Source organism: Paenibacillus vulneris (assembly GCF_039543185.1).
GTDB classification, from domain to species: Bacteria; Bacillota; Bacilli; order Paenibacillales; family NBRC-103111; genus Paenibacillus_S; species Paenibacillus_S vulneris.
Map to the genome: position 1 here is coordinate 1 of NZ_BAABJG010000006.1, position 461,373 is coordinate 461,373.

The 461,373-nt window shown below is 50.5% G+C and carries 400 protein-coding genes, 2 tRNA genes, 5 pseudogenes and 3 riboswitches; of the genes and pseudogenes, 124 read left to right on the forward strand and 283 right to left on the reverse strand.

The genetic code is table 11. The features are described 5' to 3' along the window. Positions 1-287: 287 nt before the first annotated feature. A tRNA-Ala gene (locus ABEA66_RS05430) sits at positions 288-360 on the reverse strand. Positions 361-516: 156 nt separating this feature from the next. Beyond that, on the reverse strand, positions 517-993 hold the full coding sequence (gene nrdR, locus ABEA66_RS05435; RefSeq protein ID WP_079908454.1) for a transcriptional regulator NrdR: 477 nt from the start codon (positions 991-993) through the stop codon (positions 517-519). A 120-nt stretch (positions 994-1,113) separates the two neighbouring features. On the opposite strand from nrdR, the gene ABEA66_RS05440 reads away from it, so the two are divergent. After that, positions 1,114-1,338 carry an alpha/beta-type small acid-soluble spore protein gene (locus tag ABEA66_RS05440; RefSeq protein WP_079908453.1) on the forward strand — a complete coding sequence of 75 codons (225 nt, stop codon included), beginning with the start codon at positions 1,114-1,116 and terminating at the stop codon, positions 1,336-1,338. A 58-nt stretch (positions 1,339-1,396) separates the two neighbouring features. Here ABEA66_RS05440 and ABEA66_RS05445 read toward each other — a convergent pair whose 3' ends face one another. The 5 genes from ABEA66_RS05445 to polA form a co-directional block, all read right to left on the reverse strand. Beyond that, positions 1,397-1,981, reverse strand: coding sequence for a lytic transglycosylase domain-containing protein (locus tag ABEA66_RS05445; protein WP_144027753.1), 585 nt, complete (start codon positions 1,979-1,981; stop codon positions 1,397-1,399). 2 nt (positions 1,982-1,983) lie between these two features. Continuing rightward, positions 1,984-2,580 carry a dephospho-CoA kinase gene (gene coaE / locus ABEA66_RS05450; protein WP_345586775.1) on the reverse strand — a complete coding sequence of 199 codons (597 nt, stop codon included), beginning with the start codon at positions 2,578-2,580 and terminating at the stop codon, positions 1,984-1,986. Between the two features lie 54 nt (positions 2,581-2,634). Beyond that, on the reverse strand, positions 2,635-3,327 hold the full coding sequence (gene ytaF, locus ABEA66_RS05455) for a sporulation membrane protein YtaF (protein ID WP_079908450.1): 693 nt from the start codon (positions 3,325-3,327) through the stop codon (positions 2,635-2,637). 88 nt (positions 3,328-3,415) lie between these two features. Then, a complete protein-coding gene (mutM, locus tag ABEA66_RS05460) occupies positions 3,416-4,273 on the reverse strand; it encodes a DNA-formamidopyrimidine glycosylase (RefSeq protein WP_079908449.1) in 858 nt (285 codons plus the stop codon). 171 nt (positions 4,274-4,444) lie between these two features. Next, entirely contained in the window at positions 4,445-7,111 is a 2,667-nt protein-coding gene (polA, locus tag ABEA66_RS05465; RefSeq protein ID WP_345586779.1) for a DNA polymerase I, read from the reverse strand. A 165-nt stretch (positions 7,112-7,276) separates the two neighbouring features. Between polA and ABEA66_RS05470 the strand changes: the two genes are divergently transcribed. Continuing rightward, the gene (locus tag ABEA66_RS05470; protein WP_345586781.1) at positions 7,277-8,026 is read left to right on the forward strand and encodes an HAD family hydrolase; all 750 of its coding nucleotides are present in this window, start codon (positions 7,277-7,279) and stop codon (positions 8,024-8,026) included. Here the strand turns inward: ABEA66_RS05470 and ABEA66_RS05475 are convergent. From ABEA66_RS05475 to ABEA66_RS05500, 6 genes are all read right to left on the reverse strand, one after another. After that, positions 8,005-9,816, reverse strand: a complete 1,812-nt coding sequence (locus tag ABEA66_RS05475) for a bifunctional diguanylate cyclase/phosphodiesterase (protein ID WP_345586783.1) — start codon at positions 9,814-9,816, stop codon at positions 8,005-8,007. The genes ABEA66_RS05470 and ABEA66_RS05475 overlap by 22 nt on opposite strands. 620 nt (positions 9,817-10,436) lie before the next feature. Continuing rightward, a complete protein-coding gene (phoU, locus tag ABEA66_RS05480) occupies positions 10,437-11,096 on the reverse strand; it encodes a phosphate signaling complex protein PhoU (protein WP_079908444.1) in 660 nt (219 codons plus the stop codon). Between the two features lie 24 nt (positions 11,097-11,120). Then, positions 11,121-11,879 (reverse strand): phosphate ABC transporter ATP-binding protein PstB, encoded by a 759-nt coding sequence (gene pstB, locus ABEA66_RS05485; protein WP_079908952.1) that lies wholly within the window; start codon positions 11,877-11,879, stop codon positions 11,121-11,123. A 5-nt stretch (positions 11,880-11,884) separates the two neighbouring features. Further along, positions 11,885-12,742, reverse strand: a complete 858-nt coding sequence (gene pstA / locus ABEA66_RS05490) for a phosphate ABC transporter permease PstA (RefSeq protein ID WP_079908443.1) — start codon at positions 12,740-12,742, stop codon at positions 11,885-11,887. Further along, on the reverse strand, positions 12,739-13,668 hold the full coding sequence (pstC, locus tag ABEA66_RS05495; RefSeq protein WP_345586787.1) for a phosphate ABC transporter permease subunit PstC: 930 nt from the start codon (positions 13,666-13,668) through the stop codon (positions 12,739-12,741). Before pstC ends, pstA begins: the two co-directional genes overlap by 4 nt. A 230-nt stretch (positions 13,669-13,898) precedes the next feature. Next, positions 13,899-14,813 (reverse strand): phosphate ABC transporter substrate-binding protein, encoded by a 915-nt coding sequence (locus tag ABEA66_RS05500; protein WP_079908441.1) that lies wholly within the window; start codon positions 14,811-14,813, stop codon positions 13,899-13,901. Between the two features lie 245 nt (positions 14,814-15,058). Here ABEA66_RS05500 and ABEA66_RS05505 point away from each other — a divergent pair, with 245 nt between their 5' ends. Both ABEA66_RS05505 and ABEA66_RS05510 read left to right on the forward strand, forming a co-directional pair. Further along, entirely contained in the window at positions 15,059-16,999 is a 1,941-nt protein-coding gene (locus ABEA66_RS05505) for a methyl-accepting chemotaxis protein (protein WP_345586790.1), read from the forward strand. Positions 17,000-17,255: 256 nt separating this feature from the next. Next, positions 17,256-17,777 (forward strand): MerR family transcriptional regulator, encoded by a 522-nt coding sequence (locus ABEA66_RS05510; RefSeq protein WP_345586792.1) that lies wholly within the window; start codon positions 17,256-17,258, stop codon positions 17,775-17,777. A 97-nt stretch (positions 17,778-17,874) separates the two neighbouring features. Here the strand turns inward: ABEA66_RS05510 and ABEA66_RS05515 are convergent, their stop codons facing one another. Then, entirely contained in the window at positions 17,875-18,897 is a 1,023-nt protein-coding gene (locus ABEA66_RS05515; RefSeq protein ID WP_345586795.1) for a Gfo/Idh/MocA family protein, read from the reverse strand. Between the two features lie 215 nt (positions 18,898-19,112). On the opposite strand from ABEA66_RS05515, the gene ABEA66_RS05520 reads away from it, so the two are divergent. Continuing rightward, the gene (locus ABEA66_RS05520) at positions 19,113-19,913 is read left to right on the forward strand and encodes a polysaccharide deacetylase family protein (protein WP_256865190.1); all 801 of its coding nucleotides are present in this window, start codon (positions 19,113-19,115) and stop codon (positions 19,911-19,913) included. Positions 19,914-20,143: 230 nt separating this feature from the next. Further along, complete coding sequence (locus tag ABEA66_RS05525; RefSeq protein ID WP_345586799.1) at positions 20,144-22,252, forward strand: LTA synthase family protein; 2,109 nt, start codon at positions 20,144-20,146, stop codon at positions 22,250-22,252. 87 nt (positions 22,253-22,339) lie between these two features. Here ABEA66_RS05525 and ABEA66_RS05530 read toward each other — a convergent pair whose 3' ends face one another. The 4 genes from ABEA66_RS05530 to ABEA66_RS05545 all read right to left on the reverse strand — a co-directional run bounded on the left by ABEA66_RS05530 (position 22,340) and on the right by ABEA66_RS05545 (position 26,369). After that, positions 22,340-23,059, reverse strand: a complete 720-nt coding sequence (locus tag ABEA66_RS05530; protein WP_345586801.1) for a TerC family protein — start codon at positions 23,057-23,059, stop codon at positions 22,340-22,342. 186 nt (positions 23,060-23,245) lie between these two features. After that, positions 23,246-24,772 carry a tripartite tricarboxylate transporter permease gene (locus ABEA66_RS05535; protein WP_079908435.1) on the reverse strand — a complete coding sequence of 509 codons (1,527 nt, stop codon included), beginning with the start codon at positions 24,770-24,772 and terminating at the stop codon, positions 23,246-23,248. Between the two features lie 60 nt (positions 24,773-24,832). Next, positions 24,833-25,294 (reverse strand): tripartite tricarboxylate transporter TctB family protein, encoded by a 462-nt coding sequence (locus ABEA66_RS05540; protein ID WP_079908434.1) that lies wholly within the window; start codon positions 25,292-25,294, stop codon positions 24,833-24,835. A 13-nt stretch (positions 25,295-25,307) separates the two neighbouring features. After that, a complete protein-coding gene (locus ABEA66_RS05545) occupies positions 25,308-26,369 on the reverse strand; it encodes a Bug family tripartite tricarboxylate transporter substrate binding protein (RefSeq protein ID WP_345586806.1) in 1,062 nt (353 codons plus the stop codon). A gap of 320 nt (positions 26,370-26,689) precedes the next feature. Between ABEA66_RS05545 and ABEA66_RS05550 the strand changes: the two genes are divergently transcribed. Both ABEA66_RS05550 and ABEA66_RS05555 read left to right on the forward strand, forming a co-directional pair. Next, on the forward strand, positions 26,690-28,300 hold the full coding sequence (locus ABEA66_RS05550) for an ATP-binding protein (protein WP_345586808.1): 1,611 nt from the start codon (positions 26,690-26,692) through the stop codon (positions 28,298-28,300). Further along, positions 28,297-29,013 carry a response regulator gene (locus ABEA66_RS05555; RefSeq protein WP_345586810.1) on the forward strand — a complete coding sequence of 239 codons (717 nt, stop codon included), beginning with the start codon at positions 28,297-28,299 and terminating at the stop codon, positions 29,011-29,013. The genes ABEA66_RS05550 and ABEA66_RS05555 overlap by 4 nt, the downstream gene beginning before the upstream one ends. Before the next feature lie 47 nt (positions 29,014-29,060). Here the strand turns inward: ABEA66_RS05555 and ABEA66_RS05560 are convergent, their stop codons facing one another. The 9 genes from ABEA66_RS05560 to ABEA66_RS05600 form a co-directional block, all read right to left on the reverse strand. Next, the gene (locus tag ABEA66_RS05560) at positions 29,061-29,390 is read right to left on the reverse strand and encodes a hypothetical protein (protein ID WP_079908430.1); all 330 of its coding nucleotides are present in this window, start codon (positions 29,388-29,390) and stop codon (positions 29,061-29,063) included. A gap of 408 nt (positions 29,391-29,798) precedes the next feature. Further along, positions 29,799-30,779, reverse strand: a complete 981-nt coding sequence (locus ABEA66_RS05565) for a glycoside hydrolase family 43 protein (protein ID WP_345586812.1) — start codon at positions 30,777-30,779, stop codon at positions 29,799-29,801. Beyond that, positions 30,772-31,809 (reverse strand): endo-1,4-beta-xylanase, encoded by a 1,038-nt coding sequence (locus ABEA66_RS05570; RefSeq protein WP_345586814.1) that lies wholly within the window; start codon positions 31,807-31,809, stop codon positions 30,772-30,774. The genes ABEA66_RS05565 and ABEA66_RS05570 overlap by 8 nt, the downstream gene beginning before the upstream one ends. A 12-nt stretch (positions 31,810-31,821) precedes the next feature. Continuing rightward, the gene (locus tag ABEA66_RS05575; RefSeq protein WP_377739956.1) at positions 31,822-33,894 is read right to left on the reverse strand and encodes an alpha-glucuronidase family glycosyl hydrolase; all 2,073 of its coding nucleotides are present in this window, start codon (positions 33,892-33,894) and stop codon (positions 31,822-31,824) included. 96 nt (positions 33,895-33,990) lie between these two features. Then, positions 33,991-34,917 (reverse strand): carbohydrate ABC transporter permease, encoded by a 927-nt coding sequence (locus ABEA66_RS05580; protein ID WP_345586818.1) that lies wholly within the window; start codon positions 34,915-34,917, stop codon positions 33,991-33,993. A gap of 15 nt (positions 34,918-34,932) precedes the next feature. After that, complete coding sequence (locus ABEA66_RS05585; RefSeq protein WP_345587374.1) at positions 34,933-35,886, reverse strand: ABC transporter permease; 954 nt, start codon at positions 35,884-35,886, stop codon at positions 34,933-34,935. 114 nt (positions 35,887-36,000) lie between these two features. Further along, entirely contained in the window at positions 36,001-37,662 is a 1,662-nt protein-coding gene (locus tag ABEA66_RS05590; RefSeq protein WP_345586820.1) for an ABC transporter substrate-binding protein, read from the reverse strand. A 212-nt stretch (positions 37,663-37,874) separates the two neighbouring features. Continuing rightward, the gene (locus ABEA66_RS05595) at positions 37,875-39,617 is read right to left on the reverse strand and encodes a sensor histidine kinase (RefSeq protein WP_345586822.1); all 1,743 of its coding nucleotides are present in this window, start codon (positions 39,615-39,617) and stop codon (positions 37,875-37,877) included. 19 nt (positions 39,618-39,636) lie between these two features. After that, positions 39,637-41,208 (reverse strand): response regulator, encoded by a 1,572-nt coding sequence (locus tag ABEA66_RS05600; RefSeq protein WP_345586824.1) that lies wholly within the window; start codon positions 41,206-41,208, stop codon positions 39,637-39,639. A gap of 370 nt (positions 41,209-41,578) precedes the next feature. On the opposite strand from ABEA66_RS05600, the gene ABEA66_RS05605 reads away from it, so the two are divergent. Further along, a complete protein-coding gene (locus ABEA66_RS05605) occupies positions 41,579-42,934 on the forward strand; it encodes a cytochrome ubiquinol oxidase subunit I (protein WP_345586826.1) in 1,356 nt (451 codons plus the stop codon). Continuing rightward, positions 42,931-43,950, forward strand: coding sequence for a cytochrome d ubiquinol oxidase subunit II (locus ABEA66_RS05610; RefSeq protein ID WP_345586828.1), 1,020 nt, complete (start codon positions 42,931-42,933; stop codon positions 43,948-43,950). Before ABEA66_RS05605 ends, ABEA66_RS05610 begins: the two co-directional genes overlap by 4 nt. A 130-nt stretch (positions 43,951-44,080) precedes the next feature. On the opposite strand, the gene ABEA66_RS05615 is transcribed toward ABEA66_RS05610, so the two are convergent. The 5 genes from ABEA66_RS05615 to ABEA66_RS05635 all read right to left on the reverse strand — a co-directional run bounded on the left by ABEA66_RS05615 (position 44,081) and on the right by ABEA66_RS05635 (position 50,939). Next, the gene (locus tag ABEA66_RS05615) at positions 44,081-45,163 is read right to left on the reverse strand and encodes a Gfo/Idh/MocA family protein (protein ID WP_192701121.1); all 1,083 of its coding nucleotides are present in this window, start codon (positions 45,161-45,163) and stop codon (positions 44,081-44,083) included. Positions 45,164-45,520: 357 nt separating this feature from the next. Then, entirely contained in the window at positions 45,521-46,240 is a 720-nt protein-coding gene (locus tag ABEA66_RS05620; RefSeq protein ID WP_192701122.1) for a response regulator transcription factor, read from the reverse strand. Positions 46,241-46,495: 255 nt separating this feature from the next. Continuing rightward, positions 46,496-48,289, reverse strand: a complete 1,794-nt coding sequence (pnpS, locus tag ABEA66_RS05625) for a two-component system histidine kinase PnpS (protein ID WP_345586833.1) — start codon at positions 48,287-48,289, stop codon at positions 46,496-46,498. A gap of 120 nt (positions 48,290-48,409) precedes the next feature. Continuing rightward, positions 48,410-49,276 (reverse strand): bile acid:sodium symporter family protein, encoded by an 867-nt coding sequence (locus tag ABEA66_RS05630; protein ID WP_345586835.1) that lies wholly within the window; start codon positions 49,274-49,276, stop codon positions 48,410-48,412. A 130-nt stretch (positions 49,277-49,406) separates the two neighbouring features. After that, positions 49,407-50,939 carry a fumarate hydratase gene (locus tag ABEA66_RS05635; protein ID WP_345586837.1) on the reverse strand — a complete coding sequence of 511 codons (1,533 nt, stop codon included), beginning with the start codon at positions 50,937-50,939 and terminating at the stop codon, positions 49,407-49,409. Positions 50,940-51,200: 261 nt separating this feature from the next. On the opposite strand from ABEA66_RS05635, the gene ABEA66_RS05640 reads away from it, so the two are divergent. The 3 genes from ABEA66_RS05640 (at position 51,201) to ABEA66_RS05650 (ending at position 54,009) form a co-directional block, all read left to right on the forward strand. Next, positions 51,201-52,364, forward strand: a complete 1,164-nt coding sequence (locus ABEA66_RS05640; RefSeq protein ID WP_345586839.1) for a polysaccharide deacetylase family protein — start codon at positions 51,201-51,203, stop codon at positions 52,362-52,364. Positions 52,365-52,386: 22 nt separating this feature from the next. Next, complete coding sequence (gene yfbR, locus ABEA66_RS05645; RefSeq protein WP_079908414.1) at positions 52,387-52,980, forward strand: 5'-deoxynucleotidase; 594 nt, start codon at positions 52,387-52,389, stop codon at positions 52,978-52,980. Between the two features lie 183 nt (positions 52,981-53,163). Then, entirely contained in the window at positions 53,164-54,009 is an 846-nt protein-coding gene (locus ABEA66_RS05650; protein WP_345586841.1) for a MerR family transcriptional regulator, read from the forward strand. Between the two features lie 152 nt (positions 54,010-54,161). On the opposite strand, the gene ABEA66_RS05655 is transcribed toward ABEA66_RS05650, so the two are convergent. The 6 genes from ABEA66_RS05655 to citZ form a co-directional block, all read right to left on the reverse strand. Continuing rightward, a complete protein-coding gene (locus tag ABEA66_RS05655; RefSeq protein WP_345586843.1) occupies positions 54,162-54,587 on the reverse strand; it encodes a hypothetical protein in 426 nt (141 codons plus the stop codon). A gap of 98 nt (positions 54,588-54,685) precedes the next feature. Beyond that, entirely contained in the window at positions 54,686-57,775 is a 3,090-nt protein-coding gene (locus ABEA66_RS05660) for an efflux RND transporter permease subunit (RefSeq protein ID WP_345586844.1), read from the reverse strand. Then, positions 57,772-58,365, reverse strand: a complete 594-nt coding sequence (locus ABEA66_RS05665; RefSeq protein WP_345586846.1) for a TetR/AcrR family transcriptional regulator — start codon at positions 58,363-58,365, stop codon at positions 57,772-57,774. Before ABEA66_RS05665 ends, ABEA66_RS05660 begins: the two co-directional genes overlap by 4 nt. 184 nt (positions 58,366-58,549) lie before the next feature. Next, the gene (gene mdh / locus ABEA66_RS05670) at positions 58,550-59,491 is read right to left on the reverse strand and encodes a malate dehydrogenase (RefSeq protein WP_079908410.1); all 942 of its coding nucleotides are present in this window, start codon (positions 59,489-59,491) and stop codon (positions 58,550-58,552) included. Between the two features lie 994 nt (positions 59,492-60,485). Then, on the reverse strand, positions 60,486-61,784 hold the full coding sequence (gene icd, locus ABEA66_RS05675; protein WP_079908409.1) for an NADP-dependent isocitrate dehydrogenase: 1,299 nt from the start codon (positions 61,782-61,784) through the stop codon (positions 60,486-60,488). A 143-nt stretch (positions 61,785-61,927) separates the two neighbouring features. After that, the gene (citZ, locus tag ABEA66_RS05680; protein WP_345586849.1) at positions 61,928-63,043 is read right to left on the reverse strand and encodes a citrate synthase; all 1,116 of its coding nucleotides are present in this window, start codon (positions 63,041-63,043) and stop codon (positions 61,928-61,930) included. Positions 63,044-63,986: 943 nt separating this feature from the next. On the opposite strand from citZ, the gene ABEA66_RS05685 reads away from it, so the two are divergent. Beyond that, positions 63,987-64,538 carry a hypothetical protein gene (locus ABEA66_RS05685; protein WP_345586851.1) on the forward strand — a complete coding sequence of 184 codons (552 nt, stop codon included), beginning with the start codon at positions 63,987-63,989 and terminating at the stop codon, positions 64,536-64,538. A gap of 364 nt (positions 64,539-64,902) precedes the next feature. Beyond that, entirely contained in the window at positions 64,903-66,447 is a 1,545-nt protein-coding gene (locus ABEA66_RS05690) for a Ppx/GppA phosphatase family protein (protein WP_345586853.1), read from the forward strand. Here ABEA66_RS05690 and ABEA66_RS05695 read toward each other — a convergent pair. From ABEA66_RS05695 to ABEA66_RS05730, 8 genes and pseudogenes are all read right to left on the reverse strand, one after another. Continuing rightward, positions 66,407-68,506 (reverse strand): RNA degradosome polyphosphate kinase, encoded by a 2,100-nt coding sequence (locus ABEA66_RS05695; RefSeq protein WP_192701132.1) that lies wholly within the window; start codon positions 68,504-68,506, stop codon positions 66,407-66,409. The two genes, ABEA66_RS05690 and ABEA66_RS05695, sit on opposite strands and share 41 nt — an antisense overlap. Before the next feature lie 166 nt (positions 68,507-68,672). Further along, on the reverse strand, positions 68,673-69,089 hold the full coding sequence (locus tag ABEA66_RS05700) for an acyl-CoA thioesterase (RefSeq protein WP_345586855.1): 417 nt from the start codon (positions 69,087-69,089) through the stop codon (positions 68,673-68,675). 209 nt (positions 69,090-69,298) lie between these two features. Beyond that, positions 69,299-71,056, reverse strand: a complete 1,758-nt coding sequence (gene pyk, locus ABEA66_RS05705; RefSeq protein ID WP_345586857.1) for a pyruvate kinase — start codon at positions 71,054-71,056, stop codon at positions 69,299-69,301. Next, complete coding sequence (gene accA, locus ABEA66_RS05710) at positions 71,049-72,029, reverse strand: acetyl-CoA carboxylase carboxyl transferase subunit alpha (RefSeq protein ID WP_079908402.1); 981 nt, start codon at positions 72,027-72,029, stop codon at positions 71,049-71,051. The genes pyk and accA overlap by 8 nt, the downstream gene beginning before the upstream one ends. Further along, positions 72,019-72,942, reverse strand: a complete 924-nt coding sequence (gene accD / locus ABEA66_RS05715) for an acetyl-CoA carboxylase, carboxyltransferase subunit beta (protein ID WP_079908401.1) — start codon at positions 72,940-72,942, stop codon at positions 72,019-72,021. The genes accA and accD overlap by 11 nt, the downstream gene beginning before the upstream one ends. A 46-nt stretch (positions 72,943-72,988) precedes the next feature. Then, positions 72,989-73,180, reverse strand: a complete 192-nt coding sequence (locus ABEA66_RS05720) for a hypothetical protein (RefSeq protein ID WP_028548091.1) — start codon at positions 73,178-73,180, stop codon at positions 72,989-72,991. Between the two features lie 305 nt (positions 73,181-73,485). Next, positions 73,486-73,950 (reverse strand): annotated as a pseudogene (locus ABEA66_RS05725) (phosphatidylglycerophosphatase A family protein); the annotation flags it as partial. 218 nt (positions 73,951-74,168) lie between these two features. Continuing rightward, on the reverse strand, positions 74,169-77,828 hold the full coding sequence (locus ABEA66_RS05730) for a DNA polymerase III subunit alpha (RefSeq protein ID WP_345586863.1): 3,660 nt from the start codon (positions 77,826-77,828) through the stop codon (positions 74,169-74,171). A gap of 208 nt (positions 77,829-78,036) precedes the next feature. Between ABEA66_RS05730 and ABEA66_RS05735 the strand changes: the two genes are divergently transcribed. The 3 genes from ABEA66_RS05735 (at position 78,037) to ABEA66_RS05745 (ending at position 79,278) form a co-directional block, all read left to right on the forward strand. After that, entirely contained in the window at positions 78,037-78,369 is a 333-nt protein-coding gene (locus ABEA66_RS05735) for a YtrH family sporulation protein (protein ID WP_079908398.1), read from the forward strand. A 2-nt stretch (positions 78,370-78,371) separates the two neighbouring features. Further along, positions 78,372-78,866, forward strand: coding sequence for a sporulation membrane protein YtrI (locus ABEA66_RS05740; protein WP_465263662.1), 495 nt, complete (start codon positions 78,372-78,374; stop codon positions 78,864-78,866). A 121-nt stretch (positions 78,867-78,987) separates the two neighbouring features. Then, positions 78,988-79,278 carry a YtpI family protein gene (locus tag ABEA66_RS05745; RefSeq protein WP_079908396.1) on the forward strand — a complete coding sequence of 97 codons (291 nt, stop codon included), beginning with the start codon at positions 78,988-78,990 and terminating at the stop codon, positions 79,276-79,278. A gap of 23 nt (positions 79,279-79,301) precedes the next feature. On the opposite strand, the gene ABEA66_RS05750 is transcribed toward ABEA66_RS05745, so the two are convergent. Next, entirely contained in the window at positions 79,302-80,639 is a 1,338-nt protein-coding gene (locus ABEA66_RS05750; protein WP_079908395.1) for a DRTGG domain-containing protein, read from the reverse strand. 148 nt (positions 80,640-80,787) lie between these two features. Between ABEA66_RS05750 and ABEA66_RS05755 the strand changes: the two genes are divergently transcribed. Both ABEA66_RS05755 and ABEA66_RS05760 read left to right on the forward strand, forming a co-directional pair. Beyond that, positions 80,788-81,099 carry an acetyl-CoA acetyltransferase gene (locus ABEA66_RS05755; RefSeq protein WP_345586864.1) on the forward strand — a complete coding sequence of 104 codons (312 nt, stop codon included), beginning with the start codon at positions 80,788-80,790 and terminating at the stop codon, positions 81,097-81,099. A gap of 346 nt (positions 81,100-81,445) precedes the next feature. Beyond that, complete coding sequence (locus tag ABEA66_RS05760) at positions 81,446-82,195, forward strand: SDR family NAD(P)-dependent oxidoreductase (RefSeq protein ID WP_345586865.1); 750 nt, start codon at positions 81,446-81,448, stop codon at positions 82,193-82,195. Positions 82,196-82,253: 58 nt separating this feature from the next. Here the strand turns inward: ABEA66_RS05760 and ABEA66_RS05765 are convergent, their stop codons facing one another. Both ABEA66_RS05765 and ABEA66_RS05770 read right to left on the reverse strand, forming a co-directional pair. Further along, positions 82,254-82,532 carry a hypothetical protein gene (locus ABEA66_RS05765; RefSeq protein ID WP_225947886.1) on the reverse strand — a complete coding sequence of 93 codons (279 nt, stop codon included), beginning with the start codon at positions 82,530-82,532 and terminating at the stop codon, positions 82,254-82,256. A 148-nt stretch (positions 82,533-82,680) separates the two neighbouring features. After that, positions 82,681-83,775 carry an acyltransferase gene (locus ABEA66_RS05770; protein WP_225947887.1) on the reverse strand — a complete coding sequence of 365 codons (1,095 nt, stop codon included), beginning with the start codon at positions 83,773-83,775 and terminating at the stop codon, positions 82,681-82,683. Positions 83,776-84,003: 228 nt separating this feature from the next. Here ABEA66_RS05770 and ABEA66_RS05775 point away from each other — a divergent pair, with 228 nt between their 5' ends. The 5 genes from ABEA66_RS05775 to def all read left to right on the forward strand — a co-directional run bounded on the left by ABEA66_RS05775 (position 84,004) and on the right by def (position 87,948). Further along, on the forward strand, positions 84,004-84,786 hold the full coding sequence (locus tag ABEA66_RS05775) for a DeoR/GlpR family DNA-binding transcription regulator (RefSeq protein WP_079908391.1): 783 nt from the start codon (positions 84,004-84,006) through the stop codon (positions 84,784-84,786). Next, positions 84,779-85,597 carry an HAD family hydrolase gene (locus tag ABEA66_RS05780; protein ID WP_345586867.1) on the forward strand — a complete coding sequence of 273 codons (819 nt, stop codon included), beginning with the start codon at positions 84,779-84,781 and terminating at the stop codon, positions 85,595-85,597. The genes ABEA66_RS05775 and ABEA66_RS05780 overlap by 8 nt, the downstream gene beginning before the upstream one ends. Next, the gene (locus ABEA66_RS05785) at positions 85,594-86,796 is read left to right on the forward strand and encodes an MFS transporter (protein WP_345586868.1); all 1,203 of its coding nucleotides are present in this window, start codon (positions 85,594-85,596) and stop codon (positions 86,794-86,796) included. The genes ABEA66_RS05780 and ABEA66_RS05785 overlap by 4 nt, the downstream gene beginning before the upstream one ends. Positions 86,797-87,178: 382 nt before the next feature. After that, positions 87,179-87,427 (forward strand): helix-turn-helix domain-containing protein, encoded by a 249-nt coding sequence (locus ABEA66_RS05790; protein ID WP_192701144.1) that lies wholly within the window; start codon positions 87,179-87,181, stop codon positions 87,425-87,427. Between the two features lie 2 nt (positions 87,428-87,429). After that, on the forward strand, positions 87,430-87,948 hold the full coding sequence (gene def, locus ABEA66_RS05795; RefSeq protein ID WP_079908387.1) for a peptide deformylase: 519 nt from the start codon (positions 87,430-87,432) through the stop codon (positions 87,946-87,948). Positions 87,949-88,058: 110 nt separating this feature from the next. Here def and ABEA66_RS05800 read toward each other — a convergent pair whose 3' ends face one another. Next, complete coding sequence (locus ABEA66_RS05800; protein WP_345586869.1) at positions 88,059-89,348, reverse strand: WD40/YVTN/BNR-like repeat-containing protein; 1,290 nt, start codon at positions 89,346-89,348, stop codon at positions 88,059-88,061. Positions 89,349-89,818: 470 nt separating this feature from the next. On the opposite strand from ABEA66_RS05800, the gene ABEA66_RS05805 reads away from it, so the two are divergent. From ABEA66_RS05805 to ABEA66_RS05820, 4 genes are all read left to right on the forward strand, one after another. After that, complete coding sequence (locus ABEA66_RS05805; protein WP_345586870.1) at positions 89,819-91,189, forward strand: YheC/YheD family endospore coat-associated protein; 1,371 nt, start codon at positions 89,819-89,821, stop codon at positions 91,187-91,189. A 118-nt stretch (positions 91,190-91,307) separates the two neighbouring features. Next, entirely contained in the window at positions 91,308-92,474 is a 1,167-nt protein-coding gene (locus ABEA66_RS05810) for a YheC/YheD family endospore coat-associated protein (protein WP_345586871.1), read from the forward strand. Positions 92,475-92,681: 207 nt separating this feature from the next. Further along, complete coding sequence (locus ABEA66_RS05815; RefSeq protein WP_345586872.1) at positions 92,682-94,046, forward strand: YheC/YheD family endospore coat-associated protein; 1,365 nt, start codon at positions 92,682-92,684, stop codon at positions 94,044-94,046. Between the two features lie 6 nt (positions 94,047-94,052). Continuing rightward, complete coding sequence (locus ABEA66_RS05820; RefSeq protein WP_345587375.1) at positions 94,053-95,237, forward strand: YheC/YheD family endospore coat-associated protein; 1,185 nt, start codon at positions 94,053-94,055, stop codon at positions 95,235-95,237. A gap of 409 nt (positions 95,238-95,646) precedes the next feature. On the opposite strand, the gene ABEA66_RS05825 is transcribed toward ABEA66_RS05820, so the two are convergent. Next, a complete protein-coding gene (locus tag ABEA66_RS05825; protein WP_345586873.1) occupies positions 95,647-97,014 on the reverse strand; it encodes a YheC/YheD family endospore coat-associated protein in 1,368 nt (455 codons plus the stop codon). A gap of 511 nt (positions 97,015-97,525) precedes the next feature. Here ABEA66_RS05825 and ABEA66_RS05830 point away from each other — a divergent pair. Beyond that, positions 97,526-98,569: a C40 family peptidase gene (locus ABEA66_RS05830; protein WP_345586874.1), complete on the forward strand. Its 1,044-nt coding sequence runs from the start codon at positions 97,526-97,528 to the stop codon at positions 98,567-98,569. A gap of 84 nt (positions 98,570-98,653) precedes the next feature. On the opposite strand, the gene ABEA66_RS05835 is transcribed toward ABEA66_RS05830, so the two are convergent. Then, complete coding sequence (locus ABEA66_RS05835; protein WP_345586875.1) at positions 98,654-99,352, reverse strand: M14 family metallopeptidase; 699 nt, start codon at positions 99,350-99,352, stop codon at positions 98,654-98,656. A gap of 155 nt (positions 99,353-99,507) precedes the next feature. Beyond that, on the reverse strand, positions 99,508-100,293 hold the full coding sequence (locus ABEA66_RS05840; RefSeq protein WP_345586876.1) for a YheC/YheD family protein: 786 nt from the start codon (positions 100,291-100,293) through the stop codon (positions 99,508-99,510). Between the two features lie 253 nt (positions 100,294-100,546). On the opposite strand from ABEA66_RS05840, the gene ABEA66_RS05845 reads away from it, so the two are divergent. Next, positions 100,547-101,629: a CapA family protein gene (locus tag ABEA66_RS05845; RefSeq protein WP_345586877.1), complete on the forward strand. Its 1,083-nt coding sequence runs from the start codon at positions 100,547-100,549 to the stop codon at positions 101,627-101,629. Between the two features lie 175 nt (positions 101,630-101,804). On the opposite strand, the gene ABEA66_RS05850 is transcribed toward ABEA66_RS05845, so the two are convergent. Further along, positions 101,805-102,356 carry a C40 family peptidase gene (locus tag ABEA66_RS05850; protein WP_345586878.1) on the reverse strand — a complete coding sequence of 184 codons (552 nt, stop codon included), beginning with the start codon at positions 102,354-102,356 and terminating at the stop codon, positions 101,805-101,807. Positions 102,357-102,361: 5 nt separating this feature from the next. Continuing rightward, positions 102,362-102,492, reverse strand: a riboswitch (cyclic di-AMP (ydaO/yuaA leader). Positions 102,493-102,777: 285 nt separating this feature from the next. After that, complete coding sequence (locus ABEA66_RS05855) at positions 102,778-103,470, reverse strand: HAD family hydrolase (protein ID WP_079908376.1); 693 nt, start codon at positions 103,468-103,470, stop codon at positions 102,778-102,780. Positions 103,471-103,765: 295 nt separating this feature from the next. Here ABEA66_RS05855 and ABEA66_RS36310 point away from each other — a divergent pair, with 295 nt between their 5' ends. Further along, positions 103,766-103,966 carry a zinc-ribbon domain-containing protein gene (locus tag ABEA66_RS36310; protein ID WP_225947888.1) on the forward strand — a complete coding sequence of 67 codons (201 nt, stop codon included), beginning with the start codon at positions 103,766-103,768 and terminating at the stop codon, positions 103,964-103,966. A 130-nt stretch (positions 103,967-104,096) separates the two neighbouring features. Then, the gene (locus ABEA66_RS05860) at positions 104,097-104,459 is read left to right on the forward strand and encodes a hypothetical protein (protein ID WP_345586879.1); all 363 of its coding nucleotides are present in this window, start codon (positions 104,097-104,099) and stop codon (positions 104,457-104,459) included. A gap of 113 nt (positions 104,460-104,572) precedes the next feature. On the opposite strand, the gene ABEA66_RS05865 is transcribed toward ABEA66_RS05860, so the two are convergent. From ABEA66_RS05865 to ABEA66_RS05875, 3 genes are read right to left on the reverse strand one after another with little or no spacing between them, the layout of a single operon-like run. Beyond that, positions 104,573-105,142, reverse strand: coding sequence for a manganese catalase family protein (locus ABEA66_RS05865; protein ID WP_079908374.1), 570 nt, complete (start codon positions 105,140-105,142; stop codon positions 104,573-104,575). Positions 105,143-105,181: 39 nt separating this feature from the next. Further along, on the reverse strand, positions 105,182-105,448 hold the full coding sequence (locus ABEA66_RS05870) for a spore coat protein CotJB (RefSeq protein ID WP_345586880.1): 267 nt from the start codon (positions 105,446-105,448) through the stop codon (positions 105,182-105,184). 23 nt (positions 105,449-105,471) lie between these two features. Then, positions 105,472-105,681, reverse strand: a complete 210-nt coding sequence (locus tag ABEA66_RS05875) for a spore coat associated protein CotJA (RefSeq protein ID WP_345586881.1) — start codon at positions 105,679-105,681, stop codon at positions 105,472-105,474. Between the two features lie 131 nt (positions 105,682-105,812). Here ABEA66_RS05875 and ABEA66_RS05880 point away from each other — a divergent pair, with 131 nt between their 5' ends. Further along, positions 105,813-106,502: a C40 family peptidase gene (locus ABEA66_RS05880; RefSeq protein WP_345586882.1), complete on the forward strand. Its 690-nt coding sequence runs from the start codon at positions 105,813-105,815 to the stop codon at positions 106,500-106,502. A 279-nt stretch (positions 106,503-106,781) separates the two neighbouring features. On the opposite strand, the gene ytvI is transcribed toward ABEA66_RS05880, so the two are convergent. The 4 genes from ytvI to ABEA66_RS05900 form a co-directional block, all read right to left on the reverse strand. Next, positions 106,782-107,828 carry a sporulation integral membrane protein YtvI gene (gene ytvI / locus ABEA66_RS05885; protein ID WP_079908371.1) on the reverse strand — a complete coding sequence of 349 codons (1,047 nt, stop codon included), beginning with the start codon at positions 107,826-107,828 and terminating at the stop codon, positions 106,782-106,784. Positions 107,829-107,858: 30 nt separating this feature from the next. Continuing rightward, positions 107,859-109,196 (reverse strand): hemolysin family protein, encoded by a 1,338-nt coding sequence (locus tag ABEA66_RS05890; protein ID WP_345586883.1) that lies wholly within the window; start codon positions 109,194-109,196, stop codon positions 107,859-107,861. A gap of 74 nt (positions 109,197-109,270) precedes the next feature. Then, on the reverse strand, positions 109,271-110,398 hold the full coding sequence (yfkAB, locus tag ABEA66_RS05895) for a radical SAM/CxCxxxxC motif protein YfkAB (protein ID WP_345586884.1): 1,128 nt from the start codon (positions 110,396-110,398) through the stop codon (positions 109,271-109,273). A gap of 195 nt (positions 110,399-110,593) precedes the next feature. Then, entirely contained in the window at positions 110,594-111,688 is a 1,095-nt protein-coding gene (locus ABEA66_RS05900; RefSeq protein WP_345586885.1) for an HD-GYP domain-containing protein, read from the reverse strand. 243 nt (positions 111,689-111,931) lie between these two features. On the opposite strand from ABEA66_RS05900, the gene ABEA66_RS05905 reads away from it, so the two are divergent. After that, positions 111,932-112,747: an undecaprenyl-diphosphate phosphatase gene (locus ABEA66_RS05905; RefSeq protein ID WP_345586886.1), complete on the forward strand. Its 816-nt coding sequence runs from the start codon at positions 111,932-111,934 to the stop codon at positions 112,745-112,747. Positions 112,748-112,786: 39 nt separating this feature from the next. Here the strand turns inward: ABEA66_RS05905 and ABEA66_RS05910 are convergent, their stop codons facing one another. Both ABEA66_RS05910 and ABEA66_RS05915 read right to left on the reverse strand, forming a co-directional pair. Next, positions 112,787-114,247, reverse strand: a complete 1,461-nt coding sequence (locus ABEA66_RS05910; RefSeq protein ID WP_345586887.1) for a bifunctional metallophosphatase/5'-nucleotidase — start codon at positions 114,245-114,247, stop codon at positions 112,787-112,789. Between the two features lie 41 nt (positions 114,248-114,288). Beyond that, positions 114,289-114,741, reverse strand: a complete 453-nt coding sequence (locus tag ABEA66_RS05915; RefSeq protein ID WP_345586888.1) for a hypothetical protein — start codon at positions 114,739-114,741, stop codon at positions 114,289-114,291. 113 nt (positions 114,742-114,854) lie between these two features. Here ABEA66_RS05915 and ABEA66_RS05920 point away from each other — a divergent pair, with 113 nt between their 5' ends. The 5 genes from ABEA66_RS05920 (at position 114,855) to ABEA66_RS05940 (ending at position 119,106) form a co-directional block, all read left to right on the forward strand. Continuing rightward, entirely contained in the window at positions 114,855-115,544 is a 690-nt protein-coding gene (locus tag ABEA66_RS05920; RefSeq protein WP_345586889.1) for a molybdenum cofactor biosynthesis protein, read from the forward strand. A 14-nt stretch (positions 115,545-115,558) separates the two neighbouring features. Further along, on the forward strand, positions 115,559-116,629 hold the full coding sequence (locus tag ABEA66_RS05925; RefSeq protein ID WP_345586890.1) for a ThiF family adenylyltransferase: 1,071 nt from the start codon (positions 115,559-115,561) through the stop codon (positions 116,627-116,629). 134 nt (positions 116,630-116,763) lie between these two features. After that, entirely contained in the window at positions 116,764-117,822 is a 1,059-nt protein-coding gene (locus ABEA66_RS05930; RefSeq protein WP_345586891.1) for an HD-GYP domain-containing protein, read from the forward strand. Positions 117,823-118,205: 383 nt separating this feature from the next. Further along, positions 118,206-118,664, forward strand: a complete 459-nt coding sequence (locus ABEA66_RS05935) for an AraC family transcriptional regulator (protein WP_345586892.1) — start codon at positions 118,206-118,208, stop codon at positions 118,662-118,664. Positions 118,665-118,782: 118 nt separating this feature from the next. After that, positions 118,783-119,106 (forward strand): DUF2642 domain-containing protein, encoded by a 324-nt coding sequence (locus ABEA66_RS05940; RefSeq protein WP_079908360.1) that lies wholly within the window; start codon positions 118,783-118,785, stop codon positions 119,104-119,106. A gap of 152 nt (positions 119,107-119,258) precedes the next feature. Here ABEA66_RS05940 and sufB read toward each other — a convergent pair whose 3' ends face one another. From sufB to ABEA66_RS05970, 6 genes are all read right to left on the reverse strand, one after another. Continuing rightward, complete coding sequence (gene sufB, locus ABEA66_RS05945) at positions 119,259-120,656, reverse strand: Fe-S cluster assembly protein SufB (RefSeq protein WP_079908359.1); 1,398 nt, start codon at positions 120,654-120,656, stop codon at positions 119,259-119,261. A gap of 36 nt (positions 120,657-120,692) precedes the next feature. After that, the gene (gene sufU, locus ABEA66_RS05950) at positions 120,693-121,121 is read right to left on the reverse strand and encodes a Fe-S cluster assembly sulfur transfer protein SufU (RefSeq protein WP_079908358.1); all 429 of its coding nucleotides are present in this window, start codon (positions 121,119-121,121) and stop codon (positions 120,693-120,695) included. After that, positions 121,108-122,334, reverse strand: a complete 1,227-nt coding sequence (locus ABEA66_RS05955; protein WP_079908357.1) for a cysteine desulfurase — start codon at positions 122,332-122,334, stop codon at positions 121,108-121,110. Before ABEA66_RS05955 ends, sufU begins: the two co-directional genes overlap by 14 nt. After that, complete coding sequence (sufD, locus tag ABEA66_RS05960) at positions 122,331-123,635, reverse strand: Fe-S cluster assembly protein SufD (protein ID WP_192701166.1); 1,305 nt, start codon at positions 123,633-123,635, stop codon at positions 122,331-122,333. Before sufD ends, ABEA66_RS05955 begins: the two co-directional genes overlap by 4 nt. Before the next feature lie 28 nt (positions 123,636-123,663). Then, positions 123,664-124,494, reverse strand: a complete 831-nt coding sequence (gene sufC, locus ABEA66_RS05965) for a Fe-S cluster assembly ATPase SufC (RefSeq protein WP_079908355.1) — start codon at positions 124,492-124,494, stop codon at positions 123,664-123,666. A gap of 182 nt (positions 124,495-124,676) precedes the next feature. Continuing rightward, a complete protein-coding gene (locus ABEA66_RS05970) occupies positions 124,677-125,249 on the reverse strand; it encodes a DUF1802 family protein (protein ID WP_079908354.1) in 573 nt (190 codons plus the stop codon). A 194-nt stretch (positions 125,250-125,443) separates the two neighbouring features. Here ABEA66_RS05970 and ABEA66_RS05975 point away from each other — a divergent pair, with 194 nt between their 5' ends. Beyond that, entirely contained in the window at positions 125,444-125,614 is a 171-nt protein-coding gene (locus ABEA66_RS05975; protein ID WP_079908353.1) for an asparagine synthase, read from the forward strand. Between the two features lie 61 nt (positions 125,615-125,675). On the opposite strand, the gene ABEA66_RS05980 is transcribed toward ABEA66_RS05975, so the two are convergent. Beyond that, positions 125,676-127,349, reverse strand: a complete 1,674-nt coding sequence (locus ABEA66_RS05980) for an S-layer homology domain-containing protein (RefSeq protein ID WP_345586893.1) — start codon at positions 127,347-127,349, stop codon at positions 125,676-125,678. A 445-nt stretch (positions 127,350-127,794) separates the two neighbouring features. Beyond that, a complete protein-coding gene (locus ABEA66_RS05985; protein ID WP_179135834.1) occupies positions 127,795-127,968 on the reverse strand; it encodes a hypothetical protein in 174 nt (57 codons plus the stop codon). 357 nt (positions 127,969-128,325) lie between these two features. On the opposite strand from ABEA66_RS05985, the gene mtnK reads away from it, so the two are divergent. The 6 genes from mtnK to ABEA66_RS06015 all read left to right on the forward strand — a co-directional run bounded on the left by mtnK (position 128,326) and on the right by ABEA66_RS06015 (position 136,882). Further along, positions 128,326-129,531 (forward strand): S-methyl-5-thioribose kinase, encoded by a 1,206-nt coding sequence (gene mtnK, locus ABEA66_RS05990; RefSeq protein ID WP_192701168.1) that lies wholly within the window; start codon positions 128,326-128,328, stop codon positions 129,529-129,531. Between the two features lie 33 nt (positions 129,532-129,564). After that, entirely contained in the window at positions 129,565-130,641 is a 1,077-nt protein-coding gene (mtnA, locus tag ABEA66_RS05995; RefSeq protein ID WP_345586894.1) for an S-methyl-5-thioribose-1-phosphate isomerase, read from the forward strand. A 211-nt stretch (positions 130,642-130,852) separates the two neighbouring features. Next, positions 130,853-132,607: an efflux RND transporter periplasmic adaptor subunit gene (locus ABEA66_RS06000; RefSeq protein WP_345586895.1), complete on the forward strand. Its 1,755-nt coding sequence runs from the start codon at positions 130,853-130,855 to the stop codon at positions 132,605-132,607. A 28-nt stretch (positions 132,608-132,635) separates the two neighbouring features. Beyond that, positions 132,636-133,373, forward strand: a complete 738-nt coding sequence (locus ABEA66_RS06005; protein WP_345586896.1) for an ABC transporter ATP-binding protein — start codon at positions 132,636-132,638, stop codon at positions 133,371-133,373. Then, a complete protein-coding gene (locus ABEA66_RS06010; RefSeq protein ID WP_079908347.1) occupies positions 133,370-134,551 on the forward strand; it encodes an ABC transporter permease in 1,182 nt (393 codons plus the stop codon). The genes ABEA66_RS06005 and ABEA66_RS06010 overlap by 4 nt, the downstream gene beginning before the upstream one ends. 39 nt (positions 134,552-134,590) lie before the next feature. Then, positions 134,591-136,882: a hypothetical protein gene (locus ABEA66_RS06015; protein ID WP_079908346.1), complete on the forward strand. Its 2,292-nt coding sequence runs from the start codon at positions 134,591-134,593 to the stop codon at positions 136,880-136,882. Positions 136,883-137,020: 138 nt separating this feature from the next. Here the strand turns inward: ABEA66_RS06015 and ABEA66_RS06020 are convergent, their stop codons facing one another. Both ABEA66_RS06020 and ABEA66_RS06025 read right to left on the reverse strand, forming a co-directional pair. Beyond that, positions 137,021-140,182 carry an alpha-mannosidase gene (locus ABEA66_RS06020; protein ID WP_345586897.1) on the reverse strand — a complete coding sequence of 1,054 codons (3,162 nt, stop codon included), beginning with the start codon at positions 140,180-140,182 and terminating at the stop codon, positions 137,021-137,023. 57 nt (positions 140,183-140,239) lie between these two features. Further along, entirely contained in the window at positions 140,240-141,274 is a 1,035-nt protein-coding gene (locus tag ABEA66_RS06025; RefSeq protein ID WP_345586898.1) for a LacI family DNA-binding transcriptional regulator, read from the reverse strand. A 168-nt stretch (positions 141,275-141,442) separates the two neighbouring features. Between ABEA66_RS06025 and ABEA66_RS06030 the strand changes: the two genes are divergently transcribed. After that, positions 141,443-142,243, forward strand: coding sequence for a hypothetical protein (locus ABEA66_RS06030; protein WP_345586899.1), 801 nt, complete (start codon positions 141,443-141,445; stop codon positions 142,241-142,243). Between the two features lie 50 nt (positions 142,244-142,293). On the opposite strand, the gene ABEA66_RS06035 is transcribed toward ABEA66_RS06030, so the two are convergent. The 15 genes from ABEA66_RS06035 to ABEA66_RS06105 all read right to left on the reverse strand — a co-directional run bounded on the left by ABEA66_RS06035 (position 142,294) and on the right by ABEA66_RS06105 (position 158,041). Next, positions 142,294-142,887: a PilZ domain-containing protein gene (locus ABEA66_RS06035; protein ID WP_345586900.1), complete on the reverse strand. Its 594-nt coding sequence runs from the start codon at positions 142,885-142,887 to the stop codon at positions 142,294-142,296. A gap of 448 nt (positions 142,888-143,335) precedes the next feature. Beyond that, positions 143,336-144,130 (reverse strand): SDR family NAD(P)-dependent oxidoreductase, encoded by a 795-nt coding sequence (locus tag ABEA66_RS06040; protein ID WP_345586901.1) that lies wholly within the window; start codon positions 144,128-144,130, stop codon positions 143,336-143,338. Between the two features lie 36 nt (positions 144,131-144,166). Beyond that, on the reverse strand, positions 144,167-145,327 hold the full coding sequence (locus ABEA66_RS06045; protein WP_079908340.1) for a UxaA family hydrolase: 1,161 nt from the start codon (positions 145,325-145,327) through the stop codon (positions 144,167-144,169). Positions 145,328-145,552: 225 nt separating this feature from the next. Then, on the reverse strand, positions 145,553-145,873 hold the full coding sequence (locus tag ABEA66_RS06050; RefSeq protein WP_345586902.1) for a UxaA family hydrolase: 321 nt from the start codon (positions 145,871-145,873) through the stop codon (positions 145,553-145,555). A 202-nt stretch (positions 145,874-146,075) separates the two neighbouring features. Continuing rightward, the gene (locus ABEA66_RS06055; protein ID WP_345586903.1) at positions 146,076-146,996 is read right to left on the reverse strand and encodes a fumarylacetoacetate hydrolase family protein; all 921 of its coding nucleotides are present in this window, start codon (positions 146,994-146,996) and stop codon (positions 146,076-146,078) included. A gap of 60 nt (positions 146,997-147,056) precedes the next feature. Further along, entirely contained in the window at positions 147,057-147,830 is a 774-nt protein-coding gene (locus tag ABEA66_RS06060) for an SDR family NAD(P)-dependent oxidoreductase (protein WP_079908337.1), read from the reverse strand. 27 nt (positions 147,831-147,857) lie between these two features. Continuing rightward, positions 147,858-148,616: an IclR family transcriptional regulator gene (locus ABEA66_RS06065; RefSeq protein WP_079908336.1), complete on the reverse strand. Its 759-nt coding sequence runs from the start codon at positions 148,614-148,616 to the stop codon at positions 147,858-147,860. Positions 148,617-148,992: 376 nt separating this feature from the next. Next, positions 148,993-149,769, reverse strand: a complete 777-nt coding sequence (locus ABEA66_RS06070; RefSeq protein ID WP_079908335.1) for a LutC/YkgG family protein — start codon at positions 149,767-149,769, stop codon at positions 148,993-148,995. Further along, a complete protein-coding gene (locus ABEA66_RS06075; RefSeq protein ID WP_079908334.1) occupies positions 149,759-151,261 on the reverse strand; it encodes a LutB/LldF family L-lactate oxidation iron-sulfur protein in 1,503 nt (500 codons plus the stop codon). The genes ABEA66_RS06070 and ABEA66_RS06075 overlap by 11 nt, the downstream gene beginning before the upstream one ends. Continuing rightward, positions 151,245-151,988, reverse strand: coding sequence for a (Fe-S)-binding protein (locus tag ABEA66_RS06080; RefSeq protein ID WP_079908333.1), 744 nt, complete (start codon positions 151,986-151,988; stop codon positions 151,245-151,247). The genes ABEA66_RS06075 and ABEA66_RS06080 overlap by 17 nt, the downstream gene beginning before the upstream one ends. Before the next feature lie 383 nt (positions 151,989-152,371). Beyond that, complete coding sequence (locus ABEA66_RS06085; protein ID WP_345586904.1) at positions 152,372-153,553, reverse strand: Ger(x)C family spore germination protein; 1,182 nt, start codon at positions 153,551-153,553, stop codon at positions 152,372-152,374. Continuing rightward, positions 153,550-154,986 carry a spore germination protein gene (locus ABEA66_RS06090; RefSeq protein WP_179135832.1) on the reverse strand — a complete coding sequence of 479 codons (1,437 nt, stop codon included), beginning with the start codon at positions 154,984-154,986 and terminating at the stop codon, positions 153,550-153,552. Before ABEA66_RS06090 ends, ABEA66_RS06085 begins: the two co-directional genes overlap by 4 nt. Then, positions 154,983-156,083 (reverse strand): GerAB/ArcD/ProY family transporter, encoded by a 1,101-nt coding sequence (locus tag ABEA66_RS06095; RefSeq protein WP_179135831.1) that lies wholly within the window; start codon positions 156,081-156,083, stop codon positions 154,983-154,985. Before ABEA66_RS06095 ends, ABEA66_RS06090 begins: the two co-directional genes overlap by 4 nt. 174 nt (positions 156,084-156,257) lie before the next feature. Then, positions 156,258-156,971 (reverse strand): FadR/GntR family transcriptional regulator, encoded by a 714-nt coding sequence (locus ABEA66_RS06100; protein WP_079908329.1) that lies wholly within the window; start codon positions 156,969-156,971, stop codon positions 156,258-156,260. Between the two features lie 197 nt (positions 156,972-157,168). Further along, entirely contained in the window at positions 157,169-158,041 is an 873-nt protein-coding gene (locus ABEA66_RS06105; protein ID WP_345586905.1) for an AraC family transcriptional regulator, read from the reverse strand. A 219-nt stretch (positions 158,042-158,260) separates the two neighbouring features. Between ABEA66_RS06105 and ABEA66_RS06110 the strand changes: the two genes are divergently transcribed. After that, positions 158,261-160,231, forward strand: a complete 1,971-nt coding sequence (locus ABEA66_RS06110; RefSeq protein ID WP_345587376.1) for a beta-galactosidase trimerization domain-containing protein — start codon at positions 158,261-158,263, stop codon at positions 160,229-160,231. A 66-nt stretch (positions 160,232-160,297) separates the two neighbouring features. On the opposite strand, the gene ABEA66_RS06115 is transcribed toward ABEA66_RS06110, so the two are convergent. Together ABEA66_RS06115 and ABEA66_RS06120 are read right to left on the reverse strand one after the other, a co-directional pair. Beyond that, complete coding sequence (locus ABEA66_RS06115; RefSeq protein ID WP_345586906.1) at positions 160,298-161,836, reverse strand: FAD-dependent oxidoreductase; 1,539 nt, start codon at positions 161,834-161,836, stop codon at positions 160,298-160,300. A 75-nt stretch (positions 161,837-161,911) separates the two neighbouring features. Further along, positions 161,912-162,766: an AraC family transcriptional regulator gene (locus tag ABEA66_RS06120; RefSeq protein WP_192701186.1), complete on the reverse strand. Its 855-nt coding sequence runs from the start codon at positions 162,764-162,766 to the stop codon at positions 161,912-161,914. A gap of 144 nt (positions 162,767-162,910) precedes the next feature. On the opposite strand from ABEA66_RS06120, the gene ABEA66_RS06125 reads away from it, so the two are divergent. Next, on the forward strand, positions 162,911-164,215 hold the full coding sequence (locus tag ABEA66_RS06125; RefSeq protein ID WP_345586907.1) for an ABC transporter substrate-binding protein: 1,305 nt from the start codon (positions 162,911-162,913) through the stop codon (positions 164,213-164,215). Between the two features lie 56 nt (positions 164,216-164,271). On the opposite strand, the gene ABEA66_RS06130 is transcribed toward ABEA66_RS06125, so the two are convergent. Next, positions 164,272-166,041: a glycoside hydrolase family 36 protein gene (locus ABEA66_RS06130; protein ID WP_345586908.1), complete on the reverse strand. Its 1,770-nt coding sequence runs from the start codon at positions 166,039-166,041 to the stop codon at positions 164,272-164,274. Positions 166,042-166,165: 124 nt separating this feature from the next. Here ABEA66_RS06130 and ABEA66_RS06135 point away from each other — a divergent pair, with 124 nt between their 5' ends. Then, positions 166,166-166,648 (forward strand): dihydrofolate reductase, encoded by a 483-nt coding sequence (locus tag ABEA66_RS06135; RefSeq protein ID WP_345586909.1) that lies wholly within the window; start codon positions 166,166-166,168, stop codon positions 166,646-166,648. A 74-nt stretch (positions 166,649-166,722) separates the two neighbouring features. On the opposite strand, the gene ABEA66_RS06140 is transcribed toward ABEA66_RS06135, so the two are convergent. From ABEA66_RS06140 to ABEA66_RS06165, 6 genes are all read right to left on the reverse strand, one after another. Then, positions 166,723-166,926: a YbdD/YjiX family protein gene (locus tag ABEA66_RS06140; RefSeq protein WP_079908322.1), complete on the reverse strand. Its 204-nt coding sequence runs from the start codon at positions 166,924-166,926 to the stop codon at positions 166,723-166,725. Beyond that, entirely contained in the window at positions 166,919-169,006 is a 2,088-nt protein-coding gene (locus ABEA66_RS06145) for a carbon starvation CstA family protein (protein WP_345586910.1), read from the reverse strand. The genes ABEA66_RS06140 and ABEA66_RS06145 overlap by 8 nt, the downstream gene beginning before the upstream one ends. 132 nt (positions 169,007-169,138) lie before the next feature. Beyond that, positions 169,139-169,888, reverse strand: a complete 750-nt coding sequence (locus ABEA66_RS06150) for a LytR/AlgR family response regulator transcription factor (protein WP_345586911.1) — start codon at positions 169,886-169,888, stop codon at positions 169,139-169,141. Beyond that, on the reverse strand, positions 169,873-171,495 hold the full coding sequence (locus tag ABEA66_RS06155; protein ID WP_345586912.1) for a LytS/YhcK type 5TM receptor domain-containing protein: 1,623 nt from the start codon (positions 171,493-171,495) through the stop codon (positions 169,873-169,875). Before ABEA66_RS06155 ends, ABEA66_RS06150 begins: the two co-directional genes overlap by 16 nt. A 252-nt stretch (positions 171,496-171,747) precedes the next feature. Further along, the gene (locus tag ABEA66_RS06160) at positions 171,748-172,272 is read right to left on the reverse strand and encodes a hypothetical protein (protein ID WP_345586913.1); all 525 of its coding nucleotides are present in this window, start codon (positions 172,270-172,272) and stop codon (positions 171,748-171,750) included. A 167-nt stretch (positions 172,273-172,439) separates the two neighbouring features. Next, positions 172,440-172,742: a YunC family protein gene (locus ABEA66_RS06165; protein ID WP_079908317.1), complete on the reverse strand. Its 303-nt coding sequence runs from the start codon at positions 172,740-172,742 to the stop codon at positions 172,440-172,442. Between the two features lie 183 nt (positions 172,743-172,925). On the opposite strand from ABEA66_RS06165, the gene ABEA66_RS06170 reads away from it, so the two are divergent. Beyond that, positions 172,926-173,429, forward strand: coding sequence for a hypothetical protein (locus tag ABEA66_RS06170; RefSeq protein WP_345586914.1), 504 nt, complete (start codon positions 172,926-172,928; stop codon positions 173,427-173,429). A gap of 126 nt (positions 173,430-173,555) precedes the next feature. Here the strand turns inward: ABEA66_RS06170 and ABEA66_RS06175 are convergent, their stop codons facing one another. From ABEA66_RS06175 to ABEA66_RS06235, 13 genes are all read right to left on the reverse strand, one after another. After that, positions 173,556-175,487, reverse strand: coding sequence for an EAL domain-containing protein (locus ABEA66_RS06175; protein WP_345586915.1), 1,932 nt, complete (start codon positions 175,485-175,487; stop codon positions 173,556-173,558). 269 nt (positions 175,488-175,756) lie between these two features. Beyond that, a complete protein-coding gene (locus ABEA66_RS06180) occupies positions 175,757-176,137 on the reverse strand; it encodes a DUF423 domain-containing protein (RefSeq protein ID WP_079908314.1) in 381 nt (126 codons plus the stop codon). A gap of 116 nt (positions 176,138-176,253) precedes the next feature. Next, positions 176,254-176,556, reverse strand: a complete 303-nt coding sequence (locus ABEA66_RS06185; RefSeq protein WP_079908313.1) for a hypothetical protein — start codon at positions 176,554-176,556, stop codon at positions 176,254-176,256. Between the two features lie 164 nt (positions 176,557-176,720). Next, positions 176,721-179,036: a glycoside hydrolase family 95 protein gene (locus ABEA66_RS06190; RefSeq protein WP_345586916.1), complete on the reverse strand. Its 2,316-nt coding sequence runs from the start codon at positions 179,034-179,036 to the stop codon at positions 176,721-176,723. Between the two features lie 202 nt (positions 179,037-179,238). Then, entirely contained in the window at positions 179,239-179,532 is a 294-nt protein-coding gene (locus ABEA66_RS06195) for a DUF3817 domain-containing protein (protein WP_345586917.1), read from the reverse strand. Between the two features lie 176 nt (positions 179,533-179,708). Next, a complete protein-coding gene (locus ABEA66_RS06200) occupies positions 179,709-180,728 on the reverse strand; it encodes an NAD-dependent epimerase/dehydratase family protein (RefSeq protein WP_345586918.1) in 1,020 nt (339 codons plus the stop codon). A gap of 19 nt (positions 180,729-180,747) precedes the next feature. Continuing rightward, on the reverse strand, positions 180,748-182,346 hold the full coding sequence (locus ABEA66_RS06205) for a glycoside hydrolase family 28 protein (RefSeq protein WP_345586919.1): 1,599 nt from the start codon (positions 182,344-182,346) through the stop codon (positions 180,748-180,750). Between the two features lie 243 nt (positions 182,347-182,589). Further along, the gene (locus tag ABEA66_RS06210; protein ID WP_079908308.1) at positions 182,590-184,398 is read right to left on the reverse strand and encodes a cache domain-containing sensor histidine kinase; all 1,809 of its coding nucleotides are present in this window, start codon (positions 184,396-184,398) and stop codon (positions 182,590-182,592) included. Continuing rightward, the gene (locus ABEA66_RS06215; RefSeq protein WP_345586920.1) at positions 184,395-185,414 is read right to left on the reverse strand and encodes a response regulator transcription factor; all 1,020 of its coding nucleotides are present in this window, start codon (positions 185,412-185,414) and stop codon (positions 184,395-184,397) included. Before ABEA66_RS06215 ends, ABEA66_RS06210 begins: the two co-directional genes overlap by 4 nt. 69 nt (positions 185,415-185,483) lie before the next feature. Next, the gene (locus ABEA66_RS06220; RefSeq protein WP_345586921.1) at positions 185,484-187,043 is read right to left on the reverse strand and encodes an extracellular solute-binding protein; all 1,560 of its coding nucleotides are present in this window, start codon (positions 187,041-187,043) and stop codon (positions 185,484-185,486) included. A gap of 180 nt (positions 187,044-187,223) precedes the next feature. Next, a complete protein-coding gene (locus ABEA66_RS06225) occupies positions 187,224-188,183 on the reverse strand; it encodes a Gfo/Idh/MocA family protein (RefSeq protein WP_345586922.1) in 960 nt (319 codons plus the stop codon). Between the two features lie 42 nt (positions 188,184-188,225). After that, entirely contained in the window at positions 188,226-189,413 is a 1,188-nt protein-coding gene (locus ABEA66_RS06230) for a glucuronate isomerase (protein ID WP_345586923.1), read from the reverse strand. A 189-nt stretch (positions 189,414-189,602) separates the two neighbouring features. After that, positions 189,603-190,406, reverse strand: a complete 804-nt coding sequence (locus ABEA66_RS06235) for a heparin lyase I family protein (RefSeq protein WP_079908303.1) — start codon at positions 190,404-190,406, stop codon at positions 189,603-189,605. Positions 190,407-190,825: 419 nt separating this feature from the next. Here ABEA66_RS06235 and ABEA66_RS06240 point away from each other — a divergent pair, with 419 nt between their 5' ends. From ABEA66_RS06240 to ABEA66_RS06275, 8 genes are all read left to right on the forward strand, one after another. Continuing rightward, positions 190,826-191,101, forward strand: coding sequence for a hypothetical protein (locus tag ABEA66_RS06240; protein WP_079908302.1), 276 nt, complete (start codon positions 190,826-190,828; stop codon positions 191,099-191,101). 257 nt (positions 191,102-191,358) lie between these two features. Beyond that, on the forward strand, positions 191,359-192,321 hold the full coding sequence (gene cyoA / locus ABEA66_RS06245; RefSeq protein ID WP_192701204.1) for a ubiquinol oxidase subunit II: 963 nt from the start codon (positions 191,359-191,361) through the stop codon (positions 192,319-192,321). A gap of 23 nt (positions 192,322-192,344) precedes the next feature. After that, positions 192,345-194,318 carry a cbb3-type cytochrome c oxidase subunit I gene (locus ABEA66_RS06250; protein ID WP_079908300.1) on the forward strand — a complete coding sequence of 658 codons (1,974 nt, stop codon included), beginning with the start codon at positions 192,345-192,347 and terminating at the stop codon, positions 194,316-194,318. Further along, positions 194,318-194,932 (forward strand): cytochrome o ubiquinol oxidase subunit III, encoded by a 615-nt coding sequence (cyoC, locus tag ABEA66_RS06255; protein WP_079908299.1) that lies wholly within the window; start codon positions 194,318-194,320, stop codon positions 194,930-194,932. The genes ABEA66_RS06250 and cyoC overlap by 1 nt, the downstream gene beginning before the upstream one ends. 1 nt (position 194,933) lies before the next feature. Then, a complete protein-coding gene (cyoD, locus tag ABEA66_RS06260) occupies positions 194,934-195,260 on the forward strand; it encodes a cytochrome o ubiquinol oxidase subunit IV (RefSeq protein ID WP_079908298.1) in 327 nt (108 codons plus the stop codon). A 159-nt stretch (positions 195,261-195,419) separates the two neighbouring features. Further along, positions 195,420-196,460: a copper amine oxidase N-terminal domain-containing protein gene (locus tag ABEA66_RS06265; RefSeq protein WP_345586924.1), complete on the forward strand. Its 1,041-nt coding sequence runs from the start codon at positions 195,420-195,422 to the stop codon at positions 196,458-196,460. 286 nt (positions 196,461-196,746) lie between these two features. Then, entirely contained in the window at positions 196,747-197,904 is a 1,158-nt protein-coding gene (yhbH, locus tag ABEA66_RS06270; RefSeq protein WP_079908296.1) for a sporulation protein YhbH, read from the forward strand. After that, positions 197,901-199,325: a SpoVR family protein gene (locus ABEA66_RS06275; protein ID WP_345586925.1), complete on the forward strand. Its 1,425-nt coding sequence runs from the start codon at positions 197,901-197,903 to the stop codon at positions 199,323-199,325. Before yhbH ends, ABEA66_RS06275 begins: the two co-directional genes overlap by 4 nt. A 129-nt stretch (positions 199,326-199,454) precedes the next feature. Here the strand turns inward: ABEA66_RS06275 and ABEA66_RS06280 are convergent, their stop codons facing one another. The 4 genes from ABEA66_RS06280 to ABEA66_RS06295 all read right to left on the reverse strand — a co-directional run bounded on the left by ABEA66_RS06280 (position 199,455) and on the right by ABEA66_RS06295 (position 204,435). After that, the gene (locus ABEA66_RS06280) at positions 199,455-200,174 is read right to left on the reverse strand and encodes an NAD-dependent deacylase (protein ID WP_345586926.1); all 720 of its coding nucleotides are present in this window, start codon (positions 200,172-200,174) and stop codon (positions 199,455-199,457) included. 113 nt (positions 200,175-200,287) lie between these two features. Further along, on the reverse strand, positions 200,288-201,220 hold the full coding sequence (locus ABEA66_RS06285; RefSeq protein WP_345586927.1) for a manganese-dependent inorganic pyrophosphatase: 933 nt from the start codon (positions 201,218-201,220) through the stop codon (positions 200,288-200,290). A 228-nt stretch (positions 201,221-201,448) separates the two neighbouring features. Beyond that, on the reverse strand, positions 201,449-202,996 hold the full coding sequence (locus tag ABEA66_RS06290) for a pectinesterase family protein (RefSeq protein WP_345586928.1): 1,548 nt from the start codon (positions 202,994-202,996) through the stop codon (positions 201,449-201,451). 17 nt (positions 202,997-203,013) lie between these two features. Continuing rightward, the gene (locus ABEA66_RS06295; RefSeq protein WP_345586929.1) at positions 203,014-204,435 is read right to left on the reverse strand and encodes a pectate lyase family protein; all 1,422 of its coding nucleotides are present in this window, start codon (positions 204,433-204,435) and stop codon (positions 203,014-203,016) included. Positions 204,436-204,813: 378 nt separating this feature from the next. Here ABEA66_RS06295 and glsA point away from each other — a divergent pair, with 378 nt between their 5' ends. Beyond that, entirely contained in the window at positions 204,814-205,752 is a 939-nt protein-coding gene (gene glsA, locus ABEA66_RS06300) for a glutaminase A (RefSeq protein WP_345586930.1), read from the forward strand. A 175-nt stretch (positions 205,753-205,927) separates the two neighbouring features. Here the strand turns inward: glsA and ABEA66_RS06305 are convergent, their stop codons facing one another. From ABEA66_RS06305 to ABEA66_RS06375, 15 genes are all read right to left on the reverse strand, one after another. Beyond that, positions 205,928-206,506 carry an LOG family protein gene (locus ABEA66_RS06305; RefSeq protein WP_345587377.1) on the reverse strand — a complete coding sequence of 193 codons (579 nt, stop codon included), beginning with the start codon at positions 206,504-206,506 and terminating at the stop codon, positions 205,928-205,930. Positions 206,507-206,765: 259 nt separating this feature from the next. Beyond that, entirely contained in the window at positions 206,766-208,106 is a 1,341-nt protein-coding gene (locus ABEA66_RS06310; protein ID WP_345586931.1) for a jacalin-like lectin, read from the reverse strand. Between the two features lie 236 nt (positions 208,107-208,342). Next, positions 208,343-210,013: an extracellular solute-binding protein gene (locus tag ABEA66_RS06315; protein ID WP_079908228.1), complete on the reverse strand. Its 1,671-nt coding sequence runs from the start codon at positions 210,011-210,013 to the stop codon at positions 208,343-208,345. A gap of 82 nt (positions 210,014-210,095) precedes the next feature. After that, a complete protein-coding gene (locus ABEA66_RS06320; RefSeq protein ID WP_345586932.1) occupies positions 210,096-210,968 on the reverse strand; it encodes a carbohydrate ABC transporter permease in 873 nt (290 codons plus the stop codon). 21 nt (positions 210,969-210,989) lie between these two features. Continuing rightward, positions 210,990-211,955 carry an ABC transporter permease gene (locus ABEA66_RS06325; RefSeq protein WP_079908226.1) on the reverse strand — a complete coding sequence of 322 codons (966 nt, stop codon included), beginning with the start codon at positions 211,953-211,955 and terminating at the stop codon, positions 210,990-210,992. 307 nt (positions 211,956-212,262) lie between these two features. Beyond that, positions 212,263-214,017 carry a hypothetical protein gene (locus ABEA66_RS06330; protein WP_345586933.1) on the reverse strand — a complete coding sequence of 585 codons (1,755 nt, stop codon included), beginning with the start codon at positions 214,015-214,017 and terminating at the stop codon, positions 212,263-212,265. Positions 214,018-214,033: 16 nt separating this feature from the next. Further along, entirely contained in the window at positions 214,034-214,993 is a 960-nt protein-coding gene (locus ABEA66_RS06335) for a sugar phosphate isomerase/epimerase family protein (RefSeq protein ID WP_345586934.1), read from the reverse strand. Continuing rightward, a complete protein-coding gene (locus ABEA66_RS06340) occupies positions 214,983-216,029 on the reverse strand; it encodes a Gfo/Idh/MocA family protein (RefSeq protein ID WP_345586935.1) in 1,047 nt (348 codons plus the stop codon). Before ABEA66_RS06340 ends, ABEA66_RS06335 begins: the two co-directional genes overlap by 11 nt. Next, the gene (locus ABEA66_RS06345) at positions 216,026-217,126 is read right to left on the reverse strand and encodes a Gfo/Idh/MocA family protein (protein ID WP_345586936.1); all 1,101 of its coding nucleotides are present in this window, start codon (positions 217,124-217,126) and stop codon (positions 216,026-216,028) included. The genes ABEA66_RS06340 and ABEA66_RS06345 overlap by 4 nt, the downstream gene beginning before the upstream one ends. Positions 217,127-217,276: 150 nt before the next feature. After that, positions 217,277-218,827 carry a response regulator transcription factor gene (locus ABEA66_RS06350; protein WP_345586937.1) on the reverse strand — a complete coding sequence of 517 codons (1,551 nt, stop codon included), beginning with the start codon at positions 218,825-218,827 and terminating at the stop codon, positions 217,277-217,279. Continuing rightward, positions 218,814-220,619 (reverse strand): sensor histidine kinase, encoded by a 1,806-nt coding sequence (locus ABEA66_RS06355; protein WP_345586938.1) that lies wholly within the window; start codon positions 220,617-220,619, stop codon positions 218,814-218,816. The genes ABEA66_RS06350 and ABEA66_RS06355 overlap by 14 nt, the downstream gene beginning before the upstream one ends. Before the next feature lie 193 nt (positions 220,620-220,812). After that, complete coding sequence (locus ABEA66_RS06360) at positions 220,813-222,108, reverse strand: Gfo/Idh/MocA family oxidoreductase (RefSeq protein WP_345586939.1); 1,296 nt, start codon at positions 222,106-222,108, stop codon at positions 220,813-220,815. A 186-nt stretch (positions 222,109-222,294) separates the two neighbouring features. Next, positions 222,295-222,987 carry a response regulator transcription factor gene (locus ABEA66_RS06365; protein WP_306293505.1) on the reverse strand — a complete coding sequence of 231 codons (693 nt, stop codon included), beginning with the start codon at positions 222,985-222,987 and terminating at the stop codon, positions 222,295-222,297. 122 nt (positions 222,988-223,109) lie between these two features. Then, positions 223,110-225,047 carry a DUF2334 domain-containing protein gene (locus tag ABEA66_RS06370; RefSeq protein WP_345586940.1) on the reverse strand — a complete coding sequence of 646 codons (1,938 nt, stop codon included), beginning with the start codon at positions 225,045-225,047 and terminating at the stop codon, positions 223,110-223,112. Positions 225,048-225,286: 239 nt separating this feature from the next. Next, positions 225,287-226,054 carry a class I SAM-dependent methyltransferase gene (locus ABEA66_RS06375; RefSeq protein WP_345586941.1) on the reverse strand — a complete coding sequence of 256 codons (768 nt, stop codon included), beginning with the start codon at positions 226,052-226,054 and terminating at the stop codon, positions 225,287-225,289. Between the two features lie 202 nt (positions 226,055-226,256). On the opposite strand from ABEA66_RS06375, the gene ABEA66_RS06380 reads away from it, so the two are divergent. The 4 genes from ABEA66_RS06380 (at position 226,257) to ABEA66_RS06395 (ending at position 230,392) form a co-directional block, all read left to right on the forward strand. Beyond that, positions 226,257-227,018: a YwaF family protein gene (locus ABEA66_RS06380; RefSeq protein ID WP_345586942.1), complete on the forward strand. Its 762-nt coding sequence runs from the start codon at positions 226,257-226,259 to the stop codon at positions 227,016-227,018. Positions 227,019-227,063: 45 nt separating this feature from the next. Next, positions 227,064-227,234: a hypothetical protein gene (locus ABEA66_RS06385; RefSeq protein ID WP_345586943.1), complete on the forward strand. Its 171-nt coding sequence runs from the start codon at positions 227,064-227,066 to the stop codon at positions 227,232-227,234. A 264-nt stretch (positions 227,235-227,498) separates the two neighbouring features. After that, positions 227,499-228,791, forward strand: a complete 1,293-nt coding sequence (locus ABEA66_RS06390) for an arsenic transporter (RefSeq protein WP_306293504.1) — start codon at positions 227,499-227,501, stop codon at positions 228,789-228,791. Positions 228,792-228,847: 56 nt separating this feature from the next. After that, complete coding sequence (locus tag ABEA66_RS06395) at positions 228,848-230,392, forward strand: ATP-binding protein (protein WP_345586944.1); 1,545 nt, start codon at positions 228,848-228,850, stop codon at positions 230,390-230,392. A 178-nt stretch (positions 230,393-230,570) separates the two neighbouring features. On the opposite strand, the gene ABEA66_RS06400 is transcribed toward ABEA66_RS06395, so the two are convergent. From ABEA66_RS06400 to ABEA66_RS06410, 3 genes are all read right to left on the reverse strand, one after another. After that, positions 230,571-230,702, reverse strand: a complete 132-nt coding sequence (locus ABEA66_RS06400; protein WP_345586945.1) for a hypothetical protein — start codon at positions 230,700-230,702, stop codon at positions 230,571-230,573. Positions 230,703-231,025: 323 nt separating this feature from the next. Further along, entirely contained in the window at positions 231,026-232,921 is a 1,896-nt protein-coding gene (locus tag ABEA66_RS06405; protein ID WP_079908212.1) for a PrkA family serine protein kinase, read from the reverse strand. Positions 232,922-233,116: 195 nt separating this feature from the next. Further along, the gene (locus ABEA66_RS06410) at positions 233,117-234,445 is read right to left on the reverse strand and encodes a sn-glycerol-1-phosphate dehydrogenase (RefSeq protein ID WP_345586946.1); all 1,329 of its coding nucleotides are present in this window, start codon (positions 234,443-234,445) and stop codon (positions 233,117-233,119) included. 118 nt (positions 234,446-234,563) lie between these two features. Between ABEA66_RS06410 and ABEA66_RS06415 the strand changes: the two genes are divergently transcribed. Together ABEA66_RS06415 and ABEA66_RS06420 are read left to right on the forward strand one after the other, a co-directional pair. Next, positions 234,564-235,403, forward strand: coding sequence for a DUF2161 domain-containing phosphodiesterase (locus ABEA66_RS06415; protein WP_345586947.1), 840 nt, complete (start codon positions 234,564-234,566; stop codon positions 235,401-235,403). Between the two features lie 166 nt (positions 235,404-235,569). After that, positions 235,570-236,439 carry a polysaccharide deacetylase family protein gene (locus ABEA66_RS06420; protein ID WP_345586948.1) on the forward strand — a complete coding sequence of 290 codons (870 nt, stop codon included), beginning with the start codon at positions 235,570-235,572 and terminating at the stop codon, positions 236,437-236,439. On the opposite strand, the gene ABEA66_RS06425 is transcribed toward ABEA66_RS06420, so the two are convergent. After that, on the reverse strand, positions 236,436-237,383 hold the full coding sequence (locus ABEA66_RS06425) for an NAD(P)/FAD-dependent oxidoreductase (RefSeq protein ID WP_345586949.1): 948 nt from the start codon (positions 237,381-237,383) through the stop codon (positions 236,436-236,438). The genes ABEA66_RS06420 and ABEA66_RS06425 overlap by 4 nt on opposite strands. Before the next feature lie 165 nt (positions 237,384-237,548). Between ABEA66_RS06425 and ABEA66_RS06430 the strand changes: the two genes are divergently transcribed. After that, complete coding sequence (locus ABEA66_RS06430; protein WP_345586950.1) at positions 237,549-238,700, forward strand: hypothetical protein; 1,152 nt, start codon at positions 237,549-237,551, stop codon at positions 238,698-238,700. Positions 238,701-238,967: 267 nt separating this feature from the next. Here the strand turns inward: ABEA66_RS06430 and ABEA66_RS06435 are convergent, their stop codons facing one another. Beyond that, on the reverse strand, positions 238,968-240,254 hold the full coding sequence (locus ABEA66_RS06435) for an MFS transporter (RefSeq protein WP_345586951.1): 1,287 nt from the start codon (positions 240,252-240,254) through the stop codon (positions 238,968-238,970). A 447-nt stretch (positions 240,255-240,701) separates the two neighbouring features. On the opposite strand from ABEA66_RS06435, the gene ABEA66_RS06440 reads away from it, so the two are divergent. Further along, positions 240,702-241,076, forward strand: coding sequence for a nuclear transport factor 2 family protein (locus tag ABEA66_RS06440; RefSeq protein WP_345586952.1), 375 nt, complete (start codon positions 240,702-240,704; stop codon positions 241,074-241,076). Between the two features lie 90 nt (positions 241,077-241,166). Here ABEA66_RS06440 and ABEA66_RS06445 read toward each other — a convergent pair whose 3' ends face one another. The 3 genes from ABEA66_RS06445 to ABEA66_RS06455 all read right to left on the reverse strand — a co-directional run bounded on the left by ABEA66_RS06445 (position 241,167) and on the right by ABEA66_RS06455 (position 244,355). Further along, positions 241,167-242,468 carry an ABC transporter substrate-binding protein gene (locus tag ABEA66_RS06445; protein WP_079908205.1) on the reverse strand — a complete coding sequence of 434 codons (1,302 nt, stop codon included), beginning with the start codon at positions 242,466-242,468 and terminating at the stop codon, positions 241,167-241,169. Between the two features lie 166 nt (positions 242,469-242,634). Further along, complete coding sequence (locus tag ABEA66_RS06450) at positions 242,635-243,471, reverse strand: carbohydrate ABC transporter permease (protein WP_192701232.1); 837 nt, start codon at positions 243,469-243,471, stop codon at positions 242,635-242,637. Then, the gene (locus tag ABEA66_RS06455) at positions 243,471-244,355 is read right to left on the reverse strand and encodes a carbohydrate ABC transporter permease (RefSeq protein WP_345586953.1); all 885 of its coding nucleotides are present in this window, start codon (positions 244,353-244,355) and stop codon (positions 243,471-243,473) included. Before ABEA66_RS06455 ends, ABEA66_RS06450 begins: the two co-directional genes overlap by 1 nt. A gap of 151 nt (positions 244,356-244,506) precedes the next feature. On the opposite strand from ABEA66_RS06455, the gene ABEA66_RS06460 reads away from it, so the two are divergent. The 4 genes from ABEA66_RS06460 to ABEA66_RS06475 are packed head-to-tail and all read left to right on the forward strand — an operon-like array spanning position 244,507 to position 249,464. Then, the gene (locus tag ABEA66_RS06460) at positions 244,507-246,288 is read left to right on the forward strand and encodes a cache domain-containing sensor histidine kinase (RefSeq protein ID WP_345586954.1); all 1,782 of its coding nucleotides are present in this window, start codon (positions 244,507-244,509) and stop codon (positions 246,286-246,288) included. A 40-nt stretch (positions 246,289-246,328) separates the two neighbouring features. Then, a complete protein-coding gene (locus ABEA66_RS06465) occupies positions 246,329-247,945 on the forward strand; it encodes a response regulator (RefSeq protein WP_345586955.1) in 1,617 nt (538 codons plus the stop codon). Continuing rightward, on the forward strand, positions 247,942-248,373 hold the full coding sequence (locus ABEA66_RS06470; RefSeq protein WP_079908200.1) for a hypothetical protein: 432 nt from the start codon (positions 247,942-247,944) through the stop codon (positions 248,371-248,373). Before ABEA66_RS06465 ends, ABEA66_RS06470 begins: the two co-directional genes overlap by 4 nt. Positions 248,374-248,387: 14 nt before the next feature. Then, positions 248,388-249,464: a phosphodiester glycosidase family protein gene (locus ABEA66_RS06475; RefSeq protein ID WP_345586956.1), complete on the forward strand. Its 1,077-nt coding sequence runs from the start codon at positions 248,388-248,390 to the stop codon at positions 249,462-249,464. 299 nt (positions 249,465-249,763) lie between these two features. Here ABEA66_RS06475 and ABEA66_RS06480 read toward each other — a convergent pair whose 3' ends face one another. Then, entirely contained in the window at positions 249,764-250,009 is a 246-nt protein-coding gene (locus ABEA66_RS06480; protein ID WP_028551173.1) for an AbrB/MazE/SpoVT family DNA-binding domain-containing protein, read from the reverse strand. A 131-nt stretch (positions 250,010-250,140) separates the two neighbouring features. Beyond that, the gene (gene trmL / locus ABEA66_RS06485; RefSeq protein WP_079908198.1) at positions 250,141-250,605 is read right to left on the reverse strand and encodes a tRNA (uridine(34)/cytosine(34)/5-carboxymethylaminomethyluridine(34)-2'-O)-methyltransferase TrmL; all 465 of its coding nucleotides are present in this window, start codon (positions 250,603-250,605) and stop codon (positions 250,141-250,143) included. Between the two features lie 151 nt (positions 250,606-250,756). Between trmL and ABEA66_RS06490 the strand changes: the two genes are divergently transcribed. After that, positions 250,757-251,470: a response regulator transcription factor gene (locus ABEA66_RS06490; RefSeq protein WP_079908197.1), complete on the forward strand. Its 714-nt coding sequence runs from the start codon at positions 250,757-250,759 to the stop codon at positions 251,468-251,470. A gap of 129 nt (positions 251,471-251,599) precedes the next feature. On the opposite strand, the gene serC is transcribed toward ABEA66_RS06490, so the two are convergent. After that, positions 251,600-252,688 (reverse strand): 3-phosphoserine/phosphohydroxythreonine transaminase, encoded by a 1,089-nt coding sequence (gene serC, locus ABEA66_RS06495; protein WP_345586957.1) that lies wholly within the window; start codon positions 252,686-252,688, stop codon positions 251,600-251,602. Positions 252,689-252,865: 177 nt separating this feature from the next. On the opposite strand from serC, the gene thpR reads away from it, so the two are divergent. After that, positions 252,866-253,441 (forward strand): RNA 2',3'-cyclic phosphodiesterase, encoded by a 576-nt coding sequence (thpR, locus tag ABEA66_RS06500; RefSeq protein WP_079908195.1) that lies wholly within the window; start codon positions 252,866-252,868, stop codon positions 253,439-253,441. 68 nt (positions 253,442-253,509) lie between these two features. Here thpR and ABEA66_RS06505 read toward each other — a convergent pair whose 3' ends face one another. Together ABEA66_RS06505 and ABEA66_RS06510 are read right to left on the reverse strand one after the other, a co-directional pair. Further along, positions 253,510-254,751 (reverse strand): DUF1501 domain-containing protein, encoded by a 1,242-nt coding sequence (locus ABEA66_RS06505; RefSeq protein WP_345586958.1) that lies wholly within the window; start codon positions 254,749-254,751, stop codon positions 253,510-253,512. Between the two features lie 17 nt (positions 254,752-254,768). Further along, positions 254,769-256,085 (reverse strand): DUF1800 domain-containing protein, encoded by a 1,317-nt coding sequence (locus tag ABEA66_RS06510; RefSeq protein ID WP_345586959.1) that lies wholly within the window; start codon positions 256,083-256,085, stop codon positions 254,769-254,771. Positions 256,086-256,379: 294 nt separating this feature from the next. Between ABEA66_RS06510 and ABEA66_RS06515 the strand changes: the two genes are divergently transcribed. Further along, complete coding sequence (locus ABEA66_RS06515) at positions 256,380-256,865, forward strand: GNAT family N-acetyltransferase (RefSeq protein WP_345586960.1); 486 nt, start codon at positions 256,380-256,382, stop codon at positions 256,863-256,865. Between the two features lie 86 nt (positions 256,866-256,951). Here the strand turns inward: ABEA66_RS06515 and glnA are convergent, their stop codons facing one another. The 8 genes from glnA to ABEA66_RS06555 all read right to left on the reverse strand — a co-directional run bounded on the left by glnA (position 256,952) and on the right by ABEA66_RS06555 (position 266,279). Further along, positions 256,952-258,376: a type I glutamate--ammonia ligase gene (glnA, locus tag ABEA66_RS06520; RefSeq protein WP_079908191.1), complete on the reverse strand. Its 1,425-nt coding sequence runs from the start codon at positions 258,374-258,376 to the stop codon at positions 256,952-256,954. Positions 258,377-258,627: 251 nt separating this feature from the next. Next, on the reverse strand, positions 258,628-259,671 hold the full coding sequence (gene aroF / locus ABEA66_RS06525) for a 3-deoxy-7-phosphoheptulonate synthase (RefSeq protein ID WP_345586961.1): 1,044 nt from the start codon (positions 259,669-259,671) through the stop codon (positions 258,628-258,630). 156 nt (positions 259,672-259,827) lie between these two features. After that, a complete protein-coding gene (locus ABEA66_RS06530; protein WP_079908189.1) occupies positions 259,828-260,364 on the reverse strand; it encodes a DUF2062 domain-containing protein in 537 nt (178 codons plus the stop codon). Positions 260,365-260,386: 22 nt separating this feature from the next. Next, entirely contained in the window at positions 260,387-261,343 is a 957-nt protein-coding gene (locus ABEA66_RS06535) for a 4-hydroxy-3-methylbut-2-enyl diphosphate reductase (RefSeq protein ID WP_345587378.1), read from the reverse strand. Positions 261,344-261,367: 24 nt separating this feature from the next. Continuing rightward, a complete protein-coding gene (locus ABEA66_RS06540; protein WP_345586962.1) occupies positions 261,368-262,891 on the reverse strand; it encodes a sensor histidine kinase in 1,524 nt (507 codons plus the stop codon). A gap of 1 nt (position 262,892) precedes the next feature. Then, a complete protein-coding gene (locus ABEA66_RS06545) occupies positions 262,893-263,585 on the reverse strand; it encodes a response regulator transcription factor (RefSeq protein ID WP_079908186.1) in 693 nt (230 codons plus the stop codon). 121 nt (positions 263,586-263,706) lie between these two features. Then, on the reverse strand, positions 263,707-265,266 hold the full coding sequence (locus ABEA66_RS06550; protein ID WP_345586963.1) for a S1C family serine protease: 1,560 nt from the start codon (positions 265,264-265,266) through the stop codon (positions 263,707-263,709). Between the two features lie 584 nt (positions 265,267-265,850). Then, positions 265,851-266,279, reverse strand: coding sequence for a YugN-like family protein (locus ABEA66_RS06555; RefSeq protein WP_345586964.1), 429 nt, complete (start codon positions 266,277-266,279; stop codon positions 265,851-265,853). 190 nt (positions 266,280-266,469) lie between these two features. Here ABEA66_RS06555 and ABEA66_RS06560 point away from each other — a divergent pair, with 190 nt between their 5' ends. Further along, positions 266,470-267,762, forward strand: coding sequence for an ammonium transporter (locus tag ABEA66_RS06560; protein ID WP_079908183.1), 1,293 nt, complete (start codon positions 266,470-266,472; stop codon positions 267,760-267,762). Between the two features lie 95 nt (positions 267,763-267,857). Here the strand turns inward: ABEA66_RS06560 and ABEA66_RS06565 are convergent, their stop codons facing one another. From ABEA66_RS06565 to metA, 10 genes are all read right to left on the reverse strand, one after another. Continuing rightward, entirely contained in the window at positions 267,858-268,346 is a 489-nt protein-coding gene (locus tag ABEA66_RS06565; protein WP_079908182.1) for a hypothetical protein, read from the reverse strand. A 241-nt stretch (positions 268,347-268,587) separates the two neighbouring features. Continuing rightward, the gene (locus tag ABEA66_RS06570; protein WP_345586965.1) at positions 268,588-268,938 is read right to left on the reverse strand and encodes a hypothetical protein; all 351 of its coding nucleotides are present in this window, start codon (positions 268,936-268,938) and stop codon (positions 268,588-268,590) included. Positions 268,939-269,159: 221 nt separating this feature from the next. Then, positions 269,160-269,288, reverse strand: a complete 129-nt coding sequence (locus tag ABEA66_RS06575; RefSeq protein WP_256865182.1) for a hypothetical protein — start codon at positions 269,286-269,288, stop codon at positions 269,160-269,162. 65 nt (positions 269,289-269,353) lie between these two features. Then, positions 269,354-270,058 (reverse strand): 3D domain-containing protein, encoded by a 705-nt coding sequence (locus ABEA66_RS06580; protein WP_079908181.1) that lies wholly within the window; start codon positions 270,056-270,058, stop codon positions 269,354-269,356. 376 nt (positions 270,059-270,434) lie between these two features. Further along, the gene (gene thrS, locus ABEA66_RS06585; RefSeq protein ID WP_345586966.1) at positions 270,435-272,375 is read right to left on the reverse strand and encodes a threonine--tRNA ligase; all 1,941 of its coding nucleotides are present in this window, start codon (positions 272,373-272,375) and stop codon (positions 270,435-270,437) included. Between the two features lie 306 nt (positions 272,376-272,681). Next, positions 272,682-273,611, reverse strand: coding sequence for a putative sporulation protein YtxC (gene ytxC / locus ABEA66_RS06590; RefSeq protein ID WP_079908179.1), 930 nt, complete (start codon positions 273,609-273,611; stop codon positions 272,682-272,684). 224 nt (positions 273,612-273,835) lie between these two features. After that, positions 273,836-274,972, reverse strand: a complete 1,137-nt coding sequence (gene mqnC, locus ABEA66_RS06595; RefSeq protein ID WP_192701248.1) for a cyclic dehypoxanthinyl futalosine synthase — start codon at positions 274,970-274,972, stop codon at positions 273,836-273,838. A 160-nt stretch (positions 274,973-275,132) separates the two neighbouring features. Next, positions 275,133-276,506 carry an EAL domain-containing protein gene (locus tag ABEA66_RS06600; protein WP_345586967.1) on the reverse strand — a complete coding sequence of 458 codons (1,374 nt, stop codon included), beginning with the start codon at positions 276,504-276,506 and terminating at the stop codon, positions 275,133-275,135. Positions 276,507-276,739: 233 nt separating this feature from the next. Beyond that, entirely contained in the window at positions 276,740-277,921 is a 1,182-nt protein-coding gene (locus ABEA66_RS06605; RefSeq protein ID WP_345586968.1) for an aminotransferase class I/II-fold pyridoxal phosphate-dependent enzyme, read from the reverse strand. Then, on the reverse strand, positions 277,918-278,844 hold the full coding sequence (gene metA / locus ABEA66_RS06610) for a homoserine O-acetyltransferase MetA (RefSeq protein WP_079908175.1): 927 nt from the start codon (positions 278,842-278,844) through the stop codon (positions 277,918-277,920). The genes ABEA66_RS06605 and metA overlap by 4 nt, the downstream gene beginning before the upstream one ends. Positions 278,845-278,968: 124 nt before the next feature. Beyond that, positions 278,969-279,111: riboswitch (SAM riboswitch) on the reverse strand. A 545-nt stretch (positions 279,112-279,656) separates the two neighbouring features. On the opposite strand from metA, the gene corA reads away from it, so the two are divergent. Next, positions 279,657-280,592: a magnesium/cobalt transporter CorA gene (gene corA, locus ABEA66_RS06615; protein ID WP_079908936.1), complete on the forward strand. Its 936-nt coding sequence runs from the start codon at positions 279,657-279,659 to the stop codon at positions 280,590-280,592. A gap of 189 nt (positions 280,593-280,781) precedes the next feature. Further along, a complete protein-coding gene (locus ABEA66_RS06620; protein WP_345586969.1) occupies positions 280,782-281,213 on the forward strand; it encodes a universal stress protein in 432 nt (143 codons plus the stop codon). A gap of 150 nt (positions 281,214-281,363) precedes the next feature. Here the strand turns inward: ABEA66_RS06620 and ABEA66_RS06625 are convergent, their stop codons facing one another. Further along, positions 281,364-282,374, reverse strand: coding sequence for an HRDC domain-containing protein (locus tag ABEA66_RS06625; RefSeq protein WP_079908173.1), 1,011 nt, complete (start codon positions 282,372-282,374; stop codon positions 281,364-281,366). 201 nt (positions 282,375-282,575) lie between these two features. On the opposite strand from ABEA66_RS06625, the gene ABEA66_RS06630 reads away from it, so the two are divergent. Continuing rightward, positions 282,576-282,887: a hypothetical protein gene (locus ABEA66_RS06630; RefSeq protein WP_079908172.1), complete on the forward strand. Its 312-nt coding sequence runs from the start codon at positions 282,576-282,578 to the stop codon at positions 282,885-282,887. A gap of 153 nt (positions 282,888-283,040) precedes the next feature. Here the strand turns inward: ABEA66_RS06630 and ilvD are convergent, their stop codons facing one another. Further along, positions 283,041-284,726, reverse strand: a complete 1,686-nt coding sequence (gene ilvD / locus ABEA66_RS06635; RefSeq protein ID WP_079908171.1) for a dihydroxy-acid dehydratase — start codon at positions 284,724-284,726, stop codon at positions 283,041-283,043. A 206-nt stretch (positions 284,727-284,932) separates the two neighbouring features. On the opposite strand from ilvD, the gene ABEA66_RS06640 reads away from it, so the two are divergent. After that, the gene (locus ABEA66_RS06640) at positions 284,933-285,226 is read left to right on the forward strand and encodes a DUF3055 domain-containing protein (protein ID WP_079908170.1); all 294 of its coding nucleotides are present in this window, start codon (positions 284,933-284,935) and stop codon (positions 285,224-285,226) included. 90 nt (positions 285,227-285,316) lie between these two features. On the opposite strand, the gene ABEA66_RS06645 is transcribed toward ABEA66_RS06640, so the two are convergent. The 37 genes from ABEA66_RS06645 to ABEA66_RS06825 form a co-directional block, all read right to left on the reverse strand. Next, positions 285,317-285,634, reverse strand: a complete 318-nt coding sequence (locus tag ABEA66_RS06645) for a cupin domain-containing protein (protein WP_079908169.1) — start codon at positions 285,632-285,634, stop codon at positions 285,317-285,319. A gap of 97 nt (positions 285,635-285,731) precedes the next feature. After that, positions 285,732-286,493 (reverse strand): glycerophosphodiester phosphodiesterase family protein, encoded by a 762-nt coding sequence (locus ABEA66_RS06650; RefSeq protein ID WP_079908168.1) that lies wholly within the window; start codon positions 286,491-286,493, stop codon positions 285,732-285,734. Between the two features lie 33 nt (positions 286,494-286,526). After that, positions 286,527-287,819 (reverse strand): ABC transporter substrate-binding protein, encoded by a 1,293-nt coding sequence (locus tag ABEA66_RS06655; RefSeq protein ID WP_192701255.1) that lies wholly within the window; start codon positions 287,817-287,819, stop codon positions 286,527-286,529. 26 nt (positions 287,820-287,845) lie between these two features. Continuing rightward, positions 287,846-288,619 carry a carbohydrate ABC transporter permease gene (locus ABEA66_RS06660; RefSeq protein WP_345587379.1) on the reverse strand — a complete coding sequence of 258 codons (774 nt, stop codon included), beginning with the start codon at positions 288,617-288,619 and terminating at the stop codon, positions 287,846-287,848. A 151-nt stretch (positions 288,620-288,770) separates the two neighbouring features. Beyond that, positions 288,771-289,649, reverse strand: a complete 879-nt coding sequence (locus tag ABEA66_RS06665; protein WP_079908166.1) for a carbohydrate ABC transporter permease — start codon at positions 289,647-289,649, stop codon at positions 288,771-288,773. A gap of 209 nt (positions 289,650-289,858) precedes the next feature. After that, entirely contained in the window at positions 289,859-290,950 is a 1,092-nt protein-coding gene (locus ABEA66_RS06670; RefSeq protein WP_345586970.1) for an alcohol dehydrogenase catalytic domain-containing protein, read from the reverse strand. 83 nt (positions 290,951-291,033) lie between these two features. After that, positions 291,034-291,795, reverse strand: coding sequence for a DeoR/GlpR family DNA-binding transcription regulator (locus tag ABEA66_RS06675; RefSeq protein WP_192701257.1), 762 nt, complete (start codon positions 291,793-291,795; stop codon positions 291,034-291,036). Between the two features lie 742 nt (positions 291,796-292,537). Beyond that, positions 292,538-293,419, reverse strand: a complete 882-nt coding sequence (locus ABEA66_RS06680) for a 5'-3' exonuclease (protein WP_377739795.1) — start codon at positions 293,417-293,419, stop codon at positions 292,538-292,540. Positions 293,420-293,577: 158 nt separating this feature from the next. Then, positions 293,578-294,513 carry a helix-turn-helix domain-containing protein gene (locus ABEA66_RS06685; RefSeq protein WP_377739960.1) on the reverse strand — a complete coding sequence of 312 codons (936 nt, stop codon included), beginning with the start codon at positions 294,511-294,513 and terminating at the stop codon, positions 293,578-293,580. A 216-nt stretch (positions 294,514-294,729) separates the two neighbouring features. Then, positions 294,730-295,746, reverse strand: coding sequence for a Gfo/Idh/MocA family protein (locus ABEA66_RS06690; protein WP_345586972.1), 1,017 nt, complete (start codon positions 295,744-295,746; stop codon positions 294,730-294,732). A gap of 89 nt (positions 295,747-295,835) precedes the next feature. Next, entirely contained in the window at positions 295,836-296,918 is a 1,083-nt protein-coding gene (locus ABEA66_RS06695; RefSeq protein WP_345586973.1) for a Gfo/Idh/MocA family protein, read from the reverse strand. 184 nt (positions 296,919-297,102) lie between these two features. Beyond that, positions 297,103-298,476 carry a DUF4179 domain-containing protein gene (locus ABEA66_RS06700; protein WP_345586974.1) on the reverse strand — a complete coding sequence of 458 codons (1,374 nt, stop codon included), beginning with the start codon at positions 298,474-298,476 and terminating at the stop codon, positions 297,103-297,105. Further along, positions 298,473-299,006 carry an RNA polymerase sigma factor gene (locus tag ABEA66_RS06705; RefSeq protein ID WP_079908160.1) on the reverse strand — a complete coding sequence of 178 codons (534 nt, stop codon included), beginning with the start codon at positions 299,004-299,006 and terminating at the stop codon, positions 298,473-298,475. The genes ABEA66_RS06700 and ABEA66_RS06705 overlap by 4 nt, the downstream gene beginning before the upstream one ends. Positions 299,007-299,254: 248 nt before the next feature. After that, complete coding sequence (locus ABEA66_RS06710; RefSeq protein WP_079908159.1) at positions 299,255-300,445, reverse strand: aminotransferase class I/II-fold pyridoxal phosphate-dependent enzyme; 1,191 nt, start codon at positions 300,443-300,445, stop codon at positions 299,255-299,257. Positions 300,446-300,470: 25 nt separating this feature from the next. Beyond that, on the reverse strand, positions 300,471-301,565 hold the full coding sequence (locus tag ABEA66_RS06715) for a site-2 protease family protein (RefSeq protein WP_144027718.1): 1,095 nt from the start codon (positions 301,563-301,565) through the stop codon (positions 300,471-300,473). Between the two features lie 7 nt (positions 301,566-301,572). Beyond that, positions 301,573-301,938, reverse strand: a complete 366-nt coding sequence (locus tag ABEA66_RS06720; RefSeq protein ID WP_345586975.1) for an arsenate reductase family protein — start codon at positions 301,936-301,938, stop codon at positions 301,573-301,575. A 142-nt stretch (positions 301,939-302,080) separates the two neighbouring features. Continuing rightward, positions 302,081-303,034, reverse strand: a complete 954-nt coding sequence (locus ABEA66_RS06725) for an RluA family pseudouridine synthase (protein ID WP_345586976.1) — start codon at positions 303,032-303,034, stop codon at positions 302,081-302,083. Then, positions 303,031-303,597 carry a cob(I)yrinic acid a,c-diamide adenosyltransferase gene (locus ABEA66_RS06730; protein WP_345586977.1) on the reverse strand — a complete coding sequence of 189 codons (567 nt, stop codon included), beginning with the start codon at positions 303,595-303,597 and terminating at the stop codon, positions 303,031-303,033. Before ABEA66_RS06730 ends, ABEA66_RS06725 begins: the two co-directional genes overlap by 4 nt. Further along, positions 303,594-306,443 (reverse strand): cobyric acid synthase, encoded by a 2,850-nt coding sequence (locus ABEA66_RS06735; RefSeq protein ID WP_345586978.1) that lies wholly within the window; start codon positions 306,441-306,443, stop codon positions 303,594-303,596. The genes ABEA66_RS06730 and ABEA66_RS06735 overlap by 4 nt, the downstream gene beginning before the upstream one ends. A 56-nt stretch (positions 306,444-306,499) precedes the next feature. After that, entirely contained in the window at positions 306,500-307,324 is an 825-nt protein-coding gene (gene cobS, locus ABEA66_RS06740; RefSeq protein ID WP_345586979.1) for an adenosylcobinamide-GDP ribazoletransferase, read from the reverse strand. Continuing rightward, a complete protein-coding gene (gene cbiB / locus ABEA66_RS06745) occupies positions 307,297-308,280 on the reverse strand; it encodes an adenosylcobinamide-phosphate synthase CbiB (protein ID WP_345586980.1) in 984 nt (327 codons plus the stop codon). Before cbiB ends, cobS begins: the two co-directional genes overlap by 28 nt. A 142-nt stretch (positions 308,281-308,422) precedes the next feature. Next, on the reverse strand, positions 308,423-309,043 hold the full coding sequence (locus ABEA66_RS06750; RefSeq protein ID WP_345586981.1) for a bifunctional adenosylcobinamide kinase/adenosylcobinamide-phosphate guanylyltransferase: 621 nt from the start codon (positions 309,041-309,043) through the stop codon (positions 308,423-308,425). Between the two features lie 19 nt (positions 309,044-309,062). Then, positions 309,063-310,127, reverse strand: a complete 1,065-nt coding sequence (cobT, locus tag ABEA66_RS06755) for a nicotinate-nucleotide--dimethylbenzimidazole phosphoribosyltransferase (RefSeq protein WP_345586982.1) — start codon at positions 310,125-310,127, stop codon at positions 309,063-309,065. 44 nt (positions 310,128-310,171) lie between these two features. Then, positions 310,172-310,993, reverse strand: coding sequence for an ABC transporter ATP-binding protein (locus ABEA66_RS06760; RefSeq protein ID WP_345586983.1), 822 nt, complete (start codon positions 310,991-310,993; stop codon positions 310,172-310,174). Between the two features lie 41 nt (positions 310,994-311,034). After that, entirely contained in the window at positions 311,035-312,072 is a 1,038-nt protein-coding gene (locus tag ABEA66_RS06765) for a FecCD family ABC transporter permease (protein ID WP_079908149.1), read from the reverse strand. A 1-nt stretch (position 312,073) separates the two neighbouring features. Continuing rightward, positions 312,074-313,102 (reverse strand): ABC transporter substrate-binding protein, encoded by a 1,029-nt coding sequence (locus tag ABEA66_RS06770; RefSeq protein ID WP_345586984.1) that lies wholly within the window; start codon positions 313,100-313,102, stop codon positions 312,074-312,076. A 187-nt stretch (positions 313,103-313,289) separates the two neighbouring features. Then, a riboswitch (cobalamin riboswitch) is annotated at positions 313,290-313,488 on the reverse strand. 45 nt (positions 313,489-313,533) lie between these two features. Then, complete coding sequence (locus tag ABEA66_RS06775; RefSeq protein ID WP_079908147.1) at positions 313,534-314,076, reverse strand: hypothetical protein; 543 nt, start codon at positions 314,074-314,076, stop codon at positions 313,534-313,536. A gap of 131 nt (positions 314,077-314,207) precedes the next feature. After that, positions 314,208-314,474: an aspartyl-phosphate phosphatase Spo0E family protein gene (locus ABEA66_RS06780; RefSeq protein ID WP_079908146.1), complete on the reverse strand. Its 267-nt coding sequence runs from the start codon at positions 314,472-314,474 to the stop codon at positions 314,208-314,210. Between the two features lie 123 nt (positions 314,475-314,597). Then, the gene (locus ABEA66_RS06785) at positions 314,598-315,788 is read right to left on the reverse strand and encodes an aminotransferase class I/II-fold pyridoxal phosphate-dependent enzyme (protein ID WP_345586985.1); all 1,191 of its coding nucleotides are present in this window, start codon (positions 315,786-315,788) and stop codon (positions 314,598-314,600) included. A gap of 13 nt (positions 315,789-315,801) precedes the next feature. Next, entirely contained in the window at positions 315,802-316,293 is a 492-nt protein-coding gene (locus tag ABEA66_RS06790; RefSeq protein ID WP_079908144.1) for an Lrp/AsnC family transcriptional regulator, read from the reverse strand. A gap of 276 nt (positions 316,294-316,569) precedes the next feature. Continuing rightward, positions 316,570-316,848 (reverse strand): hypothetical protein, encoded by a 279-nt coding sequence (locus ABEA66_RS06795; RefSeq protein WP_079908143.1) that lies wholly within the window; start codon positions 316,846-316,848, stop codon positions 316,570-316,572. Between the two features lie 416 nt (positions 316,849-317,264). Then, entirely contained in the window at positions 317,265-318,194 is a 930-nt protein-coding gene (gene cysK / locus ABEA66_RS06800) for a cysteine synthase A (RefSeq protein WP_345586986.1), read from the reverse strand. A 124-nt stretch (positions 318,195-318,318) separates the two neighbouring features. Next, complete coding sequence (locus ABEA66_RS06805; protein WP_345586987.1) at positions 318,319-319,629, reverse strand: MFS transporter; 1,311 nt, start codon at positions 319,627-319,629, stop codon at positions 318,319-318,321. Between the two features lie 125 nt (positions 319,630-319,754). Further along, complete coding sequence (locus ABEA66_RS06810; RefSeq protein ID WP_345586988.1) at positions 319,755-320,270, reverse strand: hypothetical protein; 516 nt, start codon at positions 320,268-320,270, stop codon at positions 319,755-319,757. A 138-nt stretch (positions 320,271-320,408) separates the two neighbouring features. After that, complete coding sequence (locus tag ABEA66_RS06815) at positions 320,409-320,807, reverse strand: DUF350 domain-containing protein (protein ID WP_377739962.1); 399 nt, start codon at positions 320,805-320,807, stop codon at positions 320,409-320,411. 209 nt (positions 320,808-321,016) lie between these two features. Next, positions 321,017-321,694 (reverse strand): PspA/IM30 family protein, encoded by a 678-nt coding sequence (locus ABEA66_RS06820; protein ID WP_192701275.1) that lies wholly within the window; start codon positions 321,692-321,694, stop codon positions 321,017-321,019. A gap of 133 nt (positions 321,695-321,827) precedes the next feature. After that, positions 321,828-324,191: an endonuclease MutS2 gene (locus ABEA66_RS06825; protein ID WP_345586989.1), complete on the reverse strand. Its 2,364-nt coding sequence runs from the start codon at positions 324,189-324,191 to the stop codon at positions 321,828-321,830. A 230-nt stretch (positions 324,192-324,421) separates the two neighbouring features. Here ABEA66_RS06825 and ABEA66_RS06830 point away from each other — a divergent pair, with 230 nt between their 5' ends. Beyond that, positions 324,422-324,781, forward strand: coding sequence for a phage holin family protein (locus ABEA66_RS06830; protein ID WP_079908136.1), 360 nt, complete (start codon positions 324,422-324,424; stop codon positions 324,779-324,781). Positions 324,782-324,979: 198 nt separating this feature from the next. Beyond that, positions 324,980-325,378, forward strand: coding sequence for a cupredoxin domain-containing protein (locus ABEA66_RS06835; RefSeq protein ID WP_345586990.1), 399 nt, complete (start codon positions 324,980-324,982; stop codon positions 325,376-325,378). Between the two features lie 93 nt (positions 325,379-325,471). On the opposite strand, the gene ABEA66_RS06840 is transcribed toward ABEA66_RS06835, so the two are convergent. The 8 genes from ABEA66_RS06840 to pheS form a co-directional block, all read right to left on the reverse strand. Further along, the gene (locus tag ABEA66_RS06840; RefSeq protein ID WP_345586991.1) at positions 325,472-326,047 is read right to left on the reverse strand and encodes a uracil-DNA glycosylase; all 576 of its coding nucleotides are present in this window, start codon (positions 326,045-326,047) and stop codon (positions 325,472-325,474) included. A gap of 38 nt (positions 326,048-326,085) precedes the next feature. Then, complete coding sequence (locus tag ABEA66_RS06845) at positions 326,086-327,165, reverse strand: Ger(x)C family spore germination protein (protein ID WP_345586992.1); 1,080 nt, start codon at positions 327,163-327,165, stop codon at positions 326,086-326,088. 18 nt (positions 327,166-327,183) lie between these two features. Beyond that, entirely contained in the window at positions 327,184-328,272 is a 1,089-nt protein-coding gene (locus tag ABEA66_RS06850; RefSeq protein WP_345586993.1) for a hypothetical protein, read from the reverse strand. Between the two features lie 73 nt (positions 328,273-328,345). Further along, a complete protein-coding gene (locus ABEA66_RS06855) occupies positions 328,346-329,653 on the reverse strand; it encodes a spore germination protein (RefSeq protein WP_179135815.1) in 1,308 nt (435 codons plus the stop codon). Positions 329,654-329,890: 237 nt separating this feature from the next. Beyond that, on the reverse strand, positions 329,891-330,436 hold the full coding sequence (locus ABEA66_RS06860; protein WP_144027716.1) for a CvpA family protein: 546 nt from the start codon (positions 330,434-330,436) through the stop codon (positions 329,891-329,893). Positions 330,437-330,445: 9 nt separating this feature from the next. Further along, complete coding sequence (locus tag ABEA66_RS06865; RefSeq protein ID WP_345586994.1) at positions 330,446-334,855, reverse strand: hypothetical protein; 4,410 nt, start codon at positions 334,853-334,855, stop codon at positions 330,446-330,448. 732 nt (positions 334,856-335,587) lie between these two features. Next, a complete protein-coding gene (gene pheT / locus ABEA66_RS06870) occupies positions 335,588-338,035 on the reverse strand; it encodes a phenylalanine--tRNA ligase subunit beta (RefSeq protein ID WP_345586996.1) in 2,448 nt (815 codons plus the stop codon). A 22-nt stretch (positions 338,036-338,057) separates the two neighbouring features. Beyond that, complete coding sequence (pheS, locus tag ABEA66_RS06875) at positions 338,058-339,092, reverse strand: phenylalanine--tRNA ligase subunit alpha (protein WP_079914466.1); 1,035 nt, start codon at positions 339,090-339,092, stop codon at positions 338,058-338,060. A 630-nt stretch (positions 339,093-339,722) separates the two neighbouring features. Between pheS and ABEA66_RS06880 the strand changes: the two genes are divergently transcribed. Further along, entirely contained in the window at positions 339,723-340,421 is a 699-nt protein-coding gene (locus tag ABEA66_RS06880; protein WP_345586997.1) for a helix-turn-helix domain-containing protein, read from the forward strand. Between the two features lie 200 nt (positions 340,422-340,621). Here ABEA66_RS06880 and ABEA66_RS06885 read toward each other — a convergent pair whose 3' ends face one another. The 6 genes from ABEA66_RS06885 to ABEA66_RS06910 all read right to left on the reverse strand — a co-directional run bounded on the left by ABEA66_RS06885 (position 340,622) and on the right by ABEA66_RS06910 (position 343,598). Beyond that, positions 340,622-341,149, reverse strand: a complete 528-nt coding sequence (locus tag ABEA66_RS06885; RefSeq protein WP_345586998.1) for a hypothetical protein — start codon at positions 341,147-341,149, stop codon at positions 340,622-340,624. 36 nt (positions 341,150-341,185) lie between these two features. Beyond that, the gene (gene lspA, locus ABEA66_RS06890; protein ID WP_192701284.1) at positions 341,186-341,641 is read right to left on the reverse strand and encodes a signal peptidase II; all 456 of its coding nucleotides are present in this window, start codon (positions 341,639-341,641) and stop codon (positions 341,186-341,188) included. Between the two features lie 32 nt (positions 341,642-341,673). Continuing rightward, a complete protein-coding gene (locus tag ABEA66_RS06895; protein WP_192701285.1) occupies positions 341,674-341,874 on the reverse strand; it encodes a hypothetical protein in 201 nt (66 codons plus the stop codon). Positions 341,875-341,980: 106 nt separating this feature from the next. Next, positions 341,981-342,190, reverse strand: a complete 210-nt coding sequence (locus tag ABEA66_RS06900) for a hypothetical protein (protein ID WP_079914462.1) — start codon at positions 342,188-342,190, stop codon at positions 341,981-341,983. Positions 342,191-342,537: 347 nt separating this feature from the next. Then, positions 342,538-343,002: a hypothetical protein gene (locus ABEA66_RS06905; RefSeq protein WP_345586999.1), complete on the reverse strand. Its 465-nt coding sequence runs from the start codon at positions 343,000-343,002 to the stop codon at positions 342,538-342,540. Between the two features lie 89 nt (positions 343,003-343,091). Continuing rightward, complete coding sequence (locus ABEA66_RS06910; protein ID WP_345587000.1) at positions 343,092-343,598, reverse strand: hypothetical protein; 507 nt, start codon at positions 343,596-343,598, stop codon at positions 343,092-343,094. Positions 343,599-343,899: 301 nt separating this feature from the next. Here ABEA66_RS06910 and ABEA66_RS06915 point away from each other — a divergent pair, with 301 nt between their 5' ends. From ABEA66_RS06915 to ABEA66_RS06925, 3 genes are all read left to right on the forward strand, one after another. Further along, complete coding sequence (locus ABEA66_RS06915) at positions 343,900-344,514, forward strand: VC0807 family protein (protein WP_079914459.1); 615 nt, start codon at positions 343,900-343,902, stop codon at positions 344,512-344,514. Between the two features lie 110 nt (positions 344,515-344,624). Continuing rightward, the gene (locus tag ABEA66_RS06920; RefSeq protein WP_345587001.1) at positions 344,625-345,260 is read left to right on the forward strand and encodes a TetR/AcrR family transcriptional regulator; all 636 of its coding nucleotides are present in this window, start codon (positions 344,625-344,627) and stop codon (positions 345,258-345,260) included. Between the two features lie 316 nt (positions 345,261-345,576). Beyond that, the gene (locus tag ABEA66_RS06925; RefSeq protein ID WP_345587002.1) at positions 345,577-346,323 is read left to right on the forward strand and encodes a sulfite exporter TauE/SafE family protein; all 747 of its coding nucleotides are present in this window, start codon (positions 345,577-345,579) and stop codon (positions 346,321-346,323) included. 131 nt (positions 346,324-346,454) lie between these two features. Here the strand turns inward: ABEA66_RS06925 and ABEA66_RS06930 are convergent, their stop codons facing one another. From ABEA66_RS06930 to ABEA66_RS06965, 8 genes are all read right to left on the reverse strand, one after another. Beyond that, positions 346,455-348,557, reverse strand: a complete 2,103-nt coding sequence (locus tag ABEA66_RS06930) for a TerD family protein (RefSeq protein ID WP_345587003.1) — start codon at positions 348,555-348,557, stop codon at positions 346,455-346,457. A gap of 409 nt (positions 348,558-348,966) precedes the next feature. Continuing rightward, positions 348,967-350,304 carry a cohesin domain-containing protein gene (locus ABEA66_RS06935; protein ID WP_345587004.1) on the reverse strand — a complete coding sequence of 446 codons (1,338 nt, stop codon included), beginning with the start codon at positions 350,302-350,304 and terminating at the stop codon, positions 348,967-348,969. A gap of 241 nt (positions 350,305-350,545) precedes the next feature. Continuing rightward, positions 350,546-350,986 (reverse strand): AAA family ATPase, encoded by a 441-nt coding sequence (locus tag ABEA66_RS06940; RefSeq protein WP_345587005.1) that lies wholly within the window; start codon positions 350,984-350,986, stop codon positions 350,546-350,548. Positions 350,987-350,988: 2 nt separating this feature from the next. Further along, on the reverse strand, positions 350,989-351,726 hold the full coding sequence (locus ABEA66_RS06945) for a tRNA(His) guanylyltransferase Thg1 family protein (protein ID WP_345587006.1): 738 nt from the start codon (positions 351,724-351,726) through the stop codon (positions 350,989-350,991). A gap of 118 nt (positions 351,727-351,844) precedes the next feature. Continuing rightward, positions 351,845-352,441 (reverse strand): TetR/AcrR family transcriptional regulator, encoded by a 597-nt coding sequence (locus tag ABEA66_RS06950; protein WP_345587007.1) that lies wholly within the window; start codon positions 352,439-352,441, stop codon positions 351,845-351,847. 5 nt (positions 352,442-352,446) lie between these two features. Then, positions 352,447-353,196, reverse strand: a complete 750-nt coding sequence (locus tag ABEA66_RS06955; protein WP_345587008.1) for an alpha/beta fold hydrolase — start codon at positions 353,194-353,196, stop codon at positions 352,447-352,449. A 314-nt stretch (positions 353,197-353,510) separates the two neighbouring features. Further along, positions 353,511-357,488, reverse strand: coding sequence for an S-layer homology domain-containing protein (locus tag ABEA66_RS06960; protein WP_345587009.1), 3,978 nt, complete (start codon positions 357,486-357,488; stop codon positions 353,511-353,513). 312 nt (positions 357,489-357,800) lie between these two features. Further along, on the reverse strand, positions 357,801-361,652 hold the full coding sequence (locus ABEA66_RS06965) for a helix-turn-helix transcriptional regulator (protein ID WP_345587010.1): 3,852 nt from the start codon (positions 361,650-361,652) through the stop codon (positions 357,801-357,803). 543 nt (positions 361,653-362,195) lie between these two features. Here ABEA66_RS06965 and ABEA66_RS06970 point away from each other — a divergent pair. From ABEA66_RS06970 to ABEA66_RS06985, 4 genes and pseudogenes are all read left to right on the forward strand, one after another. Next, positions 362,196-362,444: pseudogene (locus ABEA66_RS06970) on the forward strand (transposase); the annotation flags it as partial. Between the two features lie 219 nt (positions 362,445-362,663). Beyond that, positions 362,664-363,197 (forward strand): DUF3221 domain-containing protein, encoded by a 534-nt coding sequence (locus ABEA66_RS06975; RefSeq protein WP_179136282.1) that lies wholly within the window; start codon positions 362,664-362,666, stop codon positions 363,195-363,197. 150 nt (positions 363,198-363,347) lie between these two features. Further along, positions 363,348-363,629, forward strand: coding sequence for a hypothetical protein (locus tag ABEA66_RS06980; protein ID WP_345587012.1), 282 nt, complete (start codon positions 363,348-363,350; stop codon positions 363,627-363,629). 131 nt (positions 363,630-363,760) lie between these two features. Then, positions 363,761-363,946: a hypothetical protein gene (locus ABEA66_RS06985; RefSeq protein WP_144028080.1), complete on the forward strand. Its 186-nt coding sequence runs from the start codon at positions 363,761-363,763 to the stop codon at positions 363,944-363,946. Positions 363,947-364,112: 166 nt separating this feature from the next. Here ABEA66_RS06985 and ABEA66_RS06990 read toward each other — a convergent pair whose 3' ends face one another. The 4 genes and pseudogenes from ABEA66_RS06990 to ABEA66_RS07005 all read right to left on the reverse strand — a co-directional run bounded on the left by ABEA66_RS06990 (position 364,113) and on the right by ABEA66_RS07005 (position 366,311). Then, a complete protein-coding gene (locus ABEA66_RS06990; RefSeq protein WP_079914447.1) occupies positions 364,113-364,331 on the reverse strand; it encodes a hypothetical protein in 219 nt (72 codons plus the stop codon). Positions 364,332-364,360: 29 nt separating this feature from the next. Further along, positions 364,361-365,043: pseudogene (locus tag ABEA66_RS06995) on the reverse strand (response regulator). Positions 365,044-365,101: 58 nt separating this feature from the next. After that, on the reverse strand, positions 365,102-365,671 hold the full coding sequence (locus tag ABEA66_RS07000; RefSeq protein ID WP_345587013.1) for a class I SAM-dependent methyltransferase: 570 nt from the start codon (positions 365,669-365,671) through the stop codon (positions 365,102-365,104). 28 nt (positions 365,672-365,699) lie between these two features. Beyond that, a complete protein-coding gene (locus tag ABEA66_RS07005; RefSeq protein ID WP_345587014.1) occupies positions 365,700-366,311 on the reverse strand; it encodes a DedA family protein in 612 nt (203 codons plus the stop codon). A 466-nt stretch (positions 366,312-366,777) separates the two neighbouring features. On the opposite strand from ABEA66_RS07005, the gene ABEA66_RS07010 reads away from it, so the two are divergent. Continuing rightward, complete coding sequence (locus ABEA66_RS07010; RefSeq protein WP_079914444.1) at positions 366,778-367,062, forward strand: DUF4183 domain-containing protein; 285 nt, start codon at positions 366,778-366,780, stop codon at positions 367,060-367,062. 297 nt (positions 367,063-367,359) lie between these two features. Here ABEA66_RS07010 and ABEA66_RS07015 read toward each other — a convergent pair whose 3' ends face one another. The 6 genes from ABEA66_RS07015 to ABEA66_RS07040 form a co-directional block, all read right to left on the reverse strand. Continuing rightward, the gene (locus ABEA66_RS07015) at positions 367,360-367,683 is read right to left on the reverse strand and encodes a hypothetical protein (protein ID WP_345587015.1); all 324 of its coding nucleotides are present in this window, start codon (positions 367,681-367,683) and stop codon (positions 367,360-367,362) included. A 310-nt stretch (positions 367,684-367,993) separates the two neighbouring features. Further along, positions 367,994-368,064: transfer RNA gene (locus tag ABEA66_RS07020), tRNA-Gly, on the reverse strand. Positions 368,065-368,207: 143 nt separating this feature from the next. Then, the gene (locus ABEA66_RS07025; protein ID WP_345587016.1) at positions 368,208-368,987 is read right to left on the reverse strand and encodes an HAD family hydrolase; all 780 of its coding nucleotides are present in this window, start codon (positions 368,985-368,987) and stop codon (positions 368,208-368,210) included. A gap of 17 nt (positions 368,988-369,004) precedes the next feature. Beyond that, the gene (locus tag ABEA66_RS07030; RefSeq protein ID WP_345587017.1) at positions 369,005-369,523 is read right to left on the reverse strand and encodes a DUF402 domain-containing protein; all 519 of its coding nucleotides are present in this window, start codon (positions 369,521-369,523) and stop codon (positions 369,005-369,007) included. Between the two features lie 136 nt (positions 369,524-369,659). After that, positions 369,660-370,187 (reverse strand): signal peptidase I, encoded by a 528-nt coding sequence (gene lepB / locus ABEA66_RS07035; RefSeq protein WP_079914441.1) that lies wholly within the window; start codon positions 370,185-370,187, stop codon positions 369,660-369,662. A gap of 86 nt (positions 370,188-370,273) precedes the next feature. Further along, positions 370,274-370,717, reverse strand: a complete 444-nt coding sequence (locus ABEA66_RS07040; RefSeq protein WP_192701308.1) for a hypothetical protein — start codon at positions 370,715-370,717, stop codon at positions 370,274-370,276. Positions 370,718-370,874: 157 nt separating this feature from the next. On the opposite strand from ABEA66_RS07040, the gene ABEA66_RS07045 reads away from it, so the two are divergent. Further along, complete coding sequence (locus ABEA66_RS07045) at positions 370,875-371,795, forward strand: aldo/keto reductase (RefSeq protein ID WP_345587018.1); 921 nt, start codon at positions 370,875-370,877, stop codon at positions 371,793-371,795. A 73-nt stretch (positions 371,796-371,868) separates the two neighbouring features. On the opposite strand, the gene ABEA66_RS07050 is transcribed toward ABEA66_RS07045, so the two are convergent. From ABEA66_RS07050 to ABEA66_RS07060, 3 genes are read right to left on the reverse strand one after another with little or no spacing between them, the layout of a single operon-like run. After that, complete coding sequence (locus ABEA66_RS07050) at positions 371,869-372,966, reverse strand: Ger(x)C family spore germination protein (RefSeq protein WP_345587019.1); 1,098 nt, start codon at positions 372,964-372,966, stop codon at positions 371,869-371,871. Then, positions 372,959-374,050, reverse strand: coding sequence for a GerAB/ArcD/ProY family transporter (locus ABEA66_RS07055; RefSeq protein WP_345587020.1), 1,092 nt, complete (start codon positions 374,048-374,050; stop codon positions 372,959-372,961). Before ABEA66_RS07055 ends, ABEA66_RS07050 begins: the two co-directional genes overlap by 8 nt. Positions 374,051-374,056: 6 nt before the next feature. Continuing rightward, entirely contained in the window at positions 374,057-375,562 is a 1,506-nt protein-coding gene (locus ABEA66_RS07060) for a spore germination protein (protein WP_345587021.1), read from the reverse strand. Between the two features lie 316 nt (positions 375,563-375,878). Here ABEA66_RS07060 and ABEA66_RS07065 point away from each other — a divergent pair, with 316 nt between their 5' ends. Next, a complete protein-coding gene (locus ABEA66_RS07065) occupies positions 375,879-376,754 on the forward strand; it encodes a DMT family transporter (protein WP_345587022.1) in 876 nt (291 codons plus the stop codon). A gap of 81 nt (positions 376,755-376,835) precedes the next feature. On the opposite strand, the gene ABEA66_RS07070 is transcribed toward ABEA66_RS07065, so the two are convergent. Next, complete coding sequence (locus ABEA66_RS07070) at positions 376,836-377,195, reverse strand: DoxX family protein (protein ID WP_345587023.1); 360 nt, start codon at positions 377,193-377,195, stop codon at positions 376,836-376,838. A 216-nt stretch (positions 377,196-377,411) separates the two neighbouring features. Here ABEA66_RS07070 and ABEA66_RS07075 point away from each other — a divergent pair, with 216 nt between their 5' ends. Next, positions 377,412-377,783, forward strand: coding sequence for a winged helix-turn-helix transcriptional regulator (locus ABEA66_RS07075; RefSeq protein WP_079914435.1), 372 nt, complete (start codon positions 377,412-377,414; stop codon positions 377,781-377,783). 60 nt (positions 377,784-377,843) lie between these two features. On the opposite strand, the gene ABEA66_RS07080 is transcribed toward ABEA66_RS07075, so the two are convergent. From ABEA66_RS07080 to nikR, 3 genes are all read right to left on the reverse strand, one after another. After that, positions 377,844-379,520, reverse strand: coding sequence for a copper resistance CopC/CopD family protein (locus ABEA66_RS07080; protein ID WP_345587024.1), 1,677 nt, complete (start codon positions 379,518-379,520; stop codon positions 377,844-377,846). 33 nt (positions 379,521-379,553) lie between these two features. Beyond that, complete coding sequence (locus tag ABEA66_RS07085) at positions 379,554-379,961, reverse strand: DUF2203 domain-containing protein (protein ID WP_079914433.1); 408 nt, start codon at positions 379,959-379,961, stop codon at positions 379,554-379,556. A gap of 68 nt (positions 379,962-380,029) precedes the next feature. Continuing rightward, on the reverse strand, positions 380,030-380,506 hold the full coding sequence (gene nikR, locus ABEA66_RS07090; protein WP_079914432.1) for a nickel-responsive transcriptional regulator NikR: 477 nt from the start codon (positions 380,504-380,506) through the stop codon (positions 380,030-380,032). Between the two features lie 224 nt (positions 380,507-380,730). Here nikR and ABEA66_RS07095 point away from each other — a divergent pair, with 224 nt between their 5' ends. Beyond that, entirely contained in the window at positions 380,731-382,443 is a 1,713-nt protein-coding gene (locus tag ABEA66_RS07095; protein ID WP_079914431.1) for an ABC transporter ATP-binding protein, read from the forward strand. Between the two features lie 273 nt (positions 382,444-382,716). On the opposite strand, the gene ABEA66_RS07100 is transcribed toward ABEA66_RS07095, so the two are convergent. Further along, the gene (locus tag ABEA66_RS07100; RefSeq protein ID WP_345587025.1) at positions 382,717-383,328 is read right to left on the reverse strand and encodes a class I SAM-dependent methyltransferase; all 612 of its coding nucleotides are present in this window, start codon (positions 383,326-383,328) and stop codon (positions 382,717-382,719) included. A 579-nt stretch (positions 383,329-383,907) separates the two neighbouring features. Here ABEA66_RS07100 and ABEA66_RS07105 point away from each other — a divergent pair. Both ABEA66_RS07105 and ABEA66_RS07110 read left to right on the forward strand, forming a co-directional pair. Then, positions 383,908-386,133, forward strand: a complete 2,226-nt coding sequence (locus tag ABEA66_RS07105; RefSeq protein WP_192701314.1) for a ribonucleoside-diphosphate reductase subunit alpha — start codon at positions 383,908-383,910, stop codon at positions 386,131-386,133. A 511-nt stretch (positions 386,134-386,644) separates the two neighbouring features. Beyond that, entirely contained in the window at positions 386,645-387,685 is a 1,041-nt protein-coding gene (locus ABEA66_RS07110) for a ribonucleotide-diphosphate reductase subunit beta (RefSeq protein WP_425571479.1), read from the forward strand. Positions 387,686-387,768: 83 nt separating this feature from the next. On the opposite strand, the gene ABEA66_RS07115 is transcribed toward ABEA66_RS07110, so the two are convergent. Both ABEA66_RS07115 and ABEA66_RS07120 read right to left on the reverse strand, forming a co-directional pair. Next, entirely contained in the window at positions 387,769-389,499 is a 1,731-nt protein-coding gene (locus ABEA66_RS07115) for a diguanylate cyclase (RefSeq protein ID WP_225947904.1), read from the reverse strand. 44 nt (positions 389,500-389,543) lie between these two features. Next, positions 389,544-389,924 (reverse strand): response regulator, encoded by a 381-nt coding sequence (locus ABEA66_RS07120; RefSeq protein WP_079914425.1) that lies wholly within the window; start codon positions 389,922-389,924, stop codon positions 389,544-389,546. 211 nt (positions 389,925-390,135) lie between these two features. On the opposite strand from ABEA66_RS07120, the gene ABEA66_RS07125 reads away from it, so the two are divergent. Continuing rightward, positions 390,136-390,525, forward strand: a complete 390-nt coding sequence (locus ABEA66_RS07125; RefSeq protein ID WP_079914424.1) for a hypothetical protein — start codon at positions 390,136-390,138, stop codon at positions 390,523-390,525. A 4-nt stretch (positions 390,526-390,529) separates the two neighbouring features. Here ABEA66_RS07125 and ABEA66_RS07130 read toward each other — a convergent pair whose 3' ends face one another. After that, entirely contained in the window at positions 390,530-390,904 is a 375-nt protein-coding gene (locus tag ABEA66_RS07130; protein WP_345587027.1) for a gamma-glutamylcyclotransferase family protein, read from the reverse strand. A gap of 154 nt (positions 390,905-391,058) precedes the next feature. Here ABEA66_RS07130 and ABEA66_RS07135 point away from each other — a divergent pair, with 154 nt between their 5' ends. Both ABEA66_RS07135 and ABEA66_RS07140 read left to right on the forward strand, forming a co-directional pair. Beyond that, positions 391,059-391,199, forward strand: coding sequence for an N-acetylmuramoyl-L-alanine amidase (locus ABEA66_RS07135; RefSeq protein WP_079914422.1), 141 nt, complete (start codon positions 391,059-391,061; stop codon positions 391,197-391,199). A gap of 212 nt (positions 391,200-391,411) precedes the next feature. Then, positions 391,412-392,173, forward strand: coding sequence for a sulfite exporter TauE/SafE family protein (locus ABEA66_RS07140; protein ID WP_079914421.1), 762 nt, complete (start codon positions 391,412-391,414; stop codon positions 392,171-392,173). On the opposite strand, the gene ABEA66_RS07145 is transcribed toward ABEA66_RS07140, so the two are convergent. The 8 genes from ABEA66_RS07145 to ABEA66_RS07180 all read right to left on the reverse strand — a co-directional run bounded on the left by ABEA66_RS07145 (position 392,151) and on the right by ABEA66_RS07180 (position 400,517). Beyond that, positions 392,151-392,936 carry a LamB/YcsF family protein gene (locus tag ABEA66_RS07145; RefSeq protein ID WP_345587028.1) on the reverse strand — a complete coding sequence of 262 codons (786 nt, stop codon included), beginning with the start codon at positions 392,934-392,936 and terminating at the stop codon, positions 392,151-392,153. The genes ABEA66_RS07140 and ABEA66_RS07145 overlap by 23 nt on opposite strands. Before the next feature lie 152 nt (positions 392,937-393,088). After that, positions 393,089-393,376, reverse strand: coding sequence for a CD3324 family protein (locus ABEA66_RS07150; RefSeq protein WP_079914419.1), 288 nt, complete (start codon positions 393,374-393,376; stop codon positions 393,089-393,091). A gap of 654 nt (positions 393,377-394,030) precedes the next feature. Beyond that, a complete protein-coding gene (locus ABEA66_RS07155) occupies positions 394,031-395,050 on the reverse strand; it encodes a 5-oxoprolinase subunit C family protein (protein WP_345587029.1) in 1,020 nt (339 codons plus the stop codon). Beyond that, positions 395,047-395,970 (reverse strand): 5-oxoprolinase subunit PxpB, encoded by a 924-nt coding sequence (pxpB, locus tag ABEA66_RS07160; RefSeq protein WP_345587030.1) that lies wholly within the window; start codon positions 395,968-395,970, stop codon positions 395,047-395,049. The genes ABEA66_RS07155 and pxpB overlap by 4 nt, the downstream gene beginning before the upstream one ends. Next, complete coding sequence (locus ABEA66_RS07165; RefSeq protein WP_079914416.1) at positions 395,971-396,759, reverse strand: alpha/beta hydrolase; 789 nt, start codon at positions 396,757-396,759, stop codon at positions 395,971-395,973. It lies immediately after the preceding gene. Positions 396,760-396,916: 157 nt separating this feature from the next. Further along, the gene (gene hisC / locus ABEA66_RS07170; protein ID WP_345587031.1) at positions 396,917-398,023 is read right to left on the reverse strand and encodes a histidinol-phosphate transaminase; all 1,107 of its coding nucleotides are present in this window, start codon (positions 398,021-398,023) and stop codon (positions 396,917-396,919) included. Between the two features lie 344 nt (positions 398,024-398,367). Beyond that, a complete protein-coding gene (locus ABEA66_RS07175) occupies positions 398,368-398,871 on the reverse strand; it encodes a GNAT family N-acetyltransferase (protein ID WP_345587032.1) in 504 nt (167 codons plus the stop codon). Between the two features lie 59 nt (positions 398,872-398,930). Further along, complete coding sequence (locus ABEA66_RS07180) at positions 398,931-400,517, reverse strand: bifunctional metallophosphatase/5'-nucleotidase (RefSeq protein WP_345587033.1); 1,587 nt, start codon at positions 400,515-400,517, stop codon at positions 398,931-398,933. A gap of 282 nt (positions 400,518-400,799) precedes the next feature. Here ABEA66_RS07180 and ABEA66_RS07185 point away from each other — a divergent pair, with 282 nt between their 5' ends. Beyond that, on the forward strand, positions 400,800-401,768 hold the full coding sequence (locus ABEA66_RS07185) for a phosphate/phosphite/phosphonate ABC transporter substrate-binding protein (RefSeq protein ID WP_079914412.1): 969 nt from the start codon (positions 400,800-400,802) through the stop codon (positions 401,766-401,768). A 75-nt stretch (positions 401,769-401,843) separates the two neighbouring features. Here ABEA66_RS07185 and phnE (ABEA66_RS07190) read toward each other — a convergent pair whose 3' ends face one another. The 15 genes from phnE (ABEA66_RS07190) to ABEA66_RS07260 all read right to left on the reverse strand — a co-directional run bounded on the left by phnE (ABEA66_RS07190) (position 401,844) and on the right by ABEA66_RS07260 (position 416,122). Next, positions 401,844-402,635 (reverse strand): phosphonate ABC transporter, permease protein PhnE, encoded by a 792-nt coding sequence (gene phnE / locus ABEA66_RS07190; protein WP_377739964.1) that lies wholly within the window; start codon positions 402,633-402,635, stop codon positions 401,844-401,846. After that, positions 402,635-403,429, reverse strand: a complete 795-nt coding sequence (gene phnE, locus ABEA66_RS07195; RefSeq protein WP_079914411.1) for a phosphonate ABC transporter, permease protein PhnE — start codon at positions 403,427-403,429, stop codon at positions 402,635-402,637. Before phnE (ABEA66_RS07195) ends, phnE (ABEA66_RS07190) begins: the two co-directional genes overlap by 1 nt. After that, positions 403,429-404,199, reverse strand: coding sequence for a phosphonate ABC transporter ATP-binding protein (phnC, locus tag ABEA66_RS07200; protein ID WP_192701326.1), 771 nt, complete (start codon positions 404,197-404,199; stop codon positions 403,429-403,431). The genes phnE (ABEA66_RS07195) and phnC overlap by 1 nt, the downstream gene beginning before the upstream one ends. Positions 404,200-404,391: 192 nt before the next feature. Continuing rightward, complete coding sequence (locus ABEA66_RS07205; RefSeq protein WP_179136281.1) at positions 404,392-405,195, reverse strand: lipid II flippase Amj family protein; 804 nt, start codon at positions 405,193-405,195, stop codon at positions 404,392-404,394. Between the two features lie 226 nt (positions 405,196-405,421). Then, entirely contained in the window at positions 405,422-407,050 is a 1,629-nt protein-coding gene (locus tag ABEA66_RS07210; protein WP_345587035.1) for a type 2 periplasmic-binding domain-containing protein, read from the reverse strand. Positions 407,051-407,131: 81 nt separating this feature from the next. Next, complete coding sequence (locus ABEA66_RS07215; protein ID WP_345587036.1) at positions 407,132-408,016, reverse strand: carbohydrate ABC transporter permease; 885 nt, start codon at positions 408,014-408,016, stop codon at positions 407,132-407,134. A 14-nt stretch (positions 408,017-408,030) separates the two neighbouring features. After that, entirely contained in the window at positions 408,031-408,966 is a 936-nt protein-coding gene (locus tag ABEA66_RS07220) for an ABC transporter permease (protein WP_345587380.1), read from the reverse strand. Positions 408,967-409,404: 438 nt separating this feature from the next. Beyond that, the gene (locus ABEA66_RS07225; protein ID WP_345587037.1) at positions 409,405-409,917 is read right to left on the reverse strand and encodes a GNAT family N-acetyltransferase; all 513 of its coding nucleotides are present in this window, start codon (positions 409,915-409,917) and stop codon (positions 409,405-409,407) included. Between the two features lie 59 nt (positions 409,918-409,976). Continuing rightward, on the reverse strand, positions 409,977-410,375 hold the full coding sequence (locus ABEA66_RS07230; protein ID WP_345587038.1) for a DUF6843 domain-containing protein: 399 nt from the start codon (positions 410,373-410,375) through the stop codon (positions 409,977-409,979). 551 nt (positions 410,376-410,926) lie between these two features. Beyond that, positions 410,927-411,697, reverse strand: a complete 771-nt coding sequence (locus ABEA66_RS07235; RefSeq protein WP_079914405.1) for an ABC transporter permease — start codon at positions 411,695-411,697, stop codon at positions 410,927-410,929. Then, positions 411,690-412,673 carry an ABC transporter ATP-binding protein gene (locus ABEA66_RS07240; protein WP_345587039.1) on the reverse strand — a complete coding sequence of 328 codons (984 nt, stop codon included), beginning with the start codon at positions 412,671-412,673 and terminating at the stop codon, positions 411,690-411,692. Before ABEA66_RS07240 ends, ABEA66_RS07235 begins: the two co-directional genes overlap by 8 nt. Positions 412,674-412,796: 123 nt before the next feature. After that, the gene (locus ABEA66_RS07245; protein ID WP_345587040.1) at positions 412,797-413,603 is read right to left on the reverse strand and encodes a uroporphyrinogen-III synthase; all 807 of its coding nucleotides are present in this window, start codon (positions 413,601-413,603) and stop codon (positions 412,797-412,799) included. A 271-nt stretch (positions 413,604-413,874) separates the two neighbouring features. After that, positions 413,875-414,957: a DctP family TRAP transporter solute-binding subunit gene (locus tag ABEA66_RS07250; RefSeq protein WP_345587041.1), complete on the reverse strand. Its 1,083-nt coding sequence runs from the start codon at positions 414,955-414,957 to the stop codon at positions 413,875-413,877. A 48-nt stretch (positions 414,958-415,005) separates the two neighbouring features. Next, on the reverse strand, positions 415,006-415,815 hold the full coding sequence (locus ABEA66_RS07255) for a YitT family protein (protein WP_377739822.1): 810 nt from the start codon (positions 415,813-415,815) through the stop codon (positions 415,006-415,008). Between the two features lie 13 nt (positions 415,816-415,828). Then, a complete protein-coding gene (locus ABEA66_RS07260; protein WP_144028076.1) occupies positions 415,829-416,122 on the reverse strand; it encodes a hypothetical protein in 294 nt (97 codons plus the stop codon). A 149-nt stretch (positions 416,123-416,271) separates the two neighbouring features. Between ABEA66_RS07260 and ABEA66_RS07265 the strand changes: the two genes are divergently transcribed. The 3 genes from ABEA66_RS07265 to ABEA66_RS07275 all read left to right on the forward strand — a co-directional run bounded on the left by ABEA66_RS07265 (position 416,272) and on the right by ABEA66_RS07275 (position 419,214). Then, a complete protein-coding gene (locus tag ABEA66_RS07265) occupies positions 416,272-416,685 on the forward strand; it encodes a hypothetical protein (RefSeq protein ID WP_345587043.1) in 414 nt (137 codons plus the stop codon). A 130-nt stretch (positions 416,686-416,815) separates the two neighbouring features. Then, positions 416,816-418,429 (forward strand): ATP-binding protein, encoded by a 1,614-nt coding sequence (locus ABEA66_RS07270; RefSeq protein WP_345587044.1) that lies wholly within the window; start codon positions 416,816-416,818, stop codon positions 418,427-418,429. Between the two features lie 50 nt (positions 418,430-418,479). Beyond that, positions 418,480-419,214, forward strand: coding sequence for a response regulator (locus ABEA66_RS07275; protein WP_345587381.1), 735 nt, complete (start codon positions 418,480-418,482; stop codon positions 419,212-419,214). 52 nt (positions 419,215-419,266) lie between these two features. On the opposite strand, the gene ABEA66_RS07280 is transcribed toward ABEA66_RS07275, so the two are convergent. Beyond that, on the reverse strand, positions 419,267-420,037 hold the full coding sequence (locus tag ABEA66_RS07280; protein WP_345587045.1) for a class I SAM-dependent methyltransferase: 771 nt from the start codon (positions 420,035-420,037) through the stop codon (positions 419,267-419,269). A 314-nt stretch (positions 420,038-420,351) separates the two neighbouring features. Next, positions 420,352-420,555: a copper ion binding protein gene (locus ABEA66_RS07285; protein ID WP_192701341.1), complete on the reverse strand. Its 204-nt coding sequence runs from the start codon at positions 420,553-420,555 to the stop codon at positions 420,352-420,354. Positions 420,556-420,832: 277 nt separating this feature from the next. On the opposite strand from ABEA66_RS07285, the gene ABEA66_RS07290 reads away from it, so the two are divergent. Further along, positions 420,833-422,140 carry a dicarboxylate/amino acid:cation symporter gene (locus ABEA66_RS07290; RefSeq protein WP_345587046.1) on the forward strand — a complete coding sequence of 436 codons (1,308 nt, stop codon included), beginning with the start codon at positions 420,833-420,835 and terminating at the stop codon, positions 422,138-422,140. Between the two features lie 212 nt (positions 422,141-422,352). On the opposite strand, the gene ABEA66_RS07295 is transcribed toward ABEA66_RS07290, so the two are convergent. Further along, a complete protein-coding gene (locus tag ABEA66_RS07295; protein ID WP_144028074.1) occupies positions 422,353-422,637 on the reverse strand; it encodes a hypothetical protein in 285 nt (94 codons plus the stop codon). Positions 422,638-422,786: 149 nt separating this feature from the next. On the opposite strand from ABEA66_RS07295, the gene ABEA66_RS07300 reads away from it, so the two are divergent. The 3 genes from ABEA66_RS07300 (at position 422,787) to ABEA66_RS07310 (ending at position 425,757) form a co-directional block, all read left to right on the forward strand. Then, on the forward strand, positions 422,787-423,533 hold the full coding sequence (locus ABEA66_RS07300; protein ID WP_079914394.1) for an ABC transporter ATP-binding protein: 747 nt from the start codon (positions 422,787-422,789) through the stop codon (positions 423,531-423,533). Further along, positions 423,533-424,714 carry an ABC transporter permease gene (locus tag ABEA66_RS07305; RefSeq protein WP_345587047.1) on the forward strand — a complete coding sequence of 394 codons (1,182 nt, stop codon included), beginning with the start codon at positions 423,533-423,535 and terminating at the stop codon, positions 424,712-424,714. Before ABEA66_RS07300 ends, ABEA66_RS07305 begins: the two co-directional genes overlap by 1 nt. Before the next feature lie 86 nt (positions 424,715-424,800). Next, complete coding sequence (locus tag ABEA66_RS07310) at positions 424,801-425,757, forward strand: alpha/beta hydrolase (protein ID WP_345587048.1); 957 nt, start codon at positions 424,801-424,803, stop codon at positions 425,755-425,757. An 87-nt stretch (positions 425,758-425,844) separates the two neighbouring features. Here the strand turns inward: ABEA66_RS07310 and ABEA66_RS07315 are convergent, their stop codons facing one another. The 5 genes from ABEA66_RS07315 to ABEA66_RS07335 form a co-directional block, all read right to left on the reverse strand. Next, positions 425,845-426,582, reverse strand: a complete 738-nt coding sequence (locus ABEA66_RS07315; protein ID WP_079914392.1) for a hypothetical protein — start codon at positions 426,580-426,582, stop codon at positions 425,845-425,847. Continuing rightward, on the reverse strand, positions 426,582-426,998 hold the full coding sequence (locus ABEA66_RS07320; protein ID WP_079914391.1) for an STAS domain-containing protein: 417 nt from the start codon (positions 426,996-426,998) through the stop codon (positions 426,582-426,584). The genes ABEA66_RS07315 and ABEA66_RS07320 overlap by 1 nt, the downstream gene beginning before the upstream one ends. After that, entirely contained in the window at positions 426,937-427,440 is a 504-nt protein-coding gene (locus ABEA66_RS07325; protein WP_345587050.1) for an ATP-binding protein, read from the reverse strand. Before ABEA66_RS07325 ends, ABEA66_RS07320 begins: the two co-directional genes overlap by 62 nt. A gap of 12 nt (positions 427,441-427,452) precedes the next feature. Further along, entirely contained in the window at positions 427,453-428,490 is a 1,038-nt protein-coding gene (locus ABEA66_RS07330; RefSeq protein ID WP_345587051.1) for a PP2C family protein-serine/threonine phosphatase, read from the reverse strand. A gap of 181 nt (positions 428,491-428,671) precedes the next feature. Next, positions 428,672-429,688, reverse strand: a complete 1,017-nt coding sequence (locus ABEA66_RS07335; protein WP_345587052.1) for a Gfo/Idh/MocA family protein — start codon at positions 429,686-429,688, stop codon at positions 428,672-428,674. 147 nt (positions 429,689-429,835) lie between these two features. On the opposite strand from ABEA66_RS07335, the gene ABEA66_RS07340 reads away from it, so the two are divergent. The 14 genes from ABEA66_RS07340 to ABEA66_RS07405 all read left to right on the forward strand — a co-directional run bounded on the left by ABEA66_RS07340 (position 429,836) and on the right by ABEA66_RS07405 (position 446,599). Further along, positions 429,836-430,666: a helix-turn-helix domain-containing protein gene (locus ABEA66_RS07340; RefSeq protein WP_192701351.1), complete on the forward strand. Its 831-nt coding sequence runs from the start codon at positions 429,836-429,838 to the stop codon at positions 430,664-430,666. A gap of 134 nt (positions 430,667-430,800) precedes the next feature. After that, positions 430,801-431,283 carry a hypothetical protein gene (locus ABEA66_RS07345; protein ID WP_345587053.1) on the forward strand — a complete coding sequence of 161 codons (483 nt, stop codon included), beginning with the start codon at positions 430,801-430,803 and terminating at the stop codon, positions 431,281-431,283. 151 nt (positions 431,284-431,434) lie between these two features. Then, on the forward strand, positions 431,435-433,030 hold the full coding sequence (locus ABEA66_RS07350) for a spore germination protein (protein ID WP_345587054.1): 1,596 nt from the start codon (positions 431,435-431,437) through the stop codon (positions 433,028-433,030). A 20-nt stretch (positions 433,031-433,050) separates the two neighbouring features. Continuing rightward, positions 433,051-434,160 carry a GerAB/ArcD/ProY family transporter gene (locus ABEA66_RS07355; protein WP_345587055.1) on the forward strand — a complete coding sequence of 370 codons (1,110 nt, stop codon included), beginning with the start codon at positions 433,051-433,053 and terminating at the stop codon, positions 434,158-434,160. Next, a complete protein-coding gene (locus ABEA66_RS07360) occupies positions 434,157-435,377 on the forward strand; it encodes a Ger(x)C family spore germination protein (protein ID WP_345587056.1) in 1,221 nt (406 codons plus the stop codon). Before ABEA66_RS07355 ends, ABEA66_RS07360 begins: the two co-directional genes overlap by 4 nt. A gap of 3 nt (positions 435,378-435,380) precedes the next feature. Then, the gene (locus ABEA66_RS07365) at positions 435,381-435,623 is read left to right on the forward strand and encodes a hypothetical protein (RefSeq protein ID WP_079914383.1); all 243 of its coding nucleotides are present in this window, start codon (positions 435,381-435,383) and stop codon (positions 435,621-435,623) included. After that, positions 435,623-436,729: a GerAB/ArcD/ProY family transporter gene (locus ABEA66_RS07370; RefSeq protein WP_345587057.1), complete on the forward strand. Its 1,107-nt coding sequence runs from the start codon at positions 435,623-435,625 to the stop codon at positions 436,727-436,729. Before ABEA66_RS07365 ends, ABEA66_RS07370 begins: the two co-directional genes overlap by 1 nt. A gap of 203 nt (positions 436,730-436,932) precedes the next feature. Further along, complete coding sequence (locus ABEA66_RS07375) at positions 436,933-437,859, forward strand: S66 peptidase family protein (protein WP_079914382.1); 927 nt, start codon at positions 436,933-436,935, stop codon at positions 437,857-437,859. Positions 437,860-438,167: 308 nt separating this feature from the next. Continuing rightward, a complete protein-coding gene (locus tag ABEA66_RS07380; protein ID WP_345587058.1) occupies positions 438,168-440,351 on the forward strand; it encodes an AMP-binding protein in 2,184 nt (727 codons plus the stop codon). Then, positions 440,296-441,525 (forward strand): lysophospholipid transporter LplT, encoded by a 1,230-nt coding sequence (lplT, locus tag ABEA66_RS07385; RefSeq protein ID WP_345587059.1) that lies wholly within the window; start codon positions 440,296-440,298, stop codon positions 441,523-441,525. The genes ABEA66_RS07380 and lplT overlap by 56 nt, the downstream gene beginning before the upstream one ends. Positions 441,526-441,845: 320 nt before the next feature. After that, entirely contained in the window at positions 441,846-442,046 is a 201-nt protein-coding gene (locus tag ABEA66_RS07390; RefSeq protein ID WP_345587060.1) for a cation transporter, read from the forward strand. Between the two features lie 89 nt (positions 442,047-442,135). Continuing rightward, positions 442,136-444,562, forward strand: coding sequence for a heavy metal translocating P-type ATPase (locus ABEA66_RS07395; protein ID WP_345587061.1), 2,427 nt, complete (start codon positions 442,136-442,138; stop codon positions 444,560-444,562). A 109-nt stretch (positions 444,563-444,671) separates the two neighbouring features. Continuing rightward, the gene (locus ABEA66_RS07400) at positions 444,672-445,286 is read left to right on the forward strand and encodes a nitrite reductase (protein ID WP_345587062.1); all 615 of its coding nucleotides are present in this window, start codon (positions 444,672-444,674) and stop codon (positions 445,284-445,286) included. A 470-nt stretch (positions 445,287-445,756) separates the two neighbouring features. Beyond that, positions 445,757-446,599, forward strand: coding sequence for a hypothetical protein (locus ABEA66_RS07405; protein ID WP_345587063.1), 843 nt, complete (start codon positions 445,757-445,759; stop codon positions 446,597-446,599). A 74-nt stretch (positions 446,600-446,673) separates the two neighbouring features. Here ABEA66_RS07405 and ABEA66_RS07410 read toward each other — a convergent pair whose 3' ends face one another. The 7 genes and pseudogenes from ABEA66_RS07410 to ABEA66_RS07440 all read right to left on the reverse strand — a co-directional run bounded on the left by ABEA66_RS07410 (position 446,674) and on the right by ABEA66_RS07440 (position 457,437). Next, entirely contained in the window at positions 446,674-448,809 is a 2,136-nt protein-coding gene (locus ABEA66_RS07410) for a pectate lyase family protein (RefSeq protein ID WP_377739830.1), read from the reverse strand. 80 nt (positions 448,810-448,889) lie between these two features. Further along, positions 448,890-449,309, reverse strand: a complete 420-nt coding sequence (locus tag ABEA66_RS07415) for a GtrA family protein (RefSeq protein WP_345587064.1) — start codon at positions 449,307-449,309, stop codon at positions 448,890-448,892. Continuing rightward, positions 449,293-450,288 (reverse strand): glycosyltransferase family 2 protein, encoded by a 996-nt coding sequence (locus tag ABEA66_RS07420; protein WP_345587065.1) that lies wholly within the window; start codon positions 450,286-450,288, stop codon positions 449,293-449,295. The genes ABEA66_RS07415 and ABEA66_RS07420 overlap by 17 nt, the downstream gene beginning before the upstream one ends. A 93-nt stretch (positions 450,289-450,381) precedes the next feature. Then, positions 450,382-453,564 carry a phospholipid carrier-dependent glycosyltransferase gene (locus tag ABEA66_RS07425; protein ID WP_345587066.1) on the reverse strand — a complete coding sequence of 1,061 codons (3,183 nt, stop codon included), beginning with the start codon at positions 453,562-453,564 and terminating at the stop codon, positions 450,382-450,384. Between the two features lie 139 nt (positions 453,565-453,703). Continuing rightward, a pseudogene (locus ABEA66_RS07430) lies at positions 453,704-454,876 on the reverse strand (right-handed parallel beta-helix repeat-containing protein); the annotation flags it as partial. 117 nt (positions 454,877-454,993) lie between these two features. Then, positions 454,994-455,671: pseudogene (locus ABEA66_RS07435) on the reverse strand (3-keto-alpha-glucoside-1,2-lyase-like domain-containing protein); the annotation flags it as partial. Positions 455,672-455,925: 254 nt separating this feature from the next. Further along, positions 455,926-457,437: an oligosaccharide flippase family protein gene (locus ABEA66_RS07440; protein ID WP_345587067.1), complete on the reverse strand. Its 1,512-nt coding sequence runs from the start codon at positions 457,435-457,437 to the stop codon at positions 455,926-455,928. A 510-nt stretch (positions 457,438-457,947) separates the two neighbouring features. Between ABEA66_RS07440 and ABEA66_RS07445 the strand changes: the two genes are divergently transcribed. Further along, positions 457,948-458,631, forward strand: coding sequence for a hypothetical protein (locus tag ABEA66_RS07445; RefSeq protein ID WP_079914371.1), 684 nt, complete (start codon positions 457,948-457,950; stop codon positions 458,629-458,631). 141 nt (positions 458,632-458,772) lie between these two features. On the opposite strand, the gene ABEA66_RS07450 is transcribed toward ABEA66_RS07445, so the two are convergent. Both ABEA66_RS07450 and ABEA66_RS07455 read right to left on the reverse strand, forming a co-directional pair. After that, the gene (locus ABEA66_RS07450; RefSeq protein ID WP_345587383.1) at positions 458,773-459,567 is read right to left on the reverse strand and encodes an alpha/beta fold hydrolase; all 795 of its coding nucleotides are present in this window, start codon (positions 459,565-459,567) and stop codon (positions 458,773-458,775) included. Between the two features lie 459 nt (positions 459,568-460,026). Beyond that, complete coding sequence (locus tag ABEA66_RS07455; protein WP_345587068.1) at positions 460,027-461,007, reverse strand: S-layer homology domain-containing protein; 981 nt, start codon at positions 461,005-461,007, stop codon at positions 460,027-460,029. Positions 461,008-461,373 lie beyond the last annotated feature (366 nt).

The following is a 461,373-nucleotide window of genomic DNA, read 5'->3' on the forward strand; positions in this document are numbered from 1 at the left end:
CTTTAGAGTACCGGCGTCAGCTTGTGGCATAGGGTTTTTTTCAATGTCTACAAAATGGGGTCTTGACCAATCCGTAGTGACGCTTTTTTTATGGAGCCTAGGGGGATGTTGAATTCCTCATTTTATTTGCTGACGGAGCCCCCCTCCGACGACAAACCTAGCGGTAGAATTCAACGCCGTGCTCGTCCGCTCCGCTCCCTGCGCGCGGACTGAACCCCTTTCAGGGGTTCGCCCCCCAATGAACATAAAAAAACGCCACTACGCTAACCGTAGTGACGCTTTTTTTATGGAGCCTAGGGGGATCGAACCCCTGACCTCATCGCTGCCAGCGATGCGCTCTCCCAGCTGAGCTAAGGCCCCGTATGATTTCGGTAAATTTTTCACCCGACAATTAGGTATTATACACGGTGCTCGGCCTATCGTCAAGCGATAATTCAATATTTTTTTCGCGGACCCATCAAGCAAATAAAACAGGTGCTCAAAGGATATCATCGATGGATTCCCCGCACCTGCTTATTACTTTTTATCTTCTCCTACTTGATGCTTGGACAAGATATCTGTCAGCTCCCGCATGAACATGTTGATGTCTTTGAATTGGCGATAGACGGATGCAAACCGGATATAAGCGACCTCGTCCACCGGGTACAGCTGTTCCATGACGATCTCCCCGATTTCGCGGCTGTCCACCTCAGCGCTTGCCGTATTGCGGATCTGCTTTTCGACTTCGGATACGATCATATCGAGCTGATCTACAGACACCGGACGCTTCTCACAGGCGCGAATCAAGCCCCGGAGCATTTTTTCCCGGCTGAATTCCTCACGGCTGCCATCCTTCTTAATAACAATAAGAGGCGTCTCCTCCACCATTTCGAAGGTGGTGAACCGCTTGGTACATTTCTCGCATTCTCTTCTTCGACGAATCGATTTGTTCTCATTGGCCGAGCGCGAATCCAACACCTTGGTTCCGTTATAGTCACAGTATGGGCATTTCATTTCTTTATCACTCCTCTTGGTTACGAAATCAGGCGTGCAGATATTGCCAGCGAATCCCTGTAATGATCTTCAGGGAAAAGCACATAATAGGTTTACCAACTTACAAGGAGGTGAACAGACATGGGTGCAGGACAATCTCGCAGCAGTAACGCTTTGGTGGTACCTCAAGCTAACGCAGCTTTGGATCAACTGAAATATGAAGTTGCTCAAGAGTTGGGTATCGCTATCCCTCAAGACGGTTACTACGGTAACATGGCTACTCGTGACACTGGTGCCATCGGGGGTCATATTACTCGTCGCCTGGTGCAAATCGCTGAGCAAACACTTGCTGGCGGCAACCGCTAAGTAGAAGTCGGGTAGAAGTATTGGACAGTTGCTCCTTAGGGGCCTGTCCAATGCTTCTTTATTTTTGAGGAGCGATTCCCCATTCCTTCGCATAAAGCTTATGATATTTATTATAATAATACAAAACGCGCTGAATGTAATGCCTCGTTTCACCATAAGGAATGGAATCCGAATTTTGTAAGGTGCCATCCCATTCTTTATTCTGAAGCCACCGGTTTACTTTCCCCTGACCGGCGTTATAACCGGCAATGGCAGCGATGGTGTTCCCATTAAACTCCTTATGTAGATACCCCAGGTACCATGTCCCCAGCTCAATGCTGACGGATGGGTTATCCAAATCATTCTTATAGGATGGGGAGAACCGTCCGGCGTCCACGATCCACTCTGAGGTGTCTGGCATAAGCTGCATTAAACCGTAGGCGCCTTTTTTGGATGAAATGTTCAACTTATAATTGGATTCAACTCGAATAATGGCTGCAACCAATAGCGGGTCCACCTCGTAGCTCGCGGCATGCTGCCGTATTTCCTCTTGATAGCGGATCGGATATAACCATTTACCCACAATATCACTGCTAAGGAACATGAGAACTACGAAGGTAATTAAAAGAAGAGCAAATACTCGCTTTTTCCGCCAAAAGCCGATGCTCATAGCAGCCTCCTTCCCCTTAAGAACGCCTCCACCTGTTTCTCCGTATCCGCAAGCGTCCCTTGATTATCTATGACAATGTCAGCCTTGGCTTTCTTCTGTTCAATATCCATTTGGGCTTTGAGGCGTGCTTCCGCTTGGTCTTCCGTGAGCTTGTCCCGGTCCATGAGACGCTGAAGCTGAAGACTGCGCGGTATGTACACTACCATGACGGCTTCGAACATCGACTGCAATCCCGATTCATATAACAAGGGAATATCGACGACCACCAGCTTGTCCGGATGCGATTGCTCATACTGCTGCATTCTTTCGCGAATTAGCGCACGGATCGAAGGATGCATGATATTTTCCAGGTCTTTTAATGCCTGCGGATTGCCAAAGACCAATGCTCCCAGCTTTTTACGAAACAACGTACCATCTGGATTCAAAACTTCCGATCCGAACCGTTCCACAATTTGCGTCAGAACGGGACTGCCAGGCTCTACTACCTCTCTGGCAATACGGTCGGCATCAACCAGCATCGCGCCGCGCTGCACCAGCATCTGGGATACGGTGCTTTTGCCGCAGGCGATGCCTCCGGTTAAACCGATATTCATAGGGAATTCTCCTTCGACGTTCTAGGTTAGTTATGCCCCGCTATAAATAGTACATTATATCAATTTCATAATACCCATAATAATCAATATGCATCCGGGAAAAACCGATAACCGGCGGAGCCAGGACATATCCGAATACTTATAACCTATTCGCAAGCCGGTCGCCAGGAAAGTCCCGCTGGCCAACGCGATTACGGCGGAGGTAAGAAGCGGTGCAAAGCCGATCAAAGCGGCCCCGATACCCGCTCCGAAGGCGTCCAGTGACAGCGCAATCCCGAGAAGCAAAGCTTCGTAAGGTGAAATATTACCCGAACGGTCCATGTCCGCAATGGATGGCGTACGCAAAATTTGAATAACCAGTCCAAAACGCTTCAACTCAATATTCAGCACTTCCCGTGTCGTCGGGACGCTGTTCCCTCCCGCAGTACGAACAGGCACTCCGGATGAATCGCGGGAATCCCCGTTGTCCGCATCCTTTTTCTCCATCATGACTTGATAGACCGCCCAGATGCCAATCCCGATCAGGATTACGCCCCCAATCGCCCTGGCAAACACCGGATCGACAAATTGGCTGATGAACACCCCGATTTGCATGGCAAGATAAATGATAAAACCCGAGCAGCAAGAAATGATAGCAACCGATAAGAGCGGCATACGTATTTTACGCAAGCCGTACATGACACCAACGCCAAATCCGTCCAGACTGACGGCTAAAGCCAATATCAACAAGGAGATAAAAGGCAGCATGGTAGTTCCCTCCCGACCTTTGTACTCCTTTACTATATGGCGGATATGGGCGGGGGGTGCATCATGCGAAACCCGTCAGAAGGCTTCTTTAAGCACCGGCTTTTCTAGCATTTTTTCGCTTCAAAGGCTGGCATTTCGGGCAAAAATGAGTTCCGCGGCCTGCGACAACGGTCTTTTCAATCTCATGTCCGCAATGCTGACAGGGCTCGCCTTTACGGCCATACATTTGCAGCTGATGCTGAAACATTCCGATTTCCCCCTGACCGTTCACGTAGGACTTGATAGAGGACCCTCCGGCCGCTACGGCATCGTTCAATGTTTGGATGATGGCTTCATACAAGGCAGCCAATTCCTTGCGCGAGAGCGATCCCGCTTCCCGTTCAGGATGAATTCCTGCAGCAAACAAGGACTCATCCACATAAATATTCCCTATCCCGACGATATATTCCTGATTCAAGAGCAAGGGCTTGATTTTGGTAGTCCGTCCTTCCAGCTTTCTTATGAAGGCATCCAATGTAAACGTCTCGTCCAGCGGCTCAAGTCCGAGCTTTTTGAGCGGCTGCTCGTTAAGCTCCGTTCCTTTGGGGAACAAATGCATCGTGCCGAACTGGCGTACGTCCTTATATCTCAATTCGCTTCCATCGGTAAAATGAAACACCACATGCGTATGAAGCTCCATGGGATCGTTCTTGTCGTAGACGCCGTAACGGCCTTCCATCCGCAGATGGGAGACAAGTGTAAAATCATCCGTACGAAGAAGGAGGAACTTTCCTCTGCGGTCCACTCCATGAAACGTCTGTCCCTGAAGCAGCAGGGCAAATTCGTCAGGCTCCTCCGGGCGCTGAATAATGCGGCGCAAACGGACGTCAACCTGCTCTATGGTTTTACCGACGATCAGCTGATTTAATGTTCGTTTAACCGTTTCTACCTCCGGCAATTCCGGCATGCTGTTCACCTCGAAGCTGTATATTTATTTCAACGTCTACCGACAAGCTATAGTAAATCTGAATGTCCCAATCGGCTAAAAAAGGGATGAGGAACGTGCATCGGCCTCTATCACAGCTCGTCCTTCACACATTCCCCGGATGCTTGGATCTCGGAAAGAACCTATATTATATTACTTAGCTTCATACCAGTTCAAGCCTGTGTCGACTTCCACTTTTAGAGGAACGACGAGCTTCAGCGCATTCTCCATCACTTCGGCTACGGTTGTTTTCATCGTCTCGATTTCATCCTCCGGCACTTCGAACACCAGTTCGTCATGCACCTGAAGAAGCATCTGGCTTTGGAGCCCGTCCCGCTTCAAGCGTTCATCCATTTGAACCATAGCCAGTTTAATGATATCTGCGGCGGTACCCTGAATCGGCGTATTCATCGCCGTCCGTTCCGCGAAGGAACGGAGGTTGAAGTTAGACGCCGTAATCTCCGGCAAGTAGCGGCGGCGATTCAGCAGCGTCGTCACGTAGCCGTCCTGGCGGGCTTTCTTCACGATGTCGTCCATATATTGGCGAACGCCCTGGAAGACGGTGAAATACTGCTCAATAAACTGCGAAGCGTCTTTTCGGGTAATGTTCAGGTTCTGTGACAAGCCGTAATCGCTGATGCCGTACACAATGCCGAAATTGACGGCTTTCGCCTGACGGCGCATGTTGGAATCCACCGCATCCTCAGACACTCCGAATACGTCCATCGCCGTCTTCGTATGAATGTCCATGTCCTTGATAAAAGCTTCAATCAGCTTCTCATCCTGCGAAATATGGGCCAGCACCCGCAGCTCAATCTGCGAATAATCCGCCGTCAGGATGGACCATCCCGGCTTGGAAGGGACGAAGACCTTGCGGATTTTGCGTCCTTCCTCCAGCCGGATCGGGATGTTCTGAAGATTCGGATACTGGCTGCTCAGGCGGCCGGTTGCCGCAATGGTCTGCCGGTAGTAGGTATGCACCTTCCCCGTATCTGGACGAACCTCTTTGAGCAGCCCTTCCACATAGGTGGACTGGAGCTTGGCCAAGGTCCGGTAGTGAAGAATATGACCGATCGCAGGATGATACGGCTCGAGCTTCTCGAGCACCTCGGCGTCGGTCGAATAGCCGGTTTTCGTCTTTTTGATCGTAGGCAGCTGCAGCTTTTCGAATAAAATCTCACCAAGCTGCTTCGGCGAGTTGATGTTGAACTCCGTTCCGGCCGCGTCATAGATCGATCTCATAATAGCTTCCAGCTGTGTCCCAAGCTCCTGGCCATACTGCTTCAAAGCCTCGATATCGACCTTGATGCCCTTTTCCTCCATGTCAGCAAGGACGCTGGCCAACGGCTGCTCCAGCTCATAGAACAGCTCGTTCATTTCGCTTTGCTCCAAATCGCGCTTCATCGGCTCTACCAAGCTATGAATCGTCATCGCCTTGCGGGACAAATGATCGCTCAGCAGCTCCAGCTCCGGAATATGGAACTTGGCGCCTTTGCCGAATACCTCTTCATCCGATTTCAATATAGGCAAGCCGTATTTGACCGACAGCCCGTTCAAGGTCAGCGCCGATTCCGTCGGGTCCAGCAAATAAGCGGCCAGAAGGATGTCGAAGGAAGTACCGCGCAAATGAATGCCGCGCCATGCCAAAACTAGAGCCGCCCGATGCTGATCATAGATGGCTATCGATTTCTCCGGAGACTCGAGCCAGGCTTTGAACGATAGCGCTTCCTCATCCTTCCATTCAAGCAGCTCGGCTGGCACATAGTAGCATTTGTGCTCCGTGTACAGGGCAATGCCTATCATCTCCGCGATATGCGGATTATCCCCGGCAGCCTCGACGTGCAGACAGGTAACCTGGGGGAGCGCCTCCACCAAGGCCGCCAAGCCTTGCCGATCCTGGACAGCAACCACATCAATGTCGACCTGGGAAGCTTGGGTTCCGTTATCGGAATCCGCGGTCGAGAAGTCCATTTTCTCGAGAAGCGACTTAAATTCCAATTTACGGAACATGTCGCCAAGAGCTTGTCCGTCGTAACCTGTAAAGGCAAGCTCCTCCCATTTGGTCGTGAGCGGCACCTCGCGGAAGATCGTCGCCAGCTCCTTGCTCATTCGGGCATCGTCCGCATGCTGCTCGACCTTTTCCTTCATCTTGCCTTTCAATTGATCCGTATGGGCCAGAACGCCCTCCACCGTCTCATATTCGTGAAGCAGCTTGAGCGCAGTCTTCTCCCCTACGCCTGGAATTCCCGGGATATTATCGGAGGCATCCCCCATCAAGCCCTTCAAATCTATAATTTGCTTCGGCGTTAAGCCGTATTTTTCTTTAATCTCGCTTGTATCGTACAGCTCAACCTCACTGATGCCCTTTCGCGTCAAAGCGATGGTAACCCGGTCTGAGGCCAGCTGCAGCATATCCTTGTCCCCTGTCACGACCAGAACTTCGATATCACCCTTCTCGTCGGCTATCCGGGTGAGCGTGCCGATAATATCGTCCGCTTCATAGCCCTCCAGCTCGAATTGGGCCATGCCGAAGGCGCGAATCAAATCGCGAAGCAGCGGAAACTGCTCAGACAGCTCAGGAGGCGTCTTGGCTCTTCCGCCTTTATAGTCAGCGTAATCCTTATGTCGAAACGTGACCTTCCCCGCATCAAAGGCAACGAGAAAGTGAGTCGGTTTTTGCTCCTCCAGCAGCTTCAACAGCATCGTCGTGAATCCGAATACGGCATTCGTATGCAGACCGCTCGAATTGCTGAGTAAAGGTAATGCATAAAATGCGCGATTAGCAATACTGTTGCCGTCAATCAAAATTAATTTCGACATCGTTACACCCCATTTTCCTTAACATCACTACTCCATGATAGCATAGGACAACAAGAGAAAAAAAGCTTAGGCGCACATTCCCTTTCTTAGGGGTGACGGCGGCCGCATGAGCATAAACATAGAATATAAGGCGATGCTTTTCGCGCAAAACGGAGGTAGAATGTTATGAGCACCTCAACCCGGCCCCAGGGCAAGAAAGCCATCTGTTTTGACGTCAATCAAACCTTGATCCATCAGGGGATTCACTTCGAGCAGGCTTTCCGCTCCGTTTGGAACGACTATTACTCCCGTTCGGTCCAAAGCGATGTTCCACAAGCAGAGGAGCTGTGGAGCAAGTATCAGAACTACTGGCAGCAGCACAAAAAAAACCGTACCGCGCGGCTGCAGCTGGACGATTTGCAGCAGCAGTGCCTGCAAAGCGCGCTCAGAGAGCTTCGTGTCCCGGTCCATCAGCAGTTTACCAACGATTTTTTCCAGCTGGTGCGCAAATCCCGGCTCGCCGCCAAATCATTAGCCCCCAAGGTAGAGGAGACTCTGCAAGCGCTGGCACCGCGCTTCAAATTGGCCATCATCAGCAATAGTCCGAGAAGCGAAGTAACCCACTTGCTCCAACGGTTCAAGCTGAACGGGTATTTTCCGGAAGAACGGATATTTACAGCCAGGAGCTCTGCAGACAAAAAGCCCAACATTCCTTTATTTAAAACGGCCATCCGTACGATGGAGTTATCTCCGAGGCAGCTGGTCATGGTAGGAAACTCATGGAAGCATGATGTTTGCGGGGCGACTAAAGCGGGGCTGGATGCCGTCTGGGTTCAATCCCACAGCACCGCAGCCAGGAAGATCTCCCAACAGAAGCTGGGAAAGCGCAATGTGTACTGCATCCAGCAAATGGATCAGCTGCTGGAGCTATTCTGATCTCGAGGCTGCTCAAGTCCAAGACATTCGCAGTGAACGATGCTGCCGGGATAACCTTTGGACAGCTTCTTCAATCTTGCCGAGGCCTTAGATATTTGCTCCAAGGTAACTGCCTCTGCCAGCTCGCATACGATCAGCGATAAAGAAATGGTTACCCCGTTCGCCTCGATCCGATTGCCGCCGCGGTCCTCCACATAGCACCAATCATCTCCTTCATAGAAGAGCCTTACGCCCTGATCGAACCGGCGAATAATCTCCCTGCACAGCTTCTCCGAGTCCACGGACGAGGTGATGGCGATAAAGTCGTCACCTCCGATATGGCCGACAAAATCGAACGGCTTCCCGCATACCACGATCGACTGCTGAATCACATCGGCCGTATATTGGATAAGCTGATCCCCTTTTTGAAATCCGTACCGGTCATTGAACCATTTAAAATAATCCAAATCCGCATAAATAACCGAAAATCGCTTCTTCTCCATCAGCCATTTATTGAGCTCCCGATGAATTTGAATGTTCCCGGGCAACCCGGTCAAAGGACTGGCTACCTTCGCACTCTCCATCCTGGCGTTGGTGATGCATTCCAATATGGCGCGAATGGAAGCGGCTCCCGCCATCTTCCCCTCGTTCGTAATGATAACCAGGTCGTACAAGTTGTTGATATCTCTCGAGGTTGCCAGCTGAGATACTGTCTCCACCGGCATATGCTGATCCACGATCAACGGCTCCGCATCCATCACCTGATCGATCGTCCGGTTCCAGAACAGAGAAAACCCGTATTGGCCGGCCAGCTGCTGAAATAACCTCTCCCGCATCATCAGACCGACGGGCACATCCTTGCAAACAATGACGACGCCAGGCGCGTTCACATTCGATTTAAAATAGTTCGCTACCTCCGATATCAGCGCCTTGTTGTCAAAGGTACGGATAGGCGCAATCAAATCGCCGATAGCCCATGTGCTGCCCGCCGAATCGTGGATTTTGCGCTGTTGGACGATGCGTTCGACCAGCTCCGGAGCCAGCGCCGCTTTCTCCAAGGAAGGTCTCCCCAACAAGTAGCCTTGTCCGTAATGAATGCCCATTCGGGTCAAATGATGCAGCTCGTCCGGATGCTCGATGCCTTCCGCAATGATCTCTATATTCAGCTTTTGGGCAAAAGAAACGAAGGTTTCCAGTATCGCTTCCTTCGTTTTATGCGATTCTACGCCCTGCACCAGGGAACGGTCCATCTTTATAAAATCGGGATGCAGCTCGGCAATCGCCTGCAAGGACGAATATCCCGCACCGGCGTCATCGATGGCAATGCGATAGCCTTGATTGCGGTAATGCATCAGCAACTTCTTCGCCATGGAAAAGTCTTCGATGGAGCTTCTCTCCGTTATTTCGAATACGATTCGATCCGGACTCATTCCTTGTGCCTGCAGCAGCTCCAGCGTCCTTCCCGGCTCGAACTGGGGGTCGTAAAGAATCGCTGCGGATATATTGATAAACAAGAGCTCTGGCCCGGAGGCGAAGAAGGCTCCTTGAATCGCTTTCTCCCTTGCCAGCCTGTCCAGCGGGTACAGCTGTCCTGTTTCGTCGGCATAAGTAAATAACGGCAGCGGCGAATGGAACGGATGATTATGAGGTCCCCTCGTCAACGCTTCATAGCCTAAAATACTGCCGTCCTTTAAGGATACGATAGGCTGATAAACGGAATGGAGCATTTTATGCCGCAATATCATTTGAATTTCGTTCTGTACATAAGTCTTATCCGCGTGGAAGACCGAATTCTTGTGGACAGCGGTCATACGTCTCATCCCCTCTGTGGGCTAATGGATATATATCCCACTCTAGCATAGGATGTTTAACCCAGTGTAAAAGTCCCGAATCAGTTTTGTAAATCTAATGTAAATCCTCATAAGATAAGAATAAAGACCCTTGCACTGTCTGAATTGTGGGCTATGCCTTGCCATATTAGAAGCTTTCACAAACCGATCGCCGGTTGACATCAGGGTAACACGAAAGCTGTTTTCATGATTGAGGATAAAGGCGTTGCCTCGGCGGTGCTCAAGAGAAGCCAGTTTACCATCGGGGTCATTATCGATCCCGAAAGCAACCGCATTGAAATCAAGGCCGCCGTTTAACCGGCGGCCTATCTTCACTTCTACTCCCCCCAATCGCTTTGGCGGTCTGGGGGGATTGTTGAGCTGCCAGTATCTCGAGAAATGCTGCTAAGTACGGAGGTGGGGTATGCCTCGGAGGAGTTTACGTCCGCCTTTGAAATCCGTGAAAATACCACTAATTCTAATCAGATTCACGGGTTTCAACAGCGGCCGGAGGGGCAGACCCCACCGAAGTATGAGCAGCATTTCGAGCCTGCCTCGTCCGCCCCTCAACAAACAAAAAGACCGCCAAAGCGGTCCTCCCATCATATGTTCAAATCCTTGCGCTTCCCCGTCACAATATAAATGACGCCTTCGCCGATATTCGTGCAATGGTCGGCAACCCGCTCCAAATAGTGAGCTACGAACATCAGATGCGACAGCTGACGGTTGCGGGCAAACTCGCTGTTCATCATCCCGATAATTTCATTCATCAGGCTGCTGTACAGCTTATCAACCTCGTCATCCTTTTCGGCCAGCGCAGCCGCGCGGTGAATATTGCGCTCGGTGTAGGACAGCAGGCTTTCGTGCAGCATTTCCCGCACGAGCACCGCCATATGCGGGATATCCTCCAGCGGCTTGATAAGCTCTTCGCCGGATAAGCGGATCGCGATCTTGGCGATATCGACAGCGTGATCGCTGATCCGCTCCAGATCCGTTGCGATCTTCAACGCGGTGCCGATGATGCGCAGATCTCCTGCCATCGGCTGCTGGAGCGCGATTAGGCGTAAGCAGCGCTCCTCGATCTCCAGCATCATGCCGTCGATGATATCATCTTCGACCACGATCTTCTTCGCCAGCTTGTCATCCAGCTTGGCTAAGGCGTCAACCGCGTTCGAGATGGATTCCTCGACCAGATTGCCCATCTTCAGAAGCGATTGCTGCAGCTCATCGACATTTTGGTGAAAACTTGTTCTAGTATCCATAATAGCCCCCTCGCATCGTTTGCATTATCCGAAACGCCCGGTGATGTAATCTTCCGTTCTTTGATCCGTTGGTGCGGTGAAAATTTTATCCGTTTGATCGGATTCAATTAACTCGCCGTTCAAGAAGAAAGAAGTGAAGTCGGAAATACGTGCGGCCTGCTGCATGTTGTGCGTCACGATAATAATCGTATATTTTTCCTTCAAGGTTTGCGTCAGCTCCTCCACCTTCAAGGTAGAGATCGGGTCCAGCGCGGATGTAGGCTCATCCATCAACAGAACGTCTGGCTCTACCGCCAGCAGCCGGGCGATGCAAAGACGCTGCTGCTGACCGCCGGATAAGCCGAGAGCGGATTTATGCAGGCGATCCTTTACCTCATCCCACAAAGCGGCTTGCACCAAGCTTTTTTCCACAATTTCATCCAAGACAGCTTTCTTCTTCGTGCCATGTATTCTAGGCCCATAGGCAATGTTATCGTAAATGCTCATTGGAAAAGGATTCGGGCGCTGGAATACCATGCCGACCTTTTTGCGCAAGGACACGACGTCCATCTCTTGGCCATAAATGTTTTGTCCATCCACATAAATGCTGCCTGTAATTCTAACGCTGTCGATAAGGTCGTTCATCCGGTTCAATGTGCGGAGAAAGGTCGATTTACCACAGCCGGAAGGACCGATCAGGGCCACAATGGAGTTGTTTTTGATTTCTAATCCAATGCTGTGCAGCGCCTGATTTTCTCCATAAAACAGGTTGAGCTTTTCTACTTTGATTTTGTTTTTCTCCATCATGCTTATTTCCCCCCGGAAAGTCTTTTTTGTAATAAGCGGCTAGGAATTCCGATCAGCAGGTTGAATACCAGCACGACGATCAGCAGCAGCGCTGCGCTTCCTTTGGCAATTTGCTTGGCGTCAGGAACGATAGCCTCCGACTGGACGTACCATAGATGCGTGGCCAGCGTCTCTCCCATCGCGAGCGGATTCCAATCCGGGAAGAAACGGGATACCGACAGACCGGCGGTATAGATCAGGATGGCCGACTCCCCCAGGGCCCGTCCGGCCACAAGGGTAATCCCGGTAATCAAGCTCGGCATAGCGGCAGGCAAGAGCACTTTACGAATCGCTTGCCAACGGGTCGATCCGAGTGCAAGAGATGCTTCCCAGTATGATTCCGGAACCGAACGAAGCGATTCCTCGGTTACGCGGACCAAGACCGGCAGATTCAACAGGGATAACGTAGCCGCGCCGCCGATAATGGAAAATTTCAATCCAAACAAGTTCACAAACAGCAGGAAGCCAAACAATCCGAAAACGATGGATGGTACGGAAGACAATGCTTCCACGGAAACTCTTATGAAATCCGTAAATTTATTTTGCTTGGCATAGATCGATAAGTACACTCCCGCTCCGATCCCGATAGGAAGGGAGAACAACAGGGACAAGAACAAGATATAGAAGGAGTTGAACAGCATCGGCCCTACGCCGCCGCCAGCCATAATCTCCTGAGGCTTGCCGGTAATGAATTTCCAGGATAGCTGCGGCAATCCGTCACCCAAGATTCGAATCAGGAACCACGCCAGCAGCAGCATGATCATGATGCCGGTAATCCAGAAGAATGCCGTAGCGATACGATCCGTTGTTTTACTTGTCATTTCAATTCACTCCTCTTGGCAACCAACCGGATGATAACGATCATGGACAAGGAGATCAGGAGCAGCACCAGCGCCATCAAATAAAGCGCGTTATTCCAGGTCGTACCGTAATTCGTGTTCCCCATATCTTTAACGATCGCGGTTGTTAGTACGGTAGTCGATTCCAGCAGCGATCCCGGCATTTGCGGTGAGTTCCCGATAACCATAAACACGGCCATGGTCTCGCCGATCGCTCTGCCCATTCCAAGAATAATCCCTGTAATGATACCTGGACGAGCAGCCGGAATCAGCACTCTCCAGATCGTTTGCCAGCGGGTAGCGCCCAGTGCCAGCGATGCTTCTTCCAATCTGCTGGGCAAAGCACGGATCGCGTCTTCAGAAATAGACAGGATCGTCGGCAGGATCATAATCGCCAGAATAATCGCTGCAGGCAAAATTCCGTACCCGATCGTTCCCGTCATTTTGGCGAGCATCGGAACAACGACGGTTAATCCTATCAAGCCGTATACTACGGATGGAATCCCTACGAAAAGGTCCGTCGCCGGACGCATGATCTCACGCACCCAATTTGGCGCAATTTTTGCCATGAACACTGCACCGGATAAAGCCAGCGGTACGGAAAATACTACAGATAACAGCGTCAGCAGCAGCGTGCTGTACAAGAAGGAAAATATCCCGAATTTATTCTGGCTCGGCGTCCAATCCGTTGAGAAAAAGAACTCCCAAGGGGATACGCCGGAGAATGTCTTGACTCCTTGGATTCCTACGAATGCAATAATGGAGAATATAATGGCTGATACCAGGATGGCGCTGCCGACAAAGATCCATTTCATTACTTGATCCGTGCGGTTTTGTTGCTTGGTCCAGCGGCTAACTTTCTTTTCTACTGTTGCTCTCTCATTCAGCTTGTCAACGAAAGAATTCACGACCTTTTGCCCCCTACTTCTTTATTAAATGAACGACCACGGCTTGCTGCACCGTCATCCAACGTCCGTGCGCCTTGTATGGTTCTTTTTTATCATAGAGGACATTTGTTAAAGCCATGCCGTTGAATTGTTAAGACAATGTAAAAAATGATTGAAACGCGTTGAAAAAATCATCTTTTATGTCAAAAAAGAACCCGGCTCTATAGAACCGGATCTCTCATGAAGCATTGTTATTTTTTCAGCAGATCAGCAGGCAGGAACTTCAGCTCTTCCACTTTCTTACCCTGGAACTCTGGGCTAGAGATATAGTCGATGAATGCTTTCACAGCGCCTTTAGCTTCGCCTTTAGTGTACATATGCTCGATACCGTACAAAGGATATTTGCCTTCTTTGATCGTTTCTTTGGAGAAAGCTACGCCTTCGAATTTCAAAGCTTTGATAGTGTCGTTCAAGTAAGGAGTATCAACATAACCGATAGAGCCTGGAGTAGAGCCTACTGTTGTTGCAACCGCACCGCTGGACTCTTGAGTTACGCCGTCTTTGGTAAATTCTTGTTTATCCAAAACGATTTGTTTCACAAGAGCACGGGAACCGGAGCTGTCCGGACGATGAACCACTACGATTTTAGCGTCTTTACCGCCAACTTCTTTCCAGTTCGTGATTTTGCCCATGAAAATATCGGCAGCTTGAGCTTTCGTCAAGTTATCTACGTTCACATCTTTATTAACGATCAGTGCGAATGGAGCAATAGCCACTACGTGGTCAACCAAGCCTTTATCTTTGTACTCGTCACCGGCAGCGATGTCGGAGTTACCGATATCGGAAGTACCGTCAGCGACGTTTTTCAGACCTGTACCGGAACCGCCGGCCGTTACGTTAACCGTAACCTTCGGATTTTTTTCCATGAATTCAGTGGAAGCTTGTTTGACCAAAGGAAGCAATGCGCTGGATCCGGATGCCGTTACAGTTCCTGTCAATTCCGTGGCCGGTTCTGGTTTCTTGTCCGTGTTAGCAGGAGCCGCGCCGTTCGTTTGTGCTTTTGAATCAGGAGCCGGTGTTTTCGTACCGCAGGCTGCGAGAACCCCCATAAGAAGAATGGTGATCAATGCGAAGGTGAAACCTTTTTTCGAGAAATGTTTAAACATCTCTTCATGTCCTCCCTTTATTTTGGCTCGTATTTTGTTTACTTGGACATCTTAACAAGCCAATGTAAAGTTTAAACCCTCAAAACGTAAACGGAATGTAAAAGTTATTTTTGTCGAATTTCATTACTTTTTACATATATTTGGCACTGTGTTAATAAACCCTTTCTATACTATAGGAAAAAGGATCTAGGACTTCGATCGAATGTCCCGGTTCTATCAATGAAGGAAAAGTGGAGGGGTTATTCATGAGCGCAAAGACAAAGAAGCTGCCGACTCTATCAAATTGGACTTTAAAAATGAAGCTGATGATCGGCATGACCGCGATGCTTGTCTTGTTTCTGATCGCAGCCTTGTACAATCTTCGTCAGATGGATCAAATGAAGGTGCATCTAAGCCAGCAGAACGATAAGGTGGAATTAAAGCTGATGGCCCTGGAATTAAAGGAAATGGTGCAGGAGCTGAATATCATTGCATCGGGTCTTGAAATTTCCAAGAAAGCCGAGTACATCCCTAAATATAATGAGAAAAGACAAGTTTTCGATGGAATGATTAAAAGAATAGGCGATACGGCCACCACAGCGGAACAAGCCAAATGGCGCAGCAAGCTGATTTCGTTAACGGTTGAATATACGAATACGTTCGACGTTGCGGCCAAGCTGGTACAGGAGAACAAGCTTCCTGCGGCGGACCTCGATAAAAATATGGAGTACTTATATAATGAATCGCAAAGATTGATGGCGGACATATTCGTCAATGTGGACCAATTCTATGTCGCCTACTCGCAGGACGCGGCGCAAGCGATAGCGGAAACCCAGACGCTGCTGAACCGTACGGTCATCGCCATGTGGGTAGCCTCCGTCCTTGTCGTCGTATCGGGTGTCGCCATCGCCGCTCTGCTGATCGGTTCGTTCGTCAAGCCCATCCGCAAGCTGCAGCAGGCGGTACAAGCCATGGCCAGAGGCGACTTAAGAGCCAAAATCAACAGCAGCTCCAAGGACGAGCTCGGTGAGCTGAGCCGCAGCTTTGACCACATGGTCGATCAAATTCGCGACATGCTCTCGCATATGCAATCCATTGCCTTGTCGCTGTCCGAGCACTCCAGCTCCTTCCACGGCTTCTCCAGCTCTACGGCGGCCGCCAACGCGGATATTATCCGTGCCATACAGGAAATATCTACGGGCGCTGATCAGCAGGCCGGACAAACGGAGCACAGTACGAATCTGATTGCCGAGGTGGAGCACGAGATAGAGAAAATAGCGGAGAATTCCAGAACGATTCAGCAAAAAAGCCGGGAGGCCGCATTTAACACCCATCTGGGCTCCACCTCCATGGAAACATTAAGAGCAGCTACCCAATCCTCCGAAGAGGTGCTGAACAAAGTGTACGCCGCCATGGAGAGCTTATCCGGCAGCACGGTGCAAATTCATCAAATCATCAATACCATTACCGATATCTCGCATCAGACCAATGTATTGGCTTTGAACGCCGCTATCGAGGCGGCACGTGCGGGCGCACAAGGACGCGGCTTCTCCGTTATCGCCGAAGAGGTCCGGCAGCTGTCTCAGCAGACGAATGAATCGTCCAAATCCATCGCGGTCATTATCCGTGCGCTGCTTGAGCAGACCAAGGAGCTTGAAGCGAACCTGAATGTCGCCAGACAATCGTTCGATCAGCAGAACAACAAAATGACTGAGAGCATCGACGCGTTCCAACAGATCCGCACGTCGATGGACATTTTGTCCGAGCATATCGACCATATGCAGGAGCAAATCGGCACCGCGAAGGAAATGAACGGCAAGCTGGTGGAGTCGGTTCAGTTCGTCGCAGCTATCGCTCAGGAAACGGCGGCAGGTGTGGAGGAGGTCAGTTCCACCTCGGTGCAGCAGGACACCGCTATCCAGCTTATTGCTTCCCAAGCCGACGATATTCTGGAGCTGTCGAGCAAGCTGTTCCATGAAATTCATCAATTCCAGATTGATGACCATGCGGATCAGGAGACCGGTCTTCCCCCGTCTTCCGCCGGTTCGATGAAAGAGGAATCACGCACAGAAGCGGACTCCGAAACGGATGGGAATGCAGCCCGCGGCCAGGTAGAAGAACCTGCTGTTGAGCAGGGAGCCGGGACAGACCCGGAAGCAGGTCCCCGCAAGCAAGAGGGGGAGAAAAAGCTCGTTAGTGTAGGATAAAAAGGATAGACTCCAGGAGAAGGGCGAAGCTTGTCGCCCTTCTCTTTTTCAATTTGACCTTTTTCCCGAATTCCCCGCCTTATTGACACGCCGCCGGGAAAGATTGTCGCATCCATGACGATTGCATAGAAAAACTACTTTCTTTAGCGAATGAGCACTACCTTTGTCACCCTTGCAGGGACTCGGGGAAATGAGGCGAATAGCTAGTATCAGGAAGCAATAATTCATTTCAAGAAACAGATCGGAGGATGTGAAGATGGAATTTGTATCTACCAAAGAAGCCGCTCAGATGCTTGGGGTAAGCTCCACTACGGTGAAGCGTTGGGTTGCCTTTTTTCAAGGATGGTTTCAAAAGGATGCGCTCGGTCATTACATTTATTCTCCCGAAGACATAGAACGTCTGAGATCTATTCATGAGCAGCTTCAGCAAGGCAAGACGATGCAGGCTATCTTGAACGAGGACTCTCCTACTGTGAAGACGTCCCCGTCATACGTGCCCTCACAGCCATCTCCTGTTACGGAGGAGCTTCTTCAGCGCATCAATCAGCTGGAGCTTCAGTTGGCGAAAAAAGCGGACGATATCGTTTCCATGCAAATTTTGCAGCATCGGACCGAGCTTGAGGAAATACGCAAAACCGTTCAGGCGTTGGCGGCGGATGTTGAGAGCATTCAGCGCTCCATGTCCCGCTATTCTGAACGTACCCTCGCCTCCCTCCGCGAAACGCCGAAAGCCGCCAAGAAAAAAAGCTTCATGAGCGCGTTATTCAGCTTATTCTAATGTCCCTTATACACTGTCATGAGTACAGGAAAATGCCCTGCGCTCCACCGATCGGGGATGCAGGGCACTTCCATCATTTTCACAAGCTTCTGTCGGCTTATTCTATGTGAGCAACTTCCACTCGCTGTCCCGTACGGATGGAGTCCATAACAGCCTGGGTGAACGCCATATAACGGACTCCGTCGGTGAAAGACGGACTGCCTTTGGTGCCGCTGCGCACCGCTTGAATGAAATCGCGCTCTACGGTCCACTCCTTGCGCTGCGCTTCCGGCACCTCCAACTTCCTTTCCTCGCCTCCGGCATGTAAAACCAGCTGAGTCCGTTCAGGATAACAGGTCAGCGTCCCTTTGCTTCCATAAATGGTCAGCTGGGATTGTCCACCCTGCACCGCTCCTGTGAACAAGGCCGTCAGCAGCGGCCCCCGGGCAAACTGCCCCAGTACCGTAACCGAATCGGGCAGTTCCACCCTGCTCCTGCCATCCCCGTCTTGAGGCCGTTCTTCCACCCAGATGCGCCCGTCTGCACATAAAGATTGCAAAGGACCGAACCATTTATTCAGCACTTCGCCCATAATCCCGACATCCAGCACATTGATGCCCTGCAAATCCGCTCTCTGTCTCCAATACAGCGGCTTGGATGCATCCGCATATTGCGATGAAGGGTGTGTCAAATGAACATGACGAACCTCGCCAAGCTCCCCGTCCTTCAGCAACTGCATGACGAACGGCTCTACCTTCATATAATTCGGCGGAGGGCACAGCATCGTCGTCAGGCTCGTCGATTGGTCCAGCTTGTACATCTGCAAAGCATCCTCCAGATTCATAGCCATACGGGCTTGCGAGAATACATGCTTCCCTCTGGCGATGCAGTATTCCGATATTTCCCGGTGCAGAATCGGCGGCGTGCAGATAAATACGGTATCTACCTCGGAATCATCCGCAACCTCCTGCCACGTCTTATATACCTTGCGGAAGCCGAACTGCTCGGCCGCCTTCTGTGCGTTCTCGTATCTCCGATTGGCAACAGCCGCCAGCTCAACGCCTTCTATTTCCTTCAAATTGGGCAGATGACGCGATTTGGCGATCCCTCCGGCTCCGATCATCCCAATGCGAATATTCATAAGCAGATCATCCTCTTTTCTTCGATAATGGCTGCGTTCACACTTTCATATATCCTTTTTCTCAACCTCTTTCATCATAATCAAATCCGTACCGCATGAAAAGACAAAAAGCTCCAAATATTTCTTTATAATAGGTCGACAATTCACGACAAATTCCCTCGCTTGGTCTATAATAGATTCATAGATTGATAGACATAATAAGGTGAGTGGAATGGATGAGCAAGTACGCGGCAATTGTAGTTATTTTGATGATCATTTTCTTAGCGGGATGCGGACAAAAACCGGTAAAACAGGAAGCCGTCGAACCGTCTCCGGCACCTGAACCGGCATTAAGCTCCACCCCCATCAGCCAGACCTCCATAACTAAGGAACCGGTTCATCACAGCAGCACCGTTGTGAACCAGGTAAAAATGGCTGAAAAACGCGTCGCATTAACATTTGATGATGGCCCCGACACCAAGTATACGCCGCGGATACTGGATATTTTGAAAAAGCACGAGATCCACGCCACCTTCTTCCTGATCGGGGACAACGCGCGCAAGCACCCTCAGATGGTCAATCGGATTCTGGAGGAGGGCCATGTGCTCGGCAATCATTCTTGGGATCATCAGCTGCTGACCAAGCAGGATGCCGAACAGGTCCAAAGCGAAATCAACAAGACCGATGACCTGCTGAAGAGCATTACCGGACAAGCTCCAGCACTCTTTCGCGCTCCTTATGGGGCGGTATCTGCCGATGTCTTGGATGCTGCTGGAGCCGCAGGGCATCAGATTATCGGCTGGTCCGTCGATACGCTGGACTGGAAGGGCAAATCCGCCGCAGAAATCATGAGCGCCGTCAAAAAAGAATTGCGTCCGGGAGCTATTATTTTGCAGCATTCCGCAGGCGGCAAAGGCGGAAATCTGAACAATACGATTGAGGCGCTACCGTTGATTATCTCCTACCTGAAGGAGAACGGTTATACCATTGTTACGGTACCCGAGCTGCTATCTGATGATCGCGTAGCCATCAAATAGAGAGGTGTCTTCACCGGCAGAAGAAGGCCGCATGACCTTGTGAAGGGTTGCGCGGTCTTTTCCTTTTGCAGGCCGCATTTCAAAGCTTCCTCCGGCTGAAAGAACGGTATGATAAAAGCGTTTCCAAACGGCGGTGCAGCCCCGAATTTTCCCTTATGTTCATGGCCCCCATGTATGCTATACTAGGATGGTGTTTACAATATTTTAATATAGATAATGTGGTGATATACATGGGGGAACTGCAGCTCGCAGTTCGCAATCAGGGGATCAAGGTCGCACGGCGGCTGCCCATGGTTGTCTGGTCTATATGGATTGTTTTTTTAGTGGAGCTCATGAGCAGAGGCGGCTGGGGAGATACCTTCAGCTGGACGTTCCATGCCCTGCCCGAGCTGTTTCTTAACACGCTGGTTGTATTGGCAGTTCTCTTTCTTTTTATCGCTATTACAGGCAGAGTTCAGCTGTCCTTCTGGCTCGTTGCGACGCTTTGTCTTATCATGGGGTTAATCAGCGGAGTCAAGCTGAGCATTCTTGGCGTTCCCTTTCTTCCGTGGGATTTGCTGCTAACGAGCGAAACGAAGGATATGGTGCAATACCTCAGCGGACTTCTTAACTTTACGGTCATTTCCGGTATTATTGCGTTTATAGCGATCAGTCTGCTGCTGCTTTACAAGCTTCCGCGGTTTCCTTTCTTCTTCCGCTGGAAGCACCGTTTAGTTCTGGGCATTGCATCCGTTCTTCTATTGGGCTCGATCTACACCGACGGCTCTCTATCCTTGAAAACCTGGACCAAGGTTCAGAATTTGGCCTGGGACCCGTCGGAGAACGTGCGTACGAACGGATTTCTGCTCTCTACGATGATGAATATGAAATTCCTCTTTATGAGCCAGCCGGAAGGGTATGACGCCGACAGTATACGAAACGTCGTTTCATCCGTAACCCCCGCCGTCAGTTATCCGGGGGACGTTAAGCCTAACATCATCGTCGTACTGAGCGAATCGTTCTGGGATGCGACGCAGATCAAGAATATCAAGTTCAGCCGCGACCCGCTTCCGTTCTATCATGAACTGGTTTCGAAGTACACCAGCGGCACCATGCTGTCCCCGCAATACGGCGGCGGAACGGCGAATGTGGAGTTTGAGGTGCTCACAGGCAATTCGATGCGTTTCCTGCCACAAGGCTCGGTAGCTTACAATCAATACATTAACAAGGATATCGATTCGCTGGCCGGAATCTTATCGCGGCAGGGCTACAAGACGACAGCCATTAACCCGTTTCACAGCTGGTTCTATAACAGCAAGAAGGTTTATGAGAAATTCGGGTTTTCCAAATTCATTTCACAGGAATTTATGAAGCAGGATTATGAGGGGCCTTATCTTGCGGATCGCGAGGTGGCAAGGCAAATATTCGAAGCAAGCGCCCGGACGGAGGGACCTGACTTTATTTTTGCCAACACGATGGAAAACCACTTCCATTACTATCCGGGTAAGTTTAAGGAAAATACGATTGAGGTGACCGGTGTCACAGGGGAATCCAAAGGCTTGCTCGAAACGTATGCCCAAGGACTGCTTGGCGCTGACGACATGCTGAAGCGCATGGTGACCCATTACGAGAGCATCGACGAACCAACGATCATCGTGTTCTTCGGGGATCATTTGCCTAGCTTGGGCGATGACTATAAAGCGTATAGAGATACAGGCTACCTGAAAGAAAACGATCCTGATTTTCTCGATAAAATGTACCGGGTTCCCGTGCTGGTGTGGAACAACTACCTTCATGTGCCGAAGGAGCATTTGGATATGAGCCCTTCGTTCCTAGGACCTTACACCTTGAAGCTGGCGCAAAGACCAGGCAGCTATTACACGGATTACTTGTACCAGCTGTACCAGCGAATTCCGGTCATCCCGCCGGAGAACCGGTATGCGGATATGAAAATAAGCAAGGAAAGCTTAAAAACGTACGAAAGATTACAGTATGACATTATATTTGGTCAACAATTTGGCTACGATGGGCTGAAGAATAAGATCCATGACGAACATTACACGCTCGGTACGGGATCCATGGTCATCAACAGCGTTCAAGCCGAGTCTTCACAGGATGGGGATGTGTTGAAAATCTCGGGAGCGAATCTTCCGTTCAACAGCATTCTAAGCATTAACGGTGAGCAGGTTCCGACCCAATGGACCAGCGACAAGGAGCTGAAGGCCTCCATGCTTCTGGATAAGGCCAAACCAGGCTCATCCCCGCTAAAGCTTGAAATTATTGTGAAGGATTCGAAAAATGCCATCATAGCTAAATCCAACGAATACGATTATTCAAGAACCGCCGTTGGGGTCAAATAGCCTTTCTCCAAACAACAAGCTCGGCCGGATCTCTGCTTCCATGCAGACGCATCCTGCCGAGCTTTTATCATCTTAAGCTCTGACTTTTTATACGTGACTTTGAACCTCTTGTTCTTGAGCCGCCGGAATCTGCTGCTCCTTCTCCTTATGCTGCCGCTTCTCGAGCAGTTTGCCTATAGCGACGACGAGAACGCCGAGCGCAACCGGAATCAGCGTATGAAGCGCAGGACTGAGCGACTCTACCGCATGACCCACCATCTTGTCGTTAAGCATCATTTCTCCCGATGTATAGCCGAGCAAGGCGACCCCGAGCAGCACAATAACCGGGTAGCGCTTCATCAAGCTCATCAGCAGTTTGCTTCCCCATATAATCAATGGGATGCTGAAGGCAAGTCCACATCCGATTAACAGGTAATTCCCTGCGGCGGCTCCGGCAACAGCAAGCACATTATCCAGACTCATCACCAGATCGGCGACAATAATCGTTTTGATGGCGGCTCCGAGCCGATGACTGGATGCGAGCTTCTCCTCGTGATCCTCCTGCTTCATTAATTTCAGCGCGATCCATAATAACAGCACGCCGCCCGCCAGCTGAACATAAGGAATTTGCAGCAACCATACAGCGGCAAAGGTCAGCACCACCCTGAGTACAATAGCTCCCAGGCTCCCCAGAAAGATCGCCTTCTTTTGCTGCTCCTGCGGCAAGCTGCGGCATGCAAGAGCGATAACGACCGCGTTGTCACCGCTTAAGACGATATTAATAAACATAATCTGCACAAGTCCTAACAGCAACCATTGAACATCCATAGCGGTTTGTTTCCTTTCTTAATGAGTTCTGCCAATAGGGTTCCCGATTCCAATGCAAGGAATAGTACGGGCATGGAGGACCAAATACTATATTCATATGGGATTTCCCTGCAAAAAAGAATACCTTGATAACGGATAAGCAGCAGTACCGGCTTTTTTAGCGCCGGCACTGCCGCTCCGTCCTCTTTATCCTTCTTCGTTAACCAGTACGTTCTTCCCTCTCATCTTGAGGAAGAGCGGAATTGTGATCCACAATAATCCAATGATCAGAAAGACTAATGATACCGGCTTTTGCAGAAAAATCATGAAATCGCCATTGGATATCGTCAGCGCTCTGCGCATGTTATTCTCCATCATCGGGCCCAGAATAAGTCCCAGCACGAGAGGCGCCAGCGGGTAATCATTTTTCGCCAGAAAATATCCGACAAGGCCGCAGCCCATAATGAGCAGCAGGTCGAAGGTCGAGTATTGCACGGCATACACGCCGAACACCGAGAACACAATGATCAAAGGAATTAAATATTTGGTCGGCGTCTCGATGACCTTGGCGAACACTTTCACGAGAGGCATGTTCAAAACGAGCAGCATCAAGTTGCCGACAAACATACTGGCAATAACACCCCATGCGAGCTGTGGGTGGTCCTGGAACAAGAGCGGACCCGGCTGCACGTTATACATGATAAAGGCGCCCATCAGAATCGCCGTCGTCCCTGAGGACGGGATTCCCAAGCTGAGCAGAGGGATCATGGCTCCGCCGGATGCGGCATTGTTCGCCGATTCAGGGGAGGCAACCCCCTCGATAGCCCCTTTGCCGAATTTATCCGGGTTTTTGCTGAGCTTCTTCTCAACGATGTAGGCGAAGAACGAAGCCAGAATAGCGCCTGCTCCCGGCAGCAGGCCGATGAAGAAGCCAAGTACGGAGCCCCGTGCGATCGGGGCCGCGCTATCCTTCAAATCCTGCTTCGTCGGCAAAATGCGGTTGATCTTCGCAAGCTCGCCGTCGTTGCCTTCCCGCTCCAGGATCGTCTTGAACACTTCGCCTACGGCGAATGTACCTACGGCAACCGTCAGAAATTCAAGCCCCTGGTATAGCTCCGGAATGTTGAAGGTAAACCGTTCGACTCCGGACACGCTGTCAATACCGATCGTCGCGAGCAGCAAACCGAACGCGGTCATCATAAGTGCTTTGACCATCGATTTGCCGGCGAGCCCGCTTATCGCCAGAAGGCCCAGCACCATCAGCGAGAAATATTCCGCAGGACCGAATTTGATCGCCACCGCGGATAGCGGACGTGCCAGAAAAATCAAGCCGATCAGCGAAATGATGCCTGCCGCGAAGGAGCCGATGGCTGAGATTGCGAGAGCCGCCCCAGCCCTGCCCTGTTTGGCCATCTGGTAGCCGTCAAGCGTCGTGACGACAGAGGAGGACTCTCCTGGAGTATTCAGCAGAATCGAGGTCGTCGACCCGCCGTACATAGCGCCGTAGTAGACCCCTGCAAGCAATATGATGGAGCTGGTAGCGGCTTCTTCAGGCCCCAGCCCGCTTGTCATCGTCGCCGTGATCGGGATCAAGAGCGCAACGCCGCTCATGGGGCCGATGCCTGGAAGCACACCGACGACCGTGCCGATTAACACTCCCAGGAAGACGAATACGAGGTTATGCCATTGCATCGCTGTTCCTAGTCCATGAAGCAAATAATCTATCGTGCTCAATTTCATTACCTCCTGCAAGCTTATGCATGGAACCTATGCTTCTTCCTTAAGCTCGTAAAATTATGATAAGCCTAGCCAAGTTGGGAATCCGGGAAGAGAACCGTCCAGCACGTTAACATACAGAAAATACACACCGTACGAAAAAAATGCGGAAATGAGCAGCGAGATCCAGATTCTTCCCCTTTGCATCGTCTGAAAGCCTATGAACAGGAATAAAAACGTCGAGATGACGAACCCGATATCCTCCAGAAAATATGCGTACAGGACAGCTGCCGCAAAAATAATACCAAATCTTTTATAGTCCAGGTTCTGCTTCTGTTTCTCTGCCTGCTGCCTGCGAAACGTCTCGTAGATAAGTCGAAGGCTCAAAAGAGCGAGAAAAGCGCCTAGCACCATAGGAAAAATGTTCGCCCCGACATTGCTGCCGTACGCGCTTGTCGATATGCTGCGGCTCCCGATGGCGAAGGCTGCGCCTATCGCCAGAAAAACAATTCCGGCGTAACGGTCAAACGTTTTATTCATAGCCATCCTCTCCCTACTTCTGCATGCCCAATGCGGTCAAAACATCTTTGACTTGCGTCTCCTGTGCGGTTAAATAAGCTTTGAAATCATCCGCTTTTTTATAATCCGTTTCCCAGTTATTCGCCTGCATTTCTTTTTTCCATTGCTCGGACTCTACCATCTTCTTCAGCGTATCGTCCCAGAATTTCTTGGCGTCCGCGTTCATCTCTTTCGGACCGAAAATGCCTCTCCAAATGAGGAACTCCGCGTCAATTCCCTGCTCCTTCACCGTAGGAACATCCTTCATGCTGCCGCCGAGCCGTTGAGGGGCCAATACAGCAAGCACCTTGATTTTGCCTGCCTTCAGATATTGATCCAGCGAAGAAGCATCGGTGCCGAGCACGTCCGCGTTGCCGCCGAGCAGCGCCGTTAAGGCTTCGCCGCCTCCGTCATAGGAAACGTATTTGATCTTCTTCGGATCGATTCCATATTTAAACGCCGGCAAAATTGAGACAAGGTGATCCATCGAGCCTGGCGCAGAGCCGCCGGCTACGGTCAATTTGCTCGGATCGGCCTTCATGTCGTTCAACAGCGATTTCAAATCGTTATACTTGGAGTTTGCGGCTACCGCGATCGCTCCGTAATCCTTGGTCAATTGAGCAAGCGGCGTCGTATCCTTATAGCCGAACGGCGTGTTGCCTTCTTTTTTCAAATTGTTGATCAAAATCGGCGGCGAGCTCACGAACAGCTTGTAATTGTCCTTCACATCCTTGGTCGCGTATTCCGCCATGAAGACGGTGCCGCCCCCGCCCGGCTTGTTCTCAACGGTAATCGGCTTATCCAGCGACTTGGTCTCCGAAAGCACCTTGGCTATTGTTCGGGCCGTCATATCCCAGCCGCCCCCCGCGCCGGATGGAGCAATCAAGCTGATCGCCTTTTCCGGGTATTTCGATGAGGATGGTTGAGCAGCGTCCTTGCCTTTCTCTCCTCCTGCTGCCGCAGGCTTCGATCCCGCATTACCGCAGGCTGCCAAGCTGATAGCCAAGAGACCGATGGCTGTTATTTTTAAAGACGACGTCCAAACAGGTTTTAACATGTTAACCCCTCCGTTATTTATCCACCGTATTGTATACGCTTTCTTTGAAGCGTTTTCAGAATACCATCACGAACGGAATTATAAAAGTTTAACGAAATTAATTTACATTAACTCCTTTGTGGGCATTTTGTTCATATTGTTCACGGCGTAAGCCGGCAAATTCCAGCACAAGCCAATTGCTCAAACGGCGGCTACCGTTTATGATTATCTGAGGAATATTCATTCCGAGTTCAAACGTGCAGTAGGATATGATAAATGAGCCGTATAACCTGTCGCCGACTTAGTCTCAATCATTCATCCAAAAACGGGGGTTTCTTACCATGCGGCTGCAAACCAAGCTTATTCTCATTATTTGCTCGCTTCTCTCTTTAGTTATTGTCAGCCTCGGATGTATTTTTTACTATATAACGACGTCGGTGTTTGAAGATCAGATCGGCAACCGTGCGCTAAAAGTGGCCGAAACCATCGCCCTAATGCCCGAAATCCGGCATGCCTTCTATGAGCCTAATCCGTCGGAAACCATCCAGCCCATTGTGGAGACGATCCGTGAAAAAATCGATGCCGAATATATCGTGGTAGGCAATCGGGAAGGCATCCGCTATTCCCATCCCGTCACGGACCGAATCGGTAAAGAAATGGTCGGCGGTGATAACGGACCCGTGCTGGAAGGTAAATCGATCATTTCCAAAGCTACCGGCTCTCTCGGTCCTTCTCTTCGGGGAAAAGCTCCCGTCTTTGATGAAAACGGTTACGTAATTGGTATCGTATCGGTCGGCTTCCTTACCGAGGCTATCGATCACATCGATGACATCTATCAGCTTAGAGTAGAATGGGTTACTTTGATCGTTCTTGCCGTTGGTATAGTCGGGTCCATCCTAATTGCAAGAAGCGTTCGGCGCTCCATCCATGGCCTGGAACCGGAGGAAATCGGCGCCCTCTATACCGAGAAGCAGGCGATTCTCGAATCAATTCACGAGGGGATCATTGCCGTGAACCGCAAGGGAATCGTTACGCTTGCCAACCGTTATGCCCTGAAGCTCCTTCAGCTGCCTGAGAATGAGAGCATCGCAGGAAAGCATATCGAAGAAGTGATTCCCAATACGCGCCTTCACGAGGTCGTTCGAACTGGAAACGCGGAGGTTGACCGTGAAATGATGATTGGCGACCTTGAAGTTGTCGTCAATCGGGTACCCATCCTGGATATGAACTCCCAGGTTACCGGGGCGGTTTCGAGCTTTCGAAGCAAATCCGAATTGTACCGGCTCGCCGAGGAGCTGTCTCAGGTTCGGCGCTTCGCCGATGCGCTTCGGGCGCAAACCCATGAATTTTCGAATAAGCTGTACGTCATTTCCGGCTTAATCCAGCTAGAATCATATCAGGAAGCCGTTGATCTCATTACAAGGGAAACGAACGTTCATCAAAATTTCGTGCAATTCATCATGCGGGAAATTCCCGATCCTATGATCGGCGGGCTCCTGATCGGTAAATATAATCATGCTCAGGAGCTGAAGCTGACCTTTGAGATTGATCACGAAAGCTCCTTCCGCGATATTCCGGAGCAGATCGACCGCAATTTACTTGTCACTATCATTGGTAATTTGATCGACAATGCCATGGAGGCGGTGCTCGCGTGCGAAGACAGACCCGAGAAGCGAGTCCAATTGTTTATGACCGATTTGGGGGAAGATCTTATTATTGAATGCGAGGATACCGGGGTAGGTATTTCAGAAGAAATGGCTCACGCTGTATATGAAAAAGGCTTTTCGACCAAGGAAGGAGACCATCGGGGAATCGGACTTGCCCTGGTGCAGCATGCAGTTGGCAAGCTGAACGGCTATATTACCTTTCACAAGAACCCTGCCGGAGGCACCATCTTTACGGTAGCCCTACCCAAAGCAGGTCAAACTCGGGAAAAGGAGGAACTGAAATGACTGTTCAAAGCCAACTTCCCACGGTTGAAGTGCTGATCGTAGAGGATGATCTAAGAATTGCCGAAATTCATCGTCGTTTTATCGAGAAGGTAGAAGGCTTCACCGTCGTCGGCATTGCGACAGACGAATCCCAGGCCAAGGAGCAATTGGATATTTTGCGGCCCCATCTCGCGCTTCTCGACATCTATTTGCCGGGATCGAGCGGCCTGGACATCTTGCAATATATCCGGCAGCATTACCGGGATACAGATGCCGTGATGATTACGGCAGCCAAGGAAGCCGAGGCGATCCGGGAGGCCGTGCGCAGCGGCGCCTTCGATTATATTATGAAGCCGCTGATCTTTGACCGGCTGCAGGAGACGCTGCTTCGTTATCTCGATTTTCACCGCGAGCTGAACCGGTTGAATGAGAACCGAAGCATCAGCCAAAGCGATGTGGACCGTTTGCTTGCTGGATCCGCGAAGAAGGAAAGCGGCCCTGAGGTCTCCTTCCCGCCCAAAGGGATCGACAAGCTGACCCTGGTCAAAGTGACCCAGACCATCTCCCAAGCCCCGGACGGCATGACGGCCGAGCAAATTGCCAAACTCATCGGTGTCAGCCGATCCACCAGCCGGCGTTATCTGGAGCATCTGGTTAGTCTCGGCACCGTGTACGCCGATCTATCCTATGGTGTTGTCGGCCGGCCCGAAAGGGTATACCGCCAAAAGAAATGAGAACCATAATCAGACTCGAGAGAACCAGGTTCCCGAGTCTGTTCCTGTTATTTGCTATTCCAGTGCCCCATATTGTCCAGGTCCATAGCCGCGATATGGTCGCCGGTTTGTTTGGAGCCATGATCGGCGATAAACCGGTATATTTGCTTTAAAGTATAATCGCAGGCATCATTGTAGCTATCGTGATGATAAGGCAGTGCCGGCACATGAGCACGGAAGAACGTTCCTTGCTCATATTCATCCAGCTCTTCAAACCATTCATACAGCTGATCGATCTCCTCTTCCGTTGCCATGATTTCAAACTCATAAGGGGCATCGCCCTGGTTGAGCATAATGGTTTTGGCTTGGACGGAAATATAATAAGGACGTTTATCCATAGTTACCCTCCGTAATATATAAATAACAAAGCAAGTATGACAACAGCGACCGGAAACAAAATATAGGCAATTAATGCCGGGTTGGCTACAATATTATGTTTCCTGCTTACGCTATTCATTCCTTTGTCATATTCATGTTGATTCTGCTTTCGGATAGCCATAACGGAGAAAAATAAACCTGCAACGCATATGATGGCCGCTGCGATCAAAAGATTGTACAGCAAAGCTTCACCTTCTTTACCTTTGCAAATTTACTATTACTATCCCTTCCGCGCTTTCCCTTCATACATGGATGCCTATCGGTAAAATTAGCCTGGGTATATTGATAACAGCTACAAATTAAAAAAGGACGCCATGTATTCCATGACATCCTTCTTCCTAGAGTTATGCCAAAAGCATTTTATCACCTTATTTATAAGGGTCAATCATTCGGATCGTTCCGTCTTCATTATAGGTAAGCTCTGTATACTTCACGCAGCGCTTGTGATCCACTCCGCCGGATAAGGAGCAGTCATGATAAAATAAATACCATTTCCCCTGAAATTCGACAATGGAATGATGAGTAGTCCATCCGATGACAGGAGGCAGAATCTTGCCCTTAAACACAAAGGGGCCTTTTGGATTGTTGCTCATGGCATAGACAAGGCAATGAGTATTCCCCGTGGAATACGATAGATAATAATACCCGTTATATTTATGAACCCACGGACCTTCAAAAAATCTTCTTTCTTCATCCCCGGCCAGGAGCGGATTACCGTTCTCATCGATAATGGATATCTCTTGAGGCTGCTCAGCAAATGAAAGCATATCCTCACTTAACACCGCCACCCTTGGGCCCAAAGCCGGTGCGGTTGCAGCAGGTCCGTCAGCTTCAGGGTCAAATATTCCCCGCTGCCATTTTTCCAGCTGCCCTCCCCATAGACCGCCGAAATACATATAAGCCTTGGTATCTTCGTCTACAAATACGGCCGGATCAATGCTGAAGCTGCCTGGAATATAATTCGGTTCTGGCTTAAACTGCCCCGAAGGAGAATCGCTTGTAGCTGCGCCAATACGGAAAACATCCTCTTTGTCCCTTGCCGGGAAAAACAGATAATACGTGTTGTTTTTAAACGCGGCATCGGGAGCCCAAAGCTGCTGCTTGGCCCATGGAATATCTTTAAGATGCAGCGCCTCCCCATGATCTATGCAAGGAGAAGACAGGTCGTCCATGGATAGAACATGGTAATCCTCCATAGCATATTGATCGCCGTTATCGTTGGTAAGTCCATCATGATCAATATCGTGGGAAGGATAGATGTAAAGCTTGCCTTCAAATACATGAGCGGAAGGATCCGCGGTATAAATATGAGTAACTAACGGCTCATTTGGCTTTGCCATTTTATTCATGATTATTTTCCCCTTTACCCATGCTTGTTCCTTTAACGATCTTCCAGAAGGAAGCCCTTGGCTGATGATTTTCATCGAACAGGAGCGGCCAATTTTTCCTGCTGCGGACAGGGAAATCGTGAAGCCAGGTATAATCGTCCGCTGCGCCCCAGAAGGTGACGGAGGTAATCACGTCCTTGTACTCGCGGAACAGGCGGAATACCTTCTCATAAAGCTCTGCCTGGCGTTCCAGCATCTCTTCGGTCGGCTCCAGCAAATCTGTACGCCCGTCGTTAAACTCGAACATCGATACATCCAGCTCGGTAATATGGAGCTTTAGTCCAAGCTCGGCATATTTCTCCAGCGCTTCGCGAATGGTCTCGAGGGAAGGATCGTACAGATTCCAGTGCCCTTGAAGACCAATACCATGGATCGGCACGTCCTGCTCCTTCAGTGAACGGATCAAACGAAGGATTTTATCCCTTTTATCAGGATGGCATTCATTATAGTCGTTATAGAACAGCAGTGCGTTCGGGTCGGCCTCGTGAGCGAATTGGAACGCCTTGGCAATGAAATCGTCCCCAATCTGCTGAAGCCACCTGGAATCTCTTAGCCATACCCCGCTTTTGTCCTCGATAGCTTCATTCACGACATCCCAGCAGTACACCCTTCCCTTATATCTTCCGACTACCGTATCGATATGGGACTTCATGCGTGAGAGCAGCAGCTCACGATCGGCAGGCGATCCGTCCTTTCCTGTGAACACCCAATCGGAGGTTTGGTTATGCCATACCAGAGTATGACCACGCAGCTTCATGCCATGTTGACCGGCAAAATCAGCGATCCGGTCGGCGGCGTCGAATGTATAGACTTCCTCCTCCGGATGGACACGCTCGAACTTCATATCATTCTCAGCTGTGATGCTGTTATATTGGGCGGCGATCAGCTCCTTAGCCGATACAATAGTTTTCAGGTTGACCGCTGCGCCTATATCAAAGTCATCCCGATAGATGGAATGCAAGGCGGGCACGTGCAGCATTGACGACGACATAGCTCAATCCTCCTAGTAGATCTTCCGGTGCAGCTCGTCCGGAATACCCGATTTTCGGTAAAAATACGTATTTATCACATCGCGCCATTGCCTCGCGCTCTCGAGCTGCGTCTCGATTCGCCGGCGGATATGGTCAAAGCGGCTTTCATCGATTTTGCCCTCCAGCTTCAGCCACTCGGCCTTCCATCGTTCGACCTGCTCTACGCCTTCAAAGTGCGTGTCATAAATATGCTGAATGACCGTTTTACCTGAATGAAGCTTATAGGTATACGGCACATGATGGAAAAACAGCAGCAGTTCATCCGGACAAGTATCCAAGCGGTCGTAAAGTTCCTCATTGGGTTTGGCATACTGCTTCGTGTAACCTGTACCCGTTGCCTGTGTACGGTCTACGCCGATGCCGTCGCGGTCGGCAAAGTGGTATGTTCCCCACTTGGAATATTCGTACCCGTCCACATCCGGTCCGTAATGATAGTGAGGTGTAACCATCCAGCCTACGCCGAGGGGCGACGTGTAGCTCTCATAGATTGGCCAAGAGGCCATCAAGAAGCCGACAACCGTCTTTAACACCTCAGGATCCTGGCCGAAGGTGAGCTTCGTCCATTCTTCAGCTATGGCTTGGGCGGATAAGTCCGGGTTCCATGCCAGACGCCCGAAGCCGTACAGGTTAGCCTGCGCGAGATGATGTCCGGTCCAATTCTCATCGTCTCCGATATTCGCTACCGCCGTGATGCCGGAATAGCGGTATGGATGCACGCAGCCTGCAGCGATCGCTTTAACGGACGACCCCTCCCCTTGGATGCAGGTATCAAAATCCAGTATCTCTTTCCACTGCGGAATCAAATAGCATACATGCTTCTGCTGCCCTGTATACTCCTGGGTAATCTGGAACTCCATCAGTTGATTCGTTTGCTCCATCGCCCCGAACAGCGGCGAAACGGGCTCCCGCACCTGGAAGTCCATCGGTCCATTCTTGATCTGGAGAATGACATTGTCTGCGAACCGCCCGTCCAGCGGTTTGAAATGATCGTACGCCGCACGCGCCCGATCCGTGGAACGGTCTCTCCAGTCCTGATGGCAGTTATAGACGAAGCATCTCCATAGCACAAGACCTCCATAAGGCCTTAGAGCTTCCCCAAGCATATTGGCGCCATCCGCGTGATCGCGACCATAAGTGAACGGACCCGGACGGTTCTCCGAATCCGCCTTGACCAGAAAACCGCCGAAGTCGGGAATATGGCGATATACATCCTTGGCCTTGGCTTTCCACCAGTCGGCAACGACAGGATCGATCGGGTCCGCCGTATCCAGCTCTCCAAGCTCCATCGGCCCGGCGTAATTTACGCTTAGGTACAGCTTGATGCCGTACCTGCGAAATACCTCAGCCACTCGGGCTACATCAGGCAAATAGGTCTCCGTGATGAGGAAGGTTTCCTGACGGTGTACATTGACGTTATTGATAGCAACGGCGTTGATGCCGACCGAGGCGGCCAATCTCGCATAATCCCGAATGCGCCCGGAGTCCGACAGCACTGCATCATTATTGAAAAAAATAGATCTCCCTGAATAGCCGCGTTCGATACTGCCGTCGATGTTATCCCAGTGATTGAGCATCCGAAGCCGGTTCACCGGCGCCTCTCGTATATCCAAAGCGTCGAAGCGCTCGCCTGTCTGAAGCAGCCGTATGAAATGGAAGGCGGCATACAAAGCGCCCTTCTCCGATAGACCTGCAAGCACCACATATTCGTATGAAGCGTCGGCAGATCGGACCGTCCGAATCCAATAGCACTCATCCGATACGTTCTCCGTTTCATCTTGGGAGACAGCTGCATTAACCAAAGCGGAGCCGCCGTATACGCCGATAGCCAGAAAACGTCCGGAGCCGGGTATGCGCTCCGTTACTTGCAGGGCTTCACCGGAAATGCTCCCGATGGCCTCGGCAAGCTCCTGTACGGCTGCCTGCAGCGGGCCTTCTCCCGCCTCGGCAGGGATAATCAGCTGCTTCAACCACTGAAGGTCCGTCTTCCGTATCTCCTTATTTGTTATCTCTTCATATCGAAGCCAGGCCGAATAGCCGTTATCTATCACTTTGATGTCCTCCTAGGTTAGGATGCATGACAGCATGCCATTCTACCTCCATGGGCGGGCAGAACGGCAATTCATCCGATTGCGATTGATGTATCAGCCTTTCACTCCGCCTACGGTCAAGCCCTTGACAAAATATTTTTGCAAGAACGGATACACGATAATGATCGGCAAGCTGGCGATAATCGTCATGGTTGCACGAATGGATGTCGGTGTTACAGCCGTAACACCACTTTGAGCGGAAGCGAATGCGTCGGCGGCAGTAGCGCCGGAATTCGCGGATGTGTTCGACGTTTGCAATATTTTCATCAGCTCGTACTGAAGGGTACTGAGATTCGTATTCGAGGAATTGTACAGGAACACGTCGAACCAGGAATTCCATTGTCCAACCGCCACGAACAGCGAAACCGTCGCGAGAGCCGGAACCGTTAGCGGGAGCACAATCTGCATGAAGGTCGTAAATTCGCCTGCACCGTCAATTCGCGCCGATTCCAGCAAGCCGTCCGGCAAGCCCTCGATGAACGAGCGAATGACGATCATGTTGAATACGCCGATAATACCGGGAATGATATAGACCCAGAAGGAGTTCGTCAGACCCAGTTCACGAATCAGCAGGTATCCCGGAATGAGGCCCCCGCTGAAGTACATGGTGAAGACGAAAGCCAGCGTGACAAATTTGCGCAGCACAAACTCCCGGCGGGTGACCGTATAGGCCAGCATGGCGGTGCAGAACACGGATACGACCGTACCGAGGACCGTTCGCAGCGCGGATATTAAGGTTGCGTGATAAATGCTTGCTTCATTAAAAATGTATTCGTAGTTTTTCCAAGTAAACATTCGAGGCCATAGGTAAATGCCTCCGCGAATCGAATCGTTCGCATCATTGAGCGATACGGCTGCCATGTTGACAAACGGATACAGCGTGACAACCATGAGACAGCACATCGCTATCACGTTGCCTATGTCGAATAAGGTGTCCGGCAGATTGGAATATCTCCGTGACGAGGGGGTAATGTCGCTCATTCTTGCTCTGCCTCCTTAGAAAAGTCTGCTTTCGCCCAGCTTCTTCGCGATCGAATTGGCAGCGAACAGGAATATAAAGCTGACTACCGTCTTGAACATGCCTGCCGCCGTCGCAAGGGAATAGTTGTTCATGTTCAATCCGTATTTCAGCACGAATATATCAAGATTGTCAGAGAAGTCCACGGTCATCCCGTTCCCGAGCAAGTATTGCGGCTCGAAACCTGACTCCAGAATATGCCCAAGATTCATAATCAATAAAATGACAATAACCGGCTTCAACCCGGGAAGTGTAATGTACGCAATGCGCTGCAGCCGGTTGGCTCCGTCGATTTCAGCCGCTTCATACTGTGAAGGGTCGATCGTCGTGATCGCAGCCAAATAAACAATCGTATTCCAGCCTACATCTTTCCAAACCTCGGACATTCCGAGGATACCCCAGAAATATTCGCCCTTGCCAAGCCATAGCACAGGGCCCTCAATCAATCCCAGCTTCAACAAGATTATATTCACGATGCCTTCCGGCGATAACACCGTCGAAATGATGCTGGCCGCAACGACCCAAGAAATAAAATGCGGTAAGTAGCTGACGGTCTGAACTACCCGCTTGAACACCAAATGGCGCAGCTCGTTAAGCAGAATCGCCAGGGCAATCGCCGTAACGAAGCCAAGCACAAGCTTGATAGAGCTCATTACAAGCGTATTGCGCAGCACCCTGTAAAACGCATCGTCATTAAACAGAAACCGAAAGTTTGCCAAGCCTACCCATTCCTGATCAGCGAAGCTTCTCGCAGGCCGGTATTTTTGGAAGGCGATGGTCCACCCCCACAATGGAACATATTTGAACACAAACACCCATATCAAGAACGGTACCGACATCAAAACCAGCGTTTTTTGCTGCATCAGCTTTTTAAAGAAAAGCGATAGCCGGGACGCTTGCAGCTTTGAGACGTTTGCTCCTGCCTGCAGGATGGCCGTATCTGTATGCTTTCTCACCTGTTGTTGCTCCTTTCCGAGCTTTTTCTATAAAGAGAAGGCCGGAGTTCATGCAAGCCGGCCTTCCAAAAACCTTTCATCGCCTATTGCTTACCACTTGCCTGCCGCACGGTCCTTAACCACCTTGGTTATGGTCGCCTCGTATTGTTTTTTATCCAATTTGTTCATTTCACCTACATACTCGTTCCATATCGCATCGAATTGCTCCGGCTTTGCCATGATCAGCTTCGGCAAATATTTCTTCTGCAGGTCGCCCGATTTTTGACCGAAAAGCTGCTCCGGCGTCCCTTGACCCAGGTTAATGCTCCATGCCGGGAACCAAGGACGGTTATCGGGCTTGGCGAACAAGTCGGTAAATACTTTAGCGCCATAAGCCTCCAGAATCTTCTTATCCCCTTCGGTGTAGCTCATTGAAGCTACTTCCGGCTGATTTCCTACGGCGAACGAGTTGCCGTCCTTCAGCACGGAATTGTTGCCGTAACGAGGCCAGCTGTATTCAAAATATTGGAAGCCATAAGAGCGCTTAAATTCCGGGTCGTTACGCTTGGCGATCTGATCTGCGTTCATAACGAAGCGTCCCTTGTCGTTCACCGAGTAAGTCTCGTCTTTAATTCCCCATTGTGTGAGGATTTGGTTCTCTTCCTTAAGCAAATTGTCGAAATATTTGATAATGCGGACCGGGTCCTTCGCCTTTACGGAGATTCCGATCCCGCGATTGTTCACGAAGGAAGGCGGATCGATGTATTGATCCTTTATATCCTTATCGAATACGATCGGCAGGGGAGCATACCGTTTCTCATCAATCCCTGCTTTCTTCAGGTTGTTCGTAGCATCGCCTACTTGCCAGCCGTAATTGAAGTAACCAAGAACGCGGCCGGAGGTCAGCTTCGCCAAATATTGGTCTTTGTTCACGACGAACGATTCAGGATCGAACAAGCCCTCTGCGTTAATCTCGTTCAGCTTCTTTGCCCAGCGCTTCTCCAAGTCCGTAGCTGCAAAAATTTTGGCTTCCTGCGTCTTCATATCGACAATGACGCCGCCATCGTTTGGATATCCGGCAAGGTGCATCGGAGGATTCGTCAGCGTAAAGAAGTTGTCCGCTACGCCTGCAAAGGAAACGAAGCCGATAGTATCCTTACCATCCACTTGCGGATGCTTCTCCTTGTACTTCTTAATGAGATCGAAGTATTCGTCAAGCGTCTTGATCTTCGGATAATTAAACTCCTTCAACACGGAGCGCTGAATCCAGAAGGCACCCTGACTTATGTTCGGGTCCATGATATATCCTTGGTTCGCGGAGAACGGAAGGTGATAAATTTTGCCGTCCTTCTGGCGGAATTTATCCATGTACGGGCCGTATACCCGTTTAATATTCGGGCCATACTTCTCGATCAGATCATCAAGTGCAATGAATGCGCCTGCATCCATCAGCTTATCGATTTCGCCTTCGGGTACTATGACGTCGGGATAGTCACCGGAGGCGATCATGACGCCGGACTTCGTTTTTTGGTCGCCCACTATAAATTCCATCTTCCAGTTGACACCTGTCTGCTTCTCCAGCTCTTTACCTATCACGGTCTGGTTAGCCATGATATCCTTTCCGCTCGAAAAGCTGTAATACGAGAAGGTAACCGGTGTCGTATCGTCGGATGCCGCCGGTTGTTTATCTGCCGCAGGCTGTTTGCTGCAGGCAACCGTCGCAGCTAGGAGGGACACGGCTAAGCCGGCCAGTGCTATTTTCCGTTTGACCATTTCTATATTTGTTCCCCTTTCACCAATTAGTTTCCTTGTAAGCATTTTCAGTATAGCTCGTAATCGTTTTCTTGTTCACCCGGCAAACTTTAGATTATACTTTGAAAAATGCATGAAAATATAATAACCCCACTATGTGGGGCATGCTTATTCACACATTTACAAGGGTGGCCGATACGGAAAGCTTTTCAGCCGCACCCTTGTCCTTCCCATCACGTACCCGGATCGCCTGACGGAAGCCGGATTTCGACGATCGTTCCGAAGTTTTCCTCGCTCTGTAACCGAAAATCAAATGAATCGCCATAACACATTTGCAACCGCGTGTATACATTCTTGATTCCAACATGCTCGCCGAACGAGTCCTTCTCGTGAAGATATTCCATCAATTCCGCGTACTTTTCCTTCGGAATGCCCATCCCGTTATCGCTTAATCGGAATACGAGAACTTCTTCTTCCAGGTATAGATCAATACAGATGAGTCCGCTCTCCGGGGATTTCTCTACGCCATGAATACTGGCATTCTCTATAAAGGGGAGAAAAGACATCTTGGGAATCAAGCTGCCGTACGCCTCCTCCTGCACATTCAAACGGTATTCCAATCTATCACCGAAGCGGTACTTCTGAATCTCCAGAAAGCATAAGGCAAGCTCCATTTCCTCTCGTACCGTAACCCAGTCACGTCCCCAGGCTATAGACCTCCGGAGCATTTTAGCCATATTCTGAATAATTCGGGCCGTTTCCTTCTCGGACTTCATCAAGCTCCGCATGCGGATCGTCTCCAGCGCATTAAATAAAAAATGCGGATTAATCTGGCTGTGAAGCGCATGCAGCTGAGCCTGCCTCTGTTTAAGCTCTGAATTTTTCTTTTGAATATCGGCTATGTAGACATCCTCGATCAAGCTCTGGATTTGCAGGGTCATTCTGTTAAATTCGCCGATCAGCTGGCCGATCTCGTCTCTGGATTCCTCGTCGGGAATCGTTTCGAAGTTTTGATTCTTCACCTTTTTCATATGCTTCAAAATACGAATCAGCCGCACATGCAAGGAACGGGCGATAAACACAAGGATGATCGATGGCACCAGGAAATTTAGACAGGCCAGAATAATGACGAAGGAACCGGATTTACGCACCTCCTCCAGCATGCTGACCTCATTCATAACCCCGCGCAGACTCCAGCCGTTTAAATAATTGATATTTTGATAATCTGACCGGAAGGTTAGAACACGCTGATCAGGAAAGCTGAGCGAAGCCATGGAAATATTGCTGTTCGCCCAATCAACGGAACCATCGTTAGAGTACGCGATCCGCCCTTGCGGGTCCACAAGGTAGAGCTTACCCTCAAAGGCGGAATGCTGAAGGAGCTCCTGCATCGTCTGCATATTCAGCTCCACCTTTAAAAGCTTGAGATAATTGGAATAATAAGCATAATTGTCGAGACGCTGGAGCAGGCTTAACGTATTGCCGGATTTGTAAACTAGCGGATAAGGCACCTTGGTCTGAAACAATGTAATGTACCAATCTGTTTTTTGAAGCTCTTGCGAAATATGATCGATATTGCTTGAGGTCAAAATCGTCGGATTATCGACAAACAGCTGCACTTCCTTAACGGACTTATTCGCTTGCCATACCCGGTAAAAGGACGGTCGAATATAGGACTGATAAGCCTCGATATATTCGCTGTTACTGGAATAATCCTCATCCAGCATCTGATTAAACACAGTATCCGTATAAAACAGGTAGGTGATTCCTACCGCCTCGTCGATGAAATTCCGAATCTCGCTCTTCGTTTGCTCCATAGCCGTCACGGCGTCCCGGGTCTTCTGATTTTTAACGTTATTCGTGGTCACGTAGTAAAAAATAACGTTGGTTAATACAATCGGAATAAACACAGAGAAGAAGTACATCAAAAGCAGCTTATTCCGAAGCTTGACATTATTCAAAAATAATCTTAGCATGATTGCCGCCGCCTTGGTTTTAGTGTCCGATGATTTTATTCCGGTATTCAGTAGGCGTTACACTTTCGCGCTTCTCGAATTGGGTCACAAAATAGTCTGCATTCTGAAAGCCGACTGTCTGGGCGATTTCATAAATGCGCAAATCGGTTTGGCGCAAAAGCTTCTTGGCTTCCTCAATCCGAAGCTGCAGTAAAAAATCGTTGAAATAGACGCCGTAGGTTTTACGGAACAGCTGACCGAGGTAAGCCGGATTCATATAGAAGGCTGCCGCAATGCTCTTGAGGCTGACGTTCTCGGCATAATGGGTTTCAATATATTTTTTCACCTTATGGATGCTTCCCTTGGACTGCTCCTTACGAAGCTGATCAAGATATTCCGATGCCTGGACCAAAAATCGGACAAGCAGCTCCTTCAGCTCCTTGAGCGTTATATTCATCTGCTGCCACTGCATAATCTCCGGCAATGTCGTGAGGGGCTTCTCATCGCCTTCAAGCTCCTTGACCAGCTGAATTACGCTGATAACGCAGCGGGCGATAGTATTCCCGATGGCACGGGGCGCAAAGCGCTTATATTGAAACTGGTGGAACATATGATCCACCGTGCGCAGCAAGGCTTCCTGATCCTGCTCCTCCAGCTGGTCCATCAGCTGCTTATACAGCTCCGCATCGATATCGAGCGTATACAGCGGAATCCCCTGTACCTGCTCATACATGATTACCGTCTCGCCGTCCATGGCAAATTGATACTGTGCGGCCTCACCAGCGGTGACAAAGGACTCCCTCACCTCCGTCAGCCTGCTCACCGGTTTTCCGGCGAAGATGGTTACCGTCCCATGGGCCAGCTTCGTTAAGCTTCCCTGCAAGGCTCGAAGGCTGATCTCCAGTCTCTGGTCAAAGCTCTCCAGCCACGCGTAGTGGATGAGGAGGCTGTATTTACCGTCAGCATGCTGTATCAGAGGAATTCGGTCAACGGACATACCGGGCACGTTGAACACTTGAAGAATGCAATCTATAACGTGCTCCTGTCGGGGCGCCGGTAATGTATCCCCTTTCAAGCGCAGCTCAATGAGAGCGCAGCAGAATCGGGCAGCATCCTCCATACGCAGAGCCGACAGCAGCTCCGGTTCGTCCTCCTGCTTTACTTGTCCCTGGATAAGCAGCTCCAGCACAGACCCTCCGACACGCCTGCCCTTGCTTATCCGGGTCAGTCTCCTCATGTTGATCGTATCGCATAGCTTAAGCAGAGTGCCCTGGAGCTCCTCTTCGTCAATCGGCTTCAATATGTAATCGACAACGCCGTAGCGAAGCGCTTGCTGCGCATACTTGAAATCGTGGTAACCGCTTATAATAATGAAGCTGGGCTGACTCCCCTCCTGCTCCGCCACAGTCCCTATCACGTCCAAACCGTCAAGGACCGGCATACGGATATCTATGATGACCAGGTCCGGCTCCAGCTCCTTTATAAGCTTAAGAGCCTCTTGGCCATTCTCCGCCTCCCCGGCGATAACATAGCCCAGCTGCTCCCAATCGATTAAGCTCATCAAGCCCTTCCTTACATACATTTCGTCATCTACCAACAGCACTTTATACACAATCGCTTCTCCTTACTCATGACATAATGAATAATCGATGAACATCGACCGTTCCCCTCCAGGGGATGAATCCGGTTTCAAATGATGTATGACTATCTTCAGCAATCATAGCCATGCTTGAAGTCATAGAGAGCCAAAAGACGGACCTGCTCATGTACCCGCTCCCATCTTTTGAGCATTACAAGCCTCGCTTACCAAGCTCCCTGCCGCCCTGCTTTTCGTTCAACATATCAGCGTTCACGTCGTCTGTCAACGTCAGTACCATTCCCTCAAGACATGTGAATTAAATCACATTCACATTCTTATACTAACATTGAAGGAAAAGGATAACAATAATCCATATCCTGCCTAATGACATAAGGAGCTGATTATGATGTCCTACGATCCTGCGGTGTACAGCCGCATATTGACAGGGCTTACCTTGGGCTTTCACATCCTGTTCGCCACGATCGGGGTGGGCGTTCCCGTGATGATTGCCATTGCGGAGTTTCTTGGAATCAAGCTGAAGGACCCACACTACCAATTGTTGGCCCGCCGCTGGGCACGCGGCTTCGTCATCTCCGTCGCCGTAGGGGTAGTCACCGGAACTTGCATAGGGATGCAGCTGAATTTGCTGTGGCCGAGCTTCATGCAGATTGCCGGTCAAGCTATCGCCCTGCCGCTGTTCATGGAGACCTTCGCCTTTTTCTTTGAAGCTATTTTTCTGGGCATTTATTTATATACTTGGGATCGTTTCCGCAATCCGTGGACCCATTTCTCCATCGTCATCCCGGTCATTATCGGATCCTCGTTATCCGCTTTTTTTATTACTGTGGTGAACGCCTTTATGAATACGCCTCAAGGCTTCAAGCTGGAGGGGCGAACCATCATCGATATCGACCCGCTGGTCGCTATGTTTAACCCGGCAACGCCTAGCAAGACCGCTCACGTACTGTCTTCCGCCTATATGACCAGCGCGTTTTTGCTGGCGGCCATCGCCGCTGTGTCGCTGCTTGCAGGGAAAAGACATGCTTATTACACCAAAGCATTGAAGCTGACGATGCTCGCCGGACTAGTGTTCTCCGTGCTGACGGCCGTCATCGGGGATATGTCCGGCAAGTTCCTTGCCGAATATCAGCCGGAGAAGCTTGCCGCCGCGGAATGGCACTTCGAGACAACTGCTCGGGCTCCGCTGGTCCTCGGCGGAATTCTCGATGAAAACCATGAAGTCCGTTATGGGCTTAAGCTTCCATTCGCCTTGAGTATTCTTGCCTTCGGCAAGCCGAATGCCGTTGTAACCGGATTGAACGACATTCCTCCGGATGAGCGGCCTCCGCTCTATATTCATTACTTGTTTGATATGATGGTGGCCATCGGCAGCCTCCTGATCGTGCTGTGCCTGGCGTACATTCTGTTCGCCCGAAGAGCCCGCCGTACCGTGGGGGGCGAGCTGCCCCGCTGGCTGCTGCGCTGTATTGTGGCTTCCGGACCTCTGGCTATGCTTGCAATCGAATGCGGCTGGATATTGGCCGAGGTCGGACGGCAGCCCTGGATTCTCCGCGGTTATATGAAAACCGTGCACGGAGCCACCACATCCGCGAATGTGGATTGGATGCTGCTGCTGTTCGCCCTATTGTACCTGGTATTGGGAGTTACGGTATGGGCTGTGCTTCGCAAAATGTTCAGGAGCAACTCGGCAGAGAAGGAATTGGCCGGACGAGGCCTGGAGGGGGGCGAAATGAGATGAATATCGAAATTATCGGCATCACGGTACTCTGGATCTTCCTTTATGGATATTTGATCGTCGCCTCGATTGACTTCGGCGCCGGATTTTTCAGTTATTACAGTATGATAACGGGAAGAAAGCATCTCGTGCATGGCATCATCGAGAGGTATTTGTCCCCCGTGTGGGAGGTTACGAACGTATTCCTCATCTTCTTCATGGTCGGAATCGTCGGCTTTTTCCCTGATACGGCCTACTACCTGGGTACCGCCCTGCTGCTGCCCGGCAGCATTGCGATCATCCTGCTTGCCATTCGCGGCTCCTATTACGCGTTCAGCACTTATGGAGCCAAGGACAACAGCATCTATTTGCTGCTGTATGGCGCTAGCGGCCTGTTCATTCCGGCGGCATTGTCCATCGTGCTGACCCTCTCGGAAGGGGGATTTATCCAGGAGCAGGACGGACAGGTTAATCTTCTGTACGGCAAGCTGTTCACCAGTCCCTACGCCTGGTCCGTCGTGGTGCTGTCGCTGGTCAGTATTCTGTTTATTTCTGCGGCGTTCCTGACCTACTACGCCAATAAAGCCAAGGACACCCAGGCAATGGAAGTGCTGCGCGGCTTCGCTATCGGCTGGAGCGCCCCAACGATTCTGGCAAGCCTGCTCGTCTTCTTTGCCATATACCGCCATAATCCGTGGCACTTTGACAATATGCTTCATTATGCATGGATGTTCGTGCTCTCGCTCGTCTGTTTCTTAATCGCAACCTATTTGATTTGGAAGCGGCAAAGACTGGGCTTATCCTTTATTCTGGTCATGCTGCAATTCTTCTTTGCCTTCTTTGGCTATGGAGCTGCGCATTTGCCGTACATCTTGTATCCAATCGTATCGATCCATGAGAGCGTCACAAGCCCGGAAATGGGCATTGCGCTGATCATCGCCTTTATTGCAGGCCTGCTGCTGCTCATCCCTTCGCTGTATTTGCTTATGAGGCTGTTTCTGTTTAATGCCTCGTACGTCCAGGGCAAGGCAGGCAAGTAGCCGGGTACCATCAAACCTTCCCTTCATTACATGGAAAAAATTCGGCACCGCTGTAAAAAAGTAAAAAAAGCCCGAGCGCCTTCTATTTTGGAAGGAACCCGGGCTTGCGCTCGTTATGCTGTAACAGGTCTCAGTCGAAATAAACGGCCTTCCCTGTTTTCGACGATTCATAGATCGCCTCTAATATTTCCGAAACGACGCAGGCCTGCTCCGGCGTAACAACCGGCTCCTTATCCTGCTCGACAGCTTCAAGCCACAAGCGCATTTCCAGATCGGCCGGGCTTTCCTTTTTCCCGTCGTAGAAGTCTACGCCTTTGGCGTCCAGCTGAATTTGATTCATGAACAGGCGGCTGTGCTTTTCACCGTTAATGCGCAAACCGTCCTGCATATCGGCCCCGCCCTCCGTGCCGCAAAGGGTGGTTTTGGCTTCTCCCGTTTGCAGCATGTTGATGGCCCAGCTGGATTCCAGCATGATCGTCGCACCGTTCTGCATGGTGATCATTCCGAACGCCGAATCTTCCACCGTAAATTTCTCCGGGTCCCACGAGCCCCAGGCATTAGCTGCATCATGCTTTTGGGACAGCTTATGGAAGGCCGTGCCCAGTACTGCTTTTGGCTTATAATTGTCCATCATCCAAAGGGTCAGATCCAGCGCATGCGTCCCGATATCGATCAACGGGCCTCCGCCTTGCTTCTCCTCATCCAGGAACACGCCCCAGGTCGGTACGGCACGGCGGCGAATGGCATGTGCTTTTGCAAAATAGATCTCGCCCAGCTCGCCGTCGGAGCATATTCTCTTCAGGTATTGGCTGTCGGAACGGAAGCGGTTCTGATACCCTATTGTCAGCTTCTTGCCGGTGCGCTTGGCAGCTTCGACCATCCTGCGCGCGTCAGCGGCTGTCTTGGCCATAGGCTTCTCACACATGACATGCTTGTCCGCTTCAAGCGAAGCGATCGAGATTTCGGCATGGGAATCGTTCGGTGTGCATACATGCACAATATCGATAGAGCTATCCTTCAGAAGCTCTCTATAATCCTCATATACTTTGGCATCCGGAGTTCCGAATTTGGCTGCCGCCTCCTGAGCTCTCTCCAGCTCAATATCGCAAAACGCGACCATTTCAACGTTAGCCTGATTTTTCAATGCCGGCATATGCTTCCCATTGGCAATGCCGCCACAGCCGATAATCCCTATTCTAAATTTAGCAGACATTCTGTTCGTCCTCCTTGGGTACGGTCTCTCACATGAACTTGTTCCTTACTTAGCCATAGTATAGTGAAGAATGTCCCGAAAAGATATTTCTAATCTGGCTGATATTATATCCGATTTTGTCATGAAATAATGATTCGCTTCCAAATCATCCTGCCGCATCCAGTCGTCAGCAATCGACAGAAATTTCCCGGGAAATGGCAGAAGCATCGGCATTCGAAACCAGGGCTCCTCAACAGCTTCAACTTTAATGCGGGCCATGGCATCGAGTCTGATTCGGGTACTTTTCGGTGAACCCAACTAAAGTAAGTCAAAAAAAAGAAGCGCCACCTTAGCAGGCTCGCTTCTATTTTGCAGCATCTATGCTTTTTTCACCACGGAGGTGACGAGCTTATAGCCGACTCCCCGAATCGATTCAATCTGTACGCTCTGCTGATTCATCTCCAGCTTCTTGCGCAAAGAGCTGACATGCACATCCACCGTCCGCTGTCCGCCGATATAGTCGAAGCCCCAGACGATATTCATCAGATCATCCCGTGTCACGACGACTCCAGGCCGTTGAACCAAATAGAGAAGAACCTCAAACTCCTTCGGTCGAAGCGGTATGGATTCCCCGTTCAGCATAACCTCATACTTTTCCGGATAAATATACAAATCGCCGGCGGTAATGACCTTTTCCCCGGTCGTATTTCTATCCTGCAGCTGCTCCTCGGACATCGTCCTGCGCAGCACCGCCGAGACGCGCGCCAGCAGCTCGGCTACTCCGAAGGGCTTCGTAATATAGTCATCCGCGCCGTATTTCAGACCTTGTACGACTTCTTCCTCCGCATTCCGTGCCGTCAAAATGATGACCGGCGTTTTATTGCCCTTCTGACGAAGCTTGGACAAGATTTCAAACCCGTTCAACCCCGGAAGCATAATATCTAGAATGATCAAATCAAAAGCATGCTGAAGTGCGGTCTGCAGCCCTTCACTGCCGTGATCAACCACTTTCGTTTCATACCCGTCCTGAGAAAGATTATAAGAGAGCAGTCTTGCTAATGTAGGCTCGTCTTCAATAACTAAAATTTTTTGCGTCATGGGAATCCCCCGTTTTAGTTTCTAATAAGACAAGCTTATCATAGCCTAGTTTTGTTGGCAAAATGTAAAGTGTTAATTTCATGTAAAAATTTTGCCCCCTGGCATCAAATATTGGGTAAGTTTGCTGAGAAACCTATAGAGCTAGAACTATTGCCAATATACTCCGGTGGGATGCCCCTCCAGCTACCGTTTCAAGCACTAATGCTAAGAAAGCCTTATGGAATCTTGAAAAATCCATAAGGCCTCTATATACAATTAATGAATCACAGGCAGCTCAATGATGAATCGGGTCCCCATCCCCACTTCGCTTTCCACACGAATGGTTCCCTTATGCAGCTCTACCAGATGCTTTACGATGGATAGACCCAGACCGGTTCCGCCGGAGCTGCGGGATCTGGCTTTATCCACGCGATAGAACCGTTCGAAGATACGGGGCAGATCTTTTTTGGGAATGCCTATCCCGGTGTCGGAGATCGTCATAAGAATTCGCTCGTAATCATCTCCGATAGGATCGATAGGCTCTACCTTCACCTTCACCTTACCGCCCTCAGGAGTATAATTGATCCCGTTGGATAAAAGGTTGATCAAAATTTGCCGCAGCCTGTCCTCATCCGCCTCGATGTACATGTCCTCATCCACCTGCATATCGAGGGAGATCGATTTCTTCATCGCTTCCGTATTCATGACATGGAGGCAGTTGCCGACAAACGTATGCATATGCACCGGAGAGAACTGCAGCGGGATCCGCTTGGACTCGATCTTCGATAGCTCGAGGATGTCACCGATCAGCCGGTTCAGCCGCTCACTCTCGTCAAAAATAATCTGCAGGAACGACCTTGCCGTCTCCTTATCGTTCAATGCTCCGGCAAGCAGCGTCTCCGCAAAGCCTTTGACCGCAGCAATCGGCGTTTTGAGCTCATGGGATACGTTGGCGACGAACTCGCTGCGCATCCGTTCCAGACGCCGGACGGCCGTAATATCATGGAGCACGATCAGCACGCCCGCCCACTCCTCTTCGTTCAAGGAGATAGGGATAAGGTTGATCTCTAATATGCGCTCCGACGGGTAATAAAATATCATTTCATCCCGGATCAGCTCCCGGGAGTCGATGCATTCCTGAATCAATTGCGTGAACTCGTACTGCTGCTTCGCTTCATCGAATTTTTTGCCCAGCAGCTCCTGCGCGGAGAAGCCGAGGATATCTTCCGCCGATGGGTTCAGCAGCACAATTTTCCCGTCGCGGTCGATCATAACGACACCGCTGATCATATTCTCAAGGACGCTTTTCAACCGGCTCTCGTCTTCGAGAATCCGGTTCATCTGCAGCTGCAGACTGTCCGCCATCTGGTTAATCGCCTGCCCCAGCTGACCTACCTCGTCCTTTTTCCGAAGGTGTACTCTGGCTTTGTAGTTCATGTTCGTGATCTGATTAGCGACTCTTGTAATCATCTCAATGGGGCGGGTCAGGCCGTACGCAACCCTGTAGCTGATTAAAGCAGCAATAACGAATACGGTCAGCAAACCTATCAGGATGCCATACCAAACCTTGCGGATCGATGCGTCTACATCCTCCAGACTCATGGCCAGCCGGGCATAGCCTTTGATGGTCGAGCCGTCCTTGACCGGAACGACAACATAGAGCATATTGCGCTGAATCGTTGTGCTGTACCGCATGTCGGAGCCGAACTCCCCGTTTTGGGCCGCCTCGGCTACCTCTTTTCGCGACAAGTGATTTTCCATCTCCTGCGGATTCGAATCCGAATCCCCCAGGACCTTGCCATCGGCTCGTATATACGTCACGCGGGCGTCGGCAGATTGCTTCAGCTGCTTCGCCAGATCGGTGAAGTATCGCATCTGCTCGCTCTCCGTACCCTCCTGCTTCCAATCCAGGGTAAACAAGATCACCTTAAGCTCTCTATCCATATTCGTCTTCAGGGCCTCAATATGAGACTCCTTCAGCATCCGTGACATGAACAGTCCGGCTGCCAGCATTGAGGCTCCGATCAGCACAATAAATAGCAAGGTGAGACGAACTCGAAATTTTTGCATAATTCCCTCCGTTTGAGGCTGCTTATCGACTTGCAGGGCCGTTCTATGTGCAGGAGCCGCATGGTCTTACTGCCACGCTGTCCTACCCGCTATCACTCATTCATTTAATAGACAGTATAGTCAATAGCGTAGCTGTTCAGCAGGAGGAATGCCAGTTAATTTTTTGTAAATGCGGGACTTCTCGTATTTTTTCAGGCACCAGAAGTTTAGGGTTGCAAAAGGCTGCTGGATAAGAATCGACAGTACGACCGGCACCGCCGTTAACGGCTCGAAATAAGCGAGCGCCAGCACCAGGCCTAGCGAAATATTGCGCATTCCGGAGGAATAGGCGACGGTGACGACGATATCATGCCGCTTCATCACGAACATGGACGCAAAGCCGATCAAATAGCAAAAGATAACCATCAGCACAACCAACGGGATGACAACGACCATGTCATGCTTCATTTGGATGACGTAGGGCTGGATAGCCGCCGCGTTGATCGCTACGACCGTCACCATGGCCACTTTGGAGCTGGGAGCACAGAACGGCGCCGACCATTCCTTGAATCTTTGCCGCGACAGCTCGTTCACGATAACCCCCAGAACCGTCGGGACAACGATAATTTTGATCAAATCCATCATGACCTTGAGATGATCGAAATCCACTTCCGCTCCGAAAAACACGGACACCTCGAACGGAATGACGAACGGGCTTAAAGCCGAATCGATCACGATCATGGATAACGCTAACGGAACGCTGCCTTTCGAGAGCCCGATCCAGATCACAGACGATACTCCAAGAGGAATAACCGTGAATAGTACGAATCCCACCACATAAGGCGATTGGGCGCCAAAAAAGGCGCTGCCCAGCGCATAAGACACGATAGGCGCGATAATATGCGCAGCCGTAAAAATAAGCAGCATCGGGATGGGCATGCGGAAGGCCTGCTTGATTTGGCTCCAGCTGCAGCCGGTAGCCATTACGAAGGTCAAGTAGGCGAACAAATAAGGCGCCCATCCTGTGAGTCCGTTCAGATGCGCAGAAAAAAGAAACCCAAGTATCAAGGATACTGGGACAATTAGAGATAAATATTTTTCTATGATGGCATTAAGCCTTAATCCGAATGCTCTCATCTTAGGCGAAAACCGTCTCTTTGAGCAGGGAAAGCTTCTCCAGGGAATTTTTGTCTACTTCAGCATGCAGACTGTTGCCATGGGAGTCCATCGTTACGATAGCGGCGAAGCCTTCGGTTTGAAGATGCCACATTGCCTCCGGAGTACCGAATTCCAGGAAATCGACCCCGTTAACCTTCTTGAAGCATTGAGCGTAATATTGAGCGGCACCGCCGATAGCGTTCAAATAAACTGCGCCATGCTCCTGCAGAGCGGCCAGCGTTTTGGCGCCCATTCCGCCTTTGCCGATAACCATGCGGATGCCGAACTTTTTAATGATCGTACCTTGATAAGGCTCTTCCCGGCTGCTTGTCGTAGGACCTGCCGCTTTCACGTGCCATTCGCCGGCTTCGTCCTTCGCCATGACCGGACCGCAGTGGTAAATCGCAGCGCCGTTCAAGTCGATTGGAGCATCGTGATCCATCAAATATTTGTGCAGAGCATCGCGGCCAGTGTACATTGGTCCGTTAATGATAACAACGTCACCTACACGCAGCTGACGGATTTGCTCCTCCGTTACTGGAGTTTGCAGGACAACTTCACGGCGTTCGGACGCTTCTGCGCTCGCTGCCGCTTCCTTCTTCATCGAGACGGTCTCGCCCTTCTCGTATACCCATTCCTTGATATCGCCGCTGTTCGCATCGAGCAGAACGCCTTGTCTGCGGAAAGCCCAGCAATTGTAAGCAACGGAGACGAAGAAGCTTGCAGGCAAACGGTTCATCACGCCCACTTTACAGCCGAGCAAGGATACTTGGCCGCCGAAGCCCATGGTACCGATTCCCAATGTATTTGCTTTTTCCATAATGTAATCTTCCAGCTTCTGGAGATCTTCGATAGGATTCACATCATCCACGCGACGGAACAGCTGCTGCTTGGCCAGCTCATAACCGCTTGTCCGGTCGCCGCCGATGCCCACGCCAATAAAGCCCGCGCTGCAGCCTTGACCTTGTGCTTGATATACCGCATGCAGGATACATTTGCGGATACCGTCCAGATCGCGGCCTGCCTTGCCGAGCCCGTCCAGTTCAGTCGGAAGACTGTATTGAATGTTTTTGTTCTCACAGCCGCCGCCTTTGAGAATCAGCTTGACTTCAATCTCGTCGCGTTCCCATTGCTCGAAATGAACGACTGGAGTTCCTGGTCCAAGATTGTCGCCTGTGTTGGAACCGGTCAACGAATCAACGGAGTTCGAACGCAGCTTGCTATCTTTAGTCGCTTGAGCGACAGCTTCTAGAATTTGCTTTTTCATGACAATCTGATTCGCGCCTACAGGGCAATGAATGATGAACGTCGGCATCCCCGTGTCCTGACAGATAGGAGATACGTTGCATTCCGCCATATCGATGTTGTTCCCGATGGTAGATAAGGAAATGGCCGAACGCGTTCCCGCATCCTCGCGCTCCTGAGCCGATTGAATCGCCAATCGGACGTCCGCCGGAAGATTGGTCGATGTCTCGACAATCAGTTTATAGACGCTGTCTTGAAAATGCTGCATGATATAATCCCCTTTCCAAATTAGGCCCTGCTCAATATATACAATGATGCATAAGTATATAATAGCACATTCCGCCAGCTTCAAAAACCGTGAAATGCAGTGCCTGTAAGGCTTCACGTCCCTTTATCCTCCGGAAAGTCGCCTCCCTTAAAGTTTTATTTAGATTTCTAACCTTACAGCAGGAATTTACTAGTGATCATAGAATACTTAACTACACGTAATTAGGAACTTTTGACTATACGTATAAGGAGTCTCACAGCTATGAGAAAACTCGTCATCAGGGCCGTTATCTTAAGCTTTCTCGGGCTTTGCCTTGTTCTTCCCTCCCTGCAAGCGGCCAAGACTAATGTCCTATATAAGGACCAGGTTGCAGTCATTATGTATCATCATGTGGATGACGACGCCAAAAGCTTCGGCACTATCACCACCAAGCTGTTTCAGGATCAGCTGACCTTTTTGAAAAGCAAAGGCTACCAATTCATTACGCTGAGCCAGTTCAAGGAGTTCATGAACGGAGCCTCCGTGCCGAATAACGCAGTATTGGTCACTTTCGACGATGGCTATGAGAGCTTCTATGTGAACGCTTACCCTATTTTGAAAAGCATGCGGATCCCTGCCGTTAATTTCGTCATAACGAAGGATTTGGAGAATCCGTTAGCCAGCTACATCCCTTCATTATCCCAGGACGAGATTACCGAGATGACGAGCGATACGAATTTCATTGACGCCCAATGTCATACGGATGATTTTCACCATAAGCTGCCCGACGGTTCCGCCGCACTAATCGGCAGGCTGGTCACCAACGGCAAGAAGGAGACGGAAGAAGAATACAAGCAGCGTGTCATTAAGGATACCCAGACCTGCATAACCAAATTAAGCGCGGTGGACCCCGAGCCGCCCGATACTTTAGCTTATCCTTACGGCTTCTATGATGATAAAGCCATTGAATATATCCGCCAAGGCGGAATTAAATACGCATTCACGATCATACCGGAAATGGCGACAAGAGATGTCGATGCGATGAAAATCCCGCGAATCAATGCCGGGAACAGTCTGATTACACCCGAGGGTCTTCATAATTCCATTGTTCGCAGCATTGTAGCCCTCACACCGCCAACCAGTGAGCTGCCTCTTGTGGAAACGATGGCGCAGCTGGGAGGCAAAGCGACTATAAACGGGAATACGGTGACCATTCAGTATAAAACCGGCCAGTGGACCGGAACCGTCAACAGCCAGAAGATCGCCGCTGCCGGCAATAATCCGGGCAATACCGCCAAGCCGGTGACGCTGCAGAAGGCGTTATGGATGAAGAATCATCAACTATTTATCACGCTAAAAGATTTGGAAACTGTCATCGGAGCGCAAATCGTGTATAATCCTACTGTACAAAGCTTTTCCGCTCGGCAGACGCCGGTGATAAAGTAGTAAACAGGATAGGATGAGTTGGATGGACAGTCATTTTTTCGCTTATATGTACCGATTGCGTTATATTGAACGCTGGAGCCTCATGCGCAACATCGTTAAGGAGAACGTGGCGGAGCATTCGTTTCACGTCGCTTTGCTGACTCATGTGCTCTGCACCATTGCTAATGAGGAATTCAACCGCAACGTTCCGACCGACCGCATTGTCAGCATGGCCTTGTTCCATGACGCAACGGAAGTGTTCACGGGGGATATCCCGACGCCGGTCAAGCATCATAATCCCAAAATATTATCCAATTTCCGCGACATCGAACAGATGGCGGCAGAGCGCCTGCTGGACATGATACCTCCAAAGCTGAAGCCCGTGTACGAGCCTCTGATCGACGCCAAATCCGCCGGATTGGATCCGGAGCTGAAGCGTTATGTCAAGGCGGCCGATCTGTTAGACGCTTATTTGAAATGCGTGACCGAGCTATCGGCGGGCAACAAGGAATTCGGCAGCGCCAAGAAGCAAATCGAGCACTCCATTCAGGAGATGAACATGCCGGAAATGGAATATTTCCTGAAGCATATGGCACCAAGTCTGGAAAAGACGCTGGACGAATTGTCCGAGGAATAATACGCGAAAGCTTGGGGATACCTATCCCTGAGCTTTTTTGACAGTATTGCATTTATAAATTTCGGGGCTCCCCGCAAAGTACCTGAATAAGCTTCGAAGCCAATTCCCCACTTTGTGGGGTTATTTTGCTTGCGTGTGACGCTGCGTCACCTTATATACTGCTTGTAGAAAGGAGGGACAGGCTTGGATTCCACTTTGTATTCGATAAGCCAGTTTGCGCAAAAAGCCGGCGTATCCATAAGAACGCTTCGTTATTATGACAAGAAGGGGCTGTTGACGCCAACGCATTGGAACCGTTCAGGCTTCCGTCAATATTCGGATTCCGATCTCAGCCGTTTGCAGTATATCATCGGACTGAAATTCCTGGGCTTCTCGTTGAACGAAATTCATCTTTTACTAAAAACCGGACCTAGACAGCTTCCTGAGATGCTTGCCCAGCAAAAGGCGATGATGATAACCAAAAGAAATCAGCTGGATGCGATTATCCAAGCAATGGAGGCAACGCAAGCATTCCTGCAAGCACATCCCGATGATCTGCAGGCCGTTACGCAGGTAATCCAAGCCATTCCAATGGAACCGATAAAAGAATCGATGAAACAGCATCTGACCGTCGAACAGACTGCCGGCATGAAAGAACTCGTCAAGAACGCCTATTCCGAGGAAGCCTTAACGAAGGTTATGGAACGGAAATGGAGTGATGAGGAACTGCAGAGAAGACAGCAGGATTACGCCCTGTTCCGAAATGAGCTGCATCGATTGGCCGCAGCGTCAGCCGATCCAGCCAGCGAGGATGCGCAGCAAATGGCGGCATTACTCGACTTCATCAACGAACGGTTTTCCGGCGGGAATGCTTCCATCAAGGAAGGAATGAGGAGGACTTGGGCCGAATTCCAGTCGCTGCCCGATGAGCGGAAAGCGCAAGCCTATCATATTCCGGAAGAAGAGGCTGCCTTTTTGAAGCAGGCTATGACCGTATATTATAAGAACAAGCTTCGCAACTCTAATTCAGAACGACTTGAACATGAATGAATAGGCCCGCAGGTAAAATCATCTCACAAAGTGTGGCCCAGGCTTCGAAGCTGAGTCTGGTACTTTGGGGAAGCACCTGAATTGATAAGTTCTATAATGTAAAAAAAGCTCGAAGGCCTTACTTGACCTTCGAGCTTTTTGCCTATCTGCCATTAGCTGGCGTAGAACGGGAATTTCATCAAGGTGACGAGGACAAAGAAAACAATCCCTGTGATCACGCTAACCGATTTGATTTTACCGATATGGTCCTTGATTTTGCTGCCGGATGGATCAGCCAAAGCTTTGCGCATAGCGCTGCCCAGCACTCCGGTTAATGCTCCCAAGGCCAGGAACAATACGACCGCCAGAACCATCCACAGAACGCTGTAAGGCTGCTTGCTGACCAAATATCCGCCTGACAGCAGTCCGATAACCAATGCCAGCTGGCCGGCCCGATTCGCTGCGAACAGCACGCTTAAAAAGCCGAACTGCGCCGAACCGGACAAGGCTTGAACCCGCATGGACAGGAACGGAAACATGAGATAAATCCCCATAAGAATAGCGGACAGCACGTGTAAATATACGAACACTTGTATCATTCGGATGCCCCCATCTGCTTAGTTTAATCCTTTTAATTATACCTGAATTGTCCAATCCTAAGCAAATGTTGGCAGCTGTTTTGGCACATATTTCATCCCTAATTGTGAACGGCAACGCCTTTTTTGGCAGCTCGTTTATCACGCCATTTGGCCAGAATGACGAACAGGGACGGCACCACAATCAAGGTTAGCAGGGTCGAGTAAATCAAGCCCGAAATGATGGTTATCCCCATCGGCCTCCACAAGTTGCCGCCCATGATGGTCATGGGAAGTAAACCGCCGATAGCTGTTGCCATGGTTAGCAGTATCGGTCTTAGTCTTGCCTTGCCCGCTTCCGCCACCGCTTCATACAGCGGTAAGCCATGCTCCCTGGCCTGCTCGATAAATTCGATGAGTATAATACCGTTTCGCACCACAATGCCAGCCAAGCTGACCAGCCCCATCAGGGCCATGAAGCCGATCGGCGAGTTCGAAAGAAATAATCCGATAACGGCGCCCCCGGCGGCCAAATACACCGTTGACAGAATGAGAATCGGGATCGATAAGGAGGAGAACTGCATGACCATAATAATGTAAATGAGCAAAACGACGACTATAGACAGCTTGCCTATCGAAGCGAAGGCGTCGTTCCTCTCCTCGTTCTCGCCTCCGAATTCTACGGTGTACCCCGCCGGAAGCTTATATTGGTTCATCTCGGCCTTCAAATCCTTAACGATTTCGTCAGGTAGCCGGTCCTGTGCATAGCTGCGGACAATGATCGTTCGTGTCTGGTTGCGGTGATGTATCTGCTTCATCATTTTGCTGCTCTGAATATCGCCCAGCTCGCGCACCGTCACGGTTCCGCCGTTTTGCGCAGGAACATACATTTTACCCATCGTGTCTACAGGATTGGCATTCCTTTCCTTGGCGTAAAGGGATACGTCCAACAGCTCCTTGCCCTGCTGCAGCGTCGTAATTTTCAGACCCTCTGTTGCTATTCTCAGCGTCTGGGACAGATCTTTGTCGCTTACCCCGAACAATCTCAGCTTGTCAGGATCCGCCTTGATCTCAATCGTGTTCATATCGACGCCTACATCATCCGAAATGCTCACCGTACCCGGAATACGGGCCAGCATCCCCTTCACCTCTTCCGACAGCTGGCGCAGCTGGTCGAGATCATCGCCGCTGATTCTTACCGCAATAGGGGCTCCTACCGGAGGTCCCTGCTCCAGCTCACGAGGCGTAATTTCCACATCCTCCGGAAACATCGCTTTCAGCTGCTGTCTCCATTCGGTAATTACTTCCTTCGTGCGAATGACCTTCGGATCGATTTTGACGAATAGCTGCCCTAGCTCGATTCCAGACATGTCGGATTCCGAATAATAGAACCGCGGGGTCGAGCTGCCCGAGTATGCCGATACAAATACGACGCCTTTCTGCTTCTGCATCCAATCGGCCGCTTTACTTAGCGTATATTCCGTCTCCGCGAATACTCTGCCGGTCGGCAGCTTGAAATCGATTAGCATTTCATCCTTTTCCGCCGGAGGAAAATACTGTACCCCCAGCAGCGGCAGCAATCCGAAGCTGCTTGTTCCGATTAACAGCGCTACAAGCCCTGTTAGTAAAGGCCTTTTTAAAAACTTATAAATCTGCTTGCCATACAGCGCGCTGAGCTTCTGAATCGGTTTGCCTAACAAGCCCGGCGCCGTATTTCCTATATGTAATGCCTTGCCCCTCTTCAGTACTCGTTCCCCGACCCACTGACGAAAAATCGGAATGATGGTCAGCGACATCGCCATAGAAGCTGCAAGGGTCAACGTAATAACGACGGGCAGAGGACGAATGAAGCTTCCGATATTGCCTTTCAGGAAAAACAGCGGCATGAATGCAGCGGCAGTGGCAATCGTAGCGGTGAGAATCGAAATGGCTACGTCCCGGCTGCCCTCTAAAGACGCTTTGGCCGGATCGTCGCCCAGCTGAAGACGCCGCTGGATATTATCATTGACTACGATAGCATCATCGACCAGAATCCCAAGAACAATGACAATAGCTACAATTGTGATCTGGTTCAGGTCAATCCCCAGCGCCTCTACGGGAATAAAGCCAACCGTAATCGATATGGGGATCGCAAGCGCTACGATCAGCGAGGTTCCGAAGGTCAAGCCCAATGAACAGACTACAATAACTACGGCAATCCCTATGAGCAGCTCTCGGCCCAATTCCTTGAATAAATGATCGAGGCTCTCTTTTTGCGAAAACAGCGAGCTTAAGGTCACATGCTCGGGGAGCTGCGTCTTAAGCTCCGCCACTTTGCTGTCGATTCTCTTTTGCAGAGCCGGAATATCAGCCCCTTTCTCCGCATTAATGACAATATCCAGAGTAGGTTTGCCGTTATGGAGCACACTGACTTCCGTTTTCTTAGGGCGCTGCTTGACATCCGCTACATCCTTTATTTTCAGGGACTTGCCGTTAGGGAGTCCGAGTAATTCCGTATTGGCGATATCCTCGGCAGACTTCCATTCCCCGCTCAAGTTGACATAGTAGGATTTGCTGTCTTTATTTACCGTCCCCAAGGGAACTCGGTCATGGCCGTTCAGGAGCGCCTGTGCGACAATGCTCCAAGGCAGACGAAACGTATCAAGCTTCTCGGTGTCCAGAACGACCGCCACTTCCTGATCGGGTAGGCCCACAATGTCCACGTTGCTTACTCCGCTAATCGTAGCCAGCTGCTTCTTCCAGTTTTCCATCGTCGGTCTGAGCGGCTCCAGCTGATCCGGAGTTTCTACAGTAAAATGCAGGATTTGTTCCGCAATTTTGCTTAAATCATCATTCACTTCCGGCTTATGCGCTTCGGACGGCAGCTCGCTCTCGGCGGACTGTACCTTCTGCTTCAAGGTATCCCAGGCACGTTTAATATCCGTGTCAGCTTTCACCTCTACGTTAATAATGGACACGTTAGCCATAGAAGTGGAGCTGAGAACCGAAATATCGCTCATTTCTTTGATCTTTTCTTCCAGCGGGCGCGTTACGAACTGCTCGACTTTCTCCGGTGACGCTCCTGGATACACAGTCTTCACCAAAGCCACCGTCAGGTCAACCTCCGGATTCTCCCGCTGCTTCAAAGTAAATATATTCACAATGCCAATAAGAACAGCCATGATAAAAAACAGCAGCGTCACCTTGCGGTATCGTATCAGCTTGTCGATCATTCCGCGCTCACTTCCGTTTTCATGCCTGGCGGACAATCCGATCTCACGATAGCTTCCGTTATGGCATCGATATATTCCGGACCGCATTGCTTAACGACGAACCATTGATAGGCGACCATCTCGACCATCCCGATTTTGGAAAAGGCGGCTATCTCCAGCTGCTCCTCCGTAAATTGCGGTGCTTCTCCTGCTTCCATCATATGCCCTTTAATAATCAGCATCATTTCATAATAAAAGGAGTCCGATATATCTTTAATCTCCTGGGAAGCTACTCCATTACGGTACAAGATCTGTAGAATCGTCCGATTCTGATAATAGACCGTTAATGCCCGGTGAATCATCCAATAAAACACTCCGTCATCCTCGCAGGATTGGTCCGGGCCGAGCTTAAGCGCCGCTGAAATCTCCTCCAGGCACGATGCGGCGATCTCTCTGAACAAATCCTCCTTGCTTTGAAAATACAAATAAAACGTTCCTTGAGCGACGCCTGCCTCCCGAACAATATCCGAAACCTTCGTCTGATGATAGCCCTGCTCTTCAAAAAGCTTCAGTGCGGCTTCAATCATATTGGATTTCTTGTCCTCTCCCACACTCCATCCCCCTCTTACAAATCAAGCTCTCCATTTATGACTGATGAGTCAGTCATATGTATAATAGCACCATTTTCCAACCTATGCAATGGTGTCCATTTATCGAGTGTCGGTAAAAAAATAACCAGCCAGGGACAAGTCCCCGACTGGTTATTGGATGGATGATAGGCTCTATTCGAGTCCGTTAGCCCGTAACGATTTTGATGACGTTGCGTACGGACTCGGCGGATTTGTCCAGAGCTGCTTTCTCTTCCGGAAGCAGTTCCAGCTCAAATATTTTCTCGATGCCGTCGCCGCCGAGCAAAGTAGGTACGCCCATAAACAGGTTTTCGTAGCCATACTCGCCTTCTAGCAGTGCGATGGAAGGAAGGATGCGTTTCTTGTCTTTCACGATGGCTTCCGTCATTTGAACCAAGGAAGCTGCAGGCGCATAGTATGCACTGCCGTTGCCCAACAGGTTGACGATCTCTCCGCCGCCTGTACGGGTACGTTGCACAATAGCTTCAATGCGGTCAGCTGGAATCAGCTTCTCGATAGGAATGCCTCCAACGTTGGAGTAACGAACCAATGGAACCATGTCGTCGCCATGGCCGCCTAATACGAAGCCGCGTACGTCCTCAACGGATACATTCAGCTCTTGAGCGATAAATGTGCAGTAGCGAGCCGTATCCAAGACACCGGATTGACCGATGACACGGTTCTTAGGGAAGCCCAACGTTTGGTAGGCTACGTAAGTCATGGCATCCACAGGGTTACTCAGGATGATCACGATGGAATCCGGGCAGGATTGCTTAACGTTCTCGCAAACGGATCTTACGATACCTGCGTTCGTGTTCACGAGGTCATCGCGGCTCATGCCAGGCTTGCGGGCGATCCCTGCCGTGATGATCACGATATCGGATCCGGCTGCGTCCTCGTAGCTGGCTGTGCCTACGATGTTGCTGTCAAACCCTTGGACCGGGGAAGCTTCCATCATGTCCAATGCTTTCCCTTTTGTAGGGTTTTCCAAAGGTGCGATGTCCAGCAATACTACGTCACCAAGTTCTTTTTGAGCCAGCATCAACGCCGTAGTCGCACCAGTGAAACCAGCGCCGACAACCGTAATTTTTTTACGCTTGATTCCCATGAGTATAGCCTCCTGAAAGTTTATTTGGTGTTTGTGTATGTAACCGTGTGTTATTCGGATTTGGGATGTGCCTCCGGCCGCTGTTGAAAGTGTGTTCTTTGATTAGACCAATAAGGTGGGAACACACTTTCAAAGGCGGCACGTAAACTCTCCGGCACATTCCCAAAGTCCTTAGTTCACGTTTAAATACACAAATCAAGATTAACCTTTCCCTCGTCCAGAGTAGAAAGAATGTGCCTCAAAGAATCTGAGGCACACACAAATTTTTTATCTACCTGGTAGCGTGTCGCGGGATGCTTGGCGTCAGCTCAAGCTTCCGGGACAAACGCGGTCCATACACTTGCCATGCTTCCATCCGCTTCCGCCTCTCGTTAGACAACCTTACGTCGTCCAGGGGGCGTAACCCTTGGGGTCCCCCTTGCGAAGGGGGATTTAGGGGGTTGGTCAGGCTCTACCTGGTAGCGTGTCGCGGGATGCTTGGCGTCAGCTCAAGCTTCCGCGACAGACGCGGTCCACACACTCGCCATGCTTCCATCCACTTCTGCCTCTCCTTAGACAACCTTTACGTCGTCCAGGGGGCGTAACCCTTGGGGTCCCCCTTACAAAGGGGGATTTAGGGGGTTGGTTCAGGCTCTACCTGGTAGCGTGTCGCGGGATGCTTGGCGTTAGCTCAAGCTTCCGGGACAAACGCGGTCCATACACTCGCCATGCTTCCATCCGCTTCCGCCTCTCCTTAGACAACCTTTACGTCGTCCAGGGGGCGTAACCCTTGGGGTCCCCCTTACAAAGGGGGATTTAGGGGGTTGGTTCAGGCTCTACCTGGTAGCGTGTCGCGGGATGCTTGACGTCAGCTCAAGCTTCCGGGACAAACGCGGTCCATACACTTGCCATGCTTCCATCCGCTTCTGCCTCTCCTTAGACAACTTTACGTCGTCCAGGGGGCGTAACCCTTGGGGTCCCCCTTACAAAGGGGGATTTAGGGGGTTGGTCCCTCTTACTCCATATGAGCGATAACTTGGTTAGCGAACTCGGAGCATTTAACTTCAGTTGCGCCTTCCATCAAACGAGCGAAGTCGTAAGTAACGGTTTTGTTGTTGATAGCTGTTTCCATACCTTTGTAGATCAGGTCAGCAGCTTCTTGCCAGCCCAGGTGCTCAAGCATCATAACGCCGGACAAGATAACGGAACCTGGGTTTACTACGTCCAGACCAGCATACTTCGGAGCCGTACCATGAGTAGCTTCGAAGATAGCGTGTCCTGTTACATAGTTAATGTTAGCTCCTGGGGCGATACCGATACCGCCAACTTGCGCTGCCAAAGCATCGGACAAGTAGTCACCGTTCAGGTTCAATGTAGCGATAACGTCGAAGTCAGTAGGACGAGTCAATACTTGCTGCAAAGCGATGTCGGCGATAGCATCTTTTACGATGATTTTACCTGCAGCTTCAGCGTCTTTTTGCGCTTTGTTAGCAGCGTCAGTGCCTTGCTCTGCTTTGATTTTGTCGTATTGAGCCCAAGTGAAGGTTTTGTCGCCGAACTCTTGCTCAGCCAGCTCATAGCCCCAGTTTTTGAAGGCACCTTCAGTAAATTTCATGATGTTACCTTTATGTACCAAGGTAACCGATTTACGGTTGTGTTGAATAGCGTATTCGATAGCGGCACGGATCAAACGCTTGGAACCTTCGGACGATACAGGTTTTACGCCGATACCGGAAGTTTCTGGGAAGCGGATTTTCTTAACGCCCATTTCTTTTTGCAGGAACTCGATCACTTTTTTCACTTCAGCGGAACCGGATTCCCATTCGATACCTGCATAGATATCTTCTGTATTTTCACGGAAAATAACCATGTCAACCAATTCAGGACGTTTTACCGGGGACGGAACGCCGTTGAAGTAACGAACCGGACGGGAGCAGACGTACAGGTCAAGCTCTTGGCGAAGAGCAACGTTCAGGGAGCGGATACCGCCGCCAACTGGCGTTGTCAAAGGTCCTTTAATAGCTACGATATATTCGCGGATTGCTGTCAACGTATCAGCTGGCAGCCAGTTGTTGAATTTATTGAATGCTTTTTCGCCGGCAAATACTTCGTACCAAGCGATTTTCTTTTCGCCTTTGTATGCTTTTTCTACTGCTGCGTCAAGAACGCGTTTGGAAGCCGCCCAAATGTCCGGGCCTGTTCCGTCACCTTCGATGAAAGGAATAATAGGGTTGTTTGGAACGTTCAGCTTACCGTTAACAATAGTAATTTTTTCGCCTTCTGTCGGCTGTGTGTAGTTTTCGAATTGAGCCATGTTCTTTGTTTGCCTCCTTAAAATGGTGGTAAATAAATACAAAATTGAACGGGAGCCGCAGCGCTTGTCCCCGCTCCTTAGAGGAGGAGGAACCCTCTCGCTGCAGCAACCCGCTGCTTGCTTAGCTCTTTATTGATAATCGATTAACGATTTTCAATCGGAATGTATTTTTGGTTGGAAAGACCGGTATATTCTGCGCGAGGACGAATCAAGCGATTGTTCTCATATTGCTCCAGAATGTGAGCTGTCCATCCGGATGTACGGCTGATTGCGAAGATCGGCGTAAACAAATCACGCGGAATTTCCAAGGATGTGTATACAGACGCGGAGTAGAAGTCTACGTTTGGCTTCAGGCCTTTTTGTCCGGTTACCATCTCTTCGATTTTGATGGACATGTTGTACCAGTTCATGTTGCCGGTGATTTTACCGAGCTCCTGTGACATTTTTTGCAAGTGCTTCGCACGAGGATCGCCGTTTTTGTATACGCGGTGACCAAAGCCCATGATTTTTTCTTTGTTTTCGAGCTTGTTGTTGATGTAGCTTTCTACATTCTCGAAGGAACCGACTTCTTCCAGCATAGCCATAACCGCTTCGTTCGCACCGCCGTGAAGAGGTCCTTTCAAAGCGCCGATAGCCGATGTTACACCGGAATAAATATCGGACAAGGTAGCAACCGTAACGCGAGCAGCAAAAGTGGAAGCATTCAGCTCATGGTCAGCGTGAAGAACCAGCGCTTTATCCAACGCTTCAACGGCCACTTTATCCGGCTCTTTGCCGATCAGCATGTACAGGAAGTTTTGTGCTACGGAAGTAGCGTCGCTCTTAGGAGCGATAGGCTCCTTGCCTTCACGAATGCGGGCGAATGCTGCAATGATCGTAGGGATCTGTGCTTGCAGTTTAATCGCTTTGCGAAGGTTAGCCTCCGGCGACATATCATTGGCTTCATTATCATAAAGGGCCAAAGAAGATACTGCCGAACGAAGAGCTGCCATAGAGTTCGTATCCTTTGGATACAATTTGATTTGCTCGATCACTTGGCTTGGAACCGGAGCGTAAGTGTTCAGGTCTTTCACCAGTTGAGCCAATTCGGAGCGGTTCGGCAGTTTGCCGTACCACAGCAAATAAGCAACCTCTTCAAAGCTTGCGTTTTCAGCCAAATCATCAATGTCAATCCCACGATAGGTGAGAACACCGTCAATAATGGAGCTGATGGAGGACGTAGTAGCAACAATTCCTTCTAATCCTTTAGTAGCAGTCAAAGCAATCTCTCCTTTGCGATCAAGTTCATATAGTTACTATACCATAGATCATGGTTCTGAAAAAAACGTATCGAAGCATCCCCGACCAAGGGTCTGTACTTGCTTTTATGCGTGCAAGCAAATAACTTATACATGGAAAAGACGTCCATGCATATAAGTGAAGTTGTTCACTTATAGAGAACTTCTATAGTTCTACTATAAATGATTTAACGAACAAAGGAAACAAATTTGGACATAAAAGTTCATTATCAGCACAATAAACATATGCTATCTCTGTATTCACAGGGAATTTCCCATGAGTCAAGAAGTTTCAAAAACCGATACGGCACTGGATTTTAGTCTTTCCAATAATAGCATAATGATTCCTGAAACAACACCTTGTCCAATTGCGGGAGATAAGAGCACTACAGAAGCATCCCTCCCCTTTGTCGCCTTTATCATAAAAAAGCTTGCCCGGTGCATGAGCTTCGCGCATACATTACAAAATCGTCACTGCATGGTATACAGACTCGTTTTTAGTCACCATAGCGAAGTTGTCAGCGTATTAATAAAACGAATGTAAATTCTTAAAAAAGGATAAAACCAATGAAAAATAAGAAACAAAGAAACGGTAAAAGGTCGATTAAGAAGGATAAATTGGGTGCTTCCAGTCACGTAAATAACAAGACAATCCGGAATCAAATAAACTTTGGTAAACGACTTAACTATTCCATTAACGAGTTGGCCTTCCTATCAGACACTTCATCGAATAAATTGCCCCAATCTAAAGAAGATGACTAAACTTATAGCGGCGGGTTATTGCTTTTAGCAAAGCATAACCTGCTCTTTTTATGTCAGTTGTTCCGTTTTAGCAAAAATAGGTACATGCTGTAATGCAGACACCCTATCAATTAGAATCTCTTAGCATATCATGCTGTATAAACAATGAAAGGAGATGAGAAAATTGGGTGAAACAGGTCTCACCGGATTAACCGGTCTTACTGGACTAACTGGACTTACAGGGCCAACCGGACCCACAGGACCTACAGGGCTTACTGGTGCCACTGGACCTGCCGGGCCAGGTTCTGCAGCAACAGGCGCTCAAGGTACAGTACCTACCGCAATTACTGCTGCGGGTACTCCAGTCACTGCTGTTACGATTGCTGTCCCTGTCTCAGCCGCTGCTAACCAAGTCATTGTTGACGGTATGGTAACCGTAAACCTTAGCTTTACAGCTGTACTCGCTGCTGCATTAAACCCTACATTCACTGTAACCTTACTTCAAGATAGTGTTGCTGTTGCAACAGCAGCTAGTTCTGAGCTTCTTGCCATTACTCTTCTTGGAGCTCTAACTATCAGTCGCTCTATTCCGATTACGTATTTCGCTGCATCCTTAGCACCTGGAACGCATACCTATGCCATAGAGGTGACTGTGAGCGGGGTTGTCCTTGCAGTTGGAACCACAGCAAGTATCACCTATTCGTCTCTGACTGCATCTACTCATACAGCTCCTTAATATCTGAAAAGTATCCCTAAAATATGGAGCCTTTTACTTCGAAAATTGCCGCATCCGATAACCTCGGAATCTTATCCATTCGATTATGGCAGAGTAAACCCTCATTCCCAAAGGAGTGAGGGTTTATTTTTTATAAAAAAGAAAGCAGCCAAAAAAGCCTCCGCTTGGCAGAGGAAAAAGATTGAACATTATGGGTTGCTGCTATTTTATGTTTATTTGCGAAAAAAGTGCAAAACTCCTATCACTTCCAATGAAGAAGTGCTCTCGTTCAAGCGAGAAGTCCGTTTTCAGAAACATTTTGCTCCGGAGACAAACGATGGTAAAATAATGTTATTTGAAACTATGAAGCCTACGGAGGAATCCTATGCCTGCTACCCGCAGAATCGGCATCATCGATATCGGTTCCAATTCCATTCGACTTGTCGTATATGAAATCAACGCTTCTCATGCTTATAGAGTAATTGGAGAGTTCAAGCAATCGGCCCGACTGAGCCAACGGATTGACGCCGATAATACACTTTCTCAAGATAACATACAATTTATTGTTCGGATTTTGCTTCATTTTCAAACGATTTGCCGCTCCTATCATGTTACAGAAGTACGGGCGGCAGCAACGGCGGCCATTCGGAATGCCGCGAATTCCAGGCAAATTATCGATATGATACAGGAACGAAGCGGAATGACCGTCGAGCTGCTGTCCGGAGAGGATGAAGCGCGAATCGGCTTTTTGGGCATGATCCATGCGTTGAACGTAGAGCATGGTCTCCTGGTGGACATCGGCGGTGGCAGTACAGAGGTCTCTTTGTTCCGTAACCGCAAGCTCGAACGAAGCGTATCCTTTCCTTTTGGCGCGGTGAATACTACGGCCCGTTTCGCTTCAGGAAGCCTGTTCACCCAAGAGCAAGTTAACGGCATCCGTCATATGGTCCAGCAAGCTGTCGCAAGCGAGCCCTGGATCATGGAGCATCCGGGGCTTCCAATGATAGGCTTGGGAGGCACGATACGAAGCTTGTGCAAAATCAATCAAAAGAAGCGGAAATACCCGCTTCCCCTTACGCATAACTACGCCATGTCGGCGGAGGATATGAACGAACTCATGCAATGGCTGCCCTCGCTCCCTGCAGATAAAAGAAAAAAGGTAGACGGACTTTCCAAGGACCGGTACGACATTATTGTGCCGGGGCTGATGATCCTGCATACTCTGTATGAAGCCTGCGGAGCAAGCCATTATATCATCAGCGGCGCGGGGCTTAGAGACGGATTATTTTACGAATCATACCTGTCCGGTCAGCATTCGCCGTGCAGCTTGGCCGAACGAAGCGCCCGCAATCTGCTAGGGCTTCATTCCTGCGTTCCTCCGGAGCATCTGGAGCAGGTAGCTGACTTCGCCACGGAGCTGTTCGACGCCCTTCAAGGCTTGCATGGGCTGGACGATAGCAGCCGAACCTGCCTTCGTATCGCTGCGCTGCTTTATCGGATCGGTGTATCGTTCCAGTATTACCAGTTCTCCAAGCACTCCTTTTATATGATCGCCAATTCGAGGCTGGATGGGCTGAGTCATCGGGAAACCTTGCTCTGCGCGGCCATTGCGGCATTCAAAACGAAAGGCAGAACCCAGCAAATCTGCCTTCAATACAAGGAAGTTTTGCAGGAATCCGACTGTGACCTCATCATCAAGCTCGGCACGCTGCTGCAGCTGGCCATTGCGCTGGACTGCTCGGAAACTCAAGTCTTCACTTCCTTGGAGGCGGCCGTTACACCGGATAACAAGCTGCAGCTTCAAGTGAAACAAAAACACGACCCCTCCGTGGAATACGGTGAGGTCGCGGCTTTGCAAAAAGACTTTAAAAAAATATGGGGCCTGAAGCTTACGTTAGATGGAAGTGATGCTTTTTCTTCCATGAGCTGATTTTCATGGCCTCAAATTGGCTTCTCAGCGGTTTTTCCTCATTGACTACCCGTTCATACATTCCATTGGACTGCAGCTGCCTGGCCTTGACGTTATCGTTGAGGCTCAGCTCCAGAATACGTATGAGGGACTCCTGTATATCCTTATCAAATACCGGGCACATCAGCTCAATGCGGCGGGTCAAATTTCTCGTCATCCAGTCCGCGCTGGAGATATAAACCTCCCGGTCTCCGTCGTTCTCAAAATAGATAATGCGCGAATGCTCCAAGAATCGATCCACGATGCTTAAGATGCGAATGTTCTCGCTGAGCCCCGGCACACCGGGACGCAGGCAGCAAACCCCGCGTACGATCAAATCGATCTTAACCCCCGCTTTGGAAGCCTCATACAGCTCATCGACCATCTGTTGATTGGACAAGGAGTTGAATTTGGCGATGATTCGAGCCGGTTTGCCCATCGAGGCATGAGCCGCTTCTCGGCGTATCTTCTCAAACAGCTTATCCTTTAAATCAGTAGGAGCGACGCCGAACGCTTTCCAGTTATGCGGCGCCGAATAGCCTGTCACTTCGTTAAACAGAGCAGAGGCGTCTTCGCCGATGATCGGATGGGAAGTAAACAGGCCGACATCCGTATACAGCTTTGCCGTGTTATCGTTGTAATTGCCTGTGCCGACGTGCACATACCGGCGTAACCCCTCCTGCTCCTGGCGAACGACCAAGGTGATCTTGGCATGGGTCTTCAAGCCGACCAGCCCGTAGACGACATGGCAGCCCGCCTGTTCAAGCATGCGTGCCCAAGCAATATTGCGCTCCTCGTCGAATCTGGCCTTCAGCTCAACGACAACCGTCACCTGCTTACCCGATTCCGCTGCGCTCGCCAACGCCTGGATTAACGGCGAGTTGCCGCTGACCCGGTAGAGCGTCATTTTGATCGCCAGCACTTGGGGATCATAAGCCGCTTGGCAAATAAAGTCCGTCATGGCATCGAACGATTCGTATGGATGGTAGACGAGCACATCCTGCTGTCTTAACGTTTCGAATACGTCATCCGTATCCATCAGCTCCGCTGGATAGACAGGCTCTACCGGCTTGAAGCGAAGATGATCGTAGCCCTTCAAGGAGCCGGACAGCTTCATAAAGTAGGTCAGATCCAAAGGCCCGTCAATTTCAAAGATGTTGTCCGAAATTTCGAACTCCTCCTGCAGCTGATCCAGGGCATAGGGATGAATGCCCTTCTGGACCTCCAAACGGACAGGAGAGCCCCATCTGCGCCGTCTCAGCTCCTTCTCGATCTCTTCGAGCAAATCCTCCGCGCCTTCTTCGTTCAGCGTCAGATCGGCGTTCCGTGTCAGCCTGAAGCCGTTCACGGCAATAGGGATATAGCCGGAGAACAGCGTCTGAATATGCTGCTCGATCAGCTCCTCCAGCAGGACGAACTCATGCTTCTTGCTGTTGGTACGAACCGGAACCTCTATGCAGCGTGATAAATTGGATGGCACTTGAACAATGGCAAAATAAGGCTCGCTGTCCGGATCCTCTCCCTCTTTCATAAGGACGACCGCCAGATAAAGCGCCTGGGTATGAACAAGCGGAAAAGGCCGGCTCTGGTCAACCGCCATAGGAGTCAGCACAGGAAAAATAATCTCATGGAAATATTCATCCATCGCTTTGCGCTGCGTCAAATTCAGGTCCTCGTACTCCGTAAACATGATGCCTTCCTTGGCCAGCTGCCGCGAAATATCACGATACGTTTTGTACTGCTCCGCTACCATTTTGGCAGACCGTTTCATGACGCGCTTGAACAAGCCTGCCGGGGTGTAGCCTGTGAAATCCTTTTTTACGTAGCCTGCCTTAATCTGGTCCTTGATTCCTGCGACCCGGACACTCATAAACTCATCTAAATTAGACGATACGATCGATAAAAATTTGATTCGTTCCAGGAGCGGCGTCTCCGCATCCTGTGCTTCTTCCAAGACCCGCCAGTTAAATTCAAGCCAGCTTAAATCTCTATTCAAATAATTCGATGATGCTTCTCTTTCTCTTTGCGTCATCTCTTTCATAGGATCACGTAACCTCCATCAGATTCGCCCGTTTTCGAAAATGAAACTATCCGTCTCTAGCAACGGCTTACCGTTTTCATTCTACTTTCTTCATGGTAGTTCGACATTGTCATCGGAGATTAGGTTGTTTGTAAATTTTATGTAAAGACGCGCTATGTATTCCGATTCAGCCTTGTTTTTGAAGCAGCTCATACAGCTCCGGCGCAGCCTTATCGATTCTGGTAGGCTTCCAGGCTTTATTCACCCATACGTGCCGTGTTCCGCCGCTGACCAGCAGCTCTTCGCCCCGGCGTATTTCGGAGGCAAACTGCAGCCGCAAATGAGTGAAATCCTCTATTCGGGTACGAATCGTGATCAGATCGTCATACTTCGCGGGCAATCGGAATTTCAGCTCGGCCTCAATAACAGGCAGCAGCAGCCCCAGCTCTTCAATTCTTTGATAAGGCATGCCTAGTGCCCGAATCAGCTCGGTCCTTCCGATTTCAAACCAATTCAAATAATTGGCATGATAGACGACACCCATCTGGTCCGTTTCCTGGTACCGAACTCTAATCGTATGTTCAAACCATGCGGATGGAGTCATGCTTTCCCTCCCACTATGCTATTATGGCCTTTTTTTTAAAATTTGGCTTGGTCGCGGACTATTCCTTGTTCACCAGCGTGTAACGGATATAACCTGCTTTGCTGATAAAAAAAGAGTGAAACCGATTATGACGTCGACTTCACTCCGGGGTTGAGGCTTGTTGGGAGCAGGCATGTCCCCTCCTGCTGCCTAACAAACCTCTTTTCTTTTTACAATACGCGGGCACGGCCGGAATAAATGACACCGACCTCAGGATAAATGGATACCTCTGTGCCGTCACTGATTAATCCCAAAGCGCCCTCAACGCCGACGATAACCGGCTTGCTCAAGCTGATACCGACCACTGCCGCATGAGAGGTAATACCGCCGGTTTCCGTGATGATCGCAGCAGCCTTCTCAATAGCCGGCATATATTCTTTATCCGTTGTAAGGGTCACAAGAATACAGCCTTCTACAGCCTTGGCGTTCGCTTCTTCCGGAGTACGGGCCGTAATAACCTTGCCTGTTGCGATTTGCGTTCCGATGCCTTGACCTTTGGCAATCATTTCGCCAATTTGATGTACCTTGATCAGGTTCGTTGTTCCGGAGCGGCCTACGGGAACGCCAGCCGTGATAACAACCGTATCGCCCAAGCTGACCAAGCCCGCTTTGACACTGCTGTCTACGGCAAGCTCGAACAGCTCGTCCGTCGTTTCACATTTCTCACCCTTAACCGGAACGACACCCCATACGAGCGACAAGCGGCGAAGCACCTGCTCATTAGGAGTTACGGCGATAATAGGCGCTTTAGGGCGGTATTTGGACACCATCCGTGCCGTATAGCCGCTCTCCGTTGCCGTCAAGATCGCACGGGCATCAAGATCCATAGCGGAGTTAGCCACAGCCTGGCTGATCGACTCCGTAACCGTTCTTTGTTGAGCATTGCTTTGACGGATAAAGATTTCACGGTGCTCCAAGGCCGTCTCTGCACGCTCGGCAATTTTGGCCATCGTCATAACGGATTCGATCGGATATTTCCCTGCAGCCGTTTCACCGGACAGCATCACTGCATCGGTACCGTCGAAGATCGCATTGGCCACGTCACTTGCTTCCGCACGAGTCGGACGCGGATTGCGCTGCATGGAATCCAGCATCATCGTTGCGGTAATAACCGGCTTACCGGCTTGGTTACATTTTTTGATCATCGCTTTTTGCACGATCGGCACATCTTCGGCAGGAATCTCAACGCCGAGATCACCACGCGCAACCATCAGGCCGTCGGACACCTCGAGAATCTCATCCAGGTTCTCAACGCCTTCTTGATTCTCGATTTTGGAAATGATCTGGATGTGCGTCGCATTATGACGCTCCAAAATTTCGCGGATTTCGATGACGTCGCTCGCTTTGCGCACGAACGAAGCAGCGATGAAGTCAACTCCCTGCTCGATACCGAAAATAATATCGTTGGCGTCCTTCTCCGTAATCCCCGGCAGATTGATTTTAACGCCTGGGACGTTAACGCCCTTCTTGCCGCCTAACAAGCCGCCGTTCACGATACGGCATTTGATTTCCTTGCTCGTCAAGTCTACAACTTCCAAACCGATAAGACCGTCATCGATCAAAATCGTGGAACCGACCTTCACGTCTTTCGGCAAATCTTTATAAGTGACAGAGATACGATCGGCATCGCCCAGCACGTCTTCCGTCGTCAATGTAATGAAGTTATCCTGAATCAATTCGACCTTTTGGTCATCCTTTAATTTGCCTGTACGGATTTCCGGGCCTTTCGTGTCAAGCAGAATCGCTACATTCTTTCCAAGCTCCTGACAAGCCTGGCGCACGTTGCGGATCCGGTTGCCGTGCTCTTCGAAATCGCCGTGTGAGAAGTTCAGTCTGCAGACGTTCATTCCGGCATTGATGAGATTCTTGAACATGTCAAGCGATTCGCTCACCGGACCGATCGTACATACAATTTTGGTTTTACGCATGATTGTGATTACCCTCCTGAATGTAAGTAAACCTACCGATTTTTCTAAATTTCTGATAGCGATCTTCGATCAATTCTTTCTCTGAGAGCTGCATTAACTCCTTCAAATGCTTTGTTAAGGTTTCTTTAATGAGCTCAGACTGGCGGGCTACATCGCGATGCGCGCCGCCGCGCGGTTCCGGAATGACACCGTCTACGACGCCGAGAGCATGAATATGGTTCGCGGTGATTTTCATCGCCGCCGCTGTTTCCCCTGCTTTGGACGCGTCCTTGTACAGAATCGACGAGGCCGCTTCCGGCGTACTCACCGAATAGATCGCATTTTCCAGCATAAATACGCGGTTCCCTACTCCTAACGCAAGCGCACCGCCGCTGCCGCCTTCGCCGACAACGACACAGAGAATCGGCACACCGAAGGAAGCCATCTCCATCAAGTTTCTGGCGATCGCTTCACTCTGTCCCCGCTCTTCCGCAGCGCCTCCAGGATAAGCCCCCGGAGTGTCGATGAACGTAATGATAGGGCGTTTGAATTTGTTAGCCTGCTGCATCAAACGCAAGCCTTTACGGAAGCCTTCCGGATGCGGCATCCCGAAATGGCGGGCAATGTTATCCTTCGTATCCTTGCCCTTCTGGTGACCGACTACGGTAACGGGAATTCCGTCCAGGCGGGCCAGTCCACCTACAATGGCCAGATCGTCACCGTAATGACGATCACCGTGCAGCTCCATAAAGTCCGTGAAAATATGCTGGATATAATCAAGCGTCGTCGGCCTTTGCGCATGACGGGCAAGCTGCATCTTCTCCGCCGTCGTCAAATTGCTGTAGACCTTCTCGGCTTCCTGCTCGTAGCGCTGCTCCAAACGGGCGATTTCGTCCGAGAAATCGATTTGCTTCTCGGCGCCGAACTTGCGCAGCTCTTCAATCTTGGCTTTCAGCTCCAATAGCGGCTGCTCAAAGGGCAATTCACCGGCCATTTGCCAAATCCCCCTTCACAACATGCAGATCCAGTATCCGGGTCAGCGTGTTTTTCATTTCTTTGCGTACAACTACCATGTCTACCTGCCCATGACTTAAGTTGAACTCCGCCGTCTGGAAATTGTCGGGGAGCTTCTGGCGAATCGTCTGCTCGATGACGCGTTTGCCTGTAAACCCGAATGCTGCCCCGGGCTCGGCAATAATAAAGTCGCCAAGCATCGCAAAGCTGGCCGAAACCCCGCCGAACGTAGGGTCAGTAATGACTGAGATATAAAGGCCGCCCTGCTCATTGAATTGAGCCAAAGCCGCACTTGTCTTGGCCATCTGCATCAGACTGAGAATGCTCTCCTGCATGCGGGCGCCGCCTGATGTAGAGAAAATAATTAACGGATATTGCTTTTGCATTGCATGCTCAATAGCGCTCGTAATTTTCTCACCGACGACCGAGCCAAGCGAGCCTCCCATGAAGTCAAAGCTCATGACAGCTACAACGACAGGAAAACCGCCAATCGTTCCTTCGCCTGTGATCACCGCATCGTTCATGCCAGTCGCATCGACGGCTTTACGATACTTGCCGACATAATCCGGAAATTCAAGCGGATCCTCCGAGCTCATCTCGGCGTCATATTCAAAAAAGCGGCCTTCATCCATAATCATCTGAATGCGTTCGACCGCGCTGAGTTTGAAGTGATACCCGCATGTGGTACATACCTTCAAGTTTTTGTCCAATTCTTTAGTAAATTGAATCGCAGCGCATTTCGGACATTTGTTCATCAAGCCCTCAGGAATTTCCCGTTTCGGCTTATCCTCCGGCAATAAGTCACCGCCGTCACCTGCTCGTGTGACAGACCTGTCCGCGCTTGGAATGGTAGCATACTTTCTTTTCTTCTGAAACAAATCTATAAATGACACGATTACACCTCGCTTGCGTAGAGTTCAAATGTGATCCATTCGGTTCTTAAGACCTATGCAATATGGAATTCAGCACATCTTGAACTTCTTCAAGTTCACCTTCCGGGACTAAAATTTCAAACTGATTTTTCGTCATGTTTATGGCCCGTACTTGAACCAGAAAGCCCTCTTCCGTCAATTTCTGCTTGATTCTGTCTGCAATTTTTGCTGTAGGAGCTATATAAATAACGGTCCACATGAAAAAAGACCTCCCGAACATAATGCACTAATGATATCATATCTTCTCTTTTCCCCGCAAGAAAGGTTCAAGGCGTCCGCACACGTTTTTATCCTGTGGTGAAAAAAAGAAGAGAAGCCGGGCATCCCCCGCTTCTGCATATAGTTCAGAAACCCCTGTTCGATCCAGGAACTGTTCGAAGTTTATGGTTCGGAGGTTGCGTCGTCGTCAGCACGGGAGGTGCCGGCTGAAGGGACGTCAGACCCGTCCTGTACCGTATTCGACGCAGAAGGAGAGGCTGGAGAAACCGTCGAATGGTCCAGCTCGTCCTGGTGCCGGTGGGCGATACGGGCAGAAGCCGCTGCAGCTAGTCCCGCCACAAGATCGTCCAGGAATACATGAATGCCTGTCGAGTGATCGTTCAGCTCGCGAATAATGCCCAGCTTCTCTTTGTCCAGATAGCCGAAGCTCGTCAAGCCGATCATGCCGTAGACATGAACGATGCCGAGCGCAAGCGTCTCGTCAACGCCATAAAGAGACTCATCCCGCTCCATGATAGACTGAAGCGGCTCCGGAAGGAGCTTTTTCTCCGCTAGTTCATCAAGCGCAATACCGGTAAACAGCGTATATTGAACCTCGCGTTTTTTCAGAATCGCCAAAACGCTTTCGATGCAATCTTCTTTTTTCAGTTGAGCGTTGTAAGGCAGCTGCAGCTTCAAAACGATATCGGCGATCCTCTCGATCGTAACGCCCCGATTTTCCAACCATTCCACAATGTGCTGATGTGACATGAAACAACGCCTCCTCCATAGCCAGCTAATAACCAAGGGGAATCCGTTCCGCTGTCCAGTACGCTGGCATAGGGACAAGCTATAAGGATAGCGAACGTATTCCTTACCGTGATTCCGGCGGACCGATTGACGATGCGGCCGGTTCACGCTTAACGTGTCTTATTCGGTCAAGCCGTAAGACAGCCCGGGTTACTAAATGTATGCGGAGGAAGCGCCGATTATTTCACTTTTACCGTATCTTTACCAAGCAGCTCCTCCATCGCTTGAAACAGCTTGGGAGAAGGCTTGACCTTAAATTGATCGCTTAAGCTGATCGTTTTTTGACTCTTCTCGTAATACAAAATGACGGACAGCGGCCCTTCATGCTGCAGCAGCAGCTCCTTGAGACGGGTAAGCACCTGCGGTTGCTCGTGGTCCGCAGAAATTTTGACATACACGCGCTGCGTCCGGACCGGACGGCTGCTCTCACGCTGCTGCGGCCCAGCGGATCCTTGGCTCACTGGCCTGTCGGTTGCAGCAGGAGCCGGGGCAGGCGCGGGGCGGCTCTTGGCCGAGGACGGAACCTGCTGCTGCACATTTCTTGCGGCCGGCTGTTGAGCGGGCCTGCGCACCGCCTTGAACCGGAGGTCCGGGTCGTTCAGCGCAAACAGTTGGTCCGCGAGCAGCTTGACATCCTCATCCCCCTGCTGCAGCTTGGCCCGGACCAGCACCGGCTTGCCCTTCTGCACCAATGGGGCATACTGCTTCCACGCTTCAGGGAACAGAACTACCTCCACCTTGGCTACACGGTCTTCCAGCTCCATGAACGCCATAGGCTGTCCCTTCTTGGTCACTATCGTCTTGCTGGATAGCACCATGCCGGCCACTATGACTTCGCTATGGTCGGGCATTTCCTGGAGGAAATGGAGCGGATCGTGCTCCAGCTGGCGCAGCAGCTCTTCATAATCATCGAGAGGACTGCCGGATATGTACAGGCCGAGCAAATCCTTCTCCATTTCCAGTTGCTGGGTCATTGTGAAGGGGCGAATCTCCGGATATTCGACTTCCCAGTTCACCTCTTCGACAAATCCGAACAGGTGCAGCTGCAGATCGTCACGTTCCTTGCGCCATTTGGCCGCAGCCTCGATCGCTTCCTCCAGCATCGCCAGCTGCTGCGCGCGATGCCCCGGAAGCGAATCCGTCGCTCCGCTCTGGATAAGCGACTCCAGCACCCTTTTGTTGCAGACGCGAAGATCTACCCGGCGGCACAGGTCGACCAGGCTCTCGTAAGCGCCGCCGTCCTTGCTCCGCTCCTTCATGATCGAATCGATCGCCTGCGTGCCGACGTTCTTGACAGCGGCCAGTCCGAAGCGTATGGCCGGTACGGGCTCCCCGGCGTCGTCTGCCGCCTGGGCATCTCCAGGCTGCCTTGCTGCCGGTGTCATGACGGGCGTAAACGCGATGCTGCTCTCGTTCACGTCCGGGGGCAGTACAGGAATGCCCATGCGGCGGCATTCGTCGACATATTCGGCCACCTTGTTGTGGCTGCCCATCACGGCAGTCAGCATGGACGCCATGAAATGGACGGGATAGTGGGCCTTCAAATACGCCGTCTGGAACGCCAGCACGCCGTAAGCCGTAGCATGAGCCCGGGGGAAGCCGTAGTCGGCGAACCGTACGATCATGTCGTACACCTTGTTCGCCTCCGCTTCGGTGAACCCTTGTGCTACGCTGCCTTTGACGAAGTGGGTGCGCTCCTCATCAAGCACCTCCCGCTTCTTCTTGCTGACCGCCCTTCGCAGCAAATCCGCTTCGCCAAGACTGAAGCCCGCCATCTTCGAAGCGATCTGCATAATCTGCTCCTGATATACGATAATGCCGTACGTATCTCCCAGAATGGGCTCCAGCGTAGGATGAGGATACTCCACCTCCTGCAGCCCGTGCTTGCACTGAATATACTGAGGGATAAATTCCATCGGACCCGGCCTGTACAGCGCCACCACCGAGATGATGTCCTCGAATTGGCTGGGCCGCATGTCCTTCAGCACTCTCCGTATGCCGGGAGACTCCAGCTGGAATACCCCCGTCGTATCGCCGCGGCTCAGCAGCTCATAGGTTGCCGGATCATCCATCGGCACCTTGTGAAAATCGATTTCTATCCCCTTCTGCTCCTTCACCCATTGCAGAGTTCGCTCTATAATCGATAGCGTTCTTAGGCCGAGAAAATCCATCTTGAGCAGGCCGATGGATTCCAGATGCTCCATCGAATATTGGGTCAGCGCCGTCTGCTCGTTGCCTTCCTGCAGCGGCACATACTGCGTCAGCGGCTCCCGCGAGATAACCACGCCCGCCGCGTGCGTCGAGGCGTGACGGGGCATGCCCTCGACCCGCATGGCCAGCTGGAGCAGCTCCGCTGTCTTCGGCTGCTTGGCGGCAAGCGCCTTCAGCTCCGGATTGGCCTCAATGGCTTCTGCCAAGGTTACGCCGAGCTGGTGCGGAATCATTTTGGCCGCCCAGTCCACCTCGTTGTAGGGCAGATTCAGTACACGGCCCACATCGCGCACCGCCGCCTTGGCCGCCATCGTTCCGAACGTAATGATTTGCGCCACACGGTCAGTACCATACTTGCCTACCACATAATCGATAACCTCGTCGCGGCGGATGTCGTTGAAGTCGATATCAATATCGGGCATCGTAATCCGCTCAGGATTGAGAAACCGCTCGAAGAGAAGATGGTATCTTATCGGGTCGACATCCGTTATCTTCAGCACATAGGCAACCAGGCTTCCGGCCGAGGAGCCCCGGCCCGGCCCCGTCACGATGCCATGCTCATGTGCGAACCGGATGAAATCCCATACGATCAGGAAATAATCGGAGAAGCCCATCCGGTCGATGATGGACAGCTCATAAGCGAGCCGCTCCTCCACGTCCTTACGGTAGGTGCCGTCATTCCATTCCGGCAGATGCGCATAACGTGCTTCAAGCCCCTTGCGGCATAATTCAGCAAGATAACTCCCTGCCGTCGCATGCTCGGGAAGCGGCTCGAAACGCGGCAGGATCGAACGGCCGAATTCGAGCTCCAGATTGCACCGGTCCGCCACAATCCGAGTATTTTCGATCGCTTGCGGCACGTGGGCGAACATCCGCTTCATCTCTTCATCGCTTTTCAAATAGAGCTGCGTGGACGGAAATTTCAGCCGTTCCGGATCGTCTACCGTCTTGCCCGTTCCGATGCACAGCAAAATATCCTGAACCTTCGCATCCTCTTCCCGCACGTAATGAACATCATTGGTCACAATGAGGGGAATGCCGGTGTCCTTGCTTAATTTCAGCATGCTTTGCATCACTTTCTTTTGCTCCAGCAGCCCGTGATCCTGAAGCTCCAGGAAGAAGTCGTCGCCGAAGATGGCACGGTACCGGTTGGCCGCCTGCATCGCATCCTCGTACCGCTCATGGAGCAAATGCTGTGAAACCTCGCTGCCAAGGCACGAGCTGGTACAAATAAGCCCTTCCGAATATTGAGCCAGATGCTTGGCGTCGATTCTCGGCTTGTAATGATAGCCCTCCAGATGCCCGATGGAGCAGAGCTTCATCAAATTCCGGTAACCCGTTTCGTTCTTCGCCAGCAAAATCAAATGATAGATCGGCTGCTCCTGCCTGCTTCCCTTTTCCTTAATGGAGCCTGCCGTATAGTACACCTCACAGCCAATAATCGGCTTGATCCCGTGCTGCTTGCACGCTTTATAAAATGGTATGGCGCCGTACATCACACCGTGATCGGTTAACGCCAACGCTTTCATCCCGAGCCGGGCTGCCTGGCCTACCAGATCGTCGATACGCGCCGCGCCGTCCAACAGGCTGTATTCGCTGTGTACATGCAGATGGACAAAATCACTCACCTGCGCCGCCTCCCTTGATTCTCTGTAAGTCAGCCCTCAAAATCCCCGTCATACGCTTGACATGCCTGCTTATTTGCGGGACCGTTGCTGCTTTTTAGATTGCTTAGTAAAATTTCTCTTTATTTTATCATAATGCGAACACTTGTACCATACATTAGACAAGTAAGGCTTATTCGCTCGCTTGAAACAGGATGAGGAGGAGAACGGAGTGGTTAACTTTTTGACGAAATGCGTGCTGGATTTCTTTATTGCCTTCGGAGTTGTACTGGGCGGTTCCATGCTGGGAGGCATTGCCGCCGTGCTCATGATGGAGCCCCCTACACTAAAAATGCTGCACATTTCCGAGCAAATCAAAATCTGGGCGCTCGTTGCCGCCGTAGGGGGCACGATCGATCCGATCCGCTTCATCGAAAGCAACCTGGCAGAGGGCTACATCTCACCGGCGATCAAACAAATTCTGCTGATTGTATTCGCTTTTATCGGGGCTCAGTCGGGTACCTCTCTCATCTACTGGATATGCAAAGGAGGCGACTCCAATTGAGAGTGCCTCCGTTTGAAAGCTATAAGGGGCTGCTGCAATCGACCGGACTTCTCATCGCGGGCATCATTATTGGCAGCGCCCTGTTTCTGAGCATTTATCATCAACAGCTCAATACAATTCTGATTGAAAATCGCGAGCTTATCGCCGAAAACGAAAAGCTGATGCTCGACAACAACACATACAAAAAAACAAGAAATCAGCAAAGTGTGGTTAATCAAATCGACGTCGTCGTGGAGTCGAGTCCCCTAAATCCGTTGGACAAGGTGACGGAGCAGGAGATCGAAAAGCGCGTACGGAATGACCTGGCAGTGATCAAGGGGCAAAAAATTTCCGTTATCGCGGAATCTCCCCATATCTATCAAAGCCTTCTCTCCAAAAAAACGTACCGCGGCATTCTCGACAAAGATTATATGGTGAATATGAAAACGATGCTCCTGATTCAGACGGAGCTGAAGGTATGGGTCTTTGCTGAAGAATTCAAACGGACAACCATGTAGCCTCTTCTTAATGAAGCGGACAAGAATGAAAGACAACCCGCCGGTTCATTGATTTTCAGCCGAAAAATGGGTAAAGTTAGAACAGGCTTGAATGATACGAATATAAGGATGTGCCTTTGCAATGGAACTGACCCAGATCATTTTACCCGCGCTAATCGTCATTACCCTGGCCTTCTCGGTATTTTACAGCTTCCGGTCCAGAAGAAGCCAGGAGCCCAAGCTTCGCGGCATCTACGCTTCCCGAATGAACATCGCCATGGGCCTGATGCTTATCGTCATTGCGATTTCGCAGCTGTTCTTCTTTACGGATTCGAATACCCGCCGCGTATTCGGCATCGTCTGCTTCCTGCTCGGCATGTTCAATCTGTTCGCGGGACTGCGCAATCACAGCCATTTCAGCCGGCAGCAGTAAGCCCATGCTTCCGGTAAATCCGGCTACAGCTGATCGATAAATTGGGTGGTCAGCATGGCTTTGGCAACCAGCGTCTGCGCATGGTAAATTTCCACCTCAATTTTGCCGAACTTGCGGCTGACCTCGATAATTTTGGGAATAATGTGAATCTCGCTGTCGATCTGCACCGGCTTGACGAAATAAGAGGACATGTTGTCCATCACAAGATCGCCCTTCTTGATATCCTGCACAACGTGATACGCCGCCTGGATAACAAGAATCGTGAGCACCCCTTCCGAGACGGTGCCGAGCTGGTTAATCATCTGCGGGGTGATCAGGCCCCGGAACGTCAGCTGACCGTCCTTCGTCCGCTCCTCGCTGAAGCCGGACCAGATCAGGTCCTCGAAGGTTTGCCCGTTCTGCGGCTGCCGCTGAATATGCTGCATCGCTTTGAGCACGTCTTTGCGGCTGATTACTGCGAGCGGCTTGCGGTTTGCATCAACGACAGGCAGCAGGTCGATGCCTTCCCATACCATCATGTGAGCTGCGGAAGCGACTGAGGTATTCGGGCTTGCCGTTAACGGATTGCGCGTCATCAGCTTGTCGATCGTCTGCTCCGGCTCCGCACCGATCAAATCCCGTGAAGTAATCATGCCCACGACGCGGTTCCACTCATCGACTACCGGGAAGCGGCCATGCCCCGTCTGCTCATGCAGCTGCTGCCAATCCTTCAGCGTTTGATGGCCTTTCATGACATAAACCTGCATTTGGGCCGGCACGATATCTTCTATGAGCAGTATTTTCTTCTTAATCAGCCGGTCGTAAATCGCTCTGTTGATCATGGATGCTACCGTAAACGTATCGTAGCTGCTCGAAATGATCGGCAGCTCCAGCTGATCCGCAAGCTTTTTCACATCCTCGCTTGTGGTAAATCCCCCCGTGATCAGAACGCCCGCCCCCTGCTCCAGCGCACACATATGGGCCTTGCTCCGGTTCCCGACGATAAGAAGGCTTCCCGCGTCGATATAACGCATCATGGCGTCCTGCTGCATCGCGCCGATCACGAACTTGTTCAGCGTCTTATGCAATCCTCCGCTTCCTCCGAGCACCTCTCCGTCCACCATATTCACTACTTCACCGAACGTCAGCTTGTCGATATTATCCCGCAGCTTCTTCTCGACGCGCACGGTACCGACTCTTTCCTTGGTGCTGACCAGGCCCAGATTGTCCGCTTCCTTGATCGCCCTGTAAGCGGTTCCTTCGCTGACCTCCATCTTTTCCGCAATTTTTCTTACTGAAATTTTGGTGCCTATCTTCAAGCTTTCGATATATTTTAAGATCTGTTCATGCTTTGTTGACGTCTCCTGCAATATATGGTCCATAACTGTTACACCTCATCCTATCCATTCTGTACTCATCTGTACTATTTCTATTATAGGATTTCCGCGGCCTAAAAAAAAGCCCATATTCTCAAGAACCTCGAACTGGGCAAATGCATAGGATACCGTATATTGAATGGAGGTGCCGCCCATGTATAACCAGCCAGAGGTTCCCCAAATGCAAACCGTATTCCAAATGGACCCCTCGGTTATCCAAACGCTTCAAAGAACTCAGGAACATATTCACAGCTTGTGCAGCAAGTACTTAAACAGACCTGTTCGTGTGCAAACCATTCACGGTCACACCTATGACGGTGTCATCGTGGATACGGATGGCTTTAATGTATACCTGCAGATGATGCCGACCCATGTACGCGGATTTTTCAATCCAGCCTTCGGCGGGTTTAACAACGTGATATTGCCGCTGGTGCTGTATGAGCTGCTTGTCATTTCTCTTCTTTAGTACCCAACCTGATCCGTGCGATAAGCACGGATTTTTATTTACATAACTTCGGCGCTCCCTGCAATGTATCCGAATCGGATTCGAAGCCTGGACCCCGTTTTACGGGGTTATTTTATTTGGCTGTTATCTCTCCGCAAGTAGGCTTCTCTGAATAACAGGGGACCGCTACGTAAACCCTAATCGCAGACTTATGTGGATATCGGGTCGAAATATAGTTTAGCGATACTTAAGTTAAACATAACTAAGTTTAAATATACTAATTTTCGAGCCAGGAGTACAATCGTTATAGAACTTAACACATAACTGCGGTGCGGGGAGACCCGAACGCATACCTGGAGGGATTCGTATGAGCACACAACGAGTAGCGGTGATTACGGGCGGAGCCAGCGGGATCGGACGTCAAGCCTGCCTGAAATTTGCAAGCAAAGGCGACCGGGTCGTCGTTGCCGATTTTAACGAGCAGGGCGGACAGGAAACGGTCGACCTCATTGCTCAAGCAGGGGGCGAGGCTATTTTTATCAAGGTGGACGTCTCCAAGCAGGAGGAGGTTGAAGCCCTGCTCGATAAGACCGTACAGCACTTCGGACGTGTCGATGTGATGTTCAACAATGCCGGAATCGGCGGGGCCGGTCCTGTTCTGGAACAGAACATGGACTTGTATCACCGCACGATCAGCATTAACCAGCATGGGGTAGCCTACGGTATTATCGCGGCGGGCAAGAAAATGAAGGAGCTCGGAATCCGCGGAGTTATTATTAATATGGCTTCCGTCTTCGGTTTCCTTGCTTCCCCAGGGACCTTCGCCTATCACGCAACCAAAGGCGCAGTGATTATGATGAGCAAATCTGCTGCCTTGGAGCTGGCGCCCTACGGTATTCGCGTCGTCGCCATCGCCCCGGGGGCCGTGGATACGCCGATTATTCAAGGCTTTAAGGATAGAGGAATGCTCGATAGTATGCGAGCCAAAGTTATGGGAGGCGAGTTGACGAAGCCGGAAACGGTTGCCAATTCGGTTTACCTGGTCTCGCTGGATGAAGCCGAAGCGATCAACGGCAGTGTCGTGATGGTGGACCAAGGCTACGCATCCTTCAAATAAACGTCCACTGCAAGAAACCCGGCCGCTTATGCGGTCGGGTTTTTCCATATTAGGGGGATTATTTTTTGAACTGCAGCATTTTCCGCTTCCCTTGGACCATCTGCTCCAGCTGCCATTTTTTCATCCGCTTGACCTTCTCCATTTCCTCTCTGGCTTCCTCATCCACCCCGAGCAGCTCATGCAAATGCGCAGCGATGATCAGCAGAGCAAAAGCGATCCATGCAATGCCGAATACGGTCGGCAGGATAGATTCCGAGCTTAAATCCAGTCTCGGTACCGCGTAAAACAGCATGCCCAGCGCCAAGCCCATCAACACAATATTTTTCGTTCCCTTCAAGTCCCGCTCCTCCCTTTCGTCCCTACTTGTACAATACATTGTATGAGCCCTCCTGCAAAAATAGCACTCTAAACGGACAGTCAGGCACAGGTTAATGAATAAAGCCCCTTATCCGGCAGCGGATAAAGGGCTTGCGAACGCGGCTTGCTTAAGCTGTTCCTTGGGACAGCTTTTTCTTGGGGGTCGGCCGTAGCTTCCTCATGGCTTGTCCGTACACATAAGACAGCAGCCATGGGATAGCCAGGCTTAACACAAATCCGCTCAAAATATACAGATGATAGTCACGCATTGCACCGCTGTCGTTAATGACATGAGTGCGCCAGTAAGTCAGCACTGCGGGATGCATTAAGTAGATGCCGTACGATACGGCTCCTAACGAGAGGAGCCATTTGGTTACCCGCGGCCAATACTGAACCAGCTTACGGCCAATCCAGATAAAGCTCATCCCCGCAAACATCGGATATGTATTAAAAATAACCTCATACCACGTATTATCCAGTGTGATATGCAGCAGCTCCTCAAGCAGGAACAGCCCCATAAAGCTTAAGCCCAAAAGCACGCTTAACGGCAGCACCCAGCCGATATGTCTGCTGATCCACGCGCTGAATGATGCATAATGAATGCCCAGATACCCCCCCAGCGAAAACAAGCTGAAGTAGGTGACACATAACGAAGCACTGTGCGGCAGCGGTTCGACCCAATGTCCGTAAACGTAGCAAGCGGCTTGAACGGCGATCCCGATCAGGAACAGATTGCTGCGGAAGACCTGCGACACCCGGCACAACCAGACAAGCAGTGGGAAGATGAGATAGAATTGCACGATAATGATCATGAAATAAAGATGGTAAGAAGCGTCCGCCCACGGCAGCAGATCCAGAAATTCCTTCCCGTCAAAATGCAGCCGGCTCGGGTCGTAAATCCACTGATTATACAAGTAATAAACCACCGACCAGATCAAATAGGGGAACAGCACCTGCTTGACCCGCTTCAAGTAAAAGGTCACCGCCTGCTTCCCGCTCCAATCATCGATATAGCGGTAAAAGAGCACCAGCCCGCTGATGAAAATAAACACCGGCACGGCAAAATTGCTGAACTTGTTAATGGAGAGATACGCAGCCTGTGAGACGCTTCCGACAGGAAGCTCCACCGTCGCCTCGGAGGTATTATGGATAAACAACACCGCCAATATGGCAAAAGCTCTTACAATATCCAGCTCCAATAACTTTGGTTTTTTTGCAGCCAAACGAAACCCAATCCTTCCGTATCTCCTCAAAAATATCCATGAGTTTATTGATATTGCTATACCTTACCATTGTACCATAAATTAGAGGGATGCTAACAAATCTCGCTCCAAAAACTTAACTTTACGTAAATTAACTTATATTCACTTATAAATCATTGCATTATTCATGCACATTGCCTTATACTATGCTTACAATGAATGATTTTGCATAGAAAGGAGACGGCTCCCATGTACCAGGAAGAGCGATTGATCGGGATCCTGAATCATTTGGAACACCATCAAAGAATCAATATAGAAACCATATGCGAGCTGTTCGATGTGTCCCGGGATACGGCCCGCAGGGATATCATCCGGCTTGAAGAGCAAGGACGCATCCTGCGCACACGCGGCGGCGCCATCCTTCCGACGCTTTCGAGCCATGTGGCCAACTACAGCGAGCGGCTGCGAGACGAGGCAACGACGGAATCGAAAAAAGCCATCGGACGCATGGCCGCCACCCTCATCCATGATGGGGATTACCTGCTGCTGGACGCATCGACTACGGTTCAATATGCCGCGGAAAGCCTGCATACGCAAGGACATGTCGTTGTGACGAACTCCATCGATATCGCCGATATTTTGAACCGTAAGGAACATATCGACGTCCACCTTCTCGGCGGGAAGCTCCACCCGGAGCATCGCCTGATTTATGGCGCACGCGCTATGGAAATGCTGAGCGACTACCACGTTCACAAGTTGCTGCTGGGTACCTGCGCCATAACGCATGACGGCCTTTCCAATCCCTACGAGGAGGAAGGCTTTCTCGTCAGAGAAATGATGCGCCGCGCCGATCAGGTCATCCTGCTCGCAGATCATACCAAGTTCGGCAAGCGGCAATTTAACCGGATATCCGGTCTAGAGCCCATCGATATCATCATTACCGATGAGGAACCGTCAGAGGAGATGAAAGAGGCGCTTCACCGGCACGAGATTGACATCATTGTAGCCAAAGGAGAGAACCCGCATGATTAAATTGATTGTCAGCGATTTGGATGGCACGCTGCTGCAAAAAGGCCATCATATTCATGATAGAGACCGCAAAGCCGTACACAAGGCTCTCGAGAGCGGGCTCTCCGTATGCTTCGCGTCCGGACGGATGTACCCGGAAATTCGGCATGTCATGGGCGAGCTTGAGCTGGAAGTACATGCCGTCTCCCAGAATGGAGCTTACGTTCATACGTCGGACCGCCATCTGATTCGGCATGATACGTTCGAAACGTCCCTTATCAAGGAATTGGCCGTCGTGGCCCTGGACTTGCCGCTCATTACCGTCATGTGCGCGCCCGATCATTACGTGCTGACGGAGCTGAACGAACGCAGCGCCCACATCCAAGCCAACTTGCTGGCTCCTGTGAAAGTAATGCCTCATGCGGTTGAAGCATTGGGTACCGAGCTGATCTGCGGAAAAATTACGTATCTCGGTGATATGAACCAGCTTCTTGTATTGCAAAAGCAGCTGTTAGCCTCTTACGGCGATCAGATTGACGCTTATATCGCCGACGTGGATTGCCTGGATGTTATGCCGCGCCATATTTCCAAGGGAACCGGCTTAAAGGCGCTTCAGCAGCATTTAGGCATCCTTCCCGAGGAAACGGTCTGCATCGGCGATTCCTTCAATGATGTATCCATGTTCGCCACGACACCGCACAGCTTCGCCATGGCCGGCAGTCATCCCGACTTGAGAGCCAAAGCGGCGCGCATCACTGAGAGCGTGGCTGACGCGGTGGAATGGGCGTTACAAGCCTCAACCGGCAACGCCATCGGGAGGGAAGGACGCGGATGAATAAGCTGCTCTGGATCGGCTGCTGCTTCTATTTACTGATCGGATTCACTTCTGTCATAGCCGCCGCCCTGCTGCCTGAGCTAATGATGCATTACGGACGTGATTATGCAGATGGGGGCAATCTGATCTTTGCGCAATTTTTCGGCTTTTTGCTTGGAGTCATCACCCAGCCGTGGTGGTCCAAGCGGTTTGGACGCATTCGTATGCTTTCTTTTACGTTATATTTCATCTGTTTCGGTTATTTTATTATCGGTCTGCTTCCCCCCTGGCCTGTCGTGCTGCTGTGCCTGCCACTTGTCGGCTTCGGATCGGGGATGATCGAATCCACCGTCGGTGCCCTGATCATCGATGCCATACAAGACAAGAAAGCCGTGGCAATGAGCCGGCTCGAGGTTTTCTTTGGCTCGGGCGCTCTGCTGATGCCTGTCGCTATCAGCCTGCTTATAGCCAATGGACGATGGGAGCTGACTTTCTTCGGCACCTGCTTCCTTTCCCTGCTGCTCGCTTTCGTCTGGTGGCTTTACAGTACCGGGAACCGTCAAATAATTAACATCGGCGAAAGCCTAGAAGCTGAAGCAGCTCCTGCAGCCGTTCCGGCAAAAGGGAATCGCAGCAGCAGGCTCACGTATACCATGCTCATTTGCTGCATTATCGTATTTTTCATTTATGTGGGACTGGAGATGAGCATCGTCAATTTCCTGCCCTCCATCCTTCTTGAATCGATGAATGTTAATGCGGCGGTCGCCTCGCTCAGCGTCAGCCTGTTTTGGGGGACGATGGTGCTCGGCCGGTTCGTCTGCGGTCTGCTCGCCGAGAAATACGGTTATACCCGATACCTGCTTTGGTGTTCGGCAGCGACCGTGGTTGTGCTGATAGGTCTGGCCTTAATGAAGCACCTCGTTGGAGCTTTCATCATGATCCTGTTGATCGGATTGTTTATGTCGGGGCTATTCTCCATATCGCTGATCTTCAGCAATTCCTTGTTTCCGGGGAGAACGGAACAAACTACAAGCAAGCTCATTGCCGCCAGCGGCATCGGCGGAGCCGCCTTTTCCTGGCTGACCGGCCGTCTGATGGAGCATTCCTCGGTATCGTTCACCTTATGGTTTCTCGTCCTCCTCGGAGTGCTGCTGGTCGCCATGCTGGCCGTTCTATCCAAAATGAAGCCGGCCTCTTCCGCAGATTACTCTTCCTGCTGAGAAAGCTCAAAAGCTATGTCTTATAGGCATAGCGAGCTCGAGAAACCCGAAAATCTGAAAAATGGCTTTGGTACCCCGGTGAGGTATCCCCTTCCGGCCGCTCTTGTTCTCGGGAAATATTGATTATAATCGCTATATAGCGGTGATTTCCTGGGAGGCGAACGCTATCGCTCCTCCAGGAGATACCCCACCTATCACCTTTCGCATTTTCTGTACGATAGGCTTCTCGACAAACCCAAGCTATGCCTTAAGGGCATAGCCTTTTTGAGCTTTACATTTTAGTTAACAGCTACTATTCTACTATTATTAGGTAACACCTAATATATGAAGGCAATGGATAATCCAGCGTCTGGATATTCTTGCAGAGCAGGAGGCTTAAGAAATGCTCGTTTGGATGTTAAGACAGGTTATGGCCAGCAGAGGCATATGGAGCGGCGCGGCGCTGGCCCGGCTCTTGAAGGAGAAGGCAGGCTATTCCTTATCCGCTCCATCCATAAGCGCTCTTCTGTCAGGCCAGCCGCGTCAGATGAAGGCGGAAACCTTGGATGCGCTGTGTACGGCGCTCGAATGTACGCCGAACGATTTGTGGGTGTTCACACCTGACAGCCACATTGCAGAGGGAGGGAACTAGCGATGGCCGAGAAAATCATCGTTCCATTCGGCGATCCGATTTTGCGCAAAACGGCGAAGCCGGTTACCGAAATCAATGCCAAATTATTCAAGCTGCTTGATGACATGAAGGACACCTTATATGCGAAGGAGGGCAGGGCCGGTTTAGCCGCCCCCCAAATAGGTATCTTAAAAAGAGTCATCGTGATGGATTGCGGGGACGGCTTGATCGAGCTTATCAATCCCGAAATCATTCGGATGAGGGGTGAACAAACCGGTCCAGAGGCTTGCCTGTCCTTTCCGGAGCATACCGGAATCGTCACACGAGCCCAGTATGTCCAAATAACAACCTGGAACCGGGCGGGGGAAACGGTCACGCTGGAAGGCGAAGGTTATCTGGCCAGATGCATTCAGCATGAAATCGATCATCTGAACGGAGTTCTTTATATCGATCATATTCAAGGAAATGAGCTGTATCACGACCTGACCCGCAAGAGAGTCCCTCTGCTGGATGTCCTCAGGCTATCAAGACAAAGCCTGTAGGAGCTTCGTGACGGCCGGATTCGTCACATCCCCAATGCAGCAAAAAATCACTGTACTCATGCAGAAAGCAGCCTCGCTTCGCATAAGTGCAGTGATTTTCTTTTTCCCGTTTATGAAGAGGCCGGTTTGCCGAAGGTCTGCACCTCGGTCCATTTTTTCCCGCCGTCCGTGGTTTGATACAGCTTCGTCGGCTGATTATAGGCCCCAACCACGATCCAACCCTGCTTGCCGTCCAGGAAGGAGGCATCTGCATTCGTCCCCGGAAGCTGCTGGCTTCCGTTGACCCAAGTGGTTCCGCCATCCTGCGTCGATCCGACCGTTACGGCGCCATTATCTCCGCACGGTGGACATTCGCCTGTCAGAAAGGCAACTTGAGCGCTTACGGCTTGCAGCTGGCCCGGCTTGGTTCCCGGCCCTTTCGGACCAGGCTGTTCGCCAATCTTATAGCCTGGCGCAGGGCCGCCTCCTGCCGTGGAATTGGCCAACACTGTCTTCCAGTTCTTCCCTTCATCCTTGCTGTGAAGCAGCGTATAAGAGGTTTGGCTCATGCCGCTGTCTCCAACCAAAAGCACCCATACATCGCTCGCCTCCGTCGAACGGATAACGGCATTGTTCACTTGACTTACAGTCGAGTGCGTCCATACGGGCTTCCATGTCTTGCCCCCGTCCTTGGTCAGCTGTACCTCATAATCCGAATCCTTCATGGTGACAGCCCAGCCCTGGCTTTTGTTGATAAAGAACGGTTCTCCCTTCATATTCGAAGGAACCGGAAGCGCACTCCACGTCTTCCCCCCGTCCGAAGTGTATTGATTTCCGCTGAAGCCTTCCTGCTCCGATACAAAACGGATACTCTTGCTAATCGGAGCGGATTGGGAAATCACAGTCCATAAGGCGCCGCCGTTGGTAGTCTGTAGCAGTCTACCTTTGGCAGCGGAGCCGGTGTCGCCGGGAGAGCCTCCCGTGCGGACATAAGCCCATCCTCTGGTGCTGTCCAAGAATGAAAATGCCTCAATCTGACCAGGCCCTTGAAATTGCTTCTCCCAGTGCTTTCCCCCATCTTTGGTGTGCAATACAACCCCGTCTCCACCGGCCCATCCCTCTGTCGGGCTGATAAACTTAATAGAGGCTACGGCTGTCTCCGTAGCATTGGTCTCTGACAGTTGTGCATTTTGGGCTGGATCCGCCGTCGGGCTTGCCGATGGAGCCGGTGCTTTGTCATCCCTATTGGAGGCTGGCTTGGACTCCTGCTCGCCCGGCGCAGGGGAAGGAGCTGCAGTCGATGCTGCAGCCGACGGCCCGGACGTATTCACGGATGTGCCACGGTCCTCGCAGCCTGCCGCAAGGGTAAACAGAACAACAGCCAATATCATCAACAACCATGAAATGTTTGTATGCTTCATACGTTTCTCTCCTCTGCTTGGAAATTGATCGAGCAACAAAATTCTCCGCCTTTTTGTAATCAAGGGCTTAAAAGACATGAGCTTACAGTGCAGTCGAAGCTGCGCTATAAACCGTCCGCCGGCTCTTTTCCTTAGTATGGACGAAAAAAGAAAAATAATGGTTACAGTTGGGAGCCATTTTTTCATTTTCCTCAACAAAATAAATCCCCAATATTCCATATGTCTTAAGACCTATTTACCATCATTCTACATGGTTTGCCATTCTTCCTTCAAGTTACGCCAAATTTTTCAAAAGAGGTATTCTCCCCTTTTGCCACTCTATCGAATCCGCTCCATCCAACGAACCTGGTTCAGAGCGTTCCTTGCTATAACCGTACAGTTTCTTTTCACCAAGGGTAAAACGCCCTCATATGATGAAGTAGTTCACTTGATATTTTTGCAAGCTGGCTTAAGGGAAGGAGCTGCCAAAAGTGAAAAGAACGAAGGTCACTATTCAGTTTCTTAGTGCCAGCTTTCCATTGAACGATCCCACGATTGGTTTATGCAGCACCGTAATCAAAAAATGGAAAATCCCGAAGCACACCCTACTCACGCTGCGCTTCGGGTCGGCCGCACATGAAGTTCGCGTCGTTCCAACGGCACTTGCCGGCGTCCTTCAAATCCAGGAGTCCCTGGCAGTCACGTGGGGGCTGTCAAGCCGGGACTCGCTGTGCCTGCAATACAAGGCCGCAGATCAGACCCTTCACATCGGACCGTTGCTTGGCGTTTTGATCAGCCGAGTTTATTCCGGGAATGTCGAAAAGCCGTTCGGTGCCTCCACCTCCTTTTATCGGGAGCTGCACGATACCGGCAGGCTGCTTGGCGCCTCCGTATGCTTTATTACCCCGGATGAGCTGCATGTTCCCCATTCAACGGTCAGAGGCTGGCGTTATACGGACCGATGGGAGCAGAGGGAATTTCCGATGCCTCATGTTATTTATAACCGTCTGACCTCCCGCAAGCTGGAAAACCGTGAACATGTCCAGCAGTTTCTTCAGCATGCCAAAACCGAGCATCATGCCGCTTTGTTCAATGAGAAGTATTTAAACAAGGCCGAGGTGTTCGATGCGCTTAACAAAGCAGCCGATCTCCGCAACTATTTGCCGGAATCTCATTTGCTGCAGCATTATGAAATATTAAAGTCGATGTGCGCCAAGCATCCTGTTGTTTTCCTGAAGCCCGTTACAGGCAGCTTGGGAAAAGGGATCATTCGCATCGCGAAGCAAACGGATCTATCCTACGCGTGTTATTTCACAAATCTGAACGGCGCCCGCAAGCAATCGTTCAAGTCCTTAAGCCAATTGTTCTTCGCCCTGTCCGGCAAAATCAAACAGCAGCACTATCAAATCCAGCAAGGGCTTGAGCTGATATCCATAGGAGGGTGTCCCGTTGATTTTCGCGCTTTGGTCCAGCGTAACGAGCTTGGACAATGGGAGGTCACTTCCGTTGTCGCCAGAATTGCAGGGCATCAACATTTCGTTTCAAATTTGGCGCGCGGAGGCCGTATGTCAACCGTCAAGGACGCGCTGGCACAGTCCCATTCAGCGGCTGCAGCAGCGGGAGGTGCCTCTTTGCTCAGGCGCGCCGCCCTATCCATCGCCCAAGGAATCGAAACGCATATCAACGCGCATTTTGCAGAGCTCGGCATTGATCTGGCGATCGATACACAAGGCAAGGTCTGGCTTCTTGAGGTAAATTCCAAGCCTTCCAAGGAAGACAATCCTCCTTTACGGACCCAAGGTACGGTTCGTACATCCGTAAAGAGGATCATACAGTACTCCCGATACGCAGCTAAATTTTGACGGATGTTGAGGTGATTCCATGATGACCCCGTCACCCTCACGCTTGTTCGGCATCATGACAACGCAATCCGAAGGGTTCCCCCCTTTTCTGAGCAGGGATTTTTATCGGAAGCTTTGTTTGATCGGCAGCCGTGCCGGAATGACCGTGTTCGTGTTTACCCCGCAAGGGATCCGATGGTCCGAAGGGACGGTCCGCGGCTATTCGTTTGATGCGGCGGCCCGTAGATGGGTCAGCCAGGATTATGCGATGCCTGATGTCGTGTACGACCGCTGTTTCTTTGTGAACCGGAATCAACATGAGGCATACCGCGAGGCGATGCGCACCTTACGGACGCTTCCCTCCCCCCTGCTTCTCGGTTACGGCCTGAAGGGCAAGTGGGAAGTCCAGCAGATGCTGGAGCAGGACGGCCGCTTCGGCAGCCATTTGCCGCGAACCGAAGTGATGCGCAGCGTCCAGTCCGCCGCGGAGTGGCTCAAGGCCCGCTCCGAGGTGCTCTTGAAGCCGCAGGCCGGTTCACAGGGCTGCGGCGTGGTGCTCGTGAGACGTGCCGCAGGCCGTAGAGCACAAGCGCGCAAGCACGCTGCGGCGGCGGAGATCACGGCAAACGCCGGTGCGGCGTTTACCGTGATCGGGCGCGACGCGCGTAACGGCCGGGTCGCGCGCAGCTTTGGCGACACGGCGGCGCTGTTACGCTGGCTGCGCCGATTCACGGCGCAGCGAAGCTATTTACTGCAGCAGTACTTGCCGCTGCATGGCCGCGCAGGCGAAGCGTACGACGTTCGCTCGCTCGTGCAAAAAGACGGCACCGGACAATGGCAGGTGACCGGGATGGCCGTTCGCAAGGGTCAGATAGGCAGCCTGACCTCGAATCTTCACGGCGGAGGAACCGTAGAGCCCGTCAAAGCCTATCTTACCGCTCAATTCGGAAACGCCCGGTCAGACCAAATCTTGAGCGAGATGAAGAAGCTATCCAAGCAGATTCCAGAAGCGTTAGAACAGTCTCACGGGCGGCTTGCCGAGCTGGGTATCGATTTTGGAGTGGATACTTCCGGCCACATTTGGCTTTTGGAGGTTAACTCCAAGCCGGGACGTGCGATTTTCAGCTATTTGCATGACAAGAAAGCTCGCTTCAATGCATTGGCCAATCCGATCCGTTATGCGCGCTATCTGATGCGTCATCATCGGAACAGAGAATCGGGCGGCGAAACGAAACTTAGCGTAAAATCAGCCCCTCTCCCCGGCGAATCTCCCGACCCTGATTCCACGAACGCCGATCCGACCTGATGTATGGCCTCACAAAGCGAGGCCTTGGATTCGAGACAGATTCAGGTGATTTGCGGGGAGTGCTGAAATTTACAAATTCTGTAGCGTAGAATGCTTTGCTGGCGCAAAGCTCAGCCACTGCTTACGAAGATAGCTTTGCTGGCGCAAAGCTTAAGCCACTGCTTACGAAGATAGCTTTGCTGGCGCAAAGCTCTTAGGAGGAAAACCATGAGTTTGACAACTTGCACGATTCATGTGACACAGAGACAAGAAAGAGTCATCTACATGACAAGTGAATTGGCGAGAACCCTCAAGCTGGCGAAAACGAAATCCGTGTCCCTGCATCTAGGATCTAAAAGCGCCTCCACAGGTTTCAAGCTTTTGAAAAAGTCAGGCAACCATTTATATGTACCTATGTCCATCATATCCCAGCTTCGTCTCCCTCGTTTGGGAACCAGCTTGGCTTTATGCAACAATGGCAAGGATATTCGCCTTGGTCCTTTGATAGGGATCCTGACCACAATCTCGTCAACAGGCGCCCCATTCGGGCAGCGCACGGAATTCATCCGTCAATTCATGAAAGCCGGCTCGGACCGTTCCTATTATTTCGCTTTCTCGCCCAGGGATGTGAACTGGTCACAGGAAACCGTAAACGGCACGTTCCAGCGGAAGGATGGCAGCTGGTTCAAGAAAATCGTCCCTCTTCCCGATGTCATCTACAACCGGCTGCCGAGCCGCAAATCCGAAAAGCAGCCGTCGATGAACGCGTTCAAGCAGCGCTTTGTCAAACGGGGCACACCGCTGTTTAACTGGGCATTTTTCGAGAAATGGGATATCTACAATTTGCTGGAGGGAACCGATGAGTTCAAGTATGTTCCCGAATCACAGCTCAACCCTTCTGCCGCACAGATCAAGGAGATGCTCGATAAGCACAAATTCATCTATTTGAAGCCTACGGCAGGCAGCCTGGGCATCGGGATTTACCGTCTGACATATAACCCGAAACGCGGATACTATGCCCGTTACCGGCAGGGGGACAAAAATGTGCTTCTCCGCTTCAGCAAATTCGAAGCTTTAATGGCACTGCTTACCCGCAACAGAGGAAGGCTTAATCATTATGTCGCTCAGCAAGGGATAAGGCTTATTGAGATCGACAACTGTCCGATCGATTTTCGTTTCCACCTCACCAAAAACATCAACAACCAATGGGTCGTCGCAGGCATCGGAGCCAAAAAAGCCGGCAAAGGCAGCGTGACGACGCATGTGAGAAACGGCGGCCAGCTGTTCACTCCCGAACAGGTGCTGAAGCAAATATTCGGCAGCCGTTCCGGTCAAGTATTAAACAGCGCTAAGGAAACGGCGATCAAGCTGGCTGAAGCGATCGAGCAAAAAAGCCTGCATACCTTGGGCGAGCTAGGCTTTGATATCGGTATCGACCAGAATGAACGAATCTGGATGTTCGAGGCCAACTCTAAGCCAGGGCGCTCTATCTTCAAGCATCCCGCCCTCAAGGGAGAAGGCAAGGCGGCACTGCAGTACATTTATGATTACTGCCTCTACCTTAGCCGATTTCGAGCAAGGAGGGATACCTGAGTGGACATGGAATTACACGAAAAACCGCAAAAGCCGACGATGGCCATTCTCACGTATGCCGATGAGAACCGGGTTTTTCGCGGAAATCAGGAAAATTTTATCGATTTGATCCGTACCGGTCAGGAAAAAGGCGTGCTCGTGTACGTCATGACGACTACAGATTTCAAGCTGTTAGGGAAAAAAGCCCTTGGCTATTCCTATAATTTTCAAACGAAGAAGTGGAAAAAGCAGCTCCTTCCGCTTCCTCACGTGATTTATAACCGGATTCCTTACCGCAAGTTTGAGCTTTTGCCGGAAGTGCAGCAGGTGCTCCAAATTTGCATGAGGCACGGAAAAATTCATTTTTTTAATCCGAACTTTTTCAACAAATGGACCTTATTCGAATGGCTTAGTAAATCGAAAAACACGCAGTCTCTGATTCCAGCAACCCAAAAGCTGACGACAAGCGAGGATCTGGAGAGCTTTCTGCAGAAGCATCAAAACCTGTATTTGAAGCCGATTCGCGGAAAAGCAGGCAAAGGCATTATGAAAGTAAGCCAAATTCCCGAAAAAGCGTCCAAAACCCGAAGGTATCAGCTGAGCATTCAAAACAAGACCAAGAGCCATATCTCCCGCTACTCCAACGTTCCGCAGCTGTGGACTCAAATCCGCGAGGCCATAGGCAACAAGGATTATATCATTCAGCAGGGGATCACCTTGGCTAATTACAAGCATCGTCCATTCGACCTCAGGGTACTCGTCCAAAAAAACGGTAAGGGACAATGGAGCGTCGCAGGTATCGGCGCCAGACTGGCGGGAAAGCTGAGCATAACGACTCACGTGCCCAGGGGAGGCTCCATTGACGACCCCGCCAAGCTGCTCGATGCCGGCTTCGGATCTGCCACCAGCAAGAAAATTTTAAGTAAAGCCAAAAAGTCGGCCTTGATCCTGGCCAAACAGATTGAAAAAGCGAGCCAGACGATGCTAGGCGAAATGTCGATGGATCTGGGAGTCGATACCAATGGCCAGATCTGGTTTTTCGAGGCCAACTCCAAGCCCATGAAGTTCGACGAGCCTCATATTCGCCAAAAATCGCTAGACAATCTTATCTTGTTCAGCATGTACCTTGCCAACTCAACGATAAAACCTTCACGGCCCGCTGCCGGAACGGCAAAGCGTAAACTAACGGCTGCCCATGAGACCAAAAACTAATACTAGCAAGGAAAAGGGCTCCCCAAGCAATTGGAGGGGCCCTAAGTTATCCCCACAAAGTGAGGACTTAGCTTCGAGGTCAATTCAGGTACTTTGCGGGGTGCCCCCAATCATCCCCACAAAGTGAGGACTTAGCTTCGAGGATAATTCAGGTACTTTGCGGGGTGCCCCAATCATCCCCACAAAGTGAGGACTTAGCTTCGAGGATAATTCAGGTACTTTGCGGGGTGCCCCCAATCATCCCCACAAAAGTGAGGCTTTGGCTTCGGGTACAGACCTCTTCTTGACCAAGAAGAGGTCTTTTTGCCATAACAGCCAAAAAAGATCGCTTTTCGCCCGGATCTGTCCGGATCGAGACCGCGATCTTTCTTTTTGGCCTATTGAAGGTTTTAATTCGGTACACCATCGGTTAAAACTTTGCTGCAAACCGGGCGTACTGTACAAATTTTCTTACGGACGGACGTATTTTCCCTTCCACCGAGAGCGGCGCATTATCATCTTTGGACGGCTTGGAGTTCACCTCTATCAGCCATACGCGGCCTTGGGAATCCAAAGCCAGGTCAATCCCAAGCTCGGCAAAATGCCCGGGTACTTGCGCCTCGATCCCTTTGGCAATCTTAACGGCGGCCCTCCTCAGCTTCAAGTTGCCGCTGGAGGCGTTAGGGTTACCAGATCGTGTCAATGCGTCTTTGACCGTACTCAGAGAGCCGCCGCGGGCCAGATTGGAGACGTAGTGGTGATCGCCGGCAATCCTCGCCACAATTGAGGTAACGCCCCAATTCCCTGTCTCTCCGCGCTGGACGAGCGCCCTGAAATCCACCGGCCGGTCATTCACGGTAAGCAGAGAAATGCCCTGCTGGATTTGATAGCGTGTCACCTTCTTTTTTTGCGTAATGGACGCGTACAAGTCCTCCAGGCTGGAGAAGGTTTTTTTGCGGACTCCGCTTTTGCCCGTGTAATAACAAGCAAAGCTTTCCCCTGAGCTGCGGTTCACCCGAATAATCCCTTTTCCGAGGCTACCTCCGACCGGCTTGAGGAACACGACGGGATATTTGCCGCACATAGTTTTGAGTATGGAGACGTTCCGAAGCAAGTGTGATTCAGGCAAAAAGGCGCTCAATCCCTGCTCTTTCTTTAATGCATCAAAGACTTCCATTTTGTTCAAGTACTTATCGTTGAAAAATACAAGATCCTTTTGGGCTTTTACGTGCTTGATGAACTGCTGAACGTTCGCCAAATTTTCCGTTTTCCGGGATGTCAGACGGTTATAGATCACATTGGGAAGCGGATAGCTTGATTTTACCCATTTGTTCGTAAACTGCCACCCTCGGATGGTATCACTTTCACCCAGCATATCCTTGGGAGTACAAAAGAAGACTGCCGCTCCATATTTTTTGCACGTTTCCGTCAGTTCCCGGCAAAACGCAGTATTCACGCCAAACGGTTTATCCGGATTATCCGTAAACACACGGCTGACCATTACGCCGATAAGCGGGCCGATATGAAGCGTACGCGCCTTCGTTTTATAGCGAAGGCACAAGCTTTCGTTGACGGGTAAATTCCATCTGGAAGCAAGAGACTCGCTGACTTGCAGGACGCCGACTTTGGAGGAAGGTACTACCGTAACCTCCTGCCGGTCCATTCCGAAGCATAGTTTCAGAGGAGTATGAAAGGGAATCTTCCATTTTTTCGCTATGGCTTCACTAAGTTTGATAGTCGAACCTTCTGAAGAGACGCCGGAGCTTTGAATTTGTAACTTTACTTTTGTTCTTTTCATGAGAAACCCCTTCCCAGCATCGACTTGCCATAAAGACAGCATTATGCTTGGAACATAACAAACGAACTACTTCATCATATGTGGGCTTTTTCTCCTTGGTGAAAGATTCCGTGCCTTCTCTCCGGATAAAGATTCCCTGCGCCAATTTCCACGCTTGCATTTTACAATTACCCCCATATATAGATGAACCATCCCAGAAGTTTCCGCTTGAAATAAGATGAATGGAAATATATAGATGTGTTAATTTATGACAACGCTTTCCTTCCATAATCTCTCCATCCCGGATACCCTTGGCAGCACTAATCCCGCGCCGTATAAGGGAATAAAGCCCTTTAATGAGAAAATAAAGACCTATTTCCAGCAGCTTTCACCGATTCAATATTTCCAAATAAATACATCCCCGAGCCGCTTGGCTATATCTACCAGTGAAATGGTTGGACAACCCTTGTTATGATGGTTAAGTAACCCATATTAGGAGAGGTTATGGAACTAAGAGAAGGAGATGGTAATATTGAAGAAAAGAATTATTGGTTTAACGTTAGCAATGTCCCTGGGAATTACAGGAATAGCTTCCGCTAATGCAAGTTATACCACTTCCGAAGCCATTGCCAAATACAACAAGTACATTAATGCGGACAGTTATGTAAAGGATGAATTGTATAATGTAGCGGATTTCCGCAGCAAGTATGCGAATGTCTCTGGTTCTCTCGCTTATCAAATCGTTGACAGAGCCATCTGGTATATGGAGAACGGATACTTCGTTTATGGGCACGGAAACGATGCTTATGGAAAATACGGCTATGAAGATTGCTCCGGCTTCACTCGACTCGTGTACGGTGATTTCGGCTTTAACATTACGGGCACATCCGCTAACTATGATTCCGTGGGAACCAAGGTAGCAGGGGTAGGCAAGAAAAAAGTGAATGGAAAATGGCAGCTGACCGGCATTGAGAACCTGCGGATCGGCGATATTCTAACCTGGCAGGAAACAGACCATATTTCCCACGTAGCCATCTATATGGGGACCAATCGCGACGGTCAGCCGGTCGTTCTCGGAACCCGGGATGACGGTAATCCAACAGGCCTTGGTACCATCGACAGTTGGTCCTACTGGTGGGGAGAGAACTTCCATTCCGCTAGGCGCGTAGTGCCTGACGCAGGCTTTACCGGCATGGCAGGACATAAAATCAATCCTCCAGTGATTCCAAGCTCCTATGTACTCCCGCCTCAAAAAAAGGTTCCTGCTTGGACTGGGCCTAATACCGGATCTAACTCAGGATCTAATTCCGGCTCCAATTCGGGCTCCGGACAACAGCCGCAGCCAACTCCGCCGGCTGAAAATACACAGAAGAAGGAATACGTCGTTACCAAGAACGGATGGGTTTCCTTCAAAGCCTCTGCAAGCTCGAGCTCTGCTACGGTAGGACGTTTGGAGCTGGGGCAAAAAGCGGAACTGATCAAGAAAGCCAACCAATACTGGTATCAAGTAAAATGGAATGGCAAAACGGTTTACATAACGACTAACACCAAATATACACAGGTTGTAAAACAATAGGTTCAAACTTTCTTTCAGCCCTCATTCCATCATTTCACACAGCCCTGCGAAGCGCCGCTTAAACCCAAGCGGCGCTTTCTTTTGTCAGGATTCATCCCCTGTTTTGATTAAACCCGCTTCTTTAAATATGCTGCTCACTATTTTCATTTGGTATCGGATACGTTCTTCGAGGGGCAATCTGATTCCCGTTTCTACTGTTATGGCTTTGGCATGCAGCAAACGGTACGCGGCTGAACGGCCCGAACCGGGCAATTTGCGCTGAAGGAGAGAGAACCGTCTCGATCTCCTCTTGATGGATGGATTTATTCGTCGAATGATTCTTTTGGAGAATGGAATGACCTTGCTTCCCGGATTGACGATTAAGGTTTGTCCCAATGCCTTCGGTTGGATTCGGAACAGCCCGTTCGCTTCATGCAAATCCACATACCAATCCGGACCCTGCTCTCGTGCAAGCCGGAACACCGCTCTAGAGAGCGGATGACGGGCACGCCTCTTGCCATAGCGTCTCGGGAACGTCCGGTTCAGATCCGGAACTCCCCTTATCCGCCGCCGAACTGCGATCCGATTGACGACTGGAATAATAATCAACCTGCCTCTGCGGATATGAATAACATCGCTTCGAAGCTGTTCTAGCAGCTTCTTCGCAGAGAGAAAGCCTGCCCGTTCTGTCCCGTGAACACCTGCCGTTATCATAACCGTGCTTCCCTGCAGCTCTCCGTCGATAATGTAATAAGGCGTCTCGAACTTACTGTTCTTCGCCAGCACATGCTTACTGATTCTCATACTTGTCACCTCCGGATATTCTACAATACGTTGCGGCGGAAGCCGTTGATAGGGACAAATGAACCAACCTGTCTGCATTAGACAGATTTAAAAAAGAAAGCTCCTCTGTCGTTATGACAAAAGGAGCTTTCTTCCCTAACGGTCTTTGTTCCGGTTTAACGCCGTGACGCTTTCGTAAGCGCCGCGGCCCTAAGATGCCGGACAGATTTGACGATATTTCCATACAGATACGGATTGGCATGGTACCTGAATAACTGATATTGCGGCTTGGTATTGGCCTCGAGCAGCCAAATTTTGTGACTCTTATCAATGGCAATGTCCAGTCCCAGCTCCGTAATGTTCGGATAATGCTTCTTCATGGCTCTGGCAATGGTAAAGGATAGCTTCTTGATCCGTTCATCCCACTGGGGGGCGTCCTTTCTTCCGATGCCAAGCGTAAGAGACAGGGCCTGGTGCAGCCGGATGGGCTTTCCTCCGCTGCTGTGGTTTGTAACGAATTGATTTTTGGCCGCTACCTTCCCCATGATTCCAAAAAATCTCCACCTGTTATTAGGTCCGATATGGAGCAGCACCCGGAAATCTACCGGGCTTCCTTTAATCCTGATCAAATCTATCCCTTGCTGAACAATATAGCTTTTGCCCTCCGTCAGCTTATTCAGCTTGTGGGAGGCATCATGTACGTTACGGTATCTGTAGGTCTTTGCAGCTGTCCTGACGATGCAGGCTCCGCCTTCTTCCCGTGATACCTTAATAATGCCTTGTCCCCTCATTCCAAGATCCGGTTTGAGAAAAAGGACCGTATGCTTTTCGATCATTTGAATGAACGTGTCCGCAGAAAACATCTCCGTCTCCGGCAACAGGGCGCGAAGCGCATCTTCACTCCAAAGCGCCTCGTGCTTCAACCATTTTCCGCCGGGATACTTAAGCAAATTTCCTTTCACTGTAGGATCTCCTCCGTGTGATGAGCAGCGGTTGAACGCCAATACATACAACCAAGCAATATGACGTTACTTATACTATTCGGCTCCAAAGGAAAGAGTACCTCGCCTGTATTCATATAGGACTGCACACTTTACCTCCAAAAATGGGCTTATAAAGCAAAGACAGATCCAACGGCAGGCTCATATGATATTATGCGGTTCCACTCTTCGAGGGCCCGGCAGACGATTATTTCAACAGAAACGGGGATGGGTCATGAGTACGGACATTACGATCGCCGCGGTCGGGGATTTTTTAATGAAATATCGACTTATTGGCAGCGCCAGAGTCACCGGAGAGAAGCGTTATTCCTTTGACGAGATATTTGAACCGGTTGCTCCCTATTTGCGTGATGCAGATCTAACCATTGGAAATCTAGAAACCACTTTTTCAGGCCCGGAGATCGGGTACACCGTATCGCGAAGAAGCGCCAAAACTGGATGGCCGCTGTTCAATTGTCCCGATTCCTTTGCCAGCACTTTAAAAAGGCTGGGATTCGACGTACTGACAACGGCAAACAACCATTGTATGGATTGCGGCATTAACGGACTGAAACGAACCCTTAAGGTGCTTGACTCCAAGGGGTTGTCGCATACGGGAACTTTCCGCACGCACAAAGATTCTCAACAATTATTGATTAAAAATGTCAAAGGAATCAAAATCGGTATTTTGTCCTATACTAAAACAACCAACCGAATCCCGGTACCAAGCGGTCAATCCTGGGCCGTCAATCGGATTAGTCCAAGCAAAATCATATCCGACATCCGAAGGCTAAAGTCGAGATCGGTGGATCTTATTATCGTATGCATGCACTTCGGAAGAGAATACAGCAAGTATCCGAATGAGGAGCAGAAGCGTTACTTCCAACTACTGTTCAAGCACGGCGCCGATATTATTCTCGGGGCGCATTCCCATGTCATCCAACCGGCTATTTTCCAGGAATCCAGGGATATTACCGGGGTCAAGAAAAAAAGGTACGCCGCTTATTCCTTGGGGAATTTCGTTTCTACCCGATTATACGGAAACGATCATACGCTGACCGGTCTTATTAACCGTCTTCATATTCGAAAGCATGACGATGGAAGGGTACAGATCGTTCAGGCCGATTTTATCCCTACATGGACTCGCAGCACCAAGATTGGAGGACGTACCGCTTTTCGGGTCGTTCCATTATTAAACACGCTGGAAAAACATCCGAACCGGAATGGAAACGAAGCGGAGCGCATGTCAAAAATGGTCCATCACTTAAAAAAGCATATTCCCAGATACCATCATCAGTCGGACTTTAAAATTCTTTAACGCTAGAATCACAAAAAATGAGGCTTTGTCTCCGCAGCTGATTCCATTGCGGGGATCATCGAAATTATACAGCTGTTAATATGGAAAAAACCTTCCAAGCGGTCCGTTATCCGGGTCCCAGGCTTGGAAGGCTTTTATTATTTTATATTCATGCTAGATTAAGGTACGTGCCCTATTATTTAATTACTCTTCTAGCGAACATAAATTTGTTTTTGTAGTAGCTCGAGTTGATATCCGAAATTTTCACGTCGGATTTGCTGTTGATGTTGTGAATCATTTTACCGTTACCGATATAGATCCCCACGTGGCCTACGTCTTTCATGCTTTTCGAGCTTCCAATGTTACCGAAGAACAGCAGGTCGCCCTTTTGCAGGTTCTTGTAGGAAGTGATTTTTGTTCCTACTTGGGCTTGATGGTCATCGTCTCTATCAACTAGAGTAACTCCAACGTTAGCGAGTTTATAAACGAGAGCCGTAAAACCGGAGCAGTCCGTTTTATATGGAGCGTGGGCCTCTTGGCGTTGTGTCCACGGAACATACTGAACTTTACCCTGCAGAGAAAGCGCCGTTTTAACAACCTTGTCCCGTTTAGCGGCAACAGATAATGTCGACGCCTTGGTGCTCGATACGGTAGATGTTGTTGCGGGAGCTGCGGATACTCCAGTTACACCGATAATCGGGCTAAGTGCCAAAGCACTTGTCAAAACAATTTTCATCAAACGATTCAAAATAAACCTCTCCTTTTTTCGGCCTGCGAGGTTAGCTGACGGATTCGGGTCAAAGGTCAATCACCCTGCCGCTGACGCGGCTTCACCCCAAAGATTGGTTCCCCCGTGCTTCTATTAGCTTCGGCCTTTATTATGATTTTGCCCTATATAACCCAAGCGGCGTTGAAACCGCGTTTCTGGTTTTTTGAGCCACTCTAGTGTAGCATGGGCACCTGGCTATTTCATGGTGCAAATTATTCCATCGGCATACCTGAGCAGCCAGAAAAAGTAGAGGATTGTAAAATATTTCAGCTTGCATAGGGGTTATTCCGCGAAAAAACAGACTTTGGATGTAAATGAAAGGGAGACCGAAATTCCGGCCTCCCCATTAATTTCCTATGAAATTGACAGCTCCAAGTGCAACCTTTTTGAAATTGATGTTTTATCGGGACTGCTGCAGCGAAGTCTGAAGCAGAGAGAACAGCTCACTAAAGCTGCCGATTTGCTCATGGGCTCCCTCCAGCTCCCCTTCTTTGCGGAAACCGGCATAATCGCAGCCGATAACCGTTAACCCGTTCTCAAGACCCGCTTCCACATCAGAGGAACGATCCCCGACCATCCAGGCCGTCTTTACGTTATAGGTTTCCAACAGCATGCGGACCAGATCCACCTTGGAACGGGTTCTGAATTCTCCGGCACTGTATAAACCTTCGAATAAAGGTCCCAGCCCTTTATGCTGAATAACATTTTTCACATAAGACTCCAGCCCATTGCTCGCTACGAACAGGCGAACGCCTTGCTCATGCAGCGCCTTCAGCGTATCCGCAACTCCATCGTACAGCCGCCCTTCCCCGCGCAGCAGACCCTGAATTTGATAGTCCAGCAGCAATTCATCTGCTCTGCGGTGCACCTGAACATCCGTATCCGGCATCACCCGCTGCCATATATGCTCGAGCAGCATCCCCAGGCTTCCCAATATTTCGCTCTCCGGCGGCGTAGGTCCCGAATAGGCTCCTTCAGCCCTCAGCTGGTCAAATGTGGCATGGTAAGCCGGCAGAAGCAGCGTTTCCGTCTGGAACAACGTCCCGTCCAAATCAAATATCATCGCTTCCGGCTTGGATAAAGTCGGTTTCATGGTTAACTCCTCCGAATGCTGTTTTCTTTTTATACATGATCATTGTCAAACGAGGCTTTCCTAAGCATTAAGCTCATAGGGAAGTCATAGCGGACGTGTAAAGTATCCTTTAGACATCATAATTCCAATAATCTCCACGTGTCAATGCAGCCTTGTGAATCCGAGCAATTCATCTCACTTTAAGCATATTTATTGTTTATCAATCCATTCTGGATATGGATGGAACGATGGTTGAACCATACATATGTAATGAAGCGCCTAGTTAACAAAATCCATCAGATTGCGGGTGATGCAAATGGTGAAATTTTGTTCAAAATGTAATGAAAAGATGAGTGACGGAGACATTGTCTGTAAGTATTGCGGAACCTTCTTAAGCTCAACGGATCAAGCCGCATCCCCACCTGACCAAAAAAGCAGCTCTAAAGCGGGTACTATCACATGGATCATTATCATTGTTCTAATCATCGCCGCTATCATATATTATTTTGCCAAATAGAAGCTTTGGATTTTGGGCGGCGGTGCCGCTCTCTTTTTTTATGCATGACAAATGCCTATTTCTCTAGGTCAAGTATCACGATTTGTCTCCCGAGCATACATTGTTGGTATCAAAACAAGCAAAGGAGACTATGGCAATGGCTTATATTCCCTATACTTATCCAACCGTTGTGACGGTTCCTATCGGTACCTACAGCACTTGGAGTTACCCATACGGGGGCTGGTATGGCGGCGGTTGGCCGGGAGGTTGGCATGGCGGCTGGCACGGCGGTCATGGCGGCTGGCATGGCGGCTGGCACGGCGGTCATGGCGGCTGGCATGGCGGTCATGGCGGCTGGCATGGAGGCCACGGAGGCTGGCATGGCGGTCATGGCGGACATAGGCAAAATCGCTCTAATTCATCTAATCCAACTAATCCAACTAATCCCTCTAATCGTTCTAATCGTTCTAATCGTTCTAAACGCACTAACCGTTCTAAAGCCAAAAAATCCTGATTCTTCATTTGGGCAAGAACCACGCATGCTACATGTCAAAAAAGCATCCCGAGCCTGGTAAGGCGTCTTTCGGGATGCTTTTGCTATCTGCTCATGCCGCTCCTCTCCTATGGCTAGAACACTTTCTTCGTTCCCCGCTCCGATTTCAATATTTCGACCGCTTCCCGGAACCGTAAAGAATGGACTACCTCTCTTTCCCGTAAATATTTCAATCCGTCTTGTAGATCCACGTCATCCGTCATATCGATAAGCCACTGATACGTAGCCCGCGCCTTCTCCTCTGCGGCAATATCTTCATATAAATCCGCGATAGGGTCTCCCTTCGCCTGTATGTAAGCGGCAGTCCAAGGAACCCCTGAAGCATTCTCATAAAATAGCGCCTTGTCATGGCTTACATAATGGGGATCAAGACCCGCCGCTTTAATTTGCTCTGCGGTCGCGTCCTTTGTGAGCTTGTAAACCATTGTGGCAATCATTTCCAGATGCGCAAACTCCTCGGTAGATATATCCGTCAACAGCCCGATGATTTTATCCGGAATCGTGTAACGCTGATTCATGTAACGCAGCGCGGCTGCAAGCTCCCCGTCCGCTCCCCCGTATTGCTCCAGCAACAGCCTCGCCATATGAGGATCGCACTTGCTTACCCTGACCGGGTATTGCAGTTTTTTCTCATAAATCCACATTTCACTGCTCCTCTCCCTTCGGTTATCGTGCCGCTGCGATTAAACCTGCCAAGGCCACGGCGTATCGATCCATTGCCATGGATATGCCGAGAAGCTCTGCCCATAGCTTTTCAAAGGACCGAACTCCCGTTCAAATTGATGGGCCAGATGCATGCGCTGCTGGGCGAATTGGTTATACTGCTCAAGAGCGCCGTTATCCAGCGGATGGGTATCGAGATACAGCGTAAGCTCCACGAGTACGAAATCAATGGCCTGAAGCTCTTCCAGCATGGCGTAATAATGATCCGGCATTCGTTTGTCTTCCATCGACTGATCTACTCCTTTCCGGCCTATAGTCTCGGTCTCGGTTCATAAGGACTGTAAAGTGCGGGCCATAACGTCCCTTTTTTTAATGCCTCGCGGGGAGACCATTGTGGAAGATTAGGCGGCTGGAACGGAATATACAATTGGGGCGGGGTCGAATATACCTTTTCTCGTATCGGCGGGCAAGGGTCAAAGGGGCCAACGTACGGGCACCATACTTTTTCCTGCGTGAACATGGATGATTGCCTCCTTTATTGAGAAAATCTACTACCAATATTTATACATTGCCGCCTCGTCCATTATGAGTATAAAATGGGAACAAATTCATCAGACCCCGGCAAATCGGGGAGAGGGAGTTGAATGTTCTTTGAGGAAAACGCTTGCAATCACTTTGACCGCAGGTCTTGTCGGGTTATCCTCGCTTCTGCCGTTTTCCGGCGGCCAACACGTCTATGCGGCCTCCGCCGCGGGCACCGCATCGACCGTGCTTTCTCAAGGAATGTCCGATCCCGGCGTCGGTACCTTGCAAAACAATCTCAAAGCATTAGGTTATTTTACATACCCGAATAACACCGCCTATTTCGGATCCATTACGGCTCAAGCCGTACGCGCTTTTCAACAGGCCTACAGTCTGCCTGTAACCGGCGCCGCCGATGCAGCCACTCAAACCGCCATCTCCCATGCCCTTGTAAAAAAACAGATCGTACAGGATGCCTCCCATTATATGCGGGTGCCTTATGTTTGGGGCGGCGCGACGCCAGACGGCTTCGACTGCTCGGGCTTTATTTACTTTATGTTCAATAAATTCGGGGTTTCGTTAAACCGCACTACCGCTGCGGAGATGGCTGCAATGGGGACCCGTGTATCGCGATCGAGCTTGCAGCCGGGGGATTGGGTGTTCTTTGCGCTGAATGATCCCGGTGTCGTATCTCATGCCGGAATTTATATCGGCAACGGGGAATTTATATCGGCCACGCGTTCGGCAGGCATCTATATTCAGAAGCTGGACAGCAGCTATTGGGGACCCAAGTATACGGGGGCTCGGCGGCATTATTAAGCTAAATAAAAAGGAAGGTCGCTTGTAGACCTTCCGGAGTTTGTTGCGAAACCCTGTAAAACTTGAAATGTTGCCAATATACTCCGATGGGGTATCCCCCTCCGGCCGCTATTGAAACCCGTGAAATTTGATTAGACTTGCGGTATTTTCACGGATTTCAAAGGCGGACGTAAATTCCTACAAGGTACACCCCACCTCCATATTGCATATTTCTCGTGGGTTTCTAAATAAAAAGGAAGGTCGCCTAGGACCTTCCTTTTCATGCAGTTCGGCTGTCCGCTAGTCCAGCTTGATATTGATCTTGAGCAGCCCGACTTTGCGCATTGCCTGATAGACAATGATAAGAACCGGGCCGAAGATAAGCCCTATGACCCCGATCAGCTTAAAGCCTATGTACATGCTCATCAATGCGGCTAACGCATTAATCCCCACAGCATCCCCGATAATCTTCGGCTCAATCAGCTTGCGGAAAATCATGATGAACACGAGAAGTATCAAAAGTCCGACTCCCAAATGCATGTTCCCGGCCAAAAAGCTGTACAGAGCCCAGGGGACGAGAACGGCGCTCGTGCCGAGAATAGGGAGGATATCGACGACCACTATCAGCAGCGCTACGGCGAGTGGATAATCCACCCGTAAAAAGAGCAAGCCGATAAGAGTCACTATGTAGGTGAGCAGGCTGATCAGCACCTGCGCAAACAAAAATCCAAGCACCGCGCGGCGCAAGTCCTTAAGGACGGCGGTGACCTTCGGCTGCGACTGTTTGTCAAACAAATTCAGAAACGACCGGTATACATCCGGCAAGCCGATCGAAATCAAGTACAAGCCGATCACGAACACGACAACAAAGATGAATAAGTTCGGAATCGTCTTGGCGACATTCAGAGAATAAGCCGATACCGCCGACACGATACCTTTAATGTTATCCGTAATCGTATTAATGCCTGACTCGATCCAGCCTTGAAGCTGCTCCGCTATCCCGGTTGGCAGCGAGTTATAGAACAGCCGCGTCTTCTCCGTCGTATCCTCAATGAACAGCTTCGCATCGTTTAAGTAATCGGGGGCGTACTTCCAGAATTGGATCAGCTCCGACACCATTTTGAACCCGACCAGATAAAAAAATCCGAGCAGAGCGCCTGTAAACAAAGTGCAGGCAATGGAGGCGGCGAACACCCTGTTCATTCTTCCAAGCTTCATCAGCCATTGTACGACGGGCTCTAAAAATATCGCTATCAGCATTGCCAGCAAAAATGGAAATCCAATGGTAAACAATCCATAGAGCAACAGGACCCCTATGGCGCAAAACAGAATCGTCCTCAGAGACATAAACGGGCAATTCCCCTTTACCCTTTATTGTTATTCTTGAGCTTCTGTCGGCGTGCTTGGTTGTTCCATACGGGTAATGGTTACCCTCATAATGCGCAGTCGGCGCACCTCCGTGATTTCGAATTCAAATGATCCGTGCTTCAGCTTTTTCCCCTTGGCAACGGCCCCTTCCAGCTGGGTAAAGAGCCATCCTCCTATGGAATCTACCTCCTCGTCTTCAATGCCTAGCGATAGCAAGTCATCGAGGTCTTCAAGCAGCACACGCCCATCGACTGAGTATTGGTTGCCCTTCTTCTCGATACTCGGACGTTCATTCTCATCGAATTCATCGTGAATTTCACCCACGATCTCCTCCAAGATGTCCTCCGTCGTCAGCAGACCTGCCGTTCCTCCATACTCATCCACAATGATGACAAGCTGCGAGTGCTTACGCTGCATTAGCTTCAGCACATGACTGATCTCCATCGATTCCGGAACCATCAGGACGGGGCGGATGAACGATTGCAAATCATGCTCTTCATCGGGGTCAGCCGTCAGTATATCAGTTATGTGCACGAAGCCGATGATCGTATCCTTGTCATAATTGGCTACCGGATAGCGGGTATGCTTGGTCCGGTAAACCGTCTTCAAATTCTCGGCAAACGGCAGATTGGCATAAAGGCACTCCATGTCGGTACGGGGCAGCATAATCTCCCTCGCTACCCGGTCGGAGAATTCGAAAATATTATCGAACAGTGCCATCTCGTCCTTGTCAATATGTCCGCTCTTCGCGCTCTGGTTCATTAAAATTCTTATTTCTTCCTCTGTATGTACGGCATCATGCTCATTCGCAGGCTGAACGCCAATCAAGCGCAGCATACGGTTAGCGGCACCGTTCAACAGCCAAATGGCCGGAAAAAACACTTTGTAGAACGCGAGCAGCGGTCCGGACAGCCACAGAGAAGCCGTTTCCGATTTTTGAATCGCCAAAGATTTGGGAGCGAGCTCTCCTAAAACGATATGCAGGAAGGTGATCGTCGCAAACCCGATAAATACGGACAATGCCGAGCTGTACCAGGCTTTATCCCAATGCAGCAGTGCGAACAAGGGATCGACGATCAGATGGGAAATCGCTGGCTCGCCGAGCCAGCCCAAACCGAGCGACGCCAACGTGATGCCGAGCTGCGTAGCCGATAAATAGGCATCCAGCTTTTTGGTCACAGCCAGGGCATATTTGGCTTTTCCCACACCTTCATTCTGCAGTTGCTGAAGCCTGGTCGTCCGCACCTTGACCAAAGCGAATTCGGCGGCGACAAAAAATCCGTTTAATAATACGAGCAAAAGCACCAATACCAAATTTAGCACGATCAAACCCCAATCAAAGCCCAAGGAACCTCAATCTCCTTTTTGTGTGATGAGTAAATCGTCTATCCTGTTGCCATTGGATTCAAGGCTGCCATTGGTTAAACCACCGCTTTGCGCTGCTTGAAGTCGATATCCTTATAATACGTATCAACGACCAAAAGGTTGGGACCGCAGCATTGAGCGGCCGGACAATGGCAGTTGACGGAATGATTCAGCGGGTGGTCTTCCCATCTTTGGAACACTTGTTCCAATGTGTCTCTATGAATATTGCCCAGTGCAGGCACATCGGAGAAATCGGTAACGTACACATCACCTGTGAACAGATTCACGTTCAGCCGGTTACGTCCATCCGGATCGTTGCGTACCGTTACATTAGGTTCCTCCCTAAGTCTTCTGATCATACGCTGATCCTCTTCCCGAGTGCTGCAGGCGTAATAAGGCAGCGTTCCGAACAGCATCCAGAGATTGCGGTCACGGGTATCGAGAAGCTTGTGGATCGCCTTGCGAAAATGCTCCAGGGACAACACCGGCAGGTTCGAGGCAAAGGAGCTTGGATACATCGGATGCACCTCATGGCGCCGGCAGCCCATCTCTACAATAAGCTTATGAATGTCGCTAAGCTTCTCATGAGTCCTGTAATTGATCATCGACTCGGCTGACACAAACATACCGCCGCGGCTCAGCTCCATCGTATTTTCGACCATCCGTTCGTACATCTTGGCAGCTGTGCTCCGGGTCACCGTCCGATCTGTGCGGACAAAGCCGACTTGATGGAAATCATCGGCATTCAAATAGTTGAATGAGATATGCATCACGTCCAGATAAGGTGCCAGCATCTCATATCGGGACAAATCCAACGTAAGATTGGAATTGATTTGTGACCGTACGCCCCGTTCCCTTGCGTATTTGAGGATCGGTACGATATAATCCCTGACTGTCGCCTCATGATAGCTCGGCTCTCCCCCGGTAATGCTGATAGTCTCCAGATGCTCCACCTGCTCCAGGCGGCGAAGCACCTGGTCAACCGGAATGCGCGGCCCCTCCGTCATGGTCAGCATCTCGCCCACCGCACAATGCTCACACCTCATATTGCACAGGTTGGTCACCGTCAGTTCGACGCTGGTAAGTACGTGCTTGCCATACTTGTGCAGGGAACGAATGGGATCCCACGGATCGTTCTCGGGTTTTATGTCCGGTAAAACGGAGTTCAGTTTATCTATCATCATGTTGAATTTCACACCTGACTGTATAAAGTATTTTTACCACCTATTGTATCGTATGACGCACGAAAATGAAACTAAACGAAGCAATTCCAGCCTTTTCTGGACTTAGGAGCCGCTCTGTACTCCCATTCTGCGTTAAGGACTTTTACACATGCAAAAAACCCGGAGCCCCGGGTTTCTTCTGTCGTATGTATAAGGCTAGCCCATATCCTCATTGACTCCGGTCACCATGATCGATAATTTCTCGGACAAATCCATATCGAAGGGCGCTTTCAGCTCCTGCCCCTCCGCATCCTTCAATATCCGTACAATCGGCCGGTGGGGTACCATTTTGTTAAGCCCGACGACGGTTCCCGTCTCTCCCGTACTCAACGTAACACTAATGCCTATCGGATAAATCGCAATGTTGTCTCGAAACAATTCGATTTTTTTCTTTTCATATAACGTGTCCGTTCCCGCATACAATATTTCCATGGCTTGATGAGGCAGCATCGCTCTCCGGTATACCCTGTGGGTTGTCATGGCGTCATAGGAATCCACCATACCTATCCATCGGGCGTAATCATGAATATCTCTGCCTGTGATGCCTCTAGGGTACCCGCTTCCATCTAGCCGTTCATGATGCTGAAATGCGCAGTGAGCGGTGATCAAAGGAATATTCGGCTCTTCCTTCAGCAGCTGAAAGCCGTACTCGGTATGCTTCTTCACCTGCGTGAACTCGCTGTCGGTCAGCTTGCCGTTCTTGCGCAGCAGCTCCAGCGGAATCTGGGTTTTGCCAATATCATGCAGAAGAGCACCCAGTCCAAGTGTGGTCAGCTCCTCCCGGCCATAGCCGTGTGCCATTCCGAGCAGCGTCGTATAGATGCATACATTCAATGAATGCTGAAATAAGTAATCATCCATGACACTGATGTTCGTCAGCATGATCATTGCGCCTTCATGACTGCTTAAATCATCTATGATCATCTTCATCACGTTGCTGAACGTTTTGCCCAAGCGTCTGTCGTTAGCCGTCTTGCTTCGCACGGAGGATTCCATCATGCCGCGAAAGGAAGTCCTGATTTCGGAAGTCGCTTTTAATCTCGTTTCTTCGGAGATCATCTCCGGAATCGTGATGTCATTGGTTCTCGGGTCATCTATATATACGAAATCAATACCATGTTCGCTTAACCGCTGGATCAATTTTTGTGATAATTCGACACGCTCTCCGAGAAGAGTAATTCCCTCTTCATTGTAAATCCTTCTCCCGAGCCTCATACCCGGACGAACCATATTGAGCGGAAGCAAACGCATGATTAAACCACGTCTTCTTTCTATAAAAGTAAAGATAGTTTCTATGACCTAGAGTAAAGGATTCATCGAAAAGAAGCAACATATTTCGACTTTTTTTCGAGGATTTACGATCTTCTTCCGCATGATTTTCACTATTTGTTAAGGAATTATTAAGATTCTCCACACCCTTTAAGTTAGTATTGTAGGACATCCCTGAACAGGCTAAAATAGAATAGGTTCTCACAAACAAAGTAGGAGGCAATTATGTTAAGTTATTGGGTTTCAATTATTATGGGAATTGTTGAAGGGCTTACCGAGTTTTTGCCCGTGTCCTCCACCGGACATCTGATTTTGACGCAAGCGCTCCTTGGTATACCTGAAGACAATGCCATATTGAAAACGTTCGAGGTTGTCATTCAGCTCGGCGCCATATTGGCTGTGGTCGTCATTTACTGGAACCGAATTCTGCTTCTTTTTGGATTGAAAAAGGACCCGAGCCGGGCAGGCAGGAAGAAGCTGAACCTGCTTCATATCCTGATCGGTATTTTGCCGGCGGGCATTGCCGGCTTGCTGCTTAACGATTGGGTTGACGAGCATCTTTTCTCTCCGAAAACCGTCATATTAAGCCTCGTTGTCGGCGGCGTGCTCTTTATCATAGCGGAAAAGTCATCCACGCCCAAATCGTCGCAGGAGCTGGACGATATTACTTACAAACAGGCGTTTTATATTGGTTTATACCAAATATTGGCCGTCATTTGGCCAGGCTTCTCCCGTTCAGGCGCAACCATAGCAGGGGGCATGCTGTCCGGTGTCAGCCGCGGGGCTTCCGCCGACTTTACCTTTATATTGGCGATACCGCTGATGTTCGCAGCCTCCGGTCTGTCCTTACTAAAAGCATACAAGCTGTTTACGCCGGATCTTATCGGATTTTTTGTCGTCGGCTTCGTCGTATCATTTATCGTCGCGCTGCTTGCGGTCGTTACGTTTATCAAGCTCGTTTCCAAATTGAAGCTCACCTATTTTGCTTACTACCGTTTTGTACTGGCCGCACTTTTTGCCATTTATCTTTACTTACTGTAAGCTTACCCACAATAAAAAGACTGTTGAAGCCAATTAGGCTCAACAGTCTTTTTGTTCGAGCGGCCTGCAGGCGAACCAGTGCTTGTCGTATCCTGCAGCAATGGCGTCAGGATTATTCAGCTCCTCCTGCATGATGTCCCGCAAAAATTCCGGCAAGAAATAGTGCACGTTCGTTCCTTTGGATAAGGACAAGTATCCGATTCCGAAGGAGAACATATCCACTGTCCCTACCGTATACGCCCGGCTCAGCTCAAGCGGTTCTTCCCCGACACGCACCTGACGAATCTTGGCGAGTGGAGGGCCGTCCGCATCGTATTCCACCGTCATCCCATCAAGGTTCAGCATGCCGAGCACTTTACATCGAAATCCGAAGCCGTAGATAGGCTTCTCCATAAATTCGGGCAGCAGCGACTCCTCCAGAGCCTGCAAGATTTGTTCGCCGGTTAGCGTCATGCGGCACGGATTGATCGGCGAGGGGCATATGTCCAGCAGCCTGCCTGCGGTTACCGTCCCCCGCTCCAGCCCTTCCAGGAATTGCCCTGCATTCACGATACCGATCTCGGCACCCGCCCACCGTCGAAGCGCTGAGGCAAGCATGCTGCCAAGAGGAGCCTCTTCGTACCAATGGGCAGCGAGCGGCCGCTCCAAATAGGCGACTTGCCGATTTAGCGTCTTGCTGGCCTCAATCTCGAACGTCCTTATCGCTGCAGCAAGCTTAGAATCATACGGCTCCGCCTCGATCTTGCGCACAACCCCTTCTGCTTGTGTCAGCTTGCGGGTACGAGGATCCAGCTGGAGATCCACCACGCCGATGTACTGCCCGAATTTGCCCGCACCGCATACGAGCGTTCCTCCGATACGAAGGGGCTGCTCAAGCAAGTGATGGCTGTGTCCGCCCAAGATAACGTCAATCCCGGGAATGTCCCCGGCGATTCTTTGATCTGTCGACAGACCGAGATGAGACATGAGGATCAGAACGTCAACCTGCGGGCGAAGTTGCTGGACCCAATGCCGGATAACACCGACGGGCTCCTGGATATCCCAGCCGAGCAGCCTGTAAAACTGCTCATAATAGGCGGTAGCCCCGATCAACCCGATCTTGATGCCGCCTTTATCCAGTATATGGAAGGGGGCGGCCCAGTCGGGAATGTCTCCGGTCACAGCATCCAACAGATTGGCGCAAACGACCTTGATATCCGGATATTGACGATATAATTGCGCCAGCGCCTCCTTGGTAAAGGTCAGGCCTTCATTGTTGCCGAGCGTGACCGCTTCATACCCCGTGGCTGCCATGACCTCCAGGTTATAGCTGCCGGCACTCGCCTCCGTTTCGGGGCGCATGCGGTCCAAATGATCTCCAATATCCAGCGTCAGCGTATGCTCCTCGCCGGCTGAAGCGCGAAGCTCCTGAACGGCTGCGGCGATTTGGGGCATCTGCTCATAATGGCTGTGAATATCGTTGGAATGAATGATTCTTAGCCGCAAATGCGGTGAATTCATTGCTGCACCCCTCCTTGTATCCTGCTACAGCTTTGCCTTCTTTATTTGCGCTTTAATTCCTCTATGCTAATCTTGTTCTTAAACCCATAGGATGCTTCGTCCACCGTTGAGCTGTATTCGAATCGGATGGAGACAACGCTCTTCACATTCAGGCACTCACTGCTCCCGTCCGGCACGTACAGTCGTATCGGAAACCCTTTTTGCAGCGGCTTGCCGTCCTGCTCATAGAGAAACGCTGCACGGTCCAGCTGCTCCCAAGGGATCGACGCTTGAAACTCATCGGCCGCTTCCACCTTCATGACAACAGGTTCGCGATCCGTTACCGCCTCCCGCCGCTTCATCCAGGCCTCATACCAGGACTTCAGTTCAAAAGCGAGCCCTTCAACGCCAGGCACACGTTCCCCAATCGGAAAATGGACAGGTGCCAAGGAGCACAGTTCCGCTACCGTGAATTGCTCCGTTCCGCCGATTTCATCATATACGGTAATCTTCATTTCAATCCCTCTCCATCTTCCATAATGGCCCTTGTATGTACAGGAAACCCTTCTATTATATCACTATCTTATGATATTATGGTATGCTGGAATAAAACGTTGGAGTGATGCGAATGAAGCTGCAAATATTCGTTTTTGCAGGGCTGGCCGAGCAGCTGGGCGGCTCTGTGGTGATCATGGAATGGGAGCCTGAAGCCGTTGTGACTCCAGCCCTCATCAAACAACGGCTGGCAGACAAGCATCCCGAAGCCGCTCAAGCCTTGGGACAAGCCTTTGTAGCCGTTAATCACAGCTATGCTCCGGACGATCAGCCTATTAGCGGGCAGGATGAAATAGCTTTGATCCCTCCTGTATCGGGAGGTCAGCCGAAGCTTGTCGAGATCACTTACGAGCCTATCTCTATTGAGAAGGTTACCGCAAAGGTACTGCATCCGAATCACGGAGCAGCCCTTACTTTTACAGGAACGACAAGAGAATGGACTCACGGCAAAAAAACATGCCTGCTTGAATATTCCGCCTACGAGCCTATGGCTCTGAAAACTATGGAACAAATCACCCGGGAGATCCATGAACGCTGGAACGGTACCCTGTGCGCCATTACTCACCGGCTCGGCAAAGTGGATGTCGGTGAAATCAGCGTCGTGATCGCCGTATCGTCGCCGCATCGGGAGGCTGCATACGAAGCGAGCCGATATGCCATCGAGCGCCTCAAGCAAATCGTTCCGATCTGGAAAAAAGAAATATGGGAGGATGGCTCCGAATGGAAAGGACATCAGCTAGGGCCATGGAACCCCTTAGGATAAGGAGAGAACCACCGATGAGCAATACCAATCATAACAGTGAATCTATCCCCCCTCAAGCTGCGGAGCGCTATTCGCGGCAGCTATTGTTTGGCCCCATTGGAGAGCAAGGTCAGGCCCGGCTGATGCAAGCCCGGGTGGTTATCGTCGGGATGGGTGCGTTGGGAACCGTACTAGCCAATCACATGGTGCGTGCCGGTGTCGGCTTCGTCCGGATCATTGACAGGGACTTCGTTGAGGCGAGCAACCTTCAGCGTCAAATGCTCTATGATGAAGCCGACGCTGCTTCCTCAGAGCCAAAGGCGATGGCTGCGGCGCGCAGGCTACAGCAGACTAACTCGCTTGTCACGATTGAACCCGTGGTGGCCGACCTCCATCCTGCCAACGCCGAATCGCTGCTTACCGACGTCGATTTGATTCTGGATGGTACGGACAACTTTGCCGTCCGTTTCCTGATCAATGATGTCAGCCTGAAGCATCGCATCCCTTGGATTTACGGCGGCGCTGTCAGCTCCCGAGGAGTATCCATGACGATCGTGCCTGGTGAAACTCCTTGCCTGCGCTGCATGTTCGGTCAAGCACCCGCCCAAGGAACGACAGAGACCTGCGATACGGCGGGGGTGATCGGGCCTATTATTCATACGGTAGCCTCCCACCAGGCTGCGGAGGCCTTCAAGCTGCTCGTCGGCGCCCACGCCCAGCTGAACCGCAAGATGGTCCACTGGGACTTATGGTACAACCAGCACGCTGCCGTGGACGTGAGCAAAGCGCGTAAAACGGACTGTCCGGCCTGCGGGCATGGTCACTATGACTATTTGCAGCAGGAGGTCGATGAGGACACGATTCAAACCTTATGCGGACGCAATTCTGTCCAAATTCAACCGGTTCATTCCGGCACGTTCCATTTATCCGACTGGGCTGAAAAATGGCGCCCGCTCGGGCGTATTGAGCTCAATCCGTTCCTTTTAAAGTTTTACCCGAACGACTCATTGACCTTGGTCCTTTTCTCTGATGGCCGATTGATAGTTCAAGGGACGGATGATCCCGTCATGGCCAAGAGCTTATATAGTCGATATATAGGAATGTAGTTGTGATATTTTTCACCGTTTCTCCCTTTTTTGTGACAAAATGCTCATATTTCGGTTGCCAATATAATACATTCTTGATACCATAACTTTATACTAGTTAGCTTATACGTACACTGTGATTGGGAGAGACGGCTATGAGAATTTCTGTCATGGATTTACAGGTTGGTGATCGAACCGGCTCAGACGTTTTTAATTGGAACGGGCTCCTTGTCGTATCCGCGCACACCGTGTTAAATGCCGATGATATTGACAAACTTCAACTGCACAACATCGATTATGTCGACATCATGATGCGACAAGCAGAGCACAGCACGGAGAAGCAGCTTCAGCCAGCCCTTTCCGAGCCAACTCAGACATTAGCTCAAACAGCTGCTTATGAGGAAGCGGTAAGTGGAATCAAGGATTTGTTCAATCAGATAACCGCTCAGGGCAAAATTGAAGAAAAACAAGTGGAGCAATGCTTTGCACCCCTTGCCAATCATTTTATCGAGCAAAAAGATGTCGTCTCTTTATTATTAACATTGAACAATAAAGATGATTACACCTACCAGCATAGTGTCCAAGTAGGCATGATCTCTTATTATATAGCCAAATGGCTAGGCCAGACAGAGGAGGAGGCCCTCTATGCAGGCAAGGCCGGTTATTTGCATGACCTTGGCAAAAGCCGCATCGATAATGCCATCCTCCAAAAGCCGGGGTTTCTGACGAAAGATGAATTCGAGCAGGTCAAGAAACACGCCGAGTACGGCCACGAAATGATCCTTGCATCCGGGCTTCCTGAGCCAATTGCCTTGGCCGCTCTGCAGCATCATGAACGTATGGACGGGACAGGCTATCCAGCCAGGCTACAAGGCCAGGACATTCATCCTCTTGCCAGAATCGTAGCGGTAGCCGATGTCTACAGCGCCATGATCTCGCATAGGGTCTATCAGGAAAAGCAGGATTTGCTGCATGTGCTTAAAGAACTGCACCGGCTCAGCTTCGGCAAGCTGGATCCTAAGATTACCCAAGTATTTATCCGTAACATGATTCCCAACTTTATTAATAAAAGAATTCTGCTTACCAATGGTGAAAACGGTATCATTATTATGACGCATCCTACGGACTTTTTCCGGCCATTGATTCAGGTTGGTGAACAATTTATTAACCTGTCGGAGCATCCTCAATTGGAGATTCAGGAAATCTATATGTAAATGACCTATAGTTCTTTTCAAGAACTAATGATAGACATTGGAACCGTTAGGTTCGGCCGGCTGAGACGCTGCGCCGCCGATAGGTAGTCCCCGACTACAGGACATCGCTGCTTCCTTCGCTTTAATGCTTTAATGGGTGTACACTGTTCAGCACAGAAAAATGAGCCATTCCCGTTTGGGAATGCGCTCATTTTTTTGTTATATAAGGCTTTCCAACCACTGAAAATAGCAATCGTTCTTTCCGAGCACATTATTTTGCTGAATACTCTTTTTCCATAAAAAATATTTATCAATATTATTTTTAATATCAAATGCATTTATTTTTATATCATGTTAGCATTCGAAATGTACCCAAAATGCTTAAGAAAGGCAGGAATGAAAGTATGAAGTATAAGGTTGAAACTCTTCCCGGCTATCGTATTGCATACATGAGACAAATCGGCCCCTATGGTCCATCCAATGCTCTGACTATGGAGAAATTAAAGCAGTGGGCTAAGGAGAACCATTTGCTTACAGGATCCGCGATCATTCTCGGAATACCACAGGATAACCCGGAAACCACCCTTCCTGAAGCATGCAGATATGATGCATGCATCGTCATTTCAAATGATTATGAAGCGGATCATTCTATTGCAGTAACTGAACTTTCTGGCGGACCCTATGTTGTTTTTCAAATTGAACATACTCCTGAAGATATTCAAAAAGCATGGATTGATATTTTTTCCACTTTACAAAAGAGCGGCTACCAAATAGACCATAAGCCGATTCTAGAACGATATACCGGTGCTATGGTTAATAATGAATTTTGCGAAATCTGCGTGCCGATCATAGCAGCACGTTGAGGATATCATGCACGGTATCCCATTCATTCCTGCTTCATTCTTTGATTGGAACACCGCCTGGGTATTTGTCATATGTTATAATTGGTTTTCCAATTTGTGACAAAGGGGTTAGCAGCACATGAATAGATTTGTGTACTATGGCTATCCGCAAGCCTATGCCTCATTCCCGGCTCCGCATTATTATCGAAATGAAGATGTTCAGCGCAAGGACACTCTGGTATTACCGAAAAATATAACGTATACAACAACTGTGGAACCTAAATTTATCGAGCATTTGATTCAACACAAAGGGTTAATGGTTAGCATTACGACAACTGTGGGCAAATTGGTAGGTACTCTGGACGATGTTTTCATTGATCACGTAGCCCTTGTAGTTCATGGAAAAAAGCATCACATTCGATTGTGCGAAATCGTTTATTTTGAAAAAGCAGTGGAGAAATAAGCTATGCTGAAATCAGTGAAGTTAACTTGAAGAAGAGAGAATAAAAAATACGTGTCCGAACGACTTGGACATGCGAATGTCAAAGTCGCTGCGGACACGTATCTGTACATTACTCGTAAGATCGAGGATGGCCTGATCCTGTTTATGCCGGGTTAACCGATAGAGCCTTCCATCTCGAACTTGATGAGACGGTTCATCTCTACGGCATATTCCATTGGAAGTTCTTTCGTGAACGGCTCGATAAAGCCCATTACGATCATTTGAGTAGCTTCCGCTTCTGTCAAGCCGCGGCTCATCAGATAGAACAATTGATCCTCGGACACCTTGGATACGGTAGCTTCGTGCTCCAGCGTAATGTTGTCGTTCATGATTTCGTTGTATGGGATGGTATCCGAAGTCGATTCCTTATCCATAATCAAAGTATCGCATTTGATGTTAGCCTTGGAGCCTGCGGAGTTGCGTCCGAAGGAAGCCAAGCCGCGGTAAGTTACTTTACCGCCATGCTTACTGATCGATTTGGATACGATTGTCGACGTGGTTTCAGGCGCCAGGTGAGTCATTTTTGCACCTGCGTCCTGATGCTGCCCACGGCCTGCAACAGCGATGGAGAGCACCATACCCTTGGCTCCACGGCCTTTCAATACAACCGCAGGATATTTCATCGTCAGCTTGGAACCGATGTTACCGTCAACCCATTCCATGGTCGCATTTTCTTCCGCCACGGCACGTTTGGTAACGAGGTTGTAAATGTTAGGCGCCCAGTTTTGAATCGTCGTATAACGGGCACGTGAGTTTTTCTTACAAATGATCTCAACAACCGCACTGTGCAGGGAGTTCGTGCTGTAAATAGGAGCCGTACATCCTTCTACATAGTGAACGAAGCTGTCTTCATCAGTAATGATCAGCGTGCGCTCGAATTGTCCCATATTCTCGGAGTTAATACGGAAGTAAGCTTGCAGCGGAATTTCCACTTTCACGCCTTTTGGTACATAGATGAAGCTTCCGCCGGACCAAACCGCGCTGTTCAGAGCCGCGAATTTGTTGTCGCTAGGAGGAACGACGGTACCGAAATATTCTTTGAACAATTCAGGGAATTCTCTCAAAGCCGTATCGGTATCGGTGAAGATAACGCCTTGATCCTCCAAGTCCTTCTGCATGCTGTGGTAAACAACCTCAGACTCGTACTGAGCGGATACGCCGGCCAGAAACTTTTGCTCCGCTTCAGGAATACCGAGCTTGTCGAACGTTTCTTTAATCTCCGTAGGAACCTCTTCCCACGTTTTGCCTTGCTTCTCGGATGGTTTTACATAGTACTGGATATCATTGAAATCCAGATCGTCCAGGTTGCCGCCCCAACGAGGCATAGCCATTTTCTCAAATTGCTCCAATGATTTCAGACGAAAATCGAGCATCCACTCCGGCTCGCCCTTCATTCTGGAAATCTCGGCAACGATCTCGCGAGTCAGGCCTTTTCCTGTTTGGAAAACCGCTTTATGCTCATCGCGAAAACCATATTTATAATCTTCCATCTCCGGCATTTTCTTTGCCATTGTTCGCCAACCTCCTTAAGTTCAGGTCACCCCAAACTAATGCTTATTGTGAGCCTGTTCGATTCCTTTGCGCAGCGCATTCCATGCAAGTGTAGCGCATTTGATTCTTGCCGGAAACTTATTCACACCGGACAGGGCTTCGATATCCTCGTACTCGAATTCCACCGATTCACCCTTCATTAGTCCGGAAAACTTCTCTGCCATCTCCAATGCTTCCTCGAGCGTCTTGCCTTTAACGGCATCCGTCATCATAGAAGCGGAAGAAAGGCTGATCGAGCAGCCTTCTCCCACGAACTTGGCGGCTTTGACGATACCGTCTTCCACCTGCATTTGCAGTTGAATTTTATCACCGCACGTAGGATTGTTCAAGTCGATCGTTACGGCTTCATCATCCAGCGTGCCGCGATTGCGCGGATTTTTATAATGATCCATAATGACTCTGCGGTATAAATCATCCAATTGCATGACCGAAGTACTCCTTTGTTTTGATTAGTGAAGCCACCAACCGGTCAATGTCATCTTCTGTGTTATAAAGATAGAAGCTGGCGCGGGCCGTAGCCGAAACGTTCAGCCACCGCATTAGCGGTTGGCAGCAATGATGTCCTGCGCGAACGGCAATGCCGTCGGCATCCAATACTGTCGCAACGTCGTGAGGATGAACGTCCCCAAGGTTAAAAGTAACCGTACCGGCACGATGGCTTCTCGGTCCGTATATCGTTAGGTCCTCAATTTCGGACATACGTTCGATCGCATAAGCTGTAAGCTGCTGCTCATGGCGGAAGATTTCATCCATCCCGATGCTTTCCAGAAAATCGATCGCCGCTCCCAAACCAACGGCACCGGCAATAATAGGCGTGCCGCCCTCGAACTTCCACGGAAGCTCCTTCCAGGTGGAATCGTATAAATCCACATGATCGATCATTTCGCCGCCGAACTCGATCGGCTCCATCGTCTCAAGAAGCGATTTCTTGCCGTACATTACGCCGATTCCTGTAGGAGCGCACATTTTGTGACCGGACAATGCATAAAAATCACAATCCAGGTCCTGCACATCCACCTTCAAGTGAGGAGTGCTTTGGGCCCCGTCCACTACCATCACGGCTCCGTGACGATGCGCAATCGCCGCAATTTCCTTCACAGGGTTTACAACGCCCAGAACGTTGGAAACATAAGTAACGGCAACCACTTTCGCCCGGTCGGTAATAGTGGCCTCTACATCCTCCAGACGAATGGAGCCGTCCGGTTGAAGCGGAATATATTTCAAGACAGCGCCGGTAGCTTTCGCTACTTGCTGCCATGGTATGAGATTGCTGTGATGCTCCATAGGAGTAAGGACGATCTCGTCACCCTCGCCGCACACGGCGCGGGCATAGCTGGATGCAGCCAAATTCAAGGCCGATGTCGTACCGCGGGTGAAAATAATCTCCTGCGTCGATTTGGCATTAATGAATTTAGCCACTTTCTCCCGAGCGCCTTCGTACGCGTCAGTAGCGCGGGAGCCCAGCGTATGGACTCCACGGTGCACATTTGCGTTATCCCACTCGTAATAATGCTTGACGGCTTCGATTACGGATACTGGTTTCTGTGAAGTGGCTGCGGAATCCAGATATACCAGCGGATGTCCGTTCACTTCCTGCTGCAGGATGGGAAATAGTTTCCGAATCTCCGACGTCTTCATTGTCCGAGCTTCCTTTCTACAAGGCTTTGCAGCTGGGATTGTACCTTCTCCATTGGAATCTCGGAAACAACAGGAGCCAGGAAGCCATAAATGACCAGGCGCTGTGCTTCTTCACGAGTAATACCGCGGGACATCAAATAGTGGATTTGCTCCGGATTTACTTGTCCTACGCTCGCTGCGTGACCTGCTTTTACATCGTCTTCGTCGATAAGCAGGATAGGGTTCGCGTCCCCGCGGGCTTTCGGACTCAGCATAAGCACTTTCTCCGTTTGCTGCCCGTTAGCTCCCGTTGCCGCTTTTTCGATCTTGGTAATGCCGTTGATGATCGCAGTGGACTCGTCGCGCATAACGGCGCGAGTGATCATATCACTGCTCGAGTTTTTGCCGAAGTGAACCGCTCTTGTCGTTACGTTCAGCTTCTGATCGTTGGTTCCGACGCAGATGATTTTCGCATCCGAATTGGAGCCGTTGCCTTTCAGAATGGAGGTCGTATCAGACATAGCATTGCCATAGTTCATTTCGCCGATAACCCAGTTGATGGTAGCATCATTTTCCACGACAGCACGGCGGTAAGTCAGATCCGTGATCGAATCGTTCAGGTTGTGTACCGAAGCAAAATTTACGGTAGCGCCCGGCTTAACGATAACTTCTACTACGCCGTTTTGAACCAGGTTGTTCAAATTGCCTTCGGAAACGAAGTTATCAACATAAGTTACCGATGCGTTCTCCTCGGCAACGATCAGGACATGCGGCGAGAAGGTTGCATCCGCATCGTCTGTTAAGAACAACGCTTGAACCGGCACTTCCACCTGTACATTTTTAGGAACGTACAAGAACACGCCGCCGCTCCAAATAGCGGTATGAAGAGCAGTGACCTGGTTTTCGTCCTTGGCTACTGCCTTACCAAAATGGCTTTTTACCAGGTCGGAATGCAGCTTCAGAGCCTCTTCAAGGCTTGTAAAAATCACACCTTGTTTAGCGAGCTCTTCCGAAGCTTTGTGATATACGATGCTTGCGTTTTTTTGCACAAGCAGATTTTCGGGATTTTCATTTTGCAGCAATGCTTTGGCCGATTCCGGCAGCTGCTCTAATGTAGTCAATGCCGCTTCCGCTTTATAGCTTCCGTAGGAACGCAGGTTCCAGCGGTCGATTCTCGTTTTTTCCAATTTCGGTAATTCCAATGATCCGGCCAGCTCCAGCGCTTCAGCGCGAAGGTTGGTCATCCATTCAGGCTCTTGTCTCGATTGGGACAGCTCCACGATGGCTTGGCGATCGATTGGAAGAATGGTTTGTGTACTCATAGATATATTCCTCCGTCGTGGACTTATTTTAGAATTTTGGAGCTGTCGTGTTCATTGGAACTTTGAATTCTTCCTCTTCTTGACCTACCGTCTCATCAACGATACCGAGCTCTTCCTTGATCCAGTCGTAGCCTTCGTTCTCCAGACGCTGAGCCAGCTCAGGACCGCCGGATTTAACGATACGGCCTTGCATCATTACGTGTACGAAGTCAGGCTTGATATAGTTCAGCAAACGCTGATAGTGAGTGATGATTAGGAAGCCGCGGTCTTCGGAACGCATAGCGTTTACGCCGTTAGCTACGATACGAAGGGCGTCGATATCCAGACCGGAGTCGATCTCGTCAAGAATAACAATGCTTGGCTCAAGCATCATCATTTGCAAAATTTCATTCCGTTTTTTCTCACCGCCAGAGAAGCCTTCGTTCAAATAACGGTGCATGAACTCAGGGTTCATTTCAAGCTCTTTCATTTTCGCTTCCATCAAGCGGATGAACTTGATCAGAGAAATTTCATTGCCTTCACCGCGGCGCGCGTTAATGGCACTACGGAGGAAGTCCGCATTAGTTACGCCCGCAATTTCACTTGGATATTGCATGGCAAGGAACAGACCTGCTCTTGCTCTCTCATCCACGGCCATTTCCAAAACATCGTCGCCGTTCAGGGAAATCGAGCCATCCGTTACTTCATATTTCGGATGTCCCATGATGGTGGAAGCCAGCGTACTTTTACCGGTACCGTTAGGACCCATTACCGCATGAACTTCTCCGCCTTTGATTTTCAGGCTTAACCCTTTCAAAATCTCTTTGCCTTCGACAGTTGCCTTCAAACCGTCTATAATAAATTCCGGTGCATTTGCCATTGTATTCTTCCTCCATTTTGAAATGAATCGTTAGATATTGTAATTCTTAGTTAATAATCATTCTAAATTGATTATCAATGATTCTCAATGTTACTATATTATATCTTACCGGGGCAAATCAATAAAGACCCATTTAGCTCATTTTTATACGGTTATGTTTCATAAGCCCGCGGGAGCCTATCCTAGCCTAAGGCAGATTTAATATTTCTCACCGCTTCTTGGAAATCTTCGTCATTCAGGACCGCACTGCGCCCTACTCCGTCAAGACGGGAGCTGTTCAGCTCAATCCAGGATTTGCAGCCGCTATATTCAGCCAGTAACGGCAGCCGGACGGGTTCGGCAAGCTCGTACACTCGAAGCAGCATGACATGCAAAGGCTGTGTTCGTTTCCACTTCAGTCTTTCCTCGGCGAACGAATCCGTCCATAGATGAAAAGCCGCCAACTTATCAAGCTGCTCCTGACTCTCTACTAATATGTCTTCAGCAAGCTCGGCGTAACAACGAATCGTCACCTCCGTATCCTCAACGCTCCAGTTCTCCAGGGTCTTGTCCAGCACCGGCTGGTCTTCCGCCTTGATCCACTGTTTTTTTTGATGCTCATATGTAGGAAACAGATAGAAGCTATCGCTCTGCACTTGAAAGTGCCTTGTTTCTTCCCGAATGCCGCCTTTGCGCATAATGAGAATTTGCCTTCCGCTTCGCAATGCTTCCACTGCAACCGCCCATTCTTTTAAAGCTGCAGGTGGGGTACTCACTATGTTCCATCCTTTCCTGTTATAGCCTCATTTAATCTTGCTGTCTTGATGAAATCGTATAATGAAAAAGACTTCTAAAGGTATAATTATAAGATTTCATTTCCGTTCAAGCAACTGTTGCCAGGCATAAAAGAAGTGAAAAAACGCGAACCTATACCTGCGTACACAAACTCACTTCAAGGAGGATGAAGCATATGAGAGAAGGACTCATTCCTACTGTATTGGGTACGGCTGTAACGGCTTCAGGTGTAGCACTGCGGGGAAAATATCCGATGGCTGCGGCGGCGGTCGCCGGATTCGGACTTGCACATGTCGTGTTGGGTGCAATTGATTTGGTGGAGCACCGCCGCGGCAGAATAGGATAACCGGCTTCAGATCAGGCAAAAAAACCTAGCGTCACGTTAGGTTTTTTTGTTCTATATTTTATTATTGTAAAGACTTTATTCCATGCTCCTGCACATTGCGTATGATCTGCAAAGCTTCTGAACGGGTCAGCCCTTCCTGTCCTGCGAATCCCGCAGCGCCGTTATCGGTTCTTCCTTCCGCGTAGGATTTCGTGAGCAAGTAACCGATCGCTTCATCATTAAGCAAAGGCTCCCCATCGGCTGCCGCAACAATTTCCGCCATAGATTCTCTTGTGATCATTTGGCTCCTTGCCGCCCGGTTCTCCGCCCCCTTCACGGGATATTTGTGCTCCATAGCAAAGGTGTACAGACTGTCCGACCATCCCGCTCCTGAATTGGAATCCGTTTTGTGCCCGAAGGCCTTAAGCAGCATACTCAAGAACTCTTCCTCGCTAACCTGACGATCTGGCTGGAACTTCCCGTCTGCGTAACCGTCGACAATCCCTTTCGCTATGCCCCACTTTACCGTAGACTCTGACCAATGACCTGCTATGTCGGGGAATTGGATATCGGAAGGCTTCTGGTTCGGCTCTCCTTTATTTCCGGTATCGGCAGGAACGGTGGCTTCCGGGGCTGAAGGTCTGGAGGATGGCTTTTCTTTATCATCCGGTTCGACAGACACCTTGTTAATATAGAAGAATTTTACATCATATTTCAACTCCGCTGCCTCGTCAGAGGAAGTTTTCAAACCGGTAACCTTCACTGTAAACACATCGCCATCACGAATTTTGTCCAGCTCTTTGGGTTGAAAATGAATCCGGTCTCCCCAATTCACACCCAATTGAAGATTCAAGTACAAGCGGTGTGAATCGTCCGTGCTTCGAGAAGTCCATTTGTATTGATCCGATTGGCGCGTTAACTCCACATAAACTTCATCTTTTATTTGTGAGAAAGAAGCAGAACTCAGCATGATGGTCCAGGCTTGATTTTCTCTAAACACATCTGCAGGAAAATAGCCTTGGGCTGGGTAGGGAATGTACGAATAATTAAAAACATCTCGGCTGCTGAGATCCGTAAAGTCCAATACGGTATAATAGGCCTGATTATCTCTTGAGGCTAATCCTATGCCGATTTTTTTCAAATAAGGGTCTAGCAGCTGAAGATTGGGACCGGTGGTTAATCTATCTTTGCCATACCCACTTTTGTCAGCTCCGTAATATTCCTCTTTAAACAGGTCAAAAATAGAGCCGCCCATATATCTATCTATTGCCTTAGCTGCTTTATTTCCTCTAGAAGCATCTACTGTGATCACGTTGCTATTTCTGGCCGAGGACCGGGCAATATAGTAAAAATCATTATCCATGTTCTTCGGTTGTTTGGGTTCTTGAGTAAGATTTCCATAAACAGCTGCACTGATTACGGCTCCGTATTGTGCAGATCTTGAAAAACCCTCTTCCAGCTCCAGATTATCCGGCAGCCCGCTAATATATCGATAAAAATTAGCTCTTGCCAAGCCGCCTCTCAAATAGCTGATATTCACTTTTCCCGGACTGTACTTCTCTGTGCTTATGACGGGGATTTCATCGTATATCTGGCCCTGGTAGCCTTCCGGATTGTAAGTGGCCCATTTACTTTCAATGGATTCCTTAGTTCTAACTGGTAGTCCCGAATCTACTGTTTGAGCGTAACCTACAGCCGATATTGTACAAGCCATGCTTGCTCCGAGCAGCAGGCAGGCGATAATTCTTTTTTTCACCTGAATCCATCCTTCCCATGAAAAATTCGGTTATTGTAAAGACTTTATACCGTGCTACTGCACGCCCTTCACGGGATATTTGTGCTCAAGAGCAAAGGCATACAGGCTGTCCGACCATCCCGCAATTGGAATCCGTTTTGTGCCCAAATGCTTTAATCAGCATGCTTAAAAACTCTTCCTTACTAACCTGGTTATCGGGATGGAACTTCCCGTCTGCATAACCGTCCCATGCCTAGCAGAAAACTACCAACTTGCTTTCGATTCAATCCTCTCCACCTCGTTTTCTTTATATGGTTTATTTTCCATTTTTTATCATATCATTTTTTTATACCTTTAGACACTGCTTTGGCTTCGATGCTGATTCAGGTACTGTAAGGAGAATTGGAATAAAAAAAGCACCCTGCTCTAGCAGAATGCTCACCCATAAACCTATTAAATTGTTTGTTTAGCGGCCGGAGTTCACATAAAATTTGGAGGCTTCATGAATTCTATCGTATTGCTGTTGATTCGCTTTCATGGGATTTGCGGCCACAGGCTGGTCTTCGTCCGCGTACATTCCGAGGGCCAATACGATACTTAGCGCAGCAGCGCCGCAAAGAATTCGAAGCAGAATATTCATAAGGGAGCCATACCTCCTAGTCATGCCGTCGTTATTGATCTGATACTATTGTAAAAATCGTGCATTATGGGGATATTATCGGAGCATGAATTTTTTGTAAAAAAGCCGTCTCGAGGAAAACACAGATTATTCCGATTTATATATAAGGAATTAACATGAGAGAGTCTATTCCAACCCCGCACAATTTGCTATACTATGGGATGATAGTTTTACGGACTACAGCAAGCCTCATTTCCGCTTTACCCAAAGGAAGCGATGCTGACAAAGCCAGTTTGCACCGCAATTTCATGCATGCATTTGAAGCCGGTTTTGCTCTTGCAAAACTTTAATAAAACCTTAAGGAGGCATCATACACCCATGACTTCATATCACGCGTTAACGGAAGCTGAAGCGGTGGAATACGCAAGAGGTATTCCCAACCTGTTCACTGCAGGCAGCGAACTAACGAGCAAAGAGATCGGCGACGGCAATCTTAATCTCGTGTTCCATATTACGGAGCCGTCCACCGGCAAAAGTATCATTTTGAAGCAGGCCCTCCCTTATGCCAAAGTCGTTGGGGAATCCTGGCCTCTCTCTCTGGACCGCGCAAGAATTGAGAGCGAAGCGTTGATGATCCAGGAGTCGCTCTGCCCGGACCTCGTCCCTCATGTGTTTGTATACGATAAGGACCTGGCTTTGACGGTGATGGAGGATCTGAGCGATCATGTCATTATGCGCAGAGGGCTGATCGAAGGCAACCGCTATCCGCTGTTCGCCGGTCATATCGGCCGTTTTTTGGCCCACACGTTGTTTTACACTTCCGATCTAGGAATGAACCAGCAGGACAAGAAATTGCGTGTTCAGCAGTTTATTAATCCGGATTTGTGCAAAATTACCGAGGATCTGATCTTCGACGACCCGTACCGGAATGCCGATACGAACGATGTGCCCCCTGCTATTCAAGACGCCGTAGAAGCGATCTGGAACGACCAGGAGCTGCATCTGGAAGTGGCGATTTTGCGCAATGGATTTTTGACCAAAGCCCAGGCGCTGCTGCACGGCGACTTGCATACCGGCAGTATTTTTATCAAGCCGGACTCCACGAAGGTTATCGACCCTGAATTTGCCTATTACGGGCCGATGGGCTTCGATATCGGGGCCGTGTTCGCCAACCTGCTTCTGAACTTTGCCGCTCAAGAGGGCTGGAGCAAGGACGAAGCGTCGCGCAAGGATTACCGCACCTATTTGACGGACACCATCAAGGAAAGCTGGACTGTATTCGAGCAAGAATTCCGCAGGTTGTGGAATGAGCACGGCGTCGATCGCGTATCCAAAACGCCAGGCTACCAGGACTGGTACATGCAGCAGCTTCTGCAGGATGCTATCGGTTATACGGGAAGCAAGACGGTTCGCCGGGTTCATGGATTGGCCCAAGTGGCGGACATTAACAAGCTGGAGGATGCGGCAGCCAAAGAACGCGCTCAGCGCATCGCTCTGCGGATCGGGACTGCGCTGATCAAGCATCACCGCAAAGCCCAATCCATCGACGAATTGATCGATATCGCGTGGAAGGCCGTACAATAATACGAGTCTAGCTATACCAAAGGAGATAACTACATGAATACAACAGAGAAGCAAACGGCGGATTGGCTGCAATCGGTTCGTTGGAATTCGGCGGAAAACCGTCTCGAGCTGCTGGATCAAAGGCTGCTACCGGATGAGATTGTTTATCTGGAGCTGACGACATCGGAGCAGGTATGGGATGCGATCAAGCAGCTTGCGGTACGCGGAGCGCCGGCGATCGGCATCTCGGCCGCCTATGGCGTGTACCTCGGCGTCCGCGGCGTGAGCGGAAGCCGTGAGGAGCTGCTTGACGCTGCGGTCAAGCAGTGCGAATATCTCGCGACGTCGCGCCCGACGGCGGTGAATTTGTTCTGGGCGCTCGACCGCATGAAGCTGCGCGCCCAGGAGCTCGCTTCCGCCGGGACGGAGCCGGAAGCGTTGAAGCAAGCGCTGCTGGATGAAGCAAAGCTCATCCAGAGCGAAGACGAGGAGACGTGCCGCCTCATCGGCGAGCACGCGCTGTCCTTGTTCGAGGACGGCATGGGCGTCCTCACGCACTGCAACGCGGGCGGCCTTGCCACGGCCCGCTACGGCACCGCCCTTGCGCCGATGTATTTGGCGCAGGAGCGCGGCATCGGCCTCAAGGTGTTCGCCGATGAGACGCGCCCGGTGCTGCAAGGCGCCCGGCTGACGGCGTTCGAGCTGCAGCAGGCCGGTGTCGATGTCACGCTCATTTGCGACAATATGGCCGGCGCCGTCATGAGCAAGGGCTGGGTACAGGCCGTCATCGTCGGTACGGACCGCGTGTCGGCGAACGGCGACGTGGCCAACAAGATCGGCACCTATAGCGTTGCCGTACTAGCCAAGGCTCACGGCATTCCGTTCTATGTCGCCTGCCCGATGTCGACCATCGACTTGAACACGCCTACCGGCGCGGATATCCCGATTGAAGAGCGGCATGAAGACGAAATCACGCAAGGCTTCGGAAAACGGACCGCACCGAAGGGCATTAAGGTATACAACCCTGCGTTCGATGTGACCCCTAACGAATACGTGACCGCTATTATTACGGAAAAAGGGATCGTTCGCGCACCGTTCCAGGAAAACTTGAAAAAGCTGTTCGAGGAGTAATCCTCCAGCTAACCCTAAACCAGAGCCGGAATCCTTCGACAGGATTTCGGCTTTTTTCGCACTCTTTTTCGGCAAGCTTCCTTCAATCGACCGGTTTTTTCCGTGCATTAATCTCCCCTTAAGTTTAAATTCACATTTTTTTCACAAACCGTTGATAAAGTTAAAAAGCAGCAAGGTAGAAAAGCTGAAATGTCGGAAAGGAGAAGCAAGAATGGGATTACTGCGCAGTAAAAAATGGATAGCCGTCGTCATCGGGCTGGCTCTTTGCGGTGGCGGTACATATTACTATTTGTCCAATAACACCAAAAAACCGGCTGCCAGCGCACAGGAAAAGGTAGCGGAGATTAAGAAGGGCGCCATTACGTCCTCCGTATCAGGTACTTCTCAATTTGAAGCGCGTGATGTCCAAAATATTATTGCTCCTGTAGAAGGAACGATCAAAACGATGAATTTGACCCGCAATCAGCAGGTCAAAAAGGGAGATGTCCTGTTCGTTATCTCCGACTTGAGTCTGGAAGCGAATCTGCAGGAAGCTCAAGTCAATCTGCAGCAGCAGGAGAAGGACCTCGAAGATTTGAGAACTCAGCAGAACAGCCTGAATATCTACGCCCCGATCAGCGGCACGCTGACATTAACCTCCAATCTGGATGTCGGCTCCAATGTGAGCAAGAACGGCCGTATCGGAACGATATCGGATATTTCGTCGATGACGACCAAGCTCCCGTTCCTGCTGGAGGATGCGGTTCAGCTCAAGAAGGGCGACACCATAGACCTGACCATTGACGGCTTCAACTTGACCAAAACCGCCGTCGTCGAATCCGTAGGACAACAGCCGAAAGGCGATGCAAACGGCAGCAAGTTGCTCGATGTGGAAATATCCGTGAAAAATGACGGCACCCTCGGCGCAGGCATGAAGGTCAAAGGAAGCGCTGTACTAGGCGGCAGAACAGCTCAATCCACCGATAAAGGCACCCTGGATTTTGTGAAGGTGGAAAGCGTCCTCTCCGCTGCCAGCGGTATTGTGAACAACGTCAATATCAAAACCGGCAATTACGTCAATAAAGGGGACCTTATCGTTTCCATTACGAACGACACGCTGCAAAACGATATTTTGAACAAGCAGGCGGCGATTGAGAGACAGAAGATTACCATCAAAAACTATCAGGACAAGCTGGACCAATTAACGGTTACCGCTCCGTTTGACGGCATCTTCTCCACGGACTTCGCCAACAAAAAGACCAACGTGCTTGCGAGCTACCCTGCAGGCTCGACCATTGAGGCGAATACGCAGCTTGGCGCCGTAGCCAACCTCGATTATATGCAGCTTCCCGTACAAGTCGACGAGCTCGATCTGCCTAATGTGAAGGTCGGCATGAAAGCGACGGTGAAGGTGGACTCGATTTCAAACAAAATCTATGAAGGCGAAGTCAATCAGGTCTCTACGGTCGGTACGACCACAAACGGCGTGACCTTCTTCGATGTCGGCATCTCCGTCAAGAATGACGGGCAGCTGCGTAACGGAATGACGGCCACTGCCGAGATCATTACGCAGGACAAGAAAGATATTTTGCTGCTTCCAATCGAGGCCCTTCAACAACAGCAGGGCAAACGTTACGTAACGCTGATGAATGCGGACGGAACGAAGGAAGAGAAGCATGAGATCAAGATCGGTATCCGCAACAAGCTGTATATCGAAGTTACCGACGGGTTGAAGGAAGGCGACAAGGTTGTGATTCCGGTTACCAAGAAAAACAATACGGCGACGCAAGCCGATATCGATAAAATTCGTCAGCAGTTCCAGCAAGGCGGAGGCGCAGGCGGTGCAGGTGGTGCCGGCGGCGCAGGCGGTGCAGGTGGTGCCGGCGGCGCAGGCGGTGCAGGTGGTGCCGGCGGCGCAGGCGGTGTGCAGTTTATCCAAAGAGGAGGAACCGGCGGGAATAGCGGCGGCGGTGGCGGCGGCCGTTAAGCAATAGCATGGAAAGGAGGATCTCCCTATGGAAGCTATCATTGAATTGAAAGACATCACGAAATCATACGAGCGAGGTGCAGAGAAGCTGCAAATCCTCAAAGGTGTATCAATGACGGTCACAACGGGTGATTTTGTGGCCATTGTCGGTCCCAGCGGATCGGGTAAATCCACGCTCATGAACACGATCGGCCTGCTGGACGTTCCTACCTCCGGCTCCTACAAGCTGGACGGCGTAGCCACGGAGAAGATGAGCGACAATCAATTGGCCGAGTTTCGCAATAAAAAGATCGGCTTTATCTTTCAGCAGTTTAATCTGCTGCCCAAGTTGAACGCCATTGAGAATGTTGAGCTGCCCATGATCTATGCAGGAGTCAGCAAAAAAGTCCGGCGGGAAAAGGCGCAGGCAATGCTGGAGCTGCTCGGCATGGGCACCCGCGGCCACCACAAGCCGAGCGAGCTCTCGGGCGGTCAGCAGCAGCGTGTTGCGATCGCGCGAGCCTTATCCATCTCCCCCTCGCTACTGCTGGCGGACGAACCGACCGGGGCCTTGGATTCAAAGACCGGCAACGAAGTGCTGGAGCTGATGATCAGGCTGAACGATCAAGGCAATACCATCGTACTGATTACCCATGATAATCATATAGCCGAGAACGCAAGACGGGTAATCTCTATCCGTGACGGAGAGATTGTCCGGGACGAACGGCTTCGTCCTCTTCCCTCGCAGCCTGCTGAAGTCAAGCACGCAGTAGAGGTGATGAGATGAAGCTGCCCGAACTTATTTATATGGCGATGCGTACCGTCGTGAACAATCCGATGCGTACCCTGCTGACCATGCTCGGGGTTATTATCGGCGTCAGCTCGGTCGTAACTCTCGTCTCTATCGGACAAGGGACTTCAGCAGCCATTGAAAAGCAATACGAAGCACTCGGAACGAACCTGATCGTCGTTAACGTCATGGGCGTCGGACGCGCAACCCAGCTGGATTATAACGATCTGATGCAGCTGGAGCAGCTTCCCGAAATTCAGACTATTGCCCCGACGATCGTCAAGGGAAGCTCCAATATTAAATACGACCACACGCAGGAGAAATACACTGTGGTGGGTACGAATGAAAATTATTTAAGCCTTATGAAGGGCGAGGTCGCCTCAGGACGTTTTATCGCTGCGGCAGATCTCGATTTCCGCAATCAAATAGCCGTATTAGGCTCCACGGTAGCTCAAAAATATTTCGGGAACCTGGACCCGGTCGGGGAAGACATCAACATTGACGGTATCGTCTTCACCGTTGCCGGTGTTCTTAAGGAAAAGGGCTCCAATATTGGCGGGGGCGTATCGCTGGACGATTCTGTCTTCGTCCCGCTGGTTACCGCTCAAAGGTCCTTCAAACTTGGAAACATCCGTACGACCTATTTGGAGGCTCCTACGAAAGAACAGCTGTCTCAGGCCCAAACAACGATTACGCAGTATTTGACGTATAAATTCAAATCGGACTCCGGATTCCAGGTGATGAACCAGGATGAGCTGATGAAAGCCCGTGTCGCTGCGTCGAGCTCCTTGAACAATCAGTTGATCAGCGTAGCCTGCATTTCGCTGCTCGTCGGCGGCATCGGGATTATGAACATTATGCTCGTCACTGTCAGCGAACGGACGCGGGAGATCGGCATCCGCAAATCTATCGGAGCCAAACGCCGCAATATTCTGATGCAATTTCTGATCGAAGCGACGGTCATCAGCGGCCTTGGCGGCATTATCGGACTGCTGCTCGGCTGCGGACTTTCGCTCGCCTGGCCTTATTTCAACCCGAAACAGGAGACCCAGCTGTCGTTCGAGGTCGGGCTGTACTCATTCTTGTTCTCGGTAGCCGTTGGCATGATCTTCGGTCTATATCCGGCAAACAAAGCTTCCAAGCTCCGTCCGATCGACGCCCTTCGTACCGACTGACTAGTGCTACAGATAACGAAACATGGGAGGAGAATTCTGTTGAAAGACAAATCCAAGAAGCCGCCGTTCAGAGCGAGAAAAACAACGTTACTTTGCACGCTCGCCGTTTGCACCGCGTTAATGGCCAACGTCCCGTTGGCTTCTGCCGGCAAACCAGGAGTGTTTATTGCGAACGATACCTACTTTACATTGGAGAACGCAACCTTCACTGCGGGATCTGAATCGTCCGCGCTGCAATTTTCTATCAAAATGCACAACGGCAGCGAAGGTGCGGTAGATTTTAACGGTTATGGCGTTCAAATTATAGACGAACAAGGCAGCAGCTACCCTGCCAAGCTGACAAGCAAGCAGAATGCCCGCGTTAGCCCGGGTCAGGAGCAGCAATACAGCTTCGTTTCCCAGCTCGGAAAAAACGCCACCGCTCAAAATCTGAAGGTTCAGCTGTTCGCATGGGATTCGGGCTCTCCGACCTTTACCCGTACCATAGGCGAGCTTCCTGTATCCTCCGCGGTATCCAGCGAGCTCGATCCTGCCAAGCTGATGCTCATTTCGTTGAAGGATGTTGACTCCTCTTACAGCCAGGATGCCTTGGTCGCCATGCGGCTTGGCCAAAGCTATCCGGTGACGGAGAACGGGGTCCAATATTTGTTCACCGACCTGTATGTCCGAAATGCAGGATCATCGAACTTCCAGCTCCCATCCGGATTGCAATTCAGACTGAAGGGCAGCGATTCTATAACCTATACCGCCTCCCTGGTCAACGGCGGACAAGACACGTTGATCCCGGATAAGCTGACAAAGGTGAGACTCCGTACACCGGTGCCGGCTTCCTTCGATGCTAATTCCTATGCTCTGGAAGCCTTCTATACGGAGGATTCCGTGGACCGCGTGGCCGGCAGCGTCCCTTTAACCGGCACAATTGCCACCGTAGCGCTTGGAACTGAGCAGCCTTATTCGCTGTATGGTACGGACAAAGGCTTAAAAATCAAAGCCGAACAAGCAACGTCTACAAGACAAAATGACGGCTTCCTTGTCCAAAGCACCGTGACCCTGCGCAATGACGGCAGCGAGGTTCTTGCACTGCCTGCATTGTCAGCCACCTATTTGCTTGATTCGGAGACCTTGGCCGCTTCGGTGCAGGATAAATCCGTAACCACCGGATTTTTGGCTCCGGGCCAGTCCGCTACTTATAATTTTTCCGTACTGGTGCCTGGCGGGATCGATCCTGCCTCCGTTAAGCTGGCTTTGATGGAATCGCCGGGCAGTACCTCCTCCGGTTCCAGTTCAAATTCAAGCTCAAATAACGGAACGGGCAATTCCAGTACGAGCAGTTCAAAAGCATCGACAAGCTCCACGACAGCCAACAGCTCAAGCACGTCAGGAGCAGCCAATGAATCAACAAATGCGAATTCATCCAGCAGCAGCAGCAACAGTAACAGCAGCTCCAGCAAAAGCAGTGTCAGCACCGTCAATGTCAACAGCTACCCTGTCATGATCATTGATCTGAAGGGGATTCAGCGGACCAACAGCGCAGTGGTGCAGGCGAAGCCTTATCAAATGGGTACTCCGCTCAGCCTGGCGCCGAACGGCTTGATTGACAAGAACCTGGAAATTTCGCTTGTGGAGCTGCACATGCACGAGAACACGGATTACGGCTATAAAACAGCGATCGCCAAATATAAAATTACGAACAAAGGCAATGGAACGCTGCCTATTCCGGATATCGGCACCGAGCTGGTGAATGAATGGGGAGAGTCGTTCTCCGGGGTGAAGCAATCCTCCTCGGCCGCCACGATTATGCCTAACACCAGCTATGTCGTCAGTTACTCCTATATGATTCCGACCGATGTAACCGGGCAAAGCCTTGCCTTGAACGTCATAGATCCGAAGTCCGCCGCTCCTAACAAGCTGTCTATCGGTTCGTTCCAGGTAGCCGTCCAAAGCGAATCGAACGACAAGGTCATCAGCTTCTATCCGTTCGAGGTCTCCTTCGACGCCTACAGCATCGCAACCTTGTACAACAGCGGATATGTATATCAGCTGAGTCTGGACCTTAACATCACCCGTAAAGACCCTGTCATTGTAGATCAGAACTTCTCCAAAATGGAGTTTGACCTCGTAGACGGGCAAGGACGTATTCTGGGCTCCACCTCGGCCAGCTTTACAGGCACAGAGAAGCTCGTTAGTGGAAAGCAAAAAATCAGCTTCTCCAATATTAAGACCGAGGAGTTCGATAATAAGCTGAGCATCAATGTGTATGAAACCATTGAAACGCCTTCCGGCACGGCCAAACGGCTTGTGAAGCAGCTGACACAGGATTGGGGCAATTAATGCCATATACCCGATGGGCAAGCTTGGTAACACCATAGCACTACCCAAGATAAACCCTCGTAAGCAGTAAAATGCCACCCCGTTCCCCTTATGCGAAGGATACTTGCAAAAGGAGACGGGGTGGTTTTCTTTTATCTATTATCGCATGTCGACCAGGAAGGTTTTGATTTCATACGGCTTCAACGGCAGCTTTTGAACCGCCGCTTGAATAGGCTCGCCTATCGGACGCTCCATCAGATCGCACTCCTGCCAGCTTTGAACGTCATAATCGCTCGATAGCTGTATCGTGCCTCTTTGCCCGGCAAACTCATGGAAGCGCAGTACGACCCGGCCGCCATCCTCCGCTTGCTTCACGGCATCGATATGAACATGACCTCCTGTGATACGGAACAGCGAACCCGGCACCTTGGCTTCTCCCGCCTGAGTCTGCATCGGTGCGTTCAAATCCCATGCTTCTTCTACCGTTTTGCCAGTCATCCAGTCCCCGGTATGCGGCATAAGGGAGTAAGTAAAGCTGTGCTCTCCCTGATCGGCCTGCGGATCGGGAACCAGCGCCGATTTCAACAGCGTTAATCGAATGACGTGGTCCTTGATGTCATAACCATACTTGCAATCGTTCATCAGGCTGACGCCGTAGCCTCGCTCCGACAAATCGGCCCATTGATGCCCAACCACTTCGAACCTCGCATAATCCCAGCTCGTATTCCAGTGGGTAGGCCGCTTGACGTTCCCGAACTGAATATCATAGGTCGCCTCGGTCGAGCGCACCTCCACAGGGAACGCCGCCTTCAGCAGCTTCCGCTGCTCGTGCCAGTCAACCGTTGTTTTGAAATCCATCCGCCGGGAATGAGCATACACAATCAGCTCCTGCTCTATGGTCGAGGCTCTATAGCTCCAGACAAACCGGACGACAGCACGCACAGCTCCCTTTTCAACGAGCTCTACAGATTGGAGTGAGCTAATTTCCTCCATTTTTTGCGTATAAAAAATATCGATGTCCCACGCCTCATGCCGCCCCTTCGGTTTATCCTCAAACACCTGCAGCACGTTGCCCTTCGCTCCTTCAGCCAGCACTTCGCGCTCTGCCGCTTTGTCCCAGATGGAAATTAATTGCCCGTTGTCATTCCATTGCAGGTTATAAAACGGCGTATCGATACCCTTTTCTTCCATGACAAAAGGTTCGCTTACCTTGTCTGCGGAAGCGCCGCGGCCTGGAATCCACCGAATGGCGGAGTGCCCGAGCGGAGGCACATTCTCGACCTGTACCCACCAGCCTGCCTTATCCCGCTGGCCTTCCAGCATACGGCCCGAGCTGTCCACCCAGCTTCCCTGTGCGCCCTGATCCGGCAGATTATCCGCTGAGATAATGACTAGACCGCTGCGTTCCCAGCCTGCACTATTCCATACAGTGACCGTTGTTTGACCGGCCTGCTCCACTTCTGCAACAAGCCCTGCCGCGGCTTGCATGTAAGCCTTTTGGATTCTGTTCTCAGCCTCCTCGTATTCGATTCTGGAATCCTCATACACCTCATGAATGGAGGAACCGGGAATAATATCGTGGAATTGGTTGCGCAGCACGATTTTCCATGCCTCCGCCAGCTCATTCCGGGCATAGACGGACCAGTCCCCTTGAGCCAGGCTGCCCATCACCCCCATCCATTCCGCCTCCCTGCTGAACAGCTCCAGCTTGCGATTCATCAGCTTATTGTAGGCTTGGCTGGTGTACGTGCCCCGGTGCAGCTCCAAATACAGCTCTCCATCCCATGTATGGACATATTCCTTCGTATCGGCAACCGTTTGCTGCAGGGCTTCGAAATACTCATCAACCCGTCCCGTCGTCACTTGAGGAATACCCGGCAGCTCATGAAGCCTTCTTCTCAGCTCGAGCATTTCCCGGTTCACTCCGCCTCCCCCGTCTCCATAACCGTATGAAAGCAGCAGCTCCCGGTTGATCGGCTTATCCCGGTACGTTTCCCATATGCCTTTGACTGTACGGGCAGTCACTTCCCCGTTGTAGGTGTACAGCCACCCTCCGGCATTGTCCGGCGTTGTGATGAAATGAGTCAATATTTCCGTCCCGTCCATGCCCCGCCATTGAAACGTATCATGCGGCATCCGGTTATATTGGTTCCAGCTGATTTTGGTCGTCATGAACGTGGAAATTCCTGATTTGCGCAGGATTTGCGGCAGCGCCCAGCTATAACCGAAGACGTCGGGAAGCCATAGATAGGTACACTCCACACCGAATTCTTCCTTCAAAAACCGGGTTCCGTACAAAAGCTGGCGCACGATCGATTCTCCGGAGGTCAAGTTACAATCCGCCTCCAGCCACATGCCGCCGCCTGCTTCCCATTGGCCTTGGCTGACCCTTTCTTTGATTTGGGCATAAACGTCCGGATAATCATTTTTGATATAATCGTACAGCTGCGGCATTGTCTGCAGGAATATGTAATCCGGAAACTGCTCCATCAGTCGAAGAACTGTAGAGAAGGAGCGTGCCGCCTTTTCCCGCGTATGCTTCAATCTCCACAGCCAGGCCACATCAATATGGGTATGTCCGATGCATCGAACCGTCACGGGGTGGTGCTTAGGCAGCTTCCGTACCGCTTCCCGCAGGCTTGCCGCCGCGGCGGTTACAGATGCATAGAAATCCTCCGAGCCCGGCTTTGACCAGTCGAGCAGCAAAAAGGCCTGATCCACAGCAGACAGCAGCATAACACTCTCCGGGGCATGCTCATCCAGCTCCCGCACCACCTGCAGCATGGCCAGGGCCGTATAATAAAGATCATCAGCGTCCTCATCCAGCCAGCACAGCTCTGCCTGCTTCAGCTGATGCTCCTGCACCGTGTTCGGCCGGTACCCCCCCATGCCGGACCATAACCGGAAACAAAGCTGAAGCACAGCCCCGGCATCGTGACCCTGAAAAAATACTTCCTTATGATTGCCGTCCACCCCCTGATAGGGCTCGCCATTGACATACAGCAGCGATTCAAATCCGGAGTTGTTCCCGCCGCCCGTTCTGCCAAAATCAAACCGCCCCAGCACCCTGCGTCCTTGCCATGCTTCAGGTATTTCCGTCTCCACAGCAAGCCAGAGATAACGGTCGCTTCCTTCCCAGCGATCGCCGATCCGCATAGTCCCTGCTTCCTTATTCTGCGATAACGGCCATGGCGGCCGCTCTCCCGTCCGTCCTTCCCGATCCTCCAAGCTATCGAAGGCTTCGATTCTCCGGCGGTCTCTATATCGAAATTCCGACAGCTCGCGCAAACGCTCTTGCAGCTTTTCCAATGTAAACAGCATGTTGATGCCTCCTTGATTTCGGATGAAATAACACGTGTTATATCCTATCAAAAAAAATTATGTCAGCCGTCCGACGCTTTCTCTCTCTTCCAGCATCGCTTTTACCCAAATGCCGCTTTTATCCTCCATCCCGCGGCGCCCTTCGACATATTCGAGGAGTCTTTGCGCGGCCAGCCGCCCCATCTCCCGATAAGGTACTTCAATGGAGGTAATAGCCGGGAACAAATGCTGGTTGATTCGTTCTGTATTATCGCATGCCATAAGATGGATGTCTTTGCCCGGCTGCATCCCGAGCATCTGAGCGGCACGGCTGACGTATACCGCTCCGCGGGACCAGTTCGTCAGCAAGACTCTGGATAAGGGCTGAAATTCCCGGGTCCACTGTGTCCAGAACTGCGCTCTCTCAATCCAGGGCCCATCCGTTTCAGTGAAAATGAGAGGCTCCACGCCATGAGAGGCAGCCCATCCTTCATAAGCCTTACGCCGTTCCTGATCCCCCCAGCCAAGCGGAGTAGGATGGCGGAGCTCCAGATAGGCGGGCATCAGCCTCGTTCGTTCCCACATGAAATCCAATGCGCGATGAACGCTCTCCTCGTAATCCATCAACACGGAAGGAATACCGGAGTGATCGTGATACCCCTCTACGGAAACGTAAGGCAGCTGATATTGATGGACGGTCTGCACCCATTCCTCATCCACCCGATGCGGCCGGTCCAATGCCATGATTCCATCAATACGGCGCTGTAAAAATAAATCCAGCATGCTCTCCTGTCTTTGCTGTGAGCTACCTGACGGGTATAGCAGCACGTGGTACCCCTGGCTTGCGCAAACCTCCTGCATTCCCTCAAGCACCTGCAAAAACATCGGATTCGAAACATTCCCGTATGCGGCCAAGCAATGGCTTCTCCCGGTTTTCATTCCGCGCGCTTGCGCATCTACCTGGTAATTCAGCTCCCGGATGACTTCCAGCACCAATTTGCGCTTCTCCTCGCTCACACCGATGCCCGGCGTACCGTTCAATACGGCGGACACGACGCTTCGGGATACGCCTGCCCGTTTTGCTACGTCAAAGCTGGTTACTCTTTTGTTCATGTATGGCACCTCAAACCAAAAATAACACGTGTTATACCAAAAAGCAACAGGTATCTTTCAGTCTTTTCCTGCATGAAGGCTTGCATGTTTCTCCGAAAATTCTCATAAAGGATGGAAGTATCATCCATACTATAGAAACAACTACCGTGATACGGAGGCATTGGGCTCATGGCACATCTTCGGAATAAAATGCTGCTTCTCGCTGCACTGATCATCACTATCATCTCGTCTGTACATACCTCACCTGCGGCTGCCGATCCCCCCTCGCCTAAACAGAACAAGGATTCGGAGCACGTCAGCTCTACCTATCTGCTCCAGGCTGTCAAAGCCGACCTCACGGGAGATTCCATTCCGGATGCCATCATGCTTAGCGGCACCAATCAGAGTCCCTCCTCCGGTTATTATGATAAGTTGAACATCCGTGTCCTGATTTCTTCCGAAACGAGACCTATGGATATTGCCTTGCCGGGCGGTTACAATCCCTCTATGCAATTGCTCGATGTCAACGGAGACAGGATCAACGATATTTGTGTATATGTCTCTCCCGACAGTCAAGGCGGGTCTCCGTCAATAGTCCTATACACGATTCAGGATCAGCAGCCTGTTGCATTGCCTTTGCCCCCTCCGCTTGCATTAAAAGGGGTGCTCAAGGATCATTATAAGGTGCCGGTGACGATTCAAAATACGAATGAGACGTACATGCTGGAGCTCTCAGAACGAAAATCGCTCTACGAAGCTATGGGCTACTATCAAAACGGACGGCTGCTTCAGCCAGCCAGCATCATAAGCAGCGGGTTTCATAAGCTGGAGCCGGTCGACCGGGACACGGACGGTATCTGGGAGATGAAAGGAATCCAGCACATCGCGATGCTATCTAACGACAACACGATTGCCATTGCGGAATCCTTATGGAAGTGGCGTTACGGACAATGGACCCTGGTCTATGCCAAAATCATAAGCGCCTCTTAAACGGCGTACGCAAAAAACCAAGCAGCTCCTTTAAGCCGCTTGGTTTTCACTCATGCCAGCATCATTTGCTTGAACTGCTGCATCGCAATGTAGTATCTGAACTTATTAAGGTCACCGGAGGAAATGCTATCGATTTCCGCACCATAGCGAATCGTCTTTTCCAAAATATGCGCGTACCGCACGACAAGCTTTAAATGAATGCTCTCCTCATCGCAAAACATCGTGCTATCGTATACCTCATGCATTTTTATGGAAAAATCGTTAATTTCAAAGCCTATGCCAAACCGGCTTACATCGACAACCCGCACCGCCGTCGTTTTGAAATCCTCGCTGATGGTGGCAAAGGTGTTAAGTTTGTACCTTGTATATTTTACCTGCCCTTCATTCAGCCATTCATCGACGACTTTTTGGGGCTTTGCCTTAATATGAAAAAGTTCCGAATCCGCCGGTACCAGCAAAATTTTGGAGTTGTTATTGTGCAATATTCTCATATTTTGACGTCGTTTGAAATCAAAGCACAGCACGTCATCGCCATCGGCGAGCTTCGTGTCCGCTTCAATCCCAACCTCCATAAACTCCTCTTGTTCATACCCGACATGCGCTTGATAAACTTTTCCTTTATGCAGCAATTGAATGTTCTTCATGGGATCATCTCCTTAGAGTTTTGCCAAGCAAAACGGACTTCGTAAGCAAAACTAATCTGTCGACAAACCATGGAAATTCAGAGATGCTGAAAATCCGGTTTTCGTCAATCCGACTTTTAGCTTGCATTTCGCATCTCGCTAAATCTGGATGTGGTGGTTATAGTTCTACTATAGGAGATAAACTTTTAAAAAGTTTAAGGCAATTATTAGGAGACTATTAGATTTCTTGTCTAATTTTGTCGAATGATAGGATGTACAGCCAAATCTTGTTGAAACCATTTTAACTCTATTAACCACGCTGATGCAAAACCTATCATTTTTTCAGAAAATGTACATATTCCCCAAAAGAAGGGGCAACTTCGGATAGGAATTTCTGTACGCGATTCACTGTGACAAAATAAAAACAAGCCCTTCATCAACGAAGGACTTGCTGTGTTTTGAATAGGGTTTAATGTTCCATGTGATCTTCCGGTTGTGCAGCCTTGACGGTCAGGCCGCCGTCTACCATAAGCAAATGTCCGTTAACCTGCATCGCTTCATCGGAAGCGAGGAATACCACGGCATCGCCGATCTGACGAGCCGTACCCAGACGTTTCATCGGGTTCGCTTCAATTTCTTTGGCGCGAATGGCCGGATCCGCCAGGAAGTCGGTACACATATCCGTATCTACGGTGCTTGGCCCGACAGCATTGATGTTAATGTTATACTTGCCGAGCTCGATCGCCATCCCTTTGGTCAGCATGTGAGCCGCCGCTTTGGACGATTGATAGTGCGGAATGACCGGACTTGTCACGACAAGGCTGGCTGTCGAAAGAACATTGACAATTTTGCCGTAACGCTTCAGAATCATCTTCTCGGCAGCCAATTGGGAGCACATAAAGATAGATTTTACGTTCGTTGCGAACGTGCGGTCCCAAGTCTCCTCCGTCACTTTCATGAACGGCTCGAACGGGGCGACCCCTGCGTTGTTAACCAGGATTTCAACGTCTCCGAGCTGCTCCTCCACCTGTTTAAACATCGCTTCCACTTGAGCCTTACTGCCTACATCCGCCTGGACAACGATCGATTTGCAGCCCAAAGCCTCGATTTGTTCCTTTACCTTCTCCGCCAGTTCGCGCGAACGGTCGGACGTATAGTTAACCGCTACATGAGCGCCTTCTTCTGCCAAACGAATGGCGATCGCTTCGCCGATCCCGCGGCTGCCCCCGGTGACCAGAGCGACCTTCCCTTTTAACCTTGCCAACTTCCGCTTCCTCCTTCGTGATGCCACGTATATCTATTAGAGAGATGGTCCGATTCGGTTGATGCTGAACTCCGTATGGCCGAGCACTTCCGCTTTCGTGAGCTTGCCGTTCGCTACAGCTTTGATCTCATCCCAGATGATGTTACCGGCGTCTTCCAAGCTCAATGTGCCTTCCAGCATGTCGCTGACATCGACGTCCATATTATCGCTCATACGCTGGAACATCCGCTTGTTCCCGGTAATTTTGATGACCGGGATTACGGCTGAGCCTGTCGGCGTACCGCGTCCTGTCGTAAAGCAGACCAGATGCGCTCCGCCTGCTGCCATACCGGACACGCACTCAATGTCGTTACCAGGGGAGTCCATGAAGTACAGACCATGCTTAGGAAGCTGCTCTGCATATTCTACAACCCCTTTGATCGGAGCTGTGCCGCATTTGCTGATGCAGCCCAAGGATTTCTCTTCAATCGTCGTCAAACCGCCGGCAATATTGCCCGGGCTCGGATTACCGCCGCGCATGTCGGCCCCCATCCGCTCTACCTCTTTCTCGAAGCGGTCCACGATGTGGTACAGCTGCTTCTCGGTTTCCGGAGTTGCACAGCGGGAAGCGAGTACATGCTCCGCTCCGATAATCTCGGTCGTTTCGCCGATAACGACGCCGCCGCCGTGCTGGATCAGCGTATCTGCCGCCGCACCGAGCGCCGGGTTGGAAGCCAGACCGGATGTGGCGTCGGAGCCGCCGCATTTTACGCCGATGATCAGCTCGCTGAACGGAATCGGCTCAGGCTGCATAGCGTCCAATTGGGCGCGCATTTTTTTGGCAAGCTCTGCGCCATGCTGAATGGCCTTGACGGAACCGCCGACCGACTGAATGTCGAACACTTCTACCAGCTTGCCGGTAGGACGGATAGCGTCCGCCAATTCGTTGGGGTCGATAACCTCACAGCCCAAGCTGATAATGATAACGCCGCCGACATTCGGGTTTTTGCCTGTGCCCGCCAGCACCTCGAACGTGCGCTCTTTGTCGGCGCCGATTTGGCTGCAGCCATGCTGATGCGGAATCGCTACCGTGTCGGGTACCATTTGGTTGATGCGGCTGCAAACTTGGTTCGCGCAAATGACCGTAGGAATAATCAGCAGGTGATTGCGGATCCCTACGTCGCCGTTCGGTCTTCTGTAACCCATCATGTGATCCATGTTTTTTCCTCCTAAAAGTTTTTCGTAAGAAAAACTATCTTCGTAAGCATTTGCTGAGTTTTGCGGAGCATAACTATCTTCGTAAGCATAGGCTAAGTTTTTCGTAAGAAAAACTATCTTCGTAAGCATAAACTGAGCTTTTCGTAAGAAAAACTATCTTCGTAAGCGTAAGCTTGAGTTTTGCGGAGCAAAACTATCTTCGTAAGCATAAGCTGAGTTTCGTAATTAAGCTTTTGCGGCTTGGTCTCCGCGACCGCGAATGCCTTCCACATTGTGAACGTGCACATGCTGACCTGCTTTGATATCCACCGTAGTGCGTCCGATTACTTCGCCGTATTTGCGAATATCAGTACCTTGGGCTATGTCTTCGATAGCAATTTTATGACCGAAAGGCACCGCATCCAGCAAAACGACCTCGCGAACTTGTTCCTGCACGCGGTAACTAATCTTTTGCCCTTTTTCCAGGTCCTTGATCGCTGTTGCTACGTGATCCTTGGCGTCCATGACTAGAGCGTCGGCGCCTGCTTCTATTTGATGTCCTGCCATTGTTTAACCTCCTTAGAGCTTTTCGTAGAAAAGCTATCTTCGTAAGCGTTACTGGCTTTCCGTAAGGAAAGCTATCATCGTAAGCATTAACTGAGTTTTCCGAAGGAATACTTTCTTCGTAAGCGTTACTGAGCTTTTCGTAGAAAAGCTATCTTCGTAAGCATTAGCTGAGCTTTCTAGGAAAGCATCACCTATAACTCTATTAAACTCTCTCGGCTACCATTTTGTTCGTCAACGAGCCCAGCTTTTCGATCTCGATCGTAACTACATCGCCGTCTTTTAAGTAAACGCGTTTGTCCTCAGGTAATCCAAGCACAACGCCTTCCGGGGTTCCTGTCAAAATAATGTCGCCTGGAACCAGAGTCATATGTTGGGAGATGTAGCTTACGATCTCGTCACAGTAGAAGATCATATCGGAAGTGTTCGAGTTTTGACGCACTTCGCCGTTCACGATGCAGCGAATGGACAAGTCGTTCGGATTGCCCACTTCGTCTGCCGTTACGAGGTATGGTCCCAACGGGCTGAAGCCGTCACAGCTTTTGCCGAGCAGCCATTGTTGTGTGCGCATTTGCAAGTCGCGTGCGGATAAATCGTTCACGTTGCAATAACCGAATACATGGTCCAGTGCGTTTTCCTTGGATACATATTTGGCTTCCTTACCGATAACGATCACAAGCTCCGCCTCGTAATCCACTTGGTCGGTTACTTTCACCGGAAGAGGCACATCGGCGCCATGGCCGGTCAAGGTGTTGTTGAATTTATTGAACAGGATCGGATATTGCGGAATCGGTGCGTTCGTCTCTTCCGCATGCTTGCGGTAGTTCAACCCGACGCAGATGATTTTGTTAGGATGCGTAACGCAAGGACCCAGCTTCAGATCAGATTCATTCAAAATATATCCGGCAGTGCCGCCCGCAGCAGCGGACAACGCTTGATCGACATAAGCTTGCAAGGAAGCAACTGCAGGCGCTCCCCCGTTAATGACTCCATGCACGTTTTGCGGTACGGATTGACCAGGGGCCGCCGGAACCGCCTGCAGAGCAGCGGAAATATGTACGACTCCTTGCTCCGTTTTGACGCCAAGCTTTTGCTGGCCATTTTCGATAAAAGTAAGAAGCTTCATCAGATATACCTCCAAAAAATAATATGGTTATGAGTGCAGATATTCTTATATTTTTAAAATTTAAGCGTTTTTGCCGAAAACAACGCCGCCGTCAATATAGAGCGGTGAGCCCATCATGAATTTGGATTCGTCGGAAGCAAGGAACAGGGCCGCCTTGGCTACATCCTCCGGTCTGCCCAGGTCGCCGCTTAATTGACGAGTTTTGAGGGACGCGTAGGCTTCTTCTTCGTTGTCGTACGATTTTTTCAAGTAATCCTCGACGAAAGGAGTCAGAATCGTGCCCGGAAGCAGCGCGTTGCAGCGGATTTGGTACGGAGCGTAGTCCACTTGCATGGATTTCGTTAAAGCAAGCACCGCGCCCTTGGTAGCCGAATACGAAGCACGGCGGGCCAGACCGATTTCGGCGATGCAAGAAGACATGTTAATAATAGACCCGCTGCGCGCCTCCATCATGTGAGGGAGCACATATTTACAAGGCAGGAATACACCGCGAATGTTGATGTTGATGACGCGGTCCCACGCTTCCGGCTCCACCTCATGGATCGCCCCTACGCCGCTGACGCCCGCGTTGTTAAACAATACGTCGATCCGCCCAAACTGAGCGATAGCTTGATCGACCATGGCCTTTACAGACTCCGGATTCGTTACGTCCGCTTGAATGAACACCGCCTTGCCGCCGGCCTTCGTGATCATGTCGACGGTCTCCAGGCCTTTTTCCTCCACCAGATCGTTCACGATAACGGTAGCCCCTTCTTTTGCAAACAAGAGCGCGGAGCTTTGGCCGATACCCGACCCGGAACCGGTGATCAGCGTAATTTTGTTTTCCAATCTCATCTTCGGCACATCCTTCCAAATGTTTGGTTAATTGCATGTCCCCTGCGACAGCCGGTCAGCCAAAGCGCAAATTTCCCGCCTTGCCAGCTCCCGCTTCTGCTCCCATTCATGCTGGAACATGGAGCAGCTTATAGCCGCAATGACACTCCCCTGAGCATCGCGCACCGGCGCGGCGACACAGCAAAAGCCCATGACGGCTTCCTGAAGATCGCTGGCGTAGCCTTCTCCCCTGATTTGCTCCAGCTGCTTCAGCAGATCGGACCGCGATTTGATCGTATGCGGAGTCAACCCTTGCTGCAGCTCCTCTGCGGGATACAGCGTCTCGACGGCGGCAGGCTCCAGATGGGCAAGCATAACCTTGCCCAATGCCGTAGCATGCGCAGGCAGCTTCATTCCCGGCTCGGAAGCCAGTCTCACGGGAGACGGCATTTCCTCCTTGGCCAGATACAGCACGTCGCTCTGCTCCAGCCTTGCGAGCTGGATCGTTTCCTGAATCGTATGTTTGGTAACCGATGCCTCCTTGCGGAACCGGTCGATCAGGCTGAATTGTTTAAAATAAATGTTTCCGATAAAGCCTAGCTTAGAGCCCAGCGAATAGGTCGCTTCCGGCTCGCGGACAACCCATTCCAGCGCCTCCATCGTATTCAGCAGCGAGAACATGGAGCTTTTATTAATGCCAAGCTGTCTGGACAAATCGATCAGCTTCAGCTTGGAAGGCTGTAGGGATATCGCCTGAAGGACAACATCGGCTTTCTCTAGAGCAGGTACCCAATATTTCTTTTCCATGCGTCCTCCTGCAAGCTTACACTTCACAAGCGACTACTGCTTTTTCAAAATAGTGCTTGTTTCATTTGGTTTAGTATACAAAACCAAGGTTTTGTATAATTGACAATTTCATCGTACAACGGGGAGTACGATATGTCAACGGATTTTTGCCCCCTCCATAACAAGCGAAAACCCGCTCCAAGCCTATAGGAGCTTATGTTGAGGCTTCGGGTTCACTGGAGCAAACTGGTGTTAGAAACAGCCTGGAGAAGAGCGGCTTCAAGTTGATGAGAAACCACTTTGGAGAAGATCCCGAAAAATGAAAAAAAGGATTGAGCAGCCCCTAGCACTGCTCAATCCTTCGATAGCTCATCCCCTGACGAGATGACGAGTATTTTTACTTGATAATGACCGCGTATACCTTGCCGGGTCCGTGAATCCCGATCGTAAGGTCGTTCTCGATGTCGGCGCTTCGGCTCGGCCCTGTAATCAAATTCAGCGAGGAAGCATAGTCGCTGCCATTAGCTTTGCCTGCCGTAATGCCGCTGAACGCTTCGCCCATACGGGTAACCAGCTGATCCGCGCGGAATACCGCGAACAGGATATCCGTCAGCAGGCTGACAGAGCGGCCCCGCTGCGGCGAGCACTGCAGTGCCAGCGTGCTAGTATTGGCAATGGCATAATCAGGCCATATCATGCCGAGCTGGCAGCGCTCCGTACGCTTCAGCAGCTCGCTGCGCTTCGCCCAGTTGGAGCTGCCTTCTGCCTCGCTGGCAGATTCGTTCCCGGCAGACTCGATCTCCTTCCAAGGAACGACGGTTACTCCGGCTTCCGCCAAAGCTTCATCCAGACCGAGCGCGATCAGGCCCTCATGCTCCCAGCGGGAAACATGCGTAACGTTGAGCTCGGCCGCAATTTCCTTAAGCCATGCGCCTATGGCGGTCTTGGCCTCCGCTTCCTCGACAACCAGCACCTTGCCGGTTAAGGCCGTCCAGTTCTGAATGAAAAGCTCAATCTTCTCATCGGTCGTACGTTCGATCTCCTTATAGAACTCCGGAGCGCCGCGGAACGGCCGCTCTGGAGGAGTACTTGGCGGCGCTTTGCGTCCTAATCGCGACGAAATATTCGCGATGAAGGCATCCCGCCCGTGCATTTGTCCTGGCTTAATGCTCATGAGGCTTACCTCCCTTATTCACCGGAGCTTTAGGAGCTTCCGCGACGACCGGAGCATTCTTCAGCTCCTGCTGCAGCGCCTCCCACCGGTCGCGGAACGACTGCTTCGGCTTCATCGGGAAGAAACGCGACTGTGTCCAGCCGGACATCGGTCCCGGGCCTTTCTTGATGAAGCCTTTGCTGATGAACGGCTTCTGCAGATAATAGGCGGATTTGGTCGCCATTTTGTACAAGGTCACGTTCCCGAACGCCGTCTGGAACGACTTGAACGCGGCGCGCTCGGCAAGCGGGGTCAGCCCCATCTTGACCTTGCGGGCGCGCAGCTGCACGAGCATATCGTGCAGCGGGATCTTGACCGGGCATGCCTCATAGCATGCCCCGCACAAACTGGAAGCGTAGGCCAGCTGGCCCGCTTCCTTCATGTCCTGCTGCAGCAGCGGCGTCAATACGGCCCCGATAGGGCCGCTGTATACGCTGCCGTAGGTGTGTCCGCCCACATGACGGTACACGGGGCACGCGTTCAAACAGGCTGCACAGCGGATGCAGTGCAGCACCTCCTGGAACACCGGATCGCCGAGCTGCGCCGAGCGTCCGTTGTCCAGGACGATGAGATGGAGCTCCTCCGGTCCGTCGAGCTCCCCTTCGCGGCGCGGGCCGGTAATCATCGACGTATACGTCGTCAGCTTCTGGCCCGTTGCGCTGCGCGCGAGCAGGTTCAGGACGACCTCCAGGTCGTCATAGGTCGGAACCAAACGCTCCATCCCCATAATGACGACATGGGATTTAGGAATCGTGCTGACCATCCGCCCGTTCCCTTCATTGGAGACGAGCGTGATCGAGCCGGACTCGGCAACGCCGAAGTTACAGCCCGTCAAGCCGATATCCGCCTCAAGGAAGTAGTTGCGAAGCCGCTGCCTGGCATAGTTCGCAAGCACCTTCGTTTCCGGCGGGAACTGCTCACCGGACTCATCGTTAAACAAGTCGGCGATCTGCTGCTTGTTCTTATGAATCGCAGGGATGATCAAATGGGAAGGCGTTTCCTTGGCCAGCTGCAGAATATACTCGCCCAAGTCGGTCTCGATCGCCTCAATGCCGCGCTCCTCCAGATGATGATTCAGATGGATCTCTTCCGATACCATCGATTTCCCTTTGGCAACCAGCTTCGCCTTGCGCTCCTCGGCAAGCTTCATGAACACCTTGACCGCTTCATCCGCCGTCTGGCAGAAATAGACATGTCCGCCCGCTTTGGTGACATTGTCCGTGAACTGGGTTAAATAATAATCCAGGTTCTCCACGACATGCTTCCGGATCTGCTTGCCGCGTTCGCGCCACTCCTCCCAATGTCCGAAGTCGTCCATCGCCTTCAGCTTGGCGGTCTTCAGCTTATCGGTAGTGAATGCAACCGCTTTGCGGAGGAATTCGTCGGCAAGCGCTTCCTCTGTTCTCTTTTTCAATCCCGTCCCGATCAACTGCTTCTCATCGACCTGACTCACCGTTCTTCACTCCTTCCTCCAGCAGCTGCGCAATATGCATTACGCGAATCGGCTTGTTGTCTTTATTCAAACGGCCTCCGATATTCATCAGACAGCCCATATCCGAACCGACCAGCACACTGGCCCCTGTAGAGCACACATGGCCCGCTTTTTCACAAACCATCGCCTCCGACATATCCGCCATCTTCACGGCAAAGGTACCGCCGAAGCCGCAGCAGTCTTCTTTTCTCGGAAGCTCGATCAGCTCTAGGCCCTTCACTTCCGCCATCAGCTTGCCCGGCTCTTCCTTCACGCCCAGGAATCGCGTCGCATGACAGGAGGCATGGTATGTGACCTTCTCGTTGAATACGGCTCCCAAATCGGTCACGCCGAGCACGTTCACAAGGAACTGCGAAAACTCGTACATTTTACCGATCAAATCTTCCGCTTTCTTCTTCCATTCGGGCTCATTCTCGAACAGCTGCGGATAGTAGTGATGAACCATCCCGGTACAGGAGCCGGACGGGGATACAACATAATCGCTGTGCTCGAAGGCCCGGATCAAGCCGCGAGCCACTTCCCGCGCTTCATCCTGATAGCCGCTGTTGAAGGCAGGCTGTCCGCAGCACACTTGAGCTTGCGGGAAGTCCACCTCACAGCCGTAACGGTGCAGCAAACGGACAACGCTTTCTCCAACCTCCGGATACAACTGATCCGCCAGGCAAGTAATGAATAAAGAGACACGCATGGGGTACCCTTCCTTTAGCTATAATTTGTAGTTTCACTCTTATGTTATCAGGTTATCAGATAAGTTCGATTTTGAAAAGCCTTATTTATAGTACAGCCACCGGTTCATCATTCATACCGTCCTCAACATAACCCAACAAGGGGGCGGGTCTGATGAAAACTACAAAGCTGGAAGGATCAACCAACCCCCTCCGGTGGAGCATCCCCCTCCAACCAGGCTTCCAAAGCAGGCTATGCTGCGCAAAGCCCTTTTATAAATCATGTCAAAAAAAGCCGCCTTCCCCGCAAAGCCTTGCTTTCCTTCGGCTCCCTTATCCGGGGATCGGCAGCTTATACTGCACCGTACTTATCAGCGTATTTTACCAGCCAAATGCCGACGGTTCTCTAGTCTTTGTAAGAACCGCTAACCTGAGGAGACTTATATTTTTGCGCATGATTGATAATCAGATGAACCTCCACTTCCTCCAGCGTATTCTCATTCAAAGGAAATTGGCCGTCCACCTGAATCGACCGCCACTTGTCCGGGTGACGCTTATAATACAGTTGGCCAAGATGCATCACATCCGCATGCAGGGCGAGCCCTTTTTTGTAATATTCCATCAGCTCCCTGCGAATTGTCTGTTCGGCCAGACGCTGGATTTCCTCCAACGGCTTCTCCTCCGCAAGCTCCATCAGTGTTCCTTTGACCTTCAGCTTCGCCTTGAAACGAGGGATGCCTTTGCCTCGATCGAGAATCTCGATCTTATGGGTCGCATCCTTTACCTCCAGTGTAGCAATAGTCGTATGCTGTTCCGACTGGACCGTCAGCGGGGACGCTTCATAAGCTGACTGCATCCAGCGGCCGAGCATAATGTCGCTCATTTTCATCCAACCCACGTACCGGGTTCCGTTAAAAATAAACCCTCCTGACTTTTTCAGGATGCCCATCGGCTTATTTTGTTCCATCCACGTTTTCTCGGTTAACTCCACGGAAGGTATGATGACCGTCGAGGAAGGCTCCAGCATGCCGGCTACGATTTCATTAACGTAATAAGGCTTTAAGTTCGACAGCTGCGCATAGTTTTGTTCGGGATTGCCCAGTATGCTGTCGAGCGTGCTTCGGTCAAAAAACGACTTGGCGGAGAGAAGATCGTACATTTTCTCCTTGGTGCCGTAAAACCATTTGGTATACCTGGTCTCCTTATTGCGGTTGGTGAAATCGAATACCTTCTTCAGCATTTGCTCCTTCAGCACGTTTTCCGTCAGTATCAGGTAATTGACATGCCCGAGAAACATCGTTCCCTGGCCTGACGCGATCAGATCGCTTATGGCGGCAAGTACGGTTTCTCCCTTCCCCCTCCCAACCCAGTTTCGAACCGAATCGTTCTGCTGCTCCTGCTTCGCAATGGAAGAGAAGTTGATCATTTGTCCATACACGACAAATTTATCGTCCTCATAATCGACGCCCAGCCCTACGATATAATTCAACCTCTGCACCTCTTCCGCATCCCAGCATCCTGTGAGCAGGAGAAAGGTGACGGAGATCAGCAAGCATTGACGGAGCCGTTTGAAGCCAGTGCGCTTCAAGAGCCTTCCTCCCCTTTCGAGCCGGAGGTTTCGCCGACGATGTCCAAGCTGTTTTTCCGGAACGGTAAGCGGATGAATTTCAGCAGGCTTTCTTTTCTTCCGTATTTTTCATAGCTGAAATAAGGCACACCGAACGATTGCGTATTAATGGCGTATACCAGCATATAGAACAAGGCGATGATGGTGCCGTAAATACCGCATAGCGCAGACAAAATCAGGACGAACAGCCGCATGATCCTCGTCGTGCTCTGCAAATTCAAGTTCACGAGGGTGGACCCGGACACGATAGCCACCGCAGCGAGAAACGTCATACTCGGAGACAATATGCCTGCCCTCAAAGCCGCATCCCCGATAATAATCCCGCCTACGACCGTAATCGTCGAGCCGGTCGCTCTTGGCAGGCGGGCTCCCGCCTCCCTGAGCAAGTCGAGCAGGAACAGGCTGAGCAGCATTTCAACAAAAGCGGAAATAGGCAGCCCCAGACGCGAAATTCCTATGGTAGCAAGCAGCTGGAACGGAATTTGATCCTGGTTGTACATCAGCAATGAGATAAAGACCCCAGGGGAAAAGACGGCGATAAAAGCGGCGATGATCCGCAGCATCCGATTGGCGATAGCCACATGATAATTAAAGTAAGAATCCTCCGGGCTGATAAACAGCTCCGTCAGGGAGACCGGCGCTATCATAGCCGTAGGCGTGCCTTCCATAAATACGAGAAATTTGCCCCGCATCAGCCGTTCGGCCGCATAATCCGGCTTCCCTGTGAAATTAGTTAACGGAAGGACGGTATACCGATTGCCTGTGATCGTATCCTCTAACCTGGCATTCCCCCCGACAAGAACCGTTTTTGCCAGATTCTCCAGACGCTGTTGAATGATAGAAAGGGAAATCTCCGGCACGCGGCCCTTAAAATAAAGCAACGCCACGCGCGTGCGGGTCGTGCCGTGGGAATAGTAATATTTTACGCTTAAATCGGTGGTGGCAAGCCGCTTCCGGATTAAAGCGATATTCGTGTCCAGCTCCTCGACAAACCCGTCCCGCGCTCCGCGTATGGAGGGCTCGAGAGCAGATTCCTCCGGATCCCTCCGGGGGACACTAGCCAGGTTCACGCTGTACAGCTCCCCCCTGCGTTCCAAATACAAGAACAGCTGGCCGCTGAAAATAAGCGAAGCATAGTCCGCAAGCTTCATTTGAGCTTCCTGAAGCAGCGCTGCGCCGTTTTCGTTCATCAGCTTGTCTAGCTCCCTGCCTTCGCCAGACAAAGAGCGAGTCAGCTCCGGAATGAAATATTCACGTAAACGGGTCGTATCCACGAGATTCGGCTGATAAAGCAAAACCGCCTTCTGTTCCGATAAGCCCAGCCTCTCGGTGCATATATCTTCGCAGTCGCGAAACGCGAGGCTCAGTCTACCCAGCACATTCCCTTCCGTCACGTAGACCCGCTCCTTTCCGTCCTTTTCATCCATGCAAGCAGCGCAACACCCATACTGACGAACAAGATGATCGTGATCGCTCCGATAAAGTACCATTGATTCAACAGCCTTACGAACTCCTTATCTGAATGCGGCAGCAGCACAAATACGGTCATAAGAGCCGCAATGATGACAACCGTAACGAGGGAGGCTGTTTTTTTTGCCGTATGGCCGATCAGCGTCTCCTTAACGAGAAGGATCGACATCGACAACCGGACAAAGGCGCCGGAGAGCCATTGGAAAATCGATAAAAAGTCGACATGCTCCACATAATGACCGATCCGTACCAGCCGCCACTCCTCATAGGCCGGGAACCTCAGCTTGGCCGCCTCATCCGGTCCGAATTCCGCAATCGCCCCCATCAGAGGCCCTATCGTTAATCCAACAAGTGCCCATAGTGTGAACAGCAGATGGCGAAATTTCACTTTTTCCTTCATATGATGCTGCAGCAAAAGCACCAGCGCGATTTCCACCATCCCTCCGCCTACGACAAAAATGCATTTCAGCACGGGATTCCATCCATTTTCCAATAGAGGAAGCAAATAAACGTAATGCTTGCGCGGAATATTCGCCGTAGCTACAAAAAAGCCAAATAAGACTACAAGGGGCAGCAGAAAAATACCGCATCTCGCAATCGTCTGTATGCCGGAATAAGCCGCCCAGATGCAAGCGCCCATCAAGAGAAGGGTAATAAACCAGGCAGGGGTGTCGGGAAGAAACATACTTTTCACCCAACCAACTGTATCTACGATAGTTACGGTCCCGAGCACGAAGACGTATACCAGAACGGGAACGCGCAAAAGCAAGGAAAGAAACGCTCCGTATCTCTGCTTCACCCATGAAAAGATCGGAGCCATGCTTGTGCTTTTCATCACATAGACAAGCAGAGGAAGCAAGCAGGTTATAAGCAGGCCTGCAATGAGAACGGAGATCCATGCGCTTCGTCCTCCGATTCCGAGCAGAAACGGTATCACAATGACGTGATCCATAAGTCCGGAGGAAAGCATAAAAAGGGTAACTAGCTGGTGCAGATTCAGCACTTTCTGGTTAGCATCCATATTCGAACCACCAACAGCTTCCATATTGTTTTGAAAATAAGGACAAGTTAGCCGTATTATTCCTCCGTTGGTACTTTCTATTCCTGTCATTTGGAAATGAAAAAAAGCTTCCCCTGCCCGCAGTATAGCGGCAAGAAAAGCCTTCCCTTAAAGGTAGAAACCCCGTGTCCAACCCTATTTCTTCAAAAATTTCAACAGCACCTGCTCGACATGAAATAGATGATGCCGCATCGCTTCCTGAGCTCCAGCCGGATCCCGGTTAAGAATAGCCTGATAGATCGCTTTATGCTCCTTCAGCAGCTGCTTAGAGACGGTTTTGCTGGAATACATTTGCAGTCTTCTGGTTTCCCGGATAGCCGTCTGCATTTGAGTCGAGATGGAGTCGATCATACGTTCCATAATGGAATTATGTGTCGCCTGCGCCAAAGTCAGATGGAACAGCATATCGGAACGTTCCCCTTCCTCTTCATTGCCCAGGAAATCTTCCATATTGCGCAGCACTGCCTCAAATTTGGCGATATCCTCGTCCGTCCGCTTCTCCGCAGCTAAGGCTGCATTGGAAATTTCGAGCGCCTTCCTCGCCTCGATTAATTCGATCACCGTCTCACGGCTCATGAGCAGCGAATCGAATACCGGAAGATCGACATCCTGCGCTTCAATGCTTCGTACATAGCTGCCCTCGCCCTGATGGATTTCGACAAGCCCCATCGCCTTCAACGCGCTGAGCGCTTCCCTCACGGTAGATCTTCCGACCTGAAAGCGCTCGGACAGCTCTTTGGCCGACGGAAGCTTTTGTCCCGGCGTCAAGGCTCCGCTGACAATCTGCTCCTTGATTTGATCCGCTATGACTTCATATATTTTACGCGACGATATTTTTTGAATTTCCAAATCGGCCGCCCCCTATTAACGAAAGTTTCCGTTCCATATCCCACGTTTATTATACCCATCCCGATGCATAATGCCAATTGATCCCTAAATCTTACTCTATCGAGGCCAGTTTTAAGCCGTTTTCTATCCTAATCCTGCGCTAACAGGCCCGCTCCCCCTTGCCGACCGTAATTGTGCTATTGGATGAAGCCAAGCCATTAGATAAAGCCCTTGGCTGATTGACGATACAGCCCCGGCGTCATGCCCACCGACTTGCGGAACAGCCTGATGAAATAATTATAGTCGCTGAAGCCGACCTGAGCGGCGACCTCGGGAACTGGCAGCACGCTTCCGGTCAGGAGCCGTTTGGCCGCCTCCATTCTAAGCGCGTGGTGGTATTGCAGAGGGCTAAGCCCGGTATGCCTTTTTAAGCAGCGTGCCGCATAATCAAAGTTAAAATGAAGCTCCTCCGCCATGCGGGCGGCCTGAAAAGGCTCCGTGACGCGTTCCTCCAGATAAGCCTTGACCTGTTCCGAGATGAGATAGGACCGGGTCGACCTGCGCTGCTCGCGAACCCCCGCCTGGATTACCGAGAGCAGCCTCCCTAATACGACCTGCAGGTCTACGGCATGCTCCTGCGTCAGACTTTCCCGCAGCCGGAGCATCTCATTCAGGACGGGGATCAGCGGCTTTCGGTCCACCGGCCCGTATTTAGGCAAGAACAAGTATTGCTCCGCCGGCGTCAGATCGCTGTCCGTCCCCCTGCGGACGAGTGTCGACCAAGGGATATGCTTCTCCGGAAGCTGCGCCACGGCCCGTTGGTGGCGGAAGTGAAGCCAGTACAGCTCCGTCTCCTCCGTGCAGGGACGATGTCCGAAATGCGTCCTTCCGGGCTCAAGCAGCAGCATTTGGCCGGCCTCAATGTCGTAGGGAACCCCGTCCTCGGTCATATACAAGGTTCCGCTGCAAACGATGATGAGGTCATACACCTCAAACGACCGCTCGAAGTGCTGCATGCCTTTCTTCCATATTGAAAATCCCGCCGTTAAAAACTGGGGCAGCGGAGGTATGGGCAGCTGTAAGATATCCATCGGTTTCCTCCCGGCAGCAAGCCTTCACGTCCTTCTTGCTCTTAGTGTAGTGCACCGGGCCGCCAAATTCAATCCGCAGATTCGGTCGAAAATATGCTATAAATGGTCGTGCACCTACCTATATCCGCGACGGCTCTATCCTATATAGTGAAGACATGTAATCGCTATCAGGTTATCTCATACAACCTACTACTTATCTCAAAGGAGCGTGCAGTGTCCATGCGTTTTCGCCAGGTTCATCTGGATTTTCACACTTCGGAAGCCATACCCCATATCGGCAGGCAATTTTCCAAGCAGCAATTTCAGGAGATGCTCCAAAGGGGCCGGGTCGATTCGATCACGGTGTTCTCCAAATGCCATCACGGCTGGGCCTATCATCCGTCGGAGGCGAATGAAATCCACCCCGGACTTGACTTTGACCTGCTCGGCGCCATGATTGAAGCGGCTCATGAGATCAACGTCAAAACGCCGGTCTACCTCTCTGCAGGACTGGACGAGAAGCTGGCGCGCCGCCATCCCGAATGGCTGATCCGCGACATTAACGATAACACGAATTGGGTAGATGGCTTTATGAAGCCGGGCTACCATCAGCTTTGCTTTAATACGCCCTACCTGGACATTCTGGTGCGTCAGGTGGAGGAAGTCGTTCGCACCTATGACGCCGACGGCATCTTCCTGGACATTGTAGGGGTGCGCCAATGCTACTGCCACTCCTGCCTCCGCACGCTTCGCAGCGAGGGCCAGGATCCCCGTGACAAGGACGCTGTCCTCGCACTTGGGGAACGGATCTACGCCAGCTATACCGCCCGGATTCGCGAAGCGATAGACAGCATCAAGCCCGGTCTGCCCGTCTTTCACAATGGAGGGCATATTCGGCGGGGAAGACGGGATCTGGCCGGGATGAACTCGCATCTGGAGCTGGAGTCTCTGCCGACCGGAGGCTGGGGCTACGATCACTTCCCGCTCTCCGCCAGGTACGCGCAGGGACTCGGTATGGATTACCTTGGCATGACAGGCAAGTTTCATACGACCTGGGGGGAATTCGGCGGCTACAAGCACCCGAATGCGCTTCGGTATGAGACTGCCCTGAGCATAGCGAACGGAGCGCGCTGCTCGATCGGAGATCAGCTCCATCCGGAGGGCTTCATGGACCCGGCCACCTATGAGCTGATCGGTGCCGCCTACCGAGAGGTGGAGAGCAAGGAAGCATGGTGCACCGGCACGGCAAGTGTAGCCGACGTGGCTTTGCTCTCCTATGAGGCCGCCGCCTCGCAAAAGGAAGAAAAGCGCGGCGACCGTACGGGAACCTCGGATGCAGGCGCGGTGCGAATGCTTCTCGAAGGGAAGCTTTTGTTCGACGTCATCGATTTGGAGCATGACTTTACGCGATACAAAGTCGTCATACTGCCCGATCAAATTACAATTCCCCCGGCTCTGCAAACCAAATTGAACGACTTCTTCGCGCAGGGCGGCAAGGTGCTCGCCACGGGACGTTCAGGCTTGAATGAGACCGGTGACTCCTTCGCCATCGATCTTGGAGTTGAATGGGAACAAGTGAATCCTTACCGGCCGGATTACTTCCGGCCGCACTTCGAGCTGAATAGCCTGCACAACGCCGCCTTCGTCTTCTACTCCGAGGGGCAGCAGGTCCGTCTGACGACCGGAACCGTACTGGGGCATCGGGAGAATCCTTACTTTAACCGGGATGTGTTCACCTTCTGCTCCCATCAGCATACGCCGAGCGCCCTTCAGGATAACGGTCCGGGGATGGTCGAGAGCGCGAACGGCATCTATTTCGCCTGGAACGTATTCGCCGATTACGCCGATAAAGGAAGCCTTGCCCTTAAGGAATGCGTACTGTACGCCTTAAACCGGCTGCTGCCGGATAAAACGCTGCGTACCGATCTTCCTGCGCAAGGAATCGTCACTCTGATGGAGCAGCCTGCCAAGCAGCGCTATGTCAATCATCTGCTCTATGCGACTCCGGTAAAACGCGGCTCGGGAGTCGAGGTGATCGAGGATCTGATCCCTCTCTATGATATCTCCGTCTCGCTAAAGCTGGGTAAGCCGATTCGCAGGGTCTATCTCGCTCCGCAAATGGAAGAGCTGCCTTTCGAAACAGACGGCGATACCGTCAGCTATACGGTACCGAGACTGGAATGCCACCAAATGGTCGTATTGGAAGGCTAGCCGTAAATTCAACAAGGTGCCCGCTATCCGCGCAGGCACCTTGTTTTATACGCTTGTATTGTGTGGCTAATCCAGACGGGGAAGGGCTTCCTTCGCCGGTCCTTCAATCACATCGCCCCGGAAGGAATACCGCGACCCGTGGCAAGGACAATCCCATGTCCGCTCCGCATCATTCCATTCCACCTCGCACCCCATATGCTTGCAAGTGGTATCTACGATATACAGCTTCCCGTTCGCTTCCCGGTAAGCCCCGGCTCTTTTGCCGTTCACTTGTACGACAGACCCTTCCCCAGGCTCCAATTCCTCCGGATGTCTTCGTACCAGCTCAAGCTTGCCCGCGGCCAGGTTAACCGCTACGTTAGCATTTTGAGATATGAAGGTTTTCAGGCTCGGATCGGCATGAAACCGACGGGGAGTGAACACTTCTTCATAAGGGCTCTTCTCGCCTGCAATGAGCTTCGTGTTCAGTATCGCGGACGCAATGCTGTTCGTCATCCCCCATTTTCGGAAGCCGGTAGCTATCAGATGGTTGGGAACATCAGGCCACTGCAGCCCGATGTAGGGCATTTTATCCAAAGTATAAATATCCTGGGCGGACCACCGGTACAAAATCTCCCGGATTCCGAACGATTGCTGGCCGAACCTCTGAAGATTCTCATAATACTGGAAGGTGCACTGTCCCTGTCCGGTCTTGTGCCCTTCACCGCCTATGAGAACAGCAGGCTCGCCGTCGATGAGCAGGGGTCTTAGCGAACGCTTCGGATTTTCCGCACTGAGATACATCCCTCCGGGGTACGGATTCTTGGTGCGTACGGCAAGCACGTAAGACCGCTCCGCGTGGAGCCGTGCAAAATACAATCCCTTCATATCCTGGTACGGAAAATGAGTGGCGCTGACTACATAATGACAGGAGACTTGGGGTCCCTGCTTCGTCTTCACAACCGCGGGCGTCTCCAAGGTCGACTCGATCACTGTGGTCTCCTCGTATAGATGTCCCCCCATCCGGATAATCTCCTCCGCCAGCTTGACCAGAAACGGAACCGGATTGAAACGGGCCTGACGGTTCATAATGACGGCCGCCCTGGTTGCAAAAGGAAGCGGGGTGGAGGAGACGATTTCTCCCGGAATCCCCAGCTTCTCATAAGCCTTGTATTCATTCTCAATCTTCTGAACGTAATCCTCTTGGCTCGTATAGACGTAAGCATCCTCTTCACTGAACTGGCAATCGATATTCAGTTCGGCGACGGTATCCTTCACAAACGTGATAGCCTCTTGGTTGGCTTCATAATACAGGCGAGCCTTCTCCAGCCCGAAGTGAGAGATGAACTCGTCATAGATCAGATCATGCTGGGCCGTCACTTTGGCGGTGGTCGAGCCTGTGGTCCCTTGGAGAATACGGCCTGCGTTCAGGACGACGACCTTCATGCCCCGCTTGGCCAGCAAATAAGCGGTTGTGATTCCGGTTATTCCCCCTCCGATGACTGCGACATCCGCTTGCATATTTTCAGTTAGCTCCGGGAAGCGGGGAACATTCATGGAGCGAAGCCAGTAAGAATCGGGGAATTGCGGCAGGCCGCCGACGGAGGACTCTTTATGCAAAGTCATGGTACATTTGCTCCTTATTTCCAATTTTGTTGCATAGGTTGTCCTGGACCTGCAGATTCTATTCCTTTCATGTGCCTAATGATGGGAACGGATTTGTTTGCGGTATTGCAGCGGGGTCATATGCGCACATTTTTTAAACACCCGGTTAAAATGTCCTACCTGCTTGTAGCCTACGGTCTCCGCAATGGCAATAATTTTCTCGTCTGTCTCTGCCAGAAGCCGCTGCGCTTCCTTTACCCGGGCCATCTGGATATATTCCACGACGCCGACCCCGGTCAACCTTTTGAACATGCGGCAAAGATAATAAGGGCTTATGTAAAACTGCTCGGAGAGCTTGGCAATCGTGATGTCCTCCATATAATGCTTCCTCATATAACGGGCCGCTTGCGTAATCTTGCCGTGAAGCGGATTGGACGGGTCGGATTCGCGCTCATGGTGGTCTCCCCAACGGCATATCATAAGCAGCAGCTCGCTGAGAAGTGCCCTAACGAACATCGAATAGCCGGTCGAGCCGTTTTTTAATTCATGCTTCATTTTGAACATCAGGCTTTTTACGGCGTCCTGCTCGTCTCGGCTCAGCTTCATCACCCCGGAACCGCACGGAAAAGGCAGGACGGCAGGCTCATCTTCCATGGGATGATTGATAAAGTCTTCCGTAAAGTTGATAAGAAGCCTTTCGTGGCCGGGATTGCCGCGATCTGCGGTATGATGCAGCTCATTTTTGTTGATGATGACCAAATCTCCTTTTTGCGCCGCCAGCACACGGTCCTGAATGAAATAATTGCGCTCGCCGGAGAGTAAAAAGTAAATTTCATAGTGCTTTTCATGAACATGGCTTTTTTTCTGATCATACGGATGTTTGCGCAGCAGGTGGCTGAAATGAAATGTTCGGCGCGCATTGTTGTACTGGAACAATGTGTACTCTTGCATTTCCGGATACCCCTTTCCACAAAGGCCGTTTTTCGCAATATAAGTGAAGAATGCCGGTTTCGAGCAATTTACTGGCAAGAAAACTATTACCGGTTGCTTTACAATAATGAAAACCCTTTCAAATACTCATGTAGAGGTGAGATTATGCGCGCAAAAGCTAACATTATGATGGCAGGCTGTCTGGTCCTTACCAGCTGGCTTGCGGGATGCTTCAATAATCAACCGGCAGGCAAGCCGGCGGAACCATCCGTCGATTTGAGCCAGCCTGCGGAGCTTGTATTTTACTCCAATAGCGGGGACACGGTAGAAAGCTTCGACGACCGGTTCGGCAACGCGATCCGCAAAAAATTTCCTCAATATAAAATTACGTACCTGCAAAAGACAAAAGGCCAAACGTTGGATGAGCTGATGGCCGCCAATGCGCCGATTGATATTTACTGGGAATCGGTCGGACAGTTCGTCAGCGGATTGATAAAGTACAAGCTGGAGTATGATATGACCCCGCTTATCCAAAAAAACAATGTGGACTTAAGCCGCTTTGAGCCGACGACCATAGAGGCCATGAAGGCGATTTCGAATGGCGGGATGTACGGCCTTCCCGTATCCAATAATAATATGGCGCTCTTTTATAACAAGGATATCTTCGATCGCTTTGGAGTTCCGTATCCTAAAGACGGCATGACATGGGACGACGTGGTCGAGCTGAACAAGAAGCTTACACGTACCGATAACGGCAAAGCCTACCTTGGCTTCGGCATGTCCAACATTCACTATTTCCGGCTGAACTCCTTCTCCATTCCCTATGTAGACCCTAAGACCGAAAAGGCCACCATTACCGATCCCCGCTGGAAAACGATCTATGAATCGGCCATTTTAAGGCCTGCACAGCTGGAAGGGTTCCAGGCGAGCATCGAAAGCAGAAACCTGCTGCCTGAGGCGGATACGATGTTCTGGAAGGATCAAACGGTTGCCATGTATGGCTACCAGTCCTACTTGTTCGTGCAAAAGGATTTGTCCAATCTGAATTGGGACATGGTCTCCTACCCGACCTTTAAAGAGCTGCCCGGGGTAGGATCGCAATCTTATCCTACGTATTTCAGCATTACGAACACAAGCAAGTATAAGGAGCAGGCCATGGAGGTCATCAAATATTTGATATCGGTGGAATTCCAGACCGAGCTGTCCAAGAAGGGCATTATGACCGTCTTGACCGATAAAAACGTCCAGAGCGTGTTCGGCCAAGCGGGATATGCTAAAGATAAGAACCTGAAATCGGTATTCTTCAACCAATTCGCCCCGATATCTCCCAAAACGTTATATGACGCCGAAGCCGAAAAAGGATTCCGCGCTCCGCTCATTCCGCTGGCCCAGGGCAAGAAGGATATCAACACCGCATTCCGCGAGATAGAGGAGAGTGTCGCCAAAACCATCGCCGATATGAAAAAATAAAACCGTTACTCGGAAGAAGGGGCCCTCCGCATAGCCGGAAGGCCCTTTCTATTTCGTTAAGCAGGCTTACACACAAGCACTCTGCCTGCATGAGGCTCCATGCGAATGTGAATCTCCCCGCTGAACTCGCCAAGCTCCTCATCCGTCCAATAATCGCTTACCCGGTAGGTGCCTTCAAGCGCAGCATGCATCTCCCGGCCTTCATCCTCCCAGTTGAAAAGACACAGCGTCAGATGATCCTCCTGCTGAATTCTGCCCACGGTAAAGCTCGTGTCATCGAAGCGAGCTGCTTTGCCGGTATCGGCGATAAGCTTCTTCAATACCCGGATATTGGACTCCGAGAGCTGGTACAGCAAATCACCGCTTAGAATCATGCCGCCGGAAGCCGCAATAAATGCCTTATGAAATTCAAACTCCTGCTCGGTCAGTGTCGATTTCTTAATGACGACCTCCCCATTTTTTCGGCCGGTCAAATCCAGGCTCTCCAGAACGATGACGTCAGGATCGTTATACCATAGCGTATCATGCTGCCAATTGCGGTAAAACAGCTCCCGGGCGTTGTTCGAAACATGCTTCCAGTCTCTGAAAATATCATTTGTCACCCGATTGCCGTGAATCAGTCCGAGAATCGGCCAGAACGGCGCATTGCAGCCCAAGATGAAGCTGTCGTGCCCCACCTCGTCAACGATGGCCTTCATCCCCTGGCGGAACGCTTCAACCCTTGTCGCCTTCGGATCATAACGGACTCCTCCCGGCAAGCAGCCGTAAGCCAGGAAATCCAGCTTGAAGTAACGTATTCCCCACTCGTCATGCATGACCCTGGAAATATGCCGCAAATAGTTCTGCACTTCAGGGTGGGTTCCGTCCAGCATATACCATTCGCGCTTGCGCCCGATCTCGTTAAACGGATTCCCCTCCTCGTCACGTACGAGCCAGTCCGGATGCTCCTTGAACAGGTTCGATTCCGTGCTCACAATAAATGGAGAAATATAGCCTGCCGCTTCCACCCCTTCCGCTCTTATCCCTTCGCAGATCGTTTTCATATCCGCGCCTAGGGAAGCCCTCGGAATGAGCCAGTCCCCGTTATGCGCCTCGTATCCCCCGTCGATTTGAATCCGCTTCAGCTCGGGGATCCGCTCGGCAATGCCGCGGGCATTCTCGTACAAGCCCAGAGCATTCATCGGCCGTAAGCAGTAATAAGAGCACCAGCCGCTGGGGATTTCGGGATATGTTTTCCGCGGATGATTGCTTTGAATGTCTCCGGCGAGCCGTTCATACAGCGTATGAGGGTCCGGGCTGCTGATAGCGATAAACGACTCCAGCTCCCAGGATTGCCCCGGCTCCAATTCTAGCCCTTCGGTATCCATCACAATTTCCATATAATTGTCCTTAAAGCGAAACTCCCCTACAAAACGGTTGCATGAAGTAAACGCCAGCAGGATAGGGTCCTGATGCTCCGGCGACAACTGAATCAGATTGTACACCGTCCACAAATGCTCGTTATACCGCGTTCTTGGCAGCCGGAAAAAGTCCCAATCCGTCCCGTAGGCTCCTAATAATTGGGGAGATGCCAGCGTCCCTTCGTATTGGCACAGCATCATAAAGCCCTCTCCATAAAAAGGTGTCTCCGGCTTCAACGCCAGCTCGCCGGCGAACAGAACCGCCTCCTGGATTCGAAACGGTTGATTCGAGGTGTTGACCACCCTGGCCTTCAGCCTGTCTCCATGCCATTCCTGTTCTATTCGCACATCCGTCTCTGCCGCCACCGTACCATCCGATAAGCGGATGCTTGAGCCGCTTGTTTTGATAACGCTTACAATCAGCATGAAATAAACTCCCTCCTCTTAGTCGATGCGCCCATACTCGAATACCGCTCTCATTTTACCGCATGCTCCACTGGATTTGTATGTTATTATTTATGATATTCCTGTAAAAATCTGAGGTGGTCTTATGATAGTTTCATTAATTGCAGCCATGGCCAAAAACCGCGTGATCGGTCGTGACGCGGATATCCCTTGGCATATTCCCGGCGAGCAAAAACGGTTTAAAGAGCTGACTATGGGGAAAACGATGATTATGGGGCGGTTAACGTACGAATCCATTGGCAAGCCTTTGCCGGGACGAAATACCATTGTCATTTCCAAATCAAAGCATATCGAGCTGGACCGCTGCACTACGGTCTCTTCCCTGCAGGATGCCCTCGGTCTTGTTCGGGATCAGGATGAGGTGTTCGTCGCCGGCGGCGGGCAAATCTACGCCGAAGCGATGCCGCTGGCCGATACCATCTATCTGACCGTTCTTGATGAAGAGGTCCCCGGTAATATATATTTCCCGCCGTTTGATCCCGATGATTTCATTGTCACCTATGAGCAGCATGTGGACGCCTCTATCCCTTACACCAATTATACGTTGGTGAGGAAAAAAACGGTGTAATCCCCTGCACTGCAGCAATACCCGCATGCCTTCTCAGAAGGCTGCGGGTATTGTTATTAGTTCAAAAAGTATTCCTAGCAGCAGCGGGATACCTTGCCGCCTTTGGCATTGTAGCGCGCTTCCTGCGCTTCGCGGAAAAATTGCTCCCTCGTTTGTACCGGTTCGTCCGGATGGCATTCCTGCATATGCTCAACATATCGCTCATAATTAGGCATCCCTACCAGCAGATCGAGAAACTGATTCCGGTATTTCAGCACTTCCTTCACGGCCTCAAACATATTTAGGCACCTCCCCGCCGGATTGACCGCCCCGCTCCACATACGGCGCTTCCACCAACGGAGCCGGCTTATGGTTCAGCACCCGGAACCACACCCGGATGGAGGAGATCAGGACGGCGATAACGATAAGCATGAACAAGCCGCACAGAATGGCGTCCAAATAGTCGCTTGTAATGATCTGCTGCATTTGCGCCGGATTTTTGGCTGGCGCCAGCAGCTTGCCGCTGTTCAATGCATCCTTGTAAAGCCGGGCGTGCGACAGGAAGCCGATATTGGTCGCCTTATGAAACAGCTTCTGCCAGCCTGCACTTAAAGTAACGATTAGCAGCCAGGCCGTCGGCAGCATCGTAACCCATGCATATTTCTTTTTCCCCATTTTGAACAAGATCGTCGTGCCGAGCAGAAGCGCCATACCGGCGAGCATTTGGTTGGCGATTCCGAACAATGCCCATAAGGAGTTGATGCCTCCGAGCGGATCGATAACTCCTTGATACAGGAAGTACCCCCAGCCTGCGACACAGATGGCGGTCGCCACGACATTGCCGGCCATCGACTCTGTATTGCCGAGAGGTTTAACGACGCTGCCGAGAATTTCCTGGATCATGAACCGGCCGACCCGGGTTCCCGCATCGATCGTCGTCAGGATGAACAACGCTTCGAACAGAATGGCAAAGTGATACCAAAAAGCCATCAAGGCTTTACCGCCAATGACATTGGATAGGATGTGGGCCATCCCGATAGCGAACGTAGGAGCGCCGCCTGTACGGGAAATAATGGTGCTTTCGCCGACATCCTTGGCCATGGTGGTCAAATCGTCAGGTGTAATCGTGAAGCCCCAGGAGCTGATTGTTGCCGCTGCCTTCACCGCGTCGGTTCCGATAGCTGCAGCCGGGCTGTTAATGGCAAAATAGGTGCCTGGCGTAATGACGCAAGCGGCAATCAACGCCATAATCGCTACGAAGGATTCCATCAGCATAGCGCCATAACCGATCGGACGGGCATGGGATTCGCGCTCCAGCATCTTCGGTGTCGTTCCGGAGGAAACCAGCGCATGGAAACCGGAGACGGCGCCGCAAGCAATCGTAATAAACAGAAACGGGAACAGGTTGCCAGCGAATACAGGCCCGGTTCCATCCAAAAATTTCGTCGTCGCCGGCATCGCAAGATCGGGCATAACGACAAGAATACCAAGCGCAAGGCCCGCAATCGTGCCGATCTTCAAGAACGTGCTCAAGTAGTCGCGCGGCGCTAGAAGCAGCCATACCGGAATGGCGGACGCGATAAAGCCGTAAGCAATCATCATCAGGGCGATCGTCTCGCCGCTGAAGCTGAACATGGCGGATAACGCCGGGCTCTCAGCTACGTATTTCCCTGCAATAAGCGACGCCAGGAGGAGAATTACTCCCATGATGGAAGCCTCCAATACGCGTCCCGGACGAATAAAGCGCATGTACAATCCCATGAGTATGGCAATCGGAATCGTCGCTGCAATAGTAAACATGCCCCACGGACTTCCGATCAATGCTTTAACAACGACGAGCGCAAGAACGGCCAGCAGAATGACCATGATGCCAAGAATCCCGATCATAGCGATGATACCGGTTACAGAGCCGAGCTCGTCCTTGATCATTTCGCCGAGCGACTTCCCGTTACGCCGTGTGGAAGCGAACAGGATGACAAAATCCTGAACGGCTCCGCCCAATATAACCCCGATAATAATCCACAGCGTTCCGGGCAAATATCCCATCTGGGCTGCCAATACCGGCCCGACAAGCGGCCCCGCTCCGGCTATTGCCGCAAAATGATGGCCGAACAGAACCCACTTATTCGTCGGCACATAGTCCTTGCCGTCATTTTTGATCTCGGCAGGCGTTTTTCGGTTATCGTCCAATCCGAACACTTTATTAGCAAGAAATTTGCTGTAGAAGCGATAGGCCACCGCATAAAAAGCAACCGCCGCCACCACGAGCCAAATGGCATTGATCGATTCTCCCCTGTTCAAAGCCAGCGCGGCAAAGCCGAAAGCCCCCAGTATAGAAATAAGCCCCCATACCACGATGGATTTTATGCCTTTAGCCATAAGGATACCCCTCCATAATCGAACAAAAAATTTGAACATGATGCGTATGATAACGCTTGCATGTAGTATAGCTCGATTTATTTTCCGTGAATACCGTTATGACGCATCATGTTCAAAATCATGCTCAAGATGTTAAATTTCCAGCTTCAAACGCAGGTCCTTTACATAGTTGCGGCTGACGGGAACCATGCTTTGGCGGGAGTCATTCATCATGACGTTGTAGGCTCCATTAACCCAGGATTTCAACTCCGCTATCGCTTCCATATGGATCAGATAGCTTTTGTGACAGCGGAAAAAGCCGTAAGGGAGCAGCTTCTCCTCCAAATCCTGAAGCGTATAAGCGGCATCATAAGCATGATCTCTCGTATGCACCTGGACATGCTTGCCTTCCTTGCTTATATATACGATGTCCTTCGGCGAAACATACTTGATTCCTCCCTCTACCTCAAGAGCAAGCTTGACGCTTGCCGGCTGCACGTGCCGAGCCGTTTCCGCCGGTGCTTTGACCCTTGGTCCCTGCTCCGCCCGGCGCAGCTCCTTGAATACACTAAAGACATCCCTATCGTCATAGGGCTTCAAAATATAATGAAACGCGCGCAGCCGGAACGCTTCGACGGCATATTGATCGTAAGCGGTCGAGAACACGATCTTGACCTGCGGGTTCAGCTCCGCAATGACCTGGGCCACTTGAAGCCCGTTCAAATCCGGCATTTCCATATCCAGAAACAGTACATCCGGCAAGAATTCCTTCACCTTCTTGATCGCATCCATGCCCCCGGCCGCTTGAATCACGCGATCCACATCGTCCACTTGTTCGATCAGGTAGGCTAATTCCTCTCGGGCCGGCGCTTCATCATCGGCAATGACTATTGTCCATCCCATGGTTGTCTCCTCACCTTGAAGCTGATTTTCGTTCCTTCATTGGGCTTGCTTTTAATGTCCAGCGCATGCTCCATCCCGTAATGATACCGAAGCCGCTGTTCAATATTGCTGAGCGCTATTCCTGCATGCTCCTCCCCCTGCTGTGGACCGGACTGCATGCCGATTCCATTATCCTCTACCGTAACGAGAATCCCGGGCTCGTCTCCTTCCGTCACGTTCTTGATGGACAGCTTAACGATACCGGGCCTGCTTGAATGCTTGAGTCCGTGTACAAGAGCGTTCTCAACCAGCGGCTGTATAGAAAATGGGGGAATCAGCTCATCCTGCACCTGCTCGTCTATATCCGTCACAAAATGCAGCCGGTCGCCCAGCCTCGCTTTGGTCAACGTCAAATAAGCGGTTACCATCTCCAGCTCATCGCGAATCGGAACCAGCGTTTTGCTGCTGTTATTCATGTTGTTTCTCATCCATTTGGACAGATGCATGACCAGCTGCCTTGCATCGTCCGGCCTGGTGCGGATATACGACTTGACCGTGTTCAATACATTGAACAGAAAATGAGGGCTCATTTGAGCCTGCAAGGATCGAATCTCAGCATCCGCCAGCAGCTGGGAATGGCGTTCCGCCTCCACGAACGTATATTGCTGAGATAGCAGCTGTGCCAACGATTTCAGCATTCTGCGGCGGGAAGGGCTATCGTCCTGCTGTCTCGGATAAAACAAGCGAAAGAACCCGATAGGCTTGTTCCTCTGCGACTCGATAGGCAGGTCGATCCAATAAGGCGTTCTTCGGCCTTCCATCACCTGCTCTTTTCCGTTTTTGTAGAAAAAAGCGCCCACCGCCAGCGTTTCCTCGTGAAGAATAACGGTAATGGCCTGAATGGCCTTATCCATATCCAATTTCCACAGCGGCATCGTCATATCGGCGATATGCAGCGCCTTTCGTGCATGCTCGTTACCGATCCGGTCCTCTTCGCTTTCTATGGTGTTGTGCACCATGAAAAACATCGCCACTCCCGTACTGTTGGCTATCGTTTGCGGGATACCGATCAGCAGAACCAGCCCCAAAGCCTCGTCCCAAGGCCTGGAAAGCAGCAGGATCAGCGCCATTTGAAGCAATTCTCCCACCAGCCCGACGATAAACGCCAATGCCACCGAAGACATATTGCGGAATCTTCTTTTTAAGGCATTCCGGCACAAGCCGCCTAGCAAGCCTTGCAGGATAGGAGCCAAGCCGCAGGCTACCGCCACAAAGCCTCCCAAGGAAAAGCGGTGCAGACCGGCAACGGCTCCGACGATCACGCCGCTTTTGACGCCTCCAAGCAGCCCGGCGATCATAACGCCAACCGTACGAGAATTGGCTATAGCCGCCGACGGGGCGACACTTTCTATCCAAGGCGCCGGTTGATAAGCATATTGGGAGACCTCCACTCCCGAATAGGTGCCGAGAATGGAATATAAGCTGAAAAAAACAAGAAAGCGCCAATGATTGCGTTTATCGCCTTGATAGCTCATGTAGCTTCTCATCCATTTGCTCCGCGAAAAGACGAAAGCGGTCGCAATAAGAAATCCGACGCGTTCGAGCATATCGACCAGTAAGTGAAACATAAGCTAGCTCCTTATTGGATATGTAGACTGCCCTCCTATTATACATCGTTCCCGCTCCGCTTAAACTAGCTGTTTCAACAACGATATGGCCCCCACAAAGCAGGGCAAGTCTATTGAGAAGGCTATAGAGCTTGAACTATTGCTGGTATACTCCCGTGTTGGTGGGCAGCCCCGAATTGATGTATCTCTATGGTCAACAAAAAAAGCCGCCCCATCGGGTACGGCTGCCGTCCTGTGCTTCTAAAAGTCGCTTTACTTTACGACTACGATATCCTCCTCGTTAGCATGACGCCACTCCATGGAGTCAAAAGAGATCCAATCGACATGAACTAATCCAATCAAGGAAGCGAATTGATGCGCAGGAGGAATGTCGCCGAAAATAGCATCTTCATGCTCGTTAATAAATATGGATTCCAAATCCTCCAATGATGTTTCTTGATCCATAACCAATTCTTTGATGACGCGAATATCGTAAAGATTTCTCTTCACTTCGATTTCATCCGTCCAATCGCATTGGTAATCAAACACAAGCTCTGCTTTTTTGAATATTTTCAGTTCCCAGCCATGATCTTCCGCATAAATATAATGGACCAAAAGGCCAGGGTTATAGGAAACAATCGCTTCATCCGCCTGAAAGGGCTCTCCGTCAATCACAAACGTAACCCAGCCGTTGGTCTCTTCAAATACATATCCTTTTTTACCCGTTTGATTGAGCAGCCTGACCACTTCATCTCTATCAGCCGTTTTCAAATGATAGCTTTCGCTAAATTCGCTCATGCGGACACCTTCTTTTTTTGAGGGATAGCAACCTACTCTATCATTCGACATAGAAAAATGATTTCCTTCGGGCAGAACAGTGCAACAGGGAAGTAAAACCGTACTAAAAAACCTGCAGAACGAATTCTGCAGGCTGCTCTATAGCTGTGTTACTACCTGAATATGCATTATCTCATTCTCAGAACCGCATCCCGGCCAATCATACCCGGAACGATTCCCAGCTCCTCCGCTTCGTAGGTTACCGATTCCAGAGGGGCGTTCAGCAGCTCCTCGATGGTCCGTACTCCAGTCGCCCTTCCGGCTATAATACGCCGGTCTTTCAGCCGCTCGTTCAGCAGCCCGACGTCCAAGGCTCCGCACATAATGTAGCCCTTATCCGTAGTAACCGCCAGCAAGGTGGTCTTGGGGAGCTTAACCTCAATGGCCAGAGCGGTGAAGCCGTCTAGTGAAACGGGTTCCATGCGCATCATCGTCAGCAACTCCTTCTCATTCAGCACTGTAGGTTATTGTATGTGAGTGCCCGCCCGCTTGTGAGTCAAATGGAGCGATTATCCAATATTTCAACAAAATATGCTTACACTGAAATTTTGTCTACTTTCGATGCTCAAAAAATGGTATAGTTAGTTTGTTATAGGTCTAAAGGAGGGGCATCCATGAAGTCCGATCAAAACCGAATCGGCAAACGCAGATTCCTTTTTAATGTAGACATTCTCATCGAAGACGAGACTAATGGGCGTGCTCTGGAGAGGCTGCTTCACTTGCTAAATGGAGATGACATCGAGGATTACCAAATTAAAGAAGGGGTTGAATTAGGTAAGATTATTGAACAAGCCCTGCGGGAAGCGAACAGTCAACCTAAGGAAAAGCCGGTTGAGCCCGCCAAGGAGCCGAAGCCATCGCCTGCCAAACCCAAGGAACCGAATGTTCCTCCGAAGGCGGATCCGCATCAAGCGATCTGGGATCAACTCCAGCAATTTAAGCAAAACAATTCTCTGGTTAGACTTAGTGTCGTTAAGGGAAAGGGAGTCAAGCTCAACATTCCCTGTCGTATCCTGAATTTCGACCCGCCAACTGAAAATGTTTCGGTCTATCATGTCGATGAAAAACAAGTCTATTTGTTTAAAATTAATGAAATTGACGATTTCTCCATCACCTAATATGGACAATTGAGAAAGCGTTTCAATCCGGGGTTTAGTCGGCTTTAAGCCATTCTCCTCCCCCATCTTTGATTGTGATGTTAACGTGAACAAAAAGCGAGCTTTAGGGGAAACCCAAAAGCTCGCTTATTCGTTAATCCGGCTGGCGGTCGACGCAGCCGCAGACTGAGGCTCATGCAGATCAAGCAGCAAAGCCTCTGCCTGGTCCGCGCTCAAGGGAGGGCTGAACCAGTACCCTTGAATTTCATTGCAATGGTTATGATGAAGGAAGCCGAGCTGCTCCTCCGTTTCGACTCCCTCGGCAATAACCTTGAGATTCATATGCCGCGTCATCGAGATAATGGATGCCACAATAGCGGCATCGTTCGGATCTGTCATAATGTCCCGAACGAAAGACTGGTCGATCTTCAGCTTATCGATCGGAAACCGTTTCAAATAGGACAACGAGCTGTAGCCGGTCCCGAAATCATCAATACTGATCTTGACGCCGAGAGACTTGAGCTCCAGCAGCAAGCCCGTCGCATAGTCCACGTCCATCGTGCTGCTTTCGGTAATTTCCAGCTCAAGGTACGAAGGATCAAGCCCCGTATTGCTGAGCACCTCAGCCACTTTATCGCGGAGGTTATGCTGAAGAAACTGGCGCGTCGAAAGATTAACGGAGACGGGAATATGAGCGAGCCCCTGCTTTTGCCACATCTTGTTTTGCCTGCACGCTTCCTGCAGCACCCACTCTCCTATCGGGATAATCATCCCGCTTTCCTCCGTAAAAGGGATGAAGTCCATAGGAGGGATAACTCCCTTCTCCGGATGATTCCACCGGATCAACGCTTCGAAGCCTACGATAGCTCCCGTTTTGATATCCATCTGCGGCTGGTATTTCAATTCGAATTCGTTTTGGTTTAGCGCTTTTCTTAATTCACTTTCAAGAGTCAGCCTTTGCAAGGAAACGGCCTTCATAGCCGAATGGAACACTTGAATATTGTTTTTCCCCTTATCCTTAGCCCGGGTTAATGCAATATCCGCGCATTTGGTAAGAGAGTCAGCGTCCTTCTCCTCATCGGATAACACGGCGGCTCCGATACTGGCCGTCACATGCACCTGATGCTCCTCCAACAGGAACGGCTCCACAAGCATCTCAAATATGCGCATGGCTATCGGATGGACCTCATCCGGATGCCTCAGATCCGTAAACATAAAGGCAAATTCATCGCCTTCCGTCCTTGCCAGGTAATCATTCTCCGAAATGCATCGGGAAAAACGCTCAGCCAATTGCAGCAGCAGCATGTCACCATAATCATGGCCGAAGCAGTCATTAACAATTTTGAACCGGTCTATATCAACATATAAAACAGCCAGCAAGTGCCGGTGCTGCATAGCCGAGTCAATAGCCTCATTCAGCTGGGAATGGAACATTCTTCGATTAGGCAGCCCTGTCATATCATCATAATAAGCCATGTGGCGAATACGCTCTTCCGTTCGCTTGGTCACCGTAATGTCTTGGCCGATCACGATGATTCCGCTTAACATATCGCCTTCCTTGACCGGCGCTGCGGTCGTTTCCAAATCGAGGCGGTAACCGTCCTTATGAAGCATGCCCGTCCGGAACGTCTGCGGCACCCCGCGGCGAACTTGATCTAGCGCACTCCTTGTCTTACTCAAGCTTTCCTCTGAAAGAAACGGCCACAAGGGGCCTCCTTCCATCGTCTGCTTCGTATAACCGAGAAGCTGCTCCGTGTTCCCGTTGACTTTAACGATGGTTCCTTCCTTGTCCATCAAGCAGACTACATTCGGATTATTCTCGAATAACGATTCAAATACTTTTTCATTAATCTTCATGGTTGCGCCGGTTTCCACGCTGCAAGCCTGTGCGAACCTTAGCCGAGCAATGCGATAAAGCACCAGGACGACTAACAGGTTACCAAGAGCAAGCAATCCCCATTCCATAGGACGATCGACCCACCATGCCGCACTGGCCGACAACACTAGTTGCAAGCCAACCAGCAGAAGCGGCCCTTTGTTATTCATAACCGTTAAAAAGCCTGTCCTTTTCCACATCATTGCCCCTCCTTTGCGCGGATTTTTCGACAATGAGATTCACTGCTTAATTCTACATACAGGTATGATTTTCCTGCCTCAAAATGATAATAAGTGCGTATTTCGCCATATTATGACGATTTTATCGTCAATAAGCCTTATTTACATCTCAATCATTTATACATTCTCTTTCATCTAGTTCTTTGGAACTATTTTCAAACCGTATCTGAAATTCCCTTGGGAGAGCGCAAAAAACTCCGGCCTCATTCGGCCAGAGTTCTTCTCCTGCTTCCCTATTGCTTCTTATATTGCAGCGCGGCCAGCACCAAGGACAGCCAGCCGAACAGAAAGGCGACACCGCCGAACGGGGTGATCGCACCCAGCGGCTTGATTTGCGTAACGGCGAGCACATACAGGCTGCCGGAGAACAGCACGATACCGATCAGCATCGACCATCCCGCTCTGGCCAGATGCTTGTTATTTGGCAGCATGGCTGCGATGAGACCTATGGCGATGAGCCCAAGCGAATGCATCATTTGATACTGTACGCCGGTTTCATACACCGCCAGCATGTCCGCCGGGATTTTCGTCTTGAGGGCGTGGGCACCGAAAGCTCCTAATGCCACCGACAAAAACGCACAAATGCCGCCGGTCACCACAAAGCGTGTATTCATGTTATCTACCTCCGATATGGCAATTCCATCACGATCCTCTTGCACATACCATCATATCCGATTTCCGATCCTGTTGCCAATGAGACCGGTGGCTGCTCAGCCCCTAGGAGCTGAAATTAGAAAATCTGGCCAACGTCATGCTGACCGATAATAAGCGTTACCGGCTCCAAATAGACACGGGTAACCGCAGGGCTTACCATTAAATCCGTCTCGATATTGACGATACTAACCTTTTGCTGCTTCCCTTCCCGCTTGTCATACACGACCTCGAACTGGCGGAGCCCCAATTGATGCGTAATGACCGAAGAGCCCACAGACAAGGCAACCAGCTCGTGCTCCCCATGGTGGAACAGGACCTCCGACATAATCTCGTCATTCATATCCACAATTTTGACCGATTGGAAAATAGAATATTGCATACATATGCCTCCCTTTGTTTATCCTGCATGCACTCCATTTCGACGCAATCCGCCAAAACTCCTGCCTTTCCTTTCCAATGTTCAGATTATGTTCATGACTTTATGTCTACGGGGACAAAAAAATGCCGAGCCCCATCAGGACTCGGCAGGTCGGAAGTAACAGATTATACGCCAGGTGTAAGCACGTAGGAGGCACCTGCTTCTACCGGCAGCTTCAGAAGCTCTTCCTCGTAGGATGCGGAGACCGGCTTGCCTTCGCAATAAGCTTGTAACGGCGAGGCATAATAGACGGCGATAATCCCGCTGCGGCTGGGACGAAGCACGGCTTTGGATAAAGCTCCCTGCTTCCACTCCAGATCCACTTCAACGCCGCCTCTGGCGCGAATTCCCGTAATCGTGCCCTCCTGCCAAGCTTTCGGCAATGCCGGAAGCAAGGAGAGCTCCCCGCTGTGGGATTGAAGCAGCATTTCTACGATGCCGGCCGTACCGCCGAAATTCCCGTCAATTTGAAACGGCGGATGCGCGTCGAACAGGTTCGGATAGGTTGATTTGGCCAGCAGCGCCTTTACGTTCTCGTAAGCCGTATCGCCTTCCCCGAGTCTTGCCCAGAAATTAATAATCCATGCACGGCTCCAGCCGGTATGGCCTCCCCCGTGGGAGAGCCTCCGCTCCAGCGTACGCTTGGCTGCAAGCGCAAGCTCAGGCGTACGGCGGGCATGAATCATCTCGCCCGGATGGAGCGCAAACAGCTGGGAGATGTGGCGGTGGCCCGGGTCGAATTCTTCGTAATCCTCGAGCCACTCCATCACCTGACCGTATTTGCCGATTGTCGGCATTGGAATGCGTTCGAGCGCCGAATTCAGCTTCCGGCAAAATTCGTCGTCACAGCCAAGAATGCCGGCCGCTTCCGTGCAGGCCGTAAACAGCGTATACACGATCTGCATGTCCATGGCAGGCCCCATGCATAAGTTGCCTGTCGTTCCGTCCGGCAAAATGAACTTGTTCTCCGGCGACATGGATGGCCCTGTTACCAGCCGTCCTTTCGAATCCTCCGTCATATAGTCCAGCAAAAATTGAGCGGCTTCCTTCATAATCGGATACGCGCGGTCGGCCAAGAAGCTTGTATCGAGGCCGAAGCGGTAATGTTCCCATAGATGAAGCGAGAGCCATGCGGCACCCATCGGCCATATCGAGGAGGATACCAGAATCCCTTCGACATGCGTGTCGCCCCAAATATTCGTATTATGGTGAGCGACGAACCCGCTGCAGCCATAGACCTCACGTGCCGTCACACGGCCGTTCGGCAGCATCGTTTCGATCAGATCGAACAGCGGCTCATGACATTCCGCCAGGTTGCACAGCTCCACAGGCCAATAGTTCATCTCGGTATTAATGTTAATCGTAAATTTCGATTCCCACGGCGGGGTGTAGCTGTCGTTCCAAATCCCCTGCAGGTTGGCGGCAATACTGCCCGGGCGCGAGCATGATAAGAGCAAGTAACGTCCGAAGTCGAAGAATAGCCGGACCAGCTCCAGATCGTCCTGCCCCTCCTGCACCTGCTTCAGACGAACATCGGTAGGAAGCTTCAGCTTGGAAGCAGCGTCGGACGACCCAAGCTCCAGACGGACACGGCCGAACTTCTCCGAATAGTCGGCAATATGAGCCTGCTTCAGCTGCTCGTAGGATTTACCCGATGCAAGCTCCAGCTGCTCGAGACACGCCTTCTCCGGATCATCGTACCGGAACGTCGTGTTAGCCGCCAGCAGCAGCGTCACCTCGTCCGCTTCGGTCACGGAGAGAAAATCTCCGACGGTGCGGACGGACCCGCCGCTTACGATAGCCTTAAGTCCGGCGCGGAATTGCACGCCGTCCCTGCCGCATTCGCCGACCATCATGATCGTATCGGAGCTGATGCATTTGCTGCCGCCATCGAATGGACGGCGCATAAAGTGAACGCCGAACGTAAGCCCGCCCGGCTTATTCGTCTTGAGCCTGATGGCCATAACATGATCTGCTGCGCTGCTGAAATATTCCCTCGAATATTCATAGCCGTCTATCTGATAACGGACGCTGGCGGTCGCCGTTTCCAGGTCCAGCTCCCGATGGTACGCCTCCGTCTTTTTATCGTGATTCAGGAAATAGAAGAACAGATCCCCCAAAGGATGGTACGGGTGCAGATACTTCGGAGCTGACATAAGCGCCATCCGGCTTAAATGCTCCGCTTCCTGCTGCTTGCCTTCGAATAATAGACGGCGAATCTCGTCCACATGGTGAATCGCGTCCTGGCTGTTCGCCTTTTTAGGGCCGCCGTACCATACGGTATCTTCATTTAATTGAATTTTTTCCTGGGCTACCGTTCCGAATATCATTCCGCCCAAACGTCCGTTGCCTATCGGGAGGGCCTCCTGCCACTTGCTTGCCGGCTGCTGATACCATAACGTTGAACGGAGCGAATCCGTGTCTTGGACTAAACGGGTCATATTGTGAGACTCCTTCCTTTACTGAAAGCTATTAGAGCTTAGCTGATCCTAGTAAGTGCATCCTTTCTATTATAAAAAAAGAAATGTTGCATTAACATGTAGAATGCTCATATGTATTTGCATAAACCTAAGATTTTTGTTCTGTAAATAAAAAAAACCGGCGCGAATACGCCAGTTTTTCTGTCCTTCTATTCCGTTACACCTATCCGTAGATTTTACGCAATCGGGCCTCCATCACGAAGGTTCCGAACGGAAGCAGCGATGCAATAATGGCTCCAAGCACTTTCAAAATGTTCCAACGATGTGCAAACGTCACATGAGCAAGAGCTAACAAATACAGAACGAATAAAACCCCGTGAAGCATCCCGACAACTTTGACGGCTTGCGGAAAGTTTGCATAATATTTCAAAGGCATGGCAATGATGAGAAGCACCAAAAATGAAATTCCCTCATAAATGCCGACGGCGCGCAACCGCCCAATGGGAGTTTTCAGCATGGAGACACCTTCCTGTCCTAGCATTATTCAGTATCAATGACATTATATATAAAAAAATGCCGGCTTCCTATGAAAATCGGCATTTGTCATAATATAGTCATTTTTGAAGAAGCCGAGGACAGGCGGTGCGCACCATAGCTGCACCAACGCATCATCGGCTTCTTTGTCATCTCAAGCTAGAGCTTCATATCCTTTAGCTGCTTGCAGAAATCCGCATGGGCCCCGGCTAGCCGGTCTTCCAGAAGATCCTTCTCCTGATCGGCTTGATGCCCTTCCCGCTCATACCAATCTAGCAGCATGGATAGGCCTGCGGATAGAGAGATTTCCGCCAGAAAGCCGGGCAGATCTCGTTTCAGCTTGCTGTTGTCGAACAAGCCGGAGTAGCTTTTCTCATAATACAAGTGACTGAATAAAGACGGATTCGCCTCCACAAGGAGATCGGAGCTTAGATGAACGATATGCGGCTCTATGCCCAGGAGCTTGCCCATTTCCAGATATAGATCCTGCCAGATATGCACTTCCTCGCTCGTTGCGTGATATGTTTGGCCGATCATCTGCTTGTTGCCTACGGCTCCGACGAACGCTTTGGCCACGTCCGGAGCAAAGCTGAAGCTCCATGGAACGGTCCCGTCCCCGAACATCACCAGCGGCTTGCCGGCACGAATACGGTGCACTATATTGACATTTTGCCTTAGGACGCCAAGATTGGCACATCCTATCCCATAGGTTAAGGAAGGACGAATCATCGTCACCGCAGCTTCTCCGCGTTCGATTACCTTGCGCAAGCAGCGCTCCATCTCGGCTTTATGGAAAGCGTAAGGAAAGGCCGGATCATCGAACAGCTCCTCCGCATCCTCCACGGTCGGAATGGTGCGGAACGGTCTCTTATAAGCGGCTGTGCTGGAGCAAACGATAAACTGTCCCGCTCTTCCCTTGAAGGCTTCCAGCGTACATTCCGCATCCGCCGCGTCGAACGAAATCATATCGATGACCGCATCGAACTCCTGATCCTTCATCTGTTCACGGAACTGCTCCCGGTTGGACTTATCGCCAATGAGGACGCGTACGTCATTTGCGAACAAATGATTTTTGCTGCCCCGGTTAAAGACGGTCACCTCATGACCCTGAGCCAGAGCTTGTTCGACCACCGAACGGCTGATTACACCTGTTCCGCCAAGAACCAATACTTTCATCATGTCACCTGCTTTTTTAGCCTTATTTTACCACAATGGACCCTTGCACCGCAGTATCCGCGAGTACGTCCTGCACCGCTTTGTCCAGCCGGTTGCCGGCAAACACGATATCCCGCGTATCGGCTCCGCTGATTTTGGCGTAAACATCGGTTCCCCGTGCCGCCGAGCCGCCTTGTACGAAGACCTCCTGCGTATTCCTCAATTCCATAACCGGTGTGGCAGGATGCGGTTTCTTCATTCCGAAGCCGATCAACTCGATATCATCGCTGTTATCGATGGTCAGCGCAGCGCCTTCCCTTGTTTCGATACGCACATGATGCATCTGAAGCGAGCGCACATATTTGCAGTACATTCCTTTGCCCGCCATGACGAGCTCCTCACGCACCATATCCGGCTCGCCGCCCTGTTCATTCGGATCCATTGTCATTTCAATATGGATATGATCCATCACGACATCCTCAATCGGCATTTCCGGCAGACCGTACAGGAACCCTGCAGCGCCTAACACTTCCGTTGCCGTAATATGGCTCAGGCGGATGTGACGGAATACCGGTGTCGATTCCGAAATCGGCTGAGGCTCAGGACTTGAAATCGAAGGATTGGAAGGATCGACGCCGTAACGGTAAAAGGAATTGATTGCGATCGGGCAAAGCACACCCTTCATGAAGATGTTATTCACCTGTACATGCTCGATCGTTCCTCCGCGCGCACGGTTTGATTTGAAGCGGATGCCCCGGTCGGTTCCAATGAAGACGCAGTTGGAAATCGTCACATGGCGAATGCCGCCCGCCGTTTCGCTGCCCAGTACGACTCCGCCGTGGCCTGCCCGCATCGTGCAGTTCGTTACCGTCACATTCTCCGTCGGGATGCCGATTCGTCTTCCATCCTCGTCAATGCCCGATTTCAAGCACAAGCAGTCATCCCCTACGTCAAACTGGCAGTCGGAAATACGGACATAACGGCAGGAATCGATATCCAGGCCGTCGCCGTTCGGCGTGTCCGAAGGGTTTTGAATCAAAACGCCGTGAATGGTTACGTTATCGCAGTACACGAGATGCGTATTCCAGAACGGCGAGTTTTGCAGCGTGATGCCCTCCAGACGCACGTTCGTGCAGCGGAACAGCTGGAAGAGGGCCGGACGTAAAAATTGCGTCTCCCATTCCACAATGTTGCTTTTGATATCCATAAGATGACGGTTCAGGTCAAACAGCTGAAGCTCTCTTTCGGTAGAAGGACGTCGTCCCGCCTTGCATTCACGGTATTGCTGCCACCAAGCGGCGCCTTGACCGTCGATGATGCCGCCTCCCACGATCGATATATTCGTCAGATCCGCCCCATAGACGAGCGGAGAATAGCCGTAGCATTCATACCCGGACCAACGGGTTTTCACAAAGGGATAATCGTCGGGGTTCGTTGAGAACAACAGCTTGGCTCCCGAATCGATATGGATCGTCATATTGCTTTTCAGATGAACGGCGCCGGTTAAATAGGTCCCCGCCGGAAAATAGACCGTCCCGCCACCGGCAGCCTCGCAAGCCTCCAGCGTGCTTCGAATAGCCTCCGTATTCATCGTTACGCCGTCTCCGACAGCTCCGTATTCCAATACATTAAACACAGTCATGATGTCCCTCCTGATCATGCGAAAGGCCTCTCGCCGCCCTCCATGATTCTCTTTTAATATATTACTCCTATTCTAGTATCTATTAAGAGGGAATGCCAGACAATCTCCCGAATTTAACCGAAAGCGCTCAGGAACCGGAGATTAAGGCTCAACGGATAGTCTTAATTTAACCTCGGCATATTCATTATTTAACCTGTATCCCTCGAATCCCATGGAACACAAGCTTTTTATGAGGTTAGCTTCCTATTTGTTATCAATCACAGACGGCATCATCATAATCAGCTTCGTTCCCTGCTCGGGTGCACTCTCGATTCGCAAGCCGTAAGACTCCCCGAATACCATTTGAATACGCCGGTGCACGTTCAGAATCCCGATGCCGCCCTTCTTGCCGGCCTCTTCGTCCGCCAACCGGTTCGCATTTAATTTGGCCCGCAGCCGTGACAGCTCCTCCTCGCTAATGCCGATACCGTTATCCTCGACGCTGACCCAGAACATGCCGTCGTTCTCCCCTGCGTCAATCCGGATAAAATGATAATCCTCCACTCCGTCGGGGAATGCGTGCTGGAATACATTTTCGACCAGCGGCTGCAGGGTAAGCCGGACCATTTTATGCAGCAGGTAATCCGGCTGAACGGCCACATCGACTTCAAACTCGCGTCCTATACGATGACGGATAATGACGAGATAATACATCACATGCTTCAGCTCATTGGCTATCGTGATTTCCTCCAGGTTCGTTTGAACCGAATAGCGGAGCATATAGGCCAGGGAATTGACGATTTCGGATATTTCCTCCGAATCCCTGATGAAAGCGTAGCATACGATCATTTCCAACGTGTTGTACATAAAATGAGGATTGATCTGCAGCTGCAGCGATTGAAGCACCGCCTTTTGCCGTTCAAGCTGCATTTCCTGATGCTTCAGCTCGACCTGATACACCTTTTCCACCATTTCGGACAGCCGGTTGACCATGAGATTGTAGCGCATCATGAGCTCTACCATTTCATCATAGCGCTCCGGCAGCGGAATGACAGCCCAGTTGCCTTTCTCCGTCTGCCGCATACCATTCTTCAACACCTGGATCGGCTCCGTAATGGATTTGCCGAAACGGTATGCCAACAGCAGCGCAATGCACAGCGTAAACAAGCCGACGATGATCGTTGTCGTACGTATTTTGGATACGGGCTTGCGCAGCTCGTCGAGGGGCATGGAAACAACGAGATTCCAGCCCGAATAGTCGGATTTCTGCGACATGTAGATTCGCCGAATGCCATCCTCCGTATTATCAACGAGCGACAGCTCGCTGGCGCTAAGCTTACGCTTTAGGTCGTCGTTGACGAAGGAGCCTACCTTTTCGCGCTGCGGATGGTAGACGATCTGCCCTTTACCGTCCAGGATAAAAAAGTATCCTTTAGGCCCCAGCTCGACTCCTTTCCACATCGCGGCGAGATCCGATACCCGCATTTCTATCGCAAGAATTCCTTTGGGTGCCGGGGACGACAAGCCTTTAATTTGCCGGATGAGCGTCAGCATGGGGGACCGTGTGTCGTTCAATATACTGTGATTTAATATACTGAGACTGCCGTCCTCATTGGTATTGGCACGGTAATAGCTCAATTGCTCGCGTATATCATGGGCGCTGAACGATTGTTCCGGCACATCGTAGAAATAATAGGCCGCATTCTCATTGAAGCTTATGATATAGATCGAGGCGATTTCCGGATTACGGATAAATACCGGATCGACCCCTGCCTCCTTAATCGTTTTGCGGTATTCAAAAAACTCGTAAAACTCCGGCTTGGGCGGCAAATCCAGGAACCTCTTCACCTCTCTGTTCGTCAACAAAGAAACCATCGAGCGCTCGTACGATTGCAGATATAGATCGGTATGATGGACGGCGTTAGCCACAATTTGCGTCATTTGATTTTTCACTAATACATCCAACTCCTGCGACGAAGTGGTGTAAGAGAAGATGCCGACACTCGACAAGGACAGGACGATGACGACTAAAAAGTAAACAAACAGCTTGCGGTACACACTTCCACGCTTCATTTGATCCCCATTTGACTGCGAAATTCGGACGGCGAGATGCCGTACATTTTTTTGAATGTTTTGGTGAAATGCGGATAATCGTCATACCCTACCAGCTCCGCCACATCGACGATCCGGATATGAGGAACGGACAGAAGCTCCTTGGCCTTCTCCATTCTCCGGTTAATCCGGTATCGGACGAACGTTTCGTTGGTCATTCGTTTGAATAAAGCGCTGAAATACGTCGGAGTCAGACCGATCATCGCCGCAACCTGATCGAGCGTAATATCCTCGGACAGCCGGCTGTCGATGTAAGCCTTGGCTTCCTCCATCGGATCTTTGTAGTTCCCTTTGCGGGTTGCAAGCAGGCTGAACGCCATCTGACGAAGCCGTTCTTCAAAAGAATCCAGCAGCGACTTCGTGCTGGAGCCTTGAAGCTCCGGGCTCACGTATTCCTTTAATACGCCTCTTGCATGAAACCGTTTGATCAGCATCGCCGTGCAGTCCTCCAGCAGCTCCTTCAGCTTGGCCAAGGTGAAATTGGCCGATAGGCAGTACTGTCTCCACAAATCTGCGAGCCGGGTCAATTCATCCATCTGAAGCGACCAGATGCACTGCTCCATCGCATCGATCCATTCAATATACCGGGAGACGGAGAAGTAGCCTGTCGCCGATTCCTGAACCAACTGCCCTAGCATCTTATGCAAGTCATTTTTCATCAGCGGCTTCAATAAATAATGCTTAACTCCATAGGTCATCGCCTTTTGCGCGTACTCAAAATCGTTATGGCCGGATATAACAGCGGTCTGAATATGAGGATAATCGCTATGTATCGCCTGACAAAGCGCTAATCCGTCCATTTTGGGCATGCGAATATCGGTCAGGACAATGTCCGGCTCCAATGCTTGAATTTTCTCCAATGCATCCAAGCCGTTCTCTGCCGTTCGGATCCCTTCAAAGGAAGGGGCATAGACCTCTGCCATTTTGACCAGTCCCAAACGAATAATCGGTTCATCATCAACGATGAGCAAATGCATGGAAGTCAGCTCCTTTTGCAACGGTCATAAGAAGAATCCTCTCTTTGGGAAGCAATCGTATCGTTTTATTTAAAAACGGGTTTCATATAGGTTGACGATTCCTTCCCTGCGGTTATAGCGTTGGGTAGCTTCTTTGATGATTTCTTCTCCGCCTTTTTGCCTGTACTCCTGGATGACCTTAGGCCAATCGGTGATAGGCTCTTTGCCGTAAATCATCTTGATGATATGATCCATAATGAGTCTCGGAGCACCATCCTGCGTAATTGGCGCCAGATCCTGGTATTTGGCGAATGAAATCAAATCCGGATTAAAGCCGATGCCCGGCAATCCCTCATATTTGACAATATGGTCGAGCGCAAACAGCGTATCCCGCCCGTTCTGATCCAGCTGCAGCCGCATTCTATTGGCTACGGCGTCATGAGCCCCCCACAGTGTGCCGCTGCGCCAGCCTTCTTCTTCTATCGCTTCCTTCGTTTGAGGAAATTGGTACTGGATCCTGCCGGCTACTGTCGTATAGGTATCCCCTTCAATGCCAAAAGTAAAGAATCTCTCCGCCTCCGGCGTCTGCATCCAGTCAAAAAACTGTATGATGCGCGCCGCTGTGTCCGGCTTTACGTTCTTATTAATGTAAAAAGCCGAAATGACGGGCGTATAGTGGAAGTACCCGCCGGTACCTTCCGGACCTTTCGGAGAAGGGATAATATCTACTCGTGCCGAAGGAACGGCCTGCTTGATCGAGGTGCGGAAATCAACCAGACCGATCGCATTGGACGACCAGATTCCCGCCTTGCCCGAGCGGATATAGCTTATAAAATCCGCCGACGAGATCGTCGCGAAATCTTTGGCGATCAGCCCCTCATCCAGCATCGTCTTGTAGGTTTCCAGCGCTTTTTCCATATGCTTGACATCAAAAAACTTGGGCACAACCTGCCCGTTCACCACTTCAAACTGATCGCGGTATGGCAGCACGTCGTAAGCTCCGAGGATGATGTCGGCGTACTTCAGGTTCTCCCTCATTAAATAAGGATGCTCAACTCCCAGCTTCTTAAAGGCTCTGAGCACATCGAGAAACTCCTCCACCGTCTGCGGCGGCTTGAGACCTGCCTTCTCCAGCAGATCCGACCGGATAAAGGTCGCTCTTCGGGAAGGGTTCGTCAAATAGGTTGGAATACCGTACGTTTTTCCGTTGTAGGATACCGCCTCCCATGCATCCTTTGGCACGTTCTTGAGCAAATTGGGGGCATACTGCTTTAACAAATCATCGATCGGCATGAAGACGCCGGCCTCTACCGACCCCGACATGATCGTACTGGTAGGCGTACCGTTGCTTCCGACGACATCCGGAATGCTGCTGCCTGCAAACATGACCGGAAGCTTCGATTCCTCTATCACCTTGACTTCGAGGGAAGTATGGGTCAGCTCCCCCAGCTTCAGTACCCACTTTTCCCGGCTCAGATCCCCAATCCGCGAAAAATATCCGCTGCTTGAGGTCGTCGTGTAAGAGATGGAAAATTTCGCAGGCTTGTCCTGCTCAGCCGCCGGATGCTTTGTTGTATCGTCGTGGAAACAACCGGCAGTACCAGCAGCTGCAATCGCTATGATCATCCATGTGCCGACGGTTCTTTTCATACGATTCCCTTCCATCCCAAGAATTGAATAAGCTGACCCCACAAAAAGGGTACATTGAGGGCAGCCCTTAAATTTTACATTGTATTGTGGTAAGCAAGACATACGAAAGGGCTGCCCGCAGGTTGCCTGTTCACCTGAAGTACAGCCCCTTTCTTCACCGGAGTCCCCTGGGAGCAGACGCTAGCTCGGGTACTTGATCTCTACCTTCCGTCCCTCGGCACTCGATAATTTTGCGAAGTGCACCAGGGTCTGCGATTTCAAATAATCCGCACCGCTGGTTTCCGAATCCCGCTGCTCCTTAAGCGATGCCAGGAATTCCGCCAACGTATCAGAAGTATCTACCCCGCTGTAGTTGGTAATCGTTTCCTTGACCCCATCCTTAATGAGATGGATCTCCTGATTCTCGTATTGGATCGTGCCCTCCGTTCCTTCGATCCTCCAGTTGCCGTGCCAAGGCGTCTGTTCCCCCCTGGAGGCGATAGAACCGGTATAGCTGACCTTCACACCGTCTGCCATCTCCAGGAGAGCGCTGGTGTTAATGATGGCGCCTTCTTCATCCCATCCGCCGATAGGATTGTACATGTCCGCGTAGACGCTTTTTCCTTCCTCGCCGGTCAAATAACGGATCATATCAAAATGATGGACGCCGATATCGTCCAGCAGGCTGACCGTATATTTGCGCTGCACATGGTGATATCGATAAAATACGATGTCTATAGCGGAAATCCGTCCGATAGCGCCTTCATCCAGCAGCTGCTTCAATTTGCGCACGGCGGCGTGGCGGCGGTAATTCTCGGCGATCATGAAGGGAATGTTCTCCTTAGCGGCACGCTCCACCACTTCGATGGATTCTTCGTAATCAAACGATATCGGCTTTTCACACAAAACCGGCAGCTTCTTATCGAAAGCGGCGTTGTTAACGACCGTATGCGCCATCGGCGAGGTCACATTGACGACGAAATCCAGCTGCTCCTTCTCCAGGGCTTCGCTAAGCGATGTATAGAACGGGAACGGATCGTCCCCCATCTTCTCCTTCATCGAAGCATCCGTCTCCACTACGGCGGCTAGTAATCCTTTGTCTCTCAATCTCTTGTACCACGAAAAGCCTGCGCTTCCCAAGCCAACCAAAAGTGCCTTCATCTTCATTCTCCCCTTCATTGGCTTATCGCCAATTCTGTATTTTTATGAATTCAAGCTGAACCCGTAACGCTGCGCCGCGCTGTTATACAGCCAATCCTTTGCAAGCTGAATCGCCGTGTCATAATCAAGCCAGCCCGCTTCGATCTGCTGATATAAATATTCACCCATCAGCTTCTTAATAAGAAGGATTTTTCCGTAGCACCATTCGATATTCCTTGCGTCCGACACGATAAGCGAGCTTTTGATTCCAGGTAACGCTTCCATACGGTACTGCATGATATCGCGGTAAGTGCTTGCACGGAAGTTAAACCACCACATGCCGCCTACATGAACGTTAGGATAGTTCCAGGCCGCCTGCACAACGTCAAGATTGTTCAACTCCGAAGCAACGACCAGCTCGAAGGAAATGCGGTAGCGAGCAAACAAGCCCGACAGCTTCGCTATGCGCAGCGGGTCATTGACAGGTATGGCCGTGTCGCACCAGGAGCGTTCCACGCCGAGGAAGAGCTGCAGGAACATTCCGTTCTGCTCCAATATCCCGCAAATCGTGTGAAGTACCCGCATCATGAGCTGATCCCGCGTTGCCGTTTGCAGCGGAACCTCCTCATTAGCCTTGGCATCGTAGCCGGGAAGCGTCGTCATGATGCCCGGACAGCCCCACTCCTTATAGGAAGCTATCAAATCGCGGATCGATTGAGTCACTTCTTCCAGGGCTTGCTCCCGCTGATCGGCCTGATGAATTTGCTTGGTCCATTCGAAAAGTCTGCCGTCAACGCGCGGAATCAGAATGGCGTCTCTGTTCATATGGCTGCATTTCGCGTGATCCGGCATATTCGTTACGAAAGCGCGAATGTTCAGCTTGTCCGCCACCTCCTGCGCCCAGCCCGGGCGGTCGTTGGAAGCACGAACAGCGGCATCGGCTTCGCGGATGGATTGAGCATCGCGGATTTCGATGCCGTACAAATCTTTGAATATATGCGTGAATACCCAGTTCATTAACGTATTGCGGCTCGCCTTGTAAGCGGATAAGAAAGACTCGATGCGCTCATCCTCTGGCAGCTCCATCGCTTGATCCGGGTACCCGGCGGCCTGCATCTCCCGGTTTAACCAAAAATAATGCGCAATTTCCCAAAAATCACGGGCACTCAGCTGCTGTCCTACCAAATGGGTATGTGTATCCAGAACGTCAAATCCCATGATCTCTTCAATGAATGCTTTCTGGTTTAACATGAGCTTTTGTTCCCTTCTTTCATGAAATGAGGTTCTTCCCCCATCATACTACTTGTACTCAACCGCTTCCATGGCTTTACTTAAACTAGAGGTTGTGATTTTTTACGATTTAGTTGTCATAAAACAAAGCACTCCCCTGAAGTTCCCGTCAGAGGAGTGCCCAAAGTCTGTACTATCAATGAAGAAATATTATTGCTTCGTAATGCTGAAATTGGCGAACTGTATATTCGCTTCCGTCATGCCGGAGAAAATTTTGCGGTAAATCCCCCACTTGGGACGATTGAAATCCGCTCCGTCTCTCCACATATCCTTGCTTCCGCTATAAGACATCAAGGTCGTTCCGTCCAGCTTCTTCAGCGTCATCGATACCGTTCCGTTATCCGAGTTCTTCACGGTTACCGTAGCTTCTACCCAAGTATTCAGGACATTGGACCAATCCGTTGAAGCAAGCGTCGTCACCTGACTCATATCGGCCCCTATCGGACTGTGGCGGAACGTCAGCTTGTTTTTTTCAACCGAGAAGGTCAAAATTGGCGCGCCGTCATCGCCGCCGGATGCTTTCAGCTGAAAAATGTGGCAAAAGTTCCCCGACGGCGGCATCTGGAACCCGTTCAGCACTTTAAACTTCCATTTATACGTCATCGTCGTCCCGTTGGTTCCTTTGACGGCGCTTGGAGAGCTGTTATAAGCCTTCAGCTCGTTGCGCTGCCGATCCGTATTGGAGCCATCGTAGTCTCCTGTGCTGTTCAGCTTGAACTGAAATACGTTGCCGACCGGTGACGAGGTGGTCTCCCAAATGTGGCTTGCATCCCCCGGTCCGTCAATGGGGTCGGAGCCCAGCTTGCTCTTGAAGATTTGATAAGCGTCCTGTCCGGTATTAGGCCCATCCGAATCAATAGTCGTTGTGGTTGCGGCCCAGGCTACCGCAGTTTGCAAAACCATTGCTGATACTAACAAAGCTCCCGCTACCATTGTTTTGACCTTTTTCTTCATTATCCAATCCCTCCTGATAAATAAATGATTGCTTGCAGCCATACGGACTTGCGAACCTTCCTCCCTGCAGCAGCTCAACAAGCTCTAAACCTATCCTTGACTGGTTAGATGACTCCTCCTTTCCGAAGCCGATTTTATGTTTGCGCTTACAAAATCGATCTTAAAATAAACACGGGATGGATAAAATGGAAAAATTTATGGTAACCTGTTCTTTTTTATGTTTCCGTACTCTGAGCACTCTATAAGGCAGAGCGCAGTATGGGCTGGCGGCTTTTATCCCTCAAGGCGTATTTCCAGTGACCCTTTATCTAAATTTGTCTGAATTTCGATCAAAAATTGAACATTCCTTGAACAAACCAACCATTTTATGCTATACTGATATTAAGAAAACACTTACAAAGGAAATGGAAGTGACCATTATGACTACGAAAACAGCATCGGTTAGCGGCGTACGTCAAAATGTGAAGGATGTACAACGTCTTGTCAACTGGATGACGGCTGCAGCTTGGGGCATTCTTGGCATTGGTCTTGTCTTATGTTTATTTAATTTACATCACTTTAGTGATCGTAACACGTCCCTCATGGTGGGAGTCGGCTTCTTGGTAGGCAGTGTTCACATTTATGTGATTCGCACCGCCATTCATCTCGTTCATTCCCGTATGCTGGATGACGAAAATGACAAAATTCAACAATAGTTCCACAAAACCTGACATATTTTCACATTTTACCCCCTTTAAGAGCGATCTTAGAGGGGTTTTTCTTTTCCAAAAATTAATAGTCGTCATTTTCGTGAACTTTATATTACAGAAAAAAGACGAAACCTTGACGTATTTGTTAACAACGGCGAAATCTCGGTTAATATCTGCTATCTTAAGAAATAGCTAAGAACGTTCCACATTTCACAACCTGCTTTATCCGAGCGTTCGAGAAACTTAAGGAGATGATATTACACATGCGACTAACGAAAAAAGCTGCTCGGATTGTGACTCCGCTGATCTTTCTGACCATGCTGGTGCTTCTCTCGGGTTGCGAATCCATTATGGTTATGGACCCGAAGGGCCCTATCGCCGCTGGTCAGAAGGATCTGATCATTACCGCTTCTATCTTATGCGGAATCGTACTGGTCCCTGTGCTCATACTGACCGCTTACATCGTATGGCGGTATAGAGACAAACCAGGCAACAAAGCTGCTTACAAACCGAACTGGTCGCACAGTACGATGATGGAGGTAGTATGGTGGGGGATTCCTATTGTTATTATCATCCTGTTGGCCGCTGTTACGGCTCGCGAAACGTATGCCCTGGAGCCATCCAAGCCGATTGTTTCCGATAAGAAGCCGATCACGATTCAAGCAACCTCTCTGGATTGGAAATGGCTTTTCACCTATCCTGAGCAAGGCATTGCAACCGTCAATTACATTGAAATTCCTGAAGACACACCTATTAAATTCGAGCTTACTTCCGATGCTCCGATGAACTCCTTCTGGATTCCACAGCTGGGCGGCCAAATGTATACAATGTCCGGCATGGCCATGACCTTGTTCCTGCAAGCCGATGAACAAGGCGTTTATTACGGAACCGGAGCGAATTTCAGCGGCAAGCATTTCACCGATATGAAATTCCAGGTACACGCTACATCGGATGAAGATTTCAATAATTGGGTTAAAGAAGTGAAGCAATCCTCGGGCCCGTTGACAATGGACGGATATAACCAACTGGCTGCACCGGGTACATCAACCAAGCAGTACTTCTCTTCCTTCCCTGAGGGACTATTCAATAAGATCGTGACGAAATATGCCGTAAATGGAAGCACTCATGCCCATCATGGTTCTGCCGGCAGCGAACCTTCTGCCAAGCAGGAGCCGTCTAAAGCTATTCAGCCTGCAACAACCTCGAATCCGCATGCTGGACATTAACACTAACGAAAGGAGGCATACACATGCTGGATAAAATAAAAGATTTTGCATCCTGGTTTTTTGTAACAGGCGATCCGATGATTTTAGGAGCGCAAGTCAGTATTGGGCTCGCTATGGTTGCCATCGTGTTCGTGCTAACCTATTTCAAAAAATGGACTTGGCTTTGGCGCGAATGGCTGACGACCGTTGACCATAAACGTATCGGGATCATGTACATCCTATGTTCCATTCTAATGCTATTCCGCGGCGGCGTCGACGCCCTGCTCATGCGTCTTCAGCTTGCCATGCCTGATATGAAATTCCTGGAGCCGGAGCACTATAACCAGATCTTTACGACACACGGGGTTATCATGATTTTGTTCATGGCGATGCCTCTTATGTTCGGTCTGTTTAATATCGTTGTGCCGCTTCAATTGGGAGCGCGCGACGTTGCTTATCCGTTCCTGAACTCCTTGAGCTTCTGGATGTTCTTCTGGGGCGCTATGCTGTTCAACGTCTCCTTCGTCATCGGCGGTTCGCCGGATGCAGGCTGGCTTGCGTACCCGCCGCTTTCCGAGCTGTCTCACAGCCCGGGTGTCGGACAAAACTTCTATATCTGGGGTATCCAGATTTCCGGTATCGGAAGCTTGGCGACCGGTATTAACTTTATCGTAACGATTCTGAAAATGCGTGCGCCAGGCATGAAGCTGATGCAAATGCCGATGTTCTCCTGGTCCGTATTTTCCAGCTGTATCATGATTATTTTCGCTTTCCCTATCTTAACCATTACCTTGGCACTGTTATTCATGGACCGCTTCCTGGGCGCTCACTTCTTCACGCTTGACGGCGGCGGTAACCCGATGATGTATATCAACCTGATTTGGATGTGGGGACATCCGGAGGTTTATATCGTGGTTGTGCCGGCATTCGGTATTTTCTCCGAGGTCGTTGCTACCTTCTCCAAGAAAAAGCTGTTCGGATATAATTCCATGGTTTTTGCCATGATTATTATTAGCGTACTCTCGTTCTTCACTTGGGTGCATCACTTCTTCACCATGGGCTCGGGTGCCGACGTTAACGTCTTCTTCGCCATAACGACGATGGCTATCGCGATCCCGACGGGGGTTAAAATATTCAACTGGCTGTTCACGATGTTCCGCGGTCGGGTATCCTATCCGACGCCGATGCTGTGGACCGTAGCCTTCATCCCATGTTTTGTTATCGGCGGGATGACCGGGGTTCTGCTGTCCGTAGCGCCTGCAGACTTCCAGTTCCATAACAGCTACTTCCTGATCGCACACTTCCACCAAGTATTGATCGGCGGCGTAGTGTTCGGTTACTTCGCAGGGCTGTACTACTGGTGGCCAAAAATGTTCGGCTTCAAGCTGAATGAGCATTTGGGCAAATGGGCCTTCTGGTTCTGGAACATCGGTTTCTATGTCTGCTTTATGCCTCAATATTTCTTGGGTCTCGACGGAATGACTCGTCGTACGACCGTTTACGATTTCGATATGGGCTGGGGCCCGCTGAACTTGATTTCGACTGTCGGTGCTTTCTTTATGGGGATCGCGTTCATTTTCCAAGTTTGGCAAATTGCTTACAGTATCAAGCATCATGAGCGCGACGTTACTGGAGACCCTTGGAACGGCCGCACGCTGGAATGGTCCATTCCATCTCCTGCACCTATGTATAACTTTGCTGTTGAGCCTCATGTTCACGATGTGGACGACTGGTGGGAGAAAAAGCAAAAACTCGCTCAAGGCATCAAACCGGAGCCTACTGCTCCGCTTGAACCGATTCACATGCCGAAAAACTCGGCGATTCCGTTCATCAAATCGACTCTTTGGTTCTTTGCCGGATTCGGTTTTGTATGGGGCTGGCTATGGCTTGCTATTCCGGCGATGATCGGTGTACTCATCTGCATGCTGGCGCGTTCGTTCTCGTATGACACGGACTACTACATTCCGGTAGATGAAATTAAACAGACGGAAGCTGCATTAAGGGGGGCGAAGGTCTAATGGCACATGCGGCAGCGCACGGCGGACATGACCATCATGACCACGGTCATCATGATCATGAGTCGCTCAAAACGTTCGGTTTCTGGATCTTCCTGATTACGGACTGTATTTTATTCGGTACTTTATTCGCTACCTATATCGTTCTTCATGGCAATACCAACGGCGGACCGACACCCAAAGAGCTGTTCGAAATGCCCGGCATTATTGCTGAGACATTTATCCTTTTGACAAGCAGCTTTACGAGCGGTCTTGCCGTACTGGCTATGCACAAAGGCAACAAAAACCAGCTGATCGGCTGGCTGGCCGTTACGGCACTTCTCGGCGCTTCCTTCGTTGCGCTTGAGGTTAATGAGTTCATCACTATGGTATATCATGAAGGTGCAACGATCTCGACTAGCGCCTTCCTCTCCGCTTTCTTTACGCTGGTCGGTACGCACGGTCTTCACGTATCGCTCGGTCTATGCTGGATGATCGGTCTTATGTTCCAGTTGAAAAAACACGGCATTACACCGGTTACCAAACGGAAAGTCGATGTTATCAGCTTGTACTGGCACTTTCTTGACGTTGTGTGGATTTTCGTCTTCACGGTCGTTTACTTGATGGGGGTGATGTAAGATGAGTCAACATAATTCACACGGCGCACATTCCGAATCTCACGGATCGTTGAAATCTTATGTCATTGGCTTCATCCTTTCGATCGTGCTGACCATCATCCCGCTCGTCGTCATCCTGAACCACATGTTCAGTGAAGGCGCAAGAATCGTCATCATCCTGATTATGGCGATCCTGCAGTTCGCCGTTCAGCTCGTATTCTTCATGCATTTGAAAGAAGGAGAAAACGCGCGCTGGAACATGATGGCGCTGGCTCTCGGGCTTGTCATCCTGTTGACGATTGTAGCAGGCTCCATCTGGATTATGACCTACAACCAAGTAGCACATTAATCCTGTTTGAATGAAGTTGAATGAAAGAGGCTATCCTTTGAATGATCGAGGGGTAGCCTTTTTCTTTGCATTTCGTGCAACAATTGGGAGCCCTTCCCCGTCTATGGTATTGTAATTGATTTTGTTACATTCGAGCTCAGACAAAAGGAGAACCAGACTATGAACAATGTAATGAAAAAAGGAATCGCTCTTATGGCCCTTTCCATGGCACTTGGCGGAGGAGCCGCTTATGCAGCGCCGAATATGATGCCTCTGGCAGAGGAACCGCAAGCCGTATCCGCAACCCTTGCGGCAGAGCAGATTCAAGTTACCGTTAACGGCAAAGCCGCTTCCCTTACCGGGTATCAAGCATCCGGTGCCCAAGAAGCTATGCTGCCGCTGCGCGCCATTGCCGAATCCCTTGGCTTCACCTTGACCTGGAAGCAGGAGGACTCTTCTGTAGACTTAAGCAAAGGTCCGCAATGGACTAACGTCAAAGTAGGCGACGACCGCTACAGCGTCAATAAAATGCTTAAAACGCTCGGGACTGCACCTGAATTGAAGGATAACACGATGTACGTTCCAGCTTCCTTTTTCCAAGAGATTCTGCACGCATCCGTCACTAAAGACGGTAATTCCGTTGCCGTATCTGCCGCAGAACAGAAAAAAACCGTACTGACTCAGGGCGTCATTACCGCTATTCGTGACGTAGACGGCCACAAAGCCGTTCAAATTAACGGAATCGGAACGGAAGGCACCGTACTGACTTTATCGGATGAAACTACATACCAGAAGGCGGACGGCACTCCGCTGACCTTCGCCGATCTGACACTCGGTCAAAAGGTCGAGGCCGAGCATTCTCTGGTGGCTACCTTGAGCCTGCCGCCGCAAACTCCGACTTATAAAATTACGGTACTGGACGGAGCCGACAAAAAAAGAATGTTGGGCAACGCCGGCAATATTGAAGAAGTCCGTACGAGCGATAGCGGAGCAACCAGCCTGCTGATTAAAGGTACCGGCTTGAACGAGCAATCCCAGAAGGAGATTGTGCTGCAAGTGACGGATCAAACAACTGTCGTCAATCTGAAAGGCGAAGCTGTAGATAAGAGCACTCTGGCAAAAGGCACTCGAGTTATCGCCTTCTACGATGCGATGATGACCAAGAGCCTGCCTCCTATCGGCAAAGCATGGAAAATCGTCGTTCAGCCTGCCGCTGAATAATTGAACCAAAGGTACCCAACCAATAGAAGTCTTCTTGATCTCCAACGATAAGCTGGAGCATCAGGAAGACTTTTTTCGTCTCCTGGGGTGTCTACCCGTTAGTTCGTTTCGGGACCTTTTTGCCCTCTAATAAACGGGTTACGGTACAAAAAATAGGCCCTTGTCCCCCTCACATATCCCCCTCCCACTTGAATATATTTAGTAACAAGCACTTTTTTCCCTTATTGTCCTGTCAACCGTCCGCTTCATTATGCATGAAACCAACCCATTTCAGGAGGTGTCCGACATGACAGAACCATTATTTACCGTTTCCCGAGAGGATTGGTCTCTGCACCGCAAAGGGTATCAGGACCAAACCCGGCATCAGCAAAAAGTACGCGAAGCGATTAAGCAGAACCTGCCTGACCTTGTTACGGATGAGAGCATTATTATGTCTGACGGCAAGCACATTATCAAAGTACCGATTCGCAGCTTGGACGAATACCGGTTTCGATACAACTACAACAAAAGCAAGCACGTCGGCCAGGGCGACGGAGAAAGCCAGGTCGGCGATGTGCTCGGCGTAGACCCTACCCCTTCTCAAGGTCCGGGCAAAGGAGAAGGCGCCGGCGACCAGCCGGGAGACGATTATTACGACGCCGAGGTACAGCTCGAGGAGCTGCAAACGATGCTCTTCGAGGAGCTGGAGCTGCCAAACTTGCAGCAGAAGGAAAAAGACAACGTAATGACCAAGGACATTATTTTCAACGATATCCGCAAAAAAGGAATCATGTCCAACATCGACAAGAAACGGACGATTCTCGAAAATCTCCGCCGCAACGCAGGAGCAGGCATTCCCGGCATTCATGGCATCAGTCCGGATGACCTCCGCTTCAAAACATGGGATGAAATCACCGTGCCCCAATCCAATGCGCTTATCATTGCGATGATGGACACTTCAGGCTCCATGGGCTCGTTTGAAAAATATATCGCACGAAGCTTCTTCTTCTGGATGACCCGGTTTTTGCGCACCAAATACGAGCATGTCGAGATTGTGTTCATCGCGCACCATACCGAAGCGAGGGAGGTTACGGAGGAGGAATTTTTCACCAAAGGCGAGAGCGGCGGTACGATCTGCTCCTCGGCTTATCAGCTGGCGGTAGACTTAATCGATCGGCGGTACTCCCCAGCCCGTTATAACATCTATCCGTTCCATTTCTCCGACGGAGATAATCTGACCTCGGACAACGAGCGGTGCGTCAAGCTGATTCATGAGCTGGTGAAGCGATCGAACCTGTTCGGATATGGCGAAGTCAATCAATACAACCGCAGCAGCACCCTGATGTCCGCTTACCGCAATATTCATGATCCGAAATTCGTGCATTATGTCATAAGGGAAAAAGGTGAAGTCTATAAAGCGCTGCGAACCTTTTTTCCTAAATCCGAGGGGAGGGCTGCACGATGAACGCCGACGATATCAAGCAGCTGGAATACGCCATTGCCGAAATTTCCGAGATCGCGACCGGCTTCGGTCTGGACTATTACCCGATGCGCTATGAGATATGCCCTGCAGACATCATCTATACCTTCGGAGCTTACGGGATGCCTACCCGCTTCAGCCATTGGAGCTTTGGAAAAACGTTTCATAAGATGAAAATGCAGTACGATTTCGGCTTAAGCAAAATATATGAGCTTGTCATCAACTCCGACCCCTGCTACGCCTTCCTGCTCGACGGCAACTCCCTGATCCAGAACAAGCTCATTGTCGCACACGTGCTGGCACACTGCGACTTTTTCAAAAATAACGCCCGTTTCTCCAAGACGAACCGCAACATGGTCGAGAGCATGTCCGCTACGGCGGAGCGCGTCCGGCAGTATGAAATCTTGTACGGCACCGACGAGGTGGAGCAATTCATCGACGCTGTGCTGGCCATCCAGGAGCATGTCGATCCTTCCATCTCCAAGCCGTACGATGCAACCCGCAGAAACCTGGAGCGAAAGCCAAAGAAAAAAGAAGTGCCTGCCGAACGCAAGCTTGGCTACGAAGACCTGTGGGACCTGGACAACGTGCCCTCAAAGCCTGCGCCTAAGGAAGAAACGCCGAAATTCCCGGCCAAGCCCGAAAAGGACATTATGCTGTTTATCGAGGAGCATGCGCCTTACCTTACGGACTGGCAGCGGGACATCATGACGATGCTGCGCGACGAAATGCTGTATTTCTGGCCGCAGCTGGAGACGAAGATCATGAACGAAGGCTGGGCTTCGTACTGGCATCAACGGATTCTCCGCGAGCTGGATCTGACCGAGGATGAGACGATCGAATTCGCCAAGCTGAACTCCTCTGTCGTCGTTCCGTCCCGGCACAGCTTGAACCCTTACTATCTGGGGTTAAAAATTTTCGAGGATATCGAGAAGCGCTGGGACAATCCGACAGAGGAAGAACAGGAGCGGTACGGACGTCAGAAAGGCCAGGGACGCCGCAAAATATTCGACGTCCGCGAATACGACTCCGACCTGTCCTTCATCCGCAACTACCTGACCAAGCAGCTCGTTGACGATATGGACCTGTACATTTTCGAGAAGAAAGGCCCTGAATGGAAGATTACCGACAAAACCTGGGCCCATATCCGCGATCAGCTCGTCTATTCCCGCGTCAATGGCGGCTTCCCTTATATCGTCGTCGAAAACGGCGATTACGAGAAGAACGGGGAGCTGTACCTGAAGCACTCCTACGAAGGCGTTGAGCTGGATCTGAAATATGTGGAGCGTACGCTCCCTTATATTCAGAAGCTGTGGGGCAAGACCGTTCATCTGGAAACGGTCGTGGAGTCGAAGCCTGTGCTATTCACCTATGACGGGAAGAAGCATAACAGGAAGTTTTTGTAAGAAGGAAAACCGGCCGAGAAACGTCTCGCCGGTTTTGTTGTGTTATTCCAGAGTAAACAGTTTGTTTAAGGATAGCTGCAAGTCTTTAAATACATGGGAATAGACCGTATCCTGCTCCATATACGCCTTCTATCCCCTTATCTCCTCATCCGTCTTTAGCAATGTCTCACCTATAGAGCGATGAATGACCAAATCTGCATAAGAATCCAAAGGAGTCGGGTCATAATTCACAATGACCAGTTTCGCTCCTTGAGCTTTTGCCTTTCTAGGAAGCTGGTTGGCTGGGCTTACCTGTAATGAGGAGCCCAACACAATAAACAGCTCAACTCCATCTATGAGGCTCTCTGCTAGCCGAAGCGAAGCATCTGGAAGCATTTCTCCAAAGAGCACGACATTAGGTCTGATAAACCCTCCGCAACTGCATGTCGTCATCGTGACAGGTGGACCGTACATTCGGGATTCATACTGCTTATCGCAGCTCATGCAGCGCATGCTCCCCAGATCTCCGTGCAGCTTGGCTATCCGCTTGGTGCCCGCTTGTTCATGATAACTTTCCACATTCTGAGTAATGATACCGCGGATAATTCCTTGCTGCTCCCAGCTTGCTAGAATGCGGTGTCCTTCATTGGGCTGATGCGAGTTCATCTCTTGAATACGCCATTGGTAGAAACGGACAAACTCCGCCCGGTTCGAATGGATAGCTTCAATGTCTGCGAGCTCGATTGGATTCCGGTTATTCCACATCCCCCGATCCGCTGAGCGAAAATCCTGCAGTCCGCTTTCGGTGGACATCCCGGCACCCGAGAAAATGACCGTGGCGTTCGATTCCAATAGCAGCTTGGCTAGCATAGCTCTCACCTCTATATCTCAGATATTAATAATTCCTCAAAAAAAAGCTCCCCTTACAGGAGCAAGGCTGATGAAGCCATTTCCTGTTGGGGAGCTATTTATCCGAAGCTCAATTATTGCTTGTTGAAAATGTCGGTCAATACCGGCACGATTTGCGATTTGCGGGATACAACGCCTTTCAACACCGCTTTGTTGCCGGACAATGTTACGTTGTAAGCCTGCTCTACCGCGCTGGCTTTGCTGCCCAATGCTACGCCGATGGAGTCGTTGTTCAAGATGTCGGTAACGACGAACAGGAACAGATCCAGCCCTTTGTTGGCGATGATTTGGGCAAGAGCCGCTTCCAGCTCCGCTTGGCGGGACAGAACGTCGTTCACGTCCACAGCGTTCACTTGAGCGATTTCTACTTTGCTGCCGCCCATTTGGAACTCTTTGGAGTCCAGGGAGATCAGTTGAGCGATCGTTTTGTCGCTCAGGTCTGCGCCGGCCTTCAGCATAGCCAAGCCGTATGTTTCAAGCTCCACGCCTGCAATTTCAGCCAATTCACGAGCCGCCGCTACGTCTTGAGCTGTGCAAGTCGGGGATTTCAAAAGAAGGGTATCGGAAATGATGGCGGAAAGCATCAAGCCTGCGATTTCTTTTTGAACCGGTACATTGTTTTCCTTGAACAATTTATTCAAAATCGTTGTTGTGCAGCCTACAGGCTCGGCACGATAGTACAACGGATTGCTGGTTTCGAAGTTGGCGATACGGTGATGGTCGATAACCTCAGTAACACGGACTTTCTCAATGTCGCTTACGCTTTGTTGACGCTCGTTGTGGTCGACCAAAATAACGTCGTTCACTTCGTTAGCCACAGCTTCAACCAAGCGCGGCGCGCTTACTTTAAAATAATCCAAAACAAATTGAGTTTCGCTGCTGATATTGCCAAGACGAACAGGCTCTACGTTAGCGCCTAATTTCGTCTTCAAATCAGCATAAGCAATAGCCGAGCAAATCGAGTCCGTATCCGGATTTTTGTGACCGAAAATCAATGTTTTTTCCATTATTTTACTCCTTAATCGTATTTTTTGCTTAGAAAAGTATATCATAGAATGATTTCCGTATCTAGATTATAACCCTGAACCTCCTTATTCCCATGACTTTACCATGAATATTAAAATAACCCGACAAAGTAGTGGGCCATGGCTTCGAAAGCGGCTCAGGCACTTTGCGGGGAGGCTTAACAAGAAAGCCCTCGATTTGCTATAAAAGCAAGCTCGAAGGCTTTCTTCCTAATACGTCGGATCCCAGCCGTCGCTGCCCGCCAGCACGCTCTGTGCGCTCATCGCACCCGCTTGCGATGAGGTCAGCTGCCCTGCCCAGCTGACTCTGGAGGCTGCGTCTGCTCCGGGTCCTGTAGAGCCGAATTCTTTGTACCTTGCTGTGCTCTGGTTCGCCGCATTCCCCCAATCATCCCAGCCGGCAGGCTTGATATGGGTATCCATCCAGGTGTACAAATAGGTGACCGAGGAATAAGGCCGCCAAGGGCGTCCCAAAGCGACAGTGTCATTCCCCGCCCCGCCGGTCGTCAGGCTGCTGGTAATGAATACGTAGCCGTAAGCCTTGCTTTGGTCCGTGGATGCGGCAGTGACATAGCCGCCGTTCTTGCTCTTCAGCTCGCAGTTCTCGAAGACGGCCGTAGCCGACCCGAAGACAAAATCGACCGTACCCTCGATGTAGCTGTCCCGGTAATACTGTCTTCCGCTGCCGTTGGCATATAACGTGTCCTGATTGCCGAGGATTCGCACATTGCGGAAGCTGGCCCGGTCCCCTCCCACGTACAGCGCAACCGCCTGCCCTGCGGCCGGTCCCGCCGTGTTCTGGAACGTAATATTTTCCGCCGTAAAATCATTGCCGTAGACGAATACGCTCGAGCTGTTGGTCGTTCCTCCCGCTGAGGAAGCGCTGTCGTTATAGGTGAGAATCGTACCGGCCGCGCTTTCGCCGAGCAGAGTGATATATGGCTTATTGGCCGGGAACGTAAGCTTCTGATTGTAGGTGCCGTTCTTCACATAAATCGTCCTGGGGGTCGTATTATTCACCGGAATCGCATCAATGGCCGCTTGAACGGTCGTGTAGACGCCCGGGCCGCCTGCGGCATCAACGATTAATGCTCCGGATGGCACGCCGGACGCTGCCGGTTTCACAACGATATCATCCAAATAATGAGACCCTGCCGAGGAGTTGGGGGTATACGACTCCAATCCGTCAATGACCGAAACAGCGGAATAAAAGGACGCCTGGCTCACCTTCTTGACACCATTCAAATACACGTCTGCTTTATCGGTGGCAGCGTTGGCCACAATCCGGATGCTGTACCAAATGTTCGGCTGGTAGCCGCTTATCAGCGTAGTATAGGTGTTGTCCGCGTTGCGGTAAGCAATGCCGCCGGATATCGTTTCAATGGAGACGGCAGGCGTATTACCGCTTAACAAGCGGATTATCTTCGTATTATTCACCATTGCCGGCTGCATAAATTTCAGCTCCAGCTCCGTCGTTCCCGTCTGTGACGCAAACGTCTTCTTCAAATTGACCAGCCCGGTTGTACTGGTATCGTTCAGATAGACGCTTTTATTCGATGCGCTGGGCACGTTAACGACCCTAACGGTACCTCCCGCTTCGGATAAAGTATATCCCGAGGGTGCCGCTCCTGCCGTGCCGCCGTTAAAATCATCATCCCACAAAGGGGCAGCAGCATACACTTGCCCTGCAGGCAGGGCCGAAGCCAGCGAAACCGCCAGCAGCGCAGCGCCGCAAACCATCTTCCACCATTTCAGCATATGGACCATCCTTTCTGCTATTTGCGGATTTTACCTGCGCCTGCGGTTTTGAGAACATTGGCGGGCACAGTTGACGCGCTGTCTTTGATATAGGAATAGTAGTCTGCCGGATTAAACACGCTTCCTCTCGTATCGGTTGCCCCGGTGCAGTTATCCTTGATGTTGTCGCTCGTAAATACAATATCTCCCGGGGTAGCCAGATCGATCTGCGTGACATCCTCCGAATCCTTGAAATAGTTGCCTTCGACCAAAACATCCGCATCGTTATGGCTTGTAATACCATAGTCCCCAATGTTCAGATAATAATTGTTGAACACATGGACATCGGCTCTATTGACCCTTGGGTTCCTCTGATTCGTTCCGTTGAAAAAATTATGGTGAATCGTAACGCGAGGCCGGTTCGCATAACCGTCCGTCCCTATGCCAATCGTTTTGTTATGGTTGGATAGCACGGTGTTGGACAAGGTGACGTAGTCGCCGCCCTTCACAACATCCATCAAGCCATCCTCCATATGCGTTAGCGTGCAGCGGTCAATCCAAACATGATGGGCGCCATTTTGAACGGTAATCGCGTCCCAATCCCCCAGCTTCCCGTCCCAGGATTGGAAGGAGTCTTTAATGGTGAGATTGCGGATGATGACATTTTTTTCGTTGTTCGTTACTTCCAAGCCCCCGTAGACCAGCGCTGCGCTGGTGCCCAAGCCGATGATCGTCTTGTTCGATTTTACTTTCACCTTATAGCCCCAAGGCGACATGGAGATGGTCCCTTGAACGCGAATGGTAAGCGGATCTGCCGAGTTGGCATAAGCCTCCAGCTCCTGCTGATTCGTGGCTGTCACGATCGCTCCTCCCGCTCCGCCTGTCGTGCCGTTTTGCCCGAGAGCGTCGTAGCCTGCCCAGCCGATAGGGCTTAAATCCTTTACGATAACCGTATAGCTGTCCCCTCCGGAGGAATTGCCCAAAGCAACGTTCGTGTTAGCGCTTACATCTTTCTTATAGACACGAAACCTCACGGAATCGCTGTTGACCATGTCATCTCCGGTATCATACCAGCCGGACAGCCAGCTTGGCAGCGTTTTTCTTGAGTCCCATGCCACATAGATTTGGGCTTTTACCAGCACCTGAAAAGACAGCAGTGTAGAACCTGTGTAATTCTTGGAGCTCGCTGCGGCTTGAAACCACTGCCATCCGTAATATGGATCAGGCATCGTAGTGATGGTCGTCGCGCGGTCTCCATATTGCTTATCCCCAGGCTGTAGGCTGTATTGAAGTGACCAGGCTGCGGCATTCGCGCTGTCGTTTATGTTAATGTTCTGAACAACCCCAGCCTGCGTAACCGCCGCCTGCGCTTTTGGAATGGGTGTCCACACAAGCAGCACTGTGCATAACGCGACCCACAGCTTCAAAAATGAACTCCATGATCCCTTTTTCATTCTCATAACCTTTACTTTACCTCCTTCAGGTTTCATAATGATCTAGCCTTTACATACCATAAGGATTCGTTGCGGGAGTCACCTCCTATTGGCTTTCGGATGGAATTGCCGTCTCCGGCCAGCATAATGCATAGAGGAGAACGGAATCACACCGATTATCACCCTTGTAAGCGTAAACATCTATAGTCCGTATATAACCTCTTCCTTTCCGGCTCCCATTTTTATGAAAATACCTCCGAGCTAACCTGACTCTGTGCTTCAGTTAACTTTTCCCAAAAATGTATGGTAATAAAGTTTTTCAAAATTCCCTGTTGCATCACAAAGGGATGAAAGACGCCCATGTCGAAAAAGATAAAAAAAAGGAATCGAGTGGAGGATAAATGTATGGATTCCGAATGGAGCCGACTTAGCACAGAGCTTCCCGGCTGGGTGGAAGCAAGCCGCAAGCAATCATCTCAGGGGAAAGTAGCATCTTACATTCCGGAGCTGGCCCATGCTCCTTGGGATGCACTCGGAGTGACCATCCTGGACGGTTCTTCCGGAAGGGTCAACGCCGGGAACCATGAGCTGCTTTTCACATTACAGAGCATTTCCAAAGTATTTACACTGCTGCTTGCCTTAATGGATAAAGGAGAGGACAGCGTATTCGCCAAGGTGGGTATGGAGCCTACCGGGGACAACTTTAACTCCATGCTGAAGCTGGAGCTTGTCGATCCGGGAATTCCGTTTAATCCCCTGATCAATGCCGGAGCCATCACGGTCTCCTCGCTTATTGACGGAGATACACCGGCTCAGAAGACCGAGCGCATCCTGTCGTTCTTCCGGGAGCTTGCCGGCGATAGCTCGTTAACCTATAACGACGCCGTATTTCGTTCGGAGACGGCTACCGCTCACCGCAATCGCTCGCTGGCTTATTTTCTTAAAGCCAATGGTGTGCTGGATGCCGATGTAGAGGAAGTGCTGCAGGTCTATTTCAAGCATTGCTCCATCGAAGTGAACTGCTTGCATCTGGCGAGAATGGCGTTGGTGCTGGCTTATGACGGCACCGATCCGCAAACCGGCCGTCAGCTTATCCCCCGCCGTTATGTGCAGATCGCCAAATCATTTATGATAACCTGCGGGATGTATAATGAATCCGGCGCCTTCGCCATTCGTGTCGGGCTTCCGGCCAAGAGCGGCGTCTCCGGGGGTGTGCTTGCCCTCGTTCCGGGCCGATACGGTATCGGTGTTGTAGGTCCTGCATTGAATGCAAAGGGGAACAGCACCGCTGGTGTTCATTTGCTGGAGACACTTTCGGCTGCTTTTGACTGGAGTATTTTTTAATCGTAATGTCAGGGCTTATCCGCAAGAGGGGACAGGCCCTCTTTTACACCAATTGGAAACCCGTTCCAGGTAATCTTAAGTTAGCGGTAATAACTAAAAGGACCCTCTCGCCAACCGGCGGGTTATGGGTCCTTTGGTGTTTATAGCTCTCAATCCATGGCGCAACATTCGGATGTTATTTTAATTCCACCCATTTCTGTCCCTGCTTCACAGGAACATAATGAAGAAGACGCTCCACCAGGAGCTCAGGATCGGACTCAACCACGAGCAGTCCGAGATTTTCCTCGCGCATAAAGCCCTCTCTTATGGTATGCTCCAGCATGGCGATGAGAGGATCATAGAAGCCTCTTACATTCAATAGCCCAATCGGCTTCTGATGAATTCCGATTTGCGACCAGCATGCGGCTTCGAACAGCTCCTCATAAGTTCCGAGGCCGCCCGGCATGCTGATGAACGCATCGGATAAGTCAGCCATCAGCTTCTTCCGCTCGTGCATGGTACCTACTTCGTGGAACTCGGTCAAGCCGGTGTGGGCGATTTCCCCGCGAAAGAGGCCTGTTGGCATAACGCCAATCGCTTTTCTTCCCATGGAAAGCACTTTATCCGCAACACGGCCCATTAGCCCGACGCTCGCTCCGCCGTAGACCAGGTCGATGCCGCGGGCGGCCAGCACCTCTCCCAAGCGCAGTGCAGCAGCCTCGTAATCGGTATGGTTCCCGGGATTAGAACCGGAGAAAACACAAATACGTTGAATATTGTTCATAGTAACCCCCTGCTCATTTCCAATACAAAAATCATGATCGATAATTGACAATCGTTCAATTCCTATAATTATAGCAAATTATGGAGGTCAGGGCATCCGCGTTTTAATGGCTTAACGCATAAATAAACCTCCAAATGGCTTGGAGGTTTATCCTATCCTTATTACGCGATTGGAACTAGTGTTACAACGATTGTTCCAACCGGGCTTCTGTTAGCGGATGCACCGCTTATTTAGCACCTTGGCCCCTTCATTATGGCGCAAGCTGCTTATAAATGACTCCTATTCGATCCAGCTCCGCCTCTGCCTTGCCGAAGAAGCCGGCAATATAAGAACCGTCCGGAGCCTTGAAGGTTGCAGCTGAAGACGTCTTGGTGCCTCCGGACAGAACATTCCCCTTGTTCGTCTTGAATTCCAGGTAGAAGATTCGGTCATCGCCGTTCCGCTGTCCTTTATGCGCCGTAATCTCCTTTATATACTCGTCATTAGCCAGCTGTAATGCCTGATATCCGTTGGTGCTCGCACCGCCTGCCGTCAACACCGTACCATTGCCGAACGTTAACCGGAAGCCGTCCACACGGCTCCCCGAGCTGAGCTCTACCTTGGTTATTTTGGATTGGGCAGGAAGATGATCCAATTGATTGAAGAAATTACCCCCTGATCCTCCGAAAGGGCTGCTCACGGACACATTGGAAGCTATCGTGTACTGGAAGACAGCGGAGACGGGATAATGATCCGAGAGCTGGTTGCCGCTGCTGTCCGTAAATTTGGTATCCTCCAGCTTATAGGAGGTCGCCTGCAATTGAACGATGCTGCTTCCGCGATACAATATTTTATCGACGACTTCGTAGTTCGGTCCGTTAAGCTGGCTCGAATCCATAAGCGCATCCCCGTCGGGAGGAATGCTGCCGTTACGCACCAGCTCGATCCAGGCATCCTTCAGATGGTTCTCATCCAGCAGTTCCTCCATCACATCCCCGCTGCGGGTATACCGGCAGTTCGTATCCCCCATAACAATGACGGCGTTCCCGTCCGAGTACGTTTTGATGTAATCCTTGAGCTGACGGATGTTATCCCGGCGTGCATCCATCGAACCGCTGTCTGTCCCTGCATCGGCATGAAGTGTGTACACGTCTATATTGACTCCCGGCTCCAGCTGATGTCTTGCCACATCGAAGCCCTTGGGCGTCAATTGATCGCTTCCGTTATCGAAGATGCCGTAGGACTTGTTCCATTTGGTACGGATAAAATCGGTAAAAGGATACCTGGACATTCGGTTGAGCCCGCTTCCTATTCCGGCTGGTCCGCTCGTGGTAGAAAGATACGGAAGGGTCACGTATTTGATGAGATCATTATGGTAGTTGAAATCCTCTTGGACTACGACGATATCGTAGTCGTTAAGCAAAGGGCTGATTTTTTGCGTATTAGCGGCCGGACTTCCGCTTGATACCACATCGGGCAGCCCGGCCACATTTAGGGACAGCACCGAAAACGACTTGGGGGCAGCAGATTCCGCCGAGGCAGCACCCCCGAATAAAGATCCGATAGACAGCATCATTACGAGAGCGCAGCAGCCTTTCTTCAACCTGTTCATCCATCACAACTTCCTTTCCTGAGATTGGAATGTACCGCTTGCTTTGCTTCAATCAACCATGATCAAATTACCGGACAAGCTTGCTTCCTTCAGCATATTCGCAGGTTCAGGATCACCTCCTCCAGAGGCTGTTTCATACCCTATGGGGTATGAAAGAAATTATGCTCAAACAGGAAAGAGGAGCTTACTACATATGGCAATAAGCTCCTCTTGATGCATCTTAACTATGGCATGATTTACTTAAACTGGTCCTTCTGCTGCTTGACGATATCCCAGACGTCCTTGGCCAGGAACGCTTTATCCTTGTTCTCCGAATACCATTTGTTCATATAATCCTCGAGCTGTTTGCCGCCCGCTTTATCCCAGGCCGATTGCGCATCCTTGATGGCCTGCTCCGGCGAATACTTGCTTCCGCTGATGATCGCCTTTACGTAAATATCCGTCATGTCCTTCAGCAGGCTCGTATGAATCACATTGAGATCATTCGGGAACGGAGGCATATGTTCGCCGATTGTAATCCCCGGATATTGTCTTGACGGGTCCAGATATGTTTTTTGAGCTTCCTTATACAGCTCAAGTCCCGCCTTCTGCTCCGGCACATCCGGGTTGAACTGGTTAACCACGAAGCTGCATTTGTCCGTCGCCCGGGTCAGGAACATTTCATAGTCGCCGGCATAGCCGACCTCATTTTTGGATTTGGCCGGGTCGATAATTTGCGGACAACCGTTCGCGCCTTTTTTCCAGTGAACATTCTCGTCTCCGAACGTAATCTTGATGCCGGTTTCCGGCTTCATCATAAAGTCGAGATAGCGCATGACCGCTTCAGGGTCCTTCGCCTTGGCATTGACAACCGTCGTCATTTGGACGGGATTATCGATCGCCCCGGTAAATTGGCCGAACTGCGACTTCGGATAAGGCAGAGGCGCAACTTCCGCTCCAGGGGCATTTTTCTTCAGCGTAGCCAGATCATTGATCGCAAAGTCAAACCAGCTTACGCTGGAATTAATATAGATACCGATCTTGCCGTTCAGGAAGTCCTGCTTCGCCTTTGCTCCGTCCTTATCGTTGATGTAGTCCTTGTCGATGATGCCGTCATCGTAGAGACGCTTTTTGAAGGAAAGTGAAGCCAGCTCATTCTCCCATAAACGAACGACCTTCCCGTCCTTGATCCCCCAAGAAATCTGGCTCTTGGACATGGAATCGCCGAACATTTCATTAAGAGCCGTCTCCGAGTAGGTACTGATGTTCATGCCGTAGGTATCCTTCTTACCATTGCCGTCCGGGTCCTGATCGGCGAACGCCTTGGCCACGGTCATCATCTCTTCGGCTGTCGTCGGCATAGGCAGGTTCAGCTTTTTCAACCAGTCGGTACGAATGAAGAACACATGAAGCGGTGAGGCCTCCTTCAGCTTGCCGATTTCGTAAAGCTTGCCGTCCGGCTTGGTACCGGCTTTTTTCAGTTGAGGGAACTGAGTCAGGAGCTTCTGGTATTCCGGCATAAATTTCAAGTAATCATCCAGCGGAAGAAGCTGCTTTTGTTCATACACTCCGTGACGGAATGGCGTATTATATTCGTTAATAACATCGGGTGCCGAGCCGGAAGCGAACAGCACGTTCAGCTTCTTCGTGGACTCGCTGCGCAGCACCGGTACGTACTTGACATTGACAGGCCCGTTCTGGTTAATCCATTTGGTCCAGCGGTTTTCCTCATACGAGCCCTCCGATGCCGGAACGGCTCCCCGGTCATACATCGTAACGGTGATATCCCCCCGTTTGGCAGGTGCCTTGTCGTCGGTTTTGCCGGACGCTGCAGGCGTCTCCTTCTTGTCGGTACATCCGGCGAGAGCGGCCCCCATAGCCAATACAGCAGCCAAGCTCATCCCTACCCATAGTTTCTTTTGGTTCATGACCCTTTCTCCTCCTTGAATTTGTTAGAGAGCCTTGGTAAGAAGCATGCGGAAACTTTGCAGTACAGCCTTTCTTTTGCGGTTAACCCTTGACCGACCCCAGCATAACACCTTTGACAAAATACTTTTGCAGGAACGGATACACCAGCAGCATGGGAACCACCATGACGACGACCCCTACCGATTTGATCATTTCGTTCATCACCAGCTGCTGTTCGACGATATCCGTGGAAGCGGCCGCCAAAACATCGTTTTTTTGCAGCATGGCCTGGACAATGACCGTTAAATTTTGCATGTCGCTTTTGTTGATATACATCAGCACGTTCATGAACGCGTTCCAGTAGCTGACACCGTAAAACAGAGCCAGCGTAGCCAGCATAGGTAGCGACAGAGGCAAAATGATGCGGACGAGAAGCGTCGTTTCATTACAGCCGTCGATTTGGGCGGCCTCTTCCACTTCGTGGGGAATGTTCTCGAAGTAGCTCCGCATCAGAAGCATATTATAGGTACTTATCAGTCCGGTAAGCCAGATGGACCAGTAAGAATCTATCAGCGAAAGGCTTTTGACAACCAGATAGGTGGGAATCATCCCGCCTGAGAACAGCATCGTGAATACCATCGCAAGGACCATATATTTGCGCCCGTACAAATAAGGCCGGGAGAGCGGATAGGCCGCCAGAACGGTGCAGAGCATGCTCAGGGTGACGCCTCCGATCGTAATCCATAAGCTATTCAGGAACGCCTTGACAGCCGGAGTTGCAATGAAGAAAAATTTATAAGCAGTGAGCTGAAAACCGACCGGCCACAAAAAGACATGTCCGGATTCGACAGCCCCCCTTTCACTGAACGATACCGCGATAATATGGAGGAACGGCAGCAAGCAGGTTAAGGCAATAGCCGCCAGAGCCATATAATTGAGGGCGTAGAAGCATTTTTCACCGGTTGTCGCTTTCATGCGATCCCTCCTTCCTTTCATTTAGAACAGCGCTTGATCGAATTTGCGGGCAATCCAGTTGGCCAGAAGCACCAAGGTGAAGCTGACGACCGATTCGAACAGTCCCATGGCGGTGGTCAAGCTGAACTGGGCCTGCTGAAGCCCGATTTTATATATGTAAGTGCTGATGACCTCGGATACACCGGCTACGGCCGAATTTTGCAGGTTGTAGACCTGATCGAAGCCGACCTCCATCACCCGACCCATAGCCAGAATAAGCAGCAGAACGATCGTATGGCGAATGCCGGGAAGCGTGATATGCCAGATCTGTCTCCATTTAGTGGCCCCATCCATGCAGGCTGATTCATACAGCGAGGGGTCGATAGTAGTAAGCGCCGCCAAATAAATGATGGTGCTGAAGCCCATCTCCTTCCATACACCCGAACCGACAAAGATCGAGATCCAGGAGAACGAGTCATACAGGAAGGTTTTCGGTTCCATATCGAACAGCTTAAGGATTTTATTGACCGAACCATAGTCGGTAGCGAACAACGTCAAGACAATCCCTGACACGATAACCCAGGAGAAAAAGTGAGGCAAGTAGACGATGGTCTGGACCCATTTCTTAAACCACATTTGTCTGACTTCATTCAGCAAAATCGCGAGGGCAATGGGGATAGGAAAGCCGAACACCAGATTTAAAAAGCTGAGCCAAAAGGTATTCCATATGATTTGAACCGTATTGGCGGAGGAAAACAACAGCTTGAAATGCTTAAGGCCGACCCAGGGGCTGTGCAGAATGCCGTCAGCAAAGTTATAATTTTTGAAGGCAATCATAAGTCCGCCCATCGGGATGTATTTGAAGATGATATAAAAGGCGATGACCGGGATCAGCATGATCCAAAGCGGGATATTCTGCTTCAGCCTTCTTCTTCGCTGCAGGAGGGGAGATCTGCGCGCTTCGCTTGTCGCGACGGAGCCGGGAGCGCCTCCGGTATTTGCTCTCATGACCGCATCACTCCTCATTTCTTTGGTTAGATCATTTCTATACATTCATTATAAAAGGCTTTCAGCAGGCAACCCTTAAAAAATGTTAGACGAATCTATAATTTCATTGGATCGTTGTTATGTTTCTGTAAAGATCCGTATCCGTCAAGCCGGGAAGGCGTATCTCGATCCGCTGCCAGACTGCAAAGCCGCATCCCCTCATACAGCTCATTGAAAAATATCAATCAGCTCCTCACGGGCTGCATGCCCGTCAGGCAGCGCTTCCAAAACGTCCGTAAATGAAATCCAGCCACTACCTTCTTCCCTTTCACGAGAAGGTTATCGTAAATGTACGGTCAAACGGTGTCATCAGATTCAAATGCACATATTGGCATCCGGCGGGATGCTCGTCCTCCCGCAGTACGGGCAGCCAATGCTCGTACGCCCCGCCTGCAATCTCCAATGCATCCTGCCCCTCCGCAATGCGGGCGGCCCCGCTCTTCAAAAAGAAGCTGCCCGGCCCCGCTTGGTGCAGGTCTTCCCCGGCGATATGGGCCTCCGCACTGAAAATAAACGTTAGCTGCGTATAGACATCCTCCAGCTCCTCCGAGCGAAGGCGAAGCTTCCACCCGGTATCCCCCTGCGTCAGCTCCGCAGACAGCCTAAGCGTCTGCTCGTGCGTAAGAGGACGATGCTGGTGCGGCAGCAAGTACCACGGGCTCAGCCGAAGCCGGTCCGCCGGGCTTCCCGGGAGAAGACGATCCGGAATCGGCCCGTTATAGCCTTTGGTTCGTCTTGCCGTGAGCTTGAAGGAATTCATCCCCTGCTTCTCTGCCAGATCATCGAATTTGACAATACCCGGGGAAAAGGAAGTGCTCAGCTTGACCCCGAGCAGCCTCACGTCTCCATGCCGCAGAGAAAAGAAAGAAGGCGATTGACTCATCAAGGTCACGCTCGTTAGCCCTTCGCGAATCCGGACTATCGGCGCTCCGAAAGCCAGATGCATGCTGCTGTGCTGGATGCGCTGATGATGTCCCACGCTATCAAGCTGCCGCAAATGCGCTGCTATCGGATGACCGGCGTTGATGAATTTCTTATACTCCTGCGGCAGCTCGGACCGGTCTATGCCTGGGAGCTGCTGCAGCTCAGGAACCAGCAAATAACCGAGCAGCGCGCTGTTGTTCACAGCGCCGGGCTGCTTTATGAACGAGGCAGCATAATCCGACATCGCTGCGAACAGCGGGTCCCGGTCCATCGCCGCCATCAAGCGGTAAATGAGCGCATAGCTGGCTAGATCCGCTTGCTGCCCGTAATCCTGGCGCCCTGAATAGTCGGTCACAACCTCGCCCGACGGGTGGACCAGGTATACCATCATCCGAAGATTGCGGCGAACGGCGTCCAGCCACTCGGGACGGTTCAATGTACGGGCCGTATGGTACAAAGCGATATCGCTGACCGCATTGTAAATTCCGTTGCTCCGCTCCGTCCACTCTCCGTCTGCGGTGATGTCCATCCCTTCGTTCAGCCACTCGTCGGCCCTTGCGGCCAGCTCCGGACGTCCGAACAGCTCATACAGCAGGCCAAGCGCCGCTGTAATCACCCACCGGTGATTCGGCGTATGACAGCCGCCGGTCAGCATCGCCGGGATCGTGCGCCCGAGGAACAGCTTCAGCTTGGAGATTACACCGCCAAGCTCTGGCCATCCCTCTTCATGGGCCTGCAGCAGCTGAACCATCGGCACAACACCGCCGATGACGAAGCCGGTATCCGGCGGCGAATGGTAATTCGTCGCGCCGAGGGAGATCGTCCCGTCTGCATGCTGACGGGACAGCATAAACTGCGCTGCCTGCTCCAGCGCCTGAAGCAAGACCTCATCGCGGTAATAGCGCGATGCCGGATTCACCAGCGCTGCCGTCCATACAGCCATGAAGGCTGGAGTGCCGAGATGGTTCGCCTGCGCGGTGCCGGTATCGTCAAGGATCCCTCCCGCATATTTGGAATGCGGGTCATGAACCTGACGAAGCAGCGCCTCCTGTGACCATTCATCGTTCATAGCCGTTAACCGTTCCATTATCGGTTTCACTATCGTCACTCCGTTCCTAGGATGTCAGCCGTTCTTTGCGAGCCGCCATTTTACCCGTGATGAGGGCATGACTTCGGTGAATGTCCTCCGGCTGGCACGCCGCCTTCAATTCATACACCTTCACCTTGGCGGCATCTATCGCTTCAAGGAAATGGTCGAAGTAATCCATATCCTTGCTGTGGACATAGGGACACCAATGATCGGACAGCTCCAGCGTCTCATGGATGTGTACCCCATAGATGTAAGGCAGCACCAGCTCCAGCTGCCGCAAATTATCGTACAAGCCCATACGGTCCATCATCATCGCATGACCGATGTCATACCATAGATAAACCGGACTGCCCTTCAAGCCGTCGCAGATGGACTTGGCCTCCAGCAGCGTCGGCATCTGATAGCAGCGCGACCGCGTCTCAATACCTATTGCCACGTTCCAGCCTTTGCGGGCTGCATAGCTGCAGGCCTCCTCCAGACTGTCCTGAATCCGCTTGGCATAGACCGGACTCAGCCGCTCCCGGCGTTCGGACATCTCCGCCCACAGCCGCGCATATTCCGGAGATTCCTTGCCGCGCTCCCGATACAGCCGCTTAAGCTCTGAGTCGATATTGGTGTCGAACGGCACTTCGCCCGGATGGACCACGACCGCCTTCGCCCCATACCGGTCTGCATATTCCATGGAACGGATTAACAGCTCCACGGAGCGTTTGCGCTTGGATTCATCATCAAAGCCGAGCATGACCGAATCAGTATCGTAATCCTTATCGTCTATAAATGGAAATACATTATGTACACTGGATACATGAATGTCCCCGTTCTCTATCATCGGCTCTATTGTGGCCAGCAGATCATCGTTCACGTTATAATTCAGCTCTACGTACCGGAACCCGAGCTCCTTGATCTCCTCGATCATTTCCTTCCCGATCTTATGCCGCTTGATGTTCCAGCACGTGGAAAACGAATAGGCTCCTTTATCGTTCATTTTCTGTTCCCCCTGTCTGCTCGGCTATATCACTTAATCGAACAGCTGTGCCAGAACGCGCCGAGAGATTGGATGCTTCGATCAGGCGGGTCAAATCAAGCGCCAGCCGGATATTTTCCTCCGCGATCGTGCCATTTTGAATATGCGATACCCATTGCTCGAAGGCAGACGGACGGGCGGCGGGAAGCTCCTGCTCCTGCCAATCCGGAGCCCCCTCCTGCTGCAGCTTCACGCTCTTCACCAGCAGCCGTTCATCGTGACGGGAGAACAGCAGACTGCCTTCGGTTCCGTGCACCTCAATGACGAACGGAGAGAAGGGATTGACGAAGCCCGCTTCTACAATTGCCATCGCCCCGCTTGCATAGCGAAGTACGGAGACGGCATTGTCCTCAACCTCGCGGCCCGTGATGTGGCCGAAGCTTGTGCTGACGCTATCCGGCATGCCGAGGAACAGCCTGGCTAGAACCATCGGATGACAGCCCAGATCGGTCAAAGCGCCCCCGCAGCACTGCTCCAGGCTGAAGAAATGCGGCGGAAGCCATCCGTTCGGAGCCTTCCCCGAAGGCAAAGCCCCGTTATGGGACAGACGCACCCGCACCAGCGTGAGCTGCCCCAGCAGCCGTTCATTCAAAATGTTCTGTACCGCCAAAGTAAACGGCATATTCAGCCTGGGCAGAGATACGGTCAGCTTGACTCCCGCTTCCTCCACCGCCTCCAGCACGTCCAGACATTCCTGCGTCGTAGGAGCGATGACCTTCTCCGTAAAAATATGCTTGCCTGCCCTGGCGGCGGCAGTGATTACCTCGTGATGCATGCTCGTCGGAGCGTCGACAATGACCGCATCGATATGAGGCTGTGCCAGAAGCTGCTCCAAATCGTCGTAGAACATGACGCCCCGTTCGGCCGCCTGCTCCCTGCCCCGATCCGCATCTTCATCCCATACGGCTACAATGTCCGTATCCGGGTGCTCTAAAGCTTGCTTCGCATAATCCTTGGCGTGAACGTGCCAAAAGCTTAGCATGGCTATCTTGATCATATCCCGCTCTCCTTGTCGTCAAAATAGACGGCCCGGCCTGTCCGGTTGGATTCATAGATCGCTTCGAGTATTTCCGATACGACACATGCCTGTTCCGGAGTGACCAAAGGCTGCTTATCATGAATGACCGCGTCGATCCATAGCCGGATTTCTTTATCCTGCATACTCTCTTTCTTGCCCTCATAAAAGTCCGCGCCCTTAGCTTCAAACTGCAGCTGATTGACATATAGACGCGAGTGCTTTTCCCCGTTAATCCGCAGTCCGTCCTGCATGTCCGCTCCGCCTTCCGTACCGCAAAGCGTGCATTTCGCTTCCTTCACATCCAATACGTTCAGCGCCCAGCTGGATTCGAGCATAATGGTTGCTCCGTTCTTCATAACGATCATCCCGAAAGCGGAATCCTCGACCTTGAACTTGGCAGGATCCCATGGGCCCCAGGCGTTGGCCGCATTCTTCCTGGGGGACAGCTTATGATAAGCCGTTCCCAACACCACCCTCGGTTCATAATTATTCATCAGCCATAAGGTCAGATCGAGCGCATGCGTACCGATGTCAATTAACGGCCCTCCGCCCTGCTTCTCTTCGTCCAGGAACACTCCCCATGTCGGAACCGCCCGTCTGCGGATGGCATGGGCTTTGGCAAAATAAATGTCACCCAGCTCGCCATCCTCGCACAGCTGCTTCAGATATAGGCTGTCCGCACGAAACCGGTTATTGTAACCGATCGTGAGCTTTTTCCCGGTGCGCTTTGCTACCTCCACCATACGGCGGGCGTCAGCGGCCGTCTTCGCCATCGGCTTCTCGCACATGACGTGCTTGCCCGCTTCGAGAGCCGCAATCGATATTTCCGCATGAGAGTCGTTAGGGGTACACACATGAACAACATCTATCGAAGCATCGGCCAACAGCTCTCTGTAATCCTCATACACTTTTGCTCCCGGGGCGCCGAATGTCCCAGCCGCTTCCTGCGCCCGCTCCATGGAAATATCATAAAAAGCGGTGACCGCCACCTGCTCCAGCTTCTTCAGGCTCGGCAAATGCTTGCCTGTCGCGATTCCCCCGCAGCCGATTATAGCGACGTTTACTTGTTCTCCCATTAGCTTCTTGGCCTCCTATGAATGTTCAAATAGTCTATATGGATCATTATAGGCGGACAAAAAAAAGAACCCTTAAAAATTTATAGAGGAATCTATAAATTCATTGGGTGTGTGTAAAAGCTCTGTAAAAGAGTGGAGCTCCCCTGCGGTTCAGGGAATGGGAACCCTGCGGTACTCCTTCGGCGACATCCGATACTGCTGCCGGAACACGTTGGTAAAATAATTCGGCTCATCAAAGCCGACCGCGCAGGCAATTTCAAATATTTTCATATCGGTATTGCGAAGCAGCAGGGCTGCTTTTTCCATACGAACGCGGGTAACGTAACGGGTGAAGCTCTCTCCCGTCGATTTCTTGAACAAGACGCTAAAGTAGCTTGGATTCAAATGAATATGGGAAGCCACATCTGTCAATCGGCATTCCTCGCTGTAATGCTCTTCGATATATTTGACCGCCCGTTCAATCAAATTATCGCTTTTGGAGGCCTGCCAGTTATTAAAGAGCAGTACGAAGCCTTGTACCTGCTCCCGAGCCCACTGAATAACCTCACCTGAGGACCAGTCGCTCTGCGGCATATGGTAGGGGATCCCGGTTGTTACGGCGCCTTCCTCCGTTTCAAATTGATTGTGAACGGTATTGTGCATGGCTATGGATAACGACAAGGCATACAGCTTCATCTCATCGGCCGACATGGATTGCAGCTCCCCGAGCATCCGGTCCAGCAGCTGCTGAAGCTGCTCCGCCTGACCTGTCATGATGGTGCTTATAAGCTGCACCTCAATCTCCTTCACGCGCGCTTGATTCAAGGACAGCGATGCAGAGGTTCCTGCTTCGTCGGCAGCCGCCGACAGCTCCGGCTTGCCGTGATCGGCCCTTTTCATCTTTGCATACAAGCCGGCCAATTGCCCGACCTGGGGCTCTACTCCCATCGAAACCCAATGCAGACGAAGATTCAAATATTGGAGAGCGGAGCCCTCTATCGATTGACGAATCGAATTCCCGAGGCTTAGGCGCTTTGAAACAAGAACGAACCGGTCGTGTTCGATTAGGATAAGCCTGGCCTCAAGTCCTTCTGCCCGAAGCAGCTCCTCGACGATGTTGGAAAGCGCGAATTGGATCAGACTCAAATCGCTCTTGCCATACTGCTTCTTCGCCAAATCCTCTTGATCCAGCTGCAGCTGCCACAGCTCGGTTCCTTCCAGCAGCTCCTGCAAGCGGGAGGCATCCTGCGGCGTATAGGGCAAATCGAGCAGGGCCGCACGAAGCGTCTGGTCCTGCTCCAGCCTTTGCTGAAGCTTCCGGCTCTGCTTCTGCGCATACTGCTCGTAGAAGCGCTCCGACGCTTTGACCAGCACCTGCCTCACATCCTCCTCTGTGCACGGCTTGATTAAGAAATCCAGCGCGCCATGGCGGACGGCCGCTTGGGCGTATTCGAAATGCTTGTAAGCCGTCAAAATGATGACCAGCATATCCGGGTATCTTTCCCGAAGCCTCCCTACAAATTCAATCCCGTCCATCATCGGCATCCGGATGTCGGTAAGCACCAGATCCGGCTGTACATGGTCCAGCAGCTCCAGCGCATCCTGGCCGTTACCGGCCTCCCCGGCTACGCTCCAGCCGAGCTTGCCGTCCTCTACCATCCGCGCGAGACCTTTACGAAAATGAGGCTGATCCTCCACAATCAGTACTTTACCGTTCAGCATGCATTATATCCCCCTTCTCTGCAATATCCAACGGCAGAATCAATCGCATCGTCGTGCCGCTCTCCGGCACGCTCATGATTTCCAGCCGGTAAGGCTTGCCGTATACGAGCTCTATTCGTCTAATTACGCTTCGTACCCCCAAGCTTTCCCGGCCGTCGCGCTGAGGCAGCGAAGCGCCGGGGCCGCCGAGCAGCTGTGATAAAGCCATAGCATCCATCCCGCAGCCGTTATCGATCACTTCGATTTCCAAGGCCCCTTCTTGCTTCCTTGCTTTGATCACCAGCACTTTATGAGATACTTTCTTGCGGAATGCATGCAGGAATACGTTCTCGACCAAAGGCTGCAGCAAGGAACGCATCATCCTGCAGTTCATCACTTCTTCCTCCACCTGAATCATCGTTTCCAGATCGGTTTCGAACAGCTCCGTCTGCACCTTGACATAGTTGCGGATTTGCTGAATTTCTTCCTTGACCGTCGTCGGCGTCCTTACAGGCATCAGCGAATACTTCAGCATTTCCGATATGGCGGCGATAAGGCCCGCCGTTTCCTTCTCATTTTGCAGATACAGCTTCCAATAAATCTCGTTAAACATATTGTGCAGGAAATGCGGGTTTAACTGGGCCTGCAGCGCCTTGAGCTCGGCCTCCCGCTCGCTGATCTGCGTCAAGTAGACCTCCTTGATCAAATGTCCCACATGCTCAGCCATCGCATTGAAGCTTTCGCCGATATAAGCCAGCTCGTCCTTCGTCTGCACTTCGATCCGTACATCGAAATCGCCGGAGCGCACCTTGCGCAATCCTTGCAGTAAATCCTTAAGCGGCCGCAGCAGCTGGCCCGTAGACAGAATGATCAGCACGCTGGCAAGGATAATGCTGATTAAACCGGAGAATACGATTTTTTGTGATAAAATCTGATTTTTTTTGCGAATTTCAGCCAACGAGGTTCCGCTCACCAGCTTGAATGATACCGTCTGGGATTCACTCTCGACGAACAAATGGTTCTCCATGAGCCGGGTATCGTCCAGTTGCTTGAGCATACGCAGCTTATCGCCGGATTCGGGCTCAACGTTGCTGTACAGCAAATCCTGGGTCTGATTGAATAAGTACACTTCGCCTGTGCCGTCCTTGGTCAGCTCCTTCAAGGAGCTGGAGAAGAACGATTCGTCAATAGCCATCACGAGCATGCCGTAGGTATGCAAAAAGCTGTTTTTCATCCAACGGGCGACGATGATCGTCTGACGGAAGCCGCTCGGTTCGACCGTGCTCGGCAGCGGCATGCTCATCCATACGAGATCTCCGTAAGAATCGTTGATTTTGGAACGGATAACCCGGAACACGTAAGCGTCGAACTTATTAATGGAGGAGCTGGTATAGCTGAAGTAGGAAGGATTTCCGTTCAGATCATATAAATACATCCCTGTAATATAGGGCGCATCGAACTTGATCTGATACATCTGCTCTTCGATCTGTTTTTTGTCATAATACAGATTGTAAGGGTCCACTGATTCATTTTCGTTGATGCGGATGATCATTTTCTCAATCTGCGGATTGAACACGATCGTTTGCGAAATCCGGCTGATTTCCTGCACCTTCAGCTCCAGCTTGTTCAACGCTTCATCGTTCGTTCGCGAAAACTGCTTGCTGATCTCTTCCTCAAAAAGTCTCAGATTATTCTCGTAGGTCAAATAACCGGTAATGCCGAACGATAGCAAAATAATAAATGACAAGCTCAAAATGAGCTTCACTTTAAAGCTCTTGTTAATGCCGATGATCCATCGATACCCAATTCCCATATCATGCCCCCTGTCGTTAGGCTGGAGCTGCTGTCGCTCTATGATAGGCCGATAGTATTATCCCCGTATTAACGAGATGTAAATATCGGATGATAGGAAAGCCCGAATCCGAAAGTCTTCGAACCCGGGCATAGAAGGTTGCGGCCATCTCCCGCAATGCGAGGTCGAGCCTGTTTTGCTGATGCTTTAAGGATCAGCCCTTTTTCATCACTTCAAAAATGATCGCACGAAGCGGTTCATCGCTGTTATTCTCCAGCCCATGCTTCCACCAAGGCTTATTCAGCACGATATCTCCTGCCTTGACTTGCCGCTGCACGCCATTCACCGTCATGATACCGGTACCCTCCAGAATAATGTACACTTCCTCATCCTCCCGATGACCATGGTACCCGATGGAGGAGCCTGGCGGGATTTCGCAATACCCCATGAACATGATCGGCGTGTCGAAATCCTCCTTGGAGAACAAACGTTTGCCGTAGGTCAACCCTTTGCCGTGGTGGCTGACACCCGGTTCCCCGAACTCCGCCTCCAAATAATTGCGTACGATCATCGGACCGTAGCCCCAGCTGGCAGACGTATCGACCATTTGCCCCTGCTGAATGGACTCCCTTGCATAATGAGCCAGCGCTTGATTTCGCAGGTAGTCCTTGGCGCTCGTCTCCGCCTCTCGCTGCTCCTCCAGCGATTGCAAAAATTCACTGAAGGCACCCGGCGCGTCCACATCGCTGAAATCGTCGTAATGAGCCGTCTCCCCATCCTTGGTCAAATAAATCTGGTTGTCGATCAGCTCCAGACAGCCCTCCGAGCCTTCTATACGCCAATTGCCGGACCAATCCGTTGTCTTGCCCTTGGAGCGCGTCGAGCAGGTGAAAGTGGCAGTGATGCCTGCTTGCATATCCATAACGATATGAAGCTGGTGCCGGTACGTCGCGAACACTTTGCCTACCTCACGCCCCGTCAGGTAGCGCACCAAATCGAAGTGGTGAACGACCAGCTCCTCCAATATATCCAGCTTATCCGGCAGAGGTCTGTCCGTGCTGCGGTAAAATTCCCCATCGACGGTCAAGATCGTCCCGATGCTTCCCTCCTCAAGCAGCTGCTTCAGCTTTCTTACGAACGGGAATCGCCGGTAATTTTCCGCTATCATATAAGGGATGCCTTCCTTCTCGGCCCGCTCCACCATTTCCTTGGCGTCCGCGTAATTATCCGCAATCGGCTTCTCACTAAATACCGGCAGCTTATGATCAAAGGCGATTTGATTGATATGTTTATGTACATGCCTGGGCGTAACGTTCAGCAGCACATCAGGCTTTTCCTGGTCAATAGCTTCCGCAATCGAAGTGTAAAAGGGCACTCCGTCCTCCTCAAATCGGCTTCGCTTGCTCTCATCGCTATCGGCGACCGCCAGTTCCACCTCGCTGTACTGATTGCGAAGTCTCCGGTACCACCCGGAACCGAACCCTCCCACTCCCACTAAAAGCGCTTTCATATCAAAACCTCCCACAGCTACAATTTTGTACAAAGCTACAAGTTCATCATAGGGATATAGGCCAAAATAATCAATCCTTTTTTCGAAAGCAGCAACGCCTCTCCAAGGAGGAAGAGGATCGATACGGATGACCCGCAAAAATGCAAAAAATAGCCTGGCCGGATGGCCTCATCCGCACCAGGCAGGTTACGTATAGATAAATTTATAACCGACACCATGAACATTAATAATATGTCTAGGGTTCGCGGGGTCGCGTTCAATTTTTTTGCGAAGATTGCTGATGTGGACGATGATCGTTCTCGTGTCGTTGAAGATTTCCTGTCCCCACACTTCCCGGAACAGCTCCTCGCGAGTGATCGTTCGTCCGGGGTTTCCCGCCAAATAGCTCAGCAGCTCATATTCTTTTTTGGACAACAGAATCTCTTCATCATGGACCTTCACCGTCCTGCTGACGGTATCGATTTCCGTGGCGCCGAATCTCAGCTTAGAGGATGCATCTGTCTTCTCGCTCTGCAGATGGGGCCGTCTTAAATTGGCTTTGACCCTGGCGATCAACTCATTCGGACTGAAGGGCTTCGTTATATAATCGTCCCCGCCGATTCCCAAACCGGTGATTTTATAATGCTCCTCTGTCTGGCAGCTGACGAAAATAATCGGAGCCGGTGAGATTTCCCGAACCTCCTTGCAGACCTCAAAGCCGTTTTTCCCCGGCAGCACAATATCCAAAATAATAAGATCGGGCCGCAGCTCCCGAACAAGCCTTATCGCTTCGTCGCCTCGATCCGTCCAGGCAACGCGGAATTGATGCGCTTCCAGATACGTGCTCATCAGCTCCCGAACCTCGGGGTCATCCTCTACGATGAAAATCGTTTGATCCATCACGAATTGTCACACCACCAAACAAATGATCGTCATTAATTGATTCAAGAATAAAGAATGTTATTCGATTGGTCAATGAAAAAACCAAAAGAAAACCCGGCGGTGTGCCAGGTTATCCTATTTTATTGGCTTTCAAAGGAAAGGGCCGTATCCAAAAAGCCATCCTGACGGTCCAGCAGCCCCAGATCGCTTTTCCCGTTTCCGTCAAAATCGTGAATGATCAGCTTCGCTCCCGGCTTTCCCCACGGACCAAAGGTTGACAGCAGCTGATATTCGTTTTCCCCTTTACGCAAATAAACGGTGAACCGGGAGGTCTCCGGGTTCCAGCGCAGCACATCCTCCTGGCCATCTCCGTTAAAATCACCGATTCGGATTTCTCCGAATTCATCGGGAACATTCAGCTGAACCCGGTTAGGCTTCCATTCCCCTGCCGTCTTATCCGCCGAAAGCTCCAAGCCTCCGATGGTACTCGGGCGAGAGAGTAACAATACCTTTTCTCCGCTAATCTCCGTCCGCTGCTGAAGCTCATTCTTCCACTCGCTCTTCAGCGGGTAAGGCTTTAACGATTTCACCTCGCCCTTGCTGATGCATAGGCCGTTAACCTGCCTGCGGTCCGTAGAAAGCCCGGCAAGCACTACATCGCCGTCCTTCTGCTGAATGACTTGCAGATTCGCCCAGCTGCGGGCTTCCGTTGTCCAGCTGTTCTTGAGAACAAACTGCCGTCCGTCGGACACGTAACGCTGGAGCTTGCCCCCCGGTTGAACAACCCATAGGGAGGCGCTCACGGCCGCATTAGTGCTGCTTACGGCTGCCGCCGCCCCGTTCGTATAAGTGACACGAGCCCATTCGGCAGGCTGCCCCTGAGGCTCATTACGCATCCCTTTGAAGGAGCCGGAAGCTACGGTGATCACTCCGTTCTTCACATCCCATGCAACGAGGTCGGCCTGGCCGTCCCCCGTAACGTCGGCAAGCATGAGTTTTTTCTGCTCGGTAAGCTTTCCTGAAGCCTGGGGCCCGGTTCCCGATTGGTTTCCGGCCCATTTCACACTTTGCGCCGGTGTGAATGGCACATAGTCATGAATGGAGTAAAACACGTAACGTTTGGCACGAATGCCGGTGATCAGCTTTTGCAGCACGCTTTTATCCTGATCCGGGTATTTATATTCCGGTAAACCGTCTCTCATCACCGGCTGCCCATTCTCATCCGTAACCGGAGTCAAATATTTGAATTCAAGAAAAGGATGGTAGAAGAACGAATTGATATTGTTTGTCTTGCCCAGCCGGTCGAGAATCACCTTTTCATCCTTGTTATAAGCAATGTAATCAAACGGCGTTGGAACGTAAGCCGCTCCCATGCTCGCCGCACCATATTTATCATTACGCACATTCATATATTGGGCAGCGGGAGAATTGCGGTTCACCTGGACATCCGCCTGGTAATTCAAACCGAAATAGGAGCGGAACAGCTCATCCTGCTCGGGAGTAGAGCGATAATGAGGCGATTCCCAGAATTCCGGCGTAAGCCCCGCTTTGTTGAGTATTGCCAGGCCAGCTTTCAATCTGGGCTCCGCGAACGCAGCCGATATCGTAGAGCTCTCTCCCGGCTCGTCGAATTCGTTGCCGATCCCGGATTCATGGTGCCCGTCGTCGCGACGCACGTTGCCAACCTGATGCGTATAACCGTGCATTCCGAGCACGGCACCGTCTTGAACGGCCTGCTTCAACAGCTTCTGATAGGCGGCCACGTAGGGATTATCCGTCTGGTCCAACGAGACGTCATAACGGGATCCGTCGGCGGGATAATCCAGCCAGCGCGGAATGACAGCCAGGTGGTACGCCACATGCTGGTCCCTTAAATACTCCATAACCGCTCTCAGCTTGCCGAGCTGCTCTATCGATCCGTACTGCCCGCCGGGGCCGATATCTTCGAGCCGCATCAGCACGAAACGGGGATTCGTCGATTCCCCCTCCACCCTGATATGATAAGAGGCAAACATCATAAAAATAATGAGTCCGGATATTGCATAACGCAGCCATTTGGAACGAAATATGGCGGACATTCAATCATCGTGCTCCCTTCTTGCTGTATAAAACGTAAAAAAGTTGCGCCTCACTTAAACGCTTTCCATTTTTCCTAGGATGATTGTATCAGATTTCTGTCTCGGCGAATACGATTTTCTTTCAAAATTTAAAGCGCTTCCAGCCGGTATCCTGCTTAAGGTTTTGCAAGTCCGCAGCCCAAAAAAAGCCAGGGTGCCTTCGCCCTGTTACAGGCGGCTCCCCGGCCTTCCGTTCCCTATTATTTCAACACTGCCGCAAACCGAAGTCTGCGGTAATCCGCCGTCCAATACTGACCGTTAAACAACTCGGCACGAAGGAGGGCGCAGCATTGCCTGTAAGCCTCCTGCTTCTCGTCCTCTGTCAAACCGGAGAAAAACATGCCGGCAAACGTACGAAGCCAATGCTCCATCCCCAATTCCCCGTCAGGCAGCTCGGTCGGGCGGTCAAAAAGCTCCATAGAGCGGACTTCAAACCCCTGCTGCTCCAGCAAGAAGCTGTACTCACCAATGGTGGGAAAGTACCATGGATTCCGCTCTTCCGCATCGATCCCCAGCGCACCCAGCACTTCGGCAATGGCGTGGCGGATCCGCCCCACGTTCCCGCTGCCCCCGAACTCAGCCACGAATCTCCCTCCTTGCCGTAATGCAAGGCCTACCGATTCGATGACCTGCTCCGGACGCTTCATCCAATGCAGCGCCGCATTGGAGAACACCGCATCAAACTTCTCCTGAAGCCGGAACGTATGCCCGTCAGCCGTATCGAAGGAAAGCATCGGATACTTGCTCCGGGCTTGCTCAATCATGTCCCGAGAGCTGTCGATTCCTTTGCATTCCGCCCCCAGACTCGCAATTTCATGCGCCAAATCGCCGGTTCCGCAGCCCAGATCCAGAATTCGTTCACCGGCTGCCGGAGCCAGCCAATCGATAACTCCTCTGCCCAGACGTGATACAAAACCGATCTTGCTGTCGTAAAAGGATGCATTCCACTGCTGCCCGCTTCCGTTCATGAATATCCGCTCCTCTCTTTGTCTCTTCCTCTATTATGCGGTATTTTGTTTATCACTTGAAATATATAGAACAAATCAATTTTATAGATAAAACCTATAACCTATACTTCATGGTACTAGTCGAAGTTAGTACTTATGCACTTCCCTGTAAGCGCGTTACACTACATTACAATCCAAGTTTTTACATGAGGGGGCAGACATAATGAATCCATATTGGGATGTATTCGCAAGCCAGCCATTCCTGCTTTTTTCCCCGTCCCATCTGGCAGCCATCATTTTGTTGGGCATTGCATGTTCATTGCTTTATAGGAGCAGGCAAGGTATCCAAGCCGTCCCTGCGCTGCAAGCCGCAATTCGCTGGGGAATCCTGCTGGCATTGGCCGTTCCGGAAACGATGCTGAACCTCTGGTACGTGCAGCAAGAGCAGTGGGACGTACGAAGTACACTTCCGTTGGAGCTGTGCAGCATTATGGTTTTTCTATCCATCCTGCTCCTGTTAACCGGCAGCCGCCGGCTGTACGGGATCGTGTTTTTCGCCGGAATCGGAGGCGCGCTGCAGGCCCTTGTTACCCCTGGTCTAGGGTATGCGTTTCCTCATTTTCGTTTTTATCATTTTTTCATCGTGCACAGCGCCATTATTATGGCGGCTCTATACATGACTTGGATTCGCGGCTATAGGCCTGATTGGAGAGCTGTCGGCCGAACCATGATAGTTCTGAACGGGCTGGCAGCTATCGTATGGGCCTTAAACGAGCTGCTTCATTCCAATTATATGTTCCTTATGCACAAGCCGCCGACAGCATCCTTGTTGGATTGGCTGGGGCCGCATCCCTATTATCTTCTGGCCGAGGAAGCGATTGCTCTAGGGATGTTTGCTATGATGCATGCCGTTTTCTTCCTTTGGCCCCGCCATCGGAAGCGAGCGAATTACGGGAACCAACCGTGCGATTCAGCTGGTGAATAATATCCCGGACGTTGGTAAAAATACCCTCGTGAAAGGAGGAGTACGATGGATAACCATTTGAATCCCGAATTGACTCAAGAGGCAGAAGAGACGGCCCCCGCTTCCGAAAGTCTCAACGAGAGTCTAAACGCCGGACAGGATGATGCCCCCGGCATCGACTATACCAAAGACTTTATTTGGGGAAGCGATCAGGACGAATATGTCGACGAGTCTTGATTCTTGTCCCCTCTCAGACCGCCAATGGCGGTCTGAGCCCGTTTAAGAAACCTGGCAATGGGGGAACTCTGATAAATAGGCAGGAGAGGTTGCCCCTGTGGATTGAATACGCTCTAAGCTCCCCTCATAAAAACGTCTAAAAACGTACGATCCTGTCAATCTTCTTATTTAAAAATCGTTTTTGCTAATTATTGCATTTACTTCTCAAAACTTAAAAGGCTATAATGAATTCATTGTGTTTATTTGGCTGGAGGATTAAATGAAATTATGAGTTCGGTTGTTGCCATTCTCTTATTTATTCTTACTATCACGTTGATCATTTGGCAGCCGCGCGGGCTCAATATCGCCTGGTCAGCCGTCGGCGGAGCGGTTCTTGCCTTGCTGGCGGGCGTCGTTTCATGGGCGGATGTTGCAGCAGTCACACACATCGTATGGAATGCTACCCTTACATTCGTTGCATTAATTGTCATATCATTAGTTCTGGACGAGCTGGGCTTCTTCGAATGGTCCGCTCTGCACATGGTACGATTATCCCGAGGTAACGGTATTCGGCTGTTCTTATTCACCATTTTGCTTGGAGCGCTGGTATCCTGCTTTTTCGCTAACGATGGGGCCGCTTTAATTCTCACGCCTATCGTTCTGGCACAAATGCGGGCCCTCAAGCTGCCCAGCCTTACTGTGCTGCCCTTTGTCATGGCCAGCGGCTTTATTGCCGATTCCACCTCGATTCCGCTTATCATCAGCAATCTCGTTAATATCGTATCTGCAGATTTCTTCCATATATCCTTCTCTGAGTATGCCTTGACGATGATGCTTCCCAATCTCTTTTCCTTATCAGCCAGCATCACGGTTCTTTATTTCTATTACCGAAAACACATTCCGGCGGTTTACGATACTTCCCTTGCACACCCGCCCCGGGAAGCCATTAAAAGCATGCCTATGTTCAAGCTGTCCTGGTATTTGTTAGGCCTGCTTTTTCTTGGTTATTTATTCGGTGAAGCTATGGGGATTCCGGTGAGCCTTATCGCCTGCTTCATAGCCGGATTGCTTATTTGGACAAGCCATCGGTTCAAGGTGATGAGCGCAAGCCGCATGATGAAGGAAGCGCCATGGTCCATCGTCCTTTTCTCTATTGGAATGTATGTGGTTATCTATGGGCTAAAGAATGCGGGACTCACCTCCCTATTGGGCCATTGGGTCGATTCCTTTGCCGCGCACGGCTTGTTTGCCGCCGCCATGGGAATGGGCTTTCTTTCGGCTTTCTTGTCCTCGATCATGAACAATCTACCATCGGTCATGATCGGCGCGCTGGCCATCGATACGACTCATGCCAGCGGAGCCATCAAGGAAGCGCTGATTTACGCCAACGTCATAGGCTGTGATTTGGGGCCCAAAATGACGCCCATCGGTTCTTTGGCTACGTTAATATGGCTCCATATTTTATCCCGAAAAGGCGTTAACGTGAGCTGGGGGTACTACTTTAAGACAGGGATCCTTCTTACGATACCAACCCTGTTCCTAACATTACTTGGACTTTATCTAAGCCTCTCGGTTTGACATAAGCTGTGATTCATATCAATGATAAGATGCAGGCAGGCAGGTGAACCAAAGACATGCAGAAAATTCCCGTCACCCGAGACGGAAAAAAAGGCTCCGACATTATGATCGTCAATTCCGATGACGTCGTCAAAATAGAATGCCTGAGGGAAAAGGAATACGTCATCCATACGATCAACGATAAATTTTATTGGACGGCTTCTCTCGAAGCCTTTGAAGAATGGATGTACGAGGAAGGGTTCCGGTTGATCGACCAGATGAACGTGGTCAATATGAACCACGTGGACGGGTACGATGTCAAGAAGGGCATCGTTTATTTGAGCACCGGTCAAGGAAGCCAGTACAAAACGGCATCCGCCGCATGGATTCATAAGGATCATATTACCAATGTACAAACGATGATCGGGGAAGTTAAGAAGCTGGACAAGAGCAGTGATCCGGATGAATTTCAAAGCGATATCTTCGAATCTATACTGGCCCAGGAAGAAGACAGCCGATTCGCGCGTTCCTATGCGATGATCCAGGCGATTTATGAAAAGAAAAAGGCGGAGAAAAAGCTTGAGCAAAGCGAGCAGCGGTACAAATCGCTGTTTATGCACAATCCCGACCCTATATGCTCATTCGACAGCTACGGGTATTGTACCAGCGCCAACCCCGCTCTGTTTCAAATGACCGGCTATACGGAAGAAGAGCTGTTGAACAAGTCCATACACCATCTTATTATCCCGGAGCATATGACACGCTGGCAGGAGCAGTTTGCCGGAACGCTGCGCGGGCAAAATCATCAATATGAAATTACGTTCCTCCATAAAAACGGAAGCACCGTCGAGCTGAGTGTGCTGAATGTCCCCATCGTAGTTAACGGCCAGATGAATGGCGTATATATGATCGGTAAAGATATCAGTGAACGAAAAAGAGCCGAGGAAATGCTTCTCCGTTCCGAAAAGCTATCGATTGTTGGCCAGCTGGCCGCCGGTGTGGCTCACGAAATCCGCAATCCGCTTACTTCACTCAAGGGCTTCGTGCAGCTGATGCAAACGAAAATCTCGGGCTTCGAATCGTATTTTAACATCATGATGGACGAGCTGGACCGGATCAATTTCATCGTCAGCGAATTTCTGGTGATTGCCAAGCCGCAGTCCTTGCGTTCACAGCCGAGGGATGCCGGTCAGATACTGCAAAGCACCGTCGCTTTAATCAGCTCACAAGCGATGATACATAATGTAAAGCTGATGATGAACATCGAGGAGCCGCTGCCTCTCATCAATTGCGACGAAAATCAGATCAAGCAGGTGTTCATTAACATCTTGAATAATGCGATTGAATCGATGCCGGACGGGGGCGAGGTCCTGATGGAAATCTGCTCCCGCGACGACAACCATCTGCTGATCCGCTTCACCGATCAGGGCTGCGGTATCCCCGAGGAACGGATTCCACGGCTTGGAGAGCCGTTCTACACAACCAAGGAAAAGGGAACCGGTCTCGGTCTGATGGTAACCTATAAAATTATTGAGAACCATGGCGGGCGTATGGAAATTCACAGTGTCGTCAATGAGGGAACCGTCGTTGAAATTACGATGCCTGTTATTACTTCCTCGTGATTCTTCCGCCAATAATTCAAAAAAGCCTTCGGTTCCGTGTTTTACGCGGTTCCGAAAGCTTTCTTTCACTATAGCTCTATAGCATCGTCACGTAATCAATAATAAGGATACGGATAGGAATAAGGATAGTATGGATAAGGATACGGATAAGGGTATGGATTATACCCTCCATCGGTTATCACAATTGGAAAAATGTATGGGCTATAGAAGCCCTCTCCGTAATACCCTCCATGTCCGTGATACCCGCCATGGTAGCCGCCACCGTGGTAACCTCCATGAAATCCTCCATGGCCTCCGTGAAATCCTCCATGAGACCCTCCGTGGCCTCCGTGGCCCCCGTGACCGCCTCCGTGACCATCCGGGCGAGTTTCCTCCGTATGTTCGAGTTGAGTATTCGTCATTCGGTATCTCCCGCTTTCTAAGTAATATAGGCATTTGTCATAGTGTAGTTTATGTCGATGCGCCTAGGAGGGTGAATGCCTATAGGAAAATGGGCGAATACCTACTCATATCTCGTTGCCGGCAAGCAAAGTCACGTAACCAGAGCAGCCCCAAACAAACAGTAAGAGCCATCAATCGGATGGCCCCTCTAGATACACTCCTATTTATTTAGGGCAATCGGCGAAAGGCTTTTTAGCGGTTCAGCAAACTACCCACATATCTCAATAACTCATTGGCTGATGCCGTTGTATAGCCATGCTCTTCCACGAGACGTTTAATTACTTCGTTGATCCGCTTCAGCTGGGTTTCGTCCGGAGTTTTCGTTGAAGTCGTAATTTTCACGATATCCTTCAAATCCGCAAACAGCTTCTTCTCGATCGCTTCACGCAGCCGTTCGTGACTGCTGTAATTGAAGCGATGCCCTTTGCGCGAATAGGACGACATGCGAATCAATATTTCTTCGCGGAAAGCTTTTTTGGCGTTTTCCGAAATGCCGATCTGCTCTTCAATAGAACGCATCAGCCTTTCGTCCGGATCCATCTCCTCACCGGTCAAAGGATCTTTAATTTTGCCCCAGTTACAATAAGCCTCGATATTATCGAGGTAGTTGTTGAACAGCGTTTTGGCCGATTCCTCAAACGAGTACACGAACGCCTTCTGTACTTCCTTCTTCGCCAGCTCGTCATATTCCTTGCGGGCAACCGAGATGAAGTTCAAGTAACGCTCCCGTTCTTCCTTGGTAATGGAAGGATGCTGATCCAAGCCGTCCTTCAGGGCGCGCAGCACATCCAAGGCGTTGATGAATTCCAGTCCCTGACGGATCAATGCGCTGGAAATCCGGTTGATAACATACCGGGGATCGATTCCCGACATGCCCTCTTCGAGGTACTCGTTTTGCATTTCCTTCAAATCCGCTTCTTTAAAGCCCTCGACCTCTTCCCCGTCGTACATGCGCATTTTCTTGACAAGGTCCATTCCCTGCTTCTTCGATTCCTTCAAGCGGGTAAGAATCGAGAAGATCGCTGCTGCCCGCAGAGCGTGAGGCGCAATATGAATATGGGCCATGTCGCTTTGCCGGATCAGCTTCGCATAAATCTTCTCTTCCTCCGACACCTTTAAGTTATAAGGGATCGGCATGACGATCATCCGCGACTGGAGCGCTTCATTCTTCTTGTTCGCAATGAAGGATTTGTACTCGGATTCGTTCGTATGGGCAATGATCAGCTCATCGGCGGAAATCAGCGCAAAGCGTCCGGCCTTGAAATTCCCCTCCTGAGTCAATGACAGCAAATTCCACAGGAATTTCTCGTCACACTTCAGCATCTCCTGGAATTCCATAATCCCGCGGTTCGCTTTATTCAGCTCCCCATCGAACCGGTATGCCCTCGGATCCGATTCCGACCCGTACTCCGTAATCGTTGAAAAATCGATGCTGCCGGTCAAATCTGCAATATCCTGTGATTTCGGATCGGATGGACTGAAGGTACCGATTCCTGTCCGGTTATCCTCGGAGATCAGGACCCGTTCCACCAGCACATCCTCTATGCGGCTGTTGTACTCGGTCTTCAGCCGCATTTGACACGACGGGCACAGGTTACCCTCGATCTTGATGCCAAACTCTTCCTCCACTTCGTGCCGCAGCTCCTGTGGTATCAGATGCATCGGCTCCTCGTGCATCGGACATCCTTTGATTGCGTATACCGCTCCCCTATCCGTACGCGAAAATTGTTCGAGTCCTTTCTTAAGCAGCGTCACGATCGTCGACTTGCCGCCGCTGACCGGACCCATCAGGAGGAGGATACGCTTACGCACATCCAGACGTCTCGCGGCGGAATGGAAGTATTCCTCGACCAGTTTTTCAATGGCCGCGTCAAGACCGAATATTTCTTTCTCAAAGAAATGATACCTGCGTTTGCCGTTATCCTCCCCGATGCCTTGCGCTCTGATCATCTCGTAAACACGGGAATGCGCCGTCATCGCCAAATGAGGGTTCTTGCGAACCAGGGCGATATAATCGGCAAAGGTTCCGGTCCAAGCCAGTCGTTCGGTTTCTGTTCGGTAATCTGAAATTTTCTTGAATATGTCCATGAGTTAACCTCCTCCGTACGGTGCATTTGCGGTCACTACATCAAAGAAACGAAGTGTATTAAATAATTATGCAGGGCGCGGGGATAAGTTGCCCGAAATTTTAGACAAAAACAAAAAACAGCGGCAGGACCGCTCCGGGTGGACGGTCTCCTTCAAGATCGTCCCCGGAATGTCCCGCCGCTGTACAATGCCGTCTTACAGCCATTGTCCAAGCCGCATGATCGTATACCGATTGCGTACATACATCGCATAGTGCAAGCTTTCCTGCAGCAGCTTCTCCTCAACTCCGAGCTCCTCTATCGTTGTCGGGCCGCCGGCTTGCTGCAGCCATTGTGCCAACGCTGCGGCTGACGGCACGCTCCGGCAAATGCCGCGGATAGCGTCCCAGCGTTCGATGATTCGCTCAGGCAGCTCATGATCCCATGAGGAGTCCGCGCCGGCCCCGAGTCCATTCTCGGCCAGCACCTGGTCGGCGATGCTGCCGTAGCCCTGCCTGATCTGAGCGGCCATTCGCTCAGGGGTCGGCACGCCGCCGCGCGCTTTCCTTGCGGCGATGGCTTCGGCGGCCGCTTCCTGCGTCAGCGCAGCGGCCGACTCATACAGCGCGGCCATCTTGACGGCCGCGACACCGACCTTGGCGCCGTGCAGAAGGGCTCGGCGCCGCTCTTGGATGAACCGCATCTCCCAATAATGGGAGAGATGATGCTCTCCGCCGGAGGCCGGCCGCGAGTGGCCGACAAGCAGCATGGAGATGCCTGACAACGTCAGGCCCTCCATCAGCTTGCGGACGCCGAGCTCCGTCCCGGCGGCAATCTCCTCGGCATGGTCGACGCACAGCGCGAGACCCTGCCGGGTCATCTCCGCGGCGAGCTCGCAGTACGGCTCGCCGAACAGCACCCGCCCGAGCTGCCAGTCGGCGAGCGAGGTGTATTTGCCCAGCATGTCGCCGAAGCCTGCGGCGATCATCGCTCGCGGTGACTTGACGAGCAGCGCCAAGTCGGCGAATATAGCTTCCGGCGCCATGGCCGGAATCGTTTGTTTGAAGCCGCCGATAATGAGCGGCGCTCCGACCGAGGCGAAGCCGTCCACCGACGGGGCCGTCGGCACGGAGAGAAACGCACGGTTCGTCCGGTGAGCGACGAAACGAACCGTGTCGTGGATCGTGCCCGAGCCGACGGCCACGATCGCCTGCGCCGACGGTGTCACGTGCAGCATCAGCTGCACGATGACGCGCTCGTCGGCGGCGAGCTCCCCGTGCTCGTCTTCCGCGAGCACGCACAACTGCGCCTTCAGCTGTGCCGCCTCGCACAGCTGAAGCAGCTCCCGACCGGCCGCTTCCAGCGTGTGCCGGTCACAGACCAGCAGGAGCCCGGTGTAGCCTCGCTCCTGGGCATATGGCGCGAGCTCCGCCAGCGCGCCGCGCTCTATGACAATTTTGCGGATCGGAGCCGCGTGCTCTTGACCGCACTGGCACATAAACCGTTTGCCAAGCCACGGTTCGATTTGACCAACTTGTTCTATCATGGTTTCTTCCCTTTCTATAGTTGCAAGTCTTTAGGATCTATCTTATCAAAACTATGCTATAATGAACATAATTTTACATAGCAACATGAACCCAAGATTTCAAAGGAGACGAGCCGCTGTGGCGATCAAAACCGAGACGGAGCTGTACGCTCCCGTCAAAAGCTTCTTCGAGCAGCAGGGCTACCACGTCCGGGGCGAAGTCCATCACTGCGACCTTGTCGCGATTCGCGGCGAAGAGCCGCCCGTCATCGTCGAGCTGAAAAAAAACTTTTCGGTACCGCTGCTCCTTCAGGGCATCAACAGGCTTCGGCTAACCCGGCAGGTGTACGTAGCCTTCGAAATGCCGAACAAAAAGCGCGCCCCGCACGGGGCGACGTGGCCTGAGCTGCGCAAGCTGTGCCAGATGCTCGGCATCGGGATGATAACGGTACAATTTTATAAGACGAAAAAACCGCAGGTCATTATCGAATGCCATCCTCCGGCGGCAGCTTCATCCAAAGAGGGCTCGCTCTCCTTCTCTCCCCTTCTGGAGAGCTTTGCGGAGCCGACGGATTATGCGGCCTCTTTGGAAGCCGGCGCTGCTCCTGCAGCCCCTGCCGTACTGCCGCGGCATAACAAAAGAGCGGCCGAGCGGATCGTCCGGGAATTCAAGGAGCGCCGCGCCGATTACAATGTAGGAGGCAGCAGCAAGCGCAAGCTCGTCACCTCTTATCGGGAAAAAGCGCTCCATATGGCGTACCTGATCCGGCAGAACGGACCTATGAGTCCGCGCAAGCTGCGCGAGCAAACCGGTATCGCCAATGCGGCGAGCCTGCTGCAAAAAAACTTCTACCGGTGGTTTCTGCGCGTGGAGAGAGGCATCTACTCGCTTACGCCACTCGGTGAAGAAGCGCTGCAAACCTACGCACAGGTAGTGGAGCAGCTTCCGCATCCCGCGCCTGCTTCCAGCTCTTCCTAAAAACTCCCCGCTCCCTCGGCTTTAAGCTCACTAACTGCGGCGCTTCTCCAAGACGCCGCCCCTTTTTCCACCGGGTCATCAAGACGATTCCATACAAAATAGACATATTCCTGTCTAGCTCCTTATATAAATAGAGTACTAGAGTTCTAAGCAAAGGAGCCTGTCTATGAGTTCAACAGAGCTGAATTGTATGCGTTTTCATCTTGTCCGCAGAGCGATGCGCCGCAGTACTCTTGCGGTATCGTGGCTGCTCGCCATGAGCTTGGTCCTGTGGGGATCGCTTGCTCCGACGGTCTTTGCCTATGACGATGAAGCTGCCTTCCTTCAGCAGAAGACCGCCGCGGCCAAAGCGGGGGACTCCTCGCCGCCCAAGCCCCCGCCGCCTATTCCCGTGCTCAATTACCACAGCATCACGGTCGACCCCGGCAACAGAGCGACCATAACCCCAGAAAAATTCGAAGCCCAAATGATGTACTTATCCGAAAACGGCTTTACCCCTTTGTCGCTCCGGCAGTTTACCGACATTATGGAGGGCGTGGAAAGCGCTCCTGAGAAACCGGTATTGCTCACCTTCGACGACGGCTATGCCGATAATTACGAGCATGCGCTTCCGCTGCTCAAGAAGCTCGGCTTTCACGCCACCTTGTTCATGTCCCCCGGCATGGTCGAGGACGGTTATTTTCTCAATTGGGATCAAATCAAGGAGATGCATGAAGCCGGATGGGATATTCAGCCTCATGGCATGACTCATCCTCATCTGCCGCTGCTGAAGAAAGACAAGCAGGAATATGAAATTACGGAAGCCCGACGTCAAATCGAGGAGCAGCTGGGAACGATCGCCGATGTGTACTGCTATCCGTACGGCGAATGGAATCAGACCACGCTTAAGATTTTAAAGGACCATGAATTCCGGTACGCCTTTACTATCGAGCAAGGAATGACCACTTCCAAGCAGGACCCGCTGAAGCTCAAGCGGATTTTCGTCAACGGAGAAGAGCCTATAGAGAAATGGATCGCCCGGTTGTCACCGAATTAATGCAGCACCGGCGTTCGGGTCTGCTTACGCTTTAGCAGCTCTTTATGTATCCAGATGGCCGCCTGAGAGCCTTCTCCCATGGCAATCGTCACCTGCTCCGAATGCACGCCGACATCTCCTGCTGCCCATACCCCCGGCACATTCGTCATTTTTGACCGGGGGTCGGCGGCGATATGCCGATTCTCAAGCCGCTCCACTCCCAGCTGCTCCGCCAGCCCGGACATCACCTCATTGCCCCCGAAAGCAATAAAGCCGCGTTCTCCCTCGACACTCCGTCCATCTGTCAACCGAACACCGCCGAAGTCTCCTGTCTGCGTCACCAGCACCTCTGCTATTGGTGTCTCGATCAGCGAAATGCGTTTATCCTTTAATTGCTCCTGCCATTCGGAGGAAATCTCAGAGCTTCCCGGCTCATGATTGATATAGATTAGCTCTTGCGTCCAGTAAGACAGCGTTATGGCCATGGAAGCTCCCGTATTGCCCGCTCCGAGCACAATCGTCTTTTTGCCGCTGACCTCATATCCGTCGCAATCCGGACAGACGTAGACCGTCAAGCCAAGGCAGCCCTCCAGGCCGGGCAGCCGCGGAAATCGGTCCATAAGCCCCGTTGCAAGCAACAGCGTCGACGCCTTCAGCTCCTGTCGTCCTTCCTTGAGTTGAGCCTTGAAGCTGTCCTCCTCCTTTTGAAGTCCGATGACCTCATCCTTCATGAATTGAACGCCAAGCCGCTCCGCGTGCAGCCTTCCAAGCCTCCGAAGCTCAGGTCCCGATACGCCATCCGGCCATCCCAGCACATTATGGTAGCATTGGCACAGCGTCGATCTTCCCACACCTTTATCGACTACCAGGGTTTTGTGCTTATATCGGCCGAGCTGAATCGCTCCTTGAAGTCCGGCTATGCCTCCCCCGATGATGATGCAATCATACGCTTCTTCCTTATTCACCTTTCACAATCATCCCTTCCCGCGTTTTTCCAATAGGTTGTCCAAGCCCAAAAAGGGCCATACGCGAAAATCAAGGATGGCGTCTTTTACAATTTTTTCAAAGTAGACCAGCAACTCTACCCGGCATCCTTGCGTCATTATCGTTATGAAAGGATGGGAGCTAAGATGAGCGTAAAGCGAAAAGGACGGATCATTGGGTTAGGAATGTTCCTGATATCCTTGTCATTTGCCATGCAGGCCCATGCTAATCTGCCAGTATCCAGACTTGTCATCCTGAAGGATTCCCCGATGTACAATAACAGCTTGTCTGGGGAGCCGGCCGGTATCGTTTCCGGTCCTCAGCAGGTCAACGTCAAGGAGACCCTTCCCAAGACGGACGAGGGTGATATTGAATGGTTTTTGGTCGAAACCTGGCTCGGGGACAAATGGATTCCGGCTTCGGATAAAGTCGCTACCGGAAGCTACGAAACGTTAGATAGGGATATTACTTTGGTACAAGACACGAGACTCTACGACTTGCAGCAGAGCTTTGAACCGACAGAACAGATGCTTCCTCCACAGAAGGTGAGGGTCCTTGGAAGGTTTACTACCTTCAACTACAAGGCGCATAACGTCACAAGCGTAGGATTAAGCCAGCATACGTGGTACCGGATAGAGACGAGCTACGGAAGCAAATGGATTGCAGAGCCGTTCATTCCGGAAAACGTCAAGGCCGCTTCCGTCTCGTTCGATGCGGTGCTTGCTGAGCCGGCCGCAGTCTTTCCCTATCCGACACAGCTGAAGGAACAGCAGGAGACGCTGCCAGCCGGCACCGTTCATGTCAAGGGACTCTGGGGACCCGGAAACCGCCCCTTGGACCAGTCGGTATGGTTGAACATTTCTCTCCCTCAAGGTGACCGCTGGCTTCTGTGGAAGCGAGATATTCCGTTGAAAGCAACCCTTCTTACGGAAACCAGACTATTTACCGAGCCCTATGACAAAGCAGCGGAAATCGGATGGCTGCCTCCGGGTACCTATGACATCACCGCTAATTCGGGTGAATGGTCCTGCATCGAAACCGGTACAGGCCGTGTGTGGCTCAGGACGGCTCGAGCGCCGCTGGAAAAGCCGCATGACGTACAGACCGTCACCGACTTGATCGAGCTTACGGATCAAACGATTACATACCGTTTCCCCATCAAGGATGAAGTAAAGCATCCGGCAGGCTACTATGCTCCGCAAAAGGTTACATCCAGCGGAAAATGGATATCCGGCACAGGGGAAATCTGGTACCGCTTCGATGGCGCCGACGGCGAAGAATGGGTGCAAATATCTTAACTATTATTTTTACCCCAAAAAAAGAAGAGCTTCGCCCTTAAGGGAAGCTCAGGTTGTTTCGAAGCCCTGTTTTAACGTGAACTTTTGCTGCATATGGAGGTGGGGTATGCCTCGGAGGAGTTTACGTCCGCCTTTGAAATCCGTGAATATACCGCTTAATATAATCAAATTCACGGGTTTCAACAGCGGCTGGAGGGGCATACCCCATCGGCGTATATTGGCAAAAATTCTAATCTCTACAGGATTCCCAACATGACCAGCTCCCCCTTAAGGCAAGCTCTTCTTTTTTACATTTTTCACCGGCTCATCCTCCGGCACCCGCTCCAGCAGCCAGACCATCCCTATTTGCGTCAATGCGGCGAAAAACAGCACCCAAGGCAGCAGCTCATTCCCGCTGTAACGGGTAATAAGGATCAGGCCAAGAATGGAAACGACACGCCCGAAATTGAGGAACGTCTCACGCATAACGACCGACTCCACCCTCAGCTGCCCCTTCAAAGGCAGCGCCCCGATCAGGCGGAAGTAGAACGAGGTGATCGTATTCCCCTGAAGCGGAGAACAGATCGAGTACAGCACCATAAATAAAATGACAGTTGTGAGCGTCAGCTTCCATAAAATAAACAAGGTGCCCAGGACAAAGCCCACCGTAGAGATGACCAGAAACTTGCGGGCTCGGTCTTCCCGGCCGTAACGGGAAAGAACCAGACCCATGCCGATGCTCAGCGTCGCATAGACGACACCCAGATAGCCCACCAGATCCTCCCTGCCGACAATTTGAAACAGCAGGATATTGGGCAAGAACAGCATGATCCCCTGGAACAAGCCCATCACCCAGAAGCCGATGAGGGATTTGAACCATCGCTTGTTCTTGTTCATCAGCAGACCGACGAATTTCAAATAATATGCTTTATGATGGGAAACCTTCGTCTTGATTTTCAAGCTTCCCAGCGTAGCGATCAGGAACATGAAGAAGGCGATGGAGAACACGATCGTGTACCCCTGAAGCCCGTCATTTTGCCGGATAATGTATCCTGCCAGGGCAGGACCAATCAAGCCGGCCAATGTAAATACGATCATATTGATAGCCAGATACCGGATCCGGTTTTGCTCTGTGGATACGTCGTACATAAGGGTCAAATAGCCTGCCCAGTAGAACGAGCCGGCCGCGCCTCCAAAAATCGCAAACAAGACATAATAATCTACGACCTTCTCCTGCGCAAATACGACAATCAAATAAAAAAGCGCTATCAATCCGATGCCGATGCGGTAGGATACCATACGGTCCTTCCGCTTGATGATGAAGCCCCCCATGGCAAATGCCAGCGGCGCTATGCCGTAGTTCACGATGTAGTACATCCCGTTAATCCACAGGCTCTCGGTCAGCCTCCACAAATACAGCGTCAAAAATATTCCTGACATGGACGCGCCGAATTGAAAGCAAAAGTGAATAAATAAGGATACCTTCGCATCCCTGGATAACCGCTTATCCTCAGGTAAATACCGTTTTTTTGCCACATACCACTGTCTGCCACCCGAAATAAGCCTTGTTATCATGTCCATCCTCCGTCACCATCTGGCCGCTAATTCATACTCATTGTAACAGCGAACCCCGCTTCTGTTAAACGGACAGATTCGCGCCAAATCCCCTCGTAAGCACCTGTAAGCGGATTTAGCATTGGTTTTGCTGGCTAATCATCCCTTGATAGCTATTTCGTCCCCATTGCTTCCTATTGCTCGCTTTGCTGTAAAATAGTTCCCTGGGATCCAGTCGAAAAACCCGCCAGAACGCCCAACTCGAACAAATGCTTAAAAAAGGAACATCCATTTCATAGAAGATGGTGTACACATGGGGGGGAGTGCTTATTGATCTCGCAGGACATGCACAGGACATGTTGAAGCAATTGCTTAGGAACAGAGGTAAAGCATAGAACGGTGGCAAAACTACTAATTGGATATAATAGGTACCAGACAGACAACCCTTAGAAGAAAGGATGATTTGTAATGAAAACTTCTCTCAAGGAAAAAGCGGTGTTGTTTTTACAATTGGTGGCGTCAGGTGAAGTGCGTGAAGCATACCGGAGGTACGTTGGTCCGGGTTTCCGCCACCATAATCCCTTTTTCCGCGGAGATGCGGATTCTCTTATGCTCGCAATGGAAGAGAACGCCGCCAAGAACCCCTACAAAATCCTTGAGGTCAAGCTTGCCATCGAAGAGGACGGTATCGTTGCGGTTCACTCCCATGTAAAGCAAAAGCAAGAGGACCTTGGAGGAGCTGTGGTTCATATCTTCCGCTTCCATGACGGCCTCATCGTCGAATTTTGGGATGTGGGCCAGCCCATACCGGAGGAATCTCCCAATGAGAATGGCATGTTCTAATATTGCGGACCAGCAGCTGATCGGACTATCTTCATCGTATCTAAAATAATAAGACCCCGGCTTGCGCCGAGGTCTTTGTTGCAGCATTATTTATTTTTTCAGGCTATCCCATGTTTTTTGGAATTCGTCCAGCATTTGATCCTTCGTCTTTTGCTTCGCAACGTAGGCTTGCATGGCAGCGGCGAATTTCTGGCTGCTGGCTTCTCCGCCTGGGAACTTGAACCAGTTCCAGCTGAGCGTTTTGTTTTCTTTGCTGTATTTGATAATGTCGGCGGCCAAAGGACCCAAGATTTTCTCATCTGCCGGAATGTTCGTGAAGGCCGGGATGAACTTGAATTCTTCTGTAATATACTTTTTGCCGATATCGGAAGTAACCATCCAGTTCAGGAACTTCTTGGCTTCTTCTTTGTTAGGAGAGTTTTTGTTAATAACCCAGTTGTTAGGCACGCCGACCGGAAGCTTATCATTAGCTGCGGCATCGTCGCTGATCGGCATCGGCAGGAAGCCAACTTTAATGTTAGGGTTCGTTTGCGTAATTTGAAGCTGTGTCCAGTTGCCTTGCTGCGTCATAGCCGCTTTACCTGTAGCAAACTCGGTGACTTGCGTTTTATAGTCGGTTTGCAGCGGGTTTTTGTTGCCGTATTTCAGCTGCAGGTCGAACAGCTTCATCCAATTCTCGAAGCCAGCGTTGCCTTGGATTTTCGCTGTCCCTTTGTTCAAGCCGTCGATAAATGCGTTAGGATCAGGCTGTTGAGCGAACGGAATATTGACGAAGTGGTTGCCCAGCACCCACCATTCTCCATAACCGTTGACGAATGGCTGAATGCCTTTGTCTTGAAGCTTCTTGGCGGCATCCTCGAGCTGGGACAGCGTCTTAGGCAGCTCGGTAATACCCGCTTGAGCGAACAAATCTTTGTTATACAAGAAGCCGTAACCCTCCAGGTTCAGCGGCTGGCCATACAGCTTGCCGTTCTTGGTCATTGGCTCCTTGGCTACAGGAACCATATCCTTCACCCAAGGCTGATCGGACAAGTCCTCCAGATGCTCGATCCATTTGTCCAGATCGGTGAAGCCGCCATTATTGAAAATATCCGGCTTGTCACCCGAGTTGAACTTCGCCATCAGTGCCGCGCCATAGTCGGAGCCGCCGCCAACGGTATCGATTTGAATCTTTACCCCTGGGTTAGCTTTCTCGTATTCAGCGGCCAGCTTAGCCAAAGGCTCGGCAATTTCGACCTTGAATTGGAACATCTTGAGCGTGACTTTCTTGCCTCCGGCATCTCCGCCTGTAGTTCCTCCCGCTCCCGGAGCCGGGTCGCTCTTGGCACAGCCGGCCAGCAGGGAACCGAGCATTACCGTAGTTAAGCCTAATATTGCGATCTTCTTTTTCATTAGAGAAGCCTCCCCTTATGTTTGTTCATTTATAAAGCATGTGTCTCTATGAATCGGGTTTGTTTTGTTTACGCTTTTATTGTAAAAAAGATCACCTTCCGCGAACACGGACTATATTGAACGAAAAGGTGTAACGTATTGACCGTGATGCCGGAATAGGATTAGTTTACCCTTTTACCGAACCGGCTGTAATGCCCTCGATAATATGACGCTGCATGGCCAGGAAGAAGAGTACGATTGGAATGACACCGAGCACCAGCGCCGCGAGAGCCAAATCCCACTGCTTCGTATATTGACCGAAGAAAGAATAGGTAGTCAGCGGAATCGTCCGCAGATCCGGACTGTTCAAGATCAGCATCGGAAGCAGGAAGTCGTTCCAGATCCATAAGCTGTTCAGAAGAACGACGGTTACCGTCATCGGCTTCAGCAGCGGGAATACAATTTTCCAGAATACGCCCATTGGAGAGCAGCCGTCCACCGTAGCGGATTCCTCTATCTCCAGAGGGATTGACTTCATGAAGCCATGGTACAAGAACACATTAAGCGATACGCCGAAACCGAAATAACAAATGACAAGCCCGGGAATGCTGTCCATAAGACCGACTTCGCTGGCAACGCGGACCAGAGGAATCATGATCGACTGGAACGGAATGACCATTGCCGCAACGAAGGCAAGAAACACCAGATTATTGAAGCGGGACGGCACCCGGACAAGGCGGTAGGCGGCCATCGAGCTGATGACGATCAGCCCCAGATTGCTGAATACGGTAATGAGGAGCGAATTCCAGAACGCTTTCGGGAATTTCATGATGCCCCATACTTTGACGTAATTGCTGAAGTTCAGCGATTGCGGCAGACTGGCCGAGTTGATAAGCAGCTCGCCGAAGCTTTTCATGGAGTTAACGATAACAAAATAAAACGGGACCAGAAACAGGAGTCCAAGTATAATCCCGACGATTTCCAATGTGAGCAAGCGAAGATTGTAAGTGTGTTTCGCTTCCATTACACTTCAACCTCCTTCTTCTTCGTCATCCAAACCTGAACCATTGTAATAAGGGCTACTACGATAAAGAATATAAACGCTTTGGCCGTACCAAGACCATACCGGTTATTGCGGAACGCCTCGTCGTAAATGTTCAGCGCCACGGATTGCGTCGAGTTGAACGGTCCGCCTTTGGTCAGCGATACGTTAAGATCGTACATTTTGAACGCCCAAGAGATGGTCAGGAACAAGCAGACCGTCACGGCAGGCATAATCAGCGGAATCGTAATCTGACGAAGCGTTTGCCAGCGGCTTGCGCCATCAATATATGCCGCTTCCACGATATCTCTAGGCACATTCGCCAGCGCGGCGATATAGATGACCATCAAATATCCTGCGGTTTGCCATACGCTTACAATTACGAGACCCCAAAAGGCTGTCGGTGCATCTCCGAGCCAGGGCAGCTGGAAGAAGCCGATGTTCGTTGCTTCCCCGATCGTGGTAAACCCTTTGACAAAGATGAACTGCCAGATAAAGCCGAGCAGCAGGCCGCCGATGACGTTAGGCATGAAAAACACCGTACGCAAAATATTACGGGTTTTCAAAGCCTGTGTCAGCAGTAGCGCCAGGATAAAGCCGACACCATTGGCAAGCAGTACATTCGTGATGGTGAATTTGGCTGTAAACCAGAAGGACGAGTGAAAATCTTTATCGTCTACGATAATTTTTTTGAAGTTATCGAGTCCTATCCATTTGATCGTCGAGGTGACTCCGTTCCATTCGGTAAAAGAATAGTAAATGCTCATCAGAAACGGAACGATCACGATAATGGAGAAAAAGACGAGCGCCGGACCGACGAAAACTGTCTGAAGCATCCAATCCGACAAGCGATGCTTAGCTTTCATAGCATCTTTCCCCCTTTTGATAAGTATATCCCTAGTATAAAAACGGAAGCGGTTGAAAAACACCGAATATGGTGACCCATCAGGTGGAATTTATTGATGTCGCTTGTTACAATAAACTTGCATTTGGAAAAGATCATGAAGGGGGACGTCTATGATTCGTAACAGCATTCGCAACAGGCTGATTATTTTTTTGCTCGCCGCTACGATCATCCCGATCTCCACTTCGATGGTCATTACGTATTTTTTCACGAAGCAGACGATTTCAGCCGAGGCCATTGCCAGCAGCTCGAACCTCATCTACCAAGGGAAAACGAATATCATGAACTACCTCAAGGTATTAGAGCAGAATTCCTTATCGGTGTACAACGATACGACGCTGTACAAAATTATCGAGAACGGGGACTCGGATTACTTAAGCATCAGCGAAATATCCAGGGGGCTGCAAACTCTATATAATTCCGTCAAGGAGATTCGGCAGACGTATTTATATATAGCCAAGAGCGACCGTTCGTTCTCGATTCTGCTTGGGAACCCGCTGCGCAACGAAGGCCAGGTAGCCAAATATCTTCCTGACATGAAGGGCGTCGATTTGCGGCTGGAGCCGACCCATCTCATCCATGACTACAAGATGGGAAGCATCTTCTATGTCCCTCCGTCATCGGTTATTACACTTCACCGGTCGATCCAAAACGCGCTGACCCAGCAGGAGCTGGGAATCTTGTCAATCGATTTCAGCCTGGATGTGATAAGAACCATCAGCGAGCAGCTGACGACACCGGGACAGGATGAGCTCTACATACTGGATCAAGACGGCACGGTTATCTATGGGACCGATCCCGCTGCGGTGGGCCATGTGCTGCATGAGGATTGGGCGGAGCATCTGCTGGCCATGCCCGATAGCAAAGGAAGCTTCGAATGGAAGAGCAAGTCGTTCTCCGGCATCCATATTTACGAGCGAATGTCGACTCCCTATATGAACTGGACGCTGGTGAAGCGGATTCCATACGAGAGCTTGTACAAAAATGCGCGCGAGCTGACCAAAATCAATACGCTGATTTTCAGCCTGTTCCTGATCGTCGTCATTTCGGCAACCCTGTATATTTCGTTCCGGTTCACGGCGCCGATCAAAAATTTGATCGGATATATCAACAAAATCCAGACCGGGAATATGCAGGTCGATATTCAGGTCAACAGCAACGACGAGATCGGGATTCTTGCCCGGCGGTTCCGTCTCATGATGCAGACGATCAACAATCTGATCTTAAGTGAATATAAGCTCGATCTGGCCAATAAAACAAACCAGCTGAAGGCGCTGCAGGCGCAAATCAACCCGCATTTCTTATATAACAGCCTGCAGTCCATCGGGACGCTGGCACTGCAGCATCAGGCGCCGAAGATCTACTCCCTTCTGTCGTCCCTGGCCAAAATGATGCGCTACAGCATGAATACGGATGAAACGATCGTTCCGCTCAAGCAAGAGCTGGACCATGTCAAATCGTATTTGCAGCTGCAAATGCAGCGATTTGAAAATGATCTGTCCGTTTCCTTCGAGGTAGAAGACGATACGCTGGACATTGAGGTGCCCAAAATGATCCTTCAGCCGCTGGTCGAAAACTATTTCAAGCATGGCTTCGACCCCCGTGAGAAGTCGAACAGCCTGCGAATAGCAGGAAAGCTTCTGGAGAAGGAGCAGCTTCAGCTTATTGTGGAGGATAACGGAAGTGGGATGGAGGCAGAGAAGCTAGCCAAGCTGCAAAGGCAGTTAAGCAAGCATTTGAAGGCGTCAGCCGAGCCGTCGGAAAGCATCGGACTCCTCAATGTGAGCTCGCGGCTGCAGCTGTATTTCCCCGGAGCTGCCATGAATATCGAGGCTTGCGACCCTTCCGGAGTAAAGGTCACCATTACGATTCCGCTAGCTGCCGTAACACGATAGTCAGTTTAATGTGCCTTGGCACTTTTAGGAGGACCACATCATGAAAGCCATCATAGTAGACGATGAAAAGCATGTCCGCGAGGCCGTCAAGCTGCTCGTCGACTGGAAGCATTTCGGCATCAACGAGATCTTCGAGGCCCAGGACGGCGGAGAAGCGATTAAGCTGATTCAGGAGCATCAGCCGCAGCTTATTTTTACGGACATGATGATGCCGGTCAAGAGCGGTCTGGAGCTGCTGGAATGGCTCGCTGCTCATTATGCCTCCGGCAAAACGATCGTCATCAGCGGTCACGATGATTTTCAGTTGGTGCGTCATACCGTCAAGCATGGCGGGGTTGATTACATATTGAAGCCGATTGACGCGGAGCAGCTTCATGCCGCCGTCAGCAAAGCATTGGAGTGCTGGGTCCGAGAGGAGGAGGAGCGTCACCGGCAGAGGTTAAGCAACATCGAAATGAACCAAATCCGTCCTGTCTATTGGGAGAAGCTGCTCTCCAACCTGATAGCGGAGCCCTCTACGTATGAAGCCTATGCCTCGGCTTTAGACCGGGAATTCGGCTTGAGCCGCAGCGTGAAGGAATGCCGGTTAGCGATCATGACGCTGGATACGATGAACGCGGTGTTGAAAAAGAAGTTCGACGCCAATTCGGACCTATTATTCTTCTCCATTACGAATATAGGTAATGAGATCCTTCGTGAGGGCCGCCGCGGCGTCGCCTATCGCTACTGGAACAGTGAAGGTGAAATCATCATTCTCCTGTTCGGCCCGGATGATTCCTGGAATAACCTTCTCACCGCCATTCAACGGGGGATGGCGGCAGCGCTGCGAAGCAGCCTCGACATCGGCGTAAGCCGTGTCCATCCGTTCCCGGCAGGCCTGCCTGCCGCCTATAAGGATGCAAGAACCGCATTGCGCCGACGCAATCTGCTTACCAAGGACAAACGGGTCTATCTGCTGCCGGACCCGCTCCCTGCCTTGCAGCCTATGCTTTCCTTCAGCGACTTTGCCGAGCAGCTTCGTCTGGCCGTCCAAAGCGGCAGCGCCGAACAAATCGGCAAGGCGGTCGATGATTGGATAGCCGCCGTAAACAAGCTCGAAGTCATCACCTTGGAGCAGCTGGAGCTGTGGTGGAACGAATACAATGTCATGCGCAGCCGGTGGCTTGCCGAATGGTTCGGAGAGAAGCCGCCCGAGCTGCAAACTTGGCTGAACTCCGCTCCGTTTACGATTCCTTCGGACGAAGCGGGCTCCCTGTCCATCCCGGTGTGGAGGAAGCATCTGACTGAAAGCTTGACCGAGCTGTCCAAGCATTTGCTCGATCATCAGCACCGGGATCAGAACGTCATTTACGAGATTGCAAAGTATATTCAAAACCATTATCATCAGGATATTACGCTACAAGAGATTGCCAATCATTTCTATTTAAGCCGTGAATATATTTCCCGTAAATTCAAACAAGAGTTTAAAGTCAATTTATCCGATTATCTTAGTGACATTCGTGTTGAGAAGGCGAAGCTTCTCCTGTTAAATCCCCATTTACGGATTGCCCAGGTCGCCGAGATGGTAGGCTACGACGATGAGAAATATTTCAGTAAGGTGTTTAAAAAGACGGTTGGCCTCTCACCGAACGAGTACAGGAAGGTGAATCAACCATGAATATGCCCCTGGAGCCTGCTTCCGAGCAGCTGGTGGTGCGAAAAAGCAAGCCGGCTAAAGGCAGGAAGAAAACCTATGTTTTTTTATTTATGGGATGGACGCTATTGATTGCGTTAGGAGCGCTCGGCGCCAAGCTGTATACCGATCATTTGCGGCAGCAGATCGCCGCGGAGATTGCGGTACAGACTGAGGCGCAGCTGAAGGCGGTCCAGGAAGACTACCAGAAGCAAATTGCGGAGCTGAAGGAAAGCGTCAGCGGCGACCTTACGAAGATGCAGGGAAAGATCGATTCCTTGAACGAGCTGCTCGCCTTCACCAAGGATAGCGCCAATAACAAGACGGATAACAGCAACCAGCTGTATACGCAGCTTAATGAAGTGAAGAAAAAGCTGGATGAGTTGAAGAAAAACCTGGATGTACTGCAATAAGGAGACTTCATGAAATGCATAATCCCATTCAACTTATAAATCGAACCCTCCTGCTGGCACTGGCGCCTTTTCTCGGTATGATGATTTTTTTACTTTGTTCCCAGGTTTCCGTCCAGCTTCCCGAATTCCAGAGGTTTGCCAAAACCGATTTTTCGTTACAATCCCAATTGGAAGCATCGGGCAAGCAACTGGATAAGGCCAAGGAGGATGCAAGCCAGACCAAATCGACCATCGAGCGCTTCTTTCAGCTCTATGACAAGAGCGCTTCGGAAGTGACCGCTATGGTAGCGACGGCCGAGGCCGCATCCGCCAAGCCGAATGCTATTTTCGACTCCCGGGTGGCCACCAAGCTTGGAGGCCAGGTCGCGAGACAAACCAGCAGCACCAATATTGATTTGAAGCTTTATAATTTCAGCGACAAGAACTATAAGGGCTATGCTTTGAAGGTAAATATGAAATCCGACAAAGCGATGAAGATGGTGCTCGGCAAGGATGCCGTGGGCGGAAGCGAGACGACCCTGGATGCCGCCCGCCGCTACGGTGCTGTCGCCGGTATCAATGCAGGCGGATTTGCCGATGATAATAAATCGGGGAAACGATATCCTCTCAGCACGACCGTATATAACAGCAAATATGTGTATGGGTTTGAGCCGACGTTTGAGGATCTTGCGTTTATCGGGCTCAGTACGGACCGCAAGCTGATCGGCGGCAAATTCTCGCGCCAGGAGGATTTGGACAAGCTGAAGCCGGCCTTTGGCGCCACCTTCGTTCCTGTGCTGCTCCAAAACGGCAAGAAGCAAACGATTCCGCCGCAATGGCAAACCTCGCCTGCGCGGGCTCCGAGAACCGTGGTCGGCAACTTCAAGAATGACCAGCTGCTGTTTTTGGTCACGGACGGGTACGACGAGCGGGGCAATTCGGGAGCTACGCTTGCAGAGCTGCAGGACAAGCTCATCCAGTTAGGCGTGAAGGATGCGTATAATCTGGATGGCGGCGGCTCCTCGAGTCTTATTTATGAGGGGCAGATCATCAACCGTCCTTCTGATGGAAAACTACGTCCGTTACCGACGCATTTCTTGTTTTTTAAATAAATGTTCACATTTTGGTAATATTTTTTTAGGCAGTGATTGGTTATAATAAGGGGCAGGGGGTGCAGACTGATGTCAGCAACATTTTGGATTGTCAACTTAGTCTTCTTGATGTTTCTCGTAGCTATGTGCACTGCAGCTTATAATGACGACAAGACGAAAGGTCTTTAATCCTAAGGGCCTTTCTTGAGATCATGATGAGATAACCTACCGTTTCGAACTATCGATAACGAATGAAAAAAAGCATCACGCTCCTTAATTCAAGGACGTGATGCTTTCTGCTTTTTATCTCCTGCAGCCCTCTATTTCAGAACGCTCATTTCGCCTAAACATTCGGCGCAAATGTGACGCTCCTTAAACTCACTGACCTGCTCCATCGAGCTGCAGAACACACAGCGCGGACGATATCTCTCCAAAATAATGTGATCTCCGCTAACTAATATTTCAACAGGGTCGCCTTCATTCATCTGATAGCGTTTACGCAGCGACTTCGGAAGTACGATACGGCCCAACTGATCTACTTTTCTAACTACACCTGCCGGTTTCATCACTAATTCACCTCACTTTCCACAACAAAAAGAACCTTATAACCAAGCCCGGATACGTACAAAAGCTTGTCTTTATACTATTCGTGGCTTGTGTCAAAATTCCTGCCATATCCCCCTTAATTGTTTGTAATTTAAGTAAGGCCTGGGAACCCGTTTTGACGTAAAGCTTCATATAAAATGATAGCCGCTGAATTGGATAAATTCAGAGAACGGACCGCATCCGACATCGGCATGCGCATCAGCTGTTCCGGGTGCTCCGCCAAAATCTCGGGTGCCAGCCCCTTCGTTTCCTTACCGAAGACAAGGAAATCTCCGTCCTGGAATGTAAAATCTGTGTAAACGCGGCTTGCCTTGGTCGTGGCAAAGAAGAAGCGCCCGTCCTTATATTTATCCTTCACTTCCTGAAAGGAATCATGATATTCGAGCTTTACGGAATGCCAGTAATCCAGCCCCGCACGCTTTAGAGTCCTATCATCCGTGTTGAAGCCAAGCGGTCTTACCAGATGCAGCCACGTTCCTGTCGCTGCGCATGTTCTTGAAATGTTGCCCGTATTGGCCGGAATTTCCGGTTCCACTAGTACAATATGAAATGCCATAGCTCAATCGTCACCTCGTTTGTTCTACCTTACTATTTTATACATAAGCCGTGAGATTTAACATTCACTTTACCTATCCTTAATATGCGGTTGATAGAAGCCTGCCATAATAGAACTATCAAGCGCTAACCTACAAAAGGAGATTCGAAGGATGAAGAAGAAAATTCTTGTTGTTGACGACGAACCTTCCATTTCGATGCTTATAGAATTTAACCTGAAGCTGGTAGGCTTCGAGGTACACTGCGTATATGACGGCGAAGCTGTATTCCAAGCCATTCAACATTTTCGGCCCGATGTGATCGTACTGGACCTGATGCTGCCCAAAATGGATGGTATTCAAGTTTGCCGCAAGCTGCGTGAACAAAACAACCTGGTTCCCATTATTATGCTGACCGCGATGCAGGACTTATCGGATAAAATTGCCGGTCTTGATAACGGCGCCGACGATTATATGACCAAGCCGTTCAGTCCCCAGGAATTGATTTCCCGTATTCAGGCAATTTTGCGCCGTCTGCAGACCCTTCCGTCCACTGTAGAGAATGCACCCCTTACGGTGGGGCAAATCGAGATTCAAGCCGACCAGCGGGAGGTTACCTTACGCGGCCAAACGATAGAGCTTACGCCTAAGGAATTTGACCTGCTTCTGTTCTTATGCAAGCACCGCGGCAAAGTACTGAGCCGCCAGCAGCTGCTTCACGGCGTATGGGATTATCACTTTCTCGGCGATACGCGGATTGTGGACGTCCATATTAGCCATCTGCGGGATAAAATTGAGCACAACGCGCGAAATCCTGAATACATTGTCACTATTCGGAATGTCGGCTACAAGCTGACCGAACCAGCCATGAAGGAGTCTCTCGCCTAATCCGATTTTATTCGATAAAAATGAGTGCCGCCTTACATGATGTAGCGGTGCTCATTTTTTCTATGCCCATACCCCATTGCAAAAAGAAAGACAGTCCCCCTTGTGCAGTAAGGACTGCCGCTTCCTCTATTATCCATTGCGTTTTTGGAAATCGATCATATACTCAGCCAATGCTTTGCAAGCCTCGTAAGGAACTGCGTTATAAGCCGAAGCACGAATGCCGCCTACGCTGCGGTGTCCGGCCAAGCCAACGAAGTTATGCTGCTCGGATTCCTTCACGAATTTCTTCTCCAGCTCTTCGCTTGGGAGGCGGAAGGTGATGTTCATGATCGAACGGCTGTCCTGATCAATGTTGCCGCTGTAGAAGCCGCCGCTGGCGTCAATAACATCGTACACGAGCTTGCTTTTCTCGATGTTGTTCTTCTCCATCGCAGCAACGCCGCCGTTGTTCTTAACCCATTTCAATACCAGGTTCACCATGTAGATGGAATGAACCGGAGGAGTATTGTACAGGGAGCTGTTCTTGGCATGCGTCGTATAACGAAGCATGAAAGGAATGTGCTTCGGCTCCTCAGCCAGCAGGTCGTCGCGGATTACCGCTACGGTTACGCCGGATGGACCGAGGTTTTTTTGTGCGCCCGCATAGATCATCGCAAATTTGCTTGCATCGATCGGACGGCTCAAAATTCCACTCGTCATATCGCCGATCAAAGGAATGTCTCCCGTTTCAGGTATGTAGGAGAACTGCGAGCCCTCGATCGTGTTATTCGTCGTCATGTGGACATAGGCCGAGTTAGGATCAATATGGATGTCCTCCTGCTTAGGCAGGCTTCTCCATTTGCCTTCCTTGTTGGATGCCGCAATGACGGCTTCTCCTACCACTTTGCCTTCTTCATAAGCCTTCTCGGAGAAGCTGCCGGTGATGATGTAGCTGCCCACTTTACCTGGCTTCAGGAAGTTCATTGGAATAGTGGCGAATTGGGTGCTTGCGCCGCCGCCCATGAACAATGCTTTATATCCGGATTCAATTCCCAGAAGCTCCAGCAATAAAGCTTGCGTTTCCGCATTGATAGCTTCATACTCTTTGCTGCGATGGGAAATTTCCATCAAGGACATGCCAATTCCGTTATAATCTACAAATTCCTGTTGAGCTTGCTGTAATACTTCCAACGGAAGAGCCGCAGGACCCGGGTTAAAATTATACGCTCGTTTCGTCATGGTTTCACACCTTCACCTTGTTATTAGCATCAGCATCTTTTGATTTGATATAGGTATGATAGCAAAGTTTGTCCTAATCCATCAAGTAGTTATGCTCATTCTTCACATCATTGATACATATTTCACAAAGAGCCGGATATCTTAATTTCAAAGAACAAGAAATAAAGGGGGATTGGCATGAGCACAGACAGATTGTTTATAGCTATACCGTTCAATACCGCTGAACGTTCCTTCCTGCAAAGAGAGATGGACGAGCTTCGGGCGAGCCGTTCATTTAGAAAATGGGTTCATCCCGAAGACCTGCATATTACGCTGTGCTTCCTGGGAGATACCGACCCGCAGACGGCCGAACAAGTGAAGAGCTCCCTCACCTCTCTAACTAAGCCGATACGTCCGTTCCGCTTGCAATTTGGGGGGCTGGGTACGTTCGGTAAGCCGGATGCCCCTTCTATACTGTGGAAGGGACTGAGCGGCCAAATGGAGCCGTTACGGCAGCTTCAAGCCCGCATCGTGCAGGCCATGGAGCCTCTAGGCTTTCAGCCTGAAAACCGTCCTTATAGACCGCATATTACCCTTGCCAAAAAATATACGGGTGAAGCCCCCTATACAGAAGTCCCTCTCCCGGATATTGAAGGGTCTAATGGGGAATCCGCATCGTGGACCGTCGATCGTATTGTTTTGTTCCGCACCCATATGTACCGGCAGCCTATGTACGAAACCATCGGTATCTATCCGCTGGAAGGCTCTTTGTAACCCGACCTTCATGCAAAAACCGATCAAGCCCCAAAGGACAGGATCGGTTTTATCCTTTTAATATAAAATCAAATAAAGGCCAAACTTTCGAAGGAGCCCTTCACGACGCTCCCGGCATCGCCCTTGAGCCAGTTATTTACCAATGTATAATAAACAGAGCGGAAATCGACCTCGTACTTCAAGTCTCCGTTATCCAGATTAGTGAGGCTTGGCATGACTCCGTACATACCGCCCTTCACCTTGCCGCCCAGAACAAATACCGGGGCCGCGGTTCCGTGATCCGTTCCTCCATTGCCGTTCTCCTTCACTCTTCGGCCGAATTCGGAGAAGGCCATCGTGACGACACGATCCTGCAGCCCCTGCGCCTCCAGATCCTTATAGAACGTACCAATCGCTTCGTCCAACTGCTTCAGCAGCTTCGCATGCTGCTCCTTCTCCTGGGCATGATCGTCGAATCCGCCCAATTCTACATAAAACACCCGGGTTCCCGACTGACCCGACAGCAGCTTGGAAACGAGCTGAAGGTCGCGCGCAATGCCCGATTTGGGATACTCCACCTTGTTCTGGTACCCGCTCGTCAAGCTGTGAATGGCTTCCACGCTCTGATAGGCATCGGCTCCCCGTCGGCAGGTCACCTTGATTTGCGTTCCTTGGCGATTCGGATCGTACATATCAATAAAGGCTTTGGCTAACCGGTTTTGCTCAGCCTTCGGCGTTTTGGGATCAAACATCGTATAGGTTTCTACCGATTGAATGACAGGAACGTTAATCGTATCGGAATGAAACGCCTTGTTCGCGTTATTCCCGATCTGGAGCGCCTTGAGCGGGTTCCTCGATTGGGCCAGTGAAGACTCCACATACCGTGCCAGCCATCCCGACCGTATGTATTTCTCCGGCTCCGCCGTTTGCCATATTTCCATGGAACGAAAATGCGAGTGATCCGGCTTGGGGTATCCCACGCCTTGAATAATCGCCAGCTTGCCGTTCTTATACAGCTCGTTCAACCGGGTCAGGCTCGGATGAAGGCCTACCTCATTATTAATGGCAAGCACTTCATTCTCCATAATTTTGAGCGTCGGGCGAGCGTCAAAATACCCCCCCATGCCGTAAGGAATGAGTGTATTAATTCCGTCATTGCCACCGGACAGCTGAATGACGACGAGGACCGGCGCATCGATATTTTGCGGCTGATCCTCTGAAGCACTGCTCAGCGGAGAGCCGTCCTGTGCGAAAATCATCGGTCCTCCCAACCCGAGCGTGGCCAGCAAAGCCGTTCCTTTTAACAAAAAATCCCTTCTTGTCAGCTTCATTCCGCCCTCACTCCCCCTTATTTCATCTGTGCTTCCGGACTGATCATTATGAGCTGAAGCAGCCCTTTCATCCCTGCGGCTTTTTGTGCCGAATGTACGAAGGTATCCTCCGCGTATTTCGTAAGTACTTGTGCGGTCTGTTCCCCGAGATACCATACACCCGCATTTTGCGCAAATTGATGCACCCAATCCTCGGCTGTTGCTTCCGCATCCAGCTTATAGTCGTTCCCGCCAAACAGCGCATTGTTAATGCGTTTGGCTACCGATTCGGCGAACAGGTACCGCGCCAGCAAGCTGGTTGACATTAGCCAAGTGGCTCCGCCTCTCCAGCCGGCCACATCGGGCGGCAGGTACAGCTCCTGCCCCATCTTCCTGGAAGCCTGGGCGAAGCCTTTGGACATGGGAATGCGGAACGCTCGAAGAATCCCCACGACGTATTCAACAGGCGTCTTGACCAAGCTCCCCTGATACTTGGAATCGTAGAACGTGTCGGACAAGAACAGCTTCGACAGCACCTCGCCCACGTTATTCGATTCGGCGAAATCGGCCGCCACCTGTTGGACCCATTCCTCCGGCGGATCATCCACAGCAAAAAACTTCAGCAGCTTGGTCGCCATAAAGTGATGGAGCGCCTCTTGATTAAACAGCACGTCAATGGTGCTGCTCTCATCGAAATTCCCTTTCTCTCCGAGAATGGTCTTGGTGCCGCCATCGTGCTGGCCTTTGTTGAATTTCAGCTCATCCTTCTGCTTGCTGTAGGACCAACCGGTAAAAGCACGTGCCGCTTCCCTGATGTCCTGCTCCGTATAATTGCCGATCCCCAGGGTGAACAGCTCCATTACCTCGCGGGCATAGTTTTCGTTGGGCTTCCCCTTCTTGTTATTGTTGGAATCCAGATACAGCATCATTGCAGGATCCTTGCCGACCTCCAGCACCAGATCATGAAAGCTGCCTAGGGCATATTTCCGGAAAAGCTCGTTCTGCCTGACCATCAGCGAAACCTCCTTAACCTTCTGGTAGGAGGTGGCGAAATGACCATGCCAGAACAAGGCCATCTTTTCTATTAACGGCGCCTCCGATGTGACCATACGGTACAGCCAATACGTTTGATGGTCCCCGATAGAATCCGCCTTCAGCTCCTTGCCGTCGGCCTTGACCTGAGCAAGCGGCAGCAGCTCGCTCCCGCCCCCGGTTAACGCTTCTCCTGCGAGGATCCGCCGGACCGTTTCTTCCTTTCCCAATTCAATGCAAACGCTAACATCCCGTTTATCCACATAGAAGCCTGTACGGCTTAGCAGGTGCACAGCTTCCTTCTCCGTCCATGCTGCCCCCATCTTCGCACCACCCGTTTCACTAGGTTTTATGCTTCTATTATAAGGAAGATTTATTACAAATCAGTGACGCGGCGTAAAAAAGAAAAAGACCGCTTCATGAGCGGTCATAGGTTGTTGTAAAACCATATGTAGCTTGTACTATTGCCAATATACTCCGGTAGGGGTCCTAAGGGAGTCCGAATTTTTAAACGTACCTAATTCAACATCATAACTATCCGTTAAGGATAAGTCTATTCTTTTTTTCCAATTCATGTAACAATTTCAATGTATCGCATAAAAGGGAGGTTGTTTGTAATGGATCATGGTAACGTACAGGTTGTTGAGTTAAGTGAAGATATCATTCCGGAAGCAAGCCGGCTGATAGCTCAGTTCAAGAATCTGGATGTCTCTAACGAGCAACGGCTCTCAGAATGCCAAGAGACGCTGCTGCGGCTTCTCCGCTATCCGCACGCCTTCTGCTTATTGGCCCGCATCGAAGATCAGTACGCCGGATTTTTAACCTATAATCGGGGCCTCTCAACGTCAAGGGGACTGCCTATTCTACGAATTCAAGACGTGTATACCGCTCCACCTTACCGTCGGAAGGGAACAGCCAGACAGCTGCTTCTCCATGCCCGTATGATAGCTGAGAAGGCTGGAGCCAATCGGATGCAGCTGGAAACCGATCTTACTAACACAGCAGCACGACCCTTATATGAGGAGCTTGGCTTTCTATGGATGGAACAAAAGATAGTGTACATGTACCCTATGAATGGCTGGCGACGACCGGACGAAGCATGATGGGGAACTAAGACTGCAGCGGGAAGAAAAAACAGCCCCCCAAAAAGTCCGGGAGGCTGTTCTCTATATGAAGAATCAATAAGTTCTTACAGGTCGAAGTACAAGGAGTATTCATGCGGATGAATACGGATGGATACGGCTTTAGCTTCGCTGCGTTTCAAGCCGATGTAGTTATCGATGAAGTCTTTCGAGAATACGCCGCCTTCAGTCAAGAACTCATAGTCAGCTTCCAAAGCGTTAAGAGCTTCATCCAAAGTACCAGGTACGCTGCGGATTTCGCCTTTTTCTGCATCGGACAGGTCGTAGATGTTCTTGTCCAATGGGCCATAGCCAAGAGCACGAGGATCGATTTTCTTCTTGATGCCGTCCAAGCCAGCCATCAGCATAGCTGCGAATGCCAAGTAAGGGTTCGCTGTGGAGTCCGGAGTACGGAACTCGATACGACAGCCTTTTGGAGTTACAGCTGCAACCGGGATACGAACTGCCGCGGAACGGTTACCTTTGGAGAATACCAGGTTAACTGGCGCTTCATAACCAGGAACCAGACGCTTGAAGGAGTTCGTAGACGGGTTCGTCAAAGCGATCAAAGCCGGTGCATGGTACAGGATACCGCCAATGTAGTTCAAAGCCATTTCACTCAGGTTAGCGTAGCCGCCTTTTTCATAGAAAAGAGGAGTGTCGCCGTCGAAGATGGACATGTGAACGTGCATTCCGCTACCGTTGTCGCCAAACAATGGTTTAGGCATGAAGGTTGCTACTTTGCCGTATTGTCTAGCTGTGTTTTGTACGATATATTTGTATTTCATCAGGTTGTCCGCTGTTGTTGTCAATGTGTCAAAACGGAAGTTGATTTCACCTTGACCCGCCGTTGCCACTTCATGGTGATGGCGCTCGATGCGAAGACCGGATTCCATTAACAGACGGCACATTTCGCTGCGGATGTCTTGTTGTGTGTCGGTAGGACCTACTGGCACGTATCCGCCCTTGTGGCCTACTTTAAAACCAAGGTTTCCGCCTTCTTCTTTACGGTTTGAGTTCCAGTGAGCTTCTTCAGAATCAACGAAATAAGAAGCTTTGTTCTGACCGCTCTCGAAACGAACTTCGTCAAAGATGAAGAATTCGGATTCCGGAGCAAAGTTTGCTGTTGTACCTACTCCAGCTTTTTGCAAGTACTCTTCCGCTTTTTGAGCGATGCTGCGCGGGTCACGATCATAGCGCTCGCCATCTGGAGTGTGGATGTTACACATAACGATCAATGTAGGATGTGCTGTGAAAGGATCAACATATACTGTCTCGGTATCAGGAAGCATAACCATGTCAGATTCTTCAATACCTTTAAAGCCTGGGATGGAAGATCCGTCGAATGCTACCCCGTTCACAAATGTAGCTTCGTCAACTTCATTAGCCGGCAAGGAGATATGATGAGCTCTACCGTTAAGATCTACAAAACGAAAATCGACCCACTCAATGCCTTTTTCTTTAAGGATGTTTAATACGTTTTGAACTGACATGAATCGCCAACCTCCTAATTTCCGAACATTCTTCTTGGTTTGTTCGTACATTGTTCAAGTTTTTTATTTATCATGGTGTTATTATATAGCTTTTCATGAATGATCGTCAATACTTATGTGAGGTATTTTTTACGATTATGTGAGGTATCCTTACACATGCATAGGTTTTCGTTCATAATTTCGACAAAAATAGACTTGATCCCCTAGAAGCAAGGAATCAAGCCTTCTGATTTGTTAACATTCCTATTTAATTACACGTTAATTGCTTCTTTTTTTGTGTCAAACCGTTTGCCGCACAATGGAGCAAGCTTCTCCAAATCCACCATCAGCTTCGCAAATTGATCCGGGAATAACGATTGTACGCCGTCCCCTGTCATCGAATTGTCCGGATCCGTGTGCATTTCCACAATCAAGCCGTTAGCGCCTGCGGCCACGGAAGCTTTACTCATCGGCTCTACGAGCTCTCTGCGCCCTGTACCATGGCTCGGGTCTGAGATGACCGGCAAATGGCTTAAAGTTTGAAGCGCCGGGATGGCTGCCAGATCCAGCGTATTTCTCGTGTAAGGTTCGAATGTTCGGATTCCGCGCTCACAGAGCATCACATTTGGATTGCCTCCCGCCAATATGTACTCCGCCGCATTCAAAAATTCATCGTACGTGGAGCTGAACCCTCTCTTGAGCAGCACCGGCGTTTTAATAGTTCCCAGCTTGCGGAGCAGATCGAAGTTTTGCATATTCCGCGTGCCGACCTGCAGGATATCCGCATACTCGGCGCACACATCTACATACTCCGGCGTCATAACCTCCGTAATAGTCAGCAGCCCGTGCTTCTTGCCGGCTTCCGCCATCATCACGAGGCCCTCTACGCCGACGCCTTGGAAGCTGTAGGGTCCGGTTCTCGGTTTGAAAGCTCCGCCGCGCAGTACTTGAGCGCCCGCCGCTTTAACCAAACGCGCAATCTCATCGATTTGCTCCGGGGATTCTACGGCACACGGACCGCCCATAATGACGAGCTGATCTCCGCCGATCTCTACGTCCTTGATTTTAATTACGGTATTCTCAGGGTGAAAATCACGGCTCGCCAGCTTGTAGGATTTCGAAATTTTGACGACCTGCTCTACGCCGGACAGCTGGCGCAGCTGCTCGGCAAGCATCGGATCGGCTTTCCCGATGATTCCGATGACCGTACGGTCCACTCCTTTGGACACATGGGCTTGAACGTCGTGCTTTTCAATGTGCTGAACAATCTCCTGGATACGTTCTTCAGATACTTTATTAGAAATAATAACGATCATAATAGCAACACTCCCGTAAATAAAATTTAAGTTAACCTTCACGATTCAAATTCGCTGACACGCTTCAACGCTTATACGCTTTTAAGCTTTTAATCATTAAAGTAACTATACAACGAGAATAAGCTCCTCGTCAAGTGCAGGAGCTTGATTTTCTCCTCAATGCGTTGACTCAGAGCTTATCATCAATTGAGCTTTTCTCAGCTTTCGTTTTTCTTTTCTCTTGGAATGGTACATTTCAAGTCCCCAGCGAATAGGGTAATAAACAATTAATCCTAATATAATGCCTACTACGACGCCTCCAATGAACAATTTCAAGTTGGAGCGGATAAAGGCGTCCATCCAGTCGGGCAAATGATCCGCCAAAAATTTGCGCGTACCGCGCGGAAGCAGCAAGCCGCCGATCTTCATATGAAAATAGGTCATCGGGAGATAGATCACCTTCCCGAACACGAATCCTATTAAAGCCGCGGCCATACTGCCGCGAAACAAATAGACTAAAGGGAAGATAAGGAAAAAGGCCAATCCAACGGTAGGCAGCGTGAACATTTCGATTGCCAGACCGATTGAGAAACCGGCAGCTACCATACCGGGTCCTCCCTTGGCCCGGGTCAGCAGCAAATACTTCAATTTAAACCAGCGTTTAATATTCCGGAAGTGAAAAGGTTTTTTACTTTTTGCCTTCTTCAGCTGCATGTCCCTTCATCCTTACATTTTGTTATTCGTTTCCAGCCTTTTGCTTCACTGACGGAATTAATTTATTCAAATTAATCGTTCGCTTAATCTCCCAGGAAGACTCCACTTGTGGATCAAGCTGTTCCAAATAGTTTATGACTTCTTTGGTAATTGGTGTCGGCGTAGAGGCTCCGGAGGTCACCGCAATGCGTCTTACCGGCTCCAGCCATTCACGCTTGATTTCTGTAATATCCCCAATTCGGTATGCTTTCACACCTGCGATTTCCTCAGCTACCTGTGCCAGCCTATTGGAATTGTTACTGCGCGGATCCCCGACAACTAGAACAAGATCGGCATCCTTGGCCTGCTCGGCTACCGCTTCCTGACGCACTTGCGTGGCCAAACAAATCTCGTTATGAATTTCCGCCTTAGGAAATTTCTCCAACAGCCCGTTCATAATGTGTTTAATATCCCATTGGCTCATCGTCGTCTGGTTCGTAATGATGACTCTCGCGGAGTTATCCAACTCTAAACGGTCGATCTCGTCCAGACTCTCAATCAGATGAACTTGATCCGGAGCGACTCCAATAGCGCCTTCCGGCTCAGGATGGCCTTTCTTGCCAATATAAATAATGTGGTAGCCTTCCGCCGTCTTCTCCTTGATCAGATCATGCGTCTTGGTTACATCCGGACAAGTCGCATCCACCACGGTCAGCCCCTTTTCTCTTGCTAGCTGACGCACCTCAGGGGAAACTCCGTGAGCCGTAAAAATAACCGTTCCCTTGTCGACCTGCCTCAGGATGTCCAGCCGGTTCGGGCCATCCAGCGTAATAACGCCTTCTTTATCAAAATAATCCGTCACGTGGGAATTATGCACAATCATGCCTAAAATATAAACCGGTCTCGGCAGATCCAGATTTTTTGCCGTTTGCATGGCCAGCGCCATGGCATCCACAACTCCGTAGCAATAGCCCCTCGGAGAGATTTTGATCACATCCATCACTGCACCGTCCTCTCTAGTCCATTATACCTGATTCCCCGCTTCTAGGGAATGCTGCTGCTCGAATGTTGTCGATAGTATGGGCAGCCAAATAATGAAAGTGCTCCCCTCGCCCTTGCGGGTCGTTACCTCAATGGACCCTTGATGCTCGTCAATAATCCATTTGGCAATAGATAATCCGAGTCCTGTACCCGAGGTTTGCCCCCGAGATGGATCCGCCCGGTAAAAACGTTCGAAAATAAGCGGAACCTCTTCTTTATCCATGCCGATTCCCGTATCCTCTATCCGGATGCCGATCTGGTCATTCATCCTCTTGACATCCAGCTTGACCATTCCGCTTTCGGTGTATTTAAAGGCATTTTCGACAAAAATAAAGATCAGCTGCTGCAGATAATCCTTGTTACCATTGACCCTTACACCTTCCAATGCCGACAAATCGCCTGCCAACCATTCTGCTGCATGCGGCAGCAGCTGCGCCTTCCGAATGACCTGCTCGACAATCGGCTTCAAGTCAACCTCCGTCTTTTCCATCACAAAGCCTGCGTCCGCTCGGGCAAGCGCCAGCAGATCGTTCACGAGACGGGTCATTCTTTCGGACTCTCCGGCAATGTCATGCATGGCTTCGAGCGACAGCTCGAGCTGCTGTCTATCCTCAGGCGTTCCGTTAACCGCTGTCCGCTTCCACATTTTTTCCAGCAAATCCACGTTCCCACGGATGGTTGTTAGTGGAGTCCGCAGCTCGTGGGAGGCGTCGGATACGAAGCGCCTTTGCTTTCTATACGCTTCTTCCAAATCGGAATAGGTCGTCTGCAGTCTGCCCAGCATGCCGTTGATCGTGTTCGTCAGCCGTCCTATCTCATCCTCAGGACCGTCATAGTTGATTCTATTGCCCAAGTCGGTTCCTTTCTCAATCTGGTTCGCCGCGGCAATAACTTGATCGATGGGTCTGAGCGCCTTCCTGGCCATGAACCATCCGACGGATGCAGCCAGCAAAATCGTTACAACAGAGGCAAATATAAGAATCAAGCGCAGCAGGGAAAACAGCTTTTCAAAATCTCCCGTATAGACTGCAGCTTGAAATACACCCGCCAATTGCTGCTGGCCGTTTTTTAGCGCCGATATTGGCAGGCTGTACACCATAAAATCCATATTTTCGATTTTTACCCTTTGGAACAGGTTGCCCTGCTCCACCAAGGCTTGTTTTTGTTTTTCCGTCAAATCCGGCAAAGACATGCTTAGGTCCCTAAGGTTCGCGGATTGGTCCGATTTTCCATTCAGGTAATTATTCAATTGGTAAAATGTCGTTGAATTTTTGAGCAGTTCCCGTCCTTGAGGCATGAAAAAGTCCCAACTGACGCCTCCGCCCAAAGTAATGACCATTCGAGGCTGAATACGCGTGTAAACATCCTCCGTCTGATTAATCAGATTGTCTTTGTAAGTGGTGTAGTTATTATAGTAGAGCAATCCGTACAAGCCAAAGCCGAACAGCAGTACTGTGACCGACAAAATGCCCGTATACCATAAAGTCAGACGAAGACGTATGGTCACGTCATCCCTCTCCTCTCAGTACATATCCGGCGCCGCGAACGGTCTGAATAATCCGTTTGTGCCCATGCTCCTCCGTTTTTTGTCGCAGCAGCGCAATATACACCTCAAGCACGTTCGACTCACCGCTGTAATCGTATCCCCATATTTTTTCCATAATCAGATCGCGGGAAAGAACCCGCTTCGGATTTTGCATAAACAGATGCAGCAGCTCAAACTCTTTGGTCGTTAGCTCAACCAATTGTCCGCCGCGGAATACCTCACGGGTATCCAGATCCATGAAGACATCCTGGTACTGCAGCCGGTTCGTCGCCTGCTCCGGCTTCTCCGAGGCTTTTCTGCGCAGCAGCACGCGAATTCTCGCAAGCAGCTCCTCCAGGGCAAAAGGCTTCACCAAATAATCGTCCGCGCCGCTGTCGAGCCCCTTAACGCGGTCTGCGATCTCGTCTTTGGCGGTCAGCATGAGCACCGGTACGGTAGCGCCACCCTCTCGAATGCGGCGAACCACCTCCCACCCGTCCAGCTGAGGCATCATGACGTCCAGGATAACGGCATCCGGATCATGCTCCAAAATTTGCTTTAACCCATCCATACCGTGATTAGCCGTAAATACGGTGTACCCTTCAAAGGCCAGCGACCTTCTCAGCATGGATGTAATTTTCTCATCATCATCTATTACCAATATTTTTTCTCTCATCTTATAGCACCACCTTCATCCTATTGTAACAAAATCCTGCTTCCAGATACAAAAAGAAGCAGAGCTTCACGAAAGGTCGCTCTACTTCTTCTTCTGTTCTAACCTTTTTCTGTGTAGGTCTTTATTCCGTGGCGTTCTTATCTCCGACGATAACCGTCACATTTTCCTTTTTACCGTCTCGCATAATGCCAAGCGTCACTTTATCATTAACCTTCAAGGCTTTAATCTTGTCCTGCACCTCTTGTGTCGTTTTTACTTTGGCCCCGTTCACCTCTACGATAACATCGTATGGTCTCAGGCCTGCTTTAAAGGCAGGGCTTTTTCTAACGACATCCGAGATAATAGCACCGTCCGTATTTTCGAGCTTCAGCTCGGCCACCCAGTCCTTATCGATAGGAGACATGGCAACACCAATGTACGGAGATGGTTCCTTCGGAATTTTCACGTTGTTTTTCAGATTATCCAAGACACTGGAAATCGTACTGGTCGGAATCGCAAAGCCGATACCTTGAGCTTGGGCGCTGACCGCGGTATTAATTCCGATGACTTCACCGTTCAGGTTCAACAATGGACCGCCGGAGTTACCAGGGTTAATGGAAGCGTCTGTTTGCAGCAAGTGCTTGTATTCGCGCGTTCCTTGCGTATCTGGAATGGAGATCGGGCGCTCCTTCGCGCTCAATACCCCAACCGTAACGGTATGGTCAAAGCCGTATGGGTTCCCGATAGCGACAACCCAGTCACCTACATTCGTATCCTCCGCTTTACCGAGCGGCAGGGAAGCAAACTCTTTGCCGTCCGTCGATTCAATTTTCAAAGCGGCCAAGTCCAGGTCATAGCTGTTACCGAGCAGCTGAGCTTTGAACGGCTCTTGATAGCCTTGTACCGTTACCCATATTTCATCCGCGCCGTCAATCACGTGCTCATTGGTCAAGATATAGCCGGATTTTTCAAAAATAAATCCGGTACCCATTCCGCCAGGCTGCAATTGATCTGAATTACTCTTTGGCTTCTGTTGGGAACGACCGTTATCCCCGAAAAATTGACGGAAGAACGGATCATCGAAGATGGAATTGCCGCTGCTCGCTTTTGCCTTCACCTTCGTTTCAATTTTTACAACGGCCGGTCCGGATTGCTCTGCGATTTGGGCGATGTTATCCGGTCTGCCGAGACTGAGTGAGGTTGGCTTCACCGCACCGCTTCCGCTCGAGGATTGGGAAGAGGATGCACCTGAAGTCGAAGTATTGCCCATGACCCCATGAGAACCGGTGAACAGGTTCATTTTATCGGAAGCGAACATCAGGCTCCCCACTACCACGGCCCCAGCCAGGAAAGAGATGAAGGCGCTTCTGAACGAAGAGCTCCGTTTCTTTGGCTCGAACTGCCAGTTTCTCATCGGGTCCTGAGGCATTCCGCCCTCCTGTCCATTGTAAGAAAACGTACGCAGCGGCTTGGGCGGTGTCATCTCTACGCGAGTATCTCCTTCCGTGGAGCTTGCCGTCGTCGAGCCGGTCGTTTCTTCATTTCCCATAGTAGATTTATAAGGCCCATAGGAGTAATAGTATGAAGGTCTTTCCTGCTGTGCTTCATTCCGATCCGATTTATCGGCATCGTGAGAAGAGATATGGTTAGTTTCGCCGTCTTGACGACGAAAGAAGTCGTTATTATTTTTGTTATCGTCCATTGAAAAACCCTCCGTTCATATCAGGCTTTAAGGTTATCTATGCTAATTGCTATCTTTGACTATATAATGCCTTTGTAACCTTAAAGAAACCTTAAAATTATATGAATCGAAGGTAAAAAGATTTGTCAATCCCACCTAACTGATGACAATCCCCCTATATCCCCCTTGCTCTCAAGGGGGACCCCGGGCGCTGGCGCCCCTGGACCCCGCAAGCTTGCTGCAGGGAGAGGGTTGAAGCGGCTTCGATGTGACGTTGAAGGGGGGAGCGCGTCAGTCAAAGTCATGATTCGCTTCAGCAAATCATGACTTTGACACGCTTTCATCCGTGCGGGAACGGGCTGGTGCTTAGAGTGACGTTAGAGCGTTAGTAGCGCGTCTGTCCTGGACGGCTTTGCAAGCAAAGCTTCGCCCTGGACACGCTTAACGTCGGGAGCAGAACAAGGGCCTTTATTCGCTGGGCTGTTTCAATAAGAAGAGAAGCTGTTGCGGCAGCTTCTCTTCTTATTGAAATGCGCATGCTCATAGCAATTTAACTACTTGGTACTGGGTCAGCCAACAATAAATGACAATCGCTGAACCTGAACTCATGCACTACTGCCACGTCCTGACCAATTCACTTCGACCTCACGCAGAATAGCTTCCGCCTTCTTCGCCCACTCATCGCTGACGGGTGCATCCTTGTCTACGGGCTCCTGGAACTGATCGATCAACGCGCCATAGGTGTTAACCTGAGCTTCTCTATCCAAGCCTTCATTATATAAATGCTTGAGCACAAAAGGTGTGCCCATGCGAATCACGGCATCGACCGAATCCGAATTCCCATCCAATTCTCCCCTTATTACGGCAAAAGGAATGCGAAGCCACACCTTATTTTCGGTATCCAGCGCCCTGTCAAAGTAACCGTGATCGTACTCCCAATTCCCGCCTAAAGTAAATTGATGACTCTCTAAAGCTTTCCGAACTTGATCGTATGCTTCCTCCCGGTTGACCAGGGTAGAATCTAATGAAATCATGGTCCATCCTCCAGTACCTTTTAGTCATAGAATGAACGGAGCCGCTGGAATTTATCCCTTTCGAATAAAAACGATCAATCGACCTGCCATGTCATTTTATCTTACGTAGTTCGTTGACATAATTGTCATGAAAACCGTATAATGATTGGCGTAGATGGACCAATATACAGGTTACAAGGGAGTTGAACGTATGGATTTGTCCGCTTTGGCGAGTGGATTGGATACGATTTGGGTAGTCCTGACAGCGGCCATGATTCTGCTGATGGAGGGAGGCTTCGCCCTGCTGGAAGCAGGCTTCGTACGGCAGAAGAACGCAGTCAGCATCATAATGAAGGTGTTCGTGGACATTACGTTCGGCGCGCTTATTTTTTATTTCATCGGCTTTGGTCTTATGTACGGCAAAGATGCCTTCGGTCTCATCGGAACAAGCGGCTTCATGATGGGAGGAGACCTGACACACATCAAGCTTACCATCTCTAACGATACGTACTGGCTCTTCCAATGCGCCTTCGTCATCGCGGTCATTTCCATCGTATCGGGAGCCGTTGCCGAACGTATTCATTTTCACGCTTACATTCTATACACGATAGCCATGACCGGCCTCATCTACCCTATCGCCGGGCATTGGGTTTGGAGTGCGGGCGGCTGGCTCGGAAGCCTTGGAATGATCGATTTTGCCGGCTCTGCCGTCATTCACGCCATGGGCGGCTTCTCAGCCTTGGCTGCGGCCATATTCATCGGACCCCGCATCGGAAAATTTTCCGATAACGGAACACCTAACATCGTCCCTCCGTCGAACCTGCCGCTAGCCTCTGTCGGCGCATTCATTCTTTGGTTCGGCTGGTTCGGATTTAACTCCGGCAGCACGCTCAGCGCAACCAACGGCTCGATCGGCCATATCGCAGTGACCACGATGCTGGCCGCTGCAGCAGGAGGAGCAACCTGCATTCTGTTCACTTTATTCCGATACCGTAAAGCCGACCCGCCTATGGTCATTAACGGCTCCTTGGCCGGACTGGTCAGCATAACGGCCGGATGCGCCTTCGTCAGTGACGGAGCCGCCATTTTCATCGGAGCCGTCAGCGGCATTGCCATGGTATTCGCCACCGAATATTTGGATTCCAAAAAAGTCGACGATCCTGTAGGAGCTTTCGCTGTCCACGGAGTCAGCGGAAGCATTGGGACTCTGGCAGTAGGGTTATTCGCCAAACCCGAACTTACCGAAGGCATCGGCCAAGGCTACAGCGGGTTGTTTTATGGCGGAGGATGGAGCCTTCTTGGCGCGCAGGCTCTCGGTTTGGTTATCGTTTCTGTGTGGGGCTTTATTTTAACGTGGATTTCCTTGAAGCTAATTAATCGTTTAGTCCCTGTTCGGGTCAGCCGGGACGAGGAGCTTGTCGGCTTGGATGTCGGCATTCACGGCGTTCCTGCGTACAGCCAGGATCATGATTTTATTGAGCTCGAGCAGCTAAAGAAAAACTGAAATACCCTACAAACAAATTCAACGCTATTGTACTTTGCGGAATATTAAAAAGGGCTGGCAAAAAAGCACATGTGCTTTTGCCAGCCTTGTTTTTTTTATTTACTTCCGCCACTTTCCGACTTGGAAGTTACTTTTCCGTTGTTGAACGTGATTTTTACGGATCCGCCGTCTTTTAGTTTATACTCATAGGTCTGGACAGGACTGCTGCCTTCCCCTTCCGAGAACTCATTGATCAACTTACCCATTTGGCCCATCGCTTTAGAAACTTCGTCGTAGGTCATGCCCATTTCGACTTTACCATACTGATCCGTAGTAACAATCGGCTGCTCCTTAGCTCCTTTTGGAGCTTCAGGCGGTGGTGTTGGTTTACTTGCTTGATCTGCCGGCTTGTTTTTATTGGCGTCATCGCCTTTTGCTGCCGAATCCGTTGCATTAGGAGCAGTGGAAGCCTGTGGTGATGGTGACGGTGATGGTGTCTGCTGTTGATTAGGCTGAGTCGTGCCCGCCTGATCCGCTGGTTTGCTTGTACATCCTGTTGCTAATAAAGCTAAGGCAAAACATATGATGAGTACTTGGCGCATCATCAAATCCCTCCATTCAAGATTGTATTCCAGAGATGATATTGAACCCTGCAGCCGCCCGACTGAACCCATTATAACGATTTTTTTGTCGTAAAGCAAAGTCCTGTGTCGATTCCAGTTTCACCCGGCATCATGTCAATCGTCTGCACAAACAAAAACAACCCCGTCAGCATCGCTTTTAATAGCAATGCAACCGGAGCCATACAGACTGCAAACAGATGAATTTTATAACAATACACTCGGATTATATGCCCAGTTCCTTCATGAATTCTTCGCTGATAGCAACATCGTCGGACGATTCGCTGCTGTTCAGGATTGATTTCGCCTTTTCAACTTCCATGCGCAGCTGCCGAACCTGTTCCATAGGCTTTTTGACGTAGTGGATATATTCTACGGCCAGATGATGGTCCGGCTTTTTACCGGCAAAGATCCGACGAAACGACGACATAGCCCTGTAGCTCCGCTCCTCCATCAGCCGTTTTTTCTCATAGCGTTCGATAACCTGCTCGATTTCAGCAATCTGCTCTTCCTTGCGGGCTATATAAGCCTCTAAAAAAGGCAGTACTTCTGCTGTTTTCCGTCTAGTTATCGGCATTGAATTCCCCATCAATAAAGCGTCTCGCATGGGATATCACCTATCTTTTCATGTTAACTTATATTACAGTATAAAACCTATTTTACACTAAAACATCCGCTTTGAAAACCTCCAATTCAAGAACGATGTTAGGAATTCATGGGGGTTTCCTCATTATTTAAAGAAAAAGAAGCGAACGTTATGCTACGCCCGCTTCTTTATGCATTTTATCTCACATAACCTTAATATTTAGCGTTTTGGTTCGCACCTTCGTTTGCATTGTTTTGACCAGCTTGCTTCACATTTTTAGCTGTTACCTCTTGTGCAAACTCGGCATCATTTTGCTGCTTTTTATTTCTGTTCTTAGCCATGTTGTCATTCACCTCCCCTTACATCCATTAGTATGGGTTCGGTGAAAGGCTTTTATGTTGGAAGTTTAAAACAGGATCTCATTCTCCAGCTGGCTCCAAATCGTTTTCGTTATTTTGCCGTCACCTTTTTTAACGATAAACACGTTCAACGTTTTTTTGCCCCATTCCCGGTACACCTGATCCTTGGTTTCGAAATACAGATCGATTCGGTTCCCTTTGATGGCACTGCCAGTATCTGCGACAATTCCATATCCGTAACCTGGGATCCATAGCACGGTTCCAAGCGGGAACACGGCCGGGTCGGCAGCGATCGTGGAGAACGAATTTTTATCCCGCTGTACCTTCATCCCAGAGAAAGTAACCCCATATTCAGGGTGCCCCGGTGTTTTCCCGGTCGATTCCTTCCCTGCATAATAGCCGGTAGCTGTTACTTCCACGGCCTTATAGTGGGATATGTCCTTTTTCATATTTGGTAAAAAGGTATATTTGTCGCTCTTCTTATTAGAGGTAACGGTAGTGTTCTGTTTTACAGTTGTAACAGCCTTCGTCTCTTTTGCTGCGTTCTCCTCCTGCGGACGGGACAAGGATTGCGGCTCTGCAGCCGCCGGAACGTTTTGGGACAACGACGGCAAGACTTGACTGGTTTGACCATGGTCGGCAGGACCGTTTTGTGCCAAGGACTGCTGCTCTTGCTCCAGCGCCAGAAACAATCCGAGCAGTACGGCAATGAAACAGATCCATTTCGCATGACTTACGGCTTTTGGTAACATACTTGGTTTAAAACCTCCCCTTACTATAAGAGGCTAACCAATTACTACTAGGATTATACAAAAACTCCATACAAGCTGAGCAGGCACGGAACCTTTTTCTCCAAAAAAAGAACAATCCCTTGGAGGAAGGATTGTTCTTGGTTATTGAGAAACCTCAATCATATAAAAATGTAAAGGTGATAGGTGGGGTATCTCCTGTAGGAGCGATAGCGTTCGCCTTTGTTCTCGGGAAGTCTCCGCTATAAATATTAATCAATTTCCCGAGAACAACAGCGACCGGAGGGAGGTACTCCACCGGTAACCTTGGCAACATTTTCAACTTCCACAGGTTTCTCAAAACAAAACAATCCCTTCGAAAAGGGATTGTTCTGCCGCATTAATCGATTTGCTTCGTACGAATCGCTTCACTGATTAATGCAGTCGCGCTATCCAGGCTCTGAACGCCCAAATCGCCTGCGCCGCGCTTACGTACGGAGACGCTGTTATTGTTCATCTCGTTCTCGCCGACAACGAGCATGTAAGGAATTTTCTCAAGCTGCGCTTCACGAATTTTGTAACCCAACTTCTCATTGCGAAGGTCGGATTCAACACGAATACCAGCCAGCTGGAGCTTTTCTTCCACTTCTTTGGCGTAGCCCTCGAATGCGGTAGAAACCGGAATGACCTTCGCTTGTACCGGAGACAACCAGGTTGGCAGATTGCCCGCAAAGTTTTCAAGCAGGAAGGCTGTCATCCGCTCCATAGTGGAAATAATACCGCGGTGAATAACGACCGGACGATGCTTTTGACCGTCTTCGCCGACGTATTCCAATTGGAAGCGCTCAGGCAGCAGGAAGTCCAGCTGTGCAGTGGACAGCGTTTCTTCTTTCTTCAGAGCCGTCTTGATCTGAACATCCAGCTTAGGGCCGTAGAATGCGGCTTCGCCTTCCGCTTCGTAGAACGGCAGGCCCAGCTCCTCTACAACCTCGCGAAGCATGCGTTGAGACATTTCCCACATGTTATCGTCCGGGAAATACTTCTCCGTATCCGCAGGATCACGGTAGGACAAGCGGAAGCGGTAGTCCTTGATGCCGAAATCCTCATACACTTGGCGAATCAGGTTCACCACGCGGGCAAATTCTTCCTTGATTTGGTCCGGACGGCAGAAGATATGCGCATCATTCAAAGTCATCGCCCGTACACGGTGCAAGCCTGTCAAAGCTCCGGACATTTCATAACGGTGCATCGTTCCAAGCTCGGCAACGCGGATCGGCAGATCGCGATAGCTGCGCATGTCGCTCTTGTAGACCATCATATGATGCGGACAGTTCATCGGACGAAGAACCAGCTCTTCATTGTCCATGATCATTTTAGGGAACATGTCTTCCTGATAGTGCTCCCAGTGTCCGGACGTTTTGTACAGCTCCACATTGGCCAGAACCGGCGTGTACACATGTTGATAGCCCAAACGCTCCTCCAAATCAACGATATAACGCTCCATCGTACGGCGTACTTTAGCGCCATGTGGAAGCCACAGCGGCAAGCCTTGTCCTACTTCACGGGAGAAGGTGAACATTTGAAGCTCTTTACCCAGCTTGCGGTGATCGCGTTTTTTGGCTTCTTCCAGCAAGTGAAGATGCTCGTCCAATTCGGCTTTTTTAGGGAATGCAGTACCGTAAATGCGCTGAAGCATTTTGTTTTTGGAATCTCCGCGCCAGTAAGCACCAGCTACACTCAACAATTTGAACGCTTTAATACGTCCGGTAGACGGCAAGTGCGGTCCGCGGCACAAATCGAAAAATTCGCCTTGATCATAAATCGTCAGCACAGAATCTTCGGGCAAATCACGAATCAGTTCCAGTTTCAGCGGATCGCCAAGCTCTGTGAAGATGCGGATCGCTTCTTCTCTGCTGACGACTCTGCGGCGGATCGGCAGGTTCTCCTGAACGATTTTCTCCATTTCCTTCTCGATCTTCGCAAGATCCTCAGGAGTTACCGGTGTTTCCAGATCGATATCGTAGTAGAAGCCGTCCTCGATAACCGGTCCTATCCCAAGCTTCACCGCTTTTTCACCGTAAATGCGCTTAATCGCCTGAGCCATCAAGTGCGCCGTACTGTGACGGTATACTTCCAGCCCGGCCTCGCTATCCAGCGTTACGATCTCTAATGCCGCATCCTGCTCGATAGGCGTGTTCAAATCAACCGCTTTGCCGTTCAACTTGCCGACAACCGCATTTTTCTTCAGTCCGGAGCTGATAGAACCCGCTACTTCTTCAATCGTAGTGCCCTGTTCATATTCTCTTACCGCTCCATCCGGAAAAGTAACTTTTACTGCCATTTTGTTCGACCTCCTGTAATAGTAAAGCTTGCAACAAAAAAAGCGCCTCATCCCAAAAGGGACGAGAGCGCTTGGTCTCGTGGTTCCACCCTAGTTCGATCCGCCCAAAGCTCCGCGAATCCTCATAAGCATTCATTAACGGGAATGACCCGGAGATATATACTTAACGAGCATGCTTCCTGAAGCAAACTGTGTTCCATATCCCAGCTACAAAGGGGTAAATGATTGTCGTTAACTGAAGGAGCTTACAGCCAGGTCTCCTCTCTCTGTACAGCACTTCAACCATTGTTGTCTTTGATTGTTGCCTTACCCTTTATTATAGTCAGACGCTGCCGATCGGTCAAGATTGTGGCATAGTCTGCAGTATTCACAAAGCTGCACGCGATTTTCAAAGATTTGGGTAATCGTCTTGATCACCTGGACCTCCGGGTCTCTGGTGTGGATGCAGATTTGGCGCGGAGATACGGAAATCAAGGTACTGACTATGACATCTTCGAAATTGATGTCCTTCTCGATCATTTCCACAGTGAAGGTGGCGTCGGTCTGGCTTGTGTCAATGAGCTCCATTCGGTCGTTCAGCAGAACGAACTCGTTTCCGCCCTTATGTATCAGGTGGGCCGTCGGAATTTTTGCTTCCTGAATGTAAACGAAATATTTTAACAGGGAAATAAACTCTTGGTATTGCTGATCCATCAAAAACTCATCAATGGCATATTCAACCGCTTCACGAAGCTCATTCATATAGTCCTGCAACCGGAATTGAAGAAAGCCCTGAACATTCAAATCGGTATACTCCTGCAAAAACGCGCTGATGGCCTGTGCAATCATCTGCTTGCGTCTCGAAACGGATTGCTCCAAGGCAGGCTCGAATGCTTCCTCACCTTCTTCAGGAAAAGGAGCAGGACGGCAATAGCCCATGATGGATACGATATCCTCTTCCCGCTTGTAATCAAAATCACGGACAATCATGGTTCGAATCAATCGTCCCTCTTCTTCCTGAACAATCCACTCCGCCAATACCTCAGCGACCTTCGAATACAGCGCATCGGTTCTTCTATCCAATTGAAAAAGGGGAAATATCCCTTCAGCCTGTACAAAAAAGGATGTTTGATCTTGATGCAGGCGGACGGCCACATGCTGCTTATATACGCTTCTGACAGCATCCTCCACAGCCGCATGAAGCTTACGAACGGAGGGCTCCGATGTTTTCGTCAAGGTTAAGGCAAACAGCTTCATCCCATTCACTCCTTCCTTCCCTTACTTCTCTTTTTTAAGTATATGGTCGGGGGAGGGCATATATACAAACAACAATTTCCCATGGGATAGAAGTGAAAAGAAGCATAAATCGCCTGAACCAAGGCTATCCGCAGTACCCATAAGCGAAATATCCCTGTAAAGTAAAGCCTTGGATATTGCAAAAAGCCCCCATAAAGACTAACGCTTTACAGGGGCTTAAACTATTAATTCTGCATGACAAAGTCGTTGTCGACTTTCTCTTCTTCATTATCGAATACTCGCAGAATCTCGTAGCGCGTGTTGCGCTGAGCCGGGATTTTGCCCGCTTCGCGGATGATTTGCAGGGTCGAGCCGATATTGACTTTATGCGTCGTTCCTGCGGCGGAGACGACGTTCTCCTCGATCATCGTGCTTCCGAAGTCGTTGCAGCCAAAATGAAGCGACTGCTTGCCGACCTCAGGACCCATCGTCACCCACGAGGATTGGAAGTTCGGGATGTTGTCGAGCATGATGCGGCTGATCGCCACGTTCTTCAAATAGTCCTCCGGCCCGAGCTTGTCGGCCTTCAAATTGGTGTTGTCAGGCTGGAACGTCCAGGAGATAAACGCCAAAAATCCCGGAGAATTGTATTTGTTGGCGATACATTCGTCTTGTGCGTCACGAACACGAAGCAGGTGCAGCGCACGCTCTTCCATCGATTCACCGAAGCCGATAACCATGGTTGCCGTAGTGGACATTCCGATCTTGTGAGCGGTTTGCATGACGTCCATCCAATCGCGCCAGGAGCCTTTCAAACGGCTGATTTTGCGTCTTGTACGGTCATCCAGAATTTCGCCTCCGCCTCCAGGTAGCGAGTCCAGGCCGGCCATGTTCAGCTCTCTCATCACTTCTTCGAGCGTGAGCCCCCCGGATACTTCCTTCATCTTCATAATTTCGGCCGGTGAGAAGGAATGCATCGTAATGTCAAAGCGCTTCTTAATCTCGCGCAGCAGGTTCGTATAATAAGAGAACGGAAGGTTCGGGTTAGTTCCCCCCTGCATAAGAATCTCGGTTCCGTTCACATCAATGGTTTCCTGAATCTTTTGGAAAATCGTCTCATCCGGAAGCACGTAGCCCTCCGCCGAGCCCGGCGCACGATAAAATGCGCAAAAACGGCAGTATACATCACAAATGTTCGTATAGTTAATATTGCGGCCGATAACAAAGGTTGTAATCGGGTCCGGATGATGCCTCAGCATAATTTGATTAGCGACGTGGCCCATCTTTTCAATTTGATCCGATTCATATAATTGAATGCAGTCTTCGAGACTGATTCGGTTTCCGGCCAGCGCACTGTCGAGGATGCGGTCGATCGAACTCATCCGTGTTCACTCCTTTTTGCTAGCTATTGCAAAAATTATTTTGCATACGAAAAAACGTTACCATTATCGTACCACAAACGGGGAGCCTAGTCATTAAAAAAGAGACTGCCGGCCCGAGGCCAAGCCCCGTTCGGACAATCTCCTGACACACTTTTGGCAATTATGCGGGCATCATGCCCGCCTGCCGGCTGCGCTTAACCTTGGCCTTGAGCAGATCACACCGCAGAATGCGGTCCTGATCCGCCTCGAGCGGCTCCGGCTTTGCAAAATAGAAGCCCTGGCCCATCTGCACCTTCAAATCATACAGCATCTCGGCCTCTTCCGCGCGCTCCACGCCCTCGGCAATGACTTGACAGTTAATGTTCTCTGCAAAGTGAACCAGCGAGCGAAGCAGCGATTGCTTCACCGTCATTTGATCGATATTTTGAATGACCGATTTGTCGATCTTAATAATATCGGGAATGAGCTCCATAATGGATTGCAGGCTGGAATAACCGGCACCGGCATCGTCTACCGCGAACCGGAAGCCAAGCGAACGGTATTTGCTCATCAGGGCGCCCATAAAATGGAAGTCCTTAATAGCATGACGCTCCGTAATCTCAAGAACGATCTGGGAAGGCGCTACCGTCGGGTAGTCATCAAGAAGCTTCATCAAATGCTGCAGCAATAACGGATGCGACAGCGTTACAGGCGTTACATTAATGAACACCTGCTCCTTGATGCTTCGTTTGGCCACCTCCTCGAACGCTTTTTTCATAACTAAAAACTCCATTTTGGACAGCACATCCGCCTGATAAGCATAATCAAACAGCTCGGCCGGGCTGTGAAAAGGAGTGTTTTGCGGACCCCGGGTCAATATCTCCCACCCGAAGATATCCCCGCTCGTTAAATTCATAATGGGCTGTGCCAATACGGCAATATTCTCCGTCTGAATGATATCGATCAGCTGCTGTCTGGATTGGGAGAAATGAACCGGCAGCTTCTTCATAGCTATAGATAACGCGTAACGATAGGCGAATTGAATCGCCGCTTCTATATTTTCTATATCAGGACCCATCATGTAGCAGCCGGCTGAACAGGTGAGAAGCCCCTCCTGCTTGGCAAAGCCCGCGCGCAAACGTGCTTGAAGCTCCGAGCACATCTCTTGCCCTTTTTGCTGCAGCTGATCATAAGAAACACCCGGCTGCTGTTTAACGAACAGGCCGATATCCTCTTGACCGAACCGCTTGATGCCGATAATGTCCTGATGCTTGAAAAAACGCGGCAGCATGTCCAGCATCATATGATTGATCTGCTGTTGCAGCTCCTGAATGCTTGAATACGGATACGTTGAAAACAGCTGAGGAAAATCCTCCAAATGAAGCAGGATCAGATAGCAGCCTTTTCCTTTTGCACGCTGCTCTTTTGCCAATGCAGCCACCGGATCGCGCAAGGTAAAATCTGGAGGAAAATATTTTAGAGATCGGTTGGAGAAGGGTAAATAGCAGAGCATTTTGAAACGTTGTTTCCACTTATCGATAAAAAGCGACGGCATTTTCTTCCCCCTCTGCCTGCATGGACCTTTTTGAACCATCATAACATGAGACCCTGGTCATGAATAGACATAATGTCCTATAAAAAGGGAATTTCACCCAAAATAATACTTAAGAACTACCGCTGTCGAAACCTGCTGTCAAACCTTGAAAAGTTGCTGCCAGCATGCAAAAAGCCGATCCATGCGGAGCATGTACCGGCTTTTACTATAACTATGGCAAATAGTATAAGAGCTTAAGCTCCCTCAATTTCCCCCTGGGCCAAATCAATGGCTCTCGATAAGTCCGCGATCAAATCATCTACGTGCTCAATGCCTACCGAATAGCGAAGCAGACGGTCGTCTACGCCGACCTGACGGCGAATGTCTTCCGGGATATCCGCATGCGTCTGAACCGCAGGATACGTCATTAAAGATTCGACGCCGCCCAAGCTTTCAGCGAACGCGATGAGCTTAATGTGACGCAGAATCGGTTCGATATAGCAGGCATCCTTCATTTTGAAGGAGAAAATGCCGGTGTTGCCGGAGGATTGCTTCTTCTGAATCTCGTAGCCCGGGTGGCTCTCCAAAGCAGGATAATAGACGGATTCCACTTGAGGATGATTCAGCAAAAACTCGGCGATCTTCGTTGCGTTATATTGATGACGCTCCATGCGGATCGCCAATGTCTTCATGCCGCGCATCAGCAGCCAGCTGTCCTGCGGATTCAGCACCGCACCGATGGAGTTATGCAGGAACGCCATTTGCTCGGACAGCTCCTTGCCTTTGGTTACGATCAGGCCTGCAAGCACGTCGTTATGCCCACCCAAATATTTGGTCGCACTGTGTATGACGATATCGGCTCCAAGCTCGATCGGACGCTGGAAGAACGGCGTCAGCAGCGTATTGTCCACGATCGACAGGATGCCCTTTTTCTTGGCCCAGCTGCATACGAGCTCGAGATCGGTAATCATCATGAGCGGATTCGTAGGCGTTTCGATCAGCACGGCCTTCGTGTTGGAGCGATAATTCGACTCCAGTGCATCCAGATCATTCGTATCCACATAGGTAGCGGTGACGCCAAAACGGGACATGATCTTCTCCAGCAAACGGTAGGTCCCCCCATACAGATCCAGGGAAACGATCAAATGATCGCCTTGGCTGAACAAGGCAAAAATCGTTTGCAGCGCGGCCATACCGGAGCTGCAGGCGAATCCAGCGTCGCCGGACTCGAGCTCGGCAATCGCATCCTCAAGCACCTTGCGTGTCGGGCTTTTCGTACGCGCATAGTCAAAGCCTGTGCTTTGCCCCAGCTTCGGGTGACGGAAGGCAGTCGATTGGTAGATCGGGAAGCTGACCGCTCCCGTGACCGGCTCCTCCTGAGAACCGATTTGTGCTAATCGGCTCTCTATTTTTAACGGGTTGTTCTGTTCGCTCATATACTGTACTCCTCCTTGTGCAGATCAAACGGCGTCTCTTGATATACATAATAGTTCAACCAATTGGAAAACAACAGGTTCGCATGCGCTCTCCACGATACGAGCGGCGGTTTGGACGGATCGTCATTCGGGTAATAATTTTTCGGAACGGCGACCTCCATGCCCTTGTTCACGTCGCGGTCGTACTCGTATTTCAGTGTACACGCATCGTATTCCGAATGTCCGGTTACGAAGATTTGCCTGCCATCCTTCGTTCCGACGATGTATACGCCTGCCTCCGGAGATTCGGACCAAATTTCAAGCTCCGGATGTTTCTCAATATCTTCCTTGCGCACTTCGGTATGGCGGGATTGAGGCACGAAGAACAATTCATCAAAGCCGCGAAGCAGCTTCACGTTCTGGGCACTTACAATATGCGTGAACACACCGAACATTTTTTGCTCCAACGGATATTTAGGAACGCTGAAGTGGTGGTACAGGCCAGCCTGAGCCGCCCAGCATATGTGCAAGGTAGACGTGACATGATCACGGCTCCAATCCATGATTTGCTTCAGCTCTTCCCAATAGTTCACATCCTCAAAATCCAGCTGCTCTACCGGCGCTCCTGTAATGATGAGCCCGTCGAATCTTTCGTTGCGCACATCATCAAAGGTTTTATAAAACTGCTCCAGATGCTCGGCGGATGTATTCTTGGACGTATGAGACTTGGGATGCAGCAGCACGAACTCCACCTGCAGTGGGGTATTGCCGATCAGACGCAAAATTTGAGTCTCCGTCGTTTCTTTGGTAGGCATCAAATTTAATATGGCAATTCGCAACGGACGAATATCCTGGTGGAAAGCCACCGTTTCATCCATGACGAAAATGTTCTCGTTCAACAAAATTTCTTTTGCGGGTAAATGATCGGGAATTTTAATAGGCATAGGTCAATCACTCCTTTTTGATAGGTGTTACATTCGTTTAAGCTTGGAAACTCCTGCAAAAAGGCACTAAAAAAAGGCCTTTTTCGCGCGCACGAGAAAGGCCTTGTTCATTCAACAATGTCCTCTCTCATCTCTCAGAAGCTTATCGCTTCCGCAAGATTTAGCACCGTGCATACCTCCATTCGCGCCGAATAAGCGTGAATGCCGAAAGGTCTGTCGGTTGCCGGGTATCATCGGGCTAGTCCCTCCACCTGCTCTTGATAAGAGTTGCAACTTGATTTATGAAGTTGTTTATAGTCCTACTGTATACGAAAACGACGGCAACGTCAAGAAGGGAAAAATAATAACGTTTCGTAAAGCGGCCGGTTTCTATTATGCCGACACCATTGCCGTGGAATCGCATAATGTAACATAGACCTGAAAAACGATGAAAATCGTTCAATTTCACCTTGATGCATAACGAATGAACAGTTATACTAGACAAGTAATTCGACAACACTAGCAAAGGGGTGCACCAAACGAATGGACGGAGACCCGAGGAGTAGTATCTGCGTTCAACAACAACTGAATATTTCGTTTGGAATGCTGACGGCTTACGCCGTTGATTTCGATGCGCCGGTTTATCCTTTGCCTGATGATCATTATAACCATAAGGCTTAGCTTTATCCTGCCCAAGTACGCAGGTTAGGGTGCCGTCACGTGAATCAACGACGTTTCTTCCGTTTGTATTCCTCACGAGCAGTATGAAAGGTTTGGCCTCCGGTTCCTGTCTTAAAGGAACGGACGGCGAGCTACGTGAAGGGGTGGAGCAAATGAAAGCACGTTTGGTTCAGGACGGCATTTTTACATTAATTGAAGACATTACCCAAACGATAGAACCGCCGGAGCACGGGTTTTATTGGATCGACGCCGATGTCGATGATTTGACGATTTTACAGCCCTTATTTCATCTTCATGAATTAGCGGTGGAAGATTGCATGACGGAAGAAGAGCAGCGTCCGAAGATCGAGCTGTACGACAAGCATTATTTCATTGTGGTTAACAGCATCCGGTTTGATGATGAGGAAATTTTCCTCAGATCCCTCAATATCTTTTTGGGCCAGCATTATATCATTACGGTGACGCGGCAGAAAATCAACGAGCTTCGCATCCTGAAGCCGGTGCTCTGGGAAGAGGAAGTCAACGCTCCGGACCGGTTCCTATATCATCTCATCGACCTTGTTGTCGATAACTATACGTATGTGGGCGACCGGATTGAAGCGAAGATCGAGAAGCTTGAAGAAGATATCCTCATGAATACGAAAAAATCGCATCTGAACGAGATTATCGGTCTTCGAAGCGAAATCTTGTGGCTCAAAAAAGTTCTTGTGCCGCAAAAAGAAGTTATCAATACGCTGAATAAAAAAGAATTGCGGCTCATTAGCGATCCGCTGAAAAAATATTTCGGAGATATTTATGAAAATGCTGTAAAAATTTCGGAAACGTTCGATACGTTCCGCGATTTGATGGGCAACTTGCGAGAGGCTTACCAGTCGAGTCTGTCGAATCGTGCCAACGAAATTATGCGCATCTTTACTGCGTTGACAACAATTTTCATGCCGCTGACGTTCATTACCGGGATTTACGGGATGAACTTCGAGCATATTCCGGGTATTCACTGGGAGTACGGCGGTGTAGCCGCTGTGATCTTTATGTTCATTATTGGCATTTCGATGTTTGTTCTGTTTCGCAAAAAGGGTTGGCTGTAACTTCATTTCGCGATTATCCTGCCTTGGCCGATGAGTTGGTCGGGGCAGGATTTTTTTTACATTCTAATATCCATCATTCAAGGCTTCTCAACAACCTTATCCCGTTTTACAGGGTTTATTTTATTCCTGTTTCAACCGGACAGCACCTCGTGTAATAGTAAGCATCCTGATAAAGTCGAGGTGAAGGTTATGTTCGGCAAAATATTACTGGCCTATGACGGCTCGGAAACAGCTAAAAACGCACTGGAGCAAGCCATGGAATTGAAGCTGATGCTCCCCGATTCCATCCTCGAAATTGTCCATGTGGCCCAGCTGCAAAACGTTATTGTAGGTGATGCCTTCATCACCAGCAGCGCCGTGATCCAAGATGAGCTGCATGATGCTGCGGAGGCTGTATTGGATGAAGCAAGAAGACGGATCTCTCACCTGGGTCTTGCCACAACGACCCTCTTGGAAGGCGGGACTCCCGCCCAAATGATTCTGGACTATGTAAACGACCATCTGTTCGATCTTATCATTGTCGGAAGCCGCGGTCTCGGCACCTTTAAGGAGCTTCTTCTCGGAAGCGTCAGCTATGAGATTGTACAGCATGCCACCATACCCGTACTTGTAGTGAAATAGACTACAGTCCTGAACATGTCAACAGCAGGTAAACCACCTCTTGAGACCCAGCCACAGCGGGGAAGCTTTAGCAAAGGTTATTCGCAATACTCTTGGAGCTTCCCCATGGCCGGCAAATGAGTCCCCGGTACCTATTCGTGTATATACCGATTAACCTGCCGCCGGTTTGGCATTCTGAACCCTTCTGAATTTAATCCGCAGCAGGCGAAGCCATTCATAAATGGTATCCATCTGCTTGCTATCGAGCTCTTCCTGTTTATACAGCGTTTGAAGCACAGGCTTTAAGTACCGGTCCCCTTGAAGCTCAAAGGCCGACCAGGCCAAATGCAGCTCCTCCTCCGGAATCGGCTGAAGCAGCGTCTCAATATAAGCATCCAGCTCGTATCCATCCCGATCCAGCTCCTCGATCCACATAACAAGCTCTCTTCGCTGCAGCTTCGTTGCATCCTGAAGCATCTCCAGGCTATCTCCGCGTGAAACGGCTTCCAGCAGCCTGCTTTTCATTTCCCGTTTGTGCTGCTCTGCCTGGCTTTTCCGCTCTTGCTCTCTCTGCTGCCAATTTTGAAACTCCAGCAAATCAACCTGTTCCTCCACCCAGTGAAGCGGAAACGTCGTGCTGCGCGGATATTCCATCGTATACTGAAGCAGCTCCTCCCCGTAGAGCGCCGCTTTATTGGGCCCTAAGCCGGGAAGCTGAACAAGCTCCTCCGTCGTTTGCGGCAAAAAGGCACATATCATTCGAAGGAGACGGTTGGTTGCAATGAGAAACGGCGATTTGCCCTCCTTGCTTGCCTGCTTCAGCCTCCACTGCCTGAGCTCTTCATAGAGCTTCTCGTTAGAGTGCTCTTCGCTATAGTAATGCAGCAGTTGCGCGTACCTGGACTTACTTCCCAAAGTCGGGGCTTCAGCAAACCATCCGGTACCAAGCATCGGTTTGAATCCTTCCTGCTGTTTCACCAGCAGCTGTCTGCGAACGGTTAATTGCAATTCCTCCCAGCTGGGTCCTTCATACCATGTTTCCTGAATGAGCTTCCCATCCTCCTTCGTCTCCTGCCACCCGGAATACCATTGTCCTTTGCTTTCACCGACGGAAACCTGTGCGCTCCGGGCACGCCCTTCCCCTACTTGCTTTTCCATACTGTTCAGAAATAAAAGCTTCATACAATTCCTCCTTAAATCTATTATTCCAAACGCAAAAAAGCACCACTTCCTCCATAAATAACATGGAAAAAGAGGTGCTTCCTCAGCGCTTTGAAATTATTTCCATCATATCATAGACCGCGGCACAAATCAATGGCGCATAGCCCAAGTGTTGTGCAGGGCATTCTAATTAGCAAACTTCCACTAAAGGAGTGAAAGGGTATGAGTCAAGCCGAAGAACAAAAAGGCGGCTTCCTCGAAGAGGACCGGCATAAATACACGGATCTCGAGACCGTCGAATCGCAAAGAAACGATCTAACGGCCGAAGAGTTCCCTGAAGGTCCTTATGGAGCCGACCTGCATGAAGCTACATCAGAGAAAAGCTCGCCATGGCGCATTGACCAGCATCCGCCTAACACGTATACGTATGAGAACCGTGAGCTCCATGCCGGAATATCCAGAGACTATCCGGGCTCTCATCCTACCCATGCTTATGTTGACGGCGATGAGGAGCATGGCTTGCAGGAGGAATAATTGCCGACGTTCCCGAGTCTGTAAGAATCCATGCTTTGGAATGCAAGTACTTAAAAGCCAGAGAAGTTGGCAGGCTTGCTTTCTGAGCAACCAAAAAAGGCAGGGAGGAGAATATCCTCTCTGCCTTCATCTGATTTAGTCCAATAATATGAATTAAACCTTCATAACTCCGCCTGTGCTTGCATTGGTAACGAGTTTGGAATAACGAGCCAGATAGCCTGTCGTTACTTTTGGCTCGAAGCCTTTCCAGTTCGCTCTGCGTTTCTCGAATTCTTCGTCGGAAATTTGCAGCTGAATCGTACGATTTTCCAAATCCAGCTCGATGATATCTCCGTCTTCTACGAATGCGATAGGTCCGCCTTCAGCCGCTTCCGGAGAGATGTGACCGATACTGATACCGCGGGATGCACCCGAGAAGCGTCCGTCAGTGATAAGACCAACCTTCGCACCAAGGCCCATACCTACGATTTGGGAAGTAGGAGCCAGCATTTCCGGCATACCAGGGCCGCCCTTAGGGCCTTCATAACGGATAACGACAACGTGACCTTCTTTGACATGGCCATTAGCAATACCATAAAGCGCATCCTCTTGGGAATCGAAGCAAATAGCAGGACCTTTATGATAGCCGCCTACGGATTTATCAACCGCACCCACTTTAATGATGGAGCCTTTTGGAGCCAGGTTACCGAATAATACAGCCAGACCGCCGCGCTCGGAATGAGGGTTATCCAACGGATGAATAACATCCTTGTCCAAAATCTCGCAGCCTTCTACGTTTTCGCGAAGCGTTTTGCCGGTTACGGTGATGCAGTCGCCGTTCAACGCGCCTGGTTTTTTGAGCAGTTCGTTAATGATCGCGCTCACGCCGCCAGCGTTGTGAACGTCTTCGATATGATAATCAGAAGCCGGAGCAATCTTCGCCAAGTGTGGAACACGGTTAGCGATTTCGTTGATCCGCTCGATTGGATATTCAAAGCCAGCTTCATGAGCCAAAGCCAATGTATGAAGAACTGTATTCGTGGAACCGCCCATAGCCATATCCAATGCAAAAGCATTGTCGATAGCTTCCATAGTAACGATATCACGAGGCTTAATATCTTTCTTGATCAGTTCCATCAATTGTGTAGCAGAACGTTTAACGAATTCTCTACGCTCTGGAGAGATCGCAAGAATCGTTCCGTTACCTGGAAGCGCAAGTCCAAGACCTTCTGCCAGGCAGTTCATCGAGTTGGCTGTGAACATACCGGAACATGAGCCGCAGGTAGGACAACCGTATTGCTCGAGCTCAAGCAAGCTCTTCTCATCGATTTTACCGACTTGGTAAGCGCCAACGCCTTCAAATACAGAGGTCAAGGAGATCGCACGGCCATCGCTGGTTCTGCCGGCTTTCATAGGTCCACCGCTGACGAACATTGTAGGAATGTTCACGCGCAGTGCGCCCATCATCATCCCTGGTGTAATTTTGTCGCAGTTAGGAATACAGACCATACCGTCAAACCAGTGAGCTGATACTACGGTTTCAAGGGAATCCGCAATGATCTCACGGCTTGGCAGCGAGTAGCGCATACCGATGTGTCCCATGGCAATACCGTCATCTACGCCGATTGTATTAAATTCGAAAGGAACGCCGCCCGCTTCACGGATTGCATCTTTAACGATTTTACCAAATTCCTGCAGGTGAACGTGACCCGGAACGATATCGATATAAGAGTTACAAACCGCGATGAACGGCTTGTCGAAATCTTCTTCCTTAACACCGGCTGCACGCAGCAAGCTGCGGTGCGGAGCACGATCGAAGCCTTTTTTAATCATGTCGCTTCTCATTTTCGGTTTGGACATATCTGGTGAGACCTCCTAGGTAAGTTTTGGCTGGTAAACAGACTTTTGTCGTTCTATCATTCTATAAATTCTATCATGTTTATGAAGAATTGAAAACGTAAAATGTTCTTATGCGAAATATTATGCTTGCCTTTTGCCCCCAGGCGTTTCTTCATGTATAATACAGGGTACAATTCGATGAAATGCGAGAACGGAGTGACGCTTACATGTCAGAACTGGATTACTTATATGATTCTACCGAGGAGACGACGACCCGCTTCGTCTGCTTTGTCGGAGAGTCCATGCGCCGCTTTGATTTGGCCATCACCAATACGAACCGTTTTTACGGCAAAAAGCTTGTAACAGACCTTCAATCCGGACGGACTGCGGTTATTGGACCGGATGATCTGGAGGAAGAAGGCTACCTGGAGCACGTATACAAAATTACGGAAGAGGAAGCTGTAGAGCTGACCCATTTCCTGTCCCAAGTCGTCGGAGCCATCAACTTCACCGATATTTAAACTTCAGCTCGAATAGAAAGACCGTCGAACAGCTGCTATCTGATACGCAGTGTCTGACGGTCTTTTTTTTGCATAGGCGCCATCCGGATTTTACCGCTTGACCAGATCCTCGCGCACCGGGGTGAAGGAATCAAGCAGCGCGCTTGGCTCCAGCGCACGGCAGCCGTGCTTGGCTCCGCTAGGAATGAAGATGGTCTCTCCTTGCGAAATAACGTGCACAACGCCGTCTATGGTGAATTCCAGTTTTCCTTTCAGGCAGTAGGACAGTTGCTCGTGTGGATGGCTGTGCTGATACCCTTCCGCATTCTCCTCAAAATGGACTTCCATCATCATAATGGTTTGGCCCGGTGCAAAAATTTTGCGTTTCACGCCCGGCTCCGCATTTTCCCACACTCCGATATTGCTCATCCGTTAGTGCCTCCTCTGCTATTAGACGCTAATTCAGTCCTTGGTAACGTTTGCTAACATCATCTAGTATACCTGATCAGCGCCAGCTTTGGCTATCCTAACGCCCCAGCTGCTGGCGGATTCGCAAGGCGGGCTGCGGGTTGTTGACAGTCATCAGAAGGGACCCTGTGCCAAGCGCATACAGCACCTGCTGCTCCGTATCCGGGCAATAGCACCAGGGAAGAATCCCCTGCTGTTCATATTCCTGTACGCGCTGCGGAGTGAGCAGCTTCATGCTGATGCCGACCGCCCACATCTTGGATAAGGTCCCGCCGGCACCCGGCACATAATTGGACATGAGCTCCTCGGGGAAGCCCTGCGTCTTGAGCCCGTGATGGTCATGAATATGGGCCAGTACCTCGGCGTCGAAGCAAGTGAATACGCATCGGGGCAGGTACTCGTACCGCTTGAGAATCGCAATGGCTGCATCCGCCACTTCCTTCGCATCCTGGCTTGGCTTGATCTCTACGTTCAACAGAATGTCCGGGTGCGATTGCATCAGCTCGCATAATTCCTCAAACGTCGGAATCTTGAGCCCCTCAAATAGGTTGCCGAACCATCCTCCTGCATCGAGCTGCTTAAGCTCCTCCAACGTATAATCACTTACCTTGCCCTTGCCGTTGGTCGTCCGGTCCACAGTAGCGTCATGAATGACCACCACCGCTTTGTCTTTGGAGAAACGCAGGTCGAACTCCAGCATATCGACCCCCAGCTCAATAGCCCTTTGAAAGGAAAGCAGCGTATTTTCCGGGTAATCCGATTTCCATCCTCTATGTCCTGCTACAATGACCGATCGTTGATCTTGAAGGCGAGATATCATGGTTCTCTCCATTCCTTTCCGCATGGTATGTTTTTATTTCTTGAGCAGACGCTCCGTTTCCTTCTTGAACGTGTCGAGCGTGCTTTCGATATCCTTGTTGTCGTACATAATGGCTTGAATCGCTTTGAAAAACTCCTGCATATCCTGCGGCCAGGCTACATGCTTATTCGTATCGACCGCGTACTGCAGCTGATCGTAGGCGACCTTGCGGTTAGGCTCCTTTTCCCACAATGCTTTCATTTGCGGCGACTCGACCATTTTTTTCGTAAACGGCAGGTACCCCGAATCCAGAATAAACTGCAGGCCTCCCTTGGGATCGGTCATCGCCCAGTTGATGAATTCCCAGGCGGCATCCTTGTTGGCGGAAGCGGACATTAATGCCAGGTTGGCTCCGCCGGTCGGAGTTGCGTACACTTGATCCATCGGCAGGAATGCCGTCACATAGTCAAATTTGACATTATCCTTCAAGCTGCCGATCACACCCGTGGACTGGTACATCATGCCGATTTTTCCGCTTGTAAACATCTGATTGACGATATTGCCGGAATCCTGGGCCGGAGGATAATAGAGAGCGCCTGTATTTTGCAAATCCTTCAGAAACTTGAACGTCTTGACCCCTTCTCCGTTAGTGAAGCCGATAGAGGTGCCCGCATCATTGTAAAATTTCCCCTTGGCCTGGGAGATCATCGCTATCGGATACCACGTATCGTAAGGCATACTGAACCCGTAACGCTTGAATTCCCCGTTCTCCTTAATGACCAGCGCATTAGCCACCTTCTTCAAATCATCCCAGGTTTTCGGAATCGCGAGCCCTTTCTCGTCCAGCATCGTCTTGTTGACATGAAGAATCGGGGTGGAGCGGTTGAACGGCAGAGACACCAGCTTTTTGTTAAAAGTGGAATGGCCCATAAGCCCTTGAGGGAAATCGTCGACGTTCAGCTGCGACTTCTTCATATACGGCGTCATGTCCTCCAATACTTCCGCATCCGCAAACATTTGAACATAAGCGCGTTCAAGCATGGTGATATCGGGTCCTGTTTTGGCCGCAACCGCCTGCTGAAGCTTGGTTACCGTCTCGTCATAGGAGCCCTGGAACGTGCCTACCACTTCGATTTTGTCGTGGGTTTCATTAAACCGTTTGATCATTTCGTTGATGTAATCGCCGTTCTTCCCGCCCAGAGAGTGCCAGAACTGCACGGTTACTTTGCCTTGCGGAGCTCCCGAAGGATTAGAGGAAGCCTGCTCCGTCTTGTTATCCGAGCATCCCGCAAGAAGACCGGTCGTCATTGCCGCTGCCAGAAGCACGGCTGGAAATCTTTTGTTCATTGGAATATCCCCTTCTCTGCACATTATTATTTGATACCGGAATGCACGAAAGCTTTGACAATCTGCTTGGATGCAAACATATACACGATGAGAATAGGAACGACCAGGACGACGTTGCCGGCCATAATGATATGCCAATTGCTGATCCCTTCCGTTTCCCTCAGCATGGCTATTCCCATCGTAAGCGGCCGGACGGATGCCGAATCAGTCATTACCAGAGGCCAGAAATAATCGTTCCAGTGGCTGACGAAGCTGAACAGCGCAATTGTCGCAAGGGCCGGCATCGACATCGGGATCATGATTGAACGCATAATGCCGAGCTCACTGGCGTTATCCAGCCGTGCGGCTTCAATAAGCTCATGGGGAATCTGCATAAAATATTGACGGAGCAGGAAGATCCCGAAGGCGTTGGACATGAACGGGATGATCTGAGGAAGCAGCGACTTGATAAGTCCTGCGTCCGCCAGCATCAAATAAACCGGGATGAAGGTCACCTGCCCCGGTATCATGAACGCCAGCAAGACCATTCCGAACATCAGCGCATTTCCTTTGAACTTGTATTTAGCAAACGCATAAGCCGCCGGAATCATCACCGCCGATTGCAAGATGATAATGGAGAGCGTAATGATGATGGAGTTCTTCGCGTAGGTAGCGAACGGACCCGCGCTCATCGCCTGGACAAAGTTGATCCACTGGGGAATGGACGGAATCCATGTCGGGGGAAACGTCAGCGTCTCCTCCAGCGTCTGTAATGCAGTCGAAATCATCCATAAGAAAGGGAAAATGAACATCAGCAGCATAAGCAGCTTCAGTAAAAAGCCAAGCGATTTTCGGAACGGCTTGATAACCGCTGCCGATCGGATACTGTAAGCTTGTGCTGTTTCTACACTTTTTTCCTGTGCGAGCACCTGTTAAGCACCTCCTTGCCGCATTCGGTTGAAGCTGGGGGAATTACTGATAATGAACTCTTTTGGACAGCACCCGGAAGTAAATGAACGTCAGAATGGCGATAATTGCCATCAGCACAACCCCGGTCGCCGACGCGTAGCCGATGCTGTTGGACCTGAACTCGTATATGTAATACACGAGCGTCGTCGTGGAGCCGTTAGGTCCGCCTCCGGTCATAATTTTTACGGTGTCAAACACCTTGAACGAGCCGATGGTCATGATGACCAATATAAAGAACAGCTGTGGTGAAATAAGAGGCAGTGTAATGTTGAAAAAGACGCGGACTTTGCTGGCGTTATCCAGTTCGGCCGCCTCGTAGATTTGGGGATTGACCCCATGAAGCGCAGCGACGATAATCAGCGTGTAGTAGCCGATATTTTGCCATACGGAAACGATAATAACGGACAAGAGCGAGGTGCTCGAGCTCTGCAGCCAGGGCAGGGACGGCAGTCCGGCTGATTTCAGAAGGAAGTTGAGCACGCCGTGATTAGGCTCCATCAGCCACATCCACACAAGAGCGACCGAGACGATAGAAATAATATGAGGGGTGAAAATGCCGGCCTGCACGATTTCGTTCATACGCGACTTCCGTTTCAGGCATACGGCGATAAGCAAGGACAGGGACATCGTCAGCACAACGACGCCAACCGTATAAATGACGGTAGTCAGCAAAGCCCTGTAAAAATCCTCGCGAGAGAATATCTCGATGAAGTTATCGAGTCCGACGAATTTGCTTTTGTCCTTATTCAGCAAGTTGTATTTGTAGAAGCTTAATTTGACCAAATACAGTACCGGATAGAGGACAAACAGGATGATACCGAGCATGGCCGGTGCGACCATGACATAGGGACGTACGGATTCCCACAGCCTTTTCCTGTTCATACCGGCGGCTTCCCTCCTCTCCAACCTCGATAATGGCGAATCCTTGCTCCCAAAGCAGCCAACCTCATCCCCCCTTAATGAATATGTACTCCCTTTACGAAACCTTAATGATTGCGCTTTCAAATCTTGGTTTGCTTTCCTGCTCTGCCTTTCGAGCCGTTTACTTCCCTTCGCTTCTATAGTACAATTTGTACACGACTTTCACTGTGTCACCAGTGAAAGTCGAGATAGGTTTTTTTCCAGTCCCGGTGAGCCAGAGCAGATTCCATTGCGCCAGCTAGGTCATCTGCTTTGCTCACTGCGGTGAAGCCATCCGGTACTAATCGCCTTAACGTTGCTTGGCAATCCTCCCGCTCCATCACTTGGAGCACTTCCCGAAAATCCTTGGCGGAGCTTCTGCTGCTCCCGTGAAGCGTTATGCCTTTCTCCAACACATCGCGAGTGTTAACCGGAACCAGATCTTCACTAACTCCCATCGCGATAAGCTGGCCTCCCGGCTTCAAGATGTCGATCCCCTGATTAATCGCACTCTCGCTAAAACGTCCTCCTGTACATTCCACTACAATATCCACCTTGTCACCGGCGGCAAAATCATAGCTTTGGACCATTCTCGTGTCCGCGAAGCTAAACTCATCCAGCTTTTCCCGAATGGCTCCAAAAACGGTCAAACGATCTCTCTCCAGCCCGTAAGCATGATGCAGCATCGCTGCAGTCAAATAACCGACGGGGCCGTCGCCGAATACGGCCACCTTAGCCTGTGCCAGCATAGGCCGGACTCCTCGAAGCGCCCGGTACGAGACGCTGCACAGCTCCGCCAGCACCGCAATTTCATCCGGGACGTTATCCGGAATAGGAATGACACAAGGCTCCGGCAGCACCAATCTGCTCTGGGCTATGCCGTCCGTTCCGCTTCCTAGAAATTGGCCATTGGAGCAGTAATTGTCCTCGATCTCCCCTCTGCACGCCGGACAGCATTGTTCGGGCTGGAGCCCTCTAAGAAGATAACCGGGAACATAGGGTACGATGACGACTCTCTGCCCCTCATTGAGCCTCTGCGAATGGCTTCTAACGACGGTTCCTATTCCCTCGTGAAGCAGGGCCATCGGCAACTTTCTTTCCAACACCTCCGGCTTTCTTAATCCGCCGAAATAGCGGAGATCCGCATGGCAGATACTTGCGATCGTCGGTTCCACGACGACAAATCCCTCCCTAACCTCCCGTTCGATGAGCAGCTCTTGAACGGTATGGGGCTGAGTCAAGCGTAGAGTTCGCGAATGTACTTTCGCTGTTGCTGTAGCCACTTACCGAAACACCTCCATAATCATGAATCCTGTATAATATGAATTTCCGACCGGAATACCGATCGGGAAAGATTCACCTGCAGCTATACCGTAATGACATGGATTCCGGCATCCCGGAACGGTTTCACGTCATAATCCGGCACTTCGTTACCGGTGATCAAAGTATGGATGGAGCTGTTCGGTGCGACGGTGTGAAGTGAAATTTTCCCTATCTTGGTGCCGTCGGCTACGACGATAACCTCCTGGGCGGCTGCAATCATCCCTTGCTTTGCCAATACAAGCTGAGCCTCGGGATGCATTAAGCCATGCTTGGGGTGAATGGCAGGTGTTCCGAGAAACGCTTTGGATACATGAAGCGAGCGAAGCACTCGATCGGTGAACATACCGTTAAGCATGTAGCTTGAGGGGTACAATTCCCCGCCCGTCACCGTCACTCTTACCCCCGGGGCATCCCTTAGCTCCGCAGCAACATTCATATCGTTGGTAACGACGGTGATATGGTTGTGATGAACCAGGTTTTTGGCAATATGGAGTGTCGTCGTGCCGGAATCGATGATGATATGATCACCGTCTTCCACGAGACTGGCCGCCATTTTGCCGATGCGCATTTTCTGCTCAAGCTGCGCATTCGATCTTTCATTAAACGAAGGCTCGTTATGGGTCAATCCTTCAACAACGACCCCGCCTCGAGTTCGCTTCAATAGCCCCTCATGCTCGACCTCGGCCAGATCTCTTCGGATTGTGGCTTCATGCACGCCGAACTCCTGCGCCAGCGCCGCAACCGAAGCCGCCTGATACTGCCTCACATATTCCACGATTTTTCGCTTTCTCTCGGCAGCCAGCAATCGATCTCCCCCTTCACACCCACGAAACAAGCATCGATGCGCATTTACATGTTTATTTATGCTTGTTTTTGTAACTTTAGATTACATTGCCAAAATACGTTTTGTCAATACATTTTCCCTAGTTCCTTAGCCTCATATCTTGTTTTTTTATTATTAAGGCTGTATGAATGGTCCATTATCGGATTTACAAAGGCCAATGACCTGGAAATTCCCTGCGGGAGCCTGTGTAAAATCAAGCTCATTTATGCTTGTTTCATGGCATACTATCGTATTCATATGAACAAAAGATGCAAACCAGCGTCGACTTGCACTCCTCTATGCGCGCTTATAGTTCATAATCCTACCGTCGAAATATAAATTAACCCCACAAAGTGGGGCCAGGATGTTGAGAAACCCTGTTTGCGTGAATTATGCTGCATATGGAGGTGGGGTATGCCTCGGAGAAGTTTACGTCCTCCTTTGAAACCCGTGAAAATACCGCTAAATCTAATCCTATTCACAGGTTTCAACAGAGGCTGGAGGGGAATACCCCACCGGAGTATATTAGCAAAAATTCAAGCTTTTATAGGTTTCTCGACAGACTCACCCCACAAAGTGGGGCCTTGGCTTCGAAGCTGATTCAGGTACTTTGCGGGGAGCCCCGAAATTTATAAATTTAAAAAAGCCTCTATCCTCCATATTCCATGGAAGATGAGGCCTTAAAGAAACGGCTACATGTATAAGTTCATTATGTAAAATGATTTCAATCAAGCAATTTGGATAATCCCTTAAACTCCAGCTCTTCGAACTTCGCAATAACCCGGCCGCGGTCTACCTCCCAGCTGGCTGCGGCCAGCTCGCACATGACCGGCACATCGGTACGTATACGCGCCAAATCGCGGGATAGATGCAGCATTTCAAGCTCTGCTTCAATTTTGGCGCGAACCCCTTTGGGCAGAAGGGGCAAATTCTCGATAATGCCTTCCACGGAGCCGTGCTCCTGCAGCAGCTTGAGTGCAGTTTTCTCTCCAATCCCTTTCACGCCGGGATAGTTGTCGGCGGTATCGCCCATCAAGCCCTTCAGGTCGATAAACTGCTCAGGCGTCAGCTGCTTCTCCTCCATCAGCGTTTCCGGGCTGTAGACGGCGTAATTGCCCTGCCCTTTCTTCATGATGACCACCTTCACCCGCTCCTGCAGCAGCTGAAGCATATCATGGTCGCCCGTCAAAATATACACATCGTTCTCCATGCTGTATGTACGCGCTAATGTCCCGATACAATCGTCCGCCTCATAGCCGTTCAATCCGACATTAGGTACGCCGAAGCTCTCAACGACGTCTTTTACGAGATCAAACTGCGGGATCAGTTCTTCCGGACAATCAGCACGGTTCGCCTTATAGTCCGAGAATTTCTCGGTACGGAACGTTTTGCCGCCCATATCCCAGCAGCAGATAACATGAGTCGGTTTAAAGGTCTGTACGGCATCCCAAAAGTATTTGACGAAGCCAAATACCGCATTCGTCGGCATTCCGCCGCTTGTTTTCATAATGTAGCCGCTGTAGGAGGTCGCGTAGAAGGCGCGAAACAATAGCGCCATGCCGTCGACCAGCAGGACGGATTGCGGCTGTTCTTCATATGGATTCAATATCATCTCTCCCAAAGCCATTTTGACTTCTATTATACCATGGCAACGGCTAGCTGGGGGGAGATGGTCTAATTTGCCTCATACCCAAATAACGAAGCAGCATGAAAAAGACCGCAACCTGGTTTTCACAGATCACGGCCTCCACCTTCGGCTCCATCTCAGGATAACGTGGCCGCAACCTGATGCTGCTGCCGGTACTGCATGGGAGTGATGCCGAATTTCTTTTTGAACACATAATGCAAATAGTTGGAGCTGGAGAAGCCGTTGCGAAAAGCGATCTGATCGATCGTCTCCGTGCTTAAGCTGAGCTCGCTGCAAATATGGGTCAGCCTTAGCTGCTCGATATATTCGCTGAACGTCGATCCCGTATGCTCCCGAAAAATTCGCTGCAGCTGCCTCGAGCTGATCTGCACCCTCTCAGCCACAATGTCCAGCGTTAAAGGCTCCATATAATTGTCGTTGATGAATTGCACGGCAAGCTGATACCGGTAATGCTTCATATCGCGGGAAGGCAAATCCGGCTGGGGAACCGAAGCGTAGGTACGCGCCGTTCGCAGCAAAATTTGGATGATGGACTGCTTCAGCACCGTGAACAGCCCCGGCTGATTCTCATACCATGCCCTGTACGCGGTCAAGAAGCAGTCCATCGCCCGAAACTGGTCTGCCGCCGGTCTGGCGGGGAGCGACTGAATCTGCTGAATACACGCTTCTGCCTCGGCAACCTCCCATTTCCGGCCCCAATCCTTCGAATTTGCGCTGCAATCGGCAGCATCGGTCTCCTCATCCAGCTTCACGATATCGATATGCAGGCACAGCTCATCCATGGCCTCCACGGCATCGGCCTCCTGATAATGCAGCACATTCGGCCCAGTCAAGTACAGCATGCCTTCCTGCAGCGCATACGGGACCTCGCCCAGAATCACCTTGCCCTTCCCGCGCGGAATATAGTGAAATTCATAATCGGAATGCTTATGAAAGCTGACGGATCTTCCCGCCGGGAAGCTGGTATGATGAAAGCGCAGCATACGGATCCCGTAGTGGCCCCAGCGAAACTCAAGATCAAGCCGGTCCAGCGCATACGGCTGGCCGAGCATCAGTTCGAAAGCATATGGCTTGGACGTTGTCCTGTTCGAGCATTCCAATGAATGGGTCACCTCCGCAGCTGTTAGGGCGGCATTAGCCCTGTGGTGGATTATAAGAACCCGGGATAGGCAGGGAATCGTTACTCCAGACTGTGCCAGCCCTCCCTGACTTCCTCTATCTCAGTTATCCACGGATAAGCAGGGCCACCGCCATGATTCCCGTCATAATTACTGCGCCAAATCGCTAAGCTTGCACGCTTTTCCGGTGCTCGCCGAGATATTGGACGCCTCCATCAGTCTTGTTAAATCCAGAGCCAGTTGAATATTTTCATCCGCCGTCGTACCGTTCTCGATATGGCTTACCCATTGATCGAAAGCGGACGGACGGTTCGCCGGAAGCTGCTGCCGCACTTGCCATTCCTTCTGCCCCCCGAGCTTCGAGCTTTGGACCAGCAGCTTGTTATCATGCGTGGAATACAGCAAGCTTCCTTCCGTCCCATGGACCTCGATAACAAACGGCGAGAACCGGTTAACGAAGCCGGCCTCGACGACCGCCAACGCACCGTTCGAATAGCTTAGCACACTCACTGCATTATCCTCTACCTCTTTACCGGTCACATAGCCATAGTTGGCGGAAACGCTGTCCGGAAGACCTAAGAACAGGCGCGCCAAGTACATCGGATGGCAGCCGAGGTCGATCATGGCACCGCCGCCGCATTGTTCTTTGTTAAAGAAATGAGCAGGCAGCCAGCCGTTCGGATCGCGCTCGGACGAAATGGCACCATTATGGGACAAGCGGGTACGCACCAGCGTAATCTCCCCCAGCATCCTCTCACGCAAAATATGTTGAACTTCCAGCGTATAATCCGCATTCAAGCGAGGCAATGACACCGTCAGCTTGACCCCTGCTTCTTGAACTGCCGCCAAAATTTCATTGCATTCCTTCAGCGTGGTCGCTACGACCTTTTCAGTGAAAATATGCTTGCCCGCCTGTGCAGCCGCTACCATAACCTCGTGATGCATATTGGTCGGCGTATCAACAATAACTCCGTCAATATCATCTTGAGCGAGCAGCTCCTTCAAATCCCCGTAAAACCGTACGCCCCGTTCCTCCGCCTGCTTGCGTCCTCTCTCCGGAATCTCATCCCATACAGCCACAATTTCCGTATTAGGATGCTCGGTCGCCTGGCGGGCGTAATCGTTGGCATGCACATGCCAGAAGCTCAGCATTGCTACTCTGATCATTCTATGTACCCTCCGTCATTTAGAATCATATCGCATCTTCGTTTTGAATACGACAAGCACTTTTATCAAAATAAACCTTTTCTTGATCCTTAATCAAAATAAACCGCTTCGCCCGTCTCGGCGGATTTATAAATCGCCTCAAGAATTTCCGATACGACACACGCCTGCCTCGGAGTTACAATCGGCTGTTTGTCATTCAATACAGCATCGATCCATAACCGGATTTCGGTATCCTGCATGTTCTCTTTTTTCCCGTCATAAAAATCGACGCCGCCCGTATCCAGCTGAATCTGGTTTTTGAACAGCCGGCTGTGCTTCTCGCCGTTAATACGCAAGCCGTCCTCCATATCCGCGCCGCCTTCCGTACCGCACAGCGTGCTCTTCGCTTCCTTCACATCAAGTGTGTTCAGCGCCCAGCTCGACTCCAATACGATAGTGGCTCCATTCTTCATTGTGATCATGCCGAAAGCGGAATCTTCAACGGTGAATTTCTTGGGATCCCATGGCCCCCAGGCATTGGCAGCGTTTTCTTTTTGGGAAAGCTTGTGAAAGGTGGAACCTAGTACGGCCTTGGGTTCATAGTTGTTCATCAGCCACAGCGTCAAATCAAGCGCGTGCGTACCGATATCAATCAATGGGCCTCCGCCCTGCTTCTCGCCATCAAGGAATACGCCCCATGTCGGTACAGCACGTCTGCGAATGGCATGAGCCTTGGCATAATAAATATCTCCAAGCTCTCCGGCTTCGCATAGCTGCTTTAAATACATGCTGTCGGAGCGGAAACGGTTATTGTAACCGATGGTCAGCTTATACCCGGTCCGTTCTGCAGCTTCTGCCATTCTCCGTGCATCCGCTGCCGTCTTGGCCATCGGCTTCTCGCACATAACATGCTTGCCTGATTCCAATGCGGCAATCGAGATGTCGGCGTGGGAATCGTTAGGTGTACATACGTGAACCACCTGAATGCTTTTGTCCTTAAGCAGCTCCCGATAGTCCTCGTATACCTTTGCTCCGGCGACACCATATTTCTCTGCGGCCTGCTCGGCTCTCTCCACGATAATGTCACAAAAAGCGACAAGCTCCACTTGCTCCAGCTTGGCAAGACTCGGCAAATGCTTCCCTTTGGCAATGCCTCCGCAGCCGATTACAGCTACTTTTAGCTTCTTAGACATACGATAACCTCTCCTTTGAAATAACGACTTGGCTTTATCTTAGCATGTTTGTGAAATCGTTTAAATTTCAAATAAATGACAAGTCAAAGTGCAAAAAGGCGACATCGTATCATTAGGGAAGCGCAAGTGGGGCCTTGGCTCCCCTTAATGCTTATGCGTCCCGGAACCGGACATTCTTAAAGCGTTACGGCCGCGTACCCCAATCCAGCGGTATACGGATTTTCATCGGCTTCTCAAATTCTTCGGAAAATTCGTCTACGATCAGCAGTAATTTCATTTCGGATAAAGAGGAGATGCCGGGAAATTCCCATTGATAGGAGAACGAGTCTCTGGAAAGCCGGACAGGCCGTTTCTTGGACGAGATTCTTTCTCCCGATGGGCTTTCGAACATCAAAAAAGGAATTTGATTCGCCGCATTGCTGGCCTCATAGTAAATGACCGTGGCGTCCTCCAGCTGTTGGATGCCGGTAATTTTGACGCTTCCTCCGTCCGCTCCTTTTAGAGTCACCGGAAGCCCTCCCGAAAGGTCCGCATACTCCTCTCTTTGTGTAAATGGAATCGACGGGCCTTGATTCCTCTCACCGACTAATAGGGTTACATACGCCGGATGAGGATTCATCTCCGTTAAAGGACCGAAGTTCTCCCGGTCTTCCCCCTGTCCGCCCATTCCGCCTCCGGAAAGAAACGGAGTTTGCAGGTCATCCTCGAGCAGATAATACAGCTCCGCGGATTCATCTCTCTTGACCTTCACCTGAGTGCTTACCGGAGATAGCGTCAGCTCCTCAACCTCAAAGGAGTGCCCTTTATAGGTGCCCTTCAGCTGAGGACGAATGATCTTAGTCAATTGCTCTGCTTTACCGACGGAAATCGGAACCGCAACATCCCACTTGCCGAACGTAGTGCCGATTTTCGGAATTTTGATGTTCAGGATCGTATGGTCGGGCACCGGCTCCATATTGTACACCATCGTCCCTACGAAGGTATGGTCGCCTGTAATACTGAATTCATGAGTCCCCATCATCGTTGGATGTACACCTTCAAAGTCATATTCATAATAGAAGGAGGCGTCCTCCTCCGTTATCTTATTCTTCTTCAGGTAGTCGACCTGATAATTGATCACCAGCTGAACGCCATCGTAGAACACCTCGGCTACAGTCAGTTGAATATTTTTATCCGTTACCGAGATGTTTGTCGGGGTGCCCAAATTTTGTTTTTCAATCTGATACAGCCCGTCATCGAGCAATCCACCGGTCTTTTGGTAAAAGAGATCAATAAAGAAAATCTTCTTCAACGCGGCACCGACCGAAGGAGAGTACCAGCCGAGCCCTCCCAGCAATATTCCGCACAAAAGCACCGCATGACCCGCCCAAAGCCATCTTGTCCGCAGCTTGGTCGTTTGCGAAGCTCTATTCCTCTTCTCTCCCAGGTCCCTCCTATGCTTCTCCCACAGCTCTTCAAAGGTAAAGGAGGGCGACAGCTGACGAATCCGCCTTTGAACGGCTTTGGAGGGTTCAAGCGATGCATCCTCCTGCTTCCCTGCAGCGTGATGTAATGTCATTTGAGCGCCTCCTTAATCGAAGTAAGATGATAATCCTCTGCGTCGCTTTGTCTAAGCTGCTGAAGAGCCGCATGAAGCCGCGATTTGCATGTCCCGAGCCGGATATCGAGAAGAGCGGCAGCCTCATGCAGCGGCAGGCCGGCATAGTAGACCAAAATGAGCACTTCTCTCCGTTTGGGAGATAACCGGTTGACCAGCTGCCATAGCTCACGCTCGCTTTCATTTTTCAAAACAATAGACTCTACGGAGCCGCCGCTTGCTTCAACCGGCACTTGACCGAAGAAGGTTAGCCACCGCTGCTTGCGCAGCGTGCTTCGCACCAAATTGATCGTGATCCGGTACAGCCATGGGCGCAAGGGCTTATCGGGGTTATACAGATGGTACTTGTTAAACGCGCGCAAAAAGGTCTCCTGAGTGATATCATCGGCCAGCATGGCAGACTTGGTGATCATCAGGGCGATTCCATAAACATAGGGGGCATGCTCTTCAAAGATAGCCCGCGATTGCTCTTCAGAGATCGAATAATCCATCAATGAACGATCCTCCGTTCCTGTATTCACTGTAAATACGCTTTGGAGAAGGAAATAGTTCGATGGGGGGTGAAAAAAGTTGATGAGGTGCATCTGGAAAAAGGATACATCGCTTTTTTTCGTTGAAAGCTGAAAATCTCAAAAAAAATCCCCGCCGGTTCCAGAACGCCTGTCTTCTTATCTTTTCCGATAAGTTGATTTGCGTCATGAACCAAGCAGAGATTGTAATCTGCAGCGTTCTGCTATAATTAAACCTTTTGTGGAGGCTTTGCCGTCTGTAAAAATCGTCCTATTCTGTTCACGGCCTCGCGCAAGCGGTCCTCCTCCTGTACAAGCGCGATTCGTACATACCCTTCGCCTTCCTTGCCGAATGCATCCCCCGGAATGACGACAACGCCAGCCTGGTACAGGATTTCCCGGGAAATTTGTCGAGAGGTCCATCCCTCCGGAATGCGCGCCCAAATGAACATGGTCGCTTGGGGCTTCGGGATAACCCAGCCTGCCGCTGCAAGCCCGTCGATAACAAGGTCGCGCCTGCGTTCATATAAACCGGCAACCGTATCGCCATGCTCCATATCTTCCTCCAGCGCAGCGATTCCCGCTTCCTGAACCGCCTTGAACACACCGTAGTCGATATTGGACTTCAGTATCCGAAGCGCTCGCACCGCATCAGGCTGTCCTACCATAAAGGCGATTCTGCAGCCTGCCATATTAAAGCTCTTGGATAAGGAGTGAAACTCTACGGCAATATCCTTCGCCCCATCTATTTCCAGAATACTCATCGGACGGAATCCGTCGAAGGCCATTTCCGAATAAGCAAGATCATGCACGACAAGCAGGTCGTACCGTTTGCCGAAGGCGATAAGCTGCTCGAAGAACGGACGCGTCGCAACCGCAGATAGTGGATTGCTGGGGTAATTCAACAAGATGAACTTGGCTTTACGGGCTACTTCCTCTGGAATCTCTTCGAGCTTTGGCAGAAATCCGTTCTCTTCTCTTAACGGCAGAAAATAGGGCTCCACCCCCGCAAGCACCAGGCTGGCTGAGTAGATAGGATATCCCGGATCAGGCACCATGGCCAAATCTCCAGGGTCGGCGACCGCCATGGCCAGATGGGATAAGCCGTCCTGCGAACCCATTAAGGCCACGATTTCCGTCTCCGGATTAAGAGAGACCTGGAAGCGATGCTGGTACCAGCGGGCTACGGCCTGCCGGAAAGCCGGGCTTCCTTCCGAGGTTGGATAACCGTATACTTCAGGCTTGCGAACCGCCTGTTCCATTGCCTGGATGACCCGCTCCGAAGGCGGGCGGTCCGGACTGCCGATGCCCAGATCTATGACGTCGGTTCCGCGGCTCATCACCTCTTGCTTCCACTGCGCCATTTCAGAAAAAATAGCGGATCCCAGATGGGATAACCGCTTGGATTGAAATTGTTTCATTGGATCAACGACCTCTTTGCTCCGATTATATGTTGCCTACCTTATGAACCGCCGCCATCATCCCGAACAAAAATGCGGCAAGCGCCAAATAACTAATCCCGTACGTCCAGCGGGTTGCGTTCGGTACTTCATAGTAACGGTCATTTTCAAATAACTCGTAATCGACCTGGCAATGCACCATCAAGTGCAGGCCCTCTTCCTTTTGCAGCCGTTCCAGCCGCGTCACATGCACCTTTTGAATAATTCCCTGCTGCATCAGCGGTATGGTCCCCTGAAACTTCAAGCCTTCCCAGATGACATGGACAAATTGCTGTCCTTCCAGATCGGAATAAGTAACAAAAGGAAGCTCGCGTTTATGCTCTTCTCCCGGGATGATGTATCCCTGCTCTATGAGAGGCTCCGCCGGAACCAGGAAGCTTGCGCTGACCATCCTCTGCTCCCCGTGCTTGCGGTGCTTGACGAATTTTTTATACAGATCGTAAGCAAACATAGCCCAGATGATGAGCAGAATGAAGCTGAAGTTGTAAATGATTAACACAAGGCCCCCGACTAATCCCACTAGCCACAGCCATCTGGACACTGCCGTCGCGATTCTCCCCCCATCCAGAGGATGGATCGGGAGAAGATTAAATAAATTGATCATAAATCCGGCCAGCGCCAAGCTGTAAAATAAGGGACTGTAGGTGGGACTGTTAATCAAATACCCCAGGCCAAACACTACCAGCGCGCCTACCGTGCCCAGAATCGGACCGCCGAAAGCCATGTACGCTTCGGTAACCGCGTCTCTCGGATGGCGCTTCATTGTAATCAATGCTCCGAGAAACGGAATAAACACCGGAGCGCTGACAGGAAGCCCCTTCTGCTTCGCAGCTATCACATGTCCCAGCTCGTGGACCAGAATGAGCAGAACAAGCCCTACAGCGAACCACCATGGAAACAATAACGCATAGCCGCCTATCGAGAGCAGCATGGAGATAAATACGCCGCCGAACTTGCCGAACTTCAATAGCGACAACAGCCATTTTCCTTTGGCTAACAGAAAAACAACTACCGTGCCGATCATCCAGAACGGATTTTTCTTTTTATTGTTTTGCTGCAATCCTGTCACGCTCCTTCGCATTCCGCACTTAGCGGCCCCAAACCTCTTCGTATTGCTCTTCCTTGTAGCCTACCGTTACGGTAGAGCCGTCGGTCACCACAGGCCTTTTGATCAGCCTGCCGTTCGATGCGAGCAAATCGATCTTTTCTTCCTCGGTCATTTGCGGCAGCTTGTCTTTCAGCCGCATTTCTTTGTAAACCTCACCGGATGTATTGAACCATTTTTTAATATCCAGCCCGCTATCCGCGATCATTTTCTTAAGCTCCTCACGATTCGGCGGATTATCGAATATATGCACGGCTTGTACGTCCAAGCCCTTCTGCTTCAAAGATTTCAAGGCATTTCGGCAAGTGCCGCATTGCGGGTATTGATAGACGATGACAGATTTACTCATGATGGTAAGAGCTCCTTTTGGAAAATCATTGGTTTTCATTAAATTTTCGGTGAAAGCTGAAGCAATGTCAAGTCGCAGCCGGGAAACCGCTCCCTTATCACTACGAAAAAAAGATTCTGCGGTTTCCGCAGAATCTGCTCCCTCAACCCTGTTCCTCCAGCAAGCGGATGCACCGCTCCATATCCTCGGGAAGCGGAGCATGGAATTCCATCCACTCCTTCGTCGAAGGATGCACGAAGCCGAGCGTACAGGCATGCAGAGCATGCCTGTCCAGCCCGTAGACTAGAAGCCGTTCGCCTTCTGCTTCCTCTGCTTCATTCGCGCTGGACAGCTTATACATCTTGTCGCCCAGCAGCGGGTGGCCGAGATGCTTCATGTGAACGCGGATCTGGTGCGTCCGGCCGGTTTCAAGCCACAGCCGCACCATGGTGGCATCCTTGAACCTGCGCTCTACTTTATAATGCGTTACCGCGGAATACCCCGTCTCTGTAACAATCCGGATATGGGGCTGCTCGGGATCGCGATCGATCGGCTCATCGACCGTACCCTCATCCTCTGCCATAACACCATAGACCAGAGCGATGTATTCCTTCTTCACCTGATGCGCCTGCATCTGCTCGGATACCTGCTGATGGACGAACGGGTTTTTAGCGACGGCAAGCGTGCCGGATGTCTCTTGATCCAGCCTGTGGATAGGCCGGAAACGAAAGCTCTGTCCCTTTTGCTGCCAATAATATACAACACCGTTCGCGAGCGTATTTACATAGTGCCCGTGCGTCGGATGTACGATCATCCCGGCCGCCTTGTTCAAGACCAACAGATGGTCATCCTCATATAAGATCGAGATAGGAAGGTCCTGTGGCAAAATGTCATCCGACTCCTCCTGCTGCATCCGAACCTCGATTACATCGCCCTCATGAACGCGAATGCTGATATATTGCCGCTGGCCGTTCACCGTAATCCCTTGCTCGGTCAGCTTTAACCGAGACAGCAGCTTGCGCGACAAGTGCATCCGGCTTTGCAGGATCGTCTTCAGAAGAAACCCTTCCTCCTCCGGCGAGACACGGTATACTAAAGGTTCATAATACGAATTCATTTACGGCGGAACACCTCGGCACTGCGAGCATATTCCACGTCGCCGACCCCGCTTCGAGCATTGGCCAATCTGGCTACGGTGAAGAACAAGTCAGATAATCGGTTCAAATAGCGGCGAACCTGCTCGTTAATCGGCTGTGTTCTTGCCAGCGTTACCACCCTGCGCTCAGCACGGCGGCAGACGGTCCGGCACACATGAAGTGCGGAAGAGGCCTGGACTCCCCCCGGCAAAATAAATTTTTTGATGTCCGGTGTCTCCGCATCGTATTTATCGATCCAGGCTTCCAGCCGGTCCACCATCTCGGAGGTGACTTTATAGGGGCGAAGCTCCTGCTTCAAAAGAGCCAGATCGGAGCCGCAGTCGAACAGCTCATGCTGAACCTCCAGCAAGTCGGCTAGCAGGTCGGCAAACCTTTCTTCATCCAAAAAGCCCATTGCCTGCCCGACAAAACAATTCAGCTCGTCAACCGTGCCATAAGCCTCTACACGTACATCGTCCTTATCGACACGTCCGCCAATAACGCCCGTTTTTCCGGCATCGCCGGTGCGCGTATAAATTCTCATTGAGGATCGCCTCCTTCAAAATGTTTGGCCTTTCTCCCTATCATCTCATAGACCCGCTTCATATCCAAGTGGCGTCTTACATGATCCGCCAGCCGGTCGAAGGCCGCCTCTCTACGCTCTTGAAAGCGGAGCTCAGCCAGCTTGGGTCCCCAGCCTTTCTCTGCCCGGAGCGTATTCAGCCAATGCCTGCGGAAGTCGTCATTATGTAAAATGCCGTGGATGTACGTCCCCCACAGCCTGCCGTTCGCAGCGACAACCCCATCTTCATGCAAGCTCTCGTTACCGCCCGTTTCCTTAATGAGAAAAGGATGCTTCACGGGCTCCAAAAACCGTGTTCTCCCCATGTGAATCTCATAACCTGTAATCGGCAGCGGCGCCGGACTTGTAAGAATTCCTTCCTGCAGTAAGGTCGTTCCTTCCGCACGGACCGTCCGTTTATCTGGGGTAAACACCGTTTCCGTAGGCAGCAGGCCGAGTCCGTCCAGCTCCGGATGATCCGATTCCACCAGGTCCGGGTCCAGCAGCTTGCTGCCCATCATTTGGTAGCCGGCACAGATGCCTACCACGGCTCCACCGTGCTCCGCATGGCGCAGCAGAGCCTGCTCCAAGCCGTTCTGCCTTAAAAACAGCAAGTCATCCACCGTATTTTTGCTGCCCGGTAAAATGACAGCGTCCGGCCGCCCGAGCTCTTCCGGCGAGCTGACGAAGCGAAGCCGCACGTCCTGCTCATACAGCAGCGGGTCTATATCCGTGAAGTTGGATAATCGGGGCAGCCGGATGACGGCGATATCCAGCAGTTCCTGATCGGCCTCCCTGGCTCCCCTCTCACCCGCCAAATATGGCGCTGCCGAGCTGCCTTTGGCCAAAATGCCCGTAGCCAGCTTCCGGTCTAGCGAGGCGGAATCCTCGTCCTCCAGCTCCAGATCGGGCAAGTAAGGAACGACGCCGAGGATCGGCTTGCCTGTCCGTTTCTCAAGCCATTCCAGTCCCGGATAGAGCAGCGTCACGTCACCGCGGAACTTGTTAATGATGAATCCGGCGACACGATCCCGCTCCTCCTGGGTGAAAATCTCCATGGTGCCTACAATGGACGCGAACACGCCTCCTCTATCGATGTCGGCTACAAGCACAACAGGCGCATCCGCCCAGCCGGCGAGGCGCATATTGACGATATCCCGATCCTTCAAATTCACTTCCGCAGGACTGCCGGCCCCCTCAAGGATGACCACGTCAAACGAGCTTCTCAGCCTGTTCAGCGCGTCCTTGACGATCGTTTCCGCCTCGCTTAAATAGTTCTCCCGGTACGTCCGCGCATCCAAATCCCGGTAAGGCTTCCCGTGAACGACGACCTGAGATACCATGTCCTTCTTCGGCTTCAGCAGGATCGGATTCATATCCGTCGTGGCCGGAATGCGGCAGGCATCCGCCTGCATCCCTTGGGCTCTTCCGATTTCCTTTCCGTCAGGGGTCACATAGGAGTTCAACGACATGTTTTGCGATTTAAACGGTGCGACGCGCAAGCCGTCCTGGAGCAAAATTCGGCAGAGGGCCGTCGTTATAAGGCTCTTCCCTGCATCAGAGGATGTTCCTTGAACCATCAGCGCTGCGGCTAATGGAGCTGCCATCGATGGGTCTGCAGCGCTGTTCGTTAAAGCGGACGCACTGCCGGGAAGCTCCGATTGTCCTGACGTTGCGTAAGGGATAGCCTGCTCCGGTGAACGACTCGATATATCCGAAGCCGCTAAGACGATCGGCGGATTGGATTGCTCAAGCAAGGCTTGAATGGATTCCTGAAGCCCGGTAAGGAGCCGTTCGTTATGCTCGCGCAGCCTGATCGCAACTCTAACGTAAGTTTCGTCCAAGCCTGGGAACAGCGATGCGTCCCTGATCAAAATACCGCGCCGCCCCATTTCGGATTGCAGCGCCTTCACCGTAAGTCCCAGCCCCCGAAGTGAAAACAAAAGATAATTTGTATCGCTCGGAGTGACAGTAAGGCCTAAGGATTGCAGCCTGCTTGTCAGCCACGGACGTTCCTCCGCCAGCCAAGCATGAGTCCGACGCGCGTAATCTTTATCTTCCAGCACCGCAGTACCGATCAATTGGGCCATCGTATTGACACTCCATTGTACCTGCTGGCTCCGCATTTTCGAAATTGTATCGGGATGTGCGACAATAAACCCGAGCCTGAGGCCGGGAATCGAATAAAATTTCGTCATCGACCGAATGACCATGAGCTGGGGTGAGACCGCCGCCTGACGAAGCATCGTCAGCTGATCCTCATTCGGACAAAAATCGATAAACGCTTCATCGAGGATCACCGGCTTATCGGCTTGCACAAGCAGCCTGAGGACATCCCGCGGCAGCAGCCTGCCTGTCGGATTATTCGGAGTACCGAAGAAGAGCATGTCCGAGGCTTCGATGGTTCTTTCCACATCGTCAAGCTGCATGACAAAGTCCTTCTCTTCCCGCAGCATCAGCTCATGGATGCTCCCGTCCGTTTTATCCACCGCTTCCTCATATTCCGAAAAGGACGGTCTTGCCAATGCCGTCACATGAGGCTTAATAACCCGAACCGCCAGGTCAATCAGCTCCGCCGCGCCGTTCCCGACCAGAATCGATTCCATGGGTATCTCATAGTGCTCCGCGAGCTTCCTCCGCAGTTCACGCACAGCGGGATCGGGATAAGCGGCGACGTCCCTCCAATGCTCTCTCAATATGGTCTCCACCGCTGCAGGCGGTCCTAACGGATTCATATTCGAGCTGAAATCAAGAAATTCGTCCTTGCCTCTGCCAAACGCCTCGGCGGCCGTCCATAAATCTCCCCCATGCCCGTATCGTTCCAGCATTCAGGCTCCCCCATTCTCTTAAACCATCTTGATAACATACCGGATAACCGTTTTATCTATGAATGTATGACAATATATAACAATAATAGCAAAAAGACTTCCAAAAGCTCGTTGATAGCCCCGTAGGTATCCCCTGTAAGCCCGCCGAGCTTGCGGCTGATAAATACGGATATCGACACCCCGGCTGCCAAACAACCCAGAGCCGCTGCCCCTATAATGAGTGCGGAAGACAACAAGGACTCTCCCATCATCCATACCAAACAACAGGTCAACAATAGCGCCAAACCCGTGTGAAGGATCACATGCTTCGCTTGCAGGCCGCGGAAGAAAGCCCCTATCCGGTTATGTCCCGTCTCCTCCTGCCTCGCATAAGGCCAGAAGGCAATGGCGACCACCATATACCATCGGCTCCAGAGGGCGGCCAGTGGCAGCACGAATAAAGATCCCGTCCATGAGAGCGGCAGCCATTGCTGCAACAGGGTCCATTTGCACAAAAGAACCAGCACACAGGCGATAACCCCCATCGCGCCGACCCGGCTATCCTTCATGATCTCCAGCATTTTCTCCCGGGACCGGTAGCTGAAAATGCCATCGGCTGTATCCATTAAGCCGTCAAGATGCAGCCCCCCTGTCATGGCGACCCAGAGGGCCAGCAGCAGGACGGAAGTCACTCCCGGCGGCAGCCAGCCTTGCAGGAGCCAGCCTGCAGCTCCAAGCAGCAGCCCCATTACCGCACCTACTAACGGATAGAAGACGACGCTGCGCCGAAACAGCGCATCGTTATACTCCAATGTAACCGGCACGGGAAGCCGCGTTAAAAATTGAAAGGCTGCGGCACACGCAGCCAACCCTTTTACCATAAAGTCCAGCAATATGCGCACAGCAGCCCTCCTGCAATCAAAATACTAACCCCATAGAGCAGACGAACGGTATTCAATATATCATCCATCCGTCTTTCACGAAGCGGCCAGCCCATTCGCGCCCGCTCGCTGATTCTCCCATGATAAACGTTCACACCGCCAAGCTCGATGCCGAGCGCTCCGGCGACCGCCGATTCGGGAATGCCGCTGTTGGGGCTTGGATGAAGCCGGGCAAACCGGCGAATCGCTTGCGCAGCCCGCAAGGCGGAGCAGCCGCTGGTTACGGTCGATACTAACACCAGAAAGGCACCGGTTAACCGCGCGGGGACCCAATTCATCACATCGTCCCAGCGTGCGGAAGCCCAGCCGAAGAACAAATACTTCTCATTTTTATAGCCGACCATGGAATCCAGCGTGTTGGCTGCGCGGTACAGCATAGCCAGTGGCGCCGCCCCTAGAAACGCATACACCAACGGGGATACGACCGCATCCACCGTATTCTCGGCTACAGTTTCTACCGTTGCCCTCGTAAGCTCGGCTTCGTCGAGCTCCGACGTATTTCTGCCGACAATATAGCCGGTATAGGTTCTCGCTTCCTCCATACGTCCTTGCATCAAAGGAACGTACACCTTCATGGCCGCATCCTTAAGGCCCTTAATCGCTATCGTCGTCGAGATGAACCATGTATTTACCGCGTAGCCCAGCCACGGATGAATGCACCGGGCAGCCCAAAGCAGAAGCCACATGGCTCCAAAGGAAATCGCCAACGTCGATACGGTTAACAGGACGCCTCTCCATCGTTCATCGGCCTCCGAGCGACGGACTCCCTCCGGGTGAAGCTTCAATTCGACCCAGCGTATCCATTGTCCGATCCGGATGACGGGATGGGTCGGCCAGCGCGGGTCCCCGATGCACCAATCGATCATCATCGCGCAAACCAGCATCACAGCGGTTTCCTGCCAAGAATAAAACAACAACCAAATCCACCCGCCCGTTTGAACTGCCTGATCGCCATTTTTGCTTGCTCAAAGTCAATTCATTGTATATGTAATAATTCCTCTGTCCAAGCCCATCATGCAGATAAGCGGCTGCGAACGAGGATGGGTCCAAATCCGGTGTCTACCATTGGAATTGCCGGCTCTTGATTTCCATCGGAATTCCCGCCGTTACGAGGAACACCTGCTCAGCCTCCCGTGCCAGCCGTTGATTCATAATCCCCGACAAATCCCGGAACTGCCGCCCCAGCTTATATTCCGGCACGAGACCGTAACCAACCTCGTTGGTTACCAGCACCAGATGACGCCCCTGATCAGCGAATTGCCGTCCGGCGGCAGCCAGCTCGTCTACCTTCTGCCTAAGCAGCTGCTCGGCATTGGCATCCTGCTCGTATCGAAGCAGCCAGTTGGACAGCCAGAGGGTAAGGCAATCGACCAGGACAACGGCTCCTTCAGCAGCAATAGGCTGCGGATGCACGTTATTCGGCTGGCTGCCGGAATGCTCAGCCATCTGATCGCACCAGCCGTGTAACAATCGGTCCAGCTCAAACGGCTCCTCCAGCGTCGTCCATGGAAAGCCAGCTTCGTCTCTCTGCTTCCGATGAAGGCCGATCCGTGCTTTCATTTCCTCATCATACGCTTGGGCTGTCGCGATGTAAATGCCGCGCTGCTCAAGCCGTGATGCGTAAGCTTCGGCAAAGGAGCTTTTGCCGCTGCGGGCTCCGCCCGTCACCAATACCAGCATTTGCCGTCCAGCCTTTCCATTAATTATTGGAGGTAGAGATGCCTGCCGAGGCGAAGGAAGCCATCTCCTTCATGATTTTCACCGACGCTTCAATAAGCGGAAAAGCCAGCACGGCTCCCGTGCCCTCGCCAAGCCTCATATCCATGCGCAGCATAGGGGACAAGCCCACCGCTTCGAGCAAGCGCGCATGTCCTTGCTCCTGCGATAAGTGCGAAGCGATCATGTATGACGCGCTAAGCGGAGCGATACGGCTTGCTGCCAAGGCGGCCGCCGAGGAGATGAAGCCGTCGATCACAATCGGCCTGCGATGCATCGCCGCTCCGAGAATGACGCCGGTCAACCCGGCGATTTCCAAGCCGCCTACCTTGGCAAGCACATCGATCGGGTCTGCCGGATCGGGCTGATTGACGGCAATCGCCCGTTCAATGACGGCCTGCTTATGCAGCAGCTTCTGATCGTCGATTCCGGTCCCACGGCCAACCGTAACGCCGACATCGGTTCCGCTTAATACCGCTAATAGCGCTGAGCTGGCCGTCGTATTGCCAATCCCCATCTCACCTGTCGCAAACAGGGTGTAACCCTGACCTGCCAGCTCCTTGACCAGGTCCATGCCGGTAACTATCGCCTGAATGGCCTCTTCTTCGGTCATTGCCGCTTCCTTCGCCATATTGCGAGTGCCCTTGCGAACACTTCTCGAAACTAGCCCGGGATGCTCCAAATCCGCATTCACCCCGATATCGACACAGACGACGTCCGCGCCCGTATGCCTTGACAGCACATTAACCGCCGCTCCGCCGTTCAGGAAATTCATCACCATTTGCGGAGTCACCTCAGCCGGGAACGCACTAACGCCTTCCTCACATACGCCGTGGTCCGCCGCCATCACAATGACGGCTTTCTTCCCCAGCTCAGGCACAACTTGGCCGCTAATACCGGCCAGCTGACGTGCCACTTCCTCCAGCTTGCCCAAGCTGCCCGGAGGCTTGGTCAGCTGGTCCAGATGGCGTTCTGCCGCCTCCATCGCCTCCTGATCCAGAGGCGTTATCTCTGACACCGCCCGGTTCAGCCAATCTCTATTGTACATCGTTCGTGTCCCTCCCAAATCTGGTTCCTATATCTTTTAACCTGCTATGAATCGGCCCCGCTCTGCAAAAGAATTTGCGGTACGCCGGTAACCGGATGCTTAAGCACGATTGGCTGTGTACGGTATACCCGCTCCAGCAGCTCGCTTCGGAGAACCTCCTCCGGTTCGCCGATCCCTGCTATACGGCCGTTTTGCAGCAATAACAGCCTGCCGCAATATTGCGCGGCCAAATTCAATTCGTGCAGCACGGCGATAACGGTAAGACCTGATTCCTGCTGCCAGGAGCGAATCCAATCCATCATCTGGACCTGATAGCCAATATCCAGATACGTGGTCGGCTCGTCCAGCAGCAGAAGCTTCGGCTGCTGCGCCATCACCTTACCGAGCGCGACGCGCTGCCGCTCGCCGCCGCTCAATGCGTCGATGCTGCGGTGCTCCAGCTGTCGCAGCTCCAGCCGCTCGAGGATATCATCGATTAGCCGCTCCGAGTCCACAGCCCCGGCTTCATCGCCGAGCCAGTTTTGAAACGGATAGCGGCCCATCGCAATGACCTCGCGCACGGTAAAGCCAAGCGGGGGAAGGGCATCCTGCTGGAGCACGGCCGCCCATCGGGCCAGCTGCTTGCGCGGGTATTCGCATGCCTCTTTGCCGTTCAGAAGGACCCGGCCTGCAGAAGGCTTCTCTACGCCGGAGATCAGCTTCAGCAGCGTCGACTTGCCGCTGCCGTTCGGACCGATGATGCCGAAGCATTCGCCCGAGGATACCGAAAAGCTCACCTTATCGAGCACCTGCCTCGAGGAATACGCTAATCCCACACCCTCCACGGCAATAACTTTCTCATCTGCATGAGCTTCCTCACTGTTCATTTCCTGCAGCCCCCTTCCCTTCAACATCTTGGCATCGTAAATTATTCGTTCGACAATCGCTTGCTTCTTTTTAATAAATAGGCAAAAAACGGAGCCCCCATGAACGCGGTTACCACTCCGAGCGGAATTTCCGTCGGACTCAGGACCGTACGGGCAAGCGTATCCGCCCACAGTACGTAGATTGCTCCCCCGATAAGGGAAAGAGGCAGCAGCAGCCGATAGTCCGGCCCTACGATCAGCCGCAGCAAATGCGGCACGATCAGGCCGACAAAGCCTACGACCCCGGAGACCGACACGGCCGCCGCCGTAATCAGCGTTGCAGCCGCCAGCACAATAAGCTTCGTTCGCTCGACCCTTATACCCAGATAGGCCGCCTGCTGCTCGCCCAAAGCGAATAAATTCATCGCTCTTCCATAGCCGAACAGGATCATGACGCCGATCGCCAAGTAGGGCAGCAGCACAAGCGAATACATCCAGCCCCGAAGCGCCAGGCTGCCCATCAGCCAAAACACAATTTCATTAATAACCTGCTTGGACATCGCGACCATAAACGAGACGAAGGCCCCGAGAAAGGCCTGCATGACGACCCCGGATAAAATCAGGGCTTCCATCCGTATCTTGCCGCCCGTTCTTGCGAGCATAATCACAGTGATCAAGGATAGCGCTCCTGTAATGAATGCGACAACCGGAACAGTTGCCGAGCCCAGCAGGGCAAACTGCAGCCCGAACAAGATCAGGAAAGCAGCGCCGACCGAGGCGCCAGAAGAAACCCCCAACGTATAGGGGTCCGCCAGCGGATTGCGCAGCACACCCTGGAAGGCCGCACCCGCAATGCCCAAGGAAGCGCCGACCAGCACACCCAGCAGTACGCGGGGCAGCCGGACGCGCCAAATAATCTGCTCGGAGGCCGGCTGCCAGTCCACGGGAACCGAGCCTCCGATTCCGGGCAGATGATGCGCCAGAATGCCCCATACATGCAGGAGCGGCACATGAACCGTACCGATGGATAAACTGATCGTCACGGAAAGAAGAAGGAGCAGCACTCCCGCTCCTCCCCATGCCATTAGCTTCCGCTTCATTTTATTTCACCAATTCCGGATAAATGCCTTTGGCTACATCTACCAGCGCTGCTGTAATCCGCGGTCCCGGACGGCTGATCGAGTCCTTATCCAACCCCGCCAGCTTGTTGTTTTTGATCGCATCGACATTAGCCCAGCTAGTCCGCTCTCTAATGATTTGATCCATGGACTTCTTGGAATTTTCATCGATCAGATTTTTCGGGTACAAAATCACTTGAGGATTATCCGCGATCACCTTTTCTTCATTCAGCTTCGCGTACCCGGTAATGTCGGAAGAAACATTAATACCGCCAGCCAAGTTGATCAGCTCGTCCATGAATTCTCCCTTCCCTACCGTCCAGCCCGGAGAAAATTCCATGAGCACCCTTTTCTTTTGCTCCGGCTTCAGATCCTTGACGGCATCCGTAACCTTCTGACGATCCGCCTTCATAGAAGCTACCAGCTTCTCCGCCTGCTCCTGCTTGTCAAAAATTTGCCCGAATTTCAAAATATTGTTCATGACGTCGTCAATCGTCTTGGGCTCTACCTTAAACACGTTCACATTCAAGCCTCTGAGCTGCTCGACGGCTGCTGTTTTGAGCGATACGCCCGATAGCACGACATCCGCGTTAGCCGCAATCAGCGCTTCCTCATTCGGCTTCACGATGCTGCCCATCTTAGGCTTTTTCTTCGCTTCCTCCGGATAATCGCAAAAGTCGGATACGCCGACGACTTTGTCGCCCAAGCCCAGAGCGAACAGAGTCTCCGTCTCGCTGGGAGACACCGACACAATCTTGGCCGGCGCCTTTTCAAAGGTAAACTCCTTGCCTGTTGCATCCTTCACTTTCAACGGATATACTGTAGCCTTTGCGTTCGCGGCTGGAGGGCTTGTCTGTTCTCCGCTGCTCGCTTTAGCCGGCTCCTTCAGATCTGCCGTGCCCGAGGGCTTCGTCTCCTTCGGCGCGCAGCCGGCTGCGCTGAACACAAGCGCCAGACCCAGCACAGCCGCCAGCCATTTTTTTCCGCCGCTTCGTTTCATTTCACTCCACATTGTGGTACCTCCTTTGTCCTTCCATCCCATTGTATCGTTCCTGTTCCATGTCCCGGTTTGCATGCACGTCAAAAACCCTCTGATCCTGATCGCTGCAATTAGGAAGCAGAGGGCATGCGATTGCAGACGCTGTCCGTTATTCTGAACGCAGCGCGTGCAAGCGACGCTCCTTTTTCCTCGAAAGGCCCGGTCTATTCCCGATTAGGCAGGTTTCCTGGCTTATGGAGTTGTACGGAGGCCTCGCCTTCCCATTCCGGTTCAGAACAGTGGCATTATGAGACTCTCCCTCCAAAATACAGTGGCGGGACCGCTCCGGATTCACACCGGCTTCCCTTTTAACCTGCCGGCTTGTTAAGCAGACAGGCACCTAGTCGGATAACTCTATGAAATTAAAGTCAGACCTGCCTATGCAGCAGGAACGTCCATTAGGTCTATTTTTGCGCGATGACCTTCATCACCTGTAAGCCCTTTTCCAGATTTTTGGCATTGGCCGGAATGAAGGCTACCAAATCTTTGCCATTCAGATTAAGCTCTGTAAACCATTTGGTTTGTTCCAAAGGAATACCGTACAAATGCTTCTCTTTCTTCGGCGCTGCATTCTTATCCTTGGAATCTACCGGGAGCTCCAGAACGCCTCCGGGAAAATCCTCCTGCTTCGCCACATCATCCAGACTGACATAGCCGCCCTGCTGGCCTATCGTTTTAAACTGCTCCGTCGGCACAATAATGATGCTGTTATCTCCCGCCGCAATTTCAACGACCAATTTATCCATAGAAAACATCGGCGTGGTCTGAATCTTTACGGTCGGAGCTTCGCCAAGCTTCGTTTGCAGCGCAGCCTGCAGCTTATCTCCCACTTCGTTCGGAATTCCATTGGGGCCTGTCATAAAAATCAATACATCAGCCTTGGGTCCCCCGCCGCAGCCGGCTAGCACCAGCAGCAGCATGATGATGAGCATGAATTTCCCTTTCATGTTCCCTCTCCTTATAGATGCGCTTTCTTGGATTGCTGTTACCCCCAATCATATCATAAATGTCTCGTTTCTTTCAAAACTAGAGATAAAAAAGGAGATGGCCGCAGGCTGAAATGTAAAAAAAGGAACCGTTACCGGCTCCTCTTATTTCGATTCATATACTCATTTATCTTTTTGTCCAGGATCATGCTGATCTTCACAACTTCCGGTGAGGTCAAGCATTGCTCGCTCTGAACCAGTCGTTCGAGCTCCTGACGCAACCTATAAATCTCTTCTTCCAAAGATACGTCAGAAGATGACCGCTTCTTTTTCCCAAAAAACCACTTGGCTTGCTGATTATTCTCTCGAATCCAACCAATTTGCGGGTAATGCCTAAGCTGATATTCCGGAAAAGCCATTCTTCATCCCCCCCTGGCATATCTTTAGATTCGGAAGTCCCATAACCCCAAAGGATATGAAACTTCTATACTATTAAAGATAACAGTTTTTGTCGGGGATGGAAATGACTACTTTTGTCGAAACTATAATTTACGTATAAAATTTCCGATCCTTTCGATCGCTTCCAGCAATTGATTGACGGAAGTCGCGTAGGAGCAGCGCACGAAGCCTTCTCCGCCCAAGCCGAACACATATCCCGGCACCGCAGCGACCTTCGCTTCAAGGAGCAAACGCTGGGCAAACTCTTCCGAGCTTAGCCCTGTAGAGGCAATCGAAGGGAAGGCATAGAACGCTCCCTGCGGCTCATGGCACTCGAGCCCGATGTCCCGGAAGCCTTGAACGACAAGCCGGCGCCGTTGGTTATAGGACTCTACCATGCGGTCCTTTTCATCCATACCGTTTTTCAAAGCCTCGAGAGCTGCGACTTGCCCCATAGCAGGTGCGCACATGACGGTGTATTGGTGAATTTTGAGCATCGCTGAAATTAAATCCCTATGTCCGCAAGCATAGCCCATCCTCCAGCCGGTCATCGCGAAAGCTTTGGAGAAGCCGCTGACCAGGATGGTGCGGTCCTTCATGCCCGGCAAGGAAGCGAAGCTGACATGCTTCTGCTCGTAAGTCAATTCTGCATAGATTTCGTCGGAAATGACAATAAGGTCGTTTTCCTCAACAATTTTTGCAATCGGGAGCCAATCCTCGTACGTCATGATACCGCCTGTCGGGTTGCTCGGATAGCACAGAATCAGTACTTTAGACTTAGATGTAATGCTCGCCTTCAAGGCTTCGGGAGTCAGCTTGAAATTATCCTTCGCGAACGTCTCGATCCCGACAGGAATCCCCCCGCCGATCTTCGTAATCGGAGAATAGGAAATATAGCAAGGCTCCGGAACAAGTACTTCATCCCCCGGGACGATCAAGGCACGCAAGGCCAAGTCAATGGCTTCACTGCCGCCCACCGTAACCAGGATTTCGTCAGAAGGCTCGTACGGCACATGGAACGAATCGTACAAATACTCGGCGATCGCTTCCCTTAGCTCTGGCATTCCTGCATTCGGCGTATACTTCGTATTGCCGCGTTCAAGGGAATACACGCAGGCTTCACGCACGTGCCAAGGCGTGCAAAAATCCGGCTCGCCGACACCAAGAGAAATGATATCCTTGCTGGCGCTGACCAGATCAAAAAATTTGCGGATCCCTGATGGGGGGATTTCTCTCACCAAGGGAGCCAAATAACCCGACATCGACTTTGTAGAAGGCTCATGTTGTTTGATCATCACTCATCATCCTTCACGGGGAGATTAACATACGGCGGTCATCCTCATGATCTTCAAAGGTGATGCCGTCCTGCTTATATTTTTTAAGTATGAAATGTGTTTTGGTCGATAAAACGCGGTCTATCGGCGACAGCTTATTGGATACGAAAGAAGCGACTTCCTTCAGCGTTTTCCCTTCGATCTCTACCAGCAAATCATAGGCTCCGGACATCAAATATACGGATTTGACTTCCGGATACAAGTAAATGCGCTCGGCGATCGCATCGAAGCCGCGTCCGCGTTCCGGCGTGATCTGAACTTCAATCAATGCGGTTACCTTCTCGTTGTCCACCTTCGCCCAGTTCACAATCGGCGCGTATTTGATAATGACGTGCGCATCCTCCAATTGCTTGATCGCTTCCGCCACTTCCGCCTCCGGCGCACCCAGCATAGTTGCTATTAACGCCGGGGTTCTTCTCGCGTCTTCCTTAAGCAGCTCAATAATTCGCATTTTAAACTGTTCCATCGGTGGTTAACCCTCCCAAGAGTTGTGCCTTACATTAGCTTCCTTCCAGGTTTTGCGTTAGACAAAACCTGTCTTCCGCTTACATGTCATGGATAGATAAATTATTACTCCATATTACACCCAACCGGCGGCTTTTTGCAAAATAAAATTGCTCTTGCTTGGGCTGAGCCAAGTCTGCATGCCATCCCTTCAACGCAAAAATAGCCCGCAGGGCACAATAGCCTCGGGCTTGCATAAAATCTATATAAGAAATAATAGGCTGCTGTAAAAATGCTACTAACGGTGAATCGATAACAGCCTGCGTATGTTCGCTTCAATCTCGTGGCAGCGGTAATCCTCAAGCACGGTAATTTGCAGCCCGCCTTGCCCGTCCGACTCTCCTGTCACTCTTCCGATGCCCACCAGCCGGCCTTTGTCATAAGCGGCGATCACATAAGGGCTCTGGCAGTACGTTTTGTACAGAAGTTCCGCATCGGCTGCATGATCCTCGACGGATGCCAGCAATTGCTCAAACTGTCCTTGTGCAGGAGGCTCATTTTCTAATGCTATAATCAAGTCAATCACCATCCTACCTTGTATTGTTCTACACTTATAATTATACATCTATATGCATTTTTATTCAACTTATTTTTCAATTATTCCTGCCTAATTTTGAATGGCTTGCTGCTTCTTCCGAGCGAGCTTCCACTAGTTCCTAACCAAAACAAAAAAGCACCTCTCGCGAGGTGCTCCGGGTTGTTGAGAATCCTATCTTTGAGAAAAATGCAAAAGGTGATAGGTAGGGTGTCCCCTGCAGGAGCGATAGCGTTCGCCTTTGTTCTCGGAAAATCACTGCTATGAAGCAATATGATCAAGTTTTCCGAGAACAACAGCAGCCGGAAGGGGATACCCTACCGGGTACCATAGCCGTTTTTCGGATTCTCAGGTTCTTCAACAAACTTAAGCACCTCTCACGAGGTGCTCGTCCCTACTTAAACAAAGATGCCCATGCTCAAATACCGTTCTCCCGTATCCGGAGCTATGCACAATACCCGCTTCCCTTTACCGAGCTTCTTGGCTACCTGCAGCGCGGTCCACACCGTAGCGCCGGCGGATGGACCGACCAGAATCCCTTCCTTGCTGCCAAGCTCCCGGGTCGTGCGGAGCGCGTCCTCATCGGCCACCTGTACGATCTCGTCGTACACCTCCGTATTAAGGATAGCCGGAACAAAGCCGGGACTGGTTCCTACCAATTTGTGCGGGCCCGGCTTTCCGCCGGACAATACCGGGGAGCCTTTAGGCTCGACGACATAAATTTGAATGCCCGGAATGCGTTCGCGAAGCACCTCGCCTGTCCCGGTAATCGTGCCTCCCGTTCCCGATGAAGCCACGAACGCATCCAGCTTGCCCTCCGTCTGCTCGATAATTTCCAGTGCCGTAGTCGTTCTGTGAATATCTGGATTCGCCGGATTTTCGAATTGCTGCGGAATGAAGCTGTCCGGTATTTCATCCCGAAGCTCCAGCGCGCGGCGGATCGCTCCCGGCATTCTTTGATCGGCAGGGGTCAGCTCTACATGAGCTCCGTACGCCTTCAATATGTTAATACGCTCTTTCGTCATGTTATCCGGCATGACCAGGATCGCCTTATAGCCCTTGGCCGCCGCATTCATGGCAAGCCCGATCCCGGTATTGCCGCTGGTCGGCTCGATAATCGTAGCGCCCGGCTTCAAGATCCCGTCTTTTTCCGCCTGGGCTATCAGGTTCATGGCCGCCCGATCCTTCACGCTTCCGCTCGGATTGAAATATTCCAGCTTGACGTATACCTCGGCGTCATTCTCTCCCGTTAACCGGTTCAAGCGTACCGCCGGCGTATCCCCAATAAGTTCCGTAACGCTGTTGACCATTCGATTGTTTTTGCTCATCTAAAGCCACTCCTTTCCGCACAGGACTCGTCGCTCTATGCTCTACACCTTCGTCCTAATTGTAACGGCGCTCCTTATTTTGTCAACAGCCTGGATACTGCCGGAAGGCTCCATAGCAGGATGATTACGACGCCTTAACCGGTTTATCCATCGGAACCTTTCGCATGAAAAACCAGGATGCAATCGGAGTGCAGCCGATGCCCAGGAGCAACAAGTTCATCGCGGCAGGAGAGGAAGTCATCGCCACCACAGCGATAAAAACGGCCGTCCCCGTAATCCGGCCCGCATTCAAAGCAAGCTCGCGCATCACGATATACTCCTCCCGATGCTTTACGCTATCCTCATGCTTGCCGATCAAATCAAATACGGAGGAGGTCATAGGAATCGAGTACATCGGAAAAAAAAGTCCGACGCCAGCCCCAAAAATGAGCAAAGTCAAAAAATTGACCTTCCAGAAAAAGGGCAGAATGACAAGGACGATCATGACCGCTCCGATCAGCATCGCTTTCTTCCTGTATTTCGGCTTCAGCAGCCTTCCTGTAATCATAAAGCTGACCAAAGAAACAGCCGAGGTAATCAGGGCAAAGTTCCCCAGCTTCATCTCATTGCCGGTATGAACATAAACAAGCAGACCGATCATGAAACCAAACACGCCTTCCCTTGCGCCTTGAGCTACCAAGCCGAGTGACACCGTACGCCACAGCGTCTCCTTTTGACTCAGACAGCGCAGAGTAAGGAACCATTCGTAATGTCCTTGCGACTTTCTTTTTTTCAGAAAAAAACTGAATATGACACCAATTACGAAAATGACAAGAGACAGTGTAAAGATCACGCGATATCCGTTCGTCTGCTTCAAATGAATGATTAAAAAGCCGGAGATCCACGGAGCGATCATCCCTGCCCCGGACCCTAACAACCCGGCCCATCCGTTAAAACGATCCCGATTCCCTGGATTCGTCACCTCAAAATATACTACGTTGAAGGCTAGCCAAAATAAACCGGAAGCCATCCCGAGAATAACCCCCAAGAGCAGGTAGAAATGAACCGCGTTGGTTCCGAACCACAGCACCAGCGTATAAAACAAGGCGGATACCGCCACTCCGGCCCGTAAACAGTTCATCTTGTTATGCTCCTTGACCCATTTTCCCGCAAGCCAAAAGGTCAGAGCCATCGCCACATGGTTAATCAGCGTAAACCAGCCGATAAGAGCAAAGTCCTGCCGCGCCTTCCACAGATAGACGTTGACAAACGTACCTGACAAAGCGTTGGCCGCAGCCACCAAGCCTTGAACGATCAGAAGCAGCCTGGATTGTGCTGTCAGCCTGCCTCCTTTCCCGGAGGAAGTCTCACTCTCGTCGCCGTCGTAGCGCCACCCTGTGCGCTGCTCTTTGCTCCGCACCCATTTGTGCGGAAATTGTTTGGTTCCAGAATGCATTGTGCTCACCTGTTATGTAGGATTATGACGTCCTTGTTAACCTTCCCCTCTCTACGAAAAACATGAGGGAATGAAAAAAAAGGAAATCCCCATCCTAGTGGGAATTTCCTTTTTGAGAGCCGAGCTTATTGATGGCCATGTTGCTTTAACAGCTCGATCATCGCCAGACGGTCTTCCTCGGACAATACCTGCTCCATTCTGAAGCAGGAAGGGCAGACGAAGACCTTCGTGCTGTGAGCCGCCTTAACCAAAGGCTGGTTCAGTCGCGGCGGGATGACAGGAACGAAGCCTTGCTGCATGGTCTGCGTACCTGTTAGCAGCATAAAGCTGTGGCAGACAGGACATTCCGGCGTATCCTCCTGCGTGTCCAGTACACGCTGTACGCCTTCCTCGTAGTCTTCGATCCCTTCAAACTCCTCGTAGTCCTCATATTCCTCGAGGTCCTCATCATCCTCAGGATCGTCAGCTTCCTCTTCGTCCAAATCCACCTCTTGCTCGTCCTGCCCTACCTTCAAATTAATGCTGCGGTAATCGCCGAGCTCATTAAAGCAGTGCGGACAGGTTTCCTCCGGACCGATTTCGGGGTCCCATACAATCTCGGTTTGGCACCATGGACATACTTGATCATGCGATTGCGGCACCGTACATTCCTCCGATTCAACTTACTAGCCGTGTTTAATAAAATAATACGTGCCCCAGACGAAAAACACAAGCGCCAGGGCCAGCAAACTGCCCCATAAATATTTCATTTCATGCCCTCCGGATCTAGCCCTGCCATCTTAAGTTACACTCGCACCGATAACATACGACATGGAGATGGAAATCACCATCGACAGGAATCCAACCGCCTTGTTATCCTTTTGAATCTGCTCATCTATTTTAAAGTATGGCGTCAAAAATTCAAATATAAAATAGGCGACCAGAAGCAAAATAAAGCCGTAGCCGGCCCAAATCAGCGAATGGAGCACGGAATCGTTATTTAAAATAGCAAAGCGGAACAGGTTGCAAATCCCGAATATTTTGCCTCCGGTAGCCATAGCTACTGACAGGTTTCCATTCTTGATTTCTTCCCAGTCCTTATATCGGGTCACTAGCTCAAAGATGGCAAGGAACACAATGAGAGCTACGACGGCAACGGAGAAAAAAGCCAGCGTCTCTATATAAGGATTATTTAGCATGACATCCACCTCTTCATTCAAGTATCGACACCTCCCTACAAAACCTCAAAAGTAGCGAATCCTGATTGTTTCGTTGCATTTCGGGGAATTCCCCGGATAAGAAAAACATATTCGGGTACGGGATTGAATATGAAACGGCTTTAACGCTTGAAGAGACTGTGGCCGAAGCCGCAGTCTCTTGCTTGGTCGATACTATTGTTCGGGGTGGATTAGGATTCTTTCTTTGCTGCCAGCTTGGCTCTCAAAGCGGCAAGCTCATCGTCAACGCCGTCGCTCTTGCCCAATTGATCCAATTCATCATCCAGGCTGCGGTTTTTGGAACGAAGCTCGTTGCTTGCTTCCGCCTCCGCTTCCATTTGCAATACTTTTTCCGACATACGATCAAAGCCTTTAGCCGCATTATCCGTTCCAAAGCCGGACATCGCCTGGTTGATTTGCTTTTGCGCTTTTGCCGCTTCCGCACGAGCTACGAGCAAATCCTTTTTGTTTTTCATTTTGGTAAACTCGTCTTTCATCTCTTGCAGCTGATCGCGCAGACGATCTGCATTGCCTTTGGCGATATCGTATTGCTTTTTCATTTCTTCATAACGGGTTTGATGCTCTTTCTTATCCTGCAGCGCACGGCGGGCCAAATCTTCATTGCCTTGCTCCAGAGCCTTCAGAGCCTGCTCTTCACGCTTTTGCACCATTTCGAACGCTTCTTCGTATTGCTGCTTGAATTTCTTCTCAACCGCAATTTGCTTCGCTACAGCCACTTCGGCTTCGTTGATGTCCTCTTCCATGTCGCGCAAGAATTGGTTCAGCATTTTCACCGGATCTTCCGCTTTATCTAACAAATCGTTAATCGAAGCCATTGTTAAGTCACGCAATCTTTTGAAGATTCCCATACCCAAATTCCTCCCATGAATGTTCTATTGTATTGGAAAAGCTTTAGTTCTTATCTTACAGTAACATCGATGTTTACACTATACATACGAGGCAACCCTGCTCGGAGTTTCATCGCGCTGCAAAAAAAATTTGTCACTTCAGCTCGGCTACGGTGACCCCAGTACCGCCTTCATTATAATTGCCGATACGATAGCTCTTGACGTGCTTATGCTTGCGCAAAAACTCCTGAATCCCCGTCCGCAAAATTCCGGTGCCTTTACCATGAATAATATAGACCTGGCCGAAATTGGCCAAATACGATTCATCCAGAAAACGGTCGACCTCAATCAGCGATTCCTCCAGATTAAGTCCCCGCAGGTCCAGCTCCATTCTGGCGTTCTCATCCCGTGTCCGCTTCAGGCTTGCTGCGGCTTGCTGCGGTTTCTTCTCCGCGGCGGATGCAGCCTTAACAAGCTCCAGATCGGCCAGCTGAACCTTCATCTTCATGATGCCGAGCTGTACCATCGCTTCGGTATCGCTGACCACTTCAACGATATGGCCCTTCTGACGCAGGTTGGTTACAAGCACCTCGTCTCCGGCTTCCAGCTTATCCTGCTTCTTCTTGGAAGGCTGCGCCGTCTTTTTCTGCCGAAGCTCCGGCACGGCCTGATCCAATCTGCGCTTGGCGTCGCTTAACTGGTGATCCTTCACCAGATGGGCTTCCCGCTGCATGCGCCGCAGATCGGCGATGATCTCGTCCGCCTCGCGCCGGGCTTTGGCGACAGCCTCCTGAGCTTCGCGCTCCGCTTTCTCGAACATCCGGTCACGCTGCTCTTCAAAGCGCTGCTGCTGGGCTTCCAGCTTCGCACGCAGGCTCTCCACCTCGCGGCGGAGCTGTTCGGCCGTTTGACGCTCCGCTTCGGCTGTCAAACGGTTTTCTTCCAGCGTGGCGATCATCGATTCCACACGCTGATCCTCTTCGCCGACCTGCCCGCGGGCATGCTCGATAATCGACTTGGCAAGGCCAAGCCGCTGGGCGATGGCGAATGCGTTGCTTCGGCCCGGAACGCCGACCAGCAGGCGATACGTCGGACTGAGCGTCTGAATATCGAACTCCATGCTGGCGTTAATGATCCCCTGACGGTCGAAGGCATAAGCCTTCAGCTCGCTGTAGTGGGTCGTGGCGACGATGCGGCAGCCCATTTTATGAATATATTCCAGGAGCGATATGGCCAGAGCCGAGCCTTCCGCCGGGTCGGTACCCGCACCCAGCTCGTCAAGAAGCACCAGGCTTTTGGGCGTCATATCGCGAAGAATCCGAATGATGTTGGTCATATGGCTTGAGAACGTACTCAAGCTTTGTTCGATGGATTGCTCATCTCCGATATCGGCATAGATTGCGTCGAAGACACATAGCTGGCTGCCTTCCTCCGCAGGAACGAACAACCCCGACATCGCCATTAAGGACAGTAGGCCGATCGTCTTGAGCGATACCGTTTTACCGCCGGTATTGGGTCCCGTTACAATAATGGTTGTATACCGGTTCCCAAGCTCGATATCGAGCGGCACAACCTTATCCGCAGAAATGAGAGGATGCCGCCCGCGCTTGATCTTTATAAATCCGCGGTCATTTAATATCGGCAGCGTTGCTTTCATCTCGTGGGACAGCCCTGCTTTGGCGAAAGTAAAATCCAGCTCGGCCAGCGCATCGAGATTGCCTAACAGGAAGTCGGCAGACTCGGCTACCAGCTCAGTCAGCATACGCAATATTTTCTCAATCTCCGTCTCTTCCTTGAGCTTCAGCTCCCGGACGCGGTTATTCAATTGAACGACGGCTTCAGGCTCGATGAACAACGTAGCGCCGGAAGCGGATTGGTCGTGTATCATCCCGCCGAAATGGCCGCGGTACTCCTGCTTCACAGGAATAACATAACGGTCGTTACGGATGGTAACGAGGTTATCCTGCAGCATCTTTTGGATGGAAGGGGTACGCACCATCTGCTCCAGACGATCCCTTGCACGCGTTTCGCTGGTTCGCAGCTCCTGACGGATACGAGCCAGCTCCGGACTGGCCGAATCCACCACCTGCGCATTCTCGTCGATACACTGCTTGATTCTGTCTTCCGTCGGCTTCAGATCCTCTATTTGCTCCGTAAGCATGACCAAAGAAGGAATTGGATAATCCTCATGCACCTCATTCAAAAACCGCTTGAGCCTTCGGCCGCCATAGATCGTATTGGCAGTATCATACAGCTCCGAAGGGCTCAACACACCGCCGATCCTCGCACGATGAACCGCCGTCTTGATATCACGAATGCCACCGAATGGAGCGCTTCCTTTGAGCCGGTTCACGTTAACCGCTTCGTCCGTAGCCTTTAAACGCCGCTTGACTTCTTCAAAATCTCCGCTCGGAAGCAGCTGCTCCACGCGTTCCTTTCCCAGACTGGTTTCCGCGTGATTGGTGCATTTATCTAATATGGAGGCGTAATCCAATGTCTTTAAAATTTTGCTGTTCAATTCCATCCTACCTTTCTTTTCCGTTACCCATCTATTCATTATATTATATCCGATGCCTTGGGGATAAGCTAATTTTCTGCTATAGCCGTTCTCTCCGCCATTCTAAAATATGGTTTACATAAACCCCATGGCACAGGCCATAATACTATGTGCAGCGAGAAAAATCGTCAAAGGTACGCCGTTCACCGTGTCAGATCCAAAATGCTACTAGAGAGGGAGGTTTAAAGCCGATGCATTTGCTTGGACATCTCGTCAGGTTTATCGTATCTGCTTTGGTCTTGATGTTCGTCAGCTTCATCGTTCCCGCATTTAAGGTCGGCGGGTTCTGGAGCGCTTTTTTCCTGGCTTTGGTCATTGCGATTGCGGCATGGGTCATTGAAGGCATCTTCGGCAAAAAGATCACACCGTTCGGTCGAGGGATCGTAGGGTTCATCACCAGCGCCGTAATCATTTGGCTGGCCCAATTTGTTGTAAGTGGAGTTACAACGAGCTTTATCGGCGCCATTCTTGCTGCATTGGTCATCGGCATTATCGACTTGTTCATTCCGGTCAAAACACCGTTTGAGCAAGGAACCCGGGATCGAAAGTAAGCTTCTCCCCACGTAGCAAGCGAGGTCTTCAAGCGTTTGCCGTAAAAGGGGACAAAAATCAGTCTGCGGATTTCCGCAAGGCTGATTTTCTTTGATTGTTGCAAATTTGCCTTCCATTATTCACCGGTTTGTCACTGCAAATGGTACGCCGCTCGTGTATCATGATCAGTGAGCAACCATAAAATGGAGGGGTAACGGATGAAAAAACTTATTATGTTGGCAGTAGCCGTCTGTCTTGTATTGGCATTGTCCGCTTGCGGTAAAAAAGAGGAGGCTAGTGCGCCGGCGCCTACTTCAAATGCGGCATCGGGTTCCGCATCCGCCGGAGCTTCCAACGAACTGAAGCTTGTCGCTTCGAACTTCAAGTTCGATCAGGCGGAATATAAAGTGAAAAAAGGACAAGACATTACCGTCACATTGGAAAATAAAGAGGGCATGCACGGTGTTGAGATTAAGGGCTTAAACGTCAAGCTGGACGGCAGCGCCAAAACAAAAACCTTCAAGGCAGACAAAGAAGGGACTTATGATATCATTTGCTCGGTTCCATGCGGCCAAGGCCATATCAATATGAAATCGAAGCTGATCGTTGAATCTTAAGGGTTCATAACCGGAGGCACGCCCGATAGGGGTGCCTCTTTATTTTGTCCATAGCCCGGTACACCGTCTTTTTTCCAAGGTCAGGCCGATCATTTATTTTTCTTCTTTGATTGTAGAAACGACCAGCTTAATATCCTCAACGAAATATTTCATCAGCACCGGTCTTCGCCTTACAGCCAAGGGATGGTAGGAGAAGGTAACCGGGATCCCCTGATAGCTGTGCCAGGCTCCTCTAAAGCTTTTTACGTCAGCCTCTTCATCCGGAAATAAAGATTGTACGACTGTGTTCCCCAAACCGAGAATTATGGCTGGTTTTTTGGCTTCAAGCTGCTCCTGTAAATAAGAAGAACAAGCCGCCCTCGCGAGCGGTTTATTATAGGCCCGTTTTGGACGGCATTTTAAAAGAAAAGTGACATAAACCATCTCAAGCGCCAGCCCCGCATCTCTCATACCGCGTTGGAGCGTCTCCCGGGTGCCGCAAACGAAAGGATTCCCTTCCCGGTCCTCCCTCAGCCCCGGGTTATCCAGCAAAACAATAATGGGTGCATCAGGGTTTCCTTCTCCCCAAATTACTCGCTGACGATGGCTGCATAGCTCGCAATTCTGGCAATGAACCGCATGCGCCGGAGGGGCTTCTTCCTCTAACATCACTGGAGTAAAGTCCGACATTCTATTTCGCAAATCCTTTCTCGTATTGTTGTCTATCCTTAGCGTACGACTCCCGGTCCCGAGATCTTCACCCGTGTGTTCACCTTAAATTTGACTTGCGGATACACCGATTCCCAATGCTTGTAATCCTGTTCATCACCGAAGTAAGCGGCCAGGTAGTGAAGCCCGAAGCCATAGGGATCCGTTCCGGAATCCCGAATTTTATAGAGCAGCCTCTCGACTTGACGGGAGAAGCGTTCGCCGAGCTTGCGCTCAATGCCTTGCCAATCCTTCTCCAGAACAAAGGGAGGGCTTTCCTCCAGAATGCCGGTGATCATGACGTTCAAAGTGACTTTCGGAATATCATCTTTGCTAACATTAATCTTGGATCGAATCTGATTGACGGTTAAGACAATCCTTTTTTTTCCGTAAGGCATCTTGAGCTCGGACTTCGGAAATTGCTTGGCCGTCATATTAAACAGCATGGTTTCTTCCGGGTCCAGAATGAGATGAGGCCGTCTTTTGCCCATAATCAGGACACGATCGATCTCGTAGGTGCTCTCTTTGCCTCGGATAATAGGAAGCGCCGGATCAAGGCCTCTTTCAAAATGGCGACGGGTCAGATCAAATAAGTACGTCGTCACCGTATAGGGAGATTCCGAGCCCTCATTGCCGAAGGTCAGAGTCAGCGCATTGCCAGGGTACCGTTCCGATTTCGGCACAACTTTGAGCACGGACAAGGCATCCGGTTCACCCACACCTACGTAGCTGACCGCTTGAATGTCCCGCCTTCGGGCGAACCAGCTCATGCTGCTGGGATCGTTATGATCGAACAGCGTTTTGCCCATCACAAATATACGGCAGTGGCCGAAATCAAGCTCCTTGTCCACAAACGACTTCAAATGTCGTACGCCTTCGGCGATCGATGGAGCATCGATGGTTTGGATTTGGGTCTTGGACGACCCGCTTTCTACCTTTGCCGATGTGATGGCCAACCGGATCGAGACCCGAAACGGCTTCTCCGGGTTTCCGCTCCAATCGATTCCCATGGCCACCACATAGAAGCGTTTGTCGATATCCTTCATCCCGCAGCCTGCGAGAAGCAGGCAAAGCAGGAAGACCGTGAATGCCCTGATCATGCTGAATGCCTCCTCTGTTCACGATGATTTGGGACGGCTCTCCGCGGTATCGCGCCCGGTTGAATTTTTTCTCGCCAAGAATACGATAAAAATCATGACGAACATAGCAAACACCTCGACACAAAACCGGGCTATAAGCCACCACCCCGTTGCCCATTGATTCCTCTGCTCATTGGCCCACAAGGAATAAACGAACGACAGCCCTCCGAAAACAGTGCATAATATCCAATTGGATAGAGGAACCGGCATTTCTTCTGCTTTGGGTTTATGGCGGGGAGAACAGCCCTTGAAAAATTCCATGGCGCAATGAAAGGTGTTCATGACGAACATCAAGGAAAGAATCGTAAAGATAACCAAGAAGATGAACAGCACCCGTTGGATGAAACCGTATTTCATGATCATGGAATCGGCTGTCACGCTCCATACAAAGATATACTGTTCTGCCGCCATCGTTCCGTGAAAGCCGATAGGGATAAAGAACGAGGAAAATGCAAAGCCGGTTCCCAAAACAGGGATGATCCAGCGATACTTGAATTTAATCGGCTTTGTGTTTAAACGATTGAATAGTTGAATATTCAAATATCCGCTGAACAAAAATGACGCCGCGGCGATCGATTCAAAGGTTGGCGCCCGATCCACATAACCGGCCACTACTCTCATCGCATCCCAGCTGAGCTGATCGTCGGTAACCGACTTGTACAGGATGAATACGCATATTGGAGCTACTAGCAGCAGCAGCATCTCGAGGGAAAACTGTACGGATCTGGAGGATCTGGAGCCGGCAAAAATACAGGCGGCAACAATGAGAAGCAAAAATGAAAATTCATTCATCTCCGGATTAAAAAACATCCCCATCGTCCGGGTAAAGTTGTATATGACAAGAACGCCTCCCGTTATCCAGGTCAAGCCCGCGAGGACAATCAAGGGAATAGCGACAGCGGGTGGAAGATATTGATGAAGAATTTCCGGCAGTCCCATGCCTGGGAACCGCAGAAAGCAGCTGGTCGTCACGATGGAGACCACTGTCCCGCAAACAATGGCGATCAGGATGCTCATTACCGCACCGTTAAACCGCTCTTTAATCAAAATGTGCGGCACAAACAGCATGACGTTCATGAACCCGACATAGATGAAATGATAGTAAAAGTAACGGATCAGAATAGATCCCCCCGATTATGATTCAACGATTTTTATTCGTCGTAAATATCGATAGATACGGCTGGCCAAAGCTGCGCAAATGGCACAAGTAGACAATAACGAGAAACATCGTCACAATAACACCGACCATGCCGTAAAAGATGGACGCGACGACGAAGACGTACTTCAAAGCCCGAATGGAGTAACTGAACGAGCTGCTCGGGATAACAAAATTAGAGATCGCAACGACGGATGTCACTATGATCATGATGCTGCTAACCAGTCCTGCCTGCTGGGCGGCTTGCCCCAGAATAAGACCTCCTACGGTTGCGGCGGTAGAGCCGACAAATCGGGGAAGACGGATACTGGCCTCAATAAGCGCCTCAATCATAAAAAGCATAATGAAGACCTCAATGAAAGCCGGATACGGTACTGCCGCCCGGCTGCCATCAATGGAGAAAGCCAGCTGCACCCGGAAAAATTCCGGATTATACTCCGATACGGCGATGTAGAGAGCAGGCAGCGTCATGGAGAGCAGCATACCGACATAACGGAACAAAATGATGACTCTCCCCATCCAGAACGGCTCGTAATCATCGTCCATCGCATGCATAAAGTCGAAGAAACGTACCGGAAGCGTAATGGCGAAGCGGCTGCCGTCGACCAGAATAGCAATCTTCCCTCTCGACAGAAACTGCGCTACGCGGTCGGGCCGTTCGGTCTGCATCGTGACGGGGAACATGCTGAACCGGGAGTTGCCCATATACATCGCGAGCTGACCGGCCGCCTGTAATAGCTTTATCTGGATATCCTCCAGCCTTTGGGACAGCTCCTTCAACGGTTTGTGGTCTACCTTGTCCCGATCGTACAAAATCATGATTCTGGTCTTCGAGTCATCTCCCTTCTCCATCTTCTCCACCGATAACGTCGGCAAATTATACCGCAAGCGCACCAGATTTGTATTCATGTCCAGATCCTCGGTGAACGCGGACTGGGGACCCTGCAGGGACGCCTCCACCTCCGTGTTCTCGGGCTGGTCCTGCATCTTCCGGACCGACTCCAGCGAATGAACATGTCCCTCGTATTCAAACAGCGTACAGCCTTTCAGCAATAGCGCCGTCCATTCGGCGGGGTCGTCCACTTGCTTGAAGCACGGGTTGCTCCGCAGCATCCTTCTGAATTCGTCGGGACGGTATCGATAAGAGAAAGGAACCATGAGCATGTCCTTCACATGATTGATATCGGTCATACTGGGGAACAGGCACATTTCCATTCTTGCCTCTCCATTATCTAACGTCTGTGCCAGCAAATCGGCGGGAGAACCAAGCAGCTTTTTGATTTGCTCCAGCATAGCAATCCACTCCTTATCTGGCATAGATTACCCTGGAAGAAGGAAAACTATGCCGCGGCAGCATCCGGTTCCTGCCGGTTTGTACAGCATGTACAACGACAAAAATAGCTCGCTGCAGGGGGGCGTAGTTGTTGAATAAGCCTCGAAAATATCAAAAAAGCCGCTGATCCCGCATGAGGCGGAAACCAGCGACTTTATTCCGTGTTTCTTTTATTTGAAGCAGCTATGGCAGTGCGATTAGACCGTTTTTTTGTTCCATAGCTCATGCAGCTTATCGGTAACCGAAGGTAATGCATTGTAAATATAAGGCGCGGACTTCGAGCCGTCCAATAAATGCCGCACCGTTTCATTAGGAATAACGGACATGACCTGCACCGCGATAACAATGATCAATGCCGCTTCAGCAAGGCCCAACAGAGCGCCGCTCCATTGATTGATCGTCTTGAGCCCTGGCGTGAGCACGATCCAGTTCAGGATGCGCCCTGCGAGGCTTAATGCGAATTTCACTCCGAAAAGAAGCACAGCAAACGCTATAGCATTGTAAATATATGTATCGAGATGGAGCCCCTTCATCATCTGCTCATATTGCCGGAACGTTTCATTATCCGGCAGGGCAAGCACCCCCGCAACCAATGGCGCCATATACGGATACAAAGCAAACGCCACCAGATAAGCAATAAAGAGGCCGGCCACGGATACGATTTGGCTAACCAATCCCCGGTAATAGCCTAACACCGTACCCGTTAACGCGATCACTGCCGCCGCCCAATCCAATCCGTTCATCGGGAGTCGTCACTCATTTTCGACAACCAGTTCAATCCATTCGTTATATTCAATTTGCAGCTTCTCATATTCGGACTTCAACTCCTGCAATTCGGTATATACCTGTTGAGCCCGTTCGCGATGATCGTTATATTCCTCCTGCAAAGCCTTGTTGCGAGCGGCTTGCTCGTTAAACTGCTCCTGAAGCTCGTTATACAGCTCGATTTGAAGCTGCAGCTCTTCCTGTTGGGTGGAGAATTGAATCCGCGATTGCTCAATCTGAGCGGACAGCTCGCTTTGGAGCTGCTGCCCCTCGCGATATTGACGCTCGAGCTCCTCGATTCGCGCGGCCTGCTGCCCCTGCTCCTGCAGCAGGCTTTGATTACGTTCCTGCTGCTGCCGGTACAGCTGCTCCAGCTCCGCCAAACGCTCATTTCCATGAAGCAGCTGAGTTTCCAGAGCGGCAGCGGCTTCCCGCTGGCCATACAGCTGTTCCTGCAAGGCGGCTCGCTCCGATTCCAGCTGCTGATTGGCAGCTCGGCTTTCCGTCTCCTGCTGCTTCATGCGGGCCTGCAGCTCAGCTAGCTGGCCCTCCAGCTCCTGATACAGCTCTTCTTGCAGCTGCAGCTCCTCCCGCTGCTCTCCGCCGAGCTTGCGAAGTTCATCCGTCTGCGCGGTTAGCTCCTCACAGCGACGCTGCCACTGGCTCGCGCTCTCTTGCAGCTGCAGCTGGTACGTCTGCTGCTCACGGAATTGCGCCATCAATGCGCGGAGCTCCTCCTGCATCGTGGCCAGCTGCTGCTGCTGATCCGCAAGCTGAGCTTCCCGCTGGCCAAGCTGCTCGCGCAAGGAGGCGAGCTGCTGCTCGCTTTCGCGAAGCGCCTCGGCGCTGCTCTCCGCCTGCTCCTGCAAGCGGCGCTCCGCTGCGCTATGCAAGGACTGCAGTTCCTCGTACATCTCCTCCTGGAGCTGCGTCTCTTCGAGCTGAAGGTCCAGCTTGCGCTGGAGCTCGGCAGCCAGCTCACGCTGTGCCTCAAGCTCGGATTGCAGAGCTTCGCTATGCTGCTGATGATTCTCCAGGCGCTCCAGGGCCGCTCTGCTCTCTTCCGCTTGCTCGTTCAGCTGCAGCTGAAGCTGCTGCTGCTGCTCCATTGCTTCCACCAGCTGCTCCTGAAGCTGGTTAGCCAATGCCTGAATTTGCCACTGCTCGGTACGCGCCTGCTTCTGCTGCTCCTGATTCCGTTCCAGCAGCTGTTCGTATTCCTTCTGCTGAAGCTGAATTTGCTCGTTCAGCTGCTCGTTCAACAGGCCTAGCTCCTCATAGCGCCGGAGCTGCTCCTCGCTTTGCCGCTGCAGCTCCAGTGCTTCGTCTTGTTGACGCTGCAACTGCTCTTGCAGGTCACGAAGCTTCTGCTCGTGATCCAGCTTCAGCCGCTCCAGCTCCGCAGTCAGACGGGCAGCCTGCTGCACGAGCTCCTCACGCAGCCTTGCTGCTTCCAGCTGCGAGCGCTCCGCTTGGGCAGCCAGCTCTGTTTGCAGCTGCTCTGCTTCGCTGCGCATCCGATCCAGCTCCGCTTGCAAGCGGCCGGTCTGCGCCTCGTGCTCCTCATGCAGCTTGGCCGCCTCGGACTGCAAATGCTCCGCTTGAGCGGCAAGCTCCGTCTGCAGCTTCGACGCTTCGCTCCTCGCTTGCTCCAGTTGCTCGCTCAGCTCTGCTTCCTGCATCCGGCTCATCTCCTCCAGCTCTGCCGCCGATTCGCGTTCCTTCGCCAGCTCCTGCTCCAGGTTGCTGCCTCGCTCCTGCTCGCTTCTCAGCCGCGCCTCCAGCTCCGCTTGCAAGCCCCGCTCCTGCTCCAGCTTGCGCTCTTGCTCAAGCCTTAGCTGCGACAGCTCCGCAGTCAGGCGGCTTACCTGCTCCGAGAGCTCCTCACGCAGCCTCGCCGATTCCGACTGCGAACGCTCCGCTTGGGCAGCCAGCTCCGTTTGCAGCTTCGACGCTTCGCTCTTCGCTTGCTCTAGATGCTCCATGAGCTCCGCTTCCTGCATCCGGCTCAGCTCTTCCAGCTCCGCCGCCGATTCGCGTTCCTTCGCCAGTTCCTGCTCCAGGCTGCCGCCGCGCTCCTGCTCGCTTCTCAGCCGCGCCTCCAGCTCCGCTTGCACGCTCCGCTCCTGCTCCAGCTTGCGCTCTTGCTCCAGCCTTAGCTGCGACAGCTCCGCCTGCATTCGACTGGCCTGCGCTTCAAGCTCCCCATGCAGCCTTGCCGATTCCGACTGCGAGCGCTCCGCTTGCGCCACCAGTTCCGCTTGCAGCCGCTCTGCTTCCCTGCGGGCTAGCTCCAGCTGCTCTGTCAGCTCCGCTTCCTGCATCCGGCTCAGTTCTTCCAGCTCCGCCGCCGATTCGCGCTCCTTCGCCAGCTCCTGCTCCAGGCTGCTGCCGCGCTCCTGCTCACTTCTCAGCCGTGCCTCCAGCTCCGTCTGTACGCTGCGCTGCTGCTCCAGCTTCTGTTCGTGCTCCAGCCTTAGCTGCGACAGCTCCGCCTGCATCCGGTTGGCCTGCACCTCAAGCTTCTCGCGCAGCTCTGCCGATTCCGACTCCCAGAGCACCAATTGTGCTGCTAGTTCCGTTTGCAGCTGCTCCGCTTCCCTGCGGGCCTGCTCCAGCTGCTCTGTCAGCTCGGCCTCCTGCATCCGGCTCAGCTCTTCCAGCTCCGCCGCCGATTCGCGCTCCTTCGCCAGCTCCTGCTCTAGCTCACTGCCCCGCTCCTGCTCCGCCTTCAGACGGGCTTCCAGGTCCATCTGCGCGCTGCGCTGCTGCTCCGCTTCCTGCTCCCGCTCGCGCTTCAGCTGCTCCAGACGCTGCTGCAGCTTCGCCAGCTCCACCTGCGCTTGCTCCGATTGCGCCGCAAGCTCCGTCTGCAGCTGGGACGCTTCGCTCTTCGCCTGCTCCAGCTGCTCTGTCAGCTCGGCCTCCTGCATCCGGCTCAGCTCTTCCAGCTCCGCCGCCGTCTTGCGTTCCTTCGCCAGCTCCTGCTCCAGGCTGCTGCCGCGCTCTTGCTCCGCCTTCAGACGGGCTTCCAGCTCCGACTGCGCGCTGCGCTGCTGCTCCGCTTCCTGCTCCCGCTCGCGCTTCAGCTGCTCCAGACGCTGCTGCAGCTTCGCTATCTCCACCTGCGCTTGCTCCGACTGCGCAGACAGCTCCGTCTGCAGCCGTGAAGCTTCGCTCTTCGCCTGCTCCAGCTGCTCCGTCAGCTCGGCCTCCTGCATCCGGCTCAGCTCTTCCAGCTCCACCGCCGTCTCGCGTTCCTTCGCCAGCTCCTGTTCGAGCTCACTGCCTCGCTCCTGCTCCGCCTTCAGACGGGCTTCCAGCTCCGACTGCACGGCGCGCTGCTGCTCCGCTTCCTGCTCCCGCTCGCGCTTCAGCTGCTCCAGACGCTGCTGCAGCTTCGCCAGCTCCACTTGCGCTTGCTCCGATTGCGCCGCAAGCTCCGTCTGCAGCTGGGACGCTTCGCTCTTCGCCTGCTCCAGCTGCTCCGTCAGCTCGGCCTCCTGCATCCGGCTCAGCTCTTCCAGCTCTGCCGCCGTCTCGCGCTCCTTCGCCAGCTCCTGCTCAAGGTCGCTGCTGCGTTCCTTGGCGAGCTTTAGCTGCTCCTCCAGCTCTGACAGCCCGGCGCGCTGCTGCTCCAGCTCCTGCTCCCGTTCACGCTTGAGCCGCTCCAGAACGGTGCTGCGTTCCTGCTCATTCTTCAGCTGTTCCTCCAGCTTGGCCTGCAGGCCCCGCAGCTCCTCCAGCTGCTGTTCGCGCTCCTGATCCAGCTGCTCCAGCTCCGACCGAAGTCTTGCCGCTTCGGATTCCAGCTGCTCGATTTGCGCGGTCAGCTCCGACTCCTGCAAAGCGCTCAGCTCTTCCAAATCCGCTACGGCCTTACGCTGCTCCTCCAGCTGCTTTTCCAGGCCCCGGCTCCGCTCCGACTCGCTTTTGAGCTTAGCCTCCAACCGTTCACGCTCTTGCCCCGACAGGTTTAATGCATTCTGCAGCCTGGAAGCCTCCGCCTCGAATCGGGTCCGTTCTTCTTCAAGCTTATTGCGCTCGGACTCCAGCTCTTGCAGCCGCTCGCGTTCTACCTCCAATTCCTGAAGCACCACCGCATGGCGCTCTTTGAGGTGGCCCAGCTCCTCCTTGGATTTCTCCAGCTGCTTTTGCTTCTCCAGCAGCTCTTCAAGCTCATCCTGCATTTTATAGTAATCATCTGATATATTTACTGCCGCCAAAACGGCTATTTTAGGCGTATCGAGACGCGGCGAACCCTCGGCGATTTTATGCATTTGATCGTTCACCTGCGCCACAACCCGTTTCATGTTCGTCGCGCTTGTTTTGGCAACCAGCTTATAAGGGGTGCCGAATATATCTACCGTCATTCGGATTTTCTCTTCATTGCTCACAAGTAAACTCTCCTTTCTTACCTTCACAGAGGAGGTTTATAAAGTCTCCGCGCGGAATGTACCGGAAGTCCGATCTAGTTGAAATAAGAACCCGGCATACGCCTTCAAAGGCCGCGATTCATTCCATGGAACGGCAGACATTTGTAAACACTTGGAAATCTAAATCAAATTCCTCGTTTCCCAATATATTTCGATAAGCGGAACGTGTTTTCCTGCTGTAGCAGGCATACTTTATGACAAATTGCGAGCCTTTTGACGGGGATAGACCTGCAAAGTAAGGAGAGTCTGTTGAAACACCTATAGAGCTTGAACTATTGCCAATATACGAAGGTGGGATATCCTATACAGCCAATGTTGAAATCCGCAAAATAACCCCACAAAGTGGGGCCAGATTGTCGAGAAACCTATAAGGCTTGAACTATTGCTAATATACTACGGTGGGGTATGCCCCTCCAGCCGCTGTTGAAACCCGTGAAAGGGATCAGATTTAGTGGTATTTTCACGGGTTTCAAAGGCGGACGTAAACTCTTCCGAGGAATACCCCACCTCCATATTTAGCAAAGTTCTCGCAAAACTAGGTTTCTCGACAGACTCGGGCCTTGGCTTCCAAGCTGATTCAGGTACTTTGCGGGGTGCCCTGAATTTTATAAGGTGCACAGAAAAAAGGCTCCTCGTATCTCGTGATACGGGAACCTTTTGCATCAAAAGCTTGCTTCTTTATGATACTGCCGATTACTTTCGCAGCTCGGCTTCAAACGTTTGTTCCAATGCTTCCACGACTTTTGCGTGAAGCTCGCTGACTTCCTCATCGGTCAGGGTACGTTCAGGAGTCCGGTACACGAGAGCAAGCGCAACGCTCTTCTTGTCGGCGCCCAAACGCTCGCCTGTGTAAATATCAAATACTTGAATCGACTCCAGCAGGCTGCCTGCGACTTCACGAACTTTGGCCATCAGGTCGCCAACCTGTACGTCTCTGTTTACGACAACGGCAATGTCGCGTCCGATGGACGGATAACGAGGCAGCAGCTTGTGCGTGATGCGGCCGCTTGCCTGCTCGGCCAGCGCGGAGAATTCTACCTCCAGCACGTAAGTGTCCGCCAAATCCTTCTTCTGCTGCAGGGAAGGATGCAGTTGGCCGATCGTCCCGATCACTTGCTCTCCTTCCGCTGTTTGCAGCGTAATATGCGCCGTACGGCCCGGATGGAAGCCTTCAGGCTGAGCCGCTTTATAGCCGATACCTTGCAGGCCCAGGTAGCTTACAACACTTTCAAATACGCCCTTCAAATCGTAGAAATCGACATCGCCTGCCTTGCCCGTCCAATGCGTTTCATGACGTTTGCCTGTAATAAGCGCAGCCAGCATCAGACGCTCCTCCGGAAGCTTCGTCAAGGACTCTTCGTCTGTAATGAACGCCTTGCCGATTTCGAACACCTGCACATCGTCCGTATTGCGGTTCCGGTTGTATGCCGCCACTTCCAGCAGATGAGGAATCAAGCTTGTGCGCAGCGTGCTGCGCTCTTCGCTCATCGGCATGGACAAGGTAATCGGCTTCGCCTCAGGGTACGCACCCGGGAATTCGGCAATTTGGTCCGGATGCGTGAAGGAATACGTAATCGCTTCATGCAAGCCGCTTCCTGTCAGCACGTTCCGTACCAAACGGCGTACCACCTGCTCCTTCGTCAAGGCTCCCGGAGTCGTAACACCGCTCATCAATGTCGTCGGAATGTTATCGTAGCCGTACAAACGTGCCACTTCTTCAATCAAATCGACAGCGCGCGTAATGTCGCCGCGACGGCTAGGCACATGAACCGTGAAGGCTTCGCCTTGTGCTTCCACCGCAAAATGCAGTCTTTCAAAGATGGCGCCGACTTGCTCCGCCGTCAGCTCCGTACCCAAATATTGATTGATTCTGCTTACGCTGAGCTCGATTTGGACCGCTTTGTTTTCCTTCGTCACCGCTTCAACGATACCCGATGCTACCGTCCCCCCGGCGTACTCAGCCATAAGGGAAGCCGCACGGTTGAGCGCAGGAATGACCGCCTCCGGATTCACTTCTTTTTCGAAACGAAGCGAAGCCTCGGAACGTAAGCCGAGCTGTCGGGAGGTCTTGCGCACCGTTCCGCCGTCGAACTTCGCCGATTCCAGCAAAATGCGCACGGTTCCGTCCGTAACCTCGGAATTTTCTCCGCCCATAACTCCGGCAAGCGCGACAGGCTTCGTTCCGTCTGTAATCAGCAGCATGTGCGGCTCTAGCTCCCGCTCCACTCCATCCAGAGTAACGATCTTCTCTCCCGGCTTCGCCATGCGGACATCAATATGTCCATTAGCCAATTTATCTGCGTCAAATGCGTGCAGCGGTTGACCGTATTCCAGCATAACAAAGTTCGTAATGTCCACGATGTTATTGATCGGACGAACGCCTGCCGCCATCAGACGATTTTGCATCCAGAGAGGAGAAGGTCCGATCTTGACATTCTCGATGTAGCGCGCAGCATAGTGCGAGCATTGCTCCTTCGCCGTAATTTCAACGGAGATATGATTGGAGGCTTGCCCTGCGGCACCTTTCTTATTCAAGCCCTGCTCGGCATCCGGCAGTTGAACCGGACGTCCAAGAATCGCCGCGATCTCGTACGCTGCTCCCAGCATGCTCAGACAGTCGGAGCGGTTCGGCGTGAGGTCGAAATCAAGCACCTCATCATTAATCGCCAATACGTCCAGAACGCTCTCCCCGATCGGAGTGTCTTCCGGCAGCACCAGAATTCCTTCCTGGATTTCTTTCGGCAGCAGCTTATCGTTCAGTCCAAGCTCCTTCGCTGAGCAGATCATGCCTTGAGATTCCACACCGCGCAGCTTCGCGCGTTTGATCACCAAGCCGTCAGGCAGCTTCGCGCTGACAATAGCTACAGGAACCTTTTGGCCTGCGGCCACGTTCTTCGCTCCGCACACGATTTGCAAATCCTCGCCTTGCCCAACATCCACCGTACATACGCTCAATTTATCGGCGTCCGGATGCTTTTCTCGCGTCTTGACAAAGCCGACGAATACTTTTTCTACCCCTTTGTTGCGCTTTTCTACAATATCGACCTCAATGCCGCTTCGCGTCAGCTTTTCCGCCAGCTCGTCGGCTGTATAACCATTCACATCCACATACTGGGATAGCCATTGATAAGATACTTTCATGTCCTCTTAACACTCCTCTCGATTACAAATGGGCGAACTGCTTCAAGAAACGCAGATCGTTCGTATAGAAATGACGGATGTCTTCAATGTCATATTTGAGCATCGCTACGCGTTCTACCCCGAGTCCGAAAGCGAAGCCGCTGTACTCCTCAGGATCATAACCGCCCTTTTCCAGCACGTTCGGATGCACCATGCCTGCGCCGAGGATTTCGAGCCAGCCGGTTTGCTTGCATACGCGGCAGCCGCTGCCCCCGCACATCGCGCAGGTCACGTCAACCTCAACGCTCGGCTCCGTGAACGGGAAGAAGCTCGGACGCAGACGAATTTGTGTATTTTGCCCGAACAGCTCGCGCACGAACTGAAGCAGAGTGCCCTTCAAATCGCTCATGCGAATGTTGCGGTCGATAACGAGACCCTCGATTTGCGTGAACATATGGGAATGAGTCGCATCGTCATCATCACGGCGGTATACTTTACCCGGGCAAATGATTTTGACCGGCACTTCGCCTTTCATTTTCTCCATAGTACGAACCTGTACCGGGGAGGTTTGCGTGCGCATCAAAATTTCTTCAGTAATATAGAAGGAGTCCTGCATGTCGCGGGCCGGGTGATTTTTAGGCAGGTTTAACGCTTCGAAGTTGTAATAGTCCTGCTCGACCTCCGGACCTTCAGCTACCGTATAGCCCATCCCGATGAAAATGTCCTCGATCTGCTGAATGACTTTGCTGATCGGATGCGTCGCCCCTACAGGCGAAGGCCGGCCCGGCAGCGTCACGTCGATCGTCTCGGCACGCAGACGCGCTTCCGTCTCAGCCTTCTGGTACTCCTCCTGTTTGCTTTCGATGACGGCTTCGATGGCGCCGCGAACCTCATTGGCGACCTGCCCGATCACCGGACGCTCCTCAGCGCTCAAAGCGCCCATACCGCGCAAAATTTCGGTCAAAGGACCTTTTTTGCCCAAATATTTGATTTTCATTTCAGCAAGCTGCTGTTGGTTCGTCACCTGAGCCAGCTCCTGCAGCGCTTCGACTTTTAGTGCTTCCAAACGCTCTTTCATGTGTTCATCCTCCTTTTAGTTTTTTGCTTCAAAACCTTCCTGGACCGCCGTATTTAGGGCGCTGCCTCATAACCCCCGGTTAGCCGATAACCTTTGTTAACCATCCTGCTCCAGGCAACAAAAAAAGGCTCATTCATCCCGGTAAAGGGACGAATAAGCCGTGGTACCACCCTTGTTAGAAGGCTTCAGATCCATACCCGACCGGCGCTTCGGCGCCAAAATAAGGATAAGGATTCCTTCTCACTCATTGAAAGTAACGGTTCCGAACGTTCATGTTCTTGGCCGGATCCCTCCTACTTGCCCCAGCGGAAGCTGCGGTTTCAAAGGACTGCTCGGGAGGGAACTTCGGCAGCCTGTTTCTGTAGAACCGCTCTCAATCTCCGGCGGCTCCTCCCTGTAAAGAGGCACTGCTTACTTTTCTCCGTCAACGCATTTTTGGATATGAAACTTGAGCTTATTATATGAAAATTGCATCTTCATTGCAAGTACCGGTCCAGATTTGCATGCCCATCTTTCGTTATATCCACTTGTTTTATGTGAGCAGCTTGTCGAAATTTGGTGACTTTTCACACTCCTTCTTGCATAATGGTACTTATAATAACCATGAAGTTAAGGTCAGGAGGTTAGCGCTTGGCTATCTTATCTAACTTTGGACAAAGGGTGCGGGAGCTTAGGTTAAAAGCAGGGATGTCGCAGGAGGCGCTTGCGGTGCGCTGCGGAATGGACCGTTCTTATATTGGCGGCGTCGAGCGGGGCGAGCGGAACATTTCGCTGGAAAACATATCGATCATAACAAATGCTCTGGATGTCGATATGAGCTATTTTTTTGATAATGAGCGCTTCTCCATGCACTCCGCTTATGTAAAGAGCGAATATGAACGCGCCTTAAGCGAACGGTTTGTTTACCACATTGACTTTGACGAACAGGTCATATCCTGGCAGGTCAAGGGAGTTCTCAGCGCAGACGATGTCGGTAAGCTTTCCTTCGATCTGAAGATCGCCTGCACTTACTTGACCAAAGGCCATATACGGCTGCTGATCGATAACAGGGGGATGGTAGCGAACGGACATCCGTTTGTTTTTTCGCCGGATACGAATGAAAGGATCGAGGAGCTTCAGAAGTGGATGTTTCCTCACTGTCAGAAGGTCGCGGTGCTGTGCAATTCCAAGCTGATGAAGAATCAAATGGATCGCCTGGGCAGCCGGACGGGGATGAAGCAAATTTCCCAGCATTTCTATAAGGACGGTAGTGAGGACGTCGTTGCCCAAGCCTATGCTTTTCTCGGCATCACTCATAATCCGTTGGTTACACCGGAACCGATCGGCTGACCCGGCTTTGGACAGGAGCTTCATCGGGATAGCTTACCGTCTGCACCTTTTCAGTCGAAAACCCGGGGCGGATAAGCCTCGGGTCTTGTTTTCGTGTGCATGATGCTCTTTGATTTGGAATAAAGGACTGCTCCTATACGCACTAAGTTGGACCGCAGGATTCGTACAGTTCACCGTAGTAATGGCACACAAGCGATTCCTTATTGCTGCTTGGCATACTTATGCATGTTCGTAATGTATTCCTCAACCAGCCGCTGAATGGAGGCAAGCTTCTCCTCCGGATGGCCATAGCTCTCCAAAGCCTGTGTCATGGCCTGAATATATTTGTCGCCCAGCTTTTTGAGCGCTTCGCTGGAGCTGCAGTATTCTTTCAAGTAAGCCGGGATAAAGTAGCATTCCAGCGAGTCCATAGAGAAGGTGTAATCAGCATCGCCCGCTTCTCCCGCCTCATCCTTGCTTTGTTTCATCTTGTCGTACAATCCGGTCGTCGTAATCAATCCCAGCCGGTAGGTTCTTCTAATAAATTCATACTGCTCCTGCCCGATAAGCCCCTGCTCGTGCTGCCTCTTACTTCTCTCATCCAGGTAATACAGGATGCCTCCCCATTCCGAGGTGAATTTCAGCCAAAATTCTATATCGCTATGATCGATAATGATGCTGACAACCTCATCAAATACGATATCCGGATTTTCGGAAAGCATTGCCTGCACTTGCATGTTGGAATCCATTTCTTTCTCTCCTATCTGAACGATTGGTTTAACTTTTTATGAGACGGGTTTTCTTAAAATGATGGACACGGCTGCGGTTATTAACAAAAGAACGACCCCAATATTAATGGCCACATCCGCCAAATTAAGAATGCCATGGCCTGAGGTAAACTCCAGAAAATCCGTGACTTTCCCGAATAATATACGGTCAATCGCATTGCCGGCTGCACCGCCGACCAGAAACCCCATGCTTATGTCCATCGGCTTCCCCTTGATCTCGCCTTTCTGCCGGTAATACAGCACTCCTGCAATAAAGATAACCGCGAATACGGCAAAGAGCCTTCCATATCCTTGAAACAAGCTGTGAGCCATCCCGCTGTTCTCGTAGTGGGTCAAGTTGAGAAAGGATTCCCACAGCGTAACCGTGGACCCGACCTCTATGGAGCCCCGTACCGCTATTTTGGCCAGCTGATCCACTGCAATAACCATAATGGCTATACAATAAAATAGCATGAGATAATTTCACTTCTTTCTTTGAGCAGTCCTTAAGGCTCGAGAGTCCGCGGTACTGCATTGCGCAGAGCGGCCGCCAGCTTCTCCAGCTCCTCAATTCCAGTCTCATCAGTGTACTGCTTTCCGTTCATTTCATGAACCTGAATGTGATGTTCGTGTAAATGCTCCAACGCCTGATCCAGCCGCAAACCGAGTATACCGCAAGCGGAGTCGATTTCAAATTTATTTTTCATTCTCGTTCCTTTCCCCTCGAATCTACCAATTCCATTTTTTGTAAAACTTGAACTTTCCTTCATAATCATGTACCTTAGACAAGTGCCTATTATTGCACAGCTTATTTTAATAGATTCGAATTGGAGTTGAACCATCATTTTTACCAAAGTATTGAAAAGCGTATTTCTTGTTGCCTTTAGTGTTCTCATCAGTTATTTCTTTGTTGGCGGAGCGGTAATGGGGATCATCAGCCGCATCGGAAGCTTGTTCCGTACGACATGATTCCATCCTCCGACGAACTATTTGGAGTCTAGTTGATAGACTTTCCACTGGCATTAGGTAGCCTCCTGCTGCGTTGTCCAATCCTTCCTTACTCTCTATTTTCTCCAAATTTAGCAAGCATTCTGCATGACGCTATATTCCTTTTCTTATATCCTTGTTCTCTTCTTCTTGTTTTCTTCTGGTTATTAGGAGGCACCACCCCCTGCGGTAAAACCGCCTTTCGGCGGCAAGCAGCCGGGACTTTTATCGGGAGCCCGCATGGAACACGGATGCGTGTGAAAGGTGGTCTTGCTCCCTAATTCCGGCGATTTTAAACCAAATAACCCTCGGGCTCGCGGTCCAGCGGGTTACAGGTCTCCATCCCTTCCATTGACGCTATTACTCCCGCTCAGGAAGACATACTATTTCAAAATAATAACGAAATATCCGTACAGGATCTCCAGCTCTTGCAACGAAACCTGAAGCTCATCGGCCTGCTGCTGGAACGAACAATCCGGTTTATCCACCAACAGCTGTAGCAGCGATTGCGCCAGCCCGATGGGGGACTGCTCCAGATCCGGCTGCAGCACTTTGAACTCATTCAGCGACCGGTTGCTTTGGATAATGCCAAAATCCGAGAGCTTCTTTAAAGTGCTGGTAATGTCCTGCGTAGTCGTATCCATAAAATTGCTTAAAACTTTGACAGATAAGCTGCTTATGCCTTCGTTATTCGCCGTGGACTGCAATAAGGCAGTCAGCTTCTTGTAGGATTCGATTCGAAGCAATGCCCGGTCAATGACGCGGGACGAGAAAACCGATTGCATGGGATCACCGTATTTCATAAAGGATTCGATGTGAAGATACGTTTGGTAAAAAGATAACGCCATGATGCTGCATTTCCGCGATAAAATCTTACCATATGTCGGCGCAAACTGCTATAGAAGCCGATCCGATGCTTCATCTGCCGTGTTATGCATTACTCATACAATCGCCCCAGCTCCAAAAATACTCCCAAGGTGAACCAATCGCAATGGGGATCGTCGCCCAGGTGGTCTTCCAGTCCGGATGCCGCACACTCCAGATACGAATGAACGTCAAAATTGTACCAGGTGTGGTTCGTCCTTGAAGTGGTCCCTAAAAACCGGTACCGGTTCTCCTCTTCCTGCCGCTCCATCTCCCTCAAATCAAAAATATGAAATTGCAAAACCTCTCTTGTATAAGTAAAACCGTCAATGGCTGTTTCCAAAACGGGAGGTCTGCTGCATTGGTTCCACTCTTCCATGTATTGTATCGGCGCTGTATCGAAGCTTTGTTCCAGCAGCTTACCTACCAAAGAGTAGGTCATGACTTCATTTTTATAAGACAAGACATTAACATAAAGCGACCTAAGATAAGATTCCAGCGAAGCATCCGAGCGGCTTCCTCTTTCCTGCAGCATACGGTCAACATGGGCCGACAGATCTATAGGGGTTTGAATGTTCAATCGGTTCTCTTCCCTTCCAGTATGGATCTATATATCATTTGATGCGGATGAATCGATTCCCTTCTTTCTATCTGTTTATCCTACTATGGTTCCCGTCCACTGGACACATACCCATTTCTCATCTCATACAAAAAAAGTTGCACTGCCCCTTTACATACCTACCGAAGGTATGTATACTGATACTTATAAAATACCTACCGAAGGTTGGTTGATTAAAATGAAACAGCTGCTGACAACAAAGCTTTGTGAATCATCGATCGTGAACATTTATTAATCGGTCCTAAAGAAAGGATGAATGAACATGAATAAAACCCGCAATGAAATCATTATTACGATCATCCTGAATATCGTACTGCCTTATGCGATTTATCAGCTGCTGATTCCTCATACGAGCAGCCTGGCGGCGCTGTCAGCCGCGGCTTTCGTTCCGCTGTGCGACTCGCTGTACAGCCTGATCAAGAACCGCAAGGCGGATATGTTTTCCGGCTTCATCTTTCTTGGCCTTATTCTTGGCATCATCGCAGTTCTTATGGGCGGCGACGAGCGGTTTATTCTGCTGCGGGAGTCTTATGTAACCGGGATCATGGGTCTGCTCTTTCTGGTATCGCTGCTATTGGCCCGGCCGCTCATTTATCATTTCGCCGAGCGGTTCACAGGACATGATCCCCAAATGAACGACAAATGGGAGCGGCTTCCGAACTATCGGCGCACGTTCCGCCTGCTAACGGCAGTTTGGGGCATCAGCCTGCTGCTGGAGGCGTGCGTCAAGGTTGTGCTTGTGTATGCGCTGCCGATTTCCACGTTTCTTGCCGTATCACCGATCGCCACGTACGGGATTCTCGGGCTGACGATCTGGTGGAATGTCGTGTACGTGAAGCGGATAAAAAGACGTGCAGCAGCCAATCCCCAAACCTAGGCCATCGGGCGGTTCATTTGTAGAGGGATCGAAGGTACAGGTATAATAAACCGAAGCAGGGCTGTCCAGAGTACAGTAAGAAACTAAAGAACGGTTGGAGGTAGAAAACCATGCAGGATAAATCAATGAACGCCAGCCTTAGAAAGCTGCTGGACATTGCCGAAGAGATGATCTTGGAGAAAGGCTGCCGGGCGACGACACTTCAAGAGATCGCCGATCGCGGCGGCTTGACCAAGGGGGCCATCTATCATTATGTCAAAAGCAAAGACGAATTGTTCGGCTTGATTCTCGAGGCGGGGATCGAGACAACGAATCAACGCTTTTACGAATCCGTCGCCCGGGTGCCGGAAGAGGAGAAGGAGCTGGAAGCGCCGCTGGATACGTTGACCGGACGGCTTGGCAATTTGAATCGTGCGGATAATGCCGCTAATTTGATCTTTATCTATTTGCTCAGCCAAAAGGATAAACCCGCCGTGGCAAGCATCTTGAGCCGTTATTACGAATCCGCAGTCCAAGCCTCCAAGAAATGGATCGAATTCGGACAGCAGCATGGAGTCATCCCTTCCCATATCGACGCGGAGAAAACAGCTCGAATGTTCGCCCTATTCAAAAACGGACTGCAGGTGCAGCACATCCTGTCGCCCGATCGAAGCGAAATCAGCGATAAGGATATATACGAATTCATGTTACACGCGCTAGGAGGCGGCAGGACTCAAGAATCCGACAATCCTGCCGGCAGGAAGTAAACATACGTTATGACAAGTCCTCGTAAAATCGAGGACTTTTTTTGGCATGGTTCCCTCTGGAAACATCGATAGATTTTTATGCAAATCACGTCTCGAACCAACGTCGCCAGACGAACACATTCCGTTTTTGACAATTCAAATTATAAGATTGTAGTTCCCTATGTCAGATCATTTTTAACATAGTACAAGTGTGATTAAACGCCTTAAAATTCGTATTTTAACCCACATTTCTTTATGATATGATACCATAAACGAAAGGAGGAAATGATTTGGAAATTCAAACAACAGCCATTTATCCCAACAGGAGAACAGGACTATGACGGCTTCGGTGCTGACGCTGGCAGTAACGGCTGTTTTTATCGGAGCTTTGATGAGAGCGGTGTTCGGCTTTGGAGAAGCGATCGTGAGCATGCCTCTGCTTGCCCTGCTCCCGATTCCGCTGCAAACTTCCGTATCGCTCATCGGGCTAGCCGGGTTAACCGTCGCCCTATTCACAGTATTCAGCGGTTGGCGACATGTTGACCGCGCCGTGCTGATCCGGTTGGCGTTCACGGCCGTGATCGGAATCCCTGCAGGGCTGCTCCTGCTTCGAACGACTCCTTCAAGTATGATCACTTCCGGACTCGGGGTTTTTCTGATCGTCTATGGTGGGTACTGTCTGGCTAAAAAGAGCCTGTCCCGGGCCATGGAGCGTCCGCTGCTGAATGAGCGCGGCTGGGTACTGCCGTTCGGCTTTGCCTCGGGCGTGCTTGGCAGCGCCTACAATTTCAATGGCGTGCCCGTCGTTGTCTTCGGCACGCTTCGCCGCTGGAGCCCGGACCGTTTCCGTGGCACCCTGCAGGCGCATTTTCTTATTTCGGGCGTTCTTGTGGTGGCGGGCCATGCGCTAGGCGGGTTATGGACAACGGATGCGCTGGAGTTGTATGCTTGCTCTTTGCCTGCGATTCTCGGAGCAACCGCGCTCGGTCTCTATCTGAGCAAACGGATTCCCGCAGCCAAATTCGAAAGCAGCTTATTTATTCTCATCATGGTACTGGGAATTTTGTTGCTGTTTCCACGGTGAGGCACAGCAGAGACTAAAAACCAGCTAATGTTTATCAAGCATTAGCTGGTTTTAGTGCTTCCTCCCTCTTTTCTCAAAGCTTTATTGGCTAAGGGGCAACCGTTCTCTTTTTATACACCCCATCTTTTCTTCTAAACAATAAACTCCCCGATGATCTTGCTTGTATCAAAAGGCGTAATTCCCCGATCCACGGAAAATATCGTATCCGCCGCATCCGCATCGCAGACCAGCTGACCTCTCGCCTCGGCATGCAGCAGGAAGAGATCGTACAGAGTCGGCTTCTTTAGAGTCGTCATCGCTTGCCCCATCAGAACCATCCCGCGTTGATTGCCCTCAACATTGTTATGGTAGTTAGGATGTCTGGTAAGAGCCAAGTCCGTCCAAATGACCTTTCGCTCCACCAAGTCCATAATGACAGGGATCGCAATTTGGGTATCCGCTGTAATATCGATTTTGTCCACCACGGTCGAAGGCTCGAAAACCCCGCCCTTACCCGGATTGGCTCGGATCATCCACCCGGCAAAGCATTCCGGCAGATCGCAATAAGGCTGCTCCGTGAAGGAATTCAGCGAAGCCACAATATACCGCCCCCCGTAGCTGACGATGGAAGGAATATGGAGATCGATGAACTCGCAAGCCCCGTTAGGCGCCGAGGTAATATCTCCGCTATGGGCAGCCTTGTACTTGTCGGAGCGAAGGTTCGTGTAGGAGATGTGCTCTACGTACTGCCAATTCTCATCATACATAACCGCCGACAAATCAATATCTACCCGTCCCGTAGGTCTCCCGTCGATAACGCCTTCCTTCCACCAAGTGAAAAAACGGATCGTATTCCCCGGCGGCATCTCCAGTTGGCTCCCCCTTACTATTGTTCGCAGAGACTTGCTGGCCGATCTCTGGGAGAAGGGAACCTTGTAGGACTGCAAGCGTTCATCCATGTAGATGCTGCCTAATGGCGGCAATGCTGCAAAACGCCTGATCAATGTGCTCCGGCACAAATCCACGATGGCTTGACATACCTCGGGGGCTAGCTGGACAAGCCGATTTTGAATCGCAACCGCTTTAGCTACATTCCCCTTTGGAAAAAAGGTACGAAGCCCCTGCAGATCATTTCTATGTTGAAAATGATTCTGTACTTGCAGCAGCACCGGAGTGGCTACCTGCTCAATCACTTCCCCGAACGCTTCAACAACAAGCAGAGCATCATCCGTTATGTCCGTTATTCTCAACACATGGTCCAGCTTTCGGGCAAACTCGCCGGGACGGGTTCTTAACAAATCGACCGCTGTCCACACATTGTTATAGAGAAGCGCCAGCTCAAGTCTTCCTCTAAAGGTCTCAAAAGGCTTGTTATTCCGAAGAATATCAAACGCCTCTTTACAATGAAAGAATTGGTTTTTGTACTCCGATGGATGCAAAATCTCCCCCAAACGAATCCAGCGATGCTTGAATCTAAGCATATCTTCCGTTATAGGATGGCATTGCTCCAACAGCCCCAAAAGCAATCGTCTTTCGGATCGTTTGAACTTCCGGAATTTCGTAGGGTTGGCCAGGCTGATATCCCCGTCCGATAGTGCAGCCGCCAGCCGCAGGACGTCCGTTGCGGTTTTAATGTATCGGCCGACAAGCTTAACGTTTGCTCTGCCGTGTTTGATCAACGCTCCGACTGCCAATCCTACATTTTCTTTCAGAGGGATTTCCAATGGCAGAATGGTTTCCAAATCCTCATAATGCGCAATGGCCCAATCGATATCTTCCTTATCCGTTGCCGAGATGGATACCTTCGCTTGAAGGAGCTGCCGAATCATTTGATCGAATTCCGCTTCGCTCCCCAGATCGATGACCTTCAAGTCCACTTGCTCCAGCATAGGAAACCGGTCTATAGCTTTATATTGCGGCAATTCAAGCGTGATGTAATGAAGGATGGCGTTGATATAAAGCTCTGCTTCACTTGCCAGCATGACTTGTTGAGGAAAGTTGGGGTACATCGGCTTGTAATTCACATGAGCACCGACGAGGGTTTTCAGATCAGCAACCAGCTGATCGTACAGTTGCGTGAACGCTTCGACGGATAACGTCCGGACTGTATCCATGAGCCGCTTTGAGAAGGTAAAGCCAAGGTACTCGATATTTTTCATGGCCGTGGCCAAATATCTCTCGGGAAGTGGACTGGAGCCCGAACCCGGTTCTATAATCAGCTTGTTTTCTCTACGCAGATATATCACATTTTTCATATTAAGACTCCAGGAAATGAATATCCCTAATCGTGGAATAGTGAGAAGGAAGGAATATAATAGCCTGGATGCCTCCTTTCCGATTATAAAATAAACCAGGAAATTCGCATCTCTATACTTTAACAGAGTTTTTTAGAAGGAAGAGATGCGATAGCCTGATCCGCCTTCAAGTAAGCTGCGCCCCTAGATCACCCAAGATAGTTGTAGAAGGAAGGAGCGCAATAGCCTGAAGGTACGTGTGAAAGTCCGTGTTCCCGGCCTTTCGTGTATTTATCTTCCCATATCCTTCCTCTTGCGAACAGGGTGAAAGTATTACGACGAGGGTACATGCGATATCTTTTTCAACCAGATCTCACTATTGAAAGCAAAAATCCCCCATTCAACTAAAATGAGGGATTAATAATTACCATTAACTATTCAATGGATAGTTCGAATTATTCAATATTTGATTAACAATGAAAACAAGGTCATCATCATTTACATACTCATCTCCAGCTTGATCCGCATCATATTTGGAAGGATCTGCATTCGAAGCAAGTTGTCCGTAGTAATACGCATCAATTGCCAAATCAAGAAGTGTGTACTCACCGCTTCTGTTTACGTCCTTAACACCCTCGATTGTTAGTGAATCCTCTCCACAATTCGCTTCCTGCAAATCAAATTCTTTTTCCGTGTCAGCAATTCTACACTTGGTTGCATCTACTTTACCAGTACCGGCAGCTTTTGCACGAAGCTTTAATTTTAGGAATACTTTTTCGTCATTTATACCATACCCTTGCCCTTGGCTAGCAACGATAAAACGAAGTGTACCATTTTGATCGGTAGGTTGATTATAGACTTTATAACCTGAAATTTCTTCAAAACCAACATAATCAAATACCGTGCGGTCATACTTAATGGTAAAATCTTCAGCGTAGATATTATTTACATTTTTCAATTCAATGTTCGCTGTTATTTCTTGCCCGATTTTTACTTTTTCTTCGGGAATAAGGACATTCAATGATGGTTCTAAAGCTAGTGGAGTCACAGAAATTTCATTTGAATTTGTACTTTCTCCGCCTTGGTTCGCCGCTGTCACAACATAGTAGTAAGTCAAACCTGGAGTAACATTTGTATCAACGAAATAGGTTGTCCCTGTTACATTATTAGCAACAACATTATACGGACCACCACTCTGAGTTGCTTTCTTAACATTATAGCCTGTTGCATTTGCAGATTCTGTCCATGTAAGAAGTGATTGGTTGTTTAATAGAGCTCCCGTCAATGTGGGTGCTTGAGGGGTGGGAGTTGCTGTTCCCGTAACATCGAGTTCATAGGGTTCATAGGTTGTTGTCCCTGTATTTTTCCAGGCTACATATTTAACATTATCAACTGGTGCTATTGATGTGAAATTGGCATTTGAATTACCCTTGGTCGGTAAATTATCGATTTTAGATAATAAGTTTTTATTAGAATCATAAAAATAGAAAGTAGTTCCTGTAGCCCACGACTGATAAAAATATCCTGTAATTTGGTGTATACTACTAAATTCATACCATACCATATTTGTTTTACCGATGGAATCAACTTGTACTAGATCTCTATCAGTAAGTTTATTTGTGGTTTTAATTATCGGATCATTAATCGATAACCCCACATTTAACGGTTTGCGATCAAGCAAACCGCCCTCCATCGCAGATACTGAAGAAATAGGAACTAATAAGAATAGAAAAAAAGACAATACAAATGCAGAAACTAGCGTCCTCAAACAAATCTCTCCTTTTTTTACATGATGTAGATATAACAAATATTAAATTACAAAATATTACATAGGTTGTCAAAACAGTTATTTACTATTATTGTAAATAAATATATTGATAGGATTTTTTGTGTGGAATTTTAATCCTTTTAATTACAAATCATGAAAAAATAAAAAACACACCCTTCAAAAGATTGGTGTGCTTTCTGCAAAAACAAAATTTGGGTTACTTAAAAACAATTTTAAGAACCTATCCTTGAATCTCCTCAATATAAAACTTGCCGTCCCCGCTCTTCACCCGATACAGCGCATCGAATCCTTCACTGTAATCCGGAGGCTGAAGCTTTTTCATCACACTTCGAATGCCGACCTCAGGAACTTTTTCTTTGCCCATACGGGTTTCATTGCGTACTAGCGATGCCTCGAAATCGGGCTCGAAGTAATACCCGACTATCCGGAACTTGTATTGTTTGGCAAGCGCTATGTATTTGCTCCTGTCCTCTCTCGTTGGGTTCGTATTATCTACGACAAAAGGCTGCTTCGCTTGGAGGGACGCCGCCAGATAGATGTCTTCCCTATGCCTGGTGCGGAGCATGTCCAAATTCAACCGCATATGGGTATTGAAAAACCGCTCCTTAAAAAAACTCGATTTGCCCGAAGCCTGAATCCCGATAAAAATGATGCATTCCACGATTATTCTTCCTTATCCAAGTATACGTATTGGTTAATGTAGTCCCTGTTTTGCGAGAAAACAGGAGTGTCGTGATCGACATCCCATTTGCTTCTTCGGGCTTCTCCTTTGAAATAAACCTGCTTGGTTATGCAAACGCCCCGCTTCTGCCAGACAGGAAGGTCGTTCCAGTTGATGCCTTTTTCCAAAAACAATTTATCCTGCAGCTGCTTTCCGTCCAGTCCCTGAAGCTCTTCATGCGCAAAGTGAGCTTGCGCGACCATAGAGATGCTGTTCTTCGTCGCATCCTGCTGCCGCCATAGAAAATAATTGGTCACCTCGTCGTGCGGCAATACCCACGCCCTGCTGTCAAATGTGGCTAACTCTTTGTCGGGAGCATACTTTTTGAAAACTTCGTTGAACTTGGCCGTAGCCAGCGATGCGGAAACGGATACCATCTTCTGAATATTATTTTCAAACCATGATTGCGTGGTCAATTTATCGTAATTGGTGAGCAGAATCGAGATCTCGTCGCTTTGATGATACACCAGTTTGCAGCCCATAATGTTGCTTGCAAGATACTTACAGGTTTCCCATAAGGCGCCGGTTAGCTGCTCATCAAAAGGCTTCTTCATCCCCCTCGTAAACGTATGAAAGTGGCAGCCGTCAATTCTCAGGATCACAGGCATACGCTGCGGCAATGAATGACGGAAGGCATTCTCGTACCCTTTCATCCGATTTCCGAAATCGTCTTTACTCATAGTTACCCATCCTTTCTATTTTCAGACGAAAAACAATCTGTACCATTATTGTCCCAACTTGGGTTCAGGATATAGCTTCCTTATAATCTAACGGCTGATTCGTTAAAGGATGTACAGCCTATGCTTCCGGCACGCTGCAATAGTCGCGAATAATTTGCTTCTTCATCTCTTCAACCGGGAATCCTTCGGGATATGTCGCTATCATCAGCATCGCACCGTAGAGCGCGGAAGAGAAATAAAGCGATCTTAGCCTCGGCTCCTGCACCCCAAGCTGCTCGAACATAGTACATTGTACTTCGAACTGCTTGCTGGATTCCTCATTCAGCTGCTTCCTGTAGGAGGCAAGCACATGATCGTCCTCCGGCTGCGTCTGCAGGTTCAAGTAAAATCGGTAAACATCCGGCCGCCGATAAACGTTATCTATCGCCCCCTCGACGATATAGCGCAGTTGGTCGGAAGTCGTTGGCTGTGCAGCAGCCGCCTCCATAACCTCTGCCACTTCTTCAATCCGGACGCGGACCATGGCAGCCAGAAGCTCTTCTTTCCCTTTATAATAATTGTACAGCAATCCCTTCGAGATTTGAGCCTGTTTGGCTACGTCGTCGATAGAGGTTGCATGATAACCTTTTTTAATAAAAAGCGTCATTGCCGCAGCATGGATTTTGTCTTTGGCGGCTTGTCTTATACGTTCATTCTCTGCGGGGGTCCGCGGCACGTTAATCAATCCTCCAAAAATTCGATAATATGACGGGAGATCTCTTCAGAGTGGGTTAACGTCGGTTTATGATCCGCCCCTTCCAGCTCAATAAAGCGGATATTAGGGACATGTCGAAAATGTTGGGCTATCTGGTGCAGATCTGGTATATCTTCCTTGCCGATAATAAAACAGGTTGTGACAGTCAGACGGCCAAGTCTATCTATCGCCGGCGGCTGCGGCCATAGCAGCTCCATATGCCCCCACTCAAACATTCTGGCGATGTTATCCCTCCACATTTGCATCATGAGATCACGCTGCGGACTGGCCATTACGATAGAGTACGACGGAGCCGATAGGGCAATTTCCATCATGCGGTCAAGATCCGGGGCAGCCGCTTGAATGTTCAGCATCCAATCTGTGTACTCCCTGCTATAGGTATACCCTGACAAATCGGGAGCAATGAGTACAAGCTTAGTGGCTCGATTCGGGTAAGTCAAGGCGAATTCCGCGGCAATCCGTCCTCCGATAGAGTGGCCTACAATCGTGGCTTGCGCCAGCTGATGATGGTCCATTATGGCTAGCAAATCATCGACATAATTAATCGGCTTCGTAGGAGACGGAGATTTCCCGCAACCGCGCCCGTCGAAAGCTATCACCCTATATTGTCTAGCCAATATAGGCGCTACAAACGTCCAGTCACGCACATCAGCGCCGCCGCTGTGTACGAGAATAATCGGATTTCCTTCGCCTGATACCTCATAGTATAAGTCCATGATCATCCCTCCGTTATTCGTGCTTTGGAATGATTTTATTTTATTATCGAATGAACATTTAGTCAATGTAAAACAAAGATATCATTGTTCGATTACAAATGGATCAATTAACCCATTAAATCCTCATTTACGTCATGAGATCATCTTTCTGGCTGACAAAACAATAAAGCACGAAGGGGCCGCTAGGGCAATTTCCATTATTATTACTTACACTCAGCGCATAGTAAAAAAGCCACCCCGGTTCTATAAGAAACCAGGATGGACATGTTCATTCTTTTGTTTGGGTTCGTAATTTAAACTCATCAGAACCTAATTTACATCGGCAATAGGTCTGATAGCATATAAAGCATTTTTACCGTTTCTGCTCTCGTAGCGCTTTGATCAGGACGGAATGAACCATCCTGATAGCCGCTAACCAGTTTATGGCCTGCTATCGCGGTTACCGCAGATTGCGCCCATGACGGAATGCTAGCCTGGTCGGAAAACACAACCTTATCCGTGTTCGTAGTGGTCAGATGCCGCTCCAGTACTCTATTAAAGATCACTGCCATCTCCGCACGCGTTATCGGTTGATTCGATTTGAACCAAAGCTTGCCCTTCTCTTCATATCCGCTAATAATTCCAGCCTGCACTGCCGATGCAACCGCTCCTCGAGCCCAATTTGGAATCGATTCATTATCGGCAAATGCAGTAGATGCCGCAGTAGATGCCGCAGTAGATGGCAATCCCGTCAAATCTGCAATCATTTTCACAAATTCTGCCCGGGTGACATTTTGATCCGGCCGAAATGTATGATCTTCAAATCCGCGAATGACTTTCATGCCTACTAAGCGGTCCGCATAGCCCCCCACCCAATGTCCGTTTAAATCTTGAAATTGGACGGACTCGGATGCAAATACGGCAAATTTGCCGAAATGGGTCACTTCCACGGTAATAGTACCGTTGTCTTTCCAATTACCGCCAAGGTAGACCCACCGTGCTTGGGATTCGTTGTAGTAATATACCGCCGGCTTTAAACCCGCTGCTGCTTGTTGAGCTTGATAGGCAAAGCCTAACGTAACAGGTAATTTGAACGTTTTCCCGGTACTGCTGCTGAACTCCACCGTTGGACTATACCGCTCCATGCCCGCAGCTTGATCTGCCGGCAGCTTGGCCGCTTTGATTTTCCCGTCTGCAGGCAGCGCGGCCGGAGGTATTTGTACATAAGCGATGCCTTTAAGGTCTACAATCCCACCTTCAGCGGCAATGATGTCTTTCTCTACGCTGTCCGGATCTTGTAAAGGTAAAGATGAATGATGACGTCTCGTAGTGGATGAACCGCCGCCTTGTTGATCTGCCGCTGCTACCGTGACGTTGACCTTTTCACTATAAACGCTGTTGGTTACCGTGATGACCGCTTGTCCGGACTGCTTGGCTTCGATCAAACCGTTCGATTGGACGGTCGCTATGCTCATATCGCTGCTGCTGTACGTTGTTCCAGTGCTTGCCGCCGTGACGTCTTTGGTCGTTTGGTCCGATAAGCTCGCCGTAACTTGAAGCTGCTTGCTAACATTGCTCCCCAGCTTCAGTTCTACCACCTTGGGTGAGACGGCTATTCCCGTCATCGTAATATTCGGTGTCGGGGTGTCGGCTTTGGTTACTGTAACATTCACTTTGTCGGTGTAGACGCTGTTGGTTACCGTGATGACCGCCTGACCGGACTGCTTGGCTTCGACTAAACCGTTCGATTGAACGGTAGCTACATTGGTATTGCTGCTGCTGTACGACGTGCCAGTGCTTGCCGCCGTGACGTCTTTGGTCGTTTGGTCCGATAAGCTCGCCGTAACTTGAAGCTGCTTGCTAACATTGCTCCCCAGCTTCAGTTCTACCACCTTGGGTGAGACGGCTATTCCCGTCATCGTAATATTCGGTGTCGGGGTGTCGGCTTTGGTTACTGTAACATTCACTTTGTCGGTGTAGACGCTGTTGGTTACCGTGATGACCGCCTGACCGGACTGCTTAGCCTCGATCAAACCGTTCGATTGGACGGTCGCTACATTGGTGTCGCTGCTGCTGTACGTCGTACCTGTGTCTGCCGCGGTAACATCTCTGGCCGTTTGATCTGATAAGCTGGCTGTTACTTGAAGCTGCTGGCTGACATTGCTTCCCAGCTTCAGTTCGACCACTTTGGGAGAAGCGGTAATTCCTGTTACAGTGGCAGGAGGGGGAGCATCGGCTTTGGCTACCTTTACGTTCACCGCATGGGTATAACCGCTGCTGGTAACGGTAATCACCGCTTGTCCTGCCTGCTGGGCTTCAATGAGTCCGTCTGCGCTGACGATGGCCACATTCGTATCGCTGCTGCTATACGTCGTGCCTGCGCTTGAGGCTGTTATGTCCTTAACCGATTGATCTGAAAAATTCGCCGTTACCTGAAGCTGCTTGTTCACCCTTTCTCCCAGCTTCAGATCTACAGTATTCGGAGAAATCGTAATTCCCGTCATAGTCGGCGCTTCGGTAAAGCTAATTTTTACGACAGCTGCTTCCCAGTCGTACCACATAGGATAGACGCTGAACGAGTATTCCCCAATAGCCGGATTGGTCAGCCCCGCACTGCCGGCGATGGTGATGGTAACCGGATCCATCAAGTGCAGATTCATGGGGAGCCCAACACTAAGCTTACGCAGAAATCGATCATACGAAACACTGTCTGCCTGCACGCCATTAACGCTAACATCCCTTGCTTGTATTCCTTCCGGAACGGTCATTCCCCGAGGAATCACGATTTGAAATGCGTCTCCCTCCTCCAACGGCTCGTTCGTCTCGAAAGCAAACGAATAGGACACATTGGGAGTGTCTGCCACTGTCGAGCTGACATTCAGCTTCAGATTTTGAATTTGCGGAGGTGTAACAAGCAGCGTTACGCTTGCAGGGATACGCTGCTGTGAAGTGGTTACTTGAAATTCATAATCCCCATAGCTTTGGGCAATGACGTTTGGAAGGTTGAAGACGAGATGATAATCAGGATCGCAATAATATTCTGCAGGAAGTACGAATTGAAGCTTGTTGTCTGCTAACCGAGTTACTGAGCTCGGAGAGGCTTCGTTTTGCTCTTGGTATGGGGCTGACCATTCCAATTTAATATCTCCGGCGGCTATACTAGGATCACTCAATATAGTACCGGGAGCGCTGGACACAGTAACGGTGTCCCCTGCCTTCAGTATAGTAGGCGCAGCAAACATAAAGCGCAATTGATTACCATTACTGCTTACATAGCCCCCGTTATGAGATGGATTATCTGCCAAAGCCCCCCCTGATGAGGGCATGATTCCGATCTTCCGGGACGCAGGTTTTGGATCGACACTGGTCTTGATGTCGTAATTGTAATAGCCCGGTACGGACGGATTCGTCACTTGAGCGGCGGAATCCATGTCAATCTGAACGGTTGAGAAGCTTGGCAATGCAATCGAGGTCTGGACCGTCAATTCATTGCCGGACCAAACGGCCGAAGAAGCAGCCATTCCATTGATTTTTATTTTGGAGGCATCTGCCACGGCAGGTCTCGTACTTTCTTGAGGAAACACTATCGTGATGCTTGAGCTTGGATCAATGGGCTGCATCACAGTAAACTTGAAGTGATACCCCGTAACGGCTGCTGCCGCGTACGAATCGGCATCCGGGTAATAATCCGCAACATTATTGGTGAACAGATTGTGCGTCGTTGGTAAAGGGGTCACGTTTTTGTCCGTGCTGATCGCATACTCCTGCGGCCCCGGTCTCATGTAATGATAATCGGGGGTGATCAAAAAATTCATCAATCGAATGTCCACACTATCACCGCTTACGATGCCGCCGGACATTTTGAATTGCAGGGCTGGCTTCCCATTCTCGGAGTATTGTGTAGCTGCTGTATCCACGATGCTCCTGGATATTCCATTAACCATAACAGCCATGTTGACTGTCGGAATCGCCTGATTGGCTGTCCACATAAATAAGCTAGGGTTCCCTTCAAAATTATACTGATAAGGCAGCTCAACTTGTATGATATCACCCGCCTGCACAGGATCAGCAGCAGTGAACTTAAAATGATAGACCGGCGTTTCTTTTGAATAGCCCCCTTGGTTATCCATGTAGCCGCTAAAATAAGCGGGGGTATCCGTAGTCACCGTAAAGCTGCTGAAAGAGCTGCCGGCAGCACTTGAATCGGCTTGAACCGGAAGCACCCCACCAAGCGCTATCAACCCGGCAATAAGAATATAAGTGATAATCATTCGCCAGTGTTTGAAGCTGTTTTTGGACCATGCCGATTGCAAAACAGTATCCTCCCTACTTCATAATTTCTATCCTTCGTACCGATGTCTATAAGGCTCCCATAAATTAGTTCCTCCTGCCTATATGAATATGCTTCAAACCGTTTTCTCTGTTTGAAGTACGCTACGATTGTATCTATTTCGACAAAAAACCGCATATACCAAATGGTATAGACCCAAAGAAAAAACCATTATTTCCGCATAAAAGAACCCCACAAAGCGGGGCCTTGGCTTCGAAGCTGATTCAGGTACTTTACGGGGAGCCCCGAAATTTATAAATTATGTAAAAAAAGGATGCTTCGCGCATCCTTTTTGCTAATTCAGTATGTTTTTCTTTTTGGCTTCGGCGATAGCTTTCGTTCTCCGGTTCACATTCAGTTTGCTGAAGATGTTGTGGATATGAACCTTAACCGTTCCTGCCGTTACTCCCAGCTGATAAGCGATTTCCTTATTCGTCATTCCGGAGGCCATCAGATTCAGTACTTCAAGCTCGCGGTCGGTCAAGGCGTCAACAATGCCCTCCTCCTGCTTAATCTCTGTTGTCACGGGAGGAGAATCCGAATGATCTCCGAATGAACCGGACAGCTTCCAGACAAATAAAGCTTGGGAGGCCAGTATACGAACAGTGTCGATCCTATCATCCGAGAAAGAACGGCATCGTCTGCTATCTTCCAAATAAAGCATGCCTGAAAATCGATCTTGCAAATAAAGCGGTAAGCAGCAAACCGTCCGGCTTTGCTTTCGGATAATATAGGGATCTGTTTGAAAAAGATCATCCTGGGAAGCATTTTCGGATTGTACCCAATGCCCCAGACGGGATGCGTACTGAATCATAGTGACCGGAACTTCCTCGCTATCCTCTAATGCGATAGATACATCCGCTGCCTCCCCCTTACCTCGCATAACGGCTTCCAATCGCAACTCGCCGTTTCTTAGTACAAGCAGGCATCCCTTTTCTGCATCCGAGGTCTCCATAATAATTTCAAGCAGATGCTTCTGAAGCTCCTTCAGATCTAGCCCCTGTGACATAGATAAGGACGCTTTTACAATCGCACCAAAATCGATCTCTTTTGCAGCAGTCTCTTTCCTTACATTCACATCCTCTGGTGTACCATGAATGTCTATATCCTTTTGCTGGGATTGCCCCAAGCCAACGTCTGAAATGTCGAAGGATGCTAGTGTTTGGTTGTTGGAAGGCTCCTGCAGCCATTGCGGGTATTGTGCTCTTAATCGATATCGTTTGGCCTCAGCACCCCATACACCGTACAGCTCATACGCCTCCTGCATGTAGCCCAGGGCAATTCTTTCCCTGCCTTTATGCAAATGATATTTCGCGGCCAGCTCGCAGCCAATCGCTTGGTATTGCACGTAATTCCTCTCACGGGCAAACAGTATGGAACGGTCATATAAATCGGTCATTTCCTGCTCATTCCCTTTTAAACGGGCTATTTCCCCTTCAATCAGCAGCAGCTTATGTCTGAAGTTCTCCGGCGATATCCTATCCCATGCCTTGAACTGCTTATATCTTCGCTTTAACGTTTTGGAATATGTGCTTCGTTCACTTGCCGGCAATTCCTCCCACGCGGCTGCTATGGATAATGCCTCATAGAAGTGATGCTCCGATAAGTGAGGTGCATGGGCTGACAAATGCTCATAGGGATTGGCTTGCTCCGATAAGCGGACCGCTTCCCGGTAATATCCAAACAAATAGTACATTTGTGCCTTGTACGTACATACTTGATACAGCGTGACAGCTTTTCCCTCATCCTTCATGACTTCTTCCAAAAATTCCGTTTCGCTGCCCCTGCCGTCCGTAATAGATAAAATTTCTCCCTGAGAGAACCTCCAGCTGTTGGCCAATTCCATGTAAATCAGAGCGTTCTTGTATACCAAATCCTCTTTGGTTTGCTCGATCACCTGCAAATTTCTGCGATTGACATCGTACATGCGATCCATGGAATCTCGAACGTAAGACAAATTGATGAGGCTGCCGATCGCGTAGCTTGCATATACATAATCCCCTGCCTCCAGGCCTAATCGGGCCGCCTGCTCCAGCTTAACCTCATCCTCCCGGTCAAACCGCACCCAGGGAGAAATGACACCGTAAAACATGACATGTACTTTGGTTTTAATGGAGGCCACACCAGAACGATCGGCCAACTCAATTGCTATTTGCCCCAAGCGGTAGCCCATCTGGTATTGGCCAAGTGCGGTACCTAACAGCATGCCATAAGCCGCATATAAGCTGGGAGCTACAGTAGAAGATCCATATTCGTAAACGAGGCGAATGAATTTGGAAGCAATAATAGCAAATACGGCGCGGTTGAAGAAGAACGTCGGCGCTACAAGAGCTACTAACAGCTCCATCACCCCTTTGGCTTGCGGGTCGGTAACCTCTGGTAAAGAAGGCAGCTCCTCCATCCTCTTCTGCAGTAACCGTTTGGTCAAAAAAACCTCCTTTAGAATGACCAACTTATGCGGCTGTTGCGCTATTCGAATCCCAACCTCCCGCAGCGATTGAAGTCCTAAATCGATGGCTTGCGAATAGTTTCCAGTGTTGCTGTACCGATCAATTTGTAATTTATAAACCTGCACCCGATCCGGCCAATGCTCCGACCGGTTCAAAAGTGCATTCAGCACCGCATCGGCCTGTTCATATTGACCGCATAGGTAAGCACACTCGGCATACTTTAGATGGAGCTGAAACATGAATTCAAATCGATCGTTCCAGAAGGTATCCGGGACGCAATCCATCCCTGTTTGAAAATAACGCAGGGCTGTCGAATAAGCGGAGGATTGCAATGCTTTCCTGCCAGCTTCCTCGTTCAAACCGGCGGCCATTATGCGGTCTTCGGGAGATAGTAAATCCAATGCATGGTTAAAATGGTTCACAATATCGAACAAATATGGCTCTTTATCGGCATATTCCTTCAGCAAATAAAGTCCTGCCCGATGATGTGCCTCCATTAAATGTTGATGATCTAGCATGGAATAGGCCGCTTGCTGGATTTTATCATGTATAAATTGATATCCCCTAGCCGCTTCCGTTTCCTCAACCGCAGCCAAGAGGCCCACTTCAACAGCAGGGGACAATAGCTCATAAACTTCATTTTCCTTATAACCGCTTACAGCACTAAGCAGCGCAGCATGAAACCTATTCCCCAGACAAGCGCTGATGACAAGCAACTGCCTGGAGCGCATCGGCAGCTTGTTGATACGTTCCTCCAAATATTCGATTTGCCCATCCATTTCCTGAAAATGCTTCATGGCCTCCAACTGCCATTCCCACCTATTATCTTGGACATTAAATCGGATATACTGCTCATCCTGCGCCAATTTGAACAGCTGCTTCATGTAGAACGGATTGCCTGCTGATTTGGCAAACAGCAAATGGGCCAATGGCAAGCATTCAGCAGGAGTGCAGCCAAGCGAAGCCGCCACTATGCTTTGAATATGCCCGAATTCGAGAGGCTTAAGAGAGATTCTGCGCACCGAATATCCGGTATGCTCCTCCAATAGCCATTGTTCGATCCTCCCTATGCTTTCCTGCTCCCGATAAGCAGCGATAACAAGCAAATTGTGACTTTCCGGAGAGACAATCAAGGAGTGCAGCAGCCGAAGAGAAGCCTCATCCGCCCATTGTACATCATCAAAAAATAAGACGAGAGGATGATCCATCTGGGCAAACACTTGAACAAATCGGCAAAAAACCGATTCAAAGCGGTTCTGGGATTCTATAGCAGGCAGCTCCTCTAGCGGAAGCTCAGGCTGTAGAAGCAGCCCTGCCTCTGGAATCACTTCCGTAATGACCGCACCGTTCGATCCAACCACTTCTCGTATGCGTTGAATCCATGCTTGGAGTACGGAATCCGGCTCCGTGAGCACCTGCCTAATGACGGTTTGAAAGCATTTGATGAAGGGCTCGTAAGGGGTTCCGGTACTATATTGATCAAATTTGCCTGACGCAAACTTGCAAACTCCGATAACGCCGGACTTAAAGCTCTTTTGCACGAGGGAGGTTTTCCCCACGCCGGGCTGCCCCGAAATAATCACCACTTCGGTTGAGCCCAGAGAAGCCCAGTGAAATGCATGTTGCAGGACAGCCAATTCCTCATCTCTTCCATAGATTTCATCCGGGATCTGGAAGGTTTTGTGAAGCTCTTGCATTGTCTAACACTACCCCTTTATAAGCAGCATACGTCCATATTGCATGTAACTACAATAATTCGACAATGTGCACTGTTCCCCTTTTTGCTTCAAGCTCGTTTCTTCTCTAATTGCTTTGATACAAAAAAATGCATAATACTCGCACAGTCACTGGCGAATATCGATGCATTGGGATAGTTTTTAAGGAAATGCATTGGAAAAGACTTTACTTGTATGCTACAAACCAACATTCATAGCCAATCTGGTAGAAGCAGGTAATGAGAATCGAACCCGCGCCGCTAACTCGAAGCTAACTATTCAAGGTAAAAAATTCTGTATTTCGCTGAGCAATTACAAATGGATCCATTCATCCGCTAAATCCCCTAATAACATTTCATGACTGACGGGAACAAGTACGATAGCATTATGATTCCTGAGTATTTTAAGATATTTCCTGTTTTTTTCCCCAATGATGTATTCCATCAATTGTGGTGCTAGACTCAATATCGGACACGGAGAACCGAGAGTGCGAAAATAAAAGTATTCATAATCGAGGTGTCCGACATGACGAAAAAATACGACAAAGAATTCAAACTTCAAACCGTTCGACTCGTTCAAAAAGAAGGGAAGTCGGTGGCGCAGGTAGCCCGTGAGATGGATCTGCATGAGAATACGATCTATCGCTGGATCGCCGAGTTTAAACAGGACGGCAGCGGGGCGTTTCCCGGTAGTGGGCAACTAAAACCGGAAGACAAGGCCATACGTGATCTTCAGAAACAGATTCGTGATCTGGAAGAGGAGAACAGGCTAGTTATTCTTCAATGAAAGGAGATAGCGGTTCTACTATCTGGGCTGGATATACAATCATGGGTATTCATACTGGGTCAGGTGGAATTTATACGCAAGTCCAAAATGTAATTAGTGCTCTAGGGGTTTATCCGGTTACTACAAGCCCATAGTTTTTTTCAAGTAAGATAGCTATATTAATAGCTATCTTACTCTTTAATTACCATATTGGAAGGAGATGATGAAGTGAACTATAAGTGTTTTATTATTGTAATTTTAATCCTTAGTTTCACTACAACAGGTTGTGGAAAGAATGAAAGAGCTGTAATGACAGGACTTATTGTAAAATTAGGAGAAAACTCTGTTTTAGTTGTCGAACAGAAAGAAAACAAACCAAGAGCGATTTATGTATCCATCACTAATGCAAAAATCATTGATGAAAAGAAAAATTTCCTTAATAAAGATCAATTAAAGCTTGGAATGAATGTTGAAGTATGGGTTACTGGTGAAATTGCAGAATCATATCCTGAACAAGCAATGGGTACAAAATTAGTTATTAAAACGCTGGAAAACAAAAGTGGAAGCTCAATAAGTCAAGAGGTAGCAATAGGAAAAGCGTTAGGATACTCTAAAGATGAAATTAATAACCCATATATAAGGAAAGCTGAATTTCACGTCGCAATTAAGCAATGGCATGTTGAGATTGGTAACTTTTTAGATGAAGCAAAGATAATCGTAAAAAAAATCAACTCAGACACTGGTGAGGTTATCGCTAGATGAAAAAGGAAGGGAGTTTCTCTCTTCATTAAAATAAATAAAAAATGATTTATTGTTTACATGATTTTTTTGTACAGTGGATATATTAATGGAATTTATTAATAGTTCATAGTCATTGTTTGGTCAGTAGCAATTTAGAAAAAAAGGTTATTTATGTGGGTTGGTGTTAAAACAATTATAGGTCGCACAAAGAATATTGATATAGAATTTAGTGATGTGGAAAACGGTTCTTTTGAAGAATTCTTGGATTTTGCACATAATTCGGATATTAAATATATTTTTTATTTAGAAGACAAATTCTCACAAAGCCTTATTGATGAAAAACTAATTACAGAAGAAATGATAAGCCGAAATTATGTTCCAGATAAATTAATGAATGTTATTGAAAAGGAAGTTGAAGAGTACAATGATGATTTAATATTCAAGTCCAAATAGTTGAAGATCCTGATGAAGAATTAAAAGAAATTATTGAAGATCATAGGGATGCAATTAATAAGATAAACCACGAAAAGAGAGAAAAAGAATTAGAAGCACAAAACAAACTCCTAAAGGAACTTGAAGATGAATTGATTAATAATGATCAATTTCATTTATGTACTAATAAACAACTTAGAAGAGATTTTGTTTATGCATATGTTAAAGAAAATACTAATGAACAACATGGAAGAACACAGTTTCTTTTTAATGATGCTGTTGAAGTTGCGGAAAAAGTTTGGAGGGCTATAAAATTAAAAAGAAAAGGTATTAATTAGTTGAAATTTGTGATAAAAGGCATGTTTCATTCTATTTTTTCAGATCTATTACTGATATCAATTTTATTCTTATTTATACCTAAAGAACTATATGAAAAAGGATAAACAGTGACTTTGTGCTTACTATGTGATATTATTCTAAATTGATAGAGGAATTATTATACATCTATGAGAAGGAAATAATAGCATGGCAAAGAAAGTGTCCCAGTCTGCTTACTCCATAAAACGGCATTCTATCTTCAAAATAGAGGATTTGATAAAAGAGGATCATGCCTCCAACTAAAAGAAGAATGATGAAAATCATCTCCAACATACTATCACGGCGTACCTTGACGGCAACGTAAAGTAAAATGAATACTATCGCAACTAAAAGCAGTATAACCACGTCTTGGCCCCCTTTCAGACCGGACCTGTTTATTTTTCCATTTTGTACCCGACTCCCCAAACGGTTTTAATATATCGCGGCTCTCTTGGGGTATCCTCTATTTTTTCGCGAATATTCCGAATGTGAACCATCACCGTATTTTCTGAATATCCGGAAGGTTCCTTCCAAGCGCTTTCGTAAATTTTATCCGCGCTAAATACTTGCTCTGGGTGGCTTGCGAGTAATTCTAATATGGTAAACTCTAACGGTGTCAGCGAAATTTCTTTTCCTTTCAATGTTACGAAATGTTTGGCCTTGTCGATCACGAGGTCTCGGATGCGGATTAGGGAATCGTTTGTTCCTTTTTCCGCAAACGTCTGCCTCCTTAGTTGGGCTTTGACCCGGGCCAGTAATTCTAATGGATTAAAAGGCTTCGTAACGTAATCGTCGGCACCGGTCGTAAGACCAGTAATTTTATCAATATCCTCTTCCTTTGCTGAGAGCATGATAAAGGGAGCGTTGAAGTTTCCCTAATTTTGATACAAGCTTTAATCCCGTCCATTCGGGGCATCATTACATCTAAGATAACCAGATGGATGAGGTTTGACTTTAATAGATCCAGTGCTTCCAGACCGTCTGCAGCTTCTAGAACACGATATCCTTCATTTCGTAAATATACGTGAATAACATCCCGAATTTCGGGGTCGTCATCGACAACAAGTACTGTAATCATCCTGCTTTGCCCCTATTCCTATTTTTAAGAAGCGAATACGAAGATGATCAAGTCAGCATTAAATCTCCTCCTTTTTACGGCATATATAAACAAAGGCTGGAGGAAAGTTAAGGGGCACAAAATCAATTTTTTCAATGATGAATTTCTCGGATAAATGTTTCTTCATCTGTAAAGAGTATTGAAAGGCGATAAAGTAGCCTCCCGGTTTTAATGCTTCGGTAATTTGATGAAGTAACGTTTCTCTGAGATCGCTCTTAAAATTAAAAAAGGGTAGCCCGCTAATCACGGAATCCAATTGATGAATACCATGTTGACTCATTATTTTAGTTAAGTGGCAGGCGTTTGAATAACTTGAAAAATGGGGATAGTTTGTTTGCAAGTCTCTCTTCATCGTATCGTCCATTTCAAACAATAACACCTTAGCAGCATCACTAACCCGCGGTTTGATAAATCGCGTGATGGCTCCTGTACCGGAGCCAAGCTCAGCGATTGCGGATACACGATCCCACGGCACGACAGATTCAACCATTTTTTTCGCTAAAAATCGAGAACTGGGAATAACACTCCCCACTTGTTTTGGATTTTGGATAAACCGCAGCAAGAACTTTAGATTCTGATTCGAATTCAAATGATTCCCTCCTGTTTCTTTATTTACTTCATTTGTTGAAAAGCTCATGCAGCAAAGAGCGGTTTGAAGCTTTTAACCTTAATAGCTTGGTTATGATTAAGCCGCCGACAGCTATCATCAAACCAACCGCGGCCGATTTAAGATCAAATAAAGCCAGCAAATTCAATATGTGGCTTCCAAAGAACTTACCGATTGTAAAAAATGCGGCGGTCCAAGCCAAAGCGCTTGGATAAGAAATCAAAGCAAACTTTTTGTACGAGATACCGCTAAAACCAGCAAACACGGGCAAAATATACCGTACGATCGGAATGAATAATCCAAGACACATTGCAATATCTCCATGTTGTTTAAAAAGGGTTTCTGCTTTCTGAAAATGTCTGTTGTTTTGGAATTTGCTTTTACATTTCTCCCCAAAGAATCTACCCGCAAAATAAGCAAATGTAATGGCTGTAAATAAGCCTGCGAAGATAGCCATATATACAATCCACGGGTTTAAAGCCCCATTGTTACTCAAAATGTCGCCTGTTAGTATGGTTATTTCATTAGGAACAGGGATCCCGAATGGACCTAGGCAGAAGGCTAGGAAAAAAATCAGATATCCATAGTGTCCGACTAACTGTATGATGATATCGCTAATCACGCTCTAACCTCCTCGTTGATGTCGATAAGAGTATGTTAATGTAAAAATCTTAGGAGCTTATGGGGATATTTCTAAAGAAATTCTGAAGGAAGCAAAAGACAAACTTTGGTCACGCAGAATGCAGGAAAGGCCTGATTAGCTCATAGCTTAGCTAATCAGGCCTAAGAGATTGGATAAACTCCTGTTTGAGGATCTACATCCTAGAGGTGAACATTCCCCCCCCATAATTGGCCCCATAAACCGAAAGTCGTCACCTGTTTACCGAAAAATATGCAAAGAAAAAACCCTTGCGGCACAATGGTTTAAGTCATTAATCCGTCCCCATATGGTCCTAATAAAAAAAGCCCCGGATCATTCTCCGGGGCTTCTTCTCATTTCCACAATTTGGTTATATTTAGCACATGATTTGCCCTTCCATAAAATGACTTCCCCGCATTTATTGAAATAAGACAAGGGGGTGAGAATGATGCCAATAACTACACCGTATATCAATTCTAGACGTTTTAATTCAACTGCAGGACTCGGAACGGGAACAGGCGCGACTTTTGCTATCGCCGCTACTGCTTTTACAACAGACGCTGGTGTTGCAGCAACTGCTTTTCCTGGATTATATTCTTACTATAATCTTTACATCAATGGTATGATCCAAACAGCCGATACTTCCACTGTAACAACCACCGCTATCACCATCCCTGGAGGGGACGTTCTGGATCCCGGAAATCCAATTACTGTAGAGTTTGTTGTAACTTAATCTCATTCAATCAGCCTTTTCAGTCAACTGACAGAAAAGGCTGATTCCTTTAATAAGTGAGTATGGCGGAATGCTTGAACAGGTTCATAATCATTAATTGGCAAAATCTAACAGATAATGATTTTTGAGTATACGGTTAGTATATAATCATTTTCCGATCCTTCTTCATTTAAGATCGATTCGTCCGTTTCAATAATAGTAATACCATCAAAATATGCTTTTTCTTTGTATTGAAACAGTACTTCCTGCATATCGCTTACCTTGTTCAAGATACATCCAAAGGGTAATTCAAAACCTTCATAGAAAGGAAACAACTGACAGCTTAATAGCGGGCATCTGGTAATCTCCCCAAATGTAAAAAATGAATGATCTATCTCTATAATGTTTTTTCAAATATGTAGACCAAGACGCTTCAATAAAAATAAATACCTTTTCCAACTCCCCAATAGAAATACTGCTTTTCTTAATTAATTTATTCAACTTTTGAATGGTGTAAAGATTATAACTAGCTTCAGCATTGTACTGACCTTTGTCATTAGAGAACAGCAGATTTGGTTGTTCTGCTATATCATTAATTTCGTCGTATGCTTTAACTGCCTTATTTCTTAGAAAATCAATCATCTTTGGGCTCACTCTTTCATAACGTCCTATCAAGTTCTATTACCATGCTAAGTTCTTTTTGTTTGATTTCAAGAACATTTGGAAGCGAAGTCAGTTGCTCATTTATATCACAAGATTCTTGATATGCGTTCTTTAAAGATTTAGGAAGCCTACTTGCTAATCTCTGATTTCCACTACGATAGTAAACTTAATAAGCATAAATAAAAACACACCTTCCAAGTGATTTTGTGTGTCACAAGGTTAGTGTGTTGGTCGTTGAAATGCGGTTTTCACTTGACCACTAAACAAAATGCGTGAAAAATCCTTATTAAGCGGGTGATGGGAATCGAACCCACGCCACCAGCTTGGGAAGCTGGAGTTCTGCCATTGAACTACACCCGCGCGGGATGAAATAACTCTTCTATATTATATACAGTTATTGGCATCCTGTCTAGATAACGTTTTCAACTACCCGCGTTTAGCCAAGCCGTATGCTGCCAGCGTCGCAAGTTTCCCTTACACGCAGGCACCTACTACATTCCTGCTCATTTGCATAACCGCTCCAACACAACGGCAACCCCATCGTTATCATTGGTTTCCGTAACCACATAGGCCATGTCCTTTAACTCCTTGATGGCGTTTCCCATGGCAATGGCATAGCCGCAGCGCTGGAATAAGCCTGCATCATTAAAGTCATCTCCAAATACCATGACTTCCTCCATTGGAACACCCAAGCGTTCACATATCCGTGAAACTGCGTTTTCCTTGGAGGCTTCTTTCGATGAGATTTGAATCAATGTCCCGGAATCCGTGACCACCAGATTCACCTTATGTCCGAAACGATCTATTAATGGCTGCACATCGTCATAATGGCTTATCAAAATTTTGGAAGGTGACAATAGCTGCATTTCCTCTAACGATACAACGCGCGGCTTATGGTTAATATGCATCATTTCCATATAGTCCAGCTCCCTGCTGCTAAACCAGCTGTCCTCCGCCTCAACCGAAAGATAAGGATCGCTCTCATGAGTAAAAATATAATCCATCAATTCTTTACTAATCGCCGGGTTTATCGGATAATGCTCTCTTAGGTTCAAGGCCTCGTTAATGATAAGCGCCCCGTTATAATAAATAATAACTCCGATATTCCGTATGGGTTCCGGAAGCAAATCTTGAACGGACCTCGGAGGACGTGCGGTTGCGATGAGGATCGGTATGCCCTGCTCGTGGCAGGCTAGAACTGCTTTCAGATTACGCTCGCTCACCTGTTTGCGGGAATCCAGATAGGTCCCGTCCAAATCCAAAACGACCGCGGAAACCTTCATCCGCTTATCTCCCCCCATTAATGCGTCCCCTTCGGGATCGCCTGAACATACCTTTCTATCGTCCCGTCAAAAGGGAACTGCCCATTCGCTACGCGCTGCTGAAGGCTCTCTAATTCCAGCTTCGCTCTTTCAACCAGCTCGGGAGGGTAGGCAAGCTCCACCGCATTACTCGCAAACTCATCTTCATCGATGACCTTCCAAACGTTGTTCCTTCGGACATAATCCAGGTCCAAATCGACATAGGTTACCGTATTCCCGTCCCAAGTGGCGGGTTGGTTGATGTTACAATAATACTGCGTGATAGATCCGTCCACTACATCGGCACTCACGGTAAACCAGGAGGCAAAGGAGAAATATTCAATCGTCCAATGCTGACAAATGAAAATTTTGCCTCTGGTGTAATGATGCAGTTCACGGCCCGGCTCGCTCAGTACGAAGATATGCTTGTCCGTCTTTTCGAGCGGCCTTGCTTTCCATTCATAATGGAGACGGTTCCCGTATTTCCTCGACTGAATCGTAATGTACTCCTTGTCCAAAACGGCTCCACTCCCTTATCTAGTTACAAAAACCGTCCTGCAGTTCAATAGATGATAATATAAAGACGATTATACCAAAAAATACCTCCTCCCCATAGGGATAGAAGGTATTTTCATAAGTTGGCATCAGATCGAATCAGTCCAAGGTCCCGATATGATTGAATGGAAAATAACGGAACATTACTTTGCCTATCAGCTTATCCTTATCTACAAAAGGGGTCGTAGCCCATAAATGGGAATCGAGACTCTCGTTGCGGTTATCTCCGAGGAAAAAGTATTTATTCTCGGGCACCGTAATCGGTCCGTAGGTGTAGTTCATTTTCTCCTTCAAATAAGGCTCATCTACTTTTTGCCCGTTGCGAATCAAGGCCCCGTCCTTAATCTCTATCGTATCACCTGGAAGACCTATTAGCCTTTTTACAAAGCGTTGATCAGCCTGATCAGGCAGCGGGGGATAGAACACGACGATATCGCCGAATTGAAAGTCAGTCAGCTTGACCATTTTTTCCACCAGTATTTTATCGTCCAGCTGAATGGTAGGCAGCATCGAGCCGGTCGGTACCTTCATCCCTTGCGCAACATACGTATTAAAGGTAAAGCTGACAATCACAGCGATTGCCAACGTTGGAACCCATTCCTTGATCCATCGTTTCACCCGTTGCATTATTTCAGCTCCTTTTGCCGTTTCATTTGTCCATTCTACAACATATTGGCAAAAGAAAGATTAATTTAACATAAATTTTTGTGTGATTATGGGGTAGCGGATGTTTTATTCTTTAACGTTATATATTCCTTTGTTCTTTGTTCTCCAACCTTCCACTCCACCTGAGCCTGATCTGTTCCTGTCCATGTTGTGACTTCCCCTTTTTTATCCAGCGTAATCGGCTGTCCCGGTTTTGCCAAGGAAGGCTCCGTTATAGCGTTCACTAGAGAGGTACCGTCTGCATGAATGACAGCTAGAGCAGCATCACTTATCTCTTCATCAATTTTATATTCGACCGTAACACTTTCTTCTAGCTTGGAGCCTTTGGCCGTATAATCAACCTTCACCCTCCAATGCTCCGATTCTCCTTGCAGTGTCGCCGGCTTCGTTCCGGGATCGTTCGGATTTGCGGTGTTTTTGTTGCACGCCGTTAAAGCCGTTACCGCTATTAATAAGGATAGTGTTGATAGTGCGAATCTTTTGCGAGTCATACGGATTGTCCTCCTAACTTGCTTTAGTGTTAATTTGTATCTGCTGGCATTATTTTATGCGATTTAAAAAGGTATTTTCAAGCTGCGCCGCTTTTTGACTTCTTCGCTCCGTTGTCGTTAAATAAAAGAGAGTCATCCATATTAGGGAGGGATCCGCATGAAATACCGCAGATTAGGCAAAACCAATTTGAAGGTATCCGTCATTGGAGTAGGAACTTGGCAATTCGGAGGAGAATGGGGCAAGGCATTTACGCAAGACGAAGCGGACGCCATTCTGGACCAGGCCAAAGCTTCCGGCATTAACTTGATCGATACGGCCGAATGCTATGGTGATCATACTTCCGAATCGCTTATTGGAGATTATGTAGCCCGCAACCGCCGCGAGGACTGGATCATCGCTACCAAATTCGGCCATCATTTTCACGGCCACCAGGAGCGTACGCAGCACTGGTCTCCGAAGGAAGTGCTGGAGCAGCTGGAAGCATCTCTACGGGCGCTCAGGACGGACTATATCGACTTATACCAGTTCCACTCGGGAACGGATGAGGCTTTCGATCAAGACGATCTGTGGACCTTACTGGACAAGCAGGTACAAGCAGGCAAAATTCGTCATCTGGGTACCTCGATCGCCAGCAACGATAATCTGCACCAGACTGCGGCATCGACCAAGGTTCATTCTCAAACGATTCAGGTCGTCTACAATCGGTTGGACCGCAAGCCCGAAGAACGCGTATTCCCTTCCTGCGAAGAACAGGATTTGGGCGTATTGGCGCGCGTGCCGTTGGCAAGCGGTTATTTGAGCGGCAAGTACAAACCGGGTGCCGTATTCCCGGATAACGACGTCCGCAACCGCCATGACCGTGAACAAACCATCCGCCGTTTGGAGGAAGTGGAACGCATCCGTGAGCATGAGGTACCCGCCGGAATGGACATGGCCACTTGGGCGCTGGCCTGGTGCTTGAAGCATCCTGCGGTGACGGCCGTTATTCCCGGCTGCAAAAGTCCGGAGCAGGTCATTTCCAACGCGGCAGCTGCTCAGTACGTGTCTGACTTGCACAAACAAAGCTGGAAAGAGTAAATCGATCTTTTCCCCCATGCTTCAACAGCCTGCGTCTCGTTGTTTCACCGAGGTGACTCCAGCCGCAGGCTTTCTATTTGATCTTCCCGTAATTTTTTATCTCCATTTGAATCCTGCACTGTATATCCATTTTCGAATATTCCTCGTGCCAGTCCATCTTTTTCCATCCGCTATAGCTCATTTGATTTCTAACGTAGGCTCCAATTCCCAGGCTATCGACTTTTTTGCTCTGCATGAACCGAATCATTTGGTTACCTTGAGCCGTAAGAAGGGCCGATATCTTCTTCTCCAGCTCCCGCCTATCCTTGTCTTCCCCTAGCTTTAAATCACCCGTATATTCCAACACGGTTCCTTTGATACGAACAAGGATGCGAGCGGCGGGCTTCCCTTCGCTATTTGGTATAATGTTTACTTTCCTCCGGCTGATCAAAGAATTGAACATGGCCACTTCCGACGGATTATTCTTGTCCAAAGGAATAGCGATATTCCCTCTTTTGAACGAGTCCCTTAGAACTGCGAGAATCATCGTTTCCTTCGAGCTGATCTTATCGATATACTTATTATCCCGGAACAATCCAACGGCATCGATAGTTATCCCTTCCCCGATATCCTTAATGACAGGGGCAACCGGATCAATACCATCATCATAGTAATCTCTCAAAAAGCTGTATAAAGTGACTTTTGGCACTGCGTGCTGTTTGGATTCCTTTTCCAGTAAATGATCGATATATTTCCCTGTGTTTTTGTGATGCGAATAGGTTTTCTCCATGATGGCGCCCGCACTTCCATCTACCAGCGTTATTTTCATATGAGGGGAAATGGACGGATCTCGAGCCAACGTATCAAAGTGATTGTCTAATCCTTTCTTGGCAACCGCCAAACCAAAAAGAACATTCCGTATTTGCCCGTTGACTAACATCAGACTGCTTTTTTTGGAAAGGTTAATCTTGGCTTCCTTGACGCTATGTGCGACAGTAGCAAGAATATCGCGGGATACCTTCGATTCGGGATCCACCTTAGGGAGAGCGATAACAATTTTGTAGGTGCCGTCCGGCATCAGATCATATGTCGTGGTCTGAATAAAACCCACTCTTTCCAATATACGCTGGTCCCCGCAGCCGGTAAGAAAAATTAGAAGAAGCAGGCCTGCCATCCATCTTGTTTTATCCATCCGGCAATTCTCCCTTTGATTTCTGCAAGAGCAGTATGAAGATGGCCAAAATAGGCAATCCAAAAGCGATGCCCATTTCAATCATAGACAGCACGTTTAACCAATGCTGGACTTTACTTAATATATCCGGGATAAAGGATACGAGATAAACAAGGCCAATAATCAGAAATCCCATGACGTTCTCCTTCATTTTGGGGATCAACCTTATGCCTACTTCATTAGCTGACCAGGTATACATAACGGTGGTGATCATTACCGTGAATAAGAAGAAACCGTAAAACAAATTTTCTATACGTTCCACAAACGGGAATTTAATGTAGGCCAAAATATCCAGAACGGGAAACAGCATCACTTTCAACTGTTCCGCGCCAAGAAAACCGAAGACGATCAAGCAGAGGTAAGCGTAAGTTACGCACAAGATCATATTTCCCCATGTGGCGGCTTTCATCAGCTTCGTTTTTTTATCGGAATAGGGGAAGAGAAGAAGGCTAAGCTCGTACCCGAGAAACGCAGAATATACCTGAAAATATCCCTTGACCGTATTATCTCCCCCCTGCAAAAAGAAGGGAGTCAGTCTTGACCAGTTAAATTCCTCGTATAAAAAAAAGATCAAAAGATTCATCCATACGACGAGCCAAAAGAAGACGGTTGCGGCTTTGGAAATATTGTATATGCCCTTAATCAATAAACCGTAGACAAGAATATCGACAATAAGCTTGAAAACCATCGGACTTGTCGTAGGGAAAGCAACCATTTGGAAAATAAGCACATATTCTTTGGTAACCAAACAGCCTAACAACGCCCATATGCTCACCAAAGCTACATAAAGAGGGTATAGAATGAATTTAGGAACCGACTGTTCTACGATTTCAAACAGAGACCTGCCTTGGCCAAGACGGTACACAAGCGATATTAAATAAATATTGGCTTGCGCAATTGCCCCGAAGAAAAACAGCATTATCCATCCGTTGGTGCCAAATTGCTGGGCCAATAGCTGAGGAAGGCTGAACAGCACGACTCCAGTTTGAATCATAAAAATAAGGATGGAAGCGTGAAAGTAGGATAGTTTCTCTTGAATTCTCAACTGGCGTTATCTCCTCATTTTATTTCTCACCTTATTGGGCGTATTGCTCTGCGTTGGCCGGGCGGTCAGTAAATTGAAAGGGGCCCTGATAAACATATCCTTCCAATCCTTCATTTGAGATGGAGCTACAGGGGTTAGGTAAGACGTCCCGAGACTTGTGATTCCGCTCATATGAACGACTATCGCTGCAATTCCTACCGCCAGACCGAAATTGCCCGCCAAGCCCGCCAGCAAAATTAACCCGAAACGAAGAAGTCGGATAGAAGCGCTCATAACATAGCTTGGGATAACGAATGAGGAGATGGCAGAGGAAGCCACGGCAATAATTAATATATTGCTTGTAAGCCCCGCTTGTACGGCAGCTTGCCCAATAACAATACCTCCAACGATACCGATGGTTTGACCTATCTTCGTCGGCAGCCTCGCGCCTGCCTCCCTCAGAAGCTCAATCGTAATTTCCATTAGGAAAGCCTCATATACAGGTGGAAATGGGACTCTACTTCGCGATTCGGCTATCGTAATGAGCAGATTCTCAGGTATCATTTCATAATGGTAAGTTGTTATCGAAACATACAGAGCTGTGAAGATAATGGTAATTCCGAAAGCCAATAGCCTTAACAGGCGTGTCGCCGTGCCGATCAGCCATCGTTGGTAATAATCATCCGACGAGGAAAAAAACTCAAAAAATGAGGTCGGCGCGCTGAAAGCGGAAGGGCTGCCGTCCGTAATTCCGACAATACGACCTGCGACCAGCTTGGAAGCGATAGCATCCGGTCGTTCGGAGGTATGAAACTGAGGAAAGATGGAATAGGGACTATCGTCAATATATTGAATAAGCATATTCGTATCGAAAACCTCGTCGATTTCAATGTTTCTGATCCTGAGGATGGCCTCCTCCACATAAGCCTCATTGGCAATATCTTGGATATATAAGAGGTACACATCTGTTTTGGTGACCTCGCCTACTGATAGTTTAATCACCTTCAGATGAGAGCTCTTGACCCTTCGGCGAATTAAGGAAAGATTCACTCCCGCTTCTTCTGTAAACGCATCATGAGGACCGGTAATGACGGTCTCCGTCTCCGATATCGATACAGAACGGGAAGGAGGCCCGTATACGTCCGCGAGATAGGCTTGTTCTTTGAAAAAGATGGCTGCCTGACCCGCCAAAATCCCTTTAACCACATCCTTCATATTCGAAGCCAGGTGAAATTGGGACTGCTGCAGATACCGGGCCACTTGCTCCTTTTGCAATCCTAGTAACGAATTTACCACGTCCCCTAGGAGGGTATCGCTGTTGACCAAGGGGCCAAAATATAACAAATCTATGCCGATATCTGCATACGAACGATGTACTAAATCGGCACAATCCCTGAATTCGTTCAGCGTTTGATTCAGGGAAGGCATGTCGTTATGTTCTTCCTTATTGGTATGGGGTTCAGCTTGACCTGATTTTTTAAGCGTCCAATGAAACAGTCGATGGATGATGTTCATATGCCACCCCAAATTCATTTTGTGCTTCTTCTGTATTTTGCAGCATTTTCTTGGAATTACTCATGGAAAGGGGAAATAAGGATGTATTGGATGCTGCTGCATCCAGCTAGGATTTACTAAATGCTGTTTGTCTGTTCAGAAGGTCGATATTTTGTTACTATACTTCTTATCTATTGCAGTTAGATTGGGACTAGAGGTGAATCCAAATGTATTATTCTCCATTATTTGAAAATGATGTACCAGCAGCACTTCCGCGCCCTTAGTGGAGTGAAGGTGACTGCATTCTCTCCGTTAGGGGCTTGATGACCTTAACTAAAAACGGAGGGAACGAAAAATGAAAAATACCTTATTAGGTTCTGTTTATTTAGCTTTAGCTGCCAGTATTTGGGGCGGCATGTACGTTGTAGTTAAAATTGTAGTTGCGGTCATCCCCCCACTCGAGCTGGTGTGGATGCGATATGTAGTGGCAATTCTGGCACTGCTCATGATCGGCTTGATGACACGGCAAAACTGGCGAATTCATAAGCATCATTTTTTAATCATCATAGCTATTGGGGTTATTGGGAATACCATTTCGATAGTTGCTCAGGAAACAGGTACCATGCTGTCCTCAGCACAAATGGGAGCCATTATAACTTCCTCAACACCAGCATTTATGGTAATTTTTGCCCGTTTATTCCTCAAAGAGCGGTTCACTTTAAAAAAGGGACTTTCTATTGGCTTAGCAACAATTGGGGTTTTACTCATTGTGGGAGTTGGACAAGTGAACCTTTCCAATAAACTTGGCGGTATTTGGCTTCTCATAGCTGCATTAACATGGGCATTGATGTCTGTGCTTGTCAAGCGTGTTCCGAATAGTTATTCACAAACTGTGGTGACTACCTATTCCATCTTCGTATCCCTAATTGTGCTGACCCCTTTTGTCTTGCCACGTTTACACGCAATTAACTTCTCTCAACTGACGAATCCTAGTATTTGGGGAGGAGTCTTGTATTTGGGTGTTATCTCAACAGCAGGCGGATTTCTGCTCTGGAATCGTGGATTACAAATGCTTAACGCCTCCAACGGCGGGCTGTTTTTCTTCTTTCAACCCGTGGTCGGCACATTCCTTGGATGGCTTATTTTAGGGGAGAGCATAGGCGTAACGTTTTGGATTGGTTCCTTCTTCATTCTTATCGGCGTTTTATTGGTTATTAAAGAGAAAAAATAGCACTCAAAAACCCCTTCCTTTAGGCTGAAGGGGTTTTGTTTTGTTTAACTGAGAATCGTTACACTAATAGGATACAATAGCTCAATACTTTAAACGGCCAATCGCAACAAATAGGGCAAGCGCTAAGAAAATGAAGTTCACGACAATTTCCCCATATTCGCCGCGCATAATATGGAATACTGCACCCAAAAGAACGATTACAGCAAGTCCGGCCGCAGCAATCGGTGTCAAAACAGGGACGATTTTTAAAGCTTGAGGCAAAATTAACCCTATTACTCCAAGCAATTCCACTAAACCAATAAAGAAAACGAGATTTTTGGGAACATCACTCACCCATGTCCAGGACGTTTTTGCTGCTTCATACTGAAACGCCTTCAACCAACCGGAATAAATAAATCCCAATGCCAATATCCCTTGTACGATCCATAAACCGACATTCATAAATGACGCCCACTCCCTATCACTTTCATATGTTGATATCCCAACCTGATTAACGAGAATCCATACTGTTTTTTCTTCAACATCTACTCCTCTTGTGTCTATTGAGCTCTAGATGCATAATAATCCATAGGAATCTCTTAAGGAAGTAGTTACTTAAAATAAACGTAGTATACACAAAGAAACCTAAGGCGGTTAAAGGAATGGAGAGTAATATTCATGTCTACCTTTTGTAAATTCGAGACGGCGTTGGAGATCCTTGTCGGGAAATGGAAGCCAGTTATTCTGCTTCGCCTTTTTTCAAACGGAACTATGAGATTTAGCGAGCTTCAAAAATCGATACCGGATATCACCAAAAAAATGCTGACCCAACAATTACGGGAGTTGGAATATCACGATATTGTTCATCGTGAGATCTATCATCAAGTTCCCCCCAAGGTAGAATACTCCATCACAGAATACGGTAAAGGGATGGCTACCATTTTGCAGGCGTTAAATGATTGGGGAGTAGCTCATGTGGAGCATTTAAATGAATTATACGGAACGAATCATTCAATGGAACCGCAAACAAATGATGCAATAGATAAATAAATCCAAAGAAAAACCCGGCGTTCGCACCGGGTTCGTTGTTACATAAGTATTCTTTTCGAATTAAAATAAACGGATTTGTTTATTGTAGACCGTTTCGTCATCATTGCTGTCCATAACCCGGACCTCGATGTCCCAATAGCCTGGATAAGGCAGGTAAGCACCTTTGGCCTTATACGTATGCTTCTTCAATCCCCCAAAGCTGTCCTCTACGCTGGCATCCTCGGTATACTGGACAGGAACCTCGATAGGAGCTATATCTTTGGCACTGGCATCGTGCAGCTTCAAGATCATTTGCTTTGGCTTGCCTAACGATTCCGGCAGCCACACCTTCACCGTGAAATCATTCACTCCCGGCACGTTAGGCGTGATCTGCGTGGTCATGTGGATCTTGTCTCCCATCACATGCCAATTCAGCGGCTCGTTCGCAGGCAGCGGCGTCAAATAAGTGAACACGCCGACAATGAGCACGATGAGAAGCGCCAGTACAGCATCCGCTTTAAGCAATGCTGCGATCCTGCCTTCGCCGCGCTTCCTGTATGCCCAGCGAAGCCATGCCGCCGTACAAATAACCAGGAGCACCAGAGCACATTTGGCGAGCAGAAGCTTGCCCCATTGGGTCTCCACAATATATTCGACATTCGGCAAAAAGATCAGAACGGACAATATTCCCGACAATACCAGCAGGACAATGGAAGCCAGCGCAGTGGAGGAAAACCGCGGGAAGAACCGCAAGCCTTCTTCCTTGCTGTGCCTCCAGAGGACGATCAGCATCAGCAGACCGCCTACCCATAGAGCTGCAGCAGCCAAGTGGATGATATCCAGCAGCAAGGTCTGCTTCAAAGGCTGAAATGCGGCGGCATGGCCATTGAGACCTTTGGTCAGCCATACAAGCGCTACCCAGGTCAAATCCAGCCAGAGACGGCGGTACAGCAGGACAAGGCCCAATAGGGACACTACAAGAGAGGCTATCCAAATATAGCCGATAATCGTTTTGGTAAAAATGACTGCGAACGCTTCCGGTCCGCCATCCCCGATAAGTGCAAACACGTGAGTGAACATAAAGAACAAGAAGGCAAGTAAATATCCGCGCTGCAGCTGCATGCTCCATTGTTGAAGTAATGATGACACACTGTCGCTGCGGCTGCCATAAAATCTCTGCCATACGACCCAGCCGGTGAACAGCAGCATCAATGCATAATATAGGATTCTGGATATATATTGAAGAATCTCCATAAATCCGAGCTGCGTCGACAAGCCATGGGAATGCATATGCTCCATCGATGGCAGCGCCTCCGCAGGCTGATTGCCCAAGCTTTGGCCTACTGCAAATAAATACGTGCCTTCTACGGGATGTCCGTCAGCTGAGATGACATGATAAGTGACCAGATAGCTTCCTTGCCCGAGCTTGGGCAGCTGCAGTTCAACGGAAGTCCGGTTGGCATTCAATTGAGCTTTATTCGCGGTCACCTGCTTCTTGCTGCTATCATACACCCGCACATAATAGATGCCGTCTTCCAATCTTTCATTAAAAGTGAGAGTAATGCTGCCCGGGGGCTCATTCAGTTCCGCATTGGCTGGCGGTACCGACTCCACAAGGCTGGCATGCGCCGAAACCGGATTCGGCAAAACAACCAGATAAAAGAAAAAGCATAGACAGCAAATAAGCGGCACCAGCCACCCGACTTGTCTGCTTATTATTCTCCGCCGACGCGTGCCGGCCGTCTTTATGGTGATCATTGTGAGAAAGTCCTCCTTGATCCTATGAACAGGCTACTCGCCCGTAATCTTCTTTCTACCCGCAAAACCATCATACAGCCCGTGATAGTGCTCGACGCGCGGCTCTCCCTGTCTCCAGCACAGCAGCACTTCCTCACCGTTGATCCATGCCGGAAAATCGACAAGTCCGGTATCGACATCCTTCAGCTGAACGCCCTTTAGTTCAAAGCTTTGAAGCACAGCATTGCCTTCCAGCTGCATAAATTCCATTTCACATTCCAATGTAAAATACGGATCTTCCTCGACCATCACACCTTGTTGACGGTGGTAGATTTTTAGCTGATGCAGCTGTTCATATTTCACGCGAAACCGCCGTTTGATATCCTGCAGCTTCTCCAGCTCCTGTTGTACAATCGGCAGTATCGCGTTGGCTTCAGCCAGCGTGTAATATTTTTTCCCCATTGGTATACCTCCCGTCTAAGAATCCCTTACCACTTACGCATATTTATCTCTTCAAAAGCCTATCGCACTTATTCTCCATGGGAATGGGGGTGTGCATGATCATGATGATGGGAGCGGTCGGCCCCACGGCTATCCATATGGGTTACGGACAGCTCTGCATAAAACACGCCTTTGAGCACCTGAATGCGCTGCTGCAGCTCCCGCAGCTTGCTCACGACGCCTCGAACCACAATCACTTCCAGGCATTGCTGATGGTTCAAATGAATATGCATCGTAGAGTTGATCTCATGATGGTACTCATGCTGCAGCTCGGTCAGTACGATCGGCAAATCGCTGACATGGTGGTCGTACACCATAACGATCGTTCCTGCCGCCATCTGATCGGGTTTGATCTGGGAGGGCGCGAGCAGCGCTTTGCGCACCAAATCCCTAATCGCCTCGGACCGATTATCATATCCCTGTTCCTCCAGCAGCGCATCGAACTGCTCAATTAAGGATTGCGGCATGGAGATGCCGAATCGAACAAGCGCATCCTTCTCACTCAATCTCGTTCTCCCCTAACCTTGAAAATTTCGCGGCACCGCGACGTTCCGTAGCCGCCTTCTTATGTTCTAATGTAGCATACTCGGACGAGGCTAACCAAACTTTTCACCGTAATGTCATACTCTTGCCGGTGGAAAAAATAATTAAGATCATCTCTTCTCTTGTCACCAAGCCTCTTCCCTATTAAAATACGTAAATACATTGCGGAGAAAGGAAGGAATCTTTTGTGATACGCCGTTTCATGGCCTTCTATCGGCCTCATTGGAAGCTGTTCGCCGTCGATTTTACGGCCTCTCTGTTCGTGGCCCTTCTTGAGCTCAGCTTTCCGCTGGCAGTCAAATGGATCGTCGACAGTCTGCTGCCTGATCGCAACTGGCCCTGGATACTGTGGGCGGGAGCCGGCTTGCTTGCCATGTATTTGCTGAGCAGCGGCCTTCAGTTTGTCGTCACCTATTGGGGACATAAGCTTGGAATTCAAATCGAATTTGATATGCGTCAAAAGCTGTTTCAGCATGTGCAAAAATTATCGTTTCGCTTTTTCGATAACCATAAGACCGGACATTTGATGTCCAGAATGACGAACGACCTGTTTGAGATCGGGGAAGTAGCCCATCACGGGCCTGAGGATTTGTTCATTGCCGTTATGACCTTTATTGGCGCCTTCTCGATTATGCTTTACTTAAACTGGCAGCTGGCCTGCATTACCTTCATAGCTCTTCCTTTATTGATATGGCTGATCGTGCTCTGCAACGGAAGGCTCGTCAAGGCAGCCAATCAGATGTATACGAACATTGCCGACGTGAACGCCCAGGTCGAGGACAGTGTCGCCGGCATTCGCGTTGTGCAGTCATTTACGAATGAACAGCATGAGATCAAGAAATTTTCGGAGAACAACAAAAAGTACCGCTTCGCCAAGCTGCAATCCTATTGGATTATCGCATACAGCGCATCGGGGATGTATTTGCTCATGAGGCTGATTACGCTGCTTGTGCTTCTATGCGGAGCCTGGCTGGTCATTTATCGGGGCATGTCTTACGGAGAGCTGGTCGGCTTCCTTCTATTCGTAAATATCTTCTTCAAGCCGATTGAAAAAATAACCGCGCTGCTGGAGCAGTACCCGAAAGGTATGGCCGGGTTCAAAAGGTTCCTGGAAATTATGGATGTGGAGCCGGACGTGGCCGATGCGCCGAATGCCGTGAATGTCAAGCATTTGAACGGGGACATTGAGTTTAAGGGCGTGACCTTCGGCTACGAAAATCATGCGCATGTGCTGCGGGACATCAACCTGCGCATTCGGGCGGGTGAAACCGTCGCTTTTGTCGGCCCCTCCGGAGCCGGAAAAACGACCTTGTGCAGCCTCCTTCCCCGCTTCTATGAAATTGAGAGCGGCAGCATCTCCATCGACGGCATCGATATCCGCCAGATGACGCAGCGTTCCCTGCGTTCGCAGATCGGCATCGTTCAGCAGGATGTCTTCCTGTTCTCGGGAACGCTGCGTGACAATATTGCTTACGGCAAGCTTGGCGCGACCGAAGAAGAGATCCTGGCAGCCGCCCGTAGCGCGCATCTGGAGTCGGTCATCGCCTCGCTCCCGCTCGGGCTCGATACCCCTATCGGGGAAAGAGGCGTGAAGCTGTCTGGCGGGCAAAAGCAGCGTCTGGCCATTGCGCGGATGTTCCTTAAGAACCCGCCGATCCTGATCCTGGACGAAGCGACCTCTGCACTCGACACCGAGACCGAGGCCGTGATCCAGCAGGCGCTTACCGAGCTGTCGGCGAACCGCACGACTCTCGTTATCGCCCACAGGCTCGCGACCATCCGACATGCCGACCGGATTATCGTAGTCAATGAGGACGGGATTGCGGAGCAGGGCCGGCACGAAGAGCTTCTGGCTGTAGGAGGGGCCTATGCCAAGCTGCATCAGGCGCAATTCGGTTGAGGGGGGAAAAGAAGTCCCGCAGCGAGTGCCTCGGGAAGAGTGTTCAAAAACCAGTAAAGCTTGAACCCGTGCTATCATCCTCTGGTGGGGTATGCCCCTCCAGCCGCTGTTGAAACCCGTGAAAGCTCATCATATTTAGCGGTATTTTCACGGATTTCAAAGGCGGACGCTATCGCTCCTCCAAGGCATACCCCGCCTCCGTTTGCAGCATCGTTCGCGCGAAACCAGGTTTTTTTACAACTTGCCCTGCAGCAAAAGCTGCAGGGCTTCTTTTTATGGTAATAGGAAGAGGGATTGAAAATGCAGCTCGTCCTGCTGAAGAGGGACTATGCGATAAGAATCGAGTTTGAAGTACGGTTTCACAGCCTTCTGAATGGCCTCATCGGTATAGAACGAAAAGAACCGTTTCGGCTCGCACACGTCATTCTCCCAGATCCCTTCCGAGTCGCGCCCTCCGTATACCCCCATATAAAAGAGGCCATTGGGTTTGAGCACTCTGCGAATTTCCGCAAGCACCTGACCCAGCTCTTGTTTGGGCACATGCAGCAGGCAGTTCAGCGCATAGACGGCGTCAAACGATCGGTCAGGGAACTCCAGCTGATAAAAGTCCATCACGGCCGCATTCAGCCCCTTCTCCTTGCAATGACGGACCATTTCTTCGGACAAATCAATACAGGTCACCTCCAACCCGCACTGCTGGAAATAAAAGCTGTCTCTGCCGGTCCCGGCCCCTATCTCAAGCACGCTCCCTCCTCCATTTTTACGCAGACGCTCTATGAACAAATCCCTCTCCTCTGCCTTCCAGTCTGGCATGGATGATTGTGAACGGCGTACGGCATCCGCATCATAAGCTTGGGCCAGCTCTTTTTTGAAAGATAACGACATCCTTGATCCTCCCACCTTTTCAGTTATACGAACATATATTCGTTATCGTTTCTGGAATTCCTTCCTTTCGTGAAAATCATTATTGAAAATTTTATGATCCGAAATGGCTCCTCATTATGATCTTGCTTATATTGGATTGGCATCAGCTTTTTGGCAGAAGAAGCTAGTAGGTCTAAGCTCCTATTTTTCTTCTTGAAAATCTATCTTTTTATACAGAAGCTACATCCGATGAAGACTCGGAATCGCCCTTATCAAAAGGAATTCGGCTGTTTACAGCCTATCAAATGGCCTCGGAAGGCATGAAACTTGTCGAAAAATATTCATTTGACACCCACCATATATTGAGGTAAATTCTATTTATGTCTTCAAAGACAACTATATATTGTGGGAATATCTCTCATAAACGACACATTTCGCTTTCACGCGGTTTCATAGATTCAGCCATGGGCCTTAAGGAACCCGCGCCACAACGATGCATGGCCACCTTAGCTGCTGGCATGCGCCCGCTTTAAGCAGGGCTGCATGCTTTTTCAATGCGCATTTTTCCCATCTTCGCTCAAAAAAAGGAGTAGGTTTTAGATGATTATCGTAAAGAGAGACGGAACGAAAGAAGAGCTTGTTTTCTCCAAAATGAAGAAGGTTATCGATTTCGCTTGCGAAACATATCCGGAATGCGATCAGCTCGAGCTGGAAACCGCATTGCTGCCTTTGTTCCGCAACGGGATTTCAACGAAAGAAATTCAGCGTTTGCTTATCCAGGTAGCCGTGGAAAAAACAAGCGTCGAGCAGCCGAACTGGCAGTACGTCGCTGCGAAGCTTCTCACCTACGATTTGTACAAGGAAGCCCGTTTGAATCGTAAATACGGCCATTTTGGCTATGGCGACTTGTACTCCCTCATCACTTACTTAACTGATATGGGATTGTATGGAAAATACATACTCGAGCATTATACAAAGGAAGATATTCAAGAGCTGGGCGCTTACATCAAACCGGAGCGCGATTATCTCTTAAACTATATCGGTCTCAAAACATTGGCTGACCGCTACCTGATTCGCGGCATGGACAAAGAAGTGCTGGAGCTGCCGCAGGAGCTGTTCATGGGTGTCGCCATGCATCTGGCTATGAAGGAAACGGACAAGCTCAAATGGGCCAAGCAGTTCTACGATGTGCTGAGCAACCTGGAAATGACCGTCGCTACACCGACGCTCGCCAATGCCCGCAAGCCGCTGCATCAGCTGTCCAGCTGCTTTATCGATACGGTGCCGGATAATCTGTGGGGCATTTACAACGTGGACCAAAGCTTCGCCCAGGTATCCAAGCATGGCGGCGGCATGGGAATCTATGTCGGCAAGGTTCGCAGCCGCGGCTCCAACATTCGCGGTTATAAGAACGTTGCAGGCGGCGTCGTGCCGTGGATCAAAAACTACAACAACACGGCTATCGCCGTAGATCAATTAGGCGTCCGCTCCGGTGCGGTAGCTATCTACCTGGACGTATGGCACAAGGATATTCTCGATTTCCTGAACCTGAAAACTAACAACGGCGACGATCGTATGAAGGCTCACGATATTTTCCCTGGCGTTTGTATCCCGGATTTGTTCATGAAAACAGTGAAGGAAAGAGGCACCTGGTACTTGTTCGACCCTCATGAGGTTCGTAAAGCGAAAGGCTACTCGATCGAGGACAGCTGGGGCGAGGAATGGGAGCGCCGCTACTGGGATTGCGTGAACGACGATAAAATTTCCAAAGAAGAAATTCCGGCTATCGATATCATGAAGCGCATTATGACGAGCTCGTTCGAGACGGGAACTCCGTTCCTGTTTTTCCGCGATACCGTCAACCGTGCTAACCCTAATAAGCACGCGGGCATGATTTATTGCTCCAATCTGTGCACCGAGATTTGCCAGAACATGAGCCCGACCGAGCTGGTTCAAAGTTTCCATGAAGACGGCATTATTACGAATCAAGTGAAGAGCGGCGATTTTGTCGTGTGCAACCTGTCTTCCCTGAACCTGGGACGCGTGTATACGAAGGAAGATATCGAACGCGTCGTTACAACGCAAATGCGCATGATGGACAATGTCATCGATTTGAATCATTATCCGATCCCGCAAGCGGAAATTACGAATAAAAAATACCGCGCTGTTGGCCTCGGCTCCAGCGGTTATCATCAAATGCTGGCTCAGCTGAAGATTCAATGGGAATCCGATGAGCATATCGCTAAAGCTAATGAAGTGTATGAGTGGATGAACTTTTACGCAATCAAAGCTTCGATGGAAATTGCCAAAGAAAAAGGCGCCTACAAAGTATTCGAGGGCAGCGAATGGCAAACCGGCGCTTATTTCGATGACCGCGGCTATAACAGCCCGGAATGGCTCGAATTGAAAGAGCAGGTAGCCAAGCACGGCGTACGTAACGCCTGGATGTTCGCTATCGCTCCTACCGCTTCTACCTCGTTGATCGCCGGTTCTACCGCAGGTATCGACCCGATCTTCAACAAGTTCTTCGTAGAAGAAAAGAAAAATGCGGTCATCCCGCAAACCGCTCCGAACCTGAACGCCGAAACGATGTGGTTCTACAAAGAAGCTCATCGTATCGACCAGCATTGGAGCATCAAGGCCGCTGGCGTACGCCAGCGTCATATTGACCAGGCTCAATCGTTCAACCTGTACATCACTCCTGAGCTTTCTGCCAAGGAATTCCTTGAGCTGTACATGGCCGCTTGGGAAAACGGCTTAAAAACCGTATACTACGTACGGAATAAAAGCCTTGAAGTGGAAGATTGCGTAAGCTGTTCTGCATAATGAAATCATCTTGCAGCCATAGTAAGCAAGGCATCAATTAGCGTCCGGCAGCAGCGAAGCGCACTGCCTCGCCCTTGATCTTATCGGGTCCGGCAGCAGCGGAGCGTACTGCCTTGCCCTTAATGCTTTTCTGGTTTTCGGGTTTTCGGGTTTTCGGGTTTTCGGGTTCTGGGGGGTTAGGTTTTTGGCAGCAGCGATAGCGAACTGCCCGCCCTTCCTTCCCTGCCCCAACCCTCAAAACGTTAAGCGTGTAGGTGCCCCGTTCATAAGCGTCAGCGAATGAACAGGCACTTACGTAAGCGCCCAATTGCACCAACCTAACACCAAAACGCACCATCGCACCAACGTAAAGCGTGTACCCCATCCCCCGGCAAATGGCGCAGCCAGAGCCGGGGGATGGGGTACGAACGCGCTCCAAACCAACAAAAAGTAACTCCCACAGCCGAGGGGGTCCAGGGGGCAGAGCCCCATGGGGTCCCCCTTGCAGGGGGATTTAGGGGGTAGCTCTTCTTTGGACCAATTACAGAAGAAAAAACTGTTTAACGAGCACGGTGACCGTGACTGGGGAAAACGCCGCATGATCGGCGGCAATACGACGAACCTGATCGAGCTGAACAACGTGAAGTACGATTGGGCGACGAAAATGTATCGCACAATGATGAACAACTTCTGGATTCCGGAAGAAATTCCTTTGGCGCAGGACGCCAAGGACTACAAATTTTTGTCGCCGCATGAGCGTCAAAGCTATGATAAAATCATCAGCTTCCTGATCTTCCTGGATTCGCTGCAAACGGCAAATCTGCCTAACATTAACGAGTATATTACGGCGCCGGAGGTGAATCTGTGCCTGACGGTACAGACGTTCCAGGAAGCCGTTCACAGCCAAAGCTACTCGTACATTCTCGACAGCGTAGTTTCAGCCGAGGCACGTGACGATATCTACAACCAATGGCGTGAAGACAAGCATTTGCTGCGCCGGAACCGGTTCATCACCGACCTGTATGAAAACTTTGTCGAGGATCCTTCCACGAAGAATCTGATGAAAACCATTATGGCGAACTATATTCTGGAAGGCATCTACTTCTACAGCGGCTTCAGCTTCTTCTACGCGCTCGGACGTCAGGGCAAAATGCTCGGCACCGTATCCGAAATCAAATACATTCAGCGCGACGAGCTGACGCATCTGGCGTTGTTCCAAAATATTTTCCGGGAAATCCGCAAGGAAAATCCGGATATTTTCACCGACGAGCTGATCGAAGAGCTTCGTCAGATGATGAGAACCGCCGTGAACCATGAAATCGAATGGGGCCAATACATTACCAACAATAACATCAGCGGTCTCAGCAACGAAATCATCGATCAATATATCAAGTACTTGTCCAATGAGCGTTTAAGAAACCTCGGTCTCGAAATTTTGTTCCCGGAAGTTGTGGAGCATCCGATGAAATGGGTCGAAACGTTCAGTAATATGAACGGCATCAAAACCGACTTCTTCGAGCAAAAAGTAACGAACTACAGCAAATCATCCAACATGAACTGGGATGATCTGTAAAACAAATACACCCCCTTCTTCCCTCTGGAAGCATGGGGGTGTTCCTTTTATATCGGCTCTAGAAATTAGAACGCGGTTCTGCCTTACGGCAGCTTCAACAGCTGCTTCACCTTCATCTCAAGCTCTACCATGGAGAACGGCTTATGCATGAAAATATCGACTCCGGCAGGCAGCCCTTTCGCCGGCTCATCCTCCCGGCTTCTCCCCGAGAGCATAAGGATGGACAAATTCGGAGGCATCGAGCCTTCCTGCCCGAATCGCTCCAGCAGTTCGAAGCCTCCCAAACGAGGCATCACGCCATCCAGCACACATACATCAACGGACTGGCGTGTAAGAATGCCGTAAGCCTCTTCCCCATCCGACGCTTCCAGGAAGGTCACGGGAAGATGCTGCAGCTTCGAAACCAGAATGGACCTTAGAATGCGGTCATCATCAGCAATCAAGACCGTCGGGCGGCGCTCCTCGGTTCCTTCCGATGGCGAGCTGCACGGATCCCCCATCTCATCGACATAAATCATCACGCGGTCTCTGCCGCCCTGTTTGGCGGCATACATCGCATCATCGGATCGCTGAATCCATTCTTCAATCGTCATCCCTTCGGACCATGCGGACACGCCTGCCGAGAACGTGATATGGAAGGTCTGTCCATCGTTCTGAGCCACAGGCTCCGTACGAATCTGCTGCAGGATGGACTCTATCGTTTTTTGCGCATCCTGAGCCGTGCTTCCCGGAAGGACCACGACAAACTCCTCCCCGCCAAAGCGCGCGATCAGATCGGTGGAGCGTAGATTTTTTTGCAGAATATGAGCCAAGCCCTGTAGTACCAAATCCCCTACATGGTGGCCATGCGTATCGTTAATGCTTTTGAACCTGTCGATATCGATAAAAACAAGCGAGATCGGCGCCGGATAACGGCTGATGCGCTGAAGCTCCACTTGAATTTGATGATCGAAAAAGCGCCGGTTATAGATCCCGGTCAGCGGGTCGCGAAAAGCCATCTGCTCGAAATTTTTCGTTCGTTTCAGAAGGCTGTAGATGCGTGCGCTCAACTCCTCATATTGAAAAGGCTTCGTGACAAAGTCATCGGCACCCAAATAAAAGCAGCGTACTTTATCGTGAATATCGTCCCGTCCGGAAAGCACCACAAGCGGGACCCATTTCAGCGTAGGATCCTCCTTCACGAATTCAAACAATTCGTAACCGGACTGCGGATACATCATCAAATCCAATGTAATCAAATCGTAATTATGCTCTCGCAGCAGCTTCTGGGCGGTCCCTACGTCCGACGCATGGTCCACTTCATAGCCCTCGAGCTTAAGACGCCTCACCAGATAAGAACGAAGAGCATCGTCATCATCAATGATCAGCAGTCTTCCTCCCGATGGCGCCAGCGTAATTTTTCCGAACTGCTCCTGCTGCTCGTCCAAATCCATCTCCTGACAGTAAAGATCAAATTCCATCAGCAGCTGCTGCTTCCACTTGGCCCCGGCCTGTACGCAGAGCTGGAACTCTGCCGCGATTTGGGCATGATCCCAGCCGTCGTCCGTCCTTTGAGTCCATTCCCATAAGCGAACCAGTTTCTCGGCTACAAGACCGATGCGCATAAAACCGAAAACAGACGAACTGCCTTTCATGGTATGAACCAATCTATAGATCCGCTTGGCTGCCGCAAGCGTGCGCCCGGATTCATGAACCTCACTAACGTCATGCAGCTCCTTCAGCTGTTTGCGGAGCTCACTCACATACCGCTTACGCCCTTCTTTCATCAGTCTTGCTTCCTTTTGCAAGCGTTCCTCAGGCGATAGTTGACGCAAACCTTTCACTTCCAGTCATTTCAAAATAGATGATATGTAGCACGTTACGGTCCGCCTTCTATTAGCTGCTGCACCACCTCAATCAATTGAAGGGGACTGAACGGTTTTACGATATATGTGCTGACCCCGGCCTGTTTTGCCCGCTCCCGGTCTTTTTCCAGCGCTTTGGCTGTCAACAGGATTACCGGAGCGGCTTGATTGGGATTGTCGTGGGTACGCAGCCATTCGCATACTTCTACACCCGTCAGCTCCGGCATCATATAATCGAGAATAATAAGATCATAACGCGTGCTTTGTATATGGGACAGCGCTTGTTTTCCATCCTCGGCTTCCGTAATGTCATATCCCTCATCCGTCAAAGTCTCAGTCAATAAAAAACGAAGCGCTAATTCATCATCCGCTAATAAAATACGGTAATCGGACATGCAGGTTTCCCCTCAATTTCCTCAGCAATTTGCTTATCATTATATCATTTTCCAACCTCATTTCGGTGCAAAAATACAAACTTCTACATCTTCAGTTGGAAAAATTAGTTTTCTACGCCATTAGAACTATGCTACAATAAAGCAGCAATCGGATTTTATCATTTCTTTAGCAATATTAGTCATTTAGAACTATTGAAAGGAGAGCTAGTCATTGGAACACGTTGATTTGTTAATAAAAAAGCTGACTAAATACGTCTCCTTCGGCCAACCGGTTTCTTCCGGCTCTGTCTTTAACCAACGCATATCCGATCCAAGAATTCCTATTTCAGCATACTACATGACCATGAAGCCCCACAACGAGGAAGAACGCTGCTATCATGAGGTGTGGCTCACCAAAGAGGGCCTTTTTGCCATCACGGAGGCATGGTATACCGATACGATGGTCAGACGCAAGCTGATCCATAACGATTTAACGTACGAACAGCTAATAGAAGTCCATGGAGAAGATGAAGCCAAGGGCGTCGTCGTTAGAATGACCGAAATCATCAGCAAATCCGAATCGGATGACTGGAGCCGCAGCCTGCATTCCAGAAGAATGTAAGCCGTTATGCTTCCTTACGGCGGGTGCGCCATGAACCGTCCGGAATCGGTGGACACCCCCGGCTGTCATTCCAAACATACACCCATCCTTCGCGTTCCGGCCGCAGCGCATCGTGAACCCACACTCTCTCGTAATCGTTAAGTTGCCCCGGTCCATGATAATCCTCCATCCCATCCAACTGAACGAGCCCCTCCTCCGAGACAAGCAGCCACTCCCCTTCAACCGAGCCTCCTCCAGCAAGCACTAGCCCAGGGTAAGGTCCATAATTGTAGAGCGTCCCCCTGACACATCCTTTTTCAAGCTGTTCCACATAGGGCTTGGCCACTTCATGATTAATTTCTCCCTGCAGCAGGGTCCCGTAAACAAATATCCAGATCATATTCGTTTCCCTCCTCTAGCGCGGCTTTTCTGTGACTTGAGCGGGGCTCTCATACTTTCATACCCTTTCGACCGTTAGCCGTCGCCGTTCGCGAGCGGCAGCATACTTTGTATTATATTCATAAAATACAGCCTGGGAAGAAGGGGATGATCCGATGCTCAGTAAAGAAGACGCTAACAAAATCATTTTGTTCCTTTCCGCCGCCTACAGCTGCACCGATTCCGAAGAAGCGCAAGCCGAATTCCACCGTCTGGCCAATGAACTGCGCAAAGCATCCGGACAGCCGGAAGAATAACTTCAATTCCTCACCCAACGCCGTTTTCATCTGCGAAGCCGGCGTTTTTTTGCATGTCATCGTTCACCTAGAGATATTCGCCCTCATATAGTAAGTTAGCTTATCGAAGAAAAAAATGCCATTTTCTTAAAAACACATATTGCCGATAATCTTACTAGGAATTATAATAAGGCTATAACTTTCAAAGCATTCAAATGCATGGGGTGGAAATCATGGACTGGAGCATTGCATTAATGGGGCTGTTCGTCGGCCTTTTGGTCGGCTTGACGGGTGTAGGGGGAGCTGCATTACTAACCCCTCTTCTTGTATTATTGGGGATTCAACCAACCGTTGCTGTCGCTACGGATTTGTTCTACAACTCGATTACGAAGCTGTTCGGCAGTATTCAGCATTACCGGCAAAAGACGATCAACTTCAAGGTAACCAAGTATTTGGCCTTCGGCAGCATTCCAAGCGCCATTGCCGCAATTCTGCTGCTGGAGCTGTATCCGCCGCTGCACGAGATTCAAGAGACGGTTATCAAGCATACGCTCGGCATCGTTCTGATCGTGGTCGCGATTCTGAGCATCGCCAAACAGTGGATCAGCCGCTTCAGCACGAATCGATGGCAGGAGAAATCCGACGAGGAAAAGAAATGGATGACGATCGGCATCGGTGTCGCATTGGGCTTCATCGTCGGGATGACCTCGATCGGCTCGGGATCGTTATTCGCCCTGGCCATGATGTTCTTCTTCCGCATGGGTGCGGCCGAATTGGTGGGAACCGATATCGCACATGCCTTTTTGCTGGTCTCCGCAGCCGGCATTATGCATGCAGGGTTCGGCAATATCGATTATCATCTGGCCTTCAATCTCCTCGCAGGTTCCGTACCCGGCGTCCTTCTGGGAAGCGGCCTGTCGGCAAAGCTGCCGGGCAAACCGCTGCGGACGATTATGGCTGCCATCATTCTGATCAGCGGTTTGAAAATGGTTTGAGGTTAGGCGCGCTGACGACAACGCCCTCCTGCTCCAATCGCTGCTTTATTGCTATGGCAAATTCAAGCGCATGCGGGCTGTCCCCATGAATGCATACCGTGTCGGCTGCTATGCTGATAGTACCGCCGTCGCCGGTCCATGCCAATCCATCCCTTACGATAAGGAGCGCTTGCTCCGCCGCTTCAACCGAATCCTGCAGGACGGCATTAGCCTCGGAACGCGGGGTTAATGTTCCATCCGCACGGTAGGTTCGGTCCGCGAACGCTTCCTCCGCAACCAGCAGCCCACGGCGAATACCGGCTTTGGTAAGCTCGCTTCCCGCCAATCCGAACAAAATCAGCCCCGGATCGACCCGATACACGGCTTCGGCAATCGCCTCGGCCAACGCAGAATCGGCCGCTGCCATATTATATAGGGCCCCGTGCGGCTTCACATGCCGCAGGACCGCATCCTCGGATCGGACAAACCCCATTAAGGCACCAATCTGATAAATGACCATCTCATAGGCTTCATCCGGTGTAATACGCATCTCCCTTCGCCCAAAGCCGTTCAGGTCCGGAAGACCGGGATGCGCTCCGATCGCGACGTGATTTGCCTTGCACGCCCGGACCGTTCTTCGCATCACGGCCGCATCGCCTGCATGAAATCCGCAAGCAATATTGGCCGATGTGATATAGGGCATCAGCCTTTCATCCATTCCTATGCGATAGGCCCCAAAGCTTTCGCCCATATCGCAATTGAGATCAATCCATGAAGGACTCATCGTATTCGTCTCCTTAGTTTGAAATTCCCCCTGCGGGTTGGCTCTCCAGGCAGATAACCTGCCGTGCATTGCCTCAAGAATGAAAAAAAGCCTTAGGAGGTCCTAAGGGGCTTTTTTCGTATATATGGAACCCGTTCGGCTTCCCTCGACAGCTAGTGCTGGCGGGCAACCGCAACGCGGGTTTTAACGATAATTTTGCGTATGCTGTCCTCGGACAGATGGAATTTTTGAATTAGCTCCAGAACGGTTGAACCGTTCTCATAGAGGCGGTATATTTCATGGTTGCGCCGCTGGATCGTAAGACGTGTTCCGTTGTTTTCTCCCCAGCCTGCACGCGTCTGTTCTTTTTTCGGGATATAGATAATCTCGCCCTGAATATAGTCCTGCAGCTGTTTCAGCAGACTAGGGGGAAGAATATCTTTTCCGTTTTTGTACCCCATCGATGAAATCCTCCTTCCGTGCATTAGTCGCTAGCGCCGCCGTGAAAGAGATAAGCATTTTCATCTTTACACCTCCTAAGAGTTTTACTCTGCTAAGCTTTCCACTTTCATAAAAGCCTCCGCAGAGCTTTACTCCACACAACCTGCTGTACGAGGTTGCGCCGAGTTGTTGTAAACGTCAGGGTCAATACATGAAAACAAAAAAACACGATCTGCCGTATCGTGCCTGGGAGCCATATTATATGTCATGGTTCATGTCAATGACGTCAGGTGACGGTGATGGGAAAATGCTTATTCAATTCAGCCAAAACCCTTTTTTAATAGTTGTTGTGAAGTCGAACATCGAACGCCACTCCTTTCGTATATTTTCATGATTCCATTTACTTCCTAATTGATTATACCTTATTCAAGGTCTTCATGTCTATTCGCTATTTTGGAAAAATAGAGGGAGGCTTGAAGGCCTCCCCTGGTTATGGAGCCTCTGCTTACGCAGAGACCACCTCCGGTTGTGTGTTCATTGCACTGATCACTCCTTTCCTTGAGTGTTAGCTGGCCTGCTACAATACTATTTACTCATATTTGCCAGGCTGTCTCAAGCGAAAGAATGGTTATAATGAATTTCTCCTTATGGCCTTATGATAAAAGAATAGCATCCTACGGCATCGACGCCCCTGCCTTCAGTCGGACAAGCTGCTCCAGCCGGCGCAAATCGAGCTGCTGCCGGATGTAGAGCGATTGCGCTTCCTGCAGGGTAATTTCCCGGAAGCGAACGGTTCCTCCCGGCTTCAGCTGGGCCAGCAGCGGCAGATCGGCGGCGGCGACCTGAGCGATGCGCGGATAGCCGCCCGTCGTCTGGGCATCGGCCATTAGCACAATCGGCTGGCCGCCAGGCGGTACTTGAACCGTGCCCATCGTCACGGCTTCCGAGATCATTTCACGCGGCTCGGCTTCCTCGAGCCGCGCGCCTGCCAGTCGGTAGCCCATGCGGTCCGACTGAGGGGTTATGCTGTAGGGCGTGGTGAAGAAGCTGTGCAGGCTGCCGCCTGTCATCGCTTCCGCCTCACGACCGCGGGTCACGCGCACCACCGGTTGCTCCGCATACGGCGGACGCGCGCTCGGCGCGATCGCCCACGCAGCGGGGGCGATCGGCGCCCCTGGCGCAGCCGCGGCCAAGCGGGCCGCGAGCGCGAGGGCGGCCGCCGAAGGCGTGCCAGCCTGCAGCCGGTCTCCCGGCTGCAGCGCACGCCCGGCGAAGCCGCCGAGCCGCGACGGCACGTGCGTGCTGCGGCTGGCCAGCACGGCGGGCACGGCAATGCCGCCCGCCACGGCCAGGCACGCGCGCGCCCCGCGGAGCGCGCGGCCGAAGCGCAGCACGGTGCCGCTGCGCACGAGCACAGGCCGCCAGCCGGGCAGCGGCGGCCCCTCATCGGCGCGGGCGTCCATGTCCGCGCCGCACAGAGCCACAAGGGCGTCGTCGTGAAATACGAGCGTCGCGCCCGTGAGGGTCATTTCGAGCGCAGCCGCGCCGCGCTCGTTGCCGACAAGCAGGTTCGCCACCTGAAGGGCGAACCTGTCCATGGCTCCGCTTGTCACGACGCCCACGCCGCGCAGGCCGAAGCGCCCTTCATCCTGTACCGTCGTCAGCATGCCAGGATGCAGCACCTCGATCGTCATCTCGCATCCTCCTGCTCCACAAACCTCTCCCAGACGTCACCGTCGGACGGAGCGCCTTCCAGAGCGGCAAACTGCGCTTCCGATATGGGCCTGAAACGAACCCGATCACCAGCCTGAAACAGGGAAGGCAGCGCTCTCCAAGGGTCGAACAGACGAAGAGGTGTTCGTCCGATCAGCTGCCAGCCGCCGGGGGATGCCACCGGATAAATGCCGGTCTGCATCCCGGCGATGCCCACCGTTCCTTCTGGCACAAGCTGCCTCGGATGGGCTCGCCTCGGCATGGCTAGAGACTCGTGGAGTCCACCCATATAGGGAAAGCCGTTGGTGAAACCGACCATATAGACGGTATACACTGCAGAACAGTACCGTTCTATCGTCTCTTTCTCCGTAATGCCAGCTTGGGCCGATAGCGCCGGCAAATCCGGCCCGAATGCACCTCCGAAGCAGACGGGAACCACACGAAGAGCTTGGCGTCCTTCGTTCTCCATTTCGCTTATCGTTACATCTAGCAGCTTCAGCCGCCCTCTTATCCAGCTGCACATGAGCTCATAAGGAGAAGGCTCTTTTCCGGCAAGCGACACACCCGGCTTCAATTCTCCACCCTCCACACTGCTGTGTGAAGAAGCTGTTTCCTCCCGATAAGCTTGCTTATCGATATATAACGCTACAGGATCATAATAGACGGTCACCGTCCTGTAGGCTCTGACGAATTCAACGACAGCCGGGCCAGGGTCATGCTCCAGACAGCGAATGGCTGCGCTGACGACATCCAGCATCGGTTCGCTGATTTCTCCGTCCCAACGAATGACAACCGCCTGTTCCCCAAGCGGGTACAGCTCATATTGTAGCGATTGAGCCGGATAAGTCCTCTCCACAGCGGCTTTCCGTTCGCCCCCGTTCTTCCAATCGCTTTCGTTCATCTAGAATCCGCGCTGCTTCAGCCACGATGCGCATACATCCGTCCATGCCTTGACCCCTGGCTGTTCTGCTGCCAGACCCAAGCCGTGGCGGCCGCTTTCAAAGACATGAAGCTCGAACGGCACACGATTGCGGCTGAGGGACGATGCGAACAGCAGGCTGTTCTCTACCGGTACCGAGGCATCATCGGCCGTATGCCACAAAAATGTCGGCGGCGTATCCTCCGTCACCTGCAATTCATGGGACATAAGCTCCACCAAAGACGGGTCCGGAGACTCTCCCAGCAAATTGTTCAGCGAGCCTTTGTGAGCATAGGTGCCGAAGCTGATCACCGCATAACAAAGCACTAACAGGTCCGGGCGGCTGCTTTCGCGTTCAATCGGGTCCTCTGCATCCGGACGACCGGCATCATATTGGGTACCGGCAGATCCCGCCACGTGCCCTCCGGCCGAAAATCCCAGAATCCCTACCCGATTCGGATCGATATTCCATTGCTTGGCGTTGCTTCTCACCGTACGGATCGCTCTCTGCGCATCCATAAGCGGATTCGGATGACGGTAAGGAGCGACGCGGTAATGAACGACGAAGGCGGAGATCCCTAAAGAATTCAACCACAGCGCTACAGGCTCCCCTTCGTGCTGGGCTCTACGGGCATAGCCTCCACCCGGACAAACGACGACTGCGGCTGTCGGTTCTTCTCCTTCTACAAGATATGGGACCAGAGTCGGTTTATCCTCCGGCTCTTCCCCTAGCGCGTTCGGTGTTCCGTTTGGCCATAACAGCATACTCATTCCACAGTTCCCCCTCTAAGATCATCAGGATCATTGCCTAAAAATGGCTTCCTGCTTAAATCATACTATATTGGGGGCAATTCTTGAATACTCCGGAGGCAGCAACTTTCGCTTCATTGCCGCATCGCAGCAATGCAGGCCGGACCGCAGCGATCCGCTATTCCCCCAATAAGGAAGTCAGCTGACGGATGAAGAAATCATTTTCTTCTTGGGTCCCTACAGTTACGCGAATATGCTCCGGCATCCCCCATGTGCCGCCGTAGCGTACGATCACCCCAAGCGCCATAAGACGCCCATACAGCTCCTTCGCGTCAGGGCCAAGCTTCACAAGAATAAAGTTCGTCATACTTTCGGTATAAGACAATCCCAACACGCGAAAAGCCTCGTACAGCTGTTCCCGGCCGAGGGCATTCACGCGACGGGACGCCTCGACATGCTCCGTATCTGCAATGGCTGCCTTCGCTGCCTCTTGAGCCAAAGCGTTGACATTGAAAGGCTCTTTAACCTGCAAAATGCTTGCTATGATAGGAGCAGGCGCTGCCCCAAAACCAACACGGATGCCTGCCAATCCATAGATTTTGGAAAAGGTCTGGAGCACGATGACCGGATTTCCTTCCCGTACAAACTCAAGGCCGTCCGTATAGTCTTCGGCCGAAGCAAAGTGACTGTACGCGGAGTCGTACATGACAAGCACATCCTTAGGCAATGCGTTGAGCAATCGCCGAAGATCTTCACGGGATAAGTACGTACCAGTCGGATTATTCGGCGAGCATAAGAATACCATCTTGGTTCGTTCCGTAACGGCGGACAGCAGATCCTCCACATGATATTGGTAGCTTTCGTCAAGCGGAACCGGAACAGGGACAGCTCCCATCAGGTGAGCCCCGAACTCGTATTCGCTGAATGACGGATGCGGCACGACGACCTCATCTCCCTCCTCCAAAAAAGCCTCCGCCACCAGCTTGATCAGCTCGTCGGCTCCATTCGTTACGATAAGCTGATCGGGAGTCAGCTGCAGCTGGGCAGCGATAGCCTCGTTCAGCCCCTTGGTGCTCGCGTCCGGATAACGATGAATTTCCGGCAAGTAGGCAATTATCGCCTCTACCGCCTTGGGGGAAGCCCCAAGCGGGTTTTCATTGGATGCCAGCTTGATGACCTTATCGATGCCGAGCTCTTGCTGTACTTCCCATATCGGCTTGCCGGGAGAGTACGGCTTCATATGATTCAATGCCTTGCGCGCTTTCACTTGAATGGTTGGGTTCATGGTACACGATCTCCTTATCGTTTACTTTATCACTACAATTCGATAATACATTAATACATTAATCTAGTAAAGTGTCAAATCAAAAAAAGACTTCCTAAGAAGTCTTCACGTTTTTGAAAAAACCATCTTACAGGAAAAATACGAATGGTGATAGGTGGGGTGTCCCTCGTAGGAGCGATAGCGTCCGCCTTTGTTCGCGGAAAATAACCGCTGTAAAGTGATATAATCAAAATTTTCCGGGAACAACAGCGGCCGGAGGGGGATACCCCACCGGGTTACCGATGCTATTTTTCAAGTTTCACAGGTTTTTCAACAGACTTGGACTTCCTAAGAAGTCTTCCAATCTATACTCGAATCGATAGGAAATCCTCATCCCAGTAAGCTCCGTCGATCTTTAACGCTTGTTTTTCCGTCGCGTAGCATACGAAGCCCAGCGATTCATAGAGCCGTTTGGCCGCTTGGTTGCTGGAGATAACCGTCAAATGGACTCTTTCCAAGCCCGCACAAGTCTTAGCCTCCATCAGCAGTGCCGATACCAGTGCCTGACCCAGCCTTTGTTTACGGTATTCCGGAGCTACATACATGGCGTATAGATTCGCTTTATGCCTGAGCTTCGGATTGCTCTCACGGACCAATGTCACTACACCGGCCAGTTCCCCTTCGTCCGAGAAAGCCCCCATAGTAAACTTATCGGCGGTAGGCTGAAGGTTATGACGAATGGTTTCCAGCGGCTTCGTAATTTCTAGCTCATAAGTAGTCAAAAATGCATCCGGATGCTCCTTAAGCGACCTGAGTCTGATGTCCCTGTACCGCTCGGCATCGGCTGGCATCAGCTTGCGAATCACCATTCGTCCGACCTCCTTTTTTTCGCGCTTCTCGTTATACAAATTGCAGGGGAGTGGACCACTCAGTCCCAAATAACCTCCCAATTGGAGTTCAAGGAAGCCTCGATCGTTCCTCTCTCCATAATGTAGGTGGCTAGCAGCTCCGCCATATCTGTCGGAATGTCGCGTACGACAGGCTTGCCTTGGAACATTGTATAATTGCCGCCGCCGCCCGCGCGGTAATTGTTCATAACGACATCATACTGGGCGTGCATATCCAGCGGCTTGCCATGATACTGCAGCATGACGACGCGTTCCCCTTCCGGACGGGAAATGTTGAGCTTATATTCAATGCCTTCCCACATGTCGTAATTGTAATGCTGCGGTTTAGGCTCGCTGAACGAAGGGTTGACCTTCACTGACTCGCCGTCATACGTTTCAAAATAGGAGGCCGAGCGTTCCAGCGCGTCCTTGATATCCTGTCCGCTGATTCTAATGACCTGGAGCGTATTAGGATAAATATAATTCGACACGATGTCGCGCATCGTAATATCCGGCGGGAACCCCGGAGCTATATTATCGAACAATGCCGTATTGGAGATCGGGGCGCCGGATAATTCCATCTGCACTTTGTTAATAAACTCGATCAGCGGATGCTCCTTGATCCGTACTCCCATGTGATCTGTTACTCTCATATCCCCAAGCAACTTGCCGATAGGTCGGTCCAGCCACTCCTGGGTCAGCGCTTCATGCGGGGCAACGATGTCGAGCAGAGTGCTGTCCGGCTCCACTCCTTCAGGCGAGAGCAGCCCGGAGGACGACTGCGTGATGCTCCATTTGCCATCCCGCTTGGTCAATTGAAGCTGCACTTTTCCGAGATACGTCCCTTGGCTGCCCGGCTGAACTACGGTGACACCGTTGATCTTGCAGTCCGCTATCGTACGGTGCTGATGCCCGGTGAGCAGCACATCGATTCTCTGGACATTTTGGCACATGGCATAGCCTTCATTCTCCCCGGTCAAAGGCTCGGTCGGCTCGCCCGACACCAAATTCCGTTCTAAGCCCCCGTGATAGGAGACGATCATCACATCCGGCTGTTCCTCCTTCCGTATTTTCTCCACCCATTTAGTGCAAGCCTCGAACGCATCTTCAAAGTGCAGGCCTGCGATATGCTCCGGCTTCTCCCAATTAGGAATGTAGTGGGTAGTAAGCCCAAGGACCGCAACGCGAATCCCTTCCGGAAGCTCGATCAGCCGGTACGGCTTGCCGAAGAACGGCTCCCCTGTCTTGGCATCGACAATATTGGCGCTTAACCACGGAAAGCTCGATTCCCGCACCACCTTTTGAAGCAGCTCCAGTCCATAGTTGAACTCGTGGTTTCCCATAACAGCCGCGTCGCAGCCGATAGCATTCATACAGCTGATCATCGGATTCGGGGCTTCCGCGTTCAGCTTGGCATGGTGATAAGCAAGGGGGGTCCCTTGGATCAAATCTCCATTATCTATGTAGATGACATGTCCCCCGTTCCGCCGCTCCTTATTTATTAAGGAAGCAAGCTTGGCTAACCCGAAGGAAGTAGGCTGGTTATTGGCGTATTGGATAGGCAGCAAAGCCCCGTGCACATCGCTCGTTTCCAAAATCGTTATCGTGCAGGTTTGTTCGTTTGTCATGGGAAAAGAATCAACTCCGTTATCTTTTTTCTGTTTTCTCCAAATTAGGATGAACCTTGCCAGGCTTCAAAATTCCAATAGTCTACGGCGGGTCTCGCGGCAAAAAAAATGGAAGTGCTTTCAAACCAACCATTCGTACCGGTTCATTTCATTACGACCTATTTTAACAAATTTTTTGGCTGCCAAGGTACTTTCTTAACATTTTTTTTACTGTAGAAATGGACATATTATGCTATAGTAGATCATGGATTCCATTCCATATTTAACGGGAGGTCAAAAAAAATGCTTAAAAAAGTAGCGGCAATCAGCTTATCGCTTCTGCTATCTGCAGGTATTGCAGCGGGCTGTGCTAAGAAAGATCAAACTCCGGCTGCACCTGCGCCAACAGACAAAGGAAAAACGGAAACAGCAACAAAGGGTTATGTTCCTAAGGAGCTGACGGTTCAATTCGTTCCTTCCCAAAGCGCAGAAACTTTGGAAGCTAAAGCGAAGCCGCTTGAGAAACTGCTGGGAGACAGACTCGGTATTCCTGTTAAGGTTTCTATCTCCACTAACTACAACACGATTATCGAAGCTATGGCTTCCAAGAAAGTCGATATCGGCTTCCTTCCTCCAACCGGCTATGTATTAGCCCACGATGAGAAGAAAGCGGCTGACTTGCTGCTTCAAGCACAACGTTACGGCGTTGACGACGCTACAGGTCAAGAAGACAAAACGAAGCTTGTAGATTCGTACAAATCTATGATTATCGTGAAAAACGATTCCCCAATCAAGACTATTGCTGATTTGAAAGATAAAAAAGTCGCTTGGCAGGACGTTACTTCCTCCGCCGGCTACATCTACCCGGGTCTTGAGCTTAAGAAAAACAAGCTCGACCCTGATAAAGACGTAAAAGGGATCACCGTTAAAGGTCATGACAAAGGCGTTCTGGCTGTTCTGAATAACGAAGTGGACGCAGCCGCCATTTTCCAAGATGCCCGTACAACGGTAATGAAAGACGTTCCAGACGTATTCTCCAAAACACGCGTGTTGTTCTTCACCGCTCCAATCCCTAACGATACAATCAGTGTTCGTAACGATATGGATCCGGAATGGCGCAAAAAAATCGCGGATGCGTTCATCGCTATCGGTAAAGACCCTCAAGGTCAACAAATCATTTATGATGTTTACTCCCACCGCGGCTACACAACTTCCGACGACTCCAAATTCAACGTCGTTCGTGATGCTAACAAGCAAATGGGCGGTAAGTAATACAAGTACAAAGAAGTGGCCAGGAATTCCTGACCACTTCTTTTTTTGCCTTATTTGGTTTCTTGCTGATGCTTATTACACCAGTTTCTTACGAATATAACCGGAAATAATATCGATCACCGTTACCATGACAATAACGCCAAGCAGGATAATGCCGACCCGAGACCAGCTGCGGGCTTCCAAAGCGAAGATAAGCGGCGTACCGATACCACCGGCACCGATAACCCCCAGGATGGCAGCGGAACGAATATTGATTTCGAACCGATACAATGCGAAGGAGAAAAAGTCCGGAAGCACCTGCGGAATGACCGCAAACCACAGCGTTTGAAGCCTGTTGGCACCGCAAGCAACAAGAGCCTCCTGCGGCCCCCGATCCAAATTCTCGATGGCCTCCGAATACAGCTTACCCAGCATCCCGATAGAGTGAACCCCCAGCGCGAGCGCACCGGCGTAAGATCCTGGACCTACCGCTTTAATGAAGATGATTGCCATAACCACCTCAGGGAAGGTACGGATCAAGCTCAGCATAAACTTCCCGCTGCCTACCGCCCAGCGCGATTTGCCCTTGGCCGTAGCGGCCCAGAATGCAAAAGGAATACAGAGAACGGCCGAAATGAATGTACCCAGGATGGCGATCGCTACCGTATCCAGCAATCCGCGAAGCAGGTCCTCCCCTTCAGGTAAATAGACAAAGCCCCAATCCGGATGGAAAATGCCTTTGAAGATCGCCTTCGATACTTGACCCGCTGTTTCTTTAATGCCCGTAAACTCGATGCCCTTAAAGGCCCACACCAAAATAATAATGACAACGATCCAAATCGACCAATAACGAACTCGTTCGCCGATGTTCTTTTTATCCGTATTCATCATAGCAGCTTCTCCCGTAACTTAGTACTAATATAATCAATCACAAGCACGACCACGAGCGTGAACAAAATGATCGTTGCTGCCTGATCATAACGGAGACGGTCCAATGTTCTTTGCAGAATCAATCCGATACCGCCGGCTCCGACAAAGCCCAAGATCGCAGCGGCACGCACATTCACTTCGAACGTGTAAAGCACGTAGGCGGCAAACTGAGCCGTGACCTGCGGCACAACCCCAAAGTTGATCCATTGCAGCTTGTTGGCGCCGACAGCCGTCATAGCCTCCAAAGGGCCGGGGTCAATGGATTCAATCGATTCGTAAGTCAGCTTGGACACTAAACCGAAGGAGAAGAACGCAAGAGCGATCGTTCCTGCCAGCATCCCATAGCCTACGATAGCAGCAAAGACGCCTGCATACATAAGGTCTGGAATGGTCCGAACCAGGTTCAGAATGAACCGGGCCAGGGCGCTCAGCACAGGAATTTGCGTTACATTGCGTGCTGCCAAAAATGCGACGGGAATAGAAAGCAAGGAACCTACCACCGTTCCGATAATAGCCATTCGAATCGTTTCTATCATCGGGTCAATGACCGTACTCAGGTAGCTCCAATTGGGAGGATACATCTCCTGGAACAGCTTTCCCATCTCGGGAATACCTTGAATAAGCTCTACGAGAGAAGCGTCCGTTCGAATTGCGCTGCCGAACAAAAGCAGCAGAATGAAGATGACGGAAAGGGCAGGCTTTAAAGACGAAGGCTTTTGAAGCTGCTTCCCGCGTTGCTCGGATGCGGTCATTAGCCTTCCACCCCCAGCAGCTCGTCTTTCTTGATCGCGCGGCCGTAGATTTCCGAAAATTTCTCGTCGGTAGCTTCCGAAACCGGTCCGTCAAACACGACTTCCCCTGCCCGCAAGCCGATAATTCGAGTTGCATACTCTCTCGCCAGGTCAATGAAGTGAAGGTTTACAATCGTAGTGATGCCAAGCTCCTGATTGATCCGTTTCAAGTCATCCATAACCTGCCGGGTCGTCAATGGGTCCAGGGAAGCTACCGGCTCGTCAGCCAAAATAATTTTGGCCTCCTGTGCCAAAGCGCGGGCAATGGATACACGCTGCTGTTGGCCGCCGGAGAGCTCGTCTGCGCGGGCGTATGCTTTCTCGCGAATGTTTACGCGCTCCAGCGCTTTGAGGGAAAGCTCAATATCCTCTTTGGGAAACAGACCAAGAATGGTTCTAAATGTAGAGTGATAGCCCACCCGGCCGGATAGAACATTACGCAAAACGGATACCCGTTTGACCAGGTTAAAGCTTTGGAAGATCATACCGATATCGCGGCGCATGCGGCGAAGCTCAGCCCCACGGGCAGCCGTGATGGACTTGCCGTCTATCAAAATTTGACCGTCGGTAATTTCATGCAGCCGGTTCATCGAGCGCAGCAGCGTCGATTTTCCTGCACCGGACAGACCTACGATAACGACAAAATCACCCGGTTGGATGGTGAGGTTAATATTTTTTAAACCTACGGTACCATTGGGATAAACCTTGGAAACATTTTGAAATTCAATCATAGGATAGGCGTTTCTCCTCTAGTATAAAATGACTAACATTCGATACATTCGACATGAAAGCCCGTATTCCTTTTTTCCATTGAAATCTATATATTTCCTCAATATTGTCTGCTCATTTTCCCCCAATTCCCATAAAAAATACGCCTCTCCAAGCGTCTTGGATCAGCGCATCAACCGGTACTTTCGGCCTATTTATGAAAAGAATGGAACCATCCACTGAATGAGCATCGTACAGGGAACCAGCAGCAATTGAGCAAGCCATGTGCCGCAAAACCGCGAAAACATCAGCCACCCGTACATTTTGCTGATGGAGGCCATGCTGGCCTTTCCGGTCATTGCCCGATCGGTCAGCAGAGCGACCTGCGGGTCGACCAGCAGGGTCATCAGGATCGTTGCGACGCCGTTCACGAGGCCCGACGACATGGAGGCGGCCGTACTGTGCCCGGGGCTAAGAAACGAAGCGTACAGAGCCGACAATACCCCGACGGTATAAAAGCCGGTGACGAACATGTTCAGCAGCAGAAGACGCTTCGGCACCCCTCCGACACGAAGGCGGGAAATCATCTCCCAGGTCGGGAGCTTGAACTGGCGGCCTGCGTATTTCAAGCTGCGAAAGGATACGGAATCCAGCACCAGGCGGGGCAAGGACCCCGTCACTTCTAGCCGGGCGATCAGCTTCACCGCTATACGGACCGCTGTAGGGAATAACAGAATGGCCAGCAGAGTGCCAAGCGACGCACCGGCGATCATGATGTGCATTTGAGCTTCCAGGGAAACGCCGGGATCGCGCTTGGCCTGATCGATGACGCCTCCCATCATGGGGCCCTGGATAAGATTGGACGTGCGTGAGAGCAGCACGATCATTCCCGTCAGCGACAAGGCGACGGCCAGCTTGCCTGTCCGAACGCCAGCCAGCCGAATGCTGTAAGACAACGTTTCAACCGCATGGATGATCAGCGTTAACACTGCCACCCAGATTACTTTGTCCAAAATCATGCCATCCCTCCAGGCATTTTGCCGATTCCGTCCATTCTATTAAGAAGCCATTGGCCATTCAACAGAAGAGTCACACAAACAGAATCTCCGTCGTTAAGAATGATCTTACACTATACGGTACGAAAAAAAACAAGAAAAATGGCGTTGAACAACAATCGGTTTTGCAGCGTAAAAAACGTGAAACCCTCCAGCCGCTTTGAGCGTGGAGGGTCTTCCGAGTCTAGCCTTATTTGCTTTTGTTATAACGATCGTAAGCGGCCTTGTACGTTTTCAAATATTGGTCGACACCCATGCCATTGACCGTTGCCACATATTTATCCCACTCGTCGAAGGAGGCGGCGCCGGTAATCAATTTGGATTCCATCTCGCCGATATACGTCTGAATATCCGAGCCTTTGGTGCTCATGTACTCGTTCTCCGCATCGGTGAAGTTGAAGTTGTACCATAGATCCTTGATTGCATAAGGCTGAGCTTTCTTCCCGGCCTCTATCGATTCCGGCAGCGTCTCCGAGCCTTTGAAATATTTCTCCTGCACGTAGCCCGGATAGCTTCCGCCCATCCACGTTACATACTTCGTTAACGCCTGATCCATCGTCAAACCGTTCGGATTTTTCTTGATTTCATCGATGTATTCGAGCTTGCCGTCGGCCGTTTTGGTGTAGCTTGTCCCTTCGACGCCCATGAAATAAAACTGTGCACCTTCGTCGCTGAAGAAGTGGTCCATCCACCGGATGGTAGCCTCGATATTTTTGTTCTTATCCGTTATGACAAAGGCACCCGGCCACACCATCGGAACTTTGATGTGCGTGTACATCTGGTCCCCATGAGGTCCTTTCAGCGCGCCGAGTCCAAAATAGCCATCCCCGTTGAACTGGGTCTTCGGATTCGGATTGATCGTCGAGCCGAGCACGTTCTTGGCTCCCTTGGCATAAAGCGCATTGCCGTTCTGCGTGAAAATATCCTTGTCGATCAAGCCTTCCATATACAGCTTGTTGACATATTGCAGCACTTCCTTGTAGTTCTGGGTCAAACGGAAGAAGCGAAGCTCGTTCGTCTTCGGATCCACATCGACGAATTTATGCCCCAATCCTCGATTGCCTACGCCCCATGCTCCCTTGATTTGATCAATCAACGGACCGATGCCGGTACCGCTGTATGGAATTTCGTCCGGCTGACCGTTCCCGTTCAGATCCGTCGATTTCACGGCTTTCAGGTACGCGTACAGCTCCTCCGTCGTCTGAGGTTCTTTCATATTCAATTTTTCAAGCCAATCCTTCTTGACCCACAGCGGCGTACCGATCAGCATCGGCAAAAATTCCGGGCTGTAAAAAGAAGGGAACGAGTAAATATTGCCGTCCGGCATCGTCAATGCTTTGCGCAAGTCCGGATATTTATCCATCAGCTTCTTCAGGTTCGGCGCATAGTCGTTGATGTAGTCGTTCAGCTTGACGAATACGCCTTGGCTGCCGTATTTCATCAGATCCGACGCGGGAACGCGTGCCGAATAGAACGCATCGGGGTAATCGCCGTTGGCCAGCGACAGGTTCCGCTTCTCCGTCAGGCTGCTGAAGGGAACGAACTGGAAGTTGACCTTCACATTCGACATCTTGGCGTATTCCTTCCACACGAGCCTCTCTTCGAAGCTGTTGCTGCCATTCGTATCGGCAAGTCCCGTGAAGAAGGTCAGCTCGATCGGCTGGTTGACGATAGGCAAACCGGTCTTGTTCACGTTGGTGGCTGCTGACTCCTTGCTCTCTGCCTGCTTGCCTGCATCCTTCGTATTGCTGCAGCCCGCCGTAAGGCTTACGGCCACAGCCGACGCCACTGTCAGCGCCGTTAGTTTCGTCCATTTCATCCGTATAGTTCCTCCCCGTTAATCTTTTCTCTATATGCCAAAAGGGAACCTGTCCCTTAAAAGCCTTGGTTGAATATGCATTCACCCTTTAAGCGCACCGATCATAATGCCTTTTACAAAATATTTTTGCAGAAACGGGTACAGCAGCAGGATCGGCAAATTCGCTACGACAACAACGGCATATTTGACTGCCTCCTGATCCATGATCGTTTTGGCGTGCGAGCTGTCCCCTACATTGACCATGTGCTCCATTTCACCTTGAACGAGAATTTCCCTGAGAAGCAGCTGCAGCGGATACAAGCTGCGATCCGTCAAATAGATCATGGCATTAAAGTACGCATTCCAGTGCCCGACCGCATAAAAGAGTACCATAACCGCCATAATGGGCATCGACAAGGGCATCACGATCCGCCACAGCGTCTTCCAGTCCGAGCAGCCGTCAATAGACGCGGCCTCCAGAATTTCTCCGGGAATGCTGCTCTGGAAAAAGGTGCGCATAATGATGATGTTCCAAACGGAGACGGCCCCCGGAATGATCAGCCCCCACATGGAATTCAGCATTCCGAGCTGCTTGACCAGCATATAGGAGGGGATTAAGCCGCCGCTGAAAAACATCGTAAAGACAAGCATCGCCGTGATGACGTTGCGTCCGTAAAAGCTTCTTTGCGAGAGCGGATAGGCCGCCATAATCGTCATGACCAGATTGATAGAGGTGCCTGCCGCCGTGTAAATGATCGTATTCAAATAGCTTCGAAGCAAATCCTGGTTTTCCAGCACCTTCTGATAGCCGACAAAGCTCAGGTCCTTCGGCCACAGCCACATCTCCCCGTTCAATACGTTCTCGGGATTACTGATCGAGGCGCTGAGCACAAATACGAGCGGATACAACACCACAACGGTGACTGCGGCTAACAATGCGTAAACGAACGCTTCGAACCACTTGTCTCCTAGACTGTTAGTTGCCATGAGGCTCCTCCCCTTCACCATAAGCTGGCCTGATTCACAGCCTTAGCGATCCGGTTCACGGTCAGCAGCAGGATAAAGTTAACAACGGAGTTGAACAGTCCCACCGCCGCAGCGAAGCTGTATTGCGAGCCAAGCAGCCCGCTACGGTATACATAGGTAGAAATCACATCCGAGCTTTCGTTATTGAGCGAATTTTGCATCAGGAACACCTTCTCGAATCCGACCCCCATCAAGCTGCCGATGTTCAGGATCAGCAGAATGACGACCGTCGGCATAATGCCGGGCAGATTAATGTGCCAAATGCGCTGCAGCCGCGTTGCCCCGTCGACCTTGGCGGCTTCATGGAGCCCGGGATCAATGCCGGCGAGAGCCGCCAAATAGATGATCGAGCTCCAGCCCATTTGCTGCCACACACCGGATAAGACATAGACCGTTTTGAACCATTCGGGCTTGGTCATGAAGGATATCGGCTCGCCGCCGAAGGCTTGGATCATCGTATTGACGATACCGCTGGTCGGAGACAGGAACATGATAACGAGACCGACAAGCACTACGGTAGACAGAAAGTGCGGCGCATAGGTTACCGTCTGCACCCATCTTTTAAACCCGCTGTGCCGCACCTCATTAATCAGCAAAGCAAGCACGATCGGCACCGGAAACCCGACGGCCAGCTCGTATAAGCTAATGCCGAGCGTATTTTTCAGCAGCCGCCAGAAGAAGTAGCTGTCGAAAAATCGGAGAAAATGCTTAAATCCGACCCAAGGACTGCCTCCGATCCCTTTGGTAGCTATAAAATCCTTGAAAGCGATCTGTACTCCGTACATAGGAAAATAGTGAAATACGATGAAATAGACCAGCACCGGCGTGATAAGCAAATAGAGCTGCCAATGGCGGATGATCGCCTTAAGCGCCCTGCTCCGATGCTTATGATTGCTTGCCGCCGTACCCAGTACCCGGGTTGGTTGTACATGTTCCAAGCCTCTTCCCCCTTTTGCCAAAAAACCGTTAACCGTTGGGATAAGCAAATAAGACCCTGGGAAATCAAAAGTAAACAAGCTGTTTTCGTACGAAAACGCTGCGCCGGTTTCCTTTTGGGTTTTCTCAGAGTCTCCACCCAATCGTTTGTTTTATGAAAATTTGAAATGATTGTCCAAGATGAGACTCGCTTCCTGACGATTCCCTTTGGAATCCGTTACGCCTTGTTCTCATTCCCTGTAGTTCAAGCTTACCTCCGGATCGTTATCGGAATATTAGGCCCGTGTTAATAAACGGTAAAGATAGGTTTTTGCCTATCAATGATAATTGAGTTAATAAGTCTACATAGGGCACAAGCCAATTCGAAACAATTAGAAGTAACAGGGCGGGGAAGAAAAGGATCCGGTTTGAAATCAAGGAAATCTGCATTCCCGATTGCCGCGACATTCCATCCTGAACTGAGTAAGATCAAGTTTCATCTCCACAAGATCCAAACCTGGAGCAAAACCGTTCTGGACAATACGTCCTGCAATGAATCCGAAACGTTCGAAGAAACCGCGACTGTATTGTGAAGTCTCGATCTTCACCGAGGCAAACTGCGATTCGACCGCAATTCGACGCAGCCGCTCGGCCAGAAGCTGACGGCCGATTCCGCGGTGATGAACATCCCGCAGGACCATGCCCCAGCAAAGCACCGCAACAGTATAATCTTCTTTATTTGCCGCGTAACCGCCACAAGCGACAATTGCGCCTTCGTCTTCTTCCACGACGAAATACGGCACCTTCAGCTCATTGAGAAAAGAACCAAAATCTTTACGCTCCTCATATGCAAAGTAAAGCGGAGTGTTACTATCGAATATAGCCTCGCAAGCTGCCCGATCTTCGGCCTGATAAGGACGCACATGATATTGACCGTTTTTATTCATCTGTTTATCCCTCCGTTTATTCCCCCGTACCTCCGTTGCGGCGCAAAGCTAACGGAGCTTCAGGGGCGTTTTTGCTTCGCTTCTCGCCATTGTTCTTCCGTTCCTACAAAGAAGGTAAGTTTTTCAGGAATTTTTTCCGTTTGGCCATCGGATCCAACTTTCCCTCCCCCAGATGTACCTTGATCATGGATCATTGGCACATTTGTTGGAACTTTAACTTGTCGACCATCTTGCTCAACATAAAATAAAACCATTGGCCCTGAAACATTCTTGCTTGAAGTCATTACTTTCCCAGATGGCGGGACCTCATAGATTAAAGTGCCACCCTCTTCTTTTAAAGCAGGAGAACCGGGTTGTTCGTATGTAACCTCAACCCATCCTGTAAACCCTTTTGTCAATAAGAACTTATGTGTAGGATTCTCTGTGGATTGGTTTAATAAAAAAAGTCCGACTGCCACAATGCAAACCGTTACTATTGCAATGATGAATATAATAAAAAAATTGGAATATCTCCCCCTTATTTAACATAATTTCATCCTTTCCTTAGCGAATTACCACTTAGTATATCGAAAGCTTACAGTGAATGGAATTCTTCGTCACGATGATACTTTACAAATTCCAAGATAATTTGAGCCCCCGCCTCCTCTTTCGGCATGTGAATGAACTTGCTAACGTGAACCATATCACTTATAAATAGTTCAACGAACTGCATCATAAGAGCAATAACACAGTAGACTATCATCGAAAGTAATAATAGTACGACTCATATCATCTTTGATTTCCCCATGGTTTGGCCATTCGAATTTGAAGAAAAACCCCCACACCTAATGATGTGGGGGGCGGAACAAGTAATATAATTTTACCCATATACGTTACCAGCACCCTATTAGGTGCCGATGATATTACTTCTCTTCTTTAATATAGGTATTGCCATATAAAAACAGCCAGGGCATTTACGCTTCAAGAGCGCTGTTTGCCTAGCTGCTTTAAACAATGTTATGGAGTCAAGCTAACCCGCTACGTCCCTTTTGGTAAACAGGAGCCAGGACACAGCATAGAACAATAGCCAGTAAAGAATAAGCATGGTAACGGAAAACCCCAGCGTCATGCCGGCAACCGGAGGTTTGCCCCCCAGCAGATAAGGCGATAAGTTCGTATTCGCGAATAGGATGTATTTGACCCAGGTATATTTGAACTGGGCGAGCACCATCACGATCGTATCGGCCGTAGGCATTAAGCAGATGGATAACCCGATAGCAAGCGAGCTGCTGCGGAAGGCGGCCGAAATCATGAATGCCAGCGTCACGTACATGAGCTGGTCAATCCACTTGATGCCGTAGGCCTGCATAATGCGCGGGAAGGACTCCGCATCGGATGCAGCTCCGCTCAAGCCGAAAAACAGCAGGCCGACAAAATAGGAGATGATGAGCAAAAACAGCGTAAAGGCGGTTAATGCAAGTACTACGGATACGTACTTGGAAGCCAAAATTTTGCTTCTTGTTGCCGGGCGGATAAGCAGGAGCTTAATGGTCCCCCATGTAAATTCGGAAGCAACGATATCTCCCGCGATAATAATCGAAAACAGGAACACCAGCCAGCTTAAGCCCGTGGACATCACCATGAAAGAGAATGCATGGTCTATTCCGCTCTCAATGACATATTTGAGCATAAACGCCATTGAAACGACGAAAATCAGAATGATTCCGAGCATGATCCATGTGCGAAGCCGGCTGTATATTTTCATTTGTTCGTTTCGGACGAGATTCAAAAAATTAGACAATCTGATTCCCCCTTGTTACCTCCAGGAACTGCTCTTCCAGAGATTTGTTCTGGGTACGGATTCCGTATACGCGAATCCCTGCAGAGACCAGACGCTCATTGAGCTTGGCAATCTCCTCCCGGCTGCCGAGCTGTACCGTCAAGATCCCGTCCGTCTTGGCAGAAGCTCCTTCTTCGGCACCGCCGTTCTCAGACGGTGAGGCTGCATACGGTTGTACGTGCCCTTCTCCTAACAGATCGGATGCCGCTCTCGCCGCCTCATCCGGACGGTCAACCTCCAGCACCACTTCCAGCATGCCGGGCCCCGATGGTGCCTCCTTGAAGGATCGGACATCCAGCAGCCTTCCGTTCTGAATGATGGCGACCCGGTCGCACATCAGCTCCATCTCCGACAGCAGATGGCTCGATACGATAATGGCGATGCCTTCCTTCTGCGACAGCTGGCGCAAATAATCCCTCAGCTCTCTTATGCCTTCGGGATCTAGGCCATTCGTCGGCTCATCCAAAATCAATACGGAGGGACGGTGCAGAATGGCTTGGGCTACGCCCAAACGCTGCCTCATCCCGAGCGAATAGGTTTTCACCTTGTCGTGAATTCGGTGCTCCAGCTTAACCAGCGAAATCACTTCCTGCAGCCGCTCTTCCGTAATTCCCGGAATCATCCGGGCAAAATGCTGCAGGTTCTGGTAGCCGGTCATAAACTTATAAAATTCCGGATTTTCTACAATAGCGCCAACATGCATCATCGCCTCTTCAAACCGGCTCTTGATGCTGAGGCCTTTGATCAGCACTTCCCCGACGGACAAGGACATCAGCCCGACCATCATCCGAATGGTCGTTGTTTTGCCGGCCCCGTTAGGCCCGAGGAAGCCAAACACTTCTCCCGGAAGGACATCAAACGATAAATGGTCGACAATCGTCTTGGAGCCGATGCGTTTGGTTACATCTCGAAGCTGCACTACAGGAATGGTATTCATTAGGCCTCCAAAAGAAAAAAAGAATGGCCGCACATGGCGGAGTCACGGCAAAAAAAGGTATGGTCACTTTGTAGGAAAAGTATACCATACCCTTTAGTTTTGACCAAACCATGCGGCGCAATACTATTCTTGCTCGTAATACTGCGCCAGAGCAACCATCATGCTGCCCATTCTCTCTTCCTCAGGCGCCACGACCCGCTCGATCCCCTCATCACGAAGCGCTTCGGCCGTCACCTTCCCGACGGCTACGGCTACCGTATTCTCCCGGAAGGCCTCGAGGATCGACTCCTCCAGCCCCTTTTCCCGAGCGTAGCGCATCAGGAAGCGAACTTGCGGGGTGCTTGTGAAGGTCACCGCATCCACTTCTCCTCTTACGATCTCGGTGAGAAGCGTATCCACCACACCCAGCTCAGGGGGAACGTGCAAATAAGGCAGGATTTCATAATATACGGCTCCCTGCTCCTCGAGCCAATGGACCAGCTGCGGAGCATGATCGCCGTACAGCTGGAGCGCTACGCGCTGCCCTTGCATCGGATACGGCTGAAGCGCCCGTACGATTCCTCTCGTCGTTCCGTCGTCATCCCGAACCTTGGGTGTCAGGCCGAGCGTTTTTAAGTATTTTACCGTTTTATAGCCGCGGGCGGCGATATTCGTTTGGTGCAGACAGTCCAAGAATGCATCGGCCACACCGATGCTCTCGGCCGTTTGGTACAACAGCTCCGTACCGGCTCCGGTGGTGAAAATAATCCAGTCGCTGCCTTCTTCCAGCAGCTTCTTTAACTGGGCTCCCACCTTCTCCTGCTCAAGCGCCACTGTGCCTTGCGCCGGACGTACCAGCGGGACGCCTCCCATCTTCTCGACGATCACGCTCATTTCCGCGGCCTTTCTCGGCCCGGTGATCGCTATCCGTTTCCCTTCCAACCTGCGCATCTCTTCTCTCCCTGTTCTATCTATTATTGCGTTATTTCATATCGAATTAGTTGTACTATATCGCAGAAGTTCGTTATTTACAACCAAAAACTGCTTATCAAATCCATAAGCAAAGCTTATGCTATGTTAATTACGTATATTTTGACAGAAATTAAAGCATAAAGTTCAGGTATAGGGCTTGCAGCGGGCCCTGGATTCCATACCTTTCGCGGAAGCCCCAAAAAAGCCAGCCGACAGAGCGGTCTGACTTTTTGCGGTACGAGGGCTGAACCTATGAAGCTGCCGGCGCCGGAGCATATTCGCTGTATTTTTGCTGAAGCTTCCTGATCTTCTTGATAAGCTCAGTCCCGATATAAGATTCATACTGGGTATAGATCGGCTCCCATGCGTTCATCCACTCTTTACGCTCCTCCGGGCTCAATGTGTATATCTGTATCCGGGATTCGTTCCTGATTTCCTCAAGCTGCTTTTGATTCATTAGAATGGCGTTCTGGTTGGCCCATTCCGTCGTCTCCTCCATTGCCTCTTCAATCTGCTGCTGTATGTCAGCGGGGAGCTTCTTCCAGAATGTCCGGTTCATCAGGACGGCATAGCCGAGATAACCATGGTTGCTGATCGTCAAATACTTTTGAACCTGGTAAAACTTTTTCGTGTAAATATTGGAGATCGAATTTTCGCCACCATCCACAGTGCCGTTCTCAAGATTACGGTACACTTGATTAAACGGCATCTCCGTCGTCCGCATATCAAACAAACGAAATTCTGCGTCCAACAGCTTGCTGCGCATCGTCCGAAAATGCTGACCCCTTAGGTCCGAAGGATGAACGATCGGCCCAATGTTACTTGTAAACTGCTTGAATCCGTTGCCCCAAAACGCCATGCCCACCATGTTAACCCGCTCCAGCTGTCCGAACAGCGTCGATCCGATCTCCCCCTGAAAGGCTTCCTGCACCGCTTCATTGGTTGGAAAAGCGAAGGGCAAATCGAGAGCCATCCACGATGGCAGCAATTCCGACAGGTTCGGGAAGGACGGAGCGATCATCTGTACGCTGCCCTGCTGCAGCGCATCGATCTCATCCACCTCCGAATAAAGCACCCCGTTCGGATAAACCTCTACCTTGACACGATCGTTTGTCTTCTCCTTCACCAGTCTTGCAAATTCCTGAGCAGCCAGCCCCTTGGGGGTATTCTCCGCGACGACATGGCTGAACTTGATCACAAGCTGGGTATCGAACCCTTCCTGCTCATCATCATAGGCAGCCGGCGCTTGCGACAGCATAGGGTAAAACCCTATCAGCACCGCCGCAGCCATTCCCGCGGCAACCATCAGCGCGATACTCCAATAGGATCTCATGATGCGACTCCTTGCTTCCCGTTTTAGATACGATAGACCTCTGCTTCGCTAGTGAATATCCTTTTTCTTGAACCGACCGCCCTTGACGTCATGGATATTGCCGATGGCTAAGAACGCGTTCTGGTCGTGGTCCTCTACGATCGATTTCAGCTTGGCTTCTTCCAGCCGGGTAATAATGCAGAAGATGACCTTCTTTTCCCCGCCGGAAAATCCGCCTTCCCCGTTCAAATAGGTTACGCCCCGGCCCAGACGGCTGAGCAGCGCATCCCCGATAGCCTTGTAATTATCGCTGATGATCCAAACCGATTTGGATTCGTCGAAGCCTTCAATGGTGATGTCGATCATTTTATAAGCAATATAATAAGCGATCAAGGAGTACATGGCATGATCCCAGCCGAACACGAAGCCTGCGCTGCCGAGAATAAACAGGTTGAAGAACATGACGACTTCGCCTACGGAAAATGGAGTTTTCTTGTTGAGGAGAATTGCGACGATTTCCGTGCCATCGAGAGAGCCGCCGGAACGGATTACCATCCCTACGCCTATCCCGACGATAATACCGCCGAACACTGCCGCAAGCAGTGGATCAATAGTAAGCGGTGGCACAGGATGAAGCAGCCATGTCCCGACGGACATGAAGAATACGCTGATCAAAGTGGAAATTGCGAAGGTTTTTCCGATTTGCTTATAGCCTAGAAACAAAAACGGCATGTTAACCAGCAGTAAAAAGACACCAAGCGGAATTCCGGTAAGATGGGACAAAATAATCGATATCCCTACGACACCGCCGTCAATAATATTATTCGGCACTAAAAATATTTCTAGTCCTACAGAAACTAAGGCTGCCCCCAGGAGCATGAAAAAAGCTCTTCTAATTAGTTGGAGCCGAGTGGCCCTGGAGTGATGCGGAAGTGTGGGCTCCGATTGATTTTTTTGCACAACGTTCGCTGACATTTCCTCTTCCCCCTTCGATTAGTTGGTCGGTTAAATCGAACTCAACCGCAAGCTCCCAAATAATCATGTCTGTTGCTGCAAGCTGACCGCGGATAAATTCCTTTGACTGTTCAAGCTCATGGAGCTCCAACTGCCTTATCAGCGCTTGCTTGCGCACGAGCAACCGATCAAGATAATGTTCGATTTTGGACTTGCGGTACGTTTCCGCCATAACGTTGTTACCCCTCCCGGTAAGAATGATTGTTTCTTCACACTATAATTGTATTCATTTGTATACAAAAAATCAAAAAAATCAGCAAATAAATGAACTGCCAAGTTTAGGGACAACCTAATTCCATCTAATGAAAGGGGCTGTAACCGTTGAAACCATCCCGTTTTTATGCCATAAAAAGCAGCCTGTGTCTTCTGCTCTGCTTCCTGGTAATGTTCCAGCTGTCAGCCTGCGGAGGCAAGAGCAAAAGCAGCTCGGGAGGAAAAGGACAGCAAAAGGCACAGAGCACCCAGCAGCAAAAGCCGGTCGATTCCGCGCTGCGCGAGCAGATGAACATGTATAAGCAAATCAAGCAGCATGAGTATGAGGAAGCGGAAAAAATCAGAAAGGCGGACAAAGAGCAGCTCAAAAAGCTGCAGAAATCGCGGCAGCAATCCGGTACCTCGAAGGAGAAAGAAAAGGAGAAGGGCGGAAAATCCGGAGAAGAAGGCGAAGGAAAATCTGGAGGGAAGTCGGGAGGAAAATCAGGCGGCAGCTCCGGAGGCAGCCAAGGCAGCAAGTAATGGGATGCCCTTCTGCCACTCTTGAATGACCTGTTCACCTATCCGATCCTAAAGGACACGGGTTTCTCAATCCTCCTTCGTATTGTATGATGGTAGGTATACATTGCCGGAAGGAGCCTCGCCATTCCTCATGCTGCATCGTCTGAAAATCAACGGCAAAATCGCCATTCTGTCCTCGTGTATCGTGCTCTTTTCGCTGATGATCGGGGGAACGATTCTCGTGGGGACCATCATCAGCCTGAACGAGACGGAGACCAGCCGCCGGCTCCTGGTTACGGCGCGAACAGTAGCGCAGCTGCCCGAGGTGACGGCCGGCGATAATCCCGCGGCCATTCAGGAGGCCGCGGAGCGCATTCGCATCATCAACGACGTGACCTACATCGTCGTGATGGACATGAACCGGGTGAGGCTCTCGCACCCGGTTCAATCCAAAATCGGCACGCCTTCGCTCAGTGCCGATGAAGGATCCGCCTTTGCCGAGCACACGTACGTGTCCAAGGCAAAGGGTGAGCTCGGCACGGCACTGCGCGCTTTCGTGCCGGTAATGAATGCCGACCATGTACAGGTCGGCGTCGTGCTGGTCGGGCAGATCATGCCGACCATCGGACAGGTGCTGCTCAATCTGAGCGGGCAGGCTTACGTCATTGTGCTGCTGTCGCTGCTGCCGGGCATATGGTGGTCATGGAAGCTCGCACAGCACATCAAGAAGCAGATGTTCGAGCTCGAGCCCCATGAAATCGCCCGCATTCTCGTTGAACGCACGGCGACGTTCCATGCCATGCACGAAGGGATCATCGCCATTGACAAGGATGAGCGGATTACGATATTTAATGATAAAGCGAAGCAGATCATGAAGATTGAGGGAGACGTTATCGGCAAGCCGATCCGCGACGTACTGCCGGACACCAGGCTGCCGGAAATTCTCGAAATGAATCATCCTGTATACAATCAGGAGCTGTTGTTCGGCACTACACTCATCATGAGCAACCGTGTTCCTATAACAGTGAACGATCAGACCGTCGGTGCGGTAGCGATCTTTCAGGATCGCACCGAGGTTACGCGGATCGCCGAGGAGCTGACCGGGGTCAAAGCGTTCGTCGACGCGCTGCGGGTGCAGAGCCATGAATATATGAATAAGCTGCACACTATCGGCGGGCTGATTCAGCTGGGTAATAAAGAGAAGGCGCTGGCCTATTTATTCGAAATTTCCGAAGAAAAGGAAGAGCTGACCCGCTTCCTGAGCCAGAAGCTCAAGAATGACAGCGTTACCGGGCTGCTGCTCGGCAAGATCAGTCGGGGCAGTGAGCTCGGCATTCAGGTCGAAATCGACCGGCAGAGCCGTCTTGAGCATTTTCCGAGACTGCTGGATCATCATGATTTCGTCATTTTGTTAGGAAATTTGCTTGAGAATGCATTTGACGCCCTGCAGTCCGTATCGCGTACGGAGAAGCGAATCTTCGTCAGCATTGAACAGGACGACGAGGTGCTCTCGATCCTGGTGGAGGATAACGGCGCCGGCATCGATCCTGATATCCGCGACCAGATCTTCAAGCAGGGATTCACCACAAAGGGAGTAAGCGGTCGCGGCATCGGTCTGTATCTTATCGCCGGCATTGTGCAAAAAGGCGAAGGCACGATCCATGTCGATTCGGTTCCGGGTGAGGGGACCAGCTTTCTTATTTCATTCCCGATGAAGCCGCACAGCGAAGACACAGGAGCCCCATCGGAAAGCTCCGATTCATAAGAAACCAAATGATGATGATTGGAGGAAGGCGGGAGAACCCTATGACAAAGATATTTCAGGTGCTGTTAGTAGAAGATGACCTTATGGTACAGGAGGTGAACCGGCAGTTCGTGGAGCAGGTCGAGGGCTTCGCCGTAGCAGGGGTTGCCGGCACCGGCACGGAAGGCATGGAGCGCATCCGGGAGCTGAAGCCGGATCTTGTGATTATGGACATCTACATGCCCCAGCAGGACGGCATCGAGACACTGACGCAAATCCGGCAGGAGCAGCTCGCTGTGGATGTGATGGTCATCAGTGCGGCCAATGATCAAAAAACGATTCAGCGGATGCTTCAATACGGCGCCGTAGACTATATCATGAAACCGTTTAAATTTGAACGGGTCCGGCAAGCGCTGGAGCATTACCGCAGGATGAAGCTGGCGCTAGAGCATAGCGGCACGATTTCGCAAAGCGAGCTGGACCGCATGCTTCAACGGGGTAGTGACCGTCCTCCGGCTGCTTCGGAAGCAGCGTCGGCTGGCAAGCATGCCCCGGCCGCAGATGCCTGGCTGTCGGCAGCCGAGCTGCCCAAAGGGCTGCAGGCCGTCACGATGAAGCAAATCGTCCAATTTCTCGTGCAGCAGCCCAGCCCGCTCTCGGCGGAGGAAGTCGCGGAAGGGGTCGGCATTGCGCGGGTGACCGCCCGAAGATACCTAGAGTACCTGGAGAAGACCGGAAAGGTCCGTCTTGATCTGCAATACGGGGTCGGCCGCCCGGTCAATAAATATGTGCTGGCCTCCCGATAGAGGCGGTTCTCGGTTGCCGCAAGGCCGCCCCTATGGGACTGCCCGGGATGAATCAGACCTTCCTTGCTTTGAGCATCATATAGCTCCCAACAAACTCCTTCAGCCTGCCACCCTCGCTACGCACTCCCAGCTGCTTTCTTACCTCCGCCGGCCAGCCCAGCATATCCGCCTCGAGCTGATCCTGTACGTCCTTAGGGACGTTCATGCGGGCGCACCACGACTCGAAAGAAAAAGGTTTAACCGATTGTTGCAATTGCTCTAGCCGCAGCCCGGCCATTTCCGTCCGCCGAATCCACTCCGTCTTTTTCCAGGCGCGAAAATGACTAGGATCTCTCCGCTTTTCCACGTCGTTATACAGCGTGTCGAGCAAATCCGGCTCCAGAACCACGTTATCCATCAGAATAAAGCAACCGTGCGGTTTCAGCACGCGAGCGGCCTCCTCAACAAACCGGTCTGCATCGGGAAAATGGTGAGCGGCAATACGGCACGCCACCAGATCGAACGACTCATCCTCAAAAGGCAGATGCTCCGCATCACCCTGTACATAGGTTACGTTAACCGCACCTTTGCTGCGGATGAACGCCTCTGCTTCCCGCAGCATCTCCGGCGTCATATCCAGCGTCGTCACTTCCCGAACCGCCCCGGCCAATGCGAGCGCGCAATGCCCTCCTCCTGTAGCGATGTCCAGTGCGGATTGAGCCTGCTCCTCCTTGACCCAATCCCCCAGCAGAGTCAAATCATGACCTGATGCATGACGCGGACTGCTCACATACTTGGCCGCATTTGCTCCGAATTGCGCCTTCACCTGCTCCTTGATATCCATACCTAATCCCGCCTCTCCATTTAGTTTCATAAGATGAAACTCAGTTTTAAATAATGAGATTGATACTATAAAAATATCGCATTGGCTGTGGTTTGTAAAGATGTGGCGCAAGCCCAATTTTACTAGGAAGCCTTCTTATGTAATCTGCCTATCTATGGAAACACAAATGAACCCCACATAAGGGAGACCATGGCTTCGAAACGGGCTCAGCTGCTTCTTTTGTGGCGTGCCCCGAAATCTATAAATGGTATAGTCCATAAAAAAAACGCAGGCTCCAGAGCAACCCGCTCCCGCCTGCGTTCTTGTATACGAGGTTATTTCACCACATCGTACCCTTGATCTTCAATCGCTTCTTGAATAGCCGTTTCGTTCAGCTTCTTCTCATCAAAGGAAACGGTCACGGTTTTGTCCGGCAAGCTCACGCTGCCGTTAGCTCCAATCTCCTTTAATGCGCCTTCTATAGAGTTTACACAGTGGTTGCAGGACATTCCTTCCACCTTCAACGTAATGGTTTGCATTCTAATCACTCCTCTCGAATTGATTATAATATACCCCCGTAGGGTATGTCAATTACTGTTCCTTTATACCTTCCTTAAGACCAAAAAGACCAAAAGCACCAATATGGTCAAATGATTCACATTTCCTATTGTAAGCGATAACATAAGGCCTACAGAAACAAACTTCGAAAGGGAATGTAAACGGCTACAACGTTTCGTTAGGCGTTCAAAGCTCCGAAATAAGCCGCATCCCATTAATAATCATAACGGCGGGCTCCCGCATGAAAGAGGGGTATTTATGAGAATCAACTTTAAAAACCTGACCGTCCAAGTGCTGATTGCCATCGTCATCGGGATTTTGATCGGTCAACTGTTCCCGGCCTTCGGGGTTCAGCTCAAGGTGTTGGGCGATATATTCGTCAAGCTGATCAAAATGATCATCGCTCCCATCGTCTTCTTCACTATCGTCATCGGCTTTGCCAATATGGGCGATATGAAGAAAATCGGCCGCATCGGCGGTAAGGCCCTGATCTACTTTGAACTCGTAACGACGTTCGCGATGGCTATCGGGATTGCGGTTATGTACATTATCAAGCCCGGCTCCGGCATGGATATCAGCAACGTCGGCAAAAATGCGGCGGATGTAGCGAAATACGCCAAGCAAGCGGCGGAAACGCCTCACGGCTTTATGGATTTCGTCCTCAGCATCATTCCTGACAGCGCTGTCGGCGCCTTGGCCAAGGGGGAAATGCTGCCCGTTCTGTTCTTCTCCGTTCTGTTCGGCTTAGCCATGGCAGGATTGGGAGATAAAGTCAAACCGGTAACCGTTTTCTTCGAGAAAGTGAACGATATTTTCTTCCGGCTCGTCGGCATCATCATGCGGTTCTCTCCATTTGCCGCAGGTGGAGCCATGGCCTACACGATCGGCAAATTCGGTATCGGGTCCCTGTTCTCGCTAGGCAAAATGATGGGCTCCGTCTACATTACGATGTTCCTGTTCGTTGTTATTGTCCTTGGTACCATTGCCAAGCTGTACGGCTTCAGCATCTTTAACCTGCTGAAATTCATTAAAGAAGAGATTTTGCTCGTACTCGGCACTTCGTCGTCCGAATCTGCTCTTCCCCGCTTAATGCAGCGTCTCGAGAAATACGGCTGCTCCAAGTCCGTTGTCGGCCTTGTCGTTCCTACCGGTTATTCCTTTAATCTGGACGGAACCTCGATTTACTTGTCCATGGCGGCTTTGTTCATCGCTCAAGCTTATGGCGTCGAGCTGACCTGGGTTCAAATTTTGACCGTGCTGGGCATCCTGATGCTCACCTCCAAAGGCGCGGCAGGCGTTACCGGGTCCGGCTTCATCACACTCGCCGCAACCTTGTCCGCCGTTCCGGGGAATGTCATTCCTATCGAAGGCATGGCGCTGCTGCTCGGTGTCGACCGTTTCATGTCCGAAGCGCGTGCCATTACCAATCTGATCGGGAACAGTGTAGCGACCGTCGTTATTGCGAAGAGCGAAAAGCAGTTCGGTCTCGCGGAACCGTCCGTTACGCCTGAGAGCGGCGGCTTCACCGCTAGTGACAGCAAGCTTGCAGGAGCAACGGAAGCGTAAGCTGGACTTCTTCAACCCCTCAATTTCCTTCGGGACATTGGGGGGTTCTTTATTATCATAGCAAAATAACCCCATAAAGCAGGAAGAAGCCAGGCTCAGGTACTAGCCGGAAAGCAGCCGGAAGAGCATACCTGCCGAAGTACCAAAGCGATTTTTCAGACTATAAGGTTCTTGACAGAAGCAAGGAGAGGGGCTCTCCCCTCTCCATTCTGCTAGGAGCAATATTGCGCGTCATAAATATCGGCCTTGTATTCGGGATAATAGTAGAGATAATTGTCGGCCGCCGCTTTAGCTGAGGTGTAATCATCGTAGGGACCCAAGGTTCCGATCGGCGTTGTGCCGGACCAATTGACAAGATCAATGTCTACAAAATATTTGTATTGATTGCAGGTGCATCCGGGACATTGCCAGCGGCCGTCGGCAAAGGCCGGCACGGCCGACGTTGCAAACATGGTCAAAGCAAATAAAGCTGCTGCTATTCTTTTCAGTTTCATCATTTCACCCCCTTCCATTATTTAGTATAATTTCGCTAGGGTGTGAACATTCCTCCTCGTCATAATCATCAGATCATATCCTTCACCGACTGGAAATAAGTGTCCATTTCCGCTAGTCTTATAAGATACAAGCCTATTCAGGGGGGATTCGCATGCAACCGATATTGGAAGTAGATCACGTAACCGGAGGCTACAGCCGCCAGCAGCCTGTGCTGCATGATCTGAATTTCCGGGTGCAGCCCGGGGAAATGGTCGGGCTCATCGGCTTGAACGGCGCCGGCAAAAGCACGACGATCAAGCACATTCTTGGACTCATGCAGCCCCATCAAGGGGAAATTCGTCTAAAAGGAAAAACGCTGGCCGAATCGCAGGAGCAGTACCGCCAAACCTTCGCCTATGTTCCGGAAAGCCCGCTCTTATATGAAGAATTGACCGTTCAGGAGCATTTGGAGCTGACGGCCCGCGCCTACGGCGTAGACAAGGGCTCCTTCCAGAAGCGGATCAAGCCGCTCCTGGAGCAATTCCAAATGGACGCTTTGACCGGCCGCTTGGCCTCGCATTTATCCAAGGGCATGCGGCAAAAGGTGATGATCCTGTGCGCCTTCCTCGTAGAGCCGGAGCTGTACATCATCGACGAGCCGTTCCTCGGGCTCGATCCGCTCAGCATGAGGTCTCTGCTCGATTTGATGGTCACTGTCAAGCAGAGCGGAGCAGCCATCTTGATCAGCTCGCACATCTTGGCAACGATCGAACGGTACTGCGACGAATTTCTCGTCATGCATCAAGGCAAGCTCATCGTATCGGGGACGGTAGAGACGCTGCAGACGGCAGCGGGGATGCCATCTGCTCCGCTCGACGATGTATTCTGCAGCCTGGTGACAAGGGGCGTAAACCGCTGATGGATATGAAAGCCATGTACCAACGCCGTTCGGCCGAGTTTCTTAAAGAAATTCGTCCCTATGTTCATTACGCTTTACAAAGTCTGATCATGTCTGCCGTCGCCGCATTCCTGCTCTTTTCCATTGCATACCGGTTGTTTCTCGGATGGGTGACGCCGGCATTTCCGTGGGAGCTGCTGTGCGGAGCTGTCATGCTGCTGCCGCTTGCAGGCGGCAAAATACGCACCTATCTGCAGGATGCCGACATTCTGTTCCTGCTCCCTCATGAGCGCGGAATGAACGCTTATTTGAAGGCTGCGATGCAAAAGGCGCTTCTGCTTCAATCCGCCGCCGTCGTAGCAGCCTGGGGCCTCGTATGGCCTTTGTATGCCAAAATGACGGCGTCCGGCGGAGCCCGGTTCTTCCTGATTCTCGTGATCTGGCTGCTGTTCAAATGGGTCATTCTTTACGGCAAATGGGCCGAGCTGCAGCTTCAAGAGGCGGGCACAAGAAGATGGTTCGCGCTTCTGCGCTGGATAGGGACGGCGATATCGGCATACGGCATGATCACCTGGAAGCTGCCCCACGGCGTCATGGTCCTTGCGGCAGGCTCCATCGCCTACCTTGCTCTGCTTCGGGTGCCAAGCAAATATGTGGTTCATTGGATGCTGCTGATCGATTGGGAGAAACGGCACCGCACCGGCGTGTACCGCATATTGAACTGGTTCATCGACGTACCGCAGGTGCAAGGTAAAGCAAGAAATACCCGCATCCCGACATCCTGGCTGCAATTCATTCCTTTCCGGGCCTCTTCCTCGTATACGTATATGTATACGCTGATCTGGCTTCGCTCCGAGCTGCTTGGAATTACCTTCCGGCTTACGGTCTTGGGAATCGTCATTCTCGCTTCCCTGCGCAGCGAATGGGCTTCGATCGCGGCTTATCTCGCCTTTACGCTGTTCGGAGCGCTGCAGCTGGCCGATTTGAAGCGATATTACCGGGTGCATATATGGCATCGCATCTATCCTTTGCCGGACGGGCTTCTCCAGCGATCCGTCAGTTCTGTCCGCCGTACCCTTCATCTTGCCATGCTTCTGCTGCTGGCCATTCCGCTGTGCTGGACCCTGCGGACCCCGCTGGAGGCTCTAGCTTTGTTCCTGCTAACCGCAGCTGCGTCCTGGTTGTATCATCGGTACAAATAGAGCTTTGACAAAAATAGATGTTGTTTGCCGGCGTCTTATCGTATAATGTACCTGCAATAACGCGAGACAAGAAAGGAATGGAATTCATGCGACCTACTCCTGCTATAACGAGAGCCCCGCGCCCTCGCGGCAGATTCAAACAAAAAGCCATGTGGGGAGCCGGCATCCTCCTTCTGCTTCTGATCGCCTGTGTCGGTCTGTCCATCTATGTCGGGTGGAAGCTCACGCATCCTGTCCGCCAGCCGCTGAAGGAAACTCCGGAACAGTACGGCATGGCGTTCGAGCAGGTGCAATTTCCGAGCAGGACGCATGATGTCGATCTTAAGGGCTGGCTTCTGCCAAGTGAATCCTCCCCAGCCAAGCTGAACATCATCATGGCGCACGGCTATCGCAAGAACCGCCTGCAGACGGATGCCGAGGCGCTTAAGCTGTCCAAGACGCTTGTAGCGCAGGGTTACAACGTACTTATGTTCGATTTTCGCAATTCCGGTGAATCCGGAGGCGAACTGACAACCGTAGGCTATCTGGAGAAATACGACCTGCTTGGAGCTATAGATTGGATGAAGGCTAATCATCCGGAGCCTATAGCTTTGCACGGATTTTCCATGGGAGCCAGCACCGCGCTGCTCGCAGCAGCGGACGAGCCCGGCGTCGCCGGTGTGGTTGCAGATAGCCCGTTCAATCATTTGACCCGCTATCTGAAGGAGAATTTGCCGGTCTGGTCCCATTTGCCGAATATTCCGTTTACGCCGCTGATACTGGGCATTTTGCCGCAGCTTACCGGGATTGACCCCGATCAGGTGGACGGATTAAATGCGGTGGACCGAATTTACCCTAGGCCTATTTTGTTTATACATAGTCCCGATGATCATTCGGTTCCGTATCCAAACAGCGAAACGATGTGGGCCAAGCATCCGGACCGTTTTGAGCTGTGGAAGCCATCTGGTGCGGATCATGTAAAAAGCCATGCGGTTCACCCCGAGGAATATGAAGATAAAGTCCTGCAATTTTACAGCCGGCTTGAACAGCCGCAGCAGCAGTAATGCAGGCTAAATAAGAGAGAAGCTCCCCCGGATAGTCCATTTTCCGTAAATGGGAAAGCCGCGGGAGCTTTTTTGTCCGATCGAAGCTTATATTATCTTGACGGAGCGGCCGCGCTCGGAAGGGACGATTTGCAGAAGCCCCAGCTGCTCCAGCGAGGTCAAGGCTTCAAGCAGCTCCTTGCCTTCGAATTCGACCCCCTCGTAGACCAATAAATCGACCAGCTCCAGCATGGTAAGCTCATACCCCTTTTGGAGATGATTTTGTACGAGGGCTATCAGCTCCCTGGTCAGCAGCTTCTCCTGATTTGCCATGAACCGGGAACGAATCGCCGAAAGCTCGCTGTTGAACTTGTCACGGTAAGATGAAGCGATGTCCTTCTCCACCTCCTCCGGCACCTCCAGCCCCTTTTCACGAAGCACCTCGAAGATAGAATCGACATGCTCCGACGCCTCCTTCACAAACCGGTTGAGCGATTCCAGAATGTGTTCGTTGTAGGACCTTGTATCATGCCGCAGCGTAATCAGCTCCTCTTTCATTTTGCCGAACTCGTCCACCTTCTCGCTGATTTTGATGAGAGCCTCCTGAACCATCCGGTTTTGAGCAGAAGCCTCGTAGGCTTGAATATAGGAATATACCATGGCGACTACCGCCAGCAAGATCGTTGTGAACGCCGATCCCAAGGAAATCTGGTCTATCACCTCGCGTGAAGTATGGAACTTCCAAACTCCGACGGCAATCAGCAGGATTGTCATATCGACAATAACAAATCCGTACAGCAAATCCTTCTTGCTCATTCTGTCTGTTAACGACTGCAGCCGGTTCATTATTCCTCCCTCCCTTCCTCTAAAACTTTCCCTATCTCGTCCAGCCTCTGAACGGCTTCCTGCACACTCTCACAAATCGGCATCAGAAGCTCCAGCTTGGCTATTGCAAGCAGCTCCTTCATCAGCTCATCCTGTACAATAACAGCCACACCTCTGCAGTCCTTGCAGTAGGTTTGCACAAAATGAACAAGAACGCCCAGGCCCGTACTATCGATTAAAGCCAAGCCGGACAGGTCGATCATATACCCTTCGGCAGGCCTGACTGCGCGGCGCAGCCCTTCCTTCGCCCTGCTTTCGTACCCATAGGTCAGCTTGCCTGTCAACAAAATATAGAGATAGGCCCCGACCGGTCTGCTATGGTAATGGATAGGTATACCCTTGCCGCTCCCTTGGGGGTCGTACATGATGCTGCTCATAGGCATCACCTCCTTTTTTCCTTAATTGAATCGTCATCGTACCGTCCTCTTTCTGGTCAAACGTTAGCTGATCCGACCACCGCTTGGCGATCAGAAGCCCGCGGCCCCTTTCTTCCAGGAGCAGGTCCTCCATGCATAAGCTCTTTTTGCCATGAATAGCCTTAGCCGCCCCAGCTGCCGATTTATTCGTAATCGTAACGATAACTTCCCCTTCCTCCACCTCCATCCTAAGCCAAAGCGTGTTGTCCAAGCTCAAAGCATCCTCCCCGTTCATTTGCTGCCGTCCGGCGGCTTCGACCGCATTAATGACCAGCTCGTGCACAGCGCAGCACAGCCTGCGGTAGTGGGCAATACCCGTATACTTCATAAAGCTTTCTGACATTTCATCCGACATATCTATGAACCGTTGGCATGGGGTACCTTCCATTGTGATGAAAACCATTCCTGTCACTCCCTATCGATCGTTCTGAGATTGTCCATCCTTAAGATCCATCACTATGACGCATATATCGTCTGGCCTATAGGCTGTATTGCTTAACTCCGCCTCCAGCTGTGCCATAAAACAATCCGAGTCCGCTCGGCTGCAGTCCCGGAGCAGCTGCTCTATTCTCTCCGCCGTCACACTGGGTGAAGATCCAAATAGCTCGAACAAACCGTCGGTAAAAAGGACTATTCGGGCTTGCTCCCGATAAGTAAACACTCCTCTATCGAAGACGGCCGCAGGATCGATGCCAAGAGGCATCCCCCCGGATACCAGCTCCGAGATCCGCTCCCCGTCTTCCAGCATCATTCCGTACGGATGGCCTGCATTGACATACTCCACCCGTTTGCCCAGCGCATCCGCTCCCAGACAAATAGCCGTGCAGTAGAGGGCGTCCCCTTCCCTTTCTCCGGAACGAACCAGCTCACAAATTCGCGAATTCAGCCGGCTCATCATTGCCCTCGGGTCTTCGAGGCTCGGAAGCAGCGTCTGCAAGAAAGCGTGCATGTACATGCCGACCAGAGAGGCGGATACACCGTGGCCCATGACATCCATCAAGACGACCCGCGCTCCATGCTCCTGCTGCAGCGTCCACATGTACATATCCCCCGATACTTGCTCTGACGGAAGATGCAGTCCCTTGATCGCAATATATGGGGTTCGGACCGGCTTGGGCAGCACCGATTGCTGAATTCGCTTGGACAGCTCCATGTCGCTTCGCCTCTCCTGATCCATTCGCACTCGCTCAGCTGTGACCGTCTGCGGCAGCTCAGCGGGCGATCCTGCTCGCATCCAAACTCCGCTCAGACGATACAGCATAACAAAGCCTATCAACCCCCCACAACCGTATACCAAGGAGATGAAGAAACCATAGAAAAGAAGGGTCTGCAAAGACGGCGTCCCTGCCGGTTCGAGGAATAGCAGCAAGGGAAGAAAGAGCGGTATCCCCCATTGTGAAAATACGAAAATGAGCGTCAGCACAATGCCAACGCCGGTTACGCAGGCTATCAATTCTCTCCTTCTCTCCTTTCTATCAACGTTCTGCCTTTCTATCACCGTCTTGCATTACTAGAATATGAGACTCCATAGAGAATGGTCTCCATGAATGGACGGGTCATTTTGTCATACACAGACAAAAGGCCGTCCTCGGAGTCATAAGCTCCAAGAACGGCCTTGCCTGTTCTTCATGTCACTAGCTGTATATGATTTTTTGCCCGATGCGGGATGATTCATAAATATCCATAACAAGGCGGAACGCCTTGTACCCTTCGGGACCGTCAAGCCAGAAGTGCTTGCCTTGCAGTATATGCTCATAGAAATCGCGAATTTGGAACTGATGGCTGACGCCCCAATAAGCTTTTTCTCCCAGGTCGTTCTTGAGCGGCTCCGCGAGAACGGTCTGCTTGCCGTTTTGATCCAGGTACAGCGTATCTCCGCGCTGCGACAGGACGGCATTCTCGAAGATCAGCTCGACTTCGATAGGCGTACTCTTGCCGTATGCATTCGTTGCATAAAAGACGGCTTTTACATCGTTCTTGAATTGAATGAACGCATGAGCGGAGTCCTCCACCTCGATGACACCCTCGAGCGAATCGTTGGAAATGCTGCCCTTGACGGTGGCGATGTCCCCGCCTAACCATTGGAGCAGATCCAGCGTATGAATCGCCTGGTTGATCAGTACGCCTCCGCCTTCGGTAGCCCATTTGCCCTTCCATTCCGTTTCGTAATAAGCAGGTCCGCGGGACCAGGTGACGATGCCCTTCATGCACAGCAGCTTGCCGAATTCCCCGGACTGAACCGCCTGCTTCATACGCTTGGACGATGGATTGTAACGATTTTGGAAAATAACGCCCAACTGAACATCCGTATGCTCTTTGGCGGCGTCCAGCATCGTTTGGGCGGAAGCCTTATTCTCCGCCATCGGCTTCTCCGTCAGTACATGCTTGCCTGCCTTCAATGCGTCGACTGTCATGGGAGCATGCAGATAGTGGCCTGTACAAATATGAACCACTTGGATATCATCGCGCTTCAGCATTTCCTTGTAGTCGGTGTAATAATCGCATCCGTATGCTGCCGCCGCTTTTTGCGCCAAGCTTTCGTTGACGTCCACAACGGCCTTTAATTGTGCCAGCCCGAGGCCTGCGATAGCCTTCAAATGGACGCTCGAAATAGAACCGCACCCGATAATGGCTGTTCCCAATGATTTCACGTTTTCACCTGATTTCTTATAGGTTGCGCGCCGAATGGTAACACGCTTTCATTTCTATTTTATAATGAGCTATAATAAAAACAAATTCCTTGCATGAATTGCCGTATTTATTGCTTTTTTTGACTTTTTGTCTGGAGGTGCACATCCATGCGTATTTCCCATCAAATAGAAGGAATTCATTACGCTCACAGGCGAACGGAGCATCCCCTGAAAATGGATTTCCATCTTCACGACCGCTTTGAAATCTACTTCTTTATCCGCGGCGATGTCCATTATTTTATCGAGAAAAAGGTGTATCCGTTAGCCTACGGCGATCTGTTGGTCATGAACAACCGGGAGCTGCATAAAGCGACATTTCAGTCGGATGCCCCCTACGAGAATATTGTCATTCATTTTGATCCCGAAACCGTTCGGCAGCTCAATTCATCGTTTTCCCTGGATCTGCTGAACTGCTTTACGAACCGTCCCCTGGGAGAACAAAATAAAATCCAGCTGCTCCCCCATCAATTGGAGGAGCTGGTCGCTTTGTATCAAAAGATCGATTCCTTGTCCGGCGACCCGTCCGACGGATCGGATATCCTGCTCTCCGCTTATACGATAGAGCTGCTCGTGCTGCTTAACCGCGCCTTTATGCACAATCTGTCTCCGATCCCGTCGTCCATCGTTCCGGAGAAGCTGGCTCCTGTGCTTGATTATATCGATCATCATCTGGATCACGATCTATCGTTGGAGGCACTCGAACAGCAATTCTTCATGAACCGCTATTATTTGAGCCGGTTATTTCGCCGTAGTATCGGAAGCACCATCCATGAGTATATTTTGCTGAAGCGGATCGCACAGGCCAAGAAGCTGCTAAATGAGGGGCATAATGTGACTGATGCCTGCCAGCTGTCAGGATTTAATGACTATTCCAATTTTATTCGCATGTTCAAGCGGATCGTCGGTGTCCCGCCAGGACGGTACCGGAAACAAGGGTAATCGGGTCGGAAAGTCTCCCATAGCCATCAGTTGGACTTCCCTATTGACGAGATTTACGCTGCATAGTAAGATGGTCCGAGACAATTTATTCCGATGTCATTACTCTATATTTTCACAAAAGGACGCTGCTTACATTGAATCTGAAAATTATCGCTATTTGCTTTTATTTAATGCTGATTTACTGGCTTTCCCAACAAATCCCGAGCATCAAAATGATTTTTTATCCTACGCTGGGCGCCTTCTCTTATTTGTTTATTACCCGGGCCTTCTCGTTCAAGGATTTCGGCAAAATGATTGCCGGGGCCTGTACAGCATCTTTAGTCAGCTCCGCCCTCTATCTGTCGCATACAGGCATGATTTCCTTTTTGGCGGCTACGCTGCTGACGATTATCTTGATCCAAAAGTTCAAGCTCAATGCACCGCCGGTGCTGGCCATCGCGCTCGTCCCCTATTTTGCCCAGCCGGACCACCTGTGGACGCTGCCTCTTGCCGTGCTGGTTTCCTTGAGCGGCTTGCTGCTGCTGCTCTCCCTCACACAGCTTATAGAAATAGCTGCCGTGAAAAAGGAGCTTCCCTGGGGGAAAAGAAAAAGCAGCTCTGTTGATGCAAGCAGCTGATGCTTCAACCCTACATAACATTCCCTGCCTGATAAAGCCCGTGCTTTATCAGGCTTTTTTGCGTTCTTCGGACCGCCAAGCCAAGAGCATGATGCATCAAATTGGAAATTCGGGAAATAGTAAGCATACATCTTTTATAAAAGAGGTACCTATGGGAATGCTCAAAAAGTGGATGTCTCTTTGGCGGCATAGTAAGCCGAAAGCAGCAGGAAATGAGCAAAGCATCGGACAGGGGCAGGACGCCTCCTTGCTCTCCCCGCAGTTGGAGGTTAATCTTCAGGCGATCCGTTCCCGGCTCGGAGCAAGCTCCGACATCATCATTCGCCAGCTCTCGAATCAGGATCAGCATCGGTATGCTCTCATTTATGTCGACGGACTGGTGGACACGCCAACCGTCAATCAGCTGATTGCCGAAATTTCCAAGCTGTCCGAGCTTACAACCACTCCCGATGACACCAACGGGTTCTATTCCTTTCTTCAGCAGCAGGCCATTTCTGTCGGCGGGGTGAAGGAAGCCTATAAGCTGGAGGAAATCTATCAGGCGCTATTCAACGGCATGACCGTTATTTTATTGAACGGCTGCAGCACGGCCCTGACTGCAGACACCGTAGGCGGCAATATGCGCGGCGTAGAGGAGCCCAGCTCTCAGACCGTGATTCGCGGGCCGAAGGAAGGCTTCACGGAAAATTTGCGGATCAACACCTCTCTGATACGGCGCAAAATCAAGTCGCCCGATCTTCGTATCGAGCTAAAGATCATAGGAACGAGAACTCAGACGAATGTAGCCGTCATTTATTTGATGGGTGTGGCGGATAGCCAGGTCGTTGCGGAAGTCCACCGTCGGTTGGATACCATCCATACCGACAGCATACTGGAAAGCGGATATATTGAGGAATTCATTGAGGATTCCCCCTTCTCGACGTTTCCGACGATTATGAACACCGAGCGTCCCGATGCGGCTGCGGCGGGGATATTGGAAGGGCAAGTTATCATTGTTGTTGAAGGGACGCCCTTTGTCCTGCTCGCCCCGGTGACCTTCTTTAAATTTTTTCAATCCAGCGAGGATTATTACCAGAGATACGATATTGCTTCGTTCTTAAGACTGATCCGCTTCGGCTCGTTTCTCATTTCCATGCTACTTCCTTCACTCTACATCGCAATCACGACCTTTCACCAGGAAATGCTGCCAACCACGCTCCTGATAGGCCTAGCCGCCCAACGGGAGGGCGTGCCGTTCCCTGCACTGCTAGAGGCGCTGCTGATGGAGCTGACCTTCGAAGTGCTCCGCGAGGCAGGCGTCCGAATGCCGCGTGTCATCGGCCCGGCCATTTCGATCGTAGGGGCGCTGGTTCTGGGACAGGCTGCCGTACAAGCCGGACTCGTCTCCGGCGCGATGGTCATTGTCGTATCGTTTACGGCCATTTCCAACTTTGTCATCCCGGCTATTAACATGGCTATAGCCGCACGGCTGATCCGCTTCTCGCTCATGCTCCTCGGGGCAACCCTCGGGCTGTTCGGCATTATGTCCGGCCTAATGGTGCTGCTCATTCACACGGCAAGCATACGCTCCTTCGGGGTACCGTACTTGATGCCTCTTGCCCCGCTGGTAAAGCGAAATTTAAAGGATGTATTCATTCGTATGCCATGGTGGAAAATGAACACTCGGCCGGGATTCATCTCTGCAGACGCTGTCCGGGAAGGAAACGATCAAAAACCGTCGCCGCCCAAGCCAACGTCCAAACCATAAAGGAAGTGGGAGGAGGACTCATGATTCAAAAAATATCATCCTTTCAAGCCATCCTGCTGGTTATGAGTTCTATTATCCCTACAGCCATATTGACGGTTCCGAGCATCGTCGTTCAAGCATCCGGCCAGGATGCATGGATCTCACTCGCCTTGGCCACCGCTATTGGAATAGGTGTTGCCTATATGACCGGTCAGATTTGCAGACAAACCCCGTCCTCGTCCGTGTCGTTTGTAGACTGGCTCTCCCTTCGCCTTGGCACCTGGGCAGGGACCGGGACCGGCTTCCTGCTGGGCTATTATTACTTTATCGCGACCTTAATCATTACTCGGGAATTCGTGAATTTTTTGGCGGAAAATGTGCTTACCAGAACGCCGGTCTTCGTCCTGCTCCTCGTTACTATAGCCGTTGCCATGTACGCCGTAAGCTGCGGAATTGAAGTGATTGCAAGGATCAATATCATCGTCTTCATGATGTCCGTTGTCGTTCTGTTTATCACCACCATCCTGGTGCTCAAGGACATTCATCCCGAGTTTCTGCTTCCCGTTTGGGAGCATCCGATTTCTACGATAGTGCAAGGCGGCTTCATTCCGTCCAGCTGGCTGTCCGAGGTATCCGTCCTGCTGATCCTTGCGCCTTTTCTGAACCGGTCTGCCGAAGCGGGAAGAATCGGATCATGGGGGATCATTCTTACAGGCATTGAGCTGGGACTGATTGTCGTCTCAGCCGTCACCTTATTCGGACCTCGCCTGGTTTCGCTGATGTCCTATCCTACTTTTAATGTAATCAGCATCATCCGGCTGGGGAGCTTTCTGGAGCGGATCGATATTTTGTTTATTTCCATATGGATTTGTCTGATGTATGTAAAAATATCCATTTTTATGTTTTGCGCCCTTCACTGCTTTATCCGGACGTTCCGCGTTCGTAACGAGAAGCCCTTTTCTTTTGCCCTTGCTTTATTTGCGCTGCTCAGCACGTATTATTTTTGGCCGAGGTCATCGGACTTCATCCACTTTACCATGTACCCGTTAACCCCTTTTATTTTGACGTTCAATGTCCTGCTCCCGCTCCTGATCTGGCTTGCTCTAAGCCTCATCAAGCCTAAAGCTATGGAAGGAGGTAAGCTCCCGTGAAAGCTTGCACCTTATGCTGTCTTCTCGCTTTGTTATGCATCCCTCTAACCGGCTGCTGGAACCGGACCGAGCTGAACGAGCTCTCCATAACCTCAGCCACCAGCATGGACAAGGAGGGGGAAGATTGGATCATATCCTACCAGGTGGTCATCCCTTCGGCCATATCGTCTGCCAGCGGCATTACCGGAGGCGGAAGCAGTCAATCGCCCGTATCCGTCTTCTCTACCCGCGGCCGCACGATTCGGGAAGCAGTAAGTCAGAGTACGACGGAAACTCCGAGGCAAATCTTTTTTGCGCACAATAATATTCTCATCCTCAGCGAGGAGGTAGCCCGTCACGGCATCAGCGAAATTCTCGACCTGCATTACCGTAATCCCGACGCCCGCGAAACGGTGAGCATGCTGATTGCAAGAGGGAAGGCGCGCACCATTCTCGAACAACTGAGCCATCTGGAAAAAATCCCGGGCCAGAGCATACGCCAAACGATGTTAAACGAAAGCCGAAATGGCTCTATGCTGCCGGGAGTGATGATGTACGAGCTCGCCATGTCTATGACAAGCGACGCGAAGAGCGGGATCATCCCGGAAATTCTGCTAAGCGGAGGTAAGGGTGAAACCTCTATGGATTCTTTGAAGAAATCAACGTATCTCTCCAAAGTCAGATTGGGTGATCTGGCCGTCATGAAGGGAGATAAGCTGACAGGCTGGATACCACAGGGGCAGGGGCTTGGGGTATCGTTCATTATAAATAAAGTAAAATCAACCACTCTCTCCTTCTCCTGCATGCCGTCAGGGCAAAAAAAGTATAATTCCTCCTTCCGGTTGCTGTCGTCCAAGACCAAGCTGCGTCCCCGCATGGCAAACGGGCATTACATCATGGAGGTAGATATTAAAAGCAAAGGCCATTTGCTTGAAACCGAGTGTAATCTGGACCTGTCTGATCCCAAGGTGGTCAAGGAGCTTGAGAAGCAGCTGCAAAAGGAGGTTACGCAACTGGTGAATGCCTCTTGGCAAACCGTGCGCAAGCTCCGGGTTGACATTCTGGGCTTTGCGGATATCATTCATCGAACCTACCCTAAGGAATGGAAACGGATGAAAGATGATTGGGAATCCGAATTCGTCCAAATCGAGCTTAAGCCTTCCGTGCACATTTCAATGGACAGAGTGGGGCTCAGCAACAAATCATTCAAGAATTTGAACAAGGATAAGGAAGAATGATAGATGCTTGTAACGGGATGGCTTGCATTCTACGCTGCGGTTCTATTCCTCGGTATCCGCTCTATGCTCAAGCAAGGTTCTGCCCGGGAGCTTTTCTTGTATGCGGGTCTCATCGGATGGTGTGCTTATTTAACCCTCAGTAAGCTGTTCGACTGGCCGCAGCTGTCGGTTATCGCCCCCGTCCAAATCCTGTTTTTACCGGTAGGCAAATGGATAGAACATGTAATGGGAGGCCCGACGACCTGATGACCATGAACACGGTACGCATATCCACCAACCAAATCGCTTACATGATCATCCTGTTCGAAATCGGCAGTACACCTTTGTTTTTCCTGGGGAGCAAGGCCAAACAGGACGCATGGCTGGCCATGGCATTCGCTGCGGTCTTCGGGCTTCTGCTTTTACAGCTCTTTATTGCGATCCAGCGCAAGGAGCCCGGGCTCAATCTGACTCAAATGCTGGTCCTCCATTACGGCCGCACCATCGGTACGATTCTCGGATTGCTGTACGTTCTCTACTTCAGCTATGAATCGATGCGCAATGTCCGGGATTTCGGGGAGTTTATGTCCATGTCGCTGCTGACGAGAACCCCGATGATTGTAACCATGATGACTGTTCTGATTATAGGGGCTTATGGCGTATACAAGGGGATAGAGGTCATCTTTCGCATCTCTGAAATTTTATTGCCCTTGGTTGTTTTGAGCTATGCCTTTCTGCTATTTCTCTTGCTTGTCGCCAATATCGTTCATTTCGAGAAGCTTGCTCCCATCATGGAGAATGGGCCCCTGCCTATTCTCAAGGCCGCATTCCCTGACATCGTCTCGTTTCCGTTCGGACAGACGGTTGTCTTTTTGATGCTATGGTCATCAAACAGCGAGCAAACCGTTCCTCTTAAGCCCTACACGGCCGCTTATGCCGCCGTTGCCTTGTTTCTGATTTTCATGAATGCAATCATTATAGCCATTCTGGGTTCAAGCCTTGCAGCTATGAGCTCTCTGCCCTTTCTGCAGGCTGTGCAGCTGATCTCCATCGCGCGTGTTTTTGAGCGGCTGGATGTTTTTGTATCGCTCCTAATCTATATCGGCCTGTTTATGAAGATGATCCTCTTCTATTTATGCGCGGTGATTAGTCTGGCCAGCATGACCTCTATCGCCTACCAGCGATGGGTGTGGCCGGTTGGGCTGCTCATTTTAATCGCAGCCTTTTTGGAGCCTAACTATACGTATCACATTTCAATAGGCTTTCATGTAAGTCTCAAGCTGTTCCCGATTTTTCAAATCCTCATCCCGGTCATCCTCTATGCAACTATGATGTTCAAGAAAAGAAGAAGACTAGCATCCGGCTTGCCTTAGGGCAAGCCGAGCATTTTTCCGCTATACAGATTTACCCAACAACCTGGTCTTACCCCTCCCGAATGTTTGAGCTATTCCATTGTATATCCCTCTTTTCCGACTAATCTCCGGTACACTATTATTTATTGGCAACGCGGCATAGATATAGGAACAGGGGGTATGAACGACCGGAATGACAGAGTATACTGTGGGAGGTTATTCGCATGGCCATAAAACCGCCTCTATTGCTGCCCGGAGACACTGTTGGAGTCGTAAGTCTAGGTAGCCCGCTTCCTGCCGCCGATATCAACAATGCGGTAGCGATATTGAGAACTATGGGGTTCGAGGTTGTTCTCGGCAATTATGTCTACGCCGATAACGGATTTTTGTCGGGGACCGATGAGCAACGGGCATTCGATCTGATGAATATGTTCGCCGATTCCAAGGTACGGTTGATATTGCCTGTCCGAGGGGGCGTAGGCATCGCGGGAATACTGCCTTATCTGGATTACCGCTTTATCGCCTCGAATCCGAAAATTTTGTCCGGATACAGCGATGTCACCGTACTGTTGAATGCATTGTATCAATTCAGCAATTTGATTACGTTCTCCAGTTTAATGCTGCTTAACTTTCGAACGGACACGCCGCCTTACAATTTCGATCAATTTTTCGGCTTGATCTCATCTACGGCCTACCCCAAGACGATTCAAAATCCTCAGGGAATACCGATGGTGTCCAAAGTACCCGGCAACGTAACGGGACCGATCGTAGGCGGTAACCTTACCTCCCTCGTAGACACGCTCGGCACCCCTTATGAAATCGATACCCGCGGATGTATCTTGTTCCTTGAAGAGACGCACGAGCAAATCAACCGGGTATACCGGATGATCAATCATTTGAAGCTGGCCGGCAAATTCGCCGATTGCATCGGCATCGTTATGGGGGAATGCACCAATTGCGAGGCTTCCTACGGCAAAACTTACGACGATCTCATCAATGAGGTCATCGTCCCGCTCGGAAAACCGCTGCTTACCCGTCTCTCCGCAGCCCATGGCATCTACAAGGCCGCCGTGCCGATCGGCGCAACCGTCAATCTTGATACCGTCAATACTGCATTAACCATAACGGAGCCTACGGTAAGCGCTCGTTAGAGCTGTCGTAGGATATTTTACGAGCTTCTTAGAAGCCATCCGCCTGCTCTCCGGCAAATAGGGCTTCACCTGCCTTCAGCCGGCTTAGACTCGCAGCTCTGCGCGTTAAAGCCGGACTTTGGCATGCTCCCGCCGCTTTTCACCCCACTTTCACAGCCCCCTTCTTTTGGTAGGCTTGCTTCGATCTTTTCTTGATAAGGTACTATAAAAAGTTAGTACTCTTCTTTTGCATGCGCTGCGTATACAATACAAGTATCAATTAGCACCAGGTATTAAGAGCCAGTCCAACAAAAGAGGAGTCGATCACGATGCCTATCCTTATTGCAATCCTGAAGATGATATTCCGCCTATGCTTTAAATTGAAAATATTCGGCCTGGAGAAGCTCGACTTCAGCCGGCCGACCATCCTTATGCCGAACCATGTATCGCTTCTGGACGCGGTCCTGCTGGCCGCATATTTGCCGGATGAAGCTGCATTTGTGGTCAACACCAAGATCGCCAAACGGTTCCGGCTAGCCCTCAAGCTTCGCAGGCATATTACCGTAGACCCTTTAAATCCGTACTCCGTCAGAACTATGGTTAAGACAGTACAAAGCGGCGTGCCGCTCGTGCTTTTTCCCGAAGGACGCATCACTACAACCGGCGGATTGATGAAAATTTATACCGGCATTGCCTATATAGCATTAAAAACAGGCGCGCGCCTCGTTCCGATCGCGATTAACGGCGCTGAGCGCTCCAAGCTGTCTTATATCGGCAGCAAAATAAAAACCGTATGGTTTCCGGAAATCAGCATTCAAATCGGCGATGCCTTCGCCATCGAAGCTCAGCCGAACCAGTCCATGAAAAGGCAAAAGGAGCAAGCGGCCGATACGATTATGCTGGCGCTTCAAGAGCTGTTAACGCAGAGCAGGCTGAAGCCGAATATCAACTTGTTCGACGAGCTGGTCTATCAGGCCTCTCTCCATGGAAAGCAGCGAATCATCTGCGAGGATCTTACGCAGCGCCTCACGTACAGCAAGCTGATCACGGCCTCACACATCTTTGCCCGCAAGCTGGAGCCTGCCCTGGCATCCCAGCCTACGGCCGGCGTGCTGCTTCCGAATTCGATCGGTCATGCGATCGCTCTATTCGCCCTGTTTCGGCTTGGAATTACCCCGGCCATGATGAATTTCTCATCCGGACAGCAAAGCCTTCTCGATGCATGTGAGACTGCAGGCTTCAAGACGATCCTTACCTCTCGCCAATTTATCGCAGCCGCCAAGCTGGAAGCGACCGCCGCGGCGCTGGCCGAACGGTGCCGCCTCCTCTACCTTGAGGATGTCAAAGCATCCGTCGGGCTGACCGATAAGCTTGCGGGTCTGTTGGATCGCTGGACCGGGCGAAAAGCCGCTCAAGGGGTGCGAGAGGTCATCCTGTTCACCTCAGGCAGCGAGAGCAAGCCCAAGGGCGTCGTTCTCGGACACGAGCAGCTGTATGCCAACATTCATCAGGCCAAAGCCGTCTTTGATTTCAACTCATCGGATATGTTGTTCAATGCGATGCCGATGTTTCACAGCTTTGGCCTTACCGTAGGGACTTTGCTGCCGCTGCTTACCGGCGTGCCGGTCATTCTATACCCGAGTCCCCTGCATTACCGTGTTATTCCGGAAATCGTATACGACCGCAAGGCGACGATCCTGTTCGGAACCTCCACCTTTTTGGCCGGTTACGGCCGGGCTGCACATCCGTATGATTTTCATACCCTGCGCTACGTCGTAGCCGGGGCGGAGAAGCTGAAGGAGGAAGTAAGGGAGATGTGGGGCCGCAAATTCGGCATCCGGATCCTGGAAGGCTACGGCACGACCGAGGCGTCGCCGGTCATTTCGATCAATTGCCCTCTCGCCTATAAGGAGGGAACGGTGGGCCGGATTCTGCCGGGCTTGCGCTGTAAGGTCGAGCCCGTACCCGGAATTGAAACGGGAGGCAGCCTTCATATTCAAGGACCTAATGTTATGAAGGGCTATTTGATTCACGGCAAAGGCTTTGTCCCCTGCCCGGAATGGTATGACTGCGGCGATATTGTGGAGCTGGACGCACAAGGCTTCGTAACGATACAAGCCAGATTGAAGCGATTCGCCAAAATCGGCGGAGAGATGGTCTCTCTCCAACAGGTGGAGGAGCTGGCCGCTGCATGCTTCGACGATCCGGCGCTGTCTCTTGCAGCGATAAGCGCGCCTGATGGACGCAAGGGCGAACGGATCGTGCTGTTCGTGACGAAGCCGGGCTGCAGCCTTCAGCAGCTGAAGACCTATATGGCGTCCAAAGGCTCTTCTCCGCTGCTGTGCCCGTCGCGTATGGAAACGATAGATAAGCTCCCGCTGCTCGGCAGCGGCAAAACCGACTACGTAAACTTAACCAAGCAATTCAATGCTTCTCTACACAAAGGAGTGGAATCCCATGAATCCCAGCCTGCCAATGACCAAGGAACCGGCAGCGAAGCTAACCCGGCCTAAAGCCTTAAATGCGCTGTACGTCACCCAGTTTTTATCAGCCTTCGCCGATAATATGTCTCTGCTCGTAATATCCGGGCTGCTGACTCATAACGGCTTTTCCGCCGAATCACTGGCCTTGGTGAGTATGGCCTTCTTTCTCCCTTACATTCTGCTTGCTCCCTTCGTCGGGCCCTTTGCGGATAAATATCCTAAGGCTATGGTTCTTGTGGCCGGCAATGCCCTTAAGCTGCTCGGCATTGCCCTGCTCCTCATAGTAGATTCCTCCAGCATCGTGATGCTTATGCTATGTTATTTTACCGTCGGCATCGGAGCCGTCGTCTATTCACCCGCCAAGTACGGGATTCTGCCTGAGCTTACTGCCAATGAGCAGGAGCTGTTCAAGGCGAACTCCCGAATTGAAGCCTATACCATTCTGGCCATTCTCACAGGGATCGGCGGAGGCGGAGCCATCGTTGCCGCCGCCCCATCCATCGTATCGGCTCTGGTGTGTGCCGGTCTGTACGCCATATCGCTGTGCATGACGTTCCGGATCCCCAGAATTCAAGGGGACTCGACGATTCAATATTCTCAAGAAGCATTGCGGTTTTACAAAAGCGCTGCGCAATTGTTCCGCAACCCGGTGACGCAATTTTCCCTTATCGGGACAGGAGCCTTCTGGATGAGCTCCGCTGTTCTCCGGACTGCTGTCTTAGCCTGGATTCCAATCTCGCTGGGCTTTCGCTCCGATGACGCTCAAGTATCCCTAATCCTTGCCACGACATCCATAGGCATCATTGCCGGTGCTTTCCTGGCGCCCAAGCTCGTTCAGCTCAAGCAATTTTTCAGGTCCGTTCATTTCGGCTATATTATGGCGGCGCTGATCTTCGTGTTCCCCTGGATTCACAGCACTCCGGTTGCCATCGTTTTACTGCTGGCCGTAGGCTGTATGGGAGGCATCTTTATCGTCCCCATGAATACGGTACTCCAAGAGGAGGGCTTGCGCATCACCGGAGCCGGGAAAACGATAGCCGTACAAAACCTGGTGGAGAACAGCTTGATGCTGGCCGGGTCCGGTTTGTACTATGTCGCCGTCGATCTGGGGCTATCCATCTCTGGTGCCATCGCACTTCAAGGCGGCATCCTGCTTCTCTTCCTTTTGTTGTTAAGCTTCCGAATGCGGAAGCTCGGAGCCTGATACGTTCCTTCGTTCCCCCTTTCGCCATATTGGCGGAAGGGAGTTTGTTTTTTGAACCTAATAGGCTTGCAAATTGAAAAACACTCCTTCAAGGTATACCCCTCCTCCGTATATAACGTAGCTCCCAAAAAAGCAGGTTTCTCAATCAGCCTGGATTTATCAAGAAATGAGGCTACATCCCGACATTCTCCTTATCAGCGAATTTTTTTATTATGCGCCCATTGACATACCCCATGGGGGTATATTATAGTGTATGTATCAGCAACAGGTTGGCATAATAAAAAATGACATTTTATGATGTGTTCAAGGAGAGGATAAATATGAAGCAAACTATTTTACAAGTTGAAGGAATGTCCTGCGGGCATTGCGTGGGGTCGATAGAAGGCGCGTTAAAGGAGATCGGCGTACAAGGAAAGGTCGATTTGGCATCCAAATCCGTTTCGATACAATATGAAGAAACGAGCGTGACCCTTGCTTCCATTAAAGATGCTATTGAAGCTCAAGGCTACGACGTGAAATAATTCGGCACTGCCCGGCAAAAATGATGATAGCCTATTTTTTTTCATCAAAATATACCCCCTAAGGGTATATAATAAAGGAGTTGGACTCTATGCAACAACAGCAAGAGCAGCATCAATCCACTTTACAAATATCCGGTATGACCTGTGCGGCCTGTGCTAACCGGATCGAAAAGGGCTTGAAGAAAATGGACGGCGTAGCCGATGCGAATGTCAATTTCGCTCTGGAAAGAGCCTCGGTTACTTTCGATCCCAATAAAGTCAACCTCAACAGCCTGGAACAAAAAATTCAAGCCTTGGGCTACGATACCGTGAAGGATTCGGTTGATTTCGACCTGAGCGGAATGACCTGTGCCGCTTGTGCGAACAAAATCGAAAAGGTCCTGAATAAGCTTCCCGGCGTCAGCTCGGCCACGGTGAATTTCGCTCTCGAAACGGCTCATGTACAATATTCCGCAGCTGAAGTGACCATCGAAGACATGATCAATCGGGTAAAAAAGATCGGGTACGAGGCGCGCGTCAAGCAGGATAGCAGCGGCGAGGATTCGGATCACAAACAAAAAGAAATAACGGCTCAAAAAAGAAAGCTATGGGTTTCCGCTATCCTTTCGGTGCCTCTTCTATGGGCCATGGTGAGCCATTTCTCCTTCACCTCCTGGATTTACCTGCCCGATTTCCTGATGAACCCTTGGGTTCAGTTGGCCCTGGCTACCCCTGTGCAATTCATCATCGGTAGCCAGTTTTATGTCGGAGCCTATAAGGCTCTCCGCAATAAAAGCGCGAATATGGACGTTCTGGTCGCACTGGGAACCTCTGCCGCTTATTTCTACAGTCTTTATTTGACGGTTCAATGGGCTCTGGGCACCAGCGGCCACCATGCTCCGGAAATGTACTATGAAACAAGTGCGATCCTGATCACGCTCATTTTGCTGGGCAAATTGTTCGAGGTACTCGCCAAAGGCCGCACTTCCGAAGCGATTAAAAAGCTCATGGGCCTCCAGGCCAAAACCGCGCTTGTCATAAGGGACGGCCGTGAAGTTAGCATTCCGGTTGAAGAGGTCATTGCCGGCGATATTGTTCTGGTGAAACCCGGTGAGAAAATCCCTGTGGACGGCGAGGTGCTGGATGGTATCTCCTCCGTGGATGAATCGATGCTGACCGGTGAAAGTCTTCCTGTCGAGAAAAAAGCCGGGGATTCTGTGATTGGCGCTACGGTAAACAAAAACGGCAGCTTGAAGATTCAAGCAACCAAGGTAGGGAAAGAAACCGCTCTTGCCCAGATCATCAAGGTCGTGGAAGACGCCCAGGGCTCCAAAGCCCCTATTCAACGAGTTGCGGACCGCATTTCCGGCATTTTTGTTCCTATCGTGGTAGGTATTGCTATTGTCGTATTTCTGGTTTGGTACTTCGCCGTAGTTCCTGGTGATTTTGCCAGCGCTTTGGAAAAAGCGATCGCCGTTCTCGTTATCGCCTGCCCATGTGCCCTCGGCCTGGCCACTCCGACCTCCATTATGGCAGGCTCCGGCCGCGCAGCGGAATTCGGTATCCTCTTTAAAGGCGGAGAGCATCTGGAATCGATGCACAACATTCAGACGATTGTGCTCGACAAAACCGGCACAGTGACCAAAGGGAAACCAGCATTGACCGACGTTCGGATTGTCGGGATGGATGAACGCGAAGCGCTTCAGCTTGTCGGCTCTGCCGAAAAGCAATCCGAGCATCCGTTAGCGGAAGCTATCGTGGAAGGCATCCGAGAGAAAGGATTGGAGCTGTTTGAGCCTGAACAGTTCGAGGCGATACCCGGCTACGGTATCCGTGCCATAGTGACCGGCAAAGAAATCCTAGTCGGCACCCGCAAGCTTCTGGAACGCGAAGGCGTCTCCTATGCCGAAGCTCTTAAAGAGATGGAACAGCTCGAGGCCGAGGGCAAAACAGCGATGCTGATCGCCATTGACGGACGATTCGCAGGGATGGTTGCCGTCGCCGATACGATCAAGGAAACATCCCGCGAAGCGATTTCGCGGCTGAAGCAAATGGGAATCGAGGTTATCATGATTACCGGTGATAACGAGCGGACCGCCCGCGCCATTGCCGATCAGGTCGGCATCAGCCGCGTGCTGGCGGAAGTGCTGCCTGAAGGCAAAGCGGACGAAGTGAAAAAGCTGCAGGCCGAAGGTAAAAAAGTCGCTATGGTCGGCGACGGCATTAACGATGCGCCGGCGCTGGCTACAGCGGATGTCGGAATCGCCATCGGAACCGGAACGGATATCGCAATGGAAGCCGCCGACGTCACTTTGATGCGCGGCGAGCTTACGAGCATCCCGGATGCGATGGTGATGAGCAAAAAAACAATGGCTAACATTAAGCAAAACCTGTTCTGGGCACTGGCCTATAACTCGCTTGGCATTCCTATCGCGGCCATTGGTCTGCTTGCCCCATGGGTTGCAGGAGCCGCCATGGCGCTCAGCTCCGTATCGGTTGTACTCAATGCGCTGCGGCTGCAGCGGGTTAAGCTGTAAATCGCTTCACGAAACTCGGCCGATGCTTTCGAAGTAGTTTCGCTTCGCGAAACCTAGCTTATGCTTTCGAAGTCAGTTTCGCATCACGAAACTCTGAGGAGGTTCCCCAATGAAAACCAGTAAATTTGCTGTATCCCCCGGCTTTGAAGTGGGAGGAAGCCTGTTCAAGCCGGAGCAGCTCGCCCTGCTTGGCTCCATTGTCGGACCGGATGCCAAGATCGAATTCACGACCTTCAAGCAGCTGTACGTTGAAATGGATGAGGAACGTATGGCGGAGGTTCAGAGTCAGCTTAAGCAGCATGGGCTTCATATCTACCCTGCGGGATTTTATACGAAGAGCCTCATTGCCTGCAATTTTTGCCGGGGGGCTGAGGAAGCCGGCTTGGATATGGCGACCGCATTAAACGATGCGGTTGCAGGTCTGCCTGTTCCGAGCCCGCTCAAAATCGGCTACGCCGGCTGTGCTCTCGGAACCAGCGAGCCGCTGCTCAAGGATATCGGAGTCGTCAAAATGAAAGACCGCTACGACATCTATATAGGCGGCGATCCCAAATCTGTAAAACCAACGATCGCCGAGCTGTTTCTGTCGGATATTCCTCCGGAACGAATCATTCCTATCGTAACCGGGCTGATAGATTATTATCAGCAGAATGCCAAGAAGAAGGAAAAATTCGCGAGGTTTATCCAGCGGGTTTCCATCGACGCTCTGCGAAGTGCGGTATAGAAAGGCTGCCAAGGCGCGCCGCCGCTTCAGCACTCAGCTGCTCGCCTTGCGAGCATTGATCATCAGTCAACTGTTAATCATCATCCATGTGCGGTCAAAGGATTTAAACGACGCACTGCTGTCGAAAATGGAATATAGCAAGTTTTGCTTCGCAAAACTCAGGCTGTTGAAAAACCTAGCTTTGTGTGAACTATGCTAAATACGGAGGTGGGGTATGCCTCGGAGGAGTTTACGTCCGCCTTTGAAACCCGTGAAAATACCGCTTAATAGAATCAACTTTCACGGGTTTCAACAGCGGCTGGAGAGGTATACCCCACCGGAGTATAATAGCAATATTTCAAGCTTCACATGTTTTTCAACAGTCTCAACTCTAGCCTACCCTTTCGAAGCAAAGTTTTGCTTCGCAAAACTCTAAGCCTACCCTTTCGAAGCAAGTTTTGCTTCGCAAAACTCTAAGGAGGATCCCCCTCATGAAAAAAGCTGCAATAGCCATTATAGTAACCGCCGCGCTGTTATCGGCTTGCGGCAAGAACGCTCCCGCCTCTTCCGGGCATGAAGGCATGAATATGGGAGCGGCCGCCCCTGGCGGTCACGCGGGACACGGTGCGGAAACGGCCAAAACGGAAGACGTCAGGGCCGCCTTCTTGCTGACCCCGGACAAACCCCAATCGAAGCAGGATGCCAAGGTCGGCATACAAATTACCGACAACAGCGATAAGGCCGTCGAAAGCTTTGAGGTCTCGCACGAGAAAAAGATGCATTTGATCGTCGTAAGCAAAGACTTGTCTTACTTTAATCACATTCACCCGGACTACAAGAGCAAGGGACTGTTCGATATTACGACGCAATTTCCCGCAGGCGGCCAATACAAGCTGTTCGCTGATTTTGTTCCGTCAGGCAAGAGCTCTACAACCAAGAGCCAATGGATCACGGTACAGGGCGATCCCGCAAAACCGGAGCCTATTCAACCGGATGCCAATATGACCAAGACGGTGGACGGCAAGGAAATCACACTTGCTTACGAGCCGCTGAAAGCCGGCAAGGAAGCCACCTTGACCTTTACGATCAAGGATGCCGCTACCAAAAAGCCCATTACGAATTTGCAGCAGTATCTCGGCGCTGTAGGACATGTCGTTATTTTGAGCGACGATGCTGAGCAGTACCTGCATGTTCATCCGATGGAGGAGAAGGCGACCGGACCGGATGCCAAGTTTATGACAACGTTCCCGAAGTCCGGCGTCTATAAGATCTGGGGGCAATTCCAGCATGAAGGGAAAGTTGTGACCGTTCCGTTTGTCGTTAAAGTCCCTTAATCCTTTTTTCCCTGCAAATATCACAAGGCCGTTCACAGCGAATGCTGCGAACGGCCTTCTTACTTCATCAACTATTAATAGCTCGTCAGCAGCCAGTTGGTTTTGGTCCAAGTCAGCTTGCCGGCACCCGAGCCGTTGGAAGCGGTCAATCTCGCTTTCAGTGTCGACGGATCATCCGTTGTATAGCTGTAAGGCAGCGAGCTAAAGCCATTCCACGAAAATGCCTTAACGGCTGCAGGCACTGGAGCCAACGGACTTCCGGACGTGTCGCTGCCGCCTCTGAAGGACGAGCCGTTCAGAGAATACATCGTATCCAGTACCCGAATTTTCCCCGTATAGCTTGCGTCTGACGCATCCGCCTGATTATTGCGTACTGGAGAGGCTACATCGATGATCTGTGATTTTTCGAGCAGCAAGGCTCCATTCTCGGTGGAGATAGCTCCGTTGCTTGTCACTCCGAAGTGATAGCCTTTGGAGGAGAGTGCCGATTCCATCGCGGAGGTGATCTTTTGCTTCGCCGCCCATGCCGCGGCATTATCCATGACGATATTGTATACATGGGCATTGCCGCCTCTTAAGCGAGGCATCCGGTCTTGAATATCCTGATAATAATTATGATGCAGAGTCACTTGAAGGTTGGCATTGTCCGAAGCGAATTCCGTGGCCCCCACGAGATGGCCTTTCTTTTGGGAGGCCGCAATGGCGATAATATCAGCCTTGGTGAGACCTATAGCACTGCTTCGCAGATAGGCATACATCGGATAAGCCGACATATTCGCCTCCATGGCGTTAATCTGCTGCGTTACCCAGCTGTTGGAGCTGCGGTCGTCCCCCCTGAAGGTGGACCAGGATATCGTAACCCCGTTACTGCCCTTCTTCACATCGACAAGTCCGTCGTACGCTTTATTGAAGGTGCAGTGGTCGATCCATACCTTGGAGCTGGCTCCTTCAATAGTGATATAATCCCAGTCATTTTTATCGTAATTTCCTTTGGTCGACTCATCCCACTCCCACAGCTCATCGAATTCCAGATTGCGGATGATGATGTTGGAGCAGTACTTGATGTCGAAGGAAGCATGCTTGATTTTGGCCCCGTTAGCGGAAAAAATCGTCAGACCGTCGAAGCCGTCGATATAGATCTTGCTGACCCCGGTCTTCAGGAGAACCGGATGGGTTAATGGCGTGTTGTTGGCAACAAAAGGAGTCACCTTGGCAGCGTCCGGGATCTCGTTCCATCCCAGATTCAGATCATTCATAATCTCAATGACCTTCACTCCGGAGCCTTTCTTGAGGGCTGCTGCCAAATCGGCTGCGTTGTATACTTTTTTATACCGCGAGTCGGTCTCTGGAATGTTGCCGCCTCCCGTATTGCCTGCAGAAAAGCCTGCCACATTATATTGGCTGAGTGTCCCTGGTGTCGGAGTCGCTGTAGGTGAAGGTGTTGGTGTTGGCGTTGGTGTTGGTGTTGGTGTTGGTGTTGGTGTTGGTGTTGGTGTTGGTGTTGGTGTTGGTGTTGGTGTTGGCGTTGGCGTTGGCGTTGGTGTCGGAGTTGCCGTCGGTGTAGGTGTTGGTGTAGATGAAGAGCTGTCGGAAACGGTAATATTATCGAATTTCGCAACTGTTTTGAAGGCCACCAGCCCTACTGCCCCAGAAGTCAGGCTTGTATCCGTTGCAGAAAGCTGAAGGGTGCCGTTCACATACATTTTAATAGAGGAGCCAATGAGTTCCAGCTTCACGGTGTACCAGGTTCCGGCGGTTAGCCCATAGTTCGTTTTTGTCGCCAGGGTCGTGGTGGAACCGTTTACTTTTTTGCGGATCTCCAAAGTGCCTCCGCTGCTGTTATATAACGAGGCGGCATAGAAGTTATTGCCGTCCTTATACCGGCCGGCCACGTAAGTACGGTTGGAGCCGTTGAAATTATCAATCTTGACATTCGCTTCTACGCTATAATCCGTCCAGGCGGAGCTGCCTGCCGATGTGCGGCCTTCCTCCGTGCCGGATTGATAATACACATAATTGCCGTTGTCCTGAACAACGGACCAGGTCCCTGTAGTCGCTGTCCAATTGTTCGCATTGCCGCTATTGAAATTATCGCTAAACAGGGTCGCTGCGCTTGCCGGATATATCACAAACAACGATAGCATAAGGGATAAACAAAGAATGAATGCGGCATTTCTCCGCCCGAAGCCGAGGCTCTTTAATAAACTCATAACGTACCTCCCATAAATGATTTTCACTGCCTCTTTCTATCGCTAAAAAAAACTTGTATGGGAAGCGGTTCGCTCCCCTTTTACCCTTTCTCTGAAGCTTTGACGAAAACCCACATTCGACTGGCAAAAAAATTGACCACCATCATACAGCAGGTAACCGCCAGCTTCGACCACAGTACCTCCCAATGTCCATACCGGGTAAGCAGCAGGATGCCAAGGGTAGATAAACCCAAGCTTATCCCGTTCAGTAAGGCGAAGCGGAGAAAGGCCCATGTCTTCCCCCGTCCTCCCCATTGACCGAAGGTCCATCGCCCGTTCCAGTAAAAGCTGTTGATCGTCCCCGCCAAATAAGCCAGAATATGGGCTGCATAGACTGAAATTCCGCATGCCGAATACAGGACCAGGAAGACGCACAAGTCAATGGCCGTATTGGCAACCCCTACCAAGTTAAATTTAATGAATTGGCCGATCGTTCGAGCCGATTTATCGGATAGCTTCATGGCGATCCTGCGGTTCTGTGCGCGACCTGTTCTTCCGTTCCTGTCCATACCCTGCCCGCTCCCAAATAATATACAGCGGCCGCCCCTTCGTTTCGTCGTAAATGCGCCCGATGTATTCGCCGATAATCCCCAGAATGATCAGCACGATACCGTTAAAGAACAAATTGATTGCTACCGTCGAGGCCCATCCGGTTATCGTCGTATTGGTGAACAGCCTTTGGTAAACAACGACCAGGATATAAATAAAGCTGACGGCAGACACCAGAAACCCAAGATAAGCCGCTGCCTTTAACGGCTTGTAGGAGAAGGAGGTAATGGCATCTACGGCAAAACGGAGCATTTTGCGCAGAGGGTACTTGGTAACCCCGGCCCACCGCTCTTCTCTCGTGTATTCGACGAATGTCTGATTGAATCCGGTCCAGCTGACAAGCCCCCGTACATAACGGTTCTTCTCCGTCATCGATTTCATAACATCGCATACTTTGCGGTCGATTAAGCGAAAATCCCCCGCATCCACGGGAATATCCACGCTGGTCATCGATTTTAACAAACGGTAGAACAGGTGGGCGCTCCATTTTTTGAACCATGTTTCCCCCTTCCGCTCCAGACGTTTGCCGTACACGACGTCATAGCCGTTCTTCCACAGCTCAATCATTTCCAGAATGACCTCCGGGGGATCCTGCAGGTCCGCATCAATGACGACAATGGCTTGGCCCTCCGCATGATCCATCCCGGCCGTAATCGCTATCTGATGGCCGAAATTGCGGGCAAAATTCAACAGACGCACATTCGCATCCTCCGCGCAGAGCTCCTTTACGATATCGGCTGTCCGGTCCTTGCTCCCGTCGTTAACAAACAGCAGCTCATACCGCTCGTCGAGCGTATCCATCACCCGCTTGAGTCTGCGGTAAGTCTCCTCGATCACTTCCTGTTCGTTGAACATAGGAACGATAATGGAATACCGTATAGTTTCCTGCATAAAAGAAGTCCCTCGTTTCAGTAATGGAGTGTGTCTCTATAGAAGCCAGCCTGCCGCAGCAGCAAGGTAACTTGCGGATAGCTCCCACGGACTCTAGAAAAACTGCCACTGCGGAAACCATTTCAGCACATGCTCGGCGTATGACCGATCAATGACAAGTCCGGACAGGATGGGGTAAAACAAGACGAAACAGAGTGCAGCGGCGGCCAAATAACCGTACATCCATCCTATTTTTCCCTGCTGCGATTCTTTTATTTGCCTGTAATAGTAAGTAACCGCCAATATAGAAAAAGGCACCATTCCGAAATAATGATAAATAAACGTCATTCGCGGAACGAACATCCATGGGATATATTGCGAGAAAAAGGCGATGACGATAAAAATAACCGTCGCTTCTCTCGACTTGACCATTCTGAAAATGAACAGAAGGATCGCCAGAAATCCGCCCCACCATACCAATGGATTGCCTATCGCAACGATACTCGATATGGTACCCGGCGGCAGCTCTGCCGCTCCGTAATACCACACAGGCCTGCTCATGACCGGCCACTGCCACCAGGAGGAGCTGAACGGGTGCGTACCCTTCAGCTGGCTGTGATAATCTAGCATCTGCTTTTGATACGACCATACTTCGGCCAGTCCGTGTCCTGTACCCGGAACAAGCATAAACGGGATGTAGGACAAGACATAGATGACCGCCGGAATAAGGATATAAAATACGATGCATACAGCCAACGTAACCAACGTCCGCCGAGGAAATACATTCCGAATATGCTTCCATTCGGCAAGAAGGCCCGGATCGGTGCTATTCATGGACGCTAACCCTTTCCCGGCAGCCGCGTAGACGCGGTAATGCCAGAACAGCCAGAGAAAGAAAATCAGCGCCAAGCCGCTCCCCGCATACAATACAATCCACTTGGAGGCTGCCCCGATGCCGAAGAACAGACCGCAAAGCGCAAGCAGAACCAGGGATTTCCGCCAATCTTCCGCAAACATTCTTGTACAGACGTAACGGTACATGAAATAAAACATCAGCAGGATAAAGAAAACCCCGTACACATCTATAGTGGCGATGCGCGTCTGTACGAAATGCAGCCCGTCTACCGTCAACAGGAAGCTGGATACAAACGCATACTCGCTTCTTCCGAACATTCGCTTGCCAAGCAAATACATCAGCGGAATCATAGCGATCCCGAACAGCGTTCCGACGATGCGCCAGCCGAACGGATTCATCCCGAATACCATAATTCCGATGGAAATCAATAGTTTACCCAACGGCGGGTGGGTCCATTCATATGGCTCGAGGTGATGCAAATGCTCGTAAGCAGTGCGCGCGTGATAAATTTCATCGAAGTACGTACCGTTCATATACGTAGACCGGTATGAAGCCTGAGAAGGCTCATCGATCAGCCGGCCAACGGTATCCGCTTTGGTTGGAGGATCCATATTCTCCCCCTTAATCGACAATACGGGTACCGGGATTTCGCTGCCCGATGCGTATACGGCAAGCTCATTAAGCGTAAATGAAGGACGTTCCACTGTCAGCTTAACATAACGTCCGGTTTCATGGACGGAAACCACCTGCCACATGAACACCTTGACGATGTCATTCGACACATGAATCGGGCGGCTCCAAGTTTGTCCATCCGCGCTGATCTCATAAGTGAAGCTTCCGTCGCCGACACCCGAAAAGCTGTTGATTCTCTCAATCGGCTTGCTCTCTCCCAAATCCAGTAGGACCTGCTCTCCTTCCCTGGATGCGAGCCATCCTGTTTCCGGAGCTTTGGCAGAGCCGAGATGGTACAAAGCCAATACGGAGTACACAAGCACCAGGCCGCCCAGCAGCAGCGTATCCTTCCTTCCCCAATTGAGAGGCTTGGGCTCTGGCAGCCTCCAACCGACAGCGCTAGCCGATTCGTTCTCCGCAGCAGCGCCGGTTTGAATTCTGGCCTCGACGTCATCGCTTCGAGCGGCTTCGTCTTCTTGCAGGGACCCCATACTGGACATCTGACGGAGTACAATCGTTTGCCATGCCCATCTGCATAAATATAAAAACAGCATAACGTTGGCCAGTGAAACGACGGTCAACACGGCATCATCCGGAGGGATATGGTATAGCTGCTCCAGGCTGCCCAGCAGTACTTGGTCCACATTGATGAAGTGAGTCAGGCTTAATCCGAGAAAGCAGTACAAGAGCCGCCTGTCGCGAAGATGCAGGAACCCCAGCAGGATAAAAAGCAGCGCGTAGTATAAATACCTTTCGTGCATTTTGGTCAGCACAACGAAAGTCCCTGTCATTAGAATGCCGGCAATGATGGCAAGCTGCTTCTCGTCCTTGCTGCTTTTCAGATACAAATACACCGTATACAGAAGCACGCAGGCCATCAGGATGACGCTCCATGACTGGAAGGTAAGGAACAGCGTTTGACCCGTGATCGGGGCGAAATTGCCTCCCAATAAGGTCATGATATTGTACGCATTCAAGCTTGCGTATGGATAGGATGATAAGGTTCCAAAATACAGGCTAAAGATCCAGAGCGGACCCTTCAATAGAAGAAAGGGAGCCGCCAACAGGCTGAACACAGCCAAGCCGCTTGCAAAGCTGGCAAGAAAAGATTTCCAGTTGCCTCTGCGGATGAAGACCAGCAGGAGCAGCGGGGCAAACAGCAGCGCTTGCGGTTTAATCAGAAGCGCCACCGCATAATATGCGGACGCCTGCCGCAGTCTGCCGCCCAGGACAGCCTCGATAAACAGGAGCATCCACAGCATGAAAAAAGAATCGACCTGACCCCATCCCGCCGAATTGACGATAATCGCCGGATTCAGCAAGTACAACACGGCGGCCCCGAGTGCCGCAGCGCCCCCTGCATGACGTGATCCCCATCGGAAGATGAGGTAAGAAGTCAGCAGATCGGCGAGCATTGCGGGGCTTTTCAAAAGGAGCAGCGCCCATGACGAATCCCATGAGATATGGAGAGCGCTTCGGATGAATCCTATGATGTATAAGACATAAATATATCCCGGCGGATAGTCGACGAACATATCGGTAGTATAGAACCGCATCATTCCTGCGGAAGCGGCATGGTCCGCCCAAGCCTTGAACGTATTGACGTCTGCGTCATACCCGTACACGTTCCAAGCAATCACAAGCCGAAGCACCAGTCCTGCGCCCAGAACCGCCATAACGATTCCATGGGCCGGAGCTGTTTCCCGGCGAATCGTCCCCCTCCTCATCCCATAGCGGGAAACCAGGAAAAACAGCAGCATGAAGAGCATGCAATAAATCCAAGTTGTATTGATATCCTTCGCCCCCCATTTACAAGTGTAGTTCCTGATCGCCGCATCTTATTGCAAAAGCAGGCGTTCGGATGAGCCGTATCATCCGAACGCGTGAATGAATGTTACTCCCGTTGCTTTAGTTACGACCGATATCCGTGCCGCTCGGCGTTCCCGCTCCCTTCATGTCGCTGCCGGAAGCGAGCTTCAGGAAGCTGCCCAGGTTCGGTGAACCGTCTGCATTGCGGGTTAATGTAGGCGTCAGGCTGACAAAATCATCATCTGCCGCAACCAAGCCTTTGGCATTGGTGCTTTTATTGTTTTTCCACCATACGTTCGAGCTGTCCACATCGGTTCCGCTCGTCTTGTCGCTGGAACCGCCCTTATAGGACAAATTGTTCGTAAATTGATGCGTACCGGAGTCAAATGCAAAATTGCTTTGTCCGTTGCTATAGGACGTATTGTTCTTCAACGTTATCGAGCCCGGATTGCTGTTATACGTAAAGCCGTGCTTTTTGTTGAGATAAGCTACCGAATTGATGACGATGTGATTGACGGCGATTTGTTCTCCGCCCAGCTTGAAGCCGTTTCCGTCACTGTTGCTTGTGCTGCTGCCGGTCGAGGTTTGACCGTTATGATGAGCGATGCTGTTCTTGATGGTTACCGGACTGATGGCTCCCGTGTCCGACTTGGTATACAAATCCCAGCCGTCATCCGTATTGTAGGCGGAGATGCAGCCATCAAATACGTTGCCTGGACCGACCGTCAGCTTGGCAGCAAATCCGTCCGCATCCTCCCCGTTATCCGGGTCAAAGTTATCGTGTGAATACGTATTGATAATTTCGTTGTAGCTCGGCCACTCGCTCTTGGCAGCCGAGGAAGCGTATCTTCCTAGCTGCAGCCCTGTATCCCTGTTATTGTGGATATCCAGGTTTTCGATTCGATTATAATTGCCTGCGACATAGACGCCGTTGTCGGCAGAGCCTTTAATCTCCAGCCCCTTGACAACCCAATAGCTGCCGTTGATTTGCAAGCCTCTGGCGTTTTTCGAAACGTCGGAAGCGTTATAAGGCTGAGAGGAGAAATCGAGCACCGGCTTCTCGGAGCCGTAAGCCACGATTTGCTTCTTGGCGCTGGCCGTACCGCTGTTCGTGCGGTCTATGGTAATTTGAGTGGAGTAAGCATAAGTGCCTCCCCGCAAATAGATCGTTCCGCCCGGTGCCACACGCGTAATCGCGGAAGTAAGTGTCGTCGGACTGCCGATAGCTCCCGAGTTGCTGTCCAGACCGTTCGGCGCCACATAAATCGTGCCCGTTGTCGGCGTCGCGGTTGGTGTTGCCGTTGGTGTCGGCGTAGGCGTCGGTGTAGGCGTCGGTGTCGACGTTGGAGATGGAGTCGGTGTCGACGCCGAGCTGTCCGAGACGGAAACGTTATCAAACTTCGAGACCGTTTTATAGGCGATCAGCCCAATCCCGCCAGACGTTAAACTTGAATCCGTGGCGGACAGCTGCAAGGTACCGTTAATATACATTTTAATAGAAGTTCCAATGATTTCAAGTTTTACCGTATACCATGTGCCTGCCGCCAGTCCAAAGTTCGTTTTTGTGGCCAAGGTTGTTGTGGAGCCGCTTACTTTTTTACGGATTTCCAAAGTGCCTCCGCTGCTGTTATACAAGGATGCGGCATAATAGTTGTTGCCGTCCTTATACCGGCCCGCAACATAGGTCCGGTTGGAGCCGTTCCAGTTGTCGACCTTCACGTCGGCCGTAACACTGTAATCCGTCCAGCTCTGGCTGCCGGCCGAGGCGCGTCCCTCATCCGTACTGGACTGATAGTACACGTACGAGGCCCCGTCCTTCACAACGGACCAGGTCCCATACTGCGTCGTCCAGCCGTCCGCGTTCCCGTCCTCGAAGTTATCACTGAATAGGGTGGCGGCCGAGGCGGTGCCGAGCATCATCATGGCCGCGATCAGCGATATGCCGAGCATGAGGGCGGCGTATTTTCTTTTCATCCATCTCATTCGTACAATTACCTCCTTTTTGGGGTTAAACTGCTGCAGGCGTGTGCAGGATGCGCGAATGCCTGGTATCACCTCCCGTTTCATTTTCAATAAGGAATCATCCTGCCAGGCTTCGCCTGCTGTTCCGGGGAACCCCTTAAACGTATCTCGATCCGGGCGTTACAGCAATAAACACGATTTAACTATTTAGCCCCAAGGAATAATCCATCTAGGTCCTGGAATAATCATCAGCTTAGAAAATAGTTCCAAAATAAAAAACAGCGCCCCATAACCGGAACGCTGTTCGATTGGGATAACATGCTGCGCTTGCTATCACCATCAAGCTTTCAACATATATCCTACCCATTATGAAATTTGCCCCGCTCATCCCGTTCGGCTGAGCTCCATTGGACAGCCGGCTTTCGCTGATGCAGCCACTCGTTTTCTATCAAATAAGTCAACAGAATGAGCGCCGCAACACCTGCTATGATAAACCATACGTACAGAGGTCCTGTAAATCGTCCGATCTCCATGAAGGCCCCCATAGCCAGCGTCGGTATCAAAGGCTCGCCGTAGGCTTTCCACCAGTGCAGCGGAAATCCTTCTACAAAGAAGAACCATATCATCGAGATGGCCGATACGGCCCAGCCGCCCGTATAGATCCATACCGCGAGCACTGGGCTGCTTGCAGCAACGAACGGCACGATGGCAATGACGAAAATTCCCGCAACGATCATCACCCAGAAATTAGCCCGCGTCTTCCCCATACCTGCCAATATATTACCGCCTAGACGGCCGACGGAGGAGAAGAATACGCCTAACGCCAACAACCGAATATACATTCCCGAATCCCCGGTCGTATAGCTGGAGCCGAACAGGAACCCGTTAATTTCGTCGGGGTACAAGCAAATGGCCAGCGTCAAAGGATACAAAATAATGTTGTTGTAGCGCACGCACAAGGTGCCTCTCCGTCTGCTTTCCTCCAAATCGCGGGAGCTTTCGGCAACAAAGGGAAACGTCACGATCATGAACGCCCAGGTGACAATCCCGATAAAACCGGTTATCCGAAAGGCATTGGCCAGATGGCCTACCGCAATGACGGAGCTCGCCCCGACGACCATGACGAGAAAAGGCTGCTGGAACGCTTTGGCGATATTGCCCGCCCATAGCGGAACGCCGTACTTCAGCATGTCCCGCATGGGATCCATTGTTACGGCACCCAGCCATTTGGGATGATGCACCTTCTCCGCTTTCCAGCAAATGCAAAGAGCCGTCAGCACAGAGCCGACGCCCATCCAGAATGCCACACCCCACAAAAAATGATGGCCTATCGGCACCAGTACGCCCAGCACCATCCCCATCGTGGAGAAAATGGTCGTTATAACCATAAAGAATGCCTGTGTCCCGAAGTCCCTGTTACCGGAAAAGGACGCTACCCCCACGTTGATGACCGAATTGAATACGAGCATCAGCGAGCTGATAATCAGCGCTCCCTTCAGGGAAGGCAGCTGATACGTATGCGCAAGAAAAGGGGACAGAGCGGACAAAATCACGCTGATGACGATGCCGAAAAACACGCTTCCGACCATCGCCAGCCGAAATTTATTGCGAACGGCTTCCTGCCTGTCCGTAGAAAAGCCGTAAACCAAAGCGGCGTTAAAGCCCACATTAAGGAATAAGGTTACCATGCCGAAAATTTGCAGGAGCAGATTAATTTCCCCGAATTGACTAGGATCGTTCAACACGCGCGCTAATACAATGCTCCCCACGGTCTGCAGAAGCTGGTTAATAAATAAGCCGAGCACAATAATCGATACATTTCGAAGCAAAAACCGCTGATTTGAGTTCAATGTAAGCCTGAGCTTATGCATTACAAGCACCTTCTTATGTTCTGGTTGTAGGTCATGCCCGTTCCGGTGACAAGATCTTGTATACATGAAATACGGATGATGAGACCGTATGAAATTTCGAGAATAAATTGAATTTGCATTCTTACGAAATCATAAGCTTATGGTTCTATCCTGCCGGCCTTTCAAATACATCTGAATGCTTCGCGTACATCCGGGGCCGATTTGTTTGCGCTTTCGCTTGTGTTCAGGCTACAGTAATTCTATCCATTAGTGCGTTATCGGATAACAGTTCTCTTGTGTTGATTATAATTATAAAACGGAATATGGCAAGAAAAAAAACAGCGGCTGCTGGCGAGAGCCTTACTCCCGTTATCGCCAGCCTCTGTAGTTCACAGCTTCCTTATACTAATTGCCTAGGAAATAATTCAAATCACTCTCGGAAATCTTCACGAATTATAGTAAAAATTTACAACCTTCTCTCACTTTGCCTCGTCTTTTCTTTACTAAAATAATTGGAGGTAAAAACATACCATGAAGCTCATTCCGAAAATAACAATTTGTTCTCTTGTCGCTGCAGCCGCTATAGCAGGCTCCGCATACGCCGAATCCAAGCTTAGCTTGTATATTAATGATATTCCTTATGTCCCGACTGTGCTTGGCCTAAAAGTGGAGGACGGCAAGGTAATGGCCCCCATCGAGCTGGTTGCAAAAGAGTTTAGAGGGTCAGCGTCCTACGATTCTCAATCACAGGAGGTTCGGGTAACGCTTCCCGACGCAGCAAGACTTGCCGTACAGGTAAACCGGCTGCAGGATGCGCTGCTTGCCGATACACCCGAAGAGGCTTTGAACACTTGGATCAAAGGTATCCGGACCCGAAACGGCGCTCTGCAGTACGCCGTGTTCTCTCCGGAATTAAAGGAGCGCACCAAAAGTGAGTTCGAATCGTTTTTTTGGGTAACTGGAGGGTCGAGCCCCCATATGGGAGCTATCGAGAATTTAGAATCGTCATCGCCGGATGAGGATACGGTTCAATACTCGTTTGACTACCGGGTCGTAGCCACCGAGTATGACGAGCAGGGCTCGGCTGTCGTCACCATTCAGAAATTTAATCAGGCCCCAGACCTTGGGGAAGGCTGGTACATCACCCGGATCGGCATGAAGGATCCCGGCGATACAGGGATCACCATCGGCGTAGAGCCGTTGGATCAGCCGTAACGACTGCCAATACGGCGAGTTGGCTTCGGACGACGAATTGCTTGAGCAGCTTCGTCTTGCTGTCAGCGCTGCAAGGCAGGCCCGATCAAAAAAAGAGTCACTGGCGTCGCTGCTCTAAGCGATGTCCAGTGACTCTTTCTGCTACTTCACCCTTGCGGCGAAGCTGCTGATGGCATCGGCCAGCTTTTGCGGCGATTCCATCATGCTCATGTGGCCGGCGTCCTCGATCAGGCATTGAGTGAACCTATCGCCGCTGACCGTGAACGTGCGCTCGACCGGCACGATCTGATCGTGCTTGCCTGCAACAAGCAGCACGGGGACGCGCGCCGTCTCCAGAACCCGGTTGCGGTCCGGCCGCAAGCGCATGCCTTCCAGCGTGTTGACAGCGCCCTCAGGGCTTGTGCCGTAGCCGATGCGAACCGCCTCCTGCACCTCATCAGGCATCGATTGCAGATGCGCCGGTGCGAACAGCTTCGGTATCAAGCCGTCGATGAATACCGGAAGCCCTTTCTCCTTGATCGTCTCCTGGCTTTTCAAACGTCCCTGCTTCGCTTCCTCGCTGTCAGGAAAAGCCGTCGAATGAATCAAGCCGAAGCCGGCCAGCAGCTCCGGATAATGCTCGGCAACCGCCAAGGCGGCGTATCCGCCGAGTGAATGGCCAAGCAGAATGGCCTTGCCCAGGCCAAGCTGCTGAACCAGCTGGGCAATATCGTCCGCTAGAGTCTCCATCGAATACACTCCATCCGGCGCTCCCGAATCCCCATGACCGCGCAGGTCAGGCACAATGAATCGGCTGCTCTCGGGCAGCAGCGGAAGCAGCTTGTCCCAGTAAGCCGAGCTCCCGCAAAAGCCGTGCAGCAGCACTACAGCCTGTCCCTGCCCCTTCTCCCGATAGGCCATTCGAAGCCCGTTCAACTCCACATATTGTTTATCCATCATAGCAGCTCCTCTCATTAACCGCGTAGTTATGTCCAGCCCGTGCAGGTTTATTTTACCACAATAGCATCTATAAGACCCAAGGTCATCGGGGCTTGAAAATGCTATTCTGGCGATAAAACCAACCATTGAACACGGCCGCTCGTCCTTGAAAAAGCCCGATATAGGTTTTCTTACCACATCTTAGCATCTCCTAAACAAAATACCCTATGCCTGCGTCCTTCCCCGGGAGCTTGATGCTCCGGAGCAATACTCAGCATAGGGTAACATTTACGCACAGTTCCTGATTAGTAGAGCGGTGCTTCTTGAACGGACGCCGGCCGGCTGCACGGATGTTAAAGAGAGGGTACCCGTCGCGACTGTCGGGTTAGTCCGCATCCGTTCCGTCCGACGCGAAGCACTGCCTGTCACGGAAAAGGAAACAAAGTTCCAATAAGCGAATTCAAAGCAAATGTATGGTTATTGAATCTGCACAGCGGCAGCTTCCGGCGTAACAACCTCCGACGCGGCAGAGTCTCCTGCCGCGCCCGAAACGGACCCGCCTGCAAGCTCAGCCACAGGCTTGTATTTGGAAGCGACGAAGGTTTCCGCCTTCGCGTTCGTAATCACCTGCGGATACATCATGCCCGGCTTCGGATTCACCACTTCATACTGAATCACGGCAGTATCATCCGCTTCGAAACGGATGCCTGTAATGTTCAATCCGTACCCTGGGTTCGGCACCTCACGGGACAGGATCACCTTATTCACCTCTTCGTTCACCTTCTGAACGTCAACCGTAATATCCGCTTGCTGAGGCGGATTCGGCTTGGAGGTGTGAGCTTCCACTAATTTGATGCCGTTATACAGCCAGGTCGCCGCTTCTCCGCGAGTCATCTCCCGTTTCGGATACGCCTTGCGGTCTTCACCTAGCTTGGCAATTTTGAGCAGATAAATTCGCTGCATGTCCACCCTGTACTCGAGAGCGACATCGTCCTCATCCGCAAGGATAACCGCCATTTTGATAAGCGGAAGCTGAGCCTTCGCATCCATCGCATCGTTCAGGAGATTGGCGTACTTTTCCCTGGTAATCGGGGCGTTCGGATCCACATCTTCAGGAATGTCCAGTCCGTTCACCTTGGCTATAATAAACGCCTCGGCATACCAGGCATCGTTAGGAACGTTCTTGAAATAGTCGGAGGCTTCCGGCTTTTTCACAAATTTGACGTGATCGAGCGAAAGCTTCAGCCCTTTAACAAGCATGCTGATGCTCTGTGCGTAGCTGATCTTCCCGCGGGGCACGAAGTGCTGGCTGTCCACGCCGCTTACAATTCCCCTGTCTTTAAGCGCGGTAACCGGCTCCTGCTCGGCAGAATCAAGATCGGTAAAGGCATAGACCGAACCGGCAGACAGACTGCACAGGATAGCGGCTGAGGTCATAAGAGTAACGAATTTTTTCATAATGAAGCCACCTTTCTTTGGTATCAACTAAGCTGCAAGCCTATTATTTCCTTTTTCAACTCCGGAGTTACCCTTCTGACGAAGACGATTGGCAAAAGGTTGCTGCAACTACCAAAAAACGAAAAAAGAACCCACAAAGTGGGACCAGATTGTCGAGAAACCTATAAGGCTTGAATTATTGCTAATATACTACGGTGGGGTATGCCCCTCCAGCCGCTGTTGAAACCCGTGAAAGGGATCAGATTTAGTGGTATTTTCACGGGTTTCAAAGGCGGACGTAAACTCTTCCGAGGAATACCCCACCTCCATATTTAGCAAAGTTCTCGCAAAACTAGGTTTCTCGACAGACTCACCCCACAAAGTGGG

Bases quoted from the DNA above. Each gene is read 5' to 3' on its own strand.
- ABEA66_RS06560 (WP_079908183.1), top strand. From the start codon at position 266,470: ATGGATTTGTCCGCTTTGGCGAGTGGATTGGATACGATTTGGGTAGTC.
- ABEA66_RS07155 (WP_345587029.1), bottom strand. From the start codon at position 395,050: ATGACGATCGAGGTGCTGCATCCTGGCATGCTGACGACGGTACAGGAT.
- ABEA66_RS06105 (WP_345586905.1), bottom strand. From the start codon at position 158,041: ATGGATATCTTACAGCTGCCCATACCTCCGCTGCCCCAGTTTTTAACG.
- ABEA66_RS05610 (WP_345586828.1), top strand. From the start codon at position 42,931: ATGAATATCGAAATTATCGGCATCACGGTACTCTGGATCTTCCTTTAT.
- ABEA66_RS06905 (WP_345586999.1), bottom strand. From the start codon at position 343,002: ATGGCGTTATCTTTTTACCAAACGTATCTTCACATCGAATCCTTTATG.
- ABEA66_RS05690 (WP_345586853.1), top strand. From the start codon at position 64,903: ATGCCTGCTACCCGCAGAATCGGCATCATCGATATCGGTTCCAATTCC.
- ABEA66_RS06450 (WP_192701232.1), bottom strand. From the start codon at position 243,471: ATGGAAGCGAAACACACTTACAATCTTCGCTTGCTCACATTGGAAATC.
- ABEA66_RS05545 (WP_345586806.1), bottom strand. From the start codon at position 26,369: ATGTTAAAACCTGTTTGGACGTCGTCTTTAAAAATAACAGCCATCGGT.
- ABEA66_RS05720 (WP_028548091.1), bottom strand. From the start codon at position 73,180: ATGTGGACCGTTATTTATATAGCTCCTACAGCAAAAATTGCAGACAGA.
- ABEA66_RS05855 (WP_079908376.1), bottom strand. From the start codon at position 103,470: ATGAAACCGACTTTATCCAAGCCGGAAGCGATGATATTTGATTTGGAC.
- corA (WP_079908936.1), top strand. From the start codon at position 279,657: ATGAAAGCACGTTTGGTTCAGGACGGCATTTTTACATTAATTGAAGAC.
- ABEA66_RS06925 (WP_345587002.1), top strand. From the start codon at position 345,577: ATGACGGCTTCGGTGCTGACGCTGGCAGTAACGGCTGTTTTTATCGGA.
- ABEA66_RS06775 (WP_079908147.1), bottom strand. From the start codon at position 314,076: ATGAAAGGGAAATTCATGCTCATCATCATGCTGCTGCTGGTGCTAGCC.
- ABEA66_RS06700 (WP_345586974.1), bottom strand. From the start codon at position 298,476: ATGACATTACATCACGCTGCAGGGAAGCAGGAGGATGCATCGCTTGAA.
- ABEA66_RS07075 (WP_079914435.1), top strand. From the start codon at position 377,412: ATGTCTACCTTTTGTAAATTCGAGACGGCGTTGGAGATCCTTGTCGGG.
- ABEA66_RS06050 (WP_345586902.1), bottom strand. From the start codon at position 145,873: ATGGCAGGACATCAAATAGAAGCAGGCGCCGACGCTCTAGTCATGGAC.
- ABEA66_RS05615 (WP_192701121.1), bottom strand. From the start codon at position 45,163: ATGTCTGCTAAATTTAGAATAGGGATTATCGGCTGTGGCGGCATTGCC.
- ABEA66_RS07070 (WP_345587023.1), bottom strand. From the start codon at position 377,195: ATGAATGTCGGTTTATGGATCGTACAAGGGATATTGGCATTGGGATTT.
- accA (WP_079908402.1), bottom strand. From the start codon at position 72,029: ATGGCCGGTGAATTGCCCTTTGAGCAGCCGCTATTGGAGCTGAAAGCC.
- ABEA66_RS05745 (WP_079908396.1), top strand. From the start codon at position 78,988: ATGGAACTGACCCAGATCATTTTACCCGCGCTAATCGTCATTACCCTG.
- ABEA66_RS05865 (WP_079908374.1), bottom strand. From the start codon at position 105,142: ATGTGGATTTATGAGAAAAAACTGCAATACCCGGTCAGGGTAAGCAAG.
- ABEA66_RS07080 (WP_345587024.1), bottom strand. From the start codon at position 379,520: ATGATCACCATAAAGACGGCCGGCACGCGTCGGCGGAGAATAATAAGC.
- mqnC (WP_192701248.1), bottom strand. From the start codon at position 274,972: ATGAGTTCGATCGACCGCATCCTCGACAGTGCGCTGGCCGGAAACCGA.
- ABEA66_RS06620 (WP_345586969.1), top strand. From the start codon at position 280,782: ATGTTCGGCAAAATATTACTGGCCTATGACGGCTCGGAAACAGCTAAA.
- ABEA66_RS06240 (WP_079908302.1), top strand. From the start codon at position 190,826: ATGACTACGAAAACAGCATCGGTTAGCGGCGTACGTCAAAATGTGAAG.
- ABEA66_RS05695 (WP_192701132.1), bottom strand. From the start codon at position 68,506: ATGAAAGAGATGACGCAAAGAGAAAGAGAAGCATCATCGAATTATTTG.
- ABEA66_RS06715 (WP_144027718.1), bottom strand. From the start codon at position 301,565: ATGCGAAGGAGCGTGACAGGATTGCAGCAAAACAATAAAAAGAAAAAT.
- ABEA66_RS06095 (WP_179135831.1), bottom strand. From the start codon at position 156,083: ATGGATGCTAACCAGAAAGTGCTGAATCTGCACCAGCTAGTTACCCTT.
- ABEA66_RS06730 (WP_345586977.1), bottom strand. From the start codon at position 303,597: ATGAGAATTTATACGCGCACCGGCGATGCCGGAAAAACGGGCGTTATT.
- ABEA66_RS05800 (WP_345586869.1), bottom strand. From the start codon at position 89,348: ATGAAGCATACAAACATTTCATGGTTGTTGATGATATTGGCTGTTGTT.
- ABEA66_RS06465 (WP_345586955.1), top strand. From the start codon at position 246,329: ATGAAAGCCATCATAGTAGACGATGAAAAGCATGTCCGCGAGGCCGTC.
- ABEA66_RS06180 (WP_079908314.1), bottom strand. From the start codon at position 176,137: ATGAATACACGCTTTGTGGTGACCGGCGGCATTTGTGCGTTTTTGTCG.
- ABEA66_RS06155 (WP_345586912.1), bottom strand. From the start codon at position 171,495: ATGTTTCACTTACTGGTCGATATGCTCGAACGCGTCGGATTTCTTATT.
- ABEA66_RS06965 (WP_345587010.1), bottom strand. From the start codon at position 361,652: ATGCAAGAGCTTCACAAAACCTTCCAGATCCCGGATGAAATCTATGGA.
- ABEA66_RS06230 (WP_345586923.1), bottom strand. From the start codon at position 189,413: ATGTTAAACCAGAAAGCATTCATTGAAGAGATCATGGGATTTGACGTT.
- ABEA66_RS05515 (WP_345586795.1), bottom strand. From the start codon at position 18,897: ATGAATATTCGCATTGGGATGATCGGAGCCGGAGGGATCGCCAAATCG.
- ABEA66_RS07135 (WP_079914422.1), top strand. From the start codon at position 391,059: ATGCTCAGTAAAGAAGACGCTAACAAAATCATTTTGTTCCTTTCCGCC.
- ABEA66_RS06665 (WP_079908166.1), bottom strand. From the start codon at position 289,649: ATGAACAGGAAAAGGCTGTGGGAATCCGTACGTCCCTATGTCATGGTC.
- ABEA66_RS05525 (WP_345586799.1), top strand. From the start codon at position 20,144: ATGGGGGAACTGCAGCTCGCAGTTCGCAATCAGGGGATCAAGGTCGCA.
- ABEA66_RS06835 (WP_345586990.1), top strand. From the start codon at position 324,980: ATGAAAAAACTTATTATGTTGGCAGTAGCCGTCTGTCTTGTATTGGCA.
- ABEA66_RS07225 (WP_345587037.1), bottom strand. From the start codon at position 409,917: ATGAATAAAAACGGTCAATATCATGTGCGTCCTTATCAGGCCGAAGAT.
- ABEA66_RS06280 (WP_345586926.1), bottom strand. From the start codon at position 200,174: ATGCTAGCCAAGCTGCTATTGGAATCGAACGCCACGGTCATTTTCTCG.
- ABEA66_RS06530 (WP_079908189.1), bottom strand. From the start codon at position 260,364: ATGCAGCTGAAGAAGGCAAAAAGTAAAAAACCTTTTCACTTCCGGAAT.
- glnA (WP_079908191.1), bottom strand. From the start codon at position 258,376: ATGTCAGTTCAAAACGTATTAAACATCCTTAAAGAAAAAGGCATTGAG.
- pnpS (WP_345586833.1), bottom strand. From the start codon at position 48,289: ATGCAAAAATTTCGAGTTCGTCTCACCTTGCTATTTATTGTGCTGATC.
- ABEA66_RS07405 (WP_345587063.1), top strand. From the start codon at position 445,757: ATGAAAAAAGCTGCAATAGCCATTATAGTAACCGCCGCGCTGTTATCG.
- ABEA66_RS05755 (WP_345586864.1), top strand. From the start codon at position 80,788: ATGTATAACCAGCCAGAGGTTCCCCAAATGCAAACCGTATTCCAAATG.
- ABEA66_RS06850 (WP_345586993.1), bottom strand. From the start codon at position 328,272: ATGCTGTTTGTGCCGCACATTTTGATTAAAGAGCGGTTTAACGGTGCG.
- ABEA66_RS07390 (WP_345587060.1), top strand. From the start codon at position 441,846: ATGAAGCAAACTATTTTACAAGTTGAAGGAATGTCCTGCGGGCATTGC.
- ABEA66_RS07105 (WP_192701314.1), top strand. From the start codon at position 383,908: ATGATTATCGTAAAGAGAGACGGAACGAAAGAAGAGCTTGTTTTCTCC.
- ABEA66_RS06175 (WP_345586915.1), bottom strand. From the start codon at position 175,487: ATGATGTGGAAAAGGACAGGCTTTTTAACGGTTATGAATAACAAAGGG.
- cyoC (WP_079908299.1), top strand. From the start codon at position 194,318: ATGGCACATGCGGCAGCGCACGGCGGACATGACCATCATGACCACGGT.
- pheS (WP_079914466.1), bottom strand. From the start codon at position 339,092: ATGAAAGAGCGTTTGGAAGCACTAAAAGTCGAAGCGCTGCAGGAGCTG.
- ABEA66_RS06445 (WP_079908205.1), bottom strand. From the start codon at position 242,468: ATGAAAAAGAAGATCGCAATATTAGGCTTAACTACGGTAATGCTCGGT.
- phnE (WP_079914411.1), bottom strand. From the start codon at position 403,429: ATGACCGCATCCGAGCAACGCGGGAAGCAGCTTCAAAAGCCTTCGTCT.
- ABEA66_RS07025 (WP_345587016.1), bottom strand. From the start codon at position 368,987: ATGAAGGTTTCCGCGGTCGTTTTGGATTTGGACGGGACCTATCTGGAT.
- ABEA66_RS06840 (WP_345586991.1), bottom strand. From the start codon at position 326,047: ATGTCGGACTTTACTCCAGTGATGTTAGAGGAAGAAGCCCCTCCGGCG.
- ytxC (WP_079908179.1), bottom strand. From the start codon at position 273,611: ATGAAGCTGTTTGCCTTAACCTTGACGAAAACATCGGAGCCCTCCGTT.
- ABEA66_RS07290 (WP_345587046.1), top strand. From the start codon at position 420,833: ATGAGAATCAACTTTAAAAACCTGACCGTCCAAGTGCTGATTGCCATC.
- ABEA66_RS06955 (WP_345587008.1), bottom strand. From the start codon at position 353,196: ATGGACTTATACTATGAGGTATCAGGCGAAGGAAATCCGATTATTCTC.
- ABEA66_RS06535 (WP_345587378.1), bottom strand. From the start codon at position 261,343: ATGGATGTGATCAAAATCTCTCCGAGGGGCTATTGCTACGGAGTTGTG.
- ABEA66_RS06395 (WP_345586944.1), top strand. From the start codon at position 228,848: ATGCAGAAAATTCCCGTCACCCGAGACGGAAAAAAAGGCTCCGACATT.
- ABEA66_RS06010 (WP_079908347.1), top strand. From the start codon at position 133,370: ATGAAGCTGCCCGAACTTATTTATATGGCGATGCGTACCGTCGTGAAC.
- ABEA66_RS07250 (WP_345587041.1), bottom strand. From the start codon at position 414,957: ATGAGATCCTATTGGAGTATCGCGCTGATGGTTGCCGCGGGAATGGCT.
- ABEA66_RS36310 (WP_225947888.1), top strand. From the start codon at position 103,766: ATGGTGAAATTTTGTTCAAAATGTAATGAAAAGATGAGTGACGGAGAC.
- ABEA66_RS06455 (WP_345586953.1), bottom strand. From the start codon at position 244,355: ATGAAAGCTAAGCATCGCTTGTCGGATTGGATGCTTCAGACAGTTTTC.
- ABEA66_RS06690 (WP_345586972.1), bottom strand. From the start codon at position 295,746: ATGATCAGAGTAGCAATGCTGAGCTTCTGGCATGTGCATGCCAACGAT.
- ABEA66_RS06310 (WP_345586931.1), bottom strand. From the start codon at position 208,106: ATGAACAGGTTGAAGAAAGGCTGCTGCGCTCTCGTAATGATGCTGTCT.
- ABEA66_RS06640 (WP_079908170.1), top strand. From the start codon at position 284,933: ATGTCAGAACTGGATTACTTATATGATTCTACCGAGGAGACGACGACC.
- ABEA66_RS05565 (WP_345586812.1), bottom strand. From the start codon at position 30,779: ATGAATAAAATGGCAAAGCCAAATGAGCCGTTAGTTACTCATATTTAT.
- ABEA66_RS06350 (WP_345586937.1), bottom strand. From the start codon at position 218,827: ATGCTGAACGGTAAAGTACTGATTGTGGAGGATCAGCCTCATTTTCGT.
- ABEA66_RS06510 (WP_345586959.1), bottom strand. From the start codon at position 256,085: ATGGGGGCAGCATGGACGGAGAAGGAAGCTGTGCACCTGCTAAGCCGT.
- ABEA66_RS06790 (WP_079908144.1), bottom strand. From the start codon at position 316,293: ATGGAACAGTTTAAAATGCGAATTATTGAGCTGCTTAAGGAAGACGCG.
- ABEA66_RS05595 (WP_345586822.1), bottom strand. From the start codon at position 39,617: ATGCTAAGATTATTTTTGAATAATGTCAAGCTTCGGAATAAGCTGCTT.
- ABEA66_RS06920 (WP_345587001.1), top strand. From the start codon at position 344,625: ATGCAGGATAAATCAATGAACGCCAGCCTTAGAAAGCTGCTGGACATT.
- ABEA66_RS05975 (WP_079908353.1), top strand. From the start codon at position 125,444: ATGAGAGAAGGACTCATTCCTACTGTATTGGGTACGGCTGTAACGGCT.
- ABEA66_RS06000 (WP_345586895.1), top strand. From the start codon at position 130,853: ATGGGATTACTGCGCAGTAAAAAATGGATAGCCGTCGTCATCGGGCTG.
- ABEA66_RS07375 (WP_079914382.1), top strand. From the start codon at position 436,933: ATGGCCATAAAACCGCCTCTATTGCTGCCCGGAGACACTGTTGGAGTC.
- ABEA66_RS06285 (WP_345586927.1), bottom strand. From the start codon at position 201,220: ATGGAAAAAACATTGATTTTCGGTCACAAAAATCCGGATACGGACTCG.
- ABEA66_RS06195 (WP_345586917.1), bottom strand. From the start codon at position 179,532: ATGCTGAAAACTCCCATTGGGCGGTTGCGCGCCGTCGGCATTTATGAG.
- ABEA66_RS06760 (WP_345586983.1), bottom strand. From the start codon at position 310,993: ATGAACAGTGAGGAAGCTCATGCAGATGAGAAAGTTATTGCCGTGGAG.
- ABEA66_RS05835 (WP_345586875.1), bottom strand. From the start codon at position 99,352: ATGAGAATCAGTAAGCATGTGCTGGCGAAGAACAGTAAGTTCGAGACG.
- ABEA66_RS05940 (WP_079908360.1), top strand. From the start codon at position 118,783: ATGAATAGATTTGTGTACTATGGCTATCCGCAAGCCTATGCCTCATTC.
- ABEA66_RS05750 (WP_079908395.1), bottom strand. From the start codon at position 80,639: ATGGACCATATATTGCAGGAGACGTCAACAAAGCATGAACAGATCTTA.
- ABEA66_RS05845 (WP_345586877.1), top strand. From the start codon at position 100,547: ATGAGTACGGACATTACGATCGCCGCGGTCGGGGATTTTTTAATGAAA.
- ABEA66_RS05700 (WP_345586855.1), bottom strand. From the start codon at position 69,089: ATGACTCCATCCGCATGGTTTGAACATACGATTAGAGTTCGGTACCAG.
- ABEA66_RS07450 (WP_345587383.1), bottom strand. From the start codon at position 459,567: ATGGATAAACAATATGTGGAGTTGAACGGGCTTCGAATGGCCTATCGG.
- ABEA66_RS06420 (WP_345586948.1), top strand. From the start codon at position 235,570: ATGAGTTCAACAGAGCTGAATTGTATGCGTTTTCATCTTGTCCGCAGA.
- mutM (WP_079908449.1), bottom strand. From the start codon at position 4,273: ATGCCGGAATTGCCGGAGGTAGAAACGGTTAAACGAACATTAAATCAG.
- ABEA66_RS06325 (WP_079908226.1), bottom strand. From the start codon at position 211,955: ATGAGAGCAAATACCGGAGGCGCTCCCGGCTCCGTCGCGACAAGCGAA.
- ABEA66_RS06815 (WP_377739962.1), bottom strand. From the start codon at position 320,807: ATGCTAAATAATCCTTATATAGAGACGCTGGCTTTTTTCTCCGTTGCC.
- ABEA66_RS06705 (WP_079908160.1), bottom strand. From the start codon at position 299,006: ATGGATTATTCGATCTCTGAAGAGCAATCGCGGGCTATCTTTGAAGAG.
- ABEA66_RS06250 (WP_079908300.1), top strand. From the start codon at position 192,345: ATGCTGGATAAAATAAAAGATTTTGCATCCTGGTTTTTTGTAACAGGC.
- ABEA66_RS06630 (WP_079908172.1), top strand. From the start codon at position 282,576: ATGAGTCAAGCCGAAGAACAAAAAGGCGGCTTCCTCGAAGAGGACCGG.
- ABEA66_RS06120 (WP_192701186.1), bottom strand. From the start codon at position 162,766: ATGCAAGAGTACACATTGTTCCAGTACAACAATGCGCGCCGAACATTT.
- ABEA66_RS05570 (WP_345586814.1), bottom strand. From the start codon at position 31,809: ATGTCGTCGTCAATGCTGCACGTGCCCGCCTTGCATTCCATCTATCGG.
- ABEA66_RS06345 (WP_345586936.1), bottom strand. From the start codon at position 217,126: ATGGGAGAACAAGTAAACGTCGCTATAATCGGCTGCGGGGGAATCGCG.
- ABEA66_RS06575 (WP_256865182.1), bottom strand. From the start codon at position 269,288: ATGGCTAAGAACAGAAATAAAAAGCAGCAAAATGATGCCGAGTTTGCA.
- ABEA66_RS06830 (WP_079908136.1), top strand. From the start codon at position 324,422: ATGCATTTGCTTGGACATCTCGTCAGGTTTATCGTATCTGCTTTGGTC.
- ABEA66_RS06110 (WP_345587376.1), top strand. From the start codon at position 158,261: ATGCGTTTTCGCCAGGTTCATCTGGATTTTCACACTTCGGAAGCCATA.
- ABEA66_RS06685 (WP_377739960.1), bottom strand. From the start codon at position 294,513: ATGCTCGGCCAGCCGTATGCGCTGGACCGGCTTGATCTTGAGTTTCGC.
- ABEA66_RS06145 (WP_345586910.1), bottom strand. From the start codon at position 169,006: ATGGCTAAAGGCATAAAATCCATCGTGGTATGGGGGCTTATTTCTATA.
- ABEA66_RS07420 (WP_345587065.1), bottom strand. From the start codon at position 450,288: ATGCAGGAAACTATACGGTATTCCATTATCGTTCCTATGTTCAACGAA.
- ABEA66_RS06750 (WP_345586981.1), bottom strand. From the start codon at position 309,043: ATGCTGGTATTGGTGACGGGCGGAGCCCGCAGCGGCAAAAGCTCCTTT.
- ABEA66_RS06845 (WP_345586992.1), bottom strand. From the start codon at position 327,165: ATGATCAGGGCATTCACGGTCTTCCTGCTTTGCCTGCTTCTCGCAGGC.
- ABEA66_RS06785 (WP_345586985.1), bottom strand. From the start codon at position 315,788: ATGATCAAACAACATGAGCCTTCTACAAAGTCGATGTCGGGTTATTTG.
- ABEA66_RS06550 (WP_345586963.1), bottom strand. From the start codon at position 265,266: ATGGACGATAACAAAAATAATAACGACTTCTTTCGTCGTCAAGACGGC.
- ABEA66_RS05815 (WP_345586872.1), top strand. From the start codon at position 92,682: ATGAGTTTGACAACTTGCACGATTCATGTGACACAGAGACAAGAAAGA.
- ABEA66_RS07415 (WP_345587064.1), bottom strand. From the start codon at position 449,309: ATGAAGCTATCCGATAAATCGGCTCGAACGATCGGCCAATTCATTAAA.
- ABEA66_RS07355 (WP_345587055.1), top strand. From the start codon at position 433,051: ATGATTCAAAAAATATCATCCTTTCAAGCCATCCTGCTGGTTATGAGT.
- pstB (WP_079908952.1), bottom strand. From the start codon at position 11,879: ATGGAGAAAAACAAAATCAAAGTAGAAAAGCTCAACCTGTTTTATGGA.
- ABEA66_RS06355 (WP_345586938.1), bottom strand. From the start codon at position 220,619: ATGGGAATTGGGTATCGATGGATCATCGGCATTAACAAGAGCTTTAAA.
- mdh (WP_079908410.1), bottom strand. From the start codon at position 59,491: ATGGGAATCAAGCGTAAAAAAATTACGGTTGTCGGCGCTGGTTTCACT.
- thpR (WP_079908195.1), top strand. From the start codon at position 252,866: ATGAGCACAGACAGATTGTTTATAGCTATACCGTTCAATACCGCTGAA.
- ABEA66_RS05905 (WP_345586886.1), top strand. From the start codon at position 111,932: ATGTTAAGTTATTGGGTTTCAATTATTATGGGAATTGTTGAAGGGCTT.
- ABEA66_RS06035 (WP_345586900.1), bottom strand. From the start codon at position 142,887: ATGAAGAACATTCAATTGCTGCATAAAGGAAAAGTTTATCAAGCGCAT.
- ABEA66_RS07010 (WP_079914444.1), top strand. From the start codon at position 366,778: ATGCCAATAACTACACCGTATATCAATTCTAGACGTTTTAATTCAACT.
- ABEA66_RS05655 (WP_345586843.1), bottom strand. From the start codon at position 54,587: ATGATACAAGTGTTCGTATATTTACACGTGCTGTCCGCTATTCTTATG.
- ABEA66_RS06170 (WP_345586914.1), top strand. From the start codon at position 172,926: ATGAAGTCCGATCAAAACCGAATCGGCAAACGCAGATTCCTTTTTAAT.
- ABEA66_RS07285 (WP_192701341.1), bottom strand. From the start codon at position 420,555: ATGCAAACCATTACGTTGAAGGTGGAAGGAATGTCCTGCAACCACTGT.
- ABEA66_RS06490 (WP_079908197.1), top strand. From the start codon at position 250,757: ATGAAGAAGAAAATTCTTGTTGTTGACGACGAACCTTCCATTTCGATG.
- ilvD (WP_079908171.1), bottom strand. From the start codon at position 284,726: ATGTCCAAACCGAAAATGAGAAGCGACATGATTAAAAAAGGCTTCGAT.
- ABEA66_RS05520 (WP_256865190.1), top strand. From the start codon at position 19,113: ATGAGCAAGTACGCGGCAATTGTAGTTATTTTGATGATCATTTTCTTA.
- ABEA66_RS07060 (WP_345587021.1), bottom strand. From the start codon at position 375,562: ATGAATTTGGGGTGGCATATGAACATCATCCATCGACTGTTTCATTGG.
- ABEA66_RS07245 (WP_345587040.1), bottom strand. From the start codon at position 413,603: ATGCGCAGGTTGGAAGGGAAACGGATAGCGATCACCGGGCCGAGAAAG.
- ABEA66_RS06320 (WP_345586932.1), bottom strand. From the start codon at position 210,968: ATGAAAGCGACAACCGGTGAAAAATGCTTCTACGCCCTCAATTATATG.
- ABEA66_RS05955 (WP_079908357.1), bottom strand. From the start codon at position 122,334: ATGAAGACGTCGGAGATTCGGAAACTATTTCCCATCCTGCAGCAGGAA.
- ABEA66_RS06725 (WP_345586976.1), bottom strand. From the start codon at position 303,034: ATGAATTCGTATTATGAACCTTTAGTATACCGTGTCTCGCCGGAGGAG.
- ABEA66_RS05470 (WP_345586781.1), top strand. From the start codon at position 7,277: ATGAGCACCTCAACCCGGCCCCAGGGCAAGAAAGCCATCTGTTTTGAC.
- ABEA66_RS07210 (WP_345587035.1), bottom strand. From the start codon at position 407,050: ATGAAATGGACGAAACTAACGGCGCTGACAGTGGCGTCGGCTGTGGCC.
- ABEA66_RS06470 (WP_079908200.1), top strand. From the start codon at position 247,942: ATGAATATGCCCCTGGAGCCTGCTTCCGAGCAGCTGGTGGTGCGAAAA.
- ABEA66_RS06225 (WP_345586922.1), bottom strand. From the start codon at position 188,183: ATGAAGGCACTTTTGGTTGGCTTGGGAAGCGCAGGCTTTTCGTGGTAC.
- ABEA66_RS07150 (WP_079914419.1), bottom strand. From the start codon at position 393,376: ATGGGGTACAAAAACGGAAAAGATATTCTTCCCCCTAGTCTGCTGAAA.
- ABEA66_RS05510 (WP_345586792.1), top strand. From the start codon at position 17,256: ATGGAATTTGTATCTACCAAAGAAGCCGCTCAGATGCTTGGGGTAAGC.
- ABEA66_RS05640 (WP_345586839.1), top strand. From the start codon at position 51,201: ATGAGAAAACTCGTCATCAGGGCCGTTATCTTAAGCTTTCTCGGGCTT.
- ABEA66_RS05920 (WP_345586889.1), top strand. From the start codon at position 114,855: ATGAAGCTGCAAATATTCGTTTTTGCAGGGCTGGCCGAGCAGCTGGGC.
- ABEA66_RS07410 (WP_377739830.1), bottom strand. From the start codon at position 448,809: ATGAGTTTATTAAAGAGCCTCGGCTTCGGGCGGAGAAATGCCGCATTC.
- ABEA66_RS06480 (WP_028551173.1), bottom strand. From the start codon at position 250,009: ATGAAACCGGCAGGTGTAGTTAGAAAAGTAGATCAGTTGGGCCGTATC.
- serC (WP_345586957.1), bottom strand. From the start codon at position 252,688: ATGACGAAACGAGCGTATAATTTTAACCCGGGTCCTGCGGCTCTTCCG.
- ABEA66_RS06135 (WP_345586909.1), top strand. From the start codon at position 166,166: ATGATAGTTTCATTAATTGCAGCCATGGCCAAAAACCGCGTGATCGGT.
- icd (WP_079908409.1), bottom strand. From the start codon at position 61,784: ATGGCTCAATTCGAAAACTACACACAGCCGACAGAAGGCGAAAAAATT.
- ABEA66_RS06885 (WP_345586998.1), bottom strand. From the start codon at position 341,149: ATGGATTCCAACATGCAAGTGCAGGCAATGCTTTCCGAAAATCCGGAT.
- ABEA66_RS06380 (WP_345586942.1), top strand. From the start codon at position 226,257: ATGAATCCATATTGGGATGTATTCGCAAGCCAGCCATTCCTGCTTTTT.
- ABEA66_RS05775 (WP_079908391.1), top strand. From the start codon at position 84,004: ATGTACCAGGAAGAGCGATTGATCGGGATCCTGAATCATTTGGAACAC.
- ABEA66_RS06710 (WP_079908159.1), bottom strand. From the start codon at position 300,445: ATGAAACAATTTCAATCCAAGCGGTTATCCCATCTGGGATCCGCTATT.
- ABEA66_RS05620 (WP_192701122.1), bottom strand. From the start codon at position 46,240: ATGACGCAAAAAATTTTAGTTATTGAAGACGAGCCTACATTAGCAAGA.
- ABEA66_RS05925 (WP_345586890.1), top strand. From the start codon at position 115,559: ATGAGCAATACCAATCATAACAGTGAATCTATCCCCCCTCAAGCTGCG.
- ABEA66_RS07440 (WP_345587067.1), bottom strand. From the start codon at position 457,437: ATGCATAAGCTCAGGCTTACATTGAACTCAAATCAGCGGTTTTTGCTT.
- ABEA66_RS06335 (WP_345586934.1), bottom strand. From the start codon at position 214,993: ATGAACGATAAAGGAGCCTATTCGTTTTCCACGTGCTGGAACATCAAG.
- mtnA (WP_345586894.1), top strand. From the start codon at position 129,565: ATGAATACAACAGAGAAGCAAACGGCGGATTGGCTGCAATCGGTTCGT.
- ABEA66_RS05930 (WP_345586891.1), top strand. From the start codon at position 116,764: ATGAGAATTTCTGTCATGGATTTACAGGTTGGTGATCGAACCGGCTCA.
- ABEA66_RS06275 (WP_345586925.1), top strand. From the start codon at position 197,901: ATGAACGCCGACGATATCAAGCAGCTGGAATACGCCATTGCCGAAATT.
- ABEA66_RS07215 (WP_345587036.1), bottom strand. From the start codon at position 408,016: ATGGCAACTAACAGTCTAGGAGACAAGTGGTTCGAAGCGTTCGTTTAC.
- ABEA66_RS07065 (WP_345587022.1), top strand. From the start codon at position 375,879: ATGAAAAATACCTTATTAGGTTCTGTTTATTTAGCTTTAGCTGCCAGT.
- sufC (WP_079908355.1), bottom strand. From the start codon at position 124,494: ATGGCAAATGCACCGGAATTTATTATAGACGGTTTGAAGGCAACTGTC.
- cysK (WP_345586986.1), bottom strand. From the start codon at position 318,194: ATGAGCAAAAACAATCGAATGGTCAACAGCGTTACGGAACTTATTGGG.
- ABEA66_RS06215 (WP_345586920.1), bottom strand. From the start codon at position 185,414: ATGCATTTGCTCATCGTTGATGATGAACCGATTATTCGTTTGGGACTG.
- ABEA66_RS07350 (WP_345587054.1), top strand. From the start codon at position 431,435: ATGGGAATGCTCAAAAAGTGGATGTCTCTTTGGCGGCATAGTAAGCCG.
- metA (WP_079908175.1), bottom strand. From the start codon at position 278,844: ATGCCTATTAAAATTCCCGATCATTTACCCGCAAAAGAAATTTTGTTG.
- ABEA66_RS06290 (WP_345586928.1), bottom strand. From the start codon at position 202,996: ATGCTGAAATGGTGGAAGATGGTTTGCGGCGCTGCGCTGCTGGCGGTT.
- ABEA66_RS07370 (WP_345587057.1), top strand. From the start codon at position 435,623: ATGACCATGAACACGGTACGCATATCCACCAACCAAATCGCTTACATG.
- cobT (WP_345586982.1), bottom strand. From the start codon at position 310,127: ATGTACAATAGAGATTGGCTGAACCGGGCGGTGTCAGAGATAACGCCT.
- ABEA66_RS06625 (WP_079908173.1), bottom strand. From the start codon at position 282,374: ATGAAGCTTTTATTTCTGAACAGTATGGAAAAGCAAGTAGGGGAAGGG.
- ABEA66_RS05825 (WP_345586873.1), bottom strand. From the start codon at position 97,014: ATGAAAAGAACAAAAGTAAAGTTACAAATTCAAAGCTCCGGCGTCTCT.
- ABEA66_RS07015 (WP_345587015.1), bottom strand. From the start codon at position 367,683: ATGATTGATTTTCTAAGAAATAAGGCAGTTAAAGCATACGACGAAATT.
- ABEA66_RS07295 (WP_144028074.1), bottom strand. From the start codon at position 422,637: ATGATGAAACTGAAAAGAATAGCAGCAGCTTTATTTGCTTTGACCATG.
- ABEA66_RS06570 (WP_345586965.1), bottom strand. From the start codon at position 268,938: ATGCCGATAACTAGACGGAAAACAGCAGAAGTACTGCCTTTTTTAGAG.
- ABEA66_RS05540 (WP_079908434.1), bottom strand. From the start codon at position 25,294: ATGAATAAAACGTTTGACCGTTACGCCGGAATTGTTTTTCTGGCGATA.
- ABEA66_RS05785 (WP_345586868.1), top strand. From the start codon at position 85,594: ATGAATAAGCTGCTCTGGATCGGCTGCTGCTTCTATTTACTGATCGGA.
- ABEA66_RS07455 (WP_345587068.1), bottom strand. From the start codon at position 461,007: ATGAAAAAATTCGTTACTCTTATGACCTCAGCCGCTATCCTGTGCAGT.
- ABEA66_RS06780 (WP_079908146.1), bottom strand. From the start codon at position 314,474: ATGGCTTTTCCGGAATATCAGCTTAGGCATTACCCGCAAATTGGTTGG.
- ABEA66_RS07260 (WP_144028076.1), bottom strand. From the start codon at position 416,122: ATGGCGGAAACGTACCGCAAGTCCAAAATCGAACATTATCTTGATCGG.
- ABEA66_RS05580 (WP_345586818.1), bottom strand. From the start codon at position 34,917: ATGAGCGACATTACCCCCTCGTCACGGAGATATTCCAATCTGCCGGAC.
- yfkAB (WP_345586884.1), bottom strand. From the start codon at position 110,398: ATGATGATAGATAAACTGAACTCCGTTTTACCGGACATAAAACCCGAG.
- ABEA66_RS06030 (WP_345586899.1), top strand. From the start codon at position 141,443: ATGGCACATCTTCGGAATAAAATGCTGCTTCTCGCTGCACTGATCATC.
- ABEA66_RS06565 (WP_079908182.1), bottom strand. From the start codon at position 268,346: ATGATGCGCCAAGTACTCATCATATGTTTTGCCTTAGCTTTATTAGCA.
- ABEA66_RS06735 (WP_345586978.1), bottom strand. From the start codon at position 306,443: ATGCTGGAACGATACGGGCATGGGGGAGATTTATGGACGGCCGCCGAG.
- sufB (WP_079908359.1), bottom strand. From the start codon at position 120,656: ATGGCAAAGAAAATGCCGGAGATGGAAGATTATAAATATGGTTTTCGC.
- ABEA66_RS06200 (WP_345586918.1), bottom strand. From the start codon at position 180,728: ATGATGAAAGTATTGGTTCTTGGCGGAACAGGTGTAATCAGCCGTTCG.
- ytvI (WP_079908371.1), bottom strand. From the start codon at position 107,828: ATGTCTCTGAGGACGATTCTGTTTTGCGCCATAGGGGTCCTGTTGCTC.
- ABEA66_RS05985 (WP_179135834.1), bottom strand. From the start codon at position 127,968: ATGAATATTCTGCTTCGAATTCTTTGCGGCGCTGCTGCGCTAAGTATC.
- ABEA66_RS06930 (WP_345587003.1), bottom strand. From the start codon at position 348,557: ATGAAAAATGTGATATATCTGCGTAGAGAAAACAAGCTGATTATAGAA.
- ABEA66_RS06160 (WP_345586913.1), bottom strand. From the start codon at position 172,272: ATGAGCGAATTTAGCGAAAGCTATCATTTGAAAACGGCTGATAGAGAT.
- ABEA66_RS06400 (WP_345586945.1), bottom strand. From the start codon at position 230,702: ATGGAGGATTTCACGGAGGCCATGGAGGATTTCATGGAGGTTACCACG.
- phnC (WP_192701326.1), bottom strand. From the start codon at position 404,199: ATGATTGAATTTCAAAATGTTTCCAAGGTTTATCCCAATGGTACCGTA.
- ABEA66_RS05860 (WP_345586879.1), top strand. From the start codon at position 104,097: ATGGCAATGGCTTATATTCCCTATACTTATCCAACCGTTGTGACGGTT.
- ABEA66_RS06150 (WP_345586911.1), bottom strand. From the start codon at position 169,888: ATGGGATGGACAATAGTCATTGCCGATGATGAAGCGCCGGCCCGAGAG.
- ABEA66_RS07040 (WP_192701308.1), bottom strand. From the start codon at position 370,717: ATGACTCGCAAAAGATTCGCACTATCAACACTATCCTTATTAATAGCG.
- ABEA66_RS05590 (WP_345586820.1), bottom strand. From the start codon at position 37,662: ATGGTCAAACGGAAAATAGCACTGGCCGGCTTAGCCGTGTCCCTCCTA.
- ABEA66_RS06370 (WP_345586940.1), bottom strand. From the start codon at position 225,047: ATGTCCGCCATATTTCGTTCCAAATGGCTGCGTTATGCAATATCCGGA.
- glsA (WP_345586930.1), top strand. From the start codon at position 204,814: ATGGATTCCGAATGGAGCCGACTTAGCACAGAGCTTCCCGGCTGGGTG.
- ABEA66_RS07310 (WP_345587048.1), top strand. From the start codon at position 424,801: ATGCGACCTACTCCTGCTATAACGAGAGCCCCGCGCCCTCGCGGCAGA.
- ABEA66_RS06020 (WP_345586897.1), bottom strand. From the start codon at position 140,182: ATGCTGTTTACATTGGAAAAGCTGCAAGAGCGTTTGCGCGAGCTGTCG.
- ABEA66_RS07300 (WP_079914394.1), top strand. From the start codon at position 422,787: ATGCAACCGATATTGGAAGTAGATCACGTAACCGGAGGCTACAGCCGC.
- pstA (WP_079908443.1), bottom strand. From the start codon at position 12,742: ATGACAAGTAAAACAACGGATCGTATCGCTACGGCATTCTTCTGGATT.
- pyk (WP_345586857.1), bottom strand. From the start codon at position 71,056: ATGCGTAAAACCAAAATTGTATGTACGATCGGTCCGGTGAGCGAATCG.
- def (WP_079908387.1), top strand. From the start codon at position 87,430: ATGGCCGAGAAAATCATCGTTCCATTCGGCGATCCGATTTTGCGCAAA.
- ABEA66_RS06070 (WP_079908335.1), bottom strand. From the start codon at position 149,769: ATGAGCATTAAGCCAGGACAAATGCACGGGCGGGATGCCTTCATCGCG.
- pheT (WP_345586996.1), bottom strand. From the start codon at position 338,035: ATGAAAGTATCTTATCAATGGCTATCCCAGTATGTGGATGTGAATGGT.
- phnE (WP_377739964.1), bottom strand. From the start codon at position 402,635: ATGAATACGGATAAAAAGAACATCGGCGAACGAGTTCGTTATTGGTCG.
- ABEA66_RS06140 (WP_079908322.1), bottom strand. From the start codon at position 166,926: ATGTTTGAGGCCGTGAAGGAAGTGCTGAAATACCGGAATCAGTTTCTC.
- ABEA66_RS05475 (WP_345586783.1), bottom strand. From the start codon at position 9,816: ATGACCGCTGTCCACAAGAATTCGGTCTTCCACGCGGATAAGACTTAT.
- ABEA66_RS06115 (WP_345586906.1), bottom strand. From the start codon at position 161,836: ATGACTTTGCATAAAGAGTCCTCCGTCGGCGGCCTGCCGCAATTCCCC.
- ABEA66_RS05820 (WP_345587375.1), top strand. From the start codon at position 94,053: ATGGAATTACACGAAAAACCGCAAAAGCCGACGATGGCCATTCTCACG.
- ABEA66_RS06360 (WP_345586939.1), bottom strand. From the start codon at position 222,108: ATGAAAGCGCTTTTAGTGGGAGTGGGAGGGTTCGGTTCCGGGTGGTAC.
- ABEA66_RS06210 (WP_079908308.1), bottom strand. From the start codon at position 184,398: ATGAAGCGTGGAAGTGTGTACCGCAAGCTGTTTGTTTACTTTTTAGTC.
- ABEA66_RS06555 (WP_345586964.1), bottom strand. From the start codon at position 266,279: ATGATTTCATTAGATTCTACCCTGGTCAACCGGGAGGAAGCATACGAT.
- ABEA66_RS06980 (WP_345587012.1), top strand. From the start codon at position 363,348: ATGTGGGTTGGTGTTAAAACAATTATAGGTCGCACAAAGAATATTGAT.
- ABEA66_RS05660 (WP_345586844.1), bottom strand. From the start codon at position 57,775: ATGATCGACAAGCTGATACGATACCGCAAGGTGACGCTGCTGTTTTTT.
- ABEA66_RS06895 (WP_192701285.1), bottom strand. From the start codon at position 341,874: ATGAAAAATAAATTTGAAATCGACTCCGCTTGCGGTATACTCGGTTTG.
- ABEA66_RS06340 (WP_345586935.1), bottom strand. From the start codon at position 216,029: ATGATCAAGATAGCCATGCTAAGCTTTTGGCACGTTCACGCCAAGGAT.
- ABEA66_RS07130 (WP_345587027.1), bottom strand. From the start codon at position 390,904: ATGATCTGGATATTTGTTTACGGGACCCTGCTGCAGGGAGAAATTAAT.
- ABEA66_RS05900 (WP_345586885.1), bottom strand. From the start codon at position 111,688: ATGCGTTTGCTTCCGCTCAATATGGTTCGTCCGGGTATGAGGCTCGGG.
- ABEA66_RS06080 (WP_079908333.1), bottom strand. From the start codon at position 151,988: ATGCGTGTCTCTTTATTCATTACTTGCCTGGCGGATCAGTTGTATCCG.
- ABEA66_RS07320 (WP_079914391.1), bottom strand. From the start codon at position 426,998: ATGAGCAGCATCATGTACGACCCCCAAGGGAGCGGCAAGGGTATACCT.
- ABEA66_RS05780 (WP_345586867.1), top strand. From the start codon at position 84,779: ATGATTAAATTGATTGTCAGCGATTTGGATGGCACGCTGCTGCAAAAA.
- ABEA66_RS06860 (WP_144027716.1), bottom strand. From the start codon at position 330,436: ATGAACGGATTGGATTGGGCGGCGGCAGTGATCGCGTTAACGGGTACG.
- ABEA66_RS07165 (WP_079914416.1), bottom strand. From the start codon at position 396,759: ATGAGTATGCTGTTATGGCCAAACGGAACACCGAACGCGCTAGGGGAA.
- phoU (WP_079908444.1), bottom strand. From the start codon at position 11,096: ATGGATACTAGAACAAGTTTTCACCAAAATGTCGATGAGCTGCAGCAA.
- ABEA66_RS05760 (WP_345586865.1), top strand. From the start codon at position 81,446: ATGAGCACACAACGAGTAGCGGTGATTACGGGCGGAGCCAGCGGGATC.
- aroF (WP_345586961.1), bottom strand. From the start codon at position 259,671: ATGATCGTTATTATTTCTAATAAAGTATCTGAAGAACGTATCCAGGAG.
- mtnK (WP_192701168.1), top strand. From the start codon at position 128,326: ATGACTTCATATCACGCGTTAACGGAAGCTGAAGCGGTGGAATACGCA.
- nrdR (WP_079908454.1), bottom strand. From the start codon at position 993: ATGAAATGCCCATACTGTGACTATAACGGAACCAAGGTGTTGGATTCG.
- lspA (WP_192701284.1), bottom strand. From the start codon at position 341,641: ATGCTATTTTATTGTATAGCCATTATGGTTATTGCAGTGGATCAGCTG.
- ABEA66_RS05910 (WP_345586887.1), bottom strand. From the start codon at position 114,247: ATGAATTCACCGCATTTGCGGCTAAGAATCATTCATTCCAACGATATT.
- ABEA66_RS05605 (WP_345586826.1), top strand. From the start codon at position 41,579: ATGATGTCCTACGATCCTGCGGTGTACAGCCGCATATTGACAGGGCTT.
- ABEA66_RS06605 (WP_345586968.1), bottom strand. From the start codon at position 277,921: ATGAGCGAACAGAACAACCCGTTAAAAATAGAGAGCCGATTAGCACAA.
- ABEA66_RS06655 (WP_192701255.1), bottom strand. From the start codon at position 287,819: ATGAACAAAAGATTTCCAGCCGTGCTTCTGGCAGCGGCAATGACGACC.
- hisC (WP_345587031.1), bottom strand. From the start codon at position 398,023: ATGAACCCAACCATTCAAGTGAAAGCGCGCAAGGCATTGAATCATATG.
- ABEA66_RS06440 (WP_345586952.1), top strand. From the start codon at position 240,702: ATGAAAACTTCTCTCAAGGAAAAAGCGGTGTTGTTTTTACAATTGGTG.
- ABEA66_RS07120 (WP_079914425.1), bottom strand. From the start codon at position 389,924: ATGTCCGATTACCGTATTTTATTAGCGGATGATGAATTAGCGCTTCGT.
- ABEA66_RS07380 (WP_345587058.1), top strand. From the start codon at position 438,168: ATGCCTATCCTTATTGCAATCCTGAAGATGATATTCCGCCTATGCTTT.
- ABEA66_RS05635 (WP_345586837.1), bottom strand. From the start codon at position 50,939: ATGCAGCATTTTCAAGACAGCGTCTATAAACTGATTGTCGAGACATCG.
- sufD (WP_192701166.1), bottom strand. From the start codon at position 123,635: ATGAGTACACAAACCATTCTTCCAATCGATCGCCAAGCCATCGTGGAG.
- ABEA66_RS06460 (WP_345586954.1), top strand. From the start codon at position 244,507: ATGATTCGTAACAGCATTCGCAACAGGCTGATTATTTTTTTGCTCGCC.
- ABEA66_RS06435 (WP_345586951.1), bottom strand. From the start codon at position 240,254: ATGATAACAAGGCTTATTTCGGGTGGCAGACAGTGGTATGTGGCAAAA.
- ABEA66_RS06765 (WP_079908149.1), bottom strand. From the start codon at position 312,072: ATGAAGCGGAAGCTAATGGCATGGGGAGGAGCGGGAGTGCTGCTCCTT.
- ABEA66_RS06660 (WP_345587379.1), bottom strand. From the start codon at position 288,619: ATGCTGCTGATGTTCATTTTCCCTTTCTTATGGATGATTTCGACTGCA.
- ABEA66_RS06645 (WP_079908169.1), bottom strand. From the start codon at position 285,634: ATGAGCAATATCGGAGTGTGGGAAAATGCGGAGCCGGGCGTGAAACGC.
- ABEA66_RS07305 (WP_345587047.1), top strand. From the start codon at position 423,533: ATGGATATGAAAGCCATGTACCAACGCCGTTCGGCCGAGTTTCTTAAA.
- ABEA66_RS05870 (WP_345586880.1), bottom strand. From the start codon at position 105,448: ATGGAAGACAAACGAATGCCGGATCATTATTACGCCATGCTGGAAGAG.
- ABEA66_RS06235 (WP_079908303.1), bottom strand. From the start codon at position 190,406: ATGAAGAAAAAGGTCAAAACAATGGTAGCGGGAGCTTTGTTAGTATCA.
- ABEA66_RS07205 (WP_179136281.1), bottom strand. From the start codon at position 405,195: ATGATTTTGGACAAAGTAATCTGGGTGGCAGTGTTAACGCTGATCATC.
- yhbH (WP_079908296.1), top strand. From the start codon at position 196,747: ATGACAGAACCATTATTTACCGTTTCCCGAGAGGATTGGTCTCTGCAC.
- ABEA66_RS05555 (WP_345586810.1), top strand. From the start codon at position 28,297: ATGACTGTTCAAAGCCAACTTCCCACGGTTGAAGTGCTGATCGTAGAG.
- ABEA66_RS07315 (WP_079914392.1), bottom strand. From the start codon at position 426,582: ATGAACCGGCTGCAGTCGTTAACAGACAGAATGAGCAAGAAGGATTTG.
- ABEA66_RS06505 (WP_345586958.1), bottom strand. From the start codon at position 254,751: ATGAAGCTGACAAGAAGGGATTTTTTGTTAAAAGGAACGGCTTTGCTG.
- ABEA66_RS06820 (WP_192701275.1), bottom strand. From the start codon at position 321,694: ATGGGAATCTTCAAAAGATTGCGTGACTTAACAATGGCTTCGATTAAC.
- coaE (WP_345586775.1), bottom strand. From the start codon at position 2,580: ATGAATATCGGTTTAACCGGAGGCATCGCCTGCGGCAAAAGCACCGTA.
- ABEA66_RS07050 (WP_345587019.1), bottom strand. From the start codon at position 372,966: ATGGATAAAACAAGATGGATGGCAGGCCTGCTTCTTCTAATTTTTCTT.
- ABEA66_RS06220 (WP_345586921.1), bottom strand. From the start codon at position 187,043: ATGAAAAGAACCGTCGGCACATGGATGATCATAGCGATTGCAGCTGCT.
- ABEA66_RS07240 (WP_345587039.1), bottom strand. From the start codon at position 412,673: ATGAATACCATTCCTGTAGTGCAGCTTCGAGATGTAACCAAACGCATC.
- ABEA66_RS06430 (WP_345586950.1), top strand. From the start codon at position 237,549: ATGAGCGTAAAGCGAAAAGGACGGATCATTGGGTTAGGAATGTTCCTG.
- ABEA66_RS06720 (WP_345586975.1), bottom strand. From the start codon at position 301,938: ATGAGTAAATCTGTCATCGTCTATCAATACCCGCAATGCGGCACTTGC.
- ABEA66_RS06190 (WP_345586916.1), bottom strand. From the start codon at position 179,036: ATGACCCGTTTAGTCCAAGACACGGATTCGCTCCGTTCAACGTTATGG.
- ABEA66_RS07425 (WP_345587066.1), bottom strand. From the start codon at position 453,564: ATGCTCTTCATGCTGCTGTTTTTCCTGGTTTCCCGCTATGGGATGAGG.
- ABEA66_RS06770 (WP_345586984.1), bottom strand. From the start codon at position 313,102: ATGTGGAGTGAAATGAAACGAAGCGGCGGAAAAAAATGGCTGGCGGCT.
- ABEA66_RS07270 (WP_345587044.1), top strand. From the start codon at position 416,816: ATGCTGCATCGTCTGAAAATCAACGGCAAAATCGCCATTCTGTCCTCG.
- ABEA66_RS06580 (WP_079908181.1), bottom strand. From the start codon at position 270,058: ATGTTACCAAAAGCCGTAAGTCATGCGAAATGGATCTGTTTCATTGCC.
- ABEA66_RS07400 (WP_345587062.1), top strand. From the start codon at position 444,672: ATGAAAACCAGTAAATTTGCTGTATCCCCCGGCTTTGAAGTGGGAGGA.
- lplT (WP_345587059.1), top strand. From the start codon at position 440,296: ATGAATCCCAGCCTGCCAATGACCAAGGAACCGGCAGCGAAGCTAACC.
- ABEA66_RS06130 (WP_345586908.1), bottom strand. From the start codon at position 166,041: ATGCTGATTGTAAGCGTTATCAAAACAAGCGGCTCAAGCATCCGCTTA.
- ABEA66_RS06410 (WP_345586946.1), bottom strand. From the start codon at position 234,445: ATGATAGAACAAGTTGGTCAAATCGAACCGTGGCTTGGCAAACGGTTT.
- ABEA66_RS06125 (WP_345586907.1), top strand. From the start codon at position 162,911: ATGCGCGCAAAAGCTAACATTATGATGGCAGGCTGTCTGGTCCTTACC.
- ABEA66_RS07145 (WP_345587028.1), bottom strand. From the start codon at position 392,936: ATGAGTCCTTCATGGATTGATCTCAATTGCGATATGGGCGAAAGCTTT.
- ABEA66_RS06365 (WP_306293505.1), bottom strand. From the start codon at position 222,987: ATGGATCAAACGATTTTCATCGTAGAGGATGACCCCGAGGTTCGGGAG.
- trmL (WP_079908198.1), bottom strand. From the start codon at position 250,605: ATGGCATTTCATATTGTACTAGTGGAACCGGAAATTCCGGCCAATACG.
- ABEA66_RS05500 (WP_079908441.1), bottom strand. From the start codon at position 14,813: ATGTTTAAACATTTCTCGAAAAAAGGTTTCACCTTCGCATTGATCACC.
- ABEA66_RS05550 (WP_345586808.1), top strand. From the start codon at position 26,690: ATGCGGCTGCAAACCAAGCTTATTCTCATTATTTGCTCGCTTCTCTCT.
- ABEA66_RS07140 (WP_079914421.1), top strand. From the start codon at position 391,412: ATGGACTGGAGCATTGCATTAATGGGGCTGTTCGTCGGCCTTTTGGTC.
- ABEA66_RS06295 (WP_345586929.1), bottom strand. From the start codon at position 204,435: ATGAGAATGAAAAAGGGATCATGGAGTTCATTTTTGAAGCTGTGGGTC.
- ABEA66_RS07185 (WP_079914412.1), top strand. From the start codon at position 400,800: ATGCTTAAAAAAGTAGCGGCAATCAGCTTATCGCTTCTGCTATCTGCA.
- ABEA66_RS05875 (WP_345586881.1), bottom strand. From the start codon at position 105,681: ATGTTCACGCAGGAAAAAGTATGGTGCCCGTACGTTGGCCCCTTTGAC.
- ytaF (WP_079908450.1), bottom strand. From the start codon at position 3,327: ATGCTGCCTTTTATCTCCTTGTTGATATTGGCTTTAGCCGTCAGTCTG.
- ABEA66_RS06405 (WP_079908212.1), bottom strand. From the start codon at position 232,921: ATGGACATATTCAAGAAAATTTCAGATTACCGAACAGAAACCGAACGA.
- ABEA66_RS06065 (WP_079908336.1), bottom strand. From the start codon at position 148,616: ATGGAAAAGAAATATTGGGTACCTGCTCTAGAGAAAGCCGATGTTGTC.
- ABEA66_RS06945 (WP_345587006.1), bottom strand. From the start codon at position 351,726: ATGAGTAAAGACGATTTCGGAAATCGGATGAAAGGGTACGAGAATGCC.
- ABEA66_RS05935 (WP_345586892.1), top strand. From the start codon at position 118,206: ATGAAGTATAAGGTTGAAACTCTTCCCGGCTATCGTATTGCATACATG.
- ABEA66_RS06055 (WP_345586903.1), bottom strand. From the start codon at position 146,996: ATGAAGCTTCTTACTTTTATCGAAAATGGCCAGCAAAAGCTTGGCGTC.
- ABEA66_RS06025 (WP_345586898.1), bottom strand. From the start codon at position 141,274: ATGAACAAAAGAGTAACCAGCTTTGACGTAGCAAAACGGGCAGGCGTA.
- ABEA66_RS06205 (WP_345586919.1), bottom strand. From the start codon at position 182,346: ATGACTGTGTTTAATGTATTGGAATACGGAGCTGTCGGAGACGGCGTA.
- pxpB (WP_345587030.1), bottom strand. From the start codon at position 395,970: ATGAACGAAAGCGATTGGAAGAACGGGGGCGAACGGAAAGCCGCTGTG.
- ABEA66_RS07085 (WP_079914433.1), bottom strand. From the start codon at position 379,961: ATGGGGAAAAAATATTACACGCTGGCTGAAGCCAACGCGATACTGCCG.
- ABEA66_RS06005 (WP_345586896.1), top strand. From the start codon at position 132,636: ATGGAAGCTATCATTGAATTGAAAGACATCACGAAATCATACGAGCGA.
- ABEA66_RS07255 (WP_377739822.1), bottom strand. From the start codon at position 415,815: ATGCTCCTGGGGGCAGCCTTAGTTTCTGTAGGACTAGAAATATTTTTA.
- ABEA66_RS07365 (WP_079914383.1), top strand. From the start codon at position 435,381: ATGCTTGTAACGGGATGGCTTGCATTCTACGCTGCGGTTCTATTCCTC.
- ABEA66_RS06515 (WP_345586960.1), top strand. From the start codon at position 256,380: ATGGATCATGGTAACGTACAGGTTGTTGAGTTAAGTGAAGATATCATT.
- ABEA66_RS06600 (WP_345586967.1), bottom strand. From the start codon at position 276,506: ATGCCGTCGCTTTTTATCGATAAGTGGAAACAACGTTTCAAAATGCTC.
- ABEA66_RS07280 (WP_345587045.1), bottom strand. From the start codon at position 420,037: ATGGATATCAAGGAGCAGGTGAAGGCGCAATTCGGAGCAAATGCGGCC.
- ABEA66_RS06805 (WP_345586987.1), bottom strand. From the start codon at position 319,629: ATGCATTCTGGAACCAAACAATTTCCGCACAAATGGGTGCGGAGCAAA.
- ABEA66_RS05530 (WP_345586801.1), bottom strand. From the start codon at position 23,059: ATGGATGTTCAATGGTTGCTGTTAGGACTTGTGCAGATTATGTTTATT.
- ABEA66_RS06900 (WP_079914462.1), bottom strand. From the start codon at position 342,190: ATGCCAGTGGAAAGTCTATCAACTAGACTCCAAATAGTTCGTCGGAGG.
- lepB (WP_079914441.1), bottom strand. From the start codon at position 370,187: ATGCAACGGGTGAAACGATGGATCAAGGAATGGGTTCCAACGTTGGCA.
- cyoA (WP_192701204.1), top strand. From the start codon at position 191,359: ATGCGACTAACGAAAAAAGCTGCTCGGATTGTGACTCCGCTGATCTTT.
- ABEA66_RS06045 (WP_079908340.1), bottom strand. From the start codon at position 145,327: ATGGATCACATGATGGGTTACAGAAGACCGAACGGCGACGTAGGGATC.
- ABEA66_RS05560 (WP_079908430.1), bottom strand. From the start codon at position 29,390: ATGGATAAACGTCCTTATTATATTTCCGTCCAAGCCAAAACCATTATG.
- yfbR (WP_079908414.1), top strand. From the start codon at position 52,387: ATGGACAGTCATTTTTTCGCTTATATGTACCGATTGCGTTATATTGAA.
- thrS (WP_345586966.1), bottom strand. From the start codon at position 272,375: ATGGCAGTAAAAGTTACTTTTCCGGATGGAGCGGTAAGAGAATATGAA.
- ABEA66_RS07180 (WP_345587033.1), bottom strand. From the start codon at position 400,517: ATGACAAACGAACAAACCTGCACGATAACGATTTTGGAAACGAGCGAT.
- ABEA66_RS05440 (WP_079908453.1), top strand. From the start codon at position 1,114: ATGGGTGCAGGACAATCTCGCAGCAGTAACGCTTTGGTGGTACCTCAA.
- ABEA66_RS06650 (WP_079908168.1), bottom strand. From the start codon at position 286,493: ATGATATCTCGCCTTCAAGATCAACGATCGGTCATTGTAGCAGGACAT.
- polA (WP_345586779.1), bottom strand. From the start codon at position 7,111: ATGTCGAAATTAATTTTGATTGACGGCAACAGTATTGCTAATCGCGCA.
- ABEA66_RS05505 (WP_345586790.1), top strand. From the start codon at position 15,059: ATGAGCGCAAAGACAAAGAAGCTGCCGACTCTATCAAATTGGACTTTA.
- ABEA66_RS06375 (WP_345586941.1), bottom strand. From the start codon at position 226,054: ATGAACGGAAGCGGGCAGCAGTGGAATGCATCCTTTTACGACAGCAAG.
- cyoD (WP_079908298.1), top strand. From the start codon at position 194,934: ATGAGTCAACATAATTCACACGGCGCACATTCCGAATCTCACGGATCG.
- ABEA66_RS06545 (WP_079908186.1), bottom strand. From the start codon at position 263,585: ATGAGAGAAAAAATATTGGTAATAGATGATGATGAGAAAATTACATCC.
- ABEA66_RS06475 (WP_345586956.1), top strand. From the start codon at position 248,388: ATGCATAATCCCATTCAACTTATAAATCGAACCCTCCTGCTGGCACTG.
- sufU (WP_079908358.1), bottom strand. From the start codon at position 121,121: ATGCAATTGGATGATTTATACCGCAGAGTCATTATGGATCATTATAAA.
- ABEA66_RS07325 (WP_345587050.1), bottom strand. From the start codon at position 427,440: ATGGTTTTCATCACAATGGAAGGTACCCCATGCCAACGGTTCATAGAT.
- ABEA66_RS06695 (WP_345586973.1), bottom strand. From the start codon at position 296,918: ATGTCTAAGAAGCTAAAAGTAGCTGTAATCGGCTGCGGAGGCATTGCC.
- ABEA66_RS05915 (WP_345586888.1), bottom strand. From the start codon at position 114,741: ATGAAGATTACCGTATATGATGAAATCGGCGGAACGGAGCAATTCACG.
- ABEA66_RS06165 (WP_079908317.1), bottom strand. From the start codon at position 172,742: ATGATGCGCATGGAACCCGTTTCACTAGACGGCTTCACCGCTCTGGCC.
- ABEA66_RS06185 (WP_079908313.1), bottom strand. From the start codon at position 176,556: ATGCAATATTCTATTTTCCAATCGGTCAAAATTGTGGATATGAATGAC.
- ABEA66_RS06855 (WP_179135815.1), bottom strand. From the start codon at position 329,653: ATGCTGGAGCAAATCAAAAAGCTGCTTGGTTCTCCCGCCGATTTGCTG.
- ABEA66_RS06265 (WP_345586924.1), top strand. From the start codon at position 195,420: ATGAACAATGTAATGAAAAAAGGAATCGCTCTTATGGCCCTTTCCATG.
- ABEA66_RS07100 (WP_345587025.1), bottom strand. From the start codon at position 383,328: ATGTCGTTATCTTTCAAAAAAGAGCTGGCCCAAGCTTATGATGCGGAT.
- ABEA66_RS06060 (WP_079908337.1), bottom strand. From the start codon at position 147,830: ATGAGATTGGAAAACAAAATTACGCTGATCACCGGTTCCGGGTCGGGT.
- ABEA66_RS06915 (WP_079914459.1), top strand. From the start codon at position 343,900: ATGAATAAAACCCGCAATGAAATCATTATTACGATCATCCTGAATATC.
- ABEA66_RS06385 (WP_345586943.1), top strand. From the start codon at position 227,064: ATGGATAACCATTTGAATCCCGAATTGACTCAAGAGGCAGAAGAGACG.
- ABEA66_RS07445 (WP_079914371.1), top strand. From the start codon at position 457,948: ATGAAGCTCATTCCGAAAATAACAATTTGTTCTCTTGTCGCTGCAGCC.
- ABEA66_RS07340 (WP_192701351.1), top strand. From the start codon at position 429,836: ATGCGTATTTCCCATCAAATAGAAGGAATTCATTACGCTCACAGGCGA.
- ABEA66_RS07395 (WP_345587061.1), top strand. From the start codon at position 442,136: ATGCAACAACAGCAAGAGCAGCATCAATCCACTTTACAAATATCCGGT.
- ABEA66_RS07175 (WP_345587032.1), bottom strand. From the start codon at position 398,871: ATGGTGATTCGCAAGCTGATGCCAGCCGATGCCGAGCGGTACAGGGAC.
- ABEA66_RS07045 (WP_345587018.1), top strand. From the start codon at position 370,875: ATGAAATACCGCAGATTAGGCAAAACCAATTTGAAGGTATCCGTCATT.
- ABEA66_RS05790 (WP_192701144.1), top strand. From the start codon at position 87,179: ATGCTCGTTTGGATGTTAAGACAGGTTATGGCCAGCAGAGGCATATGG.
- ABEA66_RS06315 (WP_079908228.1), bottom strand. From the start codon at position 210,013: ATGAACCAAAAGAAACTATGGGTAGGGATGAGCTTGGCTGCTGTATTG.